The organism is Sedimentitalea sediminis (assembly GCF_042687825.1).
Classification (GTDB): domain Bacteria; phylum Pseudomonadota; class Alphaproteobacteria; order Rhodobacterales; family Rhodobacteraceae; genus Sedimentitalea.
The window spans coordinates 1-365,873 of record NZ_JBHUQE010000001.1; the positions used below are offsets into that span (position 1 = coordinate 1).

The window sequence follows — 365,873 nt, forward strand, 5'->3', positions numbered from 1 at the left end:
GAGCAGTCAGACCGGACGCTTACTTTGTAACTTGTAACCGTAACTTAGCTCAGAAGGGTTTGGAAAAGTAAATGGCGGGGCACCATAGTGCCCCGCCGGGTAGTACAGGCCAGTTTGGGCCTTATGTTACGTTACAGGTTGCGCTGGGCAGCTCAAAACGGCGGTTCATCATATCGTACGTCGAGAGGTACGATCACGACCACACCACCGTCCATGCGCCTGGCGATGAACTCGGTCTTACGCTCATCCGCGTCACCACGTGCGAACCCTTTACGCTGGGCCTTTTCGAGCTTGCCGAGATCATGGAGGCGGTGGGAGCCATAGTCCCACCCCAGTCCCGCCATGATCGCCTTGATCCGCCGGGCATCCATAGGCGTCATGCGGGCTGTGTCGATGCCAAGAAGCAGTTTGATGCTGTCCATAGAAACTCGCCCCTTAGCCTCGCCAAAGGCATCCTCAAGAACGTCCGCGTAGGCGTCCTCGACCATGCGTCGTCCCTGTACCTTCGATGCTGCGTCCCAAAGATGCTGCGACAGGGTAATCGACTCGCCTTTGGCCTCCCGCACGACCGCCTCTGCCCAGAGCTGATCAACATCAGCCGCAAAGCGCACGAGATCAATCTTGCCGACTGCCACAGGCCAGACACGGCGATTGCCTGTCAGGTCACGAAGGTAGGCAAGTTCATTGGTCGTGCCCAGGATAATGCAGTGCCGCCGAAACTCCGAAGTGCTGCGAGCGTAGGCCGGGCGGAACATGTCGACAGCAGTGCTGAGGAACTTTTTGAGGCTCTGACTCGTCGTCTTGTTCATCCCGTCCAACTCTTGACACTCGACAATCCAGGCGCGTGTCATCATCTCGGCCTTGGTCTTGTCGTCGCTCTTGAGATCGAGGCTGCCGCAGAACCACTCTTCGCGTATGGCAAGACGCTGAGCGATTTGGGATTTACCTGCCCCTTGCGCACCTTCGAGTACCAGCATCGTGTCGAACTTGACGCCCGGTTGTTTAATGCGACGCACACCAGCGATCAGAAGTTTGCTGCCGAATTCAGCGTTCAGCGCGTTGTTTTCGGCACCGCAGTAGTCAGCCAGCCAACTGTTGATACGAGGCTTACCGTCCCACGCGAGGCCGCCAAGATAGTCTTTCACCGGGTGGTACTTCTGCTCATGCGCGATGGAGAGTAGCTCACGTTTGATGTACGCGGGAGCTGCAATGAAATCCAAATCGCGCAGGAACGAGCTGGACAGTATTTCCACGATATCGTTCAGGTCACGCCCATCAAGGCCGTAGCCGCGAAACTCGTCCGTTACCGTGAAAGTATTGCGCTGGGCATCGACGCCCAGCACCGCCAGCGCGTACCGGATGTTTTGTGGAAGATTCCTAACAGGCCGACCATCGTCATCGCGGATCGGCCAGCCGCCCGAACGTACCTCAATCGCAGCGATCGCGCGCACCACTTGACGACGCGCATAGGTAAGAGGGTTTGGCTGTTCCAGCACATGGGCGCTGATGCCTACATCGGGCGAGAGGATGATCGCAAGGACATGCCCCGGCTGCATCCCTTTGCCAAGCATCCAAATAACAGCCGCAAAAACCAGTTCGGACCGGGATGCGTAAGCCCTACCGGGGGGATTGTTCCCGGTCATAATTGCCTCGGCCCAATCCGGTTCTGGCGGCAGCACTTCGTAATGATGGTCGGGGAGCGGAAGCGGTTCGATCTCGACCACAGGTGCGAGCACCGCAGTAGGTTGCTTAACTTCCTTGGGCAGCTTCACCCGGAAGTCACCCACTGAGTAAGTGCGAGGCGGCTTCTTAAGATCCATCGGCTCGAAGTGCCATGCCGGAGCAGGTTCGCGACCATCCGCGCGCTTCTTGTCATTGAGCCAGTTCATCGTCCAAGGCAGGCGAAGCAGGCGGTCGGCGTTATGGGTTCCCGGTCCACCCTGAAGCACGAATAGCAGGGCTTCGTTGAGTTTTTCCGCCTTCTCGACTTCCAGCGGTTCGTCCAGCTTCCAAACTGCTTGACAGCCGCCGCCCGTTTTCCAGATTGCAGATGGGCGCGGTATACCCTTAGGACGCTTATCGTCGTCCATCAGAATACTCATGACGAACGCTTCTTGGTCAGTCTCGTCGCCGGGATAGTCCTTATAATCTAGGTCGACATGCAGGAAACGTGCAGCTCTCAGGTTGACCTTTTTACGCACGCCATCCAGGAACTCGGCATTTGGCAGGAAGTACATATTACGCTGGACGTCCTCCGCGTTGCCGGACGCAACGAAGGAAATAGCCTGATCGTTGTCCGAAATGCCAAATACCTTGACCTTCGGTGCCGCCTTGCCTTGGCTTGCCATAGACTCAAGGTGCACAGGCGCCTCTGAGGTCAGCCAGCGGACAAACTCAATAGCGCGGATCGGGTTGGGTTTTAGATTACCGGTCATCCGCGCCCCCTTTCGGCTGGCATTCATGCGCCGCAAGCCAGTTTTCCACGGCTTCAAGGCGGTACAGAATCCGCCCACGAATGCGCAGGAAGTCAGGTCCATATCCGTTTATTCGACCCTTTTCGAAATACGATGTGCTGAACCCGGTAAGGGTGGCTACTTCTTTGGTGGTGAGTAGGGATTTTTTCAGATCTGCTTTTGCGCTGTGAGTGGGATGCGCGTGTGCTGTGACTTCATTTGTCATTGTCAGATTACCTTCGGCATCACGTGATATTTCACGTGTGAGGTTTCTAAGTCTGCCAGAGTGGGCCTTAGACCTCGGGCGGGAACTTCCCGCTTATGGGGGCCAAATAAATGGTGAATCCCCAACCGCCGATTACGGACTTGCACCGCCCCACGGTTGTCACACCGCTTTTGGGTAATCTTCCTGTCAACCGCCTTAAACTTCATGCTGCGCACCGGTCAAGGAACTTTTGCACGGATGCAAAACCCTCCAGCAATTTACGGTTTCGCGCTCGCGCGCGCGAGGGAACAGGTGTGTGATCAGGGGTTAAATGCTTCTGACTCCTTTGCCGAAATATCGAGCTACGAACGCTGATCGTGGATTCCTTCGAAGCCGGATCGCTCCACCTGCCCTTCGGTCTAGTCGCCGTCGATGGGGAGGGGTCAAGCCGGTTCAGTCGCGCGGCTCTTTCAGCTCAAGGATGCGCTTGGCCACCAGTTCGACAGGTTCCCGCAGGCGCTCGGCATTCACTACGATATAGCCACCAGTTACGTCGCCATTGGTGCGGTGGTTCAGAAGGCGCTTGAGCGCGTAGTAGGGGACGTCGAGGCTCTCGGCGATGGTGATAAAGGTGCGCCGAAGATCGTGCAGGGTGAAGCTGACGCCAGACCCGGCCGACACGCGCAGAAGGAACTTCTTCGTTTCGACCAGATGACCGGTACGGCCCGGCCCCGGGAATACCCAAGGAGAGTTCGGGTTGGCTTCGCGCCGTTGGGCCAGCAGGTCAGCCAGAAACTCCGACAGCGGGAGGTGCAGCGGGTCGCCGTTCTTTGTGGTGGGCAGGTGCAGCACCTTGCCTTTCAGATCCACGTTCTCCCAGCGAAGCTTGGTCAATTCACCCCGGCGCATTCCCGTGAACAGCGCGGTCAGCAGAAAGTCGCGCGAATATTCCGGCTCCGCCATAACGGCCTCCCACCACGCGGGCAGGTCCACGGCGGTAACTACGGTCTGACGCCGCCGTTCCTTATACCATGCGCGCGCCTGCGTCAGGATTTGCACCGGGTTCGGCGGGAAGTCGTCTTGGGTCGCGGCAACGAAATTATAGATCGACCGAAAGTGCCGCATCACGTTGTTTGCCGTGGTCTCGCCATGCTTCTTGCCAATATCTTGATGTTTTTTCAGCACCATCTGTCTGGTGATTTCGTTCAGAGGCTTCTTGCGCCACGACTTGAGGTACAGGCGCTCGGTGCGCTGGTAGTGACTGACTGTGTGCTCGGACAGGCTGCGGACCTCCAAGAATCGTTTTAGCCCAATTTCTAGCGTCACCTTTTCAGCGGCTTCTTGGCGCTTTTCGGCGTTAGGGTCATGCCCATCGGCCATATCACCCAAGATCGTCAGAGCCTTCTTGCGGGCAATCTCGGGCGCAAAAACATCCGCGCGACCAATGGTGACGCGCCGCGTGCGGCGGTTCACCTGACCTTCGGCAAAGAACACCTTAGATTGCGCTCCAACACGCAAACCGAAGCCGGGAAGCAGCGTATCGCGGTACAGGACTTGCCCCTTCTCGGCAAAGGGAATTTCATCAATCACGCGGCGGGTAAGACGTAGACTGGGCATCGTGACCTCCTTTTGGCCACGCTCCAGTATAGGCATATTTCGAGAAAAAGCTCGACTTTTCATCGCATTATGAGGCGTTGGCGGGCCGTGTCAAACACAATGAAAGGCTGTACTGCGTCGTACGCGTGCAAAAGCAGCGCCAAGCGCATCAATCACTGGTGGAACCGACGCCGCTCAATCGCTACGAATACGTACAGCACCGGGCGTTCGTTGCGCTCTGCCAACAACAGAAACGAGTTTTGGGGCCAATAACCGCGATGCAGCTGCAAGATCTATTAGATTCCTACCGAAAGTCGGCGCGTAGCGAGCGTGAAAAAGGCGACTACTTCGAACGTCTAGTTCGTGTGTTTTTGGAAAATGACGACATTCAAAAGCAATTCTACTCCAAGGTTGTGCCGTTTTCGGTATGGGCCAAGGAGAACGGGTGGAGTAGCACAGACATTGGAATTGACCTAGTCGCTACCCTCGTTGATGGATCGGGCTATGCGGCCATTCAGTGCAAGTTTTACGCTCCAAACTACAGCATCCAAAAACCTGACTTAGACACCTTCATTTCTGCGGCTTCCAACGATGCTTTCACGCGCCTCATAATTGCAGATACGACACGCAAAGAATTCGGCCGGAACGCAAACGAAACGCTAGACAAGCTATCGAAGGACTGGAACCGGATCGGGATCAGCGAACTCGAAGCCAGCCGGATTGACTGGTCGCAGTTCATAAGAACGGGCACGATCAGTCTCGCACCCAAAAAACAGCTGAGAGACCACCAGCGCGAAGCATTGAAAGCTGTTGTCGATGGCCTCGAAGGCGCGGATCGCGGCAAGCTAATCATGGCTTGTGGCACAGGCAAAACCTTCACCGGCTTGCGCATTGCCGAGGAAATGGCAGGCAAGGGAAAACGGGTACTGTTCATGGTGCCGTCGCTTGCGCTCATGTCCCAGACAGTTCGTGAATGGAAGAACGACTGCCAAGAAGACTTCACTGCCTACTCGGCGTGTTCGGATACTAAAGTTGGACGAAATGCGGATGCAGATAGTCTCGACCTGAATGTGCACGACCTGGGATTTCCCGCGACCACCGACCCAGAGAAGATCGCACGGCAGGTCAACCTTGCCAGCCCGGACAAGATGACCGTAGTGTTTTCGACGTACCATTCGATTGATGTCCTTACGCGTGCCCAAAGGGACTACGGATTGCCGGAGTTCGATTTGGTCATCTGCGACGAGGCACACCGGACGACCGGCGTCACTCTCAAGGACGAGGACGATAGCGCCTTTGTCCGTATCCATAACAACGGCTACATAGCCGCCAAAAAGCGGCTCTACATGACGGCGACGCCCCGCATCTTTGGGGATGCCGCGAAGCGCAAAGCAGACGATCACGACGCCGAACTAGCCTCCATGGACGACGAGGCGAAGTTCGGAAAAGACCTGTTCCACCGGGGCTTTGGCTGGGCAGTCGAGAACGACCTTCTGACCGACTACAAGGTGGTCGTTTTGGCCGTGGACGAAGGGCTTATCTCAACGACCATTCAAAACCGCCTCAAGGAAGGCGCCGAGCTAACGCTTGACGACGCAACCAAGATTATTGGCTGCTACAAGGCGCTCACCAAGTCCGACATGACCTCCGACCTTGAATTCGACCCTCACCCAATGAAGCGGGCGTTGGCCTTCTGCCAGAGCATTGCAAAATCGAAGATCATAGAGGACGAGTTCGCCAAGGTCGTAGATGAATACACCGGAAACGAACTGATCGAAGATGACAGTCAACTGGCAACCGAAGTTCGCCATGTAGACGGCAGTTACAACGCCAGTGCTCGCGAGGAGCTTCTGAACTGGCTCAAGGCGGACTCGGACGACAACACATGCCGCATCCTGACCAATGCCAAGGTGCTGTCCGAGGGTGTAGACGTACCTGCCCTCGACGCCATCATGTTCATGCACCCGCGCAAGAGCCAGATCGACGTGGTGCAGTCCGTTGGGCGCGTCATGCGCAGGGCCGAAGGCAAGAAGCTGGGCTACGTGATTTTGCCGGTTGCCATCCCGCCCGACACCAAGCCGGAGGAAGCCCTTAACGACAACGAACGGTACCAAGTTGTCTGGCAGATTCTGAACGCCCTACGCGCCCACGACGAGCGGCTAGACGCGCGCATTAACCAAGCCAAGCTGGGCGAGGATATCAGCGACAAGGTCGAACTGGTCCGTATCTCCTCGGAAACGGAACTCAAGGAACTGACGGCCGTTGTAGACGACTTCGCCACCACCAAGACCAAGGCAGAAAAGACCGGTGCTGGCATTGGGCAGGACGGCCCGGACCGCAGGCCAGACGGCGGCGAGGTGGTCCAGGGCGAGTTCATATTCGACGAGTTCACCCGCGCCATCATGGCCAAGATCGTGGAGAAGTGTGGCACCCGCGAATACTGGGATACATGGGCGAAAGACATTGCCAAGATCGCCCAAACCCACATCACACGCATTACCACTATCGTGGCCAAGCCGGGGGCAGAACGGGACGCGTTTCTAGCCTTCGTCGAAGAATTGCACGACGACCTGAACCCCGAAATCAGCGAAGCCGAAGCCATCGAAATGCTGGCCCAGCATCTTATAACTAAGCCGGTCTTCGATGCACTGTTCAAGGGCAGTAAGTTCACCAAGGAAAACCCGGTGTCCCGTGCGATGGAAATCGTGCTTGGGCAGCTACACGAGCACAATCTGGCCAAGGAATCCGAAAGCCTTGCCAAGTTCTATGCCAGCGTGGAGCGTCGTGCCGAGGGCGTGATTACGGCGCAAGGTCGCCAAACGCTGATTACGGAGTTGTATGACCGGTTCTTCCGCAACGCCTTCCCGGTGCTGACCCAGCGCCTTGGCATTGTCTACACACCGATGGAGGTGGTGGATTTCATCATCCATTCGGTCAATGACGTGTTGGAAGCCCAGTTCGGGCAAACGCTTGGCTCCAAGGGCGTTCACATCCTTGATCCCTTTACGGGCACAGGCACCTTCATCACGCGGCTTCTGCAATCAGGTCTGATCGCGCCCGAGGAGTTGGAGCACAAGTACAAGCAGGAGATCCATGCCAACGAGATCGTGCTACTGGCCTACTATATCGCTGCAATCAACATCGAGACCGTGTATCACGAGTTGGTTCAGGGCGAGCTGCGCGAGGACGCGCCCTACCACCCATTCACCGGCATTCTGCTGACTGACACGTTTCAGATGTACGAGCAGGAGCGCGACATGGTGGCGAACCTACTGCCCGACAACTCGGAACGCCGGACAAAACAAAAGGCGCTGGATATCCGCGTGATCATTGGAAACCCGCCGTATTCAGTGGGGCAAAACAGCGCCAACGATAACGCTGCGAATATCTCGTATACCCAACTGGATGCTGCGATCCGCGAGAACTATGCCGAGACGTCTCGCATGACTTCGGTCAAAAGCCTCTATGATAGCTACATTCGTGCCTTTCGCTGGGCCTCTGAACGTATTGGAAACGCGGGAGTTATGGCGTTCGTAACCAATGCAGGATGGATTGAAGGCAATTCAGCCGATGGTATGCGTAAGTGCCTCGCCGAAGAATTCAGTGATTTGTACATCTTTCATCTTAGGGGAAACCAACGCACGTCCGGTGAGCTTTCCCGAAAGGAAGGGGGCAAGATTTTTGGCTCAGGCAGCCGCGCCCCAATCGCGATTTCAGTTCTCGTCAAGAATCCTGACGCCACCGAACACGAATGCATCCATTTTCACGACATTGGCGACTATCTCGATCAAAAGCAAAAACTGGCGATCATTCGGGACTTCGGTTCGGTTGACGGCATTTCGAAAGCCAAAGGCTGGAAGAGGATCACACCAGATGAAAACAACGACTGGCTGGATCAGGTGGATCGCAGTTTTGATCAATTCATAGAGTTGGGAAACAAATCCAAAGGCGCTGGGGCGATAACGTTCGCAACCTATTCGCTTGGCGTGGCAAGCGGTCGAGATGCTTGGGCATACAATTCGTCTCGTGCGAAGCTTGAAAGAAACGTGGAGGCGAGCATCGCGTTTTACAATTCGGAATGTGACCGCCTTATGGACGAAGCCCCCGAGAAAAAGGCAGACTTGGCCTCCATTGAGGAAAAACGTTTCAGTTGGAACAGAAACGCATTTCAAGACCTCGAAAAAGGTAAGCGGTACACCTATTCTGCAGGCCGTGTCATGACGTCAATGTACCGGCCATTTCTTCGTCAGTGGATGTATTTTGATAGGCAGTTCAATGCGATGATCTATCAGATGCATCGTATTTTTCCGACAGGCGCATCTGAGAACCTGCTTATGCAAGTTTCAGGCGTTGGCGCTCGAAATTTCACTGCCTTTATGTCGAAGGACGTGCCCTGCCTCGACAACATCGAGAAAGGTCAATGCTTCCCCCTCTACCTTTACGAAGAAACCCAACCCGATGACGGCCTCTTCGCCGCCACGGGCGATCAGGCGGGCGGCCTGTCTCGCCGCGATGCGATCACCGATGACGGCCTCGCACATTTCCAAGCCGCCTATCCGGGGGAGGAGATCAGCAAGGAAGACCTGTTCTATTACATCTACGGCCTGCTGCATTCGCCCGACTATCGGGAGCGGTTCAAGAACAACCTCGCCAAGCAACTACCCCGGATTCCGGCGGTCAAAAGCTTTGCCGACTTCGCCGCGTTCAGGGACGCAGGCCGAGCTCTGGGCGATCTGCATGTAAACTTTGAGAGCGTCGAACCCTACATGGTCACGTTCAAGGAACGCGACCACCGCCTGATCCCCGAGGCCGAGGCCGATCCGGTGAAGTTCTATCGGGTCAAGAAGATGAAGTTCGGTGGCAAGGGAAAAGAAAAGGACAAGACCACCGTCATCTACAACGACAACATCAGCATGCAGAACATTCCGTTGGAGGCGTACGACTACGTGGTGAACGGCAAGCCCGCGTTGGAGTGGGTTATGGAACGGCAGGTAGTCAAAACCGACAAGGCCAGCGGCATCGTGAACGATGCCAACGACTACGCCAACGAAACCATCGGTGACCCGAAATACCCGTTGGAACTGTTCCAGAGGGTTATCACCGTGTCGCTGGAAACGATGCGGATCGTTCGGAGCCTGCCCAAACTCGATATTGATACGGTGTCGGAGGATGGCCCATGAACCGAGGTGAAGCATTTGCCCACCAAGGCGTGCCAAGAATCAACCGCTCGCAATGGCACGCTGCGGCGAGCGATGGCGTGCACGTTCTCTCGGTCTGGGAAGAGAACATCAAGGCAAACCGGGCCGAAGCACATGTCCACCAAAACGCCTACCACATGTTTGAACCCGGAATGAGTGTGCGCATTGTTGTGCAGAGGGGCGAGCGTGACCCGGAAACACAGAACATGAAGACCCTATCAGCTTACCCCGACACGCTGACTTGGACTGTGCTGGCTAAGGAAGAACGGGCAATCGACCATCCCAGCCGCCGGTTTTTGCACGTGGTGACAATCCAGAGAGCCGAAGGCTGAGATAGGTAATTCACGGACGCTAGCCGTTCTTGTGAATCCGCTTTGGTCCAGAGACCCAATGGGGGGAGCTCTACCCAGCCCGGTTACATGGTTCAGGTGCCTTGCGTGGTACAAGCAGTAATTCGCAATGAAGTTCTAGTCACGACCGGCGGCGGGCGACCGGGCTCAACCGGCATTGCGCCGATGATCCGCTTGTTAACCTGATGGGCGCGAGAAATTAACCTGACTGGTTGACGAGCGCGTTCGATATCTTTATGTTGTGTGTTGAACCACCTAGGAGACCACCATGACCACAGAAATCGGGAAGGAGCTGCGGAAACTGCGAATTGATGAGGATGAGCGACTACTGGATATGGCCGCGAGGCTGGACAAATCGTCGGCGTTCATCTCTGCCGTGGAGCGGGGCACTAAGACCCCGCCCGAGGGCTTCGTTGAGCTCGTGATCAAGGCATACAAGCTGGCCGAGGATGCCGCAGCATCACTACGCCGTGCCGCCGACAGGTCGCGAAAGAGCTTCACGCTTGAGGCTGACACCCTCCTCGCAAGGGACACTGCCGGGCTGATGGCGCGCCGGATGAACTCCTTGTCCGAGGAGGAGCTCAACAACATCTTCCAAATCCTCAGCAAGAAGGACGCGAAATGACTGACGAAAGTGACTTCATTGTGCCGCCCCGGCGCTGGGCCGAAATTGGCGGCATCGCGGACAACCTGCGCCGCCAGCTTGGGCAGGCGGATAATCCCAGAGTGCCGGTGATCGAGATTATCGAACGGGTACTGGATCAGCGGCTCGGGCTTGTCCGTTTCGAGGTTGGCAGCCGCGAGGAGATGGGGCGGGCCGAGGGCTATACCTGTCCCAAGGGCGAATTCATCATGCTGCGCGAGGATGTGTATGATGGTGTCTGGGCCGGCGAAGGCCGTGACCGGTTCACCACCGCTCACGAATTGGGCCACTGGGCGATGCACACAAACATTCCGCTCGCCCGTGCCAAACGCGGAGACGGCACCCCGGCTTACCGGCTCGCGGAGCCGCAGGCTAACCAGTTTGCCGCCGAGTTCCTGATGCCTGAGTGCTTCATTTGCGCTTCGGATGAAGAGGATGACCTGATCGAGCGGTTTGGCGTCTCGTGGGAGGCGGCGCGCAACCGTCTGCGCTACCTCCACAAGAACGGGAGGCTCTAACGAAAGAAGGCTCAGGTTGGCGCCCGAGCCTCCAAACGGATGTCTTCATCGTGCATCAGGGGCTTGACGATGCAGAGCCTCCCAAAACGCAAATCAGTCTCCCTAGCAAGGACTGCACTTAGCGCATTTTGGGTCAAAAGGCAAGATACGCCCCGAAGTGGAGAGTGCTATGACCAAGCGTCACACACCCCCTCCGCCCGGCTATCGGTACGTCTTCCGCCCTTGGCGGACGTGCCCGCAGACCGGCAAGCGGCTCTACGCGAAAGCGTTTGGGCTGCGGGCGTGGCCTATTCTGATCCCGGAGTAGCCACCCCACCCAAATAAACGGGAGGCGCGGTGAGCGCGCCTCCCACCCTCAACGCAAAAGTGAAAGTTCAGAACATGAAATCCAAGACGTTCAAAGTCGGCCGCAGCGCCAAGACGGGCCGTTTCACCACGGTCAAGAAGGCCACGCAACGCAAGTCCACCCACGTGGTGGAGACCATCAAGAAGAAATAACCCCCTGAAGGGTAAATTCGTCGTGCCCCGCTGCATTGCTCGTGGGGCACGACAGTTCAAGCCCCGGCATAGGCATTTGGCGGATTAGTAGGGCAAACCGAAATCTGTAGGGGATTAATAGGGGAGCAGGGTATAATCGATGACGGTCGGGTGCAACGCGGTGCAAGATCAAGACTGGAAAATTGCCTTTTCTACCAGAGGGTTGTATGGATTGAGCAGGTGCCGTGCGCTTGTGTGCAACTAGGTCCACCAAACCCGACAAACAATTCGTAAGGACAAGGTCGGGGGTTCGAGTCCCTCTTGAGGCACCACGTTCATCAGAACTGTCATTGCCTCCCGTGTTATTTTCTATTGCCTGCAACGGAACATGCGGTACTTCATGACCTGCCCCCCTTTGAGACCGCATTTACAGGTTAGCTCTGTTCAGGGTTTGGTCCTTTCTTGACCGTTGGTGATACTCCTGCGGGGTGCGGCTGCCGAGGCTCGAGTGCGGGCGGTGATTGTTGTAGTCGTCGCGCCATGCCGCAATCAAATGGCGGGCATGGCCCAGGGTCGGAAACAGGTGCTCGTTCAGGCAAATCACGTACCGGTCAATCTGACGCCTTGGGCGGCTGGCGCGGATACCATAATGCGCATAGTGTGTCCGCCGACCGGAGCTGTATCCCATGATCACCACCCGCCTGCACGGCCGCCTGGGCAACCAGATGTTTCAATACGCCGCCGCGCGCGGGCTGGCCGCGCGGCTGGGCACACAGGTGGCGCTGGACGCGCGCCTGGCCGAGGCCCGGGGCGAAGGTGTTCTGACCCGGGTCTTCGACCTTCCGGTGGTTGCCGCGGATACCCTGCCGGCACTGCGGAAAAAGGCCCCCCTGCGCTATGCCTTTTGGCGCTTGACCAGCAGGCGGTTCCGTCGCGAACAGGGGCTGGGATACAATCCGCAGTTCGAGGATTTTGGCGATGGCAGCTATCTGCATGGATATTGGCAGAGCGAACGGTACTTCGCCCACGCCGCCGATCTGATCCGGCAGGATTTCCGCTTTCCCGATTTCTCGTCGGCAGAGAATGCGGCGATGGCCGGGCGCATCAACGAGGGCCTTTCGGTCTCGCTGCATGTCCGGCGCGGTGACTATCTGACGCTGGGGGCGCATGTGCTGTGTGATCAGGCCTATTATGACGCCGCCCTGGCGCGGGTGCTGGACGGGCTGGGCGGCGACCCGACGGTTTATGTCTTTTCAGACGATCCGGGCTGGGCAAAAGAAAACCTGCCCCTGCCCTGCCGCAAGGTCGTGATCGATTTCAACGGAGCGGATACCGATTTCGAGGACATGCGGCTGATGTCGCTTTGCGATCATAATATCATCGGCAACTCGTCGTTTTCATGGTGGGGCGCGTGGCTGAACCGCAATCCCGATAAACGCGTCGCCGGGCCGGCGCGCTGGTTCGGCGATCCTAAGCTGGTGAACCCGGATATCCTGCCCGACGGCTGGTTCAGGATCGACACGGATCGGACCGTCTGACGCCCCACAGCGGGCCGGCGACTTTCATCAGGATGCGCGCAAAAGCCTGGGCCGTCGGACCTGCAGATCCCGCCCTCATCGCGACCGATCGCGCCCCGGCGGTCAGGGCTTGCGCTGAAACGCGATCATCACCAGCGCCAGCAGCGACGAGCCGACCATCAAAAGCAGCGACACCGCGTTCAACAAGGGGGTCGAGCCCTCCTTCATCCGGTCGAACATGGCAATGGTCAGCGGCGCGTCCGACCCCACCAGCATCAGCGTGGTGTTGAAATTCTCGAAACTCATCAGAAAGGCCACCACCATCGCCCCCACCACCGCCGGCATCAGATAAGGCAGCGTGATCGTGCGCACCGCTGTCAGCCGGTCCGCGCCCAGGTTCAGCGCCGCCTCCTCTAGCGTGCGGTCGAATTTCTGCAGCCGGGCGGAAATCACCAGAGTCGCGATGGTGGTGATGAACGAAAACTGCCCCAGGATCACCAGCACCAGTCCTGGGCGCAAGATTTCGGCATCATGGCGCAGCGCGTCCCACAGCCCGTTGGCGATGGTCGAAGAGAACACCAGGATCGAGATCCCCAGCACGATGCCCGGAATGACCAGCGGTAACAACATCAGCACGTAGAGAAGACCGCGGCCCCGGAACCGGTAGCGGTTGAACAAAAAGGCGTTGGACGTGCCCACCGCCACTGACAGCAGCGCCACGCAGAGGCCGACAAAGGCCGAGGTGCCGATGGCACGCAGGATCGGGCGTTCGTGAAACACCCCGATCATCGGGCGCTGCTCGCCAAAGAACCAATCCCAGGTAAACCCCGCCCAAGGCAGCGACGGGAACTGGCTGTCATTGAACGCGAATGCGGCCACAACGGCCAGTGGCAGCGCCAGATAGACAAAGAACAGCGCAATATAGGCCGAATAAACGAGGCGCAGCGCGCGGGATTGCGGGATCGAAGGGATCATTGGTCAGCCCATCGTCTTTTCCAGGGTCTGTCCGGTCAGGCGCAAGGTGCCCCAGACGATCACCGAGGACAGAAACAGCAGCATGAAGCCAAAGGCCGCGCCCAGTTCCCAATTGAACCGCACGATGAACTGCGAATAGATCAGTTCGGTGAACCACAGGCTGTCCTTGCCGCCCAGCATGGTCGGCGTCAGATAGTTGCCCAGCGACAGCATGAACACCACGATGCTGCCCGACACGATGCCCGGCATGGCATGCGGGATGACGATCTCGCGCAGTACGCTGAAACCCGAGCCGCCCAGATCATAACCCGCCTCGATCACCGAATCGTCCAGGCTCTGCAGCGTCGTGACCAGCGGTACGACCATGAACAGCATCGAGGTATAGACCAGCCCGACCATCATCGCGGCATCGTTATACAGCATCTCGACCGGCCCATCGGCCAGCCCCGCCCATTGCAGCAGCGACGAGAACAGTCCGGTTTCGCGCAGCAGGATCATCCAGCCAAAGGTGCGCACCAGTTCCGAGACCCAGAACGGCACCAGGCAAAGCAGGAACAGGGTGGACTGCACCCGCCCCTTGGCCATCTTGGCGATGTAATACGACACCGGAAAGGCGATGATCAGAGTGATCAGCGTCGCCAGCACCGACATGGTGGCGGTGCGGGCAAAGGTCCACATGTACAGGGGTTCGCCAAAGAAGGTGCCGTAATTGGCCAGGCTGGTGGCATAGGTGCCGACCCCCACCCGTTCGCGCAGCGACAGCAGGGCCATGTCGATATGCGGGATGATGATCAGCAGACTTAGCCACAGCAGCAGCGGCGTCAGCAGCAGCACAAAGCCCAGTCGCGTCTGCGCCCGCATGCCGCCTCAGCCCCCGGCCGCGAAACAGGTGGTCTGATCAGCCCGCCAGCCGATCCGCACCGGCGCACCGCGGCTGAGGTCGGCAAACTCGCCCGATTGCGGCAGCGTAACCTCGATCTCTTCGCCGGCCTCGTCGCGCACCAGAACGCGGCTGGCGGCGCCGTTGAACAGCAGACTGCTGACCACGCCGTTGACCGTGTTGTCAAACCGCGCCAGATCGTCTGCGTCCCGCGCCAGCCGGATCGCCTCGGGGCGCAGGAAAATCTCGGCCTTTTCGCCCGCGGCCGGGGCGTTGGCCTGGGTGGCGCTGACGATCAGCCGGCCCTCGGCGGTGCGCAGGGCGATCCGGTCGTCGCCGGCCCGCTCGACCGTGCCCGCCCAGCGATTGCTGTCGCCGACGAACCCGGCGACAAAGGCCGTCTGCGGACGATAATAGAGATCGCGCGCGCTGCCGACCTGCTCGAACGCCCCGCGATTCATCACCGCGATCTGGTCGGACATGACCAGCGCTTCGGACTGATCGTGGGTGATATAGACGAATGTGGTGTCAAAGGCCGCCTGCAGCGCCTTGAGCTCGATCTTCATGTGCTCGCGCAGTTTCAGATCCAGCGCCCCCAGCGGTTCGTCCAGCAACAACACGTCCGGTTCCAGCACCATGCAACGGGCGATGGCCACGCGCTGTTTCTGGCCGCCGGACAATTCGTCGATCTTGCGAGCCTCGATGCCGGGCAGCCCGATACGTTCGAGAACCGCGCCGACCTTGCGGGTGATCTCGGGCTTTGCCAGCCCCGCGCGGCGCAGCCCATAGCCGATATTCTCGGCCACGTTCATCATCGGGAACAGGGCCAGATGCTGAAACACCATGTTCACCGGGCGCTTGTTGGGGGGCACGTTCAGCATCGATTTGCCCTTGATGCGTATATCGCCGCCGGTGGGCTCCAGAAACCCGGCGATCATCCGCATGATCGTGGTCTTGCCGCATCCAGACGGTCCGAGAATGGAAAAGAACGAACCCGGCGCGACGGCAAAGGAAACCCTCTGCACGGCTGTCGTGTCGCCAAAGCGTTTGGTCAGGTCTTGGCAATCCAGATCGGGGGTCATGGCATCTCGCAGGTCCAACGGCAAGCGGCACCTGCTGATCCGCAGATGCCGCCCGGGTTTGGTTTCGGATCAGTTGGCCGCCTTGACCCGATCCAGAACGCCGCCTTCGATAGCCTCAAGGCCTGCGGGAACCGGTGGATACCAGCGAATATTGTCGATCGCCTCGACGGGGAAACTGGCCTGGAACCGGGCCTTCAGAGCGTCCGAAGCAAAACTGTCCGCCCCCTGCGAAGCGGTGAAATTGCCCGCCGCTTCGGTGATCAGCGCCGATATTTCGGGACGCATGACGAAATTGATCCAGTCATAGGCGGCATCGTCCGCCTTGCCCTTGGCCGGTAGCACAAAGGTGTCGATCCAGCCCAGCGCCCCCGAAGCGGGCGCGACAAAGGTGATGTCCGGGTTATCCGCATTCAGCTTCCAGCCGCCGGTGTCCCAGGCCATCGACGCCACAACTTCGCCGGAACGCAGCAGCCCCATCAATTCGTCGCCGCCGCCCCAATAGGTTTTCACGTTGGGCTTGCATTCGATCAGCTTGGCCTCGACCTTGTTCATGATCTCGGTATAGGCCTCGGGATCGCCATAGGCGGCAAACGGGTCCATGCCCATGGCATAGGCGAACCCGATCAGCGTCGGGCGTTTCAGCCGGTACGACACCTTGCCGGCAACCGAGTCGCCGCACAGATCGGTGTAATCCTTGACCATGCCGGCCTTGGCGGTGTCCAGCACCAGCCCGCTGGTGCCCCAGACATGCGGCACCGCATAAACCTGATCGTCGACCGTCGTATTTGTCTTGGTCGCGGCCAGCATCGAGCCGATGAACAGCGATGCATCGATGCGCGACAGATCGATGGGCTTGTAGATGCCGAACTCGGCCTGCGGACCGGCGATACGGTCCTGGCTGGGCTGCGCCAGATCGAACCCGCCGCCGCCGGTGGCGCGCAGCTTGGCAATCATTTCCTCGTTGTTGGACAAGGTCACCTCGACCGTGTGGCCGGTTTCCTTTTCGAACATCTCGATAACGTTTTCGGGCGCGTAACCGCCCCATGTCAGCAGCCGCAGGTTCTCGGCGGCGCCCGCTGTCGCCAGCCCCCCTAGGCACACCGCAACCACTGCGGCAAACGTCGCTTTCTGGTAGGAATCGTTCATATCATACCCCTGTTTTATATCGTGATTTCATGCCCCGTGACCTGCCAGCATCTTGCAACAGAATTGCGAAGGTACGTGTCGCCAAGCCAAGGCTTTCCCGGTGTTTTTCTCAAACAAGGCCGCAAATCCCGTGCTCTGTCAACATTCCGTCCTCCCATGACCCGACGTGAAGCTGAATCCGCATCCGGAATAATCCGGCCTGCCGGACAGCATCGCGGGGGCCTGGCGGGGTTTCTTCCGGCAGCGTCTAGTTAGGTCCGAGACCACAGTTTCCGGCAGTGACAGCGGCATCGCCTACAGCCAATCCACCCCCCCGGAGGCGCCCGCCACCCGCCCGGGACCACGACAAAGCGCGCCACGACAGATGGTTGGGGCAGGTAGATTGCCAGAGTTCTGTTGACAGAATGCGGCGGGTACAGAACTGTTTCCTCAGGAAATGGGGGAAACGCGAACAATCATGTCGCCAGAACACCGGAACCGGACCGTGCGCACAGTGACCGCACGGAAATGCGGCGCAACGGGCGGCGCAGCGGGTCCCGGCACGCCGGCCGACAATCTCTGGCCGCCGCCGCGCGGCAATCCCGGCCTGACGGGCAAGGCCATGCGCGGCCAAGTTGCCGCTGTTCCGATCAGGCCGGCGCGCGTGCGGGCTGTCCATCCCTGGCCGGACATGCCGCAACCGCCAAAGGACAGGCGATGCGCGCCCTGATGCGCCGCTATATCCGCGCGGTGGACGCGGTGAATTACCGGCTGGGCCGGGTGGTGATGTACGGCATCTTCGTGATGGCGGGTATCTTGCTGTGGTCCTCGGTGTCCAAGACCTTTTTCCTGCCCTCGCTGTGGACGCTGGAAATGGCCCAGTTCGCCATGGTCGCCTATTACATTCTGGGCGGGCCCTATTCGATCCAGCTGGGCGCGAATGTGCGCATGGATCTGCTGTATGGCGAATGGAGCCCGCGCCGAAAGGCCTGGACCGATGCCTTTACCGTGCTGTTCCTGATTTTTTACCTGTCCGTCCTGCTGTGGGGCGGCATCGACAGCACGATCTATTCCTTTCAGTATGGCGGCGAGCGCAGCCCGACCGCCTGGCGACCCTATCTGTGGCCGATCAAGGTGATCATGTGCGTCGGTATCTTTCTGATGCTGCTGCAATCGGTGTCCGAACTGTTCAAGGACATCCTGCGAATCCGGGGCGAAACCCGCTGATGTCGCAGGAACTGATCGCCATACTGATGTTCTCGACCATGATGCTGATGCTGCTGACCGGTCAACGCGTGTTCGGCGCCATCGGGTTCGTGGCGGTGATCGCGGCGCTGTTCCTGTGGGGCGACCGGGGCGGCTATGACCTGGGTTTTTCGGCGGCGATGAAACTGATGAAATGGTATCCGCTGCTGACCCTGCCGATGTTCATCTTCATGGGCTACGTGCTGAGCGAATCCAAGATCGCCGACGATCTTTACCGCATGTTCCATGTCTGGATGGGCCCGGTTTCGGGCGGGCTGGCGATCGGCACGATCGGTCTGATGGTGCTGATCTCGGCGATGAACGGCCTGTCGGTGGCCGGCATGGCCATCGGCGCCACCATCGCGCTGCCCGAGCTGCTGAAACGCGGCTATGACAAACGCATGGTAACAGGAGTGATCCAGGCCGGGTCGTCCCTGGGCATCCTGGTGCCGCCCTCGGTGGTTCTGGTGCTCTATGCGATGATCGCGCGCCAGCCGGTGGGGCAACTATGGCTGGCCGGCGTGCTGCCGGGACTGATGATGGCGGGTCTGTTCATTCTCTATATCGCGCTGCGCTGCCGGCTGAACCCGGCGCTGGGTCCGGCGCTGGCGCCGGACGAGCGTGACGTGCCCATGGCCGAGAAACTGGCCCTGTTGCGCGCCGGCCTGCTGCCGCTGGCGATCTTTGCGGCGATGATGGTGCCGTTCATCAACGGCTGGACGTCGCTGGTGGAAAGCTCGGCCATCGGGGCGCTGACAGCCTTTCTGGCCGCCGTGCTCAAGGGGCGCATGACGCGGCAGGTCTTTGAGAACTCGGTGCGCAGCACGCTGGGCATTTCCTGCATGTTCATGTGGATCATCCTGGCGGCCCTGGCCTTTGGCGCGGTGTTTGACGGGCTGGGCGCGGTCAAGGCCATCGAAAACCTGTTCACCGAACGGATGGGCCTCTCGCCCTGGCTGATCCTGATCCTGATGCAGCTCAGCTTTCTGCTGATGGGCACGTTTCTGGACGACACCGCGATGCTGGTCATCGTCGCGCCGCTCTACGTGCCGCTGGTCGGGGCGCTGGGGTTCGACCTGATCTGGTACGGGGTACTCTACACGATCACGACGCAGATCGCCTATATGACGCCGCCCTTTGGCTATAACCTGTTTCTGATGCGCGCCATGGCGCCGCCCGAGATCACGCTAAAGGACATCTATTCCTCGATCCTGCCCTTTGTCGCGGTGATGGTTCTGGCGCTGGCGCTGGTCATGACCTTTCCGCAAATCGCGCTCTGGCTGCCGGAGTACGTGTATTACAAGTAACAAAAACGACCCCGAAAGCGGGGCAACCCGTGGCAGCAATGCTGCCAAAAACCAAACCACAGGAGGTTAGAATGACAACGAGACGTAAATTCCTGAAAGGCGCTGCGGTCACCCCGGCGGCCGCGGCGCTGGCGTCCCCGGCGCTGGCGCAATCCACGGTCAAATGGCGAATGCAGACCTATGCCGGGCCGGCGCTGGCCGCACATGTGATCGACCCGGCGATCGAGATGTTCAACAAGATCGCCGGCGACCGGATGCAGATCGAACTGTTCTATGCCGATCAGCTGGTGCCCACGGGCGAACTGTTCCAGGCCCTGCAGCGCGGCACCATCGATGCGGTGCAATCGGATGACGACAGCATGGCCAGCCCCACCGAAGTTACCGTCTTTGGCGGCTATTTCCCCTTTGCCTCGCGCTATTCGCTGGATGTGCCGGTTCTGTTCAACCAGTATGGGCTGAACGAGATTTGGGACGCCGAATATTCCAAGGTCGGCGTCAAGCATATCAGCGCCGGCGCCTGGGACCCGTGCCATTTCGCCACCAAGGACCCGATCCACAGCCTGGCCGATCTCAAGGGCAAGCGGGTCTTTACCTTTCCGACGGCGGGCCGGTTCCTGGCGCAGTTCGGCGTGGTGCCGGTCACCCTGCCCTGGGAGGATATCGAGGTCGCGGTGCAAACCGGCGAGTTGGACGGCATCGCCTGGTCCGGGATCACCGAGGACTACACGGTGGGCTGGGCGGATGTGACCAACTATTTCCTGACCAACAATATCTCGGGTGCCTGGGCCGGGTCGTTCTTTGCCAATATGGAGCGCTGGAACGAACTGCCCGAAGACCTGCAGACCCTGTTCCGGGTCTGCTGCGACCAATCGCACTACTATCGCCAGTGGTGGTACTGGGGCGGCGAGGCCTCCCTGCGCGTCAATGGCGACAAGATGCAGCTGACCTCGATCCCGGACGCCGAATGGCAGACGGTCGAGGATGCCGCGGTGAAATTCTGGGACGAGATCGCCGCCGAAAGCGAGACCAAGGCCAAGGTTGTCGAGATCTTCAAGAAATACAACGCCGACATGGCCAAGGCCGGGCGGCCCTATCGCTACGGCTGACGCGCCACGCAATGACAGGCCGTTGCCCGACGATGCACCGGGCAACGGCACATAACGCAAGACAACAGGCAACAAGGACAGACCATGCCGGGATTGATGACTTTCGATGCGCTCAGGGCCGCCGTGGACGCCGGGACGGTGGACACGGTGCTGGCCTGTCTGATCGACATGCAGGGCCGCCTGATGGGTAAACGCTTTGTCGCACGGCATTTCGTCGACAGCGCCTGGCAGGAAAGCCATTGCTGCAACTATCTGCTGGCCACCGATCTGGAAATGGCGACGCCCGACGGTTTCGCCAGCACCAGCTGGGAACAGGGCTATGGCGATTATGTGATGCGGCCCGATCTGAGTACGATCCGGCCAATGCCCTGGCTGTCGGGCACGGTGATGGTGCTGTGCGACGTGCTGGACCATGATACCCATGCCGAGGTCGCCCATGCCCCCCGCGCGGTGCTGAAACGCCAGGTCGCCCGCTGCGAGGCTCTGGGCCTGACGCCGATGATGGCCACCGAACTGGAGTTCTTTCTGTTCGAAAAGTCCTTTGCCGAGATCGCCCGCTCGGGCTGGCGCGACCTGACGCCGATCAGCGCTTATAACGAGGATTACAGCATCCTGCAGACCAGCCGCGAAGAGCATGTCATGCAGCCGCTGCGCAACCATCTCTATGCGGCGGGCATCCCCGTCGAAAACTCCAAGGGCGAGGCCGAGGCCGGACAGGAGGAACTGAACATCAGATATGCCGGCGCGCTGGACACCGCCGATCATCACAGCATCGCCAAACACGCGGCCAAGGAGATCGCCGGCCAACAGGGCCACGCGGCCAGTTTCCTGCCAAAATGGCGCGCCGACCGCGTCGGCAGTTCCAGCCATGTGCATCAGTCCCTGTGGAAGGACGGCAAGAACGTCTTTCACGATCCCGCCGGCAACCACGGCATGTCCGACCTGATGCGCCAATATCTGGCCGGGCTGATCCGCTATGCCCCGGATACCACCGTGTTCCTGGCACCCTATATCAACAGCTACAAACGCTTTGCCAAAGCCACCTTTGCGCCGACCAAGACCGTCTGGTCGGTGGACAACCGCACCGCCGGGTTCCGCCTTTGCGGGGCCGGCACGACGGCTGTTCGCATCGAATGCCGGATCGGTGGATCGGATTTGAACCCCTATCTGGCACTGGCCGCGCAACTGGCCGCCGGGCTTGCCGGCATCGAACAGCGGCTCGACCTGCAACCCCCGGCCACCGGCGATGTCTATGAGGCCGCCAATGTCGGCGAGATCCCCGCGACCCTGCGCGACGCGCTGCCTCTGCTGCGCGGTTCGACCATGCTGCGCGCGGCGATGGGGGACGATGTGATCGACCACTACAGCCGCGCCGCAGAATGGGAGATCGAGGAATTCGACCGGGCCGTGACCGATTACGAGCTGGCCCGGGGCTTTGAGAGGGCCTGAACGTATGATCACCGGGATTGACCACGTTGTTCTGACGGTGCGCGACACAGACCGGGCGGTAGATTTCTATGCGCAGACATTGGGGCTGGAGGCGATCACCTTTGCCGGAACGCGGCGCGCGCTGCTGGTGGGGGACCAAAAAATCAACCTGCAAACCATTGGCCAGGAACCCCGCAACCATGCCTGCATCGGATCAGGCGACCTGTGCCTGCTGACGGGACTTGCGCCAGAGCAGGTCGTCAGCCGACTGCGGGCCGCGAATGTGGCGATCCTTGAAGGCCCGGTCGAGAAATCCGGGGCACGCGGGCCCATCATCTCGGTCTATTTCAACGATCCGGACGGCAATCTGATCGAGGTCGCAAGCTATTCGGAGAGCCACGCATGAGAACGATCAGGTCCCGCGATCAGGCCCTTGGCAGATCAATGCCTGCCGGCCCGCCGGCACCTGACAACCATACCCAGACATGCTCTTATCTCAGCCCCGGAGGACACTGACATGACCCCGACCGCGAACTGGTCCTATCCCACCGCCATCCGCTTTGGCGCGGGGCGCATCTCAGAACTGGCCGAAGCCTGTGCCGCCAGCGGCGTCACCCGGCCCCTGCTGGTCACCGACAAGGGACTGGCAAACCTGCCGATCACCCGTGTCGCGCTGGACGCGATGGACGCTGCCGGGCTGGGACTGGCGATGTTCTACGACGTCGATCCCAACCCGACCGAGCAGAACCTGCAGGCCGGCATCGCCGCCTTTCGCGATGGTGGCCATGACGGCATCGTGGCCTTTGGCGGCGGCTCGGGTCTGGATCTGGGCAAGTTGATCGCCTTCATGGCCGGTCAGACCCGCCCGGTCTGGGATTTCGAGGATGTCGGCGACTGGTGGAAACGCGCCGACGCCGAGGCCATCGCGCCGATCATCGCGGTGCCGACCACCGCCGGCACCGGGTCAGAGGTCGGGCGGGCCGCGGTGCTGACCAACCCGGAAACCCACGAAAAAAAGATCATCTTTCATCCCAAAATGCTGCCGTCCGTGGTCATCGCCGACCCCGAACTGACCGTGGGCATGCCGCGCGCGATCACCGCCGGCACCGGCATGGACGCCTTTGCTCATTGCCTCGAAGCCTATTGCTCGCCGCATTATCACCCGATGAGCCAGGGCATCGCGCTGGAGGGCATGCGGCTGGTCAAGGACAACCTGCCAGCAGCCTTTGACAACGGCAGCGATCTGCCGGCCCGCGCCCAGATGATGAGCGCGGCGATGATGGGCGCGACAGCGTTTCAAAAGGGCCTGGGCGCCATTCACGCGCTGTCGCACCCGATCGGGGCGGTGTTCAACACCCATCACGGCACCACCAACGCCGTGGTGATGCAACCGGTGCTGCGGTTCAACCGCCCGGCCATAGAGGACCGGCTGACGATGGCCGCCGCCTATCTGGGTATCGCGGGCGGATTTGACGGCTTCCATGACCATGTCGGCGCTTTGACCGACCGGCTGGGCATTCCGGCCAATCTGACCGATCTGGGCGTGTCGGACCCCGATATCGACGCCCTGGTCGCGGCGGCTCTCAAGGACCCCAGCACCGGCGGCAACCCGATCGAGATGACGCCGGACAACACACGGTCGCTGCTGCTGGACTGCCTCTAGGCCCGGGACTAGCCCCCAGGAACAGCAACTGGACTTAAAGCAACTTTCCAACTGGCCATAAGCATCGCCGGATATTCGCGCAAATGTTAATCTATGGCGACTCTGCCGGTGTCCGCCGCCAGAGTCGCGCGTGATCCTCTTTTTCCGGAAAGGACCTGTCATGGACGGCACGTTCAACGAAAACGACATTTCGCATGTGGTCGAGGCCGACAAGGCCCATATCTGGCACCACCTGATCCAGCACAAGCAGTTCGAGACCACCGACCCCCGCGTCATCCTCGAAGGCAAGGGCATGCGGGTCTGGGATCAGAACGGCAAGGAATATCTGGATGCGGTTTCGGGCGGGGTCTGGACCGTCAATGTCGGCTATGGCCGCGAAAGCATCGCCAAGGCGGTCTATGACCAGTTGATGAAGCTGTGCTATTTCGCCCAGACCGCCGGGTCGATCCCCGGCTCGCTCTATGCCGAAAAGCTGATCGAAAAGATGCCCGGCATGAGCCGCGTCTATTACACCAACTCGGGGTCCGAGGCGAACGAGAAGGCGTTCAAAATGGTGCGCCAGATTGCGCACAAGCGCTATGGCGGCAAAAAACACAAGATCCTGTTCCGCGACCGCGACTATCACGGCGGCACGCTGGCCACCATGTCGGCGGGCGGTCAGGACGAGCGGGTGATGCAGTACGGCCCGCTGGCGCCGGGATTCGTGCGCGTGCCCCATTGCATGGAATACCGCGCCCATGAACAGGGACTCGACCACCTCAGCAGCGAGGAATACGGGCTGGCCGCGGCCAACGCGATCGAAGAGGTGATCCTGCGCGAAGGGGCCGACACCGTCGGCGCGCTGTGCCTGGAGCCGGTAACCGCTGGTGGCGGCGTCATCACCCCGCCACCGGGCTATTGGGAGCGGGTGCAGGAAATCTGCCGCAAATACGACATCCTGCTGCATATCGACGAGGTGGTCTGCGGCCTGGGGCGCACCGGCACCTGGTTCGGCTATCAGCAATACGGCATCCAGCCCGACATGGTGACCATGGCCAAGGGCGTCGCCTCGGGCTATGCGGCGATTGCCTGCTGCGTCACCACCGAGGCGGTGTTCGACATGTTCAAGGACGACGCGGCGGACCCGATGAGCTATTTCCGCGACATCTCGACCTTTGGCGGCTGCACCGCCGGCCCCGCCGCGGCGCTGGAAAACATGCGCATCATCGAAGAGGAAAACCTGCTGCAGAACTGCACCGACATGGGCGACCGCATGATGGGCAATCTGCAGGCGCTGATGGACAAGCACGCGGTGATCGGCGACGTGCGCGGCAAGGGCCTGTTCCTGGGCGCCGAACTGGTGGCCGACCGCACCAGCAAAGAGCCCGTGAGCGAAAAGCAGATGGCCCAGGTCGCCGCCGAATGCGGCGCGCAGGGGGTCATCATCGGCATGTCCAACCGCTCGGTTCCCGGACGCAACAACGTGCTGTGCTTTTCGCCGGCCCTGATCGCCACGGCCAGCGACATCGACCAGATCACCGACGCGGTGGATGTGGCACTGACCAAGGTGTTCGGCTGATCCCTCCGGCTGACCGTTGACACAAGGCCGGCCTCGCCGGATTGGTGCCGGGTTCCAATCCAACGAACGCCCCCGTGGACTTTCGCGGGGGCGTTGCCGCACGGAATGTCGGCAGAGCGGACAAAGGGTGATTTCGCTGCGGCTGCACCAATGCCGGCTTGGAGAGTATCTACGTCCAGAAGCCGCTTATGACAGCGAAGCCGCCCATTCCTCAAAACTCTTGAAGATCAGCCGAACCCCTTCTTTGGGGATAACCCACTCCGCTTTTGATTTTTTGAACCAAAGAAACGCAAGGTTAGCGTGTGGATCAGAGAGCAACGCGCGAAAATAGGTGGCAAGTTCTTGTACGCTTTGATCACCGTAACCCTGCCTGAAATCTTCAAACAGTTCTTTGAGGCTATCATGACTATCGGACCACCCAGGATGGGTTAGGTCCAGGTCTTGGTGAAACTGCAATGAGAAATCATAGAATGACTGCGGTGGCTTCATGTCAGTCGATCCTCGGATAGGATGTGATAATGACAAATCCATCTGGCATGTCCGGGGCATACTCAATGACGGTTCCCACACCAAATGTCTGCCGGAGTCGTATTGGAGATGAAGCTCGCTGAGTGGTTCTGTATGCCTCAAAGCCTGTTACCGACGAAAAATTACTTATTATGAATGCTCTACGCAGCCGCCCGCTGGCAACTTCATTCACAACGTCAGCATTTCTAGCAAGATTAGAATTCGTCAGGCTTTGAGCCGCTTCAAGGGATGAGAATGTCCCGTGTCGCCACCGATACAGGCTCGCGAAAAGCGTTCTTCCACGTGGAGTGCTAACCGATCCGATTAGGAAGCCTTCGCTTTTTCCGACATGGAGGGCAATGGTGTGGCCTCCGCTCGCCTCATGGGTTGTAAGGTCTTGCGGAGGGATGCTGCCATCAAAATCGGCTAGAATTACGTTGCTTTGAAGTGCTGGCGCAACCGGTTCAGCGTAGCATCTACAGTTATGCGCTTCACCTGGATGACCGCCTGCCGGGGGATCATCCCAACGAAACACTTGGTCGTCATATTCTGCATGGCTATCGCGTACTTTGGCGTCGTCCTGCGAGCGCCAAATATACCGCTCAATGCCAAGGTCTTTTTGTCGAAGCTGGTTGATCAGACCTGCGAACGCCCGCAGCAGGCGTTCTTCCATTGCCGTGCGCAGCGGCCTCAATCGCTGTGGGTGGCTTTGGTACTCATTGAATATGTTCTCAAGGCGCGTGTCCCAAGCGTTTAGCGCTTCTTCTGTGGCGTCTGACACATCCCTTAGATCAGCCTCGGACACGTTCGGCACAGTATCTGGGGGCGTCAAAGCGCTCAGCAACATCCGGGTGTTTTTGGCAGTCACCTGGTCGAGGCGGTCGCTGAAGTCGGCCCGTAGAGCGGAATAGTTTGGGAAAGTTGACTTGAGAGAAAGCGCCAGGAGATGGCCAAAAGTGCTCCCGTGCCGGTGCGACAGGACGTATTGGCCATTGCCGCCCTGCCTCAGGAAGTCACTGAAATTCTGTTGCATGAGATCTCCGCGCAATGACTTAGCAAGATCTACTGGGAAATGACTAATGAAAACCGCTATCTGCGTTCTTAAAGCAGTCTAACAACGCAACATCACTGAAACCTGGAAGCAGTCGTTCGGTCATGGTGCAGCAGCGGTAAGTTTGGGCTCATAGCGGACAGTTGCCCCGTCGAAAGTTCCGCCCTGCCATAATTCAGGCAACCACACCGAACAGCAGCCCCGCCAGGATGGCCCCAGTAACGCCCATGCCCAGATACAGGGCAAAGACCCGTGGCTTGACCAGCGACCAGACCGCTGCCATGGCCGGGATCGAACTGACGGATCCGGCGATCATGAAGGCCATCGCGGCGCCGGCACTCATGCCCTGTTCGATCAGCCCGGCCAGCAGCGGCGGCGCGACATAGCTGTTCAGATAGGCCGGCATCCCCACCAGCGCGGCGGTGGCGATGGGCAGGATGCCCTCTCCGCCGACGACCCCGGCAATCAGGTCCGCCGGGACATATTGCACCAGCAGCGCCTCGAGCACGTAGGCCAGCGCCAGCCATTTGAACAGGAACAGCGCGTTGTGACCGAACTCGGCTGCGAAATGTGCCCGGCGCGGCGCTTCGGTCCAGAATTTCCAATGCGGTCGCCCGTCCAGCTTTGGCCCGCAACCGCAGCAGCCGCTGCGCTGATAGGTCCGCAACGGGTGGCTGAAAGCGCCGCGCGTCATCACCGCCCGGGTCAGAAAGCCCCCGAACAGGCCCAGCCCGACCGCCGCCACAGCCTTGCCCACGGCAAAGGGCCAGCCCAGCGCGCCGGCGGTGATAAACAGCGTCGGCGGGTCGATCAGCGGCGAGGACAGCCAGAAGGCCATCACCGCCGACAGCGGCGCGCCCAGCGCCAGCAAACCGGCAATGAACGGAATGACCTCGCAGGAACAGAAAGGTGCCAACCCGCCAAACAACGCCGCCAGCACGATCATCCGGGTCTCGCGCCCCTGAAAGGCACGCGCGACCAGCACCTCGGCACCGGTGGCCTTGAGATAGGACAACAGCAACACCGCGAACAGGATATAGGGCGTGGTATGGCCCAGGGCCCGCACGGCGAAAACCATCGTCGCACCCAGTTGCACCGGGTCCAGCAGGGCAACCATCGCCAGCAGGACAAGTATGGCCCCCCAAGGGGATTTCACCCATCCGAGACCTCGAGACAGGTGGCGGGTCAGCCGGCTGGCCGGAGATTGTGTCGTTTCAACCATCGTTCGCCGCCCTTTCCTGAACATCCGCACAGCATTGATCCAGTATGAACCCGGCAAGGGTGCGCAAATGATCGAAATCGGCCCGGGTGATCACGCTGCGTCCGGCGCGCTCTTGCGTCAGCAGTCCGGCCGCCGCAAGAAACTTGAGGTGATGCGCCAGAGTCGAGGGGGCAATACCCGTGCGCTCTTGTATCTGCCCGACGGTCAGACCCCGCTGCCCGGCCCGCACCAATGTCCTGAGGACCTGCAGCCGAGCCTCAGACCCCATCGCCGCAAAGCCCTGCGCCGCCGTTTCCCACATTCGTCGATCCTCGCCCTATATTTTATTTCTATAAAACTAGGTATATGGTTTTTAGAATTCGTGTCAAGCCGGACCGTGTTTTTCCTTTGTCCCCACGCAAACCTGTGCAGAATAGGCAAACGCGCCCTGGTCGGAAAAGGAAATCGTCATGGACAGCCAGCCGACGCGCATGGAAGGCACGGCCAAGGAATTCAACGCAGCCCTCGCGGCACTGGACGCCGCGATGATCGAAGTCGACGACCTGCAGCGAAAATTCGATCAGGTTTCCACGAGGATCGAAACCTTGCTGGTGAACACGGCCACATCGCCCAAGGCCAATCTGGGCGCCAATCTCAGATCCCTGAATGCCCGCAGCGAAGTGTTGCGCAAGGCGCTGGACCGGGCGCGGCGCGGCTATGCCAGCGCCCGCAAAACCTATCACCAGGTCTCGCAACGCTACAGCGCCCATCGCGAGCTGCACGACAGCTCGGTCACCGCCCTGCGCCTGGCTCTGGCCAATGCGGAACGCTGCAAAAGCGCGCTGGGCCGCAGCCTGACGGAAATGCTGGATCGGCAAACCGCCCGGCACACGGATCTGCCCAGCAACGAAGACCGGCAGAGCCTGCCGGGCCATGACGGGTCCTATGGCTATATCGCGATCAACGTGGCGCGGTTCTTTGAATTGCTGATTGCACTGGAACGGGCGCTGGCCGTCGATCCCGACTATGAGCACCCGCAATTGCGGCATCGACCGGTGTCGTTTCTGGATGTCGGCTGTGGCACCGGGCGCAATCTGTCGCTGGTCCGCGATTGCCAGCTTTTGCAGGTCGCGGGTCTGGCCGGGTTCGACATCAACGCCGAACAGATCGCCGCCGGGCGGGCGGTGTACGATCTGCAGGACGAACTCAGCGTCGCCGATGCCATGACGTTCGACTATGGGCCCCATGACGTGGTCTATTCCTTTCGCCCGTTTCACGATCCGGAAATGATGACCCGGTTCGAAACCCACCTGGTCGCCGGGCTGCGCCGGGGCGCCTATCTGATCGCCGTCCTGCCCGAAGATCTGAGCCGTTTCGCAGGGCTGGACTGTATCGACCCCGCGCATGGCATCTGGAAAAAGACCGGCTGACCGGGGCGGCCCATTCCGCCAAAGCCGCGATAAGTCCAGATTGAAACACGGATAAGTCCAAAGTAGGCTGGCCTATGACCATATCCGTCGAGACCTTTTTCCTGAACTCCGACGCACAGGGCACGCTGCAAGCGCAGATTCAGCAGATGATCGCCGAAGGTGTCCTTTCGGGCCGGTTCCATCGCGGCGAAAAACTGCCGTCGTCGCGCAAGCTGGCCCATCACCTCGGCGTCAGCCGCATCACCGTGACCCTGGCCTATACCGAACTTCTGTCCAACGATTATCTGACTTCGCGCGGCCGGTCGGGATATTTCATTTCGGACAATGCGCCGGTGCCGCCGGTCTATTCGCCGCCGCCCAAGACCCGCGACCGGGTGGATTGGGACGCCGCCATCTGCCGCGACCATACCGGCGGCGACACACCGCGGCGGCCGCTGGACTGGTCGAGCTATCGCTATCCCTTTGTCTATGGACAGGCCGACCCGACACTGTTTGATCACGCCAACTGGCGGCTCTGTGCCCTGCGGGCGCTGGGACAAAAGGACATCTCGTCGCTGACGCTGGACTATTTCGATCAGGACGATCCGCTGCTGGTCGAGTTCATCGCCCGTCACACCCTGCCCCGGCGCGGCATCACCGCGCGGCCGGAAGAGATCCTGATCACCATGGGGGCGCAGAACGCCCTGTGGATGGCGGCGCGTCTGTTGCTGAACCGCGACCGCAAGGCTATCATCGAAAACCCCTGCTATTACGCCCTGCGCGATCTGCTGGCGCAATCCGACTGTCAGGTGCAGCCGATCCCGGTCGATGCCGACGGACTGCCGCCTCAGGCCTTGCCCGCCGATACGGACGTGATTTTCACCACCCCCAGCCACCAGTCGCCGACCACTGCAACGATGCCGCTGGCGCGCCGCCACGCGCTGCTGCAGCGGGCGCGCGATCTGGATGCCTTGATCGTCGAGGATGATTATGAGTTCGAACTGGCCTTTCTGGCCGCCCCGTCGCCGGCGCTGAAATCGCTGGATCGCGATGGTCGGGTGATCTATGTGGGCAGCTTTTCCAAATCGCTGTTTCCCGGGCTGCGGCTGGGCTATCTGGTCGGGTCGGAACCGTTCATCCGGCAGGCGCGCGCCCTGCGCGCCAGCATCTTGCGCCACCCTCCGGGACATCTGCAGCGCACGGCCGCCTATTACCTTTCCCTCGGTCATCACGACGCCCAGATCCGCCGCATGACGCGGGCCTTGCACGCCCGCCGCCAGCGGCTGGAAACCGCCGTGGCCGAACACGGGCTGACCATCGCCGGCCGCGGCGTCTATGGCGGATCGTCGCAATGGATGCGGGCGCCGCTGGGATCGGATACCGGCGCATTGGCCGAAACCCTGCGCAGGGACGGGGTGCTGATCGAACCCGGCGCGCCGTTCTTTGCCGGCCCGGCGCGGCCTGCCCATTTCTATCGGCTGGGCTATTCCTCGATTCCCGCAGCCCGGATTGCGCCGGGTATTGCTCTGATTGCCCGGCGCCTGGCGGAACAGACCCGAGTCGTGGGGATGGACGGGGAAACCCGACAATAGGCTTTGCAAGCGCAGGACCGGCGGGCCAGACTGGGGCAATGCCGTCAACAGGGATGCGCCAAATGCGCCTTGCCGCCGAAATCTTCGCCCCGCGTGCGGGTCCTAACTCATGGCGGCCGCAACCGCTGTCGCCGCCACAATATCCTCGACCGTGGCGCCCCGGCTCAGATCGCAGACCGGGCGGGCAAATCCCTGCAGAAAGGGCCCCAGCGCCCGCGCCCCGGCCAGTTCCTGGCACAGCTTGTAGCCGATATTGCCGGCATCCAGCGACGGAAAGACCAACACATTGGCCGCGCCGACGCCCCCCCCGTCGCGCGGCCCCAGACCCTTTTGCGCGGCAATCGTCAGGTTCAGCGCCGCATCCGCCTGGATTGGCCCGGTGAACCCGGTCGCGGCCGCAGCCGCGCGCACGGTCTGCACGCTGTCGCCGGCTCCCGATGTCCCGGTGGAAAAGGACAGCAGCGCCACCCGGGCCTCGCCCAACAGCGCCGTGCCCGTCCGGGCCGAGGCGCGGGCGATGCTTGCCAGCTGTTCGGCGTCCGGTGCCACGTTTACGGCGCAATCGGCAAACACCATCTCGCGGCCGTCCGGGAACAGCATCAGAAAGAAGGACGAGGGGATCGTCACGCCCTGGGCCAGTCCGAGGCCGATATGCGCCGCCTCGATGACCCGCCGCGTCGGACTGTCGGCCCCGGCCACCATCGCATCCGCTTCGCCCACCGCCACCATCGCGGCGGCCAGATGTATCGGTTTTTTCAGCATCCGCCGGGCAATGGCCGGCTTCAGACCGCGCAGGGTGACCAGAGCGTCGACATGCGCCTCGGTCGCCTGGCCAAGCGCCAGCGGCACGCAGAGCTTCTGGTCGCGCAGCTGCACCATCGCCGCGACGACCCGGGCCTCGTCGGTCTCGGGAAAGACCACCCGCGCCTGTCGCGAACGCGCCGCGGCATATATCGTGTCCAGGACCGGTATGGCCGCCTCCGTTTTCCACCGCCAAAGGAGCCTTCTATGAGCGAGACAGTCAAGATAAACCGCGGTCTCAAGGGCGTATATTTCGAACGCTCTGCCGTCAGTGACATAGACGGTGCCGCAGGCGAGCTGACCTATCGCGGCTATTCGATCCACGATCTGGCCAGCCAGTCCAGCTTTGAAGAGGTCTGCTATCTGCTGATCCATGGCGAATTGCCGACCGCGACGGAACTGGACGGGTTTGACGCCCGGCTGAAAGCCGCCCGCACCCTGCCGCAAGCGGTCTTTGACATCATCGCAGCCTGCAAGGACGGGCATCCGATGGACGTTCTGCGTACCGCTGTGTCGGCCCTGGCGGCGCTGGACCTGCAAAGCCGCGAAATTGGCGAGGCGGCCTTTGTCGAGAACGGCATCCGGCTGATCAGCCAGGTGCCGATGATCGTCGCCGCGCACGAGGCGATCCGCAATGGCCGCGCCCCGGTCGCGCCCGATACCGACCTGAGCCATGCGGCCAACTGGCTGTGGATGCTCAAGGGCGAAAAGCCCAGCGCCGAGGCCGCGCGGCTGGCCGATGTCGATTTCATCCTGCATGCGGAACATGGCGCCAACGCCAGCAGCTTTGCCGCGCGGGTCACCATCGGCACCGAGGCCAACCTGCATGGCGCCATCGTCACCGCCCTGTCGACCCTGGCCGGCCCGGCCCATGGCGGAGCTGCCGAGGACGTGATGCAGATGGTGCACGAGATCGGAACGCCGGAAAATGCCGCGGCCTATGTCAAGGCCAAGCGCCAGGCCCGCGAGCCGGTGACCGGTTTCGGCCACCGGGTCTATCGCAAGGAGGACCCGCGCGCGCGCCACATGCGCGAGGGTGTGCGCCAACTGGGACAGGAAGTGGGCGCGCCGGAATGGTACGAGATCCTGCAGGCCGTGGTCGCGGCGATGCAGCCCTACGCCCGCCACGGTCTGAACGTGAATGTCGATTTCTATTCCGGCGTGATCTATCAGCTGCACGGCATCGCTATGGACCTATATGTGCCGATCTTTGCCATCGGACGCATGCCCGGCTGGGTGATCCAATGTATCGAACAGCTGCGCGGCAACATCCTGATCCGCCCCCTGACCCTGTATAACGGTCCGGCCGCGCGCGCATATCTGCCGTTGAACCAACGCTGAAGGCCGCCTCGCCGGTCCGGCGACAGCCCTGCGCGCCAGGGGAAGATATCCCGGCCTTTGCCGCGCTGCAGAACATTCGTTCCGCCGGACTCACGCGAAAGGAACTTCTTTACCTGCGAGTATGTCACGCTTAGCCTGACCCAAGGCCAAGGATAGCGCGACATGAGTTTCACCCAACCCGATCTCGACACCTCTCCGAAAGTGTCCGACGAGGTTCGTCAAACGACCTGTTACATGTGCGCCTGCCGCTGCGGCATCAACGTGCACATGAAGACCGGCCCCGACGGCAAAAAACAGGTCGCTTATATCGAGGGCAACCGCGATCACCCGGTGAACCGGGGCGTGCTGTGCGCCAAGGGCAGCGCCGGCATCATGCAGCACAACGCGCCGTCGCGGCTGCGCGCGCCACTGAAACGGGTCGGGCCGCGCGGGTCCGGCGAATACCGCGAGATTTCCTGGGACGAGGCGATCTCGACCGCTGTCGGCTGGCTGGCTCCGCTGCATGAAACCGCGCCGCACAAGCTGGCCTTTTTCACCGGCCGCGACCAGAGCCAGTCCTTTACCAGTTTCTGGGCGCAGAATTTCGGCACGCCGAACTATGCCGCGCATGGCGGGTTCTGCTCGGTCAACATGGCGGCTGCGGGGATCTATACGATGGGCGGCGCGTTCTGGGAATTCGGTCAGCCCGACTGGGACCGCGCCAAGCTGTTCCTGCTGTTCGGGGTGGCCGAGGACCATGACAGCAACCCGATCAAGATCGGCATCGGCAGGCTCAAGGCGCGCGGCGGCCGGATGATCGGCATCAACCCGATCCGCAGCGGCTATAACGCCGTCGCCGACGACTGGTTCGGCATCACGCCGGGCACCGACGGTCTGCTGGTGCTGGCGCTGATCCATTGCCTGCTCAAGGCCGGCAAGGTCGATCTGGACTATCTGGCGCGTTTTACCAACGCTCCGGCCATCGTCACCCTCGAGGGGCTGTTGCATCGCGACGCCGAGGATCGGCTGCAGGTGGTCGACCGCACGGACGGAAAGGTCAAACCCTTTGATGTCCGGGGCATCCGCCCCGACCTGGCCGCCGAGCTGACGATCGACGGACAGCCCTGTCGCACCGTCTTTCGGCACCTCTCGGAACGCTACCTGGCGCCGGAATACGCGCCCGAAGCGGTTTCCGAGCGTACCGGCATTCCGGCAAAACGCATCCGCGCGCTGGCCGGCGAACTGGCCCGCGTGGCCTTTGACGAGGCGTTCGAACTGGACCAGCCCTGGACCGATTTCCGCGGCGAGACCCATGCCACGATGACCGGGCGCCCGGTGGCGATGCATGCGATGCGCGGTGTGTCCGCCCACGCCAACGGCTTTCACACCTGCCGCGCCATTCATCTGTTGCAGATCCTGCTGGGCACGGTCGAGGTGCCCGGCGGGTTCCGGTTCAAGCCGCCCTATCCCAAACCGGTCGAAGCGCATCCCTCGCCGCATGGTCAGGGCCGCCCCGGACGGCCGCTGGACGGGCCGCATCTGGGCTTTCCCCGCGGCCCCGAAGACCTGCTGCTGGACGAAAACGGCGCACCAAAACGCATCGACAAGGCGTTCACCTGGGAAAACCCGATGTCCAGCCACGGGTTGATGCACATGGTGATCGCCAATGCCCATGCCGGCGATCCCTATCGCATCGACACGCTGATGATGTACATGGCGAACATGGCGTGGAATTCGTCGATGAACACCAAGGGCGTCATCGACATGCTGACCGCGCGCACCGACGATGGCGGCTATGTGATCCCCCGCATCATCTATTCCGATGCCTATTCCAGCGAAATGGTGGCTTATGCCGACCTGATCCTGCCCGACACCACCTATCTGGAACGCCACGACTGTATTTCGCTGCTGGACCGGCCGATCTGCGAGGCCGATGCAGCCGCCGACGCGATCCGCTGGCCGGTGGCCGACCCCGACCGTCCCGGCCATGCCGGCGTACGCGGCTTTCAATCGGTGCTGGTGCAACTGGCAAACCGCATCGGCATGCCCGGCTTTGTCGAGAATGACGGTCAGCCGAAGTGGCAGGACTATGCGGAATACATGGTCAACCACGAGCGCCGCCCCGGCATCGGCCCGCTGATGGGCTGGCGCGGCGCGGATGGCGACCAGACCGGGCGCGGCGCGCCCAACCCGGATCAGCTGGACCGCTATATAGAGAATGGCGGGTTCTGCGTGCATCACATTCCCGAGGCGGCGCAATACTACAAGCCCTGGAACGCCGCCTATCAGGACTGGGCCGTCGATCTGGGCCTGTTTGACAGCCCGCAACCCTATCTGTTTACGCTGTGGTCCGAGCCGATGCGGCGGTTCCAGCGCGCCGCCGAGGGTCATGGTCCGTATCAGCCCCCCGAACATCTGCGCGAACGCCTGCGCGCAACCATGGACCCGCTGCCGATCTGGTATGAGACCGATCAGACCGGCAATGCCGGCTTTACCGTCAATGCCCTGACGCAACGCCCGATGGCGATGTATCACAGCTGGGGCAGCCAGAATGCCTGGCTGCGCCAGTTGCACGGGCGAAACCCGCTCTATGTGCCTACGAAACTGATGCGCCAGCACGGGCTGGTTGACGGCGACTGGGCGCGGGTCACCTCGCCGCATGGGGAAATCACCGTGCCGGTGATGGAAATGGCGGCGCTGAACGACAACACGGTCTGGACCTGGAACGCCATCGGCAAACGCAAGGGCGCCTGGGCGCTGGACACCGATGCGCCCGAGGCCACGCAGGGGTTCCTGCTGAACCACCTGATCCACGAATTGCTGCCACCGCGCGGCGACGGGCTGCGCTGGGCGAATTCCGATCCGATCACCGGACAGGCGGCCTGGTTCGATCTGAAGGTGAAACTGGAAAAGACCGCGCCACCCGCCGAATGCCAGCCGGCCTTTGATCCGATCGGATCGCCGGTCGCGGCGGGGCCGGGCGAACTGGCCTGGAAGGTCGGCAAATGATTCCCGTCAGCGCGCATCAGGAGGGCCATGCATGACCGAACTGCCAGCCACCACCGACCGCCGCCTGGGCCTGGTGATCGACCTGGACATCTGTGTCGGCTGTCATGCCTGCGTGATCAGCTGCAAAGGCTGGAACACGGAAAACTACGGCGCGCCGCTATCCGATCAGGACCCCTATGGCGGCGATCCCTCGGGCACCTTCCTGAACCGCGTGCACAGCTACGAGGTTCAGCCCGAGACCGGCGCCGCCCAGCTGATCCATTTCCCGAAATCCTGCCTGCATTGCCAGGACGCGCCCTGCGTCACGGTCTGCCCCACCGGGGCCAGCTATAAACGGGTCGAGGACGGCATCGTGCTGGTCAACGAAAGCAACTGTATCGGTTGCGGCCTGTGCGCCTGGGCCTGCCCCTATGGCGCGCGCGAACTGGATCAGGCCGCCGGCGTGATGAAGAAATGCACCCTGTGCGTCGATCGCATCTATAACGAGAATCTGCCGGAACGGGACCGCCTGCCCGCCTGTGTGCGCACCTGCCCGGCCGGGGCACGGCATTTCGGCGATTTTGGCGATCCCGACAGCAACGTGTCGCGGCTGACGGCGGAACGCGGCGGTATGGACCTGATGCCGGAACAGAGCACCGCCCCGGTCAACAAATACCTGCCGCCACGCCGCAAGGACCGGCTGGAGGGGCAGATCGACGTGCTGGCCCCGTTCCTGGAACCGGTCGCCGAAGATGCCGATGGCTTTCTCGGCTGGCTCGACAAGGCCCTGGAGAAACTCTGATGCATCCGGCCCCCTCTGTCATCCTGTTCACCGCCTGCTCGGGTCTCGGCTTTGGCCTGCTGCTCTGGCTGGGACTCGGCTATCCCGGTGTCACCGGCTGGACCGCCTTTGCCTTTTTCGCCATTGCCTATCTGTTGGCGGTGGGCGGGCTCATGGCCTCGACCTTTCACCTGGGGCGCCCCGAACGCGCCGCCAAGGCGTTCACCCAATGGCGCAGCAGTTGGCTGAGCCGCGAGGCCTGGTGTGCCCTGACCGCACTGATCGTGATGGCGATTTACGGCGCCGGGCTGGTGTTTGCCGACAGCCGCTGGGCCGTGCTGGGCCTGATCGGCGCCCTGGCCAGCCTGGGCACGGTCTTTACCACGTCGATGATCTATACCCAGCTCAAAACCGTGCCGCGCTGGCATACGCCGCTGACACCCGCGCTGTTCTTGTCCCTGTCGGTTGGCGGCGGCGCGCTGCTGGCCGGGCAGGTCACCGCCGCCATCGGGCTGCTGGTGCTGGCCGGGCTGATCCAGATCGCGCATTGGACGATGGGGGACAAGGCGCTGGCCCGCTCGGGCAGCACCCTGGCCAGCGCCACCGGTCTGGGCGGTATCGGCACGGTACGGGCCTTTGAGCCGCCCCATACCGGCAGCAACTATCTGCTACGCGAATTTGTTCACGTGGTCGGGCGCCGGCACAGCGCCAAGCTGCGGCTGATCGCGCTGGTCCTGACGGCGCTGCTGCCGGTGCTGTTGCTGCTGCTGCCCTTCAGCCACGCGCTGGCCGGCCTGGCGGTGCTGGCGCATCTGGCCGGCGTCATCGTGTCCCGCTGGCTGTTCTTTGCCGAGGCCGAACACGTGGTCGGCCTGTATTACGGCAAACGCTGAACTTACCCAACGCGCGGGCCTATTCCCATGGCGCCGGTTCATTGGACTGGATCTGACCAAAGACGTTTTCGCGATGCCAGCGCAGGTTTCCGGGATGCGGCGCGTCACGCGGGTCCTTGGGCGCCAGCAGCTTGCCGTCCGGTGGCAACAACCGGTTCACGACCTCGCCCGGAACCTTGTTGCGGGACACCAGGATCGTTTGGCGATCCTCGGCAACCGAAATCAGGCCGCGATCAAACATCCAGTGCAGGGTTCCCGACAGCGCCAGCCCGTTGCGTACCGAGTCACTGCCCTGCCGGTCGACGGGGCGAATATGGGCCGCCTGAACCTCGGGCCTGCCACCGCCGTTGCGCAGGCGCAGCCCGGACATGGCGCAGCGGTTGTCATAGGCCGTGCGCACCTTGCGCCGAAAGGCGACATCCCGGTACGGGCGGCGCGTCAGCCGCTCGATCACCGGACGCTCAAACAGCTGGGGTTCCTCTTGCAGGGATGGCGCACCGCTGTCGTACCGGGTCGCTTCCATCTGTTCCAGGTCCTGCGGCAACCCCAGATTGACGATCCGCGCAAAGTCTTGCTCTGGCAGGCGCCGTACCGCAAGCTGAACGGCACCGCCTTTCTTCGGTGTTCCGTCAGGTGCAGCCAGCGTAGCCTCCATCGGCCGCCCGTTCCGCAGGCGGGGCACCTCGCGATCAAAGGGCAGGTAGCTGCCGGGTGCGATCAGGGCGAGATACCGGCCCTGGACGCCGGGCTTGGGTATGACCCGCTGGATCTTTGCGACGGCAAAATACCCGCGAGGCCCTGCCTTGACCGGCTCATAGTAGATGATCCAGTCTCCGACCGCCGCCCGCGCGGCCTTCAGATAGGCTTGCGGAAAGTCGTACACCACATCCGGCTCGTCATCATAGATCGAGTCCGCCTTGTGCATCAGAACCAGTTTCACCATGCGCCCAGCAAAGCGATGACCGGTTTGAATGCAAGTGCTTCCCGTCGGCCGCCGAACCGGTGTGACCTAGTTCAGCAGCCCGGCATGGCGCAGCCCGTCCTCGACCAGAGTCTTGGTTTCGTCCAGCAGCCCGGTCAGGGGCGAGCGGACCTCTTCGCTGCACAGACCCAGGCGGGACATGGCGTATTTCGCGCCGACCAGTCCGGGCTCGGTAAAGATCGCCTTGTGCAGCGGCATCAGCCGGTCCTGGATCTGCAGCGCCGTGGCGAAATCGCCGGCCAGGGTCGCCGCCTGCATCTGCGCACAAAGCGCCGGTGCGACATTGGCGGTGACCGAGATGCAGCCGACGCCACCCTGGGCGTTGAACCCGTGCGCGGTGGCGTCCTCGCCCGACAACTGAATGAAATCCGGCCCGCAGGTCAGACGTTGGTCGCAGACCCGCGCCAGATCGCCGGTGGCGTCCTTGACCCCGACGATGCGGGGCAGTTTCGCCAGCTGACCCATGGTTTCGGGCGTCATGTCCACGACCGACCGGCCGGGAATGTTGTAGATGATGATCGGCAACTCGCTGGCATCGTGGATCGCGGTGTAATGGGCGATCAGCCCACGCTGGGTCGGCTTGTTGTAATAGGGGGTCACCACCAGCACCGCGTCGGCGCCGACGCTCTGCGCGTGCTGGGCGAATCGCAGGCTTTCCAGCGTATTGTTCGATCCGGCCCCGGCGATTACCGGCACCCGCCCGGCGGCGGTGCGCACCACCTCGGCCACCACGGTTTCGTGTTCTTCATGGCTGAGCGTCGGGCTTTCACCGGTCGTACCCACCGGCACAAGCCCCGAAGATCCCTCGCTGATGTGCCATTCGACCAGCTGTTTGAGCGTTTCCAGATCCAACTCGCCGTTGCGAAACGGGGTGACGAGGGCTGGCATAGAGCCTTTGAACATGGGCACGCTCCTGTTGCTTGCGGTTGACACAAATTTACGCCAATGGCACCGTGATTTTTCCGCGATTGTGTGTTGATCCCGGCAAGCCACGGCTTATCGTCACAGGCTCTAGCCTTGGTTTATCGGGAAATGCAAGTGATGTTGCGCATTCTGGCGTTTGTGCTTTGCCTTTGTGTAACTTTGCCGGGGGCCGCCTTGGCGGACGAGGCGGCGCGGCTGACCGGCGTTTTCCAGGCCTTGCGCAAGGGCGACTGGGCCGAGGCGCGCGCCACCGCCGGCCAGCCCGGCAGCCTGGCGCGCGACATCGTGGAATGGCACCGGCTGCGCGCCGGGTTGGGCGATGCCGCCGAAGTCAGCGATTTCCTGAGCCGCCGGGCCGACTGGCCGGGGCTGGCCTGGCTGCGGCGCAAGAGCGAGTCGGCCATGGACGTGTTGCCCGATGCTGAGTTGCTGGCCTTTTACGCCGACGAACCGCCGCAATCGCCCGAAGGGGTGCTGGGCTATGCCCGGGCGCTGAAGGCCAGCGGGCAAGCCGGCGATGGCGAGGCCGAACTGGTGATCGCCTGGCGGACCATGCCAATGGGGCGGCTGATCCAGGCCGCCTATCTGCAGGACCATGCCGATCTGCTGGCGCCGCATCATGCCGCCCGGCTGGACCGGTTGCTGTGGGACGGCCACCTGGTCAGCGCCCGCCGCATGTTGCCGCTGGTGCCTGATGGCCACCGCGCCCTGGCCGAGGCGCGGATCGCCCTGCGCGAGATGGCGCCCGGCGTGGACGACCGGATCGCCGCGGTTCCGCAGGCGCTGCAGAACTCGGCCGGCCTGGCCCATGACCGCTTTGTCTGGCGCCATCGCAAGGGCCGTACCGAAGACGCGATTGCCCTGCTCGAGGCGCGCAGCATCAGCGCCGCGGCGTTGGGTGAACCCGACAAATGGGCCTATCGCCGGGCCAGCCTGGCCCGCCAGCAGATGCGCGCGGGTCAAGGCGCGCGGGCCTATCGCATCGCCGCCAACAACCACCTGACCGAAGGCTCGGCCTATGCCGACCTGGAATGGCTGGCCGGGTTCATCGCCCTGCGGCAATTGAACGATCCGCAGACCGCGCTGCGGCATTTCCGCAATTTCGATGCCGCTGTGGTCTCGCCGATCAGCAAGGGGCGCGCCGGGTATTGGCTGGGCCGCGCGCACGAGGCGCTGGCCGACAGTGACGGCGCCCATGCCGCCTATGCCATGGGGGCCGAGTACCAGACCTCGTATTACGGGCTGTTGGCGGCCGAGCGCATCGGCCGGCCCTTTGATCCGGTGCTGGCGGATCCGCCTGACCTGCCGCCCTGGGATCAGGCTGCGTTCATGTCCTCGAGCGTCCTCAAGGCCGGTCTCTTGCTGTTGCAGGCCGATCAGCTGAATCTGGGCGAACGTTTCCTGACGCATCTGGTCGAATCGCTGGACCCGGTGCAGGCGGGGCAGTTGGGCGAGATGGCAATCGATCTGAGCCAGCCGCACCTGGCGGTAATGATCGCCAAGCGCGCGGCCCGCCAGGCGGTGGTGCTGCCGGCGGCCTATTATCCGCTGCACCCGGTGGCCCGCCAGAACCTGCCGATGGCACCCGAAATGACCCTGGCCATCGCCCGGCGCGAAAGCGAGTTCGATCCCACGGTGATCAGCGGTGCCGGGGCGCGCGGACTGATGCAGGTGATGCCCGCCACCGCCCAGGCCGTCGCCACGCAGATGGGCATCGTGTCGGCCCATGCCACCGGACGGCTGACGCAGGACTGGGAATACAACGCCAAGCTGGGCGCGCGCTATCTGGCCGGTCTGGCTGGCGGATTCGACGGCAATGTGGTGCTGATGGCGGCCGGCTACAACGCCGGACCGGGTCGGCCGTTGCAATGGATTCTGAACCATGGGGATCCGCGCCTGCCCTCGGTCGACGTGGTGGACTGGGTCGAGTTCATCCCGTTCAACGAGACCCGCAACTATGTGATGCGCGTCACCGAAAGCCTGCCGGTCTATCGCGCCCGGCTGGGGCTGGATCCGCTGCCTGTGCCGTTCTCGCACGAACTGGCCGGTTCAACGCTGAACGCGTTCGCGCCATAGGGTGAACAGGCCCGCACCGACGATGATCGCCGCGCCGATGACCACATTCATCCGCAAGCTCTCCTGAAACACCACGATGCCCATGGCCGAGGCGAACACCAGTTGGAAATAGGCAAAGGGCTGCACCGCGCTGGCCTCGGCCACCTCATAGCACCGGATCAGCAGCCAATGGCCCAGCACACCGGAGACACACAGAGTCGCCATCCACCCCCAGTCGGCCGCGGACATCGGCTCCCAGAACCAGGCACCCACCGCCGTCATCACGACCGCCCCGACCGTTCCGGTCCAGAAAAAGCTGGTGGCCGTTCTGTCGCGCCGCGCGGCATAGCGGTTCAGCAGCCCGTAGATCGCGAACATCACCGCCGACACCAGCGGTATGATCGCCCAGGGATCGAAAACCCCCAGCCCCGGTTGCAGGATGATCAGGATGCCGACAAATCCGACACCGATGGCGCTCCAGCGCCGCCAGCCGACCTGCTCGCCCAGAATTGGCCCCGACAGGGCGGCGATCAGCAAGGGATAGCAGGCAAACACCGCATGGCTTTCCACCAGCCCCAGAATGGTGAAGCCAAGAACCGCGATGCAGATCTCGGCGACCAGCAGAACCGCGCGCGTGATCTGAATGCCGGGCTGGTCGGTTCGCGCCGCCGCCCGCAGGCCGCCGGCCGCCCGGGTCGCGATGGCGATGACAAAGGCGGCAAAGAACCAGTAGCGGATCATCACCACCATCAGAACGTTGTACTGCCCGGCCAGGTGCCGTGAAATGCCGTCCTGCATCGCAAAGACCACGGTGGTGGCGATCATCAACAGGATGCCCAGGGGCACGTTGTTGCTCTGCGGCTGGATTTCCGAGTTGCTCACGCCAGCACCGCCTGGGTCATATGCCGCTTGCGCCCGTACCCTGGCGCGCGGGTGACGTGAAACCCGGCATCGGCCAGCCCCCGGCGCACGAAACCGGCCGCCGTATAGGTCGCCGCGGTGCCCCTCGGCGCGGTGTGCCGCGCCACCCGCGCCATCAATTCGGGCTGCCACAGTTCCGGGTTCTTTGCCGGCGAAAACCCGTCCAGAAACCAGGCATCGGCGCGACCCGGCCAGTCCGGCAGCGTATCGCGGGCATCGCCGGGGATGACCTGCAGCCGCAGCGTGTCCAACTCGCATGTCCCGGCCCCGCCCCAGGCGGCCAGAAACCGGTCGCGCCAGGGCGCCAGTTCGGGAAATCCGGCCAACGCCCGCGCCATCGCCTCGGGCGCCATCGGATAGGCCTCGAAACTGGTAAAGCGCAGGGGCGAGCTTTGCCCGCTCTGCTCCCAGGCGGCCCAGGCGGTCAGCATGTTCAGCCCGGTGCCAAAACCCAACTCGGCGATGCGGAACCCGGCGCGGAACCGCTCGGGCAGCCGGTTGCCGGCCAGAAACACGTGCCGGGTCTCGGCCAGACCGTCCTGCAGGCTGAAATACGGGTCATCAAACCGCGTCGAAACAGGCACCCGCCCGTCGCGCCACTGCAGTTCTGCCTGCTGGTCCTGCATGATAAGGTTCCGTAAGAAAGACCGGGATCACGGCGATCATTGGCGCAGCGCGGGAGAATTGGCAATGACGGATGTAACGGTGCGCGGCGCGGGCATATTCGGCCTGTCGATCGCCTGGGCCTGCGCCCGGCGCGGTGCCGTTGTTCAGGTCATCGATCCCGCCGGCCCCGGCGCCGGGGCATCGGGCGGGCTGGTCGGTGCGCTGGCGCCGCATGTGCCCGAGAACTGGAACGCGAAAAAGGCGTTTCAACTGGACAGCCTGCTGATGTCTGAAACGTTCTGGGCCGAGGTTCAGGCCACCGGCGGCGTTTCCGCCGGCTATGGCCGCACCGGGCGCGTGCAGCCGATCAACGACGCCCACGCGTTGAACCTGGCGCGGCAACGGGCCGTCAATGCCGAAACCCTGTGGCAGGGACGGGCAAGCTGGACGGCGCGCCCGGTGGCCGAGATCGGCCCCTTCGCCCCGCCCAGTGCCACCGGCTATGTCATCCATGACACGCTCAGCGCCCGGATGCATCCGCGCCAGGCCTGCGCGGCTCTGGTGGCCGCGCTTGAAACGATGGGGGTGCCGGTGCGCGACACCGGGACCGACCGCGGCCGGGTAATTCACGCCACCGGCGCGGCCGGTCTGGCCGACCTGTCACGCGCGATGGGCAAGCCCGTGGGCGGCGCAGTCAAGGGCCAGGCGGCGCTGTTGCGCTTTGATGCCGCCGATGCCCCGCAGCTGTATGTCGACGGGCTGCATCTGGTGCCCCATGCCGACCACACCCTGGCCATAGGCAGCACCAGCGAGCGGGATTATGAGGACGCGACCGGCACCGATGAAGCCCTGGAGGCCCTGATCGAACGTGCGATGACCCTGGTGCCGGTCCTGCATGGCGCGGTGGTGATCGAACGCTGGGCCGGGCTGCGCCCGCGCGCCAAAAGCCGGGCGCCGATGCTGGGCCCCTATCCGGACCGCCCGGGCCATTTCATCGCCAATGGCGGTTTCAAGATCGGGTTCGGCATGGCGCCGAAAGTCGCACAGGTGATGGCCGATCTGGTGCTGGAAGACCAAGATGCGATACCCGATGATTTTCGCGTCTCGGCCTCGCTCTAGATATGCGCCGGTCCCGGTCAGGCCAGGTCGGGCACCGCCTGCGCCGTCATGACTGCACGCCCGTCCGGGCCGCGCACCCAAAGGTCGGTGCCGCTGCGACACAGCGTGGCGGTCTCGGAATGCAACAGCGCCGAGACCGCCCGGAACGAGAATTGCAGCAGTGGCCCGATCTGATCCTGCGCCATCAGCATCAACAGCTGCGCCAATAGCGGTCCATGCACCACCAGCCCGCCATATCCTTCGACGTCGCGGGCATAGTCCAGATCGTAGTGGATACGGTGCCCGTTGAACGTCAGCGCTGAATACCGAAACAGCAGCGTGGTATCGAACGTCACATCGCGCCGGTCGGTTTCGTCATCCCGCGCAAGCGGCACGGCCGGCAGCGGCACATCCCGTCCCGGATCCTGCCGATAGACCAGAATCTGGCGTTCTGTGACGCATAGTTGACTGGCCTGGCGCATCTCGTGGCGCAGGGTGACAAACCCCAGCGGTCCGCTGCGGCCATGCTTGTGCGTCGTCTCCTCGATCACGCTCAGCCGCTCGGCCGGCTGCCCGGCGATCAGCGGGCGATGAAAGTGCAATTGCCCGGATGCCCACATCCGCCGCGGCAGACCCAGATCCGGGATCAGCCCGCCGGTGCGCGGGTGCCCGTCTCGCCCCAGCGCCTCGGGCGGATTCGGGGTCCAGAAATAGAGTTGGTGAAAGAACGGCGGCAACGGCGTGCCTGCGGCGATATCGGGGGCTCGCCCCAGCGCAACCAGCAGGGCATTTGCGTGGGCCGGATCCATCAGATCGGACTGATGCCCGCTTTCGGGATGATGGGTTTTCATGCAGCCCAGCCTAAACCCAGGGGACGGCATTGCCAATATCGGCGACATACGACCCGGCAAGCGGCGGAGCTGTGCCCGATTCAGCCGCGTCCGATCTCGTCCCGCAATTTCTGCATCAAAGCCCGCAGGGTCTTTTCATAGCGCTCGTTGGTCAGCCGGCCTGCCTCGTCAAACTGCCGGGCGGTCTCGGCGACATGCAGTTCGGGTCCCTGAAGGATGCGTGGCTGGAACGGTACCATGCAGCTGCGCAGTATCGACTGGGCGCGCTCGCCACCGGCCCGGCCGGCCGCGGCCGACATCACTGCCAGCGGCTTGTCCAGCCACGGGTTGCCCTCGGTCCGGCTCACCCAGTCCAGAGCGTTCTTCAAAACCCCCGAGGGACCCTTGTTGTATTCCGGAGTGGAGATCACCACCGCATCCGCATCCGCGATCTGCCGCGCCAGCGTCAGAACCGCCGCGGGTACGCCTTGGCTGGTTTCGAGGTCACCGTCATACAGCGGCAGGCGCAGATCGGCCTCGACAAACCGGCAGGGACCGAACAGGCGCGCCGCCTCGCGGACCAGCTTGCGGTTGGTCGAGGCTGCGCGCAGCGCCCCGGCCATGCCCATTAGAACCAATTCGGCCATGATCTGCTGCCTTTCTGACAACTCGTTTCGTCCTGGGTCGGCCGCAGCTGCGCCGCCGACCGGAGCGTGTGTCAGCGCTTGTTCGGAATGACGACGATCTCGACCCGCCGGTTTTGCGCCCGGCCCTCGGGCGTCAGGTTCGAGGCAAGCGGCTGTTCTTCGCCCGCCCCCCGGGTGACGATCCGGTCAAAACCGACACCATTGCTCTGCAGGATATCGGCCACCGCATTGGCGCGACGCAGGGACAGGCCCAGGTTATAGGTGGCGTCCCCGGTATTGTCGGTGTGCCCGATCACCTGAACCCGGCTGTCGGGATAGCGCAGCAGGTTGTTGGCCACCTTGACCAGATCCGAACGAAGCGAGCTGCGCACCGCGGCGCTGTCGGTGTCAAAGGTGATGTCCTGCGGCAGCGACACGATCAGCCGGTCGCCGGTATTGGTGATGGTGATCCCGTCATTGGCAAGCTGCGCGCGCAGTTCCGCCTCTTGCTTGTCCAGTTCGTGACCGATCACGCCCCCGGCGGCAGCACCGGCGGCAGCGCCCAGCAGGATGTTCTTACCTTCGCCGCCGGTGGCTGCCGACAGGCCGGCACCGACTGCTGCGCCCAGCAGCGCGCCCTGCTTGGCCTTGATGTTCGGATCGGTGCTGTTGCCCAGTATGGACGGATCGTTGCAGGCGCCCAGTATCGACAGGGTGGCCAGCGCCGCAACAAGAGACTTTGCGTGTTTCATGACTTTTCGCCTTCTGCTCGGGTCCCATTCAGAGACCTATTGCAGCCCCTATAGCATGAGGTCCGCACCAGCGCTCAAGTCACAATGTTGTCGTCCGGCCGTATACTGGTGGTCACATTGCCGAAGGTGTCGGTTGTTCCGCCGGGTCACCATCGGCGCGCGCCGCCTCATAGGCCAGCATCGCGCGCTTGACCGGCAGCCCCCAGTGATAGCCCCCCAACCCGCCGGATTTCCGCAGCGCCCGATGGCAGGGAATCAGCCAGCTGACCGGGTTGCGCCCCACCGCCGTGCCCACCGCCCGCACCGCCCGCGGGCTGCCCACGGCCTGGGCGATTTCGGAATAGGTGGTGACCTGGCCCGAGGGGACCCGCAGCAGGGCCTCCCAGACCTTGATCTGAAAAGGGGCGCCGATCAGATGCAGCGCGGTATCGCCCGATTGCCGGAACGCGGCCTCGGCCCAGTCCCGCACGGCGGACGCATCCGCGACATGCTCGGCCCGCGGCCAGCGCCCGGCCATGTCCGCCCAGGCCACCTGACGCGAGCATTCGGCAGTAAAGGCCACGCCACACAATCCGCGATCGGTGGCCATTACCAGTGCCTCACCGAACGGGCTGTCCATCCAGCCATGGCGAATGACCAGACCCTCACCCTTGCGGGCAAATTCACCGGGGCTCATCGCCTCCCAGCGCAGGAACAGATCGTGCAACCGCCCGGTACCGGACAGGCCCAGGCTGTGACTGGTCTGCAGCGTGGTAAACCGCTCGCGCAGCAACGTCTTGGCATGCCCCAGCGTCAGGTATTGCTGATAGCGTTTCGGCGAGACCCCGACCCAGCGTGAAAACAGGCGCTGGAAATGCGCCGGACTCATGTCCATGCGGGCCGCAAGCTGCGCAAGGGTCAGCGTTTCGCCGCCCTGGTCGATCACGTCGATCGCCCGGCGCATGACACCGTAGTGATAGTCGCGCTCTGACGCTTGAACGTTCATTTCCACCTCCGTCTTCCAACCCCCAGCCTAGGCCCCCCCGGGCGGCTTTTCGACCCGATTCCTGCGCAACCCGGCCCCGCAGGCAGATACGCGCGGGCGTGGCAGAATAACACATAGCATTTTTCGAATGCGATGGTATCTCGAACCTGTCCATAACCCGATCCCGAAAAGGAGACCCCCATGAAACGGACTTTGACCGGTCTTGCCCTGGCGCTGGGCTGTGCTCTGCCCGCGGTGGCGGACGGCCCCGACCGTCTGGTCGCCGTCGTCACCTCGGATCAGCCGCAGGTCCAGCTGATGTCGATGGTGTTGACCAACCAGGCCCTGGCGCAGGGCCACACGGCCCGGATATTGCTGTGCGGTGCCGCTGGCGACATCGCGCTGCGCGACGCTCCCGAAAGCGCCATTGCGCCGCAACCGCCCAAGGGGGCCAGTCCGCAGGCCCTGCTGCAGGCAGCGATGGCCAAGGGCGCAACGGTCGAGGTCTGCGCCATCTACCTGCCGGGCAAGCGCTCCGATGCGTCAGCGCTGATCGACGGCGTCGGTGTTGCCAAGCCACCGGCGATGGCGGCAGCGCTGACCGCCGACGATACGATCGTCTGGTCGTTCTGAACGAATGCCGGGACCGGTGCGCCGGTCCCTTGCCCCCGGAGCCAAGGACGGGCATAGCATGCCGCCATGGCCCGGCAACTCGACTACCATACGATCCGCGAGATTTTCGACCGCTTCCACGCCGCCGACCCCAAACCCCGGGGCGAGCTTGAGCATGTGAACGCCTATACGCTGGTGGTTGCCGTGGCGCTGTCGGCCCAGGCCACCGATGCCGGCGTCAACAAGGCCACCCGCGCGCTGTTTCAGATCGCCGACACGCCGCAAAAGATGCTGGATCTGGGCGAAGAGGCGCTGATCGGGCATATCAAGACCATCGGCCTGTATCGCAACAAGGCCAAGAACGTGATCCGGCTGTCGCGCATTCTGGTCGATGACTATGACGGCCGGGTCCCCAATTCGCGCGCCGCGCTGCAATCGCTGCCCGGTGTCGGGCGCAAGACCGCCAATGTGGTGCTGAACATGTGGTGGCATCACCCGGCCCAAGCCGTGGACACCCATATCTTTCGCGTCGGCAACCGCACCGGGATTGCGCCGGGCAAGGATGTCGATGCGGTGGAACGCGCCATCGAAGACAATATTCCCGTGGATTTCCAGCAGCACGCCCATCACTGGCTGATTCTGCACGGGCGGTATCACTGCAAGGCGCGCAAACCGCTGTGCAATACCTGCCTGATCCGCGATCTCTGCCAATACGAGGACAAGACTCTATGAAGACATATGACCTGGTCGGCATCGGCAATGCGGTTGTCGATGTGATTACTCAATCCGATGACAGCTTTCTGGCGCAGATGGGCATCGAAAAGGGTATCATGCAGCTGGTCGAAAAAGACCGCGCCGAAGCGCTGTACGGCGCGATGAACGGCCGCGTGCAGACGCCGGGCGGGTCGGTGGCCAATACCGTTGCCGGCGCCGGTGCGCTGGGGCTGGACACGGCGTTTATCGGTCGGGTCCGCGACGACGTTCTGGGGCGGTTTTATGCCGCGTCGATGAACGAAACCGGTATCGATTTCGTCAATCCGCCGGTTGCGGATGGCGCTTTGCCGACCTCGCGGAGCATGATCTTCGTATCGCCGGACGGCGAGCGTTCGATGAACACCTATCTGGGCATATCCACCACCCTGTCCTCGGAGGATGTGCCGGACGATGTCACCGAGAACGCACAGCTGATGTTTCTTGAGGGCTATCTGTTCGACCATGATGCCGGCAAGACGGCCTTTCGGCAGGCCGCCCGCGCCACCCGGGCCGGGGGCGGCAAGACCGGCATCGCCATTTCCGATCCGTTCTGTGTCGACCGGCACCGCGCGGATTTCCTGGCGTTGATCCAGCACGACCTGGATTTCGTGATCGGCAACGAGGCCGAAATCCAGTCGCTGTTCGAGACCGACCACCTGGACGATGCGCTGATGATGACCGCCGCGCTGTGTCCGCTGGTGGTCTGCACCCGCTCGGGCGACGGCGTGACCGTGATGGAGGGCACGTCCCGACTGGATGTTCCGGTGGAAAAGGTGGTGCCCGTCGACGCCACCGGCGCCGGCGATCAGTTCGCCGCCGGGTTCCTCTATGGTCTGGCCGCCGGCCGCGATCTGGAAACCAGTGCCCGCATCGGCTGTGTCTGCGCCCGCGAGGTGATCGGCCACATCGGTCCGCGTCCGGAAACCGACATGCCGAAACTGCTGCGCAGCGAAGGGTTGGCCTGAGATGGCGTTGAGCGACGGGTTCCACGAGATTCCGCCCGGAAAGGTCGCCGCCGTGGTCACGCATCTGGAGATGCGCGCGCAGGTGGACAGCCGCCCGGTAACCGCGCCAAAGGGCATCACCCTGCAGCGGATCGGGCGGCCGGACCCCGCATGGTATCGTGATCTGTTCTGCCGGGTCGGCGGTCAGGACTGGCTGTGGTTCTCGCGGCTGAACATGGATGACGCCGAGCTGTGCGCCATCCTGCATGACCCGGATGTCGAGGTCTATGGCCTGATGATCAGCGACTATACGTCAAACCTGATGGACGGGCACGCGGCCGGGTTGCTGGAGCTGGATTTTCGCGATCCGGACACCTGTGAACTGGCGTTTTTCGGAGTGACCCCGAACCTGATCGGCGCCGGTGCCGGACGACTGATGATGAACCATGCGATCGAACGCGCCTGGTCGCGTCCGATCAGCCGGTTCCAGGTGCATACCTGTACACTGGACAGCCCCGCCGCCCTGCCGTTTTACCGCCGCAGCGGCTTTGTTCCGGTCCGTCAGCAGATCGAAATCGCCGACGATCCGCGCCTGGCCGGAAAACTGCCCCGCGAAGCCGGACCCCACGTGCCGATTTTCGACTGATCGCAACCGCCGGTCCTGCCGTGCCTTCGGACCAAGCGATCCGGCCCGCAGCTAGGTCAGATGTGCCTGAAATTCTGCCAGCACCCGTTCATAGACCGCGCGCTTGAACGGCACGATCTTTTCCACCAACTGGTCGACCGGCTGCCAGCGCCAGGTGGTGAATTCCGGATGCTCGGTCTGGATGTCGACCTGATCGTCGGTCCCCAGAAACCGCATCAGAAACCATTTCTGTTCCTGCCCGCGATAGCGCCCTTTCCAGATATGCGGCACGATGTCATGCGGCAGATCGTAGGGCAGCCATCCCTGGGTTTCCGCCAGGATGCGCACCAGATCGGCGGTGACGCCGGTTTCCTCGCGCAGCTCGCGCAGCGCCGCGTCGCGCGGCTCTTCGCCCTTGTCGACACCGCCCTGCGGCATCTGCCAGGCCTCGGCATGGCGATCATTGCGCTGGCCGACGAAAACGTCCCCGGCGGCGTTCATCAACATCACACCGACGCAGGGGCGATAGGGCAATCTGGCGATCTCGTCCGGGGTCATGGTCTGGCTCCTGTTGCGACGGGTTCTGTCTAGCAAGGCTGGTCGTGCGCGCAAGGGTGTGACGCCGCGTTCGGGGTGACAAGCGCCGCCGCTGCGCCCATGTTGCGGGCAACACAGGAGGTTGTCATGGCTGAATACCCGCATCTGCTGACCCCGCTGGATCTTGGCTTTGTCACGCTGAAGAACCGGGTTCTGATGGGCTCGATGCACACCGGGCTCGAGGAAACCAAGGACTGGAACCGGGTCGCCGAATTCTATGCCGAACGCGCCCGCGGCGATGTCGGCCTGATGGTCACGGGCGGCATCGGCCCCAATCTCGAAGGTTCGGTCCTGCCCGGCGCGTCGATGATGACGACGCAGGCGGACATCGACAACCACAGCGTCATCACCGACCGCGTGCATGATGCGGGCGGCAAGATCTGCATGCAGATCCTGCATGCCGGGCGCTATGCCTACGGGCCGAAATGCGTCGCGCCCAGCGCCATCAAGTCGCCGATCTCGCCCTTTGCCCCGACCGAGCTGGACGAGGACGGCATCGAAAAGCAGATCGCCGACATCGCCGAAGCCGCCCGCAAGGCGCGCCAGGCGGGCTATGACGGGGTCGAGATCATGGGTTCGGAAGGGTATTTTCTGAATCAGTTCCTGGTCACCCACACCAACAAGCGCAGCGACCGCTGGGGCGGGTCCTATGAGAATCGCATGCGCCTGCCGATCGAGGTTGTGCGCCGCACCCGGCAGGTCTGCGGCGAGGATTTCATCATCATTTACCGCCTGTCGATGATCGATCTGGTGCCCAATGGCTCGACCCATGACGAGGTGGTGCAACTGGCCCGCGAAATCGAAAAAGCCGGCGCCACGATCCTGAATACCGGCATCGGCTGGCACGAGGCGCGCATCCCCACCATCGCCACCTCGGTGCCGCGCGCGGCCTTTGCCTGGGTTACGAAAAAGCTGATGGGCAAGGTCGGCATTCCGATCATCACGTCTAACCGGATAAATACACCCGAGGTCGCCGAAGAAGTCCTGGCAACCGGCTGCGCCGACATGGTGTCGATGGCCCGCCCGATGCTGGCGGACGCGGATTTCGTCGCCAAGGCAGCGGCGGGCAAGGGCGACCAGATCGCCCCCTGCATCGCCTGCAACCAGGCCTGTCTGGATCACACGTTCAACGGCCGCCTGACATCGTGCCTGGTCAATCCTCGGGCCTGTCACGAGACCGAACTGGTGATCGCGCCCGCCGAGACGCCGAAAACCGTCGCCGTGGTGGGTGCTGGCCCGGCCGGTCTGTCCACCGCCCTGACCGCCGCCCAGCGCGGCCATGACGTCACGCTGTTTGACCGCGCCGCCGAGATCGGTGGCCAGTTGAACATGGCCAAACAGATCCCCGGAAAAGAGGAATTCTGGGGTCTGGTCGACTGGTACCGCACTATGATCGCCGAAGCCGGGGTCAGGACCGAGCTGAACCGCGAGGTGACGGCGGACGATCTGGCCGGGTTTGACGAGATCGTCATCGCCACCGGTGTCGTGCCGCGCGATCCGCAGATTCCCGGTCAGGACGGGTCGAATGTCGTCGACTATATCGACGTGCTTCGGCACAAGGCGCCGGTCGGCAAGCGGGTCGCGGTGATCGGCGCCGGCGGCATCGGTTTTGACGTGTCAGAGTTTCTGGCCCACGAGGGCACCAGCCCGACCGAAAGCCTGCCCCTGTGGATGCAGGAATGGGGCGTTGCCGACCCCGAGGACCACCGCAGCGGCCTGGCCCCCGAAGGCCCGCAACCGCATCCCTCGCCCCGCGAGATCACCCTGCTGCAGCGCAAGGCCAGCAAACACGGCAAGGGGTTGGGCAAGACCACCGGCTGGATCCATCGCGCCGCGCTCAAGATGAAGGACGTGAAATTCGTCGGCGGCGTCAATTACGAAGCAGTCGAAAGCGGCGGGCTGCGCGTGTCCTTTGGCGAGGCCCGGGAAAACCCGACCCTGATCCCGGCCGACACCATCGTACTGTGCGCCGGGCAATTGCCGGAACGGTCGCTGGCCGACGCGCTGATCGCCCGGGGTGCCACCCCGCATGTGATCGGCGGTGCCGATGTCGCCGCGGAACTGGACGCCAAACGGGCAATCAACCAGGGCACGCGGCTGGCCGCGGCGCTCTAGCGGCGCACCGGGCGCCGACCCGGTGCCCCTCCCTAACCGGCCGGCGGGCAAGACACCGCTCAGCTGTGTGCGTCGCGGCTGTCGGCGGGGGCCTGGGCTCGGTCCGTCATGCCATAGTCGCGCAGCACATGCGCAACGCGTAGGCGGTAATCGGCGAATACACCCCCGCGCCCCTTGGCCTGGGCGCGGCGATGCGCGACCAGCTTGCGCCAGCGTTCGACGGCGACCTCGTCCCGAAAGAACGAGATCGACAACATCTTGTCCGGATTGGTCAGGCTCTGGAAACGCTCGACCGAAATAAAGCCGTCGATCTGTTCGGCCAGCGGACGCATCTCTGCGGCGATGTCCAGATAGGTCTGTCGCTGCCCGTCGGCGGGTATGACCTCGAAAATGATGGCGATCATGGCAGTCCTCCCTGCGACGATACCGCAAGGGTCGGACAATCGCGCCACCGATGCAAGTTCACTCGACGGTGATGGTGATCACTTCGGACATGACGGGATCGGCATGCGGAACATGACCGGCATCCCCGAGAACCAGTTGCAAGGTATGTGTACCGGCCGGCAACTCCAGCGTCACCTCGGTCTGGCCACCGCCGAAATGGCGGTGATGATCATCCGAGGGCAAGCCGTTGGCCAGTTCCTCGGCGCCGTCCGCGCCCTGGCCCAAAGGCGGGCGGTCGATCAGCAGGTGGTGATGCCCGGTCATGTCCTTTTCGGTTCCCGCGGGCGCCACGCCCATGCCGGACAACCCGAACACTACCGTCACAGGCGAGGCGACAGTGTCGCCATCCTTGAGATTGGCGAAATAGACCCGGGCGTCCGGGCTGGCCGGGGTCGGGCCTTCGGCCAGGGCCGGCAGCCCCAGCAGGGCGACAAGGGCAGCGATCATCAGGGTTTTCATGGCAACTCCTTGGATTTGAACTATCTCCCGAGACTATCGCGTCGCCGCCGGATTGACAGCCCGAACCAGACAATTGTCGGTTGTCCGGCGACAGCGTGTTCGGTCTGCGTTTCCCTGCGCACGACGATCCCCGCCAAAACCGCGATATTATCCCAAGCCTGCCCAGATATCGCCCAGATCTTTGCCGATACCCGAAACAACCGGAGAAACGCCGAGGACACGCCGATGGATCGACTGACTGAAATGGAAGCCTTTGCCAATGTGGTGGATCAGGGCGGATTCACCGATGCCGCAAAAAAGATGGGCATCTCGAAATCGGCCGTGTCCAAACACGTGTCCAGCCTCGAGGCGCGGCTGGGTGCGCGGCTGTTGAACCGTACCACACGCCGGGTCAGCCCGACCGAAATCGGTCTGGCCTATTACGACCGGGCCCGCCGGGTGCTGAACGACGCCGGCGAGGCCGACGCATTGGTAACGTCGATGCAATCGGAGCCCTCGGGCCTTCTCAGAATCAGCGTGGCGACCGACTTTGGCGTCAATCACCTGTCACCGGTCCTGTCCGACTTTCTGGCGGATTTCCCGGAAATCACCGTGAACATGGTGCTGAACAACCGTTATGTCGAACTGATTTCGGAAGGGTTCGATATGGCGGTGCGCATCGGTGATCTCGAAGACAGCACGCTGCGGGCGCGCAAGCTGACCGAGACCACCAAGCGGATGATTGCCGCCCCCGCCTATTTCGAGAAATACGGCCGGCCGCAAAAGATCGACGATCTGAACGAACACAAGCTGCTGCATTACTCCAACCAGCCCAGCGGCAATGTCTGGAAACTGACCGCGCCCTCGGGCGAGAAACGCCAGGTGCGCACCGCCGGCTGGCTCAGCGTCAATGACGGACAATCCCTGCTGAACGCGGCGATCACCGGGCTGGGCATCGCCTATCTGCCCAGCTATCTGTATTCTCAGGCGCTGGCCGACGGTCTGGTCGAAGACGCGATTCCCAGCCTGCCGGTCGAGACCCAGGGAATATACGCGGTCTATCCGCCGGGCCGGTTCACCCAGCCCAAGGTACGCGCCTTTATCGATTTTCTGGTGCATGCCTATGCCGAAAAAGGCCCGTCCAACTGGTAGGACAGCGCCGTCCGGCGTCCTGTCAGCGGTCCGACAACAGGATCGCTTCGACCCGTCGGTTGGCCTCGCGGCCCTCGGGCGTCAGGTTCGAGGCGACCGGCGCCAGATAGCCCATGCCCTCGGCCTCGACACGATCCGGCGCAATGCCGTGAACCTGCAACAGCCGGGCGCGCACCGCCCCGGCCCGGCGGCGCGACAGTTCGATGTTATTTTGCAGTGACCCGGCGCTGTCAGTATGCCCGACCAGGGCGATGCGCTGCCCCGGGTGGGCGCGCAGATAAGCGGCCAGTTGCGCCAGCGAGTCGTGATGGCCCGGTTCAAGCGTTTCGGCGCCCGACGCGAAATCCAGGTTCTTCAGGATCACGTGCCCGTCCTGCGCCAGCCGCGCTGTCAGGCTATTGGCTTCGGGCGCGGGTTCGGCCGGCAGCGCCTGTTGATCGACCTCGACCCGCAGATCCGCAGCACCGGGTGGCGCCACCCGGATGATCTGGATATAGGCGGCATTGCGGCCGCGGCTGACCAGCAGGCTGACCGCCTTGTCCGGTTCGCGCACCGCCGACAGAAACCGATAGTTTCGGATGTCCACATGCATGTCCGGCGCCGGCACGATTTCAGTGCCAAACCGAAAGTCGAACCCGCCGCATTCGCGGTCGCGACACTGGAAGACCAGTGTATAGCCGGCAGCCTGGATCTGGTCGCGCAGCGGCGCCAACAACTGCAGCGTGGTCGCTGCCGTCCCGTCGACGCGCCAGGTCTGTCGGTCGACCGCTCCTTCGATAGTCCGCGCCGGAACCGCCTGCCCGTCAAAGGGCGCGACCGGCAGCGCATAGCTGTCCAGCGGACTGACGCGGCTGCTGACCTGACGCGCTGATGACGGAACCGACAACGGCTGCGCCGAAACAGGCAGGGCCAGGACCACCACGGCAAGGATCAGGACGAAACGGCAGATCATCTGTGTTGCGCGTGATAGGCGTCATTGGGCCGCATCGCGGTGGCGCTGGCGACCCGGTTGCTCATGTTGAAGAACCCGGTGACATTGATGATGTCCCAGATGTCACGATCGCTGAACCCGGCATCGCGCAGCGCCTGCCGGTCGGCTTCTTGGATACTGGCGCTGGCGGTGGTGACCTTTTCGGCGAATTCCAGCATCGCGCGCTGGCGTTCCGTCAACGGCGCGACGCGGTAATTCATCACCAGCATCTCTCCCAGCGCCGGATCACCGGATAACTGCCGCACTGCCGCGCCATGCGCCACCAAACAGTAAAAACAGCGGTTGATCGACGACACCACGACGGCGATCATCTCGCGGTCCAGCTTGGACAACCCGCTGTCGGACAACATCAGGTCATTGTACATGGCGGTGAACGCATCCAGCTTGGCAATGTCAAAAGCATGCGCCCGCAACACGTTCGGCACCAGGCCCAATTTCTCGACACAGATGTCGAAATAGCGTTGTGTTTCCTCGGGCAGGGGATCGGCCATCGGCAGATTCAGGGCGATCGGCGGTTTTGGGGCGGTCACGGGATGTCAGGCTCCGTCTGCGGGATGGCGATAGTGATACTGTCCCACAGGCTGCATACCGAGGGAAGTGTACAGCGCATTGGCCGCGACGTTCTGTTCGGTGCACATGACCGACAGCGTGTCCGCCCCCTGCTGCGCAGCCCAGATGGCGGCACCGCGCATCGTCCAGCGCCCCATGCCGGCGCGGCGCTGATGCGGCAGAATTTCCACCGCATGCACCATTGCCACATTGCCATGCAGCGCGACAAAGGCCGCCCCTGCGGGCTTGTCACGATGCCGGCCCAGCAGACCGGTCTTTGGCTCCTCGGCGCGATACATGATGTCCAGCCGTTCCGGCCCGATGCCGCTGGCGGCCCAGATTTCGCGCATGATTGCCAGCGGCTCCCAGACATTCAGGACGGTGACGCGCGGCAGCGGCACATCGGTCAGTTGCGCCGGTGGACAGGCATAGATGGTCACCGGATCCTTGCGCGCATAGCCGCGCTGCGTCAACTGCCGGTCCAGAGCTTCTTCGCCAGGGCGGATCATGAACAGTGGCATCTGGCCCATGGCCCGCATCGCCGTTTCGGCGGCAGCGATGTCCTGCAGGGATACCTGTGTGTTGCCCTCTGTTACCGTGGCGGCAGAGACCCGGCTGCCGCCGCCGCGACCCTCGCGCAGGGTCCAGACACCGTCACGTCGGGTGCTGAAGGCGGGCCAGGTGGCGTCGATCACCTCCTGCCACTCCAGCGGGCTCACTGCTCAAGCTCCTGCGCCAGTTGGGTGATGGCCGCATCCACCCGCGATCCGTCCTGGCCGCGCACCACAACATTGGCGCCAAAGACCCCGTCACGCTGGAACGGGTAACAGCCGACGGACAGGTCGGAAAACCGCGCCGCGATCTGCGTCAGGGTCTCGGCGATATCGCCCTCGCCGCGAAATACCCGCAAGGTCTGGGACAGCAGCGGCGCGCCCCCGGTCAGCGTCGGCAAGACACTGGCAACCATCGCCTGAAAAACCTGCGGCACCCCGGCCATCACATGCACGTTGCCGATGCTGAACCCCGGCGCCATGGACACGGGATTGTCGATCAGACTCGCCCCATCGGGAATGCGCGCCATGCGCAGCCGCGCCGCGTTCAGCTCCAGCCCGGTCGCGGCGTAATGCGCTTCGAGAATGGCGCGGGCATCGGCGCGTATATCGATCGCCACGCCAAAGGCCTCGGCGATGCAATCGGCGGTAATGTCGTCATGGGTCGGGCCGATGCCGCCACTGGTGAACACCGTGTCATGTGCCGCCGACAGCGCCTTGACCGCGGCAACGATCGCCGTGGGATCATCGCTGACGATGCGCACCTCTTTCAGATCGATGCCATGTTTGGTCAACTCGCCGGCCAGAAAATGCATGTTGGAATCGCGGGTGCGCCCGGACAGGATTTCGTCCCCGATCACCAGCATCGCGGCGGTTGGATTGGCCATGGCATGACTCCCTTGATTGGCGGTCAGCGCAGGTATAGGCCCTCGGCCATGCGCTTTGAAACCCCTCTTGTCCCGGCCCGGCTGATCCGCCGCTATAAACGCTTTCTGGCCGATTGCCGGCTGGCGGACGGGCGCGAAATCACCGCCCATTGCGCCAATCCCGGCTCGATGCTGGGCCTGGCGGAACCGGGGATCAGGGTCTGGCTGGAACCCAATGACGACCCCAAGCGCAAGCTGAAATACGGCTGGCGCCTTGTCGATCACGAAAACGGCCATTTCACCGGGGTCGACACCTCGGTGCCCAACCGCGCCCTGCGCACCGCCCTGCAGGACCGGCGGATCGCCGAACTGGCCGCCTATGGTACCGTCCGCGCCGAAGTGAAATACGGCCAGTCCAGCCGCATCGATTTCCTGCTGTCCGAACCCGGCCGACCGGATGCCTATGTCGAGGTCAAGAGCGTGACGCTGAGCCGGCAGGCCGGGCTGGCCGAGTTTCCCGACTCGGTGACCAAGCGCGGCACCAAACACCTGCAGGAACTGGCGGCCATGGCCCAGGCCGGACATCGCGCCGTGATGCTGTATCTGGTGCAGCGCACCGATTGTACCGAACTGGCGCTTGCCCGCGACATCGATCCAGCCTATGCGGCGGCGTTCGTGGCCGCGCGGGCGCAGGGCGTGCAGACCCTGTGCTACGGCACACGCATTACGCCGGATGGCATCGACCTGGGCGTGCCCCTTCGCGGTCCGGCCTGAGTCCCTCTGGTTCTTTTGCGCCAACCGTACTAAATAGGCGGCAAAATGACGAAGACGGAGCCTGTGGTGAACAACGAAAATCGCGGCCGCATGACCAAGGACGGCATTCGCATCTACGAGGCGTCGGATTTTGCCGGAATGCATGTGGCGGGCGCTCTGGCGGCGCGCATCCTGGATGACATTGCGGCCCATGTCTTTGTCGGTCAGTCCACCGAAGAGATTGACCGTATCATCACCAACATGGTCGAGGCGGCGGGCGCCAAATCGGCCACCATCGGTTACAAGGGGTACAAGCACGCCAGCTGCATCTCGGTCAACCACGTGGTCTGCCACGGCATTCCCGGCCCCAAGACCCTCAAGGATGGCGATATCCTGAACATCGACGTCACCGTCATCGTCGATGGCTGGTTCGGCGATACCAGCCGGATGTATGTCGCTGGCAAGCTGCCGCGCAAGGCCGAACGGCTGATCCAGGTGACGCATGACTCGCTGATGAAGGGGATCGAGGCGGTTCGGCCCGGCAAGACCTTTGGCGATATCGGCCACGCGATCCAGGCCTATGTCGAAGCCCACCGGATGAGCGTCGTGCGCGACTTCTGCGGGCACGGGCTGGGCCGCGTGTTCCACGCGCCGCCAAATGTGCTGCATTACGGTCGCCCCGGCACCGGCGCGATGCTCGAGGAAGGCATGTTCTTTACCATCGAACCGATGGTCAACCTGGGGCGCCCGGAAACCAAGACCCTGGCTGATGACTGGACGGCCGTGACCCGCGACAAGTCGCTGTCCGCCCAGTTCGAACACTCCGTCGGGGTGACGGCGGATGGCTGTGAGATCTTTACCCTGTCGCCCGCCGGACGTTTTCATCCGACCTACGACTGATCGCGATCCAGCTCGGCCTGGGCGCGCAGCAGCGCCAGCAACAGCGTCTCGCCGCGCCAGGGTGTGGCCACATCGTGAATGAACACCGGAGCGCGCCGCGCGGGTTGTGGCGCGGCCCTTCGCGCCTCGTCGCGGTTTCGGGACTGTTGCCAGACCCGGCGCGCCCGTGGCCAAAATGGTACCGCGATATCCATCGCCTGCATCCTAGCACAGATCGGCGCGATCCCCAAAAGCGGCCGCATCTGGACTCGCCGAAAGGAATGTCACCGGACCGCCGCCCGCCGCAGGATCGTCACATGGGTATCGCCGTATTTGCGCTGATCGCAGGGGGCGAACCCGGCCGGGGCGGGCATCGGCGCGCTTTCCTCCCAGACGATCACGGCATCGGGCGCGATCCAGCCCTGCGCGGTCGCCGCATCCAGCGCAACCTGTCCCAGCCCCTTGCCATAGGGCGGGTCGAGAAAGACCAGATCAAACGGGGCATCCGGGTTCTGGCCCAGACGGCGCGCGTCGCGGCGGATCAGCCGGGTCTGTTTGGCGCTGCCGGTGACCTCGACATTGCGGCGGATCAGGCCGGCGGCAACCCGGCCATCATCGACAAAGGTGACATGCGCGGCCCCCCGCGACAGCGCCTCGAGCCCCAGCGCCCCGGTGCCGGCGAAGAGGTCCAGAACCCGCGCATCGGCGATGGCGACGCGGTGCGCCAACACGTTGAACAGGCTTTCGCGCACACGGTCCGAAGTGGGCCGCAGATGTGCTGCGGCATCACCCTTGCCGACCGCGGCCAGCGCCCGGCCGCGAAAACGTCCGGCGATGATCCTCACGCCCGCAACAGCGCCTTGAGATCGGACCCTGGGTCGGCGACCAGATCGGCGGGGGCCGTTTTTCCCGCGTCGATCAGGCGTTTGCCGATCATGTAGGCGCGCGGATCGTTCATCGCGTCCACCGCCAGCAGCCGGTCATTGCCGTAATACCAGAACGACACCGCACCCTTGTCGCCCTGGCGCGTGATCACCCGATCATATCCGGTGTTCAGCCCGGCGATCTGCAGCTTGACGTCATACTGGTCCGACCAGAACCAGGGTTTGGGCACATAGACCTGTTTCGCCCCCAGCATGTTGTCGGCCACGCATTCCGCCTGATCGATGGCATTTGGCACGCTTTCCAGCCGGATCCGGCCGCCCTGATGGGGAAAAGAGGCGCAATCGCCAGCGGCCCAGATCGCCGGGTCCGAGCTGCGCCCGTGCTCGTCGACGGCGATGCCGTTGTCGATCCGCAGGCCGGCCTTTTCCGCCAATTCGGTGGACGGCACGATGCCGACGCCGACCACGACCAGATCGACGTTTAACGTGCTGCCATCGGTCAGCACCGCGCCGCTGACGTGGCCCTTGTCGCCCGTCAGGCGCTGCAGCCCGATCCCCTCGCGGATATCGACGCCGTGGCCCCGGTGCAGGTCGCGGAAATAGTCGCTGGTCTCGCGGCAGGCCACGCGCTGCAGGATGCGGTCCGCCATTTCCACCAGCGTCACCTCGACCCCCAGCTTTCGCGCCACCGCCGCGGCCTCCAGCCCGATATAGCCGCCGCCGACGATCAGCGCCCGCGCCCCCGGTGCCACCGCGGCCGCCATGGCATCGACATCCGCCAGCGTCCGCACCACATGCACCCCGTCCAGATCGCCGCCAATCGTGTCCGGCAGGCGGCGCGGATGCGACCCGGTGGTCAGTGCCAACTGGTCATAGGCGATGCACTCGCCGTCTACCGTCACGGTTTTCGCTGCCGCATCGATATCCGTCACCGTCTGCCCCAGCCGCAGGGTGATGTTCTGTTCGCTATAAAAGCTCTCGGGGCGCAGGAACAGCCGTTCCAGCGCCATCTCGCCCAGCAGATAGGCCTTGCTCAGCGGTGGCCGCTGATAGGGCGGCACCGGTTCGGCCCCGATCAGGGTGATCGCGCCCTCAAACCCCTGCTTGCGCAGCCGGGCCACCATAGAGGCGCCCGCCTGTCCGGCGCCGATTACGACAAATTGGCCCATTCCCGCCCCGTCCCTACTGAAAGCATTGCTCGCATGCGGCTACATCCTATATGCCCGATAAGGGCAAGCACAACTCAACGAGAGGGCCGACACATGACTATTTCGACAGGGGAGAAACTGCCTGAGGCAAACCTGGTGCAGATGGGCGACGACGGCCCTGCGCCGGTGTCGCTGGCGGACAAGACCAAGGGCCGCAAGGTGGTGCTGTTCGCGGTGCCCGGCGCCTTTACCCCGACCTGCCATTCGGCGCATATGCCCAGCTTTATCCGCACCAAGGAACAGTTCCAGGGCAAGGGCGTGGACGAGATCATCTGCGTTTCGGTGAACGATCCCTTCGTGATGCAGGCCTGGGGCGAAGCCACGGGTGCCGACAAGGCCGGCATTACCCTGCTGGCGGATGCCGACAGCAGCTTTACGACCGCCATCGGCATGAATTTCGATGCGCCGCCAGCCGGTTTGCTGGCGCGGTCCAAGCGCTATGCGATGCTGGTCGAGGACGGCACCGTCACCGTGCTGAACGAGGAGGAAGCCCCCGGCGTCTGCGAGGTTTCGGCTGGCGAAAGCCTGTTGTCCGCCATGTAGGGTCCCGCCGGATCATGCAGCCGTGAGCCGGAGTGATCCGGCCGCGGCGTTATTTGTGCGGGCGCGTTTGCGATGCTGGGCGCGCCTGTCCCGAGCCGCACCGACCCGACCCTGTGGTGCGCATTGTCCGAACCGCCGGGACGACCATCAGGAGTTGACCCAGGATATGACCTTGCCCCTATTCCGCCTGCTGCCTGCCGCCCTGCTTGTCGCCGCCTGCAGCGCCCCGGACAATCCCGTGCGCACCGCGCCCGGTGGCACCACGGAAATCGCCTTGCAGGATGGCCGCAACTGCTACAACAACCAATGCCTGCGTTATAGCCGGGCGCAACGGTCGGTCTCGGTCACGAACAAGTACCCGGTGCGCATACCCCGCGACATCGATGTCCGCGACGGCTATGTCACACCGGCGGACTTCGCGGCGATGTTCCAGACAGCCAACATGGCCTATTCGGCCGGCGTCGGCCGGCGCTGACACGGGCCGAAGGGCCCGGCACCGGTTCAGGCGGCCAGACTGTCCATCTTGCGCGCCAGCTTGGCGTCCAGCGCACTCAGCCCGTCGACATCATGGGTGCTGAGCACGACGGTCACGGTCTTGTAGACGTTGCTCCATTCCGGATGGTGATTCCATTTTTCGGCCCAGATTGCCGCCCGCGTCATCCAGCCAAAGGCCTCGACGAAATTGTCGAACTCGAATGTCTTGGTCAGCGCGTCGCGCCCGTCGGTCAGCGCCCAGCCGGTTTTCAGCAATGGATCCAGCAACGGCCCCCTGGCTTCGTCTGACAGTTTTTCGGTCATTCCTGTTCCTCCATTTTTGACTTTTTGAACGGGCCGTATTCGGTCAGCAGCTCGATCTCGTCGGTCACCGCGTCACGTTCGGCCCGCAGATACCGGGCAATCGCGTCGGAAAACCCCTGATCGGCAACCCAATGCAGACTGTGAGTCGGGGTCGGCAGGTAGCCGCGCGCCAGCTTGTGTTCGCCCTGCGCGCCGGCTTCGACCCGCTGCAACCCCAGCGCGATCGCCATGTCGATGGCCTGATAATAGCACAGTTCGAAATGCAGACAGGGGTGATGTTCGACACAACCCCAATACCGCCCGAACAAGGTGTCACGGCCGATCACGTTCAGCGCCCCGGCAACCCAGCGCCCGTCTCGCCGGGCCATGATCAGTGCCAGGTCGCCGCGCAGACTGTCCTGTGCCAGGTCAAAGAACCGCCGCGTCAGATAGGGCGAGCCCCATTTGCGCGCACCGGTGTCTTGGTAAAAGGCCCAGAAGGCCTCCCAATGCTCCGATCGGATGTCGTCGCCCGTCAGCACGTGGATATCGCCGCCAAAGGCCTGGGCGCGGGCACGCTCTTTGCGGATATTCTTGCGCTTGCGGGCGGACAGAGTGGATAGAAAACCATCGAAATCCGCGTAACTCCGGTTGACCCAGTGAAATTGTTGCGTTGTGCGCGCCATCAGGCCCAGCCGCGCCCCGGCCTCGGCCTCGGCCGCAGTGCAAAAGGTGACATGCAGCGACGACAGACCGTTGTCAGTAGCCAGTTGCAGCGCCCCCTGCAACAGCGCCGAACGGGCCAGGTCCTCGATCCCCGCGCGCACCAAAAGGCGCCGCCCGGTGGCCGGCGTAAAGGGCACCGCGATCTGCAGCTTGGGATAATAGCGCCCGCCCGCCCGCTCGTAGGCATGCGCCCAGTTGTGATCAAAGATGTATTCGCCCTGGGAATGCGATTTCAGATACATTGGCGCACACCCGATCATCCGCCCCTCAAGATGGGCGGTCAGGTATTGCGGCTGCCAGCCGGTGCCCGGTCCGACCGACCCGGATTGCTCCAGCGCAGACAGAAAGCGGTATGTGGTAAACGGATCCACCGGCCGGCCGCCCCCCGCCGCTTCCGGACAGGCGCAGGCATCCCAGTCGGCCGCGGCGATCTGTGACAGAGCACCGTTGATCCGTATTTCGATCTGTGCCTGATCCATTCTGCCCCCAATGCCTGATCAGTATCTGTGCCCGGCGGGCACCGGATCAACCCGGCAGTGCGGCCAGATAGCCCTCAAAGGTCACATTGTCCGCGTATCGGCGGGCCTCTGCCTCTTCTTCGGGCGACCGGACAGTCCAGCACAGCACCGGTACGCCCCGCGCCCGCAACTGCGCCACGCGCGGACGTGCCAGATCGGCCCTGTCATGGCTGACAAAGGCCGCCGAGGCGGCCGAGAAATCCGGAATGTCACGCAACCGCTCGCATGTGGCGACGGATAGCGGCCATTCCAGCGGATCAAAACCGCAGGTCACCAGACCGCGCGGCAGGTCCGGGGCAAGTTCGGCCATGGCCATGGTACTGTACGGGTTGAACGACATCACGGCGACATCGCCGCGATATCCGGCCAGCGCCCGCACGGTCGCGGCTTCGAGCAGGCCGATATCGGGTCCCATGTCGCCATCCTGATCCTTGAGTTCGATCAGCAGGGGCACCTGGCCCTGCACCAGGTCGAGAATCTGGGACAGGGTGGGTATGGTTTCACCATCCCCGTGTTTCAAAGCGATCCGCCCGGCCTCGGCGGTACTGCGCTGACGGATCGCGCCGGCCTCGCCGGTCAGCCGGGACAATTCGTAATCGTGGAACACCAGCGCCTCGCCATCGGCCGACAATTGCAGGTCGATCTCGATGCCATACCCCAGGCGGATCGCCTCATTCAGGCCCGCGCGGCTGTTCTCCGGGCGGCCCCGGGCAATGTCGTGCAATCCGCGATGGGTCAGCGGTGTGCGGATAAAGGCTTCGGGCAGCGCCGGGATCATCGGACCTGAAACAGGCCTTCGATCTCGACCGCCACGCCCAGCGGCAGGGCCGCGGCGGACACCGCGGAACGCGCATGCCGCCCGGCATCGCCCAGCGCCTGCACCAGAAAATCTGACGCGCCGTTGATTACCTTTGGCTGGTCGGTAAAATCGTCGGTCGAGTTGACAAAACCCGTCAGCTTGACGACCCGCACCAGCCGGTCCAGATCGCCGTCGCAGGCGTTGCGGACCTGGGCCAGCAGGTTGATGGCACAACACCGCGCCGCCCGGGCGCCGGCCTCGGCATCCATCGTCGCGCCCAGCTTGCCCAGAATCAGGCCGGTCTCGTCGCTGGAAATCTGGCCCGAGACGTGGACGATGTCGCCCATTTTGACAAACGGGACGTAATTGGCCGCCGGCGCCGGGGCGTCGGGCAGGGTCACGCCCAGCTCGGCCAGTCTGTTTTCAATGCTCATGTCTGCATCCCTTTCAAGACCTGGTTTCCGCCGGAACGCTAAACGGGTTGCAGTGCCGCGAAAAGCCCGAAGTCAGGATTCGCGAAAGGCCTTGGTGAAGTAGTCGGCCAGAGGTTTCACGAGATAGGCCAGCGGCGTCCGATCATCGGTGCGGATAAAGGTCTCCACCGGCATGCCGGGAATCAGAACCGTGCCCTCCGGCAGCTTGTCCTGCTCGCCCTCGTTCAGGACGATCTCGGCGCGGTAAAAGGACCCCTGACTGTTGTTATCGTCGAACGCGTCCGCCGAAACCTGTACCACCGTGCCAAAGAGTTCCGGCGTCAGGCGCTGATCCAGCGCCGAAAACCGCAGGGTGACAGGCTGACCGACGCGGATCTTGTCGATATGAATCGGCTCGACCCGCGCGGCGATGACCAGAGGGCGATCCTGGGGCACCAGATACAGCACCGGATCCGCCGGTCGGATGACCGAGCGCGGCGTGTGCACCTGCAAGCCATAGACGATTCCCGATACCGGCGCGGTGATCTCGAGCCGTTCCAGCCGCTCGACCAGCGACCGGCGCTGCTCGGCCAGTTCCAGTTCACGATATTGCAGGTCGCGCAGCCGGGTGATCGCCTCTTCGCGCCGGCGCGTGCCCAGCTTCAGGATCTCGATATCGATCTCGGTGATCCGGCCTTCGGCCTGCGCTTGGCTGGCAATCAGTTCGCCCAAGCGGCCATCCAGATCGGCGGAACTGCGTTCCAGGCTCAGAACCGTGCCGGCCTGCGCCAGGCCCCGGTCCAGCAGCGATGTCTGGTTCGCCAGTTCCTTGGCGATCAGTTCGATCTGGCGGTTCAGCGAGGCCTGCTGCGCCGTGATCCCCTCGATCTGGTTGCGGATCTGGCCGCGCCGCTTCTCCAGCTGCTCGGTTTCCCGCGCCGCCGAATCGGTGCGGGCAGCGAACAGGCGGCGCTGCCCGTCGATCAACCCGTTGACCTCGGGGCGCTTTTCGGCCGCCGCCAGCAGCGCCGGATCAAAGGTTACCGCGTCAGCACCGTCGCGCTCGGCCTCCAGCCGTCCCCGCCGGGCCATCAGTTCGAACAACTGCCCCTCGGCGATCAGCAGTTCCGAGTTCAGCAGGTTGGAATCCAGCCGGATCAACACCGCGCCCAGTTCGACATTGTCGCCCTCGTCGACCAGGATTTCCGCCACGACGCCGCCATCGGGATGCTGCACGACCTGTCGGTTGCGGTCGACCTCGATCCGGCCCGAGGCGATGATTGCGCCGGCGATGTTGGACACAACCGACCAGGTTCCGAAACCGCCCACCAGCACCAGCAGACCGATCAGGCCGAACAGAACCGGCCGGCGTGCAGACCAAACCTCATTGCTCATCTCACGCCCCCCATCGCGGCGGTTTTCTGCAATTGCTCATGGTTGGCGACCATCTCGCGCAGCACCTGATCCTTTGGACCGAATGCCGCGCGGGTGCCTTGGTCCAGAACCAGCAGCGTGTCGCATTCCTGTATCGCCGCGGGCCGATGCGCCATGATCAGCACCGATTTGCCCTCGGCCTTGAGATCGCGGATGGCCGAATTCAGCGCCACCGACCCGTCATTGTCCAAGTTGGAATTCGGCTCATCCAGAATGACGATCACCGGATCGTCATATAGCGCCCGGGCCAGGGCGATGCGCTGCATCTGACCGCCCGACAGGCGCCCGCCGCCCGCTGCAACGCGGGTATCATAGCCATCAGGCAGCTTGACGATCATGTCATGCGCCGCGGCCTTCTTGGCAGCGGCCACGACCTTTTTGCTGTCCGGTTCGCCGCTGAGGCGGGCAATATTAGCGGCAATCGTGCCGTCAAACAGCTGCACCCGCTGCGGCAGATAGCCGATATTCTGCCCCAGCACCTCGGGCGCGTACTGATCCAGCGCCGCCCCATCCAGACGGATCGTGCCGCCGGCCGGACGCCAGACGCCGGTCAGAGCACGGGCCAGGGTCGACTTGCCCGACCCCGAGGGACCGATAACCCCGATCGCTTGTCCCGGCGCGACCTGAAAGCCGAGGGTTCGCAGAGCCGCGCGGGTGTCCCCGGGCGGCACCACGGTCAGCCCCTGAACGTCCAGCTTGGCGGCCGGTTTCGGCAATTCCGTGCGCGCGCTTTCAGGCGGCACCTTTTCCAGCAGATCGGCCAGGCTGTTCCAGCCCTTGGCGGCGCGCTGTACCAGCGCCCATTGTCCGATCGCCATCTCGATCGGCGCCAATGCCCGGCCAAGCAGGATCGACGCGGCGATCATCGCCCCCGCCGTCACCTGGTTCTGCAACACCAGATAGGCCCCCAGACCCAGCATCGCCGATTGCAGGAACAGGCGCAGGGTCTTGGTCAGCGAGGAAAACGTGCCGCCGACATCGTTGGCGTTGATGGATTCGGTCAGCGACGCATCTCGCGCCTGTTTCCAGCGCGCAAAGGCCGCATCGCGCATGCCCATGCTCTGCACCATTTCGGCTTCGGTGCGAATCTCGTCGGACAGCAGACCGGCCCGGTGCGACGCATAGCCGGCCTGCATCTGGGGGCGTCGCGAAAACATCTGGTTCAGAAACGTGATCAGGACCAGGACGGCTCCACCTGCCAGCGCCAGCAGTCCCAACCAGGGATGAAACAACGCAATGCCGGCCAGGAAAACCGGGGTCCAGGGCAGGTCGAACGCTGCCATCAGAACCGGTGAGGCGATCAGGCGCTGCACCGATTCCAGATCGGCCAGGCCGGTCTGCGCCGACGCATCCGGCGCCACCGCCGAGCGCCGCACCATCGCGTCAAACACCCGACGATCCAGCGCCGCCTGGAACCGCGCACCGACCCGGGCCATGATCCGACCGCGGGAATAGTCCAGCAAACCCATGATTCCATACAGAAACGCCACCAGCAGCGACAGCGCGACCAGGGTTTCCTCGGACCGGCTGCCCAGCACCCGGTCATAGACCTGCAGCATGTAGATCGGCCCGGTCAGCATCAGAAGGTTGGCAAAAAAGCTGAAAACCCCCACGACCCAGTACAACGTCCGGCTTTCACGCCTGGCGCTGCGCAGTTCGTCACGGCCCGGTTTGGGTATCATCGTCGCTGGTCCTGTGTTCTCTGCCGCCCGGTGGCGGTCTTCGCGCGTCAATGGCGCAATCACGCGCACCAGAAACTTGCCTGTTCCAAAAGTGCCACATTGCCGTTAAGTGATCCTTCACTAGGTGTGAAGGACGCTTGCTTGACCGGGGCATTGGCAGCACAAGACCGTCGCCCCTTTTACGCATTGGATATGATTTGCATGAGACTGACGCAACGATCTAAAAAAAGCGTTTGCGCCATTCCGCTGATGCTGGCTTTGGCTGCCTGCGCGGCGCCCGAACCCGGAACACGGTCCAATGATGCACCGTTCGACCCTTACGAGTCCGGCAATCGCAATGTTCATCAGTTCAACCTGGCGGTGGACCGTGCGCTGTTCCGCCCGGCCTCAAAGGGCTATACCCAGATCATTCCCGACCCGATCGAAGACAGTTTCAACAGTTTTTCCGCCAACTTGTCCGAACCCGGCGATGCCGCGAATTTCCTGTTGCAGGGCGACTTTCGCCAGGCCGGCATTTCGGTTGCCCGGTTCCTGATGAATTCCACAATCGGCTTTGCCGGTCTGGCCAATCCGGCCAGCGATTTCGGTATTCCCGAAACCGACACCGATTTCGGTGCGACCCTGGCGGTGTGGGGCTTTAGCGAAGGTGCCTATATCGAACTGCCCTTGTTTGGCCCCTCGACCCAGCGCGACTCGGTCGGGGTGTTCGTCGATTTCTTTACCAACCCGCTGACCTTTACCGCGGAACTGCCGCTGGACAATATCGGGTTTTACGCCAACGCTTTGGAACGGCTCAGTGACCGGGGTCGCTATTCGGACACGGTCGATTCGATTCTGTATGAAAGTGCTGACAGCTATGCTGTGGCCCGCCTGATCTATCTGCAGAATCGCCGCTTTGAACTGGAAGGCAGCCGTGGCGATGCCTATGTCGATCCTTACGATTCCCAATCCTTCGACCCTTACGAGGACCCATATGCCGAGTAATTCACTGTTTCGCCGAGATTTTCTGACCACGATCAGCGCCGCCGCCGGCGTTGCGGCCCTGCCTCTGCCTGTCTTGGCGCTGACCGAAAGCAGCGCGCGCAATCTGGTGGACAAGCTGGTGGGCGAGATCAACGCGGTGATCGCATCGGGAAAATCCGAAGCCGCGATGATCCGCGATTTCGAAAAGATCTTCGTGCGATATGCTGATGTGTCGATCATGGCGCGCTATGCGCTGGGCAGCGATGCCCGCAGCGCCAGTTCGGCACAGATACGGTCGTTCACCAAGGCGTTCCAAGGCTATATCTCGCGCAAATACGGCAAAAGGTTCCGCGAGTTCATCGGTGCCACGATCGAGGTGAAATCCGCGCGCAAGATCAAAAGCGGCTACGAGATTCGCAGCATCGCCAACTTGCGCGGCGAAGCGCCTTTCGAAGTCACCTTTCTGGTTTCTGACAAATCCGGCAAGCTGCTGTTTTTCAACATGTTCATCGAGGGCGTCAACATGCTGTTGACCGAGCGCACCGAGATCGGCGCGATGCTGGACAAGCGCAAGGGCAATCTGGACAAGCTGATTTCGGACCTGTCCAGCGCCGGTTGACGACTAACGGTCGTTCGCCCGTGCCGGCTGGCCGTTGCCGCCGCCGAAGATGTCGCGCAACATCTTGTCGACCACCGATCCGAATCCGCCGCCATTGCCACCCCGCTGTGGCTGGGTCGGGGCGATCGGGTCGCGCATCGGCAGGGGCGACGGCGCCACCCCCTGATGCACGCGAATCATCGTTTCCCGCCAGATTTCGGCGGGCAACCCGCCGCCGGTGACGCCGGACAGGGGGGTGTTGTCGTCATATCCCATCCAGACCCCGGCGACATATTCCGCCGTAAAACCAATGAACCAGGCATCGCGCGCGGCCTGGGTTGTGCCGGTCTTGCCTGCCGACTGCCAGCCCGGCAGCGCCGCACGGCGACCGGATCCCTCGGACACCACCTTTTCCATCATCCAGATCAGCTGTTCTGCGGCCTGTTTCTGGATCACCCGCTCGCCGATGCCGCCATCCGCCCCCATCAGCGGGTCGCGATCGCCCAGCAGCTTCAGTTCGGTCAACCCGTAGGGCGTCACCGACGAGCCCCCGTTCAGGATGCCGGCATAGGCCCCGGTCATCTCGATCAGCGTGCTTTCCGAGGCCCCCAGCGCCAGCGCCGGCCCCAGGGCCAGGTCGCTTTCGATTCCGAACTGGCTGGCCACATGCCGCACCAGATCCCGTCCGGCCTGTTCCGACACCTTGACCGCCGGCACGTTCAGCGAATCCTTGAGCGCGTCGGCCAGGGTCACCGGACCGTAATGCCGGTTGGTATAGTTCTTGGGGCACCAGCGGCCAGACCCGGGAATGGACATGCAGAACGGCTCGTCAACGACGGTGTCCAGCGGAGATGCCCCCAGGTCCAGCGCCGTGGCATAGACAAACGGCTTGAATGCCGACCCGGTCTGCCGCTTGGCCTGGATGGCGCGGTTGAACGCCCCGGCAACCTTGGTTTCGCGCCCGCCGACCATGGCGCGCACCGCGCCATCGGCCGACATGACCACGATCGCCGCCTGCGCCTTTGAGCCGGGCCGGACCTTTTCCTTGAAGATATACTGCATCGCCTCTTCGGCCGCGGATTGCAGTCGCCGGTCCAGGGTGGTGCGGATGATTACATCCTCGGTGGTGTTGCGGGTAAAATACTCGGGTCCGCTGGACATCACCCAATCGGCGAAATAGCCGCCGGCCCGTTCGGCCGCAGCCTCGGACAGCTGCGCCGGGTTGCGCCGCGCGTCCTGCGCCTGGTCCGCGCTCAGGTATCCCTGCTGCTCCATCAGGCCGACGATGACATCCGCCCGGTTCTGCGAGCGCGTCAGGTTGTTGGTCGGCGCAAAGCGCGACGGGGCGACCAGCAGCCCGGCCAGCATCGCGGCCTCGGCCGGTGTGACCTTCGAGGAAGACTTGCCGAAGTAGCGCTGGCTGGCGGCCTCGAAACCGCGCGCCCCCGCGCCCAGAAAGGCGCGGTTCATATAGATCGTCAGAATCTCGTCCTTGCTGTATCTCACCTCCATCGCCAGGGCATAGACGGCTTCGGAAACCTTGCGCCACAGGGTTCCGCGCCGGCATTTCGCCTCGTACTGGCGTTCCGTCATTCCCGATTTCGGATCGAACGGCTCGCCCAGACACAGCAGTTTGGCCGTCTGCTGAGTGATCGTCGAGCCGCCATGGCCCGACAGCGGGCCACGCCCCTCGCTGAGGTTGATCCGGACGGCGCTGGCGATACCGCGCGGACTGATGCCGAAATGGCGATAGAACCGCTTGTCCTCGGTGGCGATGATGGCGTTCTTGACATGCGGCGATACCGTGTCAGTGGTGATCACCCCGCCGAACTGATCACCCCGCCAGGCAAAGACCTCGCCCTCGCGGTCCAGCATGGTCACCGAGCCCTGCGCCCGGCCGTCCAACTGGGCGTTCACATCCGGCAGCGTGGAATAGACATATCCGACCCACAGCGCAACGATCATGCTGATCACCGCCCCGACACGCCAAGTGATGCGCCAGATCAGTCGCAGGACCCAACCGATCAGCCGCCCGAAAAATCCGCGAATCCCCCCCGAACCGCCGCCCTTACGCCGGGCCGGCCGGCGTTTGCGCGCCGTCGGTTTCGCCGCCGGTTTGCGGGCGGTTTTCGGCTTGGGCCGGGCGCGCGCGGACTTTGCCGCCGTGCGCGCGGTCGCGGAATAGCGCTTGTCGGCCACCAGCGGCGGTTTGCGCGGTTTCTTCGTGGTCATGATCAGCCCTGCCCGGCCCTGTGTTTCGGCGACATTACCCTGCCCTTTACGGATTGTTGAGGGGGAGAGTGCATAACCCGACACCTTTGACGCCTGCACATTTTTTAGCCTTTTGGTGCAATTTGTGCAAAAAATGTGCAAATTTTCAGTTTTCCCAGCGCTCTTTCCACTTGAATCGCTTTCCAACCCGCCCCGCGCCGGCTTTTTTCTGCAAGTGCAAAATGCAGGACGACCTGCCAACCGAAAGGGTAAAAGGTGAAACTCATCATAGCGACAATCAAGCCGTTCAAGCTGGAAGAGGTCCGCGAAGCGCTGACCCTGGCTGGCGTGCGCGGCATGATGGTGACCGAAATCAAGGGGTTCGGATCGCAGTCCGGACACACAGAAATCTACCGCGGTGCGGAATACGCGGTGAACTTTGTCCCGAAAGTCAAACTGGAACTCGTGGTGCCCGCTGCAATGGCAGATCAGGTCATCGCGACCATCGCCGAAACCGCCAGGACCGGCAAGATCGGCGACGGCAAGATATTCGCGCTGGACGTCGATCAGGCGATCCGCGTGCGCACCGGCGAAACCAACGAGGACGCGCTGTGAAGACGCGGCCAGAAAAGGGTTAAGACAATGAAACTTTCCAAGATACTTCCCGCGGCGGCGCTGATCGCGCTGCCTTCGCTGGCGCTGGCACAGGACGCGGACACCACGCCGACCATCGCCGATCTGGGCTTTATCCTGAACACTTTCATGTTCCTCGTGATGGGGGTTCTGGTGTTCTGGATGGCCGCCGGTTTTGCCATGCTCGAAGCCGGCCTGGTGCGATCCAAGAACGTGACCATGCAGTTGACCAAGAACATGGCGCTGTTTTCACTGGCCTCGCTGTTTTATTACCTGCTGGGCTATAATCTGATGTATCCGGGCGACGGCTGGACCGTTCCGGGCATGCTGGGCGCATTCTCGATCACCGGGCTGGAACCGGTCGGGCTGAGCGGCGCCGAACCGGACCTGACCTATGCGTCGGTCGGCTCGGACTTTTTCTTTCAGTTGATGTTCTGTGCCGCCACCGCGTCGATCGTGTCCGGTGCTGTGGCCGAACGCATCAAGCTGGGGCCGTTCCTGATCTTCGTGCTGGTGCTGACCGCCGTGATCTATCCGGTGCAGGCCAGCTGGAAATGGGGCGGCGGCTTTCTGGACGAGGCCGGGTTCCTGGATTTCGCCGGCTCGACCGTCGTGCATTCGGTTGGTGGCTGGGCAGCTCTGACCGGCGCGATCATCCTGGGTCCACGAATCGGAAAATACAGCAAGGACGGCCGTGTCGTGCCGATCCCCGGATCGAACCTGGCGCTGGCAACCCTGGGCACTTTCATCCTGTGGATGGGCTGGTTCGGATTTAATGGCGGGTCGCAGCTGTACATGGATACCGCGGCCAATGTCGCCGACATCAGCCGGATCCTGGCCAACACCAACACCGCCGCCGCCGCTGGCGCCGTCACCGCCCTGATCCTGACGCAGGCGCTGTTCCGCAAGCCGGACCTGACGATGATCCTGAACGGGGCGCTGGCCGGGCTGGTGTCGATCACCGCCGAACCGCTGACGCCGTCGCTGCTGTCGGCCACCCTGATCGGTGCGGTTGGCGGGGCCATCGTGGTCTTTGCCGTGCCGTTCCTGGACCGGCTCAAGATCGACGACGTGGTCGGCGCGATTCCGGTACACCTGTTTGCCGGCATCTGGGGCACCATCGCCGTGGTCTTTACCAACCCCGAAGCCTCGCTGGTGACCCAGATCTATTCCATCCTGGTCGTGGGCGCCTTTGTGGTCGTGGCCTCTGCGGTGGTCTGGTTCATCCTCAAGGCAACGATGGGCATCCGGGTCGGCGACGAAGAAGAGATCAACGGACTGGACATGGCGGAACTGGGCATGGAGGCCTATCCCGAATTCTCCAAGGGCTAGGCCCTGACCCGTACACGAAACAGCAAGGCCCCGGTGCATACGCGCCGGGGCCTTTTTCTGGTCTGTTGTCTTGCGCCCCGCACCCGAGGGCGGGCGGCATTGGGCGTCAGACGCCGGCGTCGACGATAGCCTGCGCCAGAATCGGCACGGTCTGGGCATTCAGTCCGGCGATGTTGATGCGGCTGTCGCCAACCATGTAGATGCCGTTCTCGGCGCGCAGCTTTTCGACCTTTTCCGGCGTTGTGCCCAGGCGCGAGAACATACCCCGGTGCTGGGCGATAAAGGCGAACCGATCCGACCCGGACCGCTGCCGCAACTCGTCCGCCAGCGACTGGCGCAGGCCCAGCATCGACAGGCGCACCTCTTCCAGCTCGGCCGCCCAATCCGCCCGCAGGGTGTCGTCGGTCAGAATCATGGTCACCAACCGGGCACCGTGATCGGGCGGAAAGGAATAGTTCTGCCGGTTCAGAAAGGCCAGCGTGTCCTGATTCAGCCCGGTGCGGGCGGCATCCTGGCTGACCGCCATCAACAGGCCGGTGCGTTCGCGATAAATGCCGAAATTCTTGGAACAGCTGGCTGCGATCAGGCATTCGGGCACCTGGCTGGCGACCATGCGGGTGGCGGCGGCATCCGCATCAAGGCCGTCGCCAAAACCCTGATAGGCAATGTCGATCATCGGCACCAGACCGCGTTGGTTCAACAGGTCGATCACCGCCTGCCATTCCACCGCGTTCAGATTGGCGCCGGTCGGGTTGTGGCAGCAGCCATGCAACAACACCACGTCGCCCGCCCGTGCGGTGTTCAGATCCGCGATCATGCCGGCGAAATCGACGCCGCGCGTCTCGTTGTCGAAATAGCGATAGGGCACGGTTTCCATGCCCAGGTATTTCAGGATCGACAGATGGTTCGGCCAGGTCGGGTCAGAGACAAAGACCCGCGCCTCCGGATTGGCCATGCGAATCAGCTCGAACGCCTGGCGACAGGCGCCGGTGCCACCGGGCGTGGCCGCCGCCCCGACATTGGCGCGCGGCACCGCGTCGCCCAGAATCAGGCCGATCATCGCGTCCGAATAGGCCGGATCGCCCAGCAGCCCGACATAGGCCTTGGTTTCCTGCTCCTGCCACAGCTTGTGCTCGGCGGCCTTGATCGCCCGCATCACCGGGGTGACGCCCTGGGCGTTCTTATAAACGCCGACGCCCAGGTCGATCTTGTCCGTGCGCGGATCCTCGCGATACGCCTTCATCAGGGCCAGGATCTTGTCCGCGGGTTGTGCCTGCAGATTTTCGAACATCATGCGTCTCCGGTCGCGACGGGAAGGGTCGGAAAGGCGCCCCATTCGGCCCACGAGCCATCATAGAGCGAATGGTCGGTCTTGTTCAGGCGCTCGAGCGCCAGGCTGAGAACAGCCGCAGTCACGCCCGAACCGCAGGTCGTGATCGCCGGTTTGGACAGATCGACGCCTGCTGCCTGAAAGACCGCGCGTATGTCATCCACGGGTTTCATCGTGCCGTTCTCGGTCAAAAGCGTGTCATGCGGCACGTTGCGCGACCCCGGGATATGACCGCCGCGCAGGCCTTCGCGGGGCTCGGGGTCGTCACCGCGAAACCGGCCGGACGGGCGCGCATCGATAATCTCGTGATCGCCCAGCTTGGCGGCCTGACTGACCTGGGTGACATCGCGCACCAGGTGGTTCTGCACGCGCACCGTCATGTGCCGGTCGCGCACCATCGGCGGCAAATCCTCGACCGGGTGGCCCTCGGCCTGCCATTTCGGAAAGCCGCCATCCAGCACGGCGACATTGTTCTGGCCCATCAGACGGAACAGCCACCAGACCCGCGCTGCCGACATCAAACCGGCGCCATCATAAACCACGACCTGGTGGCCGTCGCCCACGCCCATCGCCCGCAGGCGGGACATGAATTTCTCGACCGGCGGCACCATGTGCGGCAACTCGGACCGCAGATCGGCAATTTCATCGATATCAAAGAATCGCGCGCCTGGAATATGCGCCTGGTCGTATTCCGCCTTAGGGTCGCGCCCCTCTGCCGGCAGATACCACGACCCGTCCAGGATGCGCAGATCCGGATCCTTGAGATGCGCGGCCAACCAGTCGGTCGAAACCAGAGTTCTTGGATCATCCTGCATGTAAGACAGCCCCCATTTTCCTTCGCGCTCTTTGCTACGCGTCTGCCGCCAGCGTTGCAAGACCGCGGTGTCCGTGAAAGGCCTTGCGACCGCCGGGCACACCATGTCGGCGCACTTGCCCGAAATTCGCGCGCTGTCGGCCCGATATGTGGTAGAGTGATCCATATTGGAGATCGCATTATGATTGTTTCGTATTTCAAACACGCGGTGCGGGGTCTGCCCCTTGTCGCCGCGTTGCTGCTAAGCGCCGGGTGTGCCGGACTGCAACTGGTGCCCGCCTATGACCCCGAGATTGAAAAGGGGCTGAATACCTATCACGTCGGGGTGCTGGATTTCATTTCGACCATGGAAGCCACGCGCGTATCGGTTTCGGGCACATACAAGGGGCAAAGTGTGCGTGCCTATTACGCCGCCTCGGATGCGGCGCTGGGAAATCTGGTGGTACAGGCCGAAGCCAACGAACCCGAGGGCAGTTGCGGTGCATCGCGTCTGGCCGGTCTGGGCCTGCAGGAACTGGCGCGGCGGACCGGCGAACTGGCCGCCGATCTGGACGAAAGTCTGGGCGGTGATACCGTCGCGGCCGAAGCCGAACTGACCCGTGGCAGTTGCACCGTCATCACGCTGAGGGCGCTGCAGGAAAACCACAGGTCGATGCAAGCTCTGCATCGCATGGAGGGCCGGCTGGTGCCGCCGGTCTCGACCATCGCGCGCGATCTGCTGAACGATTCCGTCCGCATCGCGCTGACCACTGAAAAGGCCAAGAAATAGCAATTCGTGAGAGAATTTGAGATGCTAGACCTCGAAAGCTTGGAGCCACGCATACTGGCACCGAAAATGCTGCAGACCGCCTCGGAGATCGCCGGCCCGCTCTGGGCCGAAATCAGGACGACGGCGACCCATGAATTCAAAGTGCTGGCCAGCCGCATCCGCGAAATCGGCGCCGCGGTCGCCGAGGGTGATCTGAGCAAGAGCGCGGCGCGCATCCTGCTGCGCATGGCCCGGCGCAACCTGATTGCGACGCTGGCCATGCTGACGACCATGATCGAGGCGGCGGTGCAGAAACTGGTCAACGGCGTCTTGGCCCAGATCCGCGAGCACGTGAACGCAGCGATCGGATTCGCCGTGCTTTAGGCGCGGATCAGGCCACGACGGACGCGATCAGCGATTGTCCTTCAGCAACCGCTGTTTCTGCCGCGACCAGTCGCGTTTGGCCTGGGATTCGCGCTTGTCGTGGTTTTTCTTGCCCTTGGCGATGCCGATCTTCAGCTTGGCCAGGCCCTTATGGTTGAAATACATCACGATCGGTACCAGCGTCATGCCCTTGCGCTGAGTCGCGTTCCACAGGTTGGACAATTCCTTGCGCGAGACCAGCAGCTTGCGCCGCCGCCGTTCCTCGTGGCGAAAGGTCTTGGCCTGATCGTAGGGAGCGACATAGCTGTTCACCAGCCACAATTCGCCGTCCTCGACCGTGGCATAGCTTTCGGCGATATTGGCGCCGCCGGCGCGCAGCGACTTGACCTCGGAGCCTTCCAGCAGGATGCCGCATTCCAGATCGTCCTCTATGGCATAGTCGAACCGCGCCCGCCGGTTTTCGGCGATCACCTTGTAATTCGGGTCTGATTTCGTCTGTGCCATGGCCGGCAGATGTAGGCGCTTGGCCGCGCTTGTGCAAGCGACGGCCGCAGCATGGCAGGGCCGCACTTCCGGTCGCGTTTTTCCGCCCGAACGGGCGTCGATGGTTTGCCAGCGCGTGCAGGTGCGCTATGCATGGGCAAAACAACCAGAGGTAAAGGGCGGACAAGATGCGGATTTCGCGGAGGATGGTATCGCTGGGCATTGCAGCGACGGCTTTGACCGGCTGCGCGGGGGCGGGCGGATCGCCGGCACCGGCACCGCGCATGCGCGCGGTGCCCAATGCCGGTTATGATGCCTGGGTTGCGCAGTTCAAGGGCCGTGCCGCCGCCAAGGGCATTGCCCCGGCCACCATTCAGCAGGCGTTTCGCGGCGCGGGATACCTGCCCGACGTGATCGAGCGCGACCGCAATCAGACCGAATTCAAGCGCTCGCTTGAGGATTATCTGGCCATCGCCGCATCGGACGAGCGGGTCAGCACCGGCAAGGCCATGCTGCGGCAGTACAATGCCACGCTCAGCCGGATCGAGGCGACATACGGTGTGCAAAAACAGATCGTCACGGCGATCTGGGGGCTGGAAAGCCGCTATGGCGCGCGGCGCGGCGACGTGCCGGTGGTCTCGGCCCTCAGCACGCTGGCCTATGACGGGCGGCGCGGGTCGTTCTTTGAAAGTCAGTTGATCGCGGCGCTGAAAATCCTGCAGAACGGCGACACGACGCCGGACAGGATGACCGGCAGCTGGGCCGGCGCAATGGGGCATACCCAGTTCATTCCCACCTCGTATCTGGCCTTTGCGGTCGATTTCACCGGTGACGGGCGGCGCGACATCTGGTCGGACGATCCCACCGACGCGCTGGCCTCGGCGGCCGCGTATCTGGCAAAGAACGGCTGGGTGAAAGGTCAGCCCTGGGGCGGCGAACTGGGTTCGGCGGCGGCCAGTTCGGGCACGCCCACGGCGGTGATCCAACCGCAGAAACCGGGTCCGAAATTTGCGGTGTTCCGCAATTTTTCGGTGCTCAAGCGCTATAACAATTCCGACAGCTACGCGCTGGGCGTCGGGCATCTGGCCGACCGGATCGCCGGCGGCGCGCCGCTCAGGACCTCTTTCGGTCCGGACGCGACCGGGCTGACACTGGAAGATCGCAAGGACCTGCAACGCCGCCTGACCGCCGCCGGGTTTGACACCGATGGCGCGGACGGGGTGATCGGGGCCAAATCACGCGCGGCGATCAGTGCCTATCAGCGCAGTGTCGGCCTGCCGGCAACCGGCACGCCGTCGCCGGATCTGTTACAGCGCCTGCGCTGATTGCGCCTAGTCTCCCAGCTTGGCGTGCACCTCGTGCAGATCGATCTCTGCGATGGGTGACCGGTTGGCCGGGTTTTCGAAATCATAGCGGAACAGGTCGAAATCTCGTTTGTAGATTTCGTAAACCAGATGCATCGACAGATCGTCGAAATAGTCCTCGACCGGATGTGCCCGTTTCGGGCCATGCCCCTCGCTTTCATTGAACCGGGGAATGCGTGACAAATCGACGGAATGCGGCGTCGCGGTCGCGTTTAGAACCTGCGCCATGCCCTGGTCGAACCGCTCGGTCCAGAATATGTTGTCATAGCGGCCGCCGTTGATGATGAAGGTCGAGATATGACCCGACATCGCCGACCAGTGAATGTCCGGGTCCATCGGTCGGCGCCAGCGAATGGTGTCGCGCACGAACAGCAGAAAGCGGCGAAAGGCGCGGATTTGGTCAAAGTCCTGCCGGCCATCCGGGCCGCCGACCTCGATGCCATAGCGGGCGGTCAGCATCGGCACCAGGTTGCCGCGATACCGCTGACCATTGCGTTGCACCCCGCAGATCTTGTCAAAGAACGAACTCAGGATACGGCTGTAAGGGTTGCGCACGCAGGTAAAGGCATAGGTATCCCCATCCAGAACATTGCGCGTGATTTCCGGCTGGCTGGCCTCGTTCGCCCATTTGTGCAGACCGGTCTGCGCGTCATGGATGTCGCCGTCAAAGAACCTGCCGTGATCGGAAAAATACATGATCTGCCCGATGGTCGAGCAGGCGCATTTGGGCACGACCCGATACAGCATGCTTTCGGACTCGGTCATCCAGATTCCCGGAAATCCCATATTGTCTGCCCCCCTGCCCCGGTAGTCTCTTTGGCGAACCGGGTGTTCCGGCGCGAAAAAAGCAAACCGCAGCGGTTTATTCAATCGCTCTTCGCATCTATCAAGACAGAAAGTCTGCTATCAAAAGGTGTACCCAGTCTGAACCATGGCCAAGATTGCCTACATACTTTTGTGCCACAAGGACCCGGATGCGATCATTCAGCAGGCCGAGCGGCTGACTGCCGCTGGCGACTACATGTCGATTCATTTCGACCAGCGCGCCAGCGACGCCCAGTTCAGACAGGTCCGCACCGCCTTGCAGGACAATCCCAACGTCACTTTTGCCCGCCGCCGGGTTCGTTGCGGCTGGGGCGAATGGTCACTGGTTCAGGCCACGCTGAACGCGGTCCGGGCGGCCGTCGATACCTTTCCGCGGGCCACGCATTTCTATCTGTTGTCTGGCGATTGCATGGCGATCAAAACTGCGGAATACGCCCACCGGTTTCTGGACGCGAACGATGTCGACTTTATCGAAAGCCACGATTTCTTTGACAGCAACTGGATCAAGACCGGTCTCAGGGAAGACCGGCTGATCTATCGTCACCTGCTGAACGAACGCAAGCACAAGACGCTGTTCTATGCCTCGATCAACCTGCAGCGCCGATTGGGACTGGGGCGTGCCATTCCTGCTGACCTGCAGGTACAGATCGGCAGCCAGTGGTGGTGTCTGCGCCGCCGCACCATCGAATGCATTCTGGATTTCATCGACCAGCGGCCAGATGTGGTCCGGTTCTTTCGCACCACCTGGATTCCGGACGAGACCTTTTTCCAGACCCTGGTGCGACATCTGGTGCCGGAACCGCAGATCAGCTCGCGCACGCTGACCTTTCTGATGTTCACCGATTACGGCATGCCGGTGACTTTTTACAACGATCACTATGACTTGCTCTTGGGTCAGGATTTTCTGTTCACGCGCAAGATCAGCCCCGAGGCCACCGAGTTGAAAGCGCGGCTGGGACGGATGTATGCGGAACCTGATCTGCAGTTCCGCATCTCGGACGAAGGCCGCAATCTGCACCGGTTTCTGACCGGACGCGGCCGCATCGGCTGCCGGTTTGCGCCGCGGTTCTGGGAAACCGAAAGCTCTCTGGGTCGCGAACGCGAACTGATGGTGCTGGTCTGCAAGAAATGGCACGTGGCCAAGACCGTGCTGGAGCGGATCCGCCAACTGACCGGCCTGCCCGCGGTGGCATACCTGTTCAACGAAGAAGACACGCCCCTGCCCGACCTTGGCGGCATCCAGAACAGCCTGCAAAAACGCAACCGGCACCGGCGGGCGCTGCTGCGACTGCTGTTTGACCATTTCGACACCGATCGGTTGGTCATCTGCCTGGATCCCAGCAGCCTGGAGCTGTTGCAGGATTTCTATTCCGACAAATCGTTGACCCGCATGCTCGAAATCGATTGCCAGTTCAGCGACGACTATCTCGCCGGTCATGCCCGCCGCATCGGGTTGACCGGCGATCACACCGAACCGGCCACGCTGCGGCGGCTGTTACCCACGATGCGCAACGATATCCTGTACGAGGTCGAGCGCATCCGCGATGCAGGGTTTCCCCGCCATGGGCGCATCTCGGAAAGCGCCCCGCCCGAACGAAACGCCGACAAACTGACCGAGTTTTTACCGATCACACCGGAACAGGGGCTTGAAATCGCCCGGACAGAGGCCCTGTTCGACGATTGATGTCAGCCCAAGGAGCCGGCCCCGCCTTCAGGCGGTCGCCGCTTTTTCCAGGACCAGAAAGGTCATCAGCCCGATCGGCGGCAACGATTGCCGTTCAGCCACCGACAGCGTGTCCTCTTGCAGAATTCGGTTGATATCGAAATCGGAATGCCAGCCCAGCAGATTGGCAAAGGGCGCGGTCATACGCTCGACCACTGCCAGCACTCCAGCTTCGCGGGCGAAATGATTTGTGATGACAACCTTGCCGCCCGGCTTGCAGACGCGCGCCATTTCCGAGACCACCTTTTCCGGGTCGGGCACAACCGAAACGATATGCATCGCCGCGACCACATCGAAATGATTGTCCGGGAAATCCAGGTCGCGGGCATCCATGTTGCGCAGGCTCTTGACGTGATCCAGCTTGCGGTTGCGAACCCTTTCGCGCGCCTTTTGCAGCATTTCCTCGCTGGCATCGACTCCGGTGACCTGCACTTCGGGGCGGTAATGCGGCAGGGACAGGCCGGTGCCGATGCCGATCTCCAGAACCGTCTGCCCGTTGGTATTGATATAGTCCACGGCACGGCGACGCCCCGCCCGTGTGATCGCGCCAAACGTCTTGTCATAAACCGGTGCCCAGCGGGCATAGGATTTCTGTACAGCTGCAATGTCCAAAGCAAAACCTTCGCAATTGTGAATTCATGTATGGGTGGATTTATCTCGGCTCAGCCAGGCCCAGCAGACGCTGGCCGCATAGGCCAGGTCCAACACCGCCAGCGTCGCCCATGGTTGGGTCAGCAGCGCCGCCGCCAGAAAGGCGAATCCCAACATCAAGAACTTGACGCTCTTGCGCGAGACCCGGGCCCTCTTGAACGAGTAGGTCGGGATGCGGCTGATCATGAGCAGGCCGATGCAGATCATGTAGAACCCGATAATTCCGACAGGGATCAGATCGGGATCGTCAAACAGAAAGGACAGGAACATCGGAAACAGAACCAGAAACGCGCCGGCCGGGGCCGGCACACCGACAAAGCGGTTGCCTTTTCGGCCAGCCATCTCGGATTTGTTGTCGATGTTGAACCGGGCCAGCCGCATAACGCAGCTGATGCCAAAGACCAGAACGGCAATCCACGCCGCGCTCTTGGTGCCCTGCAGAGCCCACGCATAGACCACCAGGGCCGGGGCGACACCGAAATTGACACAATCTGCCAGCGAATCCAGCTCGGCGCCAATCGGCGATTCCGATTTCAGCAACCGCGCCAGCTTGCCGTCCAGCCCGTCCAGAACACAAGCCACCAGGATCAGCACCACCGCGGCCTGATACTGGCCCTGAAAACCAAACCTGATGGCGGTCATACCGGCACAGATTGCGGCGATGGTCACCAGATTGGGCAACAGCATGACGACAGGCATGTCGGGGCGCTGGGACGGCCTTTCGTCCCGCATCACTTAAGCGGCGCGCCCGGTGCGGGCGCTCTCGTCGGATCGCAGATCGGCCAAAACCGTTTCGCCGGCCACCATGCTTTGTCCGACGCTGACCATGGGCGCGACTCCCTCAGGCAGATAGACGTCGACGCGCGATCCGAACCGGATCAGGCCAAAGCGCTCACCGGCCATCAGCGGCTGGCCCTCGGTCACAAAGGACACGATGCGCCGCGCGACCAGACCGGCGATCTGCACCACCGCAATCTGACGACCGTCCTGCATGCGCAGACACAGGCTGTTGCGCTCGTTGTCGGAACTGGCCTTGTCAAGCGACGCGTTCAGAAATTTGCCCGGACGATAGGCAACAGCCTCTACCTTGCCGGCGACCGGAGCCCGGTTCACATGGCAATTAAACACGTTCATGAACACGCTGACGCGGGTCAGTTCCTTGTCCGCCATGCCCAACTCGGCCGGCGGCACCGCCGGTTCGATCAGCGACACGATCCCGTCCGCCGGGCTGACGATCAGCCCGTCCCGGATCGGCGTCACCCGTTTGGGGTCGCGAAAAAAATAGTAACACCAGACGGTCAAGCCGACTCCGATCAATCCCAGATAGTCCGAGATCAGGAAAAGCAGCGCGGCAACGACCGCGAAAATCGCAACAAACCGGATACCCTCGGGGTGCATCGGCTTCAGAAAGGTTCCAAGCATGGTCATGGGTGGTGCATTCGCCCTTTGCGTCTGTCGTTTTCATATCGCAGTCGCGATACCTTGATCAACGCGATTATCCGCTACCGCATACCGCGCCCGGACAACCAGCGGCGAAAACGTCCCCGCTTTTCCGCCAGCGAGTCGCCGGCAGCATCCACGCTGTCGCCCAGATCCTGCAGCACCGGATCGATCCGGGCCTGCCGGAACCGGCGCCACCGCACCCAGACCGCCCAGAACAGCGCGGCCAAAACCGTCAGCAGCACAATGTTGAACCAGGGGATCAACCGGGCATCAGGGTCGTCGATCTGGCGGATGCTGACGGCGTTGGGGAAGATCGACAGGAACTCGTTGCGCCAGCCATAGTGCCGGATGGCCACCCATTTCGGGTTTTCCGGCGTCGATTTCAGATCGACGGCCTCGGCCTGCAGGTTCGAACTGTTGACCTTGAAATAGGGCGGCCAGCTCCATCCGGTGTCCTCGTTGCGATAGACCATGACCTTGCCGTTGGCGCGTCGGGTCTGGATGAAAAACACGTCCCGGCCGGTGGTCGTTGAATCGCTGCCGACATCATGCACCGCCCAGAACAGGCTGTTTTCGCCCGGATCGATGCGCTTTTCATAGGTGTCGGTAATCCGTGCGACATCCCGCTGCGGCAACGTATAATGCAGAAAGGCTGCGATCAGCCCCCAGAACAACAGGATCAATGCCCATTTCACATAGCCCATCACGCGACCCCTCACATGAAATTCGTTACGTAGACAAGGATCGCAATCAGCGACAGAGGCACGATGTACACGCCCAGAATCATCTTTCGGCGAAACGATCCATCGTATTTCTGCAGCCCGCGCCGTATAAAAGCCTCGCGCTCGCCTGTCATTCCCTTGCGCTTCCAATGCGCCTCCAGCTTGCGCCTGCGCACGCGGCGTGAATACAGCGACAGTCCGACATAGACAATCGTCAATACGATCAGCAGCATGAACATCAGGCGCAGAAATGGCAGCATCCGGTCTCGCTCCCGCCACGCGGTCATTTCCGCGTAATAGTCCGGTGCTTGCCGGGCCACCGCCGCCAAAGTGGCGGCAATCGGCCAGGGCGCATCGGCATGGGTCCCTGATACCGTCAGTCCGGGCCGACAGCAACACGCGACCGGGCGAGCCGCTAGCATTCGATCATACGGCAGCGCTGACCCCACAGAATGTTCCCTGATGAACAGTCGTGCCGACCGCTGCAATGATCGCCCCATCAGGGCTTTGGCACCGGCGCCATCGTCGGTCCGGCGATCCAGGGCAGGTTGGAATCATGTGGAAAAACGGATCGGCAATGATTTCCGTCCGGGCGACGCGGGCGAAGCCAGACCAGCCCGTTCTCACTCCGGGCTATTCACAGATGCAGCAAAAGACCAAATAGCGGTTTCTGTGGCCCGCCCCTCTCCTGGCACCCGCGCCTTTTGGACAGGTGTTTTCAACGCCATTGCGAATGGTCTTTATTCTGTTCCACGGACATCCGCGCCGGATTGCCTAAAAAGCGCCCGAAGACATGCCCCGGCTTAGTGGGGCGGGGTGTCACCCTGTCCGGCACCTGTTTTCCCCGGAAGAAATGGGTCGCACTGCGCAACCGGCCGGCGCACTGCGCCAAACAATTACCGTACCCCTGTGGCCGGAAACGAAACACGCCGTGTCGGAACGATCGGCAAGATTTGCTGAACAGTCCGGCTCTACCTGCACGCGTCTCCGCCAATGTGCGGACCGGTTGAGCAATGTTCCGGCTTGCCTGGGATCAAGTCACCCCGCGCGTATCCGGTTTCTCGCCGGTGCCCTGCCGGCAATCCGCGCGCATTGCATCTGGCCCCTTTGGGTCAGAATCCGCAGTCGCCCGGCAGCAAGCATCGAAGAGGCAGGAATACTCGAACCCACCGCCACTGGATGCGGCTTTCGCGCGGTTCCGACCAAACTCCGGTTGGTGTTGACGTCAGAAATCCGTCTATCTCTGCCTGACGCTCTTTTTGCAGGGGTCACCGCACCACAAATTCCGCATGCAGAGCACCGGCTGCCTTGAGGCTTTGCAGAATGTCGATCATATCCCGGGGAGACACGCCCAGCGCGTTCAGACCCGACACGACCTCGGCCAACGAAGTGCTTTCCGGAACCTCGGCCAGCGACACCCCTTCTTCGTCATCGATCGACGCCGCCGACCGCGGGACCACCACGGTTTCGCCGTCCGCGAACGGGTTGGGTTGAACCACGGCCGGTGTTTCCTCGATCCGCAGGGTCAGATTGCCCTGCGAAACCGCGACGCGCGACAATCGCACGTCATTGCCCATGACAATCGTACCCGACCGCTGATCCACGACGACCCGCGCCTTGAGCTGCGGCTCAACCAGAATATTCTCAATTCTGCCAATCGCATGGGCAGCCGAAGCCGTGCGCGTCGCCTGGATGTCCAGTTCGACGGTGCCGGAATCCCGCATTGCGGCGACCGAACGGCCGAATTCCCGGTTGATGGCGCGTTCAATCCGACCCGCCGTGGTGAAATCCGGTTCACGCAAAGCCAGGCGCATTGTCGTCAGCGAAGACAGATCGAACTCGATCTCGCGCTCGACCCGCGCACCTGCGGGAATGACCCCGGATGTGGGCACGCCCTGCGTTACCGACGCGGCCTGGCCTTCGGCGACCACGCCGCCTGCCAGGATCGTTCCCTGGGCCACGGCATAGATCTGCCCATCCGCTGCGTTCAGCGGTGTCATGATCAGCGTACCGCCCAACAGGCTGTCAGCGTCGCCGATCGCCGAGACCGTCGTATCGATCTGGCTGCCGACACGGGCAAAGGGCGGCAAGCTGGCGGTTACGATCACCGCGGCCACGTTCTTGGGGCGCAGTTGTTCACCATTCACGTTAACCCCCAGCCGTTCGAGGATGTTCTGCATGATCTCTTCGGTAAAGGGCGAATTGCGCAACCCGTCTCCGGTGCCGTTCAGACCCACGACCAGGCCATAACCGACCAGGTCATTGCCCCGCACCCCGTCGAACTCGACCAGATCTTTGAGCCGGATGGCACCGGCCTGAGCCGCAACCGGCAGAAACAGGCACAAAATCAGCGCTCTCAGCATGGTCATCTCATGAAGTTCATCAGGGACAGTTTCGATGACCGAACGGTCACCGCATACAGGCTTTCCAGTTGGAACTGGGCTTCTTCCAGTCGCGTAGCTGTGTCAAAGGCATCGGCCTGCAGCAACGAACCCCGGGCATATTCCAGCCCGCTGCGCGCCGAAGCGTTCCGCACGCTGACTTCTTGGATACGGGCCTGGGCAAAGCCGAGATCGGCGCGGACACCGGCCAATTCGCCCTGGCTGATCAGCAGCCCGTCGCCGGCAGCGACAAACAGATCCCTTTGGGTCGCACCGCTGAAACCGAGACCGCTTTCGCCTGCCAACGCCACAAGGGCCAGGTTCTTCAATGCATCGCGAAATTCCTGATCCTCGGCTTTGAGCGTGAGGGTGACCTCCTCTCCAGCGCCGATCTGAATGGGTGCCAGGGTCTGATCCGCCCCGGAATACATCACCGCCTTGAAGCCGGCGGGGTCGCTGAACCACGTGTCCACGGCAGCCTCGACCAGTGCCGCCGATCCCAAGCCGGTCACAAGCGGGCGCAGCGCATTTAGCAGATCGTCTGCCGTGGCCATCGGGCTGCGATCCGTCGCGGTACCGGCAAACAGCGTGCGCCCTCCCGCAGACGCGTTCAGGGCCGAGAGTGCGCTTTTCAGATCCTCCGAGGCCTGCAGGCTGAGGTTCCGCTTTACCGGTTCCAACACGATGGGGTTGAGAGATAGCAACGTGTTGCTCAGCGAAGAGGTCAATTCATGCAAGCGTTCGACGCTTTTCTGGGACGCGTCGGCGAACAATGCGGCCTCGCTCGCAGCCACCGAAAAGCCCCCGAGGCGTGTCAGATTGCGGTCAATGTCGGTCAGATAGGAGAAATCTCCGGCCAGTCTGCCGGCCACATCGCTGACCTGTCCCGAGCTCAGTTCATTGGACAAAGTCGAGATCGTCTGGCGGATCTGGGTGCTGCGATGCCGCAGCATCAGGCTTTGCGCCAGATCACCGATAGATGTCATGTTCATGCGTTATAGCCTCAGAAGGGTTTCCATCATTTCGTCAATCGCTTTGATCATGCGTGCATTCGCCCCATAGGCCTGCTCGACGATCATCAGCGTCTGCATTTCGGCATCGGTATCGACACCTTGCGCCAATTCGATGCGCGTGGTTTCGGTTTTCGCCGCCGAAGCAAAGCTCAGGGCACTGTCAGCCGCCGCGCTGTGCTGCGCCGCACGGGACATCAGGCTGGAACTTATTCCGGCGGCCGTAACCAGACCGGTGCCAAAAGCTGTCGACCCAGGAGCGCGCGCCTCGTTCAGAATATCGGAAAACGCGCGCAACTGACGCGCTTCGCCTGGCATGCCGGGACCAGCCGCTCCCAAACCGGCACGCAGCCGCCAGCTGTCGCCCCCCTGCGCGGGATCCACAACCGCATTCAGGCTGAGACGGCCGGAAAGTCCGACTTCGAGCAGCGGATCAAAGGCCGCGCCACCGTCAGTGAACAGCCCGGCATCGCCGGGGGCAGTCGTTGCATCCAGCGATGCGGTCTCGAACCGTTCTATCAAGTCGCGGGCGACCGCATCCAGGTCCGCCTGTGCCGAAACCGCCAGATCGTCGCGAATCTCGAATCCGGCCGCCAGGGTCCCGCCGGAAATCGCGCGCATGTTGACGGAAATGCCGTTGATTTCGAGGCCGGACAAACCGCCGTTGTCGACGGTCATTTCAGGAACCGTGTTGTTTGTTGTCGAAAACCCGAGCGTCGCGGCGGATCCGTCGAGCAGAATCGCGCCGCCATTTGTGTAAAGTGCGATTTGACCGCGATCGCGTTCGGCCAGATTGATCGGAACGATCTCGTTGATTTCGTCCACGAGGACCTGACGCTGGTCCATCAGCGCCGACACGTCGCCGCCGGAATTCATGGTCGTCGCAATCCGCACGTTCAGTGTCTTTACATCCGAAAGCGCAACATTCAAGCGGTCGACCTGTACCCCGATCGAGATGTCGGCCTGGGTGCGCATCTGTCGCAATCCTTCGGCCGCATCGTTGATTGCTGTTGCCAGATCGCCTGCGGCCGCAGCGACTGCGTCCAGCCGCTGAGGCGAGCCGGGATTGCTGGCTGCAAAAAGCAGGCTGTTCTCGAATTCGGTCACGCGCGCGTTAATCGAATTTGAATCAGTCGCAGACCCGACCAGAGTCACGAACCGCGCCTGGAAATCTGCAACCGCCTTTGCATGGCCTTGGTCGGCATCGGCTTCGCGCCGGTTCGCGACCATGGCAGGATCGGAATGCCGCTGGATGCCGACAATTCGAACACCAGGGCCGGTAACCACGGCCGACGCCAGTTCCAGCGAACGACGGGCATAGCCCGGGGTCATGGCGTTGGCGATGTTGTCGGAAACCACACCCGAGGCGCGGCTTGCGGCGGTCAGGCCGGACATCGCACTGTTCAATGCCGAAGATAAGCTCATGGATGTGGCTCCTGTTATTGCGGGTCACCGGAGTTCGGATATGCTGATCACCGCTTGATATTGGTGGTTTCCTGCAGCATCTCGTCGACGGTCTGAATGACCTTGGCGTTCGAGGAATAAGCCCTTTGGGTTCGGATCATCGTGGTCAATTCATTGGCGACGTCGGTCGCCGATTCCTCGCGGGCATAGGCCACAACTTCACCGGTCGGGCCGGCCCCTGCATCCCACATGAAATAACTGCCGCTTTCCGTGGACGGCCGATAGGTCTGGTTGTCCAGAGAGACCAGACCGTTCGGATTGGGCAGGTCGACCAGGGGAATCTGAAAGATGGTCCGCGTCGCACCGTTGTCAAAAGACGCGCGGACAATACCGTTGGCATCAATATCGACGCCCAGCATGTTGCCCACCGGGAAGCCATCCTTGTCGATCGAGATCGGCGCAAACGTATCCGACAGTTGCGACAACCCCCCCTCCAAACCGGGGCCGCCGATACCGATTTCGATGGGTCCGCCATCGACGTTCACGATCATGGTACCGGTCACGCCGTCATAGGCGCCGCCGCTGACGGTTGCCACAGAGGCCAGTTTGCCGCCGTCGGCACGGCTGTCGTCAAAGGTCAGCGTGTATTCGCCAATGACGGCACCGCCGGATGCGGAATCGCGCAGGACCATGGTCCATTCATTCGAGTCGCCCGTCGCCGGGATGGTCGGAGTCATTTCGACCGTCAGGCTTTCCGATGTTCCGGTATTGTCAAAATACTCGATGGACAGGGTATGTGCATCGCCCGTGCCGGACGCATTCGTATCCGTGGCGGGCAGGTTCAGGCTGATATCAACCATCGTCGTGGGCTCGCCGGTGACCTCGTTGACCTTGAGGCGCACCGGTTCCAATCCATCCTCCGTGTCACGCGGATAGCTCGGAATCGTGCCGTCGGCCAGGGCCGGCCAGCCGAGCAGTACCAGACCCGATTCCGATGTCAGATAGCCGTCCTTGTCGGCCCGAAACGATCCCGTCGTCGTGAGCAGCATCTGCTGTTCGCCATCACCGCTGTTGACGTCGCCGTAAGTCGCCACCGGCAGCATTCCGCGGCCGCGCACCGCCAGGTCGGTCGAATTCGATGTCGACACGAGCGGGCCGTTTTCCGAGATCATGCGCTGGTTCGTTGCCCGCACGCCGCCCGCAGAATAGCTGCCGCCGCTTCCGGAAATCACCATCGAATGGAAATCGGTTTCGACGCGCTTGTACCCGTAGGTCGACGAGTTTGCGATATTGTCGGAAATCGACGCCAACCGGCTGGAATTCGCCGAGAGACCGGCGACTCCGGCGTTGAGCGAAGAGGAAATGGACATGGACGCGCCTTTCTGCTGCCTCAATTATCTTGAAGCAACAGCTAGCGGACGCGGGCTTAATATCGCGCTAACAGGTAAAATCCTTTCTATGTTACCGCTTTTGTCCGCGCAGCAGAATGACCTCGATCCGGTTGTTGCGGCTTGCCATCAGATTGCGCACGGCAGGCTTGCGATCCGCATGGCCAGCAACCCGCTGTATGCGTTCCGGCGCGGTGCCCGCTGCTTCGAGCAACAGCCGGGTGCGACCGGCACGCGCCGTGGACAATTCCCAGACCGGACTGTCCGCCAGAACCACCGGATGCGCCCGGATGTGACCGTTCAGGGCCAGATCATTGTCGACCAGACCGGACACGCGCGAGATCATCTGCATCAGATCGCGGAACAGAGGGGTCGGGTTGTCGCTGCCCTCTTCAAACAGCGGCACACCGTCCAGGTCGAACAGCTCGATGATCAACCCCTCGTCGGTGACCCGCGTCACGATATGCTTGAGCGCATCGTCTGACACCATGCTTTCACCGCTGCGACCCAACAGGGCCTCCTCGACCTCTTCCAGCTTTTTCTGTTCGATGGCCGCCAGGCTCTCGTCCATGGACGAGTCCTGGGTTCCGGTCTCGCCGGTCGCCTGTTTGGCGGAATCGGGGTATTTGTTGACCGCGCCGGTTCCGTCCTGCGGCAATTCCTCTTCGGCAAACATATTGGTGCCACCAACGGCACCGTCGCCACCGCCGGATACCCGATTGATCGGCACGGTCGGCGCGAAATAATCCGCCAACCCTTTGCGTTGTTTTTCTGTCGTCGCGTTCAACAGCCACATCAACATGAAAAAGGCCATCATCGCCGTCACAAAGTCCGCATATGCGACCTTCCAGGCGCCACCATGGTGGCCGCCTCCGGCGATAACCTTTTTCCGTTTGATGATGACCGGCGCGACATTTGTCGACGCACTCATCTCCACCACCTTCTATTCACCCAGTCCCGGAGTATCAGGTCGGGCGTTAAGACGGTGCTAACAGGTAAATTTGTCGGGGAATTCCCCCCGGGGATCGGCCCGGTCCCGCCGGCCCGTTGCGGGCCGACGGGATCAGGGCTTGCGGGTCAGGCGTCGGCGGGTGCGCCGCGCCGACCCTTCAAACTCTCGCGCAGACTCTGCATGACAACGTAGAGCACCGGCACCAGGATCACCCCCACCACCGTTGCCGCCAGCATGCCGCCGAACACCGCAACGCCGATAGCGCTCTGGCTGGCCGCCCCGGCACCCGAAGCCATCATCAGCGGCACAACGCCCAACAGGAAGGACAGCGCCGTCATCATTACCGCCCGAAAGCGCTGGCGCGCTGCCTGCAACGCGGCTTCACGGGTGGAGAGACCCGCGGCGCGCTGCTCCATGGCAAATTCGACGATCAGAATGGCGTTCTTGGACGCCAGCCCGATCAGCATGATCATCCCGATCTGGGTATAGAGATTGATGTCGCTGCCCGTCACCATCACTGCGGCCAGCGCCCCAAACAGAGCCACCGTCACGGACAAGAGGATTCCGATCGGCATGGTCCAGCTTTCATACTGCGCCACCAGGAACAGATAGCCGAAGGTCACCGCCATCAGCAGAATGACAACGACCAGCCCGCCGGTGGACAATTGCTGTTGTGCCGTTCCGGTCCATTCGTAGCTGTAGCCGGGCGGCAGAGCGGTCGCAGCCTCTTCCTGCAGCACCTGGATCGCGTCACCCGTCGATAAACCCGGGGCGGGTTCAGCCGTTATGGTCGCTGATCGGAACATGTTGTAGCGATTCAGCAGGACAGGACCCAGAACATTTTCCACGTCCAGCAGGGTGCCCAGCGGCACCATCTCGCCGCTCTGCGAACGGACATAGAGCAGCTTGATGTCCTCGACCTTGTCCCGATAACTGCCGTCGGCCTGTATCATCACCCGGTAGACACGCCCGAACAAGTTGAAATCATTCACGTAATAGGAGCCGAGATAGGCTTGCAGCGTCTGAAATACCTCGCTGACCGCGACATTCAGAGTTTTCGCCTTTTCCCGATCCAGATCGACAAAGACCTTGGGCACATTGGCCCGGAACGTGGTGTAGGCCTGGGCGATTTCCGGACGCTGGTTGGCCGCATAGACCAGAGAGCCCAGCGCGGCGGACAGGTCCTGTGCGCTGCCGCCGCCGGTCTGCTGCACCTTCATCTCTACGCCGGCGCTCATGCCCAGACCGGAAATGGGCGGCGGGTTGAACGCGATGACACTGGCGCTGGCCTCCTGTCCGGCGATCCCGAAAATCTGCCGCAGGACCCCATCGGCGCTCAGCTCGGGGGTCTGGCGATCATCCCATGGCTCGAGATTGACGATCACCATCGCGCCGTTGGACGCGGACCCGTTGAGCAGGCTGAACCCGTTGACGACGATGGTGCTTGCCACGCCGGGTATCTGCCGCAGTTTGAGGTCGATCCGGTCGGTTACGGTTTCCGTACGCCCCAGCGATGCGGCATCCGGCAACTGCACGTCGACAAACAGATAGCCGCTGTCTTCGGAGGGCAGAAAACCCTTGGGCAGCGCCGTCATCAGACCGCTGGTTCCGAAAAGAATCGCGCCGATGATGGCCAGTCCGATCAGCGGCAAACGCACCAGGCGACGCACGATCCCGACATATCCGTCGCGCAGGCCGCCGATGCCTCTTTCGAACACCGCCAACAGGCCCTTTGGCGGGCCGGAACGCGGTTTCAGGATCAAGGCGCACAAAGCCGGTGACAGGGTCAGGGCGTTGATCGAGGAAATCACCACCGCCACCGAGATCGTCACCGCGAATTGCGAATAGAGCCGCCCGGTAATGCCGGGCATGAATGTCACCGGCACGAAAACCGCCAGCAGAACCAGAGTTGTGGCGATGACCGGCCCGGAAATCTGAACCATGGCTTTCTTGGCGGCTTCGGGCGGGCTGAGCCCCTCGTCGGCGATCAGGCGTTCGACGTTTTCGACCACGACGATGGCATCGTCCACGACGATGCCGATGGCCAGAACCAGCGCGAACAGCGAAATCGTGTTCAACGACATGCCAAAGGCCAGCAGAAAGGCAAAAGTGCCGATCAGCGACACCGGAATCGCGACGGCCGGTATGACCGTGGCCCGGAAATTGCCCAGAAAGACGAACACGACCGAAATCACCAGAATAAAGGTCAGGATCAGGGTCGAGATGACATCGTTCAGCGACTGCTCGACAAATTTCGTGGTGTTGAACGGCACCGAATATTCCACGTCGTCGGGAAAGACGCGCGACAGACGGTCCAGTTCGGCCAGGACCGCGTCAGACACCGCCAGCGCGTTTTCGCCGGGGGCCTGATAGATAGCAAGAACCGTGGCCGACTCGCCCTGATAGCGGCCGGACGCCGAGTAGAAACTTGCGCCCAGCTCGACCTTTGCGACATCACGCATGCGCACGATGCTGCCCGCCGCGCCGGTGCGGATGACAATGTTCTCGAACTCCTTGACCGATTTCAGGCGGCCTTTCGAGGTGATCGTGTATTGAAACTGCTGGTCTCCGGGCACCGGCGGTGAACCGATCTGCCCCGCCGAGACTTCGAGATTCTGTTCCCGGATCGCCGCGATCAGATCGCCCGGAGTGATCCCCAGCCCGGCCATCCGCTCCGGGTCCAGCCACATCCGCATGGCGTATTTGAAATCAGTCAGAACCTCTGCCTTGCCGACGCCCTTGATCCGGGCCAGCGCGTCCTTGAGGTTGATCGAGGCATAGTTCGACAGGAAAACCTCGTCATAGGTGCCACCGGGCGAGGACAGCACCGCCACCAGCAACATGTTGGTGCTGGCCTTCTGGGTGACCACACCGGACGATGTGACCTCGGCGGGCAGGCTGGACGAGGCTTGGGCAACGCGGTTCTGCACATTGACCGACGCAATATCGGCGTTGGTGCCGACCTCGAACGTCACGGACAGGGAATACGAACCATTGTCAGTGCTGTTGGAGGACATGTAGATCATGTCGTCGACACCGTTCACCTGCGCCTCGATCGGCGCGGCGACAGTGTTTTCGACGGTTTCCGCGTTGGCACCGGTGTAGTTGGCTTTGACTTCGACGACCGGGGGGGTGATGTCGGGGAATTGTTCGACCGGCAGAACCAGGTAACCGATCATGCCCATAATCGTCAGGACCAGCGAGATGACCATCGCCATCTTGGGCCGGGTGATGAATACAGAGGAAAACACCGGTTATTTCTCCTCTTGGGAGCCGGCGAGGATGGCATCGACCTGTACCCCCGGACGAACCCTTTGCAGGCCCTCGACAATCACGCTTTCGCCCTCTTGCAGCCCTTCGGTCACGATGATGGCCGCGCCGACCGGTTTGCCGGTCTCGATATAGCGTTGTTCCACCATCTGCTGGGCGTTGACCACCAGCACGAAATCGCCGCGCTGGTCCCGCTGCAGCGCCGCCTGAGGCACCAGCAGGCTGAGCGTCGGCTGCAAGGCCGCGATCCGGACCTGCAGAAATGCCCCGTCCAGGATCAGCCGTCGGGTGTTCTCGAACTCGGCCAGCAGAGAAATCGTGCCGGTCGTCGGAGAAATCCGGTTGTCCAGAAAGATGATCTTGCCGGGTTCTTTCAGTTCGGTGCCGTTGGGCAATGTCAAAAAGACATCCGGCGTCTGCTCCATCGACGCCAGATCGGCGGCATTGGTCTCCAGCGTCTCCAGCACATCGCCAAGCTGTTTTTCACTCAGCGAGAACCGCACATAGATCGGTGCTTCGCGCACCAGCGTGATCAGCGCACCGGAATTCGGATTGACCAGTTCGCCGACACTGACCGACGAGCGCCCCACACGCCCGGAAAACGGTGCGTGAATCTCGGTATAGCTCAGCTCCAGTTCCGCCTGGCGGATCGCCGCCTTGGCCGATTTCACCGCCGCCTCGGCGCCCAACTCGTTGGCGCGGGCAATGTCACGCTCGGATTCCGGCGCCGAGCCGCGTGCCAGCAACTCGGCCTTGCGGCCCAGTTCGATCGTGGCCAGTTCCAGGTTGGCCTCGGCTTTTCCCAAATCCGCTTTGCGGGCCTCCAGCGTCGCGACATAAGAGTCCGGTTCGATGCTATACAGCAGGTCGCCCTTCTGAACGGTCGCACCGTCCTGAACCTTCACTTCCTGAACAAATCCGCTGACCCGCGCCACGATATCGACCTGATCGATCGCCTCGCCCTTGCCGATCATCACCGCTTCTTCGGTGATTTCCTCAGAATAGGCCGCCGCGATCGACACTTTCGGCGCCGGGGCTTCGGACTGATCTTTGGTCTGGGCCGCAAGCGGGCCGGCGGCGGTGGCGGTCAGCAGACTCAGCGCCGCAATCCATGACCGGGCAGAGTGAAAAGACGTCATGGGCCAGATACCTTTTATTGCAGAAACGGGGCGAAAACGATTCGGCCGGTGGGACAGCTTGCTGGCATCCGGTCCGCCGGGGCATCCGCCAAATTGTCTGCCCGGCCAGTCATGCTTTGCGCCGCCTTTCGGGGGGTCGCTTGGTTTCATTGACACTTTTTTCACTGCACCCTGCAGCTGTCAACGGCAAATGCCGCGCCGGAACGGGCCGCAGAACCGCAGTCCGGCCCGCCGGATTTGACGCAGCGCAACCACCGTGAGTAGAGTTAACCATTGGTTAATTCACCTATTTGCCCGGATCATCCGACCGGCGAGGAGCAATGATATGGCGCGTATTTTTCTGCCGGGTCAGCCGGATTCCGATGTCGAAAAGAACGTTGTCTGGCCACCGCAATTGTCAGGCGTGATGACCGGCAAGGTCATCGGAGCCGGGCGCATCGACCAAGCCCGCGGCGCCGAAGACCAGACCGGCATGTTCGCCGTGCCGGATGCCAAGCCCACCGACATCGTCGAAATCGAATTGCAGGACGGTCTCAAGATCTGGCAATCGGTGGCAGATACCGAAACCGATTTTCAGGCCGCTGTCAGCCGGTCGATCGCGGATCAGGGATTGTTGCTGCCACGGCAACTGGTCTTTGAGGGTCCAGGCCGCCCCAGCCGCGGCCTGGGCCGGCATCTGGTGCGCGCGGTGCGTATCCTGCGCGGCGATCCGGTGGGACAGCTGGGCAAGAATGCGGCCCTGACGCTGGCGCGCAAGATCGAAGACACGATTTCGCCGGGCTTTTATCGCTGCGACCGCCGGGTCACCGACGGAACCGCCCAGATTGCGCTGGACCCGGTCGACTCCGGTGACATTACCGCCGGCCAGCCCATTCTGGTTCTGGTGCACGGGACGTTTTCCAGCACCCAGGGCAGTTTCGGCGAACTGGCCGCCGCCCCCGCCGCCGACGTCTGGCGGCCGTTGGAATCCGCCTATCCCGGCGGCATCTATGCCCTGGAACACCGCTCGGTCACGGAAAGTCCGGTCAGGAATGCCACCGACCTGGTCAACGCTCTGCCCAGCGGTGCACAGCTCAGCCTGATGACGCATTCGCGCGGCGGCATGGTCGCCGAACTGGTCAGCCGGGCGGCACGGCGCGACCTGGCCGACACCGGCGCCGTCGATGACGTCGATCTTGAAATCTTTCGCAAGGCCAAGGGCCGGACCGCCCAGGTGAGCGAGCTGGAAGCGCTGCGCGATGCATTGGCGACCAAGGCGCTGCAGGTCGATCGTGTGATCCGCGTCGCCGGCCCTCTGGCGGGCACGACGCTGGCCTCGGAACGACTGGACCGCTATCTGTCCGTCGCCCTGAACGTGTTCGAACTGATCCCGATTCTGGGGCGCAGCGGTGCCGCCGATCTGCTGAAATCCTTTCTGATGGCCTTTGTCCGCACCAAGGCCGACCCCAGCACCCTGCCCGGGCTTGAAGCAATGATGCCGACCAGCCCGCTGACCCGGATGCTGAACCGGCCCGACGTGATCCACGACAACCGGCTGCGGGTGATCGGGGGCGACACCGAAGGAACTGGCATCCTGCGCCGCCTGGGCGTCTTGGCGGCGGACCTGTTCTTTCGGGCGGATCACGACTTTGTCGTCGACACCGCCTCGATGACCCGCGGCGGGCCGCGCGGCACGCCGACAAAACCGTTCCTGGTGCAGGGCCCCGAGGTGTCGCATTTCAGCTATTTCTTCAACCCGACCTCGCGGCGCGAGATCGTCGGGGCGGCGGTCGAGCGCGACGCCGGCCTGCTGGATCCGGTCCCGGCCCGCGGGTCCCGGCCGGCAGCGGCCGGGGTCGAACCCGAGGATTTCCCCGAGCTTGTGTCGCGGGCCGGTTCGAACGCACCGGTCTGTTTCGTCCTGCCCGGCATCATGGGCAGCCACCTGCACCAGCGGAACCGGTGGATATGGACCAACCCGCTGCAGATCATCTTTGGCGGTCTGGACCGGATTCGCATCGAAAAGGAAGACGTCAGATCCACCAAACCGGTCGGCAGCCATTATTGGGATTTGTGCCGGTTCCTGACCCGCAGCCACCGGGTCATCGCCTTTGACTATGACTGGCGCCTGTCGATCCTGCAACAGGGCCATGACGACCCGGCGCGCAAGCTGGCAAAGCTGGTCGAGGCCGAACTGGACCGCAGCGACCGGCCGATCCGGTTTCTGGCGCATTCCATGGGCGGGCTGGTGGTGCGGGCGATGTTCCATGCCCGGCCCGACCTGTGGAACCGGGTCAAGCTGCGCACCGGCAGCCGTTTCGTGATGCTGGGCACGCCCAATGGCGGGGCCTTTTCGATGATGCACACGCTGCTGGGGCGCGCGCGCGCGGTGCGCAATCTGGAATTGGCGGACGGCAAACATGATCTAAAGGAATTGACGGGCATCGTCGCCGGGTTTCACGGCGCCCTGCAATTGCTGCCCAACGCCGAGAATGGCCGCTATGTCAGCGATGCCTTCTGGGACCAGTTGCACTCGTTGCACGGAGCCGACTGGGTCAAACCGGCCCGCGATGCGCTGCAGATTGCCCGCGACGGACAACATGTGCTGAGCGCGCACAGACTGGATCCGGACCTGACCTGCTATGTTGCCGGTGTCGGGGCCGAGAACACCATCTCGTCGGTGCGGCTGGACCCGGGCGCGCAGGGCGCGGAGCGGATCCGCTTTTTCGCCACGCCGCAGGGCGACGGCACCGTTACCTGGCAATCGGGCATCCCCGAGGACATCCCGCATTGGTATGTCGATGCCGTGCATGGCGACATGCCGCGCGAGAAAGACGCCTTTCCTGCCTATCTCGAACTTCTGGAAACCGGCACGACCGCGCTGCTGAGCCGGCAGCCGCCGCGCAGCAGCCGCGCGGGGGCGGTCACCGAGATTGAAGTCATCGACGACCCGATCGAGTTGTATCCCGATCATGACGCGATCGTCAGCGATTTCATCGGCGCCCGGCGTCCCATGGCCGCAGCCGGCGCGGTGCCGGATACCCGCACCCGGGTGTCGGTGCTGCATGGCAACCTGCGCTTTGCCCCCAACCCGGTGATGGTGGGCCACTATATCGACGATCCGATGATGGGGGCCGAGGCAGCGCTGGACCAGTGTCTGGACAACCACCTGTCCCGGGTCCGCGATCTGGGCCTGTATCCCGGCAAACTGGAAACCTGCGAAGTCATCCTGCGCGAAGGCCGCGCCCCGGGCGGCGCTATCGTCGTCGGCCTGGGCGAATATGGCGAACTGTCGCCCGGGCGGCTGAAGGACACGTTCCAGCAGGCGGTGCTGCGCTATGGGCTGGCCGCACAGGAGCAGCGCAAGGCGCAAGAACGCCCCGGCGAAACGCCCCGTCCGCTGGGCCTGTCGACCCTACTGATCGGCCACAAGGGCACCAACATGACGGTGCAGCAAAGCGTCGAGTCGATCCTGCAGGCCGTCGCCGAGGCCAATGCGATTCTCGCCGACACACCGATCCGGGAATTGCAGTTCATCGAATTGTTCGATGACACCGCCTTTCAGGCCGCCAGCGCGCTGGACAATGTACGCGCCCTGGGCCGCATGGGGCAGACCTTTGAATTCGACGGCGAAATCCATCGGCTGCAGGACGCCAGGGTGCGCACGCGCTATGGCCGCCAAAAGGACTGGTGGCAGCGCATCAGCATCACCCAGAGCAGCGAGGACCCGAACCGCCTGAACTATGTCGCCGTCACCGAGACCGCGCGCTCGCCGCATCAGGTCACCGTGGTGCAGCCGCGCGCCCTGCAGCACCTGCTGACCCAGCGCAGCGACGGCACCGCCACCTCGCGCGATGTCGGCAAGCTGCTGTTCGAACTGCTGGTGCCGCGCGCGCTCAAGACCTTTGCCCGCGACAACCAGAACATCTTGCTGGAACTGGACCGGCACACCGCCTCGTATCCCTGGGAACTGATGGAGGACGATTTCCGCACCTTCGATTTCACCGGCACGCGGCGCAACGGCACCGACGTCGGCGAGACCGAGATCGAACCGCTGGTCACCCGCGCCCCCGTGATCCGCAAACTGATCACACCCGGGCCGAAAATTCCGCGCGCCACCACCGGCACCGCGTTGGTCGTCGGCGACCCGGAAAGCGATCTGCCGCCCCTGCCCGGCGCCCAGGCCGAAGCCGCCGAGGTCGCGGCCCAGCTGGCCAAGGCCGGTTGGTCACCGCGTCACCTGTCCCGCCCCAAAAACGGCTTTGACGTCATCAAAGAGATGATGCTGCACCCCGCCCAGCTGATCCACCTGGCCGGACACGGGGTCTATGCCTCGGACCGGCATGCGCGTACCGGCATGGTGTTGGGCCGGGATCTGTTCCTGAGCGTGCCGGAGATCCAGCAGATGCGCTATGTGCCCGATCTGGTGTTCCTGAATTGCTGCCATCTGGGGCACGTGCCGGGCACCGAGGTCAACGAGATCGCCGCCAGCCTGTCGGTGGCCTTTATCCAGCGCGGCGCCCGTGCCGTCGTTGCCGCGGGCTGGGAGGTGGACGACACCGCCGCCAGCCTGTTCGCCCGCAGTTTTTATGCCGAGATTCTGTCGGGTCGCAAATTCGGAAAGGCCGTGCATCTGGCTCGGCGGCAAGTCTTTCAGGCGCATTCCGACACCAACACCTGGGGCGCCTATCAGTGTTATGGCGATCCGGATTACCGGTTCCGCGAAACCGCCACCCGTGCAGGGCGGAGCCGCCGCCAGATGCGGTATTACTCGGTGCAGCACGCCACCAAGGCGGCGCGCAACATCGCCGAAAGCGCGGCCAGTGGCCGGGCCGGGCGCGATGCGTTGATGGCCCGGCTGGCCGGCATCGAATCCAGCGCCAAGGACTCGTGGACAACCGATGGCAATTGGTGTGCCGCCATGGGCAAAGCCTATGCCCGCATCGACGCCTTTGATCTGGCGATCCCGCATCTGGAACGGGTTTTGGCGCAACCGGATTCCGCTGGATCGCTGCAGACCATCCAGCGGCTGCAGGACCTGCGCGTGCGTCAGGCCTGCCATGTCTGGCAAAACAGTCCGGACGCCGCCACCCGCAGGGCGACGGCGGCAAAACTGCGCGATGCGGTCGATGCGGCCCTGTCCTGCTACGACAAGCTGGACGCGCTGACCGATGATGTCAGCACGCCGCGGCGCGAATGTCTGCGGGGCGCAGCGCAGGCGCATTTGGCACGGGTTCTGTCTGGTGCTGCCCGCAGCGCGACGTTGCAGGCCATGACCGACAGCTATGCCTCGGCGATGCGGTTGAGCCATGCCCGCGATCCGGACCGTCTGGACCTGTTTGCCGCCATCCACTGGCTGACCGGCGTCATCCTCGGCGGCGCTCCGCACATCGACGCGGCGACGGTTGCGGTCTGGCTGGACCGGATAGAGGATGAGAGCATCCGGCAGGATCGCGCGCGCCCCGGCTTCTGGACCGCCGTGGTGCAACCGCAGATCCAAATCCTGCGCGGCCTGCACGACCCGGCATGCGCCGACGAAACCCGGCTGGACGGGATCCGCCAGATGATCGACCGCGCCTGGCAACGCGGCGGCGCGTATCGGCAGGCGCTGGCCCTGCGCCAACAGCTCGCATTCATGCGCGACATGCGAGATCGGGACGACCGCAAAACCGGCGAATGGCTGGACAAGATCGAACGTCATGTCGCCGACATCACACCCGGCTCGCGCATCTGAAGTTGACCCGGGTGGGGCGCGCTACATCCTTGCGCGGATCCCGGCGCGCTCTGATCAGCCCATCTGGTATCCGGGGGTGGACAGCGAGATCGAGTTTTCCTCGTCATCCATGTCCTCGGGAATGCCTTCAAACAGGGGCGTGGACAAGTACCGTTCGCCGGTGTCGGGCAGCATCGCCAGGATGACCGATCCGGGTTCGGCCCGTTCAGCAACACCCATCGCCACGCCAAAGGTGGCGCCGCCGGAAATGCCGGTGAAAATGCCCTCTTTGCGCGCCAACAGCCGCGACCAATCGACGGCCTGAGGCCCGGCAATCGGGATCAGGTCGTCGTAGTATTTGCCGTCGATCGCCTCTTGCAACACCGACGGAATGAAATCCGGGGTCCATCCCTGGATCGGATGCGGCTCAAACGCCGGATGGCTGGCGGCGGGCGCATTGCCGGCGCCACGTTCCTGCGCATGACCGCTGCCCAGCAATTGGGCATTGGCCGGTTCGGACAAAATGATCTTTGTCTCCGGACGCTCCTTGCGCAGCACCCGCCCGACCCCGGACACAGTCCCGCCCGTACCATAACCCGACACCAGATAATCCAGCCGCTGGCCATCGAAATCGGCCAAGATCTCGCGCGCGGTGGTGGATTGGTGGATATCGGCATTCGCCTCGGTCTCGAACTGGCTGGCCAGGAACCAGCCATGGGCTTCGGCCAGCTCGACCGCCTTGCGATACATGCCGAACCCTTTTTCGGCGCGCGGTGTCAGCACGACCCGCGCCCCCAGCATCCGCATCAGCCGGCGACGTTCGATGGAAAAGCTGTCGGCCATGGTGACAACCAGCGGATAGCCCTTTTGCGCACAGACCATGGCCAGACCAATGCCGGTATTGCCGCTGGTGGCCTCGACCACCGTCTGGCCGGGCTTCAGCGTGCCCGCCCGTTCCGCCGCCTCGATGATGTTCACCGCCAGCCGGTCCTTGACCGAGGCCGCCGGATTGAAAAACTCGGCCTTGACATACATCGTCACGTGATCGGGACCCAGGTTGTTGACCCGGATCACCGGGGTATCGCCGATCGTGTCCAGCACGCTGGAAAACAAGCGCCCGCGTCCGCGGGTGGTTCTGATTTCGGAATTCTGGTCCATCTGTGCGTCCTTTCAAAATGGCATGAATCGGCAATGCTCCTGCGGCGATGGTGCCTTGGAAACCCGGCCGGGGCTAGCCCCCCATAATCCGGTTCGCGATTTCGCCGGGCTGGTCAATGCGCTATGGAACCACCATGGGCTGTTTTAATGCAATCATTTTCGATCTGGACGGCACGCTGGTACACAGCGCTCCCGACATGCAGGCCGCGGCCAATGCAGCGCTGGCCGATCTTGGCCGCCCGCCGCTGGATCTGGCGACGATCACCTCGTTCGTCGGCAACGGCGTGGAAAAGCTGATGGAACGCTGTCTTGCCGCGGGCGGCAGTATGTCGCCGGACCTGCTGCCGGTGGCGCTGACCCGGTTTCGACGTCATTATGACGCCAACCTGACCACGCTGACGCGACCTTATCCGGGAGTTGTCGACTGCCTCGCGCGGCTGCGGTACACCGGCTGCAAGCTGGCGGTCTGCACCAACAAACCCGTCGGTCCGGCGCGAACGATCTGTGCTCAGCTGCAGCTGGACGGCTTTTTTCACGCCATCACCGGGGCCGAACCCGGATTGTCGCGGAAACCGGACCCGCAGCCCTTGCTGGCCACCGTGACCCGGCTGGGCGTGCCAGCGGCCGAGACGCTCTATGTTGGCGACAGCGGCGTCGATTTCGCCACTGCGCGCAATGCCGGCATTGCCTTTCGGCTGTTTTCCGGCGGCTATCGTGCCGGCCCGATCCCGGGTCTTGACGCCGCGCAGATCTTTGACGACTGGGCAAGCTCCGGCCTGTTCCGGACCTAGAGCGGCGCGCCTAGAAATCCACCTCGATCGCCACGCCCCTTTGCGCCGCCAGATCGACGACGCTGGCCGCAACCGCCAGATCCTGCAGCCCGACACCGGTGCCGTCAAACAGGGTGATCTGGTCCTCGCTGCTGCGGCCCGGATGGCTGCCGTTGATCACCGCACCGATCTGGGTGATGTCCTCGGCGCGGATCACCCCTTGCGCCACCGCATGCTGCGCCTCGCCAATGCTGACCGACTGCGCGACGTCGTCGGTGAACACCGTGGCCCGCCCCAACAGTGCCGGGTCCACCTCCTGCTTGCCCCTGGTGTCGGTACCCATGCAGGCGATGTGCGTGCCCGGGCTGACCTGTCCAGCCGCGAGAATGGCGTCAAAGGACGAGGTGATCGAAATCAGCACATCCGCCTCGACCAAACCGTCCAGTTCGACGGCCTGAAACGGCACCCCGGCCGCATCGGCAATCTTCCGCAGGTTGCCCAACATTTCCGGGTGCAGGTTCCAGCCGATAACCTTTTCGAACGCCCGTTGTTCCAGCGCCGCCTGCAACTGGAAGGTCGCCTGATGGCCTGCGCCGATCATGCCGATCACCTTGGCATCGGGGCGCGCCAGATGCTTGATCGACACCGACGAGGCCGCTGCTGTGCGCAGTGCCGTCAACAGGTTGCCCCCGACCATCGCTTTGACGCGACCGGTATCGGGATCGAACAGGAAGACTGTGGATTGATGGTTGATCAGACCGAGTTTTTCCAGATTTTTCGGCCAGTACCCCCCGGCTTTCAATCCCAGCGTCAGCCCCACGCGATCAAACCCCCCCTTGAAACCATACAATGCTTCCTCGTGACCGATCGCTTCACGGATCACCGGAAAATTATAGGCATCACCTGACGCCATGGCGGAAAAAACCCGTTCCACCGCGTCATAAGCGGCCTTCCGCGTCATCAGATCCGCGATTGAACGTTCGGGCACGATCAGCATTCTCGTAACTCCTCGATGTGCGAGACCTTCTGACGCCCTCGCTTCTTCCTCTTGCATAAAATATCCTTAGGGGGGCGGGGGGGGGGGGGGGGAGAAGCAACCCCTCCCCCGCGACCACCCCCCCCCCCCCCCCCCCCCTCCCCCCCTCCCCCCCCCCCCCCCCCCCCCTCCCCCCCTCCCCCCCCCCCCCCCCCCCCCGCTTCCGTCGGATCGCACCAGCGATCCGACCCTCCCCCCCTAATACCCCCTGCCGCGGGCCGAAACCGGCCACAGGGTCTCGACCTTGCCGCCCCGTACGCCGACATACCAGTCGTGCACGTTGCAGGTCGGGTCGCAATGTCCCGGCACCAGCCGCAGCTTGTCGTTGACGGCCAGCGCGCCGCCCGGATCGGCCACCACGCCGTGTTCATCGGAACATTTCAGATATTCCACGTCATCGCGGCCAAACACCGTGGGCAGGCCGCTATCCACCGACTGCGCCTTGAGCCCGGCATCGACGATCGCCTTGTCGGGTTTAGCGTGGCTCATCACGCCGGTCAGGATGAACAGCGCGTTTTCCCATTCGCCCTGGTCGATCCGCTTGCCGTCCTGATCCAGAATCCGGCCGTAATCAGCATCCAGAAAGGCATAGGACCCGCATTGCAGCTCGTTATAGACGTTCGAATTGCTCTCGAAATAATAGGACCCGGTCCCGCCGCCGCCGACGATGTCGCAGTCCAGCCCGACCGCCTTCAGTCCCTGCACCGCATCCGCGACCTGATTGATCGCGACGTTCAGCTTTGCCTGGCGGTCCTCATATTTGTCCAGATGCTGCATCGCGCCCTGATAGGCCTGGATGCCGGCAAACTTCAGCCCTGGTGCCGCGTCGATCAGTTGGGCGATATCGACAACCGCCTCGGTTGTGGTGACACCGCAGCGCCCGGCGCCGCAGTCGATTTCAACCAGTGCTTCGATCTCGGTGCCGTGCCTGTCCGCCGCGGCGGACAGATCGGCCACGTTGGCCGGGTCGTCAACGCAGACCAGCACCCGGGCGCCCAGTTTCGGCATCCGCGCCAGCCGGTCGATCTTGGCCGGGTCGGTCACCTGATTGGACACCATCACGTCCTTGATGCCGCCACGGGCAAAGACCTCGGCCTCGGACACTTTCTGACAGCAGACACCACAGGCGCCACCCAGTTCCTCCTGCAGTTTGGCCACATCCACGGATTTGTGCATCTTGCCATGCACCCGGTGGCGCATGCCATGGGCGCGGGCATAGTCGCCCATCTTCCTGATGTTGCGCTCCAGCGCGTCCAGATCGAGGATCAGGCAGGGCGTCTGGATATCCTTTTCATCCATGCCCGGCAGCGCCGGCACGTCAAAGCCGACCTCGAGGTCGTCGAAATTTATCGGTGCATTCATCTTGCTCACTCCCAGATCAGCTGTTCATCCATGGCAATTTGTCCAGATCGACATTGCCACCGGTCACGATGACGCCCACGCGTTTGCCGGCAAAGACGTCGGGGTTCCTGAGGATGGTCGCCAGCGGCACGGCCGAGGACGGTTCCATCACGATCTTCATCCGGGCCCAGATCAGCCGCATGGCGTCGATGATCTCTTGCTCGGATGCGGTCAGAATGTCGGTCACGTGGTTGGATACGAAATGCCAGGTCAGGTCCTTCAGGGGCACCTTGAGCCCGTCCGCCACGGTCACCGGCGCATCGTCGGCGATGATGTGACCGGCCTTGAAGCTGCGATAGGCGTCATCCGCCTGTTCCGGTTCGGCGGCATAGATTTTCGTGTCCGGCGCTATGCTCGAGAGGGTCAGGCAGGTGCCCGAGATCATGCCGCCGCCGCCGATCGGCGCGATCACCGCGTCCAACCCCGGGACCTGTTCGGCCAGTTCGCGCGCACAGGTACCCTGTCCGGCGATGACGCGCGGATCGTTATAGGGATGCACGAAATCCGCCCCCGTGCGTGCCTGTACCTCGGCAAACACCGCCTCGCGGCTGCTGGTCGAGGGCTCGCATTCGGTGATCTTGCCGCCATAACCGATGACCGCGTCCTTTTTCGCCTGCGGCGCCGTGCGCGGCATCACCACGTGACACGGAATACCCCGCCGACCGGCGGCATAGGACAGCGACAGCGCGTGATTGCCGCTGGAATGGGTGGCGACACCGCGTTCGGCCTGTTCCTCGCTCAGCCCGAACACCGCGTTGGATGCCCCGCGCACCTTGAAGGCGGCGGCCTTCTGAAAGTTCTCGCATTTGAAGAACAATTCTGCCCCGGTCAGGTCGTTCAGAAAACGCGATGTCAGAACCGGCGTGCGGTGCACATGCGACTTGATCCGCTCATGCGCGGCCAGCATGTCGTCAAAGGTCGGAATGTACATGTCGCTGCCATCCTTCATCACGCTGCGGCCTGCCGGGCATTGCCCGCGCCGTGGCGATAATATTCCTGCGCCGCCGCGACGCCCGAACCCAGCTTGATGTCCAGCCCCAGATCGACCATCACCATCTCTGCGACCCCCAGGCCGGACAGCATCATCGCGTCCGTCAGGCTGCCCAGATGACCGATGCGGAACACCTTGCCGGCGACCTCGCCCAGACCGACGCCAAAGGCCATGCCATATTCATTGGCCGCACGGGTAACGATATCGGTGGCGTTGAACCCTTCGGGCGTGCGGATCGCCGAGACCGAGTCCGAATAGAGATCGGGCGACACGGCGCACAGGTCCAGCCCCCAGGCGTCGACAGCCAGCCGCACGCCCTGGGCGATGCGGTGATGACGGGCAAAGACATTGTCCAGCCCCTCGCCCAGCAGCATGTCCAGCGACAGTTTCAACCCGTTCATCAGCCCGACCGGCGGGGTATAGGGAAAGGCGTTGTTGTCATAGCCCTTGCCCATGTCACGCACATCGAAAAAGGTGCGCGGCAGGGTGGCGGTCTCGACGGCGGCCATCGCCTTTTGGCTGAACCCGACAATCGCCAGCCCTGCGGGCAGCATGAACCCTTTCTGGCTGCCGGTAACGGCAATATCCACGCCCCATTCGTCGAAACGGAAATCCATCGACCCGATCGAGCTGACACCATCGACGAACAGCATGGCCGGGTGCCCGGCCGCGTCCAGCGCGCGGCGCACCGCCGCAATGTCCGAGCGGACCCCGGTCGCGGTCTCGTTATGGGTGGCCAACACGGCCTTGATCCGGTGCCCGGTATCGGCGCGCAGGATCTCTTCGTAGCGATCTGCCGGCAGGCCATGCCCCCAGGCGGTCTCGACAATGGTGACATCCAGCCCGTGGCGCTGGCACATATCGATCCATCGGTGGCTGAACATGCCGTTGCGCGCGGCCAGAATGCCGTCGCCCGCCGACAGGGTGTTGCTGAGCGCGGTTTCCCAGCCGCCGGTGCCGGTGGACGGAAAGATGAAAATCTTGGCCGTTTCCGATTTCAGGACCCTGCGCACGCCGTCCAGACAGGGGTGCAGAATCTTGCCGAAAACCGGCGCGCGGTGATCGATCGTCGGCATGTAGCAGGCCTGGCGCACGGCCTCGGGCATGTTCGTCGGACCGGGTATGAATACGGGGTTCTGAAAGCTCATGCGATTGCCCTCCTATGGCGGTTGCAGCGACAATAACCCAGCCGCCCCGAGTCTCAAATTTTTTTGAAAAAATTTTTCATTTAGTGGAGGTTTGAGAAATATCTAGCATTTTCAAGCTATTGATTTTTTCATTGAACAATTGCTATTTTCAATACTATTAAGAAAGTGACTATGGACAGTGCTGTCGAGGACCGATGAAGCCCACGCCCAGACGAAAAGGACGCCCCAAGGCCTTTGACGGCAAACCGGCGCAGACCACGATTCAATCGCTGGATCGCGCGCTGGATGTGCTGGACACGCTGGCGCAGTCCAACGGTCTGACCCTGACCGAGATTTCCGACCAGCTGGACCAGTCGCCGGCAACGATGTACCGGGTGCTGTCCACATTAGAGGCGCGCGCCTTTGTCGAGGTCGATCCGGCGACGCAGGCCTGGCATATCGGCGCCACGGCCTTTCGGCTGGGCTCGGCCTTTCTGCGCCGCAGCAGCGTTGTCGAACGCAGCCGTCCGGTGATGCGTGCGCTGATGGAGGCGACGAACGAGACCTCGAATCTGGGGATCGAGAAACATGGCGAGGTGATGTTCATCGGGCAGGTCGAGACGCCCGAAACGATCCGCGCCTTTTTTCCGCCGGGGACGCTGTCCCCGATGCATGCATCGGGCATCGGCAAGGCGCTGCTCAGCCGTCGCGACGCCGACAGCCTGGTGCGGTTCCTGCGCCGCCACCGGCTGGACGGTTTCACCGACAAGACCCTTGTCTCTGCCGAAGCTCTGCACGCCGAGCTGGCGCGGACCCGCGCCCGTGGCTATGCGCTGGACGACGAAGAGCGCACCATCGGCATGCGCTGCGTCGCTGCACCGATCCTGAACCTCTATGGCGAAGCGGTGGCCGGCATCTCGGTTTCCGGCCCGACGCACCGGATGCCGCTGGATCTGATCGAGCGGATCGGTACGTTGGTCAAGGGTGCCGCCGCCGACCTGTCCCGCGCTCTGGGCGCACCGGAAGACGCCTGATCGCGCGGTTGCGGGCCACCGTCGGGGCATTGCCCCGGTTTGGCCGCCCCGCCCTTTTCTTCAGTCGCATTGCGCCGTGGTGACGGCGATCATGTGCAGGATGTCCTCGGAACTGCAGCCCCGCGACAGGTCGTTGGCCGGTTTCGCCAGACCCTGCAGGATCGGTCCGATGGCGACGGCGCCGCCGACCCGCTGCGCCACCTTGTAGGCAATGTTGCCGCTTTCCAGGTTCGGGAACACGAACACGTTTGCCGCCCCGCCCAGTGCCGAATCCGCTGCCTTGGATTTGGCCACGTCCGGCACAAAGGCCGCGTCGAACTGAATCTCGCCATCGACGATCAGATCGGGCTGCATTTCGCGCACCATCTGCGTCGCCTGCACCACCTTGGACACCTTTTCGTGGCTGGCGCTGCCGCGGGTCGAAAAGGACAGCATGGCGACGCGCGGCGTTTCGGCGACCAGCTGTTTCAGCGAAGCCGCCGACGCGCAGGCAATCTCGGCCATCTCGGCGGCGCTGGGTTCGATCACCAGACCGGCGTCGGCAAAGATATGCGCGCCCTTGGTCTCGTGATGCTCCTTGCAGAACAGCATCAGGAAAAAGCTGGACACCAGCTTGGCGTCCGGCGCGGTGCCGATCATCTGGATCGCGGTGCGCACGATTTCGGCGGTGGTGGTTACGGCGCCGCCCACGGTGCCATCGGCGAGCCCCATGCGCACCAAGAGCGCGGCAAAGACATTGGGATTGCGAATCTCGCGCGCCGCGTCTTCGGGTGTGGCGCCCTTGTGCTGACGCAATTCGAGATATTGCCGGGCCATCGCGTCCGCATGCGGCGTGTCGTTCGGATCGTGGATCTCGATACCGTCCAGATCGCTGCCGCCGGCCGCCGCCAGCTTGTCGCTGATCTCGGCCTTGTCGCCGACCAGCACGATGCGTCCGACCTTTTGTTTTCGGGCCAGGATTGCGGCCTCGATCACGCGCGGATCGGTGCCTTCGCTCAGAACGATTTTCCGGTCCGACCGGGCGGCGTTGGCAAGCAGGATCTGTAGAGGTTTCATGTCAGGGCTCCGTGGGTTCAGAGGAATCAGGCCGAATAGTCGCGGATCACGAAATGCTTGGTGGTGGTTTCCAGAACCTCCCAATAGCCCTCAAAGCCATTGGGAATCAGGAACGAGTCGCCGGCGCGGAACTCCTGCGCGGTGCCATCCGCCGCAATCAGCCTGACGTGACCCGTAAGGATCACGCAGAATTCGTCACGATCGGCAAAGGCGTGCCATTTGCCCGGTGTGCTGATCCAGGTCCCGGCCAGCAGCGTGCCGTCCGGGCTGGTATATTGCATCTGGGTCTCGTGATGCGGGTCGCCGGCAACCACCCGGTCGGGCAGGTCGGACAGGCGCCGCTTGGTCGTCGTCGTCGGGATCTGGAAATCGATGACGGGTCGGGTCATGTCATTGTACCTCGGTCATATAGGGTCAGCTGGCGAAATGGGCGATGCCGTACAGGATGAAACCGGCGATAAAGACGGTTTCCGCCACGATCAGGATGATCGCCTGACCGCCGACATCCAGAATGGTCCTGAGCGAAGTCTTCATGCCCACCGCCGCGATCGAGATCAGCAGCGCCCAGCGCGACAGGTCGCCAAGCAGGCTCTGGATGACGCTGGGGATCAGACCGAACGAGTTGATCGCCGCCAACAGCAGAAACATCAGGACAAAGAACGGGACCAGCGGCGGACTCTTGCCTTCGCTGTCGGCAAGCCGCGCGTCGTCGGAATAAGCACGGATCAACAGCGAGAACACCAGGACCACGGGCGCCAGCATGGTCACCCGGATCAGTTTCACCAGGGTTGCAGTCTCACCGGTCTCTTCGCTGACGGAAAAGCCCGCACCGACCACCTGCGCCACGTCATGAATGGTGCCGCCCAGAAACACACCGGTTGCCAGGTGATCCAGATCCAGCGCCTGGGTGATGATCGGATAGAGGATCATCGCCAGAGTGCTCAGCACGGTCACCGACAGCACGGTGAAAATCAGGTTGCGCTCGGAATGCTCGTTCTTGGGCAGCACCGCGGCGATGGCCATGGCGGCAGAGGCGCCGCAGATCGCGACCGAGCCACCGGTCAGCAGCGCAAAGCGCCAGCCGCGGCCCAGCAGCTTGGCCCCCAACAGACCGAACAGGATGGTCAGGATGACCCCCGCGATGGTCAGGCCGATCAGCTTGGGCCCGAGACCGATCAGCAACTCGACACTGATCCGCGCGCCCAGCAGGGCGACACCGATGCGCAGAACCGTGCGCGAGGTAAAGGCGATGCCGGAAACGCACCGGCCCTCTTCTGCGAGAAAGTGAAAGGCGATGCCCAGCAGCAGCGCCATCAGCATCGCGGGCGCACCGTAGTGGTCGGACAGAAATTGAGCAGCCACGGCGACGATGACCGAGACCAGAAAGCCATAGCCGTTGTTGAACAGGAACTTTTGTGTCCTGGCAACAAAGCCTTCATTGGCAGCGATTGCAGTCGACATGATGAAAACCTCGTGTCACGGGTCGCGCGGAACGGCCCAGGGGATCGGCACCGCTCTCGCCAAAGTGACGGGCGGGCCGGAAATCGGCTAAATTTCCGGGGCGGCGGTGTTTGCCGCCCCGGGGTGGAGTGGGTCAGTCGACCTGCTGCGGGCGCATGTCGGCCTTGCTGATGCCGGCAACCTTGACCGGTTTCTTCATCGCGTCGCGGCGGAAGGGTTCGCCCAGTTCCTGGTTCAGAACGACTTCGATGAAGGTGGTCACGCCGTCCTTCATCTGTTCCTTGACGGCGGTGTTCAGCACGTCGGTCAGCTGTTCCATCGACGTGGCCTGAACCCCCTTGAGGCCGCAGCCCTCGGCGATCTTGGCATAGTTCACGTCCAGGTTCAGTTCGGTGCCGACAAAGTTGTCATCATACCACAGGGTCGTGTTGCGCTTTTCGGCACCCCACTGGTAGTTGCGGAAGATGATCATGGTGATCGCCGGCCAGTCACCGCGGCCACAGGCGGTCATCTCGTTCATCGAGATGCCGAATGCACCGTCACCGGCAAAGCCGACCACTGGCACATCCGGGCAACCGATCTTGGCGCCGAGGATCGCGGGCAGGCCATAGCCACAGGGGCCAAAGAGGCCCGGTGCCAGGTATTTGCGGCCCTTTTCGAACGACGGATAGGCGTTGCCGATGGCACAGTTGTTGCCGATGTCGGACGAGATGATGGCATCCTTGGGCAGTGCCGACATGATGGCACGCCAGGCCTGACGCGGGCTCATGCGGTCGGGCTGGCGGGCGCGGGCGCGCTCGTTCCAGGTGACGCCTTCGTCGTTGTCGTCCTCGTGATCCATCGAGCTGAGCTCCTGGGCCCACCGCGACTTGCGCTCGGCGATCTCTTCCTTGCGCGCCTTGCGGCCCTTGTCGCCGGCACCGTCCGACAGGTTGGCCAGCAGCGCTTCGGCCACCTTTTTGGCATCGCCCTGGATGGCGACATCGACCTTCTTGGTCAGACCGATGCGGTCCGAGTTGATGTCCACCTGGATGATCTTGGCGTTCTTGGGCCAGTAATCGATGCCATAGCCGGGCAGGGTCGAGAACGGGTTCAGACGGTTGCCCAGCGCCAGTACGACGTCGGCTTTCTGGATCAGTTCCATCGCCGCCTTGCTGCCGTTATAGCCCAGCGGTCCGACACCCAGCGGGTGGTTGCCCGGGAAGGCGTCGTTGTGCTGATAGCCACAGGCCACCGGGGCGTCCAGCGCTTCGGCCAGCTGGCGGCTGGCATCGATGGCACCGGCCAGGATGGCGCCGGCACCGTTCAGGATAACCGGGAACTCGGCTTCGCTGAGCAGCTTTGCCGCAGCCTGGATCGCCTGCTCGCCACCGGCGGGGCGCTCCAGACGGATGATCTGGGGCAGCTCGATGTCGATGACCTGGGTCCAGTAGTCGCGCGGGATGTTGATCTGCGCCGGGGCGGACCCACGATGCGCTTTCTCGATCACCCGGTTCAGAACCTCGGCCATGCGGCTGGGGTCGCGGACCTCTTCCTGATAGCAGACCATGTCGGCAAAGGCGCGCATCTGCTCGATTTCCTGGAAACCGCCCTGACCGATGGATTTGTTGGCCGCCTGCGGCGTCACCAGCAGCAACGGGGTGTGGTTCCAGTAGGCGGTCTTGATCGACGTCACAAAGTTGGTGATGCCGGGACCGTTCTGGGCGATCGCCATGCTCATCTTGCCGGTGGCACGGGTGTAGCCGTCAGCGATCATGCCGCCGGTGGTCTCATGGGCACAGTCCCAGAACTTGATCCCGGCGGACGGGAACAGGTCCGAAATCGGCATCATCGCCGAGCCGATGATGCCAAAAGCATGCTCGATCCCGTGCATTTGCAGAACCTTGATAAAGGCTTCTTCGGTGGTCATCTTCATGGGTTTTCTCCTTGAACAATAGAAAAGTCTTACCGGTCCGCCGGGGCAGTTAATGAGACCCGACGGCCTGTTTTGTTTCCGTCCCGAGCGGGATCAGAGGATTTCGTCGTTGAGGTAATACCAGGGGTACATGATACGCTGACCAAGCCGGCGGAACGGGGTCAGTACGCCGTGGCTGGGCAGAGGCGAAGTAAAGATCGGCAGGTCGAGTTCCTTGCCTTTTCCCGCAACCAGCTGTGCCAGACGCTTGCCGGCCTGGGCGGAATACATCACGCCGTTGCCGCCATAGCCCATGGCATAAAAGATCTTCTGTTTCGGGTCGGGCTGGAAAATCCGCGGCATCATGTCGTGGCTGACATCGACCCAGCCCCACCAGGAGTAGTCCAGATCGATCCCTTCCAGCGCCGGGAACTTGCGGTACAGGCCCTTTTGCAGCAGCGCCAGGTGCTTTGGGTTCTCGGCATCCGGTCCGGTGATCGCACTGCGGCTGCCGATCTGCACCCGGTTGTCGGGCAGACGACGGTAGTAGTGCCGCAGCGTGCGGGTATCGGTCAGCGGCGAGGTGGCCTGGATACCGCATTCCTGCAACTCGTCATCGGTCAGCGGCCGCGTCACGATCGAGTTCGACAGGATCGGCATCAGGCGATGCTTGGTCCGCTCGTTCAGTCCCGGCGGGGTATAGCCTGCCGTCGCCAGCGCAACCGCACGGGCCTTGACCGTACCACCGGGCGTGGTCAGATGATGCACGCCGTCCTTGGTCTTCCATCCCATGACCGGGCTGGCGGTATGGATCGTTGCACCCAGCTTGCGGGCCAGCCGAACATAGTCAAAGGCCAGCTTTGCGGCATGGATGGCGGTTCCGTCCGGTTCCCACATGGCGCCGTGGGCTTCCTGATCGCGGACATGCTGTTCATGCAGCTCTTCGCGGCCGATGATCCGCGAGGCATAGCCGAACACGTCGTTCAGCAGCGCGCTTTCCTTTTCCAGTTTGGGCATCACCTTTGCGCGGTGCGCGATATAGTAATGCCCACCGGTCTGTGGATCGCAGTTGATGTCGTCGGACCCGATCAGGTCGTTGAACAGCTCGAAGGCTTCGCACACCTCGGCATGCATCTTCTTGGCGACCTCGACCCCCCAGCGTTCGATCCACTGCGACCGTTTCAGCCGGCCAGAAGAGATCTGTGCCTGTCCGCCATTGCGGGTGGAACAGCCCCAGGCCACGGTGTTGGCTTCCAGAACGGTCGCCTTGATGCCGTGTTCTTTGGCCAGGTGGATGGCGGTTGACAGGCCGGTATAGCCCGACCCGATTACAACGACATCGGCGTCGACATCACCCGAGATGGGTCCGTCATCTTCCGGCGGCGTGCCGGCCGTACCGATCCAGTAGGTCGGTGCATGATCGCGGTTGTGCCCCGGACCCGCATCGATGATGGGATCATAGCGGGGATCGTAGCTGCCTTTTGGCCAATGACGTGGCCGTTTTGAATCCGACATGTCGATTATCCATGTATAAGGTGGCGGTTGCTATTAGGCTTTGAAAGGTGGCCGGGCCTTGCGCAGGGCCTGTTTGACGACGATCTTGCCGTCGCGCAGCGTGAACAGGTCAGCGCCCTGGGCCTCGATCCGCATGCCGTTGGCATCGGTTCCCGAGAAGGTCCATTCCGAAACGGCACGGTCGCCATGCACAAAGTGGCTGTGGTGGTCCCAATGGGCGTCCTTCATGCCGGCCCAAACCGCAGAGAAGGCTTTGGCGATGGCATCCGCGCCTTCGACCTTGGCGCCATAGGCGGCATCGCCACCCACGGTATAGAACACGCAGTCATCGGCAAAGTGGGTCATCACCGCATCGACGTCATGGCGGTTGAACGCATCGAACGTGTCGGCGAAGTCCTGGGCAGTCAGAGTCTTGGTCATTGTGTTTATCCTTGTCAGTCAGCTTTGCTTGGTCATGTCGCCGGTGTCCTTGAACGGCACCACCAGCGTTGGAATATCGGCCCGCCGCAGCACACGCTTGGCGACGGTGCCCAGGAACGTGTGGGTGAACCCGTGGTCATGGGCCCCCAGCACGATCAGGTCACAATTCAGGTCCTTGGCCCGGCGCAGAATGGCTTCGGCGGGGTGGCCCTCGATGACTTCGACCGAGGTAACCTGATCGCGAATGCCGGCGTCCTTCTTGTCCATGGCCGCCCAGAATTGTTCCTGGCGCTGCGCCAGGATGGCCTCGACCATCTCGCTGCGATGCTCGAGCGCCTGTTCACGCGTGCCCTTGTTCAGAACATAGAATTGCAGCGCGATCCGGGCGTCGTCGGACAGGGGCTCGGTGACGTGCAGAACGTGAATCTCGGCACCGGTGGCCTGCGCCAGGCTGGCGGCGTGGCGCAGCGCATAGGTCGAGTTCTCGGACAGATCGGTCGCGAACAGAATGTTGGTGATAGTCGGTTTCATGTCGATTTGACCTTTCAGTATCCAAACACACGCGGCAGCCACAGCGACAGTTGCGGGAAGAACGCGATGACGAAGATGGCGATGGTGTTCACCGCGGCAAACGGCAGGGCCCGGATCGAAATGTTCTCGATCGAGATGTTCGAGATGCCCGACGCGATGAACAGGTTCTCGCCCAGCGGTGGCGTCTGAAAGCCGATCCCCAGCGTACAGATCATCACGACACCAAAGTGGATCGGGTCGATGCCGACGCTATAGGCCACCGGCAGCATCACCGGCACCAGGATCAGGATCGCGGCCAGGGTCTCCATGAACATGCCGACGAACAGCAGGAAGAAGATGATCATCGCCCAGATCACATACAGGCTGTCAGTCAGCGCCAGCATGCCGTTGGCAATGATCGCCGGGATCTGGTTCTCGACCAGCAGGCGGCCAAAGACGGTGGCGGTGAACAGGATCAACAGCACGCGGCCGGTCAACCATGTCGTGGTTTCCAGCGACCGGTTCAGCGATTCAAAGCTCAGCTCGCGATAGATAAAGACACCGACGAACAGCGTGTAAAAGATCGCGACAATGGCGGCCTCGGTCGGGGTGAAAAAGCCGGAATAGATACCGCCCAGGATCACCACAGGCGCCATCAGCGACCAGAATCCGCGATACATCTCGCACAGCACGTTGCGCAGCGACCAGCCTTCGGCCGAACCGGTATAGCCGTGCTTTTTGCACAAGGCCCAGTTCATGACCAGCAGGCTGCCGGCGATGACAAAGGCCGGAACAAAGCCTGCGATGAACAGTTTCGAGATCGAAACGGTCTGGAAGGTGCCGAATTTCTCGACCGCTTCGGGCGGCGCGGCCATGCCCAGCGCGGCAATCCCGAAAATGACCATCGGAATGGACGGCGGAATGACGATGCCCAGGCCACCCGCCGATGCGGTCACGGCCGAGGAATAGCCACGGTCATAGCCGCGCTTGATCATTGCCGGGATCATCAACATGCCGACAGCGGCGGTGGTGGCCGGCCCCGAACCCGAGATCGCGCCAAAGAACAGGCACGCCATGACGGTGGCGGCGGACAGGCCGCCGGTGAACGGTCCGGCAAAGCTTTCGGCGACATTGATCAGCCGCCGCGAGATTCCGGCCGCCTCCATCAGCGCCCCGGCCAGAATGAACGCCGGCAGCGCCATCAGCGGGAACGAGCCCACCGAGGTAAAGGCGATCTGCACGAATTTGATCGGGTTTTCACCCAGGTACAGGAACGATATCAGCGACGAGACACCCAGTGCCACGGTGATCGGCGCGCCCAGCACCAGCAGCCCAAGAAACGAGCCGAAGAGTATAGTGACGATTTCATTTTCCATTGGATCTATCCCTGTGCTCGCCTTCAGTCTTGATCGGTCTTGTAGTCTTCGAGGTCGATTTTATCCGGGTCACGGACGTCTTCCCCTTTGATAAGCTTTTGATAATTCACCTGAAGTATGCGAATGGTCATCAGCGTGAAGGCGATGGGCAGGATCATGTAGATCCACTTCATCTCGATCCCCAGCGTCTGGGATTTCCAGAACTTGTTCATCCGGAAGAACACGAAATCGACGGCCAGGTAGACAAAGTAGACGTTGAAAAAGAGCCAGAAGAGATCCGCAAAGCCCTCGATCCACTTGACCCAGGAGCGCGGCAGCATGCCGAACTGGAACGTCACGCGGTTATGCGCACTCATCTTGGCGGCATAGCTGGCGCCGAAAAACACGAACCAAACGAACATGTAGACCGATAGTTCCTCGATCCACGAGAACGAGTGATCAAACAATTCGCGCGACAGGACCTGCACGAACAGCAAGCAGACGAATGTCAGCAGCAGGACACGGCAGATATAGCTTTCGAAATTGTTCAAGACTGTCCAGAACTTAGCCATTTTGATCTCCTCCCAGGGGTGGGAGCGCGCGGGCGCGCTCCCATTTTTTTGTTTTTATTGAACCGGGTCGCGACCCAGGGCGGTGAGAACGGCGTTCAGTTTTTCGACGCCACCGATGGAGTCGTAGAACTTGGGCCAGACAGCTTCGGTCGCCAGCTTGATGAACTCTTCCTCGTTGTTTTCGGGGTCGGTGATCTCCATGCCCTTGGCGATCAGCTCTTCCTTGATGGCCGCTTCGGATTCGCGCAGGAACTGGGCGCTGGCCAGGGTGGCCTCTTTGCCCGCCTCAAGAATGATCTGCTGATCCGCTTCCGACAGGTCCTGAAAGACGGCTTCGGAGATGATCAGCGGCTCGATCGAGAAGATGTAGCGGATGTTGGTGATGTATTTCTGGACTTCGTAGAACTTCATCGCGTTGATGGTCAGGTACGGGTTGTCCTGGCCGTCGACGACCTTTTGCTGCAGGCCGGTAAAGGTCTCGGACCAGGCCATCGGCGTCGGGTTCACGCCCCAGGCCTTGTAGGTGTCGATCATGATCTCGTTCTTGGGAACGCGGATGACCAGACCCTGCAGGTCGGCAACCGAGTGAACCGGCTTGGCCGAGTTGGTCAGAACCCGGAACCCGGTATAGGTCCAGGCGATGATGCGCACGCCGGCATCCCGCAGGGTGTTTTCGGTCAGTTCGGCACCGATCGGACCCTGGGTCAGCTTTTCAGCGTCTTCCAGGCTGAGAATGACGTAGGGCAGGGTAAAGACGCCCACGGTTGGCGAAAACGGCGTGATGTTGTTGATCGCCAGCAGCGACATGTCCAGCGTGCCGATGGCCGCATCGTTCACGGTGTCCTGCTCGGAACCGAGCTGGCCGTTCAGGAACATGGTCGCGGTATGCGCGCCGCCGGATTTCTCCTCCAGCGCCGCGATGAATGCCTTGCCGGTGGCTTCCTGCGCACTGCCGGCGCTGTCGCCCACGGCGATCTTGAATTCCTTGGCTTGTGCGGCGCCAAGGCTCAGCAGCAAGGATGCTGCCGCGACGCTGGCCACCGAGTTAAAGCGGGTGATGAATGTCATTTAGTCCTCCACGTGGAATAGTTCTGTGTCTTTGTGCACATCTTGCGGCGGTGTTTCCTCCAACAGCCGCGAAGATAGAAATTGTTAACGTCAAAGCCCAAGTCACCAATAGTGCCAGTTTTTCAATTGACTTAGACCAGCAAGGTTGTGAGGCTGGCCGGGTGCACGCAAGCAGAATTCCAGCCGAAGTTTTTTTTCTGGACCGCGCCTCGGCCCGGCCCTTGCAGGCGCAGATCCGCGAGTCGGTCGTCACGGCGATTCTCTCGCAATTGATCCTGCCCGGCTCGCGCATGCCCTCGTCGCGCAATCTGGCCGCTCATCTGGGGGTGGCGCGAATGACGGTGACATTGGCCTTTCAGGAACTGGTGGCGCAGGGATATCTGGAAACCGTCTCGCGCAGCGCCTATGTGGTCGCCGAATCCGAAGCCCTGACCCGGCTGACCCTGGACGATCCGATGGGCCACCCGCCCGACGCCGTGTCCTGGAGAAACATCCTGGCCAGTTCGCTGACCACCCGGCGCCGGGTGGTCAAGCCGCATGACTGGCGCAGCATGAAATATCCCTTTGCCTATGGCCAGATGGACGGCACCCTGTTCAATCACTCGGCTTGGCGAGATTGTGCACGTCAGGCCATGGGCAAGAGGGATTTCGACGAACTGGCCGGGGATTTCGCCCATCACGATGACCCGCTATTGCTGAACTACATCCGGGCTCGGGCTCTGCCGCGGCGCGGGATTTCGGTCACCGCTGATCAGATTCTGGTGACGGTCGGTGCCCAGAACGCCCTGTGGCTGGTGATCGAACTGCTGACCCGGCGCCCGCTGCGGGCAGTCTGCGAGAACCCGGGCTATCCCGACACCCGGCAGGCGCTGCGCTGGTGCGGCGCCGAGGTCACCACGGTGAATGTCGACGGACATGGTCTGCCGCCCGATCGTATCCCCCGCGGCATCAGCGCGGTTTTCGTCACCCCCAGCCATCACGCGCCGACCGGTGCCACCATGCCGCCCGCCCGTCGCCGCGAATTGCTGGCCAATGCCGACAGTCGCGATTTCGTCATCATCGAGGACGATTACGAGTTCGAGATGAGCTTTCTTGAAGCGCCCAGCCCGGCTCTGAAATCCTATGATCGCAGCGACCGGGTTCTCTATGTGGGCAGTTTTTCCAAGGCGCTGTTTCCCGGTCTCAGGCTGGGATATCTCGTCGGGCCACCCGCGGTGATCGCCGAGGCCCGGGAGCTGCGGTCGATGATGCTGCGTCACCCGCCGGGCCATCTGCAGCGCACCGCCGCCTATTTCCTGGGCCAGGGACATTACGAGTTGCTGGTGCGCGACATGCGCCGGCAATTCGCCCGCCGGCGTCAGGCCATGCAGGCCGCGCTGGCGCGGACCGACCTGCAGATCGCCGGTGCGGCACGGTTCGGCGGCTCCAGCCTGTGGATCAAGGGACCGCCGGGTCTGGATGCCTCGGTACTGGAGAAGGAACTGCTTCAGGACAGCGTCCTGATCGAATCAGGGGCGCCGTTCTTTGCCGGCACCGGCAGGCCGACCGAGTACTTTCGGCTGGGCTATTCCTCGATCGCTGAGGAGCGCATTGCAGAGGGGATCGAACTGATCGACCAGCGCGTCAGGGTGCTGACCCGCTGAAACGGTGCCGGCATCACCACTGGCCGCCCGTCACGGCACGGGCGACGGCGCCAGCAGACCCCTGCCTTGCTGGGCAACGAAGTCCAGGAAATAGCGAATCTTGGGGTCCTGCAGCTTGCGATGCGGATAGAGACAGCCAAAGATCGCCGGCACCGGCGGCGTGTCGGGCAGCACCTCGACCAGCCGGCCATCGCGCAGATGCGCGGCCACGTCGAACAGCGGTTTGTTGACGATGCCGCGCCCGTCCAGTGCCCAGTCGGTCAGCACGTCGCCGTCATCGGCATCGAACTTGCCGGATACTTCCAGCTTGCGCTGGCCCGTCCCGGTCCGCAGCACCCAGAAATATTCCGGCGATCGCGGATAGCGCAGCAGCAGGCAATTGTGCCGGTCCGACAACAGATCGTCCGGGTTGTCCGGCACGCCGTGTCGCGCCAGATAGTCCGGCGCGGCGCACAACACCCGCGCGCAATCATCGATCTTGCGCAGTTTAAGCGTCGAATCCCGTGGCACGCCGACGAAAAAGGCCAGGTCCAGCTTGTCCGTCAGGAGGTCGACGGTCCGGTCCGACAGGCGCATCTGCACGCGGGTATCGGGAAATTTCTCGACGAAGCGGGGAATCAGCGGCGCAATGATGCGCCGCCCTGCGCCCAGCGGGGCGGCCACGCGGATGACCCCGCGCGGCTGGCCCGAAAAGTTCGCGACCATCGCCTCGGCTTCGTCGATCGTGCCCAGAACCCTGCAGGCATGGTCATAGAACTTTCGCCCGACTTCGGTCGGGCTGAGCGAACGGGTGGTGCGGTTGAACAACCTGACCCCAAGATGTTTTTCCAGTTCCTTGATGCGCTTGCTGGCCACTGCCGGCGTCAGCCGCAGGTCGCGGCCGCCGGATGTGATGCTGCCCAGATCGACGACGCGGGTGAATACGCGCAGGCTTTCCACATATGGCATGATCGGGCCTCTCTGATTGCCGTCCAAAGTCAGCCGCGACGGGCCGATGCGCCAGCATAACCCATATTCGCCTTTTTCAACACATCGTTGAAAGATTTCCTCGAATGACAGCGTATTCGGATGCAATCGGATGCGATACTCTGAACATCATCCGACACCAACCGGCAGCATTGCCCTGGAGGCCCCATGACCCACCGCGACGACATCCGCTTTCTGCTGAACGGGCAAGACGTGGCGATCCGCGATGTGGCGGCCAGCCAGACCCTGCTGGACTTTCTGCGGCTGAACCGGCGCCTGACCGGCACCAAGGAGGGCTGCGCCGAGGGCGATTGCGGCGCCTGCACGGTGCTGGTCGGTCGTCTGACCGATACCGGGCTGCACTATGAGGCGGTCAATGCCTGCATCCGTTTTCTGGCGACGCTGAACGGCTGTCACGTGGTGACCATCGAACACCTGTCGGCACCGGATCGCGGTCTGCACCCGGTCCAGCAGGCCATGGTCGACTATCACGGCAGCCAGTGCGGGTTCTGCACGCCGGGGTTCGTCATGGCGTTATACGCGCTGTGGATGGAACATCCCGAGCCGACCGAACAGCAGGTCGAGACGGCCCTGCAGGGCAACCTGTGCCGCTGCACCGGCTATCAGCCGATCCTGCGCGCGGCGGCGGCTATGGGACGTTACGGCAGCCCGGCGGCGGATTACCTGACTGCCGAACGTGCCGCGATCACCGCCCGTCTGGGCGATCTGCGCGACGGGCGTCGCATCGTCACCGGCCCGGAAACGGATCGGTCGATCCTGCCGGCCGATGTGGACGACCTGGCCGCCGTTCTGGCGGATCACCCCAGGGCCACCATCGTGGCGGGGGCAACCGATGTCGGGCTGTGGGTCACCAAGTTCCTGCGCCCGATCTCGCCGGCGGTGTTCATCGGCCATCTGCAGGGGCTGAAATCGGTCGAAATCGGGACGGATGCGCTGATCATCGGTGCCTGTGCCAGCTATACCGATTGCCAGGATGCCATCGCCGCAACGTTCCCGCATCTGGCCGCCTATTGGGATCGCATCGCCGGCTGGCAGGTGCGCAATATGGGCACCGTGGGCGGCAACATCGCCAACGGGTCTCCCATCGGCGACACACCGCCGGTCCTGATCGCGCTGGGTGCCACGATCACCCTGCGCCGCGGCGGCGACCGTCGCACCTTGCCGCTCGAGGACTTCTTTGTTGAGTACGGCAAACAGGACCGCAGGCCCGGCGAATTCGTCGAAACCATCCATGTGCCGCGCGCAGTGCCCGGGCAGCGCGATGCCGCATACAAGATTTCGAAACGCCGCGACGAGGACATTTCCTCTGTCGCCGCCGGTCTCAGCGTGACCGTCAGCGACGGGACCATTCAGGACTGCCGGATCGCTCTGGGTGGCATGGCAGCCATACCGAAACGCGCCACGGCCGCCGAGGCCGCCCTGCGCGGCCAGCCCTGGGGCGAAGCTGCCTTTCGCGCCGCAGCCGAGGCGATGCGCGGGGATTTCACACCGCTGACAGATATGCGCGCATCGGCCGATTACCGCATGCTCGCAGCGCAGAACCTGTTGCTGCGGTTTTTTCTGGACCACGACGCGGGCACCACCGAGCCGGTGCAACTGGAAACGGCTTGACCGAGGGGGAACGGACATGAAGGACAACCTTGCCATCACTGGCGGCGTTCACACCAACCGACCGCATGACAGCGCCATCAAGCATGTCACCGGCCGCGCCGAATACACCGACGACATCGCCGAACCGATCGGCACGCTACATGCCTATCTGGGCGTGTCCACGGTGACCCATGCCCGGATCAAGGCCATCGACCTGACCAGGGTGCGCAATGCGCCCGGGGTGGTCGGCGTGCTGACGGCAGACGACATTCCCGGCGTCAACGATATCAGCCCGACCGGGCTGCATGACGAGCCGGTGTTTCCCACCGAAAAGGTGGAATTTCACGGCCAGCCGCTGTTCGCCGTCGTGGCCCAGACCCGCGATGCCGCGCGCCGGGCCGCCGAACTGGCACAGATCGACTATGAGCCGCTGCCGCATGCGCTGGACCCCATCGCGGCGCAACAGGCCGGTTATCCGCATGTCACGGCCCCCCTGAAACTGGAACGGGGCGACGTGGCAGCGGGGTTTGCCGGCGCCGCGCACCGCATTCAGGCCCGCATGACGGTGGGCGGACAGGATCACATGTATCTCGAGGGTCAGATCGCCTTTGCCCTACCCGGCGAGGATGACGACGTGATCCTGCATTGCTCGACTCAGCATCCCAGCGAGGCGCAGCACATGGTCGCGCATGTTCTGGGCGTGCCCTCGAACGCGGTCACGGTCAACGTGCGCCGGATGGGCGGCGGGTTCGGCGGCAAGGAAAGCCAGATGAACCTGTTCTGTGCCGTGGCCGCGATTGCCGCCAAGAAATGGAACCGCGCCGTCAAGATCCGGCCCGACCGCGATCAGGACATGACCGCCACCGGTAAGCGGCACGATTTCGTCGTCGACTATGACGTCGCCTTTGACGGCGAGGGCCGGATTCAGGCGGTCGAAGGCAGCTTTGCCGCCCGTTGCGGATTTTCCTCGGACCTGTCCGGCCCGGTCACCGACCGCGCGCTGTTCCATGCCGACAACGCCTATTTCTATCCGCATGTACGTCTGGTCAGCCATCCGATGAAGACCAACACCGTCAGCAACACCGCCTTTCGCGGGTTTGGCGGCCCGCAGGGGGTGATCGTCGCGGAACGGATGATCGAAGAAATCGCATATGCCCTGGACAAGGACCCGCTGGACGTGCGCAAGGCCAATTTCTATGGCGGTGCGGGGCGCGATCTGACCCCCTATCACCAGCAGGTCGAGGACAACATCCTGCCCCGCCTGATCGGAGAACTGGAAAGCAGCAGCGACTATCGCGCCCGGCGCGCGGCCATATTGGCGCATAATGCCGGTGCCAGCGTGATCAAGAAGGGCATCGCCCTGACCCCGGTCAAGTTCGGCATCTCGTTCACCGCCACCTGGTACAATCAGGCCGGCGCCCTGATCCATGTCTATAATGACGGGTCGATCCACCTGAACCATGGCGGCACCGAGATGGGACAGGGGTTGAACACCAAGGTCGCACAGGTGGTGGCCGACGCCTTTCAGGTCGATTTCGACCGCATCAAGATCACCAGGACCACCACCGAAAAGGTGCCCAACACATCGGCCACGGCGGCCTCATCCGGCAGCGACCTGAACGGCATGGCGGCCCTGAACGGGGTCGAGCAGATCAAGGCCCGACTTATCGATTTCGCCGTCGCCAAGTGGGAGGTGACCGCCGATCAGGTCGAATTCCTGCCCAACCAGGTACGGATCGGCGAAACGCTGCTGTCCTTTGACGACTTTGTCAGACAGGCCTACATGGCCCGTGTTCAGCTGTCCGCCGCGGGGTTCTACAAGACCCCGAAAATCCACTGGGACCGGGACAGCGGCAAGGGCCGGCCGTTCTATTACTATGCCTATGGCGCGGCCTGTTCCGAGGTTTCCGTGGATACCCTGACCGGCGAATACCGGGTCGAGCGCACCGACATCCTGCATGACGTCGGCAGATCGCTGAACCCGGTACTGGACAAGGGCCAGGTCGAGGGCGCGTTCATTCAGGGCATGGGCTGGCTGACCACCGAGGAACTGGTCTGGGACGCCGAGGGGCGGCTGCGCACCCATGCGCCCAGCACCTACAAGATCCCCCTGGCCAGCGACCGGCCGCGTATTTTCAACGTCGATCTGGCGGACTGGTCCGAGAACCGCGAACTGACCATAAAGCGCTCCAAGGCGGTGGGCGAGCCGCCCTTCATGCTGGGCATTTCGGTGTTCGAGGCCCTGTCGATGGCGGTCGCCAGCGTTGCCGATTACCGGATCTGCCCGCGACTGGACGCGCCGGCCACGCCGGAACGGGTGCTGATGGCCGTGACCCGGCTGAAAGCCGGGGGCAGATCATGACGCTGGCGGATTTCCTGGCGCGCCACGACCGGGTCGCGCGGCTGGTGCTGACACGGGTGCGCGGTTCGTCGCCACGCGATGCCGGCACCGAGATGTTTGTTGCGCCCGAGGCGCAATGGGGCACGCTGGGCGGCGGTCAGTTAGAGTATCTGGCCATTCAGCGCGCCCGGGCGATGTTTGACAAATCCGAGGTCGCCACCACGCTGGATGTGCCGCTGGGCCCGGAAATCGGCCAATGCTGCGGCGGGCGGGTCGAACTGGCTCTGGCCCGGATCGGCCCCGCCGAGCGCCGGGCCGCCCTGACCCGCGAAGCAGCACGGCAAGCGGCGCGCCCGCATGTCTATGTGATGGGCGGCGGCCATGTGGGCCGGGCCCTTGCCGACCTTTTGCAACACCTGCCGGTGCGCACCATCGTGGTCGATCCGCGGCGCGACGAACTGGCCCTGTGCACCGCCGCCGTCGAGACCCGACCCTGCGCCATTCCCGAGATCGAGGTGGACCGCGCGCCGCCGGGCAGCGCCTTTGTGGTGCTGACCCATGATCATGCGCTGGACTTTCTGGTCACCAGCGCAGCGCTGGCGCGCGGCGACGCGGCCTATGTCGGCATGATCGGATCGGCCAGCAAACGGGCCAAGTTCGGCAACTGGTGCCGCACCCAATGCGACGGTCTGGCGATCACCGATCTGGTCTGCCCGATCGGCGCCAGCCACAGCCCCAGCCGCGACAAGCGGCCCGCCGTGATCGCCGCGCTGGTGGCGGCCGAAATCATCGCCGCCCTGACCGCGACCGGCACCGCAGCCGCGCCCGGCGACATCGAAAACCGGCCCAGCCAAGGCCGACAACAGGACGATCAAAAACAGCGGAACCACCGCTGACCCACACGTCCACAACGGAGGAGGAGGCCGGGATGACCGCGCCAAGCTATACATACAAGTTATTCGCCCGTCAGGATTTCAGCGCCTTCTGGGCGCTGTTCACCGACAACCTGATCAATCTGATCGTGCTGTCGGGCATCTGCCAGTTCGTGTTTCAGATGCCCGCCGAGATCGTATTCGGACGCATCGTGCCCGGTGCCGCCGTGGCGATTCTGTCCGGAATCGCGGTCTATACCGTGCTGGCCAAACGCGCTGCCGCCCAGGCCGGGCGCGACGTCACCGCGCTGCCCTATGGTATTTCGACACCGGTGATGTTCGTCTATCTCTTTGGCGTGATCGGGCCGATCTACTGGGCGACCAACGACCCGATGCTGGCCTGGCAGGTCGGCATCGGCGCCGGTTTCATCGGTGGCATCGTTGCCGGTCTGGGCGCGATCGTCGGCCCCTGGCTGAAACGGGTCACCCCGCGTGCGGGCATGTTGGGCACCCTCTGTGGCATTGCGCTGGTCTTTATCGGCACCGTGCCGCTGGCCACGGTGTTCGAGGACCCGCTGATCGGTTTCGCCTCGATGATCATCATCCTCTGGGGTCTGGTCGGCCGGTTCCGCCTGCCGTTCAATATCCCCGCCGGTCTGCTGGCACTGGGTGTCGGCACCGCGGTGGCGCTGCTGATCGGCGAGGCCCAGATCACCGTTGACGGCGTCGGGTTCTATCCGCCGCTGCCCTATATCGGCGACCTGATCGCCGGCATCCAGCACCTGTTTGCCAACCCGGAACTGTTCCTGGTTCTGGTGCCGGTGCAGATCTACAATTTCATCGAAACCATGAACAATGTCGAAAGTGCGGAGGCCGCCGGCGATCACTATCCGGTCGCCACCTGCCAGGTCACCGACGGTCTGGGCACGATGATCGGTGCGGTCTTTGGCTCGCCCTTTCCCACCACCGCCTATATCGGCCACCCGGCCTACAAGCGCATGGGCGCCCATGCCGGCTATATCGTCGGGGTCGGTATCGTGATCCCCCTGGCCGCGTTCTTTGGCCTGCTGGCGTTTCTCAACAACCTGATACCCGTGGCGGCCGCCGCGCCGGTTCTGGTCTTTGTCGCGCTCAGCCTGATCACCAATACCGCCCATGCGGTCAAGACCGATCACATGGCCGCTGTCACCATCGCGATGATGCCCCATGTCTCGGCCTTTCTGGTCATCAAATGGGGCGCTTTGCTGGGCGCGCTGGGCGCAGCCGGGGCAACCGGTCTGCCGCAGCTGGGCGACCCGGAACTGACCGCAGCGCTGCTGCAGCAAGGCGCGCATTTCGAGGGCCATCTGGCGCTGAGTCAGGGGGCGATCCTGACCGGGTTGATCTGGGGCGCCATCGTCGCCAGCGTCATCGACGGCGCCTTCCGCAATGCCGGGGGCTTTGCCATCGCCGCCTTTGTGATGTCGCTGGTCGGGATCATCCATTCCGGCAGCCTGCACTGGCCGGTCTTCAGCAGCGTCAGCCTGGGTTACCTGATCGCCGGTGCCTTCCTGTTCATCTATCCGATGTTTCACAAGGAAGAGAACCTGGTGAACGAGACCCTGCCGGTGGACGATCTGCCACCGGTTCCCGGCAGGTAACGAGAACCGCTCACGCGAACCTTTCAGGGGGGCGGGAAACCGCCCCCCGATGCCAGAACGGGGAACTTCAGGCATGACAACCCAAATCAAACTCTTGCGCGGGCGCGTTCTGTCGTTCACCGCCGAGCCGCAAGGACCCGACGACACCGACGCCTATAGCTATCTGGAAGATGGCGCGATCCTGATCGCGGATGGCAGGATCCTGGCCACTGGCGATCACGACACGCTCGCCGTTCAGGCCGCCGGGGCCGAAATCATCGACCACCGCCCGAACCTGCTGATGGCCGGGCTCATCGACACCCATATCCACTATCCGCAGGTGCAGGTCATCGCCTCGTGGGGGGCGCAGCTGCTGGACTGGTTGAACACCTACACGTTTCCGGCGGAAACCCGGTTTGCCGATAGCGATCACAGCGCCGCCATGGCGCGGCATTTCTATGACCAGCTGATTGCCCATGGCACCACCACGGCCGTGGCCTATTGCTCGGTGCACCGGGCCTCGGCCGACGCCTATTTTGCCGAGGCGGAACGGCGTGGCATGCGGATGATCGGCGGCAAGGTCCTGATGGACCGCAACGCGCCCGAGGGGCTGCGCGACACGCCGCAGACCGGATATGACGACAGCAAGGCACTGATCGCCGACTGGCATAGCAAGGGCCGCCTGTCCTATGCGGTGACGCCGCGTTTCGCGATCACGTCAACCCCGGCACAGCTGGAACTGGCCGGCGCGCTGGTCGCCGAGCATCCCGATTGCTATGTCCAGACACACCTGTCGGAAAACCACGCCGAAATCGCCTATACCGCCGAGCTGTACCCGCAGGCGCCGGATTATCTGGGGGTCTATGAACATTTCGGTCTGCTGACGCCGAAATCGCTGTTGGGCCATGCCATCCACCTGACCCCGCGCGAGATCGGCTTGCTGGCCGAAACCGGCGCGAAACCGGTGTTTTGCCCGACCTCGAACCTGTTTCTGGGCAGCGGGCTGTTTGACGATGCCGGCCTGCGCGGTCACGGCATCACCAATGCCATCGCCACCGATGTCGGGGCCGGCACCAGCTATTCGATGCTGCAAACCCTGAACGAAGGCTACAAGGTGCTGCAATTGCAGGGGCAGAACCTGCATCCGCTGCGCGCCTTTCACTGGATCACCCGCGGCAACGCAGTGGCGCTGGGGCTACAAGACCGGATCGGTACGCTTGCGGCGGGAACCGAAGCTGACATCATCGTGCTGAACGCCCGCGCCACCGATGCCATGGCGCTGCGCATGCAATGCGCAACGACCTTGTCCGAGGAACTGTTCGTGCTGCAGATGATGGGCGACGACCGGGCCATCGACCAAGTCTATGTCGCCGGCACCGCCATGAAACCCAGCGACAACGCCCAGCGGCAGCAGGTCTAACCGTCACGCAGTGCCGCTTCGGCGGCGCGCTCGCTGTCAAAAATGGTCACACGGCGGCGGCGATGCAATGTCTGACCCAGCTTGCGGCGCAGAAAAGCCGAGGTCGAATAGCGCGTTACCCGGTTGTAAAGCCGGGTTTCCAAATCCTCGACCATGTCCGCCCAGTCCTGTGCCAGATCGTCGGCGATCTGGGTGTGTTCGTAGTTCACCACCACATCCACCTTGCGCCCCAGCGGCGACAACACGGTTTCGATGCGCGTCCTTATGTCATTCAGGTCCGATGGGCCGCGGATGTTCATCTTGGCCAGATTCACGAACAGGATGTCGCGCTGTGCGTCATAGTGGATGCGGCGTTCGATCCCCAGACTCAGCAGGTCGTCGCGCAGCCCCATCGGTTCGTCGGTAAAGATGCGCGCATCCATTTCGCTCACATTGTCGGTCCGCGGCACCGTATCCATCAAGGCCAGGATGTCCCGGTCCGGGTCGATGCCGGGGGCGACCTCGGTCAGCGCCAACCCGGCGTCCTCCAGCCGGAACACGCAGCGTTCGGTGACGAACAGAACCGGCTGGCCCAGCCGCCGGGCGCGGGTCCCGGAAAAGGTGATCTGCTCGACCGCGGCGCCGAACTTGCGCGCCTTGCCCTCGGCGTCAATGCGGATCGCGCCCTCGCCGATCTGCACGTCCAGGCCGGCCGCGGTGAACGACCCGGTAAAGACCAGGTGCCGGGCGTTCTGGCTGATATTGATGAACCCGCCGGCGCCGGCCAGTTTCGGACCAAAGCGCGAAACGTTGACATTGCCCGCGCCATCGACCTGCGCCATGCCCAGACAGGCCAGATCCAGCCCACCGCCATCGTAGAAATCGAACTGGCTGCCCTGGGCGATGATCGCCTCGGTATTCACCGCCGCGCCGAAATCCAGCCCCGAGGCCGGCTGCCCGCCAATCACGCCGGGTTCTGCCGTCAGGGTGACATGGTGCAACAGACCTTCTTCGGCGGCGACGGCGGCCACGCCTTCGGGCATGCCGATGCCCAGATTGACCACCCCGCCGATCGGCAGTTCATACGCCGCCCGGCGCGCGATCACCTTGCGCAAATCCAGCGGCATCGGCGCGGCGGCGTCCTCGGGCATCTTGTAGCGCCCGGTGTAATAGCGGTTGTACTGCGTCGCATATGTCTGCGGATGCAGTTCGGGCGGGGCGATCACGACCGCGTCCACCAGCATCGCCGGGATGATCACATCGCGGGTCGGCAGGCTGCCCCGGGCGACCACCTGATCAACCTGAACGATGACCACGCCGCCGGAATTGCGCGCCGCCATCGCCTGGGCGAGATTGTCCAGGATCAGCGCCTCGCGCTCCATCGTGATGTTGCCCGCCTCATCCGCCGTCGAGCCACGCAGCAGCGCCACATGAATCGGAATGGCGTGATAGAACAGTCGCTCGCGCCCGGCGACCGTGACCAGTTCGACCAGATCCGCCGGCGTGGTGTCGTTCACCCGCCCGCCGCTCAGCCGGGGATCGACAAAGGTTTCCAGCCCCACATGCGTGGTGGTGCCCGGCTTGCCCGCCGCGATATCGCGATAGAGATGCGAAATCACGCCCTGCGGAAAGTTATAGCCCTCGATCTCGCCGGCCACGGCGCGGGCCGCCAGTTTCGGAATCAACCCCCAATGGCCGCCGATCACCCGGCGGATCATCCCGGGCGCGGCCAGCCGGTTCAGACCCCGTTCCTTGCCGTCGCCCTGCCCGGCGGCAAACAGCAGCGTCAGATCGCGCGGATGATCCTCGTCACGGTATCGGTCGGCCAGGGCCTTGAGCAGCGCGTCGGGCACCCCGGCGCCGACGAAACCCGAGGTGGTGATCGTGTCACCGGAATGGATCAGGGCTGCGGCATCCCGCCCCGAGACGATCTTGTTTGGCATTGGCTCTCTCCCGTTGCGACATTATCATAAACCGGGACGGCCCGGGATGCCCGGACGGAAATCCGGGATCACGGCCCCGCCATCGAGAAAATGTCGTCACAGGTTTGTCCGGCGGTCAACCCGCATCTGCCGGAACCCCGGCGGCGCAGCGCGACACGCGCCGCACCCCGATGCGGCGCCTCGCCATCCGTCGCGCGGTTTCAGGCCGCAATCGACAGACGACCCGGCAAGACGCCGCCGGTTTACCGACATGTGATCGCTTTTGCAGAACCGGTTTTTCGGCTAGACTGCGGGCGAGCAGACAATCGGGAAAACGAAGATGCGTATTTGGGGAGGCGCCGGGTTTCTCAGCCTGGCAATGGCGGGCAGCCTGATGGCCGGTCCCGTCGACATGTCGATTCGACCGATCAGCCGGCCGGCTGCAGAGGTCCGGATCGCTGCGGTGGAAACGACGGTGATCGTGCAACAGACAAGCGAGCCCAAGATACCGGCAGAGGCAAGCAATCAGCGGTTCCAGAACTGGGTCCGGGCGTTTCAGCGCCGCGCCCTGGCACAGGGCATAAGCCAGCCGGTTCTGGACAATGCCTTTGCCGGCATCGCCTATGACCCGGATGTCATTCGCCGTGATCGCAATCAGAGCGAATTTACCAAGACGATCTGGGACTATCTCGACAGCGCCGCGTCGGAGACCCGCATCCGCAACGGCAAGGCGGCCCTGGCGGCCCATGGTGACACGTTGCGCGCCATCGAGGCGAAATATGGCGTGGAAAAAGAGATCGTCACAGCGATCTGGGGGCTGGAAAGCGCCTATGGCACCTATCGCGGCAAGACCGATATCATCCGGGCTCTGGCCACGCTGGCCTTTGACGCCCGACGCAGTGCCTTTTTCGAAACTCAGCTGATCGCGGCGCTGAAAATTCTGCAGAGCGGTGATACCACGGCGCGCAACATGACCGGCAGCTGGGCCGGCGCGATGGGGCATACCCAGTTCATCCCAACCTCGTATCTGGACTATGCGGTGGATTTCACCGGCGACGGGCGGCGTGACATCTGGTCGGACGATCCCAGCGATGCGCTGGCCTCGACCGCCGCCTACCTGGCGCGGTTCGGTTGGGTCAAGGGCCAGCCCTGGGGCGTCGAAATCACCCTACCTGCAGGGTTCGACTATCGCCTGGCTGACCGGAAGATCCTGAAAACGCCGACCGACTGGGCCAAGCTTGGCGTGGCGTCCGTTACCGGTCAGCCGGTGCCCGATCACGGAGCCGCATCAATTCTGCTGCCGGCCGGCAGTCAGGGCGCCGCATTCATGATTTTCAAGAATTTCAGCGTGATCGAACGCTATAATACCGCCGATGCCTATGTGATCGGCGTCGGCCACCTGGCGGACCGGATACAGGGCGAACCCGCCCTGCAAAGTGCGTGGCCGCGTGCGGACCGGGCCCTGACTTTGAAAGAGCGCAAGGAAATGCAGCGCCGCCTGACCGCCAGGGGGTTTGACACACAAGGCATCGATGGCCGCATCGGGCCGCTGACGGTCGCGGCGGTGCGCGCCTTTCAGGTGTCCTCGAACCTGACCCCGGACGGCTATGCCTCTCTTGCTCTGCTGAACCGGCTGCGCTAGCGCGGCAGCCCGGGCGCGTTCTATTCAGCGGCCATCGGCAACCGGTTTTGCCCGATTTCGGCGATGTCGGCGATGACCTGGCGTAGCAACGCGCGAAAGCTCTGGAAATTCGCGCTTGGCAGCACCTGTCGCTCATCCATATAGATCGACCGGTCGATTTCCACCTGGATCGCGTGCTGACGCCGCGACGGGCGGCCATAGGCCTGGGTCACATAGGCCCCGGCAAACGGCGCGTTGCGCGTCACCCTCAGGCCGGCCGCGGCAAAGGCCGCCTCGATCCGGTCGACGACCTCGCCGGCCGCGGCCGCGCCGAACCGGTCGCCCAGCACGATCTGCGGACAGCCGGCGCCCCGGCGGGCAACACCATCCATCGCCTCGTGCGGCATCGAATGACAATCCACCAGAATCGCCTGACCGAAATGCCGGTGCGCCTCGTCCAGTTGTTGCTGCAGAGCGGCATGATAGGGTCGCCAAAAACGCTCGATCCGGTCGCGCGCTTCGGACATCGACAGCTTTCCGGCATAGATTGCCCGGCCGTTGGACACGACCCGGGGAATCACCCCCAGCCCCGAGGCCACACGCGGATTCTGGCCGCGCCGCTGCGCACCGGCAATCAGCGCCGGGTCCAGCTCGTCGGGGCTGCGGTTCAGATCGACAAAGGCACGCGGCATCGCGGCGCAGAGCAGCGGCGCCCCGAATTCCGGCGCAGCATCAAACAGCTGATCGACAAAGGCATCTTCGGAAGACCGGATCACCACCTCGTCCAGCCGGGACTGCCGCAGAAACCGCCATGTGTACCGGCGACCGCTGTGAGGCGAGGCGAACACAACGCAGGACAGGCGCCGATCAGGCAGTGTCAATTCAAAAGCAGACTGAGACATTGCGACTCCTCGTTGCAGGCAGCATAACGCGGATTCAATCGATGCCAAAAGCCCTTGATCCCGCTTGCGACTCCTTTTATAGACCCCGCTACCGGCGCGGAATTCCGCGCCCCATTTAGTTGGGGCCAATCTTTCGCAAGGGTATTCATGGGCGCTTAGCTCAGCGGTAGAGCACTTCGTTGACATCGAAGGGGTCACAAGTTCGAACCTTGTAGTGCCCACCATGAATTCACTGTTTCAGGCAAGCCTGAAACACCCGCAACTTTAGGCGCTGGCCCGCGCCACAGGAACAGGAGAAGGACCATGAAGGTCAGGAACTCGCTCCGCTCGCTCAAGAACCGGCATCGCGATTGCCGGGTTGTGCGTCGCAAAGGCCGCGTCTACGTGATCAACAAGACGCAGCGCCGGTTCAAAGCCCGCCAAGGCTAAGCCGCGCACCGACACGGATGTCGGAATCAAAGGTTTCAAACCGCGCTTTCGGGCGCGGTTTTTTTGTGCCGACTGCTGATCGGCGGACAACGCACCCGCGTTCCGGTCCGCCACCCCGACCCATTTCCGATTGTTTCTGTCGGAAAATACTTGCATCGCTGCCGGAATCCGGTAATTGACCAAATCAGTCAGGTTACAGCCTGCATCAATTGCCAATACGGACAGAACGGAACCCTTCATGTTGAAATCTTCCACCTGCATCGCCGCGACCCTGATCGCCGCCCTGGCCAGCACCGCCAGCGCCGATGGCGAACTCAACCTTTATTCCTCGCGCCATTACGACACCGATGAAAAGCTCTATTCCGATTTCGAGGACGCCACCGGCATCACCATCAACCGCATCGAAGGCAAGGCCGACGAACTGATCGCCCGCCTGCAGGCCGAGGGGGCGAATTCCCCGGCCGACGTTCTGCTGACCGTCGACACCTCGCGCCTGGCCCGGGCCAAGGACGCCGGTGTTCTGCAGGCGGTGGACAGCGCCGTTCTGGAGGCCCGTGTACCCGGCTACCTGCAGGATTCCGACAACCAGTGGTTCGGCTTTTCGCAACGTTCGCGAATCATCTTTTACGACAAGACCGAGATCACCGAACCGCCGATGACCTATGCCGCCCTGGCGGATCCGAAATATCGCGGCAAGGTCTGCATCCGCTCGTCCAGCAACACCTACAACCAGACACTGCTGGCGGCCATCATCACCCATACCGACGAAGCCACGGCCAAGACCTGGGCGCAGGGCGTGGTCGACAACATGGCGCGCGCGCCGCAGGGCGGCGACACCGATCAGCTGCGCGGCATCGTGTCGGGCGAATGCGATATCGCCGTCGGCAACAGCTATTACTTTGCCCGCACGATCCGCAAGGACGTCAAGGGCGTGTCCGACCAGCGCGACATGATCGGTTGGGTGTTCCCGTCCCAGAACGCCCAGGGCGCGCATATGAACCTGTCCGGCGGCGGCGTCGCGGCCCATGCGCCGAATCGCGACAACGCGGTGCTGTTTCTGGAATATCTCGCCAGCGACCAGGCCCAGGAGTATTTCTCGGCCGGCAATGACGAATACCCGGCCGTGCCCGGCGTCGCCCTGTCACCGGCAATCGCGGCATTGGGCTTTTTCAAGCCAGACGACGTGAACCTGTCGGACGTGGCCCAGAACATCCCGGCCGCCCAGCGGATTTTCAACGAGGTGAACTGGAAATAACCCGCCATGCGGCAACCGGATCCGACGGGCGCGGGCGCGAAACCCGCGCCCGTTTTGCCGTCTGCCCCGCGCGGCTGGCCGAGAACATGGATTTTTTTCGCCCGCCCTGTCACAATCAGGGTAAGGAAGACCGGTATACAGCGCGGGTGTCTTTTGTGGCAGCTTGCGCTGAAGTTACGAGTGCGCGTTCGCCGCGTGGATTTTGCCCGTGCCCCTCGTTTTGGTTCAGGACCCGATTGAACATGCCCGATGCCTGCGTCTTGATATCCGACATCACCGGCAGCACACAGCTGTATGAAACCGAAAGCAATCAGGCGGCGTTGCAGCAGGTCAGCAAGGTGCTGGCGCGGATGCGTCAGATCATAGAGGGATCCGGCGGCAAATGCGTCAAATCCCAGGGCGACGACGTACTCAGCTTTTTTCGGCATCCCGAACAGGCGTTCCAAGCCGCCTGGGCGATGATCAACGAGAGCTGGCCGGCCGGGCTGTCGGTGCATGTCGGCACCTATTTCGGTGAAATCCTGAGCCACGAGAACGACATCTACGGCAGCGCGGTAAATACCGCGGCGCGACTGTCCTCGCTGGCCAAACCCGGCGAGATCCTGGTCGGCGACCAGAGCTATGACGATCTGTCGCCCGACTCCAAGGCACGGCTGCTGATGATCGGCGAGATCCAGCTGCGCGGCAAGGCCAGCCCGACGCGGGTCTATTCCTGCTCGGTCACCGAATTCAGCGAACAGACGGTGATCTTTTCCAGCACCTCGACAGCGCGGACCGGCGGCACCGAGTATGCCGAACTGCGGCTGGGCGAGCAGAACTGGCAGATCGGTGAAGGCGAAAGCCTGACGATCGGACGGTCGACCTATTGCGACATCGTGCTGGGTCAGGCCTGGGTGTCGCGCAAGCACGCGGCACTGGCCGTGCGGCGCTGGCAACTGGAGTTCACCGATCACAGCAGTTCCGGCAGCCTGATCCGCATGGCGGATGGCGGAGAGGTCCCGTTGCATCGCCGCGCCACCCTGCTGACCGGCAGCGGCGCGATCTTTCTGGGGCCGCGCACGCATATGGACGAGTCCTGCCGGATCGATTTCGTCACCCACGAACTGGCGCTGATGGAAACCGCCAAGTGACCGAATACCCGGGCGGTGCGCGCTGTTGACTTCCTGCGCTTTCGGCCGGACACCGGTCCAGAGCGGAACCGAGTTGTCCAACGGGGTGCACATGACAGGGAGGCCAGGCGGATCGCGGTACGAAGTAGCCGGTGAATCGGGCTGCTGGGCGGGGTGGACATGAAGCGCCTGCCCCTGACCGTGATCAGCGGCTATCTGGGTGCCGGCAAGACCACCCTGATCAACAGGCTCTTGACCGAGGATCACGGGTTGCGCCTGATGGTTCTGGTCAATGATTTCGGGGCCATCAATATCGACGCGGCGCTGATCAAGGCGCACGGAGACGACATCATGGCGCTCAGCAATGGCTGCATCTGCTGTTCGCAAGAGGCCGACCTGTTCTCTGCGCTGAACGCCATTCTTGACCGCAGCCCGCGCCCGGACCACCTGATCGTCGAAGCCAGCGGTATCGCCGATCCTGCCGCCATCGCGGCCGCGGCGATTGCCGAGCCCGACATCAGCTATGGCGGCATCGTCACGCTGGTGGACGCGCAGAACATCGATGCCCTGCTGTCCGACGATCTGGTCGCGCCCCAGGTGACGCAGCAGATCGCCGCCGCCGACCTGCTGCTGTTGACCAAATCCGGCACCGAGGAACCGGCGCTGTCGGATCGGTTGAAAAGACTGGGCGCGGTCGCTCCGATGCGGCTGGGCGCGACGCCTCTGGCGGGTCTTCTGTTTGGCACATTGCCGCGACCGCGCGGACGCAGCGTCGCGCCGCACCCGGCCTATGTCAGCTGGCAGCATGACAGTGACCGGGTGATGGGTCGGGCTGCGATGGGCGAAAAGCTGGCCGGCCGGCCAGCGGGGCTGTACCGGCTGAAGGGGTTCGTTCGGACCGATGACGGCGGCCATGAGCTGCACATTGTCGGGCGCCATGTTCAGGCGCGGCGTTGCGATGCTGAACGCACGACACTGGTGGCGCTGGGTCTCGCCGACCGCTTCAGCCGCCACGAGATCGACGCATGGTGGAACGCCTGATCGGGCCGACCTGACCTGGCTAGCGGTTGCGGCCGACCTGTCGGCAGATCAGGATGACGGGCAGCAGCCCGACCGCGACGATGACCAGCGACGGCACGGCCGCGCCTTCCAGCCGCTCGTCGCTGGCCAGCCGATAGGCCTGAACCGCCAGCGTGTCATAGTTGAACGGCCGCATGATCAGCGTCGCCGGCAATTCCTTCATCACGTCGACAAAGACGATCAGCAGCGCGGTCAGCAGGCTGGGGGTCAGGATCGGCAGATGCACGCGCCGCAAGGTGCCCAGAGGCGTTTCCCCCAGAGACCGCGAGGCCGCGTCCATGTTGGCATGCACCGTGCTCTGCCCGCCTTCGTAAGCCCCCAGCGCGGCGGCCAGAAACCGCACCATATAGGCCACCACCAACAGCCAGATCGACCCGGTCACCAGCAGGCCGGTCGAGATGTCGAAGGTGCTGCGCATCCAGGCATCAAACGCATTGTCAAAGGCCGCAAAGGGCACCAGCAAACCGACCGCGATCACCCCGCCCGGCACCGCGTATCCCAGCCGCGCGACATAGGCCGCGATGCCCGAACGACGCCCCGGGCGCAGCCGCTGAAAAAAGCCCACTGCGATCGCTGACAGAACCGTCAGACAGGCTGCGGTGCCTGCCAGCGTGATGGAATTTCTGATGAACCCGGTATAGCGGCGGCTTAGCAGATCCTGCTCGCTGCCCAGCCCCATGCCGAACAGCACCACCGCCGGCAGAACGCAACCCAGCAGAACAGGCGTCGCACAAAGCAGCAGCGCCAGTCCGGCGCGCCAGCCCCGCAACCGCACCGGGGGCATCGCCATGTGGCGCTTGCCGGTCTCGTGATAGCGGGCGCGCCCGCGCTGCATCCGCTCGGTCATCGCCAGCAGCAGAGCAAAGCTGAGCAGGCACAGCGCCAACTGTGCCGCCGCCGCGCGGTCGGCCATGGAAAACCAGCTGGTATAGATGCCGGTGGCAAAGGTCTGGACGCTGAAATAGGCGACGGTGCCGAAATCGGCGATGGTCTCCATCACGGCCAGCAGCACGCCGCCGGCAATCGCCGGGCGCGCCATTGGCAGGCTGACCGACCAAAAGGCCGACCAGGCGCTGCTGCCCAGGGTCCGTGCCGCCAGAAACGCCGCCGAGCTTTGCTGCAGGAACGCCGCGCGGGCCAGCAGATAGACATAGGGATACAGGACCAGGATCAGCATGATCGCAGCCCCCCAGATCGAGCGAATCTCGGGGAACCAATAGTCGCGCGGCCCCCAGCCGGTCGCCTGGCGCAGGGTGGTTTGCACGATGCCCGGATGGTCCAGCAGATAGGTATAGGCATAGGCCAGCACATAGGCCGGAAAGGCCAGCGGCAGCACCAGCGCGATTTCAAGAATACGCACGCCGGGAAACCGCGTCATCGTCACCAGCCAGGCAGCGCCGACGCCAATTGCAAACGTGCCCGCCGCCACCAGGCCGACCAATGCCAGCGTCGTCCCGGCATAGCGCGGCAGCACCGTGTCCAAGAGGTGCGATACCGTGTCGGTGCCGCCGGTCACCGCCGCCAGCGCCACCGCCAGCATCGGCAGCACACAGACCGCAGCGACACCATAGGCCAGCACCGCCAGGACCGACGAACCGCCATGATTGCGGCGGCGGCTACCGTGTTCTGCATATTCTATGTCGGCCATGGGCTTTCGCGGGTCTGGGGCAATGCCCTGTTGTTCGACTATTTCAGTCGGAAACTCCAGCCTGAAAGTCCCGATCCGGGCCGTCGCTGCGGCAATCGAGGGCTGGACCGCACAAACCGTCTGGCCCAGGCTTCTGCGTATGGAACCACACCCGGTGAATCGGAGGCTCTCGGCAATTCTGGCCGCCGATGTGGTGGGGTATACGCGGCTTGTGGAACAGGATGATGCCGGCACGCTAGCAGCGCTGAATGCCCACCGCAAAGACAGTTTCGACCCGCTGGTCACGCGGCACAATGGCCGCATCGTCAAGCTGATGGGCGACGGCACGCTGGTGGAATTCTACAGCATCGCCGATGCCGTCAGCTGCGCGATGGCCATTCAGCAGGCGCTGGTCGACCAGCCCGCCACCGGACCCGGTATCAGGTTGCGGATCGGCGTGACGCTGGGCGACATCATCACCCAGGGTGACGACATTTTCGGCGATGGCGTCAATCTCGGGACCCGGCTGGCACAATTGGCCCAGCCGGGCGGCATCTGCATCTCGTCGGTTGTCAATGAAAGCGTCGGCAGCAGAATTGCCCAGCCGTTCGACGATGGCGGAACGGTTAGAATCAAGAATATCGAGCGCCCGTTACGGGTGTTTCATTGGCACCCTGACCGGGCAAAAGAAAGCAAACCTGACAGACCGGTGCAGCCGTCGGCCAACGACCGACCAGACAACCCGTCCATTGCGGTTCTTCCCTTTGACAACATGTCCCAGGATCCCGAACAGGCGTATTTTTCCGACGGGATCAGCGAAGACATCATCACCGATCTTTCCAAGATTTCCGGCCTGGTGGTAATCGCCCGGAATTCGCGCTTTGCCTACAAGGGCAAATCGGTGGACCTGCACGAGGTGGGTCGGCAGCTGGACGTTGCCTATGTACTCGAAGGCAGCGTGCGCCGCGCCGGGTCGCGGGTACGTATCACCGCCCAGTTGATCAAACCGCCACCGGCGGGCACATATGGGCGGATCGTTTTGACCGCGATCTGAACGATATCTTTGCCGTTCAGGACGAGGTGACGATGAAAATCGTCCAGGCGCTCAAGGTCAAGCTGAGCCCGTCCGAGCGGCAAGGCATCGCAAGTGTCGGCACAACCGACCTTGAGGCGCATCAGAATTTCATGCGCATGCGCAGTTACTTGTTTTATCCCGGCATGGATGCGCAGCATTGGCGTCAGGCGATTCAATTCGGTGAACGCGCCATTCAACAGGACCCGAACTATGCGCAGGCCCATGCAGTTCTGTCGTTGATGCATCTGCTCGATTTTCACAACGGCTGGTCCGGAGACGACTCCGCGGTTGCCATGGAAAAGGCCAAGAATCTGTCGGATCAGGCCTATGCGCTTGGGCCGGATTAAATTCTGCCGCTGCAGGCGATCGCCGTGGTTTGCCGATGGCAGGGCGATCTCAGCCGGGCCCGCGACCTGATCGGCAAACTGATGCAGCGGACACCCGACTATCCGCTGGGCCTGTTCACCCAGGGCGAGATTTTTCTGGCCTCGGACGGCTGCCCGAGGCGGTCGAATGCCTGGAACGCGCCACCCGACTGGATCCCGCTTTTAGGCACCAGATTCTGCAGTTTCTGGCCATGGCGCATTATCTGATGGGAAATTTCGAAACCGCGGCCCTGATGTTCCGCGAACGCGTGCAACTGGTGCGCGACACCGATGTCGGCCGGGCCTGGCTGGCCGCAGCGCTGGGTCAGACCGGCGAGATCGACGCGGCGCGGGAAACCTGGGCCGAACTGATCGCCATCAATCCGGATTTCTCGATCCACTCCCGCCTGGCCCGGCTCAGGCTGGCCGACCCGGGCCATGTGCAGATGATGCTGGATGGTCTGGCCAAGGCCGACCTGGCGCCCGCGCCCTGAGGGGCGCGGAGCGCGATCTGTTGCTGCCGTGGCTGCCATGGCTCAACCCGGATGGGATCAGTCGTAGCTGCGCAGATCCTCGATGACCAACCCGTCCTTGGGCAGGCTGCCCGGCGCGACGACCTCGATCGCCCCTTTCAGTTTCATGACTTCGACCACTGTCTTGGCATAGGCCGTGCCATCGCCGCCATTGGCTTCAATCTGGACGGTCATGGCATCCATCTCGCCCTGACGGCTGGCAATCACCCGCGCCTTGACGATCTCGTCATGCTTGGCGACCAGTGCCGCCACTTGTTCGGGGCGGATGAACATGCCCTTGATCTTGGTGGTCTGATCGGCGCGGCCCATCCAGCCCTTGATCCGCAGATTGGTGCGTCCGCAGGGGCTCTGGCCGGGCAACACCGCGCTGAGATCGCCGGTTGCGAACCGTATCAGCGGATAGTCCGGGTTCAGCGTCGTCACCACGATTTCGCCGACCTCGCCGGGCGCGACCGGGTCGCCGGTGCCAGGGGTGACGATCTCGACGATCACCTGTTCGTCGACAATCATTCCCTCCATCGCGGCGCTTTCATAGGCGATGTTGCCCAGATCCGCCGTCGCATAGCTTTGCAGGCAGGCGATGCCGCGATCGGCATATTCCGCGCGCAGGCTGGGGAACAGCGCGCCACCGCCCACCGTGGCCTTGGTGATCGCCAGTTTCACCCCCATGCTGTCGGCCTTGTCGAGAATGATCTTGAGGTAGTCCGGCGTGCCGGCATAGGCCGTGGTGCCGACATCCCGCGCAGCGGTCACCTGCAACTCGGTCTGGCCGGTGCCGGCCGGCAGGACCGCCGCACCCACCGCCCGCGCGCCGTTTTCAAACAGCACGCCCGCCGGGGTCAGGTGATAGCCGAAACAGTTCTGCACGATATCGCCCGGGCCGATGCCGACCGCATGCAACACCCGCCCGAACCGCCACCAGTCGCGGTCACCGCCGCCCGGTTCATAGATCGGGCCGGGGGACTGAAAGATGTGGGTGAAACCGGATGCCGGTTTGGTGGTAAAGCCACCGAAGGGCGGGTTCGCCGCCTGGGCGCGCCCCAGTTCCGACTTGCGCAGCACCGGCAGGCGGGCCAGCGCCGCAGCATCCGTGATCGCATTCGCATCCACGTCGTCGAGCATTCCGGCATAGCCGGGCAGCGCCTTGGCGCGGGCAATCTGGCGCGGCAATTCCCGGGCTAAGTCAGTCGCCCGCTGGTCCGCGGTTCGGGTTTCCAGATCGTCAAAAAAAACAGTCATCTAGGCTGTACTCCGCGCTGTACCCGCAAAATCGGCCTGCAGGCTTGGGATGGGGCGGGTTCGGTTCGCGCAAAGGCTGCGCAACCCGGCTCTCACCCTGTTGATTGAACTTTCTCCTTGCGGCCCGTCATAGAGTCCAGAACCGCTGGGCCGCTGCGTTTTTTGGGCGTACAGAACCACGCCGGGAGGGCGTACCCCGTTCGACCGGCACCCGCGCTGCAGCGCGGTGACGCGCCGGATCGCGAGGATGCGGACCGAAGGGCGAGACAATCGCCGCCCCCCTTAGCTCAGCCACCGCTTGCGGCGACGATACGAACGCACGTCGCGGAAAGATTTGCGGCCTTCGTCCGACATGCCAAGATAGAATTCCTTGACGTCCGGGTTCTCGCGCAACTCCTTGGCGGGTCCGTCCATCACGACGCGACCGGATTCCAGGATATAGCCGTAATGCGCATAGCGCAGGGCGACGTTGGTGTTCTGCTCGGCCAACAGAAAGGTCACGCCCTCTTTTTCGTTCAGATCGTGAACGATGCCGAAAATCTCTTCGACCAGCTGCGGCGCCAGTCCCATCGAGGGTTCGTCCAGCAGGATGGTTTCAGGTTTGGACATCATCGCCCGGCCCATCGCCACCATCTGCTGCTCGCCGCCCGAGGTATAGCCGGCCTGGCTGCGGCGGCGCTCCTTGAGGCGCGGGAAGTATTCATAGACCATCTCCAGGTCAGCCTGGATGCCGGCGCCGCCATCGCTGCGGGTATAGGCGCCGGTCAGCAGGTTTTCCTCGACCGTCAGGTGTTCAAAGCAATGCCGCCCTTCCATCACCTGGATGACGCCTCTGCGCACCAGTTCGGCCGGGTCCAGCTCATGCACCACGTCAGCGCGGTACTTGATCGAACCCTTGGTCACCTCGCCGCGTTCCGAATGCAGCAGGTTGCTGATCGCTTTCAGGGTCGTTGTCTTGCCAGCCCCGTTGCCGCCCAGCAAAGCGGTGATCCCGCCCTTGGGCACGTTCAGGCTGACGCCTTTCAGCACGAGGATCACGTGGTTGTAGATCACTTCGATATTGTTGACTTCCAGCAGGGTTTCAGCCTGCACGTCCGTGGTCTTGGCAGCATCCAGCATGGGGTGTCTTTCTGGTTCTCAATCTCGGGGGATCCCGGTGGCAACCCATGCTGCCACCGGGGTGTCGATCTTACTTGCAGTTCGACTCGATGTTGTTTTCGGCGGCATAGGCCGTCGAATCTTCGGCGACCAGCGCCTCGATGACCTCTTGATCGGTCGGAGCGAAATCTGAGATCATGGTCCAGGTCTTGGTCTCGGCATCCCATTCGGCGACGCCGATCAGGCCGGGTCCACCGTGGTTTTCACAGCTGACGCTGAAGGCCGGGCCAAAGTTCGGCATGCCCAGTTCGGCCATCCGCTCTTCGGTGATTTCCAGCGTTTCCATCGCGTCGCGCATCATGCCGCTGGTGATCTGCGCCGTGCCATTGGCTTCCTGTGCGGCACGGGCCGCCTCGGCTGCCAGCATCGCAGCATAGACGCCGCGGTTGTAGATCACGGTACCGATCTGGTCGCCATTGCCGGCGGCCTTGCCAGCATCGATGACATATTTCTTGATGTCGTCGAAGATCGGGAAATCCGAACCGACCGCGTGGAAGGTCACGGCCTTGTAGCCGTCGGCACCGGCACCGGCCGGCAGAACGTCATGCTGGGCACCGGACCACCAGACACCGATGAAGTTCTCCATCGGGAAGCGGATATTGGCGGCTTCCTGAATGGCGACCTGGTTCATCACGCCCCAGCCCCACATGACCACATAGTCGGGACGTTCGCGGCGAATCTGCAGCCACTGCGACTTCTGTTCCTGGCCGGGACTGTCGACCGGCAGCAGGGTCAGTTCAAAGCCGTGCTTTTTGGCCAGTTCTTCCAGCGTGCGAACCGGCTCCTTGCCGTAGGACGAGTTGTGGTGCAACAGCGCCACTTTCTTGCCATTGATGTCGCCGCCGTTGATTTCCAGCAGATAGTTCACGATGCCGGACGCGCCGTGCCAGTAGTTGGCGGGATAGTTGAACACATGGCTGAACACGTCGCCGTTGGCAGCCGAGGTGCGGCCATAGCCCATGGTGTGGATCGGAATGTCATCCGCGGTGGCTTTCGGAATCAGCTGATAGGTGATGCCGGTGGACAAAGGCTGATACACCAACGCGCCGCTGTCCTTGGTCGCCTCATAGCATTCCACACCTTTTTCGGTGTTATAGGCGGTTTCGCATTCCGGAACGCTGATCTTTTCACCGCCGATGCCGCCGTCGCGCTCGTTCAGCAATGTGAAATAGTCGTTGTAACCGTCCGAGAACGGGATGCCGCCAGCAGCGAAAGGTCCGGTGCGATAGCTCAGATCCGGAAACACCAGATCGGCCATCACAGGCCCAGCGGCCATTGCGGCGCCCAGCGCCAAGGTTGTCAGTTTCAGTTTCATCGAGTCAAATCCTCCCTTTGGTGTTTGTCGATGTTCCTCGTCCCGTCCGGTTTGACGGGACGCTGTCTGTCATGGGGTTGCCCCCGGTTGTTGCCTGTCGTCCCTAGTGCGGGAAGGGCCACAGTCTCAGTTTCTCCTTGGCCAGGCGCCACAGCTGGGCCAGCCCGTGAGGTTCCACGATCAGGAAGAAGATGATCAATGCGCCGACGATCACCAGCTGGAAATGTGCCACCAGATCAGTCGGAAAGCCCAGCAGGTCGACGCCCAGCACCTTCAGGATGACCGGGAGAAGAACCAGGAAAGCGGCACCGGCAAAGCTGCCAAAGATCGAGCCCAGACCGCCGATGATGACCATGAACAGCACCAGGAACGACTTGTTGATGCCAAAGGCTTCGCCAACCTCGACCGCCCCCAGATAGACCGAGAAGAACAGCGCGCCCGAAATGCCGACAAAGAACGAACTGACGGCAAAGGCGCTCAGCTTGGCCTTGAGCGGGTTCACCCCGATGATCTCGGCGGCGATATCCATGTCGCGGATCGCCATCCAGGTCCGCCCGATCGTGCCCCGCGTCAGATTGCGGGCGATCAGGGCGCTGACCGTCAGGAATATCAGGCAGAACAGATAGGTCGCCCAAGCTTCGGTGTTGGGACCGGTGATCTCAATGCCGAACACGGTGCGTTCGGGCGCGTTGATCTGACCCGACGCAGAGTAGTTGTAGAACCACGGCACCCGGTTGAAGAGCCAGATCAGGAAGAACTGCGCCGCCAGCGTTGCAACGGCCAGATAGAACCCCTTGATCCGCAGACTGGGCAGGCCAAAGGCCACCCCGACCCCCGCGGTGATCACACCGGCCAGGATCACGTGGATGAACATGCTGACATCCGGAAACGAGGTCATCAGCTTGTAGCAGGCATAGGCGCCCACCGCCATGAACCCGCCGGTTCCCAGGCTGACCTGACCGCAATAGCCGGTCAGGATATTAAGCCCGATCGCCGCGATGGCGTAGATCAGGAACGGCAGCAGGATCGCGTTCGCAAGATAGTCGTTGATAAAGAACGGCACGACCAGAAAGGCAAAGGCCATGACGGCATAGTACCGATACCGGTCGAACTTGATCGGAAAGGTCTGGTTGTCAGAAGTGTATGTGGTGTGGAAATCACCGGCTTCACGGTAAAACATTGTCAGATGGTCCCCTTGGCCCGTGCGCTGTGGCGCGCCTCGGCATCCCGTTGATTGGATTTGCGTGCGGATCCGCCGGTTTCTGCCGAGCGCACGAATTGCATGTAAGCGGTCAAGCCGGTGATCAGTCCGGCAATGGCCAACCACAACGCGATCACCAGTGTCTTGTCACTGATAGCGTCAGCGGCCAGGGCCAGGGACCCGCAGGCCCCGAACCCGGCCCAGACGATCACGCTGTGTTTGGCGATCAACTTGGTCACACTCACACCCGCTCGATTATCTTTTCGCCGAACAGGCCCTGCGGACGGAACAGCAGGAACATCAGGGCCAGCACATAGGCGAACCAGTTCTCGGTCGCACCGCCGACCAGCGGGCCGATGGCGAATTCGAACAGCTTTTCGCCGACACCGATGATCAGACCGCCGACAATGGCGCCCGGGATCGAGGTAAAGCCACCCAGCATCAGCACCGGCAGCGCCTTGAGCGCGATCAGGCTGAGGCTGAACTGGACGCCCGATTTGGTGCCCCACATGATGCCCGCGACCAGAGCCACGAACCCGGCCAGCGACCAGACCAGAACCCAGATGAAGTTCAGCGAGATGCCGACCGACAGCGCCGCCTGGTGGTCGTCGGCCACAGCGCGCAGGGCCCGGCCCTGTTTCGTGTACTGGCTGAAAGCCATCAGGGCGATCACCAGCAGCGCCGCGATCACGGTGGCCACGATGTCCAGATTGTCGATGAAGAAACCGTAGCCGAACATGTCATAAGTGATCTTGTCGATGGTCTCGTTGATGCCCTGCGGCAATCCGACATCCAGCTTTTTGATTTCGGAGCCCCACATCAGGTCGCTGAGACCTTCGAGGAAATAGGCCAGGCCGATGGTCGCCATGAACAGGATGATCGGTTCCTGATTGACCAGGTGGCCCATCACGAATTTCTGCACCGCCAGTGCCAACAGGATCATGACACCCATGGTCAGCAAAATGGCCAGCAAGGCCGGAACGTGCCATCCGAAATGGTGGATTTCCGTGCCCAGCGCGGCGTTGATCAGGTGACTGAAGGGCACCTGCCCTTCCATGATACCGACCAGGGTCATCGCTGCGAACAGGGCCATGACGCCCTGCGCGAAGTTGAAGATGCCCGAGGCCTTGAAGATCAGGACAAAGCCCAGCGCCACGAGTGCGTAAAGCACCCCGGCCATGAGGCCGTTCAGCGTGACCTCCATCGCAAATAGCAGCTGCTCAGGCATTTCTTTCCCCCACACATTTCTTCTTTGGCATTTGCCGGATCGTTTCTACGGGTCCGGGCGACATGGTTCGATCAGTCATGAGAAACCCCCAGATAGGCGTCGATCACATCCTGGTTGTTGCGCACTTCGTCCGGCGGACCGTCGCCGATCTTTTTGCCGTAATCCATGACCACGACGCGATCCGACAGATCCATGACCACGCCCATATCGTGTTCGATCAGCGCGATGGTGGTGCCGAACTCATCATTCACATCCAGGATAAAGCGGCTCATGTCCTCTTTTTCCTCGACGTTCATGCCGGCCATCGGCTCGTCCAGCATCAGCAATTTGGGTTGCGCCGCCAGGGCGCGGGCCAGCTCGACCCGTTTCTTCAAACCATAGGGCAACCGCGCCACCGGGGTTTTGCGGATGTGCTGGATTTCCAGAAAGTCGATGATCTTTTCGGCGATTTCCCGGTTGGCCACCTCTTCGGCCTCGGCCTTGCCCTTCCAGAGCGCCTGCGAGAAAATTCCGGCCTTCATCTGCGTCAGACGTCCGGTCATCACGTTGTCCAGAACGGTCATGCCTTCGAAAAGCGCGATGTTCTGAAAGGTACGGGCAATGCCCTGTTCCGCCACTTCGAACGGTCGCATCTGCGGCCGCGGCTTGCCCTTGTACCAGACCTCGCCTTCCTGCGGGATGTAGAACCCGGACATCACGTTCATCATCGACGACTTGCCGGCGCCGTTGGGTCCGATAATGGCGCGGATCTCGCCCTCGTGGATGTCAAAGCTGATATCGGTGATCGCCTTGACGCCGCCAAAGCGCAAGGTGATGTTCTTCATTTCCATCACCACGCCGCCGATCTTGCGGCCGTCCGCAGTGGTATAGCCTTCGCTCACGTCTTTCATGTGCGCGCCCCTTTCATTTGGCCGGCAGACAGAGTGCCGGAAGCCCAAAAACTGTTCAGGATGAAATTGTTCACTCTGCCGCCATCTTCTGTGCAGAAGAGACAACCGCCGCATCGCGGATTTCCAGCGTGGCCCGGATTTCGCCCTTGCGGCCGTCCTCATAGGTCACTTCGGTCACCGTGCTGATCTTGGGCGAACCGTCGTACAGTGCGGTGATGATATCGGCATATTTTTCTTCAATGATACGCCGGCGCACCTTGCGCGTGCGGGTCAGTTCGCCGTCATCGGCATCCAGTTCCTTGTGCAGAACCACGAAGCGATGCACCTGGCAGCCCGACAGCATCGGATCCTCGGCGACCGACTTGTTGACCTCTTCGACATGGTTCTGGATCGTGTCCAGCACCTGCTTGTGGCCCGCAAGCTCCTGATACGACGCATAGGCGATGTTATTGCGTTCCGCCCAGTTGCCGACCGCGGACAGGTCGATGTTGACAAAGGCGGTGCATTGATCGCGGCCATTGCCAAAGACCACGGCCTCAAGAATGTTGGGATAGAATTTCAGCTTGTTCTCAACATATTTCGGCGCGAACAGACCGCCATCGGCCATCTTGCCCACATCCTTTGCGCGGTCGATGATGCGCAGGTGACCGCTGCCTTCCTCGATGAAACCGGCGTCGCCCGTGGCCACCCAGCCTTCTGCATCCTTGGTGTCCGCCGTGCTTTCGGCGTTCTTGTAATACTCCATAAACACGCCGGGGCTGCGATAGAACACCTCGCCATTGTCTGCGATCCTGATCTCGACGCCGGGGCATGGTACGCCCACTGTGTCCGAACGCACCTGACCGTCCGGCTGTGCGGTGATGAACACGGTCGCCTCGGTCTGGCCATAGAGCTGTTTCAGGTTGATGCCCAGGCTGCGATAGAAATCAAAGATTTCCGGCCCGATCGCCTCGCCCGCGGTGTAACCGACGCGGACCCGGCTGAAGCCGAGCGTGTTCTTGAGCGGACCATAGACCAGCAGATCGCCGATCTTGTATTTCAGCCGGTCCATGAAACTGACGGACTCGCCATCCAGGATTTTCGGTCCGACCTTGCGGGCATGCGCCATGTAATGGTCGAACATCCGCTTTTTCAGGGCGCCCGCGTCTTCCATCCGGATCATGACGCTGGTCAGCTGGGTTTCGAATACGCGCGGCGGAGCGAAATAGTAGGTCGGTCCGATCTCGCGCAGGTCGGTAATCATCGTGTCGGCGCTTTCCGGGCAGTTCACGCAGAAACCGCACCAATAGGCCTGACCGAGCGAAAAGATGAAATCGCCGACCCAGGCCATCGGCAGATAGGCCAGAATATCGTCATCGCGGCGCAGCTTGTCGAATTTGGCCGACGATTTGGCGGTCTCGATGATGTTGCGGTTAGACAGAACCACGCCCTTGGGCTTGCCGGTGGTGCCCGAAGTATAGAGCATCACGCAGGTGCTGTCGTAATCGGGCTTTGCGATACGGGCATTGAGCTCGTTGATGAACTCGTCATAGGCCGCACGGCCCTGATCCTGCACATGGCTGTATTCATGCAGGTGCGAATGATCGTATTTACGCAACCCGCGCGGATCGAGATAGATCAGGTGTTCGAACTGGTGCAGCTGATCCTGTACCTCGATCACCTTGTCGACCTGTTCCTGATCGCCCACGATCACGAAACGGGCGCCGCAGTGGCCCAGAACATAGGCCATCTCTTCGGCGTTGGCGTCCTGATAGAGCGGGACCGGAACCGCGCCGACCATCTGAGCGGCCACCATGGACCAATACAGATAAGGCCGGTTGCGTCCGATGATGGCGATGAAATCGCCCTCGTTCACACCCAGATTGATGAGACCCAAGGCCAGCGCCTCGATCTCCTTGGCAGCTTCGGACCATGTCCAGGTCTGCCAGATGCCAAATTCCTTTTCCCGATATGCCGGGGAATTCCCGAACTCGGATACGTTGCGTTGAAGTAGCGCCGGAATGGATTGCAATCCTTCCGCGCCTGTCGACGTCTGAGTCAAATGTCTGTCCTCCCGCGGTCGGCTGAGCATCAACGCCCCCGAACGCCCCTCTGCGATTCTGCTTCTCCAGAGAAGCCTCCAGCAGATTGGCCGTCAACTTTTTCGTGATGTTTTCCCAATCCCTTCGAATTCTTACAGGCCGAAACTCGTGCCCGAACGGGCCGCGAAATGCTGCAATGCGGCGCGATCCGGGCGGTCGTTTCGGCGAAGCGCGGGGCAGCGATTCAACCGCAATCCCGGCCGGCAATTCCGCCCGCGCTGCCGCGGTCGGGAAACGTGACCGGTTTACCGCAACCGCCTTGTGGTGTTAGCCATTGGACAAGGAGAACACTGCCCTTGGACCAGATCGACGCGCAAGCAAAGGCCCTGACTTTGGCCGGCCTGAACCTGATCGCCCAGGCGCTTTCGATTTATGACAACAACCTAAAGCTGGTTGTCTGCAACCACCGGTTCAAGGAAATGTTCGACCTGCCGGACCGCCTGGTGCGACCTGGTGCCGCATTTGCCGACACGGTCCGCCATATGGCCGAAAAGGGCGATTACGGACCGGCGGTGGATATCGAGGCTCTGGTACGGGCGCGGGTTGCCCAGGCGCTGGACTTCAAACCCCATTATGTCGAGCGCCTGCGCCCCAATGGCCAGTCGATTTCAGTCGAGGGGGCCCCGCTGCCGCAGGGCGGATGGGTCACGGTCTATACCGACATCACGCGCGCCAAACGCTCCGAACAGCTGTTGCGGGCGCGGTCCGAGGAATTGTCGGACCAGGTTCTGACCCATGCCGAAGATCTGGCCGCCAGCAACCGGCGCCTGGCGGCGACCATCTCGGCGCTGGAAGAGGCCAAGCGGGAACTGACCGAGATCGAGGCCCGCACCCGCCTGACCACCGAGATGATGCCGGCGCATATTGCCCATGTCGATGCCGACGGGCATTACACTTATACCAACCGGCGCCTCTCGAGCGTCATGCCCGGACGGCCGTCAGACATCATCGGCATGCATGTTTCCGACGCGCTGGGAAAGACGGCTTATGCCCGGGTCGAACCGCATCTGGCCAAAGCCTATCGCGGCGGCAGCCCGGTCTTCGAATTCACCCTGAACCCCAGCGCCCGGCGTATCCGGGTCGCCTTTACCCCGGACGGTGCCGGCGGCGCCTATATCCTGTCAATGGACGTGACCGAGGAAACCCAGGCCCGCGTGGCGCTGCAACAGTCGCGGCGCCGGGCCCTGGCGGCGCAGATGACCAGTGGGCTGGCGCATGATTTCTCGAACCTGCTGACCATCATCCTGGGAATGCAGGCCAAGCTGAAAAGGATGGACCTGAACAGCGAGGCCGTCAGCCTGGTCGAAGCCACCCAGGCGGCAGCGCGGCGCGGCGGGCGCTTGCTGAACCGGATTGCCGACATGACCAGCCACCGTACCCTGCGGCCGCGGGCGACGGACATGCACAACCTGATCGGCGATCTCAAGCTTTTGGCCTCGCCCAGCCTGCCGCGCGAGGTCGGTCTGAGCGTGCTCGATCACATGCCCGACGAGCGGCTGCTGCTGGACCCCGGCATGTTGCAGGATGCGCTGCTGAACCTGATCCTGAACGCGCGCGATGCCTGCGGCGCCGCCGGGCAGATCACCGTCAGCGTTCACAGTATCGAACGCTCGTGGATCGAGATCACCGTCGCCGATACCGGACCCGGCTTTTCGCCGGATGCGCTGGACAACGCGCTGAACCCGTTCTTTACCACCAAGGGCGGCGAAGGCAGCGGGCTGGGCCTGCCGATGGTCTATGATATGGCCAAGCTGGCCGGTGGCGATCTGATCCTCAGCAACACCCCCACCGGCGCCTGCGTTACCTTGCGCCTGCCCTATCGCGCGGCGCCCGCCGAACACAGCGGCCTGACATTGCTGGTCGAGGACAGCGAAGACCTGCGGGCCACATTTCGCGACATGCTGATCGGTCTCGGGCACCGGGTGATCGAGGCCACGACGGTGGACGAGGCCATTGCCCTGGCCGCCGATGTTGGGGATATCACCCTGATCCTGTCCGACATCGTGTTGCAGGGCGACGCGACCGGGTTGGATCTGCTGGACCGCATGGCCGACACCGGATTGCCGGTCATCCTGATGACCTCGCTGCCCGCCGACGACCCGCTGTACCTGAACGCCCAGACCCGGGCACCGGTGCTGATCAAACCCTTTTCCGCGGCACAGCTCGCCGCCCTCATACCCTCCGAGGCCGCTCCATGACTGCTCCTCTCGTGACCATCCTGGATGACGAACCGGAAATCCGGCAGATGCTGACCGAAGTCCTGACCGAAGCCGGGTTCCGCACCCAAAGCTTTGGCCGCGCCCGCGAATTCGAAGCCTCGCTGAAACATGTCACACCCGATATCTGCCTGGTCGACCTGTCACTGCCAGATACTGACGGACTGACCCTGGTGCATCGGCTGGCGCTGGAACAGGGGGCCTCGGTGATCATCATCTCGGGCCGCGCCCAGGTGCAGGACCGGGTCACCGGACTGGAACTGGGCGCGGATGACTATATCACCAAACCCTTCGACCCCACCGAAGTGGTCGCCCGCGTCCGCGCCCGTCTGCGCGACCACCGGCAGGTGCCCAAATCCGGCAACACGGCGCATTTTGCCGGCTGGATCGCGCATTTCGACCGATACGCGCTCGAAGATGAAAGCGGCAAGGAAACCCCGTTTTCGCATGCCGAGGCCGAAGTGCTGCGGTTGTTTCTGGACAGCCCGAAGCGTCTGATCAGCCGGGCGCAGATGCAAGAGGCCCTGGGCGGGGCGGCCGGCGAAAGCTTTGACCGGGCGATGGATGTGCGCATCTCGCGCCTACGCACCAAGCTGCGCGAAGACCCCAAGAACCCGCGTCTGATCAAGACAATCTATGGGGCCGGATACATCTTTCTGGGCGACGTCGTCTGGCGCTGACTCGGCCATCCGGGCAGGTGTCGAATCCTGTGGATAAATCGACATGAAACTTGCCCGGTTCGCTGAGCGCGGCTAGTCTGAATCCATGGCTATCTGTCTGCTTTACCGTCAGAACGCGCGGCGCGCCAAATGGTATTACCGCGTTGAAATCGCAATGAATCTCTTCTCCGAGGTCTCGGTGCTGCGGGAATGGGGTATCGCCGGCGGACACGGGCGCGCGGTGATCGATATCTATGGCAATCTGCGCGAGGCCTCGACCGCTGCCGACCGGCACCGCACCCGTGCCCTGCGCCGCGGATATCTGCGCCACTGACAGCGATCACGGAACGCCGGCCTTGGACAGGCATTGCGGGCGCTGCCATGCAAGCACTGGCACAGCGCAGCGCTCTGGCCTAAGACTGGCCTCAGCAGGAGGCTGCCTATGTCCCACATCACCCTTGTCCGGCACGGACAGGCCAATACCCAGGCCCGCGACGAGGCCAGCTATGATCGTCTCAGCGATCTCGGGCACCGGCAGGCCGCCTGGCTGGGTGAACATCTGCGCGCAAGCGGCGATCACCATCCGCGCGTCTATTGCGGCACGTTGCGGCGGCAGATCGAGACTGCACAGGCGATGAATGTAGGCGCGGCACAAAACGATCCGCGGCTGAACGAACTGGAATATTTCACCCTGGCGGAACTGATGCAGGACCAGCACGGTGTGGCGCTGCCCACCGAACGCGAAGGCTTTATCACCCACCTGCCGCAGGTGTTCAGCGCCTGGCATGACGGCCGGCTGGAGGGCGCGCCCGAAAGCTTTGCGGCCTTTGAAAGCCGCGTCACCGAGGCGCTGCACGATATCGCGGCGGGGTCGGGACCGGGGCTGGTGGTCACGTCGGGCGGGCTGATCGCCATCGCCCTGCGCCAGGTGATGCAGCTGAACATCGCCGCCACCGCGCGTCTGGCGCTGGCGATCATGAACACGTCGATGCACCGGCTGTTCCCGATCGGCGAGCAACTCAGCCCGGTCCTGTTCAACGCGGTGCCGCATCTGGACATGCCGGACCGGCATTTCGCGCAAACCCATTTCTAGGCGCCGCAGCGGGCGCACGGGCAGGAAAGGACAGCAGGCATGCAGCATCTCTGGGTCAGGGCCGAACAGCGGCCGAACGAGCGGCGGGTCGGCCTGACCCCCGAGGGCGCAGGCGACCTGATCGCCGCAGGCATGCGCATTACCGTCGAGGACAGCCCCGACCGCGCCATCCCGCTGGACGGCTATCGCGCCGCCGGATGCGACATCGCCCCGGCGCATAGCTGGCCGACGGCCCCGCGCGACGCGATCATCTTCGGCCTCAAGGAACTGCCCGAGGATGGCACGCCCCTGCCGCATCGCCACATCATGTTCGGTCACGCCTTCAAGGGTCAGTTCTCGGGCAAGGCGCTGCTGCGGCGGTTCCGCGCTGGCGGCGGCGCGCTGTATGATCTGGAATATCTGGTCGACGAACAGGGCCGCCGCATCGCCGCGTTCGGGTACTGGGCCGGCTATGCCGGGGCCGCGGTGGCGCTGAAATGCTGGGCCGCCCAACAGCACGGCGGCCTGTGCGGACCGGTCAGTCCCTATCCCGGCAGGGATGCGCTGGGGGCCGAGTTGGCCAACGAACTGGACGCGACCGGGTCTGCCCGCCCCACCGCCATCGTGATCGGCGCGCTGGGGCGGGTCGGGCGCGGTGCTGCGGACCTCTGCGATGCCATGGGCGTGTCGGTCACGCAATGGGACATGGCCGAAACCGCCTCGGGCGGTCCGTTTCCGCAAATCCTGGCGCATGACCTGTTCATGAACTGCATCTTTGCCCGCCCCGGCACGCCGGTTTTCGTCGCGTCGGCGGCCCTGAAGGCGTCGCGCCGCCTGACGGTCATTGGCGACGTCGCCTGCGATCCGGACAGCGACTACAACCCGGTGCCGATTTATGACCGCGCCACGAGCTGGCAGGCACCGGCGCTGCGCGTGGCCGACGATCCGGTGCTGGACGTGATGGCCATCGACAACCTGCCCTCGATGCTGCCGGTCGAGAGTTCGCAGGATTACGCCGCGCAACTGCTGCCGGCCCTGTTGACGCTGAAGACGCCGGAGTCCGGTGTCTGGGGCCGGGCCAAGGCCACCTTCGACAGCCATATGAAAGACCTCTGAGCCATGGCGATTCACTGGTGCGGCACCGGCCTGTCCGCGATCCCCGGCCTGCGGCGGCTGATCGAGAAGGGCCATCAGGTCGAGGTCTGGAACCGAACGGCGGACAAGGCGCGCGCCGCCGTCGGCGATCTGACCGATCGCATTCGGCCCTTCGACATCTCCGCCCTGCAGGCGGGACTGGCCCCGGGCGACGTGATCGTGTCGATGTTGCCGGGCGACTGGCATCTGCCGCTGGCCGAGATGGCAATCAACCGGCAGGCGCATTTCGTCAGTTCATCCTATATCGCGCCCGAGATGCGGGCGCTGGACGCGCACGCCCGCGCGGCCGGGGTGGCACTGGTCAACGAGGTCGGGCTGGATCCGGGCATCGACCACCTGATGGCGCATGCCCTGATCGCCGATTACCGCGCCTCGGACGTCTTTGATGCGACCAATCACCTGAGCTTCATCTCGTATTGCGGCGGCGTGCCGAAAACGCCCAACCGGTTCAGGTATAAATTCAGCTGGTCGCCCCTGGGTGTGCTCAAGGCGCTGCGCACTCCCAGCCGCTCGATCCGCAACTATACCGAACTGCGTGTGGACCGGCCCTGGGACGCGATCAGCAGCTATGCCGCGCCGTTGCCGACCCCGGAAACCTTCGAGGTCTATCCAAACCGGGACAGCCTGCCCTTTCTGGCGCAATACGGGTTCGAACCGGAATGGCCGGTCAGACAATTCGTGCGCGGCACCCTGCGTCTGAACGGCTGGGCCGCAGCCTGGGCCGAAGTGTTCCGCGAACTTGAAACGCTGAGCGGTCCCGAGGGCGACGCCCGGCTGACAAGGTTGTCCAGGCGGCTCTGGACCGAGAACGCTTACGGACCGGGCGAACCGGACCGCGTGGTCCTGTGTGTCGGGCTGCTGGCCGAGCACCAGGGCCGCCCGGTCTGGCACCGGACCTATGCGATGGATGCCTGGGGCGATGCGCGCGGCACGGCTATGGCCCGCCTCGTGTCGGTGCCGGTCTCGCTGGCGGTCGAATCGATTTTGAACCGGGAGATTCCGGTTGGCGTGCATGCTGCACCGGATGACGCCCGGCTGGTCGAAGGCTGGATGGCGGAAATCGACAGGCTGGCGCAGCATCTGACGCTGGTTGATCACCTGGTTTGAGGGCGATCCTGTGGCCGCCGGGTCCTGTGTCATTGCGGCACTTGCCCCCGGATTTGCCTTGGCTCATAAATGCAGCCACGCCATGGCCTTCAGGCCGACAAGCAAAGAGGATCGCCCCGCAATGACCATCGAAGCGCCAGAGACCCGGATTGTGGACAGCCATCGCATCGCCTGTGACGGCGGCGAGGGAGCGTTGGGCCATCCCCGGGTCTGGCTGCAGATCCCGCGCGACACGGGCTGGGTCGAATGCCCCTATTGCGACTGCAAGTTTCAGCACAGCGCGCATCAGGACAAGGCCTGACGGTTCCGTGACGGCCGGGGCGACCCGGCGTTGATCATCACCTGACCGGGCATCCGCGCGGCAAGGCCGTGACCGGCCGCACCCTCTCCGATCAAGGACACAGCAACGCAGCCTCAAAAGCCGCGCTGATTGCCTGCGCGGTGAAAGTACGGGATACAGGGCCGCAGCGCACGGGGAACAGGAGATTTCGGCAATGGGCGAGACGACATTCGGCAAGGGCTGTCATCTGCATCTGATCGACGGATCGGCCTTCATTTTCCGCGCCTACCACGCGCTGCCGCCCCTGACGCGCAAATCCGACGGCCTGCCGATCGGCGCAGTGGCAGGGTTCTGCAACATGATCCACCGCTATGTCGAGGCCAATTCCGGCCCCGATGCACCGACCCACGTGGCGGTGATCTTTGACAAGGGCAGCCACACCTTTCGCAATGATCTCTATGATCAGTACAAGGCCAACCGCGAGGCGATGCCCGAGGATCTGCGCCCGCAGATCCCGCTGACCCGGGCTGCCACCGAGGCGTTCAACATCGCCTGCAAGGAACTGGAAGGCTACGAAGCCGACGACATCATCGCCACCTTGGCGTGTCAGGCCCGCGCCGCCGGCGGGCGCGTGACCATTATCAGTTCCGACAAGGACCTGATGCAACTGGTCGGTGACGGGGTCGAGATGCTGGACGCGATGAAGAACCGGCGCATCGACCGCGACGGGGTTTTCGAGAAATTCGGCGTCGGCCCGGACCGGGTCGTCGATGTGCAGGCGCTGGCGGGCGACAGTGTCGACAACGTGCCCGGCGCGCCCGGCATCGGGATCAAGACCGCTGCACTCTTGATCAACGAATATGGCGATCTGGAGACGCTGCTGGCGCGGGCCGAAGAGATAAAACAGCCAAAGCGTCGCCAGACCCTGATTGAAAAGCGGGAACAGATCGAACTGAGCAAAAAACTGGTGCAGCTGGATTGTGCCGCGCCGCTGGATTTCGGTCTGGACGATCTGCAGGTGCGCGATCCCGACCCCGATGTACTGATGCCCTTTCTGGCCGAAATGGAATTCCGCACCCTGACCCGCCGCATCGCCGATCAGCTGGGGGTCGACGCACCGGTCATTCCCGACAAGATCGCCCCGCCTGCCGAGGCGGACACCCCCGAGGCGCCGGCCTTTGATGCGGCTGACTATTCCCGTGTTGGCGATGCCGCGGCCCTGCAGGTCTGGATCGACCGCATTCACGAACGCGGCTGGGTCGCGGTCGACACCGAGACCACCGGGCTGAACGAAATGACCGCCGATCTGGTCGGCATTTCGCTGTGTGTCGAGCCGGGGCAGGCCTGTTACATCCCGCTGATCCACAAGGCCCAGGCGACCGACGATCTGTTCGGCTCGGACGAGCTGGCCGAGGGGCAGATGCCGCTGGCCGAGGCGCTGAAGATGCTGAAACCGGTGCTCGAGGATCCGGCGGTGCTGAAAATCGGCCAGAACATGAAATACGACGCCAAAATCTTTGCCCGCAACGGCATCGACGTGGCACCGATCGACGACACGATGCTGCTGTCCTATGCGCTGCATGGCGGGCTGCACGGGCACGGCATGGACACGCTGAGCGACCGCTATCTGGGGCACACGCCGATCCCGATCAAGCCGCTGTTGGGCAGCGGAAAATCGGCGATTACCTTTGACCGGGTGCCGGTGGACAAGGCCGTCGAATATGCCGCCGAGGATGCCGACATCACCCTGCGTCTGTGGCAGACATTCAAGCCGCAACTGCATCGCAACCGGGTGACCACGGTCTATGAAACCCTGGAACGCCCGCTGGTGCCGGTGCTGGCGCAGATGGAAATGCACGGCATCAAGGTCGATCGCGACACGCTCAGCCGCATGTCCAACGCCTTTGCCCAGAAAATGGCCGGACTCGAGGCCGAAATACACGAACTGGCGGGCGAGACCTTCAATGTCGGCAGCCCCAAGCAGCTGGGCGAAATCCTGTTCGACAAGATGGGCATCGAGGGCGGCAAGCGCGGCAAGACCGGGGCCTATGCCACCGGGGTCGACATTCTGGAAGATCTGGCCACGGTGCATGACCTGCCCGCCCGGGTTCTGGACTGGCGCCAGCTGAGCAAGCTGAAATCGACCTATACCGACGCGCTGCAGGCCCATATCAATTCCGACACCGGTCGCGTCCACACGTCCTATGCCATTGCCGGTGCCAACACCGGGCGGCTGGCCTCGACCGACCCCAACCTGCAGAACATCCCGGTGCGCACCGAAGAGGGCCGGCGCATTCGCGAGGCCTTTGTCGCCGAGCCGGGCAACGTTCTGGTCTCTCTGGACTATTCCCAGATCGAGTTGCGGATTCTGGCGCATATCGCCGGGATCGACGCACTGAAATCGGCCTTTGCCGAGGGGCTGGACATTCACGCCATGACCGCGTCCGAAATGTTCGACGTGCCGCTGGACCAGATGACGCCGGACGTGCGCCGCAAGGCCAAGGCGATCAATTTCGGCGTGATCTATGGCATTTCCGGCTTTGGCCTGGCCCGCAACCTGCGCATTCCGCGCGCCGAGGCGCAGGGGTTCATCGACCGCTATTTCGAGCGATTTCCCGGCATCCGCAAATACATGGACGCGACCAAGGGCTTTGCCAAGGAGAACGGCTATGTCCAGACCCTGTTCGGGCGCCGCATCCATACGCCCGAGATCAATGCCAAGGGGCCGCGCGCCAGTTTTGCCTATCGCGCCGCGATCAATGCGCCGATCCAGGGCACGGCTGCCGATGTGATCCGGCGGGCAATGGTGCGCATGCCGGCGGCCATTGCCGACCTGCCGGCGCGGATGCTGTTGCAGGTGCATGACGAATTGCTGTTCGAAGTGGCCGAGGGCGCGGTCGACGACACCATCGCCCGTGCCCGCGACGTCATGGAAAACGCCGCCGATCCGGCGGTGCATCTGGACGTGAAACTGACCGTGGACGCTGGGCAAGGAGCGAACTGGGCGCAGGCACACTGACGCCCGCGCCCGGCGGAATGCGCGAAACCCTTTGCCATTCGGATCAATTGCGCTTATACGCCCGCATCCGCCTCTGACTCGCGCCCCGTCGCGGCTTGGCTGCGGACCCTCCACGGGCCTGTGCTGGACGACATCCCGGCCTGCGCCATTCACTTTTACCCTGCAAAGGAGACCCCGATGTCGATCACTACCGAAGAAAAAGCCCGCGTCATGAAGGATTTCGCCACCAAGGATGGCGATACCGGTTCCCCCGAAGTCCAGGTGGCCATCCTGTCCTCGCGCATCGCAACCCTGACCGAGCATTTCAAGACCCACAAAAAAGACAACCACGGTCGCCGTGGCCTTTTGAAGATGGTCGCCCAGCGCCGCAAATTGCTGGACTATGTCAAAGGCAAGGACGAAGCCCGCTATCAGGACCTGATCGGCCGGCTGGGCCTGCGCCGCTAAGACCGGCTTGCGGCGTCATTCAGGCGCCGGTTCTGCATCAATTCCAGGCGCCCATTCCTCGTGATCGGGCGCCTTTTGCGTGTCGATTTAGTGATTTTTTTGCAACGGTTTTACCACGACCAAGCCGGATACTGCTGGCAAGGCTGCCTGCGCTGCTTCGCGAATATCCGGCCAAGTGACTGATTATAATCATATTTATCCACACCCATTCTTCTGATGCGAAAATGCGGACTGACTGCCGCAAATTTGCCCCGGTCAGGACGCAAGGCGCCTATGCGGATTTCGGGATTGTACCGCGCCCGCACAGGCCTAGATCCTGTCGCAGGGAGGCATGTATGTCGGAGACTGATCATGCTGAAGACCATGGACACACGGATACCAAACCCGGTGCCGACTTTTGGCCCGCTTGCCGCCCCTGAGCGGTTCGCAGGCGCAGTCGGAATGACAATGCCGGGATATGCAATCCCTGCCCGGCTCGCCGGACATTTCCAACGTCGGTTCGACGACTTCTGGGACAGAAGCGGCCGGTTCTGGAGGCAGCTGCGCGCCCGTGCCTGCCGGATCGAGGCCCTGAAACCCGCCGATACAGACCGGATCATCGCGCATTTCGCCGAGCTTAGCCCGGCGGATCGTGCCGCCCGGTTCAACTCGGCCACCAGCCCGAAGGTCATCGCGGACCGCTATCGCAATCTCGACTGGTCGCGTACCCGGGTTCTGGGCGCGATCAGTGGCAACCGTCTGGTCGCCGTGGCCGAAATCGCCGAAACCGATGCCGCCGGACAGGCCGGTCGCGAGGTCGCGCTGTCGGTGCTGGACGGCTGGCAGGGCGCCCAGATTGGCGAACGTCTGTTGCGCTCGGCGATCCAGGCGGTCTGCGAGGTCGAAGGCCTGCCGCTGGTGATGTTCGCGCGCGGGGACAACAGCCGCATGATCAATCTGGCGCGCAAACTGGGCGCCGAGGGCACCATGTGCAACGGCGAATACCAGGCCGAATTCGCCCCCTGCTAGGCGGCGAATGGCGCGCCGGCGCGACCGGAAAGGTTCGCCCGGCCCGCCCCGGATGCCGTTTCGGGCAAACCGGCAGAAAATTTCGTGCTTCTCATGGATGGCAACTTGCGGTATGCGCGAAAAATCTGAGACGTTGCGCCCTGACCCCGGCGCTCGAAAGTAAAGATGGAAGGGGTCGGCGGCAATGGGGCCGTCATGCAAACGGGAGACCCGGAGGGCCGGGAGCGCTCCCATACAGGATACGCTAGATGTTCAACGTTACGACGAAATCGATGGAGTGGGGCGAAGAGACCCTCACTCTGGAAACGGGCAAGGTTGCCCGCCAGGCGGATGGCTCGGTCATCGCCACTCTGGGTGAAACTTCGGTCATGGCCAATGTGACCTATGCCCGCAAGCAAAAGCCCGGTCAGGATTTCTTTCCCCTGACCGTGCATTACAACGAGAAATACTATGCCGCCGGTAAAATCCCGGGCGGTTTCTTCAAGCGCGAGGCGCGCCCGACCGAGAAAGAGACGCTGACAAGCCGCCTGATCGACCGTCCGATCCGTCCGCTGTTCGTGCCCGGCTTCAAGAACGAAGTGCTGGTGATCTGCACCGTGCTGAGCCACGACCTGGTCAACGATCCCGACATGGTGGCGATGATTGCCGCCAGCGCCGCGCTGACCCTGTCCGGCGTGCCCTTCATGGGTCCGATCGGTGCCTGCCGCGTCGGTTTCGAGGATGGCGAGTACATCCTGAACCCGACCGTCGACGACATGCAGGACCTGCGCCTGAACCCGGAACAGCGCCTGGACCTGGTCGTTGCCGGCACCAAGGATGCGGTCATGATGGTCGAATCCGAGGCCTATGAACTGTCCGAAGCGGAAATGCTGGGCGCGGTGAAATTCGCTCATGAACAGATCCAGCCGGTGATCGACCTGATCATCTCGCTGGCCGAAGAAGCCGCCAAGGAACCGTTCGACTATCAGCCAGTGGACTATTCCGCGCTGTATGACGCGGTCAAGGCCGCGGGCGAGACCGAGATGCGCGCCGCCTTTGCGATCACCGACAAGCAGGAGCGCACGGCCGCCGTGGCCGCGGCCCGCGAAGCCATCCTGGAAAAGCTCAGCGAAGAGCAGCAGGGCGACGAGAACCTGGGTTCGGCGCTGAAAAAGCTCGAAGCCGGCATCCTGCGCGGCGACGTGGTCAAGACCGGCAAGCGGATCGACGGGCGCAAGACCGACGAAATCCGCGACATCGTGGCGGAAACCGGCATGCTGCCGCGGACCCACGGCTCGGCCCTGTTCACCCGCGGCGAGACCCAGGGTCTGGTCGTGACCACACTGGGCACCGGCGATGACGAACAATTCATCGACGCGCTGCATGGCAACTTCAAATCCAACTTCCTGCTGCACTACAACTTTCCGCCCTACTCCGTTGGCGAAGTCGGACGGTTCGGGTTCACCGGGCGCCGCGAGATCGGCCATGGCAAACTGGCCTGGCGGGCGCTGCAGGCGGTGCTGCCCGCCAGCACCGATTTCCCCTATACCATCCGCGTGGTCAGCGAGATCACCGAATCCAACGGCTCCAGTTCGATGGCGTCGGTCTGCGGCGGTTCGCTGTCGATGATGGATGCGGGCGTACCGCTCAAGGCGCCGGTGGCCGGTGTTGCCATGGGCCTGATCCTCGAAGAGGACGGCTCGTATGCGATCCTGTCCGACATTCTGGGCGACGAGGATCATCTGGGCGACATGGATTTCAAGGTTGCCGGAACCGAGAACGGCATCACCAGCCTGCAGATGGACATCAAGGTCGCCGGGATCACGCCGGAGATTATGGAAAAGGCGCTGGCGCAGGCCAAAGAGGGCCGCATCCATATCCTGGGCGAGATGAACAAGGCGCTGTCCGGTGCCGCGGAATTCTCGATCCACGCGCCGCGCATTGAAACCATGCAGGTGCCCACCGACAAGATCCGCGAAGTGATCGGGTCGGGCGGCAAGGTGATCCGCGAGATCGTCGAAGTCAGCGGCGCCAAGGTCGACATCAACGACGACGGCATCATCAAGATCGCCAGCCCGAACGGCGAAGCGATCAAGAAAGCCTATGACATGATCCATTCGATCGTGGCCGAGCCGGAAGAGGGCAAGATCTATACCGGCAAGGTGGTCAAGATCGTCGATTTCGGTGCCTTTGTGAACTTCTTTGGCAAGCGCGACGGGCTGGTGCACGTCTCCCAGATCGAGAACCGCCGCCTGAACCACCCCAGCGACGTGCTGAAAGAGGGTCAGGAGGTCAAGGTCAAGCTGCTGGGCTTTGACGATCGCGGCAAGGTGCGCCTGTCGATGAAGATCGTCGATCAGGAGACCGGCGAGGAAATCCGCAAGGAAGAAACCGCAGGCTGATCCACGCCAGACGCCAGAATTTCGGGCCTCGCCGGCAACGGCGGGGCCTTTTTCTTGCGACGCGCCGGTAATGGCACAGTCCTTTTGCCAGTGCGGGCATGGGTATGTCGCGATGCGCTTTGACGGGGTGAGCCGTCACAGGATGAAAAACGCCACCGTCATGACCGCGCCGACGCAGGTGACAAATATGCGCAGGATATCGGTGCGGATATTGCGGCTTTGGCGGGCACCGACATAGCCGCCGACGGTGGAACAGACCGCCATCAGCAGGGCCGGTTCCCAGGCGATCAGCCCGGCAACAACAAAGGTCAGGGCCGACACCAGCGACAGGATCGCCGACAGCACGTTTTTCAGCCCGTTCATGCTGTGCAGATTGACATAGCCCAGCAAACCGAATGTCGCCAACAGCATGATCCCGAGACCGCCGTTGAAATAGCCGCCATAGATCGAGACCGCCAGGATCGCCACAGCCGACAGAGCCTGCCCGGCATCGCCGCGGCCGCCGCGCCGCAGATACTGCATCAGCAGCGGACCCGACGCAAAAAGGACCGTGGCGATCAGCAACAGCCAGGGCACGATGCCGGAAAACAGATCGCCCGGCGTCAGGATCAGCAGAACCGCACCGACGATGCTGCCCAGGGTCGCGACGGCCACGATTGCGCGCAGGCCCAGCGTGCCCTCGGCGCGCATGTCCTGGCGAAAGGCGACCGCGCTGCCGACATAGCCGGGCAGGGCCGCCACCGTGGCCGATGCATTGGCGCTGATCGGCGGCACACCGGCCCAGACCAGCGCCGGAAAGGTCAGAAAGGTGCCGCCGCCCGCGACCGAGTTCAACAGTCCCGCAGCAAAGCCCGCTGCGCCGAGCACCAGATATTCCAACACGGCGGGCCGCTCCTTGCGCTAAAAGTGTCACAGCCTTCTGGCACCGATCCGGCGAAACTGCAAATCCCGAGAAACCGGGCGGTGGACGGCAGGGGGCAGGCTGGGCTAAGCATCCCCATGCGATCACTGATTATCCACATGTCCGCCAGCACGGCGCGGCGGCCAAACGCCGACGCGCTGTTAAGGACGCTGCCGGGCGCTGAACTGGTCGAGGCGGTCGACGGGCGCGATCCGGCCCAGATCGCCGATGTGGTCCTCAAAAACGGCACCACGCATCGACCGCATTACCCGTTTCCCCTGCGCCCGGCGGAAATCGGGGTATTCCAGAGCCATCGGCGCTGCTGGCAGCGTATCGTCGATCAGGGCTGGGAATACGGGCTGATTGCCGAGGACGACCTAGAGGTCGATCCCGCGCGGCTGGACCGCGCCCTGGGGCTGATCCGTCGGGCCGGCCATTCTGGCATGTATGTCCGCCTGCCGGTGAAACAGCGCGAAACACCCGCGCACGAGCTGGCCCGGGATGGCGATATGCGCTTTATCCTGCCGAAAACCATCGGCCTGCAATGCATCTGTCAGGTGGTGGGGCGGGACGCAGCACGGCGGCTGTTGCAGGCAACCGAACGGATCGACCGGCCCGTGGACACGCTGTTGCAGATGCATTGGGTCACCGGACAGCCGGTGCATGCGATCCTGCCCAACGGCAATCGCGAGGTCGCGGCCCGGATCGGCGGATCGACGATCCAGGTCAAGACCCGCGCCAGCGGCAAGCTGGCACGGGAATTCAACCGCGCCTGGTACCGGGCGCAGGTCGCCCTGCGCCCGCAGAAACCCTAGCCCGGGTTCTTGGCATAGCGCAGATAGGGCAGTTTCTTGTCCAGCGCGCCGTATTTCTCTTCGGCCTGCGCATCATCCAGCGCGAGCGCCACAATCACGTCCTCGCCCGCATTCCAGTTCGCCGGCGTCGCCAGCGGCTGTTCATAGGTGCGCTGCAGCCCGTCCAGCGCGCGCAGCACCTCGGCAAAGTTGCGGCCCACGGTCATCGGATAGGTCATGCTCAGCTTAAGCTGTTTGTCCGGCCCGATGATAAAGACCGACCGCACCGTGGCGCTGTCGGCCGGGGTGCGCCCGTCCGGCAGATAGGCCTCGGCCGGCAGCATGTCAAAGGCCTTGCTGACCGCCAGCCCCTCATCCGCGATGATTGGAAAACCGGCCTTGGTGCCGCCGACCGCTTCGATGTCCTGTTTCCATTTCTTGTGGTCCTCGACCCCGTCCACGGAAACGCCGATCACCTTGGTGCCGCGCTTTTCCCATTCGTCGGCCAGTTGCGCCACGGCGCCGAACTCGGTCGTGCAGACCGGTGTAAAGTCCTTCGGGTGCGAAAACAGAATCGCCCAGCTATCGCCAATCCAGTCGTGAAACTGGACGGTCCCCTGATCCGTCTCAGCGGTAAAATTCGGAACGGTATCGTTGATTCTCAGCCCCATAATCGGCCTCCCCATGATTGGTAATCCCAACGCGACTCGCGCTGACGACAACCTAATCCCTGGGCCGCTGCGTTGCATCCCCTATCCACCATCGTGGCAATCCGGCCTGAGTCAAAATAATTTGATCAAATTATTGAAACCGCCCTTGCCGGGACTTTCCGCGAATGACACAGTGCAGCGAATCTCCGACCGGGCGGTCGGATAAGTGTCAGATATGGGAGATCGGACCATGATCGAGAAACGCGACTTTTACATCGACGGGCAATGGGTGTCCCCGGCGCAGCCGAACGATTTTCACGTCATTGACCCGTCCACCGAAGAGCCCTGCGCGGTGATCTCGCTGGGCAGCGAGGCCGATACCGACGCTGCCGTCGCCGCCGCCAAGGCCGCCTTGCCGGGATGGATGGCCACCCCGGCCGCAGAGCGTATCGCACTGGTGGAAAAGCTGATCGAGGTCTACAAAACCCGCGGCGAGGATCTGGCCCAGGCGATGAGCACGGAGATGGGCGCCCCCATAGACATGTCGCGCGGCCAGCAGGTCACTGCCGGTAGTTCGCACCTGGCGAATTTCGTCAAGGCCGCCAAGAATTTCGATTTCGAGCATGCGCTGAACGAAAGTGCCCCCAATGACCGCATCATCCACGAAGCGGTCGGCGTTGCGGCTCTGATCACGCCGTGGAACTGGCCGATGAACCAGATCGCGCTCAAGGTCGGCGCGGCGGCGATTGCTGGCTGCACCATGGTGCTGAAACCCAGCGAACAAAGCCCGCTGAACGCGATGATCTTTGCCGAAATCATGCACGAGGCGGGCTTTCCGCCGGGCGTGTTCAACCTGGTGAACGGCGACGGGGTCGGCGTCGGCAGCCAGTTGTCCGCACATCCGGACGTCGACATGGTCAGCTTTACCGGTTCAACCCGCGCCGGTATCGCGATTTCAAAGGCCGCTGCGGACACGGTGAAAAAGGTGCATCTGGAACTGGGCGGCAAGGGCGCCAACGTGATCTTTGCCGATGCCGACGACAAGGCCGTCAAGCGCGGCGTCATGCATATGATGAACAATACCGGCCAGTCCTGCAACGCGCCCAGCCGGATGCTGGTTCAGAGGGAGATCTATGACCGGGCAGTGGAAACCGCCGCCGAAGTTGCCGCAAAAGTGTCAGTCGGGAACGCCCATGACGAAGGCCGACATATCGGACCCGTGGTCAACGAGATGCAGTGGAACAAGATCCAGGATCTGATCCAGGTTGGCATCGACGAGGGGGCGCGGCTGGTGGCCGGCGGAACCGGGCGTCCGGAGGGCCTGAACAAGGGGTTCTATGTCAAGCCGACGGTGTTTGCCGATGTCACCAACCAGATGACCATCGCGCGCGAGGAAATCTTTGGCCCGGTTCTGGCAATGATCCCGTTCGACACCGAACAAGACGCGGTCGAAATCGCCAACGACACGCCGTTCGGGTTGACCAATTACGTCCAGACCCAGGATGGTGCCCGCGCCAACCGGATGGCCCGCGCGCTGCGCTCGGGCATGGTCGAAATGAACGGCAAATCTCGCAGTGGCGGATCGCCCTTTGGTGGCATGAAACAGTCCGGCAATGGCCGCGAAGGCGGCAAATACGGCCTTGAGGATTTTCTGGAGATCAAGGCCGTCGGCGGCTGGGCAGCGGAATAGTCCGCCACCACGCCGGTTGAACCGGATCGACACCCGTCGCGGACCAGCTCTGCGGCGGGTTTTCTTCGCCCACCGGCCCTGTTAACGCCGTTTGCGCGCTACTTTGCGCCGGGTCTTGTCGGCCTTGCGCTTGCCGCGGGCGGCTTTGCGGCGCGGGCTGCGACCGGCGGGGCCGCGACCGCGCGGCAGCGGGTTGTCCTCGACCGCCAGCAGTTCCAGTTCCAGACCGCCGGTCACCGGCGTCGCCTGCGCCAGCCGCACGGTGACGCGCATCCCGATGGCGATGGTGAACCCGGTATCTGCCCCCATCAAAGTGCCCGCCTCGCGATCAAAGTGGAAATACTCGCGCCCCAGCGAACGGATCGGAATCAGCCCGTCAGCCCCGGTCTCGTCCAGCTTGACGAAGGCCCCGAACCGGGCGATGCCGCTGATCCGTCCGGTGAACTCGTTGCCGACCCGTTCGGCCAGATAGGCAGCCAGATAGCGGTCGGTGGTATCGCGTTCGGCCATCATAGATCGGCGCTCGGTATCGGAAATGTGCACCGCAGTCTTCTCAAGCCCGTCGATTTCCGCAGGCGACAGACCATCCGCCGACGCGGCCCCCTTGCCAGACGTCGTACCCCAGCCATGCGCCGAGATCAGCGCCCGGTGCACGATCAGATCGGCATAGCGCCGGATCGGCGAGGTGAAATGCGCATAATGCTGCAGCGCCAGGCCGAAATGTCCGAAATTCTCGGGGCTGTAATAGGCCTGGGTCATCGAGCGCAGGGTCGACATGTTGATCAACTCGTCATTCTCGCTGCCCTGGGCGGCGCGCAGCAGCGCATTCAGATGCCGGGTCTGCAACACCTGCCCCTTGGCCAGATTAAACCCTGCCGCCTGGGCGATCTCGCGCAAGCTTTCCAGTTTTTCCGGGGCGGGTTCCTCGTGCACCCGGAACAACAGCGGCGAACGTTTGGCAATCAGCGTCTCGGCGGCGGCGACATTGGCCAGGATCATGAACTCTTCGATCAGCCGATGCGCGTCCAGCCGCTCGCGGAAATTCACCGATGTGACGGTGCCGTCCTCGCCCAGTTCGATGCGGCGCTCGGGCAGGTCCAGATCCAGCGGCTGGCGATCGTCGCGGGCACGGGTCAGGGCGCCATAGGCGGCGTAGAGCGGTTTCAGCACCCCATCCAGCAACGGGCCGGTGCGGTCGTTCGGCGTGCCGTCAATGGCCGCCTGCACCTCGGCATAGTGCAGCGACGCCGCCGAGCGCATCAGCCCGCGCAGAAACCGGTGCCCGATCTTGCGGCCGTTCTTGTCCAGCTGCATCCGCACGGCGATGCAGGCCCGCGGCACGCCTTCGTGCAGGCTGCACAGATCGCCGGACAAGCGGTCCGGCAGCATCGGCACGACGCGATCCGGGAAATAGCTGGAATTGCCGCGTCTGCGCGCCTCGCGGTCCAGCGCGCTGCCGGGCCGGACATAGGCGGCGACATCGGCAATCGCCACCCAGACCACATGTCCGCCGGGGTTTTTCGGATCGTCATCGGCCTGGGCGAAACAAGCGTCGTCATGGTCGCGCGCATCCGAAGGATCGATGGTGATCAGGGGCAGATCGCGCAGGTCCTCGCGCCCCTTCAGCCCCTGCGGTTTGCTGGCATCCGCCTCGGCGATGGCGTCATCGGGGAACTGGTCGGGAATGCCATGTTGGTGAATGGCGATCAGCGACACCGCGCGCGGCGCTGTCGGATCGCCCAGCCGGGCCACGATGCGCGCGCGCGGCAGGCCCATGCGATGTTTCGGCCCGGCCTGTTCGGCCTCGACCAGTTCGCCGTCCTTGGCCCCGAACCGGTTGTCTTCGGGCACCTTCCATTCGGTCCCCTGGGCCTTGTCGATGGGCAGGATACGCCCGCCCTCGGAGCCCTTGCGGAACACCCCCAGAATGCGTTTCGGGTTGCTGCCGATGCGGCGGATCAGGCGGGCCTCGTAATTGTGATCTGCGGCCGTCACCACGGTCAGGCGGGCTAGGATGCGGTCGCCCTCGCCCAGCGCCGGATCCGAGGCACGCGGCACCACCAGCACGATGGGCTCGACCCCCTCGCCGTGCCATTCCAGCGGCCGGGCGAACAGGTCTCCGTCCGAGTCCGGCGCCTTGACCTGCAACACGCTGACCGGCGGCAGCCGGTCCGGGTCGCGATACGCGCGTTTGCGCCGCTCCAGATGCCCCTCGGCCTGCAGTTCCTTGAGCACGCGTTTCAGGTCGATCCGGTCGGCACCCTTGATGCCAAAGGCCTTGGCGATATCGCGTTTGCTGCTCTGGGTCGGATTGGCCGAAATCCAGTCGAGGATTTCCGCCCGGGAAGGAATGCGCGTCATGTCTTGGGCCTAGCACGGCACCGGCTGGCCGTCATCGGCAAATGTTGCGCCAGCCGCGCGGGTTATGGCGCCGAGCGCAGATCGGACACGGTATCGACATCGCGCAACCGCTCGATCAGCGCCACGGACAGGTTCGGCAGTGTGGCCAGACTGTCGGTCAGAGCATGCGCGGTGGACCAGCGTACGCCCGCGAACAGGCCCGGCGGCGCGCGGCGCGGGTGTTTCAGCCCGACCAGCCAATAGCCGCCATCCTCGGCCGGGCCGAACACGGCCTCGTGCCGCCCCAGCGCTGTAAAGGCCCGGGCGATCTGCGCCCGGCCGACGCCCGGAATATCGGCCCCGATCACGCAGACCGGGCCGGACGGCACCGCCCGCATCGCCCGCAACATGCGCTGTCCGAGATCGCCGCGCCCCTGCGGCAGGCGCGCCGGGCCGGATGGCCAGACGCGGCTGCGCAGGCCTTCGGCGTCCGGCGAAACCGCCAGGACCAGATGCCAGCGTGGATCGTGCAGTCGCCGCAGCAAATCCAGACTGTGCAATCGGAACCACCGGGCCGCGGCCACCGCGCCGATATCGCGCGCCAGCCGGGTCTTGACCCGCCCGGGCCGGGGTTCCTTGAGCATGACAATGACGGTGCCCCGCCGCGCGTCGCGCATGGCCGGCCTCAGGCGAAATAATCGCGCAGGATGCGGGAATAAATGCTCTTGAGCTGGCCGATCTGCGCCACCTCGACCCGTTCGTCGATCTGATGCATGGTCTTGCCGACCAGCCCGAACTCGACCACCGGGCAATGATCCTTGACGAACCGCGCATCCGAGGTGCCGCCAGAGGTCGACAATTCGGGTTGCAGCCCGGTCTCGGCCGCAACCGCAGCGGCAACCAGGTCCGACAGCGGCCCCGGCGGGGTCACAAAACTTTCGCCCGAGACCTTGATTTGCATGTCGACTTCGACGCCGAACGCCTCGGCCACCGCGTCCGCCTCGGCGTGCAGCCAGTCGCCCAGCCCGGCGCTGGTGTGGCTGTCATTGAACCGGATGTTCACGGTCGCGCTGCATTGCGCCGGAATGACGTTGGTCGCCGGATTGCCGGTGTCGATCGTCACCACCGCCAGCGTCGAGGGATCGAAATGCGCCGTGCCTTCGTCCAGTTGATACGAGGCCAGACGGTCGAGCAGCCGCACCATTGCCGGCAGCGGGTTGCGGGCGCGATGCGGATAGGCCACGTGCCCCTGTTCGCCGGTCACGGTGAACCAGGCAGTCATTGAGCCGCGGCGCCCGATCTTGATCATCTCGCCCATATGGTCCGGGCAGGTCGGCTCACCCACCAGACAGACCGACATCGCCTCGCCCTCGGCCTGCATATAGTCCAGCAGCGCGGTGGTGCCGTCCGTGGCCTCGCCCTCTTCGTCGCCGGTGATGGTCAGGATGATCGCGCCGTCCGGCGGCGTGTCGCGCACAAAATCGATGGCGGCGGCAACAAAGGCGGCAACCCCGGATTTCATGTCGGTTGCACCCCGGCCATACAGAAACCCGTCTTTTTCCTCGGCGCCAAAGGGCGGCAGCGTCCACGCCGCCTCGTCCCCCGGCGGCACCACGTCGGTGTGACCGTTGAACCCGAAAGTGCGGCCGTGGCCCCGGGCGCCCCAACGGGCAAACAGGTTGCTGACCTTGCCGCGATCGACGTGCACGCATTCAAAGCCGGCATCGGTCAGGTCCCGCGCCAGCAAAGCCAGCGCCCCGCCCTCGTCCGGGGTGACCGAGGGACAGCGGATCAGGGCGCGGGTCAGGGCGACGGCATCGGTGGCGGGCATCGGGCATGGTCCTTGTCCAAGGCAGGAAAGAACATCAGATGTGCGACGAAATCCTCCCGATGCCAAGCCCCAAAGACCCGCCGCCTGCCGCGTCAAACGCTAGGTGGCGTCCGGCTCATCGCCAAAGAATGGCGTCATCTGGGCAACGATCACCGCATTTTCGGCCAGCGCGCGCTGCATCAGCGCCCGTTCCTCGGGATCGATCTGGTGACCCAGGGCTTCGCGCTCGGCCAGCGTGCCATAGCCGGTCACGTCCAGCGGCGCGGTATCGGCCTGTTTCAGGATCGCCACGGTCTCGCGTACCGCCTCGGCCTCGTCCACGCCGCTGGCGAAACAGATCAGCGCGGCGCCGCTGGCGCCCTCGGGCAACCCGTCACCGGCCTTGCGCCCGATCTGCACCAGCAGGGTATAGACCTGCTGGCGCGACGGTTTCTTTTTTGCCTTGTCAGTCACGCAACAGCTCGTTGACGCCGGTTTTCGACCGGGTCCGCGCATCGACCCGCTTGACGATCACCGCGCAGTACAGGCTGATATCGTTCTTGGTCGGCATCGAACCGGCAACCACCACCGAATAGGGCGGCACCTCGCCATACATGACTTCGCCGGTTTCGCGATCGACGATCTTGGTGGACTGGCCGATGAACACGCCCATGCCCAGAACCGAGCCCTCGCGCACGATACAGCCTTCGACCACCTCGGAGCGCGCGCCGATAAAGCAATTGTCCTCGATGATGGTGGGGCCGGCCTGCATCGGTTCCAGCACGCCGCCGATGCCGACACCGCCCGACAGGTGCACGTTCTTGCCGATCTGCGCGCAGGATCCGACCGTGGCCCAGGTGTCGACCATCGTGCCCTCGTCCACATGGGCGCCCAGATTGACAAAGGACGGCATCAGCACCACGCCCGGCGCGATATAGGCGGACTTGCGCACCACGCAGTTGGGCACCGCGCGAAAACCGGCGGCTTTCCACTGGTTGTCGCCCCAACCGGCGAATTTGCTGTCGACCTTGTCCCACCAGCCGCCGGCCTGCGGGCCGCCCGGCTGATGTTCCATGTCCTTGATGCGAAAGCCCAGCAGAACCGCCTTTTTCGCCCATTGGTTCACGTGCCAGCTGTTGTCGGCCTGTTTTTCCGCCACCCGCAGGCTGCCGCTGTCCAGCGCGTTCAAGGTGTCTTCGATGGCTTCGCGCTGCTCGCCGGTGGTTGCGGGCGTGATCGTATCGCGCGCCTCCCAGGCGGCTTCGATGGCGGCTTCCAGCTGGGCGTTGGACATGATGGCGGCTCCCTCTGCGGTCATGATGATTGCCCAGCGCTATAGAGCGCCCGCGGGGTCTGCACAATCCGGCTTGTAACCCGGCGTTCCGCCTACGGCGGGCCGGTGGCGGTCAAAACGCTGTAAAATCCGGCGTTAACTTCCAGTTTCCAGACGGCTGTTACACCAGCTTTACTGGCCATGCGGCGACGAACCCTATAGGGCTGGAACCGACACGCAAGCAGGGAACATCCGTTGATGAAGGAAGACCGCCTGAGCCCGTTTCGCGACGCCCATCTGGACCGCGATACCGCTGAACATGTGCCCTCGACGCCGCAGACGCGGTCGCCCGCCTATCGGCTGGCCTTTGCGGACAACGATTTCCTGTGCCGCGACGAGCTGCGGCCGGTCCGGCTGCAGCTGGAATTGCTTAAACCGCAGATGATGCTGGACGAGCACGGCATCGAAAGCACCATCGTGATGTTCGGCGGCGCGCGCATTCCCGATCCGGTCAACAAGGACAAGGCACGCACCAAGACCCTGGCGGATCTGGCCCGGTTCTATGACGTGGCGCGGGATTTTGCCCGGCTGATGACCGAGAAATCGCTTCAGAGCAATTGCCGCGAGAACGTCGTCGTCACCGGCGGCGGCCCCGGCGTCATGGAGGCCGGCAATCGCGGCGCGCAAGAGGCCGGCGGTGTTTCAATCGGCCTGAACATCGTGCTGCCGCACGAACAGGCACCCAACCTGTTCGTGACCCCCGAACTCAGCTTCAACTTTCACTATTTTGCGGTGCGCAAGATGCATTTCCTGATGCGCGCCCGGGCGATCTGCGTTTTTCCCGGCGGTTTTGGCACGCTGGACGAGATGTTCGAATCGCTGACGCTGATTCAGACCGGCCGGATGGAACGGGTGCCGTTCCTGCTGTTTGGCCGTGCGTTCTGGGAAAGCGTGATCAACTGGGAAACGCTGGCTGATGCCGGCACCATCTCGGAGGACGATCTGAACCTGTTCCGCTTTGTCGATAGCGCCGAAGAGGCCGTGCGGCTGATCGAAACCTGGGAAACGACAGAACCGCGCGCTACCATCCCCGGGCGCTGATCCGCCCGCTGCGGTCATCCTCCGGGCGCGCAGACCGCCCCGGACGCTTGCGCCTCAAGCGCGATCAGCCGGTCCAGCCGGTCCGGTTCGATGCGCCCAATCGACAGGCTGCGGCCCACCAGGATCGCCGGTGTGCCGGCGATGCCGAACACCGCGGCGACAGCCCGGGCCTGCTCGATCCGATGCGCGGTCTCAACGCTTTGGGCGTCATGCAGAAACCGCTGCGGATCCAGGCCGAAGCTTTCGGCCAGTCCGGTCAGGGCCGCCGGACCCGGGCGCAGGACGCCACGCATCAGGTGTTGGTGCACCGGCAGATATTGCCCCTGCCGGGCCGCGGCGATGGCGGCGCGCGCTGCATCCTCGGATCGCGGCCCCAGCACCGGCAGATCGTGCCAGGTGACGTCGATCGGCGCCCCCCGGTGCAGCAGGTCGATGACCATGCCGCTGAGAACCGGGCAATAGGGACAATTATAGTCGGTAAAAACGGCGACAGGAGTCCGCCCAGCGGGCCAGTCGGTCCGGCCAAACGCGGCCAGGCACGGATTGGCGACGACACCGTCGCGCAGGCGCGATTGCTGCGCGCTGGCAGGTTGCAGACCGGTCAGGATGAAGTCACCGCCCGATACCGTCCCGCTGGGCAGGCGCCGGAACCCTGGCAAACCGGCGATCGGTTCGAATGTCAGCGACCGCTTGCGCCATCGCAGCAGCGGTGGCACTGCGACGGCCGCTCCGATCGCTCCGAAGACGATCAACAGGTCCCGCCGCCGTGTCGGCACCGGTCAGAGCCCGGCCTCGGCCTCGATCTGGCGACGCGATTTCCGTGCCCGTTCCGTGGCCGATTTCAATTGTCCGCAGGCGGCCATGATATCCTCGCCGCGCGGGGTGCGAATCGGGCTGGCATAGCCGGCCTTGTAGATGATGTCGGCAAAGGCCCGGATGCGGTTGTTGGACGACCGCGTATACGGCGCACCCGGCCATTCGTTGAACGGGATCAGGTTGATCTTGGCCGGAATGCCCTCGATCAGCCTGATCAGACGGCGGGCATCGTCATCGGTATCGTTCACACCGTTCAACATCACATATTCAAAGGTGATGCGTTCGGAATTCGAAACCTTGGGATAGCTGCGCAGGGCATCCAGTAATTGCGCGATGTTCCAACGCTTGTTGATCGGCACCAGCCGGTCGCGCACCGCATCCGTGGTGGCGTGAAACGACACCGCCAGCTGACAGCCGATTTCCTCGGCGGTGCGGGCGATTTCCGGCACCACGCCGCTGGTCGACAGGGTGATCCGGCGCCGCGACAGCTGGATGCCCTCGGGATCCATCGCGATCTTCATCGCGTCGCGCACATTCTCGAAATTGTAGAGCGGCTCGCCCATGCCCATCAGCACGATATTGCTGAGCAGCCGTGTCTCGTCCTTGGGCGCGCCGATCTCGGGCCACTCGCCCAGATCGTCGCGGGCCATCATCACCTGACCGATGATTTCCGCCGCCGTCAGATTGCGCACCAGTTTCTGGGTGCCGGTGTGGCAGAACGAGCAGGTGAGCGTGCAGCCGACCTGGCTGGAAATGCACAAGGTGCCACGGCCTTCTTCAGGGATATAGACGACCTCGACCTCGTGACCGCCGGCGATGCGCACCAGGTATTTTCGGGTACCGTCGCTGCTGACCTGTTTGCTGACCACTTCGGGAATCTCGATCACGAAGGTCTCGGCCAGTTGCGCGCGATAGGCCTTGGCCAGATTGGTCATCTCGGCGAAATCGCGCACGCCCCACTGATAAATCCACTGCCAGATCTGACCGACCCGCATTTTCGCCTGTTTCTCCGGCGTGCCATGGGCGATCAGGACCTCGCGCATGGCCTCGCGCGTCAGGCCGACCAGATTGATCGGCCCGTCGGGCAGTTTGCGGGCGATGGTCTTCACGTCCTGGGTGATGGGCGCGCTGGCGGACATGGGCTTACCTTCGGGATAACTGATGCAATGTGTTCCTATATAGTAACGCGCCGCGTTTTCAAAAGAATTGTGGCCCCGCCGCATCTGCGACCGGACCACGAATTCGGGTATCTTTCGGCAGCCGGATCAGCCGTCGCAACGCTTTTCGGCATCCTCGACCGCCGCGGTGAAGCCCAGCAGCGAAAACGTGTCCTTGGTTTGCGTGCCCCGAGCTGATCGGGCCGTGATCGTGGCCTTGGCGCCGCGCTTCATTGCGGTGATGATCTTTGCATCATCCGCGGCGGTGGCCGGCCAGGCCCATTCGCCTTCGGCGAACAGTTCGAATTCATTGCCGGAGATGTCCAGGTTCACCGTTGAACCCGGCGCAAACGGATACCCGCCGGTAAAGGTCACCTGACCCTTGACCCCTGCGGCGGGACGATGGAACACGAACAACAGAATATCGCTGCGCCGTACCGCCACAACCCGGCCGTCGCGGGTGTTCACGGTCTCCTTGGGCGCGGACACGCTCCAGCATTCCTTGGGGTCGTTCTCGACGAACACGCTCCAGTCGGTCTTGGCCGCCACCCGGTTTGTGCTCTGTTGTTGTGCAGATGCCGTCGTGGCCAGCCCGACCAGACAGAAACCCGCCACCGCGCGGGCAATTTTCGTTCCCATTTGTCCAGCCTCCAGACTGTCCTTGACCTCAATAACCATAGGGGTGCGTGCGGTTCTTGCCAAACCGTCTGGCTGCGCGCCCCAACGCTTGCCGACACATACACACTATCGTAACTTGCACCACGTGCGAAAGACCGATTGGCAGGATTTCGCCAAGATGTGAGGCCCGTTTTGACCCAGCCCGTCGCAATGACCGAAATCTGGCGTGGTGATCTGCTGGAGAGCCTGCATCTCGGGCAGGCCGTGATTTGTGACGACACGGGCCAGATCGTGCGCGCATGGGGCGATCCCGATACGCTGATCTATCCGCGCTCGTCCTGCAAGATGGTGCAGGCGCTGCCGCTGATCACCTCGGGCGCGGCGGACAAATACGCTCTGAGCGACGCGCAACTGGCGTTGGCCTGCGCCTCGCATACCGGTGCGATGGTCCACACCGATCCGGTCCGGGCCTGGCTGCAGCAACTGGATATCGCGGAAACGGCACTGCGCTGCGGCCCTCAGGAGCCCGACGATCCGGAGGCCCGGAACGCGCTGATCCGGGCCCATGCCACGCCATGTCAGGTGCACAACAACTGTTCCGGCAAACATGCGGGATTCCTGACGCTGGCCGCGCATATGGGGGCCGGTCCCGAATATGTCCAGATCGACCATCCGGTTCAGCAGGCCTGTCTGAACGCATTCGAGGAAACCACCCGCCTGCCCAGCCCGACCTACGGCATCGACGGATGCTCGGCGCCGAATTTTGCCACGACCCTGCACGGGCTGGCGCGGGCAATGGCGTTTTTCGCTTCGGCCGCCGACCGGAGCGACCGGGTCAGCGCCGCCGCCGCCCGGCTGACCACCGCGATGATGCGCCATCCCGTGCTTGTCGCCGGCGAGGGGCGCGCCTGTAGCGAACTGATGCGCGCGATGCAGGAACGCGCGGCGATCAAGACCGGCGCCGAGGGCGTCTATGTCGCGATCCTTCCGGAAAGGCGTCTGGGCGTGGCACTGAAGATCGCCGACGGTGCAACCCGTGCCGCCGAATGCGCGATCGCGGCGATCCTGACCGGGTTGGGCGTGCTGCAGGGTGATCATCCGGCAACCCTGCGCTTTATGAACGCTCCGATCCTCAATCGGCGCGGCGCGAAGGTCGGGATGATCAGACCCGCCCCCGCCCTGCTTTGAGAAGGGCTGCCAGGTCTGCCCCCGGAACGCTGCGGCGCGTTGCACAGATCGGGCTGGCCTGAAACCGGCGCATCCGCGGTTGTATCCGGCTGTTCAGGACCATGTGCTATCGAAATTGCCTGTTTTGCAACAAGGCGTCAAACGCCCGCTTCTGGCGCTCGGCCTGCCGGTCCGCACGCAGCTTGTCATGCATGGCACTCACGGCGTTCTGGCGACCAAAGGCCTGCCGAACCTTGCTGATTGCGTTCAATTTACGCGCGATGACCTGTGCCAGTTCGATATTCAGCTGCTGCCGGCTTCGCGACAGCCAGGCCTGCCATACCAGATCGGCACCCACGGCCTGCATCGTCAGGCCATCCGCCATTTCCTGCCGCCCGGCCTCTTCCTGGGCCTGCAGCCGCGCCAATTCACCCCGCAGCCGCGCTTCTTCGTTCAGGATGTTCTTCACTTTCTGAAACTCGTTCAGATACACCGCTTCGGTGACCCGCGCCATCTGCGCCAACTTGTCCTGTTTCATCAGGCCTGCCCCTTGGCGCGCCTGCGCATCTGTTCTGCGAACCGGATGGCCGCAGCCACAGCCAGGTAGTGTTCCTCCAGAATTTCCTGACCCAGATCGACCGTCGCATGCAGCGCCCGCGCCGCCGGCGGATCGTGATGGATAGGCACGCCGGCGGATTGCGCCGATTTCCGAATGGCGGCGGCGATCTCGTCCACTCCCTTGGCGACGCAGACCGGCGCGGCGCCGGGCGACCGGCTCCACTTTAGCGCGACCGCGTAGTGCGTCGGATTGACGATCACCACATCCGCGCCGGGAACTTCGGACATCATCTGGTTCATCGCGATTTCCTGACCGCGCTGGCGCCGTTTCTGCTTGAGATGCGGATCGCCCTCGGCCTCTTTCGACTCGTCGGTGATCTCTTTGTGCGACATGCGGTTCTTGCGCAGATGTTCGTTATGTTGCCACACCGCGTCTATTCCGCCGATCACCGTCGCGATCAGCAGAACCAAAAACAGGAACTCGATGCTGAGACGCGCCAATTGAGCGGCCACCATCATCGGGTTCGAGCCGATCAGTGCGACGACGTCGGGCAACCGGGCGTTCAGGAACAGTCCCAGGCAGACCGAATACAGAACGAGCTTGGTGAAGCTTTTTGCAAATTCAAACAGACCGGATCGGCCGAACTTGTTCTTGGCATTGGAAATCAGCGAGATTCGCGACAGCTTTGGCTTGACCTTGGTCGGCGCCACGACAAAAGCACGCTGGGCCAGGATCGACAGCAGCACCGCAACGGCCGGCACCACGAACCAGGGCGCAAGCGATCCGGACAGTGCCAGGAGCAACCCGCCCACCGGCGCGCTGGCGGGGCCGGCAATCATCAGATCGGAAAACTGTTCAGGCTGATCCAGCAGAACCATCAGTGTGGTGCCCAGCTCGCTCACCGATTCGGCGCCCACCGACAGGGCAGCCAGCAGCAGGCCGGCATAGGCGGCTGCCACCGACAGATCCGTGGATTTCGCCACCTCGCCCTTTTCGCGCGCCTTCTGCAGCTTTTGCGGCGTGGCCTCGTGCGACTTTTCCGTGTCGTCCTGGGCACCGCCGCTCATCGTGCCGGAGCCATCGGGTCTTGCAGAAAGGCCACCAGAGCATCAGCCCAGATCGCCAGCATGAAGGGCGCACAGAGAAACAGCAGAAAAATACCGCCCATCGTGATCACAGGCGCGCCGACAAAGGCGACCATCAGTTGCGGCATCGCCCGGTTGATGACACCCAGAGTCAGATTGTAGATCACCGAGGTGACGACAAAAGGAGCCGCCAGCAGAAAGGCCAGCCCAAAGGCGTCGGCAATGCGAACCACACCCCAATTGGACAGGTCGCGCGCCTGCGGATACTCGCCGACAGGAAACAGCTGATAGGAATATATCAACAATTCTGCCGCCCGGACGTGGAGCCCGGACATCACTGCCAGGGCCAGACCGCCGACGACCAGAACATACCCCATCGCCGGGATCGGCTCGGCCGCCGCGCCGCCCAGGATCTGTGACAGTGACGTAGACTGAGCCGCCATCGAACCGGCCGTCTGCAGCGCCAGAACAAACAGCCGGATGCCAAGTCCTAGTGCCAGCCCGATGATTGCTTCGGTCACCGCCAGATTGCCGATCTGCAGCAGATTCGCGGGCGCCGGCTGCGCCGGGATTGCCGGCATGATGATCAGAGCAAACGCGATGGCGATCGCCAGTTTGATCCGCATCGGCACAGCCCGCTCGCCAAAAGCCGGCAGAACCGAAACCAGCGCCGAAACCCGGATAAAGACAATGAATCCGTGCCACAGGCCCAGGGACATGAGCGACAAAAGTTCTTGCGGCACGCCGATCATGCGGCCACCATCCCCACCAGGGCAGGGCGCGCTTCCAGTCCGATTTCCTCGAAAGACAGCACCGGATTGGGCAACCCGCGCGCCCGCAGAATGGTCTTCAGGAAACGCCGGCGACGGGTCGATGTCACCACGGCCGGGTACACCCCCTGGTTCGAGGTCTGGTTCAGCCGGTCCGAAACTCCGTCCGCCAGCTTGTTGAACAACTCGGGCGGCAGAGCGATGTCAAAAGCGCCCTGTTTCGTCTCGACCTGATAGGTCATGAACGTGTCTTCCCATTCCGGTGCCAGCTGCACCAGCGGAATGCTGCCGTCCTCGCGCTTCAGTTCGGCCACCAGCTGGAAACCCATGCGTTGGCGCACGATTTCGCAAATGCTTTCCGGCTGTGTCGTGGCCAGCCGTGCCTCGGCAATCGCTTCAAGAATCAGCGGCATGTTTCGGATCGACACACGCTCTTCCAGCAGCAGGCGCAGAACGCTGTGCAGGGTATCTATCGGCACCTTGTCGGGGATGAGTTCATCCAGCAGTTTCCGATTGGCCTCGGAACGCCCCGGGTCGGACAATTGTGTCATCTCGGACAACAGCCGGCGCAACGACTTCAGCGTCAGCAAGCGCGGAAAGTTCTGTTTGATCACTTCCAGCAGATGGGTCGCTAGAATTTCCGCCGGCGTCACGATTGTCGCGCCAACCAGCGCCGCAGTTTCTTGGTCTTTGGGCGAAATCCAGCGCGCCGGCGCGCCATAGACCGGTTCGGTCACGTCCTTGCCCATCGGCAGGGCCCCCTGGTCCTCGGGCATCAGCGCCAACACCAGATCCGGATGCAGCACACCGCGGACCTGTTCAACGCCCTGGATCCGGATAACATAGGTTCCGATCTGCAATTCCGGTTGGTCGGTCAGTCGGATATCCGGCAGGATTAGCCCGAACACCGTTGCCACATGGGTGCGCATATTGGCAATTCTCGTGTCCAGACCGGTCCCGGGATCGAGGATCATGCTGACCAGGTCTGGTGCGAATTCCAAGTGCACGTCGTCCAGATCAAGAACATCGCCCAGCGCCTTGCGCACCGGTTCCTGGACCTCCGCCTCGTCGGCGATTTCGGCAGCGGTGTCCGAGCGTTTCTTCATCTTGTATGCCGCGACACCCAGAACCGCGCCGCCCAGCATGAATGGTAGAAACGGCAATCCCGGAACCAGCCCGAACATCGCCATCAGAACCGCCACTGTTGCCAGTGCGGCCGGGTGCTTGCCCAGCTGATCGAACAGGGCCAGATCGGTAGCGCCCTGAGTTCCACCGCGCGCCAGCAACAGCGCCGACGCGATGGAGATGATCACGGCCGGAATCTGCGTCACCAGGCCGTCGCCCACGGTCAGAATCGCATAGGTCTCGAACGCAGCCCCGATGGGCATCTGGTGAACGACAACGCCCATGACCAGCCCAACGATCAGGTTGAGGAGGGTGATCAACAGACCGGCGACCGCATCTCCCTTGACAAATTTCGAGGCCCCGTCGAGCGACCCGAAAAACGTCGTTTCCTGCTGCTCCAGCTCGCGGCGCTCTTTGGCCTGACGGTGGTCGATGGCCCCCGCCGACATGTCGCTGTCGATGGCCAGCTGTTTGCCCGGCATCCCGTCCAGCGCGAACCTGGCGCCGACTTCGGCCATGCGCGCGGCCCCCTTGGTGATGACCATGAAATTCACGATCAGCAGAACGCCGAAAACCACAAGGCCCAGAAATACGCTGCCGCCCATGACGAATTGCGCAAAGCCTTCGATCACGTCGCCAGCAGCGTTCGGGCCGGTATGCCCTTGCCCGATGATCAGCTTTGTCGAGGACACGTTCAGCGACAGGCGCAACATCAATGATGCCAGCAGGATGGTCGGAAAGGCGGAAAAATCCAGCGGTCGCTCTATGAACAGTGTAACGGTGAAAATCAGGATTGCCAGGCCGAACGAGGCGGCAAGTCCGATGTCCAGTACCCATGCCGGCATCGGCAGGATCATCATCACGATCACGGCCATAAGCGCCAGAGCCAACAGAACTGTCGGGCTGAACAGGTCTTTCGCGGTGAATTTTGGCATGTTCGGCACCCTCAGTTCAAGACGACGAAGGCCGGCCCGCCGGCGGAATTCCGCGGCGCTACGGGCACCAGCGACCCCATCTGTGTCGCACCACGACCGAACAGCGGTGCCCGGGCAGCCGATCCAAGCAATCCGGCGCCACGCTCACGGCCTGTCCTCACGTCAGGCAGGGCCGCAATGTCCCGATCTGGGCTCAGCGTGCCGCGAACCTTGTCAAACCGCACCGCGTAGCTGCGTGCATAGGCCGGCGTTCGCGAGTGGTAGGCTCCGGCCGCAGCCGACCAATCGCCGAACTCCTGATAAAGTTCTCTCAGAAATCCAGCTGCATAGTTGGCGTTGATCATCGGATCGAACATCTCGTCTATGGACCGAAACGCCGCTCCGTGCCATTTGTAATTGACCTGGAAACAACCGACATCGAAACTGCGCGCACCGCGCTTGAAATGCTTGAAGACATATGCGCGCGCCGCATCTTCGGTTTCAAACCACTTTCCGGTTCCCTCCATGTTCACCGTCCAGGGCCAGGGCTCCAACCCATTGGCGCCGTTGCGCCCGGTTTCGACGCGGGAAATTGCCTTCAGAACGTCATAGGGCACGCCGCGATTCTGCGCGGCCGATCTGGCGGCATGGTCACACAGCTGCGCATTGTTGTCGTTTCTCGCGCTTGCACCTGCCATCGGGGCGGCCGCCAGAAACAGGCCAGACAAGCCGATGGCAAGGGTGATCGCCATGGTGATCTTTCCGGTGCAACCGGTCACTGGTGCACATACTGTTCTCTTTCGTGGCATTCTGCCCAATCCAAACCCTGTTTCTAGGTTGTTGCGACGTTAGATCGGGCGTGTTTATAATTGGTTATTGTGCGTCGGTGTTTCGCGAGGCACTGGCCCAAGCCCAAGACGCAGATTCTTATAAAGGTGGACCGCAAAGTTTTGCGGCAACGCGCGCTACTCTGCGCCCGGAACTGGTTCAGCCTGTTCCAGCAGGTCACCGATCTGCGCGCGCGCTGTCTGGCTGTTTTCCAGCAAGACCTGCGCTCTTGCCAATGGCGTCAACTCTTCCAGAACGGATGTGTTTTGCGTCAGTTCCAAAGACACTTTGGCCATACGATCATACGGGGACTCCGAACCCTCCCGCACCTCCTCCCAGGCTTCGCTAAGCCACAGGCTGCGTGATGCTTCATCCGTCAGATCGGTATCCAGCAGTACTTGCCCGGCTGATCGATACTCGCCGTTGCGCCGCAGTGCCTGTGCCCTGAGACGGGCGGCTTCGGGACCAGAAAGGCTCAACAGTTCCACAAGCGCCCGATGCGGTAGGTCCATCAACAGAGCCGCTTCGGCCCGCATGAGTTTACGATCTTGGGATGCCGGCTGCAAACCGCTGGTTGCAAGCAGTTCCGACGCCGGCTCCGCAAAACCCAGATCGAGCATTCGGCGAGCCAGTTTCTCCTCGAGGTCGCTGGGCATTGAAACGTGTGTTTTTTCCGCCTGCCAGAGCCCGAATTTGAGAAAGGTTACGTCATCTGCGTTTTCCGCCATCAGGTGCAGGACCGGCACCAATGCCCGGTGTTCGGCACCCGATCCGTCGTTCTGCCTAATGTGATCAAGTGTTTGAAACGCGGCATCGAACTGCCCTGTCATCGCTTGCGCAATCGCGTGGACCCGACGCAGATTTGGCCCCAGCTTTGAATTTCGATACTCGGAAGCATAGGCCGCAGCTAAAAGAGGGATATCATCCGCAACCGGCATCCGCTCGCGCCATTGAGTGTCGATCAGACCGACAAGCGCATCCGGAGAATGCCGCGATCCGGACTCGACAACTGCGGATATCTTTTCTACCGCAAGTTCGTGTTGACCACGTGATTGATCGATCTCAGCGGCGGCCAAGTCCTGTTCGGACCCGGTCTCGTCGTCTGAACGATCGATTGCCCTCAGGATCGCCGAGGCGGTCTCGACATCGTCCAAGCCGGTGAATATGCGGCTAAGCCGCGGACCCAACAACTCTCTCAGATTCCAAGGCAAGCGCGCAAAGGCCTGCAACACGGCCTGGGTATTCGCATCCCAAGCGTGATCCGGTTTCGACAAAACCGACCACATCGCAACGTCTTCCGCGCAGTTTTGTTGGCCGACAAAGGCCTTTTCACCATGTCCGGGCCAATCGTCTATGATGTCGGCAAGGCCGAACAGCACTTTGTTGTCCGCCTCGTGTTCCGGATCCAGCAAGAGAACCTCTCGCGCTTCGGCACCAAAACCGAAATGCAGATACGCCTTTGCCAGCGCGACGATGGCGTCGGAATTCGGGCGATCGAATTCGCCGAACAAGTCGGAACGCAGAACACCTATCTGATGAGCGAAATCGCCTTTGCCACCCCATTTGTGCAAGGCCACCATCCGGGAATCCAGACATTCCTCCTTGGGTGCCAGATGTGTCAGAGCCCCCGCAACCACGGACATGTCGCGGTCCATGACGGTCTCTGCGGACACGCTGATCGGCGGAAAGTCCTTCAATTCTGTTTCGGCGACACCAATCCCCACATTGCCGATCGGCTCGTTATCGGCTTCCCGTTGCGCGGTGGGCAGGCGTGGTACCAGCGGCGCCAACAACCCCTGATCGGCGGCTCTCCCGATCTGCTCCAGCAGGCGCTGCTCAGAGGCGTTTATGTCGATCTTCGGCGTATGAAGGTTCGGATTTTCAGCGGGTTCGGGATTGTTCTGTTTCGGTTTGCGTATTGCCTCTGCAAGGTTTCTGGTGACGGGAAGACGGAAAGCTTCGGCCTGTTTCGTGGCTGTCGCAATGCTGAAGCGATACGTGTTCTGGCCGATCTGTGGGAGCATGTAGGGCAAGACTGCAGGTTGCTCTACAGGGTCCGAAATGTCGATGACCAATAGCGCTCCGGAATGCCGGAACCCGACAACCTGACAGTCGCACCCCAAAATCAGATCGAGCGCTCCGCCCTGTTCTTTTTGCGTCAAGCCGGTCAGGCGGGTCTTGGGAATGCGGTCAAACGCCTGACTTGTGTCGAATTGAACTCCTGGCATCTGCAGGTTCAGGGCCGCCTGACCCTCGCCCTGCTCCAGGCTCCACTCGACGTTTTCGGGAACCTGCATCACCAACCGCGAGAACGTACCGTGCTCGCCAGATCGCACGACCACCGTCGGCGCCGCATATGCCCCGCCGGAAAGACCGAAGAGAAAAATTGCGACCAGCGTGCGAATCATGCCGCGTCCTGCTTGACGGCTTTCAGCGCTTCTTCAAGGTCCGAGAATTTCGGACGGCAATGCGCCGGCGTGTTCTGGCGTCCGACCTCGATACAGATTGCAGCCGCGTGATTGTGCAGGTTGGCGATCAGGACCTCGCGGATCAGCAAGTAGAAGTGGCTGTCCTCTTCGACCACTGTCTTGACCTTGGCCGCAAAAGGACCAACCAAACCGTAGGCCAGAAAAACCCCAAGAAACGTACCAACCAGAGCGCCGCCGATCAGTTTGCCCAGAACCTCGGGCGGCTGGTCGATCGATCCCATTGTCTTGATGACACCGAGAACAGCCGCGACGATGCCAAGGGCCGGCAACCCGTCGGCTACCGTCTGCAGCGCGTGACTGGAATGCAGGGCGTGATGCAGATTGACGTCCATGCGCTTGTCCAGCACCTCTTCGACCTGGTGCGGATCGTCGTAGTTCATCGCGGCCGAGCGCATCGTGTCACAGATCAGATTGACGGCTTCTCCGTCGGCCTGGATCTTTGGATATTTCGAGAAGACCGAAGAGTTTTCCGGATCCTCGATATGTTGCTCCACCTCGACCGGGTTCTGACGCGCGATGCGAATCAGGGCAAACAGCAGGCACAGCAGATCGCTATAGTCCTCGGGTTTCCACTTGGGACCCTTGAAAACCTTGCCGATATCCTTGGCCGTATGCTTGATCGCGGCCATGTCATTGCTGATCAGAAACGCGCCCAGTGCCGCGCCCCCGATCATGATCATTTCGAACGGCAGCGATTTCAGAATGATGGCCATTTTGCCGCCGGCCAACAGGTAACCGCCGAACACCATTCCGAATATGGTGACAATGCCGATGATGCCGATCATATTCCGACTCCATTCTGTATGGTTTTGGACAGTTTCGCCGGTTCGCCTTAACAAACATTGAGTCTGTCAGCGAAATTACTCCTTCGGGACGGATGCATTCCGTCCGGCCAGGACTACACTGATCGTGTAGGCCGCCATCGGGCTCAGACCAGCCATGATGCCGGCGGCGGCCTCGGGACGCATGCGCGCCAGAAATCCGGCCGCGAATTCCGGGTCCATCTCTTCGAAAAGGGCTGCTGACTGCTTCGGCTTCATTTTCTCGTAAACACTTGTCAGCCGCGTCAGATCTTCCTCCGATGCAACATCGGCAATCGCCAGGGTCGCCGTCAGTTGCTGTTCGGCCGCCTGCAGAGCTGCCAGGCGCTCGTTGATCGCGCGCTCGGCAATTTCCAGCGCCTTGAACCGATCTTCAATCTGCGTTTCCCGGATTTGCAAGGTCTCTTCGCGTTTCTGAAATGCCGCCAGCATGCTCTGCAATTCCGCCGGGGCGGGCGTACCGGGTATAGCAGTTTCCATGCGAGACTCCTCGGGTTGGTCCGGTTTTGGTGAATCCCGGGCAATTGCAGGTCCGGCCTGCAATCCGACCCGCAACGAGGCGGAACCTATCATCAGCAGGGAAATCACCAACAAGGCGCTGCCGCGTACACGGCGTTTTCGGCCGGCATCGGGTTTTCTGCTCATTGCGCCACTCCCGCCCGGGCGCGCCCGTGACGAACGAACATCGGTCCCGAGGGCGTAATGGCCGTATTGTCGCGGCCGTTCATCGCTTCGACAGGCTGCGCAGGTGCCGGATCGTCGCTTTGCTCTGCTTCCGAAACAGCCGGTTCCGCGTCGGGGATGTCGTGCAGAGATGCCATCATCAACTCCAGCCGAGCCGCCACAGTTTCCGCGCGGCCAGTCAGTTCCGTCAGAGCGGCATTGGACGAGTCAGAAGCGTCGCGTGCGGCGATCAGCGTCTTGCTCAAATCGTCGACCTGCGCCGACAGCACCGCAACGGCCCCACCGACGCCCTTTTCAAGATCGTTGAATCGCTTCAGCCGGCGGGCCAGAACGAAACAATAGAACCCGGCCCCCAAAGCGCCCGCGACCAACAGAATGTCTGCAATAAATTCCATGACCGTCTCCTAGTTCAACACAAATTCGATGATCAGCAGGTCGCGCACACGCCCTTTGCCGACCACCATCTGGACCCGACGCAGCATCTGCGCGCGCAACCGACTGAGGGCCAGAGAATCTTCCAGTTCGCGGACATCCAACGCTCGCAGATACCCGTTCAGCACATCCACCACCCGGGGCAGGATATGCTCGACATCCTGTTGATAGGCCGCTTCGACCTCCAATTGTCCTCGGAAACGCAGATGCTCGACATTCGACCCGCCCGAAATCGAGATCAGAATCGGTTCGATCTCGACAAAGGCCACATCCGGCAATGCCTCGACCTCACTGGCAGGAGCGGCGTGTTCCTCTTGGTCCGCGGATCCGCCAACCATTCCAGACGACACCGCATAAAACCCCCCAGCACCACCCAAAATGGCCAGCACAAGCCCCAGAATCAGGTGTATTTTTTTCGATTTTGCCGTTTCTACCGGCGCTTCGGCTACAGCATCGGTCATTACAATTCCTATCGCTTTGTTCGGTCTCTTCATAACCGCGCAGGAACTAACCGATTGTTAAGGCCAATGGCTCAAATATGGGAGAACGTTGGCAGAACGTCGACGATACGGAGGACATCGTGCAGCAGATCAAAAGTGCTTGGGTTGACCTGGACAGGCGCAAACAGTTGGTCATCGTATTGGCCGGCCTGGCCATCGCGGTAACCCTCGTCGTTATGTCCAGAATGGCGACGACCCCTTCCATGAAACTATTGTACGCGGGATTGGAAAGCGGTTCGGCCGGGGATGTCGTCCGCTCTCTCGAACAACGCGGTACGCCATTCGAAGTGCGCGGCGGTTCGATCTACGTTCCGAGCAGTATGCGCGACGAACTGCGTATGACCCTGGCCAGCGAAGGCCTGCCGGCAAACGGCGGGCGCGGATACGAACTGCTTGATTCGCTGACCGGTTTCGGCACGACATCACAAATGTTCGATGCGGCCTACTGGCGGGCGAAAGAAGGTGAATTGGCCCGCACCATCGTCGCCAGCCCCCATGTCGCCCAAGCCCGGGTGCACATCGCCAATAGCGGGTCCAGCCCGTTTCAACGCTCGGTGGAACCCACCGCATCGGTTTCGGTTGTACCATCCGGTGCCCCGATCACGACGGTCCAGGCCAATGCAGTGCGATTTCTGGTCGCCTCTGCCGTGGCCGGCATGTCAGTGGAAAACGTGGCTGTCATCGACTCCAATGGTATTTTGATCGGATCGGTGGACGCCGGTGCCGGCCCCAATACGGCCGATGACCGGGCGCAAATGTTGCGCGATCGCGTGCTGCGCCTGGTCGAAGCCCGTGTCGGCGCGGGCAACGCCGTGGTCGAAGTCAGCGTCGACACGGTGACCCAGACCGAATCCATCCGCGAACGCCGCTTTGATCCCGAGGGTCGCGTCGTGATCAGTACGGATACCGAGGAACGCACCGATTCGTCCTCGAATGCCGCCGGCGGCGAGGTTTCGGTCGCATCCAACCTGCCCGAGGGCGACGCGGCCGGCGGCGAAGGATCAAAGGCCAAGGCCAGCGAAACCCGCGAACGCGTCAATTATGAAGTGTCCGAGACAGAGCATGAAATCGTCCGCGGACCTGGCGCGGTCAAGCGGCTGACCGTCGCCGTTCTGGTAAACGGGCTGACTCAACCCGGCGAAGATGGAACTGCGACATTCCAGGAACGCCCGCAAGAAGAACTGTCGGCCCTGCATGATCTGGTTGCTTCTGCCGTTGGTTACGATGCCGAACGCGGAGACGTGATCACACTGAAATCGATGGACCTGCCCACGATTTCGCCGCTGGGCACCGCAGTAGAATCCTCCTTCTGGTCGCAATTTAACCTTGACCTGATGGCGTTGATCCAGATGGCGGCGCTGGCCATTGTCGCTCTGATCCTCGGCCTGTTTGTGGTTCGCCCCATTCTCAGTCGGCCACCGAGCCTGCCGGCGCCGGGTGTCGCTGCCTTGCCGGCCGGCCCTGGTAATTCATCGGCAGATCTCGAGACCGGCCCGGTGCTGACTGGCGAGATTGCCGACAGCGAATCCGGTGAATTCGCTTCCGCCCCGCAGACCCCGGCAGGATTGCCTACATTGTCGGATGGCGGTCAATCCCCGGTCGAACGTTTGCGTTCGATGATCGGGGAGCGTCAGGAGGAAACCGTCGAAATCCTGCGCAGTTGGCTTGAGGAAAACGAGGAGAATGCATGATGGCGATATCTCATCTGCTCGAAGATTTCAGTGTCGAAACCGCGGCCAATGAACCGGTCCACCTGATGAGCGACGACGGTCTCGAAGACTTGCGGCTTGCATCCTTCGAACAGGGCTATACCGCAGGCTGGGATGACGCCATCCGCGCCCAGGCCGAAGACCAGACCCGGATTACCGGCGCGCTTGGCGGTAACCTCGAGGATCTGTCTTTTACCTATCAGGAAGCGCTGGCGCAGATGATGTCCTCGGTCGAACCGGTGTTTCGAGCCCTGGTCGAGTCGGTGCTGCCGCAGGCGATGATGCAGACCGTCGGTCTGCAGATCGTCGAGCAATGCTCCGAGATGGCGCGCCAGCAAATCGAGCAACCCGTTACCCTGAAGGTGCCGCCCGGCGCTGCCGACGCCATAGAACCGGCGCTGCGGCAGAATCTTGCGATGCCGGTCGAGATCGTCGAAAGCCGGGACATGGGTCCCGGGCAGGTCTGCCTGCAGATCGGTGATCGCGAACGTCAGATCGACAGCCAGCTTATGCTGTCGTCTCTGCAGAAATCCATCGACGCGTTTTTCCACACAGCAACGAAGGTCAAAGAAAATGGATAACCAAACCGATTCGTCCGGCAGGGCTGCGGATCAGCCCAGCCCCTTTGTCACGGTTCCCATCGAAATTACGGTTTCGGTGGGGAAAGCCCGTCCGCTGATCCGCGATCTCGTCAAACTTGGGGAAAACGCGGTTTTGACGCTGGACAAACGGGTCGAGGACCCCGTCGAACTTTATGTCGGCGATCGGCTGGTGGCACGCGGTCAGCTTGAGGAACTCAGTGGCGATCACGCGGGTCAACTGGCGGTCCGGTTGACCGAGATCGCCGATTTTCAGAACGGCCTGGGATGAGACCTGAACTTCGATTGGCCTGCGGCGCACTCTGTGCCGCGGTTGCGATCACCCTGCCCCAGGCCGCCATCGCGCAGGAATTCACGCTTTCTCTGGGTGAAGACGGTTCGATTTCGGCGCGTTCGATCCAGTTGATCCTGCTGATCACCGTTCTCAGCCTGGCACCCGGGTTGGCGATCATGATCACCTGCTTTCCATTCCTGGTCACGGTTCTGGCCATTTTGCGGCAGGCGATCGGCTTGCAGCAATCGCCGCCAAACATGCTAATCGTCAGCCTGGCGCTATTCCTGACCTATTTCGTGATGGAACCCGTCTTCAGCGAGGCCTGGGAGACCGGGATAAGCCCGCTGATGGAAGAACAGATAGAGATCGACGCGGCGATGACAAACGCGCTGAAACCCTTTCGCGTGTTCATGGCCGCGCGCCTCGATCCCGACACCTTTCGGGCGATGGCGGAACTGCGGCCGGACGCGGCGACTATCGAAAACGGCCCCGATGCGCCACTCTCGGTTCTGGTGCCGAGCTTTCTGTTGTCGGAAATCGCCCGTGCCTTTCAGATCGGGTTTCTGGTCTTCCTGCCCTTCCTGATCATCGACCTTGTCGTTGCGGCTGTCCTCATGTCCATGGGCATGATGATGGTGCCGCCGGCCATTGTCTCACTGCCGTTCAAGCTGGCCTTTTTTGTCGTCGCCGATGGCTGGAGTCTGATTGCAGGAGCGCTGGTGCGCAGCTATTTCCCTTGATCATCGGAATTGATCCGGATCGACGGCACCGGGTCCTCTCGTGTTTGAACCAACCATCTACCGCCCGCCAATGGGCAGTGTCCGGCGGGTGGTTCGACAGACCGCGATGCCATGCCGGAACGCCCGCCACAGGAATGTCTTGGCCGTTCTTGGTTTCGAATTTTCTGGCGTGTCCTCCAATCGGCGCCTAGCGTGGCCGGCACCTGGTGCCGGTCAAGCGGCATCGCAGCCAAGTCAGACCAGGAGAACAGATGTCGGAGATCCGCGACTTGCGATTGCTGGTCTCGCTGGCGCGTCACAAACATTTTTCGCGCGCCGCCGATGATTGCGGAATTTCCCAGCCCGCCTTTTCGGCGCGTATCCGCAAGATGGAACACGCCTTTGCCATCCCCCTTGTCCGGCGCGGCAACAAATTCCAGGGCTTTACGCGCGAAGGCGAAGTTGTTCTGAAATGGGCGCGCCGGTTGCTGAACGATTTCGAGGGCATGCGGCAGGAAATCGACGCGCTGCGCCACAACCTGACCGGCAAGCTTGTCATCGGCACGATTCCGACTGCCCTGCCCTTTGCCGCGCTGGTGTCGTCGCAGCTGCGCGCGACGCATCCGCAACTATCGCTGGAACTGCAGTCGCTGTCCTCGCGCCAGATTGCGATCCGCCTCAACGACTATTCGCTGGACGCCGGCATCACCTATGTCGAACAGGCCGAACCGGACTGCACCGAGAAACTTTATGACGAAAGCTATGTGCTGATCGCGCCGCAAAACCTGGCGCCGCGCCGCCAGGGGCAGGCCACCTGGGACGAGGCGGCCAGCTTGCCGTTATGCCTTTTGACATCGGACATGCGCAATCGCCAGTTCGTGGACGAAACCTTTCGCAGCATCGGCGCCCACCCGACCGTGGTGATGGAAGCCAACGGCTTTACCGCCGTCCTGGCCCAGGTCGCCAGCGGCAACGCCGCAACTATCGCCCCCAAAATCGTTGCCGAAACATCGTTTTCAACGCAAGCTCTGGTCAAGCTGGATCTGGTCGAGCCGTTGCTGACCCAGGCGATCGGGTTGACGATCAAGGAGCAAACCCCGGTCCCGCCGATCATCACGGCGTTTCGCGCGGCGGTGCGGCGATCATTATAACCAAATTGGATGACGCGTTAAGAAATGGCGATTTGATGCAATAGCGAATTCCTGAGACACAGCGGTGAGCTAACGGAGTGGCGCAGATGAATGTCGTGAACACAAAACCCGGCGTGTGGAAATCCGGCAAGGGCAAGGGGCGCAGAACCCCGAAAGGGCGTCAATTTGACGACGCGGCCCTGCAAGAGGTGCGCGCGCTTTTGGGTGAATCGCCCCGACGCCGGGACCTGCTGATCGAATTCCTGCATCTGATCCAGGACCGCTATGGCTGTCTGTCCGCCGCACATCTGCGCGCATTGGCCGAAGAGATGCGTCTGTCTCAGGCCGAAGTGTACGAAGTGGCCAGTTTCTATGCCCATTTCGACGTGGTGAAAGAGGGTGAAACGCCGCCGCCCGACCTGACCATACGGGTTTGCGACAGTCTGTCCTGCGAACTGGCCGGGGCACAACAGTTGATGACGGCCCTCAAGGACGGGCTGGATCCGGCCAAGGTGCGGGTTTTGCGCGCGCCTTGCATGGGGCGCTGCGATTCTGCACCGGTGCTGGAAATCGGTCACAATCACATCGATCATGCCACACCGGAACGGGTGCAGTCCGCCATTTCGGCGAACGACATTCATGCGCATGTGCCGGATTACCAGGGACTAAAGGACTACCGGGCCGATGGCGGCTATGACGCGTTGACCGCTTTGCGCGGTGGGTCTGCGACTCCGGACAAGGTTCAGGAACAGATCCTGAGTTCCGGCCTGCGCGGATTGGGCGGTGCCGGCTTTCCTTCCGGTCGAAAATGGTCGTTCGTACGCGCCGAAGCCGGACCACGCTATCTGGCCGTGAACGGCGATGAGGGCGAACCCGGAACCTTCAAGGACCGGTACTATCTGGAGAGGACACCACATCTGTTCCTCGAAGGCATGCTGATCGCAGCCTGGGCGATCGAGGCGGAAACCTGCTTTATCTACATGCGCGACGAATATCCGGCCGTGCTGGAAATCCTGCGGCGCGAAATCGCCGCGCTCGAGGCCGCCGGGTTGGTGCCGGCCGGGTTTATCGACCTGCGGCGCGGCGCCGGCGCCTATATCTGCGGCGAAGAGAGCGCGATGATCGAAAGCATCGAAGGTAAACGTGGCATCCCGCGCCACCGACCGCCCTTTGTCGCGCAGGTGGGCGTTTTCGGCCGCCCGACCCTCGTGCACAATGTCGAAACCCTGTACTGGGTCGCGCGCATCTGCCGTGAGGGACCGGAAGTGCTCAGCGCCACGGAACATAACGGGCGCAAGGGATTGCGCTCCTATTCGGTGTCCGGTCGGGTCAAGAATCCCGGCGTCTATCTGCTGCCTGCGGGTTCGACCATCGCCGACATCATTGCGGCCTGCGGTGGCATGCTGGAGGGCCATGCGTTCAAGGCGTATCAACCCGGCGGACCGTCGGCCGGCCTGCTGCCGGCAACGATGAATGACATTCCGATGGATTTCGATACGTTGCAGCCCCACGGCAGCTTTATCGGCTCGGCCGCTATCGTCATCCTGTCCGAGCAGGACAGCGCACGGGATGCCGCACTGAACATGCTGCGGTTTTTCGAGGATGAAAGCTGTGGCCAGTGCACACCCTGCCGGGTCGGGTGCGAAAAGGCGGTCAAGCTGATGCAGGCCGACACCTGGGACCAGCCGCTGCTGACAGATCTGTGCAATGTGATGGTCGACGCCAGCATCTGTGGTCTGGGACAGGCGGCGCCCAATCCGATCCTGCTGACCATGAAACATTTCGCGGACGAGGTCTGAGTCATGAGCAAGTCTGTCACATTCAAACTGAACGGCCGGGACGTCACCGCCGAGGCGGATGAAACCATCTGGCAGGTGGCGAAACGTATTGGCACCACCATACCGCACCTTTGTCACAAGGATGCACCCGACTTCCGGTCGGACGGAAACTGCCGGGCCTGCATGGTCGAAATCGACGGCGAACGGACACTTGCGGCCTCGTGCATTCGTACGCCGACCGATGGGATGGTGGTCACCACCGACAGTGCCCGCGCCACAACGGCCCGTAAAATGGTGGTCGAGATGCTGGTGGCGGACCAGCCGCCGCGCGAAGCGGCACATGACCGGGACTCGCATTTCTGGCAGATGGCCGATCTGCAAGGCGTCAGCGACAGCCGGTTCCCGGCCCTGGAAAGCGATCGCGTGCCACTGTTGGACGCGTCGCATCTGGCGATGTCGGTCAATCTGGACGCCTGCATCCACTGCAACCTGTGCGTCCGCGCCTGCCGCGAAGTTCAAGTCAACGATGTCATCGGCATGTCTGGCCGGGGCCACGACGCGCGTATCACCTTTGATTTCAACGACCCGATGGGCGCATCGACCTGCGTGGCCTGCGGTGAGTGCGTGCAGGCGTGCCCGACAGGGGCGCTGATGCCGGCGTCGGTGCTGGACGAAACCGGTCATGGCAGCAGCGCCGAGTTTGACCGCGAGGTACACAGCGTCTGCCCCTTCTGCGGTGTCGGCTGTCAGCTGAATTTCAAGGTCAGGGATGACAAGATCGCCTGGGTCGATGGCATCGACGGTCCGGCTAATGAAAACCGGCTCTGCGTCAAGGGCCGGTTCGGGTTCGACTATATCCACCACCCGCACCGCCTGACCAAGCCGTTGATCCGGCGCGACGATGCCCCCGCCAAGGGGTTGAACGTCGATCCCGCCAACCTGTCCAGCCATTTCCGCGAGGCCAGCTGGGACGAGGCGCTGGAGGTTGCCGCCCAAGGGCTTGCGGGCCGCGGCGCCGAGATCGCCGGGTTCGGCAGCGCCAAATGTTCGAACGAGGAGGCCTATCTGTTCCAGAAGCTGATCCGCCAGGCGTTTGGGCACAACAATGTCGATCATTGCACCCGCTTGTGCCATGCCTCCTCGGTCGCGGCGCTGCTGGAAAACGTCGGCTCGGGCGCCGTGACGGCCACGTTCAACGAGATCGAAAACGCCGATGTGGCGATCGTGATCGGCGCCAACCCGGTCGAAAACCACCCGGTTGCGGCCACCTATTTCAAACAGTTCACCAAGCGCGGCGGCAAGCTGATCGTGATGGATCCGCGCGGCGTGGGATTGCGCCGGTTTGCCAGCCACATGCTGCAATTCCGACCTGGCACCGATGTGGCGATGCTGAACGCGATCATGAACGTGATCGTCGACGAGGGGCTGTATGACGAACAATATATCGCCGCCTTTACCGAGAACTGGGAAGCCATGAAGGCCCATCTGGCCGATTTCACGCCCGAGAAGATGGAACCGCTGTGCGGCATCCCGGCCGAGATGCTGCGCGAAGTCGCCCGGACCTTTGCCGGCGCAAAGGCGGCGATGATCTTTTGGGGCATGGGGGTCAGTCAGCACATTCACGGCACCGACAACTCCCGCTGCCTGATCAGTCTGGCGCTGATGTGCGGCCAGGTCGGGCGTCCCGGCGCCGGGCTGCATCCGCTGCGCGGGCAGAACAACGTGCAGGGTGCGTCGGATGCCGGCCTGATTCCGATGTTTCTGCCGGATTATCAGTCGGTCGAAGACGACGCCGTGCGTGCGGCTTTTGCACAGCTCTGGGACTCCGGGGATTTCTCAAACAAGAAGGGGCTGACGGTGGTCGAAATCATCGACGCCATTCACGCCGGTTCCATCCGCGGCATGTATATCATGGGCGAGAACCCGGCCATGTCCGACCCGGACGTGGAACATGCCCGCGCCGCCCTGGCCAAGCTGGATCACCTGGTGGTCCAGGACATCTTTCTGACCGAGACGGCCAACTTCGCCGATGTGGTTCTGCCATCCTCGGCCTGGCCGGAGAAAACCGGGACCGTGACAAACACCAACCGGCAGGTCCAGATGGGCCGTCCGGCGGTGCCGCCCCCCGGCGACGCCCGCGAGGATTGGTGGATCACCGTCGAACTGGCCAAACGGCTGGGGCTGGGCTGGGCCTATGATCATCCGCGCCAGGTGTTCGCCGAAATGACGCAGAACATGCCCAGCCTGAAAAACATCACATGGGACCGGTTGGAAAACACCGCTGTCACCTATCCCAGCCTCTCACCCGAGGACCCGGGCCAGCCCATCGTGTTCGGCGACGGTTTCCCCCGACCCGAGGGGCGCGCCCGGTTCACGCCGGCCAACGTCACCGCGCCGGCGGAAACCCCGGATGACGAATATCCTATGATCCTGACCACCGGACGGCAGCTGGAACATTGGCATACCGGCTCGATGACCCGCCGTTCCTCGGTGCTGGATTGGGCCGAACCCGAAGCCAATGCGTCGCTGCATCCGCAGACGCTACGCCGACTGGGCGTCGAACCCGGCGACATGATCGCGCTGGAAACCCGGCGCGGAAAGATCGAGGTGATGGCCCGCGCCGATCGCGCGATTGCCACGGATATGGTGTTTCTGCCCTTTGCCTTCGTCGAGGCCGCCGCAAACACCCTGACCAATCCGGCGCTGGATCCCTATGGCAAAATCCCCGAGTTCAAATTCTCGGCCTGCCGTGTCGCACCCGCCAACCGGCGCGAACACACGCCGGCGGAATGATCCGGCCCATGGCCGCGGCCAATAAAAATGTACATAAGGGGGCCGAGACGAGCCGGAATGGGGCGCTGTCGAAACGACCGAAGCCGAAGGGGCGTATATGACGGACAGTCTATTCGAGTTGCCAGCGGTGCCGGGCATTCCGGTCCGGAACATGGCTGCGACCTATCCCATCGGACGCATTTTCTGCGTCGGGCGCAACTATGCCGCCCATGCCGCCGAGATGGGCGTCGAGGTTGATCGGGAAAAGCCTTTCTACTTCACCAAATCCGCAGCACATGCGGTGCTCGGCGGTGCCCGGGTGCCCTATCCGTCCGGTACCGGAAACTATCACCACGAGATGGAACTGGCGCTGGCTATCGGTACTGCCGTTTTTCAGGCCGACATCGCTCAGGCGCGTGCGGCGGTCTTCGGATACTGCTGTGCGCTTGACATGACCCGACGCGATCTTCAGATCAGCGAGCGGTCCCAACAACGTCCCTGGTCGCTGGGCAAGGATGTCGAGTGTTCCGCAGTTTTTGCGCCTCTGACTCCCATCCGGGACATGGCTGCAATCGGCAGTCAGCGAATTCATCTGTCGGTGAACGGCGAAATTCGGCAGGATGCGACGCTGGCGGAACTGATCTGGAGCCCAGAGGAGATCATTGCCCACCTGTCCGGCTTTTATCACCTGCGTCCCGGAGATCTGATCCTGACCGGCACCCCGGCGGGCGTCGGATCGGTCGTCCCCGGCGACGTGATATCCGGTAGCATCGACGGGCTGGACCCGGTCGAACTGACCCTGACGGCGGCGGCCTGAGCAGAAGATCGAGCCACAGAAACCCGCATAGCGCGAAAAGCGTGCCACAGGACGCCGACAATTCGACAGACCATACCTTGGGCGAATGCCGCAGATTGCACGCCAGACATTGCTGAGTCGGGTAAAACCATCTTAAGAATGGATAATCCGTTCAACAGGGAGGATAGACATGACCCATCGGAGAAGGCTTTTGGGCTTTGCGGGTGCAGCGGCCATGGCCGCGTTGACCGCCGGCATCCCGGCAGCGCCGGCACTGGCACAAGAGGTCACGCTGAAGCTGCACCAGTTTCTGCCGGCACAGGCCAACGTGCCGAAACTGATCCTGGACGTCTGGGCCGACAAGGTCGAAGCGGCCTCGGATGGACGCATCAAGATCGACCGCTATCCGTCGATGCAACTGGGCGGGCGGCCCCCGGAACTGATGGATCAGGCCATCGACGGCGTGGCCGATATCGTCTGGACGGTTGTCGGCTATACGCCGGGCCGGTTCCCCAGCACCGAAGTCTTTGAGCTGCCGTTCATGATGACCAATGCGCGCGCCGTCAGCCGCGCCTATTGGGAGATGTTCGACAAGCACTGGAAGGATACCGAATTCAAGGATGTCCATATCCTGGGTACCTGGGTGCACGGCCCCGGCCTTATCCATAGCAACAAGCCTGTTGCGACCCCCGAGGACCTGCAGGGCATGAAGATCCGCGGCGGGTCGCGCTCGATCAATTCCCTGCTGACGAAACTTGGGGCGACCCCGGTCGGCATGCCGGTCCCGGCAGTTCCCGAAGGCCTCTCCAAAGGCGTGATCGACGGCACCACCATCCCGTGGGAAGTCACCGCAGCCCTGAAAGTTCCTGAACTGGTGCACAACCATACCGAATTTACCGGCAATGCGCTGTACGTCCTGACCTTTGTTCTCGCGATGAACAAGGAAAAATACGAGAGCATGCCCGACGACCTGAAAAAGGTACTGGATGATAATTCCGGGCTGGAGTTTTCGGTTTTTGCCGGTGGAACCCAGGAAGATTCCGATGGACCGGCCCGGCAGGCGGCGCTGGACAACGGCAACAACATCATCACGCTGGACGTGGAACAGACCGCAGTGTGGAAAGAAGCCAGCCAGCCGATCTATGACGAGTGGATCGCAGACATGAGTAGCAAGGGAATCGACGGTCAGGCCTTGATCGACGAAGCCCGGATGCTGATCGACAAGTACACGGAATAGCCGGCAACCGCTGAAAGTCGGCCGTGGTGGCGCTGTCACCACGGCTGCGGCCGGCCCGGCGTGTTGCAGGATGGTGGAATGAAAAGTTTTATGATGGGTCTGGCCCGCGTCATGGCCTTTCTTGGCGGTGTCGTTCTGACGCTGCTGATCCTGCTGACCTGTGTTTCAATCGTTGGGCGGCTGCTGAACGGGTTTTTTCACGGCCCGCTGATGCAGAGCCTGGCGCCCGGCTTTGCCAGATGGATGATCGACATCGGGGTCGGCCCGGTGAATGGCGATTTCGAACTGGTCGAATCCGGAGTGGCTTTTGCCATCTTTGCCTTTCTTCCGCTGTGCCAGATCACGGCCGGGCACGCCTCGGTCGACATTTTCACCAACAGGTTTCCAGCGCGCCTGAACCGGTTCATGCGCATGATCACCGAGATCGTTTTTGCCGCAGTTCTGATCCTGATCGCCTGGAAACTCTATGACGGGATGACCAGCAAGATGCGCTATGGCGAAACCACCTTTTTGCTGCAATTCCCGATCTGGTGGGCCTATGCGGCCAGCCTGATCGGCGCCGTCGTGTCCGCGATCGTGGGCAGCTATGTCGCAGGTGCGCGCATTTACGAGTTTCTCACCGGCCGCATTATCATCTGGGACGGCGTGGAGACGGATCAATGACGACGCTAGAGATCGGAATCGCCTCATTTCCGGCTTTGATGATCCTGATCTTTCTGCGGGTTCCGATCGGTCTGGCGATGTTTCTGGTCGGCCTTTTCGGGCTGATTATTGTCACCGATGGCACGAATGTCGCGTTTTCGCGCCTCAAGAACGAAACCTACACCACCTTTTCAAGCTATTCGCTGACGATCGTGCCGATGTTCCTGCTGATGGGGCATTTCGCGACGCTGGGTGGCATGTCCTCGGCCCTGTTCAAGGCTGCCGAAGGCTTTCTCGGCCACCGCAAGGGCGGGGTCGCCATGGCCGCCATCGGGGCCTGCGCCGGGTTCGGCGCGATCTGCGGCAGCTCGCTGGCAACCGCGGCGACGATGGGCCGGGTGGCGCTGCCGGAACTCAAGCAATATGGCTATGCCGGCGGTTTTTCCACCGCGACTCTCGCCGCAGGCGGAACCCTGGGCATTCTGATCCCGCCGTCGGTCGTACTGGTGATCTATGCGATCCTGACCGAACAGAACATCGCCAAACTGTTCCTGGCCGCCTTCATTCCCGGGCTATTGGCCGCGCTGGGCTATGTCATCGCGATTTCGATCTATGTGCGTCTTTACCCCGATTCTGCCGGCACCCGCCCCGCCGTTCCCTATGGCGAACGCTTTGCAGCGCTGTTTCGAGTCTGGCCCGTGCTGCTGGTCTTTGGCCTGGTCGTGGGCGGCATCTATCTGGGCTGGTTCACCCCCACCGAAGGCGCCGCGGTCGGCGCCGCCGGAACCGGTGTGATCGCATTGTTGAATGGCGGCCTGACCCGTTTCACGCTGATGGAGAGCTTTATGGTCACCGCCCGATCAACCGCGATGATCTTTTTCATTGTCCTTGGCGCCGGGTTCTACAACGGTTTTCTCGCCCTGACCCAGGTGCCCCAGGAATTGTCCAATTTTGTCGTCAGCCAGGGGTTCAGCCCCTGGACCGTGCTGTCGCTGGTCCTGGTTTTCTATCTGCTGTTCGGCTGCCTGATGGACAGTCTCAGCATGATCCTGCTGACCATTCCCATTTTCTTTCCAGTCATCAGCGTACTGGATTTCGGCCTCAGCCCGGAACAGGTAGCGATCTGGTTCGGCATTCTGGTTCTGATCGTGGTCGAGGTCGGCCTGATCACCCCGCCAGTTGGCATGAACCTGTTCATCATCAACGCGATGGATCGCCAGACCTCAATGGTGGAGACCTACAAGGCCGTGATGTTCTTTGTCGGCTCGGATCTGGTGCGGGTGGTGATCCTGGTGCTGTTCCCAGCCATAACCCTGTTTCTGCTGCCGGGATAAAGGACGGGCGGGATTTGGCGGAATCAGCCAATGCGTGCTAGGATGCCAAAGGTCAGTAACTGACGCGTTTTATTGAGCCCTTTTCTCGCTTATCGATTGTATCGGAGTCACTCATGTACATCAGCCGCCTCATCGCCGCCGCCCCCCGAACAACAGAGTTGACTGCCGAACTGTCGAAACTCAATGGTCCCTGTGTCGGGTGCACAGACTGCAGCGGTCTGTGCAAGGAACTGATCGAGGCCGTTCTATTGCCCGAACTGGTTCTTTCCAGGAAACACGCGGCGCAATGAGCACCAATCAACGCTGTCAGACCCGAAATCAGTGACGTTTCAATGTGTCGCCAAACGCGATGGTCGGCGTCAGGGTAATTGCCGTTTCTGCGGGTTCCGGCGGTTCCGCCAGACGCGCCGCGATAATCCCGGCCGCTTTTCGCCCGATCTCTAACCGGCAGGCATCCATCGTCGCCAGTTTGCGGGGCAGTCCCTGCAGCAATTCGACCCCGTTGAAACCCGCCAGGCCGATCTGACCCGGAATCTCGATTCCCTGTTCCAGCAGATAGAGCAAGCCGCCGGCACCGATCATGTCATTGGAATAATACAGGAAATCCAGATCCGGAGACCGTTCTAGCATGGCCTGGGTCATCTCGCGCCCCTTGACCAGCGCCGATCCGCCGGAATAAAACGCCCGGTCCTCGATTTCGACTCCGCTTTTGGCCAGCACCTCGGTCAAGCCTTCGAACCGTTTGCGCGCACGGTGGTCCAGCGGCATTTTTGTGCCCATGAAACCGATATGCCGATAACCGGCTTTCAGGATCGCCTGCGCCATTTCGCGGCCGGCGCGCCGATGCGAAATGCCCACCATCGCATCGACCGGCGTGCCATCGGTATCCATGATCTCGACGACGGGAATACCCGCGGCCTTGAGCATGGCGCGGCTGGCTTCGGAATGTTCGAGCCCGGCGATGATCACGCCGGACGGCCGCCAGGACAGCATTTCGTAGAGAACGCGCTCTTCCTTCTCCGGCAGATAGTCGGTCACTCCGACCACCGGTTGCAACTCGGTGCCTTCCAGCACCTGATTGACGCCCGTCAACACTTCCGGAAACACCATATTGGACAACGAAGGGATGATCACGGCCACCAGATTCACCCGGTTGCTGGCCAGGGCTCCGGCAATCTTGTTGGGCACGTATCCCAATTCTTTTGCAGCGGCCAGAACCCGCGTCCGCGTCGCGTCGGACACGTCACCCCGGTTGCGCAATACCCGGCTGACGGTCATTTCCGAAACCCCCGAAGCTTCGGAAACATCGCGCAGGGTCAACGGGCGTTTGGAGTCTAGAGACACGAGGCAGAACCTTCAGCGCAGGGAATGGCGGTGGCTTGAACGGATGTTACCGCGAACACCGGACCGGGATCAACCGCCGCGCGCAGGGTGCCCCGGCTGCTTCAGGCGCACGGGTCCCAGGCAGCACGGGTCGAGGCAAGATCAGTTGTCCTGTCGCGCGATATCTGTGATGAGAATGCCGGCAACGTTTTCGCCCAACTCCTTAACCGCCACGTCCCTGAGCGCCAAACGCAAGACATCCAGGCGTTCGGGCTGCGTAAAGGCTCCGTCAAAACCGCCCATATTGGCGTGATCAAAAAGCACGCGCAGAAACAGGTCGCGCAGTTTCGGTTCGCGCTCGAAAACCGTGTCATTCATCGACACGCTGGTTTCGACGCTCAGCGACATGACCACCAACGACGAGACCTGGCCGCTTTTGACGACGGGTACCACGAACTGGTTGTTCAGCTTGACAAATTCGGTGGTTGCGGCCTCTTCGTGGTCAGCGTGGGCCGCTTCCGATTTTGCTTCGGCGGTTGCAGTGTCATGGTTTTCGGAGGGCGCGGCCGGCGCAAGGAAAATCCCCGCGCCAACGCCGGCACCCGTGCCCAGGATGAGAAAGACCAAAGGGATGAGTTTCGACAACATCAGCGGACCTCAGAACGGCAGAACGGTGTCGAGGATTTGCTGCCCATAGCGCGGTTGCTGAACGTCCGTGATCTGTCCCCGCCCGCCATAAGACACCCGGGCCGACGCAATCTTGTCATAGGTCACTTCGTTCAGGCGCGATATGTCCTCGGGCCGCACATATCCTGCGACCAGCAATTCGCGCAGTTCGAAGTTCACGCGCAGTTCCTGCGAACCAGAAATCGCCAGAACACCGTTGGGCAGCACGTCGGTGATCGTTGCGGCCACGCGCAGCGTCAGCTTTTCCTTGCGCTTGACCGAGCCTTTGCCGGTGGTTTCGCTTTTCGAACCCAAATCCACAAGCTCGGCCGACGTTGCCCCCTCGGGCAACCTTCTGTCGAGGCGTTGCGGCAGGCCGAGGAGCTGCGGCACTTCCAGACTTTCCGATCCGTCGCGTGACCGCTTGGTGTCATTGCTGATTTCGGCCTTTTCATCGATCTCTATGACCACGGTCAGAATATCGCCCTTGGTCATCGCCCGCCGGTCGCCCAGCAGAGATTGGCGCTCACCGCTCCATAGAGACGAGCGATCGACGGTCCGCTGCGGTTGGGTCTGCAGCGGCAGACCCGGCATCAGCATGGCGACATGTTCCGACGTCTCTGTATTTGCACTGAAGGACGGCGGTTTGCCAAGATGGTCCATCCGGCCACAGGCGCCCAACGCCACGAGGCCGCTCAAGGCCAGGGAAAGTGCGAATTGTCTGTTTCTCATCATTGAACCTCGATGGATCCGTCGCTTTGAACGCGACCACTCACGGTTGCGCGCGATGACAGGTTCATCACGCGAATGACTTCACCGGCGGCCCCACGTCCCAGGGACCGGCCTTCGGTTTCGATCCGCAGCCCGCCCTGCAAGAAAACCAGCGACACAGTATCGTTGCGGCTGACGATCGCCGGCGGGCCGACATCCCCCGGCCGCACCGGCCGGCCGGGATAAAGTGCCACCCGGGCTTCCTGCCCCACCAGATCGCTGGCGGCGCTCAGCGCGCCCGCGACCTCGACATTCTTGGGAATCAGGTCCTCGGCGGCGATGATTTCCTTGGCACGGATCGTGCGTGTCGGCACCAGAATGTCGGCGCTCAGCTCTGGCGCGGCGATCAACAGCAGTAAGGCGATCAGCCGTGTCATCACCGCACCTGCGTGGTGGCGGCCATCATCTGATCCGCGGCAGAGATGACCTTGGCGTTCATTTCATAGCCACGCTGGGCCTCGATCAATTCGGTCACTTCGCGCACTGCGTCGACCGAGCTGGATTCCAGGTATCCTTGCCGCAGCGTGCCCAGGCCGTCTTCACCCGGCGTCGACACCAGTGCGGGACCCGACGCTTCGGTTTCCTTGAACAGGTTGCTTCCGATCGCCTCGAGCCCCTTGGCATTGGTGAAATCCGCAAGCGTGAACTGCCCCAGCAACTGACCTTCGGCAGTGTCCGTGAAGTAAGCATAGACCTCGCCCGCCGCGTTGATCGAAATGCTGTGCGCATCCGACGGGATCACGATTTCCGGCGCGACCGCATGACCGTCCGAGGTGACGATCAGCCCCTCGGCCGAGCGTTTCAGACTGCCGTCCCGGGTATAGGCCGTGTCACCCGACGGCAGAGTCAGCTCCAGATACCCCTTGCCCTCGATGGCGACATCCAGGTCGTTCCCGGTTTCGCCCAGCGCCCCTTGCGCCAGATGGATGGTGACCGCGCTGGGCCGCACACCCAGCCCCAGCTGGATGCCGGTTGGCAGCACCGTTCCGTCCGAGGCACTGACCGTACCCGCCCGCGAGACCTGCTGGTAGTGCAGGTCGGAAAACTCGGCGCGCCGGGCGTTGTAGCCGGTGGTGTTCATATTCGCCAGGTTGTTGGAAATGGTTTCGACACGCAGCTGCTGTGCGCTCATCCCGGTGGCGGCAATTTTCAAGGCACGCATCGGATTCTCCTATCCTCTGTTCACTTAATAAGGGTTTTCACGGCGTTTCGGATGCGCTGATCCTCGCGTTCGAGAAAGCTTTGACCCATTTCATAGGCCCGCTGGACCTCGATCATGCGCGAGACCTGCAGGATCGCATTCACGTTTGACGCCTCGACAAAGCCCTGCAGAATGGTGGCATTCTCCGCCGGCTCGACCCCGGCCTCTGCCCTAAACATCACGCCATCCTCGCGCACCAATCCCAGAGGATCAGTGGGGTTGTAGAGCCCGATCTGACCCAGCAACTGACCATCGGCACTGAGCGTACCGTCGGCGGCAACACTGATACCGGCGACGCCGGGAGGCACGAACACCGGCGCACCGCCGGCATCCAGAACCCGGTGGCCGTCCATGGTGACCAGATCGCCATCGGCATTTGGCGAAAAGCTGCCCGACCGCGTCAGTCGCTGGCCGGCGGGCGTGTCCACCAGAAAGAACCCGTCGCCTTCGATTGCAAAATCGAATGTGCCGTTCGTCTGTGTCAGCGCGCCCTGAGCCATCGACGTGTTGCGCACATGGGCCTCGCTCATCGAGAGCGACGACTGACCCGGAGCGGATTTGACGAATTCGGAAAAGATCAATCCCTCTTGCCGAAAGCCCGTAGTCGCCGCGTTGGCGATATTATTCGCGACAATGCGCATCTCGCGCGTCAACCCGGATTGGCGGGACAGGATCACATAGCTGGCAGCGTCCATTACAGATTTCCAATGATCAGCGGGATGATATGGCCATCGAAAAACGCCACCAGCGTCTGGGTCATGAACCCCATGGACAGCCAAAAGACGATGACGATGGCCGCGAGTTTCGGAACGAAGGTCAGGGTCATTTCCTGGATCGACGTCAGGGCCTGGAACAGGCCGATCGCCAGACCGGTCACCAGTGCCACCGTGAGGATCGGAATCGAGACGGTCACGGCGACCCACAGCCCCTGGCGCAGCGTGTCATAGAAGATGCCTTCGGACAGCATGTCAGACCGGCATCCGCAGGATTTCCTGATAGGCCTCAACGACCTTGTTGCGCACCGTGATGGCGGTTTCCACGGCCAGTTCGGTCTGCGCCAGCGCCTGAACCAGCGCATGTGGATCGGCATCGCCGGTCATTGCCGCCATGGCGGTTTCTTCGCCATGCTGCAGAGTTGCGGCAAAGTCCTGAAAGGCCGAGCGGATTTGCGCGCCGGCGCCTTCGGACGCAGGATCGGGCTGTGTGGCGGGGCGCGCCGCACCATAGTTCTGCACGGCAGAGAGAGAGCGAACATCCATTCTGGATCTCCTTTATTTTCGCAAGAGTGCCATCAGGCCGGCAGACATTTGCCGGGACTGGTCGAACATCTTCAGGTTAGCTTCATAGCTGCGCTGCGCCTCGCGGGCGTCAGCGATTTCGATCATCAGATCGACATTGGACCCGTCATAATGGCCCGAATCGTCAGCCAACGGGTGGCTGGGGTCAAAAACCCGCTCAAGCGAGCTTTGGTCCAGCCGCACCCGTCCCACCGAGACCAAATCCGTGTCATTCGGACCGCGCACGGTTTCAAAGGCCACGCTTTTGCGCCGGTATCCCGGCGTGTCCGCATTCGAGATGTTCTCGGAGACGTGGCGCAGACGGGTGGCCTGGGCGCGCAGGGCGCTGGCCGAAACCGAAAGGGCGTTGGAAAATTCACTCATCGTCGCGCCCTCTATGACCGGCCAAGACTGGTGCGCAGGATAGACAGCGAAGACTTGTAGATCGCCAGAGCGCGGTTGTGCTGACTGTTGATCTCGGCGCCTTTCATCAGTTCCAGTTCGACTGAAACCGAATTGCCGTTCGGGTCGGTTTGTGTATCTGTGGCAAAGCTTTGCCAACCGTTCGCGGCACCGGCCGGGGCGTTCAGATGACCCGCACGGCTGGCACGCATGCCAGATGACGCCGCGCCATCATAGACTTGTGCAAAAGGCAGGATGTCACGGGCCTTGTAGCCCGGCGTGTCTGCGTTGGCGACGTTTTCCGCCACGATGGCCTGTCGCTGCCCGGCATGTGTTGCCATGGCGTACGCGGTCTTAAAGACGTTCAATCCTTGGAACATCGGGGCTTCTCCCTCGATCAATTTCAATCAAGGCTTAACCCCGATTCCTTTAGAAAGAGTGTGCAGGGAACAAAAGGAGATCCGAAACGTGACGCTGGACCTGAAAATGCTGCGCGACGAAATCGCCACTGCCCAGATCGCCCGGCCGGTCGGCCGTGTCATCAGCGTGCACGGTGGGACGGTGCAATTGTCCGGCCTCGCCGGCGACGCGCATATTGGCGATCACCTTGTGCTCAGACGTACGCCCGGCACTCCGTTGGCCGGCGAGGTTCTGCAGATTGATCAGAATATTGTGCACATGTTGCCGGACGCAGCACCCGACGGTGTCGCGATCGGTGATCAGGTGGTCCTGCACCGGGTACCGCCCTTTGCGCCGGGTGATCACTGGATCGGTCGCGTCATCGATCCGTATGGTGCGCCTTTGGATGGCAAACCGCTCAGCCGCGGCGGTGTTGTTCACGATCTGATGTCTTCTCCACCGCCCGCGGTCGAGCGGATGCCGTTGGGGGAACGCGTGGCAACAGGCCTGTCGGTCCTGAACACCATGCTGCCGATCGTACAGGGTCAGCGCGTCGGTCTGTTTGCCGGCTCGGGTGTCGGCAAGTCGCGCCTGCTGGCGCAATTGGCGCGCAACATGACGGCCGATATCGTGGTGATCGCGCTGGTCGGCGAACGTGGCCGTGAGGTCAACGATTTCGTCGACCGGGTGTTGGGGCCCGAAGGCATGAAACGCGCCGTCGTTCTGGCCGCAACTTCGGATCAGTCCGCCCTGACCCGCCGACGCTGTGCCTGGGCGGCAATGGCCGCAGCCGAACATTTTCGCGACCAGGGCCTGAACGTGCTGTTCCTGGCCGATTCTGTGACCCGGTTTGCCGAAGCACATCGCGAAATCGCGGTGTCCGGCGGCGAAGCGCCTGCCCTGCGGGGCTTTCCTCCGTCGGTCACGCCGATGATCACCGCCCTCTGCGAACGTGCCGGCCCCGGACGCTTTGGCCAGGGACATATCACTGCCGTGTTCAGCGTGCTGGTCGCCGGGTCGGACATGGACGAGCCCATCGCCGATATCCTGCGCGGGGTTCTGGACGGCCATATTGTGCTGAACCGCGAGATCGCGGAACGGGGCCGTTTCCCGGCCATCGACGTCAGCAGGTCGGTCTCACGCAGCTTGCCCGACGCCGCCAGCGATGCCGAAAACGCCGTGATTGCAGATGTTCGGCGGCTGCTGGGTGCCTATGAACAGTCCGAGGTGATGATCAAGGCCGGTCTCTATGCCGAGGGCGCCGATCCGGTGGTCGATCAGGCGATCCGCGTCTGGCCGGATCTGGACGCCTTCTTTGCCAAGCCCGAGCCGGATAGCATCCGCAACAGTTTCGACCGGCTGGGTTTGATCCTGCGCCGCGCCGCGACACCCGGTGAAAAGCGCCCGCGCTGAGCCCCGCACATGACGCGTCTCGGCCGTTGCCGGGTCCGGCTGTTCCCCGCGGCAGTTGAGTTCGCCGCGCAAAGCGCCTATTTCGGCGTGAAGCCACGCGCCGGGCGCAGACAAGGGACGTAAATTTGGCCAACCACCTCTATCAGAACGATCTGCCCGACGGGCTGGACCTGGGTCCGGCTGTCGCGATTGATTGCGAAACCATGGGACTCAATCCGTATCGCGATCGGCTCTGCGTCATTCAGATGTCCAGCGGGGACGGCGACGCTCATATCGTCCAGGTGGCCAGGGGCCAGACCGCGGCGCCCAATCTCTGCGCCATGCTGGAAAACCCCGAAGTGCTGAAGCTGTTTCATTTCGGCCGATTCGACATCGCCGCAATGTACCACGCCTTTGGTGCTCTGGCAGCTCCGGTCTATTGCACAAAGATCGCCTCGCGGCTGATCCGCACCTATACTGACCGGCACGGATTGAAGAACCTGACCCAGGAATTGCTGGGGATCGATATCAGCAAACAGCAGCAAATGAGCGACTGGGGCGCCGCCGAACTGACCGCTGCACAACTGGATTATGCCGCATCAGACGTGTTGCACCTGCATCGCCTGCGCGACGAACTGGATCGGCGTCTGGCTCGTGAGCAACGGACCGACATCGCCCAGGCCTGTTTCGAATTTCTGCCAACGCGCGCCCGGCTGGATTTGGCCGGCTGGCCCGAAACCGACATCTTTGCGCATTCATGACCAGCACCTTTCAGACAACCGCCCGCCGCGTCATCCGCACCGAGGCCGACGCCCTGGCCCAGCTGGAAGCCGGCCTGAACGACGAGTTTGACCGCGCCATCGAGGTTCTGCTGAACGCGCGCGGCCGCGTGATCGTCAGCGGCATGGGCAAATCCGGCCATATCGCTCGGAAGATCGCCGCCACCTTTGCCAGTACTGGAACTCCGGCGCATTTCGTGCATCCGGCCGAGGCCAGCCACGGCGATCTGGGCATGATGGCGCAGGGCGACGTGGCACTGGTGCTGTCCAATTCGGGCGAAACCCCGGAACTGGCCGATCTGGTCGCCTATACCCGCCGCTTTGCCATCCCCCTGATCGGCGTCGCCAGCCGGCCGGGTTCGACGCTGCTGCGGCAATCGGACGTGGCGCTGGTCCTGCCCCAGGCCGAAGAGGCCTGCGGCACCGGCATCGTTCCGACCTCGTCGACAACGATGACCCTGGCGCTGGGCGATGCGCTGGCGGTCGCGCTGATGGAACACCGGGCCTTTACACCCGAGCATTTCCGCGAATTCCACCCTGGCGGCAAGCTGGGCGCACGCCTGTCCAAAGTGCGCGACCTGATGCATGCCGGCGACGCCCTGCCGCTGGTAGATATGGACACGCCGATGGGCGACACGCTGATCGAGATCAGCCAAAAGGGCTTTGGCGTTGCCGGCGTCTGCGCCCCGGACGGTACGCTGGCCGGGATCATCACCGACGGCGATCTGCGCCGCAAGATGGACGGGCTACTGACCCATGACGCGGGCCAGGTAATGACCGCAGACCCCACTACGATCGGCCCGGACGCGCTGGCCGAAGAGGCGGTGGCGATCATGAACCAGCGCAAGATCACCTGCCTGTTTGTACTGGCGCCCGACGGCCCCACAAATCCGCTGGGGTTGTTGCACATCCATGACTGCCTGCGGGTCGGTCTGGGATAGGGCGGGCGCGACGGTGGATCGCTATTCGCGCCTGGTGGCCTTTTTCAAGGTGCTGCTTCCGCTGGCGGCCCTGGCCATCTTGGCAACGCTGTTCCTGTTGTCGCGCAGTCAGGACATCTCGACGACAATCCCCTTTACCGAGGCCGACGTAACGAGCCGTATGCGCGACCAGCAGGTCACCAAACCGTTCTTTTCCGGCACCACGGCCAAGGGCGAGGAAATCCTGGTCTCTGCCGACGCGGCACGTCCAGGCGGCCAGGGCGACCCAGGCAGCGCCAACAATCTCTCGGCCCGCATCAAGCTGGCCGACGGACGGCAGATCAAGCTGAAATCCGAGACCGGCTCGGTCAACCCGATTTCGGATATGGCAACGTTTCAGGGCAATGTCCGCATCGCCACCTCGACTGGCCTGGTGGTCTTGACAGACATGCTGGACACGGCGCTCAGCGGCATCGACGCCCGCAGCAAGGGCGAGGTCACGGCCACCGGCCCAATGGGTGATCTGACAGCGGGACAGATGCAGATCACATCGAAAAGCGACAGCGACGATGTCCATGTGCTTTTCAAGAATGGCGTTAAGCTGATATACCGTCCGAAACAGCCGGAAAGATAACGAGTGAACCGTCTCAGCGCCCTCATTTTGTGCCTGTCACTCGCCGCTGGTAGCGCCCAGGCGCAGTCGCGGGACACCCGCGTGGCCTTTGGCGCGATCAAGGCCGACACCAGCCTGCCCGTCGAGGTGACGGCGGATGAACTGGCGGTCAACCAGTCCGACGGGTCGGCCGAATTCACCGGAAATGTTCGGGTCAGCCAGGGCGTCATGCGTCTGAGCGCCGACCGGGTTCAGGTGATCTATAACCAGGACGAGAGCGGGGTCGAAAGGCTGCAGGCGACCGGCGATGTGGTGCTGGTAAATGGCCCGGATGCCGCCCAGGCCGATCGGGCAGATTACAGCATCGACACCGGCGTGATCGTGATGACGGGCAATGTTCTGTTGACCCAGGGGCCAAACGCGCTGACCTCGGAAAGAATGACGGTGAACCTGACCACCGGCACCGCCAACATGTCGGGCCGGGTCAAAACCATCCTGCAAACGGGCGAAGACCAATGAAGACGCCGAATCTCAAGGTGACCAAAGGTACATCCGGCCTGCGCATCGAGCATCTGCGCAAGTCCTTTCGCAAAAAGGTCGTTATCCGCGATGTCACCATGGCGGTGGAGCGGGGCCAGGTCGCTGCCCTGCTGGGCCCCAACGGATCGGGCAAGACCACCACCTTTTACGCCATCGCCGGGCTGGTCTTTCCCGAGGCGGGCCGCGTCACCATTGACGGCCAGGTCGTGACCAATCTGCCAATGTACCGCCGTGCCCGGCTGGGCATCGGGTATCTGCCCCAGGAGATGTCGATCTTTCGCGGTCTCAGCGTCGAGGACAACATCTCGGCGGTGCTGGACATCAGCCAGCGCGATCATCACAAGCGCCGCGAGCGGCTCGAAGAACTGCTGTCGGATTTCTCGATCGAGCACCTGCGCCGGGCCCCGGCATTGGCGCTGTCGGGCGGCGAACGTCGGCGTGTCGAGATTGCCAGATGCCTTGCAGCGGATCCGAAATACCTGCTGCTGGACGAACCCTTTGCCGGCGTCGACCCGATTTCGGTTGGCGATATCCGTCACCTGGTCGCCGACCTGAAAAAACGCGGCATCGGCGTGCTGATCACCGATCACAACGTGCGCGAGACGCTGGAAATCGTCGATCACGCTTATATTCTGCATGACGGACAGGTTCTGATGTCCGGCACGCCCGCCGAGGTCGTGGAAAACGAGAATGTGCGACGCGTCTACCTGGGCGAGAATTTCCGCATTTCGTGACCCTCCGTGAGGAAATGCAGGTCGCTCTCCGACAAAAAATGATACGCCTTTGCATTGACTCTGACCGTGACTGTCGCCTCAAATGGACTCATGGCAAGTGCACAATCTGATGCAGCGACTGGAACTACCTTCGGCGCAAGTGTGGTACCTGTGTATCATTTCGCACTGCCAACCCCTCTCATCCGGCCATGACGTCTGCGCGGCCAATGCCTGCCGCGATGCCGGGTGAATAAAATGAAGGAGAACAGATGCGTTACCAAATCAGCGGAAAACAGATCGATATTGGCGAAGCTCTGCAGACGCACGTCAAGACCGAACTGAACGAAGTGGTACAGAAATATGCGGAACGGCCGACCGGCGCCAACGTGATCTTCTCTCGCGCGGCCAGCGAATTTGTCTGTGAGGCGACCATTCACCTGTCGACGGGTCTGAATGCCACCGCCAAGGCCCACGCGCACGAGATTTACGCCGCCTTCGAAGGCTGCGCCGAGAAGCTGGAAAAGCAGTTGCGCCGCTACAAGCGCAGGTTGAAAGACCATCACAAAGACCGCTCGGAACCGGTTGAACTCTTTGGCGCGTCCTCGTATATCCTCGCCTCGGAAGAACAGGCCGAGGATGCCGAACCGGCCTCGCTGCAGCCGATCATTGTCGCCGAGATGGAAACACAGATACCGTCGTTGTCTGTGGGCGAAGCCGTGATGCAGATGGAGCTGGCCGGTGCACCGATCCTGGTTTTCCGCAACGAAGGCAAAGAGGGGTTGAACGTGGTGTATCGCCGGGATGACGGCAACATCGGGTGGATCGACCCCTGACCGCCGCAGATTGACCCGGCGTGCCGCCAGGCGCGCCAGAGGAGAGCGCGACCATGGAACTGTCCAGAATTCTGAAACCTGATGCCGTAAAGGTGTTTTCAGCCGCTTCCAGCAAGAAGCGGCTGTTCCAGGAACTGGGCGATGTGGCCAACAGCGCCTATGGGCTGGACGCCGGCTCGACGGTCGACGCATTGCTGGACCGTGAAAGCCTTGGTCCCACCGGCGTTGGTCATGGCGTCGCGCTGCCGCATGCCCGCTTGGCTGGTCTGGACCGCGTGGTCGGCGTTTTCATCATGCTGGAAAAACCCATCGATTTCGGGTCCGTGGACCGTCAGCCGGTCGATATCGCCTTTGCCCTGTTCGCCCCCGAAGATGCCGGTGTCGAGCATCTCAAGGCACTGGCGCTGGTCTCGCGCACCCTGCGCGAGCCCGCCCTCTGCTCCAAGCTGCGGGCCAATCTCGACCCCACGACACTGTATGCTCTGCTGACCGAGGCGCAGTCCAGCCAGGCCGCCTAGGCCGGCGGCACAGGCCGTTTCAGTCCCCGCGCCAAGGGCCAAAGCCGAACATCATATAGTCGCGCTGATAGACCGTGGCGATACGTGCCTCGAGCGTATCGTCGTAGATTTGCGCCAAATCGAAAGGCGTATCCGGCGCGAACCTCGCCAATGGGGGCGCGGCATCCCGCCCGGTCAATGCGGCGAGTACAGGCAGAATCGCGGCCAAATCCCCTTCGCGCAGCACGAAATCAGGTTGGGCAAAGTCGGCAAAACCCGCCAGCGCTGCCGCCTGGGTGCCCCAGGCGGCATCCGGGCGCATCGCGACCTGACCGGCCAGACTGGCCTGCACAAAGTCGAGAAACCGATCAAAGGCCGCGCGGTGGCGGGTCAGATCATAACCCGCCCCTGGTCCGTCTTTCGGCAGTTTCAGTTGAAACTGGCGCCGCAGGGTCTGACGCAGACGGCCATCGCCCTTGCTCGGCGACAGGACACGCTGACAGAACACCGCATGCGCCCGCGCCGCCGGATGGCGCAGCACGGTAAAGCTGCGATGCCCGGGATGGCGGCGTTTCCAATGCCGCAGGCGTTTCTGGTTCAACCCGCGCCCCAGTTCCGACGGCGCCGCACCATCCAGAGCCGCAAGCCAATCCGCAATCTCGGTATCGGGACCGCCGGGCACTGGCATGTACAACAGCGGCGCCCGGGCGGCGGTAACATAGCCGGGCACGGCCGGCCCGCGCCGGGGTTCGAAATTCGGCATGTGCGCAAGGTTGAACCACTCCATCCCGGCCAGCGCCTCGGCCATCTCGTCGGGATTGGTCACCTTGGCCGCGATCGGGCCGGGATTCTGCGGCTTGAGACTGGGGTCCAGCCCGTCCAGCCGGCCCGCCACGCCCAGCCACTGCGCCAGCCCGTTGATCGCGGCGACATCCTGCAGGTCCTCGTATGCCAGGTGAAAGGCGGTCTGCCCGGTGATCTGCAACCGGTTTTGCAACGCCGCCCGAAACGCCTGCTGAATCTCGAGATGGCGCACGAACTCGTCAGCCAGAAATGTGATCCTAGTTTCCTTGCGCCGCTTGATATCGGTCAGCTTCCACTGCCCGGTCGCCTTGGCGATCTTCCAGGACACGTAGCTGTCCAGCGGGTTGCGGGTCAGCACGATCTTGCCGCATCGCGGGTCGTGCAGAATCTGGTCCAGGACACGGGGATCGTGATCGTGAAAATACCGAAAACCGCCCAGCGCAGCGGGCACCGCGCGCACAGCCGCGATCAGCGCGGCCGGATCGGCATCGCGCTGCGGTCGGGTGACACCCAGGATATCGGAACGGTTCGGATAGCCAATGAAATGCGGGTTGAACGCCTCGCCGAAACACTGGACCCCATCAATCGCGTTCAGATTGGATTCCAGAAAATTGGATCCGGTGCGCATCTCGGCAAACAACACGAAAAAATCGAAGGGACCCGGCATCGCGCGCTATCGCACCAGATAGGGTTTGCGCGGCGTCTTGGGCGCCCTCAACGCCGCCGGATCGACCGGGAAATCGCCCGTCAGATAGGGGTGCATACCCTGATTTTTGAGATTCTGCAGGAATTTTCCAAAGCCCGCCAGATCGACCATGTTAGGAGCCTCGGTCAGATGATTGGGACGCGTGTCGGCGATCTCGTCGATGATCGCCTGCAAATTCGCCATCGGTGCATCGACAAAATCGGCCAGGTTCCAGATGCGCACCTTGGCCCGTGTCGCGGGCGATCCAAGGTGTTGGAGATAGACGTTTTCGATTTTTTGCAATCGGGCCGCCTCCTTGCGCAGATCGGCGAAATTGCGGTTTGAGTGAAACAGCGGCAGCGCCCAGGCACCAGATATCACCGAAATATGAGCGTTTGGATCGCGCACCAGCATCCCGGTGATCTGCTGATTGTCGCCGGGTCCGAACTGAAAACACTGACGTTCGCCCCGGGTGTTCCAGATCAGACTGCACAGAAAGGCCTCGGGGGCATAGTCGCGTTTTCGCGCGCTGTCGCTCAGCCCGCCCTTATACAGGGTCCGGTCACCGTGGAAACCGACCCTATCCGGCGCAAACAGATGGCCATGTACCCGGGCACCCGTGGCCCGCTCGAGCCAGGTTTCGAAATCGCTGAACAGATCGACAAACCCCTGAAATACCGAATAGGGGGATGCGGTCGGGCGCGTATTCCGACTGCGCCGCGGCAACCGGCTCTGCATGTACAGGCCAGAGCGCCCGCGCAGACGCCGCTCGGCGGCGCGGGCAAAGACGCGGTCGATCTTGCCGGGATTCAGGCTGCCTTGGCCCGGCGCGACGGGCTTGCCCGACAGGAACGCCTTGTACAGGCGATCCGCTCCCGGCCAGATCTTGCGCGCAACGAAATGGCCGGAGCCACGCAGCAAATGCAGGTGATCGTCATAAAAGACATGCGGCTTGCCCTGGTGGTCGAACTTGGAAAGGGTCAGCGACCGGCTTTCGATATCGGTCGAATAGCGCCGCACCAGCGTCTGGAAATAGCTTTCATCCGGAATCCAGACATGCCGGAAATAGCGGTCATGTGCGGCCCGGTTCGGATCCTGCAGAATTGCCGACAGGGTCTGGCGCGTCAGGCACCACCACTGGCTGCCCATATGCGGCACCAATCCCTCGGGTATTCGTCGGCGCAGGCGCAGTCGGCGCTGCAGCGCGACATAGCGATCAAACAGATAGCGGTTCTTCTTCCACGAAAACGGGAAACGCAGGGTGAATCGTTCCTGTTCCAGCCCACCAACCGTCCAGGGCACATCCGACGTGGTCGCGCTTTCGATAAAATCCGTGCGTGGATGCGCGGTCAGATAATCCATCAGTTCCGACACCGGCCGCAGTGGCAGACAGGCCCCCGAGGTCAGGTACACGTGATGCACCTGGGCAAAACTGTCCAACAGCAACTCGGACGCCGATTGCGACGCCGCGACGATGCCCCAGGTGCCCCATTCGCAGCGGTGACGGCGGCAGAAGCGCACCAGCGGATCATCCGCCAAATCCGCCTGGAACGCCCGGTATTCAGCCAGCGGCACCTGGGAATCCACATGCAGCACAACCGGGCAACCGGCGCCGGTCCAGTGCCGGACGATTTGCGCGGCCCGATCCAGATCCCGGTGCACCAGCATCGCGACCCCGAGGCTCATGCCCAGCTCCCCTTGGAAATCAGGCCCAGAACCTCGAGCTGACGCCAGTTCAGGTATTTCTCGCTCCACTCGCACCACAAGTCTGTTTGATCCTCTAGCCCCGCCGCATAGGCGCTATATTCCGAGGAATTAGCATAGTGCTGATTGCGCGCCAGTTCTTCGGCCGCCTTGACGGAAAACGTATCCAGAAATTTCGGATGCAACAGGACACCGCTGGCCTTTTCGCCGCCCCATTCCTCGTAAACCTGGTTCAGCCCGCGCGGCAGCAGCGCGTGGGTCGAACTGACATAGGCATAGCGCCGGTCCCATTTCACCAACGGAATCTTGTTCAGGGCCGGGGCCTTTTTCGGCGTATCAGAGAAAAAGACCCGACTGCGCGGCCCGCCCTGAATCCACAGGTTGCCATAGCGCGGGTTCTTTTTCAGCGTATAGTTGCCACTGTCAAACCAGGCCGCGATCTCCATCGGGTTGTGTCCCGGCTGATAGGGCTGTGCGTCCAGCCGCCCCTTGGGGTACATGTCCAGCAACATCGCGCCAAAGCTGCGGATCGAGGACTGGTCCAACCAGTCGGTCAGCGCCGGCAGCGGACGCGTATCGCAGAACGGATAGACCAGGAATTCATCCGGATCGACCACCAGGGTCCAGTGACCATGCCCATGGCGCCGCTGCAGCCCGTTCAGCCAGTCGATCCCGAAGCCGGCCGATTTATAGCTGGCGTGGGTGTGCCAGACCGAGACGTCCGGCTGCGCCGCCAGATAGGCGCCGGACCCGTCCTTGCTGTCATTGTCGACGATCAGGAAATGGCCGATGCCCAGCCGCCGGTAATAGTCCAGAAAGTAGGGCAGGCGAACCTGTTCATTGCGAATGCTGCTGAACAGCAGAATGTCATCCGGGGCGATCTGATCGGTGCGGTCGCAAAGCGTGCGCAACTCGCGGGATTTTCGTACAGCGCGGAACAGACGGCGCCGACGCCGAACCCGCATACGGTAAGAATCCCAAAGTCCCACGTTCTGTCCAATCCGACCATATCCGCAGCGCCGCAATCCCGGCGTGCGACGCCATTGACCGGCTCGCCTGTGCAGCGCGCAACATGTTACAGTTTTGTTTATTGAATCATAGAATTTAGAAAGCGTTACAAGGCAAGGGGAAAATCCGGGACCCCGAAGCGGCGGGTCGCTACCAGTCTCCCGATTGCAGCAGGCCCAAGGTCCGCAATTGCCGCCAGTCGCAGTAGCGCTGCGACCGGGCGTGCCACAGATCGGGATTGGCCGCGAGGCCATCGTAATAGGAATCAAACTGCGGCGGATCGTGAAAATGCTGCCTGCGGGCCTTTTCCACAATGGCACGGTCCGTGATCGTCGGCAGGAACTTGCTGTGCAGCAGAACCCCGGATGGTGCCTGTCCACCCGGTCCGTCATAGGCGCCGTTCAGATGCGGCGGCAGCACGGCGTGACAGGAATTGACATAGGCATAACGCCGGTTCCAGCGCATCAGCGGCAGCTTGTTCAGGGTTGGCGACCGCTGCGGGCTGTCGGCAAAAAACACGCGCTCACGCGCGCCGCCCTGCACCCACAGGTTACCCATGGGCGCCTGTCGCAGGCTCCGATAGGGGCCGGGGTCGAACCATTCCAGCACCTCGGTCGGATCCTGTCCCGGGCAATAGCGACGGTCCGCGAGCCGCCCTTTCGGATACAAGTCGAGAACCAGCGCGCCAAAGGCGTTTCGCCCTTTCGAATCCAGCCATCGGGTCAGGTCTGGCAGCGGGCGGCGGTCGTGATCGGCATAGATCAGAATCTCGTCGGCATCGACCATCAGACACCAGTGGTTATGCGCGTATTTCATTTGCAGCCAGGTCAGCCAGTCCAGCCCGAACCGGGCGTCGCGATAACTGTGCGTCGTGGTCCACAGCGCAACATCCGGCTGATCCGCCAGGATCGCGGCGGTGCCATCGTCACTGTCATTGTCCACGATCAGAAATCGCGACACGCCCAGGCGCCGATAATGCTTCAGGAAAAATGGCAGGCGCTCGCGTTCGTTGCGCATGACCGAAACGGCCAGAATGTCGCGCGAGCCGATGCCAGCGGTTCGATCGCAGACACAGCGCAACTGACGGCGGCTGCGCCAGGACCGCCACAGCAAGCGCCGCCGTTTCCATCGCATGCGATAGGCCATCCAGGCCGATCGGGGCGGCATCGCGGGAACGGGCGCACGCGTCACAGGGTCAGCTTTCGTAATGCCCCGTGCGGTGCCAGCGCCAGGCATCCTCGATCATTGTGCTCAGGTTCGAACGCGCGGGCGTCCAGCCCAGTTCCTGTTCCGCCCGGACCGACCCCGAGACCAGCTTGGTGCAATCCCCGCCGCGACGCGGCCCGACCACATAGGGTACGTCCCGGTTGGTCACACTGCGCGAATGGTCGATTACTTCGCGCACCGAAAAACCGCTGCCGGTGCCCAGGTTGAATACCCGGCTGCCTTTGTCCTGTTCCAGCCAACCCAGCCCCAGAACATGCGCATCGACCAGATCACAGACATGCACATAGTCTCGGATGCAGGTGCCATCGGGCGTGTCGTAATCGGTGCCAAACACCGTCAGCGCATCGCGCTGGCCGTCAATCGCCTCGAGCATCAGCGGCACCAGATGGGTTTCCGGGCGGTGATGCTCGCCGACTTCGGCCTCGGGGTCGGCGCCGGCGACATTGAAATAGCGAAAGATCACGTGCCGCAGTCCATGCGCCGCCTCGAAATCGCGCAGGATATCCTCGATCGCGCGCTTGCTGGCGCCATAGGCGTTCAGCGGCGCCTGCGGCGTGTTTTCATCCAGCACCACATTGTCGTGTTCGCCATAGGTGGCGCAGGTCGACGAGAACACGAAATCCAGACAACCGGCGGCAACTGCCGCCTCGATCAGCGTCAGCGATCCCTCTACGTTGTTGCGCCAGTAGCGCCCCGGCTCGGCCATCGCCTCGCCGACCTGACTGAGGGCGGCGAAATGCATCACCGCCGCCGGCTTGTGGGTTGCAAAGACCTGATCCAGCCGCGCCCGGTCCAGCAGGTCGCCCTGTTCGAACGGGCCAAACTTGACTGCGTCGCGCCAGCCGGTCACCAGATTGTCATAGGTTACCGGCGTGTAACCCGCCGCTTTCAACGCTTTACAGGCGTGCGAGCCAATATAGCCCGCGCCGCCGGTCACCAGAATCGTGGTCACGATTTGCCCCCGTGCGCCGCTATTCGGCGGCTTTGTCCAGCTGGATTACCTCGCGCAGATAGCGCGACAGGTCCTCGCGCAGATCGTCGCGCGCCAGAGCAAATGCGACAGTCGCCTGCAGGAACCCGGCCTTGGAGCCGCAATCGAAGCGCTGACCCCGGAACCGGTACCCATAGACGGTGTTTTCGGTGCCGATGTCCTGGGCGATGGCATCGGTCAATTGGATCTCGCCGCCGGCTCCTGACTTCATCTTGTTCAGATTGCTCAGAACCGAGGGGCTCAGGATATAGCGTCCGATCACCGCCAGATTCGACGGCGCGACATCGGGATCGGGCTTTTCAACCATGCCCTTGACCGACACGATGGTGCCCATGTCCTCTTGTACGTCCAGCACGCCATAGGCCGACGCCTTTTCGGGCGGCACCTCCATGGCAGCGACCATGTTGCCGCCGGTTTCCTCATAGGCCTCGACCATCTGCTGCAGGCACGGGGTCTCGGCCGCGATGACGTCATCGGGCAGGATGACGGCAAAGGGTTCGTTGGCGATCAGGCGGCGGGCGCACCACACGGCATGGCCCAGACCCAGCGCCCGGTGCTGCCGGATATAGGCGATGGCGCCGCTTTCCATGTTGGTGGCCTTCAGCACCTCCAGCAGATCGGTCTTGCCCTTGCGGCGCAGCTCCTGTTCCAGGATCTGTGAATGGTCGAAATAGTCTTCCAGCGCACCCTTGCCCTTGGAGGTGACAAAGATGAACTCCTTGATCCCGGCCGCGCGCGCCTCGTCGATGGCGTATTGCACCAGCGGCCGGTCAACCAGCGTCATGATTTCCTTGGGAACCGATTTGGTGGCGGGCAGGAAGCGCGTTCCCAAGCCGGCAACCGGAAAAATGGCCTTTGTTACTCTCTTACTCATGAGTCTTCCTTGGTTCGAAATGCACTGCACTGTCTACCGGAACCGCAGATACACACTGTTTGCATGAACCGCATCCATACCCGAGTGTCTGATGTCCGCATTACCGGTATCCGATCTGCAGCCGGATTTTGCAAGCGCGGCCTTGCGGGCTTGGCATGGCCTAGCACGCATTGTGGCTTATTGCACGCATTGGTTGATTTTTTGTATCGAGTCGCCGGTGCGGCACCAGAGAATCCCGGCCCGGATCGGCAGAATGCCGCCGGTCTGGGGCCGGGCGCTCGCATTCCGTAAAGTCAGCTTTTGATCCGCCATGTGCAGAAAATCGCTCATTCCAGCCCCATGTCGCGCATCATGGTTTCCAGTTTCGGCACGTCCTGCGGATTGTTCAGCTCCCAGAACTGGCGGCCCTGGGCCTGGACCTCGACGCACAGCACCTTGCGGCCGTTCTCCATGAACCGCAGTTGCTCCAACCCTTCCAGCTGTTCCAGCGGGCCGGTCGGCCAATCGGGATAGGCGGCCAATGCCTCAGGTCGATAGGCATAGACACCGACGTGATGAAACACCGGGGTTTCAGCGTCATCGGCATAGGTCTCGCCGGTAAAAGGGACCACCTCCTTGGAAAAATACATGGCGCTGTGATCACGGGCGAAAACCGCCGTGGTGCCGCCGACGCGCCCGGCCCGGCGATCGGCCAGAAACCCGTTCAGCGCCGCCCCGTCACAACGCAGCACCGGGGTCGCGACACCGGCATCCGGCGCCGCGCGCAGCCCCGCCACCAGCTCTTCGACGAACCAATGCGGCGTCAGCGGCGCATCGCCCTGCAGATTGACCACGATATCGAACCCACCCCCCAGCGCGGCATGTGCTTCAGCACAACGTTCGGTGCCATTGGCGCAATCGGATGACGTCATCACGACCTCGGCGCCAAAACCGGTGCAAGCGTCGCGAATTCTCTCGTCATCGGTGGCCACCACCACGCGATCGACGCCGGACACCTGTTGCGCGGCGCGCCAGGACCGTTCGATCAGGCTGCGGGACTCGCCGGTGGCGCCTGTCAGTGGCACCAGCGGTTTGCCCGGATAACGGGTCGAGGCATAGCGGGCGGGGATGGCGATCAGGACGGACATCAGGCGCCTTTCAGCCGGACACGCGGCGCATGGGCGATAAAGAACGGGTTGGCATAGCCGGGCTTGCCATAGGTCAGCGGGCTGTGGTCGTCAAAGCGTACCACCTCGCCGCCGGCCCCGGCCAAGACCGCATGCCCGGCGGCGGTGTCCCATTCCATCGTCCGACCGACGCGCGGATAAAGATCCGCCTCGCCGGTCGCCACCAGACAGAATTTCAGCGACGAACCGGCGCTCTTCATGTCCTTGACCGCGTATTTTCCGATATAGTCGTCTGTCGCCTGATCCCGGTGCGATTTGCTGGCCACCACCATCAGCGCATCATTGTCGGAAGTCGACACCCGGATCGGACGCGTCGGCCCCACCCTGTCCGCAGCCAGCGCGCCGGTCTCTTCGACCGACTGCCCGTCAGCCAGCGTATAGAACATCCGCGCCTTGGCCGGCGCATAGACCACGCCGCGTGTCGGCACGCCGTTTTCCACCAGCGCGATGTTTACCGTGAAATCGCCGCGGCGGTGGATGAACTCCTTGGTGCCGTCCAGGGGATCGACGATCAGAAACGTGTGCCCGGTGCTGCTGTGGCTATCGGCCTGTTCCTCGGTCACCAGCATCATCTCGGGAAAGGCGGCGCGCAGACCCGCCGAAATAATCGCGTCCGCCGCCTCGTCCGCCGCCGTCACCGGGCTGTCATCGGATTTCACCTTCACGTCGAAATCGTCGGAGTTGTAGATTTCCATGATCTTTTCGCCGGCCTCGATGGCCAGTCTGCGAATCACGGGAATTAGGCTGTCATGGGTCACGCGGGCACTCCGATCGGGTTCGTTGATATGTCTCGGCTGTCCTCTTATGCTGATCCGGCAACGGAACGGCAAGAATTCCCTGCCATGCTCCGGGCATCACGGGATCACATGCTCATGTTTCAAACGACCAAACGACAGACACCGCTGGCCGGTGCGGCGCAGATCCTCGAACTGATCTTTCATTCGAGCGTGCGCAGCGTGCGCAAGAAACACAACAACGCCCTGGTCGCCATCGCACTGAACATGCTGCAGGTGGCGACCTTTGTCCTGGTCTTCTATTTCATGTTCATCGTATTGGGCCTGCGCGGCTCGGCCGTGCGCGGCGACTTTCTGCTATACGTGATGTCGGGCATCTTTCTGTTCATGTGCCACGCCAAGGCGGTCGGAGCCGTGGCGGGAGCCGAGGGGCCGAATTCCGCGACGATGCAACACGCGCCCATGAACACCATCATCGCCATCGCCGCAGCCGCTTTGGCGTCGCTCTATGTGCAGACCCTGTCGATGTTCGTGATCCTGTTCATCTATCACGCCGCCTTTACGCCGGTCCTGATCGAAGAACCGCTGCCGGCCTACGGGATGCTGCTGCTGGCCTGGTTCACGGGCTGCGGCGTCGGATTGATCTTTCTGGTGCTGAAACCCTGGTTTCCCACCGCGGTCGGCGTCATGACCACCATCTATCAGCGCGCCAACATGATCGCCTCGGGCAAGATGTTTCTTGCCAACACCCTGCCCGGTTTCATGCTGGCCATGTTCGACTGGAATCCATTGTTTCACGCCATCGACCAGGCGCGCGGCTATGTCTTTATCAACTACAACCCGCATTACAGCACCTGGCAATATGCCTTTTGGGTGGGGGTCGTGCTGATCATGGTCGGCCTGATGGGTGAATTCTATACCCGCCGGCACGCGTCGCTCAGCTGGGGGGCCCGCAGATGAGAGTGGTCGTTCTTTCTGTCCTCCTGTGGCTGGCGTCCCTGCTGAGTCTCACCGCACAGCCGTTTCCCGCGCTTTACGATGTGGCCGGCGTGACCGCCGGTGACGTTCTGAATGTCCGCAGCCAGCCGAACGCGGCCGCCGGAAAACTGGGCGCGCTGTCCTTTAATCAGCGCGATATCGAGGTGGTGGCGCAAGACCCCGACGGGAAATGGGGGTTGATCAACCTCGGCGAAAACGCCGGTTGGGTCGCCCTGCGATACCTGCGCCGCCATGAAACGGGTCACGCCATCCTGGCCGATCGGTTCTGGTGTTTCGGAACCGAGCCGTTCTGGTCGCTGGACGTGACCGAGGGCAAGATGGTCGCGTTCTCAACACCCGAAGGGCAAGTTTCCGAAATGCCGTCAGGCACTCTGACGCCCGGCGTCAACTATATCGATCGCTTTCTGCTGGACATGGGCGAAAACACCGCTGTCCTACGTCGCGAAATATGCAGTGACGGCATGTCGGACCGCAGTTTCGGCATCGCAATCGATCTGTTTGGCCCCCTGAGCGGCGGAAATCTCTTGTCCGGTTGCTGCTCGATCGCACCACGTTAGGGCGTGGTCAGTCGACAACCCGCAGCGTCAGATTGATCCGTCCGCCCCGGGGCAACAGGCCGGATGAACCGAACCGGATCCGATCCACTCCGTGATAAGCCAACCGGGCCGCACCGCCCAACACCACCACGTCGCCCGAGTTCAGCCAGATCGATTCGCTGGGCCCGCCCCGAGTGGTATTGCCGACCCGGAACAAACCGTCATCCCCCAGCGACACCGAAACGACAGGCCAGCGGAAATCTGCTTCGTCCCGGTCCTGATGCATCCCCATTCGCGCACCTTCGCCATACCAGTTGATCAGGCAGCAATCCGGGCGCCGCGCCAACCCGGTCACCGCGTCCCAGACCCACAGCACTGGAGCCGGAATCGCCGGCCAGCGGCCACCGCCGGGATGGCGGCGCCTATAGCGGTACCCGCTGCGGTCCGAATACCAGCCACAGCTGCCCGCTGACGTCATGCGCACCGACATCGGCCGGCCCGAGGGCGTGACCGGGGTAAACAGCGGCGCGACCGCAACGCAATCCCGCACCGCCGCGACCATCTCGCGCTGCGCCGCGCCGTCCAGAAAACCCTGATGAACCGCGCAACCGCGCAGCAACAGCGTCGGCGCGGCACCGGTCATCGAAACAGCGACAGCGCCACGCCGGCGGCGACCAGCAGCGCCGCCAATACCCGCTGCCAGTCCAGGCCGCGCACCGGCAGGCCAAAGGCGCCGAAGGCATCCAGCAACAGCGACCCCACCAATTGTCCCAGAATCAGCGCCGCGGTCAGGCTCAGAACCCCCAGCCGGGGCACACCATAAATTGCGGTCCAGACGTAATAGGCGCCCAGCGCGCCACCGCTCCAGGCCCACCAGGGCACCGCGCGAATTTGCTCTGTGTCCGGCATGGTGCCGCGCGCGATGACCAGGATCAGCAACAACAGGAACCCGACTCCGAAAGACACCATCGCCGCGGCCAAGCCATCGCCCAGACTGCCCCCCAGCCGGGCATTCATCGGAGCCTGAGTGGCAATCGCGATTCCCGCGACAAAGACCGCCAGCAACGCGATCAGGAAATTCTCGCCCATATGCCTTTTTCCCCCAAAAAACCGATTGCAACCGGTTGCAAAAGCATAGGGCGATCCGGCCCCGATGGGAAACGCGCGGCTTGCCTCCAATACCCGCCAAAAAACGCTCAATCCGATGGTTGCAGGCCCGAAAACCGCTCCTTATATACACCGGGACGCACAAAGCCTTAACCGGTGCATGTGCAAAAGCTTTCGGGGCCGGGATGCCATAATGGGTTCAGGCCTCGGGTCATCGCCTTGCAGTACAGAAGGGATCAAACATGAGCAAAGTAATCGGAATCGACCTGGGAACCACCAACAGCTGTGTGGCCATCATGGACGGCAGCCAGCCCCGCGTGATCGAAAACGCCGAGGGCGCCCGCACCACCCCGTCGATTGTCGCCTTTACGGATGACGAGCGGCTGGTCGGCCAGCCCGCGAAACGTCAGGCCGTCACCAACCCGGACAACACCATTTTTGGCGTCAAACGTCTGATCGGCCGCCGGTTCGACGACAAGGATCTGGCCAAGGACAAGAAGAACCTGCCCTTTGCCGTGATCGACGGCGGCAATGGCGACGCCTGGGTCGAAGCCAAGAGCGAGAAATATTCGCCTAGCCAGATTTCCGCCTTCATCTTGGGAAAAATGAAGGAAACCGCCGAGAGCTATCTGGGCGAAGAGGTCAAGCAGGCGGTCATCACCGTTCCGGCCTATTTCAACGACGCTCAGCGTCAGGCCACCAAGGATGCCGGCAAGATCGCCGGTCTCGAAGTGCTGCGCATCATCAACGAGCCGACCGCGGCTGCGCTGGCCTATGGTCTGGACAAGGAAAACACCCACACGATCGCGGTCTATGACCTGGGCGGCGGTACGTTTGACGTGACCATTCTGGAAATCGACGACGGCCTGTTCGAGGTGAAATCGACCAATGGCGACACTTTCCTGGGCGGCGAAGACTTCGACATGCGCATCGTCAACTATCTGGCGGGCGAGTTCAAAAAGGAAAACGGCGTCGATCTGACCAAGGACAAGATGGCGCTGCAGCGGCTCAAGGAAGCCGCCGAAAAGGCCAAGATCGAACTGTCCAGCAGCTCGCAGACCGAAATCAACCAGCCATTCATCTCGATGGACCCCAAGGGCGGTCAGCCGCTGCACATGGTGATGAAGCTGACCCGCGCCAAGCTGGAACAGCTGGTCGGCGACCTGATCAAGGCGTCGCTGAAACCATGCCAGGCCGCGCTGAAAGATGCCGGCATGTCGGCCGGTGACGTCGACGAGATCGTGCTGGTCGGCGGCATGACCCGCATGCCCAAGGTCGTCGAGGAAGTCACCAAGTTCTTTGGCAAGGAACCGCACAAGGGTGTCAACCCGGACGAGGTCGTTGCCATGGGTGCCGCCATTCAGGCCGGCGTTCTGCAGGGTGACGTGAAAGACGTGGTCCTGCTGGACGTAACCCCGCTGAGCCTGGGCATCGAGACCCTGGGCGGCGTCTTTACCCGACTGATCGACCGCAACACGACGATCCCGACGAAAAAATCGCAGATCTTCTCGACCGCCGAGGACAACCAGAACGCCGTGACCATCCGGGTATTCCAGGGCGAACGCGAAATGGCCGCCGACAACAAGATCCTCGGCCAGTTCAACCTGGAAAACATCCCGCCGGCCCCGCGCGGCATGCCGCAGATCGAGGTGACCTTCGACATTGATGCCAACGGCATCGTGTCGGTCGGCGCCATGGACAAGGGCACCGGCAAGGAACAAAAGATCACCATTCAGGCCTCGGGCGGTCTGTCGGATGACGATATCGAAAAAATGGTCAAGGACGCCGAAGAGAACGCCGAGGCGGACAAGGAACGCCGCGAGCTGATCGAGGCCAAGAACCAGGCGGAAAGCCTGATCCACTCGACCGAAAAATCGATGGAAGAACATTCCGACAAGGTCGATCCGACCACGATCGAAGCCATCGAACTGGCCATCGCCGCACTCAAGGACGAACTGGAAACCGAAAATGCCGACAAGATCAAGTCGGGCATCCAGAACGTCACCGAAGCAGCCATGAAACTGGGCGAAGCGATCTACAAGTCCAGCCAGGAAGCCGAGGAAGAGCCAGCGGCTGCGGATGCCGGGCCGGCCGAGGACGACATCGTCGACGCCGAGTTCGAAGATCTGGACGACGACAAACGCGCCTGATGCGCAAGTCTCAGCCTGACTTGGCCGGCCTTTGACAAGGGCCGGCCATCCGGCGTTCGGACAGGAGGACCAAAGAATGTCGAAACGCGACTTCTATGACGTGCTTGGCGTGACTAAAGGCGCTTCTGCGGACGAAATCAAAAAGGCCTATCGACGTAAGGCCAAGGAGCTGCATCCGGACCGGAATGGCGACAATCCGAATGCGGAAAGCCAGTTCAAGGAAGCAAACGAAGCCTACGAAATCCTCAAGGACGCTGAAAAGAAAGCGGCCTATGACCGGTTCGGTCACGCCGCGTTCGAAGGCGGCATGGGCGGCGGCGGGCGCGGGGCGCAGTTTGGCGGGGGCGATTTCTCGTCTGCCTTTTCCGACGTGTTCGACGACCTGTTCGGTGATTTCATGGGCGGTCAGCGCGGCGGCGGACGCCGGGCGGCGCGGGGCTCTGACCTGCGCTATAACCTGCGCGTCAGCATGGAAGAGGCCTATTCGGGGCTGCAAAAGACCATCAACGTGCCCACTGCCGTGGCCTGTTCGGGCTGCGAAGGCACCGGGTCAGAGGGCGGTGCCGAACCCAGCACCTGTCCAACCTGTTCCGGCATGGGCAAGGTGCGGGCGCAACAGGGCTTTTTCACCGTCGAACGCACCTGTCCGACCTGTTCGGGTCTGGGGCAAATCATCAAGAACCCCTGCAATTCCTGCGGTGGTCAGGGCCGTGTCGAAAAGGACCGGGCGCTGAACGTCAACATTCCCGCAGGCGTCGAGACCGGCACCCGTATTCGCCTGGCCGGCGAGGGCGAAGCCGGCATGCGCGGTGGGCCGCCGGGCGATCTCTATATTTTTGTCGAGGTTCAGGCGCACGAACTGTTCGAGCGTGACGGCACCAACCTCTATTGCCGCGTACCGGTCAGCATGGCCAAGGCCGCCCTGGGCGGTGCGATCGAGGTGCCCACCATCGACGGCGGCCGCGGGCGCGTGCAGATTCCGGCCGGCAGCCAGTCGGGCCGTCAGATGCGGCTGCGCAGCAAGGGCATGCCGGCCCTGCGCGGTGGCGGTATCGGCGACATGTTCATCGAACTGGCGGTGGAAACACCGGTCAATCTGACCAGTCGGCAAAAGGAACTGCTGCGCGAATTCGACGAGTTGAGCGAAGATAACAACCCGGAAACGAACACGTTTTTCTCTTCGGTCAAGTCTTTTTGGGACAGTATGAAAAGCTGAGCTGACGGCAAGGGGCGGGCCGGTCCACCGGCCGGCGCCGCCTGACCCGCTGCCCGTTCGGCAGGGGCGCATTAACCGGATGTTCACCCTGACGCCGCACGCTTTGCGCCATGACAAATGGGCCTTCCTTTCACGAAGCGCCACAATCGCTGTTTGACAGCGACGAGGCGCCCATCGTGCCGCTGCCGCAGGGCAAGCTGCCGTCCTATATCGCCGACCACCGGCAACGTCTGCGGGACCGGTTCATGCAGGGCGGCGCTGCGGCAATGCCGGATTACGAACTGCTGGAACTGCTGCTGTTCCGCGCCATCCCGCGCCGCGACGTGAAACCGCTGGCGCGCGCGTTGCTGGACCAGTTCGGCGATTTCAACCGGGTGCTCACCGCCCCTGTCGAGCGGCTGCGCGAGATCAAGGGCGTGGGCGAGGCCGTGATCAACGATCTCAAGGTCGTCGAAGCGGCGGCACATCGCATGGCCCGCGCCAAAGTTCTGAAAAGACACGTGATTTCTAGCTGGGACGCGATACTCGACTATTGCCACACGACGATGGCACATCGCGAGACCGAGCAATTCCGGGTGCTGTATCTGGACCGCAAAAACACCCTGATCGGCGACGAGGAACAGGCCAAGGGAACGATCGATCACGTCCCCGTCTATCCGCGCGAAGTGGCGAAACGGGCGCTGGAACTGAACGCCGGCGCACTGATCCTGGTGCACAACCACCCCTCGGGCGATCCGACGCCGTCGCCGGCGGATATCGACATGACCAACCAGATCCAGGCCGCCTGCACTGCTCTGGGGCTCGTGCTGCATGATCATCTGATCATCGGCAAATCCCGCGAGCTGAGTTTTCGCGCGCAAGGATATCTCTAGCGCATCCAGACTTCGACCCGGCGATTGACCTGCCGCCCCCAGGCACTGTCGTCACAGGCCATCGGCAGTGCCTCGCCAAAGGCCGCCACCTCGACCCGCAACTGCCGGGGATCGGCGATTTCGGCCTCGGCCAGAACCGCGTCGCGCACCGCCCGGGCCCGCGATTCGGCGATCCGCCGGTTGCCTTGCGCCGGGCCGTCGCCATCGCTGAACCCGACAAAGACCAAGCGCCTGGCGTCATAGGCCCCGGATTCCAGCGCCCGGGCCAGCTGGATAACGTTGGCGCGCGACTGCGCATCCGGGCGCGACGACCCGGCCTCGAACCGAAAGGACGTGGTCAGCCGCGTCATCGGCGCGAGCAGTGCCACCATGCGCTGCAGTTCCGCCAGCGGGACCTCGGTCCCGGCCAGACGAATCGCGTTGGCCAGGCGGTTGCCCTGCATGTTGACCGAAATCTGCTCGGGCGAGCGGTCGACCAACCCGGACCGGCGAATGACGATCTGCGCCGCCGGGTTGCGGGTATAGGCCAGAAACGCGCGCGCCAGTTTCGGCAGACGCCGCGCCGGCAGGTACAGGAACATCGGCGACGTCAGCGGATAGTCCTCGGTCTTGATGCTCTGCCGGCTGGCACTCAGAGCCGAGCCGCAGGGACCGCTGAGGGTCAGCGCCCGGGTGATGCCGGGCTCGGAATAGCTGGTCACGCCCAACCCGAAAGGATCGCGGCTGACCGCTCGAACCAGCCCGCTGTTGCGGGCATGCCGGACCGCAGCGGGCGCGAAGGTCAGCCCCAGCGGGCGCAGCAACCGGTCTTCGGCCGCCTGTGCCAGACCCGAACCACTGGCCGGCAGATGCAGGGTGATCGGCGCATCCGGCCCCCCCAATTCGCGCCAGTTGCCGATCTGCCCGGACAGCACGCGCGCCAGTTGCGGCGTTGATATGCGGTGTACCGGGTTTTCCGCCGCCACCACGGGCACCAGCGCATCCAGCGCCAAAACGCGTCCCCGTTCGGTCATGTCGCCCATCCCGGCGGCCCGGGCCCGGCGGCGTTCCCGGGGCCGGATTTCGCGCAGAGCCATGACGATGTCGGCCTCGTTGGCCAGCAGATCGGCAAAGCCTTCGTCCGTGTTGCTGGCGCGGAATTTGAACCGGGCCAGCTGACGCCCGCTATCGCCCTGAAACAGGTCATAGACGAAATGCGACGCATCCAGTGTCTGCCGCCGGGCCTGCAGCCCGTTGCGCAGGGCAAACCCCTCGATCAGGGCCGGCAGCAAGACTTCGGCCATGGTCGACGCCCCGGAAAACGCGACATGGGCGACGAAATCCGACAGGTTCGGGCAACCCGGCCCGTCGCACAGCACGCCCGACCCATCGACGGTCAACTCGCCGAACCGGGTGTCAACGCGATAGAATTCGCCGTCAAATCCCAGAAGATCGCCGGTAATTTCGACACTGCCATCAGGCGAGGACAGGGTGACATCCTGCGCCCGCGCCGTCGTTCCGATCGAATAAAGAGAAAGTGCGGCGATGATCGCTGCACGCAGCCCCGTCATGACATGCTCTGATCCGAGTGATCTATCTGCGCGCGATCATCAGGTCATCAAACAGATTTTTCAACACCATAAAGCCGCCGACCGTCGTACAATCGGGCATGCGGACATCCACAAAGCGGCTGCGCGGGCGCATCTTTCCCCGCTGAATCAGCGATTGCAGCGCGATGTCCCGACCACAGGTCTCGGATGTTACGCGCGACTCGACGGTCAGACGGGTCGAACCGCTCTCCGTCAAGCCACCCGTCGGGACAGAATAGATCTCGGCCCGCCGGGGAGCCAGGACCCGGGCCTTTCCCAGGCGCAGCACATCGCCTGAGGTTGTCGGCCCCGTCTCTGCGCCCTCCAGGTGCGCAGATCCGGACCACACATGCGTTTGCGTCCCGCCATGGGTGTTGAACGCACGTGCATGGACCTGAAAATCGGCCGCCCCGGTCCATTGCAGAACCAGCCTGTCGTAACCGGCCACCTCCGGAACATGGGCGACGGCCACGGCGCCCTGCCCACTGGCAAATTCGACAATGAATACGGCCCGTTCGGCCAAGGCTGGCACGGCGACCTGCAACCTGCCATCGGCATCGGTCGTCTCGGTAAACATCATACCGTTGTGATGCACCGTCAGCGCGGATTTTCCGTGACAGGGCGCGGTAACACGCAGGGCGACCCGGGCTGCGGCAATGGGCACGGCCTTGGCCGTAACATCGCAGTTCGACGCGTCAGCCGGGACCGGGCCGGTCGGGTGAACCTCGTTCAGAGAGGCGCCCGCCGTCGCATGCATCCCGAGCGGCGCTGTGTCAGAAGAGGTTGGCGGGCTGGCCGAAACGGATGAAACACCGGCGACCGTAGCCGCATCTGCGGCAGGCAAGCCCAGCGATTTCAGGGCGGGCCCGATTGCCAGAGCAAAAGCGACGGCGCCAACCATCACAGCCGGTTTTCGCAATACGGACATCCCGCACCTTCCGTTTCAATCTTGATCACGGAAGGTTTTGCAGAAAAGAACGGCCAAACCGTGGCCGTCCGGTGGCGTTCTCTTGACGGGGTCCCGGCCGGACCTGGCTCAGAGAATGCGGCCGTGGCAGTGCTTGAATTTCTTGCCGCTGCCGCAGGGACATTTTTCGTTCCGGCCCGGATTGCCCCAGGTCGTCGGGTCCTCCTCGACAAAGCCGCTCTTTGCGGCCGCCGGTTGCCGCGCGTCGGCCGCACCTGCCGGAACCGCCGCCTGGGCCTGCTTCATCTCGGCCTGTTGTGCCGCAAGCTGGGCCATCATCTGCTGCTGTTCTTCCTGAGTCAGAGGCCGCACCTGCGCCAGATTGCGGGTAACCGTCTCGCGCAGCCCGTCCAGCAGACCTTCGAACAGCTGAAAGGCTTCGGTCTTATATTCATTCAGCGGATCACGCTGCGCATAGCCACGAAAGCCGATGACCGAGCGCAAATGTTCCAGCGTCAGCAGATGTTCGCGCCATTTGGTGTCGATGGTCTGCAACAGCACCTGCTTTTCGATATCGCGCATCGTATCGCGCCCGAAATCGACAGCTTTTTTCGCCATCATCTCGTCGGTCGCCTTGACCAGGCGTTCACGGATGATCTCGTCATCCACGCCCTCTTCGGCGGCCCATTCCATCACCGGAACGTCAACGCCCAGCTTTTCGATCACCTGCGCATACAGCCCCTCGGTGTCCCACTGATCGGCATAGGATTTCGGCGGCATATGACTGTCGATCAGGTCGTCGATCACCTGATAGCGCATGTCGGCGGTGATTTCGGACAGGTCCCCGGCGCCCATGATCTCGCGCCGCTGACTGAAGATAACCTTGCGCTGATCGTTCATCACATCGTCGAATTTCAGCACGTTCTTGCGCATGTCGAAATTGCGCCCTTCGACCTTGGCCTGGGCGCGCTCCAGCGATTTGTTGACCCAGGGGTGCACAATCGCCTCGCCCTCTTTCAGGCCCAGGGTCTTGAGCACCTTGTCCAGACGGTCGGACCCGAAAATCCGCATCAGGTCATCTTCGAGACTGAGATAAAAGGCGGTGCGGCCCGGGTCGCCCTGACGGCCCGAGCGGCCGCGCAGCTGGTTGTCGATGCGGCGGCTTTCATGGCGCTCGGACGCCATGACGTACAGGCCGCCTGCCTCCAACACCTTTTCTTTCTCCTCGGCGTGCAACGCCTCTTGTGCCGCCCGCAACTCGGCGGGATCGGCCTCGGGGTTCTCGGCCAGCGCCTCGAGCACCTTCATCTCGACATTGCCGCCCAACTGGATGTCGGTACCACGGCCGGCCATGTTGGTGGCGATGGTCACCGCGCCCAGACGGCCCGCTTCGGCGACAATCTGCGCTTCTTTCTCGTGCTGGCGCGCGTTCAGGACGTTGTGCTTGATGCCCGCCTTGGTGAGCATCTGCGCCAGCATCTCGGACTTTTCGATCGAGGTCGTACCCACCAGAACCGGCTGGCCTTTTTCGTTGGCCTTGCGGATTTCCGCGATCATCGCCTCGTATTTCTCGCGGGCGGTGCGATAGACCTGATCGTCCTCGTCGACCCGCGCGATCGGCTTGTTCGTCGGCACCTCGACCACGCCCAGACCGTAAATTTCCTGGAATTCCTCGGCCTCGGTGGCAGCGGTACCGGTCATGCCGGACAGCTTGTCATACAGCCGGAAAAAGTTCTGAAATGTCACGCTGGCCAGGGTCACGTTTTCGGGCTGGATCTTGACCCGCTCCTTGGCCTCGATGGCCTGGTGCAGACCCTCGGACAACCGGCGTCCGGCCATCATGCGCCCGGTGAATTCGTCGATCAGAACAACCTCGCCGTCGCGGACGATGTAATCCTTGTCTCGCTGGAAAATCTTGTGTGCGCGCAGGCCCTGATTGACGTGATGCACGATTGTCGTGCTTTCCGGATCATACAAAGACTGCTCGGCATCCAGCAGGCCGCGGGCATGCAGCTGCTGTTCCAGGAACTCGTTGCCGTCGTCAGTAAAGGTAACGCTGCGGGTTTTTTCGTCGATGGTAAAGTGATCTTCGGTCAGGCTGGGGATCACGATGTCGATTTTCTGGTACAGTTCCGAGCGGTCGTCGGCGGGTCCGGAAATGATCAGCGGTGTGCGCGCCTCGTCGATCAGGATGCTGTCGACCTCGTCCACGATGGCAAAATTGTGGTATTTCTGGCAGACCTCGGCCAGGTCGGATTTCAGGTTGTCGCGCAGATAGTCAAAACCGAACTCGTTGTTGGTGCCATAGGTGACGTCGCATTCATAGGCTTTGGGTTTTTCGGCCGGGTTCATGTTGGGATAGATCACCCCGGTGGTCATGCCCAAGGCTGCGAAAACCTTGCCCATCCATTCGCTGTCGCGCCGGGCCAGATAGTCGTTCACCGTCACCACATGAACGCCCTTGCCGGTCAGTGCATTCAGATAGGCGGGAAAGGTCGCCACCAGCGTCTTGCCCTCACCGGTCTTCATTTCGGCGATATTGCGCTGGTGCAGAAAGATGCCGCCCATCAGCTGAACATCAAAAGCCCGCAACCCCAGCGCCCGCTTGGCCGCCTCGCGACAATTGGCAAAGGCCTCGGGCAACAGATCGTCCAGGTCTTCGCCTTCCAGAGCGCGTTTGCGCAGCTCTTCGGTCTTTTCCTTCAGCCCGTCATCGTCCAGTTTCTCGAATTCGGGTTCCAGCGCATTGATTTTTTCGATCAGCGGGCGCGTCGCCTTGATTTTTCGGTCGTTCGGTGTGCCGAACACCTTTTTGGCGATAGTTCCGAATCCCAGCATGCTCACTCCAGCCGATCTGACTTTTACTGTTTTGTGCAGGCTTGCCCGCCCTGCCCTCAAGCCATAGATACGGGTGAGAATGACGGTGCTGCATAGGCCACAAGGCGATGTAAGGGCCGGGTGAAACAGTGTCAACGTCGCGCCCGGTCGCGGCACTCGAATAGGAAGATTCCATGCCCAAACGCCTCACTTTTCTGTCCAGTCTGGCCCTCGTCGCCGCGATGTCCTGGCCGGCGATGGCCGTTTCGGCACCGAACGCGGATACGGTCGTGGCCCGGGTCAACGACGAAGAGATCACCCTGGGTCACATGATCATCGCCCGGGCGACCCTGCCGCAACAGTATCAGCAGCTGCCCGACAACGTGCTTTACAACGCCATTCTGGACCAGTTGATCCAGCAAAGCGCGCTGGTGCAGTCCCGCGACGGCAGCATGCCGCGCCAGGTCGAGATCTCGCTGGAAAACGAACGCCGCTCGCTGTTGGCGGCGGACGCTATTGAAACCATCATGGGAGCCGTCGGCAGCGACGAGGAAATCCGCGCCGCCTATGAGGCCAAATATGCCGATGGCTATGGCGAAACCGAGTACAATGCCTCGCATATTCTTGTCGCCAGCCAAGAAGAGGCGACAAAGATAAAGGCCGATCTGGCCAATGGCGCCGACTTCGCCGAGACGGCCAAGGCGAAATCGACCGGCCCCTCGGGTCCGAATGGCGGCGAACTTGGTTGGTTCACCGCCGGTTCCATGGTGCCCGAGTTCGAGGCCGCCGTCAGTGCATTGCAGCCTGGGCAGGTGTCCGATCCGGTTCAGACCCAGTTCGGCTGGCATATCATCGCGCTCAACGATTCGCGCAAAAAGGCTGCCCCGGAACTGGATGAGGTGCGCGACGAACTGCTGGTCAAACTGCGCCAGGACGCGGTCGAAGCCCAGATCGAGGAACTGACCCGCGCGGCGACCATCGAGCGACCGGTGATCGAAGATCTGCAGCCGGAGGTTCTGCAAAATCTCGACCTGCTGGGAAACTGAGCGATGGCCAAGATCACCACCCGTTCGCCGTTGGCCCCGGCCGGTTTTCCCGACCTGCCGGTCATTGACGGCGTACGCTTTGCCGCCGCCGCCGCCGGGGTGAAATACGCCGACCGCAACGATGTCATGCTGGCGGTACTGGACGCCGGAACCTCGGTGGCCGGGGTCTTTACCAAGTCCACCACGCGCTCGGCGCCGGTGCTGGACTGTCAGGCGAAACTGGCCCGCACCAGCGGGGGCAGTGCCGCGATACTGGTCAACTCCGGGAACTCGAACGCCTTTACAGGCCATTACGGCCAGGCTTCGGTGGCCGAGATCACGGCGGCCGTGGCAAAAGCCGCATCCGTTCCCCAGGGTCGCGTATTCACCGCGTCAACCGGCGTCATTGGCGAGCCCCTGCCGCACGAACGCATCATCCAGAAACTGGAGGAACTGACCGACGGGCTGGACGCCAACGGCATACAGGATGCCGCCGGCGCGATCATGACCACCGACACCTTTGCCAAGGGCGCCGGTGCCGAGGTCGATATCGAAGGCCGGACAGTGCGCATTGCCGGCATCGCCAAGGGCTCGGGCATGATCGCGCCGGACATGGCGACCATGCTGGTCTATATTTTTACCGATGCGGTGGTCGCACAGGACCGGCTGCAGGTCCTGCTGGCGGAACTGACAGAAAAGACCTTTAACTGCATCACCGTGGACAGCGACACCTCGACCAGCGACAGTCTGATGCTGTGCGCCACCGGCGCCTCGGGCGTGGATGCTGGCAACAGCGAGGCGTTCCGCGCGGCGTTGCACGGCGTCATGCTGGATCTGGCGCATCAGGTGGTGCGCGATGGCGAAGGCGCCAGCAAGTTCGTCGAAATCCGTGTTACCGGCGCCGCCAGCGACGCCGATGCCAAGACACACGCCCTGTCCATCGCCAATTCGCCGCTGGTCAAAACCGCCATCGCCGGCGAAGATCCGAACTGGGGCCGGGTTGTGGCCGCCATCGGAAAATCCGGCGCTGCGGCGGATCGCGATCGGTTGAGCATCCGGTTTGGCGATATTCTGGTGGCAGAAAAAGGCTGGGTCAGTCCGGATTACCGCGAAGAAGACGCCGCGGCCCACATGAAGGGGCAGGAATTGCTGATTCAGGTCGATCTGGGGCTGGACCAGGGCCGCTGTACGGTCTGGACCTGCGATCTGACCCATGGGTATATCGAGATCAACGCCGATTATCGTTCATGAAAACGGTTCTGGTGTCTGCGGTCGCGCTGATCGATGTCGATGGCCGGGTCTTGTTGGCGCAACGTCCCGAGGGCAAGTCGATGGCCGGGCTGTGGGAGTTTCCCGGTGGCAAGATCGAGCCGGGCGAAACCCCCGAAGCCGCATTGATCCGCGAGTTGTACGAAGAGCTGGGCATCGACACCTGGGCCTCGTGTCTGGCGCCACTGACCTTTGCCAGCCACAGCTATGACGATTTTCACCTGCTGATGCCGCTGTTTGCCTGTCGGAAATGGCAAGGCATCGTGCGCGCCAACGAAGGCCAGGAACTGGCCTGGGTGCAGCCCCGGGATCTGCGTTCCTATCCGATGCCGCCGGCGGATGTTCCGCTGATCTCGATCCTGCGCGACTGGCTGTGACGAAGGTCGCCGAACTGCGCGCAACACCGAGTCGGGCGCGGTTTTCCCCTGCGGCAAGATTTCCCAGATTTTTCTACCAAATTCTAATCAATTCGTGGCTATCCTGAACGAGTCACGAAGTGGGAAGAAACACATGCTGCGCACGATCATCGTTGGAACCTGCGTGTTCATCCAGGGCAAATTCGTCCGGTCCCTGCCGGATGGGCGCATCGCCATCCTGGTCGGCTCGACCGAATACAGGGGCCAGCCGGTCACGCCTATGGGCTAATCATCCGGCAAGGAATTGTCCGATTGACGCCAGCGTGAGCGAACGTCGAAAAAAGGGGCGCAGCCATATCTGGCCGCGCCCCTTTTCTTGTTCTCTGAAACTGCTGATGCGTCAGTCCAGCGTGCGGACAACCTCTTCGCGTTCGAAAATCTCGATGACATCCGCGGGACGGATATCGTCGTAATTCTCGAATGCCATGCCGCATTCCTGGCCGGACTGAACCTCGGGCACCTCGTCCTTGAAACGTTTCAGCGTTTTCAGGGTGCCTTCGTGAATCACCACGTTGTCGCGCAGCAGACGCACACCGGCGCTGCGGCGGGCGACGCCCTCGGTGACCAGACAGCCGGCGACCTTGCCGACACCGGTGACCTTGAAAACTTCCTTGATCTCGGCGTACCCGATGAACTTTTCGCGAATCTCGGCGCTGAGCAGGCCGCTGGCCGCGGATTTGACGTCATCCACCAGATCATAGATCACCGAATAATACCGGATCTCGACGCCCTTCTGATTGGCGGTGTTTCGGGCGCTGGCATTGGCACGCACGTTAAAGCCCATGATCGGCGCATTGCTGGCCTCGGCCAGACCGACATCGGTCTCGGTGATGGCACCGACACCGGAATGCAGCACGCGCACGCGCACCTCATCGTTACCGATCTTTTCCATCGCCTGCACGATTGCCTCGGCAGACCCCTGTACGTCGGCTTTGACCAGGATCGGCAGTTCACTAACGCTCTCGTCGGCCTTGGCGTTGGCCATCAGTTGTTCCAGCGTCGTCGCGGCGCCGGCCGCGGCGCGCTTGTCCTTGGCGGCATTGGCACGATAGTCGGCGATCTCGCGGGCCTGCGCCTCGGTCTCGACCACGTTCAGAACGTCGCCGGCCTCGGGCGTACCGTTCAGGCCCAGAACCTCGACCGGAACCGAAGGGCCGGCTTCGGTCACCCGCTCGCCCTTGTCGTTCTCCATCGCACGGACCTTGCCCCATTGTTCGCCAACAACGAAAATGTCGCCCTGGCGCAGGGTGCCGGTCTGTACCAGAACCGTCGCCACCGGACCGCGGCCCACATCCAGCTTGGCTTCGATCACCGCCCCCTGGGCGGCGCGATTCGGGTTCGCGTGCAGTTCCAGGATTTCGGCCTGCAGGGCGATCGCCTCGAGCAGTTGATCAAGGCCGGTGCCGTTGATTGCCGATACTTCGACATCCTGCACATCGCCCGACATCTTTTCGACGATCACCTCGTGCTGCAGCAGATCTGTGCGCACCTTGTCCGGGTCGGCATTGGGGCGGTCGATCTTGTTGATCGCCACGATCATCGGCACGCCGGCGGCCTTGGCATGGTTGATCGCTTCGACGGTCTGCGGCATCACCGCGTCATCCGCCGCAACGACCAGCACGACGATATCCGTCACCTGGGCCCCGCGCGACCGCATCGAGGTAAAGGCCGCGTGGCCGGGCGTATCCAGAAAGGTCAGCACCTGACCGTCCTCGGCGGTGACCTGATACGCGCCGATATGCTGGGTGATGCCACCGGCCTCGCCGGCCACCACCTTTGCATTGCGGATCGCGTCCAGCAGCGAAGTCTTGCCGTGGTCGACATGACCCATCACGGTGATCACCGGCGGGCGCGGCTGCAGATCCTTTTCTTCGTCCTCGATCTGGGTGATCACATCCTCGACGTCGGCATCCGAAACCCGCACCACTTTGTGGCCGAATTCCTCGATGATCAGTTCTGCGGTATCGGCGTCGATGGTCTGGTTCTGCGTGACCATCATGCCCATCTGCATCAGCGATTTGACGACGGATCCGACCCGTTCGGCCATACGGTTGGCCAGTTCGGACACCACGATTGCCTCGGGCAACTGAACTTCGCGCACCACCTTTTCGCGTTCGACACTACCGCCCATCGCCTTTTGACGTGCGCGTTCCTGCTTGCGCTTCATTGCCGCCATCGACCGTTGACGGCCGCCTTCGCCACCGCGCAGGGCCTGGTTCAGCGTCAGCTTGCCGGAGCGGCGGCCATCGTCATCACGGCCCTTGCCGCGCGACGGGCGTTGGTCCCGGTCGCGGTCGGATTTACGCGGGGTCGCGGCGGCCGGTTTCGGCGCACCGGGGCGCGGCGCGGCACCGGGTTCGCTCGGCGAAGGTGCGGCAGCGGCCCGTTTGGCGGCAGCCTCGGCTTCTGCCCGTTTGCGGTCTTCTTCTTCGGCCTTGGCGCGGGCCCGCTCTTCGCGTTCCTTCTCCTCGCGCTCCTTGGCTTCGGCCTCGGCGCGGCGGCGTTCGCGCTCCTCGGCCCGTTCCTTTTCCTCGGCAGCGCGGCGGGCGGCCTCTTCGACTTCGCGGGCCTTGGCAGCCTGCACCGCCTTGAGGCGGCGCGCCATCTCCGCGTCCGAAATGCCGGCGGGCCGTTTGGATGGGTCACCGATCGGAGCCGATGATGCGCCCCCGGACTTTCCGGCACCGGGCTTGGGCACCACAACGCGCTTGCGCTTGGTCTCAACCACGACATTCTTCGTCCGTCCGTGGCTGAAACTCTGTTTCACGTTCCCCGGACGGGAACTCCCACGCAGACCCAAAGTCTTTTTGCCGTCAGTATCGCTCATAAAGCTCTTTATCCTTCCAAGCGGCCCTTGCCGCTTTCCGTTTTGCGCATGCCCCGCAATCTCTGGGCTTCCTCTACAACACGTTGCGTGAGTCCACCAGAGGCGAGCGCCGCATGTATCACAGTTTGGCGGCCAAAGGCCATTCCAAGCTCATCTGCGGTCAACCAGCCGATGTAATGGCCGAAATGAGGCGTGCTCAGTTTCGATTTTCCCCGGCCCGACCCGTCCGACGCCTGGATCAGAATCAGCGCCTCTTCCTTGGCCAGCCAGGTCTTGACCTTTTCATAGCCGGCCACCGCATGGCCCGACTTGCGCGCCAGGCTGATCAGATCGACGACCCGCCGGGCCAGTTGGCGTTCGACCGCATCCACCAGATCCGCTTGCGCCTGCACCGACTGTTTCAGCCCGCGCGCAAACAGTTTTTTCGCCACCGCCCGATCCAGCGCAGCCCGCTCGGCGGCCACATAGACGCCACGCCCCGGTAATTTGCCCCGGATATCCGGCACGACCTGACCGTCAGGCCCGGCCACGAACCGGATCAGCCCATGTTTTGGCTGCACCTCGCCCGTGGCAATGCATTTGCGTTCGGGACCGTCGGACCGGTCTTTCGAGGCGCCACCGCGACCCATGAGAAAACTCCGGAGCCTGAGATCAGGCCCCGACCTCCGTCGGCTTGTCCTGATCTTCGGTGGCGGCGTCTTCTGCGTCTTCAACGTCTTCTTCGACCTGCAGATCGGCGGGATCGACCCAACCCAAAAGGATTCGCGCGGTCATGACCAAATCTTGCGCCTCTTCCAGCGTCACGTCAAAGGATTCCAGTATTCCATCATCCTTGACCCGCTCGCCATCGACCGATGTCCAGCCGCCGGCCAGTTCCCAGTCAGCGCAGGTGGCGAAATCTTCCAGCGTCTTGACGCCGTCCTTGGCCAGCGCCTCGATCATCTGGGGCGTCAAGCCCTCGAATTCAACCAGGCTGTCCTCGACGCCCAGCGCGCGGGCATTTTCCAGCGCCGCCTTGGCCTGGGCTTCCAGATGCTCGCGGGCGCGGGTCTGCAGTTCCTGCGCGGTGCCCTCGTCGACGCCGTCGATCACCAGCAGTTCGTCCTGCTCGACATAGGCGACCTCTTCGAGATTGGTAAAGCCTTCGGACACCAGCAGCTGGGCAAAGAACTCGTCCAGGTCCAGCGTATCCATGAACAGCTGGGTCCGCTCTTCGAATTCCTTCTGACGGCGGGCGCTTTCCTCTTCCTCGGTCATGATGTCGATGTCCAGACCGGTCAGTTGGCTGGCCAGACGCACGTTCTGACCGCGCCGGCCGATGGCCAGGCTCAACTGCTCTTCGGGCACCACGACCTCGATCCGTTCGGCCTCTTCGTCCAGCACCACCTTGGTCACCTCGGCCGGTTGCAGCGCGTTGACCAGGAAGGTCGGCTGATCCTCGTTCCACGGGATGATGTCGATCTTTTCGCCCTGCAATTCGTTCACAACGGCCTGGACCCGGCTGCCGCGCATGCCGACGCAGGCGCCCACGGGGTCGATGCTGTTGTCATAGGAAATCACCGCGATCTTGGCGCGGCTGCCCGGGTCGCGGGCGACCGCCTTGATCTCGATGATCCCGTCATAGATTTCCGGCACTTCCATCTTGAACAGTTCGGCCATGAATTCCGGCGCTGTGCGCGACAGGAAAATCTGCGGGCCGCGCGGTTCGCGGCGCACGTCCTTGATATAGCAGCGGATGCGGTCATTTGGGCGATAGCTTTCGCGCCCGATCTTCTCGTTGCGCCGCAGGATCGCTTCGCCGGCGCCGACATCGACGATGACATTGCCGTATTCCTCGCGCTTGACGACACCATTGATGATGGTGGCGGCGCGGTCCTTGAATTCTTCGTACTGGCGGTCCCGTTCGGCCTCGCGGACCCGCTGCAGGATCACCTGCTTGGCCGATTGCGCCGCGATCCGGCCCATTTCCACCGGCGGGACCTCTTCGACGAACTGATCGCCGACCTTGGGATCGTCCATGTACTGCTTGGCCTGATCGACGGTGAACTCGGCCTGATAGTTTTCCAGCTCTTCCTCTTCGACCACGGTGCGCACACGGGTAAAGGTCGCCTTGCCGGTCTTGCGATCGATCGAGACCCGGATATCCATATCCGCGCCATAGCGGCTCTTGGCGGCGCGGGCCAGGCTCTCTTCCATCGCTTCGACCACCAGGCCGGGGTCGATCATCTTTTCGCGGGCCACAGCCTCGGCGGTCTGCAACAGTTCGAGCTGATTTGCGGATGTAATGGCCATCAGGTGTTCTCCTCGTGTGACCTGTCGGTCTGGATATCGCCCCGCAGGGGAGTCTCTTCTGAAATTTCGTCAAACTGGTCTTCGTTCAGCGCTCCGGCGGCTTTGCGCTGACGCAGCATTTCCTTGATCAGATCGTCGGTCAGCACCAGCTTGGCATCGCTCAGCCAGTCGAACCGCAATCCGATCGTGCCTTCGTCGATATTGATCAGAACCTCGTCGCCGTCGATACCGGCCAGCGCGCCCTTGAACCGGCGGCGGCCGTCGATAAGATCGGCGGTTTCCAGCTTGGCCTCATAGCCCTCGAACATGTCGAAATCCTTGAGCCGGGTCAGCGGCCGGTCGATGCCCGGGCTGGAAACCTCCAGCGTATAGGCGTCCAGGATCGGGTCTTCGACATCCAGTGTGGCGCTGACCGCGTTGGAAATGGCGGCGCAGTCGTCCACTTCGATGCCGCCACCGGGCCGGTCGGCCATGATCTGCAACGTCGTGGTCTTGCCCGACATCAGCCGGACGCGCACCAGTTCGAACCCCAGATCCTCGATGACCGGGGTGATGATCTCGGCCAGCCGCCGGTCAATCGCCGCTTTTGCAATCAAATCGTTCGTCATGTCTTCCATCATCCGGGGCGCAAGCACAAAAAAACGGGCTCGCGGCCCGTTATCGTCTTCCGGTGGAGCGTTGGGTCCAGAGCCCGGCGCGCCGCTGTTGTTAGGCATATACGCGCGCCGGGTCGGTTTCGCAAGGGGCGAATGTCACGACCCGGCTACACCCGCCACCAGCGTTCCGCCAGACGCCCGTCATCCAGCGGATGAGAGGCGCCGATCAGCGGTGGTTTTCCAACCCCGGCATGCATGGCCAGAACCATGTTGTCCGCCGAGGGATGAAAGACCAGATCGCCATGACCGCGCAGGTCCCCAGGTTTCGGCAGAACCGCGACATCGACAAATCCGTCGCGCAGAGCCTCGGCGCGCACGCCAGCGTCGGGAATCACCAGCGCCTCGACACGGTCCAGCCATCCGGCGCGCCCGGACTTGTGATGTTCCAGGACCCTTTCGCCCAGATAGTGCCGCTGCGAATCCAGCCGCAGGGTGCGATAGCAGCCGCTGCCCACAGCCTGGTACAGGGGCAGATCGACCTGCCCGCCGGCGCAGATGATCAGCGCCGGATCGGCCAGCAGAATCGGCAGATCCGGGTTGCCTAGCGCCAGATCAAGACGAATCCCGTCGGGCGCCGTGGCGCGCACCGCGGCAAAATCGATATGGCCCAGCGCCCTGTGCGCCAGCAGCGAGTCGGCCACGTCGCGGCTGGTCAGCTGACGCCCGTCATGAAACCGGTGCCCGCTGCGCAGCGTGATCTGCCAGTTGCGTGCGGTCGCATCGGCCCGCCAGCTGGTGGCCAGTTCACCCTGCAGCCCGCCATTTGCAGCGATTTCAGTCAGGGTTTCGAACGCCGCTCCGCGCACCAACCGGCCCAGCGCATCGTCCTGACGCGGCAAGGCCAGCCGCAACCGTCCGCCCGGGCGCGGGGCGGCGTGCAATGACACGCCGGACGCCGCCAGCAAGGCGGCAGCGACCCCCGATGAAAACAGCGCGCGCCGGTCCATACGATTCATCTCAGGCCTCCGCCTCGGCGATCCGGTCCATCACCCGCACCAGTTCCAGGCTGATTCCCGGTTCCGACAACGCATGGCCGGCGTTGCGAATCATCTTCAGCTCCGCCGCCGGCCAGTGTTCGGCCAGTCGCCAGGCCGATGTCGGCGGGCAGATCATGTCATACCGGCCCTGCACGATGACGCCGGGAATATGCGCGATCCGGTCCATATGCGACACGATCTGATCGTCGGACTCGAGAAAACCGCCATTGATGAAATAATGGTTTTCAAGCCGCGCAAAGGCGCGGGCATATTCTCCGGGGCCTTCGCCAGAGGTGCCGCTGGAATGGATCGAGGCCAGCGCGTTCTCCCAGGCCGACCAGGCTCGGCCATAGCGAATTTCAAGCTGCAAATCGCCGGAAAACAGCCGGCGGTGATACGCGCTGATGATGTCGTTACGCTCGTCCGGCGGAATCAGCGACACGAAGCGCTGCCATGTTTCCGGCCAGAATTTCCCGGCGCCACCGCCATAGAACCAGTCCAGCTCGGCCCGTGTCATCAGGAACACACCACGCAGAACCAGCTGGCGCACCCGGTCCGGATGCGCCTGGGCATAGATCAGCGACAGCGTCGCGCCCCAGCTGCCTCCAAAGGTCAGCCAGGTCTCGATATCCAGTTCGCGGCGAATCGTTTCGATATCCGCAACCAGATGCCAGGTGGTGTTGTCGGTCACAGAAGCATGCGGCCGCGACCGTCCACAGCCGCGCTGATCGAACAGGACGACCCGATAGACATCGGGGTCGAAATACCGTCGCATCGCCGGGCTGCAACCGCCACCGGGGCCGCCATGCATCACGACAACTGGAATTCCGCCTGGATTTCCGCATTGTTCGACATAGATCTTGTGGCCTTGACCAACACTCACCATGCGTTGATCAAAGGGATCAACCGGCGGATACAGATACTGCACTGCGCGCTTTTGGTCCGAGTGTTTGTCCATGAATGCCCTATATAGTCGCTGCGAGTATGAAAATCACATGGAGACAGGAATGCAAGCGCCACAGAACTCGGTGGACCCGGCCGAAGTCGCAAAATTCGAAGCCATGGCGGCCGAGTGGTGGGACCCGGCGGGAAAGTTCAAGCCTCTGCACATGCTCAACCCCTGCCGTCTGGACTATATTACGACACAAATAGCGGGCGAATTCGACCGTGACGTGACGGAAAACAGGCCCTTTGCCGGCCTGCGCCTGCTGGATATCGGCTGTGGCGGCGGGTTGCTGGCCGAACCCATGGCGCGGTTGGGGGCAAAGGTGGTGGGCGCCGATGCCGCCGCCGGCAATATTCCGGTGGCTCGGGTGCACGCGGCGCAATCGGGTCTGGACATCGACTATCGCCACACCACGGCCGAAGCGCTGGCGGCCGATGGCGAACGGTTCGACGTGGTGCTGAACATGGAGGTGGTCGAGCATGTCGCGGACCCGCTGGCCTATCTGACTGCTTGCCAGACCCTGCTGAAACCCGGCGGGTTGCATATCTGCTCGACCATCAACCGCAATGCCAAATCCTATATGATGGCGATCATCGGCGCCGAGGTCGTGATGCGCTGGCTGCCCAAGGGCACCCATGAATGGTCGAAATTCATCACCCCGGACGAGCTTTTCGACCTGCTTGGCCGCGCCGGACTGACCCCGGTCGACCGCAAGGGGTTCGTATTCAACCCGGTCGCCTGGTCCTGGAGCCTGTCGCCCCGAGATCTGAGCGTCAACTACGTCACCGCCAGCACGAAACCCGCCTGATCGCCCCGACGGCCCGTCAGCCGCGGTTTTCCAACCGGATCCGCAATTCCCGCATCACCGGCAGAACCGAACGCACCTTGTCGGGGCCCAACTCGCCGACAACCTGGTTGATCATGGGCGTCAGCGCCGAGATCGCCTGTTCCCGGGCCTGACGTCCCGCCGGGCTGATCGCCACCATCTTGCGCCGGGCATCGTCCCAGTCCGGGCGGATATGAACATAGCCGGCCCACTCCAGCTTGGTCAGCGTGTTGGTCATTGCGCCGCGTGTGACATGGAACGTGCCCGCCAATTGTGCCGGTGACCGTTCATCGGCCACAAAGGCCAGATGGTTCAGAACCGAGAAATGCGAGATCTCCATGCCCTTTGGCAACGCCTTGGACAGGCGGTTCCGCAACAGTTGGTCCGCCGTCAGGATCTCGCTGAACAGGGTCACGGCCAGCGCGTTGACGTCGTCATTCATGGCTTGTCCTTGCCTGCGCCGGGAAGATCCGGACCCTGAAAGGGGCGGACATGGGTCAGCGACGGTATCCGTCGCCGCGCGTCCTCAATCGCCTCGACCTGCAGATCGAACAGGAAAACCCCGGGGTCCGTCCCGCCATCGACCAGGATCTCGCCCCAGGGCGAGACCGCCAGGCTGTGGCCATAGGTGCGCCGCACCTTGCCGCGGCTGCAAGGATGGGTGCCGGTCTGCGCGGGCGCCAGAACGTAGCATCCGGTCTCGATCGCCCGGGCTCGCAACAGGCTGTGCCAATGCGCCGCGCCGGTCACGGGCGAGAAGGCCGCCGGCACGGTCAGGATGCCTGCGCCCGCCTTTGCCAGCGCCTGATAAAGATGCGGAAACCGCAAATCGTAGCAGATCGTCAGGCCGATTCGGCCAAAGGGCGTATCCGCCACCACCGCGCGGTCGCCCGGGCGATAGCCCTCGGATTCGCGAAAGGTTTCCTGCGGCGTGACCTGCACGTCGAACATATGGATCTTGTCATAGCGCGCCCGGATCGTGCCATCCGGCGCGATCAGCAGCGAGCGGTTGGCAAAACGTCCGTCCGGGTCATCTGTTTTCAGCGCCAGCGAGCCGATCAGCAGCCAGATTTCCAGCGCTTTGGCCTGCTGCCGCAGCGCCGCCAGCATCGCATCATCCTGTTCCCGGACAAGTACGCCGGTCTGCTGATCACGGCTGTTGGACAGGCAATTCGTCACTTCGGGCGTGACGACGAACCCGGCCCCCTCGGCGGCAGCCTGCGCAACAAAGCGCTGAACCATCGGCAGGTTTGCCGCCGGATCATCGCCGGATGTGAGTTGGACAAGCGCGGTTTTCATCACTCTGTCAGCAAGGCGTCCAGCTTGCCCGCGCGCTCCAGAGCATAAAGATCGTCACATCCGCCAACATGGATATCGCCTACGAAAATCTGCGGCACGGTGCGGCCGCCGCTGGCCCGCTGAATCATTTCCGGTTTGCGGTCAGGGTTCCGCAAAACGTCGATTTCCGAATACGCCACGCCCTTTTCGTTCAGCAGCCGTTTTGCAGCATGGCAGAAACCACAGAGTGGAGAGGTGTAGATTTCGACCGATTGCATGTCAGAGCCCCTTGATTGTCGGCGCGTTTGTCGGGGATTTAGTCCAGCTTTGCAACACGCGCCAGCGTCAGCACGCACACGTCATCCGCGCCGGCGTCCAGACAGGCCTGCGCGCAGGCGGTCAGGGTTGCGCCGGTGGTCATCACGTCATCGACCAGCAGGATACGCCGCGCGACCAGCCGGTGGCGGCGCCGGGGATGCACGCGGATGGCGCCCTCCAGATCCGCAAAGCGCTGTTGTGCGCTGCGCCCGTCCAGCATCGCGGTGCGGCGCGTGCGCTGCAACAGATCGGGGCAATGCGCCAGACCGGTCTGTCGCGCCAGCGCCTGTGCCAGCAGGCCGGACTGGTTATAGCGGCGTTTCGCCAGTCGCGACCAATGCAACGGCACCGGAGCGATCAGCATCGACTGGCACAGGAACGGCCGTGCCGCCCGCGCCATCCACAGGGCCGCCGGACGGGCGATTTCCGGGCGGTCGCCATGTTTCAACGCCAGCACCATGCGCCGGGCGCGGTCCTTGTAGGTCAGCGCGGCACGGCCCTGCGACCAGGGGCGTGGCGTCTGCATGCAGTCGTCGCAGTCGATCCTGTAGCCGTCGGCCCCGCCGGGCACCGGCGTGCCGCAGCTTTCGCACACGGTGCCGCCGATAAAGGGCGTATCGCGCCAGCACGTCCCGCACAGACCGAAGTCGCTATCCACCATCGCGCCGCAGCCCAGACAGCGCGGCGGGTACAAGAGCGAAACCGCCGTTTGAATCCTTGCCAGCATTTGCCTAGTTACCACCCATGACCCAAGCGCCCCAGATATTCGACCGCTCCGCCCTGATCTGCCACCGCCAGCGGGCACGGCGTGACGACCTGTTTCTGCAACAGATGGCGGTAGACGAGGTGCAGGATCGCCTCTCGATGGTTAACAGAACGTTTACGACACCCGCCGTGGTGACGGGCTTTGCCGCGCCGTGGCAGGCGGCCATGCCCGCCGCCCAGCTGGTCGCCGATGACGATGTGCTGGATCTGCAGGCACAGGCGCATGATCTGGTGATTCATGCCATGTGCCTGCACTGGTCAAACGATCCCGTGGGTCAAATCATCCAGTGCCGCCGCGCGCTGAAACCGGACGGGCTGTTCCTGGCGGTCATGCTGGGCGGGCAGACCCTGCACGAGTTGCGCGCGACGCTGGCCGAGGCGGAAAGCCGCCTGACCGGCGGGTTGTCACCACGTGTGGCACCGATGGCCGAAATTCGCGAACTGGGCGCCCTGTTGCAACGCGCCGATCTGGCTCTTCCGGTGGCCGACAATGTGGTCAGCGTCGCGCAATATCGCGATCTTGCGCATCTGATGCACGATCTACGCGAAATGGGCGAAGGCAACGCCCTGTCCGGGCGGCTGCGGCAACCGACGCGGCGCGGCGTCTTTCAGGCGGCTGAAACTCTGTATCGCGACCGTTTCGGCACGCCCGACGGCCGGTTGCCCGCCAGTTTCGAACTGGTCTGCCTGACCGGCTGGGCCCCGGCAGACAGCCAGCCCAAACCGCTGCGGCCCGGCTCGGCGCAGGCCCGGCTGGCCGATGCCCTTCAGACCAGCGAGACAAAATTGCCCGATTGACCCACCGGCAAATCCGACTATGTGCACCGGAACCCAACAGATCAGGAAGACCGAATGTTCGACACTGACCAGCGCCCGACGCATGCCCCCGCCGATCATCCGGCATTGCCGACCGAAAAGATCGGCGTGCTGCTGGCCAATCTGGGCACGCCGGACAATTACGATTACTGGTCGATGCGCCGCTATCTGAACGAATTCCTGTCCGACAAGCGGGTGATCGATTACCCGTCCTGGAAATGGCAACCGCTGCTGCAACTGGTGATCCTAAGCAAACGCCCTTTCACCAGCGGCGCCGCCTATAAGTCGATCTGGAACCACACGGCCGGCGAAAGCCCTCTGATGACCATCACCAAGGCGCAGACCGCCAGGATCGCCGAAGCGGCCGAACAGCGCTATGGTGATCGGGTGATGGTCGATTTCTGCATGCGTTATGGCAATCCGTCGACCCGGTCGAAGCTGCGCGCGATGATCGAGGCCGGATGCCGCCGGATCCTGTTTTTCCCACTGTACCCGCACTATGCCGGCGCCACCTCGGCCACGGCAAACGACGCTTTTTTCCGCGCCCTGATGAACGAGAAATGGCAGCCCGCCGCGCGGACGGTTCCGGCCTATTTCGACCAGCCCGCCTATATCGACGCGCTGGCCCAGTCCGTCGAACGGGCCTATGCCGGGCTGGATCGGCGCCCGGACATCCTGGTCTGTTCTTATCACGGCGTGCCGATCCGCTATCTGACCGAGGGCGACCCCTATCATTGTCAGTGCCAGAAAACCACGCGGCTGCTGAAACAGCGGCTGGGCTGGCAGGACACCGATATCGTCACAACATTCCAGTCCCGCTTTGGCCCCGAAGAATGGCTGCAACCCTATACGGTGGAAGAGGTGGCGCGGCTGGCGCAGCAGGGCAAGAAGAACATCGCAATCTGCGCACCGGCCTTTTCGGCCGACTGCATCGAAACGCTGGAAGAGATCAACGAAGAGATTCGCGACAGTTTCGTCGAGGCGGGCGGCGAGGACTTTACCTATATTCCCTGCCTGAACGACGACGCGGCCCATATCGCGGCTCTGGCAGAGGTCATCGACCAGAACCTGCAGGGCTGGCTGAGTTAGGGCGTTTCCGGTCCGCCCCCGGGAGAAAGAAAAAAGGCGGTGACACTGTCACCGCCTTTTCAAGTCGTATTTCGCTCAGCTTAGCTGGATGCGACTGCGGCGCCAACCAGAACCAGCAGGATCAGGGGCAGCCAAATGCCGCTGCTCGAGCTGCGGGTTTCTTCGACGATCACAGGCGCCTCGACAACCGGCTCGGCCAGGTTACCGGCAGAAGCGGACGAAGCGGCAGCAGCCAGTGCGGCCGCGAGAACGAGTTTCTTCATGTTAACCTCCAGAGTTCGCGCGGCCCACATCGGAACCGCGCACCAAGACTTACCTCGTAAGATTTTCTAAGCAGCAATACGCAGAGATTGCAAATGCTTGTTGGGTTCAGTCGGCCCACGAATCGCGCGATGTCGTCAAATTAGCAACACTTGCGTGCCCACCCGCGCCATCCCGAAAAGCTCGGCTATGTGCTCGTTGTACAGACCGATACAACCGTTCGACGATTGACGGCCGATCTTGCGAGTGTCGTGCGTGCCGTGGATACGGTAGTATTTCCAACTCAGATACAGCGCGTGTGTACCCAGCGGATTATCCGGCCCGGGCGGGATATAAGCCGGCCATTCCGGATTGCGCTTGCGCATCGACGGGGTCGGGCTCCAGCTTGGCCCTTCGACCTTGCGAATGACGCTGGTGCGCCCACGGCGGGTCAACTCCTCGCTCAGAGGCACGCTGGACGGGTACAGCTTGTAGACGCTTTGGTCTTCAGACCAGTAATGCAGGGCTCGTGATGTGGTATCGACTAGGATCGCGCCATTGTTCAGGTTGCTGAAATAGGGTTGCCACCGCATCGCGCGAAAGCTCGAGATGTTACGCCGCACCGGAGGTTCGGGCTCCGGCGGCGGACGCAGCGGATCCACCGCTTGTGCTGCGTCTTCGATGTCGCTTTGCGCAAAGACCGGCGCACCGACAAAAGCGGCGCTGCCCGCCAAAAAACCGCGGCGCGAAGGGGTCAAGAGGGGCTTGGATGCCATGTCGGGTGCCTATTTCCATTCGGTTTCACGAGTCGATGGGCATGATATTGCCGGAAAGCCGCAGTCGCAAACTAAACCGCCGCCATATCGCGAACTGGCGGATTTGTGAGTTTGCGCCGACGGGCCCGGCAATGTATTTGCACCGTCAGCACATAATTTTAGGTGAAGCATGGCACGCGTTCTATCTGTTTTTCTGGCCGGGTTGCTGATTCTGGCCGGTTGCACCCAACAGGGTCCGTCGGGTGGCATCGGCGCAGATGGTCAGCCGTTGCCCAAGGTCTACAAGATCCGCAACAGCGATACCTCCAAGATCCAGTACCGCGTTCTTGATTCGGTCAACGCCCTGCGCAGCGCCGCCGGGGCCGGCCCGGTGCAATTGAACGCCCAGCTCACGGCGGCGGCGGCAACGCATTCGCGCGACATGTCGGTGCAAAACCGGCCCTGGCATTTCGGCTCGGACGGATCGTCGCCGATCGACCGGGTGCAGCGTGCCGGTTACACCGGGGCCATGCTGGGCGAGAATATCTCGGAAACTTTTGAAACCGAGCTTGAGACCCTGGCCGCCTGGATGGAATCCCCGGGCACCCGGCGGGTGATCATGGACCCCGAGGCGATCAATATGGGCATATCCTGGTATCAGGAACGCAGTGGAAAAATCTGGTGGACGCTGGTGATGGGCGGCTAGGGCCGCAGGGTGATCACGGTGCCGTCCCGCACCATGGCATAGATCTCTTCGATCTCGTGATTCTGCACCGCGATGCAACCCGCCGTCCAGTCGCGGCCCTTGGCCTTGGTTCGGTTGGGCTGACCATGAATGAAGATGTCGCCGCCGGGTTTCTTGCCCATCGCCCGGGCCTGGGCGATGTCGCGTGCATTCGGATACGAGATGCCGACTGACAGGTGATAGGCGCTGCGCGGGTTGCGCCGGTCGATCAGATAGGTGCCTTCGGGTGTCCGACCGTCGCCCTCGATCTGTTTTGCGCCAACGGGTGCAAAACCCAGATCGAAATTATACGCCTTCAGAATGTCCTGATTGTGCAGCAGGTACATCCGTCGCGCGCCCTTGTTGACCACGACCGAGGTGACCTCGGGTCCGGTATAACGTGGAATTCTGCGCGTTCGCGTACAGCCTGCAACCAACAGCGCCGACGCCGCACCAAGCCCGAATACCCGCCGCTTCATTCTTCTGCTCGCTTTTTTGCCTCACCACCGGCATACCGTCGATGGTCGGAAAATGAAATTCACTTTTTCCGGCGAAGGCGGAATTCACCCGGCCCCGGGAAAATCAAAGCCCGCAACCAGTTCGACATGCGACGACCAGCGGAACTGGTCGACGACCTGCAACCAGTTCAAACGGTAGCCGACGGCCACCAGTTGTTTGGCATCGCGGGCGAAACTGACAGGGTTGCAAGACACGTAGGCAATGCGCGGCATTGCAGCCCGCGACAGCTCGGCGACCTGAGCCTCGGCCCCGGCGCGCGGCGGGTCCAGCACGGCCGCGTCAAAGGCGGCCAGTTCGTCCGGCGTCAGCGGTCGGCGAAACAGATCGCGGGCCTCGGTGGTGACCCGCTTCAAGCCCTGTGCCTGACGCCAGCCACGATCCAGGGCCGCAACCATATCCGCCTCGCCCTCGACGGCATGCACCGCCGCCGTCGCCGCCAAAGGCAGGCTGAAGGTGCCGCACCCGGCGAACAGATCGGCGATGCGGCCAGCGCCTTGCACGATCTCCAGCACCGCGGCCAACAACGCCGCTTCGCCCTGAGGCGTTGCCTGCAAGAACGCACCCGGCGGCGGCACGACCCGGGCGGCACCGAACTGCTGTGCGGGCGGTGCGCGCATCGCGATCACCTCGTTGTCCCAGGACAACCGGGCCAGACCGAATTGCTCGGTTGTCTGCGCCAGCGCCTGACGCAAGGGACCGTCCAGCGGTTTACCGCCGGTCACGGCCAGATCCAGCCCGGCGCTGCACAGCGTCGCCGTTACCGACAATTCGCCCTTGCGGCTGCCTCCCAGCCCAGCCAGCACCTCGGCCACGGGCAAGGTCTCCAAAAGGCGCGGGTCCAGCAGATGGCAATCGGAAATCCGGGTGATGACATTTGACGCACGACCGTGAAAACCCGCCAGCGCCCCCTTTTTGGTCCGCCGGACTGACAAGGTCGCCCGCCGCCGCGAGCGCGGCGGTGAAATATGCATGGGGCGCAGCTCGGCGCGCAATCCCTGCGCGGCCAGGGCAGCAATCACGACCTGCTGTTTCCAGTCGGCCACAAAGTCGTCGGCGGCGTGCTGCAACTGGCAGCCGCCGCAGGACTGGTAATGCGGACAGGGCGGCCGGACCCGCTCTGGTGAAGGTGTCACGATGCGAATATCGGTCAGCAGGCTGCCCACGGCGACGCCGCTGACCGCCTCGCCCGGCAAGGTGCGTGGCGCATAGATCGGCCCATCGGCGACGCCGTCGCCCTGGTGCCCCAGACGGGTGATGGTGTATGTGGTCATCGCTGCCTGATACAAGGCTCTGAAGGCGCGAAAAAGCCCCTATTCCGCTGCCTCTGTGTGAATGAACCCACCGGATTGCCGGTTCCAGAACCGGGCATACAGCCCGCCCCGCGCCAACAGGGTGGCATGATCGCCGGTTTCCACGATGCGGCCCTCGTCCATGACGATGATCCGGTCCATTTCCGACAGGGTGGACAGGCGATGGGCGATGGCCAGCACCGTCTTGCCCTCCATCACCCGATGCAATGCGGCCTGAATCGCTGCCTCGACCTCACTGTCCAGCGCACTGGTGGCCTCGTCCAGCACCAGAATCGGCGCATCCTTGAGAATGGCGCGGGCCAACGCGATCCGCTGGCGCTGGCCGCCCGACAGCTTGACGCCCCGCTCGCCCAGATGCGCGTCATATCCCTGGCGCCCGGAAAAGTCCTGCAGATCGCGAATGAAATCATGCGCTTCGGCCCGCTGCGCCGCCGCGATCACCGCGTCCGGGCCGGCATCGGGGCGGCCATACAGAATGTTGTCGCGGGCCGAGCGGTTGAACATCGCGGTTTCCTGCGTGACCATGCCGATCTGCCGGCGCAGGCTGTTCTGCGTGACCTGCCTGATATCCTGACCATCGATCAGAATGCGGCCCTCTTCGGCCTCATAAAGCCGCAACAGCAGCGACACCAAGGTCGACTTTCCCGCCCCCGAGGCCCCGACGATCCCCAGCTTTTCGCCCGGTCTGATCGTCAGAGACAGGCCCTGCACGCCGCCCACATCGCGGCCATAGGCGAACCCGACCCCCTCAAAGACGATCTCGCCGCGCGCGACCTGCAAATCCCGGGCTTCGGGCGCATCCTCGATGCGATTGCGCACCGCCAGCGTGTTCATGCCATTCTCGATCTCGCCGACATGGGCAAAGATGCCCATCAGCGTGAAACTGACCCAGCCGGTCATCTGCGATATGCGGATCGAGATCGCGCCGGCGGCAACGATATCGCCGGTCGTCGCCAACCCGGCATGCCACAGCAACAGCGTCGCCCCGATCAGCAAAACCGGCAGAATGCCGGCCAGCGTCATCAGCAGAAACCGAAAGGCGGCGGACAGTCCGCCGAACTCCAGTGCCCGATCGCGCAGCGCCATCATCGCCTGACGCGCCGCGTTATCCTCGTGCCGGGCGTGGGCGAACAGCTTGACCGTCTTGATATTGGTGATCGTGTCCACGACCTGGCCGGTGACCATCGCCCGCGCGCCGGCGCGCGCTGCCGACCGGGCGCGGATGCGCGGCAGAAACCAGCGGATCAGGGCCAGATACAGGACCAGCCAGACCGCAAAGGGCAGGATGGCCATCGGGTGAATCGACCCCAGCAGAACCAGCGACCCGACCAGCGAGGCCAGGGCAAAGACGATGGCGCTGATCACTTCGGACACGACCGAAGTCAGCGCATTGGCGGTCTGCATCTGTTTCTGCGCGATACGCCCGGCAAAATCGTCGTCAAAAAAGGTTACCGACTGGCCCAGGGTCCAGCGGTTCAGCCGCGCCAGCACCAGCGGCGTGACATTGGGCATCACGACATAGTTGTTGGACAGGGACGACAGGCCGAACAGCACCGGGCGCAGCAGCAGAAAAAACCCCGCCGCCAGCGCCATGCGCTGCAGGTTCGGCCCGGAAAACAGATTTTCGGCGCCGCTGGTCGCGGCGATGTCGATCACCAGCCCCAGAATCCAGGCCGATCCTGCCTCCATCGCGCCGGCCAGTCCCGAGAACAGGGCGGCCAGAAACAACATCGGCCAGGCCCCTGTCAGGCACCAGCGGATGAACCCGGCCAGCCGCCTTGGGGGCGGCGTTTCGACGGGACGAAACGCATCAATCAGGTTGCCTATCTTCATTCCGCCGCCTCGACATTCAGGAACCCGCCGGATTGCCGGGCCCAGAACTGCGCATATAGCCCATCCTGCGCCAAAAGCCCGGAATGACTGCCCTGCTCGACGATGCGGCCCTGATCCATGACAAGAATGCGATCCATCCGGGCGATCGTAGACAAGCGGTGCGCAATGGCAATCACCGTCTTGCCCTGCATCATGCCATACAGCGTATCCTGAATCGCCGCCTCGACCTCGCTGTCCAGCGCGCTTGTGGCCTCGTCCAGCACCAGGATCGGCGCGTTTTTCAGGATCACGCGGGCCAGCGCCACGCGCTGGCGCTGACCGCCCGACAGTTTCACGCCGCGTTCACCGACATGCGCGTCATAGCCCCGCCGTCCCTCGGGATCGACAAGGTCCTGGATGAACTCATGCGCCTGTGCCTGCTGCGCGGCGGCGATGATCTGTGCCTCGGTCGCCTCGGTGCGGCCATAGCGGATATTGTCGCGCACTGCGCGATGCAGCAGCGAATTGTCCTGCTGGACCACGCCCACATGACGGCGCAGACTGTCCTGCCGCAGACCGGAAATGTCCTGCCCGTCGATGAAAATGTGACCCGATTCCGCATCGTAGAACCGCAGCAACAGCTTTGTAAGTGTCGATTTGCCGGCCCCCGAGCGACCGACCAGCCCGACCTTTTCGCCGGGTTGGATGGTCAGGCTGACCCGGTCCAGACCGCCGGCGCCGCGGCCATAGTGATGCGACAAGTCGCGAATCTCGATCCGGCCTTCGCTCAGCTGCAACGGCCGCGCAGCCGCGTCATCCACCAGGCCGATGGGCTGAGCAATGGTCTGCATACCTTCGGCGACGATGCCCAGTTCGCGGAAAAACGTGGTCAACGCCCACATGATCCAGCCGGTCATGGCGTTCAGTCGCAGGGTCAGCGCCGCCGCTGCCGCCACCAGACCGACACTGGCCTGACCCAGATACCACAGGTAGATCGCCCAGCCGACGATGCCGACGATCAACAGGCCGTTCAGCCAGACCAGAACGATGTCCATCAGGGTAAAGATCCGCATCTCGGCCTGAAAGGTCCGGCGGCTGGTCTCGATGGCCTGGCGGGCATAGTCCAGTTCCTGATCGTGATGCGCGAACATCTTTACCGAATGAATGTTGGTATAGCTGTCCACCACCCGGCCCGTGACCATCGACCGCGCCTCGGACGCCGCCTGAGAGGCCGGACCGATACGGCGCACCGTCCACCGGACCAGCGCGGCATAGAGGACCAGCCAGACCAGCAGCGGAATCAGCAGCCGCACATCCGCCGCCATCAGCAGAACCGCCGCCCCCACCAGATAGGCCACCGCATAGGACAGCGCGTCAAAGACCTGAAACACCACTTCGCCCGCCGCGGGCGGCGTCTGCATGATGCGGTTGGCGATGCGCCCGGCAAAATCATTCTCAAACCAGGCAACCGACTGGCGCAGGACGTGCCGATGCGCCCGCCACCGGATCAAAGCCGTGAAATTGGGCAGGATGGCATTGTTCAGAACCGACACGTCCAGCAGATGCAACACCGGACGGACAAGCAGGATAAACAACGCCACAACCGCCAGTTCGACGCCGTGATCGGCAAGAACCTGCACCGGCTCGCCGGCCAACAAATCGACCATCCGGCCCATGTAATAAATCAGCGCGATTTCGACCGTGGCAACCAGAACCGACAGGATCCCGGCCCAGACAAAGACCCGGCGAAAAGGTCGTGCATAGTCGGCCAGGAACGGCCACAGCCGCGTTGGCGGAATGTCCTGTTGCGGATAGTCGCAATAGGGATCCACGAGGTTTTCAAAGATGCGAAACATGGCGGGTGCTCCTGATGAGCCGGAATTCGAAATGCAATTGGGGTGGTGCCTGCCGATCGTACGGACCGGGGCAAGGCCGTCAGCCTCGGCTGAACTGAATCCCGCAAATCATTTCGTATCCTCCGTCTGCCACGCCTCGGATCTAGCCGATTGCGACAAATTTGTCATCACCAAAGCTTAGCGTGCCAGCAGCGCCGCCCGGTCCAGGGTGAAATCCGATGCGATCCACAACGCTTGCAGCCGGGCCAGTTCCGCACCCAGGGCAGGCCCCTGGAACTCTGGCATCAGATCCTGGGCGGAGACCGGAAACCGGGCCTGGGCGCCCTTTTCCAGCAGGTGCGCCGCCCGCGCGGGCCAGGGCTGTTCGGCCAGCGCACAACGCAACAGCAGCGCGTCTTGTGCCTGATCGGGTGGCAGGCGAAAGCCCAGTTCGGCAATGCCCGCCGTGCCGGTGGCCGCTGTGCGCACAGCTGTCAGCCAGGCGTTTTTGGATCGGCTGAGACGCAGCGCCGCCATCACATCCGTGCCGCCCAGTGCGGCCAGCCGGCGCAGCGCCTCGGGATCGGCACCGGCCTGGGATTCCAGATGCACCAACAGCCCCAAAGCCCGGTCATCGGCACCCGGCAACACCTGTCCCAGCACCCCGGTCGACCGCATGGCAGCACAGGCCGGTGCCGGGTCGGGCGCAGCCAGCAGTTTCAACAGTTCGGACCCGATCCGTTCCCTTGACAGGCGTTGCAGCCCAGACAGATTGCCGGCAATGGCCGCCAGAGCGCCGGGATCGAACCCGGCGCCGGGGTCGCCATACCAGGCATGAAACCGAAAATAGCGCAGCGATCTCAGATAGTCCTCGCGAATCCGGTCGCGGGCATCGCCGATGAACCGCACCCGGCGCGCGCGCAGATCGGGCAGCCCGTTCAGCGGATCGACCAGCGTGCCGTCCGGGCGCGCGTAGAGCGCATTCATGGTGAAATCGCGCCGCGCCGCATCCTGGGCGACATCGCGCGAAAAGGTCACGGTAGCGCGCCGCCCGTCGGTGGACAGGTCGCGACGAAACGTCGTCACCTCATGTGCCACCCCGTCCAGCACCAAGGTCACTGTGCCATGGTCCAGTCCGGTGGGAACCACCTTAATGCCTGCCGCGCTTGCCAGATCGCTGACCGTCTGCGGTGGGGCGTCAGTGGCAAGGTCGATATCGCTGATCGGCGCACCCAGCAGCGCGTTGCGCACGCAGCCGCCGACAAAAAACACCTGCGCACCGTCCCGCGCCAGTGCCGCGCAAACCGATTGCGTGGCCGGGTTTGTGATCCAGTCGCCGGTGATCCGGATCATTCCGACATGCGCGCCGCCAGTCCGCGCAGGATACGTGCGGTTGCGCCCCAGACATAGTAGGGACCAAAGGGGACGGTGTAATAATACCGCCGCATCCGCTGCCAGCGCCGTGATTCAACCATGTAATTCGCGGGATCCAGCAGATGTTCCAGCGGCACCGAGAACACCTCTTCGACCTCGCCGGCCTCGGGAGTAATATCAAATTCGCTGCACAACAGCGCCAACACCGGTGTCACCCGGAATCCGGTCACGGTTTCATGTTCCGGCAGGGTGCCCAGAACCTGAGGCAGCGCACGCGGCAGGCCGATCTCTTCCTGCGCTTCGCGCAACGCGGCATCGGTAACATCCCGGTCGCCGTCGTCCTGCTTGCCGCCGGGAAAGGCGATCTGCCCCGGATGATGCTTGAGCGCCGAGGACCGTTTGGTCAAAATCACCCGCGGCGCGCCCTGCGTCAGAGACACCGGTATCAGGACCCCGGCGGGCCGCAACCGGCGCTCTGCCGGCAGCGCCAGATCCGGGTTGAGATCGAAATCCGAGGACCGGTCTCCGGGCCGCGCCAGCGCCGCCGTCAGCCTGTCGATCAGCTCAGTCACTCTTGGACTCGTCGGCGTCAAATCCCACGGTGGCCGGGTCCAGTTCATAATGCGCGCTGCAAAACTGGCAATCCGCGGTCACGCGGCCATCCGCGGTGGTCATCTTTTCGATGTCGCCGGCGGAATAGATGGACAGGCTCTGACGCACCCGGTCTTCGGAACAGGTACAACCGAACCGGATCGCCTGCGCGTCGAATACGCGCGGCTGTTCCTCGTGAAACAACCGGACCAGCAGGTCGGTCGGCGGCACGGTCGGGCCGATCAGTTCCAGATCGTCGACGGTATCCAGCAGGATATTCACCCGGTTCCAGTTTTCGCCCTCTTCGCCATCGACCAGGTCGGCGGCGGTCAGAATTTCGCCGGTGCCGGGTTCGCCGGCGGCAAAGCCGGTTGCCTTGGGCATGTGCTGCAGCATGATACCGCCGCCGCGCCAATGCGGCTCGACCCCCGGTTCCGCAGACTTGCCGAAACTCAGCGAAAACCGGGTCGGCAATTGTTCGGACTGGGCGAAATAGGCCTCGGCGCAGGCGGTCAGCGAATCCGCATTGAGGGGTGTGATGCCCTGATAAGGCGCCGTGCCCCTGCCCTGATCGATCAGGATCGCGAAATAGCCCTCGCCGACCTGCTCGAAAGGTGCCTGATCGGTCAGCCGATCGGCGTCAAAGCTGGCATAGGCACGAATCCGTGCCGATTTTCCCGGCTCTTCCGGGGCATAATAGTCGGTCGCGATCATCCGGACCGCGCCCTTGGATTGAACCTGCAGCGACAATTTCCAGCGCAGTTTGATCGTCTGACCGATCAGCGCGGTCAGCAGCGCCATTTCGGCCACCAGCGCCTCGACCTGCTGCGGATAATCGTGCTGTTTCAGTATTCCGCCCAGCACCCCGTCCAGGCGGGCCACCCGGCCGCGCATGTCCGAAGCGTCCAGTTGAAATGGCAGAACCGAGTCGTCCCACGCTAGTTTTGATCCAAAGTCCATGGGGTTTCCTTACACGCCGCGGGTTGGCATACCGCGGCTATATAGGTCTCACAACAGATGATGTAAGGGCAAATCCGATGATCAGACGCTTTGGCCCGGGTCCGCAGCGCGGCTGCCGCTACCAGCGTCGGCCCGGTGCCTATGCGCTTTTGCCGCGCGACGGAAGTCTGTTGTTGACCTGGCAACAGCGGCCCGGTCCCGATCTTCAGCTGCCCGGGGGCGGTATCGATCCCGGCGAGTCGCCGGTCCGGGCGTTGCACCGCGAAGTTTATGAGGAAACCGGCTGGCGCATCGCTGCACCGCGCCGGGTCGGTGCCTTTCGCCGTTTCGTGTACATGCCGGAATACGACATCTGGGCCGAAAAGGTCTGTCTCATCTATGTGGCACGCCCGATCCGTCGATTGGGTCCGCCCATCGAATCGGGTCATCGCGCCACGTGGATGTCGCCGACCCGAGCCGCACGGGAACTGGGCAATGCCGGCGACCGGCATTTCGCGGCCTGGTTCGCCGCCGGCGTCTAGCACCCGTTATATTCGAACAGGGTGGCGGACACGTCATCCTCCATGCCGAATTCCGGCGACATGATCTGGGTCAGAGACCAGAACAGATCGTCCAGAAATTCACGCCCCGGCTGTCCGGCGCGGTTTTGACGGATCAGCTTCACCAGCCCTTCTTCTTCGAGCATGTCGCCATCGGTCAGCCGTGCCTCGGTGAAACCGTCGGAATACATCAACAGCCGTTCGCCGGGCTGCATCTGTACCTCGAACTGGGAATAGGGCACCCCCGCCAGCAACCCGATGGGCACACCGCCCTCGCCTACAAATTCCATCTGGCCACCGGCCCGCAGCAGCACCGGGTGGGGATGACCGGCCTGGACCATCTTGAGCGATCCGGTCTTCAGATCGGCCACCGCATAGCTCATCGTAAAATATTCCTCGATACCGGTATCAGCGAGAAAACGTTCGTTAAGCATGGTGGCAACATCGGCCGGATCGCGCAGCGCATAAGTGCCATTCAAAAGTTTTTCCATCCCGAGGTTCTGATCGAAATAGAAACTGCTGAGATAGCCACCCAGTCGCGCCGTCATCATCGCCGAGGTGATACCATGGCCGGACACGTCAATGGAATAGAACGCCACCTTGTCCTTGACCGCAGAAAACATGCCGACCAGATCGCCACCGATGTGACCGCAGGGTTTCAAGAGCAGGCTGACCTGCGAGGCGCCAAAGCTGCGCGACAGTTCGGGCACCAGGGATTCCTGGATTTTCTTGGCCTGGATCAGATCCTTGTCGATCGTGTCATACGCCGCCCGCAACTGATCCAGCGTTTCGGAAACTATCCGGTTCTTGGCCGACAGCTCGCGCTGCATTTCCAGGATTCGGTCGCCGGCCGAGATACGCGCCCGCAATTCGTCGGCATTCACCGGCTTGATCAGGAAATCGTCGGCGCCGGCATCCAGCCCCTGCGCCACCTCGTTCTTCTCGCTTTTCGACGTCAGCAGGATGAAATAGCCGTATCCCTCGGTCGGCAATTCGCGAAAGGCACGGCAGAATTCCAGCCCGTTCATCCCGGGCATCATCCAGTCGCTGAGAACCAGATCGGGACAAGAATCTCGGCAAATCTCCATCGCCGCTTCGCCGCTATCCGCCTCGATGACTTCAAGGCCCCACTTTTTCAGAGACGCCACGAGGATACGACGCTGCAGGCGGCTGTCATCTGCCACCAGGACGCGACGGATCGACCCAAGATCCGACCGCGCTCCAGAATCTACCTGTCTGTCCGACGCATGACTGGGCATAAAAAACGCTCTGTAACTTTTCAACCGGTCCTTTATCCGAACCAGCCCTTAATGCCCGGTGAAGATTCAAAATGTTCCCAAGCGTCGGAATCTCTTAAGATGGCGTTAACGTTGACTGTATTAATGTCGGATCAAAGATGTGGTTGGTGAAACTGTACAGGTAATGCGAGAGTCTCATGATCGATTGGTCCCGGGTAAACCAGCTGCGCGACGAGGTCGGCGCCGATGAATTCGATGAGGTGGTCGAACTGTTCCTGGAAGAGGTCGAAGACGTGATCGCGACACTCGCGCAGGGTCCCGACCTGTTGCAGTTGGAACAGAACCTGCACTTCCTCAAGGGCAGCGCGCTCAGCCTGGGGTTCAGCGTCTTTTCCAACCTGTGCCAGACCGGCGAGCGCCTATCCAGCGAAGGCCATGCCGAAGCGGTGGACGTGGCCGAAATCATCCAGGCCTTTCATGCCTCGAAAACGGTTTTCATGACCGAACTGCCACAGCGGCTGGCCGCCTGACCGAACCGTCTCAGATCAGGAACTGGGACAGCGTCTCGTCATTGGTGATATCTCGATAGATGAACCCGGCCTCATCCAGATGCGCAAAAAGGCGCACGAAATTGTCGGCGTCCCTGGTTTCGATCCCCAACAGCACCGAGCCGAAATTGCGCGCGGATTTCTTGAGGTATTCGAACCGGGCGATATCGTCATCGGGACCCAGAACCTCGAGGAACTCGCGTAAGGCGCCCGGACGTTGCGGCAGCCGCAGGATCAGGTATTTCTTGACCCCCAGATAGCGCTGGGCGCGTTCCTTGACCTCGGGCAGGCGTTCGAAATCGAAATTGCCACCAGAGGTAACGCAGACGACGGTTTTGCCGCGGATCTGCGATGCCATCTCGGACAGGGCTTCGACCGACAGCGCACCGGCAGGTTCCAGCACAATACCCTCGACGTTCAGCATCTCGATCATCGTGGTGCAAATCCGGTCCTCGCTCAGGACGATCACGTCCGACAGCGCCGTATCCCTGAGCAAATCATAGGTCTTTTCCCCGATCCGGCCCACCGCAGCGCCATCCACGAAAGTATCCACATGCGGCAACGTCACCGGATGACCCGCCGCCAGCGCCGCCCGCAGACAGGCGCCTCCGGCCGGCTCGACGAACAGACCGCGGGTTCGGTCGCCGAAATAGCTGGCCACGCCGGAGGACATACCGCCGCCGCCAACCGGCAAAACCACCATATCCGGGGCCCGGCCCAGCTGATCTTCGATCTCGACCGCGACCGAGGCCTGTCCCTCGATCACGTCCAGATCGTCAAAGGGCGACAGGAAATACCCGCCCCGTTGCGCGCACCAATCCTGAGCCGCCGCCAGAGTGTCGTCGAAATAGTCACCAACCAGATGGATTTCGATCCGCTCGCCACCGAACATCCGGGTCTTTTGGATTTTCTGCTGCGGCGTTGTCACCGGCATAAAAATCACGCCCCGGACCGACAGGTGCTGACACATAAAGGCCACGCCCTGCGCGTGATTGCCGGCGCTGGCGCACACGAACAGCTCTTGCCCGGCCTGTTTGCGCATCGCGTTGCAGGCGCCGCGCAGCTTGTAGGACCGCACCGGGCTGAGATCCTCGCGTTTCAGCCAGATGTCGGCGCCAAAGCGATCCGACAGCAGCGCATTGCGCTGCAACGGCGTATGCGGAAACACCTGCCGCATGGCGCTTTCCGCCGCCCGCGCGCTATCACGAAACCTGTCGTTGCCTGTGCTCATACCCCTGTCTGACCCAGCATTCCCGGCGGCGCAAGCGCAGCTTGCCCCTTGTCGCAAAACCCGATAACCCGCAGCCGACCCAAGGTGAAAGGAATTGCCCATGTCTGCGCCCAAGAAAGTCGTGCTGGCCTATTCAGGCGGTCTGGACACGTCGATCATCCTGAAATGGCTGCAAACCGAATACGGCTGCGAGGTCGTGACCTATACCGCCGATCTGGGTCAGGGCGAGGAACTGGAACCGGCGCGCAAAAAGGCCGAGATGCTGGGCGTCAGGGACATTTATATCGAGGATGTCCGCGAGGAATTCGTGCGCGATTTCGTGTTTCCGATGTTTCGTGCCAATGCGGTCTACGAGGGCCTGTATCTGCTGGGCACCTCGATCGCCCGGCCGCTGATCTCCAAACGTCTGGTCGAGATTGCCGAAGAGACCGGGGCCGACGCCATCGCGCACGGCGCCACGGGCAAAGGCAACGACCAGGTGCGGTTCGAACTGGCCGCCTATGCGCTGAACCCCGATATCAAGGTGATCGCGCCATGGCGCGAATGGGATTTGACCAGCCGCACCAAGCTGATCGATTTCGCCGAAAAGAACCAGATTCCGATTGCCAAGGACAAGCGGGGCGAAGCACCGTTCTCGGTGGATGCGAACCTGTTGCATACCTCGTCCGAAGGCAAGGTGCTCGAGGATCCCGCCGAGAATGCGCCCGACTACGTCTATCAGCGCACGACCAATCCCGAGGACGCGCCGGATTCGCCCGAATTCGTCGAGATCGGCTTTGAAAAGGGCGACGCAGTCAGCATCGACGGCACCGCGATGAGCCCCGCCGCGATCCTGACGAAACTGAACGAACTGGGCGGCAAACACGGCATCGGGCGTCTGGACCTGGTCGAGGGCCGCTTTGTCGGGATGAAATCACGCGGCATCTACGAGACCCCGGGCGGCACCGTCCTGCTGGAAGCCCATCGCGGCATCGAGCAGATCACGCTGGACCGCGGCGCGGCGCATCTCAAGGACCAGCTGATGCCGCAATATGCCGAGTTGATCTATAACGGATTCTGGTACAGCCCCGAACGCGAGATGTTGCAGGCGCTGATCGACAAGAGCCAGGAACACGTCACTGGCACGGTCCGCGTCAAGCTGTACAAGGGTCTGGCGCGCACGGTCGGACGCTGGTCCGACCGCTCGCTGTATTCCGAGGAACACGTGACCTTCGAGGACGACGCCGGCGCCTATGATCAAAAGGATGCGGCCGGGTTCATCAAGCTGAACGCCTTGCGCCTGCGCCTGCTTGCCCTGCGGGACCGTCGCCTGAAATGACCGACGACATGGGCGGCGAGACCGACGCCGAGCTGTTCATAGAGGCACAGGATTCTGTCTGGGATGCGGTCGTGTCGGAATTGACCGCAGGCCGCAAGACCAGCCACTGGATGTGGTTCGTGTTTCCGCAACTGGCGCATCTGGGGCATTCGCACATGTCCCAGCTCTATGGCATACACGATCTGGCCGAAGCTCAGGCCTATCTGGCCCATCCCGTTCTGCGCGACCGGCTGATCCAGGTCTGTTCTCTGCTGCTGAAACACCAGTCGCGGTCCGCCGAAGAGATCCTGGGCCATATCGACGCGATGAAGCTGCGATCTTCGATGACCCTGTTCGCCACAGTGCCCGGCGCACCGCCGGTCTTTGATCAGGTGCTCGGCGCGTTTTTCCAAGGCGAACGCTGCACGGCAACGCTGAGCGAGCTGACCTAAAGCGCCACCGCCCTGAGGCGGCGGTAATGCCGCATCGCCTGATCCAGAACCGGTTGCAGATGTTCGGGCACGTGCGGCAAGGGGCCTTCGGCCCCGGCAAAGCCGGTGCTGTTCCAGACCGATCCGTACCAATGGGGCGCCCAGGCGCCGTCTTCGGGGTGACCGCCGCGCGGCCAGGACAGCATCCGGGGCGTGAATGGCAGGCCGATCGCGTTGCACAGGCGTTTCAGCATCGTCTGCGGATCGCGGCGGATATCGGTGCTGTCGATCACCACCGGACTGCCCTGCCAGCTGTTTACCGTGTCAAACAGTTCGGCCTGCTGGGCAAAGCCGATATCCTCCAGCGTCGGATCCTCGCGCTTGGCTGCATAGCTGGCGATCACCCGCGCCGGATGGCGGATCAGGAACACGTTGACCATGTCGCGCATCCAGCGCCGATCGACTCCGGGCACCATGTGATGCGTCATGTGTTTTTGGTAAAAATGCGCGGCCCCCTGCGGGATCGGCCCGGTGATCTGCGCCACCACCTGATCCGGGTCGGTCGGTTGCGCCGCCAGAATAGCCTGTTTCATCGGGTGATCCAGCCCGGTCGCCGCCAGATAGGCCGCATAGAACGGTTCATCCACCACCGCGCAATCGCCCCGCGCGCCAAAGGCATACATCATCGCCGTCGACAGGTTGCGCGGCCCCGACCACATCGCGATCCGCATCAGGCGCATTCCCTTTCGATCAGGTGTTTGTAGAGGTCTCGAATGCGCTCGGTCACCGGCCCGATGCCGCCCGCGCCAATCCGGCGCCCGTCAATTTCGCTCACAGGGGTCTGGGCGCCAAAGGTGCCGGTCAGAAACGCTTCGTCGGCATCATAGGTATCGACCAGACTGAAATTGCGTTCGAAAACCGGGATGCCTTCGGCACGGCACAGGTCGATCACCTTTTGCCGGGTGATGCCGTTCATGCAATAGTCACCGGTGCTGGTCCAGACCTGCCCCTTGCGCACGATAAAGAAATTGCAGGCATTGGTGGTGTTCACAAATCCGTGCACATCCAGCATCAGCGCCTCGTCGGCCCCGGCCTTTTCCGCGGCGATGCAGGCCAGGATGCAGTTCAGTTTCGAATGGCTGTTCAACTTGGGATCCTGGGTCATCGGCAGGCCGCGCATATGCGGCACCGTTGCCAGCCGGACCGGACGCGGCAGGCTGGGGCGCGAATGTTCCATGATGATCGCCACCGTCGGCCCCGAGCGGCTGAGGGCCGGATGCTGGAACGGCCGGGCCTTGACCCCGCGGGTCACCATCAGCCGGGCATGGGCATCGGTCTGCATGTCATTGGCCGCCTGAGTCGCCAAAATCGCGTCGGTCACGCCCTGGCGATCCAGGCCGATATCCAGATCAATCGCACGCGCCGCCTGAAACAGGCGATCCAGGTGTTCGTCCAGAAACGCCCAGGTGCCGTCATACAACCGGATCCCCTCCCAAACCCCGTCTCCCAGCATGAACCCGCTGTCATAGACACTGATTACCGCCTGATCACGCGGCACGATCCGCCCGTTCAGATAGATCCGAATCGAGTCGTTGCGCGCGTCCTCGTGGCTTTGATGCGTCGTTATCTGGTCGGTCATGGCGATCTCCTGCTGCGTGAACGCTAGGATGGTGGCGGTGTCAGGCCAAGCGGTAAAATACCCTCACCTCGGCGTGACATACGGTGTCAGCGCCTTGTCCGTCCGCGCCCGCCGCGCCACCATCTTTCAAAAAGAGGGGTTCCGCTATGACCGTGATGGACAAAATCAAACCCTGGACACTGATCCTGTTAATCGTGCTGGCGCTGTGTCTGCGGCACACACCGGCCGATGCCGGCGAAACCAGGACGCTGACCGTCGCCGGCGGCTGTTTCTGGTGTGTCGAAGCCGATTTCGAAAAGGTCAAAGGGGTGACCGGGGCGGTGTCCGGCTATAGCGGGGGCAGCTTGGCGAACCCGACCTACAAGCAGGTGACGCGCGGCGGTACCGGCCATTACGAGGCGGTTCAGATCACCTTTGACCCTGCCGTCATCGATCGCGCCACGCTGCTGCACCTGTTTCTGCGCTCGGTCGATCCGACCGATGCGGGCGGTCAGTTCTGCGATCGCGGCGACAGTTACCGCACCGCGATATTTGTCTCCGGTCCGGACCAGCAAGCGCTGGCACAACAGGCTATCGCACGGGCGCAGGCCGAACTGGGGCAAAAGATCGTGACCCCGATCCTTCCCAGTGCCCCCTTTTATCGGGCCGAAGACTATCACCAGGATTTTTACAAAGGTAGGTCATACATGCTGACCCGGTATGGGCCGCGCAGTCAGAAAAAGGCCTATAAGCTGTACCGCGACTCCTGCGGACGCGATGCCCGCGTCCGGCAGCTATGGGGCGATGCCGCTGCCTTTGCCGGCAGCTGAAGGCACCGCCGGCCTTAGAACGGCCACCGTCAGCCGATCTTGCACGAAGCCAGCACCGCCATGTTCAGAATGTCGTTCGCGGTCGAAACCGACGAACAAATCTGAATCGGCTTGTCCAGCCCCGACAGGATCGGCCCGATCACGGTGGCACCACCCATTTCCTGCATCAGCTTGACCGAGATGCTGGCCGAGTGGCGCGCCGGGACCACCAGAATGTTCGCAGGCCCCGTCAGGCGCGAGAACGGATAGGCCGATTGCGCCGCGGTGTTCAGCGCCACATCCACGGTCATCTCGCCCTCGAATTCGAAATCGACGCCACGCTGTTCCAGTACATTGGGCGCGCGATGCATCTTTTCCGCCCGCTCGGACACCGGATAGCCAAAGGTCGAAAAGCTGACAAAAGCCACGCGCGGTTCCAGACCCATATGGCGGGCGACATCGGCGGCGCGTTCGGCGATGGTGGCCAGATCCTCGGCATCCGGCCATTCCTGCACCAGGGTGTCGGAAATCAGCACGATCCGGCCCTTGTGCAGCAACGCCGTCACACCCGCCACACCATGCGCGGCATCGGCATCAAAGACGTGGCTGATCCGGTCCAAAATGTGCGCCGATTTGCGGGTGGCGCCGGTCACCAGCCCGTCGCCATGGCCATGCGCCAGCATCAGGGCGGAAAACACATGCCGGTCCCGCGCCGCCAGCCGGTGGATGTCCTGCGCGTCGAACCCCTTGCGCTGCAGGCGGTCATAGAGAAATTCCTTGTAGGTCTCCAGATTGCGGGTGTTGGCGGCATTGACCACTTCGAGCTCGCGCACCGCATCGCCCAGTCCCGCGGCTTCGAGCTTGGCCTTGACGTCGTCCTGCCGGCCGACGACCAGCGCCTTGCCCAGCCCGGACCGCTGATAGGTCACGGCGGCACGCAGAACACGCGGATCGTCGCCTTCGGCAAAGATCATCCGTGCCTGAGCAGACCGGGCCCGAGCATTGAGACCGCGCAGGATGCTGGCGGTCGGGTCCATGCGCGCCTTGAGCGTCACCTCGTAGGCATCCATGTCGATGATCGGCCGCCGCGCCGCGCCCGTGTCCATGCCGGCCCGCGCCACGGCAGGTGGTATCCGGTGGATCAGCCGCGGGTCAAACGGTGTCGGAATGATGTAGTCCCGCCCGAAACTGAGGTTCTGACCATAGGCCAGCGCCACCTCGTCTGGCACATCCTCGCGGGCCAGGGCGGCCAATGCCTCTGCGCAGGCAATCTTCATTTCGTCGTTGATCGCCCTTGCATGGATATCCAAGGCCCCGCGAAACAGATAGGGAAACCCCAGCACGTTGTTGACCTGGTTCGGATAATCGCTGCGCCCGGTGGCAACGATGGCATCCATGCGCACCTCGTGCGCCTCTTCGGGCGTGATCTCGGGATCCGGGTTGGCCATGGCAAAAATCACCGGGTTGTCGGCCATGCTGGCCACCATGTCCTGGGTCACCGCGCCCTTGACGCTGACCCCCAGGAAAACGTCGGCCCCCTTCATCGCGTCCTCAAGCGTGCGGGCATCGGTCTGGATGGCATGAGCCGATTTCCACTGGTTCATGCCTTCGGTGCGGCCCTGCCAGACCACCCCCTTGGTATCGCAGACCGTGCAATTGTCGTGCTGCGCGCCCATCGACTTTAGCAGTTCGATACAGGCGATGCCGGCCGCCCCGGCACCGTTCACCACGATCTTTACATCCTCGATCTTCTTGTTCGAGATGTGCAAGGCGTTGATCAGACCCGCTGCGCAGATCACTGCCGTGCCGTGCTGGTCGTCATGAAAGACCGGAATATCCATTTCCTCTTTCAGACGCTGTTCGATGATGAAACAGTCCGGCGCCTTGATGTCTTCGAGATTGATGCCGCCAAAGGTCGGCCCCATCATCCTGACCGCGCGGCAGAATTCGTCGGGATCCTCGGTGTCCAGCTCGATGTCGATGCTGTTGACGTCGGCAAAGCGCTTGAACAGCACCGACTTGCCCTCCATCACCGGCTTGCTGCCCAGCGCTCCCAGATTGCCCAGCCCCAGAACCGCGGTGCCGTTGCTGATCACCGCCACCAGATTGCCCTTGTTGGTATAGTCATAGGCGGTTTCCGGGTTGCGGGCGATCTCTTCGCAGGGCACCGCGACACCGGGGGAATAGGCCAGCGACAGGTCGCGCTGGGTGTTCATCGGTACGGTCGCCTGTATCTCGAATTTTCCAGGCGTCGGGTCCAGATGAAAGGCAAGCGCCTCTTCGGCTGTATATTTGATCTTGGCCATGAGCGGCGCGTCTCCTCACTGCGGTTGCGGGGTGATACAGCGTGCGGCCGCCGGCCTCAATACGCCGGTCTCAATACGGATGCGTTTTCGCCTTTCGTCAAGGACGGCGCGTTTGTAAGGTCCCGGACGATCCGAATTCCGGGGGACGATCCGTGACCAAAGTCACGCCGATGATGGCGCAATATCTCGAAATCAAGGCCGAGCATCAGGATGCCCTGCTGTTCTATCGCATGGGCGATTTCTACGAGATGTTCTTTGAAGATGCCGCCGCCGCCGCGCAGGCGCTGGACATCGCCCTGACCAAGCGGGGCAAACATGACGGCGCCGACATTCCCATGTGCGGCGTGCCTGTGCATGCCGCCGAGGGATATTTTCTGACCCTGATCCGCAAGGGGTTCCGGGTGGCAGTCTGCGAACAGATGGAAAGCCCGGCCGAAGCCAAGAAACGCGGCTCTAAATCCGTGGTTCGGCGCGAAGTCGTGCGTCTGGTGACCCCCGGCACCCTGACCGAGGACGCGCTGCTAGAGGCGCGCCGGCACAATTTTCTGGCGGCCCATGCCGAGGTGCGCGATCAGGCGGCGCTGGCCTGGGCCGATATCTCGACCGGGGCGTTTCACGTGATGCCATTGGCGGCGGTGCGGTTGGGGCCTGAACTGGCACGGCTGGCGCCCTCCGAACTGATCGTCTGCGAGAGCCACGGCAAGACACTGGACGATCTGACCGAAGAGCTGGGCATTGCGCTGACACCGCTGGCACGAGCGCAATTCGACAGTACCGCAGCGGAAAAACGCATCTGCGATCTGTTCGGTGTCGGCACGCTCGAAGCGTTCGGGGCGTTCTCCCGGGCCGAGATTTCCGCCATGGGGGCCCTGATCGACTATCTGGAAATCACCCAGAAGGGGAAACTGCCGCTGCTGCAGAACCCGATCCGCGAGACCCAGGAGCGTGTGGTGCAGATCGACGCGGCGACCCGGCGCAGTTTGGAACTGACCCGGGCGCTGTCCGGGTCGCGTGCCGGATCGCTGTTGTCGGTGATCGATCGCACGGTGACACCCGGCGGCGCCCGCCTTTTGGAACAGCGCCTGTCCAGCCCCTCGCGCGATCTGGCCGTGATCCGGGCGCGGCTGGATGCGATCGACTTTGCGCTGCAACAGGACCGGCTGGCCGGCGATCTGCGCGCGGCGCTGCGCAAGACACCCGATCTGGACCGCGCCCTGTCACGCCTGTCGCTGGACCGGGGCGGTCCGCGCGATCTGGCAGCTTTGCGCAACGGGCTGGAACAAGCCGAACGGATCGCAAACCTGTGCCAGGCCGTGGACCTGCCGGCGCTGCTGGCCGGGGCCGCCGCCGATCTGCAGGGATTTGACACGCTGGCGGACCTGCTGGGGTCCGCCCTGGTGGCCGATCCGCCCCTGCTGGCGCGCGATGGCGGCTTTGTCGCCCCGGGATATGACGGCGAACTGGACGAAGCGCGCACCTTGCGCGATCAGGGCCGGTCGGTGATCGCCGGGTTGCAACAACGCTATGCCGAACATACCGGCATCGGGTCACTGAAGATCAAGCACAACAATGTGCTGGGCTATTTCATCGAGACCACCGCAACCCATGCGGACAGGATGATGTCGGCCCCCCTGTCCGAAACCTATATCCACCGCCAGACCACTGCCAACCAGGTGCGGTTTACCACCGTCGAACTGAGCGAGATGGAAACCCGAATCCTGAACGCAGGCAACCGCGCGCTGGACATCGAAAAGCGCCTGTTTCAGGCACTCAGGGCGCAGGTTCTGGAACAGGCCGCGCGCATAAACACCGCCGCTCGCGCTCTGGCCGAGATCGATCTGGCGACCGCGCTGGCTGATCTTTCGCGGGGCGAGGACTGGTGCCGACCCAATGTGGATGACAGCCGCGCCTTTGCCATTTCCGATGGCCGGCACCCGGTGGTCGAACAGGCGTTGCAGCAACAGGGCGGCGACAGTTTCGTCGCCAATGACTGCACGCTCAGCGCTGATGCCGGGGCCGCGATCTGGCTGTTGACCGGACCCAACATGGCCGGCAAATCGACCTTTCTGCGGCAGAATGCGCTGATCGCCCTGCTTGCTCAGATGGGCAGCCATGTGCCCGCCCGGTCAGCCCATATCGGGCTGGTCAGCCAGTTGTTCAGCCGGGTGGGCGCCAGTGACGATCTGGCCCGGGGCCGGTCCACCTTTATGGTCGAGATGGTGGAAACCGCAGCGATCCTGAATCAGGCGGATGACCGCGCGCTGGTCATCCTTGACGAGATCGGCCGCGGCACGGCCACCTATGACGGGCTGTCGATTGCCTGGGCAACGCTGGAACATCTGCATGCCAGCAATCGCGCCCGGGCACTGTTCGCCACCCATTACCACGAGCTGACCGCACTGGCCGGCAAGCTGGATGGCGTGGAAAACGCCACCGTTGCCGTCAAGGAATGGCAGGGCGAGGTGATCTTTCTGCACGAGGTGCGCAAGGGTGCGGCGGATCGGTCCTATGGGGTTCAGGTCGCACAACTTGCGGGTCTGCCGAAATCGGTGCTGGACCGCGCCCGCGTGGTTCTGAAAGCATTGGAAGAAGGCGAGCGCGAAGGCGGGACGCGGCAAAAGGCGCTGATCGACGATCTGCCGCTGTTCGCGGTTGCACCGCCACCCGCCCCGGCCCCGGCCTCGCCCGCGCTGGATTTGCTGGCCGATATCCATCCGGACGATCTGACACCCAAGGCGGCGCTGGAACTGGTCTATAAGCTGAAGGAAGCGGCCAGGGTCTGAGCGGCCCTGACCCGGTACCGCCTAGGAAGATGCCGGAGTCGAGGACACGCCGACCTGGGCCGGGCGCAACAGGCGGTCGTGCAGCATGAAGCCCTCGGCCGACACCTGAATGATGTCCCCGGCCCTTGTGCCAGGCAGGGGCGCTTCGAACATCGCCTCGTGAAATTGCGGATCAAAACGGTCGCCGATCTCGGGGGCGATCACCTCAATGCCGTGCTTGCCAAAGACGTTGACCACTTCGCGCATGGTCAGCTCTATGCCTTCGATCAGGGCCGCCGACGCCTGTTTCTGCTCGTCGGTGATGGTTTCCAGCGCGCGTTTCAGGTTGTCATAGACCGGCAGCATGTCGCGGGCCAGCTTGCTGCCGCCATATTGCTCGGCCTCGCGCCGCGCCCGGTCCGACCGTTTGCGGGCGTTTTCGGCATCGGCCAGAGCCCGCATATAGCGATCCTTGTACTCGTCGCGCTCCGCGCGCAGCGAATCCAGTTCGATCGCCTCGGGCTCTAGCTCGGCCTGTTCGGCGGCCAGGTCCTCGGCTTCCATTGCCGCCAGGTCGTCGAGAAAATCGTTGTTCTTGGGGTCTGCCATCTTTCACCTCTAACTGCGGTCGGATAACAGCCGTCCCACCAGCTGCGCCGTATAGTCCACGATCGGCACGATCCGTCCGTAATTCAGGCGGGTCGGTCCGATTACACCCACCGCGCCAATGATCTTTCGATCAGCGTTCATATAAGGAGACACCACCAAAGAGGAACCCGAAAGTGAGAAAAGTTTGTTCTCTGAACCGATAAAAATTCGCACGCCGTCGCCCTCTTCGGTCAGCTGCAGGAATTCGGCGATGTCGCGCTTGCGTTCCAGATCGTCAAACAGCGTCCGAATCCGCTCCAGTTCTTCTGCGTTCTCCTCGGATCCCAGCAGATTCGCGCGACCCCGTACGATCAGGCGGTCACGCTCGGCGCCGTCGCCATCCCAGATCGCCAGGCCGCTTTCGACCAGTTCGCGGGCCAGATCGTCGATTTCCCGCCGCCGTTCGCGCACCTCTTTCTCGATGACGCGCTTGACCTCGTTCAGGGTCCTGCCCTCGATCAGCGCATTCAGGAAATTGGCCGCTTCGCGCATCGAACTGGGGGTTTGACCCGGCGGTGGCGTGAACAGCCGGTTCTCAACATGCCCGTCAGAAAACACGATCACCACCAGCGCCCGATCCTGGGCCAGCGAAACGAACTCGATATGGCGGATCTCGGCCTCGTGTTTTGGCGTCAATACCAGCGAGGCGCCATGGGTCACCCCCGACAGCGCCGCTCCCAGCCGATCGAGCATGCCGCCGACATCCGGGGTGTTCCGCTTGAGCGTGTCGTCCAGTTTCTGCCGGTCGGTCGCGTCCAGGTCTCCGACCTCGAGCAATCCATCGACAAACATCCGCAAACCCATTTGGGTCGGGATGCGCCCGGCACTGACATGCGGGCTGTCCAGCAGACCCAGATATTCCAGATCCTGCATCACGTTGCGGACGGTCGCGGCGCTGACCTTTTCGCTCAGCGTGCGGGTCAGGGTCCGGCTGCCCACCGGATCACCGGTGTCCAGGTAGGATTCGACGACCAGCCGAAACACTTCGCGTGACCGGTCGTTCAATTCCTCAAGCATTTTGGTCGCGTCATTCATGCGCTGCATCCTTGGCCGGAAAGCCGCAAAAGTCCACAGGCCGCATGGGTCGATCGGGGTTGCATCAAGGGGGGCCACAACGGTATTGCGGCCCCGACATACAAAGGAAATCTGAATGCGACCTTCAGGACGAGACTTAAGCGAAATGCGCGCCGTTTCAATCGAGACGGGGTTCACGAAACACGCCGAAGGCTCGTGCCTGATCAAGATCGGTGAAACCCACGTGCTGTGCACCGCCACCATCGAGGATCGGGTGCCGCCCTTTATCAAAGGCACCGGTCTGGGCTGGGTCACCGCCGAATACGGCATGCTGCCCCGCGCCACCAACACCCGCATGCGCCGCGAGGCAGCAGCCGGAAAACAGGGCGGCCGCACCGTCGAGATTCAGCGTCTGATCGGGCGGTCGCTGCGGGCCGGCGTTGATCGGGTGGCGCTGGGCGAACGCCAGATCACCGTCGATTGCGACGTGCTGCAGGCCGATGGCGGCACCCGCTGCGCCTCGATCACCGGTGGCTGGGTCGCGCTGCGCCTGGCGGTGAACCGGCTGATCAAGGCCGGTGACGTGATCAGCGATCCGCTGGTCGATCCGGTGGCCGCTGTGTCCTGCGGCATCTATGCCGGCCAGCCGGTGCTGGATCTGGACTATCCCGAGGACAGCGAGGCCGGGGTCGATGGCAATTTCATCATGACCGGGTCGGGCAAGCTGATCGAGGTGCAGATGTCCGCCGAGGGCTCGGTGTTCTCGCGCGATCAGATGAATCAGCTGATGGATTTGGCCGAAAAGGGCGTTGGCGAACTGGTCGCGGCGCAGACAGCGGCGGCATGACCCGCAAGTTCATCGGTGACCGGCTGCTGATTGCCACCCACAATACCGGCAAGCTGGAAGAGATGGCGCACCTGCTGAAACCCTACGGGGTCTCGGTCGTCGGTGCCGCCGAGATGAACCTGCCGGAACCCGAAGAGACCGAAACCACTTTTGTCGGCAATGCTCGGATCAAGGCCCATGCCGCGGCCCGGGCCACCGGCCTGCCTGCCCTTTCCGATGATTCCGGACTGGAGATTGATGCGCTGGACGGCGCGCCCGGTGTCTACACCGCAGATTGGGCCGAAACCGAGAACGGACGGGATTTCGCGATGGCCATGACGCGTGCCCATCGCGAAATCGAGGCAACCGGCACGCCGCAGCCCTGGACCGCGCGATTCTGCTGTACACTGGTTCTGGCCTGGCCCGATGGTCATGACGAAGTGTTTCCCGGTGTGATGCCGGGCCGGGTTGTCTGGCCGATGCGCGGCGACCAGGGGCATGGCTATGACCCGATCTTTGTTCCCGACGGCCATCAGGTCACCTTTGCCGAAATGGAGCGCTGGGAAAAGAACCGCATCAGTCACCGCGCCCGCGCTGTGGCCCAGTTCGTCGCCGGCTGTTTTGACTGAAGACCTGACCGCAGACTGGCGGCACGGCGGCTTTGGCCTCTACGTGCACTGGCCGTTCTGCCAGGCGAAATGCCCCTATTGCGATTTTAACAGCCACGTGTCGCGCCAGATCGATCATGCCGTCTGGCTGACGGCCTATCTGTCCGAACTGGACCGTGTTGCTGCAGAAACACCGGGCCGGGTTCTCAAGTCGATCTTTTTCGGCGGCGGCACGCCCAGCCTGATGCACCCGGACACCGTGGCAGAGATCATCGCGGCGGCTTGTCGGCACTGGACCCCGGCAAACGACATCGAAATCACGCTCGAGGCCAACCCCGGTTCAGTCGAAGCCGGTCGCTTTCGGGGCTTTCGCGACGGCGGCGTCAACAGAGTGTCCCTGGGCATCCAGGCGCTGAACGACACCGACCTGCGCCGGCTGGGCCGAATTCATACCGTCGCCGAGGCACGCGCGGCTTTTGATGTCGCTCGAACCTGTTTCGAACGGGTCAGTTTCGATCTGATTTATGCGCGCCAGGATCAGACTCTGGCGCAATGGCGGGATGAATTGACGACTGCCCTGACTCTGGCAGCGGATCATCTGTCCTTGTACCAGCTGACCATCGAAACCGGCACGGCCTTTGGCGACCGCTTTTCGGCCGGCAAACTGCGCGGTCTGCCCGGCGAAGACCTGTCCGCGGACATGTACGAGCTGACCCAGGAACTGTGCGGTGCCCAGGGTTTGCCGCGCTACGAGGTTTCCAACCATGCCGCGCCGGGCGCGCAATCGCGGCACAACCTGATCTATTGGCAAGGCGGAGACTATGCCGGGATCGGTCCCGGCGCGCATGGTCGTCTCAGCCGGAATGGCCAGCGCTTTGCCACCGAATGCCCGCGCCTGCCGCAAGATTGGCTGACGGCTGCCGCCGAGGGATGCGCCGAATCTCTGCGCACCAGGCTGAGCGGACTGGAACAGGCCGAAGAATACCTGATGATGGGGTTACGGCTGACCAGTGGCGTAGATGTGGTACGCTATGAAAACCTGGCCCAACGCCCTCTGGACCCCAATGCGCGGCGTACATTGGCCGAACTGGGAATGATCCGTAACGAAGAAGGAAAGATAATTGTTACCGATCAAGGGGTTATGGTTTTGAATGCGGTGATTTCGAAGTTTCTGGCCGACTAGGCGTTGCTGAGCAGCTGGCACAGCGTGTCCAGCTCTTCGAGTGAACCATAGCTGATGGTCATCTGACCGCCCTCCTGCCCCGGCTTGTGAGTCAACAGCACTTTCATGCCCAGATTGGCCGACAGATCGCCCTCAAGCGCCTTTGTATCAGCATCCTTTTCCACCGGACGGCTGCGGGGCCGGGTTGCATCCGAGACTGCTGCCAACTGCTTTTTCACCAAGGCCTCGGTCGCGCGCACCGACAACCCGCCCTTTAGAATCGCCTGCGCCAACTCGGTCGGGTTCGCCGCGGTGATCAATGCCCGCGCATGGCCCGCCGACAGCTTGCCCTCCTGAACCAGTGTCTGCACATCCCGCGGCAAATTCAACAGGCGCATCAGATTGGCGATGTGACTGCGGCTCTTGCCCAGGGCTTCGGCCAACTTCTCCTGGGTATGGCCGAAATTCTCCATCAGCTGCCGATAGCCCGCAGCCTCTTCGATGGCGTTCAGATCCGCGCGCTGGATATTCTCGATAATCGCGACCTCGAGAACCTCGACATCGTCAAAGTCGCGAACCAATACCGGAATTTCGTGCAATTGCGCCTGCTGTGCGGCCCGCCAGCGGCGCTCCCCGGCGACAATCTCGAAATTGCCATTTGGGCGCGCACGCACGATCAGCGGCTGCAGAATGCCTTTCTCCCTGATCGAAGCCGTCAGGTCATTCAGGTCTTCTTCGACAAAGGTGCGGCGCGGCTGATTGGGGTTTGCCTGCAGCTTCTCGATAGGAACCAGAATATCAGGGCTACGCCCCCCATCTGGTTTGGCCTCGGGTTCCGAATTGACATCCGCCATCAACGCCGACAGTCCGCGTCCCAATCCCCGGGGTTTCGCCCTCTTGTCCATTCGCACTGCTCCTCACGCCGCTCAGGCGGCCATCTGCTTGTGGTTTGTCAGAATTTCCTGCGCCAGCGCCCGATAGGCGATCGCTCCCTGAGACCGGGTGTCATAGCTGAGAACCGGCATGGCAAAGGACGGCGCTTCGCTGACCCTGACATTGCGTGGAATCAGGGTCTCGAACACAAGCTCACCCAGATTGTCGCGGGCATCCTGTTCAACCAGCTGAGACAGGTTATTGCGCCGATCATACATCGTCAGAACGATGCCTTCGATCCGCAGGTCAGCATTCGCAGTCTGTCGCACTTCGCGCATGGTCAGCATAAGTTGCGACAAACCCTCGAGCGCATAGAATTCGCTTTGCAGCGGCACCAAAACCGAATGCGCGGCAACCATCGCGTTGACCGTCAACAGGTTCAGCGAAGGCGGGCAATCGATCAAGATATAGTCCCACCGAAAATCCGCCATCGCGGGCTGATGCAGTGCCTCTTTCAACAGATAGCTGCGGTTCTTGTTTGAAATCAGTTCTATGTCCGCCGAACTCAGATCCACTGTCGCCGGGATGATTGACAGATTTCCGACATTTGTTTTTTGAATCGCATCCGCCAACGGCGCATTGTCGACAAGCAAATCATAGGTTGTAACCTTGCGGTCGACGACATCGATCCCCAATCCGGTCGACGCGTTCCCCTGAGGATCGAGATCCACAACCAGAACCCTCTGCCCGATCTCTGCCAAGGCAGCCGCCAGATTGATCGACGTTGTCGTTTTGCCAACGCCGCCTTTTTGATTGGCGACGGCAATGACATGAGTACCGCTTACCGGCAGAATGTCAGACACGAGACGCTCCTGTAATTTTCAAAACAACCGCTCCCTCTTCTGTCTTGCTGTTAATCGCCTCGACGTCAAAACGCCATGATTTCCGCGCATGTTCCACCTCTTTTTTCCAAGTGACGCCCTTTGGAAACAAGGCAGTTCCGCCAGCGGCCAGATGCCGCTCACAATGGGTCAACAATCCGTTCAAATCAGTCAGGGCTCGAGCCGACACCGTGTCCGCATTCTGTGGCGCGGCCTGTTCGATTCTCTGGGCAAGCACCGTGCAAGAAAGTCCGGTTTCTCTGGCAGCCGCCCTGAGAAATGCGCATTTTCGTTGATCGCTTTCGATCAGGGTTACATTTAGCTCCGGTTGCTCATCCAGGGCCAAAATTCCGACCACAAGCCCCGGAAACCCACCTCCACTGCCCAGATCGACCCAATGTCGCGGGTTTTCTCCGGAACGGAAAACTTGAATGGAATCAATAATATGCCGTATCCAAAGATGATCAAGGCTGCTGCGGGAAACAAGATTGATTCTCGGGTTCCATTTTTTTACCAGCGAGTCCAGAACATTGAGACGATCGTGTGTTTCACGTGAAACACTCCAATCCAGACAATCCAGATCAACCCCTCCGGTCATGCCCGTCGAACCCGGTCTTGCTGCCTGAGTTTTGCCAGAATCAAAGCCAAGGCCGCGGGAGTCATGCCGTCAATGCGCGCAGCCTGAGCCAGATTGCCGGGACGGGATCGCACAAGTTTCTGTTTAAGTTCGTTCGACAGGCCTTCGATAGCCGAAAAGGCGAAATCTGGGGGAATGACCAGTCCCTCGTCACGTTTGAGCGCGTCGACATCATTTTCTTGCCGACTGATATAGTTGGCGTACAAAGCGTCTCTTTCAACCTGAGTTGCGATTTCGGGAGAAACGGACCGAAGCTCTGTCAACAAGAGGTGCAGACTGTCCAGCGACACTTCGGGAAAAGCCAGAACATCCATGCCGGTGCGCCGCTTTCCGTCCTGCCCCACGCGAATTCCCGCACTCTGCAATTCCTTTGGCGTAAATGTCGTCTCGGTCAGAATACCCCGTACGCGTTCCAGGCTTTGCATCTTCTTTTGAAAAATCGCTTTCCTGACATCGCTCACGCAGCCAAGCTGAAGTCCTAACGGGGTCAGACGCTGATCCGCGTTGTCCGCACGGAGGGACAATCGAAACTCTGCGCGAGAAGTGAACATGCGGTAAGGCTCGGAGACCCCACGCGCAGTCAGATCATCAATCATCACGCCGATATAGCTGCTGGACCGACTGAAAATAACGGGTTCCCGCTCCTGGATGCGTCGCGCTGCGTTCAAACCCGCAACCAAACCTTGTGCCGCAGCCTCTTCGTAACCCGTTGTCCCATTAATCTGCCCAGCCAGATATAACCCGGGCACATCCTTGAGCTGTAAAGTCGAAGTCAGCGCGCGAGGATCAATAAAATCATACTCAATTGCATAACCTGGCTGAAGGATGATCGCCCGCTCTAACCCTTTGATCGAATGTACATAGTCCTGCTGAACTTCGACCGGCAACGAGGTTGAGATGCCATTTGGATAGACTGTGTGATCCGCCAGACCTTCAGGCTCCAGAAAAACCTGATGGGACTGCTTCTCGGAAAATCGCACGATTTTGTCTTCGATAGACGGACAGTAGCGTGGGCCAACGCCGTCGATATGACCCCCATACATCGCCGATCTTTCGAGGTTCTTTTCGATGATCTCGTGAGTTCGCGAATTTGTGTGCGTGATACCGCAGGAAATCTGTCTGGCGTGAACCGATGTCGATAGAAAGGAAAACAACGTCGGATCCACATCTCCCGGCTGCATTTCCAGATCAGACCAGTCGATACTGCGCCCATCCAGCCGAGGTGGTGTGCCGGTTTTGAGGCGGCCCAGCGGCAGGCCGAAAGAGTCGATGCGATCCGCCAGACGTACCGAAGGCTTATCACCCAATCGCCCGCCTGGTTTAGCGACATCACCGATGTGAATCACCCCACGCAAAAAGGTTCCGGTGGTTAGTATGACCGCCCGTGCCGGAATTTCAGTACCGTCCTGCAGGACCGCGCCACAAACTGTGTCACCTGCCATCAGAAAATCTACTGCTTCGCCGACAATGATCTCGATCCCCGGGTTGTTTTCGATCTCGAACAACATGGTTCTTTGGTAAATCTGACGATCTGCCTGCGTTCGAGGTCCCTGAACCGCCGGTCCTTTTCGACGATTCAACAATCGGAACTGAATTCCGGCCTTGTCAGCAACGCGCGCCATGACGCCGTCCATCGCGTCGATTTCACGTACCAGATGCCCCTTACCCAACCCGCCAATAGCCGGATTGCAGGACATCACACCGATTCCTTCTCGTTTCAACGTGATCAAACCGGTACGAACTCCCATCCGTGCCGCGGCATGAGCGGCTTCGGTCCCGGCATGTCCGCCGCCAATCACAATCACATCAAAATGTTTCACGTGAAACACTCCTCATTTGCCAAGACAGAAGCTGCTGAAAATCTCGTCCAGCAGATTCTCGACATCAATCCGGCCAACCAGGAATTCCAGCGCGCGAATCGCGGTCCTCAGCTCTTCTGATGCCACTTCATAGCGGTCTGCACCCTCGGATAAAACCAGGCGGGCCGCCTGCAGGGCACAGGATGCGCGTTCCATGGCAATTCTGTGCCGCTCGCGTGTGGCAAGGCCCGCGCTGGCAGAACGGGTTTTCAGGACGGCAGAAATCCGGGCCACCAGATCATCCAAGCCTTCCCCGGTCACGCCGGATACGGCGTTGGTTTTATCCTGCCGCTCGTCGGCCTTGGGTCGGATCAGAATATCGCCTTGGCGGAACCCGACATCCAGGTCATCTGCCGTTTCCGACAAAAACACGCGCAGGTCCGCCTGCTCAGCTCTTTGGCGCGCCAGCGAAATTCCCATATCCTCGACAACATCCGATGTCTCACGCAATCCCGCTGTATCCAATAGCGTCACAGCCAGACCACTCAAATCCATACGTACTTCGATGACATCGCGTGTGGTGCCGGCAATTTCCGACGTAATCGCCGCCTGACGCCCCGCCAATGCATTGAGCAAAGTGGATTTTCCCACATTCGGAGCTCCGACGATGGCAACCTCGAATCCGGATCGGATCCGCTCGGCGATGACAACACCCCCTGTTTCCCTGCTCAGGGCATGCTGGACATCGGTGATCAACGCCAAGACTTCCGGCGTTACATCCATTGGGACATCTTCGTCCGCGAAATCGATCGTGAGCTCCAGCAACGACGCAGCCCGAATCAGGTCGGTACGCCAGGATTCCGCCAATTCGCCCAACTTCCCGGCCAGAACGTTCTGAGCCTGCCGCCTTTGCGCCTCGGTTTCTGCGTCGATCAGATCCGCCAGACCCTCGACCTGAGACAAATCGAGTTTGCCGTTTTCCATCGCGCGGCGGGTGAATTCACCAGGCTCTGCCAACCGCAACCCAGGGATCGATGACAGCGCATTTAACACCGAAGACACCACCGCAACACTACCATGCAGCTGCAGTTCAACCACATCCTCGCCAGTGAAGCTGGCCGGTGCGGAAAAGGTCAAAACCAGGGCATCGTCCAGATGACCGCCTGCCCCATCCTGCAGCGCACAAAGCCGCATGCCGCGGCGAGGCAAGTCCACGTCGCACATACTGCGCACCGCAGCATGCGACCGCGGCCCAGAGACTCGAATGACGGCCACACCGGCCTTGCCCTGCGCAGTGGCCAAAGCAAAAATGGTATCCATGAAAATACCCCGTGTGGACGCCCCGCGTCAGGTATTCATCGAGTCAAAGAAATCACTGTTAGACTTGGTCTGTTTCAGTTTTGAAATCAGGAACTCGATGGCATCGGTGGTACCCATCGGGTTCAGGATGCGTCGCAGCACAAAGGTCTTCTGCAAGTCGATCTTGTCGACCAGCAGGTCCTCTTTCCGGGTGCCGGATTTCAGAATGTCGATGGCCGGGAAGACGCGCTTGTCAGCGATCTTGCGATCCAGAACAATCTCGGAGTTGCCGGTGCCCTTGAATTCTTCAAAGATCACCTCGTCCATCCGGCTGCCAGTATCGATCAGCGCCGTGGCGATGATGGTCAGCGATCCGCCCTCTTCGATATTCCGCGCCGCACCAAAGAACCGCTTGGGCCGCTGCAGGGCATTGGCGTCCACACCGCCAGTCAGAACCTTGCCCGAAGACGGCACAACCGTATTGAATGCCCTACCAAGTCTTGTGATCGAGTCGAGAAGAATAACAACATCTCGCTTGTGTTCGACCAAACGCTTGGCTTTTTCGATCACCATTTCGCTGACCGCCACATGCCGCGTTGCCGGTTCATCAAAGGTCGAGGATACAACCTCGCCCTTGACCGAACGCTGCATGTCGGTGACTTCTTCGGGCCGCTCGTCGATCAGCAATACGATCAGATAACATTCCGGGTGATTTTTTTCGATCGAGTTGGCGATGTTCTGCAGGATCACCGTCTTGCCGGTACGCGGCGGTGCCACGATCAGAGATCGCTGGCCCTTGCCGATCGGCGCGACCAGATCGATGATGCGGGCCGTACGATCCTTGATCGTCGGATCCTCGACTTCCATGTTCAGACGCTCGTCCGGATACAGCGGCGTCAGGTTGTCAAACGCAATCTTGTGCCGGGCCTTTTCAGGATCTTCAAAATTGATTTTGGTGACATTGGTCAGCGCGAAATAGCGTTCATTCTCGTTCGGTGCCTGAATGACACCGTCAATGGTGTCACCAGTGCGCAGCGAATGCTGACGGATCATGTCAGGCGACACATATATATCGTCCGGTCCCGGCAGATAATTGGCCTCGGGTGAACGCAGAAAACCGAATCCGTCCTGCAGAACCTCGAGCACCCCGTCGCCGGATACTTCCCATCCCTCATCCGCGCGTTCGCGCAGAATCTGGAACATCATCTCGCCCTTGCGCATGGTCGACGCGTTTTCGATCTCAAGCTCTTCGGCCATGGCCAACAGGTCTTTCGGGCTTTTTGCCTTGAGATCGGAAAGGTTCAACTTTTCAACGGTCATGGAGATACTGCCTGTCTGCATCCGGTCGGTGCCGGCTGCGATCTATCGCTAACGGGAAATCGCCCTGCCCGGACGGGCTGGCTGACAGGGTCTTTAGCCAAGCCCCTGGAAAAAGTCAAATGATGATCAGAACCGAACCACCACCGACAGAACGATGACGACCATCAGTACTGTCGGCACCTCGTTCATCATGCGAAACTGCCGGCCGGTCCAGGTGTTGGTGCCGTTCAACAGATCCTTGCGCCGCCAGCCCAGCCAGTGATGGAACCAGGACATCACCAGAACCGCGCCGGCCTTGGTCCAGGGCCAGATCTCGCCCCAATCAACGATACCGGGGGTGAACACGAGACACAGACCGAACACCCAGGTTGCGACAAAGGCCGGATTCATGATCAGACGCAAAAGCTTGACTTCCATCATCTCAAAAACCGCCGCCATATCGCTGCTTTCCCCAGCCCGTTCGACATGGTGAACAAACAGCCGAGGCAGATAGAACAATCCTGCCATCCAGGCGATCACCGACATGATGTGAAACGCCTTGGTCCAAGGATATATCGAGATCAGAAAGTCAGTCATGTCGTCCCCGGGATCTGTGCCGGGCCTTCCTAATAAAAATATATGAAAGAAGAAAGGATGATGGTTTTGTAGGAAGCCGGGAAACCAGTGGATTATTGATTTGTACCTTGGGTTCTCCCCAGAAAACCCGAATGTTGGAAAGTTCCGCACAAACATTTGGGAGAAGAATATTTATTATTTATAAACAATGGGATAGCTAAATTTTTCAAGTGGTAATCCTGTGGAAAAATCGGGAAAAACTAAGACAGACGAGGGTTCAAGGCCAAATCAGACTTGTCCTTATCCCGTCTGTATGAAAGCGCCGGAAAAACCGCGAGATTGCGGTGGTCTGTGCGCACTTGCGCCACTGGGTAAAAACCCTACAAATCGTCCCGACCCATCCCCGATCTTGCGCACCCGGTTTTCCACATGTCTATCCCCGTGATCCTTGCCTCTGGTTCCCAGATTCGCGCCCAGCTGTTGTCGCAGGCTGATATCGATTTTCGGGTGCAGGTGCCGCGGGTGGACGAAAATATGATCAAATCCGCCCTGATCGCCGAAGGCGCTCCGCCCCGCGACATTGCGGATGCACTGGCCGAGATGAAAGCCCGAAAGATCAGCGACAGGAACCCCGGCGCGCTGGTGATCGGCTGCGATCAGGTACTTGAATTCCAGGGATCGCTGCTGTCCAAACCCGTGACCGCCGCAGAAGCGCTGGCGCAATTGACCGCAATGCGCGGGCATCGGCATAAACTGTTATCCGCTGCGGTGATCTATCAGGACAGCCAGCCCCTGTGGCGCCATGTCGGGCAGGTTCGCCTGCATATGCGCACGGCGACCGACGCCTATCTAAAGGGGTATGTCGCGCGCAACTGGGACAGTATTCGCCACGCGGTTGGCGGCTATAAGCTCGAAGAAGAGGGCGTGCGCCTGTTCTCGGCTATTGACGGAGACTACTTTAACGTTTTGGGTATGCCATTGCTGAACATTCTGAATTTTCTGGCGTTGCAGGGAGCGATTGAACATTGACGCAGGCACGAATTCCTTTGGCCGGGGTCATAGGCTCTCCGATCGCGCATTCCAGATCTCCGCAACTGCACCGGCATTGGCTGCTGACCTACGGAATTCGCGGCTACTATATCCCCATGGACGTCGCCCATGACGATCTGAAACAGGTGATCCGCGCCCTGCCCCGGATGGGTTTTGTCGGTGTCAACATTACCGTTCCTCACAAAGAGCGGGTAATGGAAATGGCCGATAAGGTCACGGATCGTGCCACGCTGATCGGTGCGGCCAATACGCTTATCTTTCGTGACGATGGCTCGATCCATGCGGACAACACGGATGGCTACGGCTTTATCGAGAACCTGCGCAGCGGGGCGCCGGACTGGGATGCCAAGGCCGGCCCGGCCGTTGCGCTGGGGGCCGGCGGCGCGGCACGGGCGGTGATTGCCTCGCTGTCCGATGCCGGGGTGCCGCAGATCATACTCAGCAACCGCACCCGGGCACGCGCCGAGCGGTTGCGCGACGATTTCGGCCAACGTGTGCGGGTGGTTGACTGGGTTCAGGCCGGCAATGTGCTGGAAGAGGCCGCCTTGGTGGTCAACACGACTTCGCTGGGCATGTCCGGCCAGCCCGAATTGCGGGTTCCGCTGGACGGGTTGCCGAAATCCGCAGTGGTCACGGATCTGGTCTATTCGCCCCTGAAAACCCATCTGCTGCAGGTCGCCGAGGACATGGGATGCACAACGGTGGACGGGTTGGGCATGCTGCTGCATCAGGCGGTGCCGGCCTTTGAACGCTGGTTCGGGTACCGCCCGACCGTCGACGAAGACACCCGCGCGGCGGCGCTGCGATGAGTTTTTGCCTGGGGCTGACCGGTTCCATCGGCATGGGCAAAAGCACCACGGCCGCGATGTTCGTGGACGAGGGCTGTGCCCTGTGGGACGCCGATGCGGCGGTGCATCGTCTCTATGCCAAGGGTGGCGCCGCGGTGGGTCCGCTGGGGCGGGAATTTCCCCAGGCGGTGCAGGACGGCGCGGTGGATCGTGGCGTGCTGAAGCAGATCATCGGCGCTGCTCCGGAGGCGCTGGCGCGGATTGAGGCGATCGTGCATCCCCTGGTGGCACAGGATCGGGCGCAGTTCCGGGATCAGGCCGGTTCCGACATCCTGGTCTTTGACATCCCGCTGCTATTTGAGACCGGCGGCGGCGCCGGAATGGATGCAGTGGCCTGCGTGTCGGCGCCGCCTGACATACAGGAAAGCCGGGTGCTGGACCGCGGCACCATGACCCGCGACCAGTTCCAGCTGATCCGGGACAAGCAGATGCCGGATGCGGAGAAACGGGCGCGATCCGATTTCGTGATCGTTACAGACACGCTGGACCACGCGCGCGAACAGGTTCAGGATATCGTCAGGCAGATCAGGGCACGGCAGGCGCATGCGTGAAATCGTACTGGATACGGAAACCACAGGATTCGACCCGCAATCCGGGGATCGGATCGTCGAGATTGGCGCGGTCGAGTTGAACAACCACGTTGCGACCGGACGCACCTATCACCAATACATCAACCCGGAACGGGCGATGCCGCAAGAGGCGTTCGAGGTGCACGGGCTGGGTGACGACTTTCTGCGCGACAAGCCGAAATTCGCTGAGATCGGGCAGGCATTTCTGGATTTTGTCGGCGAGTCAAAGCTGGTCATTCACAATGCCGCCTTTGACATGAAGTTTCTCAACGCCGAACTGGGCTGGATCCAGCTGCCGCAACTGCCCTGGGAACAGGCGATCGACACTTTGGCGATTGCGCGAAAACGCTTTCCCGGCTCGCCGGCCTCTCTGGACGCGCTGTGCCGGCGGTTCAACATCGACAATTCCTCGCGCACGCTGCACGGGGCGCTGCTGGACTCGGAAATCCTGGCCGAAGTCTATCTGGAACTGATCGGCGGTCGACAGCCCGACTTTGCGCTGTCGACCAGTGCCAGGGGGCGCAGCGAAACCGCCGGTACAGACTGGCGCCCTGCCCCGCGACCAACCCCGCTGCCGTCGCTGCTGACCGACGACGAACGCGCCGCGCACAAGGCCATTGTGGCCAAACTGGGCGATCAGGCCCTGTGGACGCGCGCCTGAGAAAGCAGGCACGGCGTCGGTTCAGGCATTGGCGGTCTGGCCGCCCTGCTCGCTTTGACGGCGGGCCAGTTCGGATCGGTAAAGCTGAACGAAATCAATGTTTTCCAGGTTCAGGGGCGGATAGCCACCGTCGCGGGTCACATCGCTGACGATGCGCCGCAGAAACGGGAACAGCATACGCGGGCATTCGATCAGAAGAAACGGGTGCAACTGCTCCTCGGGCACGCCCTCGATGTGAAACACGCCGCCATATTCGATCTCCATCAGGAACAGCTGGTCACGGCTTTCCTTGGCCTTGGAATCGATGTTCAGCTTGATCACAACGTCATATTGATGCGCGGTCGGGCGTTTCTGGGCGTCCAGATTGACCTGGATGCTGACATCCGGTTGCACCTCTCCCGACGCGCCCTTTTGTGCCATGACGTTTTCAAAGGACAGGTCGCGCACGAATTGCCCCAGGATGTTCATTTTGACCTGCGGAACCTGCTGGCCGCCATTTGCAGCCGCCGCGCCATTGTCGGACATGCGTTCACTCCTCATGCAAGATTTGCGGCTGCTTACCAGCTAGGTACCGGTAGCTCAATGCCGCTTGCCATCCTCGACCCACCCGGACGGGCCGGCATTCGGGTCGCGGGCTGGCGGGACTTCTTCGAATTCACCGTCTATGACGACGCCTTGGTCGTTGGGGTCGCGTTGGGGCCCCTGCCCCGGACCGTTTCGTTGCTCCGGCCCCATCTGGAAGTGATGGACTTTGACCCGGGCGCGCAGATATCGAAAGACCGCGGCTCGTACCGGTGGCATCAACAGGGCAAAACCGACCGCATCGGTGAAAAACCCGGGCGTCAGCAGCAGGGCGCCGGAAATCAGGATCATCGCACCATGCGCCAGTGGCTCGGTCGGATCGTTCAGCTCGGAAAACGACGCGCGCAACTGATTCATGGCCATCCGCCCCTGGGACCGGACCAGCCAGGTGCCCAGCACAGCCGTCAGGACAACCACGGCCAGGGTCGGCCACAACCCGATCAGGCCGCCGATCTGGATGAACAGGGCGATCTCGATCAGCGGAACCATAAGGAAGGCCAAAAACAGATACATTGCGGGTTTCCTTTCCCTTGCGCTGGACGGTGGACTTGACCCCGCCCGTCACCTACATAAGTCCCAAGGGCACAGCTTACAAAGCCCATCGTAGTCACGAGGTCCAAATGAATTCGCCCATCATCCAGCTTCTGGTGCTGGCAGGCATTGCCATCTTCCTGATCCTGCGCCTGAAAAGCGTCTTGGGCACGCGTGACGGTTTCGAAAAACCCACCTTGCCGAAAAAGCCGGAAAAAGCGGATCGTCAGGGATTCGAGGTGATCGAAGGCGGTCCGGATCGCGATATCACCGATCATGTCGAGGAAAACAGCAGCCAGGCGCAGGATCTGGCGGCGATGAAACGCGTCGAACCCGGCTTTTCCGTCACCCAGTTCGTTCAGGGCGCCCGTGGTGCCTATGAAATGATCGTCATGGGGTTCGAACGCGGCAATCTCGACGAAATCCAACCGTTCCTGGCCGAGGACGTGTTCGAGACTTTTGTCGATGTCGTCGCGGCCCGCGAAGATCAGGGCCTGACGATCGAGGCGGAATTTGTCGGCGTGCGGGAGACCGTGCTGCAGGACGTGCGGTTTGACAAGGACTCCAACAAGGCCGAGATCACCATGCGCTTTGTCGGCGAGCTGACTTCGGTCGTGCGCAACAAGGATGGCGAGATCGTCGAAGGCAGCCCGAGCCAGGTGAAACGGCAAAAAGACACCTGGACTTTTGCCCGCACCATGGGTGCGGACGATCCCAACTGGCTGCTTGTCGCCACGGACGCATGAGTGCAGCGCTGCGGGCGGCGGTCCTGGCCGGGTCGATGACCATGGTCGGCGGCGTTCAGGCGGACCCCAGTTATCAGATTCTGGATTTTTCAAACCTCGATGGTTGGGTCCAGGACGATCACGCGGCGGCGCTGTCAGTATTTCTGAACACTTGCGGCGATCTCGAGGATCCGGACTGGCAGTCCTTGTGCGCTCTGGCCGGGACACAGGTGCGGCGGCCTGACGGGGCGCGGCGGTTTTTCGAGTTGTTCTTTCGTCCGGTTCTGATCGAGGATGGCGCGGCGGCGCTGTTCACCGGCTATTTCGAGCCGGAACTGCAGGGCGCCCGTCAACCCGATGCGCGGTTTCGCTATCCGGTCTACCGGATGCCACAAGAGGCCCGAACGATCCGCCCATGGCTGACGCGGGAACAGATCCTTGGCGGCGATGTCATGCGGGGCCGTGGGCTGGAAATCGCCTGGGTCGATGATCCGGTCGAACTGTTCTTTCTGCAAATTCAGGGGTCTGGCAGAATTCGCCTGCCCAGTGGTCAGACCCTGCGTGTCGGTTATGGCGGCGCCAACGGCCAACCCTATCGTTCGATCGGGATGGAACTGGTGCGCCGGGGCGTGTTCGCGGCGCATCAGGTCAGTGCAGAGGTGATCAAGGCCTGGGTGCGCCGCAACCCCGAGGCCGGCCGCGATCTGCTGTTTCACAATCCGTCTTACGTCTTTTTCCGCGAGCTGCGGACTCTCAAGCCTGATCAGGGCCCGCTTGGGGCGATGAACCGGTCAGTGACGCCCTTGCGCAGCATCGCCGTCGACCCGGACCATACGCCGCTTGGCGCGCCGGTCTGGGTTGAAAAGGACGGCGCCAACCCGCTGCGCCGGCTGATGATTGCACAGGACACCGGATCGGCGATCAAGGGCGCGCAACGGGCTGATATCTTCTTTGGGACCGGAGACGCGGCCGGACAGGCCGCCGGGCGATTGCGGGATCCGGGCCGCATGGTGCTATTGCTGCCGATCCAGCGGGCCTATGCTTTGTTGCCGGATGGCGCCTGATGACCCGCCGTCGTCTGACCCCCGAAGAAATCGATCTGTGGCAACGGGTTGCCATTCAGGCCGAACGGTTGCACCCAAAGACGCAGACGACCCCGGCCCGGCCATTGCCGAAACCGAAGCCTGACAAACAGCCCATTCCCCGCGCGGCTCCGGGCCTGACGAAACCGGCGGCAGCCCGGCTGTTGACCCCCAAACCCACCGACACACGACCGCCCGCGGTGCAGATGGATCGCAAGGCGTTCGGGCGGATGAAACGCGGCAAGTTGGTACCGGAGGGCAGAATCGACCTGCACGGCATGACGCTGGATCGGGCGCATCCCGCCCTGACCCGCTTTGTCCTGACTTCGCAGACCGCAGGCCGCCGGTTGATTCTGGTGATTACCGGCAAGGGAAAAAAGGATGCCGATCACGGGATGATTCCGGTCCAGCGCGGCATTCTCAGGCGTAACGTGCCCTTGTGGCTGGCGATGCCTCCATTGGCACAGGCGGTGCTGCAGGTGACACCGGCACATATCAGCCACGGCGGCGACGGCGCCTTTTACGTTTACCTGCGCCGCCTTCGCTAGGACGTTATCTGTCGTTGCCACCGGTGCCCGGGGCCAGAACGATCTCGGTCGCGCCCTCGGCGCGGACATCAAGACCGGACAGAAGATTCTGCAAGGCCGGTTCTTCAGGACCAAAGGTGCGACTCACCGATTGTGCGCCCTTCAGCATGGCCAACAAGGCCGGCGATGTTGCCGGGATAAAATGACTCGAGCCGGCAGAGTCCGCAAAGGCCGTCGCGTCGATCACTTCGACCGGCAGATCGCGGATCTGGTCGATGCTGGACAGATTGCCCAGCCGCTGCGGACGATACGTACCGCGCAGACGGGACGAGATGTTCAGCACCTTGTCCTTGGACGAGACAAAGATGACGAAAGGCTTCGGAACAACCGACAGGCGCAGCATCTGGGCGCGGAACACCTCGACATCCAGATCGGGCGAGATCAGCACCACCCCGGCCAGATTTCGGGCCACCCAGCCGGGATCCTGGATGTCTATCTGCCGCAGTGTCTCCATCGTCAGAAAACTGCCCATGGAATGGGCCACCAGAACGATCCGGTCCACCCCTGCCGCTTTCACCTCACGGACCAGCGTTTCCAGCCCGTCGCGGGCAAACAGCGCGCTGTCGCCATCATAGGCATAGGCCAGCGGCTTGCCCCGGCTGGGCCAGGAATAGGCCATCAACAGACCGGGCATGTTGGTGTCATGTGCCACCTGGGCGGCCCGGAACGCGGTTTCGGCCTGAGTGGCGTTGAAACCATGCACGAAGATCGTGATGTCGCGCGCAGCGTCAGGCTGCGATCCCAGCGCCTGTTGCAACCGTGACCGGAACGCCTGGGCATCGGTGAAAACCTTGCGCCCGGCCATCGTGAATTGCTTGCGCGGATCGGGTCTGGCATAGCCGAAATCCAGTGTCCCGGGCTCATGGCCGGGGGGAATCGACACGGTCAGTTCCAGCCGCCGCAGGGTATCCGAGCGCCGGTAGCCGAATGTGCCATCGGCCTCGGGCAGCCGGCTGGTGGCGGCGAACACGGTGCGGTTGCTGCCGATCTGCAGGGCGACCGGTACGACCGGTGCCTGGCTGCGGTCGACACAGCCCGCAAACACAAGAAACACCGTCAAGGCCGAAAGAAAACGCATCACATGTTCCGCAGCCGCCCTGGCCACGCGGCCATCACAGAACGTATTGACTGATATCCGTGGATCGGGTCAAGGCGCCAAGATTGGCTTCGACAAAGGCTGCATCGACGGTAATGCTGTCTCCGCTCCGGTCCGGCGCGGTAAAGGACAGTTCCTCGAAAACCCGTTCCATCACGGTATAAAGCCTGCGCGCGCCGATATTTTCAACCGAGTGGTTCACATCTGCGGCGATCTTTGCCAGGGCCGCGATCCCGTCCTCGGTAAACCCGATCTCGACCTGCTCGGTGCCCATCAGCGCGGTATATTGCAGGGTCAGCGCATTGTCGGTTTCCGTCAGGATGCGCACGAAATCCCCTTCGGTCAGGGCACGCAACTCGACCCGGATCGGCAGGCGGCCCTGCAATTCGGGCAGCAGGTCGCTGGGCTTGGCGATGTGAAACGCGCCCGAGGCGATGAACAGGATATGGTCGGTCTTGACCGGTCCGTGCTTGGTGCTGACTGTCGTGCCTTCGATCAGAGGCAACAGATCGCGCTGTACGCCCTCGCGGCTGACATCGCCGCCGCGGGCATCCGAGCGGGCGCAGACCTTGTCGATCTCATCCAGAAACACGATGCCGTTCTGTTCGACCGAATCCAGCGCGGCGCGGGTCACGGTCTCGTCGTCCAGCAGCTTGTCGGCCTCTTCCCCGATCAGGATTTCATAGCTGTCGGCCACGGTCATCTTGCGCCGCACGGTGCGTCCGCCAAAGGCCTTGCCAAAGATATCGCCCAGATTCATCATCCCCATACTGCCGCCGGGCTGGCCGGGAATTTCCAGGTTCGACATGGGGTTGGACGTGTCGGCCAGGTCCAGTTCGATAACCGTATTGTCCAGTTCCCCCGATTTCAGTTTCTTGCGGAACATTTCGCGGGTGCCTTCGCGGGCATCGGTGCCGGCAATGGCAGAGATTACCCGCTCTTCGGCGGCCAGGTGGGCCTTGGCCTTGACGTCCTCGCGCATGTATTCGCGGGTCTGGGCAATGGCGCTGTCCACCAGGTCGCGCACGATCTGTTCGACGTCGCGGCCCACATAGCCGACCTCGGTGAACTTGGTGGCCTCGACCTTGATAAAGGGCGCGCGGGCCAGTTTCGCCAGCCGCCGGCTGATCTCGGTCTTGCCGACGCCGGTGGGGCCGATCATCAGAATGTTCTTGGGATAGACCTCGTCGCGCAGATCGTCGGACAGTTGCTTGCGGCGCCAGCGGTTGCGCAACGCCACGGCTACGGCGCGTTTTGCATCGTTCTGGCCGATGATGAACCGATCCAGTTCGCTGACGATTTCGCGGGGGGTGAGGTCTGTCATGTCAAATCCTTTTCCGGGGGAAAATCCTGGCTCCGGACGGACCGGGTTTTCGGAACTACTCAGCTGCCAATAGTTTCCACGGTCAGGTTGCCGTTGGTGTAGACGCAGATATCGGCGGCGATGGCCATGGCGTCGCGCGCCACCTGTTCCGCCGATCGGTCGCTGTCCATCATGCCGCGCGCCGCGGCCAGTGCGAAATTGCCGCCCGATCCGATGGCGGTGACGTCATGTTCCGGCTCCAGAACGTCGCCAGCGCCGGTGATGACAAAGATGTCGGTGCCGTCGGACACGATCAGCATCGCTTCGAGCTTTTGCAGGTATTTGTCGGTGCGCCAATCCTTGGCCAGTTCGACGCTGGCGCGGGCCAGTTGTCCGGGCGTCGCTTCCAGCTTGGTTTCCAGCCGTTCCAGCAGGGTGAAGGCATCTGCGGTCGAGCCGGCGAAACCCGCCACGACGTCAAAGCCGCCGGGCGACAGGCGGCGCACCTTGCGCGCCGTTCCCTTGATCACAGTCTGCCCCAGCGAGACCTGACCGTCGCCCGCAATGACCACCTGTCCGTCTTTCTTGACGCCGATGATCGTGGTGCCGTGCCAGCCGGGAAAACTGTCGTTGCTCATGGTCGGTCTCCTGTCGTTGGCTGCCTATATGGAGCGCGACCGGGCAGGGCACAAGACCGTGCCCCTGCGACATTCAACTGAGACGCCGCCAAAAAAAAGGGCGCCCGCATCGCGGACGCCCCGATTTCATCGAAACAGCCGTTTCAGATCGATTCGTCGATCCAGCTTTGCAGCGCCGCCTTGGGTTTTGCGCCGGCCATGTTGGACACGACTTGACCGTCCTTGAAGATGAACAGTGCCGGAATACCGCGCACGCCCATGGCAGCGGCGGAATTCGGGTTGCTGTCGACATCTACCTTGGCGATCTTGATCTTGCCCTCGTATTCCGCGGACAGTTCTTCCAGCGCCGGGCCGATCTGCTTGCAGGGGCCGCACCACTCGGCCCAGAAATCCACCACGACGGGGATATCGGAATTCTTGACTTCGGTGTCAAAGGTGGCGTCCGTGACGGCAACGGTGGACATATTCTGGCTCCTGAATAAAAGGCGTTGTTGGTGTAGGAATCTATGAATGCCGACCGCTGCCGTCAAGGCACGGCGAACGCAACAGAGACGCTGTCACAAGATCGTGCGGCAGGGACATCAACGTTGCGGTGCGGGTCCACAGGATCGCGGTGCGGATGCTCCGGTCTGGATAGATGCTGCCCAGCATCGCGGCATAGGCCCCCATCTGCCGCAAAAGGCCCTCGGGGCAGGTCGAGGCGTGATCCGGCACGGTGCGGTTGGTCTTGAAGTCGACGGCCAGCACCTGATCGGGGCGCACGATAAGCCGGTCAATGACGCCATGCATCCGGATGCCGCGAACATCCGCCGTGACCGGTACTTCGGCCAGGGATTCGGGTGAAAATACCGATGTCAAACCGGCACAGGACAGGACCTGACGGGCCTCGTCCACCAGCGCGGAACGCTCATTCGGGGGCACATCCGCCAGAATCCGTGCTGCCATGGCGGGCCACAGGCCGGAATCCTCTGCCGGCAGATATTCCAGCAACAGGTGGATGCGGTGGCCAAACAGTTTGGCGCTTTCCTCGTCCTGACCGGCATCGCCAGGCAACGCCTTGGCGCCACCCAGATCCTGCGAGGGGCTGAGCGTGGCCGGGGCAGGGCAGGCCATGGGTGCGATACGGTTCAGGTATTCCGGTACCGAGGTGCACGGCCGATTGTCAGACGCCAGTCGCTGCAGGGCGGGCGCGGTCCAATCGCCATGGCTCAGCCTCAGACCCGGCCCGTCCTCAAAGTCCTGTGTCACCGCGCCGGCCGCGATCAGCCCGGTCTCGACCCTGCGGTACCAACTGTCCTCGGCCCGCTCCAGATCGCCGGCTGCGGCGACGATCAACCATTTTTCAGCGCGGGTCAGAGCCACGTAGAGCAGGCGCAGCCGTTCGCTCATCTGCTTTGCGCGGGCCGCGTCGCGAACCTGCATCATCGCGTCGGGCATGTGATCGCTGTTCATCTTCCAAAGCGGCACGTCGCCGATCAGCATGATCTCTTCGTCGCGTGGCGGGTTGCGCGGGCCTGTGTCGGGCAGGATCACGATGGGCGATTCCAGCCCTTTGGCGCCATGAACGGTCATCACCCGCACCATGTCGCCGGCACTGCCCATCTGGCGTTTGATTTCCAGGTCGTCGGTTTCCATCCAGACCAGAAAACCGGTCAGGCTGGGAATTTCGGTCCGCTCATAGGCCAGCGCCTGCGACAGCAGCGCATTGATTCCATCCTCGGCTTCGGCTCCCAGCCGGCCCAGCAATCTGCGTCGGCCGCCATGTCGCGTCAGGATGCGTTCGATCAGATCATAGGGCCGCAGGAAATCGGTCTGGCCCAACAGATCCTCGAGCACGGACATGGTTTCGGGATATTCTGCGGCCCGGCTGCGCAGGGCGGGCCACAGGAACCGAGTGGTCCGGCGATGCGCCAGATCGAATAAGGCCTGTTCGCTCCACCCGAACAGCGGCGATTTCAGGACCGTCGCCAGGGCCAGGCTGTCCTCGGGGGTGGCCAGAAAGCTCAGCAGCGCCGCCAGGTCCTTGACCGCCAATTCAGCCCCGACCTTGAGCCGGTCGGCCCCGGCGATCGGCAGTTCCGCCGATTTGCAGGCACGGATGATCTCGGCGAACAGATCCGAGCGGCGCTGGACGAGAATCAGGAAATCACCAGGCGTGACCGGTCGGCGTAAAAAGCGGCCAGGCGCTGGGCCATCGACCGGAATGGTCTCGCCGTGCGCGATCATCGCCTTGATCGTTGTGGCGATGCGCTGGGCCAGAACCACGTTGTGATGCACCGGGCTGGGGCGATCCACCGGATCGATCCACGGGCGGTCTTCCGTGTCGGTGACCTTTTCGACCACCGGCCACAGATCGACCCGGCCAGGCAGGTCGGACTTGAAGGCGATATGCATCGAGTCCTTGCGAAACCCGGCTGCGGCCTGGCCGGCAAAAACCAGATCGACCAGTCGCAGGATCGCATCCGACGAGCGAAAGGAATAGTCCAGCGTCAGATCCTGCAGTCCCGGTCCCGCCCCGCCCAGCCGCCGTCCGAATTCGTTCTGCATCCGGTCAAAGGCCGCGGGATCGGCACCCTGAAAGGAATAGATCGACTGTTTCTTGTCGCCGACGACAAAAATCGTGCGCTGGGTATCGTTGCGCGCCCCGAGACCGCTGGTGAATTCCTGTGCCAGTTTTTCCACCACATCCCATTGCGCCGGGCTGGTGTCCTGGGCTTCGTCCACCAGTATGTGGTCGATGCCGCCATCCAGACGGTACAGCACCCATTGCGCCACCGAGGGATCGTTCAGCAACTGCCGCGCCTTCAGGATCAGATCATCGAAATCCAGCCAGCCCCGCAACTGTTTGCGGCGGGCATATTCCGGCAGAAAGGCGGCGGCAAATCCGTGCAGCGCCGCGGATTTCTGAACGCAGGCCAGGCCCAGCCGCAACGGTCGCGCATCCTGGACACGCAGCATCAGATCATTGACGGCGGGCATGATCCCGGGATGGTTCTTTTGCGTGCCCTTTGTCGGAACCGAGCCGATCTTTGCCGCAAAAGGGGTCTTGGCCCCGGAACCGAACAGAAAGGCGTTTTCCAGCAGCGGAAGGTCGGCCAGGGTCGGGACCCCAATTCCGGCCAGTTTTTCCGCCAGTTTCACGTCGTTGGTCGACCCAGTCCGCAGGGCTGCGCGAAACTCTGTCAGCAGGGTTTCTTCCTGTCCGTCGAACACCAGTCGTGTCAACGCGGCTTCGTCTAACCCGGCGGGCAGGTTCAGCCGGTCCAGCAGAGCAGCCCGGTCGCAGGGGGTCGAAAACGCTTCGCGCCGCTGCACCAGCGCCCGGGTCAGGGTTTCGAACCCGGTATCGGTGATATGCGCGGCGACGGCGTCGATCAGATGCGATTGTGGCCCGGTGGCCATGTCCTCGACGATCTCGGCCTGCAGCAACGCCGCGGCACGGTCTTCGATCTCGGTGAATTGCGGGCTGACCCGGGCCTCGAGTGGAAATCGCCGCAGCAGCGAGGCGCAAAACGAATGGATGGTCTGAATCTTCAGCCCGCCGGGGGCCTCGATGGCGCGGGCGAACAGGGTGCGCGCATGCGACAGCTGACGTGGGGCGATCTTGCTGGCCGCGCCCAGTTGCGTCAGCGTGTCGGTCAGGCGCGCATCGTCCAGCATCGCCCAGTCGCCCAGACGCCGGAACAGCCGGTTCTGCATCTCGCTGGCCGCGGCCTTGGTGTAGGTCAGGCACAGGATATGTTCGGGGCGCACCCCGTCCAGCAACAACCGGGCGACCCGGTCGGTCAGAACCCGCGTCTTGCCCGAGCCGGCATTGGCCGCCAGCCAGGTCGACGCGTCGGGGCGCGCCGCCTGTACCTGACGTTCTGTGGCATCATCGCGCGCGTTCATGTCAGACCCTCGGGCTGCGGAGTTGCCGCGCGATCCCATTCGCCAAAGCGCGCAAGATGGTCATAGTCGCCGACATCCGAATCCTGTCGCAGCATTCGTCTTGAGGTGAACCCCTGTTCAGGGTCGAAATAGGCACTGATCAGACATTGCAGATCGGCCAGAACCTTGGCCGCCGGCTCTGTGTCCAGCGGAGCCGCGACATCGGGTCCGACCGAGCCGACGCGCAGGAACCGGGCTGCCGCGACCGGCGCGGCGGGCAACCCCCGAAATCCGCCCGCTTCGGCGATGGCGGCCTCGATCAGCAACTGTTTGTCGAACCGGGCCTGTTCCGGCTGGGTCGGGGGTTTGCCGGTCTTGTAGTCGTAAATGTGCAGCGCGCCGACGTCATCCCGGTCAATCCGGTCAGCCTGGCCTGTCAGCACAAAGCCCGGCGGTTGCAGGCGGTATTCCAGCGCCGCCTCGAACGCCACAGGTGTGGCCTTTGCCCGGCGGGCGGCCTCGCTCTGCAAAAAGCCATCGGCGATATGCGCCAGCCGCGCCAACCACAACCGCCGCGCTGCGGGCCAGGGCACCGATGCCTCCAGCGCCTGACCGGACATCTGCAGAAATGCTGACCGGGTCAGCTGATCCGGGTGCCGCAGGCTGTTGCGGATGAAATCTTCGAGAAAGGCGTGCACGGCGGTGCCACGCAACATCGCATCCGGGGTCTTGACCAGAGGGTCGAGCGGTTTCAGCCGCAACACGTGTTTGGCATAGATCGCATAGGGATCGCGGATCAGCCGCTTGATCTCGGTCACCGACAGGCGCATCGGTCGGGCGGCCACTGGTGGCCGCGGCGAGGGACGGGGTGCTGCCGCCAGATCGGGCCCGTCATCCAGACCGGCCGCCCAATCCAGCCAGACCGCGCCGCGCGCCCGCATTCCGGACAGGGCTTCCGGTCCGTGCTGATCGGGCAACCCGTTCAACAGGTTCAGCATCCGGTTCAGCCAGCGCGACGGGACGGTTTCGGCATCGTCGGACCGTTCCGAACGGGTCAGCCAGACTTCGGGGGCACAGGCGGCCTGTTGGAAATCATGCGCCGCCAGCCCGATCCGGCGTTCCGGCAACAACAGGCCCGCGGCATCGCGCAGCGTGCGGTTCAGCCAGGGATCGGCACCGGGACTTTCCGGCCAGCTGCCTTCGTTTAGACCGCCCAAAATCATCAGATCGGCACCCTGAACCCGCGCTTCGAGCGTGCCCCAGATCATGATCCGGTCGTGCGGTGCGTCGCGGTCGCGCACCTGTTCGCCGGCCAGCAGCGCACCCAGAAGATCGGCGAAATCGCGGGCGGACATGGTGCCGCCATGTTCAGCCTCGGCGGTCAGCGCATCCAGCACGGCCAGGGCCTTTTGCCCGGCGTTTTTGTCCCAAAGCGCGCCGCTGCCCGCGCGGCTGCTGCCGGCGGACAGGGTTTCGGCGGTGCGGCGCAGACGCTCGGTCCATTGCGACAGCGGCAATCTGTCCGGCGTGTCCTGATCGCAGACTCCGGCGCACAGCCAGTACGTCCAGTCCGGCGGCGGCGGGTTTTTCAGTCCGGCGCAAATAACGGCCAGCGCCTTGGCCGATGGAAAGGGTGGACCGTTGCGGCGCAGATGCAACTCCAGATCGCGGCTGTGCAGCATATGCGTGTTGCGCGCGTCGCCCGAATGACAAAGCGGATGCTTGAGCAGCGTCATCAGCATGTCGCCGGTCAGGCGGTGTGTGAACAACCCGGCGACATGGCGCAAGAACCGGCCCGGCGGTGACAGCTGCAACGGCAGGCCGGCGCTGTCATCGGGCAGGATGCGCCAGCGATCCAGTGCCGCGGCGACCTGACGGGTCAGCATTCGATCCGGTGTGATCAGTGCCGCCGTTTGCCCGGTTTCCGCCGCCTGACGCAGTCGCAGGGCGATGGCCAGCGCCTCGCTCCGTGGATCGGGCGCCTGCACCAGCGTCATCGCCGCGGTTGCCTGTTGCAGATCGCTCAGGTCCGGACCCTCGGCCAGCCAGGCATCGGTGACCGGCGCCGGGCGCAGCGCCAGCGAGATCATCCGGTTACGGGCGGGCGAGGGGGGCGGTGCATCGCTCCAGCGCCGGATCTGGTCGGGTTCGACATCCAGCGCCTGCATCAGCCGCTTGAACCGGAATTGCGGATGATCCTCGGCATGCAGCGCCTTGTCCATGCCCGACCAGACCTGCGGCGGCTGGTCGAAATCATAGCCGGGCAGAACAACCGCCCCCTGTGGCAGCCGGGCCACTGCCTGCATCAACAGCGCGGTGGTGCCCCGTGATCCGGTCGAGCCGGCCAGCAGAACAGGCCCGTCAGGCGGATTGGCCTGCCAGCGCCTGATCAGCAACAGAACCGCCTGCCGCATACGTGCCTGAACGTCCAGCGCCTGGCCGTCCTGAGCCTGGACGTAGCGCCGGGCAATTTCGAAAAACCGTTGCGCGCGGGCCCAATGGCCGGACATGTCGCTGACATCCAGGTTCTGGATTTCCTCGGGCGCGACGCCCTCTCCCTGCATTTCGTCCAGCAGTTCGGCAAGACTGTCGGCCAGGGAATGCACCGATGACCGGGCCGCAAGGTCGGGTTCGCGATCCAGCAGATGACCGATCAGCTGCGCCAGTTGCAGGCGCCGCCGCAACGGCGAGATCGGCTCGGGCAGTGCAGTCAGCCGCGGGTCGTCGACGATATCGCCCAGCGGGCTGACGCGCGGCAGCAGCCCGGCCGGACCGGCGTCAAACAGGTGACGGAGGCGGCGGGCCATGCGGCTGGTGTTGACGATCAGCTGAACCCGCGCCAGACGCTCGGGTGCCTGACCTTCCAGCCGTTGTGTCAACCCACGGATCAGCTCGCGCGGGAAATCCACACCCGGCGGCAGCGCAAAGACGCGTGGGGTTGGCGAGCGTTCAAACATGCCTGTTCCGCAGCAGATCTTCGGCTAGCCCGATGCCCTCTGGACGGCCGACATCGCACCATTTGCCGGGATAGGACAGGGCAAACAGGCGGTGCTGCCGCAGCATCAGGTCCCACAGGCGGTTCAGCGAAAAGGCGGCGCTGTCGATTTCGGCCAGTCGCTCGGTCTTGATGATCTGCACCCCGCCATAGACCCAACCCGGGCCGCGTGTGATGCGTCCGTCTGTTGCCAGCGTGAAATCGCCGGACCCGGCATGCCCGACGGTGGATGCGACCGGCACGCAGACCAGCAAGCCGTCCATGCGATCCGGTTGCCAACGCCGTTGCAGCAGACGCAGCGGGTTCGGCCCGGCCCAGATGGCATCGGTGTTCATGGTGTAGACCGGACCCGGCCCCAGCAGCGGCAAGGCGGCCTTGAGACCGCCGCCGGTTTCCAGGATGTCTGGCTGTTCCGGGGACAGCAACACCCCCAGCGGGCGCAGGTGCCGGTCCATCTGATCGGCCCTGTAATGCGTGTTTGCGACGATTCTGGCAGGGGAAATGTCGCGCACCAGGTCCAGCGTGTGGTCGATCAGGGTGCGTTCCGCGACCTTGATCAGCGGCTTGGGCCGGTCGCGCGTCAACTCTGCCATCCGGGTGCCGAATCCGGCGGCAAACAGCATGACCGCCTCGGGGGACTGCTTCATGATCGCTTCAGCTTTTGCAGGGTTTCCGGGTCAGGCGGTGGCAGCGCCTGTTGCAGCAGGCCAGCCACCGGTGTCAGTGCCGGATGCTGCAAGTCGCGCGTCAGATGTGCCCAGACCCGCGGGATCAAATCGACGTAGTGCGGTTTGCCATAGGCCCGCGCCAATCGCGCGAACACGCCCAGAATGCGCAGGTTGCGCTGCACGCCCAGCGCGGCGTAGGCGACTTCAAAAGCGTCACGGTCCAGACCGGTTTCGGCCAGATAGCGGGTGATCATCTCGGTCTCGATCCGGGGCGCCACATCGCGGCGGGCATCCTGCAGCAGAGACACCAGATCATAGGCCGGATGACCGGACATCGCATCCTGAAAGTCCAACAGACCGACCCGCGCGACGCCCTGGCGATGGGGCAGCCACAACAGATTCTCGGCGTGGTAATCGCGCTGTATCAGTACCGAATTCATTGGTGTCAGCCCGTCCAGGACGGTTTCGAACGTGTCGCGAAAGGCGGATTCAGGACCGTTGTCACCCGTGATCGCCCGGCGGTACTGGGTCAGGGCCAGCGCCGCAAGGTCGGTCATTACCGCGGTGTTATACGCGGCCAGAGGCGGCAGATCGGCCCGGTGCAGGACCAACAGCACATCGGTTGCCGCGGCATATAGATCTGGTTCCAGACCGGGCTGTGCGGGGATTACGCGCGCGAATAGATCGTCGCCGAGATCCTCGATCAGCAGAAAGCCGTGGGGCACGTCCTCGGCCAGGATTTCCGGCGCGCTGAGACCCAGGGCGGTCAGGTGCCGCGCGATGCGCAGAAACGGGCGCACGTCCTCGCCGCGCTCGGGAGGGGCGTCCATCAGAACGGCGGTTTTCAAAGACACCGGGTCGGTCAGCCGTTCATAGCGCCGGTTCGAGGCATCCCCGGCCAGCGGTGCCCGGCGCGCATTTGCCCAATCGGTGGTGGCGAGAAACGAACGGGCCAGATTCTTGCGATCAGGCATTCTGCATCTGCTCCAGTTTCCCGTCCCATTTTCGGTCCTGCCATTGCAGGTGGATCCGCCGGGTATCGTCGCTGTGCGGATCGGTTTCAAAGGTCAGCTGCAGGGCCGCGTCCGGCGCCAGCGGACCCAGTTTTTCCGGCCATTCGACCAGGCAGATCGCGGTTTCGAAGGCTTCGGTCAACCCAAGTTCCTCGATCTCGTCCGGTGTGTTGAGGCGATAAAGATCAGCATGCCACAGCGCGCCGCACCGCGTGTCATAAGTCTGGACCAGCGTATAGGTGGGCGACGGCACATCCTCGGGTTCGGCCAGCAGCGACTGGATTAGGTGGCGGGCGAAATGGGTCTTGCCGGCGCCGATCGGACCTTGCAGCAATAGACAGTCGCCGGGCGCCAGTCGCGCGCCCAGCGCCGCTGCGAAACCGGCGGTTTCTTCGGGGGAACGACTGGTCAGGATGCGGCGGGCCGGGATCATGGCGGCACAATGCCGATGCCAGAGATTGGCCGCAAGCGAGATTGTCAGTCGGCGGTCAGTGCCGGCGTATTCTGCGCCATGCGCGGGTTTTCCACCGTCGGGCGGGTGAAATTGATCATCGTCGCGCCGCTCTGGATCGGGTGAACGCTGCAGATCAGCGGCTCGCCCGAGGAAAGCGCTACCTTGGCCCACCATTCGGCGCGATTGTCCTGTGATGTGACGAAATCACGGACATCGCCCCAGACCGGGGTTGCCTGGCATTGTTCCTGCCAACTGCGGATGGCGTCCAGAATGCCCGTTTGGGCAAAGCATTTTTCCGGGTCGACCTTCCACAGCGCGTGATAGGCGGCGTTGGAAAAGGTCAGGTTGCCTTCGATCGAAAACACCGCGATGGCGTCGTCCAGCCGGTCAAAGATCGCCTGGCCCAGTTCCAGATCCGACCGGAACCGGCGGGTCAGGGTGATTTCGGCGGTGATATCCTCGAACAGAAAGGCCACGGCGCCATCGGGATGTGGACGGCCGCTGACCGAATAGACCGAGCCCGAGGGCAGGGACCAGGTTTCCTGATACCGGCCATCGGCGGCGGCGGCCACCAGATCGGCCATCTGGTCGCGCCAGCTGCCATAGTTCTTGGGTTCCGGCATCATCTGCTGATCGCGCAGCCGGTCAAAAAAGGTCAGCAGCGGTGGCCGTGCGCTGAGAAAATCGGCCGGTAGGGCGGTCAGATCGATAAGGGCGGGATTAAACAGAACCAGCTGGCGGTTCCGGTCAAAGATCGCAAGACCGGTCGACAGCTGGGCAAAGGTCTTGGCCAGCGTCTGTACGAAATTGCGCTGGGCCTGTTCGGCATCGACGACCGCGTTGATATCGACGCCATAGATCAGGGTGCCGCTGTCATATTGCACGATGGTCACATCAAACCAGAGTTTCTTGCCGCTTTCGGGCATCGTCAGGCTGCGCCGCGCCTTCTTGGTCGGGATCGGTATTTCATAGGCGGCGCTGAACAATGCGGTATCCGGGCCGGGAGAGTGGCCCAGAACGGTTTCGCACAGGGTTTCATAGGCCTTGTTGTACCAGATCACTTCGCCCTTGTCGCTGACGCGCCAGACCGGGTAATGGGCGTTGTTCACCGCCAGACGCAGGGTCTCCAGCTCGTGAAACGAGGCCGACAGGATTTTGGCCGCCTCGGGAGTCGGACGTTCCGATTCCGCGCGCTGGCGCAGCTGAACCCGGGTGATGCCGTCGATCCATTCGCAGATCACCTCGGTCGAGTCGCGGTGGTCCGGTGCCGGTGCGATGATCCGACCGGCGGTCTGCACCTGGGCGTTGTCCTTTGGGAAGGTTGGGTAACCGGCGGACAGTTCGGCATGCAGATCGGACCATTCATAGGTGCCCTCCGGGTGACCGATCAGATCGCGCGCCAGTCTGGTGGCATCGACCAGATCTGATCCGTCAAAAATCCAGGTCGCATCCTTGCCCGCGTCCAACCCGCCGGACTGGCGTCCCGGGCGGGGCGCCAGCAGAAACACCGCCGCCATGGCGGTGATCATGCAGATCGCTGTCAGCACGAACCAGTCTGTCACCGCAAATTCCTGCATGACGCAGCCTTTCCCTGTAGAGCCGGCCGCAGCTTGCGCCGCAATTGGTTAATGCGGCCTTAACTCTTAACGGAACGGGTTGTCGCAGATCAGATCTCGATAGGTTGATTCAGCCCGATCGGCACCGCGTTTTCACCCGAAAGCGCGTCGATCTTCCGGCGCGGCCAGACCACCTCGACAATTGCGCCACGCCGGTCCTTGATCTGCATCTCCGAATAATACGGGTCGGATCCGTTGGCAAAACTCAGTTCTGCACCGGAACGTTCAAGCAGGGTCTTGGCGATGAACAATCCCAGCCCCATTCCTTCGTATTCGGGCCGTTCCTTGCGGTCGGATTCGGTGCGGCGCCGGCGCACGAACGGATCGCCGATCCGGCCGATCATCTGGGGCGGAAACCCCCGGCCATCATCCAGAATTCGAATCGAGATCACATCATCCGTCCAGGTGGATTCGATCCAGACATTGGCGCGGGCGAAATCGACGGCGTTCTGGATCAGGTTGCGCAGACCGTGGATGATTTCGGGCTTTCGCAGGACCGAGGGTTGCGGCCCGCCATTGGCCAGACCGGCGCCCTCTTCGAAATGCAGGGTCTTGCCCCGGTACATATGCGGCTCGGCGGCTTCGTTGATCACGGTGCTCAGGGGTGCCTGACGCAGATGCAGATCATCCTTGCCAGCGCGGCCCATGTTCCGCAGGATATCCCGGCAGCGGTCGGCCTGCTGGCTGATCAGCTCGGCATCCTCGCGCAGATCGGGGTGCTTTTCCAGTTCCTCGACCAGTTCGGAACTGGCCAGTTTGATCGTCGCCAACGGCGTGCCCAGTTCGTGCGCCGCAGCGGCAACGACCCCGCCCAGATCAGTCAGTTTCTGTTCACGGGACAAGGCCAACTGCGTCGCCGCCAAGGCATCGTTCATCGACCGCATCTCGGAACTGATCCGCCGAGAATAAGCCCCCATGAAGATGACGGCAATGATGATCGCAGCCCAGTTGCCAAAGACAAAGACGTCCTCCAGCTTCAGAATCTCACCCTGTTCCGTGCGCAAGGGCAGGTGAAATTGGGCCATCAGGGTCACCAGCACGATCGTGGTGCATCCCATCAACATGGTCGAGCGCAGCCCCATCACGCTGGCGGAAATCGTCACTGGACCCAGCAGCAACAGTGAAAACGGGTTGTGCAGCCCGCCCGCGAGATACAGCAGAAAGGCAAGCTGCAGCAGGTCGAACATCACCATCAGAAAGTTTTCGGTTTCCGACAGGCGCTTGTTTTCCGGAAACACAAAGGTCGCCACGAGATTGGTGATGACCAGAACGCCGATGGCCATGTAACACAGGCCCAGTTCCAGCTGCAGATGATACATGCGCTGGGCCAGGGTGATCGCGGTCAGCTGCCCGGCAATGGCGAACCAGCGCAACAGGATCAGCGTACGCAGGCGAATCCAGTTGCTGCGCGACTGTCCGTGCAAGAGGCCCATGTCAAATTCGTTCATCCGCATTCCAACCCGGTTGCAACGGCTGACCCACTTGATAGGAGTCCCGGCCAGAACGTCAACCATGCTCATCACCCGGAGTGCCCGTACCATGATCCGCCTTTATGCCGCTGCCGCTGCCGTCGTTCTCGCCGCCCTGATCGGTGGTGTTTGGCTGGTTACCGCGCGGTCGTCATCGGACGATCGGTTTGCGCAATGTCGTACCAGCAAGATCGCTGGCGGCGGCGATCAGATCGGCGGACCGTTCGAGCTGGTCAACGCCAAGGGTGATACGGTGACGGACAAGGATGTCTTGACCGGACCGTCGCTGATCTATTTCGGGTATACTTTCTGCCCGGATGTCTGCCCGCTGGACACGGCGCGCAACGCCGAAACCGTTGATATTCTTGAGCAACGTGGCCAGATGGTGACACCGGTGTTCATCTCGATCGACCCGAAACGCGACACACCGCAGGCGGTGGGCGAATTCGCCGCCAACCTGCACGAGCGGATGATCGGGCTGACCGGTTCGGCGGAACAGGTCAAGGCGGCCAGCAAGGCCTACAAGACCTATTTCAAGGCGCATCCCGCCGAGGACGAATTCTATCTCGTGGACCACTCGACATTCAGCTATCTGGTCCTGCCGGATCATGGTTTCGTCGAGTTTTTCCGGCGGGACATCGCGCCCGAAGAGATGGCGGACACGATCGGCTGTTTTCTGGAAAACAGTTGACGGCTTCACCATACGTCAACGGCAGGTTTGACCTTTCACTCAGCGTTGTTAATACTCGCGCGACAACACAATAATAACAGCGCTTTCGTGGAGGACTGCATGGCCGAGCCAGCATTGCAAGAGATCGGACCCGACAAATCCATGCTGCTGGTGGATGACGACGAACCCTTTCTGAGGCGTTTGGCCAAAGCCATGGAAAAGCGCGGGTTCGAGATCGAGACCGCGTCGTCTGTCGCGGCCGGTCGTGCGATCGCCACCGCCCGGCCGCCGGCCTATGCCGTGGTCGATCTGCGGCTCGAGGATGGCAACGGACTGGATGTGGTCGAGGTGCTGCGCGAAAAGCGGCCCGACAGCCGGGTCGTGGTGCTGACCGGATATGGCGCCATCGCCACCGCCGTGGCCGCGGTCAAGATCGGCGCCACCGATTATTTGTCCAAACCCGCAGACGCCACCGACATCACCCATGCGTTGCTGGCCAAGCCGGACGAGTTGCCGCCGCCGCCGGAAAACCCGATGAGCGCGGACCGCGTGCGCTGGGAACATATCCAGCGCGTCTATGAGCTGTGCGACCGCAATGTCAGCGAGACCGCGCGGCGGCTGAACATGCATCGGCGCACGCTGCAGCGGATCCTGGCCAAGCGCAGCCCGCGCTAACTCCGCCTTATCCCAGCTGTTGCAGCAGGGCTTCGTGCCGCAGGGTATAGGCCCGGCGCACCTCGACCGGCGGGCGCAGGCAGATGTCCAGATCGGCAATCATGGTCTTGTCGGGCTTGCCAAAGAATTTGTTGGCCTCGGTTTCCGAGAAGCCGGCGATGCGGGTCGCTTCCATCCAGGCGCTGATCCGGTCGGCGCGTTTGATCTGGCGTTTGACCATGGCCGGCAGGCTGGCGGGCAGGCCAAAGCGGATATGAATCGCCGAGGCCAGCCGGATCTCAAGATCGCCATAGCCCGGACCGACGGCGGTCTTGACCGGCGATATCATGTCGCCAATCACATATTCCGGGGCGTCGTGCAGCAGCGCCGCCAGACGCCAGCGCGGCGGTGCCTTGGGCGCGATGCGGCCGAACAGCTCTTCGACCAGCAGCGAATGTTCGGCGACCGAATAGGCAAAATCACCGTGGGTCTGTCCGTTCCAGCGGGCCACGAATGCCAGGCCGTGGGCGATGTCCTCGATCTCGATATCCAGCGGCGTCGGATCCAGCAGATCCAGCCGGCGGCCGGACAGCATGCGCTGCCAGGCGCGGGGTTGTTGGGCCATGCGGCGCTTCCTTTTCTTGACGGCCTCTTGCAGGCGCGCCGTACATCCCACGAACACGTTCCGCGGGAAACCGCTTTTTGCCGCGGGGACGGAGTCGCGGGCAAGATTTCCCGGCCGTGCCGCGGCGTTCTCCGGGGCGTTGAGAATGCCAGGTGAACCTGCTAGGTGGCGCCAAAGTTTCACAAAGGGTGCCCGAATGGCTCAGGATTACATCGTCAAAGACATCAGCCTTGCCGGCTATGGCCGCAAGGAACTGAACATCGCCGAAACCGAAATGCCCGGCCTGATGGCGTTGCGCGAGGAATATGGCGACAGCAAGCCGCTGCAGGGCGCGCGCATCGCCGGCAGCCTGCACATGACGATTCAGACCGCGGTTCTGATCGAAACCCTGGTGCATCTGGGGGCCCAGGTGCGCTGGGCGTCCTGCAACATCTTTTCGACCCAGGATCACGCCGCAGCAGCCATTGCCGCCGGTGGCACGCCGGTCTTTGCCGTCAAGGGCGAGACGCTGGCGGAATACTGGGACTATGCCGATCGCATTTTTGATTTCGAAGAGGGCGGCGCCAACATGATCCTGGACGATGGCGGCGACGCGACGCTGTATATCCTGATGGGCGCCCGCGTCGAAGAGGGCGAAGAAGACCTGATCGCCGTCCCCACCAGTGAAGAGGAAGAGGCGCTGTTTGCCCAGATCCGCAAGCGTATCGCCGCCAATCCCGGCTGGTTCGTCAAGCAGCGCCACATGATCCAGGGCGTGACCGAGGAAACCACCACCGGGGTGCACCGCCTGTACCAGATGATGGAAAAGGGCCACCTGCCGTTCCCGGCGATCAACGTCAATGACAGCGTGACCAAGTCGAAATTCGACAACAAGTACGGCTGCAAGGAATCTCTGGTCGACGGTATCCGCCGTGCCACCGACACGATGATGGCCGGCAAGGTCGCGGTGGTCTGCGGCTATGGCGATGTCGGCAAGGGCAGTGCCGCCAGCCTCAGCGGCGCCGGCGCGCGGGTCAAGGTGACCGAGGTCGACCCGATCTGTGCGCTGCAGGCGGCGATGGACGGGTTCGAAGTGACCACGCTGGAAGACTGCCTGAGCAGTGCCGACATCTTTATCACCACCACCGGCAACAAGGACGTGATCCGCATCGAGCATATGCGCGAGATGAAGGACATGGCAATCGTTGGCAATATCGGCCATTTCGACAACGAAATTCAGGTGGCACAGCTGAAGAACCACAAATGGACCAACATCAAGGACCAGGTGGACATGATCGAGATGCCCTCGGGCAGCCGCATCATCCTGTTGTCCGAGGGGCGTCTGTTGAACCTGGGCAATGCGACGGGCCATCCGTCCTTTGTGATGTCCGCCAGCTTTACCAACCAGACGCTGGCGCAGATCGAATTGTGGACCAAGGGCGACGACTATCAGAACGAGGTCTATGTCCTGCCCAAACATCTGGATGAAAAAGTCGCGCGCCTGCATCTGGACCGGATCGGCGTGAAACTGTCATCGCTGAGCCCTGAACAGGCCGCCTATATCGGCGTGTCACCCGAGGGTCCGTTCAAACCGGAACACTACCGCTATTGATCGTACCGGCTTTACGATTTGCCAATGCAGCGCCCCTGTCAGACAGGGGCGCTTTTTTTTGGGCCCATATCCTTAACCAGGTGTGTGAAAAAAGCAAAAGCCCCAAGGGCTTGCGCCGATGGGGCTTTACAGCACCTACCTGACGCTCGCGTTCGCGTCGTCGGCCAGTGGCCCTTGGCAGGGTCTAACCACGGATGCCGCGTCAGCGCCGCCACGATTTCAGAATAATAGCAGGCATCTATTCTGCCAAAGAAGGAAGGCCAAGACATGCTGGCACACCGTTGCCGGCATTTTGCCTTTTTCGAGAGGCCCATGAACATATTCACGAGCGAAATTGCGAAATGCTGCGGGTTTCACAATTGCAGAGAATCCGCCGACGACACCGGCGCCGGAATTTTCCCCTTTGTCAGATTTGACCGCCCCGGTAACCTTTGAGATGGCGGAAAAAGCCGTCAATTTCTGATGTGGGAGCTATTAATGGGTAAACGGGATGATCTGATCGCGCAATATGCCGACGATCTCAGGAACAAATGCGGCGTGACGCCGGACATGGACCTCTTGACCAAGGTGACTATCGGTTGCGGACCGGCAATCTACAACGCTGATGGTTCCACTGTCGCCGGATCGCAACCATCCGAGCTGGAAACCGTCAAAAAGAACTTTCTGATCAAGAAACTGGGCCTCAGCGACGGACCCGATCTGATGGATGCGATCAACAAGGTTATCGAAACCTACGGAAAATCCGAACGCAACAAGTATCGGGCGGTGGTCTATTACATGCTGACCAAGCATTTCGACAAGGAGTCAGTCTACCGCTGAGCCGGTCCGGAGTGTGCCGGACATGCCCGACCGACCGGTCAGGCGCATATCATTTGACACATATCGTCGGTGCTTTGAGTTTGCCAGATGGGTTCGCAATGCGCTAGAAACCAGAGACGGCCAGGACGGTCGTGACCTGAGTTTTCGAGACGCGTGTGGTGAGTAGGTAACACGCGGGGTGAGAGGGAGGGTCCAGATGCGTCCGGACCCTCCCGATTTGTTTCAGACCTTTTGTGTATCCAAGCAAACGTGAAACACCGTCAAATCAGAACAACACCAGCACCAGACCCATCGCGGCACAGCCCAGCGTGGCATAGCCGCCGTCGATTGCCGTCAACCTGACCGGACGCCCGCCATAGAGATTGTTGATGGCGATCCACGGGGTGATGAAAAAGCAGCCGATCCCGGCGCCCGCAACCATCCCCGCCATCATCGTGTCGATACCGCTCAGCGCAAAGACGTGACGCATCATGCCGGCCACAACCAATTGCAGTGCAAATGTCGCGGCATACAGGATGGGGCTCTGACCCCCCTTGGGCTGCCCGGTTTCGTCGCGCTCAACACCCGACGCCTGCATCCAGGGTTCCGCCAGGGCCATGTACCAGACCGCCCCTAGGGCAAAGGACACCAGCGCGGCGGCAATCACGTTGATCAGTTCCATCTTTGCTCTCCGGCTCGGTCTTTTTGGCGAGTCTGACGGATCAGGTCAGGTGGATCAATCCGGTTCCGTTTGCCCCATTTCGCAAACGATCCGCCATTCGCGGTCGGTGACCGGTTGCACGGACAGGCGGGAATTTTTGACAAGCACCATGTCCTGCAGCCGTTCGTCAGATTTTATCTGGTCCAGCGTCACGGGCTGAACGAACGGGCGCACCGCCTTGATGTCCACGCAATCCCAACGGTCGTCATCGGTGGTGCTGTCCGGATGGGACTCGGCGCATACCTCGACGATGCCGACGATTTTGCGATCCTTTTGCGACAGGTAAAAGAAACCGCGATCCCCCAGTTTCATTTCCCGCATGAAATTGCGCGCCTGGTAATTGCGCACGCCGTCCCATTCCTCGCCGGCCTCGCCGCGGGCCTCCTGCTCTTCCCAGCTCCAGGTCGAGGCCTCGGATTTGAACAGCCAGAACGCCATCAGCCGACGACCTTTTTCCAGGCGATCAGCTCGACCCCGGCAAACAGGCCGGCCTTGGCATAGGGATCGCCATCGGCCCAGGCCCGGGCCGCCGCCATATCGGCGACATCCAGTATCAGCAGCGAACCGACCATCTGCTGCTGATCGTCCAGCAGCGGCCCGGCCTGCGCCACAACCCCGGTTTCCTCGATATAGGCCAGATGGGCGGCGCGGTTGTCCAGCCGGGTCTGCAGGGCGTCGGGCTTGTCGCGGGCGATCAGGGCATACAACATGTCATTCCTCCTTGAGCGGACGCGCCAGCAATTGCGCCATCGCGTCATGAATCGTCAGATCGTGGTCCAGCAGGCCGACCACGGCCTGGGTGATCGGCATTTCCAGATCGAGAGCGCGGGATCGGGCCGCAGCGGCCCGTGCGGTGGCGGCGCCCTCGACGGTGATGGTCGGGTCAAAGCTCTTGCCCTGTCCCAGCGACAGCCCCAGGCGATAGTTGCGCGACTGTTCCGAGGTACAGGTCAGCACCAGGTCGCCGAACCCGCACAGGCCCGCCAGCGTTTCGGGCCTGGCCCCCAACGCGATAGCCATGCGCTGAATTTCGGCATTGCCCCGGGTCATCAGGGCGGCCCGGGCGCTGTCGCCCAGTCCGGCGCCCGCGACCGCACCACAGGCAATGGCCATCACGTTCTTGAGCGCGCCGCCCAGTTCGGCGCCGATCACATCGGCGGTTCGATACAGCCGCAGGTTGGCGGTGGTCAGCTGGTGTTGCAGAGACCTTGCCAGGTCGCGGTCCTCGCAGGCCAGGGTTAACGCCGTGGGCAGGCCGCGTGCGATGTCATGGGCAAAGCTGGGTCCGGTCAGCAGGGCCTTTCGGGTGCCCGGCAAGACCGTCGATATCACTTCGATGGGGCCGACACCGCTGTTCAGTTCGATACCCTTGCAACAGGCCACAAGCACCCGGTCCGTCAACGCCTCGGCATGGGCCGCGAGCACGTTGCGCAACTGTTGCATCGGCACTGCTATCAGCAGCGTTCCGTTTTGTGCAACACGGTCAAAATCCGATGTCGCCGTCAGGTTTTGCGGCAGTTTCACACCCGGCAATCGTGCGGTGTTCTCGCGCTTTTCCTCCATTGTACGCACCTGGTCCGTGGACCGCGCCCACAGCTGGACCGGGCCGTTATCCGCCAATGATATTGCGAGAGCGGTGCCAAAGGCGCCGGATCCGATCACGCCAACGCTCATGCCTTTGCGCCTTTCTTGCCGCCGCCCAACAGGCTGGGGCTGGTCCGGTCCAGCGGCCAGCGCGGCCGTGCGGACAGTTGCATGTCATCATGGTCACCGCTGCGAAAGCGCTCGATCCCGGCATGGGCGATCATTGCCGCGTTGTCGGTGCATAGCGCCAGAGGCGGTGCCAGAAACCGTGCCCCGGCTGCGTCGCAGACCGATTGCAACGCTGTGCGGATGGTTCGGTTGGCGGCCACACCGCCGGCCACCGCAACCGTGGGCTGAAGCGGTGCATCCTGCATATAGATCCGCAGGGCACGCGCGGTCTTTTCCGCCAGCACGTCGGCCACGGCCTGTTGAAACCCGGCGCAGAGATCCGCGCGGTCTTGCCGGGTCAGGCCGCCCTTTTCGGCAACAATCCTGTCGCGCAGCCGCAGCAAGGCTGTTTTCAGCCCGGAAAAGGACAGATTGCAATCCGGACGATCCAGCAAGGGGCGCGGAAAGGCGAACCGGTCCGGATCGCCTCCGCTTGCGGTGTCTTCGACCGACGGGCCGCCCGGTTGCGGCAGCCCCAACAGGCGGGCGGTCTTGTCAAACGCTTCGCCAGGGGCATCGTCGATGGTGCCGCCCAGCCGGATAAAGTCATCGGGACCGTTGGCGATCAGGACCTGGCAATGACCACCCGACACAAGCAGCATCAGATAGGGAAAGGCGATGCCATCGGTCAGGCGCGGGGTCAAGGCGTGGCCGGCGAGATGATTGATGCCGATCAGGGGCAGACCGGTGGCGGCGCAAAGCCCCTTGGCGCACATGACACCGGACAGCACGCCGCCGATCAGGCCGGGTCCGGCCGTGACCGCCACGGCATCGATGTCGCCAAGGCTCAGCGATGCCGTTTCCAGCGCCTGTTTCACGCACAGGTCCAGCTTTTCCGCATGGGCACGAGCCGCCAGTTCCGGCACGACACCGCCATATGGGCCATGCAGCTCGGTCTGGCCGTACACGATCGAAGACAGGATCCGGACCGCATCCTGCCCGGTCTGGCGCACCACCGCGGCAGCGGTATCGTCGCAGCTGCTTTCCAAACCCAATATGGTGACTGTCTGCGCCATATGCCCGACTGTTTCATGCTGTTCCGTCGCGGGGTATCACCCTATGCTTTCGCAAACAATCCCGGTGCGATGGATGACCATGCCGACTCCGATCCTGCTGATGACCCGACCGCGCAATGCCTCTGACCGGTTCCTGTCAGTCCTGCCAAACGACGTGAGCGCGCGTATCACGATTTGCCATGCACCGCTGATCCGCATTCAGCCGTTGGGTGGCGATATCGATCTGGCCGGGGTGGCTGGTGTGATCTTTAGCTCGGCCAACGGGGTTGCCGCGGCCGCGGCTCAAAGCGAACGGCGGGACCTGCCGGCCTATTGTGTCGGAGGCGCCACGACGAAGGCCGCGCAGCAGGCCGGCTGGTCCGCCCGGATGCTGGGAGCCACCGCCGATGCCCTGGTGGCAGCACTGTCGCAGGCGGCGGTGCCCGGCCCATTGCTGCACCTGACAGGCGTACACACGCGGGGCAACGTCGCCCAAAGGTTGACAAATGCGGGTCTCTCCACACGCCGCCAACCTGTCTATGACCAGCAATTGTTGCCGTTTTCCGAGCCGGTAAAGGCGCTGGTTGGCGGGTCGCAGCCGGTGATTGCGCCAATATTCTCACCACGAACCGCGCGACATTTTGTCGGGCAATGTCCGAAAATTGCACATCTTTATCTGATCGCTATCAGCCCGGCGGCCGCCAAGCCCTTGTCTAACATGCCCTGTTCGGCCTTGAACGTCGCCGTGCGACCGGACGCGGCGGCCATGGCCGCGCAGGTCGAAAACATGGTGAACCATCTGTGCCGGGTTGAGAGTAGCCGAGGCGCACAGTAACATCCCGCGGATCCGGATGTTGATTAAATTGAGAATCAAAGGGGTAGTGCAAGGTGGCTGACAGCAAAAAGTCCGGAAAGGACAATAACGCCGACCGCGGGGACGAAACACCGAACCCGACCGGAACCTCGGAGGCCGATGACCTGTCGCCAAAAACCGCCGACCTGAACCCGGAGGCAACGGACAGTAGCGGTACAGAACCCCTTGTCCTGACCGAGGCCGCGATTGATCCACTTTCCGAAGCCGAAGCCGAAGCCGAAGCCGAAGCCGAAGCCGATCCTGTCGCCGCACCCTGGGCAAATGCCAATGATGGGGACCAAACCCGGGCGGACACCGGGGTCGATCCTATACCGACCACGGCAAAATCCGGCGAGGCCGGGCAGGTGCAACAGGTCGTGGAAAAACGCGGCGGTTTTGGGGCTGCCCTGCTGGGTGGCCTGATCGCCGCCAGCCTCGGGTTCTTTGCGGCCCGGTCCGATGCGCTGAACCCGATTTTGCCGGATTTCCTGAAGTCGGCAGATTTTTCCCAGGACATTGCGGACCTGAAATCCGACCTTTCCGCGCAGGCAAGCAGCCTGACGGAGTTGAACAGTTCGGTGGCGGCAATCGAAATTCCCGATCTGGCCCCGGTCGATGCGGCGCTGGCGCAACTGACGGCCAATACGGCTCCGCTGTCTGAATCTCTGGCGGCCCAAGAGGCTCGTCTGGCCGAGGTCGCCGATCTGCTGGCCAACATGGACGCGCGGTTGACCGATGTCGAAAAACGCCCGATCGACGAGGGCGTGTCGGACGCGGCGATCGCGGCCTATGAACGCGAACTGGCTGCCTTGCAGGCGGCCATGGCAACTCAACGGGCCGAAGTCGAGGATCTGATCGCGAACGCGCGCCAGATCAAGGCCGAAGCGGTCGAGCTGCGGGAAAACGCCGATGCTGCGGCGAAACAGGCGGCAAACCGGGCGATACTGGCGCAACTGCGCGCGGCGCTGGATGCTGGTGAGCCTTATCAGTCTTGGCTGGATACCCTGACCGACGGCGGTGTCGAAATTCCGGCCGATCTGGCAGCACCCGCCCAGGACGGGGTGGCGACCCTGACGGCGCTTAGCGCCGCCTTTCCGCCGACGGCCCGCACGGCATTGGCCGCCGCGCGCGAACAAAAGGATGCAACCCGCGACGTTCAGTCGTTCCTGGAACGGCATCTGGGTGCCCGTTCGGTCGAGCCGCGCGACGGCGATGACCCAGATGCGGTGCTGTCCCGGGCCGAAGCCGCGGTGATCCAGGGCCGCTTGTCCGATGCGCTGGACGAGATCGCCACGCTGCCCGAACCGGCCCAGATGGAAATGGCCAACTGGGTGGAGCAGGCCAAAACCCGTCTCGCCACCGTGAAAGCTGCCGATGCCTTGGCCGCAAGCCTGAACACCAACTGAAGGACCTGCCATGTTGTGGTCACTTATCAAGATCCTCGTTTTTGTCACGATCATCGCGTTGCTTGCGCTTGGGGCGGGATACCTGATGGAATCCAAAGGCGGGGTGCAGATCACGCTCGCGGGCACAGAATACACGCTGGGGCCGCTGCAATCGGCAATCGCAGCAATGGTTCTGGTGGTTCTGGTCTGGCTGGGATTGAAACTGCTCAGCCTGCTTGTGGCGACGTTGAGATTCCTGAATGGCGATGAAACCGCCTTGTCGCGTTATTTCGACCGAAATCGTGAACGCAAGGGGTTCCAGGCCCTGTCCGACGGCATGCTGGCGCTGGCTTCGGGCGAGGGCAAGCTGGCCATGTCCAAGGCCGCCAAGGCGGAAAAATACCTGCAGAAGCCCGAGTTGACGAATCTGCTGACGGCGCAGGCGGCGGAACTGACCGGTGACACGCGCAAGGCTGCGGAGACTTACAAACAGCTGATCCAGAATGACACGACGCGGTTCGTCGGCGTGCGCGGAATCCTGAAACAGAAGCTGGCCGAGGGCGACACCGAAACGGCGCGCAAGCTGGCGGAAAAGGCCTTTGCGCTGAAACCGCGGCACGAAGAGACTCAGGATGTCCTGCTGAAATTGCAGGCGCAGGCGCACGACTGGGCCGGGGCGCGCAACACACTGAACGCAAAATTGAAATCCGGCGCTCTGCCGCGCAACGTCTATACCCGGCGCGAGGCGGTTCTGGCTTTGTCCGAAGCTCAGGATGTGATCGATGAGGGTGCCAGCATCGAAACCCGCGAACAGGCAATCCAGGCCAACAAGCTGTCTCCTGATCTGGTGCCGGCGGCAGCTATGGCGGCGCGATCCTATATCGCAAAGGGCAAACCGGGCAAAGCTGTTCGGGTGCTGAAAAAGGCCTGGATGGCACAACCGCACCCGGACCTGGCGGCGGCCTTTGCCGAAATTGAACCGGATGAGACCCCACAACAGCGGATCAAGCGGTTCGCGGCCCTGACCAGCATCCAGCCCCGGCATCAGGAAACCAGGCTGGTTCTGGCCGAACTGAACATCGTCGCCGAGGATTTCCCCGAAGCCCGCCGAGCCCTGAGCGAACTGGTCGAATCCGGTGGAGACGCCCGGGCTCTGACCCTGATGGCGGCAGTCGAACGCGGCGAGGGTGCGCCCGACGCGGTCGTGCAGGGCTGGCTGACAAAGGCGCTGAACGCGCCGCGCGGCCCGCAATGGGTTTGCCAATCCTGTCACCACATTCACGCGGCTTGGGCACCGGTCTGCGAGGAATGCGAAAGCTTTGATACGCTGGAATGGCGGACTCCGCAAGCCTCTGAAATCGGCAGCGCCACCGGGGTTCACATGCTGCCACTGATCGCCGGCAAAACCGAGGACGCGCCCGCTGATCTGCCGGACGAGGCAGCAGCCGATCTGATCGACGCAACCGTGACCGAGACGGATGCCGACACAGTCTCGCCCGAGGTGTCCAAAAAGGTGGTCGAACCCGAGGTGCAAAAAGCCCCCGGCTGATACCGCGCTGATTTTAGGGTGGGTTTGCGTGGCACCGTCCCTCGGGACAGTGCCGCGCCGGTCAGACCACGACTTTCAGTCGCTCTTGTTCACCGACTCCGAACACGCGTTTGTACCGGGCGATCTGATCTGACGGTCCCATTGCCTTTTCCGGGTTGTCCGACAGTTTCACCGTCGGCCTGCCATTGGCGGCAACCGCCTTGCAGACCAGCGAAAACGGTGCCAGCCCGTCATCCGGCACCAGGCCGCGGAAATCATTGGTCAGCAGGGTGCCCCAGCCAAAGGACACATTGGTTCGGCCGGCGAATTGTCCGTGCAACTCGATGATCTTGTCCACGTCCAGACCGTCGGAAAAGATCACCCGCTTGGTGGTGGGGTCCTCTCCACGGGCGCGCCACCAGTCGATCGCGGTTTCCGCACCCTTGGCCGGATCGCCGCTGTCGATGCGAATGCCGGTCCATCCGGCCAGCCAGTCCGGGGCATTTTCCAGGAAACCGCTGGTGCCATAAGTGTCGGGCAGGATGATTCTCAGATTTCCTTCATGCTCTTCGTGCCAGTCCGACAGCACCTCGTAGGGTGCGCGCGCCAGGGCCGCGTCATCCTTGGCCAGCGCGGCATAGACCATGGGCAATTCATGGGCATTGGTGCCAATCGCCTCGACCTCCCGGCGCATGGCGATCAGGCAGTTCGAGGTGCCGGTGAATTTCGGGCCCAGCCCCTCGCTCAGGGCCTGAACGCACCAGTCCTGCCACAGGAAAGAATGCCGCCGCCGGGTTCCGAAATCGGCGATTCCCATTTTCTCCAGCGGTCGCAGGCGCTCGACCTTTTCCCAGACGCGGGTCATCGCGCGTGCATAGAGCACCTGCAATTCGAACCGCCCCATGTCGTTCAGCACCGAGCGACCGCGCAGTTCCATCAACACGGCCAAGGCCGGAATTTCCCACAGCATGACCTCGGGCCAGGTGCCTTCAAAGGTCAGTTCGTACTGGTCGCCCCGACGTTCCAGATGATAGGCGGGCAGGTGCAGGTTTTCGAACCATTCCATGAAATCCGGGCGGAACATCTGCCGCTTGCCGTAAAAGGTGTTGCCGCGCAGCCAGGTGCTTTCGCCGCGGCTGAGCGACAGCGAGCGGATATGATCCAGTTGTTCGCGCAGCTCGCCCTCGTCGATCAGCCGGGCCAGCGGAACATGACGGGACCGGTTGATCAGTGAAAACGTGACCTGGGTATCGGGCCTGTTGCGGAATACCGATTGGCACATCAGCAGTTTGTAAAAATCCGTGTCGATCAGGGATCGCACGATCGGATCGATCTTCCACTTGTGGTTATAGACGCGAGTTGCGATGTCCACAGGCGACTCCTTGGCTTTTCCCTGTTAGATCAAGGGGCCGTGCATAAGTCCAGAACCCACGTGCCCGGGGTCAGAGTTGCACGCCAGCGTCGCGCATTGCCGTCATTGCCGCTGCCAGGGATCCGTCCAGATCAATGGCCCGGCAGGCATCCAGCGCCACCGAGACCGTAAACCCCAGGCGTGCCGCGTCGACCGCCGAATAGTGCACGCAGAAATCTGTTGCCAGCCCGGCCAGGGTCAGTTGCCGGATTCCGCGGCTGTGCAGATAGCCCTCCAGCCCTGTCGGCGTGGTCCGGTCATTTTCGAAAAAGGCCGAATAGCTGTCGATTTCCGGACGAAACCCCTTGCGCAATATCAGGTCGCCATCGGTCCGCAGATCGGGGTGAAAAGCGGCACCCGTGCTGCCCTGTACACAATGATCGGGCCACAGGATCTGGGCGCCATAGGGCATGTCGATCATGTCATAGGGCGCCTTGCCCGCATGCGATGTGGCAAACGAGCCATGCCCCGCCGGGTGCCAGTCCTGGGTCAGAATCACCGTGTCGAACCGGGGCATCATGTCGTTGATCGCCGGGACCACGGCATCGCCATCCGGCACCGCCAGTGCGCCGCCCGGGCAGAAATCGTTCTGCACATCGATCACGATCAGGGCATGGCTCATGGCAATTCTCCTCGCTTTCGGCCCCTTCATGCCTAGGCATGCCGTTGCGGCGCGTCAATGCAGGCCCTTGATTGGCCGCACCTTGCGGTCTAGATCGGCGCGCATGTATACAATCGCCGCCCTCTATCATTTCACCCGTTTTGCCGCGCCTGCCGATATACGGGCGGGCCTGTTGGATCTGTGCACGGCGCAGGGCGTCAAGGGCACGCTGCTGCTGGCGTCCGAGGGGATTAACGGCACGATCGCCGGATCGCGCGCCGGCATCGATGCGGTGCTGGCGCATATTCGTGCGCTGCCGGGCTGCAGCGATCTGGTCTGGAAGGAATCCACCAGTTCACATGCGCCATTCGGCAAGATGAAGGTGCGGCTGAAGAAAGAAATCGTGACCATGGGTCAGCCGAATGTCGATCCCACCGCACGGGTGGGGCATTATGTCGAACCGCAGGAATGGAACGCGCTGATCCAGAGTCCGGATGTCGCGGTGATCGACACTCGCAACGACTACGAGGTCGCGATCGGCACGTTTGACGGTTCGGTCGATCCCAAGACCCGTTCTTTTCGCGAGTTCCCGGCTTGGTGGGCAGCCAATCGCGAGCGTTTTCACAACAAGCGCATCGCGATGTTCTGCACTGGTGGAATTCGCTGCGAGAAATCCACCAATTACCTGCTGAGCCAGGGGGTCGAGGATGTCTATCACCTCAAGGGAGGCATTCTGAAATATCTCGAAGAGGTTCCGGCTGAAGACAGCACCTGGAGCGGTGAATGTTTCGTGTTCGACAACCGCGTCAGCGTCGGTCACGGTTTGGCCGAAGGTCCGCATGAGCTGTGCCATGGATGCCGGCGGCCGATCCTGCCGGCGGACAGGGACAGGCCGGAATTCGAGGCGGGCGTGTCCTGTCATCACTGCATCGCGGAAACCTCACAGGCCGACAAGGCACGCTTTCGCGAACGGCAACGCCAGATCCGCCTGGCCCGGACCCGGGGCGAAACGCATCTTGGCGGCATGGAATAAATCGATCCGGCCTGCGGCCGGTCCTTGTGCGTCGCTGGACCTCAGGTCGCCGCGACCCGTGGTGCGCGCGGACGGGACCGCAGCAACAGCATCAGCATGATCGCGATGTTGGCGCCGTTCCAGGCGATGCCGTTCAGGAAGGCCATGCGATAGCTGCCGGTCAGGTCATAGATCCAGCCGGACATCCATCCGCCAAGCGCCATGCCGACAATGGTCATCATCAGAACGAACCCGACTCGCGTTCCCGCTTCTTTTGCCGGCATGTATTCGCGGACTACCAGTGCATAGCTGGGGACGATGCCGCCCTGTGATAGTCCAAAGATCGCACTGACGACATAGAGTGAGACCATGCCGTCATAGGGCAGATACAGAAACAATGCGATGCATTGCAGCACCGATCCGATCAACAGGGTCGCCACGCCACCCAACCGGTCGGCGACCAGACCCGAAATCAACCGGCTGACGACTCCGCCCAGCAGCATCAGCGACAGCATTTCCGATCCGACCGCAGGCCCATAGCCCAGACCGACGCAGTAGGCGACGATATGCACTTGCGGCATGGACATCGCCACGCAGCAGGCAATGCCTGCCAGGCCCAGTATGTACTGCAGCGCGCGGGGTGAGAAGCCGGTGCCGCGGGTTCGCTTTTCGGAAACGGCTTCGGCCAACCCATGCGCCTGCAGCGGCAACTTGCGGCGCAGAGAAAAGGACAGGGGAATCAGTGTGGTCAATGTGATCAGGGCAAGTGCCAGATAGACTTGACGCCAGCCGCCATCGGCCAGCATGTCCGACAACAGCATTGGCCAGATGGACCCGGACAGGTAGTTGCCGCTTGCGACAAGCGCGACAGCGATGCCGCGCCGTTTCAGGAACCAGTGTGATATGTCAGCGATCAGCGGCCCGAATCCGACGGCCGTGCCCAGCCCCAGAAGCAGGTGTGCAATTGACAGACCGATCATTCCAGGAGCGAGAGCCGACAGTACATAACCCAGCACGATGCTCGTCGAGGCAATATTCAGTGCAACAGTGATGCCGACACGGTCGACCACTCGCCCGATCAGAAAGTTACCCGCGGCAAAGCCGATCATCGTCAAGGTATAGGGCAGGGCGGCCTCGGCCCGTCCGACGCCGAATTCGGTTTCGATGGCCGGTAAAACAACGATGACGGCCCACATGCCGACATTGGCCACCATCGCGATCGCCAGTGTGATGCTCAAACGCAGCCAGGAATACCGGCTGTCATGAATGTCGAGATCGGTCATAGCCGCAGCCTAGTCACCCGAATCTAGATTTCGCCGCATGGGGTTCGCTGTTTTCTCTGGCCGAACCTTTTGACGGAAGCGCTGCGCCGCTCGGCCGCGCCGGGCGCCAAGGGAAGGACGGGTTGCTCGCGGTCGAGGGCCCGGATTTGGGATTTTCCGTCCACACAATACGATAGCCCGGTTCGGCGGTGACAGGTACAGCCCGACGATGTCCTGAACCTTGTCCCCAAAGAGCGGATCGGTGGATAGCTTGAACGTCTCGCTGCGATGTGGTCGCAATCCGAACGCAGTCCAAATCCGCCGGATCGTCGTGTGCGACAGGCCCGTTGCCGCCGCCATCGAGCGGATCGACCAATGGGTCGCATCCCCGGGGCTGGAGTTCAGCGTGCGCTCGATGACCTCGGCGACTGGCTCATCCGACACGGTGCGTGGGCGACCGGGGCGGTATTCGTCGGTGAGGCCTTCGATCCGATCCCGTACAAACCGCCTGCGCCATGTGCCGACCGTGTGCGCATGCACGCCAAGCTGTGCCGCCACTTCCTTGCCGGGCAAACCTTCGGCGCACAACAGGATCATCCGACAGCGGTCTGATAGAGACCGTGGTGCCTGGTGCCGCCGAACCTGACCTTCGAGAAATCGGCGCTCTTGGTCGCTCGGCACCACCGCATCCGCAACCCGCCCAACCATCGCAACACCTCCTGAACCTCGGTCCAGAAAATGATACGAATTACAGCTCCAGATGACTAGGCCCGTCAAACCACCCTGCTGCGCGGCGCGTTCGGCCAGATAGGCGGGTTCCAGCAAGCCCAGGATTTGCCCGACGGTCAGCGCCCCGGACCAGGGTGGCCCCATACCGCAGATGTCATGGGCGCGTTCGCGCATGCCATAAATCGCCGGATCGACCTGGGACAGCCCCCGGGATTTCCGGGCGCCTCTGTCACCGCCCGCACGATATCGCCGGCCACCGGGCCGCTGTAAGTTCCCGGCTGCCCCTGATCCACCGGGATGCGCAGGGTATCGGCATAGTCCGGGTTGCGCAGGATGTCCTGGGCCAGCAGCGGCGCCTCGTCGGGCAGGACATAGGCGGCCGCGAACAGCCAGGCACAGCGGACGGCGCCCCAGCAAGGCTCAGGTCAGCGCATAGCGCGCCATTTCGTGATAGACCGCACCGTCCGGGTGCAACTCGGAACGCATCAGCGCGATGGCCGATACCGGAAAGGCCGGGACCGAGAAACCGGCCTCGACCGCCAGGAACTGTTGCAGGCGCTGCGCCGCAGCCGGGCTGGCCCGCACCCGGGCCAGCGTCACATGCGGATGGAACCGCCGGCGCGGCAGCAGGATTCCGGCGCGCCGGACCGCCCCCAGAACCTGACGGCGCAATTCGTCCAGCGCCGCGGTTGGCACCGCCTGGGCAAAGACCAGGCGCGGTCGGTCGCCGCCGTAGCAGCCCAGACCGGACAGGTCCAGGATCAGGGCGGTCAGAGGCAACGCCGCCAACTCCTCGTGCAGCGCCTCGAGCACCTGCACCGGTTGATCGTCCAGAAAAGCCAGCGTCAGATGCAGGTTGGCCCGCGGCACGATCCGCCCCACCGGCAGCCGCGTCTGCACCTGCGTCAGCGCGTCGGTCGCCGCCTCGGGCAGGGCGATGGCGACAAAAGCGCGCAACGCCCTTACAGCATGGCAGGAACGACCTGATCCGGTGGCCGGTGGCCGTCTTCGAAGGTCTTGATATTGATGATCACCTTTTCGCCCATCTCGATCCGCCCTTCCAGCGTCGCCGACCCCATATGCGGCAACAGGACCACGTTGGGCAACTCGCGCAGGCGCGGGTTCACCTGGGTGCCGTGCTCGTAGACATCCAGCCCAGCCCCGGCCAGTTCGCCCGCGCGCAGCATCCGGGTCAGGGCGTTTTCGTCGATCACCTCGCCACGGCTGGTGTTGATGACCACCGCCGTGGGTTTCAGCAGCTTCAGCCGCCGCGCGTTCAGCAGGTGAAACGTGCTGGGAGTCGAGGGGCAGTTGACCGAGATCACATCCATGCGCGACACCATCTGGTCCAGACTGTCCCAATAGGTGGCACCGTATTGTTCCTCGACCTCGGGCCGCAAACGTTTGCGGTTGTGATAATGCACCTGCATGCCAAAGGCGACGGCGCGGCGGGCGACGGCCTGCCCGATACTGCCCATGCCCAGAATGCCCAGACGCCGGCCGCCGACGCGGCCGCCCAACAGCGCAGTGGGCGCCCAGCCCTGCCATTCGCCCTTTTGCATCACGGCCAGGCCTTCGGGGATGCGCCGGGTCACCGCCAGCAGCAGCGCCATGGTCATGTCGGCGGTGTCATCGGTCAGAACACCGGGCGTGTTGCTGACCAGAATGCCGCGCTGTCGCGCGGTGGCAACGTCGATATGGTCGACCCCGGCGCCGTAATTGGCGATCAGTTTCAGGCGCCCGCCGGCCTGCGCGATCAGGCGCGCGTCGATCTCGTCGGTCACGGTCGGCACCAGCACATCGGCCCCGCGCATGAGCTCGGCCAGTTCGCTGCGACCCAGCGGCGTGTCGTCGTCGCGCAACCGGACATTGAACAACTCACTCAGACGGGTTTCAACCTCATCCGGCAACCGTCGCGTAACAACAACACTCAGACGTTCTCTTGGCACTCTGGCTCTCCCACCACTTTTCAAATCAGCTCGCGGGCTGCATGGTGACGCAGGAACAGGCGGGGCACAAGAACCCCCGGGTGGAAAAACCGTCGCGCATGCACGGACGTAACAGGCACACTGGCAGTGACAGGTTCGGGATCAGTTTGGCAGCATCTTTTGGCGGCGTGCCTGGCCGCCTGTCTGTTGGTCGGGACGGCCGCCGCGCAGGTCGCGCCCAAACGCGGACCGGTGACGAATTTGCCGATGCCGCGCTATGTCTCGATGAAGGCCAGCGAGGGCAATGTCCGCCGTGGCCCGTCCCTGACCCACCGCATCGACTGGGTGTTCAAACGCCGCGACATGCCGCTGCAGATCACCGCCGAATTCGGTCACTGGCGTCGGGTCCAGGACCGCGACGGCGCCGGCGGATGGGTGCATTACGCGCTGTTGTCAGGCGTGCGCACGGTGCTTGTGGAAAAGGACATGCTGCCGGTCCATGCCCGCCCCGATCCGCAATCGCCGGTCAACGCAGCCTTTGAACTGGGCGTGGTGGCGCGGCTGGGAAAATGTCTGGACGACTGGTGCCGCATCAGCGCCGGCGGGTATCGCGGCTGGGCGGAAAAACGGCACCTGTGGGGCGTATTGCCCGACGAGCTTCGCGACTAAGCCCGCCCCAGCCGGCGCCTCTGACTCCCAACCGATATCAGGCCGTCGCGTCCGAGGCGGCCCTGCGATCTGCGCCGGCCCGTTCCCGCCGGTCCGCGCCCTTCTGAACCGGTGTGGCAAAGGTCAACGCGACGCGCAGCCCGGGGCGGTTGTCGCTCAGCACAAGCTTGGCGTCGTGCAGCCGCGCCACCACCGCAACCAGGCTCAGCCCCAGCCCGCTGCCGGGGGTCATGCGGCTGCGGTCCAGCCGATAGAGCCGCTGCAGCACGTTTTCGGTCTCGGCCGCCGGAATGCCCGGCCCGTCATCGGCGACGCTCAGCACCACGGCGTCCGAGTGACGCGCCAGTTGCAGCGTCACGGTCGTGCCCGCCGGGGTGTGACGCAGCGCGTTTTCGACCAGGTTGGCCAGCAATTGCAGCAACAGGTTGCGATCCCCCGCGACCTGAAACCCGCCTTCGCCGATATCCGCGCACAGGCGGTGTTCGGTCTCGCTGGCTGCCGGCTCATACAGTTCGATGCAGGTCATCACCACCGCGGCCAGATCGACGCTGGCAAAGCGCGACCGGGGCGTGCCGGATTCGATCTGAGCGATCTGCAGCAGCGCGCCAAAGACCGACACGATGCCGTCCAGTTCGCGGCGGGCCCGGTCCACCAGATCGCCTGCCGGACTGTCCGGCTCGGTCTGCTGCGCCAGATCCTGCAGGTGAACCGCGACGCGCTGGATCGGGGTTTTCAGGTCATGGGCGATATCCGAGGACACCTGACGGATCGCCGCGACCGAGCTTTGCTGGGCCTGCGCCATCTGGTCGATCTTTGCAGCGATCTCTGCCAGATCGCCGGACCAATCGGGGACCGGCCCGACCCGCGCCTGCAGATCGCCTGACGTCAGCCGGTCCAGCGTGCCGCCGATGGCGGCGACGTTACGCGCGCTGCGGCGCGCCAGGAACAGCCCGCCGGTCAGTGCGATCAGGATGGTCGGCCCCAGACTGAGCATCAGGATGTTCAGGAAACCGCGGCGCAATGCCTGGATGTCCGAGAGGTTGCGGGCGACGGTCAGCTGACCGCCATACAGCGCCGTTGTCAGGGCCAGATACTGCCCCTGCAATGTCGGGCTCTGCTCGGACAGCGAGAGGAAATGATAGCCCTCGTCATCGCGCGCGATCACCGCATTGCCATATTGACGCCGGTCCGGGCCGAAATAGCTGAGAACCATGCGTTCCGGGTCGGTGCCCCGGGCCTCTGCCTCGACCAGGGCGGCCAGCGCCGCCGCATTGGGGGCCGCCCGAAAGCCGGACATGTCTTGTGTCAGATCCTGGCGAATCGCCTGCTCGACCGACCGTTGGGTAAAGACATAGCTGGCCGTCAGGCTGATCAGGCTGACGGCCGAGAACAGCACCACCAGCGCCAGCGCCAGTCTCAGCGGCATCGAGCGCAACAGCGGAGACAGCCGGCCCCTCACGCGTCAATCCGATAGCCGGCGCCGCGCACCGTCTTGATCAGCTCGGTATCAAAGGGCTTGTCCACCTTGGCCCGCAACCGGCTGATATGGGTTTCCACCACGTTGGTCATCGGATCGAACCGGATGTCCCAAACCGATTCCAGCAGCATCGTGCGGGTCTGAACCCGGCCCTTGCGGCGCAGCAGATGCTCCAGAATGGCGAATTCTCGGGGCAACAGATCGATGGCGACCCCGTCGCGGGTTACCTTGCGCGCCATCAGGTCCATTTCCAGCCCACCGGCACGCAGCACGGTCTCTTGTTCCAGCGTCGGCGGCCGCCGGGCCAGCGCCGCGACCCGGGCCGACAATTCACCATAGGCAAAGGGTTTGACCAGATAGTCGTCGCCGCCCGCATTCAGCCCGCTGATACGGTCCTCGACGCTGCCCAGTGAAGTCAGGAACAGCACCGGAGTCCGGGTTCCCGCCCCCCGCAGAGTCTTGACCAGCGTCAGCCCGTCGATTTCCGGCAGCATCCGGTCGACGATCAGCACGTCCTGGTCGCCCCCGGTGGCCTGTATCAGCGCTGTGCGCCCGTCCTTGACCCAATCGACGCTATTGCCCTCTTCGCGCAGGCCGCGGGCGATGAAGGCCCCGGTCGTCTCGTCATCTTCGGCCACCAGTATCTTCATGGTCTTCCTCGATCCCTGCTTGCGCAGGCGGCCCGTGCCATGCCGCGCGCTCCCGCATTCTAGGACTCCGGCGGGGCGGTTTCCACGCGCGCGCCGGCAGATGACAAATTTGTATAGCGCCGATGAGGCGCCTGTAAGCCCCGCTTCCCAGATAGGCGTCACGAAACCGCAAACACCAAGAACGGAGCATCGCCATGAGCTTTCACCTGCGCCCTCTTTCCCGCCCCTCGCATCGCCTGGCCGGTCTGGCGTTGACCGCCGCGCTGGTTTCGACCAGCCTGGTGGCCCTGACGCCCGGCGCGGCGCGGGCGGTGCCGGCGGGCGGATATGGCGATCTGGTCGAAACCGTTTCGCCCAGCGTCGTCTATATCGAGGTCCAGAACCGGCCGCAGACCGGGGCCGCGCCGACCACCCTGCCCCCGGGCCTGCCCGAAGAGCTGCACCGCCGGTTCGGCGGGCTCATCCCCGACCTGCCATCGCCCGGCTCCGGCGCCCCGCGCCAGTCGGTCGGCTCTGGCTTTGTCATTTCGTCCGAGGGCGAGATCGTGACCAACCACCATGTCGTGGCCGGCGCCGACCGCGTGACCGTCACGCTGCATGACGGACAGCGCCTGCAGGCCACGGTGATCGGCAGCGACCCGATGACCGATATCGCCCTGCTCAAGGTCGAGGCCGGCAGCGACTTGCCGGCGGTGCGCTTCGGCATTTCGGCCGGGATCCGCCCGGGCGACGAGGTCGTGGCCGTGGGCAATCCGTTTGGCCTGGGGGGCACGGTCACCTCGGGCATCGTGTCGGCCACGTCACGCAACATCCAGTCCGGCCCCTATGACGATTTCATCCAGACCGACGCGGCGATCAACCGGGGCAATTCTGGCGGGCCGCTGTTCAACAACGCCGGCGAGGTGATCGGCGTCAATACGGCGATCTTTTCGCCGGATGGCGGTTCGGTCGGGATCGGGTTCGCGGTGCCGTCGGACCTGGTGCAGTCGATCGTCGCCGATCTGCAGGATGACGGCAGTGTCACCCGCGGCTGGCTGGGCGTGCGGATCAAACCGATGCCGCCCGAGATCGCCCAGGTGCTGGGCTATGACGCCCCAAGGGGCGCGATGGTCGAAGCGGTCACCCCGGACAGCCCCGCGGACCGCGCAAAGCTGCGCAAAGGCGATATCATCCTGTCGTTCAACGGCACCCGGATCGACGAGCTGCGCGACCTGACCCGCGCCGTCGCCGAAACCGCCCCGGAACAGCACGCCGAGATGGTGGTTCTGCACAAGGGCAACAGCGTCACCCGCCAGGTGACCGTCGGCATTCTGCAACCGCAGGACGCCTGACGTCGCGGCCTGCCCGGCGGGCTGCCGGGCAGGTCATCCACCACTCGCGGGGTCATGCCCCGGCGCTGTTCATTCGGCGTCGGGGCATGATTCCTTGCCATGACGCGCCGAAGCGGGCGCACTGCCCGAGGCGGCCTGCGATCCGCCCCAGGCGATCCCGCGCCCAACAGTTGCCGGTCTCGGCCGTTTTGGCGGGGTTTCGCCGCCCGCCGCCCCCCGCTGTCAGCGCCGATCGGCCCAGTTCCGCCGGTGCCGGCACAGCCGCCTTGTCTCAGTGCCGTAAATCTCACACACCAGCGCCGCCCGGCAGGCAACACGACACAGGAGCACCGAATGTCACAGGCAAACGAACTGGAATGGCAGATGCTGGATCTGATCAACGGCGAGCGCACGGCCCACGGGCTGCAGCCGCTCAAGCTGGATCTGCGTCTGAACGAGTCCAGCGAGGATCACAGCAGCTGGATGCTGAGCACCGACATCTTTTCGCATACCGGCATCAACGGCACCAATGCCGGCGACCGGATGCGCGACGCCGATTTCGTGTTTTCCGGCAGCTGGGGCTGGGGCGAGAATATCGCCTGGCAATCCGAGCGCGGCGCGACCGGGCTGGCGGATGACGTGATCAGCCTGCACAATGCGCTGATGAACAGCCCCGGACACCGGGCCAACATCCTGCGCCCGGAATACGAGGTGATCGGTATTGGCGTCGAATATGGCGACTACAAGGGCTGGGATGCGGTCATGATCACGCAGAACTTTGCCCGCACCAGCGCCCCGCTGCAACTGGACCAGCAGAACGCCCCCACCGCCAATACACCGCCGGTGGTCGAGGTCGATGACATCAACGTCGCGCGCTATCCCGGCGCCCGGTCGGTCAAGCTGAAGAAAGAGCTGACATTCACGGATGCCGATGGCGACAGCCCGGTCTGGTACGAACTGCTGGACACGGTCGGGCGTGACAATTTCCGCTTTCGCGGCGAGGGCAAGATCGACGCCAGTTCGCCGGTGCGGGTTGCCGCCGCCGATCTGGACAAGGTGCGGGTCGGTTTTGACCTCAAGCCCGGCTCCAGCACGCTGCAAGTGCGCGCCTTTGACGGCGAGGACGTCAGCGAATGGGAGACGTTCACGCTGAACACCCTGACGCCTGATGACTGGCTGGCCCTGGCCTGATCCGTCACCACAAACGCCCCGATCCGGCGCCAAACCGGGGCCGGATCAGCGCTGAACCGGCAGCGCCGTGGTCTTGAACACGGTGCGCAGCGCAAAGCTGCTCTGCATCTGCGCCACACCGGGCAGCCGCGCCAGGTATTGTCGGTGGATGCGGGCGAAATCGTCGGTGTTCTCGGCAACCACCTTCAGGATGTAATCCGCGGTGCCGGCCATCAGGTGGCATTCCAGAACGTCGGGAATCCGCGACACCGCCTTTTCGAACGCGTCCAGCACCTCGTCGGCCTGCCCCTGCAGCGTGATCTCTACGAAAACCGTCGTCGCGACGCCCAGCTTGCGGGCGTCCAGCAGGGCGACATAGTCGCGGATATACCCCTCGGCCTCCAGCCGCTGCACCCGGCGATGACAGGCCGAAGGCGACAGGTTCACTTTGTCCGACAGGTCCGCATTGGACATGCGCCCGGTAACCTGCAGCGCAGACAGAATCTTACGATCAATTGGATCCAGGACCATATACGCAAAACTTTAGCGCTGTTTTCAGAACTCTTCGAAGTATATTCGCAGGTCCCCCCTGATTGCGAGGGAAAGTTGCACACTTATTGCGCCCAGTTTGCGCTATCACGGTCCCATCACGCAAATGGGAGGAGTTCACATGAAAATCGGGTGCCCGAAAGAGATAAAACCACAGGAATTTCGCGTCGGGATCACGCCGAACGCGGCCCGCGAAGCGGTCGAGAACGGCCACGAGGTGATGATCGAAACCAAGGCCGGCCTGGGGTCGGGCTTTGACGATGCCGCCTATGAGGCGGTCGGCGCGACCATCATCGGCAGCGCCGAAGAGGTCTTTGCCGTCGCCGACATGATCGTCAAGGTCAAGGAACCCCAGGCGCCCGAGCGCAAGATGCTGCGCCGGGGCCAGTTGCTGTTCACCTATCTGCATCTGGCGCCGGATCCGGATCAGACCCGCGACCTGCTGGACAGCGGCTGCACGGCCATCGCCTATGAAACCGTGACCGACCGCAGTGGCGGTCTGCCGCTGCTGGCGCCGATGTCCGAGGTAGCCGGTCGCCTGGCGCCGCAGGTTGGTGCCTGGACGCTGCAAAAGGCAAATGGCGGGCGCGGTGTGCTGATGGGCGGCGTGCCCGGTGTCGGCCCGGCGCGGGTCATCGTCATCGGCGGCGGCGTCGTCGGCACCCATGCGGCGCGCATTGCCGCCGGGATGGGCGCGGATGTCACCGTTCTGGACCGGTCGCTGCCGCGCCTGCGCTATCTGGACGACGTGTTCGGCAGTGTCTTCAACACCGGCTATTCCACGGCCGGCCTGATGGCGGAATTGCTGCCGCTGGCGGATATGGTCATCGGCGCGGTGCTGATCCCCGGTGCCGCCGCGCCAAAACTGGTGACCAAGGCGCAATTGTCGGACATGAAACCCGGCGCGGTTCTGGTGGATGTCGCCATCGACCAGGGCGGCTGTTTCGAGACTTCGCGCGCCACCACCCATGGCGATCCGATCTATGAGGTGGACGGGGTAATGCATTACTGCGTGGCCAACATGCCGGGCGCGGTGGCGCGGACCTCGACCATCGCGCTGGGCAACGCCACTCTGCCGTTCATGCTGGCGCTGGCCAACAAGGGCTGGAAACAGGCCTGCGCGGATGATCCGCACCTGCTGGCGGGTCTGAACGTGCATGACGGGAAACTGACCTATGCCGCCGTGGGCGAGGCCCTGGGGCTGGACGTGGTGTCCGCCGCCGACCTGGTCAACGGATGAAACATAAACGGGCCGGGCCGACGCATGGTCAGGCCCGGCCCATTGCCGCGTGTTACCCGGCTTTCTGAATTTCGACCGAATGCGGATAGGGGATGGAAATGCCCGCCGCGTCGAACGCCTCTTTGACCGCCTTGGTCATGTGGAATTTCAGTTCCCAGAAATCGCTGGCCTGGCACCACAGCCGGGCGGTCAGATCGACCGAGCTGTCGCCCAGATTGGTCACCCGGACCCAGGGCTCCGGATCGGCCAACACCCGGCTGTCGGCGGCGGCCAGATCGCGGATGATCCGCATCGCCGCATCGGCATCGTCGCCATAGTCGATGCCAAACACCAGATCGACCCGGCGGGTGTCGTGATGCGAGAAATTGCGAATGATCGCCCCCCAGGCCTGACCGTTGGGCACGATGATCTGCACATTGTCCGGCGTCGACAATTCGGTGAAGAACAGGTTCAGGTCGACAACCGTGCCCGAGGTGCCGCCGATATCGACAAACTGGCCCAGCTTGAACGGCCGGAACAGGATCAGCATGAACCCGGCGGCCAGATCGCTGAGCGTGCCCTGCAGCGCCAGGCCGATGGCCAGCGTCGCGGCCCCCAGCATCGCGACCAGGCTGGTGGCCTGGATGCCGAACAGGCCCAGAACCGCGACCAGCACCATCAGCAGGATCACCCAGCGCACGATGCTGGCGGCGAAACTGCCCAATGTCTGGTCGATCTCGGGATGGGCGTTGACCCGGCGCCGCACGAAACGCGACAGGATCCCGGCGGCCATCCAGCCAAGGATCAGAACCACCAGCGCCTTGGCACCGTTTATGATCAATGGGGTATAGTCCCCCAACTGATCCAGCAATTGCTGCAATTGTGGCATTTCCTGCATCTGTTCACCTCATATATCGGTCAATCGAAAACGTCCCGGCCTGTTAAGAAAAAGGGCCTGCCGGAAGCAAGCCCTTTTAGGTCGCGTGAGTGGTTGGGTTGCTTTTTGAGTGCGTCGCGGATTTCGACCAGCAAGTCCAGTTCCAGGGAGCCTGCCGGTTCCGGGGACGTCGCGGGCTGAGGCCTCAGAGCCACACCCCTGGCCCGATTGACAATCTTGACCAGGACACAGACGACAATGGCGATGATCAGGAGATTTGTCGCCGCCATGACCAACCCGCCCCAGGCGAAACTACGGCACCGGCCTCTCCGGCCGTACTGATCGAACCGAATTCGCCCTGGCCCAACAGGTCGTATCGGCCGGCGAAATCAACGCCGCCCAGGAACAGGCTGACAATCGGATTGATCAGATCGGCAACCCGTGATCCGACGATCGCGGTAAAGGCATCGCCGATGATGATGCCGATGGCCATGTCCATGACATTGCCCGTGGGATGAAATCCCTGAATTCCCTGATCATGTCCGTTTTCCCCTGACTTGCCCGCAAGACCCGACAACGCATGCCTGGTACCCAGGAACCGGGATGCCCGGTCCGGGAACCGGAGTTCAGGTGAAAGATCCACCCTGCCTCCCCCGGAGGGGACCGGAATGGAGGCCTGCAGGACGGATCGCCACGCCTAGCCCGGCAACACCCCGTCCAGCACATAGCGCAGGATTTCGACCACCTGGCGCGGCTGTTCGGCTACCGCCAGGGCCGCGGCGTGCACTTCTTTCAGCGCATGCTGATGTTCGGGCGGGTTCAGCACGATGATGGACTTGCCAAGCGCCGCGGCATACCCGGCATCAAAGGCGGCATTCCATTGCTTGTACTTGTCCCCGAAGCGCACCACGACGACATCGGCATCTGCAATCCCCTTGCGGGTGCGGATGGCGTTTACCATCGCGCCCTTGTGGTCATGCCAGTACTTGTCCGGTTCGCCCCCCAGGATTGCCACGCCACAATCGTCGCTGGCGCCATGATCTGTGACCGGGGCGCTGAAGGATACATCCAGATCCGCCGCTGCGCTTTTGATCTGTTCGCGCCAATCGGTGTGAATCTCTCCGGAGAGATATACTCTGAGCGTCACTGGCCACCTCCTGTCCCGGTTCCATATTGACCTATCGCAGGTCTGGCATTCCGGCAATCCGAATAACCGCGAAACGTGAGGCGCTTGCGCGCTAGCACAATGGCATCCCCATGGAGGGCCGCACGATGCCAGGACCCGACAACGAGACCAAGAAGCAGATCGGCGAAGCCAAGAAAAAGGTCGCCGGAGAGATCAAGAAACTGGCCAACAAAACCAAGAAACCGCTGGAAAAGGCGCAAAAGCGGGCCGCCGCGCGGAACAAGAAACTGAAACAGCTGTTCAAGGTCTGCAAGAAGGAGACGGACAAGACCAGCAAGGCGATCAGCCTGCAGCCGAAGGACTATGTACCCGAGGACAAGAAAGACATTCCGATCTGGCGAAAGGACATGGCGCCCTGGTATCGCGACATCATCAACAAGGAACCCGGCTGGTCCATCGGGGGTGATCTGCGCAGCACCGGTGATCTGTCGCTCTGGGACAATAAGGGCATGATCACGATCTCGGGCAAATTCCGGAACCCCTAGGCGACCGTGATGTCAATCCAGCCGGCGCGACATCGTGACCTTGCGGTCCGTTCGCCCGGTTTCCCGCCAGCCGAGATGACGATACAGGCTGACATTTTCCGGCATGTCCACGTGGGTCGCCAGGTCGATCCTGACGGCGTTGCGCTGGCGGGCCTCGGCCAGGGCGGTCTCGATCAGACGCCGACCGACTCCGCACCCGGCGCAGCGCGGTTCCACGGCGATGTTGATCATATGCGCGGCCTCGCCAGTAACCGACAGGACAATCCCGCCACAAATGGGTCCGTCAACAGCCACCCAGACCAGATGTTGTCGAATGTCTTCTTCCACCCCCTGCGCCACCGGGGGCAAGGACACGCCGCTATCCCGGGCCGCCGCATAGGCGGCCTCTATGCAACGAGCCAAATCCGCCGCATCCGAGACGCGGGCGCGGCGAATGATCGGCGTCACCGTTCCGTTATCCCCGCAGCACGCCGCCGGTTGCCTTAGTCACCTTTTCGACGATCCGCGCGCTGACCGCCTCGATCTCGGCATCCTTCAGCGTCTTGTCGACGGGCTGCAGGCGGACTGTGACCGCCAGAGATTTCTTGCCCTCGCCCAGATTGCCGCCGATGAATTCGTCAAAGACCCGCACGTCTTCGATCAACGTCTTGTCGGCGCCGGCGGCGGCGTTGATCAGGGACAGTGCGTCGACATCGGCATCCACGACAAAGGCAAAGTCGCGCTCGACCGCCTGCAGATCGCGCAGTTCCAGCGCTGCGCGGGTGGCACCCTTCTTGCGCGGCAGGGGCACTTCGTCAGGCCAGATCGAAAAGGCCATCGCGGGTCCTTTGACGTTCATCGCCGCCAGCACCCGTGGATGCAGCTCGCCAAAGATGCCCAGCACCTTTTTCGGTCCCAGACAGATTCGGCCATGCCGGCCCGGATGCCACCATTCGCGCGCCCCGCGCAGGATCTGCACCTTGGCCGGGGCGCCGATCGCCGCCAGCACCGCCTCGGCATCGGCCTTGACGTCATAGACATCCACCGGACGCGACGCGCCATGCACATCCTTGGGGCCGGTGCGCCCGACCAGCAGGCCCGAGACCAGCGCATGCTGTTCTTCCGGTTCGCCGCCGTGAAAGGCCGGACCGACCTCGAACAGCGCCAGATCCATGAAACCGCGCGCCTGATTGCGCGCCGCGGCCTGCAACAGCCCGGGCAGCAGCGCCGGGCGCATGTGGCTCATCTCGGAACTGATCGGGTTTTCCAGCATTGTCGCGTCATCGCCGCCACCGAACAGCGCGGCGCTGGCCTGATCGATAAAGGAATAGGTGACACATTCGTCATAGCCCAGGGCCGCGCAGGTGCGGCGGGCCGCCCGCTGGCGGCGCTGGACCGGGGTCATCACCGGGCGCGGCACCCCCGGCGTCAGGCGTGGCAGCGGCCGGCCTTCGAGTCGGGTCAGGGACGCCACGCGGGCCACTTCCTCGACCAGATCGGCCTCGCCCTGCACGTCCGGGCGCCAGCTGGGCACATGGGCCATGTCGCCCTCCAGCCGAAACCCCAGCCGGGTCAGCGTCTGGCGCTGCTGGCTTTCGGCGATCTCCATGCCCACCAGGCTCTGCACCCGGGCCGCGTTCAGCCGATAGGCGCGGTCATGATCCGGCATCGCGCCGGCGATGACCACGTTCGAAGGCTCGCCGCCGCACAGATCCAGAATCATCTGCGTCGCCAGTTCCAGACCTTCCAGCGTGAATTTCGGATCGACCCCGCGTTCAAATCGATAACGCGCGTCGGAATTGATCTTCAGCGCCCGCCCGGCCAGGGCAATCTGCACATGATCCCAGTAAGCACTTTCCAGGAACACATCTACAGTGTCGCCGGTCACCCCTGTTGGGGCGCCGCCCATGATGCCCGCGATGCTTTCCGGCCCGTTGTCATCCGAGATGACCATCATGCCGGCGTCCAGCACGTATTCCTTTTCGTCCAGCGCCACCAATCGTTCACCGCCCGCGGCGCGGTGCACCCGCAGCCCGCCGGCGACCTTGGCCGCATCAAAAACGTGCAGCGGCCGGTTGCGGTCATAGGTGAAATAGTTGGTGATATCGACCAGCGCCGAAATCGGCCGCAGGCCGATGGCCCGCAACTGATCCTGCAGCCATTGCGGCGAATGCCCGTTCCGGACCCCGCGGATCACCCGGCCCGCGAATAGCGGGCAACCGTCGCGCGTGTCCTCGTCGATGCTGACCGGGATCGGGCAGGGAAAATCACCAGGGACCGGGGCAAAGCCGTGCTCTTTCAGCGTGCCGAGCCCGCGCGCCGCCAGATCGCGTGCGATGCCCTGCACGCCCAGCGCATCCGGGCGGTTCGGGGTGATCGCAATCTCGATGACCGGATCGACCTTGGCCGGGTCGTTTTCCGCCAGCCAGTCGATGAACCGGTCGCCGATCTCGCCGCTGGGCAGTTCGATGATGCCGTCATGCTCGTCGGACAGTTCCATCTCGCGTTCACTGGCCATCATGCCAAAGCTCTCGATGCCGCGGATCTTGCCGACGCCGATGGTGATGTCGATGCCGGGCACGTAAACGCCGGGCTTGGCCACCACCACGGTGATGCCCTCGCGCGCGTTCGGGGCGCCGCAAATGATCTGCAATTCGCCCTCGTCGGTGGCCACCTTGCAGACCTTCAGTCGGTCCGCTTCGGGGTGCTTTTCGGCCTGCAGCACCTTGCCGATGGTAAAGTCCGCCAACCGGGCCGCCGGGTTGGTGACGCCCTCGACCTCAAGCCCCAGATCGGTCAGGGCATCGAGTATCTCGTCAAGGCTGGCTTGCGTGTCCAGATGGTCTTTCAACCAGGAAAGCGTGAATTTCATGCGACAGGCCCTTGCGCTGGAAAATGCGTGGCCCCGGCAATGGCAAAGTTTGACGCAAGGTGCAAGCCATAGGGGCCCGCGCGCCGCGCCGCCGCATGGTCGCACCCCGCCACGGCGGCGGTTCCGGGCACCGCCGGCCCGCCCCGGGCTGCCCTGCGCCGGGCCGGCCTGCCGGACCCGGCGCCTCGCTGCTCCGATCCGGCCTCCTGGCGATCAGATCGCCGCCTTGCGGCTTTCCTCGAGATAGATTTCCCGCAGCCGCGACGCCACCCGGCCCGGCGTGCCGTCGCCCAGCTTTGTGCCGTCGATCTCGACGACCGGCATGACAAAGGTGCTGGCCGAGGTGACAAAGGCCTCGTCCGCCGCCTTGGCCTCGTCGATGGTGAAATTGCGTTCCTCGACCACCATCTGCGCTTCTTGCGCAAACCGCAGCACGGCGGCGCGGGTGATCCCGTGCAGAATGTCCTGGGACCGTTCGCGGGTGATGATCTTGCCGTCCTTGACGATATAGGCGTTGTTGCTGGTGCCTTCGGTCACATAGCCGTCCTGCACCATCCAGGCATCGTCGGCGCCGGCCTTTTTGGCCAGCATCTTGCCCATGCTCGGATAGAGCAACTGCACCGTCTTGATATCGCGCCGCCCCCAGCGAATGTCGTCGATGCTGATCACCGACAGACCCTTTTGCGCCACCGGACTGTCGGCCAGCCCCGGCTTGTTCTGGGTGAACAGCACCAGGGTCGGCGTGGTCTCATCCGGGTCGGGATAGGCGAAATCGCGATCCGCCGGCGCACCGCGGGTGATCTGCAGATAGACCATGCCCTGATCGATGCCGTTGCGCGCAATCAGTTCGCGATGGATCGCCAGCAATTCGTCCTTGCTGACCGGGCTGGCCATCTCCAGTTCGTCCAGTGATCGCTGCAGCCGCACCGCATGGCCGTCGAAATCGATCAGTTTGCCATCCAGCACGCTGGTCACCTCATAGACCCCGTCCGCCATCAGGAAACCGCGGTCAAAGATCGAGATCCGGGCCTCGTTTTCCGGCAGGTAATCGCCGTTCACGTAAACGGTTCGCATATATCTCTCCTATCCCCAGAGTGCCGCATCAGGCGGGTGCACACCCTTTTCGTCGAATGTCAAAGGATTGTCACGGTCTTCGGCCAACAAGAGCGGGCCGTCAAGATCCGTGATCATCGCGCCCTGCGCCACCAGCACCGCCGGCGCCATCGCCAGCGACGAGCCGACCATGCAGCCGACCATCACGCCATAGCCCTGCTCGCGCGCCGCCTGGCGCAGAACCAGCGCCTCGGTCAGCCCGCCGGTCTTGTCCAGCTTGATGTTGACCACGTCATACTTGCCCTTCAGCCCGGGCAGGCTGGCGCAGTCGTGACAGCTTTCGTCGGCACAGACCGGCACCGGGCGCGGCAGGCCCAGCAGCGCATCATCCGCCCCGGCCGGCAGGGGCTGTTCCACCAGCGCAACACCCAGCCGCTGCAGATGCGGCGCCAGATCGGCATAGATTTCCGCGCTCCAGCCCTCGTTGGCATCGACGATGATCCGGGCGCGCGGCGCGCCCTGGCGCACCGCCTCCAGCCGCGGCATGTCATCGGGCGTGCCCAGCTTGATCTTGAGCAGCGGCCGGTGCGCATGGCCCGCTGCCTGCGCGCGCATTGCCGCAGGGCTGTCCAGCGACAGGGTATAGGCCGTCAGCTCCGGCCCCGGCGCAGCCAGCCCGGCCAGTTGCCAGACCCGCTTGCCGGCCCGCTTGGCCGCGAGATCCCAAAGGGCGCAATCGACCGCGTTGCGTGCGGCCCCGGCCGGCAGGGCCGCGGCCAGTTCGTCCCGCGAGATGTCGGCGGGCAGCGCCTCGATCTGCGCCGTCACGCTGTCCGGGGTCTCGCCATAGCGGGCGTAGGGCACGCATTCGCCGCGACCGTGATGATCGCCCTGCTCGACGGTCACGGTCAGCACCTGCGCCTCGCTGCGCGAGCCCCGCGAAATGGTAAAGACCTGCGCCAGCCGGAACACGTCGCGTTGCACCCTGATCATCTCGCTCGCCTTTCCCTTCTGCGCCGCCCGGCCACGTCCGATGATCCGGAGCAACCGCTTGTCACAGCGCCTGCAAGGCCTCGGCCAGCCGATCCGCCCCCTGGCGGAACGGGTCCAGCGCCGGCAAGCCCATGCGGGCCTCGACGGCTTGCAGATAGGACAGCGCCGCATCCTCGGACATATGCTGGGTATTGACCGAAATGCCAACCACCTGACAGGCCGGGTTGGACACCCGCGCCAGCGGCAGGGCAGTGTCGCGCAGGGTTTCAAGTGTCGGCAAATCATAACCCGGCAGGCCGCGCATATGCGGGCGCGTCGGCTCGTGACTGAGGATCAGCGCATCCGGCTGGCCGCCATGGATCAGCGCCAGCGTCACACCGGAATACGAGACGTGGAACAGACTGCCCTGCCCTTCGATGATGTCCCAGTGATCGTCGTCATTGTCCGGCGTCAGGTACTCGACCGACCCGGCCATGAAATCGGCGATGACCGCATCCAGCGGCACCCCGTGCCCGGTGATCAGAATGCCGGTCTGGCCGGTAGCGCGAAAGGTGCTTTTCATGCCGCGTTGCCGCATCGAAGCATCCAGCGCCAGCGCCGTGTACATCTTGCCGACCGAACAATCCGTTCCCACCGCCAGCACCCGCTTGCCGCGGCGCTTGACGCCGGTTGCGATCGGATAGCCCACCGTCGGCACCCGCACGTCATGCAGCGTGCCGCCATGGGTCTGGGCGGCGGCGACCAGATCGCCCTCGTCGCGCAACAGGTTGTGCAGCCCCGAGGCCAGGTCGAACCCCATTTCCAGTGCGGCCACCAGAACATCCTTCCAGGCCTGGCTGATCACACCGCCGCGATTGGCCACGCCGATCACCAGCGTCTTGGCGCCCGCCGCGCGGGCCTGGGCAAGGGTCATGTCCACCAACCCCAGATCGGCGCCGCAACCGGGCAGCCGGAATTGCCCGACGGCGTTCTCTGGACGCCAGTCCTTGATCCCCTGCGCGACCTTGGCGGCCAGCGCATCCGGGGCATCGCCCAGAAACAACAGATACGGGGTCTCGATCATGGCGCCACTCTCCTGTGCTGTCGGCCCGGGTCCAGAACCCGGTGCGTTCGGCCGCACAATAGGGCCGTGGGTGCAAGAGCGTTTCGCGTATTGCACGTCAAATGGGACGAATTGCACAAGAATATTCGAAGTTTTATGAATATTTCGAGTGTTTCTTGCAGAAGCTTCATTATGTGCGCAAGAAATAGCAGTTCGCCCCTGCCGCAGAAGCGCGATATTTCTGCACCTGCACAATACGCTTGCGCGACACCGCGCAATTTAATACCCCCTGACGCAGCAAAATCGCAACTTCCTTACCCGAGAGGCCCACCATGAGCTTTCGCCTACAGCCTGCCGCCCCCTCCCGCCCGAACCGCTGCCAGTTGTTCGGCCCCGGATCGCGCCCCGCCCTGTTCGAAAAGATGGCGGCCAGTGCTGCCGACGTGATCAACCTGGATCTCGAGGATTCGGTCGCGCCCAGCGACAAGGACAGCGCGCGCGCCAATATCATCGCCGCGATTTCCGACGTGGACTGGGGCAACAAGACCCTGTCGGTGCGGATCAACGGGCTGGACACACCGTGGTGGTATCGCGACGTGGTCGATCTGCTGGAACAGGCCGGTGACCGGCTGGACCAGATCATGATTCCCAAGGTCGGTTGCGCCGGCGATCTCTATGCGGTCGACGCGCTGGTCACCGCCATCGAGGCCGCCANACCGTGGTGGTATCGCGACGTGGTCGATCTGCTGGAACAGGCCGGTGACCGGCTGGACCAGATCATGATTCCCAAGGTCGGTTGCGCCGGCGATCTCTATGCGGTCGACGCGCTGGTCACCGCCATCGAGGCCGCCAAGGGGCGCAGCAAGAAGATCGACTTCGAGGTGATCATCGAAAGCGCGGCGGGCATCGCCCATGTCGAGGACATCGCCGCCGCCTCGCCCCGCCTGGTTGCCATGAGCCTGGGCGCCGCCGACTTTGCCGCGTCGATGGGCATGCAGACCACCGGGATCGGCGGCACGCAGGAAAACTATTACATGCTGCGCGAAGGCGAAAAGCACTGGTCCGACCCCTGGCACTGGGCCCAGGCCGCCATTGTCGCCGCCTGCCGCACGCACGGCCTGTTGCCGGTGGATGGCCCGTTCGGCGATTTCAGCGACGATGACGGCTTTCGCGCCCAGGCGCGGCGTTCGGCGACGCTGGGCATGGTCGGAAAATGGGCGATCCACCCCAAGCAGATCGCCCTGGCCAACGAGGTGTTCACCCCCTCCGAAGAAGCCGTCGCCGAGGCCCGCGAAATCCTGGCGGCGATGGAACAGGCCAAGGCCAATGGCGAAGGCGCCACCGTCTACAAGGGGCGGCTGGTCGATATCGCCTCGATCAAGCAGGCCGAGGTCATTGTGCGCCAGTCCGAGATGATTGCCGGCTAGGCCCAAAGGCGCCGGGTGGACCCGGCGCTGCCTTCAGGCCTCGGGACCGGCGGCATAGCTGGCATAGACCGCCGTCGTGCCATCCCGGCGGATCAGGAACACCTGATACGCCTCGCGCGCGCTTTCCGGCCCCATGCCGGGCGAGCCATAGGGCATGCCCGGCACCGCCAGCCCGACGGCATCGGGCTGTTCGTCCAACAGGCGGCGGATATCGGCGGCGGGCACATGCCCCTCGATCACGTAACCGGCGATCTGCCCGGTGTGGCAGGACATCATCCGTTGCGGAATGCCCTGCTCGATCTTGAAGCGTGTCAAGGCGGTGCCCAGGCTGTTTTCGGTGGTCACCTCAAACCCTTGGGCCTGCAGGATCTCGACCCAGGCAGTGCAACACCCGCAATTCGGATCCTTCAGAACGTGAATCGCCGGTCGGGCGGGCACCGCCGCTACCGGCAGGGCAGAGGTCAGCGTCAGCGCGGCAGCGCCCGCAATCAGTGTGCGGCGGTCGGTTGGCATGTGGGTCATACTGGTATCCTTTTCGCAAAAGCTCAGGTCAGAGGTTCGGAAGTCGCGGCCGTCGCGGCGGGCCGCAGATTTGTTGTGGCGGAAATCCTGTCGCGAAATCCCAACAATCGCAGCGCGTTCAGGGTGACCAGAACCGTCGCGCCGGTATCGGCCAGAACCGCGATCCAAAGGCCAGTGACGCCCAGCACCGTGGTCACCAGAAAGACCAATTTCAAACCCAGCGCAATGGCCACATTCTGGCGGATATTCGACATCGTGGCCCGGGCCAGGCGCAGCAGTGCGACCACATCGGTGACCCGGTTGCGCAGCAGCGCGCCGTCGGCGGTTTCCAGCGCCACGTCCGTGCCCGAGCCCATGGCCACACCGACCTGGGCCGCCGCCAGCGCCGGCGCATCGTTGATACCGTCCCCCACCATCATCACCCGGGACAGCCGGGCCAAATCGCGGATCTCGGCCACCTTGTCCTCGGGCAACAGGTCGGCGCGGTGATCCAGCCCGATCTGTCCGGCGACAGCCGCCGCCGTGCTGGCATTGTCACCGGTCAGCATGACCGACTGAACGCCCATCGCCGCCAGCCGCGAAACCGCCTCGGCGGCCTCGGGGCGCGGCTCGTCGCGCAGCGCGATCAGCCCCAGCAGGCGATCCGGCGCGAACACCGCTACCACCGTTTTTCCCTGCGCCTGCAGCTGTGCGGCCCGGCTTCGGGCGCAATCGCTCAGCACACCCGCCGCCTCGGCAAGGCGGGGCGCGCCGACCGTCCATCTGATGCCGTTCAGAACCGCGCTGGCGCCCAAACCCGGCGTCGCGACGGCAGCGCTGGACGGCGGCGGCACCACGCCTTCGGCAGCGGCCCGGCGCAGGATCGCCTGCGCCAGCGGGTGACTGGAGCCTGTTTCGACCGCCGCCGCAGTCGCAAGGACCGTGGTCGACCGGCCGTCGATGGCCACGATATCCAGGACATCGGGACGCCCCTGGGTCAGGGTGCCTGTCTTGTCAAAGGCGACGCAGTCGATGGCTGCGGCGGTCTCGATCACCGCACCGCCCTTCATCAGCACCCCCTGCCGTGCGCCGGCGGACAGGGCCGAAGCGATCGACGCCGGAACCGAGATGACCAGCGCGCAGGGACAGCCGATCAGCAACAATGCGAGGCCGCGATAGATCCAGACCTGCCAGGCGGCGTCGGCCAGCAGCGGCGGCCCGACAGCGACCAGCAGGGCCAAGGTCACCACCGCCGGCATATAGTGGCGGCTGAACCGGTCGATGAACCGTTCCGTGGGTGCCCGGGCGGTTTCGGCCTCTTCGACCAGCCGGACGATCCGCGCGATCGTGTTGTCCGCCGCCGCCCGCGTCACCCGCAGCCGCAGCTCAGCCTGGGCGTTGATGGATCCGGCATAGACCGTGCTGCCGGAGCGTTTCAGGCTGGGCACGCTTTCACCCGTTACCGGGCTTTCATCGACTTCGGACAGCCCAACGACAACAACGCCATCCGCCGGGACCCGGTCGCCGGGGCGCACCTGTACCACCTGGCCGATGGTCAGATCGGCGGCGTCGACGGCGCGTATTTCGTCGCCGACAACCAGGCGCGCGGATCGCGGCACCAGATCTGCAAGGGCGCGGATACCGTCGCGGGCCTTGCCCGCGGCCAGGCTTTCCAGCCTTTCACCGACCGCGAACAGGAACACCACCAGGGCCGCCTCTTCGGCCGCGCCGATGAACAGAGCACCCAGCGCAGCAATGGTCATCAGCATTTCAATGGTAAAGGGCATCCCGGCCCGCGCGGTTGCGATGGCCCGCCGGGCCACCGGCGCGACCGCGATCAGCGTCGCGGCGACAAAGACCAGATCGGCCACGGCACTGCCGACGATCAGCCGAACCGCCCAGGCCACCGCCAGCATGGCACCGGTCAGAATCAGTAATTTTCCCTTGCCGGTGCGATACCAGGGCGGAGTTCGCTGCGGCGGGGCCGGCTGGGGCGCGGTCGCTGCAGCGGCGGCCACCGCGTTCGGCAGTACAAAGCCATGTGCTGCAGGCTGCGCCGGCTCGGTCTCGGGTCCGATCCCAAAGCCCAGCGCGCGCACGGCCCTTTCCACCTGTGCCGGCGTCGTCCGGTCCGGGTCCAGCGTCAGATGCAGGCGTTCCGCCATCAGGGCGATTTCGACATCAGCAACCCCAGGCAGATCGGTAACCGCCGCCCGCACCTTGGCCGCGCATGACCCGCAATCCATGCCGGTAACGCGCCATTCACGCCGTTTTACGCTCTGTTCTGTCATCCGTTTCCCCGGTGCAAAGGTTGGGCCTGATGATCTGGTCCGGCGGCGATATCCGCTGTTGCCAACATAAAAGCTGCAGCCCCTAGAGCTTCAAGCCCGAATTGGCGGAGGTTGGCCGTTCGGCCAGAGAATCGGCCTTTCCGGCGATCCGATTTGTTGCGGTGCCGCCGGGTAAACCCTACATTTGCCATAGGTTTTACGGAAAGGAGCATCATGCTGAGCATCGGGACGATGGCCAAACGAACCGGCACCAAGGTGCAGACCATCCGGTATTACGAACAGATCGGCCTGCTGCCCGAACCCGGGCGCACAGCGGGCGGGCAGAGGCGCTATGGCTCGGCCGATCTGGACCGGCTGGCTTTTGTCCGTCATGCGCGGCAACTGGGCTTTTCTCTGGACGCGATTCGCGAGTTGCTGGCCCTTTCGGACCATCCCGACCAGCCCTGTTCGGACGCGGATTCCATCGCCCGGCGGCAATTGCGCCATGTCGATGCGCGCATTGCCCGGCTTGAGGCCCTGCGCGGCGAGTTGCGCCGCATGATAACGCAATGTGCCGGCGGCACGGTCGCCGATTGCCGGGTGCTGGAGGTGCTGCGCGACCATGCCGAATGCCTGACCGACCATGACAAGATCGGCGCCTGACCGGATCGCGCCGCCGCAGCCGCCGTATCAGCCGGCAGCCAAGTCCCGCGGCGCGGCCGTTTCCTGTTCGATGGCAAAGGAATAGCGCCCGTCCGAACCACGCCCGACGACATAGGTCATCACGTCCTGCACCCGGTTGTCCCGGTCAAAGGTCAGGATCGTCGGCCGGATCCGCGTCAGGTCCTGTTCCTCGGCATAGATGGAATTGCAGATGATCACCTAGTCGCCCGGCTGGCAGGTGCGCGCCGCCGCCCCGTTCAACACGCAGCAGCCCGAACCGCGTTCGCCAAAGATGACATAGGTGGTGATGCGGGCACCGGAATTCTTGTTCCAGATTTCGACGAATTCCATCGGCAGAATCCCCGCCGCTTCGCAATGCGCGGGGTCCAGCGTGACGGACCCGTGATAGTCGATATTCGCGTCGGTGACATAAAGGCCGTGCAGCTTTCCGGCCACGATCTTGCGCATGATATATCCTTTGCCTGTCCCGGTGCGCGGCTGCACGCGGTCGATGCCGTACGATTCCGCTGCCTAAAGCACAGGACGGGCGGGCGGCTCAAGGGCGAAGCCGCCTGCAGGGGCAGAAAAGGTGCCGTAGCGTCAATATGCCCCGACCCGTGCCTGCGCGCCCCGCCGCGCCGGCCGCCAAGGGCAGAAACACCGCGCAAACCGAACGTGCAAGCGGCATTTCCGGTCCGCAGCCCCCTTGCATGCCGCGGCAGCGGGGCCGGCGGGCTTGCGGCGGTTGCGCACTTTGGCAGCCGTTCCACTTGCCGCCCGGGGGCGCAGCGACTAAACAGCCCGCGCGCCGCGCTCGTGCCGGCGCGGCGCGCGGATCGGCCTACCCGGCCCGGCGTCCACCGTACCAAGATCGAGGTTCCGGACCTTTGCTTGACCAGATGGCCCTACGCGACGAACTGTCCTCGCATTACGATCTCGCCCCCTCGCCCGAGCTGGCCGAGGAGATGCGCGACATCTATGCCCGGATGGAACGCGTCGTCTCGCCGCCCGACTGGGCAATCCATGCGCCCTATGTCGCGGCGATCAACCGCCTTAAGAAACAGCGCAATGCCGTGATTCTGGCGCATAACTACATGACGCCGCAAATCTATCACGGCATTGCCGATTTCGTCGGCGACAGCCTGCAGCTGGCCGTCAAGGCCACCGAGGTCGAGGCCGATGTCATCGTCCAGTGCGGCGTGCATTTCATGGCCGAGACATCCAAGATACTGAACCCGTCCAAGACGGTTCTGATCCCCGACATGGAGGCCGGCTGTTCGCTGGCCGAATCGGTCACCGCCGCAGACATCGACAAGATGCGCAGGCAATATCCCGGCGCGCCGGTGGTCACCTATGTCAACACCACCGCCGCGGTAAAGGCCGCTTCGGACATCTGTTGCACCTCGTCCAATGCCGCCCAGATCGTCGCCGCGATGGACAGCGACACGGTGATCATGACACCGGACCAGTATTTGGCACAGAACGTCGCCAAGCAGGTGCCCGAAAAGCGCGTGGTCTGGTGGGAGGGCTCGTGCATTGTGCACGAGCAATACACGCCCGAGGATCTGCGCGGGTTTCGCGACGAGAATCCCGGCACAAGGATCATCGCGCATCCGGAATGCACGCCCGCCGTGGTGGCCGAAGCCGATTTTTCGGGCTCGACCAGCGGCATCATCGATTATGTGACCCGCGAACAGCCGGAGCAGGCGATGCTGGTCACCGAATGCTCGATGGCTTCCAACATCTCGGATCAACTGCCCGGGGTCGAGTTCCTGGGGCCCTGTAACATGTGTCCCTACATGAAAAAGATCACGTTGGAAAAAGTGCTGTGGTCGCTGCATAGCATGACCGGCGCGGTCGAGGTCGAACCGACCGTGGCCGATCAGGCCCGGGTCGCGGTTGAGCGGATGATCGATCTGTCGCGCCGCCTCGCGGTCTGACACCGCGATGCACGCGCTTTCCACCGGTCGGGTGGTCATTGTGGGCGCCGGTCTGGGGGCCCTGTATGCCGCCCTGCACCTGGCGCCGCGCCCCGTTCTGGTGATCTCGCCCGACCCGCTGGGCCAGGGTGCCAGTTCGGCCTGGGCCCAGGGCGGTGTCGCCGCGGCGATGGATCTGGCCGACTGCGCCGCCGCCCATGCCGCCGACACGGTGCGGGCCGGGGCCGGCACCACCGATCCAGAGGTCGCCGCCGCAGTCGCGGCGGAAGCGCGGGCGCATATTCTGGACCTGACCAAGCTGGGCACGCCGTTCGACCGGCGTGCGGACGGCGCCTATGTCCTGTCTCGCGAGGCCGCGCACAGCTTTGCCCGTGTCGTTCGGGTGCAGGGCGACCAGGCCGGAGCGGAAATCATGCAGGCGCTGATCGCCCGCACCCGCGAGACTCCGTCGATCCAGGTGCTGGAAGGGGTGGTGGCCACAGGGCTGCATACCCGGGCCGGGCGGGTCAGCGGCATCGACCTGCAACTGTCCGGCGTGCGGGGCTCGCAAAGCTGTCTGTTGCGGGGCGCGGCCTATCTGCTGGCGGGCGGCGGCTCGGGCGGGCTTTATGCCCTGACCACCAATCCCCCGCGCATCCGCGGCCAGGTCATCGGCATGGCCGCCCGCGCCGGCGCGGTGATCGCCGACGCCGAGTTCGTGCAATTTCACCCGACGGCCATTGACAGCGGCACGGATCCGGCGCCGCTGGCCACCGAGGCGCTGCGCGGCGAAGGTGCGCAGCTGATCAACCGGCACGGCGAGCGGTTCTTGCCGGCGATCCATCCCGATGCGGAACTGGCCCCGCGCGATATCGTCGCCCGCGCGATCTATGCCCAGACCCAGGCCGGTCTGCGGCCGATGCTGGACACCCGCGCCGCGATCGGCGACCGCATTCTCACGCAGTTTCCCACCGTGGCAAAGGCCTGCCATGCCGCTGGCATCGACCCGGTGCGCGACCCGATCCCGGTGGCCGCCGCCGCGCATTCACAGATGGGCGGCATTGCCACCGATTCATCCGGCCGAGCCTCTCTGGGCAATCTCTGGGTCTGCGGCGAAGCCGCCTCGACCGGCCTGCACGGGGCCAACCGGCTGGCCTCGAACGGGCTGCTCGAAGCGCTGGTCTATGCCAGCCGATGCGCCCGCGACATCGACGCCGCCCTGCCTGCCGATGCCGCGGCGGACTGCGCGCCGGTCGCCCTGCCCCCCCTGGCCGCCGGTCAGCCACTCGATCCGTCGCTTGTCCCCCGTCTGCGCCGCACGATGACCGACCGGGTCGGTGTCATCCGCACCGCCGACGGATTAAAGGGCGCGCTGGCCGAGATCGCCGCCATCGAGGCGGCACAGCCCGATTGCGCGCAACTGGCCAACATGACGGCCGCCGCCACGCTGATCGCCGCCGCCGCCCTGAAACGCGAGGAAAGCCGGGGCGGGCATTACCGCGCCGATTTCCCCGAACCCGCTGGCACCACCGGCCAGCGCAGCCGGCTGACACTGACCGAAGCGCTGGCGCTGCGTGCCCGCCATGAACCGGAGACGACATGACCGCCCCGATGCCCGACCTGATATTCGAACCCCTGGTGCGCGCCGCGCTGATGGAGGATCTTGGAACCTTTGGCGACCTCACGACCCGCACCGTGATCCCCGCCGGCACCACCTGCAGCGCCCGCCTGCGGGCGCGCGAGGATGGCATCGTCTCGGGCATGCAGATCGCGGCCATTGCGTTTCGCCTGGTCGATCCGGGCCTGACCGTGCGGGTGCTGACGCCCGATGGCAGCCGCGTCGCGGCGGGGGACGTGCTGATGCAGATCGACGGCGATGCCGCCGCGATCCTGTCGGCCGAACGGGTGGCGCTGAACTTTGCCGGGCGACTCAGCGGCGTCGCCAGCCTGACCGGCCGGTTCGTCGCCGAAACCCGGGGCACCAGCACCCGCATCACCTGCACCCGCAAGACCACGCCGGGCCTGCGGCTGGTCGAGAAACAGGCGGTTCTGCATGGCGGCGGGTTCAATCACCGCTTTTCCCTGTCGGACGCGATCCTGATCAAGGACAACCACATCGCCGCCGCCGGCGGCATCCGCCCGGTGTTGCAGGCGGTCAGGGCCGGGGCCTCGCACATGGTCCGGGTCGAGATCGAGGTCGATACCCTGGAGCAACTGGCCGAGGCACTGGACGAAGGCGGCGCCGATGTGGTTTTGCTGGACAACATGGAGACCCCGACCCTGGCCGAGGCGGTGGCGCTGGCCGACCGCCGCGCCGTGCTGGAGGCGTCGGGCAACATGAAACTGGAACGCATCGCCGAGGTGGCCGCGACCGGGGTCGACTATATCTCGTCCGGGGCGCTGACCCATTCCGCCAGAACCCTCGATCTGGGGTTGGATTTCTGACGTCGCCGGTGCGCGGAATGACCGCGCAACGCACCCGCGCGGCTGTTGCATTCGCAACCGCTTCGCCGTACTGGATTCACGCCGCATTTACGCTGCGTCAAGCAAGAGGCACACCATGAGCCAAACATCACCGAAAAAGGCCCTGGATGCTGCTGACATCCGCGCCCGCAAAGGGGCCACTCCGCTGGTCTGCCTGACCGCCTATACGACGCCGGTGGCGCAACTCGCGGATCAGGAATGCGATCTGGTGCTGGTCGGCGACAGTGTCGGCATGGTGCTGCACGGGTTTGACTCGACCCTGCCGGTGACGCTGGAGATGATGATCCTGCACGGTCAGGCCGTGGCCCGGGGATTGAGCCGGGCGATGATGGTGGTGGACATGCCGTTCGGCAGCTACGAGGAAAGCCCGGAACAGGCGTTTCGCAATGCCGCCCGCGTGATGGCCGAAACCGGCGCCGGCGCGGTCAAGCTGGAGGGCGGACAGCACATGGCCGACACTATCCGACACCTGGTCCAGCGCGGCATTCCGGTGATGGCCCATGTCGGACTGACGCCACAGGCGTTCAACACGCTGGGCGGCTATCGCGTGCAAGGCAAGGGCAGCGCCGGCGCACAGGTGCTGGCGGATGCCCGCGCGGTCGCCGGGGCCGGCGCCTTTTCCGTCGTGCTGGAAAAAGTGCCCGCCGATCTGGCCGATCAGATCACCGCCGATATCGACATCCCGACCGTCGGCATCGGCGCTTCGGCGGGCTGCGACGGGCAGATCCTGGTGATCGACGACATGCTGGGCCTGTTCGACGCGTTCAAGCCGAAATTCGTCAAACGCTATGCGCATCTGGCAGGGGATGCGGCAGAGGCCATTCGCACCTATGCTGACGAGGTGCGCAGCCGCAGCTTTCCCGCCGCCGAACATGTATTCAGCAACGAAACGGACCCGACATGAAAATCGTCCGCCAGAAATCCGACCTGCGCGCCCTTACCCGGAAATGGCGGGCAGAAGGTGCCTCGATCGGCGTCGTGCCGACCATGGGGGCGCTGCACGAGGGACATCTGAGCCTGGTCACCGCCGCCAGCGCCCGCGCCGACCGGGTGATCGTGACGCTGTTCGTGAACCCGACCCAGTTCAACAATGCCGAGGATCTGGAAAAGTACCCGCGCACCGAGGATTCGGATGCCGAACAGCTTGCGCCGTTTGACGTCGATGTTCTCTATATTCCCGATGTCGACCAGATCTATCCACAGGGGTTTGCCACGGCGATCACCGTCTCGGGCCTGACCGACCGGCTGTGCGGGGCCACGCGGCCCGGCCATTTCGACGGCGTGGCGACGGTGGTGACGAAACTGCTGCTGCAAACCGATGCAGATCTGGCGTTTTTCGGTGAAAAGGATTTTCAGCAGTTGCAAGTGGTGCGGCGGCTGGTCACCGATCTGGATATCGCGACCGAAATCATCGGCTGTCCCACCGTGCGCGAGACGGACGGGTTGGCGATGTCGTCGCGCAATCTGCGCCTGGGTCCGGCGGCGCGTCGGAATGCTCCGGCGATGCGCGCCGCCCTGGCCGAAGCCGCCGACGGGATCGCCAGCGGCGAGGCCCCCGGCCCGGCGCTGGACACGGTGCGCCAGCGGCTGACAGCGGCCGGTTTCGGACCCATCGACTATCTGGAATTCTGCCGCGAGGACGACCTGCAACCGATCACCGAACCCGGCGGCAGCGGCCGCATACTGGTCGCAGCCTGGCTGGACGGGGTGCGCCTGATCGACAACGTGATCGCCGCGCCGTCCGGCACCTAGACAGGCGCGGCACGGCTGCGGGGTCAGCCCACCACGTTGAAATCCGGCCCATAGGGATAGCCGGTGATATTCTCGTTGCCGTCCTCGGTGATGACCAGAATATCGTGTTCGCGATACCCGCCCGCGCCGGGCTGGCCCTGCGGGATGGTCAGCATCGGCTCCATGCTGATCACCATGCCCGGTTCCAGCACCGTGTCGATATCCTCGCGCAGTTCCAGCCCCGCCTCGCGCCCATAGAAATGGCTGAGCACGCCAAAGGAATGGCCATAGCCAAAGGTGCGGTATTGCAGCAGGTCGCGCTCGGCGAAGAACGCGTTGATCTTGTGCGTCACCTCGGCACAGCTGGCACCCGGCTGCAACAGCGACATGCCGTATTCATGAGCGGCGACATTGGCCTGCCAGATTTTCAGGCTGTCGGCATCGACCTCTTGCACGAACATCGTGCGTTCCAGCGCCGTGTAATAGCCCGAAATCATCGGAAAGGTGTTCAGTGACAGGATGTCTCCGCGTTCCAGAACCCGCGCCGTCACCGGGTTGTGCGCCCCGTCGGTGTTGATGCCGGACTGGAACCAGACCCAGGTATCGCGATACTCGGCGTCGGGAAAGCGTTTGGCGATCTCGGCCTCCATGGCATCGCGCCCGGCCATCGCCACGTCGATCTCGCGCGCGCCGGCCCTGACCGCGTCGCGGATGGCATAGCCCCCCACATCCGCCACCTGCGCGCCCTGTCGGATCAATGCGATCTCGGCCTCGGATTTGTGCATCCGCTGGCGCATGGTGGTTTCGAACAGATCGACCATGGTCAGGGGCTGCAGGAAATCCTCGAGCTTGTCGCGCTGCATCAGCGTCAGGTGATCGCCCTCATAGCCAACGATCTTGCCGGTGCCGGCAACCGAGGCCACCGCGCGCCAGAAATTGTCGCGCTGCCAGTCGGTATAGGTGATGTTGTCGCAATAGCAGCGGCGCCAGGGCTGGCCCGCGTCAATGCCCGCGCTGATCGTCACGCAATCGGTTTCAGTCACGACCAGCCCATAGGGGCGGCCAAAGGAACAGTACACAAACCCGGAATAATAGGCGATATTGTGCATCGAGGTGAAGACGGCGGCATTGGCGCCGGCGGCCTCCATGCGCTCGCGCAGCTCGGCGATGCGCGCCTCGTATTCCGCCACGGCAAAGGGCAGCGGCGCCTTGGTGCCGTTGTGAAAACGATACATGTCAGGACGTGAGGTCATGATTGACCCTCCTTTTCAGAAAGGTCCCGGCGTTCAGGACGTGGTACAGGAATCGCCCCGCGGCGACGCCATCGCCAAGGCTGGGCTCGGTTTGGCGGCAAACGCCGCGCAGATCAAGCCGTCAAACGACGCACCAGGTCGCTTTTCGCATCCGTCAGCAAATCGATCACGTCGAAATGGTGTCGATCGGGTACGATCATCTGCTCAACCGCCCAGCACTCTGACAACCATCGCGCCTGATCCAGAAAGGCCGGGCGTTCCTCTGCGCCCACCCAGACCGTGACCGTTGCATCGTGGCGGTCCTGCATGAAAAGCGGGCTTTCGGCCTCGGCATCCTGCAATGTCATCCGGAAATCCGCATTCATCGATGTGCGCAACAGCGGCCGCAGATCGGACAGGGGCGATATTGGTGCCACCGTCGCCAGCCGGGCGGCAACCGGTTCGGGCAGCAGCCCGGGGGCCAGCATCCGCGCCGCCAGATGCCCGCCGGCGGAATGGCCAGTGATTGAAATCGGACCCCGGGTGTGACCGGCGATCACCTGCACCGCCGCCGCGATCTGGCGGGTGATCTGCGCGATCGAGACCTGCGGGCAGAGATCATAGCCGGGCATCGCCACCGCCCAGCCCCGCGCCAGCGGCCCGGCGGCCAGATGCGACCAGATGCTGCGATCGAACATGCGCCAATAGCCGCCATGGACAAAGATCACGGTGCCCCGGGGCCGACCCTGTGGCAGGAACAGATCATAGACCTGGCGCGCACCGGCCCCATAGGGCTGGCCCAGCCGGACCCATGGCCCCAGAACGTCGCGAAATGCCTGCGCCTGCATGTCCCAAAGCGCCGGAAAATCCGGACCGCCAGGAATATGTGCCGCGTTGGCATAGGCATCGTCCAAATCCATTCGCACCCCGCATGTGGCCCTAGACAAATCTAGCCCCAACTGGTTTGGCTGCGCCAAGAGTTTTTTCTGGGAGACACGACTCATGCTGGATGCAACAACGGACCTGAAATCGCTTTTGAACGATCCCGACCTGCTGGCCACCAAAGCCTATGTCGGCGGCCAATGGATCGACGGCGACAACGGCACATTCGCGGTGACCAATCCGGCCCGTGGCGATGTTATCGCCGAGGTTGCCGACCTGAGCCGCGAGCAGGTCGCCGAGGCCATCGCGCAGGCCGAAGCCGCGCAAAAGGAATGGGCGGCCATGACCGGCAAGGAACGCGCCGGCCTGCTGCGCAAGTTTTTTGACCTGATGATGGAGAACGCCCAGGACCTGGGCCGGATCCTGACCGCCGAACAGGGCAAGCCGCTGGCCGAAGCCGTCGGCGAGGTCGCCTATGGCGCGTCCTTCATCGAATTCTTTGGTGAAGAGGCCAAGCGGGTCTATGGCGAAACCATTCCCGGCCACCAGCGCGACAAGCGCATCACGGTGCTGAAGCAGCCCATTGGGGTCGCAGCCTCGATCACGCCCTGGAATTTCCCCAACGCGATGATCACCCGCAAGGCCGCGCCGGCGCTGGCGGCTGGTTGTGCCTTTGTCGGCCGGCCGGCGATGGAAACGCCGCTGTCGGCGCTGGTGATGGGGGTTCTGGCCGAGCGCGCCGGCATCCCGGCGGGTGTGTTCAACATCGTCACCTCGTCCTCGGCCAGTTCCGTGGGCAAGGAATTCTGCGAGAATCCGGCGGTGCGCAAGCTGACCTTTACCGGGTCCACCGAAGTCGGCCGCATCCTGCTGAAACAGGCCGCGGATCAGGTGATGAAATGCTCGATGGAGCTGGGCGGCAACGCGCCGTTCATCGTCTTTGACGACGCCGATCTGGACGCGGCCGTCGAAGGCGCGATGATGTGCAAGTTCCGCAACAACGGCCAGACCTGTGTCTGCGCCAACCGCATCTATGTGCAGGCCGGGGTCTATGACGCCTTTGCCGCCAAGCTGAAAGTCGCGGTCGAGAACCTGAATGTCGGCGATGGCCTGAACGAAGGCACCACCACCGGCCCGCTGATCAACGCCGAAGCCGTGGAAAAGGTGCTGGAACATCTGGGCGACGTGACCGCCAAGGGCGGCGAGGTGCTGACCGGCGGCCAGGCGCATGAACTGGGCGGCACCTTCTTTCAGCCCACGGTCGTCACCGGCGTCACCCAGGATATGGCCGTGGCCAAGGAAGAGACCTTCGGCCCGCTGGCACCGCTGTTCAAGTTCGACGACGTGGACGAGGTCATCGCCATGGCCAATGACACGATCTTTGGTCTGGCGGCCTATTTCTATGCCAAGGATCTTTCCCGCGTCTACAAGGTGGCCGAAGCGCTGGAATATGGCATCGTCGGGGTCAATACCGGCATCATCAGCACCGAGGTCGCGCCCTTTGGCGGCGTCAAGCAGTCGGGGCTGGGCCGCGAGGGCAGCCATCACGGCATCGAGGACTTTCTCGAAATGAAATACATCTGCATGTCGGTCTGAGACCGAACTGTAAAATTGCAGACGGGGCGGTCCAGTGCCGCCCCGTTTTCGTTTGTGCCGCCCCCTGATCCGGCAGACAATCCATCGACTTTTTTGCCGCCTTCGCCAAGGATTGACCGCGCCGCCGCGTCCAAGTCTATGTGATGCGTATGGATGCAAGCGACGAGGATCTGGCCATGGCCGCCGCCAGCGGCGATGCTGCGGCGTTTTCCGCCTTGCTGGACCGGCGCTATGACGGCCTGTTCCGTCTCGCCTTTCGTCTGACGGGATCGCGCACCGAGGCCGAGGATCTGACCCAGGACATCTGCGCCGCCCTGCCCGCGAAAATCGCACGGTTCAATGGGCGGGCGCAATTCACCACCTGGCTCTATCGGGTGGCCGTCAACGCCGCGCATGACCGCCGCCGCCGGGCGTCCAGCCATGCCCGCGCCGCCGAGGGCTGGGGCAATTGGGAAATCGCCCGCCGCGCGGCGGATGCCGAGACATCAGAACAGGTGGACTGGCTGGTAGCGGCGATGCGCGCCCTGCCCGACGATCTGCGCGACACGCTGGCGCTGGTGCTGGACGAGATGACCCATGCGCAGGCCGCCGGGATCCTGGGAATTTCCGAAGGCACGGTCAGCTGGCGCATTTCGCAGGCCAAGAAACGCCTGAAAGAGCTGCGCATGCAGGAGGCTCAGCAATGAATGACGATCTGAACGATCTCAGGGCCGCGATGCGCGCGGCAACGCCTGACCCGGATGCGGACGCCAAGAAGGCGCATCTGGCGCTGGCGCGGAAAAACTTTGCAACGTTCCAAGAATCGCGCGCCGGGGTGCGTCCCATGTCCGATCGCCCGAAACCGGGCCCCTGGACAGGAGTACGACAGATGCTGATCCCCCTCACCTCGCGCGCGGGTCTGACCGCGACCACCGCCATCATTGCCGTTGCACTGGTAACGCTGACCCCGATTCGCGACACCCTGCTGCCGCCCGATGTGCCGCTGTTGCGCCAGGTGCCCGCCCCGACGCCGGCGACCGCACCGGAAAACGGACTACCGGCCGAGCTGCTCGAAATGGACGACAGGACCGCAACGGCCGCGCCGAAGGATGCCCCGATGACAGCGCCGATGGCGGAACCGGCCCAGGCCCTGACGGACAATCTGGCGCGGGGGCGCACGGCCAAGTCGGCGGCCCGCGTCCTGGGGGCATCCCCCCCCGGCGCGGCCCTTGAAACCGCGATCGCACCGCCGCCACCGATGCCTGACCGGATGTCGCCACAAGCGGAAGGCGAAAGCTATGCGAATGCCGATGCGAACCCTCTGAACGTGACCGCCGAGACCCCGGTGTCGACCTTTTCCATAGATGTCGACACGGCCTCTTACGCGGTGCTGCGCAATTCTCTAATGGCCGGACGCATGCCGGCCCCGGATGCGGTGCGCATCGAGGAAATGGTCAACTATTTCCCCTATGCCTATCCCCGGCCAGAGGGCGATCAGGCGTTCCGGCCCACGGTTTCGGTGCTGCAGACGCCCTGGAACGCCGACACGCGGCTGGTGCATATCGGCATTCAGGGCGCGGTACCGGCGGCAGAGGATCGCCCGCCGCTGAACCTGGTCTTTCTGATCGACACGTCCGGTTCCATGGATCAACCCGCCAAGCTGGGGCTGCTGAAACAATCCTTTGCGCTGATGCTGGGACAGCTGCGGGAACAGGATCAGGTGGCCATCGTCACCTATGCCGGCAGCGCCGGGCAGGTTCTGGCCCCCACCGCCGCCAGCGACCGCGGCGCCATCCTGGCGGCGTTGAACGCGCTGAATGCCGGCGGCTCGACCGCCGGTCAGGCCGGTCTGCAACAGGCCTATGCCATCGCCGCCGGCATGGCCGAGGACGGCGAGGTCAGCCGGGTGATTCTGGCGACCGATGGCGATTTCAATGTCGGGCTGTCCGATCCCGAGGCGCTGAAACACTTTATCTCGGAGCAGCGCGACGGTGGCACCTATCTCAGCGTGCTGGGATTTGGCCGGGGTAATCTGGACGATGCCACCATGCAGGCGCTGGCCCAGAACGGCAACGGTCAGGCGGCCTATATCGACACGCTGGCCGAGGCGCAAAAGGTGCTGGTGGATCAACTGTCCGGGGCGCTGTTTCCGATTGCCGATGACGTCAAGATCCAGGTCGAGTTCAACCCCGCCACGGTCGCGGAATACCGGTTGATCGGCTATGAGACCCGCGCACTTCGGCGCGAGGATTTCAACAATGACAGGGTCGATGCCGGCGATATCGGCGCCGGGCACGCGTTGACGGCGCTGTACGAGATCACCCCCGTCGGCTCGCCCGCGCAGCTCAGCGATCCGCTGCGCTATCGGTCCGCGCCCGCAGCCAAAGGTGCGCGCGACGAACTTGGCTATCTGCGCTTGCGCTACAAGTCCCCCGGCAACGACACCAGCCGCCTGATCGAACAGGCGATCACCGTCGACATGCCGGCCGGGACCGACACCGGGTTTGCCGCCGCGATCGCCGGTTTCGGCCAGGTGCTGCGCGGCGATGATACCTATCTGGGCGATTGGGACTATGATCAGGCCATCGCGCTGGCCAATGCCAACCGCGGTGCTGATCCCTATGGCTATCGCACCGAGGCGGTCCGGCTGATGCGGCTAGCCAAAAGCCTGTCGGCACAGTGAACGCACCGCCGAACGAAATCGCCCCGCACCGGTTCGCGTCCGGTGCGGGGCAAAACGTCGGACCGTGGCAAGTCGAAATGGCGGTCAGTTCACCGCCTTGGCATCGACCACATCGGTTTCCACCGCCTTGCTGTCGGATCCGGTGATCTCGATGCGGCGGGGTTTCAGCGCCTCGGGAATCTCGCGTTCGAGATCGATATGCAGCATGCCGTCGATATGGCTGGCGCCGGTCACGCGCACGTGATCGGCCAGGTGGAAACGGCGCTCAAAGGCGCGGGTGGCGATGCCGCGATGCAGATAGGTGCGGTCATCGTCCTCTTCGGCCTTTCTGGCGGTCACCACCAGGGCGTTTTCCTTGACCTCGACGCCCAGGTCATTGCCAGAGAACCCGGCGACGGCGATCGAGATGCGATAGGAATCGGCAGCCGTTTTTTCGATGTTGTAGGGGGGATAGGTGGACTGGCTGACATCATTGGCCATCACGCGGTCCATCAGATCGGCGATCTGATCGAACCCGACGGTGGCACGGTGCAGCGGGGCAAAGTCAAATGTACGCATGTCGTTATCCTCATCTTGCGAGCGATTTACGAAAGCCCTCCGGTTCGGACGGGCAGGTTCTGACATCGGAACCCGGTTCGGCATTCCGATGCGACAAAGATGGGGAGATGCAAAACCGGTTTCAAGACCTTTAGTTGCGGATAAACTTGGCCCCGGCAGGCCGGTGGCCCGTCCCGACACCGAGCCGCCTGGCCCCGGCGCCGACAGGACGCCGGTCGGCCCGCAATCGAACCTTGAGCCGGTCGACCACCGCCGGCAGCGCCATGCCGAACGCAACCTTGCGCCCCTCCACCACACCGCCGCCCGAGATCAGCGACAGGATGCGGCCGCGACCACCGACCCGGGCAAACACCGGCGCGCCGGACGAGCCAAAGGTCACGTCGCAGTCAAAGGCCATCAGGTCGTCCGCCTGCGCCACGATGCTGCAGCGGCGCTGGCGCGACAGCGCTTCGGAACGACCCTGACCATAAGAGGTGACACTGACGCCGCTGCCGACCCCCTGACCGGAATGCAGCACAAAGGGGTCGGCATCGCGGCTGGTGATCGGTTGCGCCAGGCGCAACAGCGCGACGTCATTTCGCACGCGGTCCAGATTGCCCGGCCCACCCGCATCGTAGTCTGGCGGCACCGCGATCTGGGCCACCGACCGATCCGCGATCGACACACTATCGCGCAGCCCGGCGCGAAAGGTCAGGGTCTCGGGCGCATGGCGTCGATGGGTGCGGCGATCAAAGACACAATGCGCGGCGGTCAGAACAAGGTCGGGCGCAATCAGGGTGCCGGTGCAATACCCGCGGCCACCGATCTCGAGCCGTCCGACCGCCTCCCAGCCCAACAGGTCCTCGCGGTCGGTCAGCCGGGCCAACCCGGTGGATTGCGCCTGTGTGGATTGCGCCTGTGCCGGCGGGACCGCGGTCAGCAGGCTCACCGCCAGCAACAGATATGTCACCCGGCGCGTCACGGTTTGATGAACTTTGCCCCTGTGGTGCGCCGCGGCTGGCCGACGCTGATGCGGTTCACGTCCGGCGCCGGCGCGACCGCGTATCCGGCCCCGGCATCCAGCTGCGCGCGCAGCAATTCCAGGGGCTGGTCCAGCGCCGTGCCCAGCGCCACCCGCTGGCCTTCAACCTCGGCCTTGGCCGACACCACCGATACGATCCTCGGGGTGCCGTCGGCAAAGGAAAAGATCGGCGCCCCGGACGAACCGTGATCGACGTCGCAGGACATGATCAGCACCCCCTGCTGGCGGGCCATCACGCTGCAGACCTGCTGCAGCGACGGTGCTTCGGCGCGACTCTTGGCGTAGGACACGACCCCCACCTGTTCGCCCTTGGCCGGCCTGCGAGCTGTCTGGAACGGCGTCACCGTGGTGTTGCGGATCGGTCGGTGTAACTGCAACAGGGCCACGTCGTTGCGCACACGTTCGGGCGAGACGGCATCACCATAGTCATAATCCGGGTGCACCACCGCCCGGCGCACCTGGCGATAGGCCGAGGCCCGCCCGTTGCGCCATCCGGCCAGGAACTCGACACTTTCCGGGTCGATTCGGGCCTTTGAGTGGCTGTCATACAGGCAATGCGCCGCCGTCAGCACCAGATCGGGCGCGATCAGCGCGCCGGTGCAGAACCCGGCGCCGTCGATGTCCAGACGTCCCACGGCCTGCCAGTCGCGTCCGGCATCGGTGGTGTCCAGCCGCTGCAACGGCCCGTCCTGCGCGACGGCCAAAGTCGGGCACAGGATCAGAGACAGGCAGATCAGCAAATGGCGCAACGCAAACACTCCGAATCCTCGTCAGACAGATCACTAGCGTGTTCTTGCGGCGAAATTGCGGCGATCCGCAATATCTAACTGGCGACCTTTGCCGGCGGTGCCCCATGCGCCGCGCGGATCAGTTCCGATGGCTTCGGCCCCCCGGTTGCCCAATCCAACAGCTCGACCGTGTGCACCACCGGCACACTGGTGCCCGAGCCGATCTGCATCATGCAACCGATATTTCCCGCGGCAATCAGGTCCGGCGATCCGGCCTGCAGCGTTTGGATCTTGCGCACCTTCAACTGGCTGGAAATCTCCGGCTGCATCAGGTTGTAGGTGCCGGCCGAGCCGCAGCACAGATGACTGTCGGCGGGTTCCACCACCCGGAACCCGGCCCGTTTCAGCAGGTCCTTGGGCGCGGTCTTGATCTGCTGGCCGTGCTGCAGCGAACAAGCGGAATGATAGGCCACCGTCAGGCCCTTGTCTTCGCCCTCGGGCAGTCCGAGCCTTGTCAATACCTCGCTGATATCCATCGCAATGCTTGCGACGCGGGCGGCATCGGCGGCCAGCGGGTGGTTGCGGAACATGTGGCCGTAATCCTTGACCGTGGTGCCGCAACCCGAGGTGTTGATGACGATTGCATCCAGCCCCTGACCGTCGATTTCGGCCGCCCATGCCCGAATGTTGCGGGCGGCCGTGGCATGGCTTTCCGCCTGCTTTCCCATGTGATGGGTCAGCGCGCCGCAACACCCGGCGCCCGCCGCCACCACCACCTCGCAGCCGAACCGGCGCAGGATGCGGATGGTGGCGTCATTGATATCGGTGTTCAGCGCCCGTTGCGCACAGCCGGTCATCAGGGCCACCCGCATCCGTTGCGGTGCCTGGGGCGCAAAGCTTTGCGGTGCGTCGTTGCGGCTGACCGGCGGTATGGTTCTGGGCGCCATCTGCAGCATCGCCTGCAACCGGGCATCCGGTATCAGCCGCGTGAACGGCCGGCCCAGTTTCGCCGCCCGCAGCGCCAGCCGAAAGCGTGTCGGATAGGGCAGAATTCGCGCCAGCAGCCAGCGCAGCGCCCGATCGCCGATCGGGCGGTGGTAATGCGCCTCGATATAGGTCCGGGCGTGATCCACCAGATGCATGTAATGCACCCCTGATGGACAGGTGGTCATGCAGGCCAGACAGCCGAGACAACGGTCGATATGCCTGACGGTCCGGGCGTCGGGTACCCGTTCGTTTTCCAGCATGTCCTTGATCAGATAGATGCGACCGCGCGGGCTGTCCAACTCGTCGCCCAGCACCTGATAGGTCGGGCAGGTCGCCGTGCAAAACCCGCAATGCACGCAATTGCGCAGAATCTGGTTGCTGCGCGCGAGGGCCGGATCGCGCAACTGATCCTCGGTGAACGTCGTCTGCATGGCTAACCTCCGACCGGCTGGGCAGGAGACATCAGGCCCCTGTTGAACAGGTTGCGCGGATCGAACCGGGCACGCAATCCGGCGCTGATCGCCTCCAGGGCCGGCGATTGCGGCTGGAACGTGCCCAACCGCGCCCGGGTCTCGGCGCTGGCCCGGACCAGCGTGGCATGACCGCCGAACCCGCCCAGCCTGCGCCGCAGGTCGGTGCCCTCGGGGGCGCAGGTCCAGATCAGCCCGCCGCCCCAGTCAAACAACAGCGCGTCGGTGTTCAGCCGGCGCGCGATGTCCGGGGCATCGCCGGGTTTGACCGACAGGCGCCAGACATCGCCTTGCCGATCGTGAAAGCAGCGAACATCGCGGATCGCCCGCCAGGCCTCTGCCGATTGCGCCGCACCGGAGAGTCGATCGACAGCGCCAAGCTCCCGCAGCCGCTCGGCCAGCCGCGCGCTGCGATAATCCACCGAATCGGCAAAACCCTCGACGCGCAGCAGCACTTCGGACTGCGCCGGATCATAGGCCGCACCCGTCAATTCGAACGGCGATCCCAGCGCCCGCGACATCACCTGCACTGCCTGCCTGCTGCCGTCCACGCGCAGATGCAGGGTCGCCTGGGTCTCGGGCCGCGGCAGGACTTTCAACGCAACCTCGGTCAACACCCCCAGCGTGCCCCAACTGCCCGCCATCAGCTTGACCAGATCATAGCCGGTGACATTCTTCATCACCCGTCCACCGTTCCGGATCGCCGTGCCGTTGCCATCCACGAACCGGACCCCCAGCAGGTGGTCGCGGCAGGCCCCGGCCTGCACCCGTCGCGGTCCCGACACGTTGCCGGCGACGACGCCGCCAATCGTCGGCTCACCAGAGCAGTTCAATAGGCCCCGGTGATCCATCGGTTCAAAGGCCAGCTGCTGGTGCTCAGCGGCCAGCAGCGCCTCGATCCGGGCCACCGGCGTGCCCGCCGCCGCCGCCAGGGTCAAAGCACCGGGTTCATACAGTGTGACGCCGGTCAGTCCCGCCGTCGAAAGCCTTTGCCCGGGCACCGCCATGCCCCGCGTACTGCCGCCACAAATGGCCAGCGGCCCTGTCGCCGCCGCCACCTGTTCGGCCAGCTCGGCCTCGCTTTGCGCAGTTCCCATATTCCTCTTGCCTCAAATATCCCGGGGTGAATTGGCCAACGGCCAAGAGGGGCTGGCCCCTTTACTGCACAACGATGGCCGGTGTCCGGCGGTCCCTGGAGACAGCCAGCGGAAAAACCTTTGCCGGGTTCAACAACCAGGCCGGATCGAACACGTCCTTGACCGCCATCTGCGCCTCCAGATCCGCTACAGTGTACTGATGCAGCATCAGGTCGCGCTTTTCGATACCCACGCCATGCTCTCCGGTCAGACAGCCCCCGACATCGACACACAGTTTCAGGATCTCCGCCCCCATCGCCTCGCACTTCTCAAGATCGCCGGGCGCGTTGGCGTCAAACAGGATCAGCGGGTGCATGTTGCCATCGCCTGCATGGAACACGTTGCCCACATCCAGCCCGAATTCACGGCTCAACTCGCCGATGCGGCGCAGAACATGCGGCAGTTCAGACACCGGAATGGTACCGTCCAGACACATGTAGTCGTTGATCTGGCCGATGGCGCCAAAGGCGCTTTTTCGGCCCAGCCAGATTTTGGCGCTTTCCTCGGCTGACCGGCTTTCGCGCAGTTCGACCGGGTCGTGACGCCGTGCTATGTCGACGATCCGGGCCAGCTGCGCGTCGATTTCCGTCTCCGATCCCTCGACTTCGACGATCAGCAAGGCCTCGCAATCGGGATAGCCGGCATTGGCGAAATTGTCGCTGGTGCGGATGCATAAACGGTCCATGAACTCGATCGCGACCGGCAGTATCCCGGAACGGATAATGTCGCTGACGCAGGCTCCGGCGACCTCGCTGCTGTCAAATCCCATCAGAACCGGGCGCGCGCCTTCCGGTTTGTGCAGGATGCGCAGGGTCGCCTCGGTCACGATGCCCAGCTGCCCCTCCGAGCCGCAGACCAGCCCCAGCAGATCCAGCCCACCGGAATCCAGATGCGCGCCGCCGATCTCGACCAAGGTGCCATCCATCAAGACCAGAGTGACCCCCAGCAGGTTGTTGGAGGTCACGCCGTATTTCAGGCAATGCGCCCCGCCGGAATTCATCGCGATGTTGCCGGCAATGGCGCAGGCCAGCTGGCTGGAGGGATCGGGCGCGTAGAAAAAGCCCGCCTCTTCGACAGCACCGGTGACCGACAGGTTCGTGCGCCCTGCCTGAACCCGAATAACGCGATTGTCAAAATCGGTCTCCAGAACCGCGTTCATCCGCGCAACACCCAGCATGACGCAGTCCGCGGTCGGCAGAGCGCCCCCCGCCAGCGAGGTTCCGGCCCCGCGCGGCACCACCGGCACCTTCTCTTCGTGACATATCTTCAGCACGTCGGATACCTGCTGCGTGGTGGATGGCAGCACCACCAGCATCGGCGGACAGCGATACGCGGTCAGTGCATCGCATTCATAGGCGCGGGTCTCGGCAGGATCATGGATCACCGCATCCGGTCCCAGCACCTTTGACAGCCGCGTGACCAGCCGTGCCTTGCGGCCGAGTATCTCGGGATTCGGGACCGGCATTTCCATGGCAACCTCCATATTTGGTAAAATTTTATTACCAATTTGCCAATCTAGCAAGTCCTTTTGATCCGGCCTACAGTCCCGGCATGACCACAGCCCAGACCCTCACCCTGTTTTCTCCGCTGGATTTCGTCGCGATCGCCCTGTTGCTGACGGGGGTGATTTGGATTGACTGGCGCATCGAATCGCCGCCGGCGAACCGGCCCTCGGTCTCGTCGCTGATGATTGCCTTTCGCCGCGACTGGATGCACCAGATGGTCACCCGGGAACCGCGGGTCTTCGATGCCCAGCTGATCAGCAACCTGCGCCAGGGCACTGCCTTTTTTGCCTCGGCCACCATGATCGCCATTGGCGGTGGGTTTGCCGTGATCGGCAATACCGACAAGCTGGCCGGGCTGGTCAGCGACCTGACACAGGGCAAGGCGCCGACCATCGTCTGGGAAATCAAGATCCTGCTGGTTCTGTTGTTTCTGGTGAACGCCTTCCTGAAATTCGTCTGGGCGCATCGCCTGTTCGGATATTGTGCGGTGCTGATGGCGGCGGTGGACAACGATGCATCTTCCCCTCTGGCCTATGCGC

At 62.9% G+C, this 365,873-nt stretch carries 347 protein-coding genes, 1 tRNA gene and 2 pseudogenes; 145 read left to right on the forward strand and 205 right to left on the reverse strand.

The window, feature by feature from the left end; genetic code table 11:
• Positions 1–152: 152 nt before the first annotated feature.
• From ACFMPD_RS00005 to ACFMPD_RS00015, 3 genes are all read right to left on the reverse strand, one after another.
• Positions 153–2,435: a virulence-associated E family protein gene (locus tag ACFMPD_RS00005; RefSeq protein WP_380990137.1), complete on the reverse strand. Its 2,283-nt coding sequence runs from the start codon at positions 2,433–2,435 to the stop codon at positions 153–155.
• Positions 2,425–2,679 carry a helix-turn-helix transcriptional regulator gene (locus ACFMPD_RS00010; RefSeq protein ID WP_380990140.1) on the reverse strand — a complete coding sequence of 85 codons (255 nt, stop codon included), beginning with the start codon at positions 2,677–2,679 and terminating at the stop codon, positions 2,425–2,427. Before ACFMPD_RS00010 ends, ACFMPD_RS00005 begins: the two co-directional genes overlap by 11 nt.
• Before the next feature lie 432 nt (positions 2,680–3,111).
• A complete protein-coding gene (locus ACFMPD_RS00015) occupies positions 3,112–4,275 on the reverse strand; it encodes a tyrosine-type recombinase/integrase (protein ID WP_380990143.1) in 1,164 nt (387 codons plus the stop codon).
• Between the two features lie 125 nt (positions 4,276–4,400).
• Here ACFMPD_RS00015 and ACFMPD_RS00020 point away from each other — a divergent pair, with 125 nt between their 5' ends.
• From ACFMPD_RS00020 to ACFMPD_RS00040, 5 genes are all read left to right on the forward strand, one after another.
• Positions 4,401–9,434 (forward strand): DEAD/DEAH box helicase, encoded by a 5,034-nt coding sequence (locus ACFMPD_RS00020; protein ID WP_380990145.1) that lies wholly within the window; start codon positions 4,401–4,403, stop codon positions 9,432–9,434.
• Positions 9,431–9,784, forward strand: coding sequence for a hypothetical protein (locus ACFMPD_RS00025; protein ID WP_380990148.1), 354 nt, complete (start codon positions 9,431–9,433; stop codon positions 9,782–9,784). Before ACFMPD_RS00020 ends, ACFMPD_RS00025 begins: the two co-directional genes overlap by 4 nt.
• A 286-nt stretch (positions 9,785–10,070) precedes the next feature.
• On the forward strand, positions 10,071–10,427 hold the full coding sequence (locus ACFMPD_RS00030; RefSeq protein WP_132599065.1) for a helix-turn-helix domain-containing protein: 357 nt from the start codon (positions 10,071–10,073) through the stop codon (positions 10,425–10,427).
• Positions 10,424–10,963, forward strand: a complete 540-nt coding sequence (locus ACFMPD_RS00035; protein WP_380990152.1) for an ImmA/IrrE family metallo-endopeptidase — start codon at positions 10,424–10,426, stop codon at positions 10,961–10,963. Before ACFMPD_RS00030 ends, ACFMPD_RS00035 begins: the two co-directional genes overlap by 4 nt.
• 336 nt (positions 10,964–11,299) lie before the next feature.
• The gene (locus ACFMPD_RS00040; protein ID WP_380990155.1) at positions 11,300–11,461 is read left to right on the forward strand and encodes a hypothetical protein; all 162 of its coding nucleotides are present in this window, start codon (positions 11,300–11,302) and stop codon (positions 11,459–11,461) included.
• 406 nt (positions 11,462–11,867) lie between these two features.
• Here the strand turns inward: ACFMPD_RS00040 and ACFMPD_RS00045 are convergent.
• Positions 11,868–12,038 (reverse strand): annotated as a pseudogene (locus ACFMPD_RS00045) (integrase core domain-containing protein); the annotation flags it as partial.
• A gap of 88 nt (positions 12,039–12,126) precedes the next feature.
• Here ACFMPD_RS00045 and ACFMPD_RS00050 point away from each other — a divergent pair.
• Entirely contained in the window at positions 12,127–12,978 is an 852-nt protein-coding gene (locus tag ACFMPD_RS00050; RefSeq protein WP_380990157.1) for an alpha-1,2-fucosyltransferase, read from the forward strand.
• A gap of 102 nt (positions 12,979–13,080) precedes the next feature.
• Here ACFMPD_RS00050 and ACFMPD_RS00055 read toward each other — a convergent pair whose 3' ends face one another.
• The 4 genes from ACFMPD_RS00055 to ACFMPD_RS00070 all read right to left on the reverse strand — a co-directional run bounded on the left by ACFMPD_RS00055 (position 13,081) and on the right by ACFMPD_RS00070 (position 17,040).
• Positions 13,081–13,932, reverse strand: a complete 852-nt coding sequence (locus ACFMPD_RS00055; RefSeq protein ID WP_380990160.1) for an ABC transporter permease — start codon at positions 13,930–13,932, stop codon at positions 13,081–13,083.
• 3 nt (positions 13,933–13,935) lie between these two features.
• Positions 13,936–14,793, reverse strand: coding sequence for an ABC transporter permease (locus ACFMPD_RS00060; protein WP_380990163.1), 858 nt, complete (start codon positions 14,791–14,793; stop codon positions 13,936–13,938).
• A 6-nt stretch (positions 14,794–14,799) separates the two neighbouring features.
• Positions 14,800–15,894 carry an ABC transporter ATP-binding protein gene (locus ACFMPD_RS00065; protein WP_380990166.1) on the reverse strand — a complete coding sequence of 365 codons (1,095 nt, stop codon included), beginning with the start codon at positions 15,892–15,894 and terminating at the stop codon, positions 14,800–14,802.
• Positions 15,895–15,963: 69 nt separating this feature from the next.
• On the reverse strand, positions 15,964–17,040 hold the full coding sequence (locus ACFMPD_RS00070; RefSeq protein WP_380990169.1) for an extracellular solute-binding protein: 1,077 nt from the start codon (positions 17,038–17,040) through the stop codon (positions 15,964–15,966).
• Positions 17,041–17,736: 696 nt separating this feature from the next.
• Here ACFMPD_RS00070 and ACFMPD_RS00075 point away from each other — a divergent pair.
• The 7 genes from ACFMPD_RS00075 (at position 17,737) to ACFMPD_RS00105 (ending at position 25,326) form a co-directional block, all read left to right on the forward strand.
• The gene (locus tag ACFMPD_RS00075; protein WP_380990172.1) at positions 17,737–18,246 is read left to right on the forward strand and encodes a TRAP transporter small permease subunit; all 510 of its coding nucleotides are present in this window, start codon (positions 17,737–17,739) and stop codon (positions 18,244–18,246) included.
• Positions 18,246–19,571, forward strand: coding sequence for a TRAP transporter large permease (locus ACFMPD_RS00080; protein WP_380990175.1), 1,326 nt, complete (start codon positions 18,246–18,248; stop codon positions 19,569–19,571). Before ACFMPD_RS00075 ends, ACFMPD_RS00080 begins: the two co-directional genes overlap by 1 nt.
• Positions 19,572–19,642: 71 nt before the next feature.
• Positions 19,643–20,677 carry a TRAP transporter substrate-binding protein gene (locus ACFMPD_RS00085; RefSeq protein WP_380990178.1) on the forward strand — a complete coding sequence of 345 codons (1,035 nt, stop codon included), beginning with the start codon at positions 19,643–19,645 and terminating at the stop codon, positions 20,675–20,677.
• Positions 20,678–20,761: 84 nt separating this feature from the next.
• Positions 20,762–22,126 carry a glutamine synthetase family protein gene (locus ACFMPD_RS00090; protein WP_380990181.1) on the forward strand — a complete coding sequence of 455 codons (1,365 nt, stop codon included), beginning with the start codon at positions 20,762–20,764 and terminating at the stop codon, positions 22,124–22,126.
• A 4-nt stretch (positions 22,127–22,130) separates the two neighbouring features.
• Positions 22,131–22,511: a VOC family protein gene (locus ACFMPD_RS00095; RefSeq protein WP_380990184.1), complete on the forward strand. Its 381-nt coding sequence runs from the start codon at positions 22,131–22,133 to the stop codon at positions 22,509–22,511.
• A 111-nt stretch (positions 22,512–22,622) separates the two neighbouring features.
• Positions 22,623–23,768: an iron-containing alcohol dehydrogenase gene (locus ACFMPD_RS00100; protein ID WP_380990186.1), complete on the forward strand. Its 1,146-nt coding sequence runs from the start codon at positions 22,623–22,625 to the stop codon at positions 23,766–23,768.
• 160 nt (positions 23,769–23,928) lie between these two features.
• Positions 23,929–25,326, forward strand: coding sequence for an aminotransferase family protein (locus ACFMPD_RS00105; RefSeq protein WP_380990189.1), 1,398 nt, complete (start codon positions 23,929–23,931; stop codon positions 25,324–25,326).
• Positions 25,327–25,512: 186 nt separating this feature from the next.
• Here the strand turns inward: ACFMPD_RS00105 and ACFMPD_RS00110 are convergent, their stop codons facing one another.
• The 4 genes from ACFMPD_RS00110 to ACFMPD_RS00125 form a co-directional block, all read right to left on the reverse strand.
• Positions 25,513–25,815 carry a hypothetical protein gene (locus ACFMPD_RS00110; protein WP_380990192.1) on the reverse strand — a complete coding sequence of 101 codons (303 nt, stop codon included), beginning with the start codon at positions 25,813–25,815 and terminating at the stop codon, positions 25,513–25,515.
• 1 nt (position 25,816) lies between these two features.
• The gene (locus ACFMPD_RS00115; protein ID WP_380990195.1) at positions 25,817–26,866 is read right to left on the reverse strand and encodes a phage minor head protein; all 1,050 of its coding nucleotides are present in this window, start codon (positions 26,864–26,866) and stop codon (positions 25,817–25,819) included.
• 193 nt (positions 26,867–27,059) lie between these two features.
• Positions 27,060–28,106 carry a permease gene (locus ACFMPD_RS00120; protein WP_380990198.1) on the reverse strand — a complete coding sequence of 349 codons (1,047 nt, stop codon included), beginning with the start codon at positions 28,104–28,106 and terminating at the stop codon, positions 27,060–27,062.
• The gene (locus tag ACFMPD_RS00125) at positions 28,099–28,407 is read right to left on the reverse strand and encodes an ArsR/SmtB family transcription factor (RefSeq protein ID WP_380990200.1); all 309 of its coding nucleotides are present in this window, start codon (positions 28,405–28,407) and stop codon (positions 28,099–28,101) included. Before ACFMPD_RS00125 ends, ACFMPD_RS00120 begins: the two co-directional genes overlap by 8 nt.
• Positions 28,408–28,555: 148 nt before the next feature.
• On the opposite strand from ACFMPD_RS00125, the gene ACFMPD_RS00130 reads away from it, so the two are divergent.
• Both ACFMPD_RS00130 and pdxR (ACFMPD_RS00135) read left to right on the forward strand, forming a co-directional pair.
• Positions 28,556–29,515, forward strand: coding sequence for a class I SAM-dependent methyltransferase (locus ACFMPD_RS00130; RefSeq protein WP_380990203.1), 960 nt, complete (start codon positions 28,556–28,558; stop codon positions 29,513–29,515).
• 74 nt (positions 29,516–29,589) lie between these two features.
• A complete protein-coding gene (gene pdxR, locus ACFMPD_RS00135; RefSeq protein WP_380990206.1) occupies positions 29,590–31,086 on the forward strand; it encodes a MocR-like pyridoxine biosynthesis transcription factor PdxR in 1,497 nt (498 codons plus the stop codon).
• A gap of 102 nt (positions 31,087–31,188) precedes the next feature.
• On the opposite strand, the gene ACFMPD_RS00140 is transcribed toward pdxR (ACFMPD_RS00135), so the two are convergent.
• A complete protein-coding gene (locus tag ACFMPD_RS00140; RefSeq protein WP_380990209.1) occupies positions 31,189–32,007 on the reverse strand; it encodes a phosphate acyltransferase in 819 nt (272 codons plus the stop codon).
• A gap of 87 nt (positions 32,008–32,094) precedes the next feature.
• On the opposite strand from ACFMPD_RS00140, the gene ACFMPD_RS00145 reads away from it, so the two are divergent.
• From ACFMPD_RS00145 to ACFMPD_RS00160, 4 genes are all read left to right on the forward strand, one after another.
• On the forward strand, positions 32,095–33,228 hold the full coding sequence (locus ACFMPD_RS00145; protein WP_380990212.1) for a citrate/2-methylcitrate synthase: 1,134 nt from the start codon (positions 32,095–32,097) through the stop codon (positions 33,226–33,228).
• Positions 33,229–33,390: 162 nt separating this feature from the next.
• Positions 33,391–36,216 carry a molybdopterin oxidoreductase family protein gene (locus ACFMPD_RS00150; protein WP_380990215.1) on the forward strand — a complete coding sequence of 942 codons (2,826 nt, stop codon included), beginning with the start codon at positions 33,391–33,393 and terminating at the stop codon, positions 36,214–36,216.
• A 31-nt stretch (positions 36,217–36,247) separates the two neighbouring features.
• Positions 36,248–36,997, forward strand: a complete 750-nt coding sequence (locus ACFMPD_RS00155) for a 4Fe-4S dicluster domain-containing protein (RefSeq protein ID WP_380990218.1) — start codon at positions 36,248–36,250, stop codon at positions 36,995–36,997.
• A complete protein-coding gene (locus tag ACFMPD_RS00160; RefSeq protein WP_380990221.1) occupies positions 36,997–37,869 on the forward strand; it encodes a dimethyl sulfoxide reductase anchor subunit family protein in 873 nt (290 codons plus the stop codon). The genes ACFMPD_RS00155 and ACFMPD_RS00160 overlap by 1 nt, the downstream gene beginning before the upstream one ends.
• Positions 37,870–37,888: 19 nt before the next feature.
• Here ACFMPD_RS00160 and ACFMPD_RS00165 read toward each other — a convergent pair whose 3' ends face one another.
• Entirely contained in the window at positions 37,889–38,812 is a 924-nt protein-coding gene (locus tag ACFMPD_RS00165) for an HNH endonuclease (RefSeq protein ID WP_380990224.1), read from the reverse strand.
• A 66-nt stretch (positions 38,813–38,878) separates the two neighbouring features.
• The gene (dapA, locus tag ACFMPD_RS00170; protein ID WP_380990226.1) at positions 38,879–39,754 is read right to left on the reverse strand and encodes a 4-hydroxy-tetrahydrodipicolinate synthase; all 876 of its coding nucleotides are present in this window, start codon (positions 39,752–39,754) and stop codon (positions 38,879–38,881) included.
• Positions 39,755–39,892: 138 nt separating this feature from the next.
• Here dapA and ACFMPD_RS00175 point away from each other — a divergent pair, with 138 nt between their 5' ends.
• On the forward strand, positions 39,893–41,851 hold the full coding sequence (locus ACFMPD_RS00175; RefSeq protein ID WP_380990228.1) for a lytic transglycosylase domain-containing protein: 1,959 nt from the start codon (positions 39,893–39,895) through the stop codon (positions 41,849–41,851).
• Here ACFMPD_RS00175 and ACFMPD_RS00180 read toward each other — a convergent pair.
• Both ACFMPD_RS00180 and mnmC2 read right to left on the reverse strand, forming a co-directional pair.
• Positions 41,825–42,712, reverse strand: a complete 888-nt coding sequence (locus ACFMPD_RS00180) for a DMT family transporter (protein ID WP_380990230.1) — start codon at positions 42,710–42,712, stop codon at positions 41,825–41,827. The two genes, ACFMPD_RS00175 and ACFMPD_RS00180, sit on opposite strands and share 27 nt — an antisense overlap.
• Positions 42,709–43,377 carry a tRNA (5-methylaminomethyl-2-thiouridine)(34)-methyltransferase MnmC2 gene (gene mnmC2 / locus ACFMPD_RS00185; RefSeq protein ID WP_380990232.1) on the reverse strand — a complete coding sequence of 223 codons (669 nt, stop codon included), beginning with the start codon at positions 43,375–43,377 and terminating at the stop codon, positions 42,709–42,711. The genes ACFMPD_RS00180 and mnmC2 overlap by 4 nt, the downstream gene beginning before the upstream one ends.
• A gap of 58 nt (positions 43,378–43,435) precedes the next feature.
• Here mnmC2 and ACFMPD_RS00190 point away from each other — a divergent pair, with 58 nt between their 5' ends.
• A complete protein-coding gene (locus tag ACFMPD_RS00190) occupies positions 43,436–44,476 on the forward strand; it encodes an NAD(P)/FAD-dependent oxidoreductase (protein ID WP_380990234.1) in 1,041 nt (346 codons plus the stop codon).
• A 17-nt stretch (positions 44,477–44,493) separates the two neighbouring features.
• On the opposite strand, the gene ACFMPD_RS00195 is transcribed toward ACFMPD_RS00190, so the two are convergent.
• The 4 genes from ACFMPD_RS00195 to ACFMPD_RS00210 all read right to left on the reverse strand — a co-directional run bounded on the left by ACFMPD_RS00195 (position 44,494) and on the right by ACFMPD_RS00210 (position 47,648).
• Entirely contained in the window at positions 44,494–45,306 is an 813-nt protein-coding gene (locus ACFMPD_RS00195) for an HTD2 family dehydratase (protein WP_380990236.1), read from the reverse strand.
• An 80-nt stretch (positions 45,307–45,386) separates the two neighbouring features.
• Complete coding sequence (locus ACFMPD_RS00200; RefSeq protein WP_380990239.1) at positions 45,387–45,932, reverse strand: NADPH-dependent FMN reductase; 546 nt, start codon at positions 45,930–45,932, stop codon at positions 45,387–45,389.
• A gap of 71 nt (positions 45,933–46,003) precedes the next feature.
• Positions 46,004–46,663, reverse strand: a complete 660-nt coding sequence (locus ACFMPD_RS00205) for a YiaD family glycine zipper/OmpA-like lipoprotein (protein WP_380990241.1) — start codon at positions 46,661–46,663, stop codon at positions 46,004–46,006.
• 112 nt (positions 46,664–46,775) lie between these two features.
• Positions 46,776–47,648, reverse strand: coding sequence for a methylated-DNA--[protein]-cysteine S-methyltransferase (locus ACFMPD_RS00210; RefSeq protein ID WP_380990244.1), 873 nt, complete (start codon positions 47,646–47,648; stop codon positions 46,776–46,778).
• 180 nt (positions 47,649–47,828) lie between these two features.
• On the opposite strand from ACFMPD_RS00210, the gene ACFMPD_RS00215 reads away from it, so the two are divergent.
• The 4 genes from ACFMPD_RS00215 (at position 47,829) to ACFMPD_RS00230 (ending at position 50,582) form a co-directional block, all read left to right on the forward strand.
• Positions 47,829–48,260 (forward strand): DsrE family protein, encoded by a 432-nt coding sequence (locus ACFMPD_RS00215; RefSeq protein ID WP_380990247.1) that lies wholly within the window; start codon positions 47,829–47,831, stop codon positions 48,258–48,260.
• Between the two features lie 66 nt (positions 48,261–48,326).
• On the forward strand, positions 48,327–48,971 hold the full coding sequence (gene nth, locus ACFMPD_RS00220) for an endonuclease III (RefSeq protein WP_380990250.1): 645 nt from the start codon (positions 48,327–48,329) through the stop codon (positions 48,969–48,971).
• Complete coding sequence (locus ACFMPD_RS00225; RefSeq protein WP_380990252.1) at positions 48,968–49,957, forward strand: adenosine kinase; 990 nt, start codon at positions 48,968–48,970, stop codon at positions 49,955–49,957. The genes nth and ACFMPD_RS00225 overlap by 4 nt, the downstream gene beginning before the upstream one ends.
• Position 49,958: 1 nt before the next feature.
• Complete coding sequence (locus ACFMPD_RS00230; protein ID WP_380990255.1) at positions 49,959–50,582, forward strand: GNAT family N-acetyltransferase; 624 nt, start codon at positions 49,959–49,961, stop codon at positions 50,580–50,582.
• A 51-nt stretch (positions 50,583–50,633) separates the two neighbouring features.
• On the opposite strand, the gene ACFMPD_RS00235 is transcribed toward ACFMPD_RS00230, so the two are convergent.
• Positions 50,634–51,119: an RNA pyrophosphohydrolase gene (locus ACFMPD_RS00235; protein ID WP_380990257.1), complete on the reverse strand. Its 486-nt coding sequence runs from the start codon at positions 51,117–51,119 to the stop codon at positions 50,634–50,636.
• 126 nt (positions 51,120–51,245) lie between these two features.
• Here ACFMPD_RS00235 and ACFMPD_RS00240 point away from each other — a divergent pair, with 126 nt between their 5' ends.
• Entirely contained in the window at positions 51,246–53,273 is a 2,028-nt protein-coding gene (locus ACFMPD_RS00240; RefSeq protein ID WP_380990259.1) for an FAD-dependent oxidoreductase, read from the forward strand.
• Positions 53,274–53,332: 59 nt separating this feature from the next.
• Here the strand turns inward: ACFMPD_RS00240 and ACFMPD_RS00245 are convergent, their stop codons facing one another.
• Positions 53,333–53,677: an antibiotic biosynthesis monooxygenase family protein gene (locus tag ACFMPD_RS00245; RefSeq protein ID WP_380990262.1), complete on the reverse strand. Its 345-nt coding sequence runs from the start codon at positions 53,675–53,677 to the stop codon at positions 53,333–53,335.
• A gap of 58 nt (positions 53,678–53,735) precedes the next feature.
• A complete protein-coding gene (locus tag ACFMPD_RS00250; RefSeq protein ID WP_380990265.1) occupies positions 53,736–54,176 on the reverse strand; it encodes a DUF4399 domain-containing protein in 441 nt (146 codons plus the stop codon).
• Positions 54,177–54,401: 225 nt separating this feature from the next.
• Between ACFMPD_RS00250 and ACFMPD_RS00255 the strand changes: the two genes are divergently transcribed.
• Positions 54,402–55,307 carry a LysR family transcriptional regulator gene (locus ACFMPD_RS00255; RefSeq protein WP_380990268.1) on the forward strand — a complete coding sequence of 302 codons (906 nt, stop codon included), beginning with the start codon at positions 54,402–54,404 and terminating at the stop codon, positions 55,305–55,307.
• Positions 55,308–55,329: 22 nt separating this feature from the next.
• Here ACFMPD_RS00255 and ACFMPD_RS00260 read toward each other — a convergent pair whose 3' ends face one another.
• The 4 genes from ACFMPD_RS00260 to ACFMPD_RS00275 are packed head-to-tail and all read right to left on the reverse strand — an operon-like array spanning position 55,330 to position 58,285.
• On the reverse strand, positions 55,330–56,259 hold the full coding sequence (locus ACFMPD_RS00260; protein ID WP_380990271.1) for an OmpA family protein: 930 nt from the start codon (positions 56,257–56,259) through the stop codon (positions 55,330–55,332).
• On the reverse strand, positions 56,256–56,789 hold the full coding sequence (locus tag ACFMPD_RS00265) for a peroxidase-related enzyme (RefSeq protein WP_380991075.1): 534 nt from the start codon (positions 56,787–56,789) through the stop codon (positions 56,256–56,258). Before ACFMPD_RS00265 ends, ACFMPD_RS00260 begins: the two co-directional genes overlap by 4 nt.
• 45 nt (positions 56,790–56,834) lie before the next feature.
• Positions 56,835–57,566, reverse strand: a complete 732-nt coding sequence (locus ACFMPD_RS00270; protein WP_380990274.1) for a GNAT family N-acetyltransferase — start codon at positions 57,564–57,566, stop codon at positions 56,835–56,837.
• Positions 57,563–58,285, reverse strand: coding sequence for a competence/damage-inducible protein A (locus ACFMPD_RS00275; protein ID WP_380990277.1), 723 nt, complete (start codon positions 58,283–58,285; stop codon positions 57,563–57,565). The genes ACFMPD_RS00270 and ACFMPD_RS00275 overlap by 4 nt, the downstream gene beginning before the upstream one ends.
• Before the next feature lie 48 nt (positions 58,286–58,333).
• Here ACFMPD_RS00275 and sfsA point away from each other — a divergent pair, with 48 nt between their 5' ends.
• A complete protein-coding gene (gene sfsA / locus ACFMPD_RS00280) occupies positions 58,334–59,038 on the forward strand; it encodes a DNA/RNA nuclease SfsA (protein ID WP_380990280.1) in 705 nt (234 codons plus the stop codon).
• Positions 59,039–59,083: 45 nt separating this feature from the next.
• Positions 59,084–59,917, forward strand: coding sequence for a type I methionyl aminopeptidase (map, locus tag ACFMPD_RS00285; RefSeq protein WP_380990282.1), 834 nt, complete (start codon positions 59,084–59,086; stop codon positions 59,915–59,917).
• Here the strand turns inward: map and ACFMPD_RS00290 are convergent.
• From ACFMPD_RS00290 to ACFMPD_RS00300, 3 genes are all read right to left on the reverse strand, one after another.
• A complete protein-coding gene (locus ACFMPD_RS00290) occupies positions 59,908–60,111 on the reverse strand; it encodes a hypothetical protein (protein ID WP_380990285.1) in 204 nt (67 codons plus the stop codon). The two genes, map and ACFMPD_RS00290, sit on opposite strands and share 10 nt — an antisense overlap.
• A gap of 69 nt (positions 60,112–60,180) precedes the next feature.
• On the reverse strand, positions 60,181–60,741 hold the full coding sequence (rsmD, locus tag ACFMPD_RS00295) for a 16S rRNA (guanine(966)-N(2))-methyltransferase RsmD (protein WP_380990288.1): 561 nt from the start codon (positions 60,739–60,741) through the stop codon (positions 60,181–60,183).
• Entirely contained in the window at positions 60,738–61,949 is a 1,212-nt protein-coding gene (locus ACFMPD_RS00300) for an NAD(P)/FAD-dependent oxidoreductase (protein ID WP_380990291.1), read from the reverse strand. Before ACFMPD_RS00300 ends, rsmD begins: the two co-directional genes overlap by 4 nt.
• 93 nt (positions 61,950–62,042) lie before the next feature.
• Between ACFMPD_RS00300 and ACFMPD_RS00305 the strand changes: the two genes are divergently transcribed.
• Entirely contained in the window at positions 62,043–62,531 is a 489-nt protein-coding gene (locus ACFMPD_RS00305) for a peroxiredoxin (RefSeq protein WP_380990294.1), read from the forward strand.
• 166 nt (positions 62,532–62,697) lie between these two features.
• Complete coding sequence (locus ACFMPD_RS00310) at positions 62,698–63,006, forward strand: hypothetical protein (protein WP_380990297.1); 309 nt, start codon at positions 62,698–62,700, stop codon at positions 63,004–63,006.
• A 26-nt stretch (positions 63,007–63,032) separates the two neighbouring features.
• Here the strand turns inward: ACFMPD_RS00310 and ACFMPD_RS00315 are convergent, their stop codons facing one another.
• The 6 genes from ACFMPD_RS00315 to ACFMPD_RS00340 form a co-directional block, all read right to left on the reverse strand.
• Positions 63,033–63,329, reverse strand: coding sequence for a 4a-hydroxytetrahydrobiopterin dehydratase (locus tag ACFMPD_RS00315; protein ID WP_380990300.1), 297 nt, complete (start codon positions 63,327–63,329; stop codon positions 63,033–63,035).
• On the reverse strand, positions 63,326–64,513 hold the full coding sequence (locus ACFMPD_RS00320) for a GNAT family N-acetyltransferase (RefSeq protein ID WP_380990302.1): 1,188 nt from the start codon (positions 64,511–64,513) through the stop codon (positions 63,326–63,328). The genes ACFMPD_RS00315 and ACFMPD_RS00320 overlap by 4 nt, the downstream gene beginning before the upstream one ends.
• A gap of 46 nt (positions 64,514–64,559) precedes the next feature.
• Positions 64,560–65,330: a glycerophosphodiester phosphodiesterase family protein gene (locus tag ACFMPD_RS00325; protein ID WP_380990305.1), complete on the reverse strand. Its 771-nt coding sequence runs from the start codon at positions 65,328–65,330 to the stop codon at positions 64,560–64,562.
• The gene (locus ACFMPD_RS00330) at positions 65,327–65,785 is read right to left on the reverse strand and encodes a RidA family protein (RefSeq protein WP_380990308.1); all 459 of its coding nucleotides are present in this window, start codon (positions 65,783–65,785) and stop codon (positions 65,327–65,329) included. The genes ACFMPD_RS00325 and ACFMPD_RS00330 overlap by 4 nt, the downstream gene beginning before the upstream one ends.
• Before the next feature lie 72 nt (positions 65,786–65,857).
• On the reverse strand, positions 65,858–67,159 hold the full coding sequence (locus ACFMPD_RS00335; RefSeq protein ID WP_380990310.1) for an HlyD family type I secretion periplasmic adaptor subunit: 1,302 nt from the start codon (positions 67,157–67,159) through the stop codon (positions 65,858–65,860).
• Positions 67,156–68,880 carry a type I secretion system permease/ATPase gene (locus ACFMPD_RS00340; protein WP_380990313.1) on the reverse strand — a complete coding sequence of 575 codons (1,725 nt, stop codon included), beginning with the start codon at positions 68,878–68,880 and terminating at the stop codon, positions 67,156–67,158. Before ACFMPD_RS00340 ends, ACFMPD_RS00335 begins: the two co-directional genes overlap by 4 nt.
• 201 nt (positions 68,881–69,081) lie before the next feature.
• Between ACFMPD_RS00340 and ACFMPD_RS00345 the strand changes: the two genes are divergently transcribed.
• Both ACFMPD_RS00345 and ACFMPD_RS00350 read left to right on the forward strand, forming a co-directional pair.
• On the forward strand, positions 69,082–69,864 hold the full coding sequence (locus ACFMPD_RS00345) for an MlaA family lipoprotein (RefSeq protein WP_380990315.1): 783 nt from the start codon (positions 69,082–69,084) through the stop codon (positions 69,862–69,864).
• The gene (locus tag ACFMPD_RS00350; RefSeq protein WP_380990318.1) at positions 69,854–70,462 is read left to right on the forward strand and encodes an MlaC/ttg2D family ABC transporter substrate-binding protein; all 609 of its coding nucleotides are present in this window, start codon (positions 69,854–69,856) and stop codon (positions 70,460–70,462) included. The genes ACFMPD_RS00345 and ACFMPD_RS00350 overlap by 11 nt, the downstream gene beginning before the upstream one ends.
• A 3-nt stretch (positions 70,463–70,465) precedes the next feature.
• On the opposite strand, the gene ACFMPD_RS00355 is transcribed toward ACFMPD_RS00350, so the two are convergent.
• Positions 70,466–72,673, reverse strand: a complete 2,208-nt coding sequence (locus ACFMPD_RS00355; protein ID WP_380990320.1) for a transglycosylase domain-containing protein — start codon at positions 72,671–72,673, stop codon at positions 70,466–70,468.
• A 255-nt stretch (positions 72,674–72,928) separates the two neighbouring features.
• Here ACFMPD_RS00355 and ACFMPD_RS00360 point away from each other — a divergent pair, with 255 nt between their 5' ends.
• Positions 72,929–73,267, forward strand: coding sequence for a P-II family nitrogen regulator (locus ACFMPD_RS00360; protein ID WP_380990322.1), 339 nt, complete (start codon positions 72,929–72,931; stop codon positions 73,265–73,267).
• 27 nt (positions 73,268–73,294) lie between these two features.
• Positions 73,295–74,617, forward strand: coding sequence for an ammonium transporter (locus ACFMPD_RS00365; RefSeq protein ID WP_380990325.1), 1,323 nt, complete (start codon positions 73,295–73,297; stop codon positions 74,615–74,617).
• 106 nt (positions 74,618–74,723) lie between these two features.
• On the opposite strand, the gene ACFMPD_RS00370 is transcribed toward ACFMPD_RS00365, so the two are convergent.
• Both ACFMPD_RS00370 and sseA read right to left on the reverse strand, forming a co-directional pair.
• Entirely contained in the window at positions 74,724–75,908 is a 1,185-nt protein-coding gene (locus ACFMPD_RS00370) for an amino acid aminotransferase (protein ID WP_380990327.1), read from the reverse strand.
• Positions 75,908–76,762 (reverse strand): 3-mercaptopyruvate sulfurtransferase, encoded by an 855-nt coding sequence (gene sseA / locus ACFMPD_RS00375; RefSeq protein WP_380990330.1) that lies wholly within the window; start codon positions 76,760–76,762, stop codon positions 75,908–75,910. Before sseA ends, ACFMPD_RS00370 begins: the two co-directional genes overlap by 1 nt.
• Before the next feature lie 180 nt (positions 76,763–76,942).
• On the opposite strand from sseA, the gene ACFMPD_RS00380 reads away from it, so the two are divergent.
• Both ACFMPD_RS00380 and ACFMPD_RS00385 read left to right on the forward strand, forming a co-directional pair.
• Entirely contained in the window at positions 76,943–77,530 is a 588-nt protein-coding gene (locus ACFMPD_RS00380; RefSeq protein ID WP_380990333.1) for a hypothetical protein, read from the forward strand.
• Between the two features lie 21 nt (positions 77,531–77,551).
• Entirely contained in the window at positions 77,552–77,893 is a 342-nt protein-coding gene (locus ACFMPD_RS00385; RefSeq protein WP_380990336.1) for a hypothetical protein, read from the forward strand.
• Positions 77,894–77,920: 27 nt separating this feature from the next.
• Here ACFMPD_RS00385 and smpB read toward each other — a convergent pair whose 3' ends face one another.
• Positions 77,921–78,397, reverse strand: coding sequence for an SsrA-binding protein SmpB (gene smpB, locus ACFMPD_RS00390; protein WP_380990339.1), 477 nt, complete (start codon positions 78,395–78,397; stop codon positions 77,921–77,923).
• A 167-nt stretch (positions 78,398–78,564) separates the two neighbouring features.
• On the opposite strand from smpB, the gene ACFMPD_RS00395 reads away from it, so the two are divergent.
• The gene (locus tag ACFMPD_RS00395; protein ID WP_380990343.1) at positions 78,565–79,701 is read left to right on the forward strand and encodes a lytic murein transglycosylase; all 1,137 of its coding nucleotides are present in this window, start codon (positions 78,565–78,567) and stop codon (positions 79,699–79,701) included.
• Between the two features lie 6 nt (positions 79,702–79,707).
• On the opposite strand, the gene ACFMPD_RS00400 is transcribed toward ACFMPD_RS00395, so the two are convergent.
• Entirely contained in the window at positions 79,708–80,526 is an 819-nt protein-coding gene (locus tag ACFMPD_RS00400) for a sulfotransferase family protein (RefSeq protein WP_380990345.1), read from the reverse strand.
• Between the two features lie 145 nt (positions 80,527–80,671).
• On the opposite strand from ACFMPD_RS00400, the gene ACFMPD_RS00405 reads away from it, so the two are divergent.
• Complete coding sequence (locus ACFMPD_RS00405; protein ID WP_380990348.1) at positions 80,672–82,249, forward strand: DUF5928 domain-containing protein; 1,578 nt, start codon at positions 80,672–80,674, stop codon at positions 82,247–82,249.
• Between the two features lie 27 nt (positions 82,250–82,276).
• Here the strand turns inward: ACFMPD_RS00405 and ACFMPD_RS00410 are convergent, their stop codons facing one another.
• From ACFMPD_RS00410 to ACFMPD_RS00465, 12 genes and pseudogenes are all read right to left on the reverse strand, one after another.
• Positions 82,277–82,900, reverse strand: a complete 624-nt coding sequence (locus ACFMPD_RS00410; protein ID WP_380990351.1) for a class I SAM-dependent methyltransferase — start codon at positions 82,898–82,900, stop codon at positions 82,277–82,279.
• 24 nt (positions 82,901–82,924) lie between these two features.
• Positions 82,925–83,638 (reverse strand): CDP-diacylglycerol--serine O-phosphatidyltransferase, encoded by a 714-nt coding sequence (gene pssA, locus ACFMPD_RS00415; protein WP_380990353.1) that lies wholly within the window; start codon positions 83,636–83,638, stop codon positions 82,925–82,927.
• 36 nt (positions 83,639–83,674) lie between these two features.
• Positions 83,675–84,370: pseudogene (locus tag ACFMPD_RS00420) on the reverse strand (phosphatidylserine decarboxylase); the annotation flags it as partial.
• Positions 84,371–84,441: 71 nt separating this feature from the next.
• The gene (locus tag ACFMPD_RS00425) at positions 84,442–85,086 is read right to left on the reverse strand and encodes a DUF1523 family protein (protein WP_380990356.1); all 645 of its coding nucleotides are present in this window, start codon (positions 85,084–85,086) and stop codon (positions 84,442–84,444) included.
• A gap of 11 nt (positions 85,087–85,097) precedes the next feature.
• Complete coding sequence (locus ACFMPD_RS00430) at positions 85,098–85,433, reverse strand: hypothetical protein (protein ID WP_380990359.1); 336 nt, start codon at positions 85,431–85,433, stop codon at positions 85,098–85,100.
• 939 nt (positions 85,434–86,372) lie between these two features.
• Positions 86,373–87,473, reverse strand: a complete 1,101-nt coding sequence (locus ACFMPD_RS00435; protein WP_380990362.1) for a flagellar basal body P-ring protein FlgI — start codon at positions 87,471–87,473, stop codon at positions 86,373–86,375.
• Entirely contained in the window at positions 87,470–88,477 is a 1,008-nt protein-coding gene (locus tag ACFMPD_RS00440) for a flagellar biosynthesis protein FlgL (protein WP_380990365.1), read from the reverse strand. The genes ACFMPD_RS00435 and ACFMPD_RS00440 overlap by 4 nt, the downstream gene beginning before the upstream one ends.
• Before the next feature lie 3 nt (positions 88,478–88,480).
• Complete coding sequence (gene flgK / locus ACFMPD_RS00445; protein WP_380990367.1) at positions 88,481–89,920, reverse strand: flagellar hook-associated protein FlgK; 1,440 nt, start codon at positions 89,918–89,920, stop codon at positions 88,481–88,483.
• A 47-nt stretch (positions 89,921–89,967) separates the two neighbouring features.
• The gene (locus ACFMPD_RS00450) at positions 89,968–91,269 is read right to left on the reverse strand and encodes a flagellar hook protein FlgE (protein WP_380990370.1); all 1,302 of its coding nucleotides are present in this window, start codon (positions 91,267–91,269) and stop codon (positions 89,968–89,970) included.
• Positions 91,270–91,360: 91 nt separating this feature from the next.
• The gene (locus tag ACFMPD_RS00455; protein WP_380990373.1) at positions 91,361–92,218 is read right to left on the reverse strand and encodes a flagellar motor protein MotB; all 858 of its coding nucleotides are present in this window, start codon (positions 92,216–92,218) and stop codon (positions 91,361–91,363) included.
• Positions 92,219–92,364: 146 nt separating this feature from the next.
• Positions 92,365–95,490, reverse strand: coding sequence for an efflux RND transporter permease subunit (locus tag ACFMPD_RS00460; RefSeq protein ID WP_380990376.1), 3,126 nt, complete (start codon positions 95,488–95,490; stop codon positions 92,365–92,367).
• Positions 95,491–95,493: 3 nt separating this feature from the next.
• Positions 95,494–96,648, reverse strand: coding sequence for an efflux RND transporter periplasmic adaptor subunit (locus ACFMPD_RS00465; RefSeq protein WP_380990379.1), 1,155 nt, complete (start codon positions 96,646–96,648; stop codon positions 95,494–95,496).
• Positions 96,649–96,973: 325 nt separating this feature from the next.
• Here ACFMPD_RS00465 and ACFMPD_RS00470 point away from each other — a divergent pair, with 325 nt between their 5' ends.
• Positions 96,974–102,361 carry a DUF7379 domain-containing protein gene (locus tag ACFMPD_RS00470; RefSeq protein ID WP_380990382.1) on the forward strand — a complete coding sequence of 1,796 codons (5,388 nt, stop codon included), beginning with the start codon at positions 96,974–96,976 and terminating at the stop codon, positions 102,359–102,361.
• Positions 102,362–102,415: 54 nt separating this feature from the next.
• Here the strand turns inward: ACFMPD_RS00470 and ACFMPD_RS00475 are convergent, their stop codons facing one another.
• Positions 102,416–103,498 carry a PLP-dependent cysteine synthase family protein gene (locus ACFMPD_RS00475; RefSeq protein ID WP_380990385.1) on the reverse strand — a complete coding sequence of 361 codons (1,083 nt, stop codon included), beginning with the start codon at positions 103,496–103,498 and terminating at the stop codon, positions 102,416–102,418.
• A 134-nt stretch (positions 103,499–103,632) separates the two neighbouring features.
• Here ACFMPD_RS00475 and gph point away from each other — a divergent pair, with 134 nt between their 5' ends.
• Positions 103,633–104,289, forward strand: a complete 657-nt coding sequence (gene gph / locus ACFMPD_RS00480) for a phosphoglycolate phosphatase (protein WP_380990387.1) — start codon at positions 103,633–103,635, stop codon at positions 104,287–104,289.
• A 10-nt stretch (positions 104,290–104,299) separates the two neighbouring features.
• Here the strand turns inward: gph and bhcD are convergent, their stop codons facing one another.
• From bhcD to bhcA, 4 genes are all read right to left on the reverse strand, one after another.
• Positions 104,300–105,265 carry an iminosuccinate reductase BhcD gene (gene bhcD / locus ACFMPD_RS00485; RefSeq protein ID WP_380990390.1) on the reverse strand — a complete coding sequence of 322 codons (966 nt, stop codon included), beginning with the start codon at positions 105,263–105,265 and terminating at the stop codon, positions 104,300–104,302.
• 237 nt (positions 105,266–105,502) lie between these two features.
• Positions 105,503–106,666, reverse strand: coding sequence for a 3-hydroxy-D-aspartate aldolase BhcC (bhcC, locus tag ACFMPD_RS00490; protein ID WP_380990393.1), 1,164 nt, complete (start codon positions 106,664–106,666; stop codon positions 105,503–105,505).
• A 16-nt stretch (positions 106,667–106,682) separates the two neighbouring features.
• A complete protein-coding gene (gene bhcB, locus ACFMPD_RS00495; RefSeq protein WP_380990397.1) occupies positions 106,683–107,654 on the reverse strand; it encodes a beta-hydroxyaspartate dehydratase BhcB in 972 nt (323 codons plus the stop codon).
• Complete coding sequence (gene bhcA / locus ACFMPD_RS00500; RefSeq protein WP_380990400.1) at positions 107,654–108,844, reverse strand: L-aspartate--glyoxylate aminotransferase BhcA; 1,191 nt, start codon at positions 108,842–108,844, stop codon at positions 107,654–107,656. Before bhcA ends, bhcB begins: the two co-directional genes overlap by 1 nt.
• Before the next feature lie 194 nt (positions 108,845–109,038).
• Here bhcA and bhcR point away from each other — a divergent pair, with 194 nt between their 5' ends.
• Positions 109,039–109,857 (forward strand): HTH-type transcriptional regulator BhcR, encoded by an 819-nt coding sequence (gene bhcR / locus ACFMPD_RS00505; RefSeq protein ID WP_380990402.1) that lies wholly within the window; start codon positions 109,039–109,041, stop codon positions 109,855–109,857.
• 60 nt (positions 109,858–109,917) lie between these two features.
• Here the strand turns inward: bhcR and pta are convergent, their stop codons facing one another.
• The 10 genes from pta to ACFMPD_RS00555 all read right to left on the reverse strand — a co-directional run bounded on the left by pta (position 109,918) and on the right by ACFMPD_RS00555 (position 119,708).
• Positions 109,918–110,913 (reverse strand): phosphate acetyltransferase, encoded by a 996-nt coding sequence (pta, locus tag ACFMPD_RS00510; RefSeq protein WP_380990405.1) that lies wholly within the window; start codon positions 110,911–110,913, stop codon positions 109,918–109,920.
• 26 nt (positions 110,914–110,939) lie between these two features.
• Positions 110,940–111,302: a cupin domain-containing protein gene (locus ACFMPD_RS00515; protein ID WP_380990407.1), complete on the reverse strand. Its 363-nt coding sequence runs from the start codon at positions 111,300–111,302 to the stop codon at positions 110,940–110,942.
• 25 nt (positions 111,303–111,327) lie between these two features.
• Positions 111,328–112,374: a YeiH family protein gene (locus tag ACFMPD_RS00520; RefSeq protein ID WP_380990410.1), complete on the reverse strand. Its 1,047-nt coding sequence runs from the start codon at positions 112,372–112,374 to the stop codon at positions 111,328–111,330.
• A 133-nt stretch (positions 112,375–112,507) separates the two neighbouring features.
• Complete coding sequence (gene xsc / locus ACFMPD_RS00525; protein WP_380990413.1) at positions 112,508–114,289, reverse strand: sulfoacetaldehyde acetyltransferase; 1,782 nt, start codon at positions 114,287–114,289, stop codon at positions 112,508–112,510.
• Positions 114,290–114,382: 93 nt separating this feature from the next.
• Positions 114,383–115,783 (reverse strand): NAD(P)/FAD-dependent oxidoreductase, encoded by a 1,401-nt coding sequence (locus tag ACFMPD_RS00530; protein ID WP_380990416.1) that lies wholly within the window; start codon positions 115,781–115,783, stop codon positions 114,383–114,385.
• A gap of 33 nt (positions 115,784–115,816) precedes the next feature.
• Entirely contained in the window at positions 115,817–116,203 is a 387-nt protein-coding gene (locus ACFMPD_RS00535) for a nuclear transport factor 2 family protein (protein ID WP_380990419.1), read from the reverse strand.
• Between the two features lie 18 nt (positions 116,204–116,221).
• Positions 116,222–116,734, reverse strand: a complete 513-nt coding sequence (locus tag ACFMPD_RS00540) for a universal stress protein (RefSeq protein ID WP_380990422.1) — start codon at positions 116,732–116,734, stop codon at positions 116,222–116,224.
• 14 nt (positions 116,735–116,748) lie between these two features.
• Complete coding sequence (locus ACFMPD_RS00545) at positions 116,749–118,089, reverse strand: TRAP transporter large permease (RefSeq protein WP_380990425.1); 1,341 nt, start codon at positions 118,087–118,089, stop codon at positions 116,749–116,751.
• Positions 118,090–118,112: 23 nt separating this feature from the next.
• Complete coding sequence (locus ACFMPD_RS00550; protein WP_380990428.1) at positions 118,113–118,640, reverse strand: TRAP transporter small permease; 528 nt, start codon at positions 118,638–118,640, stop codon at positions 118,113–118,115.
• 54 nt (positions 118,641–118,694) lie between these two features.
• The gene (locus tag ACFMPD_RS00555; protein WP_380990431.1) at positions 118,695–119,708 is read right to left on the reverse strand and encodes a TRAP transporter substrate-binding protein; all 1,014 of its coding nucleotides are present in this window, start codon (positions 119,706–119,708) and stop codon (positions 118,695–118,697) included.
• Positions 119,709–119,869: 161 nt separating this feature from the next.
• Here ACFMPD_RS00555 and pdxR (ACFMPD_RS00560) point away from each other — a divergent pair, with 161 nt between their 5' ends.
• The gene (pdxR, locus tag ACFMPD_RS00560; protein WP_380990434.1) at positions 119,870–121,351 is read left to right on the forward strand and encodes a MocR-like pyridoxine biosynthesis transcription factor PdxR; all 1,482 of its coding nucleotides are present in this window, start codon (positions 119,870–119,872) and stop codon (positions 121,349–121,351) included.
• Between the two features lie 30 nt (positions 121,352–121,381).
• On the opposite strand, the gene ACFMPD_RS00565 is transcribed toward pdxR (ACFMPD_RS00560), so the two are convergent.
• Entirely contained in the window at positions 121,382–122,299 is a 918-nt protein-coding gene (locus ACFMPD_RS00565) for a LysR family transcriptional regulator (protein ID WP_380990436.1), read from the reverse strand.
• 186 nt (positions 122,300–122,485) lie between these two features.
• On the opposite strand from ACFMPD_RS00565, the gene xdhA reads away from it, so the two are divergent.
• From xdhA to guaD, 5 genes are all read left to right on the forward strand, one after another.
• The gene (gene xdhA, locus ACFMPD_RS00570) at positions 122,486–123,949 is read left to right on the forward strand and encodes a xanthine dehydrogenase small subunit (RefSeq protein ID WP_380990439.1); all 1,464 of its coding nucleotides are present in this window, start codon (positions 122,486–122,488) and stop codon (positions 123,947–123,949) included.
• 16 nt (positions 123,950–123,965) lie between these two features.
• Entirely contained in the window at positions 123,966–126,290 is a 2,325-nt protein-coding gene (gene xdhB, locus ACFMPD_RS00575) for a xanthine dehydrogenase molybdopterin binding subunit (RefSeq protein ID WP_380990442.1), read from the forward strand.
• The gene (gene xdhC, locus ACFMPD_RS00580; protein WP_380990445.1) at positions 126,287–127,165 is read left to right on the forward strand and encodes a xanthine dehydrogenase accessory protein XdhC; all 879 of its coding nucleotides are present in this window, start codon (positions 126,287–126,289) and stop codon (positions 127,163–127,165) included. The genes xdhB and xdhC overlap by 4 nt, the downstream gene beginning before the upstream one ends.
• Before the next feature lie 32 nt (positions 127,166–127,197).
• Complete coding sequence (locus ACFMPD_RS00585; RefSeq protein ID WP_380990448.1) at positions 127,198–128,781, forward strand: xanthine/uracil/vitamin C permease; 1,584 nt, start codon at positions 127,198–127,200, stop codon at positions 128,779–128,781.
• A 73-nt stretch (positions 128,782–128,854) separates the two neighbouring features.
• Entirely contained in the window at positions 128,855–130,180 is a 1,326-nt protein-coding gene (gene guaD / locus ACFMPD_RS00590) for a guanine deaminase (protein ID WP_380990451.1), read from the forward strand.
• On the opposite strand, the gene ACFMPD_RS00595 is transcribed toward guaD, so the two are convergent.
• On the reverse strand, positions 130,177–132,102 hold the full coding sequence (locus tag ACFMPD_RS00595) for an acyl CoA:acetate/3-ketoacid CoA transferase (protein ID WP_380990453.1): 1,926 nt from the start codon (positions 132,100–132,102) through the stop codon (positions 130,177–130,179). The two genes, guaD and ACFMPD_RS00595, sit on opposite strands and share 4 nt — an antisense overlap.
• A 319-nt stretch (positions 132,103–132,421) precedes the next feature.
• Here ACFMPD_RS00595 and ACFMPD_RS00600 point away from each other — a divergent pair, with 319 nt between their 5' ends.
• The gene (locus ACFMPD_RS00600; protein ID WP_380990456.1) at positions 132,422–133,723 is read left to right on the forward strand and encodes a lytic murein transglycosylase; all 1,302 of its coding nucleotides are present in this window, start codon (positions 132,422–132,424) and stop codon (positions 133,721–133,723) included.
• A gap of 20 nt (positions 133,724–133,743) precedes the next feature.
• On the opposite strand, the gene ACFMPD_RS00605 is transcribed toward ACFMPD_RS00600, so the two are convergent.
• Entirely contained in the window at positions 133,744–134,604 is an 861-nt protein-coding gene (locus ACFMPD_RS00605) for an N-formylglutamate amidohydrolase (protein ID WP_380990459.1), read from the reverse strand.
• A 149-nt stretch (positions 134,605–134,753) separates the two neighbouring features.
• On the opposite strand from ACFMPD_RS00605, the gene ACFMPD_RS00610 reads away from it, so the two are divergent.
• The 5 genes from ACFMPD_RS00610 to ACFMPD_RS00630 all read left to right on the forward strand — a co-directional run bounded on the left by ACFMPD_RS00610 (position 134,754) and on the right by ACFMPD_RS00630 (position 138,438).
• Positions 134,754–134,828 (forward strand) — tRNA-Val (locus tag ACFMPD_RS00610).
• Positions 134,829–134,907: 79 nt separating this feature from the next.
• Positions 134,908–135,033, forward strand: a complete 126-nt coding sequence (gene ykgO / locus ACFMPD_RS00615) for a type B 50S ribosomal protein L36 (protein ID WP_005850168.1) — start codon at positions 134,908–134,910, stop codon at positions 135,031–135,033.
• Positions 135,034–135,271: 238 nt separating this feature from the next.
• Positions 135,272–136,288 carry an extracellular solute-binding protein gene (locus tag ACFMPD_RS00620; protein ID WP_380990467.1) on the forward strand — a complete coding sequence of 339 codons (1,017 nt, stop codon included), beginning with the start codon at positions 135,272–135,274 and terminating at the stop codon, positions 136,286–136,288.
• Positions 136,289–136,530: 242 nt separating this feature from the next.
• A complete protein-coding gene (locus tag ACFMPD_RS00625) occupies positions 136,531–137,418 on the forward strand; it encodes an adenylate/guanylate cyclase domain-containing protein (RefSeq protein ID WP_380990469.1) in 888 nt (295 codons plus the stop codon).
• A 159-nt stretch (positions 137,419–137,577) separates the two neighbouring features.
• On the forward strand, positions 137,578–138,438 hold the full coding sequence (locus ACFMPD_RS00630) for a CobW family GTP-binding protein (protein ID WP_380990472.1): 861 nt from the start codon (positions 137,578–137,580) through the stop codon (positions 138,436–138,438).
• Between the two features lie 19 nt (positions 138,439–138,457).
• Here the strand turns inward: ACFMPD_RS00630 and ACFMPD_RS00635 are convergent, their stop codons facing one another.
• The gene (locus tag ACFMPD_RS00635; protein WP_380990475.1) at positions 138,458–140,125 is read right to left on the reverse strand and encodes an ABC transporter permease; all 1,668 of its coding nucleotides are present in this window, start codon (positions 140,123–140,125) and stop codon (positions 138,458–138,460) included.
• 139 nt (positions 140,126–140,264) lie between these two features.
• Between ACFMPD_RS00635 and ACFMPD_RS00640 the strand changes: the two genes are divergently transcribed.
• From ACFMPD_RS00640 to ACFMPD_RS00655, 4 genes are read left to right on the forward strand one after another with little or no spacing between them, the layout of a single operon-like run.
• Complete coding sequence (locus tag ACFMPD_RS00640; protein WP_380990478.1) at positions 140,265–141,158, forward strand: adenylate/guanylate cyclase domain-containing protein; 894 nt, start codon at positions 140,265–140,267, stop codon at positions 141,156–141,158.
• Positions 141,159–141,190: 32 nt separating this feature from the next.
• Entirely contained in the window at positions 141,191–141,526 is a 336-nt protein-coding gene (locus ACFMPD_RS00645) for a hypothetical protein (RefSeq protein ID WP_380990481.1), read from the forward strand.
• Positions 141,527–141,550: 24 nt separating this feature from the next.
• On the forward strand, positions 141,551–141,772 hold the full coding sequence (locus tag ACFMPD_RS00650) for a hypothetical protein (RefSeq protein ID WP_380990483.1): 222 nt from the start codon (positions 141,551–141,553) through the stop codon (positions 141,770–141,772).
• On the forward strand, positions 141,757–142,038 hold the full coding sequence (locus ACFMPD_RS00655; protein WP_380990485.1) for a hypothetical protein: 282 nt from the start codon (positions 141,757–141,759) through the stop codon (positions 142,036–142,038). The genes ACFMPD_RS00650 and ACFMPD_RS00655 overlap by 16 nt, the downstream gene beginning before the upstream one ends.
• A 57-nt stretch (positions 142,039–142,095) precedes the next feature.
• On the opposite strand, the gene ACFMPD_RS00660 is transcribed toward ACFMPD_RS00655, so the two are convergent.
• The 8 genes from ACFMPD_RS00660 to ACFMPD_RS00695 form a co-directional block, all read right to left on the reverse strand.
• Positions 142,096–143,316 (reverse strand): phenylacetate--CoA ligase family protein, encoded by a 1,221-nt coding sequence (locus ACFMPD_RS00660; protein WP_380990486.1) that lies wholly within the window; start codon positions 143,314–143,316, stop codon positions 142,096–142,098.
• A gap of 282 nt (positions 143,317–143,598) precedes the next feature.
• The gene (locus tag ACFMPD_RS00665; protein ID WP_380990490.1) at positions 143,599–144,435 is read right to left on the reverse strand and encodes an ABC transporter ATP-binding protein; all 837 of its coding nucleotides are present in this window, start codon (positions 144,433–144,435) and stop codon (positions 143,599–143,601) included.
• A gap of 70 nt (positions 144,436–144,505) precedes the next feature.
• Entirely contained in the window at positions 144,506–145,789 is a 1,284-nt protein-coding gene (locus tag ACFMPD_RS00670; RefSeq protein ID WP_380990492.1) for an ABC transporter substrate-binding protein, read from the reverse strand.
• 103 nt (positions 145,790–145,892) lie between these two features.
• Positions 145,893–146,969, reverse strand: a complete 1,077-nt coding sequence (locus ACFMPD_RS00675; protein ID WP_380990495.1) for a branched-chain amino acid ABC transporter permease — start codon at positions 146,967–146,969, stop codon at positions 145,893–145,895.
• A gap of 2 nt (positions 146,970–146,971) precedes the next feature.
• Positions 146,972–147,229 (reverse strand): hypothetical protein, encoded by a 258-nt coding sequence (locus ACFMPD_RS00680; protein WP_380990498.1) that lies wholly within the window; start codon positions 147,227–147,229, stop codon positions 146,972–146,974.
• A 2-nt stretch (positions 147,230–147,231) separates the two neighbouring features.
• A complete protein-coding gene (locus tag ACFMPD_RS00685; RefSeq protein ID WP_380990502.1) occupies positions 147,232–148,218 on the reverse strand; it encodes a branched-chain amino acid ABC transporter permease in 987 nt (328 codons plus the stop codon).
• A 71-nt stretch (positions 148,219–148,289) separates the two neighbouring features.
• Positions 148,290–149,108, reverse strand: coding sequence for an ABC transporter ATP-binding protein (locus ACFMPD_RS00690; RefSeq protein WP_380990504.1), 819 nt, complete (start codon positions 149,106–149,108; stop codon positions 148,290–148,292).
• A gap of 70 nt (positions 149,109–149,178) precedes the next feature.
• Entirely contained in the window at positions 149,179–151,179 is a 2,001-nt protein-coding gene (locus tag ACFMPD_RS00695) for an AMP-binding protein (protein WP_380990507.1), read from the reverse strand.
• 306 nt (positions 151,180–151,485) lie between these two features.
• Here ACFMPD_RS00695 and ACFMPD_RS00700 point away from each other — a divergent pair, with 306 nt between their 5' ends.
• The 11 genes from ACFMPD_RS00700 to pnp all read left to right on the forward strand — a co-directional run bounded on the left by ACFMPD_RS00700 (position 151,486) and on the right by pnp (position 164,533).
• Positions 151,486–153,387, forward strand: a complete 1,902-nt coding sequence (locus ACFMPD_RS00700; RefSeq protein WP_380990511.1) for a hybrid sensor histidine kinase/response regulator — start codon at positions 151,486–151,488, stop codon at positions 153,385–153,387.
• Positions 153,384–154,085, forward strand: a complete 702-nt coding sequence (locus ACFMPD_RS00705; RefSeq protein ID WP_380990513.1) for a response regulator transcription factor — start codon at positions 153,384–153,386, stop codon at positions 154,083–154,085. Before ACFMPD_RS00700 ends, ACFMPD_RS00705 begins: the two co-directional genes overlap by 4 nt.
• An 85-nt stretch (positions 154,086–154,170) precedes the next feature.
• The gene (locus ACFMPD_RS00710) at positions 154,171–154,398 is read left to right on the forward strand and encodes a WGR domain-containing protein (protein ID WP_380990516.1); all 228 of its coding nucleotides are present in this window, start codon (positions 154,171–154,173) and stop codon (positions 154,396–154,398) included.
• A gap of 108 nt (positions 154,399–154,506) precedes the next feature.
• The gene (locus ACFMPD_RS00715; protein ID WP_380990518.1) at positions 154,507–155,157 is read left to right on the forward strand and encodes a histidine phosphatase family protein; all 651 of its coding nucleotides are present in this window, start codon (positions 154,507–154,509) and stop codon (positions 155,155–155,157) included.
• 39 nt (positions 155,158–155,196) lie between these two features.
• Entirely contained in the window at positions 155,197–156,252 is a 1,056-nt protein-coding gene (locus ACFMPD_RS00720; protein WP_380990521.1) for a saccharopine dehydrogenase, read from the forward strand.
• Between the two features lie 3 nt (positions 156,253–156,255).
• Positions 156,256–157,398 (forward strand): saccharopine dehydrogenase family protein, encoded by a 1,143-nt coding sequence (locus ACFMPD_RS00725; protein ID WP_380990524.1) that lies wholly within the window; start codon positions 156,256–156,258, stop codon positions 157,396–157,398.
• A gap of 121 nt (positions 157,399–157,519) precedes the next feature.
• Positions 157,520–157,699, forward strand: a complete 180-nt coding sequence (locus ACFMPD_RS00730; RefSeq protein ID WP_380990527.1) for a zinc-finger domain-containing protein — start codon at positions 157,520–157,522, stop codon at positions 157,697–157,699.
• A 193-nt stretch (positions 157,700–157,892) separates the two neighbouring features.
• Complete coding sequence (gene polA / locus ACFMPD_RS00735) at positions 157,893–160,697, forward strand: DNA polymerase I (RefSeq protein WP_380990531.1); 2,805 nt, start codon at positions 157,893–157,895, stop codon at positions 160,695–160,697.
• Positions 160,698–160,874: 177 nt separating this feature from the next.
• The gene (gene rpsO, locus ACFMPD_RS00740; protein WP_380990534.1) at positions 160,875–161,144 is read left to right on the forward strand and encodes a 30S ribosomal protein S15; all 270 of its coding nucleotides are present in this window, start codon (positions 160,875–160,877) and stop codon (positions 161,142–161,144) included.
• Between the two features lie 441 nt (positions 161,145–161,585).
• Complete coding sequence (locus ACFMPD_RS00745) at positions 161,586–162,152, forward strand: GNAT family N-acetyltransferase (RefSeq protein WP_380990537.1); 567 nt, start codon at positions 161,586–161,588, stop codon at positions 162,150–162,152.
• A 248-nt stretch (positions 162,153–162,400) separates the two neighbouring features.
• Positions 162,401–164,533: a polyribonucleotide nucleotidyltransferase gene (gene pnp / locus ACFMPD_RS00750; RefSeq protein ID WP_380990540.1), complete on the forward strand. Its 2,133-nt coding sequence runs from the start codon at positions 162,401–162,403 to the stop codon at positions 164,531–164,533.
• A gap of 135 nt (positions 164,534–164,668) precedes the next feature.
• Here pnp and ACFMPD_RS00755 read toward each other — a convergent pair whose 3' ends face one another.
• Positions 164,669–165,415 (reverse strand): sulfite exporter TauE/SafE family protein, encoded by a 747-nt coding sequence (locus ACFMPD_RS00755; protein WP_380990543.1) that lies wholly within the window; start codon positions 165,413–165,415, stop codon positions 164,669–164,671.
• Positions 165,416–165,532: 117 nt separating this feature from the next.
• On the opposite strand from ACFMPD_RS00755, the gene ACFMPD_RS00760 reads away from it, so the two are divergent.
• Positions 165,533–166,249 carry a glycosyltransferase family 25 protein gene (locus tag ACFMPD_RS00760; protein WP_380990546.1) on the forward strand — a complete coding sequence of 239 codons (717 nt, stop codon included), beginning with the start codon at positions 165,533–165,535 and terminating at the stop codon, positions 166,247–166,249.
• Here ACFMPD_RS00760 and ACFMPD_RS00765 read toward each other — a convergent pair.
• Positions 166,246–166,899 carry a peroxiredoxin gene (locus tag ACFMPD_RS00765; protein ID WP_380991077.1) on the reverse strand — a complete coding sequence of 218 codons (654 nt, stop codon included), beginning with the start codon at positions 166,897–166,899 and terminating at the stop codon, positions 166,246–166,248. The two genes, ACFMPD_RS00760 and ACFMPD_RS00765, sit on opposite strands and share 4 nt — an antisense overlap.
• Before the next feature lie 229 nt (positions 166,900–167,128).
• On the opposite strand from ACFMPD_RS00765, the gene ACFMPD_RS00770 reads away from it, so the two are divergent.
• Positions 167,129–168,568, forward strand: a complete 1,440-nt coding sequence (locus ACFMPD_RS00770) for an aldehyde dehydrogenase family protein (RefSeq protein WP_380990549.1) — start codon at positions 167,129–167,131, stop codon at positions 168,566–168,568.
• 81 nt (positions 168,569–168,649) lie between these two features.
• Here ACFMPD_RS00770 and rnr read toward each other — a convergent pair whose 3' ends face one another.
• The 5 genes from rnr to dapD form a co-directional block, all read right to left on the reverse strand.
• Positions 168,650–170,929: a ribonuclease R gene (gene rnr, locus ACFMPD_RS00775; protein ID WP_380990552.1), complete on the reverse strand. Its 2,280-nt coding sequence runs from the start codon at positions 170,927–170,929 to the stop codon at positions 168,650–168,652.
• 62 nt (positions 170,930–170,991) lie between these two features.
• Positions 170,992–171,585, reverse strand: a complete 594-nt coding sequence (locus ACFMPD_RS00780) for a TIGR04282 family arsenosugar biosynthesis glycosyltransferase (RefSeq protein ID WP_380990555.1) — start codon at positions 171,583–171,585, stop codon at positions 170,992–170,994.
• 8 nt (positions 171,586–171,593) lie between these two features.
• Positions 171,594–172,739: a succinyl-diaminopimelate desuccinylase gene (gene dapE, locus ACFMPD_RS00785; RefSeq protein ID WP_380990558.1), complete on the reverse strand. Its 1,146-nt coding sequence runs from the start codon at positions 172,737–172,739 to the stop codon at positions 171,594–171,596.
• Positions 172,740–172,838: 99 nt separating this feature from the next.
• Complete coding sequence (locus ACFMPD_RS00790) at positions 172,839–173,192, reverse strand: hypothetical protein (protein WP_380990561.1); 354 nt, start codon at positions 173,190–173,192, stop codon at positions 172,839–172,841.
• A complete protein-coding gene (dapD, locus tag ACFMPD_RS00795) occupies positions 173,185–174,012 on the reverse strand; it encodes a 2,3,4,5-tetrahydropyridine-2,6-dicarboxylate N-succinyltransferase (protein ID WP_380991080.1) in 828 nt (275 codons plus the stop codon). Before dapD ends, ACFMPD_RS00790 begins: the two co-directional genes overlap by 8 nt.
• A gap of 237 nt (positions 174,013–174,249) precedes the next feature.
• Between dapD and ACFMPD_RS00800 the strand changes: the two genes are divergently transcribed.
• A complete protein-coding gene (locus ACFMPD_RS00800; RefSeq protein ID WP_380990564.1) occupies positions 174,250–175,092 on the forward strand; it encodes an LOG family protein in 843 nt (280 codons plus the stop codon).
• Positions 175,093–175,106: 14 nt separating this feature from the next.
• Here the strand turns inward: ACFMPD_RS00800 and ACFMPD_RS00805 are convergent, their stop codons facing one another.
• The 3 genes from ACFMPD_RS00805 to ACFMPD_RS00815 all read right to left on the reverse strand — a co-directional run bounded on the left by ACFMPD_RS00805 (position 175,107) and on the right by ACFMPD_RS00815 (position 177,704).
• On the reverse strand, positions 175,107–175,844 hold the full coding sequence (locus ACFMPD_RS00805) for a DsbA family protein (protein ID WP_380990566.1): 738 nt from the start codon (positions 175,842–175,844) through the stop codon (positions 175,107–175,109).
• Between the two features lie 27 nt (positions 175,845–175,871).
• Positions 175,872–177,047: a dual-specificity RNA methyltransferase RlmN gene (gene rlmN / locus ACFMPD_RS00810; RefSeq protein WP_380990568.1), complete on the reverse strand. Its 1,176-nt coding sequence runs from the start codon at positions 177,045–177,047 to the stop codon at positions 175,872–175,874.
• Between the two features lie 126 nt (positions 177,048–177,173).
• Complete coding sequence (locus ACFMPD_RS00815; RefSeq protein ID WP_380990570.1) at positions 177,174–177,704, reverse strand: invasion associated locus B family protein; 531 nt, start codon at positions 177,702–177,704, stop codon at positions 177,174–177,176.
• A 189-nt stretch (positions 177,705–177,893) separates the two neighbouring features.
• Here ACFMPD_RS00815 and ACFMPD_RS00820 point away from each other — a divergent pair, with 189 nt between their 5' ends.
• A complete protein-coding gene (locus ACFMPD_RS00820; protein WP_380990573.1) occupies positions 177,894–178,871 on the forward strand; it encodes an asparaginase in 978 nt (325 codons plus the stop codon).
• A 106-nt stretch (positions 178,872–178,977) separates the two neighbouring features.
• On the opposite strand, the gene ACFMPD_RS00825 is transcribed toward ACFMPD_RS00820, so the two are convergent.
• From ACFMPD_RS00825 to ACFMPD_RS00870, 10 genes are all read right to left on the reverse strand, one after another.
• On the reverse strand, positions 178,978–179,388 hold the full coding sequence (locus tag ACFMPD_RS00825; RefSeq protein WP_380990575.1) for a hypothetical protein: 411 nt from the start codon (positions 179,386–179,388) through the stop codon (positions 178,978–178,980).
• The gene (locus ACFMPD_RS00830) at positions 179,388–180,476 is read right to left on the reverse strand and encodes an EscU/YscU/HrcU family type III secretion system export apparatus switch protein (protein WP_380990577.1); all 1,089 of its coding nucleotides are present in this window, start codon (positions 180,474–180,476) and stop codon (positions 179,388–179,390) included. The genes ACFMPD_RS00825 and ACFMPD_RS00830 overlap by 1 nt, the downstream gene beginning before the upstream one ends.
• A complete protein-coding gene (locus tag ACFMPD_RS00835) occupies positions 180,473–181,246 on the reverse strand; it encodes a flagellar biosynthetic protein FliR (RefSeq protein WP_380990580.1) in 774 nt (257 codons plus the stop codon). The genes ACFMPD_RS00830 and ACFMPD_RS00835 overlap by 4 nt, the downstream gene beginning before the upstream one ends.
• The gene (gene flhA, locus ACFMPD_RS00840) at positions 181,243–183,324 is read right to left on the reverse strand and encodes a flagellar biosynthesis protein FlhA (RefSeq protein WP_380990583.1); all 2,082 of its coding nucleotides are present in this window, start codon (positions 183,322–183,324) and stop codon (positions 181,243–181,245) included. The genes ACFMPD_RS00835 and flhA overlap by 4 nt, the downstream gene beginning before the upstream one ends.
• Positions 183,325–183,335: 11 nt before the next feature.
• Complete coding sequence (locus tag ACFMPD_RS00845; protein WP_380990586.1) at positions 183,336–184,055, reverse strand: transglycosylase SLT domain-containing protein; 720 nt, start codon at positions 184,053–184,055, stop codon at positions 183,336–183,338.
• A gap of 213 nt (positions 184,056–184,268) precedes the next feature.
• Positions 184,269–186,539 (reverse strand): hypothetical protein, encoded by a 2,271-nt coding sequence (locus ACFMPD_RS00850; protein WP_380990589.1) that lies wholly within the window; start codon positions 186,537–186,539, stop codon positions 184,269–184,271.
• Positions 186,536–187,405, reverse strand: a complete 870-nt coding sequence (gene motA, locus ACFMPD_RS00855) for a flagellar motor stator protein MotA (RefSeq protein WP_380990592.1) — start codon at positions 187,403–187,405, stop codon at positions 186,536–186,538. Before motA ends, ACFMPD_RS00850 begins: the two co-directional genes overlap by 4 nt.
• 75 nt (positions 187,406–187,480) lie before the next feature.
• Positions 187,481–188,086, reverse strand: coding sequence for a MotE family protein (locus tag ACFMPD_RS00860; RefSeq protein ID WP_380990595.1), 606 nt, complete (start codon positions 188,084–188,086; stop codon positions 187,481–187,483).
• Positions 188,083–188,520, reverse strand: a complete 438-nt coding sequence (locus ACFMPD_RS00865) for a hypothetical protein (RefSeq protein WP_380990597.1) — start codon at positions 188,518–188,520, stop codon at positions 188,083–188,085. The genes ACFMPD_RS00860 and ACFMPD_RS00865 overlap by 4 nt, the downstream gene beginning before the upstream one ends.
• A gap of 9 nt (positions 188,521–188,529) precedes the next feature.
• Positions 188,530–189,018, reverse strand: coding sequence for a flagellar basal body-associated FliL family protein (locus tag ACFMPD_RS00870; RefSeq protein ID WP_380991082.1), 489 nt, complete (start codon positions 189,016–189,018; stop codon positions 188,530–188,532).
• A gap of 77 nt (positions 189,019–189,095) precedes the next feature.
• Here ACFMPD_RS00870 and fliF point away from each other — a divergent pair, with 77 nt between their 5' ends.
• The 11 genes from fliF (at position 189,096) to ACFMPD_RS00925 (ending at position 202,047) form a co-directional block, all read left to right on the forward strand.
• Positions 189,096–190,748 (forward strand): flagellar basal-body MS-ring/collar protein FliF, encoded by a 1,653-nt coding sequence (gene fliF / locus ACFMPD_RS00875; protein WP_380990600.1) that lies wholly within the window; start codon positions 189,096–189,098, stop codon positions 190,746–190,748.
• Complete coding sequence (locus ACFMPD_RS00880; protein WP_380990602.1) at positions 190,745–191,347, forward strand: FliH/SctL family protein; 603 nt, start codon at positions 190,745–190,747, stop codon at positions 191,345–191,347. The genes fliF and ACFMPD_RS00880 overlap by 4 nt, the downstream gene beginning before the upstream one ends.
• Positions 191,340–191,636, forward strand: coding sequence for a FliM/FliN family flagellar motor switch protein (locus ACFMPD_RS00885; RefSeq protein ID WP_380990605.1), 297 nt, complete (start codon positions 191,340–191,342; stop codon positions 191,634–191,636). The genes ACFMPD_RS00880 and ACFMPD_RS00885 overlap by 8 nt, the downstream gene beginning before the upstream one ends.
• Positions 191,633–192,379 (forward strand): flagellar type III secretion system pore protein FliP, encoded by a 747-nt coding sequence (fliP, locus tag ACFMPD_RS00890; RefSeq protein ID WP_380990608.1) that lies wholly within the window; start codon positions 191,633–191,635, stop codon positions 192,377–192,379. The genes ACFMPD_RS00885 and fliP overlap by 4 nt, the downstream gene beginning before the upstream one ends.
• A 251-nt stretch (positions 192,380–192,630) precedes the next feature.
• Positions 192,631–193,509, forward strand: coding sequence for a LysR family transcriptional regulator (locus ACFMPD_RS00895; RefSeq protein WP_380990611.1), 879 nt, complete (start codon positions 192,631–192,633; stop codon positions 193,507–193,509).
• Positions 193,510–193,595: 86 nt separating this feature from the next.
• Positions 193,596–195,287: an NAD(P)H-dependent oxidoreductase subunit E gene (locus tag ACFMPD_RS00900; protein ID WP_380990614.1), complete on the forward strand. Its 1,692-nt coding sequence runs from the start codon at positions 193,596–193,598 to the stop codon at positions 195,285–195,287.
• Between the two features lie 3 nt (positions 195,288–195,290).
• Positions 195,291–198,059 carry a formate dehydrogenase subunit alpha gene (gene fdhF / locus ACFMPD_RS00905; protein WP_380990617.1) on the forward strand — a complete coding sequence of 923 codons (2,769 nt, stop codon included), beginning with the start codon at positions 195,291–195,293 and terminating at the stop codon, positions 198,057–198,059.
• Between the two features lie 97 nt (positions 198,060–198,156).
• A complete protein-coding gene (locus ACFMPD_RS00910) occupies positions 198,157–198,855 on the forward strand; it encodes a fumarylacetoacetate hydrolase family protein (RefSeq protein ID WP_380990620.1) in 699 nt (232 codons plus the stop codon).
• Positions 198,856–199,024: 169 nt separating this feature from the next.
• On the forward strand, positions 199,025–200,071 hold the full coding sequence (locus ACFMPD_RS00915) for a TRAP transporter substrate-binding protein (RefSeq protein WP_380990622.1): 1,047 nt from the start codon (positions 199,025–199,027) through the stop codon (positions 200,069–200,071).
• 78 nt (positions 200,072–200,149) lie between these two features.
• Positions 200,150–200,734 (forward strand): TRAP transporter small permease, encoded by a 585-nt coding sequence (locus tag ACFMPD_RS00920; RefSeq protein WP_380990625.1) that lies wholly within the window; start codon positions 200,150–200,152, stop codon positions 200,732–200,734.
• Positions 200,731–202,047, forward strand: a complete 1,317-nt coding sequence (locus ACFMPD_RS00925) for a TRAP transporter large permease (RefSeq protein WP_380990628.1) — start codon at positions 200,731–200,733, stop codon at positions 202,045–202,047. The genes ACFMPD_RS00920 and ACFMPD_RS00925 overlap by 4 nt, the downstream gene beginning before the upstream one ends.
• A gap of 318 nt (positions 202,048–202,365) precedes the next feature.
• On the opposite strand, the gene ACFMPD_RS00930 is transcribed toward ACFMPD_RS00925, so the two are convergent.
• The 10 genes from ACFMPD_RS00930 to ACFMPD_RS00975 all read right to left on the reverse strand — a co-directional run bounded on the left by ACFMPD_RS00930 (position 202,366) and on the right by ACFMPD_RS00975 (position 208,067).
• Positions 202,366–203,391, reverse strand: a complete 1,026-nt coding sequence (locus ACFMPD_RS00930) for a LacI family DNA-binding transcriptional regulator (protein WP_380990631.1) — start codon at positions 203,389–203,391, stop codon at positions 202,366–202,368.
• 141 nt (positions 203,392–203,532) lie between these two features.
• Positions 203,533–204,018 (reverse strand): flagellar basal body-associated protein FliL, encoded by a 486-nt coding sequence (locus ACFMPD_RS00935; protein ID WP_380990634.1) that lies wholly within the window; start codon positions 204,016–204,018, stop codon positions 203,533–203,535.
• Positions 204,019–204,027: 9 nt separating this feature from the next.
• Positions 204,028–204,768 (reverse strand): flagellar basal body L-ring protein FlgH, encoded by a 741-nt coding sequence (gene flgH / locus ACFMPD_RS00940; protein ID WP_380990637.1) that lies wholly within the window; start codon positions 204,766–204,768, stop codon positions 204,028–204,030.
• Positions 204,768–205,184: a flagellar basal body P-ring formation chaperone FlgA gene (flgA, locus tag ACFMPD_RS00945; RefSeq protein ID WP_380990639.1), complete on the reverse strand. Its 417-nt coding sequence runs from the start codon at positions 205,182–205,184 to the stop codon at positions 204,768–204,770. The genes flgH and flgA overlap by 1 nt, the downstream gene beginning before the upstream one ends.
• Entirely contained in the window at positions 205,184–205,969 is a 786-nt protein-coding gene (gene flgG, locus ACFMPD_RS00950) for a flagellar basal-body rod protein FlgG (protein WP_380990642.1), read from the reverse strand. Before flgG ends, flgA begins: the two co-directional genes overlap by 1 nt.
• 20 nt (positions 205,970–205,989) lie before the next feature.
• Positions 205,990–206,703 carry a flagellar hook-basal body complex protein gene (locus ACFMPD_RS00955; RefSeq protein WP_380990645.1) on the reverse strand — a complete coding sequence of 238 codons (714 nt, stop codon included), beginning with the start codon at positions 206,701–206,703 and terminating at the stop codon, positions 205,990–205,992.
• The gene (locus ACFMPD_RS00960) at positions 206,703–206,975 is read right to left on the reverse strand and encodes a flagellar biosynthetic protein FliQ (RefSeq protein ID WP_380990648.1); all 273 of its coding nucleotides are present in this window, start codon (positions 206,973–206,975) and stop codon (positions 206,703–206,705) included. Before ACFMPD_RS00960 ends, ACFMPD_RS00955 begins: the two co-directional genes overlap by 1 nt.
• Position 206,976: 1 nt before the next feature.
• The gene (gene fliE, locus ACFMPD_RS00965; RefSeq protein ID WP_380990651.1) at positions 206,977–207,267 is read right to left on the reverse strand and encodes a flagellar hook-basal body complex protein FliE; all 291 of its coding nucleotides are present in this window, start codon (positions 207,265–207,267) and stop codon (positions 206,977–206,979) included.
• 12 nt (positions 207,268–207,279) lie between these two features.
• Entirely contained in the window at positions 207,280–207,669 is a 390-nt protein-coding gene (gene flgC / locus ACFMPD_RS00970; protein ID WP_380990653.1) for a flagellar basal body rod protein FlgC, read from the reverse strand.
• A gap of 11 nt (positions 207,670–207,680) precedes the next feature.
• Positions 207,681–208,067, reverse strand: coding sequence for a FlgB family protein (locus ACFMPD_RS00975; protein ID WP_380990656.1), 387 nt, complete (start codon positions 208,065–208,067; stop codon positions 207,681–207,683).
• A 106-nt stretch (positions 208,068–208,173) separates the two neighbouring features.
• On the opposite strand from ACFMPD_RS00975, the gene ACFMPD_RS00980 reads away from it, so the two are divergent.
• From ACFMPD_RS00980 to ACFMPD_RS01015, 8 genes are all read left to right on the forward strand, one after another.
• Positions 208,174–209,499 (forward strand): FliI/YscN family ATPase, encoded by a 1,326-nt coding sequence (locus ACFMPD_RS00980; RefSeq protein ID WP_380991084.1) that lies wholly within the window; start codon positions 208,174–208,176, stop codon positions 209,497–209,499.
• 125 nt (positions 209,500–209,624) lie between these two features.
• Positions 209,625–210,239: a ribonuclease D gene (locus ACFMPD_RS00985; RefSeq protein WP_380990659.1), complete on the forward strand. Its 615-nt coding sequence runs from the start codon at positions 209,625–209,627 to the stop codon at positions 210,237–210,239.
• Entirely contained in the window at positions 210,236–211,198 is a 963-nt protein-coding gene (locus tag ACFMPD_RS00990) for a KpsF/GutQ family sugar-phosphate isomerase (RefSeq protein ID WP_380990662.1), read from the forward strand. Before ACFMPD_RS00985 ends, ACFMPD_RS00990 begins: the two co-directional genes overlap by 4 nt.
• Before the next feature lie 13 nt (positions 211,199–211,211).
• Complete coding sequence (locus ACFMPD_RS00995; RefSeq protein ID WP_380990665.1) at positions 211,212–211,811, forward strand: LPS export ABC transporter periplasmic protein LptC; 600 nt, start codon at positions 211,212–211,214, stop codon at positions 211,809–211,811.
• 3 nt (positions 211,812–211,814) lie between these two features.
• Entirely contained in the window at positions 211,815–212,309 is a 495-nt protein-coding gene (gene lptA, locus ACFMPD_RS01000) for a lipopolysaccharide transport periplasmic protein LptA (RefSeq protein ID WP_380990668.1), read from the forward strand.
• Positions 212,306–213,064 carry an LPS export ABC transporter ATP-binding protein gene (lptB, locus tag ACFMPD_RS01005; RefSeq protein ID WP_380990671.1) on the forward strand — a complete coding sequence of 253 codons (759 nt, stop codon included), beginning with the start codon at positions 212,306–212,308 and terminating at the stop codon, positions 213,062–213,064. The genes lptA and lptB overlap by 4 nt, the downstream gene beginning before the upstream one ends.
• Positions 213,065–213,312: 248 nt before the next feature.
• Positions 213,313–213,876: a ribosome hibernation-promoting factor, HPF/YfiA family gene (hpf, locus tag ACFMPD_RS01010; protein WP_380990674.1), complete on the forward strand. Its 564-nt coding sequence runs from the start codon at positions 213,313–213,315 to the stop codon at positions 213,874–213,876.
• A gap of 53 nt (positions 213,877–213,929) precedes the next feature.
• Complete coding sequence (locus ACFMPD_RS01015; RefSeq protein WP_380990677.1) at positions 213,930–214,394, forward strand: PTS sugar transporter subunit IIA; 465 nt, start codon at positions 213,930–213,932, stop codon at positions 214,392–214,394.
• Between the two features lie 19 nt (positions 214,395–214,413).
• On the opposite strand, the gene ACFMPD_RS01020 is transcribed toward ACFMPD_RS01015, so the two are convergent.
• The 8 genes from ACFMPD_RS01020 to cysQ all read right to left on the reverse strand — a co-directional run bounded on the left by ACFMPD_RS01020 (position 214,414) and on the right by cysQ (position 223,590).
• Positions 214,414–215,805, reverse strand: coding sequence for a nodulation protein NodH (locus tag ACFMPD_RS01020; protein ID WP_380990680.1), 1,392 nt, complete (start codon positions 215,803–215,805; stop codon positions 214,414–214,416).
• Between the two features lie 45 nt (positions 215,806–215,850).
• Positions 215,851–217,548: a DUF5927 domain-containing protein gene (locus ACFMPD_RS01025; protein ID WP_380990683.1), complete on the reverse strand. Its 1,698-nt coding sequence runs from the start codon at positions 217,546–217,548 to the stop codon at positions 215,851–215,853.
• Positions 217,545–218,531, reverse strand: a complete 987-nt coding sequence (locus ACFMPD_RS01030; protein ID WP_380990687.1) for a glycosyltransferase family 2 protein — start codon at positions 218,529–218,531, stop codon at positions 217,545–217,547. Before ACFMPD_RS01030 ends, ACFMPD_RS01025 begins: the two co-directional genes overlap by 4 nt.
• Positions 218,532–218,724: 193 nt before the next feature.
• The gene (locus ACFMPD_RS01035; protein ID WP_380990690.1) at positions 218,725–219,741 is read right to left on the reverse strand and encodes a glycosyltransferase family 2 protein; all 1,017 of its coding nucleotides are present in this window, start codon (positions 219,739–219,741) and stop codon (positions 218,725–218,727) included.
• Between the two features lie 28 nt (positions 219,742–219,769).
• Positions 219,770–220,753, reverse strand: coding sequence for a UDP-glucose 4-epimerase GalE (gene galE / locus ACFMPD_RS01040; protein ID WP_380990693.1), 984 nt, complete (start codon positions 220,751–220,753; stop codon positions 219,770–219,772).
• 19 nt (positions 220,754–220,772) lie between these two features.
• A complete protein-coding gene (gene galU / locus ACFMPD_RS01045; RefSeq protein WP_380990696.1) occupies positions 220,773–221,666 on the reverse strand; it encodes a UTP--glucose-1-phosphate uridylyltransferase GalU in 894 nt (297 codons plus the stop codon).
• A gap of 326 nt (positions 221,667–221,992) precedes the next feature.
• Positions 221,993–222,793 (reverse strand): 3-deoxy-manno-octulosonate cytidylyltransferase, encoded by an 801-nt coding sequence (locus tag ACFMPD_RS01050; protein WP_380990699.1) that lies wholly within the window; start codon positions 222,791–222,793, stop codon positions 221,993–221,995.
• Entirely contained in the window at positions 222,793–223,590 is a 798-nt protein-coding gene (gene cysQ / locus ACFMPD_RS01055) for a 3'(2'),5'-bisphosphate nucleotidase CysQ (RefSeq protein WP_380990702.1), read from the reverse strand. Before cysQ ends, ACFMPD_RS01050 begins: the two co-directional genes overlap by 1 nt.
• Before the next feature lie 114 nt (positions 223,591–223,704).
• On the opposite strand from cysQ, the gene ACFMPD_RS01060 reads away from it, so the two are divergent.
• Both ACFMPD_RS01060 and ACFMPD_RS01065 read left to right on the forward strand, forming a co-directional pair.
• On the forward strand, positions 223,705–224,526 hold the full coding sequence (locus ACFMPD_RS01060; RefSeq protein WP_380990705.1) for an ABC transporter permease: 822 nt from the start codon (positions 223,705–223,707) through the stop codon (positions 224,524–224,526).
• A complete protein-coding gene (locus tag ACFMPD_RS01065) occupies positions 224,523–225,122 on the forward strand; it encodes a peptide-binding protein (RefSeq protein WP_380990708.1) in 600 nt (199 codons plus the stop codon). Before ACFMPD_RS01060 ends, ACFMPD_RS01065 begins: the two co-directional genes overlap by 4 nt.
• A 7-nt stretch (positions 225,123–225,129) precedes the next feature.
• On the opposite strand, the gene ACFMPD_RS01070 is transcribed toward ACFMPD_RS01065, so the two are convergent.
• Both ACFMPD_RS01070 and ACFMPD_RS01075 read right to left on the reverse strand, forming a co-directional pair.
• Positions 225,130–225,744, reverse strand: a complete 615-nt coding sequence (locus ACFMPD_RS01070) for an alpha-ketoglutarate-dependent dioxygenase AlkB family protein (RefSeq protein WP_380990711.1) — start codon at positions 225,742–225,744, stop codon at positions 225,130–225,132.
• Positions 225,741–226,190 carry a DMT family transporter gene (locus tag ACFMPD_RS01075; RefSeq protein ID WP_380990714.1) on the reverse strand — a complete coding sequence of 150 codons (450 nt, stop codon included), beginning with the start codon at positions 226,188–226,190 and terminating at the stop codon, positions 225,741–225,743. Before ACFMPD_RS01075 ends, ACFMPD_RS01070 begins: the two co-directional genes overlap by 4 nt.
• A 260-nt stretch (positions 226,191–226,450) precedes the next feature.
• Between ACFMPD_RS01075 and dnaK the strand changes: the two genes are divergently transcribed.
• From dnaK to radC, 3 genes are all read left to right on the forward strand, one after another.
• The gene (dnaK, locus tag ACFMPD_RS01080) at positions 226,451–228,358 is read left to right on the forward strand and encodes a molecular chaperone DnaK (protein WP_380990717.1); all 1,908 of its coding nucleotides are present in this window, start codon (positions 226,451–226,453) and stop codon (positions 228,356–228,358) included.
• 76 nt (positions 228,359–228,434) lie between these two features.
• Positions 228,435–229,574, forward strand: coding sequence for a molecular chaperone DnaJ (gene dnaJ / locus ACFMPD_RS01085; protein WP_380990720.1), 1,140 nt, complete (start codon positions 228,435–228,437; stop codon positions 229,572–229,574).
• Positions 229,575–229,684: 110 nt separating this feature from the next.
• A complete protein-coding gene (gene radC / locus ACFMPD_RS01090) occupies positions 229,685–230,446 on the forward strand; it encodes a RadC family protein (RefSeq protein ID WP_380990723.1) in 762 nt (253 codons plus the stop codon).
• Here radC and ACFMPD_RS01095 read toward each other — a convergent pair.
• The 3 genes from ACFMPD_RS01095 to secA all read right to left on the reverse strand — a co-directional run bounded on the left by ACFMPD_RS01095 (position 230,443) and on the right by secA (position 235,759).
• On the reverse strand, positions 230,443–231,996 hold the full coding sequence (locus ACFMPD_RS01095; RefSeq protein WP_380990725.1) for a phosphate ABC transporter substrate-binding/OmpA family protein: 1,554 nt from the start codon (positions 231,994–231,996) through the stop codon (positions 230,443–230,445). The genes radC and ACFMPD_RS01095 overlap by 4 nt on opposite strands.
• A gap of 22 nt (positions 231,997–232,018) precedes the next feature.
• On the reverse strand, positions 232,019–232,537 hold the full coding sequence (locus tag ACFMPD_RS01100; RefSeq protein ID WP_380990728.1) for a hypothetical protein: 519 nt from the start codon (positions 232,535–232,537) through the stop codon (positions 232,019–232,021).
• Between the two features lie 513 nt (positions 232,538–233,050).
• Positions 233,051–235,759: a preprotein translocase subunit SecA gene (secA, locus tag ACFMPD_RS01105; protein ID WP_380990730.1), complete on the reverse strand. Its 2,709-nt coding sequence runs from the start codon at positions 235,757–235,759 to the stop codon at positions 233,051–233,053.
• 173 nt (positions 235,760–235,932) lie between these two features.
• Here secA and ACFMPD_RS01110 point away from each other — a divergent pair, with 173 nt between their 5' ends.
• The 4 genes from ACFMPD_RS01110 to ACFMPD_RS01125 all read left to right on the forward strand — a co-directional run bounded on the left by ACFMPD_RS01110 (position 235,933) and on the right by ACFMPD_RS01125 (position 238,677).
• Positions 235,933–236,784 carry a peptidylprolyl isomerase gene (locus ACFMPD_RS01110; protein WP_380990733.1) on the forward strand — a complete coding sequence of 284 codons (852 nt, stop codon included), beginning with the start codon at positions 235,933–235,935 and terminating at the stop codon, positions 236,782–236,784.
• A 3-nt stretch (positions 236,785–236,787) separates the two neighbouring features.
• On the forward strand, positions 236,788–238,014 hold the full coding sequence (gene argJ, locus ACFMPD_RS01115; protein ID WP_380990735.1) for a bifunctional glutamate N-acetyltransferase/amino-acid acetyltransferase ArgJ: 1,227 nt from the start codon (positions 236,788–236,790) through the stop codon (positions 238,012–238,014).
• The gene (locus tag ACFMPD_RS01120; RefSeq protein ID WP_380990738.1) at positions 238,011–238,409 is read left to right on the forward strand and encodes a (deoxy)nucleoside triphosphate pyrophosphohydrolase; all 399 of its coding nucleotides are present in this window, start codon (positions 238,011–238,013) and stop codon (positions 238,407–238,409) included. The genes argJ and ACFMPD_RS01120 overlap by 4 nt, the downstream gene beginning before the upstream one ends.
• 133 nt (positions 238,410–238,542) lie before the next feature.
• Positions 238,543–238,677, forward strand: a complete 135-nt coding sequence (locus ACFMPD_RS01125) for a hypothetical protein (protein ID WP_380990741.1) — start codon at positions 238,543–238,545, stop codon at positions 238,675–238,677.
• Positions 238,678–238,788: 111 nt separating this feature from the next.
• On the opposite strand, the gene infB is transcribed toward ACFMPD_RS01125, so the two are convergent.
• The 6 genes from infB to pip all read right to left on the reverse strand — a co-directional run bounded on the left by infB (position 238,789) and on the right by pip (position 246,158).
• Positions 238,789–241,275: a translation initiation factor IF-2 gene (infB, locus tag ACFMPD_RS01130; protein WP_380990744.1), complete on the reverse strand. Its 2,487-nt coding sequence runs from the start codon at positions 241,273–241,275 to the stop codon at positions 238,789–238,791.
• An 8-nt stretch (positions 241,276–241,283) separates the two neighbouring features.
• Positions 241,284–241,904 carry an RNA-binding protein gene (locus ACFMPD_RS01135; RefSeq protein WP_380990746.1) on the reverse strand — a complete coding sequence of 207 codons (621 nt, stop codon included), beginning with the start codon at positions 241,902–241,904 and terminating at the stop codon, positions 241,284–241,286.
• Between the two features lie 22 nt (positions 241,905–241,926).
• Complete coding sequence (gene nusA / locus ACFMPD_RS01140) at positions 241,927–243,567, reverse strand: transcription termination factor NusA (RefSeq protein WP_380990748.1); 1,641 nt, start codon at positions 243,565–243,567, stop codon at positions 241,927–241,929.
• Positions 243,567–244,175 (reverse strand): ribosome maturation factor RimP, encoded by a 609-nt coding sequence (rimP, locus tag ACFMPD_RS01145; RefSeq protein WP_380990750.1) that lies wholly within the window; start codon positions 244,173–244,175, stop codon positions 243,567–243,569. The genes nusA and rimP overlap by 1 nt, the downstream gene beginning before the upstream one ends.
• A gap of 155 nt (positions 244,176–244,330) precedes the next feature.
• Positions 244,331–245,179 carry an ABC transporter substrate-binding protein gene (locus ACFMPD_RS01150; RefSeq protein ID WP_380990752.1) on the reverse strand — a complete coding sequence of 283 codons (849 nt, stop codon included), beginning with the start codon at positions 245,177–245,179 and terminating at the stop codon, positions 244,331–244,333.
• A 1-nt stretch (position 245,180) separates the two neighbouring features.
• Positions 245,181–246,158, reverse strand: coding sequence for a prolyl aminopeptidase (gene pip / locus ACFMPD_RS01155; protein ID WP_380990755.1), 978 nt, complete (start codon positions 246,156–246,158; stop codon positions 245,181–245,183).
• 49 nt (positions 246,159–246,207) lie between these two features.
• Here pip and ubiG point away from each other — a divergent pair, with 49 nt between their 5' ends.
• Positions 246,208–246,954 (forward strand): bifunctional 2-polyprenyl-6-hydroxyphenol methylase/3-demethylubiquinol 3-O-methyltransferase UbiG, encoded by a 747-nt coding sequence (gene ubiG, locus ACFMPD_RS01160; RefSeq protein WP_380990758.1) that lies wholly within the window; start codon positions 246,208–246,210, stop codon positions 246,952–246,954.
• A gap of 16 nt (positions 246,955–246,970) precedes the next feature.
• On the opposite strand, the gene ACFMPD_RS01165 is transcribed toward ubiG, so the two are convergent.
• The 4 genes from ACFMPD_RS01165 to ACFMPD_RS01180 are packed head-to-tail and all read right to left on the reverse strand — an operon-like array spanning position 246,971 to position 249,295.
• A complete protein-coding gene (locus tag ACFMPD_RS01165) occupies positions 246,971–247,414 on the reverse strand; it encodes a MarR family winged helix-turn-helix transcriptional regulator (RefSeq protein WP_380990761.1) in 444 nt (147 codons plus the stop codon).
• Entirely contained in the window at positions 247,411–248,271 is an 861-nt protein-coding gene (locus tag ACFMPD_RS01170; protein WP_380990763.1) for a carbon-nitrogen hydrolase family protein, read from the reverse strand. The genes ACFMPD_RS01165 and ACFMPD_RS01170 overlap by 4 nt, the downstream gene beginning before the upstream one ends.
• A complete protein-coding gene (gene grxC, locus ACFMPD_RS01175; protein ID WP_380990766.1) occupies positions 248,271–248,528 on the reverse strand; it encodes a glutaredoxin 3 in 258 nt (85 codons plus the stop codon). Before grxC ends, ACFMPD_RS01170 begins: the two co-directional genes overlap by 1 nt.
• 38 nt (positions 248,529–248,566) lie before the next feature.
• Positions 248,567–249,295, reverse strand: a complete 729-nt coding sequence (locus ACFMPD_RS01180) for a double zinc ribbon domain-containing protein (protein WP_380990769.1) — start codon at positions 249,293–249,295, stop codon at positions 248,567–248,569.
• A 17-nt stretch (positions 249,296–249,312) separates the two neighbouring features.
• On the opposite strand from ACFMPD_RS01180, the gene ACFMPD_RS01185 reads away from it, so the two are divergent.
• A complete protein-coding gene (locus ACFMPD_RS01185; protein ID WP_380990771.1) occupies positions 249,313–250,131 on the forward strand; it encodes a methyltransferase domain-containing protein in 819 nt (272 codons plus the stop codon).
• A gap of 54 nt (positions 250,132–250,185) precedes the next feature.
• Positions 250,186–251,238, forward strand: a complete 1,053-nt coding sequence (hemH, locus tag ACFMPD_RS01190; protein ID WP_380990774.1) for a ferrochelatase — start codon at positions 250,186–250,188, stop codon at positions 251,236–251,238.
• Between the two features lie 80 nt (positions 251,239–251,318).
• On the opposite strand, the gene ACFMPD_RS01195 is transcribed toward hemH, so the two are convergent.
• Positions 251,319–251,501 (reverse strand): hypothetical protein, encoded by a 183-nt coding sequence (locus tag ACFMPD_RS01195; protein ID WP_380990777.1) that lies wholly within the window; start codon positions 251,499–251,501, stop codon positions 251,319–251,321.
• Between the two features lie 135 nt (positions 251,502–251,636).
• Positions 251,637–252,254 (reverse strand): L,D-transpeptidase, encoded by a 618-nt coding sequence (locus ACFMPD_RS01200; RefSeq protein WP_380990779.1) that lies wholly within the window; start codon positions 252,252–252,254, stop codon positions 251,637–251,639.
• Positions 252,255–252,423: 169 nt separating this feature from the next.
• On the opposite strand from ACFMPD_RS01200, the gene dalA reads away from it, so the two are divergent.
• Positions 252,424–252,939 (forward strand): divisome-associated lipoprotein DalA, encoded by a 516-nt coding sequence (gene dalA / locus ACFMPD_RS01205; protein ID WP_380990781.1) that lies wholly within the window; start codon positions 252,424–252,426, stop codon positions 252,937–252,939.
• On the opposite strand, the gene ACFMPD_RS01210 is transcribed toward dalA, so the two are convergent.
• The 7 genes from ACFMPD_RS01210 to hslO form a co-directional block, all read right to left on the reverse strand.
• The gene (locus ACFMPD_RS01210) at positions 252,936–253,436 is read right to left on the reverse strand and encodes a L,D-transpeptidase family protein (protein ID WP_380990784.1); all 501 of its coding nucleotides are present in this window, start codon (positions 253,434–253,436) and stop codon (positions 252,936–252,938) included. The genes dalA and ACFMPD_RS01210 overlap by 4 nt on opposite strands.
• Positions 253,437–253,520: 84 nt before the next feature.
• Positions 253,521–254,747 carry a class I SAM-dependent RNA methyltransferase gene (locus tag ACFMPD_RS01215; protein ID WP_380990787.1) on the reverse strand — a complete coding sequence of 409 codons (1,227 nt, stop codon included), beginning with the start codon at positions 254,745–254,747 and terminating at the stop codon, positions 253,521–253,523.
• Between the two features lie 39 nt (positions 254,748–254,786).
• Positions 254,787–256,619: an ABC transporter ATP-binding protein gene (locus tag ACFMPD_RS01220; protein WP_380990790.1), complete on the reverse strand. Its 1,833-nt coding sequence runs from the start codon at positions 256,617–256,619 to the stop codon at positions 254,787–254,789.
• On the reverse strand, positions 256,616–258,454 hold the full coding sequence (locus ACFMPD_RS01225; protein WP_380990793.1) for an ABC transporter ATP-binding protein: 1,839 nt from the start codon (positions 258,452–258,454) through the stop codon (positions 256,616–256,618). The genes ACFMPD_RS01220 and ACFMPD_RS01225 overlap by 4 nt, the downstream gene beginning before the upstream one ends.
• Positions 258,455–258,631: 177 nt before the next feature.
• Positions 258,632–259,786 (reverse strand): CCA tRNA nucleotidyltransferase, encoded by a 1,155-nt coding sequence (locus tag ACFMPD_RS01230; RefSeq protein ID WP_380990796.1) that lies wholly within the window; start codon positions 259,784–259,786, stop codon positions 258,632–258,634.
• On the reverse strand, positions 259,783–260,379 hold the full coding sequence (locus ACFMPD_RS01235) for a CoA pyrophosphatase (RefSeq protein WP_380990799.1): 597 nt from the start codon (positions 260,377–260,379) through the stop codon (positions 259,783–259,785). Before ACFMPD_RS01235 ends, ACFMPD_RS01230 begins: the two co-directional genes overlap by 4 nt.
• Positions 260,372–261,358, reverse strand: a complete 987-nt coding sequence (gene hslO, locus ACFMPD_RS01240; RefSeq protein WP_380990802.1) for an Hsp33 family molecular chaperone HslO — start codon at positions 261,356–261,358, stop codon at positions 260,372–260,374. Before hslO ends, ACFMPD_RS01235 begins: the two co-directional genes overlap by 8 nt.
• Before the next feature lie 77 nt (positions 261,359–261,435).
• Between hslO and ACFMPD_RS01245 the strand changes: the two genes are divergently transcribed.
• The gene (locus tag ACFMPD_RS01245; RefSeq protein WP_380990805.1) at positions 261,436–261,879 is read left to right on the forward strand and encodes an NUDIX hydrolase; all 444 of its coding nucleotides are present in this window, start codon (positions 261,436–261,438) and stop codon (positions 261,877–261,879) included.
• On the opposite strand, the gene ACFMPD_RS01250 is transcribed toward ACFMPD_RS01245, so the two are convergent.
• Complete coding sequence (locus ACFMPD_RS01250) at positions 261,876–263,156, reverse strand: PP2C family protein-serine/threonine phosphatase (protein WP_380990808.1); 1,281 nt, start codon at positions 263,154–263,156, stop codon at positions 261,876–261,878. The genes ACFMPD_RS01245 and ACFMPD_RS01250 overlap by 4 nt on opposite strands.
• 176 nt (positions 263,157–263,332) lie before the next feature.
• On the opposite strand from ACFMPD_RS01250, the gene ACFMPD_RS01255 reads away from it, so the two are divergent.
• Positions 263,333–263,665 (forward strand): Hpt domain-containing protein, encoded by a 333-nt coding sequence (locus ACFMPD_RS01255; protein ID WP_380990811.1) that lies wholly within the window; start codon positions 263,333–263,335, stop codon positions 263,663–263,665.
• Between the two features lie 10 nt (positions 263,666–263,675).
• On the opposite strand, the gene ilvA is transcribed toward ACFMPD_RS01255, so the two are convergent.
• On the reverse strand, positions 263,676–264,914 hold the full coding sequence (ilvA, locus tag ACFMPD_RS01260) for a threonine ammonia-lyase IlvA (protein ID WP_380990814.1): 1,239 nt from the start codon (positions 264,912–264,914) through the stop codon (positions 263,676–263,678).
• 100 nt (positions 264,915–265,014) lie between these two features.
• Here ilvA and ACFMPD_RS01265 point away from each other — a divergent pair, with 100 nt between their 5' ends.
• Both ACFMPD_RS01265 and ACFMPD_RS01270 read left to right on the forward strand, forming a co-directional pair.
• Positions 265,015–266,232: an argininosuccinate synthase gene (locus ACFMPD_RS01265; protein WP_380990817.1), complete on the forward strand. Its 1,218-nt coding sequence runs from the start codon at positions 265,015–265,017 to the stop codon at positions 266,230–266,232.
• On the forward strand, positions 266,229–266,663 hold the full coding sequence (locus tag ACFMPD_RS01270; protein ID WP_380990820.1) for a DUF1810 domain-containing protein: 435 nt from the start codon (positions 266,229–266,231) through the stop codon (positions 266,661–266,663). Before ACFMPD_RS01265 ends, ACFMPD_RS01270 begins: the two co-directional genes overlap by 4 nt.
• On the opposite strand, the gene ACFMPD_RS01275 is transcribed toward ACFMPD_RS01270, so the two are convergent.
• Together ACFMPD_RS01275 and ACFMPD_RS01280 are read right to left on the reverse strand one after the other, a co-directional pair.
• On the reverse strand, positions 266,660–267,373 hold the full coding sequence (locus ACFMPD_RS01275; RefSeq protein WP_380990823.1) for a sulfotransferase-like domain-containing protein: 714 nt from the start codon (positions 267,371–267,373) through the stop codon (positions 266,660–266,662). The two genes, ACFMPD_RS01270 and ACFMPD_RS01275, sit on opposite strands and share 4 nt — an antisense overlap.
• Complete coding sequence (locus ACFMPD_RS01280; protein WP_380990826.1) at positions 267,373–268,281, reverse strand: aminotransferase class IV; 909 nt, start codon at positions 268,279–268,281, stop codon at positions 267,373–267,375. Before ACFMPD_RS01280 ends, ACFMPD_RS01275 begins: the two co-directional genes overlap by 1 nt.
• A gap of 146 nt (positions 268,282–268,427) precedes the next feature.
• On the opposite strand from ACFMPD_RS01280, the gene msrA reads away from it, so the two are divergent.
• Positions 268,428–269,090: a peptide-methionine (S)-S-oxide reductase MsrA gene (gene msrA, locus ACFMPD_RS01285; protein WP_380990829.1), complete on the forward strand. Its 663-nt coding sequence runs from the start codon at positions 268,428–268,430 to the stop codon at positions 269,088–269,090.
• A 29-nt stretch (positions 269,091–269,119) separates the two neighbouring features.
• On the opposite strand, the gene ACFMPD_RS01290 is transcribed toward msrA, so the two are convergent.
• Positions 269,120–271,375 (reverse strand): NADP-dependent malic enzyme, encoded by a 2,256-nt coding sequence (locus tag ACFMPD_RS01290; protein WP_380990832.1) that lies wholly within the window; start codon positions 271,373–271,375, stop codon positions 269,120–269,122.
• A 170-nt stretch (positions 271,376–271,545) separates the two neighbouring features.
• On the opposite strand from ACFMPD_RS01290, the gene mutS reads away from it, so the two are divergent.
• Positions 271,546–274,158, forward strand: coding sequence for a DNA mismatch repair protein MutS (gene mutS, locus ACFMPD_RS01295; protein WP_380991086.1), 2,613 nt, complete (start codon positions 271,546–271,548; stop codon positions 274,156–274,158).
• A gap of 21 nt (positions 274,159–274,179) precedes the next feature.
• Here the strand turns inward: mutS and ACFMPD_RS01300 are convergent, their stop codons facing one another.
• Together ACFMPD_RS01300 and hrcA are read right to left on the reverse strand one after the other, a co-directional pair.
• Complete coding sequence (locus tag ACFMPD_RS01300) at positions 274,180–274,746, reverse strand: nucleotide exchange factor GrpE (RefSeq protein WP_380990835.1); 567 nt, start codon at positions 274,744–274,746, stop codon at positions 274,180–274,182.
• Between the two features lie 9 nt (positions 274,747–274,755).
• Positions 274,756–275,820 carry a heat-inducible transcriptional repressor HrcA gene (hrcA, locus tag ACFMPD_RS01305; protein ID WP_380990838.1) on the reverse strand — a complete coding sequence of 355 codons (1,065 nt, stop codon included), beginning with the start codon at positions 275,818–275,820 and terminating at the stop codon, positions 274,756–274,758.
• 115 nt (positions 275,821–275,935) lie between these two features.
• On the opposite strand from hrcA, the gene rph reads away from it, so the two are divergent.
• Genes rph through hemW form a run of 3 tightly spaced genes read left to right on the forward strand, consistent with a single transcriptional unit; the run spans position 275,936 to position 278,416 of the window.
• The gene (rph, locus tag ACFMPD_RS01310; protein WP_380990841.1) at positions 275,936–276,646 is read left to right on the forward strand and encodes a ribonuclease PH; all 711 of its coding nucleotides are present in this window, start codon (positions 275,936–275,938) and stop codon (positions 276,644–276,646) included.
• Positions 276,643–277,254 carry an RdgB/HAM1 family non-canonical purine NTP pyrophosphatase gene (gene rdgB / locus ACFMPD_RS01315; protein WP_380990843.1) on the forward strand — a complete coding sequence of 204 codons (612 nt, stop codon included), beginning with the start codon at positions 276,643–276,645 and terminating at the stop codon, positions 277,252–277,254. Before rph ends, rdgB begins: the two co-directional genes overlap by 4 nt.
• A 4-nt stretch (positions 277,255–277,258) precedes the next feature.
• On the forward strand, positions 277,259–278,416 hold the full coding sequence (gene hemW, locus ACFMPD_RS01320) for a radical SAM family heme chaperone HemW (protein ID WP_380991088.1): 1,158 nt from the start codon (positions 277,259–277,261) through the stop codon (positions 278,414–278,416).
• Here the strand turns inward: hemW and ACFMPD_RS01325 are convergent.
• The 7 genes from ACFMPD_RS01325 to hemJ all read right to left on the reverse strand — a co-directional run bounded on the left by ACFMPD_RS01325 (position 278,413) and on the right by hemJ (position 285,780).
• Positions 278,413–279,300, reverse strand: coding sequence for a ParB/RepB/Spo0J family partition protein (locus ACFMPD_RS01325; RefSeq protein ID WP_380990845.1), 888 nt, complete (start codon positions 279,298–279,300; stop codon positions 278,413–278,415). The genes hemW and ACFMPD_RS01325 overlap by 4 nt on opposite strands.
• A gap of 21 nt (positions 279,301–279,321) precedes the next feature.
• Entirely contained in the window at positions 279,322–280,131 is an 810-nt protein-coding gene (locus ACFMPD_RS01330) for a ParA family protein (RefSeq protein WP_380990848.1), read from the reverse strand.
• A complete protein-coding gene (gene rsmG / locus ACFMPD_RS01335; RefSeq protein ID WP_380990851.1) occupies positions 280,124–280,747 on the reverse strand; it encodes a 16S rRNA (guanine(527)-N(7))-methyltransferase RsmG in 624 nt (207 codons plus the stop codon). The genes ACFMPD_RS01330 and rsmG overlap by 8 nt, the downstream gene beginning before the upstream one ends.
• Positions 280,744–282,615, reverse strand: a complete 1,872-nt coding sequence (gene mnmG, locus ACFMPD_RS01340; protein WP_380990854.1) for a tRNA uridine-5-carboxymethylaminomethyl(34) synthesis enzyme MnmG — start codon at positions 282,613–282,615, stop codon at positions 280,744–280,746. The genes rsmG and mnmG overlap by 4 nt, the downstream gene beginning before the upstream one ends.
• Positions 282,616–282,618: 3 nt before the next feature.
• Positions 282,619–283,905, reverse strand: a complete 1,287-nt coding sequence (gene mnmE, locus ACFMPD_RS01345; RefSeq protein ID WP_380990857.1) for a tRNA uridine-5-carboxymethylaminomethyl(34) synthesis GTPase MnmE — start codon at positions 283,903–283,905, stop codon at positions 282,619–282,621.
• A gap of 27 nt (positions 283,906–283,932) precedes the next feature.
• Positions 283,933–285,204, reverse strand: coding sequence for a transcription termination factor Rho (gene rho, locus ACFMPD_RS01350; RefSeq protein ID WP_380990860.1), 1,272 nt, complete (start codon positions 285,202–285,204; stop codon positions 283,933–283,935).
• Positions 285,205–285,330: 126 nt separating this feature from the next.
• Positions 285,331–285,780 carry a protoporphyrinogen oxidase HemJ gene (gene hemJ / locus ACFMPD_RS01355; protein ID WP_380990863.1) on the reverse strand — a complete coding sequence of 150 codons (450 nt, stop codon included), beginning with the start codon at positions 285,778–285,780 and terminating at the stop codon, positions 285,331–285,333.
• Between the two features lie 408 nt (positions 285,781–286,188).
• Here hemJ and ACFMPD_RS01360 point away from each other — a divergent pair, with 408 nt between their 5' ends.
• From ACFMPD_RS01360 to dnaQ, 4 genes are read left to right on the forward strand one after another with little or no spacing between them, the layout of a single operon-like run.
• Complete coding sequence (locus ACFMPD_RS01360) at positions 286,189–286,788, forward strand: Maf family protein (RefSeq protein WP_380990866.1); 600 nt, start codon at positions 286,189–286,191, stop codon at positions 286,786–286,788.
• Positions 286,785–287,618, forward strand: a complete 834-nt coding sequence (locus tag ACFMPD_RS01365) for a shikimate dehydrogenase (RefSeq protein ID WP_380990868.1) — start codon at positions 286,785–286,787, stop codon at positions 287,616–287,618. The genes ACFMPD_RS01360 and ACFMPD_RS01365 overlap by 4 nt, the downstream gene beginning before the upstream one ends.
• A complete protein-coding gene (gene coaE, locus ACFMPD_RS01370) occupies positions 287,615–288,208 on the forward strand; it encodes a dephospho-CoA kinase (protein ID WP_380990871.1) in 594 nt (197 codons plus the stop codon). The genes ACFMPD_RS01365 and coaE overlap by 4 nt, the downstream gene beginning before the upstream one ends.
• On the forward strand, positions 288,201–288,887 hold the full coding sequence (gene dnaQ, locus ACFMPD_RS01375) for a DNA polymerase III subunit epsilon (RefSeq protein WP_380990874.1): 687 nt from the start codon (positions 288,201–288,203) through the stop codon (positions 288,885–288,887). The genes coaE and dnaQ overlap by 8 nt, the downstream gene beginning before the upstream one ends.
• A 21-nt stretch (positions 288,888–288,908) precedes the next feature.
• On the opposite strand, the gene secB is transcribed toward dnaQ, so the two are convergent.
• Both secB and ACFMPD_RS01385 read right to left on the reverse strand, forming a co-directional pair.
• Entirely contained in the window at positions 288,909–289,412 is a 504-nt protein-coding gene (secB, locus tag ACFMPD_RS01380; RefSeq protein ID WP_380990877.1) for a protein-export chaperone SecB, read from the reverse strand.
• Positions 289,413–289,466: 54 nt separating this feature from the next.
• The gene (locus ACFMPD_RS01385) at positions 289,467–289,982 is read right to left on the reverse strand and encodes an FxsA family protein (protein WP_380990879.1); all 516 of its coding nucleotides are present in this window, start codon (positions 289,980–289,982) and stop codon (positions 289,467–289,469) included.
• 107 nt (positions 289,983–290,089) lie between these two features.
• Between ACFMPD_RS01385 and ACFMPD_RS01390 the strand changes: the two genes are divergently transcribed.
• The 3 genes from ACFMPD_RS01390 to ACFMPD_RS01400 are packed head-to-tail and all read left to right on the forward strand — an operon-like array spanning position 290,090 to position 292,355.
• Positions 290,090–290,746 carry a Tim44/TimA family putative adaptor protein gene (locus ACFMPD_RS01390; protein ID WP_380990882.1) on the forward strand — a complete coding sequence of 219 codons (657 nt, stop codon included), beginning with the start codon at positions 290,090–290,092 and terminating at the stop codon, positions 290,744–290,746.
• Complete coding sequence (gene mltA, locus ACFMPD_RS01395) at positions 290,743–291,789, forward strand: murein transglycosylase A (RefSeq protein WP_380990886.1); 1,047 nt, start codon at positions 290,743–290,745, stop codon at positions 291,787–291,789. Before ACFMPD_RS01390 ends, mltA begins: the two co-directional genes overlap by 4 nt.
• Entirely contained in the window at positions 291,789–292,355 is a 567-nt protein-coding gene (locus ACFMPD_RS01400; RefSeq protein ID WP_380990889.1) for a Smr/MutS family protein, read from the forward strand. The genes mltA and ACFMPD_RS01400 overlap by 1 nt, the downstream gene beginning before the upstream one ends.
• Positions 292,356–292,359: 4 nt before the next feature.
• Here ACFMPD_RS01400 and ACFMPD_RS01405 read toward each other — a convergent pair whose 3' ends face one another.
• The 11 genes from ACFMPD_RS01405 to regB all read right to left on the reverse strand — a co-directional run bounded on the left by ACFMPD_RS01405 (position 292,360) and on the right by regB (position 307,495).
• The gene (locus ACFMPD_RS01405; protein WP_380990892.1) at positions 292,360–293,472 is read right to left on the reverse strand and encodes an alpha/beta hydrolase; all 1,113 of its coding nucleotides are present in this window, start codon (positions 293,470–293,472) and stop codon (positions 292,360–292,362) included.
• A gap of 34 nt (positions 293,473–293,506) precedes the next feature.
• Positions 293,507–294,814, reverse strand: coding sequence for an ATP-dependent protease ATPase subunit HslU (gene hslU / locus ACFMPD_RS01410; RefSeq protein ID WP_380990895.1), 1,308 nt, complete (start codon positions 294,812–294,814; stop codon positions 293,507–293,509).
• 59 nt (positions 294,815–294,873) lie between these two features.
• Positions 294,874–295,431 carry an ATP-dependent protease subunit HslV gene (gene hslV / locus ACFMPD_RS01415; protein WP_380990898.1) on the reverse strand — a complete coding sequence of 186 codons (558 nt, stop codon included), beginning with the start codon at positions 295,429–295,431 and terminating at the stop codon, positions 294,874–294,876.
• Positions 295,432–295,574: 143 nt separating this feature from the next.
• Positions 295,575–295,895 (reverse strand): thioredoxin, encoded by a 321-nt coding sequence (trxA, locus tag ACFMPD_RS01420; protein ID WP_380990901.1) that lies wholly within the window; start codon positions 295,893–295,895, stop codon positions 295,575–295,577.
• Positions 295,896–295,935: 40 nt separating this feature from the next.
• Entirely contained in the window at positions 295,936–299,322 is a 3,387-nt protein-coding gene (addA, locus tag ACFMPD_RS01425; RefSeq protein ID WP_380990903.1) for a double-strand break repair helicase AddA, read from the reverse strand.
• Positions 299,319–302,258 (reverse strand): double-strand break repair protein AddB, encoded by a 2,940-nt coding sequence (gene addB / locus ACFMPD_RS01430; protein WP_380990905.1) that lies wholly within the window; start codon positions 302,256–302,258, stop codon positions 299,319–299,321. The genes addA and addB overlap by 4 nt, the downstream gene beginning before the upstream one ends.
• On the reverse strand, positions 302,251–302,943 hold the full coding sequence (locus ACFMPD_RS01435; RefSeq protein ID WP_380990908.1) for a nucleotidyltransferase family protein: 693 nt from the start codon (positions 302,941–302,943) through the stop codon (positions 302,251–302,253). Before ACFMPD_RS01435 ends, addB begins: the two co-directional genes overlap by 8 nt.
• Positions 302,940–303,938: an aminoglycoside phosphotransferase family protein gene (locus ACFMPD_RS01440; protein WP_380990910.1), complete on the reverse strand. Its 999-nt coding sequence runs from the start codon at positions 303,936–303,938 to the stop codon at positions 302,940–302,942. Before ACFMPD_RS01440 ends, ACFMPD_RS01435 begins: the two co-directional genes overlap by 4 nt.
• Complete coding sequence (gene tsaE / locus ACFMPD_RS01445; RefSeq protein ID WP_380990913.1) at positions 303,931–304,410, reverse strand: tRNA (adenosine(37)-N6)-threonylcarbamoyltransferase complex ATPase subunit type 1 TsaE; 480 nt, start codon at positions 304,408–304,410, stop codon at positions 303,931–303,933. The genes ACFMPD_RS01440 and tsaE overlap by 8 nt, the downstream gene beginning before the upstream one ends.
• Positions 304,411–304,454: 44 nt before the next feature.
• Positions 304,455–306,008, reverse strand: coding sequence for a PAS-domain containing protein (locus ACFMPD_RS01450; RefSeq protein ID WP_380990916.1), 1,554 nt, complete (start codon positions 306,006–306,008; stop codon positions 304,455–304,457).
• Positions 306,009–306,097: 89 nt separating this feature from the next.
• The gene (regB, locus tag ACFMPD_RS01455) at positions 306,098–307,495 is read right to left on the reverse strand and encodes a sensor histidine kinase RegB (RefSeq protein WP_380990919.1); all 1,398 of its coding nucleotides are present in this window, start codon (positions 307,493–307,495) and stop codon (positions 306,098–306,100) included.
• Between the two features lie 91 nt (positions 307,496–307,586).
• Here regB and ACFMPD_RS01460 point away from each other — a divergent pair, with 91 nt between their 5' ends.
• Both ACFMPD_RS01460 and ACFMPD_RS01465 read left to right on the forward strand, forming a co-directional pair.
• Complete coding sequence (locus tag ACFMPD_RS01460; protein WP_380990921.1) at positions 307,587–308,207, forward strand: SCO family protein; 621 nt, start codon at positions 307,587–307,589, stop codon at positions 308,205–308,207.
• A 99-nt stretch (positions 308,208–308,306) separates the two neighbouring features.
• On the forward strand, positions 308,307–308,861 hold the full coding sequence (locus tag ACFMPD_RS01465) for an ActR/PrrA/RegA family redox response regulator transcription factor (protein ID WP_380990924.1): 555 nt from the start codon (positions 308,307–308,309) through the stop codon (positions 308,859–308,861).
• Positions 308,862–308,868: 7 nt separating this feature from the next.
• Here the strand turns inward: ACFMPD_RS01465 and ACFMPD_RS01470 are convergent, their stop codons facing one another.
• Positions 308,869–309,465: an HD domain-containing protein gene (locus ACFMPD_RS01470; protein ID WP_380990927.1), complete on the reverse strand. Its 597-nt coding sequence runs from the start codon at positions 309,463–309,465 to the stop codon at positions 308,869–308,871.
• Between the two features lie 196 nt (positions 309,466–309,661).
• On the opposite strand from ACFMPD_RS01470, the gene ahcY reads away from it, so the two are divergent.
• Both ahcY and ACFMPD_RS01480 read left to right on the forward strand, forming a co-directional pair.
• On the forward strand, positions 309,662–311,056 hold the full coding sequence (ahcY, locus tag ACFMPD_RS01475; RefSeq protein WP_380990929.1) for an adenosylhomocysteinase: 1,395 nt from the start codon (positions 309,662–309,664) through the stop codon (positions 311,054–311,056).
• Between the two features lie 477 nt (positions 311,057–311,533).
• A complete protein-coding gene (locus tag ACFMPD_RS01480; RefSeq protein WP_380990932.1) occupies positions 311,534–311,875 on the forward strand; it encodes a DUF2853 family protein in 342 nt (113 codons plus the stop codon).
• 265 nt (positions 311,876–312,140) lie between these two features.
• Here ACFMPD_RS01480 and ACFMPD_RS01485 read toward each other — a convergent pair whose 3' ends face one another.
• Genes ACFMPD_RS01485 through tsaD form a run of 5 tightly spaced genes read right to left on the reverse strand, consistent with a single transcriptional unit; the run spans position 312,141 to position 315,343 of the window.
• The gene (locus ACFMPD_RS01485) at positions 312,141–312,536 is read right to left on the reverse strand and encodes a DUF1761 domain-containing protein (RefSeq protein ID WP_380990934.1); all 396 of its coding nucleotides are present in this window, start codon (positions 312,534–312,536) and stop codon (positions 312,141–312,143) included.
• Between the two features lie 54 nt (positions 312,537–312,590).
• Positions 312,591–313,013 (reverse strand): EVE domain-containing protein, encoded by a 423-nt coding sequence (locus ACFMPD_RS01490; RefSeq protein WP_380990937.1) that lies wholly within the window; start codon positions 313,011–313,013, stop codon positions 312,591–312,593.
• On the reverse strand, positions 313,013–313,285 hold the full coding sequence (locus ACFMPD_RS01495; protein WP_380990940.1) for a YciI family protein: 273 nt from the start codon (positions 313,283–313,285) through the stop codon (positions 313,013–313,015). Before ACFMPD_RS01495 ends, ACFMPD_RS01490 begins: the two co-directional genes overlap by 1 nt.
• A 1-nt stretch (position 313,286) precedes the next feature.
• Positions 313,287–314,249: an NAD(P)H-dependent glycerol-3-phosphate dehydrogenase gene (locus tag ACFMPD_RS01500; protein WP_380990943.1), complete on the reverse strand. Its 963-nt coding sequence runs from the start codon at positions 314,247–314,249 to the stop codon at positions 313,287–313,289.
• Positions 314,246–315,343: a tRNA (adenosine(37)-N6)-threonylcarbamoyltransferase complex transferase subunit TsaD gene (gene tsaD / locus ACFMPD_RS01505; protein WP_380990946.1), complete on the reverse strand. Its 1,098-nt coding sequence runs from the start codon at positions 315,341–315,343 to the stop codon at positions 314,246–314,248. Before tsaD ends, ACFMPD_RS01500 begins: the two co-directional genes overlap by 4 nt.
• Before the next feature lie 73 nt (positions 315,344–315,416).
• Between tsaD and ACFMPD_RS01510 the strand changes: the two genes are divergently transcribed.
• From ACFMPD_RS01510 to ACFMPD_RS01520, 3 genes are read left to right on the forward strand one after another with little or no spacing between them, the layout of a single operon-like run.
• Complete coding sequence (locus ACFMPD_RS01510) at positions 315,417–316,157, forward strand: uroporphyrinogen-III synthase (RefSeq protein WP_380990949.1); 741 nt, start codon at positions 315,417–315,419, stop codon at positions 316,155–316,157.
• A gap of 53 nt (positions 316,158–316,210) precedes the next feature.
• A complete protein-coding gene (locus ACFMPD_RS01515; protein WP_380990952.1) occupies positions 316,211–317,581 on the forward strand; it encodes a COG4223 family protein in 1,371 nt (456 codons plus the stop codon).
• 10 nt (positions 317,582–317,591) lie between these two features.
• Positions 317,592–319,109 carry a heme biosynthesis protein HemY gene (locus ACFMPD_RS01520; protein WP_380990955.1) on the forward strand — a complete coding sequence of 506 codons (1,518 nt, stop codon included), beginning with the start codon at positions 317,592–317,594 and terminating at the stop codon, positions 319,107–319,109.
• A 61-nt stretch (positions 319,110–319,170) separates the two neighbouring features.
• Here ACFMPD_RS01520 and pncB read toward each other — a convergent pair whose 3' ends face one another.
• Positions 319,171–320,460, reverse strand: a complete 1,290-nt coding sequence (gene pncB / locus ACFMPD_RS01525; protein ID WP_380990958.1) for a nicotinate phosphoribosyltransferase — start codon at positions 320,458–320,460, stop codon at positions 319,171–319,173.
• 70 nt (positions 320,461–320,530) lie between these two features.
• Positions 320,531–321,121, reverse strand: coding sequence for a bifunctional nicotinamidase/pyrazinamidase (pncA, locus tag ACFMPD_RS01530; protein ID WP_380990960.1), 591 nt, complete (start codon positions 321,119–321,121; stop codon positions 320,531–320,533).
• 103 nt (positions 321,122–321,224) lie between these two features.
• On the opposite strand from pncA, the gene trhO reads away from it, so the two are divergent.
• A complete protein-coding gene (trhO, locus tag ACFMPD_RS01535) occupies positions 321,225–322,133 on the forward strand; it encodes an oxygen-dependent tRNA uridine(34) hydroxylase TrhO (protein ID WP_380990962.1) in 909 nt (302 codons plus the stop codon).
• A gap of 41 nt (positions 322,134–322,174) precedes the next feature.
• Here the strand turns inward: trhO and ACFMPD_RS01540 are convergent, their stop codons facing one another.
• From ACFMPD_RS01540 to ACFMPD_RS01555, 4 genes are all read right to left on the reverse strand, one after another.
• Complete coding sequence (locus ACFMPD_RS01540; protein ID WP_380990964.1) at positions 322,175–323,395, reverse strand: MFS transporter; 1,221 nt, start codon at positions 323,393–323,395, stop codon at positions 322,175–322,177.
• A 9-nt stretch (positions 323,396–323,404) separates the two neighbouring features.
• Entirely contained in the window at positions 323,405–324,277 is an 873-nt protein-coding gene (locus ACFMPD_RS01545; protein ID WP_380990967.1) for an IS630 family transposase, read from the reverse strand.
• A gap of 246 nt (positions 324,278–324,523) precedes the next feature.
• A complete protein-coding gene (thpR, locus tag ACFMPD_RS01550) occupies positions 324,524–325,060 on the reverse strand; it encodes an RNA 2',3'-cyclic phosphodiesterase (protein ID WP_380990970.1) in 537 nt (178 codons plus the stop codon).
• Between the two features lie 5 nt (positions 325,061–325,065).
• Positions 325,066–326,052 carry a 2-hydroxyacid dehydrogenase gene (locus ACFMPD_RS01555; protein ID WP_380990972.1) on the reverse strand — a complete coding sequence of 329 codons (987 nt, stop codon included), beginning with the start codon at positions 326,050–326,052 and terminating at the stop codon, positions 325,066–325,068.
• Between the two features lie 159 nt (positions 326,053–326,211).
• Here ACFMPD_RS01555 and ACFMPD_RS01560 point away from each other — a divergent pair, with 159 nt between their 5' ends.
• Positions 326,212–326,700, forward strand: coding sequence for an SH3 domain-containing protein (locus ACFMPD_RS01560; RefSeq protein WP_380990974.1), 489 nt, complete (start codon positions 326,212–326,214; stop codon positions 326,698–326,700).
• Between the two features lie 37 nt (positions 326,701–326,737).
• On the opposite strand, the gene ACFMPD_RS01565 is transcribed toward ACFMPD_RS01560, so the two are convergent.
• Together ACFMPD_RS01565 and ACFMPD_RS01570 are read right to left on the reverse strand one after the other, a co-directional pair.
• Positions 326,738–328,126, reverse strand: coding sequence for a sensor histidine kinase (locus ACFMPD_RS01565; RefSeq protein WP_380990976.1), 1,389 nt, complete (start codon positions 328,124–328,126; stop codon positions 326,738–326,740).
• 29 nt (positions 328,127–328,155) lie between these two features.
• On the reverse strand, positions 328,156–328,827 hold the full coding sequence (locus ACFMPD_RS01570; RefSeq protein WP_380990979.1) for a winged helix-turn-helix domain-containing protein: 672 nt from the start codon (positions 328,825–328,827) through the stop codon (positions 328,156–328,158).
• 194 nt (positions 328,828–329,021) lie between these two features.
• Between ACFMPD_RS01570 and ACFMPD_RS01575 the strand changes: the two genes are divergently transcribed.
• Together ACFMPD_RS01575 and ACFMPD_RS01580 are read left to right on the forward strand one after the other, a co-directional pair.
• Positions 329,022–330,158 carry a trypsin-like peptidase domain-containing protein gene (locus tag ACFMPD_RS01575; protein ID WP_380990982.1) on the forward strand — a complete coding sequence of 379 codons (1,137 nt, stop codon included), beginning with the start codon at positions 329,022–329,024 and terminating at the stop codon, positions 330,156–330,158.
• A 333-nt stretch (positions 330,159–330,491) separates the two neighbouring features.
• Positions 330,492–331,328, forward strand: a complete 837-nt coding sequence (locus tag ACFMPD_RS01580; RefSeq protein WP_380990984.1) for a CAP domain-containing protein — start codon at positions 330,492–330,494, stop codon at positions 331,326–331,328.
• Between the two features lie 45 nt (positions 331,329–331,373).
• Here ACFMPD_RS01580 and ACFMPD_RS01585 read toward each other — a convergent pair whose 3' ends face one another.
• Positions 331,374–331,838: an Lrp/AsnC family transcriptional regulator gene (locus ACFMPD_RS01585; RefSeq protein WP_380990987.1), complete on the reverse strand. Its 465-nt coding sequence runs from the start codon at positions 331,836–331,838 to the stop codon at positions 331,374–331,376.
• Between the two features lie 139 nt (positions 331,839–331,977).
• Here ACFMPD_RS01585 and ald point away from each other — a divergent pair, with 139 nt between their 5' ends.
• A complete protein-coding gene (gene ald / locus ACFMPD_RS01590; protein WP_380990990.1) occupies positions 331,978–333,096 on the forward strand; it encodes an alanine dehydrogenase in 1,119 nt (372 codons plus the stop codon).
• A gap of 52 nt (positions 333,097–333,148) precedes the next feature.
• Here the strand turns inward: ald and ACFMPD_RS01595 are convergent, their stop codons facing one another.
• The 3 genes from ACFMPD_RS01595 to ACFMPD_RS01605 all read right to left on the reverse strand — a co-directional run bounded on the left by ACFMPD_RS01595 (position 333,149) and on the right by ACFMPD_RS01605 (position 335,099).
• Positions 333,149–333,973: a mechanosensitive ion channel family protein gene (locus ACFMPD_RS01595; RefSeq protein ID WP_380990993.1), complete on the reverse strand. Its 825-nt coding sequence runs from the start codon at positions 333,971–333,973 to the stop codon at positions 333,149–333,151.
• 247 nt (positions 333,974–334,220) lie between these two features.
• Positions 334,221–334,445, reverse strand: a complete 225-nt coding sequence (locus tag ACFMPD_RS01600; protein ID WP_380990995.1) for an MscL family protein — start codon at positions 334,443–334,445, stop codon at positions 334,221–334,223.
• 204 nt (positions 334,446–334,649) lie between these two features.
• Entirely contained in the window at positions 334,650–335,099 is a 450-nt protein-coding gene (locus ACFMPD_RS01605; protein WP_380990998.1) for a YtoQ family protein, read from the reverse strand.
• A gap of 125 nt (positions 335,100–335,224) precedes the next feature.
• Between ACFMPD_RS01605 and ACFMPD_RS01610 the strand changes: the two genes are divergently transcribed.
• Positions 335,225–335,623: a hypothetical protein gene (locus tag ACFMPD_RS01610; protein WP_380991000.1), complete on the forward strand. Its 399-nt coding sequence runs from the start codon at positions 335,225–335,227 to the stop codon at positions 335,621–335,623.
• Between the two features lie 12 nt (positions 335,624–335,635).
• Here ACFMPD_RS01610 and ACFMPD_RS01615 read toward each other — a convergent pair whose 3' ends face one another.
• From ACFMPD_RS01615 to dgcN, 5 genes are all read right to left on the reverse strand, one after another.
• Entirely contained in the window at positions 335,636–336,070 is a 435-nt protein-coding gene (locus ACFMPD_RS01615) for a GNAT family N-acetyltransferase (RefSeq protein ID WP_380991003.1), read from the reverse strand.
• A gap of 7 nt (positions 336,071–336,077) precedes the next feature.
• Entirely contained in the window at positions 336,078–338,474 is a 2,397-nt protein-coding gene (pheT, locus tag ACFMPD_RS01620; protein WP_380991005.1) for a phenylalanine--tRNA ligase subunit beta, read from the reverse strand.
• 213 nt (positions 338,475–338,687) lie between these two features.
• Positions 338,688–339,548 carry a D-amino-acid transaminase gene (locus tag ACFMPD_RS01625; protein ID WP_380991008.1) on the reverse strand — a complete coding sequence of 287 codons (861 nt, stop codon included), beginning with the start codon at positions 339,546–339,548 and terminating at the stop codon, positions 338,688–338,690.
• Positions 339,549–339,557: 9 nt separating this feature from the next.
• A complete protein-coding gene (gene dgcA / locus ACFMPD_RS01630) occupies positions 339,558–340,520 on the reverse strand; it encodes an N-acetyl-D-Glu racemase DgcA (RefSeq protein WP_380991011.1) in 963 nt (320 codons plus the stop codon).
• 61 nt (positions 340,521–340,581) lie between these two features.
• Positions 340,582–341,583 carry an N-acetyltransferase DgcN gene (gene dgcN, locus ACFMPD_RS01635; protein ID WP_380991014.1) on the reverse strand — a complete coding sequence of 334 codons (1,002 nt, stop codon included), beginning with the start codon at positions 341,581–341,583 and terminating at the stop codon, positions 340,582–340,584.
• Between the two features lie 311 nt (positions 341,584–341,894).
• Between dgcN and ACFMPD_RS01640 the strand changes: the two genes are divergently transcribed.
• Positions 341,895–342,989, forward strand: a complete 1,095-nt coding sequence (locus ACFMPD_RS01640; RefSeq protein WP_380991017.1) for an HpcH/HpaI aldolase/citrate lyase family protein — start codon at positions 341,895–341,897, stop codon at positions 342,987–342,989.
• Positions 342,990–343,022: 33 nt separating this feature from the next.
• On the opposite strand, the gene ACFMPD_RS01645 is transcribed toward ACFMPD_RS01640, so the two are convergent.
• Together ACFMPD_RS01645 and ACFMPD_RS01650 are read right to left on the reverse strand one after the other, a co-directional pair.
• A complete protein-coding gene (locus tag ACFMPD_RS01645) occupies positions 343,023–343,502 on the reverse strand; it encodes a DUF411 domain-containing protein (RefSeq protein ID WP_380991091.1) in 480 nt (159 codons plus the stop codon).
• A gap of 32 nt (positions 343,503–343,534) precedes the next feature.
• Positions 343,535–345,781 (reverse strand): heavy metal translocating P-type ATPase, encoded by a 2,247-nt coding sequence (locus ACFMPD_RS01650; protein ID WP_380991021.1) that lies wholly within the window; start codon positions 345,779–345,781, stop codon positions 343,535–343,537.
• Between the two features lie 213 nt (positions 345,782–345,994).
• Between ACFMPD_RS01650 and ACFMPD_RS01655 the strand changes: the two genes are divergently transcribed.
• Positions 345,995–346,423 (forward strand): MerR family transcriptional regulator, encoded by a 429-nt coding sequence (locus ACFMPD_RS01655; RefSeq protein ID WP_380991024.1) that lies wholly within the window; start codon positions 345,995–345,997, stop codon positions 346,421–346,423.
• Positions 346,424–346,450: 27 nt separating this feature from the next.
• On the opposite strand, the gene ACFMPD_RS01660 is transcribed toward ACFMPD_RS01655, so the two are convergent.
• Both ACFMPD_RS01660 and ACFMPD_RS01665 read right to left on the reverse strand, forming a co-directional pair.
• A complete protein-coding gene (locus ACFMPD_RS01660) occupies positions 346,451–346,642 on the reverse strand; it encodes a hypothetical protein (RefSeq protein WP_380991027.1) in 192 nt (63 codons plus the stop codon).
• Positions 346,643–346,891 (reverse strand): aspartate 1-decarboxylase, encoded by a 249-nt coding sequence (locus ACFMPD_RS01665; RefSeq protein ID WP_380991030.1) that lies wholly within the window; start codon positions 346,889–346,891, stop codon positions 346,643–346,645. It lies immediately after the preceding gene.
• 431 nt (positions 346,892–347,322) lie between these two features.
• Here ACFMPD_RS01665 and nadA point away from each other — a divergent pair, with 431 nt between their 5' ends.
• The 5 genes from nadA (at position 347,323) to panC (ending at position 352,578) form a co-directional block, all read left to right on the forward strand.
• The gene (gene nadA, locus ACFMPD_RS01670) at positions 347,323–348,363 is read left to right on the forward strand and encodes a quinolinate synthase NadA (protein ID WP_380991033.1); all 1,041 of its coding nucleotides are present in this window, start codon (positions 347,323–347,325) and stop codon (positions 348,361–348,363) included.
• A 7-nt stretch (positions 348,364–348,370) separates the two neighbouring features.
• A complete protein-coding gene (locus ACFMPD_RS01675; protein WP_380991036.1) occupies positions 348,371–349,945 on the forward strand; it encodes an L-aspartate oxidase in 1,575 nt (524 codons plus the stop codon).
• A complete protein-coding gene (gene nadC, locus ACFMPD_RS01680) occupies positions 349,942–350,787 on the forward strand; it encodes a carboxylating nicotinate-nucleotide diphosphorylase (protein WP_380991039.1) in 846 nt (281 codons plus the stop codon). Before ACFMPD_RS01675 ends, nadC begins: the two co-directional genes overlap by 4 nt.
• Before the next feature lie 115 nt (positions 350,788–350,902).
• Entirely contained in the window at positions 350,903–351,730 is an 828-nt protein-coding gene (gene panB, locus ACFMPD_RS01685; protein WP_380991042.1) for a 3-methyl-2-oxobutanoate hydroxymethyltransferase, read from the forward strand.
• Positions 351,727–352,578, forward strand: coding sequence for a pantoate--beta-alanine ligase (gene panC / locus ACFMPD_RS01690; RefSeq protein ID WP_380991044.1), 852 nt, complete (start codon positions 351,727–351,729; stop codon positions 352,576–352,578). The genes panB and panC overlap by 4 nt, the downstream gene beginning before the upstream one ends.
• Positions 352,579–352,601: 23 nt before the next feature.
• Here the strand turns inward: panC and ACFMPD_RS01695 are convergent, their stop codons facing one another.
• Complete coding sequence (locus tag ACFMPD_RS01695) at positions 352,602–353,810, reverse strand: aminopeptidase P family protein (RefSeq protein WP_380991046.1); 1,209 nt, start codon at positions 353,808–353,810, stop codon at positions 352,602–352,604.
• Between the two features lie 113 nt (positions 353,811–353,923).
• The gene (locus ACFMPD_RS01700) at positions 353,924–354,709 is read right to left on the reverse strand and encodes an alpha/beta hydrolase (RefSeq protein WP_380991049.1); all 786 of its coding nucleotides are present in this window, start codon (positions 354,707–354,709) and stop codon (positions 353,924–353,926) included.
• Between the two features lie 82 nt (positions 354,710–354,791).
• On the opposite strand from ACFMPD_RS01700, the gene ACFMPD_RS01705 reads away from it, so the two are divergent.
• The 3 genes from ACFMPD_RS01705 to ACFMPD_RS01715 all read left to right on the forward strand — a co-directional run bounded on the left by ACFMPD_RS01705 (position 354,792) and on the right by ACFMPD_RS01715 (position 358,929).
• A complete protein-coding gene (locus ACFMPD_RS01705; RefSeq protein WP_380991051.1) occupies positions 354,792–356,267 on the forward strand; it encodes an NAD-dependent succinate-semialdehyde dehydrogenase in 1,476 nt (491 codons plus the stop codon).
• Positions 356,268–356,416: 149 nt separating this feature from the next.
• Positions 356,417–356,953, forward strand: coding sequence for an RNA polymerase sigma factor (locus tag ACFMPD_RS01710; protein WP_380991094.1), 537 nt, complete (start codon positions 356,417–356,419; stop codon positions 356,951–356,953).
• Positions 356,950–358,929, forward strand: coding sequence for a YfbK domain-containing protein (locus ACFMPD_RS01715; protein WP_380991054.1), 1,980 nt, complete (start codon positions 356,950–356,952; stop codon positions 358,927–358,929). Before ACFMPD_RS01710 ends, ACFMPD_RS01715 begins: the two co-directional genes overlap by 4 nt.
• A gap of 84 nt (positions 358,930–359,013) precedes the next feature.
• On the opposite strand, the gene ACFMPD_RS01720 is transcribed toward ACFMPD_RS01715, so the two are convergent.
• The 6 genes from ACFMPD_RS01720 to ACFMPD_RS01745 form a co-directional block, all read right to left on the reverse strand.
• The gene (locus tag ACFMPD_RS01720; protein WP_380991057.1) at positions 359,014–359,487 is read right to left on the reverse strand and encodes an Hsp20 family protein; all 474 of its coding nucleotides are present in this window, start codon (positions 359,485–359,487) and stop codon (positions 359,014–359,016) included.
• A gap of 130 nt (positions 359,488–359,617) precedes the next feature.
• Entirely contained in the window at positions 359,618–360,436 is an 819-nt protein-coding gene (locus tag ACFMPD_RS01725) for a trypsin-like serine peptidase (RefSeq protein ID WP_380991059.1), read from the reverse strand.
• Positions 360,437–360,444: 8 nt separating this feature from the next.
• A complete protein-coding gene (locus tag ACFMPD_RS01730) occupies positions 360,445–361,257 on the reverse strand; it encodes a trypsin-like serine peptidase (protein WP_380991062.1) in 813 nt (270 codons plus the stop codon).
• 74 nt (positions 361,258–361,331) lie between these two features.
• Positions 361,332–362,654: a glycolate oxidase subunit GlcF gene (gene glcF / locus ACFMPD_RS01735; RefSeq protein ID WP_380991065.1), complete on the reverse strand. Its 1,323-nt coding sequence runs from the start codon at positions 362,652–362,654 to the stop codon at positions 361,332–361,334.
• A 2-nt stretch (positions 362,655–362,656) separates the two neighbouring features.
• Positions 362,657–363,790 carry an FAD-binding protein gene (locus ACFMPD_RS01740; protein ID WP_380991068.1) on the reverse strand — a complete coding sequence of 378 codons (1,134 nt, stop codon included), beginning with the start codon at positions 363,788–363,790 and terminating at the stop codon, positions 362,657–362,659.
• A gap of 61 nt (positions 363,791–363,851) precedes the next feature.
• Positions 363,852–365,300 carry an FAD-linked oxidase C-terminal domain-containing protein gene (locus ACFMPD_RS01745; RefSeq protein ID WP_380991070.1) on the reverse strand — a complete coding sequence of 483 codons (1,449 nt, stop codon included), beginning with the start codon at positions 365,298–365,300 and terminating at the stop codon, positions 363,852–363,854.
• Between the two features lie 80 nt (positions 365,301–365,380).
• On the opposite strand from ACFMPD_RS01745, the gene ACFMPD_RS01750 reads away from it, so the two are divergent.
• Positions 365,381–365,873: DUF599 domain-containing protein (locus tag ACFMPD_RS01750; RefSeq protein ID WP_380991073.1), on the forward strand; the 493-nt coding region annotated here is incomplete at its 3' end.

What these genes read in the sequence shown, in the direction of transcription:
- ACFMPD_RS00005 (WP_380990137.1), bottom strand. Translation starts at nt 2,435, where the DNA reads ATGACCGGTAATCTAAAACCCAACCCGATCCGCGCTATTGAGTTTGTC.
- ACFMPD_RS00010 (WP_380990140.1), bottom strand. Translation starts at nt 2,679, where the DNA reads ATGACAAATGAAGTCACAGCACACGCGCATCCCACTCACAGCGCAAAA.
- ACFMPD_RS00015 (WP_380990143.1), bottom strand. Translation starts at nt 4,275, where the DNA reads ATGCCCAGTCTACGTCTTACCCGCCGCGTGATTGATGAAATTCCCTTT.
- ACFMPD_RS00025 (WP_380990148.1), top strand. Translation starts at nt 9,431, where the DNA reads ATGAACCGAGGTGAAGCATTTGCCCACCAAGGCGTGCCAAGAATCAAC.
- ACFMPD_RS00030 (WP_132599065.1), top strand. Translation starts at nt 10,071, where the DNA reads ATGACCACAGAAATCGGGAAGGAGCTGCGGAAACTGCGAATTGATGAG.
- ACFMPD_RS00035 (WP_380990152.1), top strand. Translation starts at nt 10,424, where the DNA reads ATGACTGACGAAAGTGACTTCATTGTGCCGCCCCGGCGCTGGGCCGAA.
- ACFMPD_RS00050 (WP_380990157.1), top strand. Translation starts at nt 12,127, where the DNA reads ATGATCACCACCCGCCTGCACGGCCGCCTGGGCAACCAGATGTTTCAA.
- ACFMPD_RS00055 (WP_380990160.1), bottom strand. Translation starts at nt 13,932, where the DNA reads ATGATCCCTTCGATCCCGCAATCCCGCGCGCTGCGCCTCGTTTATTCG.
- ACFMPD_RS00060 (WP_380990163.1), bottom strand. Translation starts at nt 14,793, where the DNA reads ATGCGGGCGCAGACGCGACTGGGCTTTGTGCTGCTGCTGACGCCGCTG.
- ACFMPD_RS00065 (WP_380990166.1), bottom strand. Translation starts at nt 15,894, where the DNA reads ATGACCCCCGATCTGGATTGCCAAGACCTGACCAAACGCTTTGGCGAC.
- ACFMPD_RS00070 (WP_380990169.1), bottom strand. Translation starts at nt 17,040, where the DNA reads ATGAACGATTCCTACCAGAAAGCGACGTTTGCCGCAGTGGTTGCGGTG.
- ACFMPD_RS00075 (WP_380990172.1), top strand. Translation starts at nt 17,737, where the DNA reads ATGCGCGCCCTGATGCGCCGCTATATCCGCGCGGTGGACGCGGTGAAT.
- ACFMPD_RS00080 (WP_380990175.1), top strand. Translation starts at nt 18,246, where the DNA reads ATGTCGCAGGAACTGATCGCCATACTGATGTTCTCGACCATGATGCTG.
- ACFMPD_RS00085 (WP_380990178.1), top strand. Translation starts at nt 19,643, where the DNA reads ATGACAACGAGACGTAAATTCCTGAAAGGCGCTGCGGTCACCCCGGCG.
- ACFMPD_RS00090 (WP_380990181.1), top strand. Translation starts at nt 20,762, where the DNA reads ATGCCGGGATTGATGACTTTCGATGCGCTCAGGGCCGCCGTGGACGCC.
- ACFMPD_RS00095 (WP_380990184.1), top strand. Translation starts at nt 22,131, where the DNA reads ATGATCACCGGGATTGACCACGTTGTTCTGACGGTGCGCGACACAGAC.
- ACFMPD_RS00100 (WP_380990186.1), top strand. Translation starts at nt 22,623, where the DNA reads ATGACCCCGACCGCGAACTGGTCCTATCCCACCGCCATCCGCTTTGGC.
- ACFMPD_RS00105 (WP_380990189.1), top strand. Translation starts at nt 23,929, where the DNA reads ATGGACGGCACGTTCAACGAAAACGACATTTCGCATGTGGTCGAGGCC.
- ACFMPD_RS00110 (WP_380990192.1), bottom strand. Translation starts at nt 25,815, where the DNA reads ATGAAGCCACCGCAGTCATTCTATGATTTCTCATTGCAGTTTCACCAA.
- ACFMPD_RS00115 (WP_380990195.1), bottom strand. Translation starts at nt 26,866, where the DNA reads ATGCAACAGAATTTCAGTGACTTCCTGAGGCAGGGCGGCAATGGCCAA.
- ACFMPD_RS00120 (WP_380990198.1), bottom strand. Translation starts at nt 28,106, where the DNA reads ATGGTTGAAACGACACAATCTCCGGCCAGCCGGCTGACCCGCCACCTG.
- ACFMPD_RS00125 (WP_380990200.1), bottom strand. Translation starts at nt 28,407, where the DNA reads ATGTGGGAAACGGCGGCGCAGGGCTTTGCGGCGATGGGGTCTGAGGCT.
- ACFMPD_RS00130 (WP_380990203.1), top strand. Translation starts at nt 28,556, where the DNA reads ATGGACAGCCAGCCGACGCGCATGGAAGGCACGGCCAAGGAATTCAAC.
- pdxR (WP_380990206.1), top strand. Translation starts at nt 29,590, where the DNA reads ATGACCATATCCGTCGAGACCTTTTTCCTGAACTCCGACGCACAGGGC.
- ACFMPD_RS00145 (WP_380990212.1), top strand. Translation starts at nt 32,095, where the DNA reads ATGAGCGAGACAGTCAAGATAAACCGCGGTCTCAAGGGCGTATATTTC.
- ACFMPD_RS00150 (WP_380990215.1), top strand. Translation starts at nt 33,391, where the DNA reads ATGAGTTTCACCCAACCCGATCTCGACACCTCTCCGAAAGTGTCCGAC.
- ACFMPD_RS00155 (WP_380990218.1), top strand. Translation starts at nt 36,248, where the DNA reads ATGACCGAACTGCCAGCCACCACCGACCGCCGCCTGGGCCTGGTGATC.
- ACFMPD_RS00160 (WP_380990221.1), top strand. Translation starts at nt 36,997, where the DNA reads ATGCATCCGGCCCCCTCTGTCATCCTGTTCACCGCCTGCTCGGGTCTC.
- ACFMPD_RS00165 (WP_380990224.1), bottom strand. Translation starts at nt 38,812, where the DNA reads ATGGTGAAACTGGTTCTGATGCACAAGGCGGACTCGATCTATGATGAC.
- dapA (WP_380990226.1), bottom strand. Translation starts at nt 39,754, where the DNA reads ATGTTCAAAGGCTCTATGCCAGCCCTCGTCACCCCGTTTCGCAACGGC.
- ACFMPD_RS00175 (WP_380990228.1), top strand. Translation starts at nt 39,893, where the DNA reads ATGTTGCGCATTCTGGCGTTTGTGCTTTGCCTTTGTGTAACTTTGCCG.
- mnmC2 (WP_380990232.1), bottom strand. Translation starts at nt 43,377, where the DNA reads ATGCAGGACCAGCAGGCAGAACTGCAGTGGCGCGACGGGCGGGTGCCT.
- ACFMPD_RS00195 (WP_380990236.1), bottom strand. Translation starts at nt 45,306, where the DNA reads ATGAAAACCCATCATCCCGAAAGCGGGCATCAGTCCGATCTGATGGAT.
- ACFMPD_RS00200 (WP_380990239.1), bottom strand. Translation starts at nt 45,932, where the DNA reads ATGGCCGAATTGGTTCTAATGGGCATGGCCGGGGCGCTGCGCGCAGCC.
- ACFMPD_RS00205 (WP_380990241.1), bottom strand. Translation starts at nt 46,663, where the DNA reads ATGAAACACGCAAAGTCTCTTGTTGCGGCGCTGGCCACCCTGTCGATA.
- ACFMPD_RS00210 (WP_380990244.1), bottom strand. Translation starts at nt 47,648, where the DNA reads ATGAACGTTCAAGCGTCAGAGCGCGACTATCACTACGGTGTCATGCGC.
- ACFMPD_RS00215 (WP_380990247.1), top strand. Translation starts at nt 47,829, where the DNA reads ATGAAACGGACTTTGACCGGTCTTGCCCTGGCGCTGGGCTGTGCTCTG.
- nth (WP_380990250.1), top strand. Translation starts at nt 48,327, where the DNA reads ATGGCCCGGCAACTCGACTACCATACGATCCGCGAGATTTTCGACCGC.
- ACFMPD_RS00225 (WP_380990252.1), top strand. Translation starts at nt 48,968, where the DNA reads ATGAAGACATATGACCTGGTCGGCATCGGCAATGCGGTTGTCGATGTG.
- ACFMPD_RS00230 (WP_380990255.1), top strand. Translation starts at nt 49,959, where the DNA reads ATGGCGTTGAGCGACGGGTTCCACGAGATTCCGCCCGGAAAGGTCGCC.
- ACFMPD_RS00235 (WP_380990257.1), bottom strand. Translation starts at nt 51,119, where the DNA reads ATGACCCCGGACGAGATCGCCAGATTGCCCTATCGCCCCTGCGTCGGT.
- ACFMPD_RS00240 (WP_380990259.1), top strand. Translation starts at nt 51,246, where the DNA reads ATGGCTGAATACCCGCATCTGCTGACCCCGCTGGATCTTGGCTTTGTC.
- ACFMPD_RS00245 (WP_380990262.1), bottom strand. Translation starts at nt 53,677, where the DNA reads ATGATCGCCATCATTTTCGAGGTCATACCCGCCGACGGGCAGCGACAG.
- ACFMPD_RS00250 (WP_380990265.1), bottom strand. Translation starts at nt 54,176, where the DNA reads ATGAAAACCCTGATGATCGCTGCCCTTGTCGCCCTGCTGGGGCTGCCG.
- ACFMPD_RS00255 (WP_380990268.1), top strand. Translation starts at nt 54,402, where the DNA reads ATGGATCGACTGACTGAAATGGAAGCCTTTGCCAATGTGGTGGATCAG.
- ACFMPD_RS00260 (WP_380990271.1), bottom strand. Translation starts at nt 56,259, where the DNA reads ATGATCTGCCGTTTCGTCCTGATCCTTGCCGTGGTGGTCCTGGCCCTG.
- ACFMPD_RS00265 (WP_380991075.1), bottom strand. Translation starts at nt 56,789, where the DNA reads ATGGCCGATCCCCTGCCCGAGGAAACACAACGCTATTTCGACATCTGT.
- ACFMPD_RS00275 (WP_380990277.1), bottom strand. Translation starts at nt 58,285, where the DNA reads ATGGCCAATCCAACCGCCGCGATGCTGGTGATCGGGGACGAAATCCTG.
- sfsA (WP_380990280.1), top strand. Translation starts at nt 58,334, where the DNA reads ATGCGCTTTGAAACCCCTCTTGTCCCGGCCCGGCTGATCCGCCGCTAT.
- map (WP_380990282.1), top strand. Translation starts at nt 59,084, where the DNA reads ATGACGAAGACGGAGCCTGTGGTGAACAACGAAAATCGCGGCCGCATG.
- ACFMPD_RS00290 (WP_380990285.1), bottom strand. Translation starts at nt 60,111, where the DNA reads ATGGATATCGCGGTACCATTTTGGCCACGGGCGCGCCGGGTCTGGCAA.
- ACFMPD_RS00300 (WP_380990291.1), bottom strand. Translation starts at nt 61,949, where the DNA reads ATGGGCCAATTTGTCGTAATCGGCGCCGGACAGGCGGGCGCCTCTATG.
- ACFMPD_RS00305 (WP_380990294.1), top strand. Translation starts at nt 62,043, where the DNA reads ATGACTATTTCGACAGGGGAGAAACTGCCTGAGGCAAACCTGGTGCAG.
- ACFMPD_RS00310 (WP_380990297.1), top strand. Translation starts at nt 62,698, where the DNA reads ATGACCTTGCCCCTATTCCGCCTGCTGCCTGCCGCCCTGCTTGTCGCC.
- ACFMPD_RS00315 (WP_380990300.1), bottom strand. Translation starts at nt 63,329, where the DNA reads ATGACCGAAAAACTGTCAGACGAAGCCAGGGGGCCGTTGCTGGATCCA.
- ACFMPD_RS00320 (WP_380990302.1), bottom strand. Translation starts at nt 64,513, where the DNA reads ATGGATCAGGCACAGATCGAAATACGGATCAACGGTGCTCTGTCACAG.
- ACFMPD_RS00325 (WP_380990305.1), bottom strand. Translation starts at nt 65,330, where the DNA reads ATGATCCCGGCGCTGCCCGAAGCCTTTATCCGCACACCGCTGACCCAT.
- ACFMPD_RS00330 (WP_380990308.1), bottom strand. Translation starts at nt 65,785, where the DNA reads ATGAGCATTGAAAACAGACTGGCCGAGCTGGGCGTGACCCTGCCCGAC.
- ACFMPD_RS00335 (WP_380990310.1), bottom strand. Translation starts at nt 67,159, where the DNA reads ATGAGCAATGAGGTTTGGTCTGCACGCCGGCCGGTTCTGTTCGGCCTG.
- ACFMPD_RS00340 (WP_380990313.1), bottom strand. Translation starts at nt 68,880, where the DNA reads ATGATACCCAAACCGGGCCGTGACGAACTGCGCAGCGCCAGGCGTGAA.
- ACFMPD_RS00345 (WP_380990315.1), top strand. Translation starts at nt 69,082, where the DNA reads ATGAGACTGACGCAACGATCTAAAAAAAGCGTTTGCGCCATTCCGCTG.
- ACFMPD_RS00350 (WP_380990318.1), top strand. Translation starts at nt 69,854, where the DNA reads ATGCCGAGTAATTCACTGTTTCGCCGAGATTTTCTGACCACGATCAGC.
- ACFMPD_RS00355 (WP_380990320.1), bottom strand. Translation starts at nt 72,673, where the DNA reads ATGACCACGAAGAAACCGCGCAAACCGCCGCTGGTGGCCGACAAGCGC.
- ACFMPD_RS00365 (WP_380990325.1), top strand. Translation starts at nt 73,295, where the DNA reads ATGAAACTTTCCAAGATACTTCCCGCGGCGGCGCTGATCGCGCTGCCT.
- ACFMPD_RS00370 (WP_380990327.1), bottom strand. Translation starts at nt 75,908, where the DNA reads ATGTTCGAAAATCTGCAGGCACAACCCGCGGACAAGATCCTGGCCCTG.
- sseA (WP_380990330.1), bottom strand. Translation starts at nt 76,762, where the DNA reads ATGCAGGATGATCCAAGAACTCTGGTTTCGACCGACTGGTTGGCCGCG.
- ACFMPD_RS00380 (WP_380990333.1), top strand. Translation starts at nt 76,943, where the DNA reads ATGATTGTTTCGTATTTCAAACACGCGGTGCGGGGTCTGCCCCTTGTC.
- ACFMPD_RS00385 (WP_380990336.1), top strand. Translation starts at nt 77,552, where the DNA reads ATGCTAGACCTCGAAAGCTTGGAGCCACGCATACTGGCACCGAAAATG.
- smpB (WP_380990339.1), bottom strand. Translation starts at nt 78,397, where the DNA reads ATGGCACAGACGAAATCAGACCCGAATTACAAGGTGATCGCCGAAAAC.
- ACFMPD_RS00395 (WP_380990343.1), top strand. Translation starts at nt 78,565, where the DNA reads ATGCGGATTTCGCGGAGGATGGTATCGCTGGGCATTGCAGCGACGGCT.
- ACFMPD_RS00400 (WP_380990345.1), bottom strand. Translation starts at nt 80,526, where the DNA reads ATGGGATTTCCGGGAATCTGGATGACCGAGTCCGAAAGCATGCTGTAT.
- ACFMPD_RS00405 (WP_380990348.1), top strand. Translation starts at nt 80,672, where the DNA reads ATGGCCAAGATTGCCTACATACTTTTGTGCCACAAGGACCCGGATGCG.
- pssA (WP_380990353.1), bottom strand. Translation starts at nt 83,638, where the DNA reads ATGCCTGTCGTCATGCTGTTGCCCAATCTGGTGACCATCGCCGCAATC.
- ACFMPD_RS00425 (WP_380990356.1), bottom strand. Translation starts at nt 85,086, where the DNA reads ATGGGCTATGTGAAATGGGCATTGATCCTGTTGTTCTGGGGGCTGATC.
- ACFMPD_RS00435 (WP_380990362.1), bottom strand. Translation starts at nt 87,473, where the DNA reads ATGACCATGCTGAGAGCGCTGATTTTGTGCCTGTTTCTGCCGGTTGCG.
- ACFMPD_RS00440 (WP_380990365.1), bottom strand. Translation starts at nt 88,477, where the DNA reads ATGAACATGACATCTATCGGTGATCTGGCGCAAAGCCTGATGCTGCGG.
- flgK (WP_380990367.1), bottom strand. Translation starts at nt 89,920, where the DNA reads ATGAGCTTATCTTCGGCATTGAACAGTGCGATGTCCGGCCTGACCGCC.
- ACFMPD_RS00450 (WP_380990370.1), bottom strand. Translation starts at nt 91,269, where the DNA reads ATGTCCATTTCCTCTTCGCTCAACGCCGGAGTCGCCGGTCTCTCGGCG.
- ACFMPD_RS00455 (WP_380990373.1), bottom strand. Translation starts at nt 92,218, where the DNA reads ATGAGTGCGTCGACAAATGTCGCGCCGGTCATCATCAAACGGAAAAAG.
- ACFMPD_RS00465 (WP_380990379.1), bottom strand. Translation starts at nt 96,648, where the DNA reads ATGACGTCTTTTCACTCTGCCCGGTCATGGATTGCGGCGCTGAGTCTG.
- ACFMPD_RS00470 (WP_380990382.1), top strand. Translation starts at nt 96,974, where the DNA reads ATGGCGCGTATTTTTCTGCCGGGTCAGCCGGATTCCGATGTCGAAAAG.
- ACFMPD_RS00475 (WP_380990385.1), bottom strand. Translation starts at nt 103,498, where the DNA reads ATGGACCAGAATTCCGAAATCAGAACCACCCGCGGACGCGGGCGCTTG.
- gph (WP_380990387.1), top strand. Translation starts at nt 103,633, where the DNA reads ATGGGCTGTTTTAATGCAATCATTTTCGATCTGGACGGCACGCTGGTA.
- bhcD (WP_380990390.1), bottom strand. Translation starts at nt 105,265, where the DNA reads ATGCTGATCGTGCCCGAACGTTCAATCGCGGATCTGATGACGCGGAAG.
- bhcC (WP_380990393.1), bottom strand. Translation starts at nt 106,666, where the DNA reads ATGAATGCACCGATAAATTTCGACGACCTCGAGGTCGGCTTTGACGTG.
- bhcB (WP_380990397.1), bottom strand. Translation starts at nt 107,654, where the DNA reads ATGAAGGATGGCAGCGACATGTACATTCCGACCTTTGACGACATGCTG.
- bhcA (WP_380990400.1), bottom strand. Translation starts at nt 108,844, where the DNA reads ATGAGCTTTCAGAACCCCGTATTCATACCCGGTCCGACGAACATGCCC.
- bhcR (WP_380990402.1), top strand. Translation starts at nt 109,039, where the DNA reads ATGAAGCCCACGCCCAGACGAAAAGGACGCCCCAAGGCCTTTGACGGC.
- pta (WP_380990405.1), bottom strand. Translation starts at nt 110,913, where the DNA reads ATGAAACCTCTACAGATCCTGCTTGCCAACGCCGCCCGGTCGGACCGG.
- ACFMPD_RS00515 (WP_380990407.1), bottom strand. Translation starts at nt 111,302, where the DNA reads ATGACCCGACCCGTCATCGATTTCCAGATCCCGACGACGACGACCAAG.
- ACFMPD_RS00520 (WP_380990410.1), bottom strand. Translation starts at nt 112,374, where the DNA reads ATGTCGACTGCAATCGCTGCCAATGAAGGCTTTGTTGCCAGGACACAA.
- xsc (WP_380990413.1), bottom strand. Translation starts at nt 114,289, where the DNA reads ATGAAGATGACCACCGAAGAAGCCTTTATCAAGGTTCTGCAAATGCAC.
- ACFMPD_RS00530 (WP_380990416.1), bottom strand. Translation starts at nt 115,783, where the DNA reads ATGTCGGATTCAAAACGGCCACGTCATTGGCCAAAAGGCAGCTACGAT.
- ACFMPD_RS00535 (WP_380990419.1), bottom strand. Translation starts at nt 116,203, where the DNA reads ATGACCAAGACTCTGACTGCCCAGGACTTCGCCGACACGTTCGATGCG.
- ACFMPD_RS00540 (WP_380990422.1), bottom strand. Translation starts at nt 116,734, where the DNA reads ATGAAACCGACTATCACCAACATTCTGTTCGCGACCGATCTGTCCGAG.
- ACFMPD_RS00545 (WP_380990425.1), bottom strand. Translation starts at nt 118,089, where the DNA reads ATGGAAAATGAAATCGTCACTATACTCTTCGGCTCGTTTCTTGGGCTG.
- ACFMPD_RS00550 (WP_380990428.1), bottom strand. Translation starts at nt 118,640, where the DNA reads ATGGCTAAGTTCTGGACAGTCTTGAACAATTTCGAAAGCTATATCTGC.
- ACFMPD_RS00555 (WP_380990431.1), bottom strand. Translation starts at nt 119,708, where the DNA reads ATGACATTCATCACCCGCTTTAACTCGGTGGCCAGCGTCGCGGCAGCA.
- ACFMPD_RS00565 (WP_380990436.1), bottom strand. Translation starts at nt 122,299, where the DNA reads ATGCCATATGTGGAAAGCCTGCGCGTATTCACCCGCGTCGTCGATCTG.
- xdhA (WP_380990439.1), top strand. Translation starts at nt 122,486, where the DNA reads ATGACCCACCGCGACGACATCCGCTTTCTGCTGAACGGGCAAGACGTG.
- xdhB (WP_380990442.1), top strand. Translation starts at nt 123,966, where the DNA reads ATGAAGGACAACCTTGCCATCACTGGCGGCGTTCACACCAACCGACCG.
- xdhC (WP_380990445.1), top strand. Translation starts at nt 126,287, where the DNA reads ATGACGCTGGCGGATTTCCTGGCGCGCCACGACCGGGTCGCGCGGCTG.
- ACFMPD_RS00585 (WP_380990448.1), top strand. Translation starts at nt 127,198, where the DNA reads ATGACCGCGCCAAGCTATACATACAAGTTATTCGCCCGTCAGGATTTC.
- guaD (WP_380990451.1), top strand. Translation starts at nt 128,855, where the DNA reads ATGACAACCCAAATCAAACTCTTGCGCGGGCGCGTTCTGTCGTTCACC.
- ACFMPD_RS00595 (WP_380990453.1), bottom strand. Translation starts at nt 132,102, where the DNA reads ATGCCAAACAAGATCGTCTCGGGGCGGGATGCCGCAGCCCTGATCCAT.
- ACFMPD_RS00600 (WP_380990456.1), top strand. Translation starts at nt 132,422, where the DNA reads ATGCGTATTTGGGGAGGCGCCGGGTTTCTCAGCCTGGCAATGGCGGGC.
- ACFMPD_RS00605 (WP_380990459.1), bottom strand. Translation starts at nt 134,604, where the DNA reads ATGTCTCAGTCTGCTTTTGAATTGACACTGCCTGATCGGCGCCTGTCC.
- ykgO (WP_005850168.1), top strand. Translation starts at nt 134,908, where the DNA reads ATGAAGGTCAGGAACTCGCTCCGCTCGCTCAAGAACCGGCATCGCGAT.
- ACFMPD_RS00620 (WP_380990467.1), top strand. Translation starts at nt 135,272, where the DNA reads ATGTTGAAATCTTCCACCTGCATCGCCGCGACCCTGATCGCCGCCCTG.
- ACFMPD_RS00625 (WP_380990469.1), top strand. Translation starts at nt 136,531, where the DNA reads ATGCCCGATGCCTGCGTCTTGATATCCGACATCACCGGCAGCACACAG.
- ACFMPD_RS00630 (WP_380990472.1), top strand. Translation starts at nt 137,578, where the DNA reads ATGAAGCGCCTGCCCCTGACCGTGATCAGCGGCTATCTGGGTGCCGGC.
- ACFMPD_RS00635 (WP_380990475.1), bottom strand. Translation starts at nt 140,125, where the DNA reads ATGGCCGACATAGAATATGCAGAACACGGTAGCCGCCGCCGCAATCAT.
- ACFMPD_RS00640 (WP_380990478.1), top strand. Translation starts at nt 140,265, where the DNA reads ATGGAACCACACCCGGTGAATCGGAGGCTCTCGGCAATTCTGGCCGCC.
- ACFMPD_RS00645 (WP_380990481.1), top strand. Translation starts at nt 141,191, where the DNA reads ATGAAAATCGTCCAGGCGCTCAAGGTCAAGCTGAGCCCGTCCGAGCGG.
- ACFMPD_RS00655 (WP_380990485.1), top strand. Translation starts at nt 141,757, where the DNA reads ATGGCGCATTATCTGATGGGAAATTTCGAAACCGCGGCCCTGATGTTC.
- ACFMPD_RS00660 (WP_380990486.1), bottom strand. Translation starts at nt 143,316, where the DNA reads ATGACTGTTTTTTTTGACGATCTGGAAACCCGAACCGCGGACCAGCGG.
- ACFMPD_RS00665 (WP_380990490.1), bottom strand. Translation starts at nt 144,435, where the DNA reads ATGCTGGATGCTGCCAAGACCACGGACGTGCAGGCTGAAACCCTGCTG.
- ACFMPD_RS00670 (WP_380990492.1), bottom strand. Translation starts at nt 145,789, where the DNA reads ATGAAACTGAAACTGACAACCTTGGCGCTGGGCGCCGCAATGGCCGCT.
- ACFMPD_RS00675 (WP_380990495.1), bottom strand. Translation starts at nt 146,969, where the DNA reads ATGTTTTACCGTGAAGCCGGTGATTTCCACACCACATACACTTCTGAC.
- ACFMPD_RS00685 (WP_380990502.1), bottom strand. Translation starts at nt 148,218, where the DNA reads ATGCCTGAGCAGCTGCTATTTGCGATGGAGGTCACGCTGAACGGCCTC.
- ACFMPD_RS00690 (WP_380990504.1), bottom strand. Translation starts at nt 149,108, where the DNA reads ATGAAAGACGTGAGCGAAGGCTATACCACTGCGGACGGCCGCAAGATC.
- ACFMPD_RS00695 (WP_380990507.1), bottom strand. Translation starts at nt 151,179, where the DNA reads ATGCTCAGCCGACCGCGGGAGGACAGACATTTGACTCAGACGTCGACA.
- ACFMPD_RS00705 (WP_380990513.1), top strand. Translation starts at nt 153,384, where the DNA reads ATGACTGCTCCTCTCGTGACCATCCTGGATGACGAACCGGAAATCCGG.
- ACFMPD_RS00710 (WP_380990516.1), top strand. Translation starts at nt 154,171, where the DNA reads ATGGCTATCTGTCTGCTTTACCGTCAGAACGCGCGGCGCGCCAAATGG.
- ACFMPD_RS00715 (WP_380990518.1), top strand. Translation starts at nt 154,507, where the DNA reads ATGTCCCACATCACCCTTGTCCGGCACGGACAGGCCAATACCCAGGCC.
- ACFMPD_RS00720 (WP_380990521.1), top strand. Translation starts at nt 155,197, where the DNA reads ATGCAGCATCTCTGGGTCAGGGCCGAACAGCGGCCGAACGAGCGGCGG.
- ACFMPD_RS00725 (WP_380990524.1), top strand. Translation starts at nt 156,256, where the DNA reads ATGGCGATTCACTGGTGCGGCACCGGCCTGTCCGCGATCCCCGGCCTG.
- ACFMPD_RS00730 (WP_380990527.1), top strand. Translation starts at nt 157,520, where the DNA reads ATGACCATCGAAGCGCCAGAGACCCGGATTGTGGACAGCCATCGCATC.
- polA (WP_380990531.1), top strand. Translation starts at nt 157,893, where the DNA reads ATGGGCGAGACGACATTCGGCAAGGGCTGTCATCTGCATCTGATCGAC.
- rpsO (WP_380990534.1), top strand. Translation starts at nt 160,875, where the DNA reads ATGTCGATCACTACCGAAGAAAAAGCCCGCGTCATGAAGGATTTCGCC.
- ACFMPD_RS00745 (WP_380990537.1), top strand. Translation starts at nt 161,586, where the DNA reads ATGACAATGCCGGGATATGCAATCCCTGCCCGGCTCGCCGGACATTTC.
- pnp (WP_380990540.1), top strand. Translation starts at nt 162,401, where the DNA reads ATGTTCAACGTTACGACGAAATCGATGGAGTGGGGCGAAGAGACCCTC.
- ACFMPD_RS00760 (WP_380990546.1), top strand. Translation starts at nt 165,533, where the DNA reads ATGCGATCACTGATTATCCACATGTCCGCCAGCACGGCGCGGCGGCCA.
- ACFMPD_RS00765 (WP_380991077.1), bottom strand. Translation starts at nt 166,899, where the DNA reads ATGGGGCTGAGAATCAACGATACCGTTCCGAATTTTACCGCTGAGACG.
- ACFMPD_RS00770 (WP_380990549.1), top strand. Translation starts at nt 167,129, where the DNA reads ATGATCGAGAAACGCGACTTTTACATCGACGGGCAATGGGTGTCCCCG.
- rnr (WP_380990552.1), bottom strand. Translation starts at nt 170,929, where the DNA reads ATGACGCGCATTCCTTCCCGGGCGGAAATCCTCGACTGGATTTCGGCC.
- ACFMPD_RS00780 (WP_380990555.1), bottom strand. Translation starts at nt 171,585, where the DNA reads ATGCGCGACGCGCGGCGGGGCACCGTCATTGTCATGCTCAAGGAACCC.
- dapE (WP_380990558.1), bottom strand. Translation starts at nt 172,739, where the DNA reads ATGCCCGCCACCGATGCCGTCGCCCTGACCCGCGCCCTGATCCGCTGT.
- dapD (WP_380991080.1), bottom strand. Translation starts at nt 174,012, where the DNA reads ATGTCCAACGCCCAGCTGGAAGCCGCCATCGAAGCCGCCTGGGAGGCG.
- ACFMPD_RS00800 (WP_380990564.1), top strand. Translation starts at nt 174,250, where the DNA reads ATGAAGGAAGACCGCCTGAGCCCGTTTCGCGACGCCCATCTGGACCGC.
- rlmN (WP_380990568.1), bottom strand. Translation starts at nt 177,047, where the DNA reads ATGTCCGCCAGCGCGCCCATCACCCAGGACGTGAAGACCATCGCCCGC.
- ACFMPD_RS00815 (WP_380990570.1), bottom strand. Translation starts at nt 177,704, where the DNA reads ATGGGAACGAAAATTGCCCGCGCGGTGGCGGGTTTCTGTCTGGTCGGG.
- ACFMPD_RS00820 (WP_380990573.1), top strand. Translation starts at nt 177,894, where the DNA reads ATGACCGAAATCTGGCGTGGTGATCTGCTGGAGAGCCTGCATCTCGGG.
- ACFMPD_RS00825 (WP_380990575.1), bottom strand. Translation starts at nt 179,388, where the DNA reads ATGAAACAGGACAAGTTGGCGCAGATGGCGCGGGTCACCGAAGCGGTG.
- ACFMPD_RS00830 (WP_380990577.1), bottom strand. Translation starts at nt 180,476, where the DNA reads ATGAGCGGCGGTGCCCAGGACGACACGGAAAAGTCGCACGAGGCCACG.
- ACFMPD_RS00835 (WP_380990580.1), bottom strand. Translation starts at nt 181,246, where the DNA reads ATGATCGGCGTGCCGCAAGAACTTTTGTCGCTCATGTCCCTGGGCCTG.
- flhA (WP_380990583.1), bottom strand. Translation starts at nt 183,324, where the DNA reads ATGCCAAAATTCACCGCGAAAGACCTGTTCAGCCCGACAGTTCTGTTG.
- ACFMPD_RS00845 (WP_380990586.1), bottom strand. Translation starts at nt 184,055, where the DNA reads ATGGCGATCACCCTTGCCATCGGCTTGTCTGGCCTGTTTCTGGCGGCC.
- ACFMPD_RS00850 (WP_380990589.1), bottom strand. Translation starts at nt 186,539, where the DNA reads ATGATTCGCACGCTGGTCGCAATTTTTCTCTTCGGTCTTTCCGGCGGG.
- motA (WP_380990592.1), bottom strand. Translation starts at nt 187,405, where the DNA reads ATGATCGGCATCATCGGCATTGTCACCATATTCGGAATGGTGTTCGGC.
- ACFMPD_RS00860 (WP_380990595.1), bottom strand. Translation starts at nt 188,086, where the DNA reads ATGAGCAGAAAACCCGATGCCGGCCGAAAACGCCGTGTACGCGGCAGC.
- ACFMPD_RS00865 (WP_380990597.1), bottom strand. Translation starts at nt 188,520, where the DNA reads ATGGAATTTATTGCAGACATTCTGTTGGTCGCGGGCGCTTTGGGGGCC.
- ACFMPD_RS00870 (WP_380991082.1), bottom strand. Translation starts at nt 189,018, where the DNA reads ATGACCGATGCTGTAGCCGAAGCGCCGGTAGAAACGGCAAAATCGAAA.
- fliF (WP_380990600.1), top strand. Translation starts at nt 189,096, where the DNA reads ATGGGAGAACGTTGGCAGAACGTCGACGATACGGAGGACATCGTGCAG.
- ACFMPD_RS00880 (WP_380990602.1), top strand. Translation starts at nt 190,745, where the DNA reads ATGATGGCGATATCTCATCTGCTCGAAGATTTCAGTGTCGAAACCGCG.
- ACFMPD_RS00885 (WP_380990605.1), top strand. Translation starts at nt 191,340, where the DNA reads ATGGATAACCAAACCGATTCGTCCGGCAGGGCTGCGGATCAGCCCAGC.
- fliP (WP_380990608.1), top strand. Translation starts at nt 191,633, where the DNA reads ATGAGACCTGAACTTCGATTGGCCTGCGGCGCACTCTGTGCCGCGGTT.
- ACFMPD_RS00895 (WP_380990611.1), top strand. Translation starts at nt 192,631, where the DNA reads ATGTCGGAGATCCGCGACTTGCGATTGCTGGTCTCGCTGGCGCGTCAC.
- ACFMPD_RS00900 (WP_380990614.1), top strand. Translation starts at nt 193,596, where the DNA reads ATGAATGTCGTGAACACAAAACCCGGCGTGTGGAAATCCGGCAAGGGC.
- fdhF (WP_380990617.1), top strand. Translation starts at nt 195,291, where the DNA reads ATGAGCAAGTCTGTCACATTCAAACTGAACGGCCGGGACGTCACCGCC.
- ACFMPD_RS00910 (WP_380990620.1), top strand. Translation starts at nt 198,157, where the DNA reads ATGACGGACAGTCTATTCGAGTTGCCAGCGGTGCCGGGCATTCCGGTC.
- ACFMPD_RS00915 (WP_380990622.1), top strand. Translation starts at nt 199,025, where the DNA reads ATGACCCATCGGAGAAGGCTTTTGGGCTTTGCGGGTGCAGCGGCCATG.
- ACFMPD_RS00920 (WP_380990625.1), top strand. Translation starts at nt 200,150, where the DNA reads ATGAAAAGTTTTATGATGGGTCTGGCCCGCGTCATGGCCTTTCTTGGC.
- ACFMPD_RS00925 (WP_380990628.1), top strand. Translation starts at nt 200,731, where the DNA reads ATGACGACGCTAGAGATCGGAATCGCCTCATTTCCGGCTTTGATGATC.
- ACFMPD_RS00935 (WP_380990634.1), bottom strand. Translation starts at nt 204,018, where the DNA reads ATGTTGTCGAAACTCATCCCTTTGGTCTTTCTCATCCTGGGCACGGGT.
- flgH (WP_380990637.1), bottom strand. Translation starts at nt 204,768, where the DNA reads ATGAGAAACAGACAATTCGCACTTTCCCTGGCCTTGAGCGGCCTCGTG.
- flgA (WP_380990639.1), bottom strand. Translation starts at nt 205,184, where the DNA reads ATGACACGGCTGATCGCCTTACTGCTGTTGATCGCCGCGCCAGAGCTG.
- flgG (WP_380990642.1), bottom strand. Translation starts at nt 205,969, where the DNA reads ATGCGTGCCTTGAAAATTGCCGCCACCGGGATGAGCGCACAGCAGCTG.
- ACFMPD_RS00955 (WP_380990645.1), bottom strand. Translation starts at nt 206,703, where the DNA reads ATGGACGCTGCCAGCTATGTGATCCTGTCCCGCCAATCCGGGTTGACG.
- ACFMPD_RS00960 (WP_380990648.1), bottom strand. Translation starts at nt 206,975, where the DNA reads ATGCTGTCCGAAGGCATCTTCTATGACACGCTGCGCCAGGGGCTGTGG.
- fliE (WP_380990651.1), bottom strand. Translation starts at nt 207,267, where the DNA reads ATGGATGTTCGCTCTCTCTCTGCCGTGCAGAACTATGGTGCGGCGCGC.
- flgC (WP_380990653.1), bottom strand. Translation starts at nt 207,669, where the DNA reads ATGAGTGAATTTTCCAACGCCCTTTCGGTTTCGGCCAGCGCCCTGCGC.
- ACFMPD_RS00975 (WP_380990656.1), bottom strand. Translation starts at nt 208,067, where the DNA reads ATGTTCCAAGGATTGAACGTCTTTAAGACCGCGTACGCCATGGCAACA.
- ACFMPD_RS00980 (WP_380991084.1), top strand. Translation starts at nt 208,174, where the DNA reads ATGCTGCGCGACGAAATCGCCACTGCCCAGATCGCCCGGCCGGTCGGC.
- ACFMPD_RS00990 (WP_380990662.1), top strand. Translation starts at nt 210,236, where the DNA reads ATGACCAGCACCTTTCAGACAACCGCCCGCCGCGTCATCCGCACCGAG.
- lptB (WP_380990671.1), top strand. Translation starts at nt 212,306, where the DNA reads ATGAAGACGCCGAATCTCAAGGTGACCAAAGGTACATCCGGCCTGCGC.
- hpf (WP_380990674.1), top strand. Translation starts at nt 213,313, where the DNA reads ATGCGTTACCAAATCAGCGGAAAACAGATCGATATTGGCGAAGCTCTG.
- ACFMPD_RS01015 (WP_380990677.1), top strand. Translation starts at nt 213,930, where the DNA reads ATGGAACTGTCCAGAATTCTGAAACCTGATGCCGTAAAGGTGTTTTCA.
- ACFMPD_RS01020 (WP_380990680.1), bottom strand. Translation starts at nt 215,805, where the DNA reads ATGCGCACCGGATCCAATTTTCTGGAATCCAATCTGAACGCGATTGAT.
- ACFMPD_RS01025 (WP_380990683.1), bottom strand. Translation starts at nt 217,548, where the DNA reads ATGAGCCTCGGGGTCGCGATGCTGGTGCACCGGGATCTGGATCGGGCC.
- ACFMPD_RS01030 (WP_380990687.1), bottom strand. Translation starts at nt 218,531, where the DNA reads ATGCGGGTTCGGCGTCGGCGCCGTCTGTTCCGCGCTGTACGAAAATCC.
- ACFMPD_RS01035 (WP_380990690.1), bottom strand. Translation starts at nt 219,741, where the DNA reads ATGCCGCCCCGATCGGCCTGGATGGCCTATCGCATGCGATGGAAACGG.
- galU (WP_380990696.1), bottom strand. Translation starts at nt 221,666, where the DNA reads ATGAGTAAGAGAGTAACAAAGGCCATTTTTCCGGTTGCCGGCTTGGGA.
- ACFMPD_RS01050 (WP_380990699.1), bottom strand. Translation starts at nt 222,793, where the DNA reads ATGTCCGTCCTGATCGCCATCCCCGCCCGCTATGCCTCGACCCGTTAT.
- ACFMPD_RS01060 (WP_380990705.1), top strand. Translation starts at nt 223,705, where the DNA reads ATGTTTCAAACGACCAAACGACAGACACCGCTGGCCGGTGCGGCGCAG.
- ACFMPD_RS01065 (WP_380990708.1), top strand. Translation starts at nt 224,523, where the DNA reads ATGAGAGTGGTCGTTCTTTCTGTCCTCCTGTGGCTGGCGTCCCTGCTG.
- ACFMPD_RS01070 (WP_380990711.1), bottom strand. Translation starts at nt 225,744, where the DNA reads ATGACCGGTGCCGCGCCGACGCTGTTGCTGCGCGGTTGCGCGGTTCAT.
- ACFMPD_RS01075 (WP_380990714.1), bottom strand. Translation starts at nt 226,190, where the DNA reads ATGGGCGAGAATTTCCTGATCGCGTTGCTGGCGGTCTTTGTCGCGGGA.
- dnaK (WP_380990717.1), top strand. Translation starts at nt 226,451, where the DNA reads ATGAGCAAAGTAATCGGAATCGACCTGGGAACCACCAACAGCTGTGTG.
- dnaJ (WP_380990720.1), top strand. Translation starts at nt 228,435, where the DNA reads ATGTCGAAACGCGACTTCTATGACGTGCTTGGCGTGACTAAAGGCGCT.
- radC (WP_380990723.1), top strand. Translation starts at nt 229,685, where the DNA reads ATGACAAATGGGCCTTCCTTTCACGAAGCGCCACAATCGCTGTTTGAC.
- ACFMPD_RS01095 (WP_380990725.1), bottom strand. Translation starts at nt 231,996, where the DNA reads ATGACGGGGCTGCGTGCAGCGATCATCGCCGCACTTTCTCTTTATTCG.
- secA (WP_380990730.1), bottom strand. Translation starts at nt 235,759, where the DNA reads ATGCTGGGATTCGGAACTATCGCCAAAAAGGTGTTCGGCACACCGAAC.
- ACFMPD_RS01110 (WP_380990733.1), top strand. Translation starts at nt 235,933, where the DNA reads ATGCCCAAACGCCTCACTTTTCTGTCCAGTCTGGCCCTCGTCGCCGCG.
- argJ (WP_380990735.1), top strand. Translation starts at nt 236,788, where the DNA reads ATGGCCAAGATCACCACCCGTTCGCCGTTGGCCCCGGCCGGTTTTCCC.
- ACFMPD_RS01120 (WP_380990738.1), top strand. Translation starts at nt 238,011, where the DNA reads ATGAAAACGGTTCTGGTGTCTGCGGTCGCGCTGATCGATGTCGATGGC.
- ACFMPD_RS01125 (WP_380990741.1), top strand. Translation starts at nt 238,543, where the DNA reads ATGCTGCGCACGATCATCGTTGGAACCTGCGTGTTCATCCAGGGCAAA.
- infB (WP_380990744.1), bottom strand. Translation starts at nt 241,275, where the DNA reads ATGAGCGATACTGACGGCAAAAAGACTTTGGGTCTGCGTGGGAGTTCC.
- ACFMPD_RS01135 (WP_380990746.1), bottom strand. Translation starts at nt 241,904, where the DNA reads ATGGGTCGCGGTGGCGCCTCGAAAGACCGGTCCGACGGTCCCGAACGC.
- nusA (WP_380990748.1), bottom strand. Translation starts at nt 243,567, where the DNA reads ATGGCCATTACATCCGCAAATCAGCTCGAACTGTTGCAGACCGCCGAG.
- rimP (WP_380990750.1), bottom strand. Translation starts at nt 244,175, where the DNA reads ATGACGAACGATTTGATTGCAAAAGCGGCGATTGACCGGCGGCTGGCC.
- ACFMPD_RS01150 (WP_380990752.1), bottom strand. Translation starts at nt 245,179, where the DNA reads ATGAATCGTATGGACCGGCGCGCGCTGTTTTCATCGGGGGTCGCTGCC.
- pip (WP_380990755.1), bottom strand. Translation starts at nt 246,158, where the DNA reads ATGGACAAACACTCGGACCAAAAGCGCGCAGTGCAGTATCTGTATCCG.
- ubiG (WP_380990758.1), top strand. Translation starts at nt 246,208, where the DNA reads ATGCAAGCGCCACAGAACTCGGTGGACCCGGCCGAAGTCGCAAAATTC.
- ACFMPD_RS01165 (WP_380990761.1), bottom strand. Translation starts at nt 247,414, where the DNA reads ATGAATGACGACGTCAACGCGCTGGCCGTGACCCTGTTCAGCGAGATC.
- ACFMPD_RS01170 (WP_380990763.1), bottom strand. Translation starts at nt 248,271, where the DNA reads ATGAAAACCGCGCTTGTCCAACTCACATCCGGCGATGATCCGGCGGCA.
- grxC (WP_380990766.1), bottom strand. Translation starts at nt 248,528, where the DNA reads ATGCAATCGGTCGAAATCTACACCTCTCCACTCTGTGGTTTCTGCCAT.
- ACFMPD_RS01180 (WP_380990769.1), bottom strand. Translation starts at nt 249,295, where the DNA reads ATGCTGGCAAGGATTCAAACGGCGGTTTCGCTCTTGTACCCGCCGCGC.
- ACFMPD_RS01185 (WP_380990771.1), top strand. Translation starts at nt 249,313, where the DNA reads ATGACCCAAGCGCCCCAGATATTCGACCGCTCCGCCCTGATCTGCCAC.
- hemH (WP_380990774.1), top strand. Translation starts at nt 250,186, where the DNA reads ATGTTCGACACTGACCAGCGCCCGACGCATGCCCCCGCCGATCATCCG.
- ACFMPD_RS01195 (WP_380990777.1), bottom strand. Translation starts at nt 251,501, where the DNA reads ATGAAGAAACTCGTTCTCGCGGCCGCACTGGCTGCTGCCGCTTCGTCC.
- ACFMPD_RS01200 (WP_380990779.1), bottom strand. Translation starts at nt 252,254, where the DNA reads ATGGCATCCAAGCCCCTCTTGACCCCTTCGCGCCGCGGTTTTTTGGCG.
- dalA (WP_380990781.1), top strand. Translation starts at nt 252,424, where the DNA reads ATGGCACGCGTTCTATCTGTTTTTCTGGCCGGGTTGCTGATTCTGGCC.
- ACFMPD_RS01210 (WP_380990784.1), bottom strand. Translation starts at nt 253,436, where the DNA reads ATGAAGCGGCGGGTATTCGGGCTTGGTGCGGCGTCGGCGCTGTTGGTT.
- ACFMPD_RS01215 (WP_380990787.1), bottom strand. Translation starts at nt 254,747, where the DNA reads ATGACCACATACACCATCACCCGTCTGGGGCACCAGGGCGACGGCGTC.
- ACFMPD_RS01220 (WP_380990790.1), bottom strand. Translation starts at nt 256,619, where the DNA reads ATGAAGATAGGCAACCTGATTGATGCGTTTCGTCCCGTCGAAACGCCG.
- ACFMPD_RS01225 (WP_380990793.1), bottom strand. Translation starts at nt 258,454, where the DNA reads ATGTTTCGCATCTTTGAAAACCTCGTGGATCCCTATTGCGACTATCCG.
- ACFMPD_RS01230 (WP_380990796.1), bottom strand. Translation starts at nt 259,786, where the DNA reads ATGATCCGGATCACCGGCGACTGGATCACAAACCCGGCCACGCAATCG.
- hslO (WP_380990802.1), bottom strand. Translation starts at nt 261,358, where the DNA reads ATGGACTTTGGATCAAAACTAGCGTGGGACGACTCGGTTCTGCCATTT.
- ACFMPD_RS01245 (WP_380990805.1), top strand. Translation starts at nt 261,436, where the DNA reads ATGATCAGACGCTTTGGCCCGGGTCCGCAGCGCGGCTGCCGCTACCAG.
- ACFMPD_RS01250 (WP_380990808.1), bottom strand. Translation starts at nt 263,156, where the DNA reads ATGCCCAGTCATGCGTCGGACAGACAGGTAGATTCTGGAGCGCGGTCG.
- ACFMPD_RS01255 (WP_380990811.1), top strand. Translation starts at nt 263,333, where the DNA reads ATGATCGATTGGTCCCGGGTAAACCAGCTGCGCGACGAGGTCGGCGCC.
- ilvA (WP_380990814.1), bottom strand. Translation starts at nt 264,914, where the DNA reads ATGAGCACAGGCAACGACAGGTTTCGTGATAGCGCGCGGGCGGCGGAA.
- ACFMPD_RS01265 (WP_380990817.1), top strand. Translation starts at nt 265,015, where the DNA reads ATGTCTGCGCCCAAGAAAGTCGTGCTGGCCTATTCAGGCGGTCTGGAC.
- ACFMPD_RS01270 (WP_380990820.1), top strand. Translation starts at nt 266,229, where the DNA reads ATGACCGACGACATGGGCGGCGAGACCGACGCCGAGCTGTTCATAGAG.
- ACFMPD_RS01275 (WP_380990823.1), bottom strand. Translation starts at nt 267,373, where the DNA reads ATGCGGATCGCGATGTGGTCGGGGCCGCGCAACCTGTCGACGGCGATG.
- ACFMPD_RS01280 (WP_380990826.1), bottom strand. Translation starts at nt 268,281, where the DNA reads ATGACCGACCAGATAACGACGCATCAAAGCCACGAGGACGCGCGCAAC.
- msrA (WP_380990829.1), top strand. Translation starts at nt 268,428, where the DNA reads ATGACCGTGATGGACAAAATCAAACCCTGGACACTGATCCTGTTAATC.
- ACFMPD_RS01290 (WP_380990832.1), bottom strand. Translation starts at nt 271,375, where the DNA reads ATGGCCAAGATCAAATATACAGCCGAAGAGGCGCTTGCCTTTCATCTG.
- mutS (WP_380991086.1), top strand. Translation starts at nt 271,546, where the DNA reads ATGATGGCGCAATATCTCGAAATCAAGGCCGAGCATCAGGATGCCCTG.
- ACFMPD_RS01300 (WP_380990835.1), bottom strand. Translation starts at nt 274,746, where the DNA reads ATGGCAGACCCCAAGAACAACGATTTTCTCGACGACCTGGCGGCAATG.
- hrcA (WP_380990838.1), bottom strand. Translation starts at nt 275,820, where the DNA reads ATGAATGACGCGACCAAAATGCTTGAGGAATTGAACGACCGGTCACGC.
- rph (WP_380990841.1), top strand. Translation starts at nt 275,936, where the DNA reads ATGCGACCTTCAGGACGAGACTTAAGCGAAATGCGCGCCGTTTCAATC.
- rdgB (WP_380990843.1), top strand. Translation starts at nt 276,643, where the DNA reads ATGACCCGCAAGTTCATCGGTGACCGGCTGCTGATTGCCACCCACAAT.
- ACFMPD_RS01325 (WP_380990845.1), bottom strand. Translation starts at nt 279,300, where the DNA reads ATGGACAAGAGGGCGAAACCCCGGGGATTGGGACGCGGACTGTCGGCG.
- rsmG (WP_380990851.1), bottom strand. Translation starts at nt 280,747, where the DNA reads ATGACCGGAGGGGTTGATCTGGATTGTCTGGATTGGAGTGTTTCACGT.
- mnmE (WP_380990857.1), bottom strand. Translation starts at nt 283,905, where the DNA reads ATGGATACCATTTTTGCTTTGGCCACTGCGCAGGGCAAGGCCGGTGTG.
- rho (WP_380990860.1), bottom strand. Translation starts at nt 285,204, where the DNA reads ATGACCGTTGAAAAGTTGAACCTTTCCGATCTCAAGGCAAAAAGCCCG.
- hemJ (WP_380990863.1), bottom strand. Translation starts at nt 285,780, where the DNA reads ATGACTGACTTTCTGATCTCGATATATCCTTGGACCAAGGCGTTTCAC.
- ACFMPD_RS01360 (WP_380990866.1), top strand. Translation starts at nt 286,189, where the DNA reads ATGTCTATCCCCGTGATCCTTGCCTCTGGTTCCCAGATTCGCGCCCAG.
- coaE (WP_380990871.1), top strand. Translation starts at nt 287,615, where the DNA reads ATGAGTTTTTGCCTGGGGCTGACCGGTTCCATCGGCATGGGCAAAAGC.
- dnaQ (WP_380990874.1), top strand. Translation starts at nt 288,201, where the DNA reads ATGCGTGAAATCGTACTGGATACGGAAACCACAGGATTCGACCCGCAA.
- secB (WP_380990877.1), bottom strand. Translation starts at nt 289,412, where the DNA reads ATGTCCGACAATGGCGCGGCGGCTGCAAATGGCGGCCAGCAGGTTCCG.
- ACFMPD_RS01385 (WP_380990879.1), bottom strand. Translation starts at nt 289,982, where the DNA reads ATGTATCTGTTTTTGGCCTTCCTTATGGTTCCGCTGATCGAGATCGCC.
- ACFMPD_RS01390 (WP_380990882.1), top strand. Translation starts at nt 290,090, where the DNA reads ATGAATTCGCCCATCATCCAGCTTCTGGTGCTGGCAGGCATTGCCATC.
- mltA (WP_380990886.1), top strand. Translation starts at nt 290,743, where the DNA reads ATGAGTGCAGCGCTGCGGGCGGCGGTCCTGGCCGGGTCGATGACCATG.
- ACFMPD_RS01400 (WP_380990889.1), top strand. Translation starts at nt 291,789, where the DNA reads ATGACCCGCCGTCGTCTGACCCCCGAAGAAATCGATCTGTGGCAACGG.
- ACFMPD_RS01405 (WP_380990892.1), bottom strand. Translation starts at nt 293,472, where the DNA reads ATGCGTTTTCTTTCGGCCTTGACGGTGTTTCTTGTGTTTGCGGGCTGT.
- hslU (WP_380990895.1), bottom strand. Translation starts at nt 294,814, where the DNA reads ATGACAGACCTCACCCCCCGCGAAATCGTCAGCGAACTGGATCGGTTC.
- hslV (WP_380990898.1), bottom strand. Translation starts at nt 295,431, where the DNA reads ATGAGCAACGACAGTTTTCCCGGCTGGCACGGCACCACGATCATCGGC.
- trxA (WP_380990901.1), bottom strand. Translation starts at nt 295,895, where the DNA reads ATGTCCACCGTTGCCGTCACGGACGCCACCTTTGACACCGAAGTCAAG.
- addA (WP_380990903.1), bottom strand. Translation starts at nt 299,322, where the DNA reads ATGAACGCGCGCGATGATGCCACAGAACGTCAGGTACAGGCGGCGCGC.
- addB (WP_380990905.1), bottom strand. Translation starts at nt 302,258, where the DNA reads ATGTTTGAACGCTCGCCAACCCCACGCGTCTTTGCGCTGCCGCCGGGT.
- ACFMPD_RS01435 (WP_380990908.1), bottom strand. Translation starts at nt 302,943, where the DNA reads ATGAAGCAGTCCCCCGAGGCGGTCATGCTGTTTGCCGCCGGATTCGGC.
- ACFMPD_RS01440 (WP_380990910.1), bottom strand. Translation starts at nt 303,938, where the DNA reads ATGCCTGATCGCAAGAATCTGGCCCGTTCGTTTCTCGCCACCACCGAT.
- tsaE (WP_380990913.1), bottom strand. Translation starts at nt 304,410, where the DNA reads ATGATCCCGGCCCGCCGCATCCTGACCAGTCGTTCCCCCGAAGAAACC.
- ACFMPD_RS01450 (WP_380990916.1), bottom strand. Translation starts at nt 306,008, where the DNA reads ATGCAGGAATTTGCGGTGACAGACTGGTTCGTGCTGACAGCGATCTGC.
- regB (WP_380990919.1), bottom strand. Translation starts at nt 307,495, where the DNA reads ATGAACGAATTTGACATGGGCCTCTTGCACGGACAGTCGCGCAGCAAC.
- ACFMPD_RS01460 (WP_380990921.1), top strand. Translation starts at nt 307,587, where the DNA reads ATGATCCGCCTTTATGCCGCTGCCGCTGCCGTCGTTCTCGCCGCCCTG.
- ACFMPD_RS01465 (WP_380990924.1), top strand. Translation starts at nt 308,307, where the DNA reads ATGGCCGAGCCAGCATTGCAAGAGATCGGACCCGACAAATCCATGCTG.
- ACFMPD_RS01470 (WP_380990927.1), bottom strand. Translation starts at nt 309,465, where the DNA reads ATGGCCCAACAACCCCGCGCCTGGCAGCGCATGCTGTCCGGCCGCCGG.
- ahcY (WP_380990929.1), top strand. Translation starts at nt 309,662, where the DNA reads ATGGCTCAGGATTACATCGTCAAAGACATCAGCCTTGCCGGCTATGGC.
- ACFMPD_RS01480 (WP_380990932.1), top strand. Translation starts at nt 311,534, where the DNA reads ATGGGTAAACGGGATGATCTGATCGCGCAATATGCCGACGATCTCAGG.
- ACFMPD_RS01485 (WP_380990934.1), bottom strand. Translation starts at nt 312,536, where the DNA reads ATGGAACTGATCAACGTGATTGCCGCCGCGCTGGTGTCCTTTGCCCTA.
- ACFMPD_RS01490 (WP_380990937.1), bottom strand. Translation starts at nt 313,013, where the DNA reads ATGGCGTTCTGGCTGTTCAAATCCGAGGCCTCGACCTGGAGCTGGGAA.
- ACFMPD_RS01495 (WP_380990940.1), bottom strand. Translation starts at nt 313,285, where the DNA reads ATGTTGTATGCCCTGATCGCCCGCGACAAGCCCGACGCCCTGCAGACC.
- ACFMPD_RS01500 (WP_380990943.1), bottom strand. Translation starts at nt 314,249, where the DNA reads ATGAGCGTTGGCGTGATCGGATCCGGCGCCTTTGGCACCGCTCTCGCA.
- tsaD (WP_380990946.1), bottom strand. Translation starts at nt 315,343, where the DNA reads ATGGCGCAGACAGTCACCATATTGGGTTTGGAAAGCAGCTGCGACGAT.
- ACFMPD_RS01510 (WP_380990949.1), top strand. Translation starts at nt 315,417, where the DNA reads ATGACCATGCCGACTCCGATCCTGCTGATGACCCGACCGCGCAATGCC.
- ACFMPD_RS01520 (WP_380990955.1), top strand. Translation starts at nt 317,592, where the DNA reads ATGTTGTGGTCACTTATCAAGATCCTCGTTTTTGTCACGATCATCGCG.
- pncA (WP_380990960.1), bottom strand. Translation starts at nt 321,121, where the DNA reads ATGAGCCATGCCCTGATCGTGATCGATGTGCAGAACGATTTCTGCCCG.
- trhO (WP_380990962.1), top strand. Translation starts at nt 321,225, where the DNA reads ATGTATACAATCGCCGCCCTCTATCATTTCACCCGTTTTGCCGCGCCT.
- ACFMPD_RS01540 (WP_380990964.1), bottom strand. Translation starts at nt 323,395, where the DNA reads ATGACCGATCTCGACATTCATGACAGCCGGTATTCCTGGCTGCGTTTG.
- ACFMPD_RS01545 (WP_380990967.1), bottom strand. Translation starts at nt 324,277, where the DNA reads ATGCGCGAACGCGCCCATGACATCTGCGGTATGGGGCCACCCTGGTCC.
- ACFMPD_RS01565 (WP_380990976.1), bottom strand. Translation starts at nt 328,126, where the DNA reads ATGCCGCTGAGACTGGCGCTGGCGCTGGTGGTGCTGTTCTCGGCCGTC.
- ACFMPD_RS01570 (WP_380990979.1), bottom strand. Translation starts at nt 328,827, where the DNA reads ATGAAGATACTGGTGGCCGAAGATGACGAGACGACCGGGGCCTTCATC.
- ACFMPD_RS01575 (WP_380990982.1), top strand. Translation starts at nt 329,022, where the DNA reads ATGAGCTTTCACCTGCGCCCTCTTTCCCGCCCCTCGCATCGCCTGGCC.
- ACFMPD_RS01580 (WP_380990984.1), top strand. Translation starts at nt 330,492, where the DNA reads ATGTCACAGGCAAACGAACTGGAATGGCAGATGCTGGATCTGATCAAC.
- ACFMPD_RS01585 (WP_380990987.1), bottom strand. Translation starts at nt 331,838, where the DNA reads ATGGTCCTGGATCCAATTGATCGTAAGATTCTGTCTGCGCTGCAGGTT.
- ald (WP_380990990.1), top strand. Translation starts at nt 331,978, where the DNA reads ATGAAAATCGGGTGCCCGAAAGAGATAAAACCACAGGAATTTCGCGTC.
- ACFMPD_RS01595 (WP_380990993.1), bottom strand. Translation starts at nt 333,973, where the DNA reads ATGCAGGAAATGCCACAATTGCAGCAATTGCTGGATCAGTTGGGGGAC.
- ACFMPD_RS01600 (WP_380990995.1), bottom strand. Translation starts at nt 334,445, where the DNA reads ATGGCCATCGGCATCATCATCGGCGATGCCTTTACCGCGATCGTCGGA.
- ACFMPD_RS01610 (WP_380991000.1), top strand. Translation starts at nt 335,225, where the DNA reads ATGCCAGGACCCGACAACGAGACCAAGAAGCAGATCGGCGAAGCCAAG.
- pheT (WP_380991005.1), bottom strand. Translation starts at nt 338,474, where the DNA reads ATGAAATTCACGCTTTCCTGGTTGAAAGACCATCTGGACACGCAAGCC.
- ACFMPD_RS01625 (WP_380991008.1), bottom strand. Translation starts at nt 339,548, where the DNA reads ATGCGAACCGTTTACGTGAACGGCGATTACCTGCCGGAAAACGAGGCC.
- dgcA (WP_380991011.1), bottom strand. Translation starts at nt 340,520, where the DNA reads ATGATCAGGGTGCAACGCGACGTGTTCCGGCTGGCGCAGGTCTTTACC.
- dgcN (WP_380991014.1), bottom strand. Translation starts at nt 341,583, where the DNA reads ATGATCGAGACCCCGTATCTGTTGTTTCTGGGCGATGCCCCGGATGCG.
- ACFMPD_RS01645 (WP_380991091.1), bottom strand. Translation starts at nt 343,502, where the DNA reads ATGCCAACCGACCGCCGCACACTGATTGCGGGCGCTGCCGCGCTGACG.
- ACFMPD_RS01650 (WP_380991021.1), bottom strand. Translation starts at nt 345,781, where the DNA reads ATGACAGAACAGAGCGTAAAACGGCGTGAATGGCGCGTTACCGGCATG.
- ACFMPD_RS01655 (WP_380991024.1), top strand. Translation starts at nt 345,995, where the DNA reads ATGCTGAGCATCGGGACGATGGCCAAACGAACCGGCACCAAGGTGCAG.
- ACFMPD_RS01665 (WP_380991030.1), bottom strand. Translation starts at nt 346,891, where the DNA reads ATGCGCAAGATCGTGGCCGGAAAGCTGCACGGCCTTTATGTCACCGAC.
- nadA (WP_380991033.1), top strand. Translation starts at nt 347,323, where the DNA reads ATGGCCCTACGCGACGAACTGTCCTCGCATTACGATCTCGCCCCCTCG.
- ACFMPD_RS01675 (WP_380991036.1), top strand. Translation starts at nt 348,371, where the DNA reads ATGCACGCGCTTTCCACCGGTCGGGTGGTCATTGTGGGCGCCGGTCTG.
- nadC (WP_380991039.1), top strand. Translation starts at nt 349,942, where the DNA reads ATGACCGCCCCGATGCCCGACCTGATATTCGAACCCCTGGTGCGCGCC.
- panB (WP_380991042.1), top strand. Translation starts at nt 350,903, where the DNA reads ATGAGCCAAACATCACCGAAAAAGGCCCTGGATGCTGCTGACATCCGC.
- panC (WP_380991044.1), top strand. Translation starts at nt 351,727, where the DNA reads ATGAAAATCGTCCGCCAGAAATCCGACCTGCGCGCCCTTACCCGGAAA.
- ACFMPD_RS01695 (WP_380991046.1), bottom strand. Translation starts at nt 353,810, where the DNA reads ATGACCTCACGTCCTGACATGTATCGTTTTCACAACGGCACCAAGGCG.
- ACFMPD_RS01700 (WP_380991049.1), bottom strand. Translation starts at nt 354,709, where the DNA reads ATGGATTTGGACGATGCCTATGCCAACGCGGCACATATTCCTGGCGGT.
- ACFMPD_RS01705 (WP_380991051.1), top strand. Translation starts at nt 354,792, where the DNA reads ATGCTGGATGCAACAACGGACCTGAAATCGCTTTTGAACGATCCCGAC.
- ACFMPD_RS01710 (WP_380991094.1), top strand. Translation starts at nt 356,417, where the DNA reads ATGGATGCAAGCGACGAGGATCTGGCCATGGCCGCCGCCAGCGGCGAT.
- ACFMPD_RS01715 (WP_380991054.1), top strand. Translation starts at nt 356,950, where the DNA reads ATGAATGACGATCTGAACGATCTCAGGGCCGCGATGCGCGCGGCAACG.
- ACFMPD_RS01720 (WP_380991057.1), bottom strand. Translation starts at nt 359,487, where the DNA reads ATGCGTACATTTGACTTTGCCCCGCTGCACCGTGCCACCGTCGGGTTC.
- glcF (WP_380991065.1), bottom strand. Translation starts at nt 362,654, where the DNA reads ATGCAGACGACGTTCACCGAGGATCAGTTGCGCGATCCGGCCCTCGCG.
- ACFMPD_RS01740 (WP_380991068.1), bottom strand. Translation starts at nt 363,790, where the DNA reads ATGGGAACTGCGCAAAGCGAGGCCGAGCTGGCCGAACAGGTGGCGGCG.
- ACFMPD_RS01745 (WP_380991070.1), bottom strand. Translation starts at nt 365,300, where the DNA reads ATGGAAATGCCGGTCCCGAATCCCGAGATACTCGGCCGCAAGGCACGG.